The following is a 461,373-nucleotide window of genomic DNA, read 5'->3' as shown; positions in this document are numbered from 1 at the left end:
CTTGACGTAAAAAGCGAGCCGCTCCTCGTCGACCTCGATGCCCAGGCCCGGGAGGCGCGGCACGGTGGCAAAGCCGTCTTTGATTTCGATGGCGCGCACAAACAAGTGGTCGCGGAAGGGATTCTCCACCCGGTCGAATTCCAGCATCGGTGTCTCGGTCGTCCGACCCCAGGATGCATCCGGCAGGAGTGAAAGAAAATGGACCGAAGCCGCGACCACGCCCCAACCCGCCCAAGTGTGCGGCATGCACTGGATGCCCCAAAGCCGGGCCATCTCCGCGACGAACAGGCATTCGTTGATGCCTCCCGCCAGCGCAACGTCGGGCTGCACGATCGTCATCGCGCGGCGCATGATCGCTTCCTTGAAGCCCCCACGCGAGGTGAGGCCCTCGCAGGCCGCGATGGGAATGTCCAGCTTCGCCGTGAGCACCTCGTAGCCCGGGTAATCCGGGGTGCGCTGCGGCAGCGGTTCCTCGAACCAGTAGAATTTCAGGCGCTCAAGCTCGCGGCCCATTTCAATGGCGGAGCCTAGCGAGTAGGCGCCGTTGCCGTCGGCCATCAGCTTGACGTCCGGCCCGACGACGGCGCGCACGGCCTCGATCGCCTTGAGATCCTTGGCGAGCGGCTGCCCGCCAATCCGCATTTTCATCGCCCGGAAGCCCTGTTTCAGCAGCTCTTCCGCCTCGCGCGGATAGTATTCCGCCGGGTCTTCGCCCTCAATGTAGTTCATGGCCGAGGCATAGACGGGGACCTTCTCGCGCAGGCGGCCGCCGTACAGCTCCGCCACCGGCACGCCAAGCACCTTGCCCCGGAGATCGTCGAGCGCGATGTCGACACCGCCCAGCGCGACACCGTTGCCGAAGTTTTGTCCCCACAACTCGCGCCAGATCGAGCGGTGCTCGCGGGGATCCCGGCCGACGAGCATCGGCGCATAGTGTTCCTCGATGATGCTCTTGATGCCCGGCAAGGCCACGGTCTCGCCCCAGCCCACCAGGCCGCTGTCGCTTTCGATGCGGATAATGACCGCGGTGCGCACGCGGAAATAAAAATTCGCCGGGCCGGCTGGCCGCGACATCGGTTGCTTGAGGACGTAAGCCTTGACGGAGGTAATTTTCATGATTGGAAAAATTTAGTGGGACGCGGGCCCGGCGATGAATGTATCAGCAAAACGGTGTTTGATGCCATCCTCGCCGGTGACACCGACGAACTGCTCCCCGACGCGCACGAAACGTGTGTCCGCCAACGCAACGGGAATGGAGCCCGCCGGGCTGGCGTCCCCCCGCGCGGGTTCGAACGCGTGGATATCCGTGATGAACCGGTCGGTGTACCCGCCCACGATCAAAAGGCGGCGGCCGTCCACCACGCCGGAGGATCCACGGCACGCCACGGGCAGCCGCCCCACGCGCGACCACCGGTCCGATTTCGCATCATAGGCAATGATTTCGTCCAGGTTGCGGACGCTCCCCGCTTCGGGCGTGCAGCCGCCGGCCGCGAGCAGGTGGCCGTCGAGGCTGCCGACCGCCAGATTGAATCGAATCGGCTCCGGCAGCGGCGCGCATGGAGTCCATCCCTCGCCCGGGCGGGCCCGCCAGACCGTGTTGGTCGCCGTGCCGAACTCGGTGCCATTGCCCGCGAGGCCACCGAGAACGAAGATCGTCCCGTCATGCAGCACCGCCGCACACGAACGGCGCGGCGCCGGCAAGGCCGGCCAGGATTGCCAGTTCGTTCCGTCGAAGGCCCAGATCTCCTTCGCGCCGATTCCGTCCGCGCCCCCGCCGATCACGGCGAATTTACCCCCGGCGACCACGCCCGCCGCGTCACCGGCGACGCGCGGCACCGGCGGATGGGCGCGCCACGTGTTGCTGACGGGATCGAAGCTGTCGGTTCGGTCGCACCAAAACTTCCGGCCGTTTTCCCAATAAGTCCCACCCGCGACATAAACGCGGCCCTGCAACACGCCGACGGCGCAACCGGCGCGCGGCAGGGGCATCGGCGCGCCGCGGGTCCAGGTAGGGAGTAGATGGCGGTTCATAAGGTAGTACGGGAGCCGTGGGCGCGCCGGGTCAGCACAACGCTAACGAGGTAGAGCAGCACGCCGCAAAACAACACCCCGAAGCCGGCCATCGTCAGGATGGATCGGATGCCGACCTGCGCGTCGCGCAACGCGCCGACGAAATAAACCGCTACTCCGCCAAAGCAGGCGGTAAAGCAATTCAGCACCCCAAGCGCCGTGGCCCGATAGCGCACGTCGATCGTCATGCAGATGATCGGCATCATGTTCGCCCCGAGGAAACCTGCCGCGAGTCCCCAGCCCGCCAGGCTGAGAATGGTGAATGCAATCCCATCATAAAAACCGGTCAGCCAGAACGCTGGCGCCACCACCAGCAAGGTGATCGCCGGGATGACGATCCGGGCCTGGGGATTTCGGACGCTGCAGCGATCCGACCAAAAACCGCCGATCAGGAGGCCGAGGAACTGCATCACGTAGACGTACCCCAGGGCGGAAAAACCGGCCGCGCCCTGGCCCAGGTGGTATTGCTCTTTCATGTGCGTCGGCATCCAGCCAATGATCATCCAGCTGACCGCGCCCTGCAGGCACCACGAGGCGATCACGATGTAAAAGGGCCAGGTGCACGCCAAATTTTCCATCGCGGCGATAAACCCGACCTTCGGCACCGCCGCGCCCGTCGCATGGTCGTCCGCCGCTTCGCGCGGCGCTTCCCGCAACACCAGCACGAGGAACAGGCTGTAGATCAGGTTGGGCAGGCCGATGACCGTGTACGCGTAGTTCCAACCGTGGCTCTCCGCCAGCCAGCCACCCACTCCACCGATCACGGAGCCAAGCACGAGGCCTGACATATGGATACCCGTGGCCAGCGACCGTGTCGACCCGCGGTGGTAGTCCGCAATCAACGCCATCGCCGCCGGAATATAACAGGCCTCGCTCAAGCCCAGCAGCGCCCGCAGGATCAGGAACTCCTGAAAAGTATGCACGTGGGCTGTAATCCAGGTGATGGTCGACCACGCGAGGATACTGAAGATGATTACGTGCCGCCGGCTGAACCGATCCGCGAAAAAGCCGCCCAGCGGGCTGGCGAAGGCGTACACCCACAGAAAAATCGTGGTGAGCAGCCCGAACTGCGCGTCGGTCATGGGAATGTCCGCGATGACCGAACCGCGCATCGTCGTCAGCATCGTCCGGGTGAGATAATTGGACGCGCCAGCCAGCCAGAGGAACCCGACGGTAAGCCAGGCTCCTTTCGGCAGCGCACCCGTGGCAGGACGCGTGAGGGATTCGAACATCAGGAAGGAGGGTGCTTGGCGGCTTAGTATCCGAGCCGTTTGTTGGTTTGGTTATGCAACGGCTGACCTGCGTGGTAGCGGCGGAGATTTTCGGTGAACAATTTCATCATCGCCTGCCAGAAACCTTCGAACGCGCCCGCCATGTGGGGCGTCATGATGAGGTTCGGCGTCTCGTAGAAGAAATGATCCGCCGGTGGCGGCTCCTGCTCGAAGCAATCGACGGCCGCGCCGGCGAGGTGGCCGCGTTGGAGGGCGTCGGCGAGCGGCCGCTCCTGGACGATGCCGCCGCGCGAAATGATGATCACGCGCCCGCCCCGCCTCATGAGCGCAAGCTCGGCCGCCCCAATCATCCCCGCGGTATGCGGGGTATAGGGCGCCGCCACCACCAGCACGTCGCACTCCCGGAGCATGGCATGCAGTTCGTTCGGCTTGAACCAAAGGGCCGGCAGCGCACCCGCGGGATCGCCGGTGCCGGGCCAGTTGTTGTAGCCATCGTCGCGGCGGGGACCGGGATCCAGGGCGATGATGCGCAGGCCAAGGGCATGGAGTTGTCGCGCGCACTCGCGACCGATGCTGCCGTAACCCAACACGCCCGCGGTCAGGCCGCGCACCACCGCGCCGCGCAGGTCCCAGCGCGCGGGCGGCCAGTGCCGGGCGCGCTGGATTTCGCCGAGCTGCGGCAGGCAGTGCGCCAGCATGAGCAGATTGCCGGTCACGAACTGCGCGATCGGCACGCCGTGGAGCCCGCTCGCGGTCGTCACGAGGATGTCGCTTTCCGCGATGGCGGTCTTGGTCACTTGGTTCGCGCCCGCGGAGATCAACTGGATCCATTTCAATTGCGGGCAGGCGCTGAGGTCACGCGGCACGCGGAGGTCCGTCATGAGAATCTCGACCTCGCGGAGATCCGGCTCGGCGGAGCCGTCTTTTCCATGAGTCTCGATCAGCTCGAGGCCGGGATGCGCGGCGTGGATCGCAGCCAGCTCGGCCGCGATGGGATGATAGGACACGTCCGGATTGAACAGGACGCGCGTGGGGGAGGCGGAAGATTTCATTCCCGGGTCACGCGAGGTCAACGAAGCGGCCCTCCGCGCTGGATTTGATCAAGGCCAGGCAGGCGGCCAGGCCCTGGCGGCCATCGCGCCCCATGCCAATCGGCGTGGTTTTGCCGTTGATCGTGTCCATGAACGCCTGGACCTGGTTGCGGAAGGCCAGCATGCGGCCTTCCTTGAAGGCCGCGTCGGGATCGTCCGGGTTGACCGGCGGCTGGGTCGAGACCAACCGCCACCCTTTGGCGCGATCGCTCAGGTAAAGGTCGCCGAAGCCGTCCATTTCGAGATTCCCCTTGCTGCCGACGATGCTGAGGCGGGCCATCTCGCCCTTGTATTCGCCGTCCGCGGCCTTGGTGATGTGGACGGAGCAGATCGCGCCGTTGGTGTATTCCATGATGCCCACTGTGGTATCCTCAATCTGGCGACCCGGTAAGAAGGTTCGGCTAAAGCCGGCAACCCGCTTCACCTCGGCCCCGGTGGACCACCGGATGGCATCCACGCCGTGCGGCAACGCGTCGATAACGAATCCGATCACCTCGGGCAGCTCGATCCAGCTGGTCTTGTTGCCCCCAAAGTTCCCGGCCACCGAGGCCTGGCGAATCATTGAATAATGCATGCTTTGCACCCGGCCGATCGCGCCCTCGGCGATCAGCCGCTTCACGTTGGGCAGATTGATGCGGAAGCGCAGGTTGTATGCGAGCGAGAGCACGCGCTTGTGTTGCGCGGCGGCCGCCAGCATGCGGTCGCAATCCTCCACCTTGGTCGCCATCGGCTTCTCGACGAGCACATGTTTGCCCGATTGCATCGCCAGCACCGCCTCCTGGCAGTGCACATGCTGCGGCGTGGTGATGATGATCGCATCGATGTCCTTCCGGGCCATCAGCGACTCGAGCGTGGGTTCGGCCACGACGCCACAGCGCCCGGCGAGCGACGCCGCGCGGCTGCCGCCCCAGATGGCGACGAGTTCGGCGGTATCGCGGTGAAATTGGACGGCCTCCGCATGGGTGCGACCCATGTAGCCGGAGCCGGTGATGCCAAAACGGATTTTTTTCATGTAGCGGGGTGTTGAGGGTTTATTTCCAGAGAATGGTGCGGTCGATCGAGGCGAGGGTCGGGCAGCCGAGCAGCGACATCGCCATCAGCAGCTCCTGGCGGAGAATCTTGAGCACATGGGTGACACCGGGCGCGCCCCCGGCCGCCAGCCCGTAGACGTAGGGGCGGCCGATCTGCACGGCCGCGGCGCCGAGCGCGAGCGCCTTGACGATGTCCGTGCCGCGGCGGATACCGCCGTCCACGATCACCGGCACGCGTCCATTCACCGCTGCAACAACACGCGGGAGCGCCTCGATCGTGGCCGGCTGCGTATCGAGGCAGCGGCCACCGTGGTTGGACACGATGATGCCGTCGGCGCCGGCCTTCAGCCCGGTGGCCGCGTCCGCGGGATTCATCACGCCCTTCAGCAGCATCGGCACCTTGATAAACGAACGCAGCCACTCGATATCGCTCCACATCAGGTTGAACGGTTTCACGACGTCCAGCGTCTGGATTGAAATCGCATCACGGAGGCCGGCGTAATGGGGATAAGTGACACCAGGTGGCAGCTGCACGTGTGCGCGCTGCTGGCGATTGCGCGCGCCATCCAAGGGACTGTCCACCGTGACACACAACGCTTTCACTCCCGCCGCCTGCACCCGCTCGACCAGAGCACGCGTTAAGCCGCGATCCTTTAATACATAAAGTTGGAACCACACCGGGTGGGTCGCGACGCTCATCACGTCCTCAATGCTCGTGTTCGAGCCGGAGCTGAGCACCATGGTCGCACCAAAGGCGCCCGCCCCGCGGGCCGTGGCCAGCTCGCCCTCGGGATGTGACAGCCGGTGACCGGACGTCGGCGCCAGCAAAATGGGCGCCGCCATGCGCTGGCCCAGCAGGGTGGTCGAACAATCCAAGCCGGACAAATCCCGGAGCACTCGAGCTTGGAGGCGGATGTCGCGATACTTCTCGCGGTTCCACCGGACGGTAAGTTCGTCGGCTGCGGCACCGGAGACGAAGTCGTATACCGACGGCAGCATGATCGCGCGGGCTTGTGCCTCGACATCATCGAGGTTCAGCAGCGGCTCAAGCGGAGCGGAGCCCGCCGGCAAAGGCGAACTGGCCGTCCCAACAGGTGCCGTGGTCGTGCCTTCAAGCGAATTGAGGGCGAGGCTGCCGACACCCAACGCAGCCATGAATTGTTTGCGACTCATCGGTGGGTTCATTTGAAAGTTTTGAGGTACGCGATCAGGTCCTGGCGCTGGGCGTCGTCGGGCAGTCCGGGAAACGGCATTGTATTTCCCGGAACCGCCGCTTGCGGATCGGTAAGGAATGAATTGAGGGCAGCCTCGCTCCACGTCCACTTCGCATTGCGGAGCGCACGACTGTAGCGGAAATTGGGCATGCTCGCCGAAGGGCGGCCTAAAACGCCGCGCAGATCCGGGCCGGGGTTGGGCACTTCGGCCGAGACCTCCCGGTGGCAGGCCGCACACGTCGCAAACACCTTGCGACCGCGCTCCACGTCTCCCAAAGCTGGCTCGGAGCCGGTGGCCGCATCGAGGATGCCAGCCAGGCAGAGGATGGAGATGATTCGCTTCATGAGAGATGGCCCGGATGGGCCAGATATCTCCCGAGATCGTCGCCCAATCTCAACGCCAGCGCGGCGACCGGCCCGGTGGGATTGTGGCCGGCATTCTGCGGAAAAACCGAGGCGCCGACCACGAAGAGGTTCTCCACGTCCCAATGCTGCAGCCGAGGCGACACCACACTCGTGGCCGGGTCCGGGCCCATCGGGGTGCCACCGGTCACGTGCGTGCCCTGGTAAACACGGGCATCGAAAGGCGCCGCCCGCGGGACGGCCGGGCCCACCACGGTCGCGCCCATCGCGTGGGCGATTCGCGCGGCTTGCGCCGTGCAATAAGCGGAAAGCTTCTGCTCGTTCGCGCGGAAATCGAATGTCATCCGCAACAGCGGCTGGCCGAACGCGTCGGCGTAGTCTGGATCGAGGTCGAGGTAATTGTCCCGGTGCGGATAGCAGCTGCCTTGGACACCGACTGCGAAGGCGTGGGCATACCACTCCGCGTTCGCGCGCTTCCAGGCCGAGCCCCAACGAGGTGTCCCCGGGGGCAGGCGGCGGGAGCCAATCGGCCGGCCGGAACTGACATTAACCCCGATGTAGCCACCGCCAAGAAAACCGAGCCCGGCGTGGTCGAAGTTGTCGTCATTGAACTCGTCGATGAGCGTTCCGGTGCAACCCGCCGCCAGGAAGGGATTGATCCAGCGGTCACGCATGAAGACCGCGATGCCAGAATTGGCTTGGTAGCAAAAGTTGCGGCCGACCACGCCCGAGCCCGTTGCGGGATCATAGGCCCGGCCGAGGCGACCAGTCAGCAGCAGGCGGGTGTTCGTCAGCGTGAAGGCGGACAGGACAACCGCGTCGGCGGGCTGGAAGCACTCCTCCCCCGTCGCCAGGTCAAGGTAGCGCACGCCGTGAGCGCGCCCGGTCGCGGCATCGTGTTCGATGGCGAGCACCTGGCTGTGCGGGCGGAGGGCAAAGCCCGGCTGCCGCGCCAGCCATGGATAGAGGAGCAGGTCGGGCGTGCCCTTGGCGTTGGCTTCGCAGATGAAGCGCTCGCAGTGACCGCAGTACTGGCAGGCGCCCAGTCGCATGCCGTCGGGATTCTCATAGGCACCGCTGGAATTCGCCGCCGGCGAGGGAAACGGATGATAACCGAACTCGCGCCCCACGGTTTCCTCGAAGATCCGCCCGGCCTCCGTGCGTTCGAGCGGGGCCTGGGGATATGGATTCTGGCGCGGGGCCTCGAATGGATTGCCGCCGGGCTGGATGGCGCCACGCAGATTGCCCGCGCGACCGGAGATGCCGAAAAGTTTTTCGAAGAGCTCGTGGTACGGCTCGAGCTCACTATAGCCTACGCCCCAGTTCTGCAGCGGCATGTCCGCCGGGATGGCGTCCTTGCCGTAGCGCTGCTCATACCGCGAACGCAGGCTAAGATTGTAATCGACCCAGCGAAAAACCTGCCCGTTCCAATGACTGGCCGCGCCCCCCACCCCGCTCCCCGGCAGGAAGGCCGTGAGGCGGCGCATGGGCCGCGAGGTCGCGGAGCTTTCGCGGCGGAATGTGTAAGTCTCCGAGGCGGCATCCTGCATCAGCCCCGTGCGGGCATCCCACCGCAATTCGTCCCGCTGCGTCGGCAGCCGTCCTTCGGCACCGCCGTGACGATCGCCGCCGCGTTCCAATACCACGGTGTCAATGCGCTGCCGCGCCAGCTGCCGGGCGACCAGCCCGCCGGCGAGACCGCCTCCGATCACCGCGACGGCGCGATGTGGCATCGATTTCATGTCAGGCAAAATCCTCCATCGACTGCGGGATGCTCGCGCCGGGAAAGGGTTTGCCGCGATAGCGGACCATGTTGAGACCGTTGACCGCGGGCAGGCCCGGATACCCGATCATTTTCCAGAAAACCTTGCGGCGGTTGCCGCCATACGCCGGGTCCGCAAAACACGCCTGCTCGAATAGCGGATAGATCAGCTCGTTGAACCAGGTCCCGAGCGGAAACCCGGTGGCATCGTCCCATCGTCCTGCGGCGACCTCGACCAGGGACGGCTCCTTGGCGGACGCGTCGAGGCGGGCAAAGCCCGCCCCCTGGCGGCGAAGGCAGTGCTCGTCGAAGGCGCGGACGCCGGCCTTGAAATACTGAGCTGGGGTCATGGGCCTCTGATAACCGTCTTCCGGCAGACCGGCGCGAAATGGCCCGTGCAGATAAAGTCGATCGCCCTGGCCAAAGGCTCCGGCCAGTTGGCGGTCAATGAAGATCGCGAGGCCGCAGTCAACGCCACCGGGAGTGAGCTCATCGGGGGGACACATGTGATCGACCAAGGACTCGACCAATCCCGCCTCGTCCGGGCTGAAGAAAAGGTAGACGCCGTCCGGGGGGCCCGCGTCCGGCGCGGCGGCAGGCCCGACGGGAGAGTCGGAAGCCGCCGCGCTTTCGCCGCGCAGGCAGAGCAACGCAGCCGCACCCGCCGCCCGTTGAATGAAAGCCCGTCGCCCCGACCCCGGTGAGGAGGCGGGAGCGGAGTCAGGTGTCGTGTTCACAGGGACAACGCGGGATGGGGCGACCGTTGGGCACTGACGCTAAACCGCCGGTTCCCGCGCCGGAGGAAAATCCGGGCGAGGAAACCGGCGGAAAGCATCACTACCAGGAATCAGAACTTGTAATCAGCGCGCATCGTGAAGGTGCGCGGAAGATTTACCTCGGCCAGCACCGCCGAGTTGATGGCCAGGGGCACGACCTTGTCGAAGAGATTATCCAACTGCAGCTTCAGGGAGAGATGCTGGGTGACCGCGTAGTTGGCGAAGAGCTTCACGATGGGCTCCGCCTTGTTCTCGATGAACGCGGGTTTGCCGACGTAGGTCAGTGCTCCCGTGGCCGTGACGCGGCCTCCGGTGCGATAACCACCGGCGCCGAGCTCGAGGCCTTTCAGCGGACCGTCGCGGAAGCTATATTTCGAGAGGATACCGACCGTGTTCTTGTAGGAATTGTCGACGGGATTTCCGTTCTGATCCTTCACGGTGCCGGTGTAGAAATTGCAGACCAGCTCGAATTCCCGGGTGACGCCGACGCCGATCTCCCCGTCAACACCCTTGGCCCTGGTCTGACCGACTGGGATATTGTAGGAGCGGCCATCGGGCAAAACACCGCCGAACACACTCAGGCCGCTGGTCTTGAGATCGAAGTAAGACACGGTCGCATTTACTCGATTATTGAACAGGCTCACTTTGGTGCCAATTTCCTTGCCACTGCCGGAAGGCGCGGGCGCCGAGGACCCATCCTGCAGGATCGCCGTGGGGCTCCGCGGCAACTGGGTGTTGCCCGTCATGGCATAGAATGACAATTTCTTGTCGAGGAACTGAGCCACCGCCCCGAACCGGTGCAGATTACTGTTTATCCCAACCACACTGGCCGGCGTGGTCGTGGTGAAGTTCGATATGAGAGAGGTTTCGTCCGTGAACTTGGCGTAGCCGCCCACCAGGATCAGGTGGTCTTTGATCACGTCGATGTTCTGCTGGTAATAGAAATTCCCATACGTATCCTTGGTCCGGCTGCCGGGATTGGCCGGGGCCACATAGGAATCGAAGGGCAGGACCGGCAGGGAATTCACGTCGGGATTGTCGAGCGGACGCACATTAAAGGTGACACCGGGCCCGCCGAAATTGGTGTTGGTCCAGAGCGCTTGGATCGCTTTTTGCGTCGTAATGGTGAAGCCAAAGGTGCTCTGGAATTTCATCCCGGCAATCTCGTAGATTCCATTCGTATCCAGGGAGACGGAGGCATTATCCAACTTGATGTCATTGCGCCGATTGAAAAAGCTGATCGTGCGGGTGTCCCAATTGACGCCGCCCGTGGGCAAGACAATGGAGCCGGTCCGATGCAGATGGTTATAATCCAATCCGAGCCGGGTTTCCCAATTGCGTGAAAGCCTGTGTGTCACGAGGCCGCGAACCCCTTGGTGCTCGTGCGTCTCGGAGGCGCCCGGCGGCATGAAAAGGCTGTTCTCGCGGCCGTTGCCGGTGAAAACCACGCCATTCGGCTGCAGAATGCCGGTGGGATTCGAGGGCCGGACAATCTTCTGATAATCGAAGGCGATCATGGCCGTGGTGTTTTCATCCTCCCACTGCACGGAAGGATGGAACATCGTCCGGTCCTCCTTGGTGTTGGTGAAATAGGCATCTCCGCGCTGCAGCCCGCCAACCAGGCGATAGTTGACCTGGCCATCGCCCAGCTTCCCGATCGGGCCCGTCGTGTCGCCCACGAGACGCCACTGGCCGAAGTCCGTCACACTCAGCGAAAGTGAGCTCATCGGCCGGGCCTGGGGTCGTTTGGTGGTTTTGTTGATAATACCCGTGAGATTCGAATTGGGATACAGCAAGGCCGCCGGGCCACGGATGATCTCCATCGAGTCGATGTAGACATTGTCCATGAAGACCGTGCGGTCGATCTGTCCATCCACCACCGGGTAGGTGGACAAGGCGTTGCTCCCGCGCAATTGGTAGAGTTCACCGCTGAAGAGCGGCACGCCACCCACGTAGGTCAGCACCTTTTCCAGGTCCACTTCGCCGAGGTCGTTGAGCATGTCGCGCGTGACCACCGTGATGGACTGCGGGATGTCGGACATCGCCTGCTTCGTTTTGAACGGCGTCGCGCTCGTCGCGTTGTAGCCGGTATCCTGAGTCGAGTTAACGCGGTAGACCGACAGGTTCAGGACATCATCCGCCTTCTTGCTGTCGGCGGGCGCCGACGCGGCCACTTGGGCGTGAACCCCTGTCGTCAGGGCCAGAAAAGTCGCGCAGACAAAAACTGCACGACGACGCAAAGCTTCGATCACCGGAACAATATTCATTGGTTAGTTGGGTTAAGTGCCAGCTTGCAAATCTTGTATACAGAGCAATACACCTGTGCCCATCAGTCAATCCATTATTTCACCTGAAATTGACCCGCGCCCATTTCTCCAGCACCGACACCGATACCGAACCTCAATTCGACTCCCCATCCGGACCGGACTCATCCGGGGACGTATTCCCCAACGAACAATCCCTTTCCAAAAATGATAACCACCCCCACCACCTACCGGCGTCTACCCCGTGAACCGGCGCTAGGGATCGGCCCGAAAAGACAACCCTGTGCCAAACGACTGCCGCTTGGACTTATGCTCCTTTTTCTAAGCTCGCTTGGTTTCACCGCCGCCGCCGACCTCCCCCCATTGCAATCCCGGGCCCGCGAGGTCCTCGAGCGTGCCCTGCGGGAGGAATCGGGTTTCGTCCGCATTCACGCCGCCGAGGCCCTCCTCGACACCGGGTCCGGCGAATCCGTGCGGGCGGCTTTTGCCGGCGCCGGTACCGGCGCGACCGCGGCCGGCGCGCGCATCGGGACATGGCGCGTGCTGGCGTTGGCCAGCGCCACGGCCGTCGAGCGGGACGAATGGATCGGCCGTGTGCGCAAGGTCGCGCTCGACGCGGCGGCCGGCGACCGGCTGCAGGCCTTGGAAACGCTGGGAAAATTGCACGTGCATCTCGACCGGACCGAACTCGACGCGATCCGGAATTTCGCCATCCACGCGACTCCTGCCGAGGCACCGTTGCCCTGGTGGGTCCTGCATATCAATGGCGCGCCCGATGCGCTGCCCCGAATCGTGGACGGCTTGAGCGCGACGGACCCGGTCGCGCGACTCCGCGCGGCCTACATCCTGAAACGCGATCACCTGGCGGGGAAAAGTGTATCCGCCGCCTTGGCCCGCGCCTGGTCGAGCGAACCAGCCGGTTCGGTCGCCTATCCTTATTTGCTCTGCGCGCTCGCCGTACTCACCGAAAGAAGGGAATTGCAACAAGACTACATTGACCGCCTCAGCCGGCTCCTGGCCGAACCAACCGCTTCAGGGCGATCCGAGATATCCCTGACCCTCATGCACCTCTGGCCGGTGGAAAATGCCGGCCGGCTGGAAATCATCCTGGCCGCAAAGGATGCAGACACGCGCATCGGCGCGGCTTGGGCCGTCCTGCGCCTGAGGGCCACCCATTTGACCGAAAATCGGTGAACCCAACTGCTGAGACATCCCGGGAAAATCGAAGCGGAGCACCCGCCTGCGGGGCGCGATTCGCCGGCAACATCGGTGTTGACACTTTATCCTCGTAAATGAAAATACGTGTGTATACATATAAAACCATCCAGTTCCTCCGCGGCTACCGTGTCATTTTTTGAGTTTCGCGCGGTCCCGTGGCTGATTCTTCAACGAATCTAGGCTTATCTTCACCCATGCATTCCATTCTCGTCATCGGCGCCGGCAGTATTGGTGAGAGGCATTTGCGCTGCTTCCTGAATACCGGGCGGGCGCGGGTGACGGCCTGCGACACGGATCCGGTTTTGCTGCAAACCATTGCGAAAACCTACCACGCCCCGGTCGCCACCGACTGGCAACAGGCCATCGCCAGCGGGCAATTCGGCGCCGTGGTCGTTTGCACGCCCGCCCCGTTCCATGTGCCCATGGCCACGCAGGCGCTGCAGCGAGGTCTGGATGTCCTCATTGAGAAGCCGCTCTCCCAGTCCCTGGCCGGCGTGGCCGACCTCATCGCCCTGCGGGACGCCACGCGCCGCCGGGCGGTGGTCGCCTATGTGCTGCACGTCTACCCGCTCCTGACGCAGGCGCGGGAGTTCCTGCAGGCGGGCGAGCTCGGGCCCGTGCTGCACGCCACCTGCACGAGCGGGCAGTATTTTCCCGGCGGCCGCCCGGCCCATGCCGTGCCCTACGCCAAAACCTACTACCGCGACCGGCGCACCGGCGGCGGGGCGATTCAGGATGCGCTGACGCATACGGCCAACTGGATGGAAAGCGTGCTCGGACCGACCGACAGCGTCCTCTGCGACTGCGCCCATCAGGCGCTGCCGGAAGTCACCGTTGAGGACACGGTCAACCTGAGCGCGCGCCACGGCCGCGTCCTGGTCAATTACACCCTGAACCAATTCCAGGCCCCCAACGAGAGCACGCTGCAGTTCAACACCGCCCGGGGCAGCGTGAAGATCGAGCTGCACCACCGCCGGTGGGGCTCGTTCCGGCTCGGCGACAAGGACTGGACCTGGCACGAGGTGCCGGCCGCGGATCGCGACGCGCCGTTCCAGAGCCAGGCCAACCGCTTCCTGGACCTCATCGAGGGCAAGTCCGCGCCGATGTGCTCGCTCGAGGCCGCTCTCCAGACCCTCCGCTTCAACCTCTCGGCCATCGCCTCCGCTGAAACCGGCGCGCGCGTGCACTGCGCCACCGTGCCGGACTGTCTCCAGAACCCCCCGAACCCATGAAAGCCCGCGCCGCCAGATCAAAACCGCCCGGTTCCCCGACTGCGCACCAGCCGGCCGCCGCCAAGCGCGACGCGGCGGTGCTCGCCATCGACGAGAACCGCCGCCTCCTGAACCGATACCGCTTCGTCGAGCAGGAAGGCATGCGGATTCTGGCCGGCTGGCTGCCCCGCACCGAGACCTTCGAGCTGAAATGCGAGCTGGGCCGCACGATCTGGGAGTATTCGCAGCACGTGAACGCCCTCTACCTGCGGCTGCGCGAAATACAGTCGCCGGCCTTCCAGACGCCCGATGATGCCGCGCTGGTGACCCTGATGCGCGAGGCGCTGCATGCTCCGGACGAATTCGCCCTGGCCGCCGGCCTCTACCGCGTCATCACCCCCAGCCTGATCCGCGCGCTCGAGTCCCACGAGACCGCCACCTTTCCCAACAGCGACCAGCCGAGCGTCCATGTGATCACGCATGCCCTGCTCGACCTGCGCGCCCAATCGGCCCGGGCCGAGGCGCTGCTGGCGCCGGTCGCACCCGCCGGCCGCGAACAGGCCGCGACGCGGGCCTGGGAGAATTACCTGCGCCAGCTCCTGGCTGCCGCCGGCGGGATCTCCGGCCGCGAGCCGCGTCCCTCCGCCACGCCCCGGGCGCCGAAGGCCCGCACGGAGTTCGTGGCCCCGCGGGAAGCCGGCCGCGATGCGCGTTTCACCCAGCGCCAGGCCGACCCCGGGGTGATGCCGCCGGAGGAGGACTACCGCGGACACACCGTCGAGGAATTCGAGCGCTATTCGACCGAAATGCTGGCGGCCGAGACCGTGGCCCTGGTCATGTTCTCCGTTCCGCGCATGCCGTGGGAATTCCAATACGATACCGCGCGCCACCTTTACGACGAGGTGCGGCACTGCCTCATGGGCTACGAATGGATGCGCGCGCACGGCATGGACCCCTTCGCCTCGCCGCAGTATCTGCACATCTACAAATGGCGCAGCCAGTTTCCGCCGGTCATGCAGTATTGCCTGCTGACCATGGGCAACGAGGTGCACGCCTTCCCCTACCGGCACCGCCGCGTGAAGGCGCACGAGGAGTCCGGCGACCGCCTCAGCGAGCAGTTCGTGCGGTATGACATCGCCGACGAGACGCAGCACGTGCGTTTCGGCCGCCGGTGGCTGCCCGAGCTGCTCAAGCATGTCGGCGAAAAGCGCTCGCTCGAGGAATACACCACCGGGGTCCTGAAAGTCTGGGAGGAGCAGTATCGCTCCGGCAAACTGACGATCAACGTCGAGTAACCCCCGCTTCCGTCCCCATGAGCCTTGTCCCCCATCCCCAAGCCATCCGCCTCGCCCTGATCGGTTCCACGCCGGGCAACGGCCACCCGTATTCCTGGAGCGCGATGTTCAACGGCTACAATCGCGAGGCGATGACCAAGGAGTGCCCCTTCGCCGGCATCCCGGTCTACCTGAACAAGCAGCCGGCCGACACGCTCACCATCCCCGGCGCCAAGGTCACCCACATCTGCTGCATCGGCAACGGCGGCTTCACCGCCGAGCACGTCGCGCATTGCTCCCTCATCCCGCATGTCGTGAAGCAACCCACGGATGTGATCGGCCACGTGGACGCCGTCATCATCGCGACCGACATCGGCGGCGAGCACGTCGCGCGCGCGCGGCCGTTCGTCGAGGCCGGCCTGCCGGTCTTCATCGACAAGCCGCTCACGGACAACGCGGCCGACCTGCAGGTCTTCCGGGCATGGGTCGCCGCCGGCCGGGCGATCATGTCGTCCAGCAGCATGCGCTACGCCAAGGAATACCTGCCCTACCGGATCTCCACCCGCGAACTGGGCGATCTGCGCTATGTGAGCATTACCACGCCCAAGAGCTGGGAAACCTACGGCATCCATGCGCTCGAGGGCATGTATCCGATCCTGGGGCCCGGTTTCGTCAGCGCGCGCAACACGGGCACGCCCGACCGCAATGTCGTCCACCTCAAGCATCGCGGCGGGGCCGATGTGGTCGTCGTGGCCAATACCGACATGTATGGCGGCTTCGGCCTGCTTCAGCTCATCGGGACGGCCGGCCACGTGAATGTGGCGACCGGCGACACCTTCTTCTCGTTCAAGTCCCAGCTCGAGGCGTTCATCGGCTACCTGCGCACCGGCCGGCGCCCCTTCCCCTTCGACGAGACCGTCGAGCTCATGCAGCTCCTCATTGCCGCCCTCCGCAGCCGCGAACAGGGCGGCCGCGAGGTGGCCCTGGCCGAAATCTGAATTTTTTCCCGCTCCGCCCTCCCTCCCCTCCTTTCCCATTATGAAACTCCGCTCCAGTCGGGTGCTCAAGCTCCTCCGCGAAAAACAACTGCCCACCGTCCTGAAGGTGAATCTCTCCGACCCGCGCGTCACCGAGATCGCCGGCCTGTGCGGCGCCGATGCCGTCTGGCTCTGCACCGAACATGTGCCCAACGACTGGATCGGCCTCGAAAACCAGATCCGCGCCGCCCGGGTGCACAACATCGACTCGCTGGTGCGGGTCGGCCGGGGCAGCTACAGCGACTACATCCGCCCCTTCGAAGCCGACGCCACCGGCATCATCGTGCCGCACGTCGCCAGCGCCGCGGAGGCGCGCCAGATCGTCGAGTGGGTCCGCTTCCATCCCGTCGGCAAGCGCGCCCTCGATGGCGGCAACACCGACGGTCAGTTCTGCCTGGTTCCGCTGGAGGACTACATCCGCCATTCCAACAGCGAACGGATCGTGATCCTGCAGATCGAGTCGCCGGAGGCCCTGGAGAACGTCGAGGCGATCGCCGCCGTGCCCGGCTTCGACGGCATCCTTTTCGGCCCCGGTGATTTCAGCCACCGGATCGGCAAGGCGGGCCAGCTCGACGCCCCCGAGGTCGTGGCCGCCCGGCGGCGTATCGCCGCCGCCGCCCGCCAGCACGGCAAGTTCTGCATGACCGCCGGGCTCATCGCCCCGATGGCCGACCTCGTCGCCGAGGGCTACCATGTCATCGGCATTGGCGCCGATGTCGTGGCGCTCACCGGATATGTCAAGCAACGCCTTGATCTGATCCGGGGCCACATCTCCGCCCTGCCCCCCGCCATCAAGCCGCCGGTCCGCTCCCCCTACGCCTGAGCGTCCGTCTCCGCCCGGCCCTTTCCCGCTTTCTCTTATGCGTCTCGCGCACCAGGTAGCGATTATCACCGGCGGCGCCTCCGGCTTCGGCGCCGGCATGGCCGAGGCCTTCGTTGCGCAAGGCGCCAAGGTGGTCGTCGCCGACACCAACACCGGGCTCGGCGAGCAAGTGGCCGCCCGCCTGCGGACCGCCGGTCATGAGGCCTGGTTCTGCCGGACCGACGTGACCAGGTCCGCCGACCTGGGCCGGCTGGTGCAGGCGACCCTCGACCGCCATGGTCGCCTCGATGTCATGGTCAACAACGCCGGCATCAGCCATCCCAACCAGCCGATGCTGGACGTCTCCGAGGAAACCTTCGACCGTATCTTCCAGGTTAACGTGAAGAGCATCTTCCACTCGGCGACGCACTGCGTGCCGGTGTTCCGCCGGCAACGCCGGGGCTGCTTTATCAACATCGGCTCCACCGCCGCCGTGCGCCCCCGGCCCGGCCTGACCTGGTATAACGGCTCCAAGGGGGCCGTCCTCCTCCTGACCAAATCCATGGCCGTGGAGCTCGCCCCCGACGGCATCCGGGTCAACGCCATCAATCCCGCCATCGCGGAGACCCCGCTGCTCACCACGTTCATGGGCGCGAGCGACACCCAGGAAAACCGGGCCCGCTTCACCGCCTCCATTCCCCTCGGCCGCCTCGGGCGCCCGGCCGATGTCGCCAATGCCGCGGTGTTCCTCGCCGATCCGGCCTCCGAGTTCGTGACGGGGGTCTGCCTGGAGGTCGACGGCGGACGTTGCATCTGAGTCCCGGTCCACCGGCATCTCATCATGAAGATCATCAAGGAAGGCGGCCACCGGTTGTTTGAAAACGATCCCGAGACCGCACGATACGTCGCCGAACTGCTCGCCGACCTCCGCCGCCGCGGCCTGGATGCCGTCCGGGACTGCAGCCGCCGCTTCGACGGCTGGGACCCCGCGAACTTCGAGCTGAATGAACGCCAGATCGCCGCCGCCATCGCGCAATGCCCCGAGCAGCTGCGGCGCGACACCGAGTATTGCCAGGAAAACGTCCGCCATTTTGCCCGGGCGCAGCTGGCGACGCTCCGGCCGCTGGAGATCGAGTCCCGCCCGGGAATCTGGCTCGGACACCGGCACATTCCGGTCCGCGGGGTCGGCAGTTACGTTCCGGGCGGTCGCTACCCCATGTTCGGCTCCGCCCAGATGAGCATCATCCCCGCCAAGGTCGCGGGGGTCGATACGGTCGTCGCCTGCACGCCGCCGGTGAAGGAGGGCGGCTACTATCCCGCCACCATCAATGCCATGAAGCGCGCGGGGGCCGACCGGATCTTCGTGCTGGGCGGGGTGCCGGCGATGGCCCTGATGGCCTTCGGGATGGGGGTGGTCGAGCCGGTCGACATCCTCTGCGGCGCGGGCAACAAGTTCGTGGCCGAGGCCAAGCGCCAGCTCTTCGGCCAGTGCGGCATCGACCTGCTGGCCGGGCCCACCGAGATCGCCATCATCGCCGATCGCCACGCCGATCCCGCCCTGGTCGCCTGCGACCTGCTCGGCCAGGCCGAGCACGACCCGGCCAGCGGCCAGCTCTGCGTGTGCCTCGACGAGGCCTTCGCGCACGCGGTGCTCCGGGAGGTGGAACGCCAGCTGGCCACCCTGCCCACCCGCGAGATTGCCGAACAATCCTGGCGGAGCCACGGCAAGCTCTACGTCGCCGCGGATGAGGCCGAGGCGATCCGCCTGTCCGACGACTACGCACCCGAGCATCTCGAGCTGCACGTGCGCGATCCCGGGCCCTACTTCTCCCGCCTCAGGAACTACGGGTCCCTTTTCATTGGGGAGGAAACGACCGTCGCCTACGGGGACAAGAGCATCGGCACGAACCATATCCTGCCCACGAGCCGTTCCGCCCGTTATACGGGCGGCGTCTGGGTCGGGAAATTCCTCAAGACCGTCACTTACCAGCGCATGACTCCCGCCGCGAGCCGCGAGGTCGGTGCCGTCACCGCCCGCCAATGCGACGTCGAGCGCATGCACGCCCACGCCATCACCGCCCGCACGCGGGTCGACCGCTACCGCGAGCTGGCCCCCGCTTCCCCCAACCACTAGGGAGTGTTTTCAAACCCACCCAAACCGATGCAATCTTCCATAGGCCACCAGTTTCGATCCACCGAAAACCTGCATAACCTGTCATCCTGAGCCGTGCGAAGGATCCAGCAGCACGACCGCCGGCGCACATCATCCTGGATTCTTCGCACGGCTCAGAATGACAAACCAAGTTTGAAAACACTCCCTAATCCTCCCGTTCATGAGTGACCCTTCGTCGTTTTCCCTCCAAGGCAAAGTCATAATCCAATTCGGCGGCACCGGCCTGCTCGGCCGCGCCCTGGTCAAGTCCCTGGCCGCGGCCGGGGCGACCCTCATCGTCGCCTCGCGCAACCGCGCCTCCCTGCAGTCCCTCGCAGACAGCGAGCGGGCCGCCGGCCGCACCGTGCTCATCGAGGAGACGGACATCGGTTCCGAGGCCTCGCTCCAGTCCCTCCGCGACCGGGTGCTCGCCCGGCACCAACGCGTCGACGGCATCGTCTTCAACGCCGTCAGCCGCCCGATGCGCGCGATGACCGACGACCTGGCGATCTGGCGGTCCTCCATGGAAACGAACGCCACGGGCTTCTTCGCCACCTGCCGCGTGTTCGGCGACGTCATGGCGGCCCGGCATTCGGGCAGCATCGTCAACATCGGCTCCATCTACGGCATGGTCGGCAGCAACCTCATGCTCTACGAAGGCACGAACATGACCGTCGCGCCCGACTACTTCTTCCACAAGGGCGGCATGGTGAACCTCACCCGCTACCTCGGTTCGCACTACGGCCCGAGCGGCGTGCGCGTCAACGTGGTCTCCCCCGGCGGCATCTACAATCCGGACACCCCGCAGGCCGCGGAGTTCATCGAACGCTACAACAAGATCACGATGCTCGGCCGCATGTGCGAGGCGCGCGAGGTCGGCGGCGCCGTCGTCTTCCTGCTCAGCGACGCCGCCAGTTACATCACGGGCGTCAACCTTCCGGTCGACGGCGGCCACACCGCGAAATGAAACCCTGGCATTCCCTCGAACACAAGACGGTCTGGGTCACCGGCGGCGCCGGCTACCTCGGCTCGGCCATCACGCGCGAACTCGACGCGGTGGGCGCAAAGGTCCTTTGTTTCGACCTGCCCGGCCGGGCCGAGGCCCTCGTGCGCGAGCACCGGCTGACCCGGACCACTCCGCTTGCGCTGGACTTCTACGATACCGCCGGTCTGCCGGCCGCCCTCGAGGCGCTGATCGCCAGCCACGGCGTGCCCGACGGTGTCGTCCACCTGGTCACCGCCTCCTCCAGCGGCGTCCGCCTGGAAAAACTCGGCGCCGAGGACTTCCGGCGCACGCTCGACCTCGCGCTGACCCCGACTTTCGTCCTTTGCCGCCTGCTGGCCGAGCGCATGAAGCCACGGGGCGCGGGGAGCATCGTGCTCTTCTCCAGCATGTATGGCCTCGTGGCGCCGGATGCGCGCATCTACCACGACCCGATGGCGCCCAATCCGGTCGACTACGGGACCAGCAAGGCCGCGACGCTCCAGCTCTCGCGCTATCTGGCCATGCATTACGGCTCCAGCGGAATCCGCTTCAACTGCGTCAGCCCGGGGCCCTTTCCCAATCCCACCGCCCAGCAGCAGCACCCGGCGTTCATCCGCGACCTGAGCCGGAAGACGGTGCTGAACCGCATCGGGCAGAATGGGGAGATCGTCGGCCCCACCCTCTTCCTGCTCACGGACAGCGCCTCGTTCGTCACGGGCCACAACCTCGTGGTGGACGGCGGCTGGACCGCCTGGTGAGTTGCCGACTGCCATGTCGCCCCGGTCACTCGGCTGCAGCGGACTGACGGTCAGCCGGCTCGGGCTCGGCTGCACCACGTTTGGCCGGGAAATCAGCGAGGCCGAGGCCTTCGCGCTGATGGACTACGCCCTGGCCAACGGCATCACGCTCTTTGACACCGCCGAGGCCTACGGCGGCGGGCAGGCCCGGGCCTACCGGCGCGCCCAGCTGGGCATTGATGATACCCGCGAGGTGTCCGGCGAGATGCATTCCTCCGAGAAGATCATCGGCCGCTGGTTCCGGGCGCGGGGCACCCGGGACCGGATCACGCTCGTGACCAAGGTGACCAGGGATTTCCGGGCTGGCCACGTGCGTCAGGCGCTCGAAGCAAGCCTGGCCCGCCTGCAGACCGACCACGCCGACCTGTATCTCTATCACAGCTTTGACCCGGCCAGTCCCGTGGAGGAGGCCGCCATCGCGATCGACTCGGTCATCCGCGCCGGACTCACGCGGGCGGGGGGTTGCAGCAATCATTCAGGTCCGCAGCTGCAAGCCGCCCTCGAAGCCAGCCGAAGCCGGGGACTCCACGGCTTCACCACCCTCCAGCTGCCCTACAATCTTCTCCAGAACGCTCCCGAGGCCCTTCCCATCGCCCGGCAGGCGCGTCTGGGGATCATGGCCTACAGTCCGCTCGCCGCGGGTTTTCTCTCGGGCAAATACACCCCCGATCGGGCGACCATGCCCAAGGGATCCCGCTTCGATGTCATTCCCGCCCATGCCGACATCTATTTTACCGAGCGCAATTTCCGCCGCGTGCAGCTGCTGCACCGGCTGGCGCAAAGCGTCGGAGTGCCGGCCCTTCAGCTCGCCCTGGCCTGGGTGCTGCGCGATCCCCTCGTCGACACGGTCCTGGTCGGGGCACGCACCCAGGCCCAACTCGACAACGCTCTCGCCGCCCAGCGCCTGGAGTTGAACCCGGAATGGCTGGCCGGGATCGCGACCTGGGATGACCTTCCCCATGCCCAGGTCTGAGCGCTTGCTCCCGGTTTGCCGCTTGTTTCCAACCGCAGGGACGGGCGTCTGACCTCCATGCAACCATCGGCGCAGGGCGCTCCCGCCCCGATCTGGTGGGCCCAAATCCGGAGCCGCGCGCCGGTCGAACTCTCCCGGCTGTCCCCGCTATCGATCGGCTCGGACTGGTTGCCGCTCGGCCAATTCTGGCAGCCCAACGGACCGGAGACCGGCTTTCATCCCGGCTGGGCCCGTCTCGGCTGGGAGCCGGAAGGGTTGTGGCTTGAGGCCATTTTGTTCGGCCCCCAGCCAGGCAATCGGGCCCGGAGATTGAATGAAAAAACGTGGGAGCTCGGCGAGGTCTGCGAATTATTCCTGCGTCCGCCGGCGGCCCCGGTCTATCTTGAATGCCACGTCACACCCGAAAACCAGCGACTCCAGCTGGCCTGGCCACCCCTGGGGCTGCAGCGCGTCCGCGCCGGTTCCGCCCCGCTCGACTCTTTCCTGATTGACCAACCCGACTGGATGCAGAGCCGGACCTTCATTGGCGCGGGCTATTGGGTGGCGCAAATCTTCCTGCCGGCGGACCGCCTGGGGGTCGGATCGCTCCTCGCCGGCCAGAACTTCGGCGCCATGGTGGGCCGGTATGACTATGCAGCCGGCGGAACCTTCGTGCTCTCCGCCACCGCCCCGCTGCGCGAACCGGACTTTCACCGCGGCGCGGAATGGCATCACGTGGTCTTGTGCTAGTGTGGTGTCCCGGAAATAACCTGCATTTGCAGGTCGGGCTTTAATTAACCACGGAACACACGAAATACACGGAATATTTCACAGGAGGGAACAGAGGAAAGGCAGGAGGGGCGGTGGATTGCTCTCTCTCTGTTATCTCCGTTGGCTCCTGTGCAAAAACCATCCGTGTTCATCCGTTTGCCCGTGAATCCGCGGGACGACGGAGTTCTCGGGACAAACGCCCCAACGCAGGTTGGTGGACGATCCCTGGGATGCGAGCACGCATCAACAGGGCACACCGGGTGGCAAGCATGCCGCAACGGTGTGTAATCCGTGGTTAAAATGCCTTGGTCCCTTCCTCAGGTTTCGGAGTCAAGGCGGTCTGACCACGGATATCACGGATTGAACGGATCACGGCCAAGGCAGGTTTTCACAGGAGCACACAGAGAAAAGGCCGGAGATCGAAATCTCTGCTTCCTCTGCGACCTCCTGTAAAGAGATTGGGATGTTTCCATCCGTGTTCATCCGTGGAATCCGTGGTTAAAATGCCTTGGTCCTCTCCTCAAGTTGCTTCGTCATCTTCGTCAGGTTTGCTTCGCCATCTCCGCGCCAAGCGCTCCGTCAGGTTTCGGTACCCTACTCTCCGCGATCTCTGCGTCCTTCGTGTTAAAAATGCCTTGGTCCCTTCCTCAGGTTTCGGAGTTAAGACGGTTTAACCACGGAACACACGAAATACACGGAATATCTCACAGGAGGGAACAGAGGAAAGGCAGGAGTGATTTATTCAGAATCCATTAAACCAAGAACCGGCAGCATGGCTTTCTGGCTTCTGAATTCCTCCGTTATCTCCGTTGGCTCCTGTGAAATGCCTTGGTTCTCTCCTCAGGTTTGTGAGCGTGGAAAAGAACGCTGTGCTTGGCGAACCTGACGCCGGTTTGATTTCCACGAGCTACGTTGAGAAGCAAAACCACACCCTGCGGATGCACTGCCGTAGAATGTCCCGCCTGACTAACGCCTTCAGCAAGAAGCTGGAGAACTTCAAAGCTGCCGTGGCGCTCCACTATGGCTATTACAACTTCGTGAAGATGCATAAGAGCATCCGCTGCACCCCGGCCATGGCGGCGGGGGTCGTTAGTTCGCAGTGGACTGTCGGCAATCTTGTGGAGATGATTGAGGGGTAATCATGAGAAAGGCACTCCTAGGGAAGTCTCTTGAGACGATGGAGCGATGTTTCGTCAAACACGTTGAATCCGTTCCCGTGCGAGAAACTTTTCACGGTGAAGTTGTATGGGAGGGAGTGGTCGAAGTCTTTGATCTGATAAAGCACCCCGGAGCAAAACGCTGCTATGCGTGGGTTGCCCAATCTAAAACCGGGAGTTATGACAACTTCGTTCACGTCCTAAAGTTACCCCCGGTCAAAGACCCAATTACCGCTGTGCGTGCCTATATTGCGTCTCTGGCGAAGAAATAACCGGCAGCTTCCTGGGTATCACGGATCAGGCGGGTCACCACTACCGAGCGAAGCGACATAGGACAATTCACACTAATGCTCACTAATCCGAACAACTCACCTTCGGGGGTTTCCCTTATACCAACCACCCAAAGCTTTTACACGAAGGCCGCAAAGAACGCAGAGATATTCCCATCGCAGGATCTGCTTCGCGGTCTTGGCGACCTTGGTGTAGAGTGTAGTAGCTTGAGGCGATTGGTATGAGTGGCCAATTAGTGAAGATTAGTGGTGAAAAAATGCCTTGGTTTATCCCTATCCTCCGCGACCTTTGCGCCCTCCGCGTTAAAAATGCCTTGGTCCCTACTACCAAACACCCAAAGCTTTCACACAAAGGCCGCAAAGAACGCAGAGATATTTCTATCGCAGGATCTGCTTCGCGGTCTTGGCGACCTTGGTGTAGAGTGCAGTATTCTTTTCGTGTGTTTCGTGTATTTCGTGGTGACCTCCGGCTGCATGATCCCCGCTAAGATTTCACTCATGATTAGTGTCACATTAGTGTGTATTAGTGGTGGCAAATGCCTTGGTCTGAACCCTCAGGTTTGCTTCGCCATCTTCGTCAGGCCTCAGGTTTCGGTATCCCTACCCTCCGCGATCTCTGCGTCCTCCGCGTTAAAAATGCCTTGGCCTGAACCCTCAGGTCGCGGGTATCATGTCGGGTCACAGCCTTAGTCCGGCAGGATCCTTGCGCCCATCCCAGATGCGCACGATCGCCACCGATTGCGTCGCTTCGTTGATCTCGTAATAAATCAGGTAGTAGCGATGCGACAGTTTGCGCAGGCCCGGACGCGCGCGCACCGGAGCGCCCCGGTGGGGCAACTGATCAAGTGAAAATATCACTTCCACCAGTTCCAATCCGATCCGCCCGGCGACGGCCGGGCTGTAGCCGGCCAGGAAAACCACGGCCGCTTCCAAATCCGCTTCCGCCCTGTCGGTCAGCGTGACACGCCAGCCCATTGTCGAACCCTTGATTGGAGTTCGGCCCGGGTGAATGTTTTGGCGCCCTGGAGGTGAAGCGAGCGCAGACCCTCATCAATCGCGGCCAGCATCTCCGGTGTCTCTTCCACCGTCTCATCCAGCCAATGCCGCAATGCCTGCTGCTCCTGGGGGGCGAGCCGCTGGATCGCTTCCTGGATTTCCGCGAGCTTGGTCATGCCGTCAACTTACCCGGCGCGTTCGCCCAGTCAACCCCGCAGCCGGTTTAAACCCAGGGATCACGGATTGAACGGATCAAGGCCAAGGCAGGTTTTCACAGGAGCACGCAGAGAAAAGGCCGGAGATCGAAATCTCTGCTTCCTCTGCGACCTCCTGTAAAGAGATTGGGATGTTTCCATCCGTGTTCATCCGTGGAATCCGTGGTTAAAATGCCTTGGTCCCTTCCTCAGGTTTGCTTCGTCATCTCCGCGCAGCGCTCCGTCAGGCTTCGGTATCCCTACCCTCCGCGATCTCTGCGTCCTTCGTGTTAAAAATGCCTTGGCCTTGTCCCTCAGGTCTCCGTCTAAAGACCAAGACAGGTTTCGGACAGGAGGAAACCGAGGAAAGGCAGGAGGGGCGGTGGATTGCTCTCTCTGTTATCTCCGTTGGCTCCTGTGCAAAAACCATCCGTGTTCATCCGTTTGCCCGTGAATCCGCGGGACGACGGAGTTCTCGGGACAAACGCCCCAACGCAGGTTGGTGGACGATCCCTGGGATGCGAGCACGCATCAACAGGGCACACCGGGTGGCAAGCATGCCGCAACGGTGTGTAATCCGTGGTTAAGATGCCTTGGTCCTCTCCTCAGGTTGCTTCGCCATCTTCGTCAGGTTTGCTTCGCCATCTCCGCGCAGCGCTCCGTCAGGTTTCGGTACCCCTATCCTCCGCGATCTCTGCGTCCTTCGTGTTAAAAATGCCTTGGTCTGAACCCTCAGGTCTCAGGGTTGAGACGGCTGGTTCACTGTATAGCCGGCGGCGGCTTGACTGGACGGGCAAAGCGGATTTGCTCGGGGAGCATGAAATTGGGCTACACCGTGCAGCTTTGGCGGGAAGGCGGGCAATATATCGCCCATGCCATGCCGCTGGAGGTGGCGAGCAGCGGATCGACGCCGGCCAAGGCGCGGGCCGCACTCGCCGAGGCCGTGGGTCTTTTCCTCAAGACCGCGCAGGAAGAAGGCACCTTGGAACGGGTTTTGGAAGAAACGGGCTATACGCGAGGAGTGCGAGGCTGGTTGAGTCCCAAGTGGCTCAAGACCGAGAAAGCCGCCGCACTTGTCGCCGTGTAGTCCCATGCCGAAACTGGTTCCCACCGATTGGCGCACGCTGGACGCGGTGTTTACTCGCGCCGGTTTTGTGTTCCGGCGGCAAGAAGGCAGTCATCGTTCCTATGTGAAACCGTGTGTGCTGCGCCCCATCGTCATTCCGACCTATCAGGAGATCCCGGTGTTTATCATCCGCAATAACCTGCGCACGGCAGGACTGTCCCGGGATGATTACTTCCGGTTGCTCGCTGAGGTGGGCTGAGCCGTGGGACGGCCTGCCCATTGGAGGAGCGGCTTTACGCCGCGATTCCGAGATCCATCGGGGCCTAAAGCCCCTCCTACAGTTCGTGAATTTCAGATCTCAGGTACCCGTTGATTCCACCCCTCCGCGACCTCTGCGTCCTCCGCGTTAAAAATGCCTTGGTCCAATCCGGAGAATTTCCTCTGTCATTGGCGCCGATTAGTGTGCATTAGTGGTTAACCTCCGATGTCTGCCTTATCCGGCTCCCCGCTCCCAGCTCTTTGCCTCGGTTTCGCGAAGCGAGAACCGCGGACAAACGCCCCAACGCAGGTTGGTGGACGATCCCTGGGATGCGAGCACGCATCAACCGGGCACGCCGGGTTGGCAGCGGCCAACAACGGCGCAAGCTCTCAGCCCAATGAACAGGGAACGGTGAAAAATGAACGCTGAACAATCTTCGGCCAGTCTCCTGGCCAAGTTCCGTTCCGACCGGAAGCGTCTGCCGCTGCACCCGCTCGAAAAGGCCGGCACCAAATGTTCATTGTTCATCGTTCAATGTTCACCAGTCATTTCCCGAAATGCTCAGTCGCATCACCTGCGTTCGCTTGGTCCGATATGACCAATGGACATTGAAAAATGAACGCTGAACAGTCTCCCAGCCGCGTCCTCGAACACTTTCGAGCCTCCAAGCGCCGCCTTCCTTTACATCCGTTGGAGAAGGCGGTGTTGACCGTAGTAGCGGTGCACCTCTGCTTTCTCCCGTGGGCCCTCGGCACGATGCACGCCTGGAGCCAGCTCACCAGCCTGGCGCTAAGCGCCGTGGGCCTGGTGTTGGCCCTGATCCCGCGGACCTACTCGGGAGACTATGCCCCAAGCATTCAGTTGACCACTGGCCATGGCCAGCCTTCAGGTTTCAGGTCTCAGGTTTCAGGTTTCCGTCTTAACCCGCTGCCCCGCCTGCTGCATTTCCCCATTTTCTGGATCGGACTCGCCCTGCTCGGCTACATCGCCCTGCAGGCCTCCAATCCCTCCTGGGTGTGGGAGCGCAGTGCCACGCAATGGTGGCTGCGCCGGGTGGACGACATCCCCTGGCTGCCCACCTCGGTTGATACGCCCTTTGAGCGCTTCGACATCTGGCGGCAGTTCATCATCTACGCCTCCGCCTGGCTGACCGTGTGCACCGTCTGGACCGGATTCACCCGCCGGCGCTCGCTGCAACTCCTGCTTACCGTGCTGCTGGCCAACGCCATGCTGCTGGCCGGCGTGGGTTTCGTGCAGCGATTTTCCGGCTCGAGCAAATACTTGTTCCTTATGGAGTGGCCGGTCGGGCATACCGCCTTTGCCAGTTTCATTTATCGTAATCACGCCGGCGCCTACTTCGGCCTCGTCACCTTCCTTGCCGTGTCTCTTGCGATCTGGACTTTCTCCCAAGGCGAGCGCGCCGGCCGAAAATCCACTCCGGCCGGGCTGCTTTTTTTCTGTGCGGTATTCCTAACCGCCGCAGTCTTTTTTTCTCTCTCGCGCGGAGCCAGCCTTCTCGTGACGTTCGCTTGGATGGCCGTGGCTGCTTGGTTCTGGTTGAGCCGCCGGCACAATCAATCCGGGGGCAGCACAAGTCCTGTTGTCTATGCCGCGGTGGTCCTGCTGTTTCTCATCGTGATCGGTTTCACCGTCAGCGAGGTGGATTTTTCTTCGATTCAGCAGCGTTTCGATTTCCTGATCAATCATCATGACGATTCCCGATATGATAGCACGCCGGCGCGATTAATGGCTCACGCCGCTTCGTCAAAAATGCTCGGAAATACTTGGGTGCGTGGTGTGGGGGCTGGGGGCTTCCGTTACCTGTTCCCCGAATACATTAAGCTCTACCCGGAGGTCTATGCCGGGGGAAAACTCTTCTGGGAGCACGCCCACTGCGACTGGCGGGAAATCCCGATCGAGCTGGGGGCAACGGGAACACTGCTGCTGTTGTTAGGTGCGGGTTGGTGGTTGAGAGCTTTCTACCGGAGCCGGGCCGTCTGGCACTCGTTGGCGGTGCCCGTATTGATTGGCTGCAGCCAGGCACTCGCGCATGCGTGGTTCGATTTTCCCTTCCAGTGCCCGGCGATCCTCGTCACCTGGATGGCATTGGTTGCCTTGTCAGCCCGCTGGGTCGAGTTGGACGCAAATTAAGCGCGACCCGCATGTCTCGCTCCGGCTTCGTTACGATCCTCGCCCTGGCCATCCTCGGTTCTGGCCAGATTGCCCCGGGCTTGGGGATCGATACGGGCCTTGATGCGATCGGGCTTGAACACCAGTTGGCTTCAGAGCCGGATAGCCCGCAGTTCGCCGGCTGGATGAGAATCCGCGGGATCGCCGATCCAACCGACAGTGTCCTCATGCATTCCACCCGGGATGCACTCGAGAGGCTGCACACCCGCCACTTGAAGACCTGCGTCCTGCTGCGCCTTCCAACGAAGAATTGGAAAAGGAAATATCTGCCGGAAGATCTGCGCGAGACATATGCAAACAGCCGCAAACTGGGTGCCGCTTATGGTGATTTGGTTGATGCCTGGGAAGTGGACAACGAACCCGACCTCGGCTTCGTGCCGGAAGCGGCCGAACGTTATGCGGCTTTTCTGAAGGCCACCTATCTCGGTCTGAAAGCAGGGATCCAAGAGGGTGGAGCCGAAAGCAAGGCAGGACTGGTGCTCATGGGCTCGTTGGGCTTGCCACCCGGCCCGTGGCTGGAGCGCTTCGCCGCCAACGACGGCTTCGCCTACACCGATGGCTACAACTACCACTATTATGGGTATTCCGATGATTTCAGCGCCGTCTACAAACAGCATGAACGCGCGGTCGCTGACCTGGGTGGCCAGAACTTACCGAATGGTTCGGGTAATTCTGTTCATGGTGTGGAAAAAACCCTTCCCGTGTTCATGACTGAGATCGGTTATGGCATGCTCGACAAGCAGGCGCGGGATACCAAGGACGGACGCCTGCGGCAATGGCGCTGGTTCAAGTCAATCAGCGAGCAGATTGCGATACTGCAACCCGACGCTCCGATGGCGTTCTATCTGCAGCCATATCTGGAATACGATATCTCGGAGTATGGGCTGGCGGTGGCGCCACTGCAGAAACCTGTCGGAGCGTCTGGCGCGGAGATGGCGAAGCAAACCGTGCCATTGTTGGCTGCTGCCAACCCGGTATCTGTCCCGGCCGGCGGCGGGCAGAGAGACTTGAAACCGGAGGGTTGGACTGCCGGCGGAATCAATTACACGGCGAAGGATTTTGCGGAGAAACCTGAGACCGGAGACCTGAAACCTGAAATAAAGCCTTGGATGAAGATGATTGGGGGGGGAATCGGTGGCAATGAAGCGACTCCCGCTTTGGCCTGGTGGCTTGCGCAAAGAGCTACGAGCAAGGAGCCGGGAGCAGGGAGCTACAAAAACGATCCAGCCAGCCAACAACCAACCGCTACCAACCAAAACCGTTCCTGGGCGGTCGCGACTTCCGTGCCCTCCCCCATCGTGCTCGACTTTCTCGCCGGTGACGGACTCTCCCCGATCAAAAGATACCATGGAAGTTTTGTCACCGGGCTTACGGAGGGCTCGGGAGCCGCCTCCGCCGGGGCTTCGGCGCGACAAGACAAGGAGCCGGAGACTAAACCGGCAATGCCCGGCAACCAGCAGCCAACAACCAAGAGTCAGCCTGCCAAGGCTGAAGAGTTCATGGTTCAGGTCAGAACCCAGAACGGCAATCTCTACGAAGTCTATCCCACCCGGCTGGCCACGCCGGAATGGCAGCAATACCTGGAACCACCGGGCAATTTCACCATGTCGTTTTATGGCCGTGCCGAACTGCCCTGGCGGTTCAAGGACAACCGGCCCCGGTCGCTGGTGCTGGTGTTTTATCCGAAGCAATTGCCGGCAACCTTTGAATTCCGGTGGGTGCGGTTGATTGCGTTGGGAACCGAGAGCAAGGCATTGGGGGGCCGCAGCAGATATGGCCGGGGAAAGATCATGCTGTATAACCTATCGAACAAGCCGGTCTCCGGGAGGCTGATCCTGCCGGCGACGATGGCACCGGTTGTCCCTGGCGCGCCGGCCGATTCTTCCGGACGCTCCGTGTCCTCCGCGTTAACGCTCCTGCCCAACGAACGCCGCGAAGTCACCGTCATCATCCAGGTAGCCGGCGACCGCTATGAGCGCATTGCCTCACCCGTCTTGTTTACACCGGACGACAAGGCAATTTCTCCGGCGCGATTCGTGACATCGTTTATCCCCGACATTGGCGGGATGAATACGAAGGTTGTGGCTGGGCTGCTGCGTCAGCCTGCAGCTGGGAGCCTGGAGCCGGAGGCAAAAGTCATTGCGGAGCGGCCCCGCGCCACCGAAGAAGCGCCCATGACCGAAACCGGCGGTTTCTTTGGCCAGCAAGGCGCCCAAGTCACGCGCACCCCCGAGGGCCTCGCTGTGATCGTGTCGGCGCTTCCCCCGGGGAAACCCCAACGCATCGAGGTGGAGCTGCCTTGGCCTGATGGTTTGAAGTTCGCCGAGGAAACTTTTCTCTCGCTTGAATATCGTCTGCGCTAGTGTCGTCTATCCCGGTCAAACCCGGGGCGTGGGTCCTGAAGCCCGGTGCTGTTTTGGCCTCAGCTTTCTCCTCGCCCTGTGAGCGTCGTCGCTTCTATCTCCTCCCGCACACCACCATGCCCGGCAAGCGTTCCTATCCGCGATCCCAGCGACTCCTCGTAACCCTCCAGTTATTGGGGGATTTGCTCGTCAGTTACCTTGGCCTCTGTGCCGGTTATTGGCTCAGGTTCAACTCTCCTCTGCGTGCTCTCGGCGTCGAGGACATCGGTTCGACCTTCGCCACCTACAACCAGCTCCTTTTCCTCGGCGCCGGGTTTTTCGTGATCAGCTATGCTTTCCTGAGCCTGTATGACGCCCGTCTTCTGCTCCGACCCCATCGCTCGGCCAATATCATCCTGCGCGGCACCTTTTTCTGGTTCGCCCTGTTTCTCAGCACCTCGTTGATCCTGAAGTTTGATCCCGCCATCTCGCGCATTTTCGTGGCCGTATCCTGCCTGACCACGCTGGTGGCCGTGTTGTTGTGGCGGTTTTCGTTTTTTTATATCCTTTCCCGCAGCGAGTGGCGGGAACGCATCACTCAGCGGGTTGCCCTTGTCGGCTGGAGCGGAGAGGCCGAAAGCCTGACCCAGGCCATTCTTAGTGATAAGAATCATCCGTATTCCGTCTACGGCGTAATCACGACCCCAGCGACCGAGACCCAGGTCAGTCGCGAACAAAAGCGGCTCGGATCAGCCGATCAACTCGATCAAATCCTGGACCAGCACCTCGTTGATATCATCGTGGTGGCCGACCTGGACCTTTCCCGGGATGAGCTGGGGCGCATTGCGGCGGTGTGTGAACGGCGATATGTGGACTTCAAGGTCATCCCGTCTTTTTTCCAGGTATTTGTCTCCAGCCTGCGCATGCAAACCGTCTCCGGTGTGCCTCTGCTGGGCATAGAGCAGATCCCGCTGCACAGCGTGCCCAATCAGATCATCAAGCGCCTCATGGATATCGGCGGAGCGCTGATCGGACTGACGCTCTCGACCCCACTAATGCTGCTTTTCACCTTCCTTATCAGACGGGAAAGCCCGGGCCCGGTGTTCTACAAGCAGGTGCGGACCGGCCTGCATGGCCGCCCGTTCACGATCATCAAACTTCGCTCGATGCGCGCCGATGCCGAAGCCGCTTCCGGCCCGCAATGGGCGACCGCCGCCGACCCGCGGCGGCTCAAGATCGGGGCCTTCATGCGCGAATGGAATCTTGATGAGCTGCCGCAATTCTGGAACATCCTCAAAGGCGACATGAGTCTGGTCGGCCCACGGCCCGAGCGCCCCGAACTGATCAGGCAATTCGAGCATGAGATTCCCCACTACAATCCCCGCCACGAAGTGCGCCCCGGCCTGACCGGTTGGGCCCAGGTCAACGGCCTGCGGGGCAATACCAGCCTGGTCGAGCGCATTCGCTACGACCTTTACTACATCGAGAATTGGTCCTTCTGGTTTGATGTGCAGATAATGATTCTGACGTTTTTCCGTCGACGGAACGCTTACTGAGTGCCCCGCGCTGCTGACTGCGGTCGTCGGTTGTCTGCGGTTTGTTGTCAGGTTTCCGACCCAACACCATCAACTTTCAAGCAACAACAACACGGCGCCCTGCGCCACGCCCGCCCAATCGTCAAAGATCAGCAGCCACGATCCGGCGAGCAGCGGCCCGATCACAACCCGAACCGCCAAAGCTTGCGGCTGGTTTTGTCGAGCGCCGTCAGCAGGGACTGGAGCAACGGGTCAACCGGCTTGCGCCAGAGCACGACCAACGGCACCGAAGCGAACCCGGTGAGCGGCAGCGCCCGGACCGCCGGGTGCCGGGTCGCCCAAGGCAGGTCGAGACCGACGCCCACGCCTTGGCCCTCGGCGACGAGCTGCAGCAAGGCCCGGGGTGATTCCACCCAGATGCGGGATGCCCATTTGACGTGCAGGGCCTTCAAGCCGCTGACAAAACTCCGGCCCACGGGGTCGGTCTCCGGCGGACAGATCAGCGGTTCAGTGATCTTTGGCCGTCCCCAGAGATCTTGGGCGGAGCGAATGCCCGCCCGGCGCGACACCAACAGGTGCAGACCGGCCCGGCCGATAATCCGCGAGGAAACCAGCGGAGCCCGGCGATCCGAGGGCATGACGGCCAGCCGCACCCGCCGCTCCCGCACCCACGTCACTAGGTCGTCTGGTTGGCCGGTCAGCAGCTCGTAGCGAACCCCTTCAGGCCGAGGCGACGCAGCCGCGAGGACCAAGGCGAGGAATTCAGGGTCCAAGAACCCAGCCACGGCGAGACGCACGGTCTGGTCCGGCCGGCCCCGCACCCTTTCCCAGAGGGCCCCGAGCTTCTCATGAAAGGGTCGGACATGGTTGTAGATGTGCCTGCCCTGTTCCGTAAGCTGGAAAGGCCGGCGGTCAAACAGGCTGGCACCCACCATGCGCTCAAGCGCCGCCAACTGGCCGCTGACCGCCGGCTGGCCGATGCCATAGGGAATATGCCGGACGGCGGCGCTGATGCCACCGTAGCGGGCCACGTAATAGAAAAGCTCCAGCTGATGTGGACGAAACATCGGAACGAGTTGCTGGAAAGCCGGCTAGGAGTGGATGGCCAGGCGCGAAGCGGCCTGCCGCGAGAGGCGGGAGCGCTACGGGGATTTCCGGCGGAGGAAGTCGCCCATGGTCGCGGCGGAGAGAGGGATTTGTTTCTCCCGCGCAATCGCCTCGTATTTTTTCAGCAGCTTGGGATCAGCCAGCACTTGGCGGTGGAACTCGCCGGCTTTGCGCATCATCTCGCGCCGGGCCAGCTGCGCGCGCGAGGGCTTCACCTTGCTCATATCGGGCTTGCGGCTCAGCACATACCCGCGCTTGCCCTTCCGATAGTGTTTGCAGACCAAGCCATCGCTGAGCGCGGCCAGAAGATGGAGGGCGGTAAGACGTCTGATTTTTGTCATGGTTGGATTACAATCCAAAAGCCGGCTGGAGCGTATTCTGAAAACATCCTGAGATTAGGTGGTGTTTTGCGCTTCGGTTTTCTCTCAGACGTGCCGCGCCAGTGCGCCCCGGTTGCAACCCAATCCGTCTCACGCGCAGACGCGAAAAACGCGAAGCTGACTTCGTCTGATTCACCACGGATAACACGGATTGAACGGATAAAGACCGGGTCATGTTTCCTGCAGAGGTAACTGAGGAAAGACTGGAGGTGGTTGGATTGCTCTCTCGGTTATCTCCGTTTGCTCCTGTGCAAAGACCATCCGTGTTCATTCGTGTCCTTCGTGGTTAAAAATGCCTTGGTTCAAATTCAGTTGATTCTGTCCAAAACATCTGGGGTCGACTGCTGTTCGTATTCTTCCGCGACCATCAGCCCCGCTGATGCCCAGCATCAGCCTTATCGATTAACGGTCGGATTCGGAATTCCGCTAGAGTGTTGTCGCACCCGCGAAGGGACCGCACAACGCGGCTCCGGGCCGGGTGTAACTCAAAGAAAAGGAGATTAACATGTCACAAAAGACACGTTCATCGTTAAAGCTAGACGCGGTGGCCCAGGCTGCCGCTTTGGGTTCGGCCAATATGCTGAACCCGCTCAAGAAACTCGCCACCATCGGCGCCCTCGCCGGCTTCGTGCTGCGGCTGTTCCGCAGCAAGGTGAGCGGGCCGGAAAGCACAAATCCGGTTAAAGCCAAAGTAAAGCCAATGTATGGCCAATGTGCGGCCAAACCCCGGCGCCAGGCGGCCCCCGCCTCCGCGCTGGAAAAAGGAGGGACCGGCCATGGCCAAGGTTGAAATCAACGCCATCACCAGCCACTTCCAAGGCAAGCTCGGCGACATCCGGTTCCGGAACTACCTCGGCCGGAAGATCGTGGTCCTGCGGCGCAAGCCCTCGTCGGCCCCGCCCACCGCGGCGCAGCAGCAGGTCTACGAACGCTTCCTGCTCGGGGCCGCCTATGCCAAAGGCGCGCTGGGCAACCCCGCGACCCGGGCGGTCTACGCGGAGCGCTCGAAGCTGCGGCAACACCCGGTGTTCGCCGTGGCTGTCAGCGACTACCTCCTGCCGCCGGAAGTGAAGGTCATCGACACCACGGACTACCACGGCCGGATTGGCGATCCGGTCAAGGTGACTGCCATCGACGACTTTGAGGTCGTCGGGGTGAACGTCGTGATCCGGGACGACACCGCCGCCGTGCTCGAGCAGGGCCCGGCCGTGCTCGTGGGCGAGAAGTGGGTCTACACCGCGACGGTGGCGGTGCCCGCCGGCGAGATGGTCACGATCGAGGCCACGGCGAAGGACCGGCCCGGCCACACGGGCAGCCTGAGCCAGCCCTGGCTGATCGCCTGAGTGCGTTTGCCGGGCGACGGCCCGGACAAATACCGGGTTGGTAGCAAACCAACAACGGTGCAGAGTGCGCCACGGATGCTGCAGCGTCCGTGGCGTTTTTATTGATCATGCTGAGCCGGGCGAAGCATCCATCGGGCGCACCTACGGCGCTTGCACAAATCTCCGACCAATGCCTTCTCAACGCAAAGACGCCAAGCCGCAGAGGTCGATCCTGCTCACCGCTTCTATTTATACCAAACACCCAAAGCCTTTACACGAAGGCCGCAAAGAACGCAGAGATATTTCCCAACGCAGGATCTGCTTCGCGATCTTGGCGACCTTGGTGTAGAGTATAGTAGCTTGAGGCGATTGGTATTAGTGGCCAATTAGTGAAGATTAGTGGTGAAAAAATGCCTTGGTTTATCCCTATCCTCCGCGACCTCTGCGTTCTTCGCGTTAAAAATGCCTTGGTCCCTACTACCAAACACCCAAAGCTTTTACACGAAGGCCGCAAAGAACGCAGAGATATTTCCTCTCGCAGGATCTGCTTCGCGGTCTTGGCGATCTTGGTGTAGAGTGTAGTAGCTTACTCCCTGCTCCCTGCTCCCTGCTCTTAGCTCTTAGCTCTTAGCTCTTTGCCCTTGGCACGCTCAGCACCACGCCCTAAGCGGCCGGTTTGCGGGCGACGATAATGGGCTTGAGCACGGCCACCAGCAGCGCGATCAGGGTGACAACCAACACGCAACCGACGACCAACGTGGCCACGAACGGCCAGGAGGCGAGCAGGAGCACCACCTTGGCCCGAAGGCCGTTGCCCTGCGTGTAGGCCAGATTGATTTGCTCGGCCCGGGCTCCGATCAGGGTCACCCGTTTCTCGATAATATCGTAGTAGCGGTCGACCAGCAGGCGCAGCCGGCTGGCGCGGAATTCATTCGCGTCCGCCGTCCGGCCGGCGCGCACCAGGGCGATGAATTGCTCCATCCCGGCCTTGAAGTCGCGGGCGGCGGTCTCGATTTCGAAATCCACGGCCTCACCATTCACCAGATCGGGCGAACGTTGGTAATCGAGGCGCAGCTTGGCCGATACATGCTCAAAATACACGGCGCGATCGAGCAACCGCGCACGTTCCGCGTCGGTCTGGGCGGCCAGGGCATCGAGCATGGCCCGGCGGGAGCGGATGAGGTTCACGGAGATGCCATGGAGCTGGGCGAGGATGGGCACCGAGCGGCCGAGCAATTCGCTATACTCGGAGTCCAGTCCGCGGAGCAGCACGAAGCTCAGCCCGCCCAAGGCCAGGTTGGAGGCAATCAGGCCGAGGACGAGCCACCGGCGGAGAGCGGAGAAGTTGAGTCGCATCAGGTTGAAGAAGAACCGGGCAAAGTGACGCTGGCACATTGCGGTGGTTTCCCGGTGTCAAAGAAGACGATATGGCGCCTCCATGCAAGTTCCGAGCCAGCTGGCGGCGCACCGCGCGGCGTTTGTCCCGAGAACTCCGTCGTCCCGCGGATTCACGAGCAAACGGATGAACACGGATGGAAACATCCCAATCTCTTTACAGGAGGTCGCAGAGGAAGCAGAGATTTCGATCTCCTGCCTTTTCTCTGCGTGCTCCTGTGAAAACCTGCCTTCGCCTTTATCCGTGATATTTGTTCCTCTCGTTGCCCGGAGGGGCATCCACTCGAATCACCCGGCTCCCACGTCGTGGGTTCCGGGCAACACCTGCGGTGCTGCCTTCTCCGCGCTTTGCGCTCCGTGTGGTCAAACGGTTTGTCTCAGTGTTTCCCCCTGCGTCCTTGCGCCTTGGCGTTAACCGTCCGGAAACCAGCTCAGAAGGTGAACCGATAGGAGGCGATGATTTTGCGGGCAATTTCGCGGCGGCGCACGGGGCCGACGCTGCCATGGTGGCCGGTGATGGCGCCCGGGGCGACCTGGTAGAAATGTCCGCAACTGAAAAGGGTGGCGCGGTCGAGCCCTTCGGCCCCGTTGAGCACCGCCTGGTGAGGGCGCACGGGCTGGCCGGGGCGGCGCGTGCGGCCGTAGAGCACGTTGACCCGCGGCGCGGAGGCGCACACCTCATCGGCCGAGATGACCAGAGCGGGGTGCTCGTCCCGGTCGCCCGGATTGATCCGGACTTTGACGACATCCCACTGCCTGAGGGGGAGGCTCATGGTTTGTCCGGGCCGGCATCGGAGCTGCGGGCCATGAGGGCGTATTCCCACTTGTCGAGCTTGAGGGAGCCGGGGGACGGGTAGTCGATGGGCTCGACGGTGGGCACGGCCTTCGCCGGACGGAGGAACAGCCCGCCATCGCGCTCCTCGATCTCCAGCTTGGCGCGGGTTTTGAGCCGGAGGCGGCGGCGCATGGGGGCGGGCAGGACAATCTGGCCCTTGCTGGAGAGCGTGAGTTGCATGACTTGCATTTTCCTACCCCACCCGGCTTGTCAAGCGACCGGTCAGCCCGGCAGCCCGACCGCTGCTTTTCAACGCCAAGCCGCCAGGCCGCGAAGGTCGATACTGTTCAACGCTCCTATTTATACCAAACACCCAAAGCTTTTACACGAAGGCCGCAAAGAACGCGGAGATATTTCCCATCGCAGGACCTGCTTCGCGGTCTTGGCGACCTTGGTGTAGAGTGCAGTAGCTTGAGGCGATTGGTATTATCCGTGGCAATCCGTGATATTTGTTCATCGATTATCACGGATAGCTCCGCCCATGATCCTCAATCCTCGTAAACCGTGGAGCGGTGGGCCACCCGAACGATGAGGATGAGCCATACACCGTCCTTGATCTGGCCGATCAGGCGGTAATCGCCGACCCGCCAGCGCCAAAGGCCGTGCAGGTCGCTGCGCAAGGGCTGGCCGAAACGGCGGGGATCGCCGCCGATGATGCGCGTATCAAGGTAGCGGATTATCCGCTTCTGCGCCGCGAAATCGAGCCGGTTGAATTCGCGCCGGGCCTCCCCCTCAAACTCCCAGGCCCAGGTCACGCTTGATTTCCCCGGCGGTATAGGTGCGTGATTTCCCGGCCTTCAAAGCGCGGAGCCGCTTGACTGCAATGCGGTGATCCTCGGCTTCGGCGATGCGCTCCAGCACGGCATCGCGCACAAAGGCGCTCTTGGTCTGCTTGGCGGCGCGGGCGCTGCGGCCCAGGCTCTTGGCGAGCGCGGGCGGGAGACGGAGAGTAAGCATGGATGTAATACAGGGCGTATTACGCGGGCTGTCAACCACGTTGCCGGGCGGGGTCGCCCGCTCTCCAGTTATTCGTTCTGGAGCCACGGCGACCTCGCCGTGCAGTCCCATGCAGAAACTGGTTCCCACCGATTGGCGCACGCTGGACGCGGTGTTTACTCGGCCGGTTTGATTAGCCACGGAACACACGAAATACACGGAATATTTCACAGGAGGGAACAGAGGAAAGGCAGGAGTGATTTATACAGAATCCATGAAACCAAGAACCGGCAGCATGGCTTTCTGGCTTCTGAATTCCTCCGTTATCTCCGTTGGCTCCTGTGCAAAAAACCATCCGTGTTCATCCGTGTAATCCGTGGTTAAAAAAAAATGACTTGGCTTGGCTTCGCGTCCCTTCGTGTCCTTCGTGGTTAAAAAATGCCTTGGTCCGATTCGATTGATTCTATCTCACCCACCCAATTAGTGTCTCATTAGTATTCATTGGTGGTTAAAGTCTCTGTGGCCTCTGTGCTCTCTGTGTTTAAACCGCCTTGGCCTGAATCCTCAAGGTTTGCTTCGCCATCTCCGCGCAGCGCTCGTCAGGTTTCAAGTTTCGGTCTCAGGCTCTGCGATCGCCCTTTGTTTTTCCCCATTGCCTTGGAAAAAACCTCTTCAAAACGGTCGGCGATGCGCTCGATGTCAAACTCCCGCTCGGCGTAGCACCGCGCACAAGCCGCCATGCTTTGCCGCAACGGGGCATCGTTCCTCAAAACCGAGGCTCCGCGCAGAAGGCCGGTCCAATCGTCCGGGCGCACGCATAGACCGGATACCTGCTGCTCGATGATGCGGGTTGAGAGATTTTCCGCCGGCATTGCCCCGAGGATCGGCCGGCCGGCCGCATGATAGGTGAGAACCTTGGAGGGCACGGAGAAGACTCCCGCATCGGCCTCCAGCACCGTCACGAGCACATCGGCAGCGGCCAGCGCTTCCGGCATGTCCGTGAACGGCTGAAATGGCAGCAAGAGGAGATTCGAAAGGCTTTCCTGCGCCTGTCGTCCGCGCAGGAAGTCCGCGCCAGGACCTTCGGAAATGATGACCACGCGCACAGCCGGATCGTCTTTGAAGCCCAAAGCCAGGCGCCGGAGCAGATCGGGGTTGTGCTTCATCGCCAGGGTACCCGAATAAAGGAACACAAATTTGTCATCGAGGCCATGTTTGGCCGACCAGGCGTTCCGCCTCGGACGCAGCGGGAGTTCATCCAAGGGCGCCCAATTGGGTATGATGGTAACCTTATCCTCCGGCACACCAAACTTCGCCAGGATCGGGGTAAAATCCTCTGTGATGGCCACCACCCCCGCGCTGGCGCGAAGGCATTGGGCGTCCAGGTGTCGATACCACGCACCCGCCAAGGCTCCAAGCACGGGCAGTTTTTTCCGCGCCAGTTTATCCACCGCCATGCTATAGAAATCCTGCACCCAGGTGACAACCGGGATGTCCAGCCGGGTCGCCGCCCGAATCAGCCTGAGCTGGGGATCCGAGGGGGTCTGCCCGCTACAGATCAAATCAGGTCTCAGCTCCCTGATCAGGCTGACCAACTCGTGCCCATACTCTCTCTCATAGCCTGCTCGCTTCAGGAAACTATATTTGTTTGCCCGATAGTCCCGCGACATGGGCACCGCCTGAAAACTCAGGCCCGGTGGGTCTTCTTCCTGCCGCTGCAGAATTCCCCGGGGCGTCAACAGCTCTGAGGCAAATGCGTGCACAACCTCATGGCCTCTTGCCGCCAGCTGGCGCGAAAGGCTCACCGGGAACGGATGTCCGGCGTAATCGTGAATCAACAGGCGCATGGGAGTGAGAAGGCTTTCACCGGGCAGGCTTGGCCGCCATTCCCAGGCCGAGCGCCAGCAACGCCTGCCGCAGCGGCGCCATTTCCGCCTGCGGCCAGATTGTCTCGAGCGGCGTGTCCGAGCTGATGCGGACGAAGAGCTGCTCCTTGCGTAGATTCAACCCGCCCCGCCACATCTCGTCGAGCCAGGCCCACCACGGTGGCGCGTAGCCCGTATGATAGCTCAACATCCGGTCGCCCACCTTGTGCCAAAAGACGACATATTCCGGTTTGTTCTGCATGCGAAATACGCGGACCTCGCCTTCGGCAAATCCGGTTGCGCTCAACTCTTCGCGCAATGCGCCCAGCCTGCGTTCCGCGGCGTTGTCCCGCAGCCAGCCGTTGCCCGGCCAGCAGACATCCGGAGTATGGCCGGCGACCAGACGTGGAGACATTCGTCCGGGTTCCCACCACGCGATATAGACCGAAACCCTTGCCTCGGACAGTTGGTAGATGCGGTAGATGCCGTCGTTGAAGTTGAGCAGTTCCCCGACCGCCTTCTTCATTTCCTCGGTGGCTGCAATCGGTTCGTCGCGCGCGCCACCGCTTCCCAAACGGACCGGCAGCACGGTTTCCAGGCGGCCAGCTTTGGCCACGCTTGAAGCCGCGGGGCCGGACGCTGCCGGCCACAGCTGAAGGGCCAGTGCCAGCACCAGCAAACTGCCTGCTCCCATTGTCCACCAAAGCCCGGTTCGTCTCGTCATTTTTCCGACCAACGGGGTTTCACCGGTGCGCAGGGATGGCCCGCGCAAATCATGCCCGCCGGCAGATCTCCCGTCACGATGCTCCCCGCGGTTGCAACGGCCTCGTCGCCCACTGTAACCCCGGGGCCGACAAAGCACTGAGCTCCGATCCACGCTCCATCGCCAACCGTTATCGGCGCATTGCGATAAGTCATGGCCGGATCGCGGAAATCATGATTGCCCGTGCAAAGGAAGGCGCGCTGCGAGATACAGGCATGAGCGCCGATGGCCACCGGTTCGAAGTTCAGGATGAACGCCTCCTCACCGATCCAACTGTAGTCGCCCACCATCAGCTTCCAAGGGAAATGGATGTTTACCCGCGGCTTGATATAAACGCCCTGCCCGATCCGGGCGCCAAACCGCCGCAGCAGGGCCACCCGCCACCCGCTCGGCCAAGGGAAGGCGCTGAGAAAAAAAACACACTTCGCCAAATACCAGATCGCCTCCACCCAGCGCGGGCGGCCACGATCCAGACCCTTGGTGGGATCAAATTGATCGTTGCGGACACGCATTACAGTTCACCAACTTTAAAACGGGAGGCGCTCAATTGGTCCGTTCGTAGTGCAGTTTGGCCGAAACCAGGCCATAGAAGAAAAATCCGATCCCCACCAGGATCGGCCAAAGGGCGAACAGCCCGAAAAAGAGCAGGATCCGGTTGGTTTTCTCGGAGATGGCCGCACTGTCCTGATAAACCAGGTCCGCGATCGTGGAGGCCAGCGCATCCTGCTCGTTGAGGTAGCTGTCCAGGGCGGCGTAGTAATGGCGCCGCTTCTCGATGAATTCCGCCTCGGTCTGGGGGTTGCTTGGCTCCCCCAGGAACTCCCGGGTCATGTTCAGATAATCGGCCCTTTCCTGCTTCAGCTGGGCCAGCGCCTCCTGGCTGCGGGTATCCTTCAGCAGCTCGGCCAGTTCGGTGAGATTGCGATCGTTCCTGGTCACGGTCTCTACAAATTTTTTCCGCGCAAAGGCCCGGACCTCCTTGGAGGAGTCGAACCTGAGCGGGCCTATGACCTTGCGGCCGGCATTGGTCATCTTTGTGACTGTCCGGATCTGGTCCAGCGCCGGCAAATGGCTCTGGATCAAAGGCACGTATTCCCCCTTGAGCGACCGCGCCAGCAGGAAGCCGATCACTCCCAGCACAACAAAGGATATCGCCAGACCGCAGATGTAGGCAAACAGACGGTAAGGAGCCGAGGGGGTTGGACTCATGGATCTTGGGTGGGTTTGGACTTTATTTGTTGAAGAATCTGCGTCAACGCAACGAGACTTTCCCGGTGGAGGGCGTTATATTGGGCATGTGCCAGTCCCTGCAGGTGCTCCAGCCGGCCGGCGTCGCTCGCCCACTCCGACAGGATGCGCCAGGCCTCATGGGCAAAATCCCCATCAGGCGGCAACACGTGGCCGGCGTCGCCGACTTGCGCGGCAATGCACCCCCGGCCCAATGCGATCACGGGTTTGCCGTGACGCAGCGCCTCATGCACGACCAATGGCTCGGTTTCATTCCGATAGCGGGTCGGGAAGGCAAATGCCCCAAGGTTCTGCCAGAATGCCTTATAGGCATCCCCGTAAACCGGCCCCAAGTAATCCACGTTGGCGAGGCGGGATAGACGCTGGCGATATTGGGCTTCGTCGGCCGGGTTTTCAAACGGTCCGGCAATCTTGAATCGCATGGTGGAGTGGGCACGCTGCGCCAGCTCCGCCAGTTGGAGCATGTCATCCAGACCTTTCGCTCGCGATAGGTTGGCCATGTATCCCACCGTGAACGGCGTGCGATCCGAAAGGAGCTGCCGGGCGGAAATGGGTGATCCCATGAAGATCGTATTATTCATATCCAGCACACGAACCGCCCGAGGGTAGCGCTGCTGCAGTTTCTCGCCCATGCTCCGGGTTTGCACCACATGCAGGGCCTTGGGACCAGCCGCCCGCACGAGCAGATGCATGGGCCAGAAGGGCCGGTCCAGATAGCGGAAGCTGTGGTGGTGCACCAGCACGCGCAGGCGCGCGACCCGCGCGACCCCGATCAAGCACACCTCGTATAACAGCCCGAACCCACCGCTGAGCGAGCAATACACCGTTCCCTCCGGATGTTCCCGCCCAAAATGCCATAGCACCTTGAGAGCCCCAACGATCTTCTTCAGGCGCCGGAGGCGGACGCCCAGCGACCGGTCCAGCGAAGGCGGGGCGGTATCGTATCGCCGGACTTCGATCCCGGCCTTGATCGCCTCGGCATACATGGCCTCGTTCACGGTCGCAACGCCGTGGCGCGGAGGAGGGAAAGGACCGATTATCAGCAACTGCGCCTTGGTCGCCGCTCCAGCAACAGCTTCAGATACTCCAGTTTCCTCATTAGCGTTCATTGGCGACAATTAGCGGTTTCTCCTCTGCTGCCCCCATCAGTTTCGCCTGTCCTTTATTTCTCTGACGGCGGATTCAAAGCCGTCGGCCATGTTTTCGACACTGTATTGCTCCGCCACCCAACTGGCGATATCGGCCCGTTTACTCCACCAGGTCCCCCGGTCTCGCCACATCTCGCCGAGTTTGTCCGCCAGATCCCGGCTATTGTCGCTGCTGAAAAACCGGCTGTTCCGCCCCTCAAAGCACGCCTCGATTTCCGGCGAGTGAGGTTCGCGATCCGCCACCACCATGGGCACGCCATGGGCAAAGGATTGGATCGCACTCAGGCCGACATAGCCGGGCGACACCGCACAGAACGCCGTCGAATAGATTTCCCGCAGTTTCACGGCATCGATCACATGGCCGCGGAAAATCACCCGGTGGGCCAGGTAGTGCTCCCCTGCCCTCTGCTTGAGGCTGGCGGTCTCCGGCCCTTCGCCGACAAAAACCAGCCTTACCTCCGGCTCCAGGTGAGGAATCGCCAGCGCGAAGGCTTCCAGCAGCAGCCCGGGCTTCTTGTCCAGCTTCACCCGCCCCACAAAAATAATGTCCGTGGTGCGCTCCATCGGCGCAATCGCCGCGACGCACGCCGCCTTCGGCACCAACGAATTGGGAGCGGTGACAACGAGCAGGCCGGGCATGCGGCGCTGCAGTTCCTTTCCCTGGGTATAGGTGTAGGGAATGATGCCGTCGGACAGGCGCATCATCATCAAACGAATGATATTCGTCCAGGCACCGATGCCGTCGCGGGCCCAGACATGGCCCCACAGCAAGGTCGGCACTCCGGACATCCTTCTCGCCAGCAGAATCACCCAGCTCGAAATGACGCGGGGATTCAGCTCCAGCAGCGCGATGTCCGCCTCGCAGAGCCGCTCGACCACCCGATTTTGCCACAACAGGTTGCGGGAAAATAGAAAAACATTGCCCGCCGGAGTGCGCCAGGGTTTGGGGTGCGCGCACACTTTGACGTCGCGGGTGAAATAGTCTTCGCCGCAGATCAGCTCGAAGTCACCGGCGAACCGCCGGCCGATTTCATCGAAGACCGGTTCGCGATAATCGGGAAAGCACGTCTGCAGCAGCACCACGGCCGGACGGTTTGTCGCCTGTGCACCGCTGGTTTCGCTCGCAGCCCGCTGCGGGGCGGCGAGAGCGGCGCCGGCGGCTTTGAGGGCGTTTTCGGCGAAACGCTCGCAGGACCAGCCGGCGATATGGTCCCGGGCGTTTGCGCCTAATTGCCGGGCGAACGCCTGATCCTGGCAGGCTGAGCGCAGTCCGTCGGCGAGTTGCCCGATGTTTTCGGGATCAAAGGCGAACCCCGTCCGGCCGGGCACCACTAGGTCTGAAGCGCAACCCACGGCGTTGGAGACCCCCACGGCGCATCCGCTGGCCATGGCCTCGTTGACCACCAACCCCCACTCCTCATACAGGCTGGGCAGGACGAAGCACTCCGCGAGGGTGTAATACGCCGGCAGTTCCTCGATCTGGGCAAACGGGTAGAAGCGCACGACCTCCGCCCCCGCGATGCTCGGTGAAACAATCTCGTCCCGACGCCCCTCGACCACCTTCAGCCGCTCGCTTTCCGCCACGCCGGTCAGCCGGTCTTTCTCCGGCCCGCTGCCCACCAGCACCAGGTCGCAGCCATTCAGCCAGCCCCTGCGGCGGGCCAGGGCGAAGGCCTTGATCAAGCTCGGCAGGTTCTTTTTCGCCACGAAGCGCCCGATGTTCAGGATAAATCGCTGCGGCAACCCCAGGCGCTTCCGCCATTGCGCTGCATCTTTCCTCACCTCGTCCGCCCGGGCGCCAAAATAGGCGTTATCCACGGCATCATAGCCTTCAAATATGTTTTTATCGGAGAATCCCAACTCTCGGTGAAAACCCCGGTGAACAGATCCCGCCACAAAGGCGGCATCATACAATTTAGCGATCTGCTTTTTCACGGCGAAAACCGGCACTGAATTGGTCCCAGTCACCCGATGACTGTCATTCATCATGACCACCCGCATCCCCAGCGATCTTGCCGCCATTGCCGCCAGGACGCCATACAAGGGCCAGTAACTCGGCGTGAAGATCACCTCGCAGCGCGCTTGTTTCAGGAATTTTTTCGCCGCCTGCCGGACCGCCAAGGGCGACACTGCTTCCGCCACCCGACCAGGAAACAGCGTGACAATCCCCCGCTCCCCCGGGCCGGTTCTGCGCCAGCCATAGGTGCTGGTCTTATCGCCCACCTCCAGTCCGACCACCTCATGACCGCACTCCGCGCACAGCTTCTGCAGGGCCGCGAGCCGGGCGAAATGATACGGTCCGTAACTCTGCCAAAGAACACAAATCCTTATCATGATTTACTGGGCGGACGTACTGGATATTGTGGCCGATGATGGAAGGAGCCATCGACTTGAAGGTCCTGAGAAGGGTTTAAATGTCCGGAGCCAAGTGACCTGCTCGTTTTTTCGGCTGCCAACAACAGGCCGATTGATAGCCCTAAATATTGGGCCGACAATCTTTCACCGAACGGGTTTGATGTCAGACTCTGGGAGAGAAACAAAAACAACGAGAGCAGATTAAAGGTGAATAACTGCAGAAAACGCGAGTCCGCTATTGTGCGAAGCCAGCGCAGACGCTGCCATCCATGCCATAACGGGGCTGCAAAAATCCAGACCTGCCAAAGCATGGCCGGAATACCGCCGAAGAATAATGCATAGGTAAAAGGCGAGTGTGCCGCGTTCCAAGTTGGCGCAAAAAAAGTCGTAACTATTTCCTCAGAGACCGACCTTACGTCTGCCATATAGGAATCACTCCAGTGGTAGGTGTTGCCAAACCCTTTGCCAAAAAATATCTTTAAAGGCGTCTCACTCACCTCCTCCCAAATGCCCTTGGCCTCGGCGACCCTCGAAATTAGATTAACATCATCGCCAGAACTAGTGTTTACACGATCCGAATACAGCCTAGAAGCCCACACGTCGAAAACATCGGGTCTGATTTTATAGGCCGCCGCAAAGCCGATGACGGTGCCGCAACAAACGATTATCAATCCGATTTTGCGCCAGCGGAAATAAATCTTATGGCCCGGGTTACCCCAATTGAGACGCGTGATCAGTAAAGACACTCCCACGACAGTAAAACCGAAGGTGATTAGAAAAGAGCGCGTAACTGAAAGGGAAATTATCACAATCGTCGCTCCCGCGATAAACATCGCGGCGAGATTCAGTTTACGCATAAAACAAAAGGTCGCGCAAACATAGGCGATCAGACTGCAAATAGCTGGTGAAAGCACTTGGTAACGCATCTCGTCCATTTCCAATCCGCTTACTTCCGTCGCGTAGTAATATCTGAAGAACAAAGAAATCACACCCGCACTCACCATTGCCCGAAAAAGACCCCATGCTAGCTCCAGGGAATTTGCTGCCACCGTGCCGGCCCACACTCCGGTTATGAATAGCCAATAGGGGAAAACTAGCCGCACCATTTGGTCTGCGGGCACACTGTAATAAATAGCCGACAGGCAACCCAAAACGGAAAAAAAGAAGGAAGAACAGATAACTAACTTTATACCACGGGTTGCTCTTAGCGACCCCGTGATGAGGATTGCCAAAAAAACAGCCACTGAACTGACCGCCATTACGATCTGCTCTAGTGATCCGCCCCCGGGGCCCTTAAAATCGAGAGCGAAAGAAAATGGATAGACGATTAGTAATACACGCAAAAGATCGTTTTTCCAAGGTTCTGTTGGCAAAAGATAACGGGTCGAGTTCATTACAGGGTCAGTATGTGCGAAAAGCATCTCGATGCATGAGACTATCAATGCTCAAACACAAATGAGTGCCATAAACATTCAGCCCCCTTGAACAAGCGGTTTGACGTGCAACCTCACACATTTTCTCGTATCGTGGAATATTATTGCACCTGAGTTCAACGGCCTCCGCCAGAGTCTTCGTCAATGCCGACAGGCTGCCTGTGTGAAAGAGCAATCCACATGCACAATCATTCACCAAAGCTGCATTCAATCCATGGGACGGAACGATGATCGGCCGGCCTGCTGCCAAAGCCCTAGTGACTGTGTTGCTTGAAACCTTAAAATATGGGGGATAAGCGCAGAGAAGATAGTCGGTCGCATAATAATAAATAGACACCTCATCCTCTGGCATTCTCCGGTCTATTCCTATCCAGCTATAATTCCCGCCGGAATGCTGGCAGCACTTATCGTATAATTTGCGAACGCCTGGACTCATTTGGCCTGCCAACAGGAATACTACTGCACGGGCGGTGCGTTTTTCGGCCAGCGCCAGAGAGGCTTGAAGAAACATATCAGCCCCCTTACGCTCATCTATCAATCCGAACATCAGAAAAACCGTCGCGCCATTTGTGATCCCCAGTCGCTTCCGAGCAGCTTCCTGAGTCCATTCTGGAAACTCATCCGGATCCCAAGGATCGGGAAGAAACCATGCCTGCTTGGGGTAGCGATCATGTCCGCGTTTCAGTCGCTCATCCGAGATATGCACTCTGTTGATATTGCCCGTGATTAACAACACACGCCAGACCCATGATTTCCAGCCTGCGCTCAGGTTATTGAAGAGATAGTAGGTGCAGATCACCCGAATGCCGTAGAAACGCGCGATCAGTGAAACCCGCCACGTAAACCCCGCGATGCCATCCACGGTCAATACATAGATAATATCGCAATCAGACTCCCTTGCTTTCTTCACCAAACCCCAAGCCGAGTTCTCCTGTTTACGCGCTTCGTGAATCCAGCTTATACACGCCTGCTCCAAGACCTTAATCGTGTAACGAAGAATAACCGGGCGATGCCCCGTATTGCCCGGTTCATAGAGTAGGATCTTCATGAATCGCTCTGGGGATTGTGCGGAAGCTCAAAATTGAGCACCCTCCGCCGCAAGGCCTCCTGCAGACATACGGAAAAAGCAAAATGATTCGCGACAAGTATCGAAAGCAGGAACTCAATCGACAAATGATTGTGGAATCCCCACAGGCAAGCTGCGTTCGAGGCAAACTCCAGCACTGCGATTAGTGCCAATTGTTTCATGCGATTATGCCCCATAAGCCATGTGAAACGGATATGTCCCAACACGAAAATAAGGAAATAGAGGCCGAGGAGCCAAAAATATTGGGCGGGCATGTCATATGAGTTGCCGTATAAATATCGAACAGCGATTCCCCCGCCTCCCCCTATCAAAACGCCGACCAGCAGAGCAAAAACCGTAGAGAGCCGGTTAAGCTTCCGCCATAATACATCCAACCACAATGCATCAGACCGCGCTCTTGCATCTGCTATTGCTGGCCACACCGGCGCTGTGACCATTATCACAAGGCCTCCAAACATTGAAGCCAAGCTCAGCAATATAGCTAGATGTCCAACCTCGACAGGCCCAACTGACCGCCCCAGTGACAGTTTGGCCAATTCACGCTGCCACCCGATTAATCCGATAGCCACAGCGTATAGGATGCTATCAGTCAACAGGCGGCGAATGTCTTGCCATATATTGCTAACCTGCGACCGAAGAAGATAAGGTCGGCCAACCAGCAAGTGAATGAGGTTGCTGCACTGCGCGACCAAACCCACTCCGTAGACAACCAATATTATCAAGATCAGGTCGGGATCCAGCCAAGCGACAATGAGCAGCAGCAAAACTGTAACTAGGTTACCGGTGGCCCCAAAGATGTTATTCAAATGGATCTCTTGAAACCCTGCACGCGCCTTTCCGCCTATTGAAACAATTACCTGCATGGCAACAATGCCCAAAACAATCCAGCAGCCCTGTTGAAGCTGCACCTGATGAGCAGCAAATGGTCTACCGAAAATAAAATCGGCTTTGCCAAGAAGCAGAAACCCTGCGCCTAACCCGGCGATCAAAATCCCCACCGAAACGACAACAGCAAAAGCGGCTCTAAAATAGCGTGCCTGTAATGGCCTGTCGTCGCCCACCACTCCGAGTGCCAGCTTGTGTCCCAGGGCAGGGCCTATTCCCAAATCTGCCGAGGAAAAGAAGGCCGGGATCGTGCTCATGGCGGCAAAGACGCCAAACATTTCCGGGCCCAGTTTTCTGGCCACAATTGGAAGTGCGATAAACTGCACCAGCAGCGTGCCTCCTTTCGAAATAAAAGAGGTCCCTACAGCCCGCCAAATGCGGTTGTTTCTTTCTGTGCCAACGGGTATTTTCAATCTGAAAGCAGCAACCCCTCGACGGCTTAGAGTTTGCGCTGCCGATAAATGAACTTCTTCGCTAGGATCTTTAGATACTCTAGGGCATAGCCCGCCGGCGATGTCTCATAGATTTGTCCGGTGCTGGCGCTTCTCCCGCGGATCTGTGGAGGCGGCAGCAAATAGTCGCATTTCAGCCCCGCCTTTGTTGCAGTGCTGATCGCAAGCGGAACGATATGCTCCAAGTAACGATGCTTGGAGTCGTCAATGGTTTCTACGAGTGGCATGACCAATTTCCAGAAACTGCCGGAAATAACCATCACACGAGTATCTGCATATTTCGCCCGCGAGTACAAATTGACGAGACTATCGCTCGATGTGTTGCGAGCCGCACAAATAAGCCGGTCCATGTTTTGAACCTGCAGGCGCCCGGTTACCTTCAGAAGAACCATCGAGCTCGGCTCGTCGGGTAATCGCTCTATCACTTCATTTAGCATTAGGGCCTCACTATGTCCCTTGCCTTTAAAGAAGCCTTCGGGAGTGACCGCACATTGCATAAACCGGACTCCAAGTTGCCCGCAGGCGCTTCGCAAGCGCATCGCAGCCGCTTCTGAGTTCTCGGCCAATATGTATGTTGCGTTGACTCCTGAAAGCCTTCCAAGGCGAACGTTCGCAGAGATTGCCTCAATGTATTCGTCTTCTCTGCTTAAATTTCCAGCCGTGATTGAAGCTTGGGCGTGGGGATTAACGCTGGCCGTGAAGACGACGTAGATTGACTTCATTCCTTGACCGCCGCCGTGGGCCGTTTACAAACAGCAATTAGGTAAGGACACGCCGCCAATCCGTAACTCGGGAATTCAAAATCCCCGGTCTGCTGGGCTATATCGCCATTGAATTTTAACCCCCTGAAATTCATCTTCCAAAATCGCACCAAAACATTTCCGAGGAGGAGCATCAGGCCTTTCGCTGTCGAGCCTTCAAACTTTCTCTGCCCAAATATTTGGACCACACCAAACCTTTTTCCCAGCTTTTCTCTGAACTGTTCAATGGTTAGCTCGCGCAAGTGATGTGGATTGTTTGTCGCCCGGCCACCGCTGTACACCATGGTGTTCGGAGTAGAAATGACCAAGATCCCTGAGCGAGAGAGTGATTTCTGCGCAGCATCTAGAAATAAGTCCTGATCCGCATCGGCTAGGTGTTCGATGGTTTCAAAGGAAACCACTGCATCAACCGAACCTGACAGCATTGTATCCAAGGATATTGCATCTCCGATCTTAAATTCGATATTACCAGCGGGAAAGTTTTTGCGAGCGTAGTCAATCGCCACGGATGAGATATCCACCCCTATTACACTTTCCGCGATACTCGCCAACTCGTATGTTCCATAGCCGCTTCCACAGGCAATATCCACAACCTTGTCTCCTCTGCGCAACAGTGATTTGGCAAAAGCATAGCGCGCCAGGTGGTAATAAAGGAGCGGCCTGAGATGCGTATAGTTCTCCGGATATACTCTTTCTCCATCAAATTCTACTGTATCGATTTTCATGTTATGTGATTAAGATCGCTGAACCTCAATTGGGATCAATAAATCATGTCAACAAAAGCAGCCTACGACTGGCGCAAGAAAAAGCACCTCATGGTGTCAGGCCATAGATTCAGCCAAACTCTCATGTATCTTGCCAAGGCGTTTATAGCCTTCGCAAACAGCGCTTCCCTGAATCTAATGGGAAACATATGCGATCGAGGCCGGATTTTTTCGGCGCTGTTTGGCTTTCGCCGTTTAATGCAATCTAGCCTATGCATCGTATTTGTTATCGGGATCAATAATCTTCTAGGAGCACCCCGGCCATCATTTGAGCTTTACGTAGCCGCCGATATAAAAGACCCAGGGGGCAGCAGCCGAATCATGCCCCGTTCTGCTGATGCAGTGTGTGATTCCTTCACTACTGCTCGCGAACTGGTCCGTCAGTGGCGGAAGGCCGGTGGCATCGGCCCGGTTGAAGTCTACGTGCACACCGGCACCTACTATCTCACTGAGACTGTTGTGCTTGGCCCGGAGGACTCTGGCACTGCCGACGCGCCCGTTGTTTATCGCGCGGAAAAGCCCGGCACGGTTCGGCTGATCGGCGGCACCAAATTGACTCCGACGCAAGCGCACTGGGACCGGGGCGATCTGCTTACCTTCCGTCTGCCGCCGGAACCTGTGGCCACCAACGGACTGGCGAGCGAATCCCGTCTTGGTCGCTCCCGACCAAGCTTTGAGGTTTTCTGGAATGGCCGGCGCCTGCCACTGGCGCGCTGGCCTAATCTTGTCGGGACCGACCGCCCGGACGACGGCTGGGCTTATGTCGAGGCCGTGCCAAAGACCGCTACAACGGACCGTTTCACAGTTCATGGCCTCCCTACGGGATTGGCTGTTACTGGTGCTGAGATTCGCGTCTTCTCGCAGCCAGAATGGTATGACCAGATGGTTCCCGTCGCAGGTTACGACACGACCACTGGGGAGTTGCATCTGGCCAGCCCTACGTCCTATCCGCTCGTGCCAGGCACACGCTTCTATCTGCAAAACGCCCGTGCCGCCTTGGATCAGCCGGGTGAATGGTGGTTCGATCCGCAGACACGTGAGCTGCTCGTGCTCGCACCCGAATCCTCGGAACACGGATCTGAGATTTTCATATCCCGACTTGCCACCATGCTGCATCTCAAGGGCGTCAGCCGTGTCGGCTTTTCCGGTTTCGTGTGGGAAGGAGCGACTGGTGATGCCATCCGCCTGGAGGACGTCTCGGACTGCACCTTCACTGACAATCAAGTCGCGCTTGCCGCCGGCTGGGGCATTGTCGCCAAAACAGACGGCCAACTGCTGATCAACCGAAACATCGTGCGCGACACGGGCCTGGGCGGTATGAAGCTGAGCGGTGGCGACAAGACTGCCCTGAAACCGGCGCAAACGATCGTGCGTGACAACGAACTGCGAAACTTTGGCCAACTGCTGGCCTGCTACCTGCCGGCCCTTTATCTGGATGGTGTCGGCCTGGTAGTGGAACACAACCATATCAGCCATGCTCCACACAGCGCGGTGACCTTTACCGGCAACAATCACCGCATCCTGGCGAACCTCATTGAGGATGTCTGCCGTGAGACGAACGATGCGGGTGCGATCTATGCCGGCCGGAACTGGGCTGATCGCGGCACACATATTGAGAGGAACGTGTTCCGGAATATTGTGGGCTGGCATTTCCTGCCCTCTAACTCCGTCAATTCCCAACTGCCTCCCGCCAAACGCTATGTCCCGGGTGGCTTGGCTCCGGCGGTTTACCTGGATGACATGCTCGAGAATAGCTTCATCCGGGATAACGTCTTCGACGATATCGAGACGACTGGCATCCTGCTCGGTGGAGGCAGCTACCACACCGTCATAGGTAATTTTTTCTCGCATATGCAAACAGGTTTGCTCGTCGATGCGCAGGGTTCCTATCAAACCTCCCTCGACCACCTGCGGCCCTTCCTGAAGGAGGGTTCGCCCTACTATGCGGCCTACCCCGAAATTCGGGATCGTGAAGCTCATGACCCGCTCACGCCCTCGCAACTGGGCATTGAGGACAATCATTTCATCGATGTTCTTTTGCCCTACGATATTCGCTTGCTCGGTGCGCAGAATATTTTCTCCGGCAATCATTTCGCAGGTCTGTCTCCGGCGGTGAAGGCTGTCTTGAAGCAGGCCCAGATCAGGAAACCGCTTAACTCCTGGGCCGAATGGCAGGCGGCAGGCTTTGATGTAGACGCAGTGTTGGAATCCAAACTCAGTTCGAAGGCACAGAAGAAAATGGATAAGATCATCAACGAGGCCGGACCCAGAAAGGTTAAGACAGTCACACCCTGATGTCGCTCAACCACCGCTGGTTGTCGATGTGCCACTGGACCGTGCGCTTGAAGCCTTCCTCGGGAGTAATCTGAGGCGACCAGCCGAGCAGGCGCTTGGCCTTGGCGATGTCGGCCCAGGTGGCGGCCATATCGGCCGGGCTGGAGGGCTGGCCCGAAATCTTTGCCTTAGTAGCAGGGAGCGTGGAGCCGGGAGCACGGAGCCTATTCAGAGATTTCTCAATGAACCCAATCACGGTCATCATGCTGATCGGGTTGCGGCCGCCGCCGAGGTTGATGACGTCGTAGCCGGGAGCCAAGGGCTGACGGCTGACGGCTGACGTCCGACATCTGACATCTGCCCTCCGTCGTCCGTCATCCGCCCTCCGCCGTCCGGCATCTGCCCTCCGTCCTCCGTCATCCGCCCTCCGAACAATTTTCCTGCCAAAATTGTTCCCCGCGCGATGTCGTCCACGTAGGTGAAGTCCCGGGCCTGCGAGCCGTCGCCGTAGAGCGTGATGGGCGTGCCTTTGCTGCCAAAAGCCATCCCTGGCTCCCGTCCCAAACCCCCGCCGCCCTCACCCTCGCCAGTGGCAATAGCTTGTGCGTCATTGAGACGCACATGCTCACAGGCGCCGCGCCCTGCTACGCCCCGACTCCCGGCTTGACGCCATCCCGGCTTGTGCGTCATTTGGTTGCACATGAAATCTGTCTCCCTCCGCCACATGCAGCACCACCTGAGCGATGTCATGCGCCACGTGGACCAGGGCCGCGAGGTTCTCGTCACCCGCCGCCGCCGCACCATCGCCCGCCTCGTGCCCGCCTCAGCCACCGCCACCCGCGCCAAATGGCCCGATTTCGCCGCCCGCACCGCGCGCATCAAGGGCTCGCCCCTCAGCGCCACCATCCTGGCTGAGCGGGACTGACCATGGCCTTCGATCTTTACCTGGACACTTCCGCCTTGGTGAAACTCTACGTGCGCGAGCCGGAAACCGCCGAATTGTCCGCCTTTGTCCGCAAATCCGCTCCGCCCCTGCCTTTTTCCTCGCTGCATGAGCTGGAGCTGACCCATGCCCTCGAACGCCGCCGCGAAGAAGGGGATCTCTCCACCATCGGCGTCAACCAGATCGTCGGCTCCCTCGACAAGGATCTGAAGCAAGGCGTGTTGGCCCGGCCGGGCACGGAATGGCCCGGTATCTTTGCCCGCGCCATCCATCTCCTGCGCCAGCACCGGGGCCTCCGCTCGCTGGACGCCCTGCACATCGGTCACGCCCTGGAGTCCGGCGCAATCTGGTTCGTCACTTATGACCGCCGGCAAGGCAAGGCCGCCGCCGGTGAGGGTCTGAAGCTCTGGCCGAAGAACGCGGGCTGAGTTGTAGGGCGGCATCGCTGATGCCGCCACGGCGAGGTCAGGCGACCCCACCCTACAGTCCGAGACGACATGTGCCGGTAGACACACCCCGCCCTGCTGGCACCCCTCTTCATAGAGGGGATTTGAACCGGCGTGAGTCTGGGTCCCCTCTAGCAAGAGGGGTGCCACGCCACGACGAGGGGTGTTGGAAAGTGGGTCGCTCACAACCTGATACCTCTCAACCAGTCCCGATTCTGCACATGCCAATCCACGGTCTTGCGGAAACCGTCCTCCGGACTGACTTCCGGCTGCCAGTTCAACAGCCGTTTCGCTTTCGCGATGTCGGCCCAGGTGGCGGCCATATCGGCCGGGCTGGAGGGCTGGCCCGAAATCTTCGCCTTTATCCGTCCTCCGTCCTCCGTTCTCCGTCCTCTGTCATAGAGCGCCTGCTCTATGAACCCAATCACGGTCATCATGCTGATCGGGTTGCGGCCGCCGCCGAGGTTGATGACGTCGTAGCCGGGAGCCAAGGGCTGATGGCTGACGGCTGACGGCTGACCTCTGCCAGCTGCCCTCTGTCCTCCGTCATCCGTCATCCGCCCTCCGCCGTCCGGCATCTGCCCTCCGTCCTCCGTCATCCGCCCTCCGAACAATTTTCCCGCCAAAATTGTTCCTCGCGCAATGTCGTCCACGTAGGTGAAGTCCCGGGCCTGCGAGCCGTCGCCGTAGAGCGTGATAGGCGTGCCTTCGTCAATCCACTTGATGAAACGCAGCGGCGCCATGTCGGGCCGGCCGGCGGGGCCGAACACCGTGAAATAACGCAGCACCGTGATGTCCAGGCCGTGCTTCCGATGATAATCATGGGCCAGGGCCTCCGCCTGCTTCTTGGTCTCCGCATAGGGCGACTGCGCGACCTGCAAGGGCCGGTCCTCCGTGAAGGGCATCGGACACCCGGCATAAACCGAGGAACTCGACGCCAGCACCTGCTTCGTCACCCCGTATTTCACCTGGCACTTGAGCACGTTCTCCTCCCCGAGGACGTTCGTGCGGCGGTAGAGTTCGGGGAATTCGAGGCTGTAGCGCACGCCGGCCCGGGCGGCGAGGTTGAAGACGGCTTCGAACTTCCGCGTGGCAAAGAGCTCGTCGACCTCTTTGAGGTTTTCGATATCAAGCACGCGGAATTCGAAGCGGTTATGCGTTAAGGGTTCTTTGTTATTGGAGAAGATGGATGTTTTCGCATCCCCGCCTAACTCATAACTCCTTCCCAATAACTTCGCGAGGCGATAGTCCTTCAGCCTCACATCATAATAATCATTCAGATTGTCCACGCCCACGACGGTGTGCCCGGCCTCGAGCAGGAGCTCGCAGACCCGGGCGGCGATGAAGCCTGCAGCACCTGTTACCAAGTAACAGTTGCTGCCGTTATTCGTTAGACATTGAGGGTTATTGGGCATGGGAGCAGCCGAGCTGCGGTTCTTGGTTATCAGCTGAGAGTTGTCAGTCCCGAACGTCCCACCAATAACAAATAACTCCTAACCCATAACCCCAAGCGATGCGCACAGCGCTTCGCTTGGTCACTTCCTGGTGGAAGCAACCGGCTGGTTCGTTGGATTTTTCTGTCATCGGCTTTCTACCCTCCGTCCTCCGTCCTCCGTCCTCCGTCCTCTGTCCTCTGTCCTCTGTCTTCTGTCTTCCGTCCTCCGTCTTCCGTCCTCCGTCCTCTGGTCAATTCGCCCTACCCTTGCCCCATCGGGGCCTAAAGCCCCTCCTACAGTTCGGTCTCTGCGCTCTCTGCGATCTCCGCGTTAAATACGTTTTCTATTTTTTGCGTTCTTTGTGCTTTTTTGTGGCCAACATCTCCATGCTCTTAGTTGTGTCCTGTAGCGCCCACAGGGCTCCCGCCACCGGACACCCCTTTGCTGTCGCTCCGGGGCTTACGCGGCAAAGCGCGCGCCATCTCCGCGCTGCGGCGCTGCGTCCCTGCTCCTCGTCCATCATCCGTGTATATCCGTGTCATTTGTTCCCGCCGCTGCCCGGAGGGGCACCCGCGCCAGTCACCCCTTAGCTTTCGCTCCGGGGTCACCTTGCTGGTGACCATCTCCGCGCTGCCGCGCTTCGTGTGGTTAAAAATGTCTTGGGTTTTGCTCCGCGCTCTCTGCGATCTCCGTGTTAAATTTTCAGGTTTGCTCCTTCATCTGCCCGACGGGCGCCCGATTCAGTCGGCCTTTGGCCATTGCTGCGCAATGCCATCTCCGCCTCGCGGCTCCGTCAGGTCTCTCGGCGCTTCGCTCCATGCTCCTAGCTCCCTGCTCCCAGCTTTAAGAACGTGCGGGCGATCGGCAGCAGGGCCCGCGTGCGGTCGTGCCATTGCGAAAGCTTCTTCAGGCGCTGCTGCATCACCTTCTGGTCCGGGGCGGCAAACGCCGCGGCGCCCCGGGCCAGGACCTTGAGCTTCCCCTTCCCCGACTCGAGCTGCCGTTGCAGGCGCTGCTCGATGAAACGCGCGATGAGCTTCCGCATCTCGATGTCGGGCTCATACAAAACACCGCGCGCTGGCGGTGTGGCAGCTTCGAGCTTCGCGCTACCAGCCTTGAGCTTCGAGCCCCCAGCTCCCGGTTCCACGCTCCCAGCTCCCAGCTCCAGGCTCCCAGCTCCCGGCTCCACGCTCATGGCCCGCAACGCCCCGACCTCCCGCAGAACCCTCAGCCCCTGGCTCACGGAGCCCTTGCTGATATCGAGCCGCGACCCGATGTCGGCGAAACTGAGCGGCGCCGGCGAGGCGAACACGATGCCGTAGATCGCCGCCACCGACTTCGGCACCCCGAGCAGCTCGGCCGCGTCGACGAAGAAGTCCACCATGGCGCGCTCGAAGGCGACCACCGCCCCAGGCCGGTTGCCCGGCAGGACCAGGCCGTGATTCCGATCAATGGCAACCGACGATGACATCTGGCGGTAGGGTTATGGGTTGAGGGTTGAGGGTTGCCGGGTCGAACCAACAACGAATAACAGCCAACCAGCAACGGCGGGTTTCGGGTTCATGGCCCGGGCAGTCAGGCGGAGAAACCCGCATACTTCAATTCATTTTGAACAAAACTTCTGATCCTCACACCCGAGCCTTTTTGACCACCAGCCGTCGCCAGGCCTTTGGCTGGCAGGCGGATTTCACGGACGGAGCGCGACAGCGCGAAGATGGCAAGGCCAGAAGGCGTTGCCCCGCAGCTAAAGCGAAGGGGTGACTGTCACGGGTGCTCATGGGCAGTGCAGGAACATTAAACGGATAAAGACCAAGACAGGTCTCTTACAGGAGGAAACTGAGGAAATACAGGAGGGGTTGGATTTATTTCCTTTGGGTTCAATACCCCGGAGCAGCTTGCTCCGGCTTGGATGGAGGCGGGACTATCAGTCCCGCGGGTTGCGGTCACGCGATGCATGCCTCGCGGGGCTAATAGCCCCGCCTCCACTTTCCGAATGCCCCAGGGGCTTGCCCCGGGGATCTTTACTTCTCTGTTCCCTCCGTTAGCTCCTGTGCAAAAAACCATCCGGGGTATCCGTGCAATCCGTGGTAAAATGCCCTGGCCTTGTCTCTCAGCTCGGTAAGGCCAAGCCCTACGCCGGAATCAGCGTATGCCTACTTCCCCAGCGGGGCGGCGGTCTGATACTGTATCCGTCGTGCCGGATGCCATTCGCCCAACCGCCCTCTTGGGCAACCTATCCTCCCTCTCCCTGGCGGCCCTGCGCCGGGTTGCCCGCGCCGTCTATCCCGGGCCGACCTGGAAAAGCCGCGGCCTGCGGGTGATATTCATCGCCCGGCACTTGGCGCACGGCCGCAACGCCGGCCTCTGGCTCGACTACCTGGGCCGGCCGGGGATGGCCGCCGCGGTGGTGCAGCATCCCAGCCTCTACCGCAAGGTCGTCCGCCCCTATGTCTCCCGCAACTGGCCCGACGCCGTGAAGACGGCCGCGATGATCCACCATTACGAGGCGCTGCGCCGGTCGGTCGCCCCGGAGGTCCGCGCGCAGATCTTCTCCCCCGCCGGGGCGGAGCTGGCCGTCTTTCCCGTCCGGAATGGCGACCTCCTCACGGTGCGCCTGCGCTACGACCCGAAGTTCCGCAAGGAGGGCGAAACCACGCTCGAGCTGGTTTCCGCCCGGCACGCGTGCCGGATTTTCTGCCTGACGTTCGTCCTGGCCCCCGACCGCCGCCAGCGGCGCTGCCTGGTCATCGGCGCCGTCTCCGGGCTGCCGGCGGGGACCGACAAGGCCATCATCAAGGACACGGCCAAGGCGCTGTTCGGGCTGAGGCCGAAGGCGCTGCTGCTCGCCGTGCTGCAGGAGCTGGCGCAGGCCTGGGGCGCGCACGGCCTGCTCGGCGTGGGCAGCCGCGTGCACACGTCGCGCCATCCGGTCTACGCGTTGAACCGCAGCCGCCGGTTCAGCATCGCCTACGATGAATTCTGGCGCGAGGCCGGCGGCACCCGGGAGAGCGACGGCTTCTTCCGCCTGCCGCTGCACTGGGTGGAACGGCCCGAGGCCGCGATCGAGTCCCACAAGCGCTCGCTCTACCGCCAACGCCACGCCTGGATCCGGGACTTGCAGCTGACCCTGCGCCGGCGCCTGCGGGAGTGGGCGCCCGCCGGACCGGAAAAGCGGGACCCGGAGGCGGTATCCGGGCTGCCGGCCGGAGAACTCGCGACCGCCGTTGCGAGCTGAGGCCGGAGGAGAAACCTGACGGAGCGCCTGGCGCGGAGATGGCGAAGCCGGAAGGCGTTGCCCCGCAGCTAAAGCGAAGGGGTGACTGTCACGGGTGCTCATGGGCAGTGCAGAAACATTGAACGGATAAAGACCAAGACAGGTTTCTCACAGGAGGAAACTGAGGAAAGGCTGGAGGTGGTTGGAAGCACTCTCCGTTATCTCCGTTGGCTCCTGTGCAAAGACCATCCGTGTTATCCGTGGTAAATGCCTTGGCCTTGTCCCTCAGGCCTCCTTTAAAGACCAAGGCAGGTCTCTTACAGGAGGTAACTGAGGAAATACAGGAGGGGTTGGGTTTATTTCCTTTGGGTTCAATACCCCGGAGCAGCTTGCTCTGGCTTGGATGGAGGCGGGACTATCAGTCCCGCGGGTTGCGGTCACGCGATGCATGCCTCGCGGGGCTAATAGCCCCGCCTCCACTTTCCGAATGCCCCGGGGGCTTGCCCCGGGGATCTTTACTTCTCTGTTCCCTCCGTTGGCTCCTGTGCAAAGACCATCCGTGTTATCCGTGGTAAATGCCTTGGCCTTGTCCCTCAGGTTTCCGTCTATCCATCTGACTCAAGTGGATCAGTTGGCCTGATTTTGCCCACTATAGGCGATCGCAAAACCAACGCTTTGGGACGGCCGGTTAAATACCAATGTCACTGTTGTGTCTCTGTGTCTCTTGACATCTGCGCCAAATGTGACTCTGTTACACCCATGCCGGCAACCACTGTTCTCACCATCAAGCAACTCCACGACGACACCGGTGCCCTGGTGCGGCGTGCGGGGGCCTTGAAACGCCCGGTTCCCATCACCGATCGTGGACAGGAGGTGGCGGTGCTCGTCAACCGGTCGCTGCTTCGCCCGGTAAACCGCAAGCGCACGGTGCTGCCGGAATATGAGGCGATGATGGCCGAGGCTCCGGGCGACACCATCCAGGCAGCGTTGGACGAAATCCGCGGTGACCGCTGAGCCATGGTTTTTTGCGACACATCGATGGTCGCCAAGCTCTATGTGGTCGAGGCCGAATCGAAGGCCGTGCGGGCATTGCTCGAAAAAGATGACCAGCGCTTCGTGTCGGATTTGGTTCGCATCGAGTTGATGGGCGTTTTTCACCGGCAATTACGTGAGAAAGTCTGGTCTCGCGAAAAATTTGATGCCGCCGTCCGTCAATTCAACACCGACGACATCGGAGGGTTTTGGACGTGGCTCCCCTTGGACGCAGCCATCATCGAGGCGGCCGCCAAGACCTATCTCACGCTTCCCGTCCCGGTATTTCTCCGGGCGGCGGATTGTCTCCACCTGATCACCGGCGTGCACCACAACCTGCCCGAAATCTACACCTACGACCGGCATCAGACGCTGGCGGCACCGGCGCTAGGCCTTAGACCGATGAAAGCATAATGGGAGAAAAGGCCGGGCCGGAACCATCGCAATGCTGCAACGCCTCGGGTCCGTATCTGTCCGCCCGCAAATTTCATCAACCCAGCCAATGGGCGGTGCAGGAACATTAAGCGGATTAACACGGATGGTCTTTGCACAGGAGCCAACGGAGGGAACAGAGAAACAAATCCAACCCCTCCTGTATTTCCTCAGTTACCTCCTGTAAGAAACCTGTCTTGGTCTTTATCCGTTCAATCTTGCCGCCCGGCGTTTGTCCCGAGAACTCCGTCGTCCCGCGGATTCACGGGCAAACGGATGAAGGAGATTTTTAACCACTAATCTTCACTAATTGGCCACTCATACCAATCGCCTCAAGCTACTGCACTCTACACCAAGGTCGCCAAGACCGCGAAGCAGATCCTGCGAGGGGAAATATCTCTGCGTTCTTTGCGACCTTCGTGTAAAAGCTTTGGGTGTTTGGTATAACACAGAGGCCGCGGAGATTTTAACCACTAAGATCCACCAAGCCGGAACGATTCAGCTGGAAACCACGAAACACACCAAAGACACGAAATCCAAAGCGGAATGGAGCCAGTTCATTACGGTGGCGAAATGACCGTTTGGTGAGTCACCCGACAACCGGTTGCTTGCTGGGAGGTGTTCTTTTCGTGTGTTTCGTGTATTTCGTGGTGACCCCACTTTGGGGCAAGAACTGAAGAGAAACCTGAAACCGGAAGGTTCCGAACCCCTCAGGTCTCTGCACCCTCCTCAGGTTTCAGGTCTCAGGTCTCTCTTCGTCTCCTGGCTGAAACCTAAAAAAGGCGCTGCGGAATGAACCGCAGCGCCCGTGATTGGCACCGGCCGACGCGTCACCGGCTTCAGGACTTGGGGGCCGGCGTTACCTGGGCGGCCACCGCGGCCTCCGCGAGCGCATGCGCATAGGCGCCGTAGCTCTTCGCGAGGTCCGACTGCACGGAGCCCCAGGTGGCCGCGTCCTTGGCCTTGGTGGCGGCCTTCAGGCTGATCCGGACCTGCTTCTCCTGCTCGCGCACCTCGACCAGGGCCTTGGCGAAGGCGGCCTGCGATTTGTCGCCCGCGGCCGCGGCCCGGAGGCGGAGATCCGCCACGAGCTTGTCCGACTCATCAAGACGCGCCTTGATGTCGGTGGTGACTTGATCGCGGTCGGTGAACTTCGCCGCGTGAATCGCCTCCACGGTTTCGTCCATGCGCACAGTGTCGCGGGTGCGGTCCGAGGCGACGGCGGCCACGGCCAGGCCGTTCGCCTGGCCTTCCGCCGAGGCGTGGGTGGTGGCGTTGGCGTTCAGGCCGTCACTGCCCTTCGCTTCGGTCGCTTCAGGCGAGGCATGGGCCGACATGGATCCGCCCGCGCTGGCGCCCACGGCGGGTGTATTGGCGCCCACGGCGGGTGTAATGGCCGGTCCGTGGGAGAAGGCGGGCATCGCCGCCCCGGCCCCGACCCCGGCCCCGCCACCGCCCCCACCGCCGTGCCCGGCAGCCATGGCCATCGTGGCGAAGGCGCTGAGCGTGGCAACTGTCAGGATGCTAATCATAAACTTACGTTTCATTGTCAGTTTTCTCCTAGGTTGAGGGTTCAACTTACCGACCCTATCGACCGGCTCCGCCCGGTGGTGGTTCGGAATTGCCCCATCTTGCCGGAATTTTTACCGGTAAAATCCGGGAACAAGAAGAGAAACAGCCCGATGGGGGGCCGGTGACGGAGGAAACCTGAAACCGGACGGAGCGCTTTGCGCGGAGATGGCGAAGCAAACCGGAAACCTGAAGGTTGGCGAAACCGAGGCAAAGAGACCTGAGGAGAAACCTGAGACCTGAAGGTGAAAACCCACGCATTTTACAGGAGATAACAGAGCTAACAGAGGAATTCAGAAGTCAGAAAGCCATGCTTCCGGTTCTTGGTTTAATGGATTCTGAGTAAAGATCCCCGGGGCAAGCCCCGGGGCATTCGGAAAATGGAGGCGGGGCTATTAGCCCCGCGAGGCATGCATCGCGTGACCGCAACCCGCGGGACTGATAGTCCCGCCTCCATCCAAGCCGGAGCAAGCTCCGGGGTATTGAACCCAAAGGGAATAAATCACTCCTGCCTTTCCTCTGTTCCCTCCTGTGAAATATTCCGAGACCGAGATTTTAAACTCAGGTTTGCTTCGCCATCTCTGCGTCAAGCGCTCCGTCAGGTTTCACACCGGCGGCTAACGCTTTGCCGCGAGCCACTGCTTCATCGCGGCCAGCGGCTTGGTGGTGACGACCTGATCCTTCGTCAGCCAGCCCTTGCGGGCGATGCCGACGCCGATCTTGTAGAAGGCCAGCTGCTCGGTGCGGTGGGCGTCGGGATTGATGCTCGTCAGCAGGCCCTTCTCCGCCGCCTTGCGCCAGTGCCGCCAGTCCAGGTCCAGGCGCCAGGGGTTGGCGTTGAGCTCAATGACCACCCCGTTGGCGATGGCGGCATCGACGACCTTGTCGACGTCCACCTCATAGCCTTCGCGCTCAAGCAGCAGCCGGCCGGTCAGGTGCCCGAGCATCGTCACGTGCGGCTGCTCGATGGCGCGGATGATGCGCTTCGTCATGACGTCGCGCTCCTGCCGGAATGAGCTGTGCACCGACACCACCGTGTAGTCCAGCTGGGCCAGGATGCCCTGGTCAAAGTCGAGTTTCCCGTCGGGCAGGATGTCGCATTCCGTGCCGGTGAAGACGTGGCACTTGAATTTCTTCGCGGCGTTGAGCTTCCCGATCTCCCCGATCTGCGCCGCCAACCGCTCCTCGGTGAGGCCCCGCGCCTGGACACTGGACTTGGAGTGATCGGCGATGCCGAGGTAGTCGAGCCCGAGCGCCTGCGTCGCCGCGACCATTTCTTCGAGGGTGTTGTGTCCGTCGGATGCCGTCGTGTGGTTGTGAAACACGCCGCGGATGTCGGCCTCCTCCAGCAGTTGCGGCAGGGCGTCCTTTTCCGCCAATTCGATCTCTCCGTGCCCCTCGCGCAGTTCGGGCGAGACGAAGTGCAGCCCGAGCGCCTTGAAGAGATCGGACTCGGTCTTCACCGAGACCTGAGACCTGAAACCTGAAACCTGAAAGCCTGAGGAAGCGCCGGGCGATTCGGGTTTCTTTTTGTCTTTCCCCTCAGGTCTCAGGTCTCCGGTTTCAGGTTTCTCTTTTTCCGTCGGACCATGCTTCTGGTCCGACGGGAAAAGTCCCCACTCGCTCATACTGAAGCCCCGGGCCAGCGCGCGCTGGCGCATCTGGACGTTGTGGTCCTTCGAGCCGGTCAGGTGGTGCAGCGTGAAGACGAACTGCTCGGGCGGCACCAACCGCAGGTCGGCCTGCAGGCCGGACTCGAGCCGCACGCTCGCCTTGGTCTCGCCGCGGGCCGTGACCTCCTTGATGCCCGGCTGCGTGACGAACCATTCGACGATCGGCGCCGGCTCGGTCGTCGCCACGAGGAAGTCAATGTCGCCGACCGTCTCCATCCGCCGGCGCAGGCTGCCGCACGACTCCACCTGCTTGACGCCGGGAAGTTTCTGCAGCCCGGCGAGAATCGGTGCCGCCGCCTCGGCGGCCACGAACCAGAGGTGCCGCTTGTTGTAGGCCTCGCGGTTGCGGATGCCGGCCAGGATGCGCTCCTGGGTTTTCTCGCCGAAGCCGTCGAGCGCCGCCACCCGGTTCTCCGCGCAGGCCGCGCGGAGCTTGGCGATGGTGTCGACGCCGAGTTTCTCCTGCAACGCCCGGACCTTTTTCGGACCCATGCCGGGAATGGCCATGATCTCCACCAACCCCGCCGGCACGGACGCCTTGAGCTGGTCGAAGAACTCCAGCCGCCCGGTCGTCGACAATTCGGTGATCTTCTGCGCCAGCGCCTCGCCGATGCCCTTGACCTCCTGCAGCGTGCCGTCGGCCACGCGCGCCTTGAGCTCGTCCTCGCCCAGCGACTCCACGACGCGCGCCCCGGCCTGGTAGGCCCGGGTCTTGAAGGGATTCTCACCCTTCAGTTCGAGCAGAGTGCCGATCTCGGTCAGAACGGCGGCGATCTCGGTCTTATTCATCGGTGACAATCACCGATATAGAGAAACCTGAAACTTGAAACCTGAAACCTGAAAATTCCGATCATAACCACGGACGAAGCGCGGCAGCGCGGAGATGGTCATGCCACAGGCATGGCCCCGCAGGGGTGACCGGCACGGGTGCCCGCGGGGCAGTGCAGGGAACAACACCCGAAATACACGGAATATTTCACAGGAGGGAACAGAGGAAAGGCAGGAGTGATTTATTCAGAATCCATAAAACCAAAAAAACCGGAAGCATGGCTTTTTGGCTTCTGAATTCCTCCGTTATCTCCGTTGGCTCCTGTGAAATGCCTTGGGCTTCTCCTCAGCTTTCAGGTCTCTTATCATCTTATCACCGGGTGCCGATCTCGGTCTTATTCATCGGTGACAATCACCGATATATAGAAACCTGAAACTTGAAACCTGAAACCTGAAAATTCCGATCAAAACCACGGACGAAGCGCGGCAGCGCGGAGATGGTCATGCCACAGGCATAGCCCCGCAGGGGTGACCTGCACGGGTGCCCGCGGGGCAGTGCAGGGAACAACACCCGAAATACACGGAATATTTCACAGGAGGGAACAGAGAGCACAGAGACAAACGGATTCACCACCAGGGAGTGTTTTCAAACCCAACAGATACTCGTTTCCTGTCATTCTGAACGAAGTGAAGAATCCATGCGTTCGCTCGTGATATGGCCTTCGCTGCCGTGGAACCTTCGCTCCGCTCAGGATGACAAACCGGGTTTGAAAACACTCCCTAATCCACACTAATTGGGCACTAATGATGGAGCGCATAGCGCGGAGATGGCGCAGCCCGGAGCTGTTTCACGCAGGGTGGATGCTTGCGGGTGCCCGCCTCGGGTGAAAGCAGACACATTAGTGAGGTCTTAGTGGATATTAGTGGTTAAAAACTCTGCGGTCTCTGCGTCCTCTGCGTTAAAACCTGCTTGAGGTTACCGCCGTTCCTTCAGCTGGGCCAGCACCCGTTCCACGAGCCCGGCGCGGTTGACCTTGGCCTGGCCGGTGGCCGGCCAGAACCGCTACGGCTCCTTGGGCGGGCTGTTGCGGCGCTCTTCCAAGTATTTCCTGTCCATGGCGTCCTTATCCCGCCAGCCTTGCTTGAACCGCAGCATGAGTTCCGCATTGGCGAAAGGCACTCGCACCCCCTGCACCTCCTGCCATTCGATATAACGCTCGGCCTCGTCGTATCCGATACCGGTGGCTTCGGTCATCAAGTCGACGGTGATCTCATCGTTAATCCGGACCACGACCCAAGCCGCCAGATCCTCCCGTTCATCCAGTTCGCGCACCGCCTTGTCCGGCAAAATCTCCAACGCCTTCCGCACCAGCCGTTGGTTGACCAGGTCACGGGCAATCAGCAAATCGAGATCATCCGTCGCCCGGACAAATCCCAGCCGATTGATGGCCACACCGCCAATCACGACATAACGCGCCCCAAGCCGGTTAAGCTCCCGGGCGAGAGCCGCCACATCACGGTCATCGGGCGGCCGCGTCAGCTCTTCGCGCGTTTCTCCTTCCATGCGGCAAAATCCTCCCAAGTCCGGAAACGGATTACCCCCGGCTTGGATCCGGCTTGGGGCGCGACCGCCGCCGCTCGACGCTGGTTGCGGCCGAAGCGTTCCATCGGAGTCGCCTTGATGGTTCCCACCACCAGCATTTCGCCTTTCTTAACCATGGTCGCACTATCGCTCATTTTGATAGCGGGTCAAGAGCCTGGGTCACCGCCGTTCCTTCAGCTGGGCCGCCACCCGCTCCACGAGCCCGGCGCGGTTGACCTTGCCCTGGCCGGTGGCCGGCCAAGCCCCCACCAGCGGGATGTAGCGCTTCGGCCGCTTGTAGTCTGCGAGGTGGTTTGTCGCCCGGATCACCTCGTGGAAATTGGGGTGGGCGTTGCCGGGATAGACGACCACCAGGAGCTGGCCCCACCTGGCATCGGGCAGGCCAAGCACGACGAGGTCCGGAAATTGCCCGGTGCCGCGCAGCACCGCCTCGAGCTCCGCCGGCTCCACCTTCTCGCCGCCGGTGATGATGACCGCGTCGCGCCGGCCCAGGACGAAGAGGCGGTTCCTCTCATCGATCAATCCGTGGTCCTGCGTCTCGAAATCCCCCCGATCCCGCCACGCCGGGTGGTAGCCGCGGAACAGCGAATCGCCGCCAATGATGATCGTGTTGTCGGCCCCGATCCGCACCGTCGCGTGCGGCAGGGCCGTGCCGCAGTTCCGCGCCCCGGCCAGGAATTCCTCCGGCCGGAGGGCCGTGACCATCGCCGCCGTCTCGGTCATGCCGTAGCCCAGCGACAGCGGCAGCCCCGCGGCGGCCGCCCGGTCGAGCAGCGCCGGCCACGCCGGCCCGCCGCCAAGGAAGATGATGCGGAACTGCCGCAGCCATTCCACCGCGGTTTGGTTGTAGGGCGGGATCTCCGCATCCCGCCTTGCCTCGTGGCCAAGGGATGCGCCCGAGGCGGGATGCGGTGATCCCGCCCTACAGTTCAGCAGGCGCTCAAGCTGGGTCGGCACGAGCGAAATTGTCCAGCCCGCGGGCTTCGCGGGCAGGACGGGGAGGTCGCCGCCCTCCACCGCCTTCCAGTCGAGCGGCCGGTATTCGCCGCCGGTCAGGGCGCAACGCAGCCAGGCCATGAGCCCGCTGACATGATGCAGCGGCAGCACGCCGGCGGCGTTGACTTGAGCGAGGCCGAAGTGCCGCGAGAACCCGCCCACGGCGGCGGCGAGCGTCTCTTCGTCGTGCCGCGCGAACTTCAGCCGGCCCGAGGTGCCGCCGGTCGGGATCATAAGCCAGCCGCTCGCGGCTGGCTGAGAAATCTGAGACCTCGCCGTTGCGGGCTGCTGCCCGCCCGGTGTCTGTCCCCGGTTCTCGCTTTGCGAAACCGAGGCAGAGAGACCTGACGGAGCGCTTGGCGCGGAGATGGCGGAGCAAACCTGAGGGACAGCAGACGGACCATTTAGCGAAAGATGTTCTTTCAACTGTGCGCGCTCGTTCGCTCCCCAAGCCGGGCTGCCGAGGAACACCTCGCCGTCTCCGGCCACGGCGGCGGCAAGGGCGGTCATAAATTTACGGGGATCTGCCTCAGAGATTACGACGGGCCCGCGGCGTGGCTCCGCGACAACACCGGAGGACGCGCCTAACAATAAGGCTAGTTCGGAACGAGTCATGGTGAGAGCCAAAATCTTTTAACCACGGATGGCACGGACGGAGCGCGACCGCGCGAAGATGGCAAGGCCGGAAGGCGTTGCCCCGCAGCGAAAGCGAAGGGGTGACTGTCACGGGTGCTCATGGGCAGTGCAGGAACATAGAACGGATAAAGGCCAAGACAGGTCTCTTACAGGAGGTAACTGAGGAAATACAGGAGGGGCTGGATTTATTCCCTTTGGGTCCAATACCCCGGAGCTTGCTCCGGCTTGGATGGATGGGAAGATGAGGGATGGAGAGTCGGTATATGCACAAGCCGCACAACGTTTCTGTGTTGATGTATCATTTGGTGTGCGCGGCGAAGTATCGGCGGGTGGTGATGAGTGAGAAGGTGGATGAGGTGCTACGGCAAGTGTGCTTGGAGATCGAGAAGCGCTGGGAGGTTCGATTTCTGGAGATCGGGTTGGATCGGGATCATGTCCACTTTCTCATCCAAACCGTGCCGAGTTACAGTCCGAGTCGGATGGTGCAGCTCGTGAAGAGCGTGGTTGCACGGGAGGTGTTCACGCAGGTGCCGGAAGTGAAACAGAAGTTGTGGGGCGGAGCGTTCTGGGGGGAGGGCTATTTCGTAAACACGGTGGGTCAGCACGGCAGCGAAAAGGTGATAGCCGCGTATGTTCAGGGACAGGGCGGGAAGAGTGAGTATCGTCAGTTGCACAAGGGGCAGTTGGATTTCGAGCTGTCTTGATCAAATGCCCCGGAGCTTGCTCCGGGGATCTTTACTTCTCTGTTCCCTCTGTTGGCTCCTGTGCAAAAAAACCATCCATGTTCATCCGTGTTATCCGTGGTCAACAACTCAGGGATTTAAGGCATTCCAGATCACTTCCGGTTCCACTCCCTTGATCCAGCTGCCGTCCAGCACCGGCCCGAGGAACGGGCCGTCCCAGCGGCGATCGCCAAAAATCTCACCGACACCGAAGCCGAGCGCCCGCTGGGTCAGCGGCTGGGTGAGCGCCGCCCGCAGGATTGCCGCCCGACCCAGCGCCGTTTCGATCGCGCTCGAGAGCACAATATCGGCCTTGGTCGCGGCCACCCAGGCGGCGAGCTCGGCCAGCGGACCCGTCAGCGCGGGCTTGAGGACGAACACCCCGCGCCAACCCTGCCCCTGCCAGCGCTGCGCTGCCGCGAGACCGGTGACCGACTCGTCGAGTGCCAGCGTCACGGGAAAATCCGCCGCGAGACCCAGCAGCGCGGCCTCGTCGCCCGGGTTCACGGGTTGCTCCACGAATTCCACCGGGCGCTCGGCGCACCGCGCGAGCCACTTGGCCGCCTGACGGCGGTCCCAGCCTCCGTTGGCGTCGAGCCGCAGCTTGGCGTAGGCCGGCAGGGCAGCCAGCAGGTCGTCGAAAATCCCGAGTTCATCGTCTACGGCTCCGACGCCGACCTTCCACTTGAAGGCGAGATAACCCGCCTCGAGTTTGGCTGGCAAGGCGGCCAGTGCCTCGCGACCGGCCGGCAACAGGGCGGCGACCGGCAGACGCGTGTTTGTCGTAAGGTGGAACCCGGCCTCCGGACGGGTTTTCTGTTCTGTGGATTCCCCTAAGCGCGTCCGGAGGCCACGCTCCACCTCGGACTTGGCACACGCCAAGGCGAACCGCACGCAGCCGAAGCGAGACGGCACAGCGTCCAAGAGTTCGTCTGTCACGGTCGCCCCGAACTTTCGGCAAATTTCCCCGGCTTCGGCCAACGTTTCCGTCCCAAACCACGACAGCGGGGCGATTTCCCCGTAACCGACCCGGCCGGCCGGGTCCTCCAGCCGCACGAGGAGGCCCTCGCGCTCCGTCCAGGCCCCGTGGGCCGTCCGCAGCGGCGCCCGCAACGGCAGGCGGTAAGGTTTGAACTCAAAGCGATAAGCCATGCAATTTCACCACAGAATACACGGAAGACCGGGAAGAGAAACCTGAAACCTCGCCGTTGCGGGCTTCCTGTTGCGCCCTGCTGGGCGCCCGGGATCAGTCGCGCAGCCTTCGCTGCGGCTGAGCTGCCCGCCCGGTGTCTGTCCCCGGTTCTCGCTTTGCGAAACCGAGGCAGAGAGACCTGACGGAGCGCTTGACGCGGAGATGGCGAAGCAAACCTGAGTTTGCTGAATTCAATCCTCCAATCCTGTAAACTCCACAGGAGGAAACAGAGGGAACGGAGAAGGATTATAGAAAGCCAGGAGCTTGGGGGCGTGGTTTCCTAGCTTCAGACTACCTCTGTTGGCTCCGTTATCTCCTGTAAAATGCGTGGGTTTTCACCCTCAGGTCTCAGGTTTCAGGTCTCAGGTCTCTGCCGCGCGCTTTTTGTTTGAGGTTCGGCGCGGCAGGAGTATTTCGTTCACGGCAACGATGACCAAGCCTGTTGCCTCTTCCGCCAGCGATTCGGACTTCTACCTGCCCGCCGACCGCTTCTTCGCCGCCAACCTGCCGAGCGCGCTGACCTACGACGACGTCTCGCTCGCCACGCTCCACTCGGAGATCCTCCCGAAGGACACCGACCTGGCCACCACCCTCGCCGAGGGCCTGCGGCTGCAGATCCCCATCATCTCGTCCGACATGGACACCGTGACCGAGTCGCGCATGGCCATCGCCATGGCACTCAACGGCGGTCTCGGCCTCATCCATTACAACCTGCCGGGCAAGGACCAGATCAAGGAGGTCGCCCGCGTGAAGCGCCACATCCACGGCCTCATCCAGGACCCCATCACCGTCACGCCGGACATGCTCGTCAGCGAGGTCCTGGCGATGATCGACCAGAAGCGCTTCGACTTCCGCACCTTCCCCGTCGTGGACAGCCACGGCAAGCTCGCCGGCCTCCTCTCCGGCAACCTCGTCAAGGACCGCTACAAGTCGAAGCAGGTCGCCGAGGTCATGACGCCCCGCAAGCAGCTCATCACCGTCTCCGAGAGACAGATGGCCGCCGACCCGATCAAGGCCGCGGACAAGTTTTTCACCGAGAACGTGGGCATCCACAAGGTCCTCGTCGTCGACGACAAGGACCACCTGCGCGGCCTCGTCACCATCTCCGACATCGAGCGCATCACCAACGAGGCGAAGTCCCGCCGCAAGCCGGCGCGCGACTCGCATTTCCGCCTCGTCGTCGGCGCGGCCGTCTCCCCGATCCGCAAGCCCGACGGCTCCCTCGACCGCGACAAGATCTTCGACCACGTGGGCGAACTCGTCCGCGAGGCCGTGGACATCGTCGCCGTCTCCACGGCACACGGGCACACCGCCGGCGTCGGCGATGTCGTGAAGCTCATCCGCGGCCAGTTCAAGGACCTGCCCATCATCGCCGGCAACGTCACCAGCGGCGCGGGCGTCGAGTTCCTCGCCGCCGCCGGCGCCAACGCCATCAAGATCGGCCAGGGCCCGGGCTCCATCTGCACCACGCGCATGGTGGCGGGCGTCGGCATCCCGCAGCTCACCGCGCTCCATGTCTCCGCCCAGGGTGCCGCCAGGAAGGGCGTCCGCCTCATCGCCGACGGCGGCATCACGAAGTCGGGCGACATCGTCAAGGCCCTCACCCTCTCCGACGCCGTCATCCTCGGCGGCCTGCTCGCCGGCTGCCGCGAGGCGCCGGGCGAGATCATGGAAATCTCGGGCAAGCTCTACAAACAATACCGCGGCATGGGCAGTCACGCCGCGATGAAGGCCGGCTCGGCCGCCCGCTACGGCCACGACAAGAACGACACGGCCCGCAAGGTGGCCGCCGAGGGCATCGAGGCCCTCAAGGAAGTCTCCGGCTCGGTGGACGACGTGCTCGGCAACCTCATCGGCGGCGTCCAGAGCGGCATGGGTTACCTCGGGGCCAAGGACCTCGGCGAGCTCCGCAAGAAGGCCCGCTACGTCCGCGTGACGCCCGCCGGCCAGAAGGAAGCGGCCCCGCACGACGTCATCGAGGTCGCCACGCGCCATGGCGGCTGACGCCGCCGTGAAACCGGAAACCTGAGACCTGAAAGTGGGGGCCTGAAAACAGGATAATGTTGGATTCGGCCGTCTGGCAGAACGCTGCCATCTTGGTGACAGATATTGCACTGCGATCACCCGGGAACTGCGTTTTTGAAGGTGCAGAAGCGAACACCCCGCCAGATGTGTTTCGACCCGTTCGCCTGAACGAGACCAGAACCGGAGCGAACCCGTTCCGAACGTTCGGGTTCACTTTCCTCGATTTGTGTCGATACTAACGCCAATTACAGAACGTCATCTGAGTTGCTGTTGACCGCGCTACCTTTGTTGGTAGGTTAACTTCACCATGTCCGAGGAAGCTATCAGTCAACTTGAAGCCGGTGTGCCCGCACTATCCGGCGTGGCTTTTGCTGCCGCTCGGCGGCACGTGCTAGCCTCCGGACAAAGTGTGCTCCAATCTGAGAATGGCGTGCTATATGAGGTATTTCCGGATGGTCACAAGGTGTGGATCAAGAATGTTGAGCCTCCTCAGCCGGTAATTTTCGGCCGAAAGTATACGATCCGGTGAGTTCAGTTACGCCGCGACTGCGCATGTTTGCCGGACCCAATGGTTCCGGAAAAAGCACACTGAAATCAGTGCTCTTGCCAGAGTTACTCGGAGCATATCTTAACCCCGATGAAATCGAGGCTTCAATCAAGCGAACGGGTTGGCTGCAAACCGCGGACTTCGGGGTAACGACAACCGCTGAAGACATCATACCGTTTTTCGCCAACGCCAGGCTTTTGGCGGATGACCAGCTCCAAGCCGCGAAGCAGCGCCTCATCTTCAACGATGGGCGTCTCGAATTCCCTGGGATAGAAGTAAATTCCTATTGGGCCTCTGTCGCGGTGGATTTTCTCCAACGCAGGCTAACGGAGCAGAACGCGTCATTTACGTTTGAAACCGTCATGTCACACCCGGGAAAAATTGAAATTCTCCGGGCAGCTCAACGCGCAGGCTATCGCACATACCTCTACTTTATCGCTACCGATGATCCTGCGATCAATCTCTCCCGGGTGCGCAACCGGGTGAAACTCGGCGGGCACTCTGTGCCAAAAGACAAAATCATTACGCGCTACCACCGATCACTGGCGCTGCTTCCAGACGCAATCCGCGCCACGAACCGTGCTTACATTTTCGATAATTCCGGTGGTAAAGGAGAGCATACATGGCTGGCAGAAATCACCGACGGGAAGACTTTGGAACTGAAAACGAACCTGATGCCGGCTTGGTTTAAGCGCGCGGTGCTCGACCCGCTTGGTCTAAGCTGAACTGCGGCACATAACCTGAGATTGCAGAACTTCAGGTCTCAGCTTTCAGGTTTCTCTTCCGCGCCTATTGCGGCGCGGGAATGAAGCTCACCGCGAACGCCGCATAGACGGAGAGCTGAGGGCCAAGGCTTTTACCGCGGATAACACGAATGGCACGGATTGAAACAAACCAACCTGCCTCGTGCATTTATCCATATTAATCCGTTTGCCCGTGAATCCGCGGGACGACGGAGTTCTCGGGACAAACGCCCCAACGCAGGTTGGTGGACGATCCCTGGGATGCGAGCACGCATCAACAGGGCACACCGGGTGGCAAGCATGCCGCAACCGTGTGAAATCCGCGGTCAAAAGTTCTGCGGATTTTGAGATTACTTCGGGGCTTCGATGAAACTCACGGCGAAGGCCGCATACACCAGCGCCGGCTTGCCCTTCACCGTCGCCGGCTTGAACTGCCAGTAATGCACCGCCAGGAGGGCGTTGCGGACCAGCAGCGGCGACGAGGCCGAGTCCACGCGCGGCACCCGCACATGGCCCTCCTCGTCGATGTAGAGCGACACGACCACCCAGTCCCCCTTCCCGCCCACCGGCGTGTAGCCGGCCGGGAAATGCGGCACCGCCTCGCGCACGCGCTCGAGCCGGTTGTCGAGGGCCGCCTCGGTGACCGGGTGATACTTGAAGTCGGGCCGGCCCCCGCGGATCTCCAGCTCCCGGCGCTCGACGGCGTCGAAGGTGTTCATGGGGACGCTGAAGTCCGGCGTGAATTCGTAGCCGAAGTTGAAGCGCGACGGCACCGCGACCCCCTTGAACAGGAGCGGGGCGTATTTCGTGTCCTGCGCGGCGCGCAGCAGCGCCTCGCCAAAATACTTCTGGGTCCAGGCCACGAGCAGGTAGTCGGTGGCATTGCCCTTCTCGTCCAGCTCGACGCAGACGGTGGCCTGCCCCTTGGCGATCCCCGCCGCGTAGCCGCTGCCGGGGAAAAAGAGCCGCACCGGCGGCTCGGTCGGCGCGATGCCGCCGCCGCGCAAATCCGCGGGGGAAATGGGCGGATAATCCGCCAAGCGCGAACCATTGACGGTCACCGTGGGCAACTCGACCGGCGCCTCGGAATGAAGCGGCGGGGCGGGATCCTCGGCAAACGCGGACGTTGCGGTCAAAAGCACCCCGATCCCCAGGATAGATTTAAACACGGAGGGCACAGAGAACGCGGAGAAATTCAGTTGACCACGAATTGCATGCATAAAGCCAAGGTAGTTTAACCACTAAAAGACACCAATTTGTCACTAATCATTAGTGTGGTTTTAGTGTTCATTAGTGGTGAAAACTCTGCGGTCTCCATGGCCTCTGTGCTAAAACTTCGGCCCGTAGACGCGGACGTAGTCGATGCGGTATTCCTGCGGGAATTGCGTCGTGGCGTCGGGGTAGCCCGGCCACGCGCCGCCGACGGCGAGATTGAGCAGGAGAAAATGGCGGGCGCCGTCGAAGACCCATTTCGTTCCCGCGGGCAGGTCGGCGGGCGTGACCGTGTGGTAGACCTTGCCGTCGAGCAGCCACTCGATCCTGCCCGGCTGCCAGTCGACGGCAAACACGTGGTAGGCCTCGCTGAAGCTTGCGCCGCCGGGCAGCACCGTGGTCTTGGTCAGGCCGTGCTGGCCGGAGTAACCCGGCCCGTGCAGCGTGCCGTGGAGCGTGCCGGGCTTGTGGCCGATGAGCTCGACCACGTCGATCTCGCCGCACGCCGGCCAGGGCACCTGGTTGATGTTGTCGCCGAGCATCCAGAAGGCGGGCCAGATGCCCTGCCCCTTCGGCAGTTTCAGGCGCGCCTCGATGCGGCCGTAGCCGGTCGAGAATTTGCCGAGGGTCTTCAGGCGGGCGGAGGTGTAACCGCCGGCGGCGGTGCGCACGGCCCGCAGCACGAGCGCCTTGCCGTCGGTGGCCTCGGGGTCGTCCACGATGAAGGAATTCTCCCGCGAGGCCGTGTAGGCCTGCAGCTCCTTGTTGCCCCAGCCGTTGTCGCCGAGATCGTGGACCCATTTCGCCGGGTCCGGCCCGGAGCCGGCCGGCTGGTTGAACTCGTCCTGCCAGACCGGGCTGGATGCGGGGGAAGACATGGCGAGGAGAGAGGAAGTCAGAAGGAGGAAGGGAATAGGGTTCATGGACTGGAATGTAGGGTCGCCGCTGGCGACGACCTAACCGCCGCATCCCGCGAGGTCGCCGCAAGCGGCGACCCTACAGGGAGGACAGAATTCTCGGGCCTGGTTATCATCGCACCGCCCCCACGTAGGTCTGGATGGCGCGGGCGGGCACGGTGCAGGCCAGCGCCTCGCCGCCCGCGGCCAGGGTGAAGGACACGGCGGCATCGGTGCGGTTGAGCACGACGACCGCCAGCGAACCGTCGGGATTGGCGAAGGCGACCGACTCGAGCGCCGCCGGGCCGCCGGACGAGCCGATGCGATGCGCGCCGGGCTGCACGTATTTGCTGAAATGGCCGAGGTAGTAGAACGACGGGCCGTAGCGGACCTCCTGGGTGACCGTGTCGACGATGACCGGCGCGTCGCAGAAATTGCCGACATGGTTGGGACCGCCGCGCTCATCGAGCACGATGTTCCAGTCCATGAAGTTCACGACCCAGTTGCGGATGTCGCCGATCATCTGGTGCGCGTAGCCCTCGCCGTGTTCCCACGACCCGATGGTCCGGCCGCCCTCGTAGCAACCCTCGGTGAAGAGGACGGGCTTGTCGGGGAACCGGGCGTGCACGCGCGCGGAGACGGCGAAGTCCTTGCCCGGATCATACCAGTGCAGCGCGATGCCCCAGAGATATTTCGCCGCCGCCGGGTCGCCGAGCTCGGTGTCGGCGAATTGCTCCAGCAGGTCGCGGTTGTGGTCGAGCCCGAGCAGCTTGACCCCCGACAGGCCGGCGCCGGCCAGAGCCGGGCCCAGGTGGTTCTTGATGAAATCGCGCTCCTGCGCCGCCGAATAGATGCAGGACTCCCAGACCTGCTTCGCCTGCGGCTCGTTCTGCACGGTCAGGGCCCAGATATCGATGTTCTCCTCCGCCTTCATCCGCTGCACGAACTTCACGAAGTAGTTCGCCCACGCCGGGGCATATTCCCCGCGCAACGCGCCGCCATCGTCCATGCGGTTGTTGGTCTTCATCCAGGCCGGCGGGCTCCACGGCGAGGCGAGGATGCGCAGCCGGCCGCCCGAGGCCTTGATGGCGTCGTGCAGGAGCGGCAGGAGCCACTTCCGCATCGGTGCCAGGCTGAAGTCGTGCAGGTCGTAGTCGCCCGGCGTGGCGTCGAGCTCCCACATGTTGACGGAGAAGTCGCAGCTGTTGATGTGGGTGCGGGCCAGGGTGTAGCCGAGACCGTCCTGCGGGTCGTAGTAGCGCCGGAGCACCTCGGCCCGCCGGGCGGCCGGCAGCTGGGCCAGCACGTAGGCGGAGGATTCGGTCAGCGCGCCGCCGAAGCCGACCATTTCCTGGAATTGCTGGGATGGGTCGAGCGTGAGAGCGCGATTGGAGTCCCGTTGCTGGCTGCTGCCAGCCCGGGATTTGTCCTGACCGTCGTCAGGCAAAGCAGCCGGCGCAGCGACCGCCGCCAGCCGGTGCCCGTTGTCGCGGGCGGTCTCGATCACGGACCACTGGCGCGGGGTGGCGGAAAGAGAAGGCAGGAGAAGAAACCACAGAACACACGGAATACACGGAAAGAGGCGGTGGAACCGTGGGAGGGGCTTTACGCCCCGACAAAATAACCGGCGGACGGGCAAAGTCGGGGCATAAAGCCCCTCCCACTCCAAGGCAGGTTTTTGATTAGAAATCATATTCCGTGTATTCCGTGTGTTCCGTGGTGAATCCTTCAGGTGGCGGCCGCGGCCTTGCGCGCGGCGAGTTCCTGCTCCATCTGTTTCACCTGCGGCTCGTCGAGCCGGTAGAAGACGATCGCCAGGCCGGCCAGCAAAGCGAAGCAGCCCGGCAGCAGGCTGAAAAGCAGGTTGATGCCGTGCAGGGCGCGCGGGGTCTGCACCGCGTTGGCCTCGTAGCCGTAGTAGCTGAGCAGCCAGCCGATCATGCCGCCGCCGATGGCGAGGCCGATCTTCTGCACCATGACGGTGGCGGAGAAGATCAGGCCGGTGGCCCGGCGGCCGAACTTCCACTCGCCGAAGTCGGCGGTGTCGGCATAGAGCGACCACACGATGGCCGGCGTCGGGCCGGCGGCAAAGGAGCCGATGATGTTCAGCACATAGAGCGCGACCAGGTTGTGCGGGGCGACGAAGTAGCAGCCGCCGATGCCGGCGGCGTTGATGATGGTCAGGACGATCATCAGCGAGCGCCGGGAGAAGTGCGCGGTGAAGAGCTTGGTCGAGAGCGCGCCGAGGATGAAGCAGAGGAAGCCGACGAGGTTGAACGTGCCGAGGGCGCCCTCGTTGCCCACGGCGTATTTGAAGTAGTAGATGCCGGCGCCGCTGCGCAGGCCGACATTCGTCAGGTTCAGGAAGGCCACGAAGAAGAGCACGAGCCACGGGCCGTTCGACCGGAGGTCGCCCAGGTCGCGGCCGAGCGAGGTCCGCTGGTTGACCGGCGCGGCGACGCGCTCGCGGGTGTTGAAGAACGTGTAGAGAAACATGCCGACCGACAGCACGGCGAAGATCGCCATGGTGTTGCGGAAACCGTCCGCCGGAACCCCGCCGGCCGGGGTCAGCACGTCCTTCAGGACCGGCACGAGCCAGCCGATGAGCAGCGCGCCGAGGAAGGCGCAGGCGAAACGGTAGGAGGAAAGCGAAGTGCGATCCTCCGAGGACGGGGACATGACGCCCATGAGGGCGCCGTAGGGCGTGTTGATCGCGGCATAGGTGATCAACATCAGCGTGTAGGTGAGGTAGGCGTAGGTCAGCTTGCCGGCCAGGCTGACATCCGGGGTGGTGAACATGATGTAGCCCAAAATGCCGTAGGGCACGGCGCCCCACAGGATCCACGGCCGGAACTTGCCCCAGCGGGTGCTGGTGCGGTCGGCGACGACGCCGATGACCGGGTTGAGCAGCGCCACCAGGATCGGCATGGTGCCGAGCAGCGTCCCCACCGCGGCGGCATCCTTGATGCCGACGACGTCGGTGTAGTAATAGGAAAGGAACAGGTTGAACGCCTGGAAGTAGAAGTTCGAGGCGGTGTCACCGAGGCCGTAGGCAAGTTTTTCCTTGAAGGACAGCCGGTCGCTGGAGGCGGGAGTGGTCACGACGGAGGGAGGGGTGGAAAGCGCGGCGGAATGCCGCGGGGGTCAGGGCTCATTGCAACCGGCTTCGGGCGGGGCGTAAAGCCCCGCTCATCGCAAAAAACCTGGAATAGGTAATCATGGCTTGAGGGTGGAACGCGGCCTCGGGACGCGCTTCAGGATTCGCGCGGCCCCAAAACGCGTCCGGAGGCCGCGTTCCACCTCGATTCAAATTGAGCGGGAGCCTGGGGGAAGCGCGCACCGGTAACACCCCGGTGCGCGCCCTACCCTAAACTACCCCTTTGGTAGGGTCGCCGCTTGTCGGCGGACCGGTCCGGCCACAAGGGCCGACCCTACAGCAAAAAACCCGGGAAGCATGGTCAGAACGCGATATCGTAGGTGAGATGCGCCGTGATCGGCGGGTTGTAGATCGACCCGTAGAGCTTGGTATCGTCGAGCAGGTTGTAGATGTTCAGCTGGAGCGACTGGCTGTAGCCGCCGCTCTTCCACTCGCGGCGCACGAAGCCGTTCACCGTCATCTGCGAGGGCGAGTAGAGCACGATGACCTTGCCGTTGACGTCGGTCTGGACCTGGCCGCTGCCGTGGGTCACGCCGGAGAAGTAGGCGCGCTGGGAGGTCCAGTCGACGCCGGCGCCGGCCACCCAGCCCTTGAGCGAGTCGCGGAACTTGTAATTACAGAAGGCGGTGAACCGGTTCTTCGGCGTGTCGTCACCCGGGAAGGTGCCCGTGTTGGTGCGGGTCGAGGTGTCGGTCGGGTCCGTATAGGCCGCGGCCAGCGTCTGCCCCTTCAGGCCGAAGCCCCCGTTCGGGAAATACCATGTCGCCCAGCGGTCCTGCGGATACGGATACTTGATCCACTGGCCCTTGTTGATCAGCTGGACGGAGGTGTTGATCGAGGCCGAGACGACGACCTGGAAGTGGTCGTTCGGCGTGAACATGATCGTGCCATCCCAGCCCTCGGCCTGGGAGACGGAGGGAATGGCGGCCTGCTGCGGCCCGTTCTGGAACGCGGCGTCGTCCAGGGTCGCATTGTTGACACCGGGATCGTTGGTGGAGTTGCCCTGATAAATCCAGCCGGCCCAGCCGGGCGCAGCCGCGGCAAACTGGGCATCCAACCACGCCGCCCCGGCCGGATTGCTGGCGTTGAGGTAGATGCTGCCGGCATTCTGGCTTTGGCCGTTAATGGGGGAAGTCAGGGTGACCGCTCCCGCATTGATCGCCGCAATCCAAGCCGCCTGCTCCGGGGCATTGGGCGTGTAGGTCTGGCCATTGGACACGAAACCCGGGAGGGTGATGACGCTGCCATCCGCCGCATGGGTGGTATAAGGCGTGTTGGTGAAGGGGTTGAAAAAGCCCGTGCCGTTGGCGTCACCCAGGTTGTAGATGATCGGCTTGGTCGGATCGAAGCGGACGTGACCGAGCGGGGCCGGCGTGGAGAAGCCCGAGGCGAGCCACGCGTTCTTGGTGATCTTGTAATGGCTGATCGAGCCGGAGATCTTGCCGTCCATGAAGTCGAACTTGACGCCGATTTCCTTGCTCTTCGCGGTGTCGGCGCCCACGGGGGAGCCGGTCAGGGCCTCGTGCAGGCCGCCGAAGTTGGGCTGGAACCCGTCGGCCTTCAGCGCGAAGACGGAGAGGCTCTTGGTGAGCTTGAGCATGACGCCCAGCTGGCGGGACGTCGCCTTGGTCTGCAGCGCGGTGCTGGTGGTGGTCGTCTGGACGCCGGTCGACGTGACGTTGGTGTTGGTGGACCAGTTGTCGCTGGTGTCCTTGCGCACGCCGGTCATCAGGATGATGCGGTCATCGACGCCCCAGAGGCGGCCGAACTTGGCAAAATTATTGAGGTAAAACGCCTTGTCCCAGCCCTTGTTGATGTTGCCAAAGTTGTTCTCATACAGACCGGGCGCAGGCGAACCGTCGCCCTGCGTGGCGAAGAGGATGGGGCTGAGGTCGAGCGGGCCCTTGAAGCTGAAAAGGCCGGGCAGCGTCTGCCAGTTGTTCGACTGGATCTTGTTGTAGAGCTCCGAGTAGCCGGCGAGCACCTGGTCCTCGGTGCGATACCACTTGTCCTGGAACATAGTCTTGCGGGCGGTCAGCTCGATGCGTTCCTGGTTGCGCGTGGTCTGGGCGTTATTCTGGTTCCAGGCATAGCGGACGACCTCGTTGTTGAACGTGCCGTATTTCAGGTTGCCGTTGGACGGCGTGGTGCCGTCGAGGCCGTTGTCGAGCGAGGTCAGCGTGATCGTCTGCGAGAGGTTGAAGCCGGGATTGCCGGCCGAGACCTGCTCGATGCCGCCGTTGGCGTTCTGCGTGTGGAAATTATACTTGTTGATGTTGAACCCGGCGAGGAAGTCGACCTGCGGGACCCAATCGCCCTCCTTCAGCAGCTGCTGCGTGAGGATGAGTTCGATATTGTTCTGGTCCTGGTTGTTGAAGTTGTCGGGTCCCCCGAGGTTGGAGGTGCGCTTGTCGGCGCCCGGCGCCCAGTAGAAGCCGGTGGCCTCGAGCTGGTCGTTGTTGATGGGCGTGGCGCCGGTGCCCTGGGCCGCGCGCAGGGCGCGGAAACCATTGCCGTTCTGCTTGGACTTGGTGTATTCGGTCTCGACGAGGATCTCGGTCGTCGGGGTCGGCTTCCAGGAAAAGGAAGGCGCGATGAAATAGTGCGAGCTCTTCTGGAAATCGATCTGGGTCTTGGAACTTTCCCAGGAGCCGAGGATGCGGTAATCCACGCCGGCGAGATTGCTGACCGGTCCGGTCACGTCCACCGAGGTGCGCAGGAAGTCGTAGCGGCCGATCTGGAAGGAGGCCAGGCCCTGTTGGCGGTTGAGCGGGCGCTTGGTGAGGTAGTCGACCACGCCACCGAAGTTGCCCGTGCCGTAGAGGAGCGCGTTGGGCCCCTGCACGACCTCGATGCGGTCGATGTTGAGGGCGTCGCTCGGGCTGCCGCGGAGAAAGCCGTTGCGCAGGACGTTGTTCGTGATGAAGCCGCGGATCTTGAGCTGCACTCCGCTGATGTTCGAGGTGATGCCCTCGGGGTTGTTCACGCCGCCCGGACCGTAGGCGCTGTTCTGAATCCCGCCGATGCCGCCCTTGTTCTCCAGGTCGTTCTGGGTCTGGAGCGAGATGCTCGAGGCATAGGACAGGGACTTGCGCAGGTCGGTCGCGCCGATGTCATTGATGAATTCGCTGGTGATGACCTGCATCGGGATCGGCAGGTCCTTGATCGGGCTGTCGACGCGCGAACCGGAGATTGCGTTGGTCGCGGCATAACCGCGGTCCTTGTCGGTCGTGACGGTGAAGGGCGAAAGGACGACCGTTTCGTCCTTGGTGCCCTTTTTTTCGACGGTGCTGGTGTCCGTCGCGGCCTTCTGGTCGGGAGTGGTTTGCTGCGCACGGGCCGCAAGCGGCCACGCCAGGAGGGCGGCCGCGGTGATCAAGAATCCCGCACGAAAGGCGGAACGTTGCTTGTGGTTCATGGGGTGTCGGGTTTTGTGCCCCCGCGTCCGGCGGAATGCGGCGGTTTCAGGAGGGAAACCGGTCCGCAGTCTGACGTTCTCGGGGAAAGGGGTTTGACGGGGTATGTCCGGATTTCGCCGGCCACGAACCAATCAAAGGGAATCGGGTGCATAACAGTCAAATTATATGTGCACACCCGGTTGCATGGTTTTTAGGGGCTCGTTTAAGAATGTATACTGTTTGTCATGTTATGTTTATATGACATCAATGCACCATTATCGGATATTTTGTATCCTTAGTTGTTTATTTTGTTGCATAGCCTTTCAGCCTCATGATTGCCTTCCCACGCTGCATCCGGTGCCCCCGCACCAGACGGATCCGGCATCCCCCGCCCCCATGCCGACGGTCAACCAGCAACTCATCGCACAGCGCCTGAACCTGTCGCGCGCCACGGTCTCGCGCAGCCTGGCGAACCACCCGGCGATCAGTGCGGAAACGCGCCGGCTCGTGCAGGAAATGGCGGCGAAGCTCGGCTACAAGCAGAGCCCGGGACGCGCGGCGCGGCGCGGGAAAAAATCCCGCACGTTCACCATCGGCGTCGTCATCGGCATCCCGCGCGGCGAAAATACGATGGTCACCTATCCGCACATCCTGAAAGGCATCCGCGACCGCGCCGAGATCGAGCGCGTGACCGTGGACGTGTCCTACCAGCCGCCCGCGGACATCGCCACCGCCGACGGCCAGCAGTCGTTGATGCGGCAGATCCGCGCCAACGACTGGCGCGGCGCGATCCTCGTCCACCCCTTCCCCGAGCCCGCCGTGGCGCTGATCGCCAGCCGCATCTCGACCGTCTCCGTGCTCGAGAGCTACAACGAGCCCGGCATCGACATCATCGACACCGACGACGCGCCGGCGGTTCTCGACCTGGTGCTGCGCCTCTCGGCCGCCGGCCACCGGCGCATCGGGTTCGCCTCCTGGACCTACCCCGTCGGCGGCCACTGGGTCGCGCGGCGCTTCAGCGGCTACGTCGAGGCGCTGTTCTACCAGGGCCTGGAGTTCCGCCCCGAGTGGGTCGTCAACGTCCACAAGAACTCGCCGCGCCTGCAGCCGCCGGAAGTGAGCGCGACGGTCGCCCGGCTGTGCCAGGACGACCGCGTGACCGCGTGGGTCTGCGCCGCCGACCACCAGGCCTACCCGCTGATGCAGGACCTGTCCGCGCGCGGCATCCGCGTGCCCGAGGATTGCTCCGTCACCGGCTTCGACGGCCTCGAGCCGCCCGCCGGCCTGCGCCGCGCCACCTCGATGCGCGTCCCGCACGAGCACATCGGCTCCTCCGCCCTCACCCGCCTCGTCAACCGCATGGCGCATCCCGCCTCGCCCCGCCGCAAGATCCTCGTCGAGGCGCAGCTGGTGGAGGGCGAGACCATCGCCCCGCCGCGCGCGGCCGCCAGCAGGTAGGGCGAGTCGTCCCCGATGAGCCGCGATCGCCCCACAACCCCTTCCACGGCGGATCAAGGATGATCCGCCCCACCTCAAACCACATGTCCCGCGCTCCCTTCCAGTTCCCCCGCAACTTCACCTGGGGCACGGCCACCGCCGCGCCCCAGATCGAGGGCGCGGCCTTCACCGGAGGCAAGGGCGAGTCGGTCTGGGACCGCTTCGCGCGCCGGCCCGGCGCCGTGGCCGACGGCGACACCCTCGATGTCGCGTGCGACCATTACCACCGCTATGCGCAGGACTTCGCGCTGATGCGCCGGCTCGGCATCAAACACTACCGCCTCTCGCTGGCGTGGCCGAGGATTTTCCCGCACGGGGACGGGGCCGTGAACCGGCGCGGCGTGGATTTTTATCACCGCCTGATCGATTCGTTGCTCCAGCACGGCATCACGCCCTGGGTGACGATGTTCCACTGGGATCTGCCGCAGGCGCTGGAGGACCGCGGCGGCTGGCGCGCGCGGGTCGTGCCCGAGGCGTTCGCCACCTACGCCGACACCATCGTCCGGGCCTACGGCGACCGCGTCAAAAACTGGATCACGCTGAATGAAATCCGCTGCTTCACCGTGCATGCCTACGGCGAGGGCACCAAGGCGCCTGGTGGCCGCGAGAGCGCCCGCACGGTCAACCAGACGATGCACCACGCCCTGGTCTGCCACGGCCACGGTGTCCGCGCCGTGCGCGCGCACGGCGGCCGCGGCGCCCGCGTGGGCCTGACGGACAATTGCGAGACGGTCATCCCGGTCGCGGAATCGGCGGCCGACATCGCGGCGGCGCGCGCCTGGTTCATCGAGGCCAACCAGCCGGTGCTCGACCCGATCTACCGCGGACACTACGCCCCGGCCTACCTGCGCCGCTGCGGCCGGGACCGCCCCACGGTGGCGCGCGGCGACTTCGCGCTGATCAGCCAGCGGACGGATTTCCTCGGCCTCAACATCTACAGCGGCACCTTCGTGCGCCGCGGCGCCCGCGGCCGGCCCGAGGTGGTCGCCCCGAGCGCCAGCTATCCCCGCGCCGACAGCCCATGGCTCAACCTCGCGCCCCGCGCCCTCTACTGGACGCCCCGGCTGGCCGCCGAGGTCTACGGCGAGAAAAACATCTACATCACCGAGAACGGCTGCGGCTACAACGACGACGCCGTGGTCCGCGGCGAGTGCCTCGACCTGCACCGCGTCGAGTTCCTCCGCAGCTACCTGCGCGAGCTGCACCGCGCCATGGCCGACGGCGCGCCGGTGCGCGGCTATTTCCTGTGGTCGTTCATCGACAACTTCGAGTGGGCCGACGGCTACCGCCGCCGCTTCGGCATCGTGCACAACAATTTCAAGACCCAGCGCCGCACCCCCAAGCTCAGCGCCGGGTGGTATGCCGCCGTCATCGCCGCCAACCGTATTTTGTAGGAGCCTGCTGGCAGGCGATTTGAAGCCGGGCCGACGGATCACGTCCTGAATCGCCTGCCAGCAGGCTCCTACATGCCGACCAAACTGCCCCTCATGAGACTTCACCTGCTCGCCGCTCCGCTCCTGATTGCCACCCTCGCCGGCCGCCTGCCCGCCGCGCCGCTCCCCGCCGGCGATGCCGCCGCCGCGGGTTTCTCCCCGGAACGCCTCGAACGCGTGCACCGGCTCGTGCAGGGCTATGTGGACGACGGCAAATACGCCGGCGCCATCACGCTCATCGCCCGCGACGGCCGGATCGTCGACGCCCGCGCCTACGGCTGGCGCGACACGGCGAAAAAGCTCCCGATGGAGCGCGACACGCTCTTTTATATTTTCTCGCTCACCAAGATGACGATCGCGGTCACCACGCTGACGCTGTGGGAGGAGGGCCGGTTCAACCTCGACGACCCCGTCGCCACCTACCTGCCCGAGTTCAAGTCCATGAAGGTGATCACCGGCGGCACCGCCGAAAACCCCGAGCTGGTGGACGCCCGCCCCATCACCATCCGCCACCTGCTGACGCACACCGCAGGCTTCGCCTACGACTGGAACGCCGCACCGCTGCTGAAACCCTCCTATGAGAAGGCCGACCTGTTCGGCATCGCCACGATGCCGGAGTTCGCCCAGGCGCTGGCCAAAATCCCCCTCCATCACCAGCCGGGCGACGCTTTCCTTTACGGCGCCAGTTACGACGTGCTCGGCTACCTCATCGAGAAACTCACCGGCCAGCCGCTCGAGACCGCCATGCGCGAGCGCGTATTCGCCCCGCTCGGCATGCCCGACACGTCCTTCGTCGTGCCGCCGGAAAAGCGCAGCCGGCTCGCCAAGGTCCACCGTCATGCCGCCGACGGACACCTCGAACCCACCGCGCCCGGCACCATCGTGCTGGCCGCCACGGGCGAGCGCACGGTCTTCCCCAGCGGCAGCGGCGGGCTCGTCTCCACCATCGACGATTTCGCGCGCTTCGCCCAGATGCTGCTCAACCGCGGTGAACTCGGCGGTGTCCGCATCCTTTCGCCGAAAACCGTCGCGTTCATGACGACGGATCATCTCACGCAGATCAAGACGCCCACCCTCTTCATGGGCCCGGCCGGCACCTACGGCCTCGGCGTCGGCGTGTGGGGGGCCGGCGGCGGCAGCGATTCGCCCGGCTCGGCCGGCCGCTTCGGCTGGACCGGCGCCGCCACGACCTACTGCAACATCGACCCGCAGGAAGGCACCGTCGCGATGGTTTTCGCCCAGCATTTTCCCTACGACGAACACGGCCTCTTCCCCCGCTTCAGCACGGCCTTCTACCAATCAATCCTCAAAACCCGCGCCCCGTGAAACCCCGCCCGTCCGCCGTCCTGGCCGTTTTTTTCCTGCTCTGCCTCCCGGCCGCCCGGCTGGCGGCGGCCCCCGCGTTGCTCCATGCCTCCGCCCGCCCCGGCCTCGACCTGAACGGCCCGTGGCACGTCATCGTCGATCCCTACGAAACCGGCTACTACGACTACCGGCGCGAGCCGTTCGACGCGGCCGCCAAACCGACCGGCGGCTACTTTCTCGACCGGCAGCCGGCGGACAAGTCCGAGCTGCTGGAGTATGATTTCGACCGGAGCCCCGTGCTGAACGTCCCGGGCGACTGGAATTCCCAGGACGAGCGCCTGTTCTACTACGAGGGATCCGTCTGGTATCGCCGGCGCTTCGACTACCGGCCCGCCGCCGCGGACCACCGCCTCTTCCTCTATTTCGGCGCGGCCAATTACCAGGCCGACGTCTACCTGAACGGGAAAAAACTCGGCCGGCACATCGGCGGCTTCACCCCGTTCGAGTTCGAGGTCACGGGCCTCGTCACGGCGGCGGGCAACTCGCTCGTCGTCCGCGTGGACAACTCCCGCCACGCCGACGCCGTGCCGACGGTGAACACCGACTGGTGGAACTACGGCGGCCTCACCCGCGACGTACGGCTGGTGGAAACACCGGCGACCTTCGTGCGCGACTACCACGTGCAGCTCAAGCCGGGCGCGCCGGGCCGGATCGAGGCTTCGGTGCAGCTCGACGGCGCCCAGCGGCGCCAGCATGTCACCCTCGCGATCGCCGGCGCCCAACTGACGGCGGAGGCGGACACCGACGACACGGGCGCCGCCCGCTTCGATGTCGCCGCCCCGGCGCTCGAACTCTGGTCACCGGAAAAGCCGCGGCTCTACGAGGTCAGCCTCACCACGCCGGCCGACCGCATCACCGACCGGATCGGCTTCCGCACGATCGACGTCCGCGGCACCGACATCCGGCTCAACGGCCGGCCCGTCTTCCTGCGCGGCATCTGCCTGCATGAGGAAAACCCGCTCCAGGGCCGCCGCGCCTATTCCGAGGCGGACGCCCGCCTGCTGCTGGGCTGGGCCAAGGAGCTGAACTGCAACTTCGTCCGCCTCGCCCATTACCCCCACAACGAGCACATGGCCCGGGTCGCCGACGAACTCGGCCTGATGCTGTGGGAGGAGATCCCCGTCTACTGGACGATCCAGTGGGAAAATCCGGCGACCCTGCAAAACGCGCAGGCGCAGCTCACCGACCTGATCACCCGCGACCGCAACCGCGCGAGCGTCATCGTGTGGTCGGTCGCCAACGAGACGCCGGTCAGCGAGCCCCGCACGCGTTTTCTCAAGGCGCTGATCGACACCGCCCGCACCCTCGACGGCACCCGGCTGGTCTCGGCCGCGATGGAGGTGCACGGCGATCCCGCCGATGCGAACCGCCGCGTCGTCGATGATCCGCTCGGCGCGTTCACCGACCTGCTCAGCTTCAACCAATACATCGGCTGGTATGACGGCCTGCCCGACAAGCTGCCGCAGATCACCTGGTCGCTCGGCTACAACAAGCCGGTCATGATCAGCGAATTTGGCGCCGACGCCAAGCAGGGCCTGCACGGCGACCGGCTCACCCGCTTCAGCGAGGAATACCAGGCCGATCTCTACCGGCAGACCCTCGCCATGCTCGGGAAAATCCCGCAATGGCGCGGCGCCACGCCGTGGATCCTGTGCGACTTCCGCTCGCCCCGCCGGCCGTTGCCGGGCATCCAGGACGGCTGGAACCGCAAGGGCCTCATCAGCTCCGGGGGCGTCAAGAAGGAGGCCTTCTCGGTCCTGAGGGATTTCTACGGACAGCAGGCCGCCGCGGGGAAATAAGCGGGTAGGGCGAATCCTCCGGATGAGCCGTTGCTGCACGCGGCTCGTCGGGACGACTCGCCCTACCCGCCTCGGCCCGCTTGTGACTCAATTTGCAGTTGCCGGTCTGACCTCTGTCCACTGACCTCTGCCTTTCCGATGTCCCTCCTCCCATTCTCCAGCCAGCTCATCGCCGATGTCGGCATCTCCTTCGGTGACGAGGGCAAGGGCCGCCTCATCCCCGAGGTCATCGAGGAGCTGAGCGCCACCCCGGCCGCCGTCACGGTGGTCTTCAAGGTCAACGGCGGCTCCAACTCGGGCCACACCGCGGGCGGCATCAAGCTGAACCTCCTGCCCGCCGGCGTCGTCGAGAAGGCCGTCCCCCACCTCGCCATCGGCGCCGGGGTCGTCGCCGACCCGCGCAAGGTCCTCTGGGAGGGCCGCCCGCTTGAGCAGAAGGGCTACGCCATCTTCTCCCGCCTCGTCGTCGACGAACGCGCCATGGTCTCCGACCTCTCCCACCGCCTGCTCGACCTCGCCTGGGAGGACTATCGCGTCAACGTCCTCCAGGAGGAGCCGCGCGGCTCCACCGGCCGCGGCATCACCCCGGCCTACCAGGACGAGACCGGCCAGTGGCAGATCACCTTCGCCGACTTCCTCGGCGGCCCGAACTTCTTCGCCCGCAAGCTCGCCGCCCGCGCCGACCGCGCGTTGCGCACCATCCAGCACGTCTGCCAGGTGAGCCCCAGGGCCTGGGACGCGTTTTTCGAGAAGCTCACCCTCGCCGAGCAGAAGGCCAACGCCGAGGCGATCGAGCTCGGCCTGTTCACGAAGGCGGAGTTCGACCTCGGCCAGTTCAAGGGCCCGGCGCCGTTCACCCTCGATGTCGCAAAGTTGACCCAGGTCTACTGGGACGCCGGCCAGCAGCTGAAGCAGAACATCGGCGAGGTGCGCGAACTGGTGCTGCGCGAACTCGCCGCCGGCCGCTCCATCGTCGGCGAGTTCGGCCAGGCCTACTGGCTCGACAAACGCCACGGCTACTCGCCGAACGTCACGGCCTCGCACACCTTCACGCCCGAGTTCTTCGAGAGCGCCGGCATCCCGGTGCAGGCCATCCACACCTTCGCGGTCGCCAAGGCCTACGATACCAAGGTCGGCACGCACACCTTCGTCACGCAGATGGACGAGGCGCTGCCGATCTGCCAGAAACTGAAGACCATCGAGTTCGGCACCGTCACCGGCCGCCAGCGCATGGTCGGCTGGTATGACGCCGTGGAAAAGGGCGACGCGCTCCGCTACGGCGGCTTCCAGGACCTGATGATCAACAAAATCGACGCCCTCACCGGGGCCGCCGAGCTGCTCATCTGCACCGCCTACGAGGACGACAACGGCCGCCGCTACGGCCACGTGCCGCGCAACGAGGCCGTCCGCCGCGCGCTGCAACCCGTCTACTCGAAGCATCCCGGCTGGACCGAGGATCTCACCGGTGTGCGCAAATTCGCCGACCTGCCAAAAAACGCCCAACGCTACACCGCCGCGATGGTGCGCTCGCTGGTGGAGGTCGCCTACCCCGGGAAGTTGCCCGCCGCCCTGCCCAATCTCCGCTACCTCGGCGTCGGCCCGCTGCCCTCGCAGATCATCAAGGACGTCCCGCCGACGGCCGAGCTGATCGCCTTGCGGTAGGGACGCGCCTGCCCTCAAGCGCCCGCACTTACCGTGCGACATCAGTGTCGCCCAGGCCGCACGGTCAGCCGGAGCTTGAGGCCCGGTGGAACAGCGGCAAGATGGCGGCACATGAGAATCACCACGGCCGGAACGGGAGTCGCAATCTTGCTCGCCGCGTTGCTGGCCGGGGCCGCCGCCCAGCCGCTCACGCCCGATCTCTGGCACGAGCTCCACTGGCGCAATATCGGGCCGTTCCGCGGCGGGCGCACCCGCGCCGCCGCCGGGGTCCCGGGCCGGCCGAACGTGTTCTACATGGGCCAGGTGAACGGCGGCGTCTGGAAGACCGACGACTTCGGCCAGACGTGGAACCCGATCTTCGACGCGCAGCCGACGCAGTCCATCGGCGCCATCGCCGTCGCGCCGTCGAATCCGAACATCGTCTACGTCGCCAGCGGCGAGGGCCTGCGCCGGCCGGACCTCTCGGTCGGCGACGGCATCTACCGCTCCGCCGACGCCGGCGCGACCTGGACGCACCTCGGCCTGCGCGACGGCCAGCAGATCCCCACCCTCGCCATCGACCCGCGCAACCCCGACCGGCTTTTTGCCGCCGTGCTCGGCCATCCCTACGGCGCCAACGCCGAGCGCGGCATCTACCGCTCGACGGACGGTGGCGCCACCTGGGAAAAGTCACTCTACGTCGATGCGGATACCGGCGGCTGGGACGTCTGCTTCGACCCGGCGAATCCCGACGTGATGTATGCCACGCTCTGGGAATCGCGGCTCGGCCCGTGGGACGAACACAACAACTACAAGGGCGTGAAGGGCGGCCTCTTCAAGTCCACCGACGCCGGTCAGACCTGGCGCAAACTCACCGCCGGTCTGCCGGCTGACGTCAGCCAAGTTTACCTCGCGGTGGCCCCGGCTGATTCACGTCGCATCTATGCCACCGTCAGCACACCGGGCAGCTCTGGAATCTACCGCTCCGACGACGCGGGGGAAAACTGGCATCCAGCCACCACCGATACCCGGCCCGGACTCCCCATCGGCGGCGGCGACATGCCGCTGATCCGCGTCGACCCCGTGAACCCCGACATCGTCTATACCGCCACCGTGGTCGCCTGGCGTTCCACCGACGGCGCGAAGACCTGGTCGGCGCTGAAAGGCGCGCCCGGCGGCGACGACTACCAGAATTTCTGGATCAATCCCCAGCACCCCGAGATCATGCTGCTCGTTTCCGACCAGGGAGCGGTCGTCACCGTCAACGGCGGGCGCACCTGGAGCTCCTGGTATAACCAGCCGACCGCCCAGCTCTACCATGTGGCGGCGGACAACGTTTTTCCCTACCGCGTCTACAGCGGCCAGCAGGAGAGCGGCTCGGTCGGCATCGCGAGCCGCGGCAACGACGGCGCCATCACCTTCCGCGACTGGCATCCCGTCGGTGCCAGCGAATACGGCTATGTCGCCCCCGACCCTCTCGACCCGAACCTCGTCTACGGCGCCGGCCGGCTTGAGGTCTCGAAGTTTCATTGGGACACCGGCCAGGTGGAAATGGTCTCACCCGTGCCGCAGGCTTCGCCGAAATATCGCGCGGTGCGGACGATGCCGCTGATGTTCTCCCCGGTCGACCCGCATGTGCTCTATTACGGCACGAACATTTTGTTCAAGACCACCGACGGCGGGCACTCGTGGCAGGAGATCAGCCCGGACCTCGGCCGGCCGCACGCCGGCATCCCCGCCAATCTCGGCACGCTGCCGGCGAAGGACGCCGCGGCCGCGGAAAAGCAACGCGGTGTCATCTACGCGCTCGCGCCCTCGCCCAAAAGTTTGCCGATCATCTGGGCCGGCACCGACGACGGCCTCGTGTGGCTGACCACCGACAGCGGCAAAAAGTGGAACGAAGTCACGCCGCCCGCCCTCACGCCGTGGAGCAAGGTCACCCAGATTGACGCATCCCATTTCGACGCGGCCTCGGCGTATGTTTCCGTCAGCCGCTTCCGCATTGATGACCTGGCGCCCTACGTCTACCGCACCCATGACAGCGGCAAAACCTGGCAGCTGATCACCGCCGGCCTCGACCAGGCGCCGGTCAACGCCGTGCGGGAGGATCCGGTGCGCCCGGGCCTGCTGTTCGCCGCCACCGAGAAGGGCGTGTGGGTGTCGTTCAACGACGGCGACCACTGGGAGCCACTGCAGCTCAACCTGCCGCACACCTCCATGCGGGACATCATCATCCACGGCCCGGACCTGATCGTGGCCACCCACGGGCGCGCCTTCTGGATCCTCGATGACCTCTCGCCGCTGCGGCAACTCGCCCCCGCCGGCCCGCCCGCGATGGCCCTTTTCAAACCCGCCCCGGCGGTCCGCGTGCGCGACAACCTGAACACCGACACGCCGCTCCCGCCCGACGAACCGGCCGGGGAGAACCCGCCAGAGGGCGCCATCCTGGATTACTACCTCGCCACCCCCGCCGCGGGCCCGGTCACGCTGGAAATCCTGGACGCCGGCGGCAACGTGGTGCGGCACTACTCGAGCCAGGACCAGCCCGAGGTTGTGGCCGCCGACCTGCCGAAGCTCCCGATCCCGTCCTACTGGCCGCAGTTGCCGCCGACGCTGCCCGCCGGCGCCGGCCTGCACCGCTGGGTGTGGGACCTGCATTACACCACACCGGATTCGCTGCGGCACACCTACCCCATCTCCGCCGTCCGTCACCGCACGCCGCGTCTGCCGCGCGGACCGGGCGCGCTGCCCGGCCAGTATACGATCAGGCTCACGGCGGGCGCGCAGGTCCGGTCCGCCCCGCTCACGGTCACAATGGATCCACGCGTCAAGACCCCGGCGGCCGACTGGCAAAAGCGTTTCGAACTGCAAGGCCGCCTGGCCGAGCTCATGAGCCGCAGCGCCCGGACCATCCGGCACGCCCATTCGCTGCTTGAGCAGATCGAGGCCACCACCAAGGAGCCCCGAGCCCCGGGCCCCGAACTCGCGGCGCTGAAAGCCAAACTGCAGGCGCAGCTCGACGCCCCCGCCGGCGCGGAGGCGGAGTCGGCGCTCACCGGCATCCACGGGGAGGCCGGCGAACTCTACAATGCGCTGGAACCCGCCGATGCCGCGCCCACCAAGGCGCAGACCGCGACCGCGGCGCAGCTCGCCGAGGAATTCAACGAGGCCGCCGAACGCTGGGAGAAGTTGACGGCCGGGGAGCTGCCCGCTCTCAACCACCGGCTCAAGGCCGCCGGCCTGCCCGAATTGAAACCCGACACCCTGCCCAACGCGCCGGACGAGGTGGAGGAAGCGGACATCGATTGATGGCCGCAAGGCGGGGCGATTCCCGGGCCCGGTTCCGTCCCGCCAACTCTGTTTCAGGTTCGCAAACCGCTCGCCCGCGCACGACTCAACAGTATCGTCCCAGCAATACATGAATATCCGCCGCCTTTCACCCCCGGACGCCATAGCCTATCGCCGGCTTCGCCTGCGCGGATTGCGCCAAAGCCCGATGGCCTTTGGCAGCTCCCATGCGGAGGAAGCGAAGTATCCCCTGGCCGTGTTCGAGGCCCGCCTGCAGCAATCGGCAACCAAGTGGGCTTTCGGTGCCTTTGCTGGCGAACAGCTGGTCGGGGTCGTCACGCTCATCCGCGACGGCAAACCGAAAGCGAGACACAAGGCGTCGATATACGGCATGTATGTGGAGCGGAAAATGAGGCGGAACGGCCTTGGCCGCCAGTTGCTCAGCCGTGCCCTCGAGGCCGCCCGACGGATGCCGGGTTTGAGGCAAGTCCGGCTGGCCGTGGTTGAAGGGAACCGTCCCGCCCTGCGCCTTTACGAAAGCGCGGGCTTCATGATTTACGGCCGGGAAGAGGCGGCGTTGCGGGTCGCCGGAAAACTCCATGCGGAATTATTTCTCGCTCATCGCCTCTGAGAGCGCCCGCTTGAAGATGCGTTGTTCCGTCCCACGTGGAGCGTTGCTGGCGGCACTCCTCTTCTCGATTTCCGGGTGCGTTTCACCGGATCGGATTGCACTGCCCGCCAAACCGACCCTGGCCGGCAATCCGCGCTTTCCGCAAGGGGACATGGAGAAACTCTTCACGGCGGCAAAGTGGCTCAAGATTCGCGATATGGAATATGCCGGCTACGTGATTCTGGAGGCGCAGATCCGTTCGGACGGCTCGGTCGTGCTGGGCCGGGAGACCGAATCCTACCCGGATGCCTCCCGGAACCTGCTGGCCCGGGCGCTGGGCCAACAGGCCCGGCTGAAGCCGAACTCGACCGGCACCCATCTGGAGCCCAAGGCGGAAATCTTCGTCGTTTTTTTCTCACCCAGCGTGGACGGCCGCCTGGCGCTGGTTTTCGGCCGGCAATCCGACGACCTCAATCCGGGTGCGTCCCAACGCGCGACCTGCCTGTTCACGACCTTCTACTGACGCCAGCCTAAGCGAAGAACCCAACGACCCCCCTTCGCCGTAGCGGCGCGGAAGGGAGTCCGCAACCTACCTGCCCGTCATTAGTAGTCTATTATACCAATCGCCTCAAGCTACTACACTCTACACCAAGGTCGCCAAGACCGCGAAGCAGATCCTGCGATGGGAAATATCTCTGCGTTCTTTGCGGCCTTCGTGTAAAAGCTTTGGGTGTTTGGTATTAAACTACCAGGCCGCCGTGGGCCGTTGGGGGCAACGGTCCCTACCCGAAGAACGCCTTCACCTCGCGCGCGACCCGAGCGACATCGTCGTTCGTCAACCCGGGGTGCAGCGGCAGCGAGAGGACCTCGGCGCAGGCCTGCTCGGTCTGCGGGAGCGACAGCGAGGCATCGTGATACGCCGGCTGGCGGTGGATCGGCACCGGATAAAGCACGCCGCACACGATGTCTTTCTTCGCCAAGTGCGCCTGCAGTTCGTCGCGCTTCGGCGTCCGCACCACAAACTGGTGCCAGGTGTGCGTCCGGTCCGCGGCGATGACGGGCAGCCTGAGCGGTGCCTCCGGCAGGGCCGCCAGATACAATCCGGCGATTTCATGGCGGCGCTGGTTCTCGGCGTCGAGGCGGGCCAGACGCACGCGCAGGATCGCCGCCTGGAGCTCGTCGAGCCGGCTGTTGCGGCCGTGGTGGTCGCTCACGTAGCGTTTGCGCCAGCCGTATTGCCGCAGCAGCCGCACTTTTTCGAGCAGCGCGAGGTCGCGTCCCGTCACGGCGCCGGCATCGCCGAACGCGCCGATGTTCTTGGTCGGATAAAAGCTGAACGAGGCGAGCTGGCCCCACGCGCCGGCTTTTTTGCCGCCGACGAGCGACCCGTGCGCCTGGGCGCAGTCCTCCATGACGAACAGGTTGTGCCGCCCCGCCAGTTCCATGAGCCGCGGCATGTCCACCGCCTGGCCGTAGAGGTGCACCGGCACGACCGCCTTGATCTTCGGGTCCCGCAGCTTGGTGAGCATCGTGTCCAGGGCGGCCAGATCCATGAGCATGGTGTCGGCCTCGATGTCCACGAACACCGGCTTGGCGCCGGTGGCGACGATGGCCGAGACCGTCGCTGTGACGGTGTTGGCCACGGTGACAACCTTGTCGCCGGGGCCGATGCCGGCCGCGAGCAGCGCCAGCTCGATGGCCTCGGTGCCGTTGGCCACGCCGACGGTGCCGGCCGTGCCAAGCCACGCGCTGAATTCCTGCTCAAAGGCGTCGAGTTCGGGGCCGAGGATGTAGTGGCCGCTGAGCATCACGCGCTTGATGGCGGCGTCGATCCCGGCCTGGGCGGCGAGGTAGGAAGCTCTTGGATCGGCGGGAAGGATTTTTTGCACAGGAGGCAACGGAGAGAACGGAGTTATAGATTAACCCCAGGCAACATGAGCCGGGAAACACCGTCCGTTAGTTTCGAAACATTGAAGTTGATGAGCAATCCTACTGGAACATCGAGCAGTTTCATGTAGCTCAAAAGCTGCGCCTTGTGGATTGGCAAAACGGCCTCGGCCGCCTTGGCCTCCACCAGAACGCAGCCTTCGACCAAGACATCAAATCTTAGGGGCTCATCCCGCGTGAAACCTTTATAGTTCAGCCGCACCACTCTTTGCGACTCCGTGGTGAGCCGCCGCAATTCCAATTCGCGCAAAAGACACCACTCATAAATCGATTCAATCAATCCAGGACCTTTGTCTTTGTGCACTTCAATGGCTGCACCGATGATATGTTCGGTCAATCCATCAGCCTTCTGAAACAAAGGATGCATTCTCTCCGTTCCCTCCGTTAGCTCCTGTGCAAATTCATAGATAGTGCGGCAGTTCCGAGCGATAATAGGCGACGGTCTGCGCGAGCGCCTCGCGGATGCCGGTGCGCGGCTTCCAGCCCAGTTTCCGGCCGATGAGCCGGCAATCCGAGTAATAGTCGCCGATGTCGATTTTCTTCCGATCGGCGGGAAACGGCTTCACGCGGTAGCTGCCGTGCCCGGCCACGGCGACCAGCGTCCGGGCCAGCTCGCGCAGGCTGAGCCGGCCCACGCCGCCGAGGTTGAAGACGCCGCCGACGGCCCGGGGATGGGTCGCCGCCAGCAGGAACGCCTCGACGGCATCGTCCACGTAGGTGAAATCGCGCCGCTGGTCGCCGCCCCACACCTCGACGGGCCGGCCCTCGAGAATCTGGCGGATCCAGATGCCGACAAAGGTCTGGCGGGCGTCCTTCACGCGCATGCGCGGGCCGATGGTGTTGGTCAGACGCAAGACGGTGCTTTGGATCCCATGCACCTCGCTGTAGAGGAGGTGGTATTCCTCGCCGGCGAGCTTGTTGATGCCGTTGACGTCCACCGGCCGCAGCGGGTGTTTTTCGTCCACCGGCAGGTAGTCCGGCCGGCCGTAGATCTGGCGCGTGCTGGCGAACACGACGCGCAGCTTGGGATTATGCCGCCGACAGGCCTCGAGGAGCGTGAGCTGGGCCCGGCAGTTGATCTCGAGATCGGTCTCGGGATCGGTCATCGAGTCCATGTGACTCGTCTGCCCGGCGAGGTTGAACAGGAAATGCTGCCCGCGCAGAAATTCCGGCAGGCTGTGCCGGTCGCGCACGTCGGCGAGGTTGATGGCCACCTGGCGCCCGAGGCCGCGGAGATTGCGCCGGTTGCCGCCGTATTCGGGGATCAGGCTGTCGAGGATCGTGACCTTCGCGCCGAGCGCCACGAGCGCCCGCGTCAGGTTGGAGCCGATGAACCCGAGGCCGCCGGTGATGAGCACGCGCTTGCCGCGGAAGGCCTTCGCGAATGACGGGCGGGGTTGCATCAGTGGCGCAGGACGCTTGCAGCGGAAGTCCCGGGAAACAAGAGTGGAGTAACACGCGCCAACCGCGGGAATTTTGGGCAGCGGGCCAGTTTGATGCAGGCCGGGCTTCAGGCCCGGCATTCCATGCGACCTGTCGGGGATAAACCCCGACCGACAAACAGCGAAGAAACCAAACTGACCCGCTACCGAACTTTGGCATTTCCCGCCAGCCGCCGCGTGCTAGGGTAAGGCATGCGAAAACCGGGCAGTCTGATTCGCGCCGCGCTTCTCTCCGGCCTCCTGGGCCTGCTGGCGACCGCCCAGGAGCCGAAGCCGGGTGCGCCCCAGGACGCCGCCGCGGCCAAGGCGCCGGCGAGCGGGGAAGAAATCGAGCGGCTCAAGGCCAGGCGGGAGCAAGCCCTGAAGCTGAACGAGCTTATCGCCCGCGCCAACGCCGCGCTGAGCGCCAAGCAATGGCCCGAGGCCGCCGAGGCCTTTCAATCGCTGATCACGGCGGAACCGGAACGCTGGGAGTATCGCCGCGGGCGGGCGGACGCGCTGCTCAACTCGGGCAAATACGAGGAAGCGATCCGCGCCTATGAGGACGGTCTGGCCCGCGTGCAACCGGAACTGACGGCCGCCAATCGGGGTGAACCCGCCACGGAGCGGGCGAGAGCGGCGGGCCAGATGCTGACCAACCAGGGCAATTGCTATCTCAAGCTCGGCAAGCCCGACGATGCGCTGGCCGCCTACCGGAAGGCAGCTGAACTGGAACCCAATCCCAGCGCGGCATATTTCGACCTGGCCGCCACCTGCTACAACCTTGGCCGGGTGGACGAGGCCCTCATCTACTGCGACAAGACGATTGCCGCCGACCCGGGCCGGGCCGATGCTTACTTCATCAAGGGCTCCATCCTGCTGGGCAACGCCACCATGGACCAAGCCGGCAAACTGGTCGGTCCGCCCGGGATGATCGAGTCCCTGCAAAAATACCTCGAGCTGAAACCGGACGGCCCGCACGCCGCCGACGTGAAGGAGATGCTCAAGTATGCGGGCGTCGAACCCGCGCCGGCGAAGAAGTGACCTTCCGCTAGAAGTCCTGCAGCTTCCCCTCGCCGGCCCCGCGGCCGGGCTCGATGCGCTCGAGTACCTCGCCCAGCAGGTAGATCGAGCCGGTGACGACCACCGTGTCACCGGGGCCGCCCACCGTGCAGGTGCGCGCGTCGGGAAAGATTGCTTCCAGCGTGCCGCGGTGGATAAGGCCGCGTTTGTCCGGCGGCACCAAGGCGACCATCTCCTCAAAGCTGCTGGCACGCGCCTGGTGCGGCGTCACGAGGTGGACCTCCCGTGCATGGCGGCAGACCACCTCGAGCAGCGCCCGGGCGCGGAACTCGCCCAGCGCCCCGGCGATGATGACCGGGGCGCGCCCGGTTTCCCGCCGGAGCTGCACCAGGTTCTGCCCGAGCACCTCCGCGCCCTCGGGATTGTGCGAGGCATCGAGGATAAGCGGCCGCCCGCCGAACAGGGTGCGCTGCCAGCGACCCGGCCAGTTGACCGACTGCAGACCGCGCGCGATCACCTCTGCAGTGAGCCCCCATTTTGTAGGGTCGGCGCTAGTCGCCGGACCGGTCTGCCGGCTAGCGGCAACCCTACAGCTCCGATCCAGCAGACGCGCCACAAGCGTCGCCGTGGCCGCGTTCCAGCGCTGGTAGTCGCCCGCGAGGTTGGTCGCAGGATAACGGTCCGGATTTTCGCCAAAGGCCTCGCGCACCGAGTGCACCGGGGCATCCAGGCCGGCCGCCACCGCCCGGATCACCGACTCCGCCTCGGGCGGCAGGCGCCCGATGACGACCGGCCGGCCGGGCTTGATGATGCCGGCCTTCTCGCGGGCGATCAGCGCCACCGTGCCGCCAAGTTCCGCAATGTGGTCGAGGCCGATGGAGGTGATGACCGCGATTTCCGGCTGGACGACATTGGTCGCATCGAGCCGGCCGCCGAGCCCGACCTCGACAATCGCAATATCCACCTGCTTCCGCTGGAACTGCAGGAACGCCATCGCCGTCATGAACTCGAAGAAGGTCGCATGCTCGTCCGCCGCCGCCGCCGCGGCCCGGGCCGCGACCGGCCGGAGCTCGTTCGTATAGGCCACGATCTCCGCCTCGGTGAGGAGCCGCCGGTCCACCTGGACGCGTTCGCCCAGCTTGACGAGGTGGGGCGACGTGTAGAGCCCGGTGTGCCGGCCCGCGGCGTGGAGGATGGCATCGAGCATGGCCGAGACCGAGCCCTTGCCGTTGGTGCCGGCGACATGGATCACCGGGTAACCCCGCTCGGGATGCCCTAGCGCCGCCGCCAGCCGCCGCATCCGGTCGATGCCGAACTTCACCCCGCCCGCCTTGAGGGCGTAGAGATACTCGGTGACGGAAGCGTAATCGGGAAAAGGTTTAACCACGGATTTCACGGATGAACACGGATGGAGAGGAAATATCCGCTGATTGTCATTCTGAGCGCGGCGAAGAATCCAGCATGATATGCGCCCGCCGGAGTAATGGATCCTTCGCGATGCTCAGGATGACAGCCACGGCAACTGATCCGGGTTCATCCGTGCAATCCGTGGTCAAAACCCCGCTCTGCTCAGCCCGCTGTGGCCGCGGCGGGCGTGGGAAAGGGCGCCGCCGTCGGCACCTTGTGCGCGTGGTATTTGTGCACGTGCAGGGCCTGCAGCAGGCTGGTCAGGCGATCCTTCATCTCGAGGCGGCTGACAATCTGGTCGATGAGCCCGTGCTTGAGCAGGAACTCCGCCGTCTGGAAACCGGCCGGCAGCGTCTGCTTGGTCGTCTCCTTGATGACGCGGGCGCCGGCAAAGCCGATCATCGCGCCCGGTTCGGCGAGGATGACGTCGCCCAGGGTCGCGAAGCTGGCGGTCACACCGCCGGTCGTCGGGTAAGTGAGGATGGAGACGAACGGCAGCTTCGCCTCAGCGAGCCGGCCGAGCGCCGCGCTGGTCTTCGCCATCTGCATCAGCGAAAAGATGCCCTCCTGCATGCGGGCGCCGCCGGAGGAGCTGACGATGATGCAGGGGGTCTTCTTCTTGAGGGCGCGCTCGATGGCGCGGGTGATCTTCTCGCCGACGGCCGCGCCCATGGCGCCGCCGCAGAAACGGAAGTCCATCACGGCCAGCGAAACGGCGATGCCGCTGATCCTGGCCGCGCCGCAGATGACCGCCTCGGGCAGGCCGCTTTCCTTCTCGTAGCGCCTGATGCGGTCGGGATAGGCCGCCGAGTCCACGAACTTCAGCGGGTCGGCCGATTTCACGCCGGCATCGAACTCCTCGAAGCTGCCCTCATCGGTCATGGCCGCGATGCGCTCGCGGCAGCCGATCGGGAAATGGTAGCCGCTCTTCGGGACGACCATCTGGTTGGCTTCAAGGTCCTTGTTGAAGACGATCTCCCCCGAAATGGGGCACTTGGTCCAAAGACCCTCGGTGTTGACCTTCTTCTTGGTTTGCTTGGTGCCGGCCGCCTTGGTGGCGGACGGCAGCTTGGGTTTCGCGAAATGTGTCATGCAGTGGGGTTAGCCGTGCCCGAAGGTAACGACGTCGAGATTCAGCGCACCGCCCCGGCGGAGAACCGCGGCACAGGCATTGAGAGTGGAACCGGTTGTAAAAACATCATCGACCAACACGTAACGTTGAGCCGGATTAATGGTGGCCCCCGGAGCCAAGGCAAAGGCATTTTTCAGGTTCTTCTGACGCGCCGACCGGTCGTAGTGCGTTTGCGATTCGGTGTGCACGACGCGACTCAGCAAATCCTCCACGCGAGCCTGTCCGTCAACCGCTTGCACCACACACTCAGCCAGCAGGCGGCTCTGGTTGTAGCGCCGCTGGCGCAGTTTTTTCGGGTGCAGCGGCACGGGCACCAGCACCGCGTCGCGCAGGTAGTCGGCGTAGCCCGGCACCGCCGCCATGATGATCGTGATGTCCTCCAGCACCTGGAGCCCGTGGTGATACTTGAGGGCGTGCACCAGCGACCGGCCCGGGCCCTGCAGCAGGATCGCGGTCTTCCCTGCGCCAAACTTCGGCTCGAGCATCTCGCAATGCGGACAGAGCCGGTTGACCTCCGTCGCGCCGTAATACGGATGACCGCAGGTCGTGCAGTGCGGGGGGCCGACCACGAGGAGGTGCCGCTCGCACGCCGGGCACAGGTGCCGCAGCCGCCCGCCCTCGACCATTCCACCACAGTGCACGCAGCTCCGGGGGAAGATCACATCGAGCCGGTCCCGCCAGAGTTCTTGGAATCCGGAATTCACGGGATGAGTTAACCACCGATGGCCACCAAGGTCGCACCAATGAAATGACCTAAAACCGGGCCCTACTGCATTCAGATGGGAGCGCGGCTTCAAAATACATTTCACCGCAAAAAATTCTGGTGAGTTTTCGCCAGCGGTGAGCCTACCCGTTGCTGGTCGAACCGGTGAATCGCGTGAGATCCATATCCGGCAAATGACGAGCACTACCCCCCCGCTTCGCATGCTCTGGGCCAGGAGCATGGGTCAGTTGGATTCCCCACACGGACGGGGCCACCACCCGATGTTCGCTCCAGGCCGTCGGTGCGGAGAGGGCTTATCGAAAAGGCCGACGACCAATGCCGGCCATGCCATTTGGGGCCAGCCTAGGAGTTCCGGCGTGGCACGAATAAAGGGGCATCCTGCTCTACTCAGCCCAAGAGGAAACCCGGGGGCCGATGTGCGGTTCGCCATCGCCGGTGACGAAAATTATTATTCAGACAGGGCAAAAGATAACAGGCGCACAGACAATCGCAATATACGCATAGTTCCCGGCGGGGAAAAATTGTAGTCTCTTGCCATGTCCAACAACCCACGCGTCGGTCATGAGAAAGAATGCGCCTTGATTGTCCGCTTTACGCGGACTGTGCCCACCGGCTTCATCAAGGCATCGCTGGTCGCCTTGCTGGCGGCCATGGCCGTCACGGCCCGCGCCTTGCCCAGTTTCGCCCGGCAGATGAACCTGCAATGCGCCGCCTGCCACGCCGAGTTTCCCATCCTGACCGACATGGGCCGGTTGTTCAAGCTGAGCGGCTACACCATGAGCTCCGATCAGAGCATGCTCCCGGTCATCGCCGCGATGATCGAGCCGTCGTTCACCAATACCCGCATCGGGCAGGACGGCGGGGCCGCTCCCGGGTTTGCGGCCAACAACAATTACGCCACGACCCAGGCCAGCCTGTTCTATGCCGGCCGTTTGTTCGGTCCCTATGCCTCAAAGCTTTTCGGAAACTCCGCCGCCTCGTTCCTCAACAAGATCGGCATCTTCTCCCAGATGACCTATGACGGCGTGGCCAAGACCTGGTCCTGGGACAATACCGAGCTCCGCTATGCGGACAACGCGGCCGTGTCGGGTCACAACGTGTTGTGGGGCGTTTATCTCAACAACAATCCGACCCTGCAAGACCCGTGGAATACCGTGCCGGCCTGGGGGTTTCCCTTCGCGAGCTCCAAACTGGCTCCCACGCCGGGTGCGGCCCCGTTGATCGCCGGTGCCCTGGCCCAGCAGGTGGCGGGGGTGGGAGCCTACGCGATGATTGACAACAAACTCTACCTCGACCTGGGCGCCTACAAGACACTGCCCAGCCGCGTGCAACATGCCCTGGGCATCGACCCGTCGGGTGAAACCCAGATAGCCAGCCCGGCGCCCTACTGTCGGATTGCCTACACCCAGTCGGCCGGAGGCGGAGCCTGGGAAACGGGGCTTTTCGCCCTCGCCGCGTCCGCCTATCCCGGACGGGATAACAGCGCCGGCACCGACCGGATGGTGGACTTTGGCATCGACACCGAGTTCCAGAAGACAATTGGCGCAAACGACCTCACCACACTCGTCACCTACATCCATGAGAGTGACAAATGGAACGCGAGCCAGGCCCTGGGCAACACGGCGAAGAGCTCGGGCACGCTCGACGAGTTCAAGGGCTCGGTCCACTACCTCATCGACAAGACCTATGGCTTCGCGGTGCAGTATTTCTCGGTGACCGGCTCGTCGGACAGCCTGGCCTATGCGAGCAGCCCCGAAAACTCGCCCAACAGCGACGGTTATATCCTGGAAGCCGACTACCTGCCGCTGAACAAGGGCACCGGCCCGGCGTTCTGGCCACGGAGCAACGTCAAGTTCTCGCTGCAATACACGGCCTACAACCGCTTCGACGGCTCAAAGACCAATGTCGATGGCGGCGGACACTCCGCCAAGGACAACAACACCCTGTATCTCCAGGCTTGGTTCGCATTCTGAGCCACCCCCCCACCGCACCACCTTTGGTTTCCATCCGTTCAACAACCCAACCCACGACTAAAATGAAATACCCACGCATCCTGTCCGCCCTGGCCCTGGCCTGGCCTTGCCTGATTGTCCTGCCCGCCCTCCGCGCCGAGGAGGCGGTGAAGACGATTGTCATCGTCTCCAACGACAACATGAAATTCAGCGTGACCCATATTGACGCCGCACCCGGGGAAAAGCTCCATGTGCAGCTCCGCAACGAGGGCACGATGCCGAAGAACGGCATGGCGCATAACTGGGTCCTGCTGCAAGCCAACGCGGATCCGTCCGCGTTCGCCATGGCCGCGATCTCGGCCCACGACACGAATTACATTCCCAAGGCCCTCGCCCCCCAGGTCATCGCGTCGATTCCCCTGCTCGGGCCCACCGAAGTGGGCGACGTCACATTCGTCTGCCCGACCAAGCCCGGGAAATACGTATATATCTGCTCATGCAACGGCCACTCGCTGGCCGGCATGCGGGGCGAATTGGTGGTCAATTAAGTCAACCGCGGTAACCGGCAGATGCCAGACGCTCCATTTCGATTTCCAGAGTTGGCGCCTGGCACCACTCCGTCAGGTTCCGACCCACCCCGGGGCTTCATCTACCTGACGGAGTAGGGCCAGGGTGGTGTCAGACAAGTTCGGTTCATATGGTAGGAGCCTGCTTGCGGGCGATTCAGGCGTGGGGATTGGCTCCGCGGGTCAAAATCGCCTGCAAGCAGGCTCCTACATCCGGAAATTGGTCTCTTGAGATCAGGCAGTGAACTTATCTGACGGGACCCTAGACCGTGTTGGCGAAATCAGTAAGCGGGACAAGCGAAGATCGCGGCGAGTTGGACAATGGCGAGCGAAGGGCCAACACGCCCCAGTTCGATGCTCGAACGCCCCTCGGACAGTGATTGACCATAGATAACAAGGAAAGGCGGCTACGTCGCATACGCCGGGTCGTTTTTTCAGTCCGACCGATACCGGGTCCAAGGCGCCGCCCGCAGCCGCGCCGGCGCGATCCGCCGGCCGGTCGCCTCGCACACGCCATAGGTGCCGTGCAGGATGCGGTCGAGGGCGGCGTAGATCTCGCCCAGCGCATCCGGCTCCCGGGCCAGCAAGGCGCGGATGAAGTCGCGGTCAAACCGGTCGGCGGACTGCGGCGACTGTTGCTCCTGGATCAGGTGGTCGCGCAACGCGGTCAGGGTTCGGTAATGCCAGGCCCATTGCGGATTCACGCGGAGCCGGTCCCGGCGCGAGCGGGCAGGGTTGGATTTTGACATGACTGGTTGGGTCGAGTTGACCCCGCCAGTCTCGCATTTTTCCCGGCCAGCCGCTGGTGCTTGCTTGGCCTTCGTTGCTCATATCTTGCGATTCTGCGCCCCGCCGGCCGCCTCCATCCTAGCTGCCGGTGCCCTGTGTCTCGACCCAGCGCACGGCGTGCCGGACCAGCGCGGTCGTGTCCCGCAATTCGAGCTTGGCCTTGAGATTGCCCCGGTGCACGTCGACCGTCTTGGTGCTCAGGCCGAGCTGTCTCGCGATTTCGCGGGTGCTCCGCCCGTGGCCGACCAGCTGGAAGACCTCGAACTCGCGGTCGGTCAGCTTCCCCAGCGGCGAGCCCGCGCCCTGCGCCTTCCGGCCGGAGAAACTGTCGAGCAGCTGCGCGGCCATGCGCGGGCTGACGTAGACTTGGCCGCTGAAAATCTGCCGGATGGCCGCCAGGAGATTTTCCCCGCCGGCCTCCTTCATGATGTAGCCGCGGGCCCCGGCGCGCAGCGCACGCTCGGCGTAGACCATCTCGTCATGCATGGACACGACGAGAATGGGGAGCGCCGGAAACTGGGCCAGCAGGTCCTTGAGGAAGTCGAGGCCACTCCGGCCCGGCATGGTCATGTCGGTGAGCACCAGATCAATCCCGCCGGTGGCCAGCCGCTGCAGCGCCTCGGCCGGGTTGCTCGCTTCGCCGCAGACCACGAGGTCGGGCTGCCGCTCGATCAACTGGGCCAGGCCGGCCCGCATAAAGGGATGATCGTCCACGAGCAGGATGCGCCGGCGCGTGGCCGCCGTCGTAGGCGGTGGCGGTGCGGAAGGCGTGGATTTGCGAGGAGGGCGTTTCATTTTATCCCGGGCAACCGGCAGCGGATGGTCGTGCCCCGGCCGGGCTTCGTGTCCACCGTCAGTTCGGCTCCGATCACGCTGGCCCGGTGGTGCATCACCTGCAAGCCCAGGCCCCGGCCCCGGGCGGGCAGGAATCCCCGGCCGTTGTCCGTCACGCCCAGCTCCAGCCCGCCCGGACCGCGGGTCAGGGTCAGGACAATCTGCTTCGCCCGGCTGTGCTTCAGGGCGTTGTTTACCGCCTCCTGCGCGATGCGGAAGAGGTGCCCCGCCACCTGATTGTCCTCGACCGGCACCATCACCGGGCAATCCAGGCGGCATTCAAGCCGGCCCGGGACATTGGCCCGCTCTGCCAGCTCGATGAGGCTCGCCCAGAGGGCGTCGGGGTCGTCCTGGACCGGCACCAGCCCGCGCGCGAGCGAGCGCACCTGGCCGATCGACTCGCGCAACAGGCGGCCGATGCGCTCCGCCTGCTTCGCCAGGCGGGGATCAGCAGCCACATCCTCCTTCAACCCGGCGCACAGGATCTCGATCGCGGTGAGCTGCTGGCCGAGGCCGTCGTGCAGGTCCTCTCCGATGCGGTGCCGCTCCTTCTCGCTGATCTCGAGCAACAGGGCCTGGTCGGCCTTGCGCTGCGTGATGTCAGTGCGGATCGCCACATACTGCGCCGGTTTCCCGGCGGCATTGAGGAACGGAAAGATGGTCGTCTCCACCCAGTAATAGGACCCGTCCTTGGCGCGGTTCTTGATCTCGCCGTGCCACACGCGGCCCCGCCCGATCGTGCCCCAGAGGTCGCGGAAGAACGCCTTGGGGTGGTGGCGCGAGTTGATGATCCGGTGGTCCTGCCCGATCAACTCTGCCCGCGAATATTGCGAGATCGCGCAGAACTTGTCGTTGACGAAGGTAATCCGCCCCGCCGCGTCGGTGATGGCCACGATCGAATGCTCATCCAAGGCCGCGCGGACGTCCTTCAACTCGCCGATGAGGGTCAGGAGCTTCTGCTCAGCCAGTTTCCGTTCCGTGGTGTCGCGGGCGATCTTGGAAGCCCCCACCACGCGACCCCGGGCGTCCTTGATGGGCGAAACCGTCAGGGTAACATGGATGAGCCGGCCGTCCTTGTGCCGCCGCACCGTCTCGTAGGGTTCGACGCGCTCGCCCCGGCGGATCCGCCGCAGAATTTTCTCCTCCTCGTCCTCCCGGTCGGGCGAGATGAGGATTTTCACCGGCTGGCCGATCATTTCCGCCGCGGAGTAGCCGAAGATCCGCTCGGCGGAGCGGTTCCAATCGGTAACCCGGCCCGAGAGGTCCTTGGCGATGATGGCGTCGTCCGAGGACTCGATGATGGCCGCGAGCCGCCGCTGGAGGGAGACCAGGTCGTCCTTTTTTTGGGCGGCAGGCGGCTTGGACGGCATGGACCATGGCTAACAGCCCCACGCGGGGATGAGCAAGGCCGGACAATCCTACGGCTTGGCCAGCCTAAAGGATTTCCCTAGTCCGAAACCGCCCCGCCTCCAATTACGCGAAACCACGCGGGCTGGTATTGTCGGGCCCATGGAAACCACGACTTCCCCTCTTCCCCCGACCGACAGCGCCCGGCGTGAAGCCTCCGAGTTCGTCGCCTTGCTCCAGGCCTCCGACATCTTCCGCGACTACCAGCGCGCCTTCCAGTCGATCACCGGCCTGCCCCTCGCGCTGCGCGCGGCCGGCTCCTATCAGCCGCCGATGCAGGGCACCAAGCTGGGCAACCCCCTCTGCGCCCTGCTGGCCGGCCGCAACAAGACCTGCGCCGCCTGCCTCGACCTGCAGCAGCGCCTCGAGCAAACCGCTTGCGCTCAGCCGGGCACGGCCCAGTGCTTTGCCGGCCTCAACGAGTCCGCCGTGCCGATCCGCCTCGGCGAAAAAATCATCGCCTATCTCCAGACCGGCCAGGTGCTGTTCCATCTGCCCACTGCCGCCGAATCCCGCCAGGCCGCCCGCCAGGCCGCCGCGCTGGAGCCCACCCTCGACCGGAAGGAGGTCAGCGCCGCCTTCCGGCAATCGCGCGTCGTCGCGCGCGCGCAATACGACGCCATCCTGCGGCTGCTGGCCATTTTCGCCCAGCAGCTCGCGGCCCTGAGCAACCAGCTCATGGTCAAGCAATCGCTCGCCGAGGCGCCGGTGATCACCCGGGCCCGCGCCTACATCACCGCGCACCTCTCCGAGGACCTCTCCCTCGTCCAGGTGTCGCAGGCGGTCGGCATGAGCTCGTTCTACTTCTGCAAGAACTTCAAGAAAGGCACGGGCCTCAACTTCACCGAGTATCTCTCCCGCCAGCGGGTCGAGGCCGTGAAGCAGCTGCTGCTCAATCCCTACAAGCGCGTGAGCGAGGCCGCCTACGAGGCCGGCTTCCAGTCCCTCTCCCAGTTCAACCGCGTTTTCCACCGCATCGTCGGCGAGTCCCCCTCCCTTTACCGCGAGCAGCTGCACGCCCCCACCCGGGCGGCGAGCCACCACCGGCTCCAGGCATGCGCGGCCTGACCCGGGCGCGCCCCGTGAAATCACCGGCGAAACAGCCGACTCGCCGCTCGCCCGGCACCGCTGACGCGCTCCGGCGGTTGCGGGCCCTGGCGCCCGGCGATGAAAGCCGCCTGCAGGAGTTCTTCCACTCCCACACTTTGGACACGATCTACGAACGCTATGGCGGCCTGGTCGCCACCATGACCACGGAACGCGCCCACGAACTGGTCGGCGTCGACCAGACCCGCGACTGCGCCCTCGCCATTTTCTCCCGCGACGGCCGGACGATCCACGCGGTCGGCCGCTATTGCCTCGATGCCGCGGGCGACACGGCCGAGCTGGCCTTCGTGGTCCGGGAGAACCAGCGCCACCAGGGCCTGGGCACCACCCTGCTGCAGCAGCTGATCGGCACGGCCCGGAACCGCGGACTGAAGCGCCTCTGGGCCCAGGTGAACACCCACAACGCCGCGATGCTCGGCATCTTTCGCCGCCACGGCTTCACCATCGTCCCGGAACCCGGGATCGCCCTCGTGAACGCCACCCTGGTCCTGCCCTCCCCCGCGTCCCCCGTTCGCTCATGACCATCCACGCCGCCGACTGGAAAGCCCACGCCGTCTCCGCCGCCGACGCCACTGCGTTCGTCCGCAGCGGCACGAACGTCTTCATCCACGGCGCCTGCGCCACGCCCACGCCGCTGATCGACGCGCTCTGCGCGCGGTGCGACCTGGAAAACGTGCGGCTCTACCACCTCCATACCGCCGGGCCGGCTCCTTTCGCCGGCCCGGGCCGCGAGAAGGAATTCCGCTCCGTGTCGCTCTTCACCGGCGCGGCCCTCCGCCAGGCCGTCGCCGAGGACCGGGCGGATTTCGTCCCCATCTTCCTGTCCGATATTCCCGCCTTGTTCCTGAGCGGCCAGGTGCCGCTCGACGTGGCCGTGCTCCAGGTGTCGCCGCCCGATGCCCACGGCATGTGTTCGCTCGGGACCTCGTGCGACGCGGCCATGGCTGCCGCCGGTACCGCGCGGATCATCATCGCCGAGATCAATGCGCAGATGCCGCGCACCCACGGGAACAACGTCCTGCCCCTCGCCCGCATCGCCGCCTTCACCGTCACCGACCGGCCGCTGCTCGAGCACCCGGCCGCACCGGAAACGCCGGTCGAAGCCCGCATCGGCGAGCTCGTCGCCGGGCTGATCGAGGATGGCTCGACCCTGCAGATGGGCATCGGCGGCATCCCCAACGCGGTGCTGGCCCGCCTGCAAGGCAAGCATGACCTCGGCATCCACACGGAGATGTTCTCCGACCGGGTGGTGGACCTCGTCGAGTCCGGCGCCGTCACCAACCGCCTCAAGGCCAACGGCACCGGCCGCATCGTCACCAGCTTCATCAACGGCACGCGACGGCTGTTCGACTTCGTCCACGACAACCCACAGGTGGCCTTCTACCCCTGTGACTGGACGAACGACACCGCCGTCATCCGCCGCAACCCGAAGGTGGTGGCCATCAACTCGGCCATCCAGATCGACCTGACCGGCCAGGTCTGCGCCGACTCGATCGGCCACCGCATCTATTCCGGGATCGGCGGGCAGATGGATTTCATCCGCGGCGCCGCGCTGTCCCCCGGCGGCAAGCCCATCATTGCGCTGCCCGCCACCGCCGCGGGTGGCCGTGTATCGCGCATCACCTTTCAGCTGGCGGCCGGCGCCGGGGTCGTGACCACCCGCGGACACGTGCACTGGGTGGTCACGGAATATGGCGCCGTGAACCTTCATGGCCGGACGCTGCGCGAGCGCGCGGCGGACCTGATCTCGATCGCGCACCCGGACTTCCGCGCCGAGCTCCAGCGCGACCTGCGCCTGCTGCGGCCGGCGGCGTGAGGCGGCCGCGCAATCCATGCGCACCAAATGACAGCCAACTAATGCCAAGGGACGGTGAGCCGCCCCGGCCCTTTGGTCGTAAGCTGGCGGAGTGGAAACCGCCATGCTCCAGGCCCTCTCGGCCCAGCGCCGCGACATCCGCCTCAACTGGGAAGCCCTGTTGCGGCTCGAGCGGCCGTCCTCGCCCCTGGCGAACCCGGACACCTTGGTGCACTTGCTGGACCGGAGCCTGGAGGAGATTTTCCGGGACCTGGCACTCTGGTCGTCGCGCGCCCATCCCCATGCCTACGCACCGCAGTGCCCCTGCGGCCTGAATCCCTGGCTCGCGTATCTGGACGCCGGCCGGCAGGCGCTGCGCGCGGCCCTGATTGACGTGCAGGTCGCGACGCCGGGACTGAGCCATGCGGCCCGCGACGAGGCCCTGGCCTGTTTGGAGCAGGTATTGGATCACATCGCCCGCCGGGAGATCGAGTCCTTCTGCGCCGTCTGCCAGTCCCGCCCCCGGGCGCACCGTCAAACGTCGCCGGCCGGGCCCGCGCACCACGCGCACCAGGCCCACCCCTAGCCGAGCTTCCCACGATAGGCCGAGGGCGGTTCGCCGGCGACGCGGCGGAAGACCCGGTTGAACTGCGAGAGCGACTGGAACCCGGCCTCGTAGGCGGCCTCGCTCACGCGCTTGTTGGGGTTGAGCAGCAACTCCTTGACCTTCTCCACCCGCACGCGGGCCACGTAATCGGTGAACGTCAGGCCGGTCGCCTTGCGGAAGCTCTTGCAGAAATAAAAGGCGCTCATGTTGACGGCCGTGGCGACCTGCGTGAGCGACATCTCCGCGGCGTGGTGTTCCGTGATGTAGGCCCGGGCCCGGCCGATCGCGGGCGCCTCGCGCGCCTCCTCCTGCACCGCGAGCTGGTTGCTGAGCGCGCCGAGGTGCTGGGCAAAAATGGTGAGGAGCTGGAGGATGGACTGGTATTGCTTGGGCGGGACCACGCGGCTCCGCCCGTAGGCGGCCGCGAACTGCGGCAGGTCCGCCTCGACGCCGAACCGCGCCAACAGTCCCGTCAGCTTGCGTAGTTGGGCGGCGGTCGGCTTGCGCAGCAGCACCTGGCCGGTTTGCAAGAAAGCGACGAGCTCCTCGCCAACGCGCACCGGCACGGCCGAGTCCGACAACCCGGCCGCACACTGCAGGGTCTGCGGCTCGACCGTCGTCGCCTCCTCGACCCGCTGCTGCAGCTGCAGGCAGGACGCGCAGGTGTGGTTTGTGCCCGCCATCAGGGCGCAGAAGGGATTTTCATTCGGGTCGCCGTGATGAGGCAGGTTGAAACTCCCGCGACCGCGCAGCGCCAGCGGCAGGCCCGTGGTCTCGCGAAACGCCTTCTCGTAGTCGCGATAGATCTGCGACCGGCGGAGCTGCTCGACCAGCGGGCGCGGCGGGCGGAGAGCGAGGGAAACGGGCATGCCTATCCCGTAGGCCCCGGCCCGGTCCGCCGCAAGCGCCCGGGCCCTCCACGCCAAATAATGCACAGCACTCCGCAAGGAATGCACAAGCGGGCCTACAGCCCGAGGAACTGGATCGCGCAGCCCGCGAGCAGGACCGTGCCGCCGGCCAGTGCGTGGCTGTAGCGGCTCAGCCTCAGCTCCGGGAGCAGCCGGATGCCCTGCAGGGCGAGCAGCACCACGGCGAGCATCGTGCCGATGGTCAGCACGCTGAAGCTGATGACCACCGTCCAGACATCGGACCAGCTGCCGCGGGCGGCGGGATACATCACCAGCGGGATCATCGTCTCGCAGGGGCCGAAGATGAAAATCGTGAAGAGGATCCACGGGGTGAGCCGGAAGCCCTCCGCCTCGCCGGGCGCATGCGCGGGATCGGGGCCGGGCCCGTGGACGTGCGGCTGATGCCGTGCGGCGCGCTTCAGGCCCCACACCAGGTAGACGAGCCCGAAGGCGATCATGGCCCACGCGGCGAGGTTGCCGCGGAAACCCTCGATGAACTGCACTCGCTCCAGGCCGTAGCCGAGCGTCACGCCGAGCAGCGCGAGCCCGACGGAGCTGCCGACATGCCCGAGGCCGCAGAGGGCCGTCCAGAACGTGGTGCGCGCCACCGACCAGCGGCGGGCCTTGCCCATGACGATGAACGGCAGGTAATGATCCGGTCCGGCCAGCGTGTGCAGGATGGCGACCCCCGCGGTGCCGAGCAGCAGCACGGACATTTGCGGGGCTCCGAGTGTGTGGGCGTGAAATTCGGGGATCATGCTCGGGCGGCCGCCAGCCGGGCGGCGTGGGTATGGACCGCCCGCACCACCGCCGGCACCACCGCCGCCACGGCCGCGGACAGTTCGGTGCACATCGGCTTCACCTCCGCCACCGCGATGGTGTAGAGGTGGATCCGGGGCAGCCGGCCCAGCAGGGCGGCCGCGGCAAAGAGATCCTTCAACCCAAAGTCATGGGCTCCCAACCCACGCGGAAGGTCACCGACGAATTCAGGCTGAAGGAAGGTGATGGTGCCGGCCCGCCGGCCGTCACGGGTGGCGTCGATCATGATGATGTCGTCCGCGCCGTCGAACTCCGTGAGCAGGTTGACCCCGCCGGTGCCGCCGTCGAGGAGGCGCACGCCGGCGATGGGCCGCTCGCGTTCGAGCCGGCGCAGGACGTGAATGCCCACGCCTTCGTCGCCCATGAGCAGGTTGCCGACGCCAAGCACCAGCACGCGGTCGCCCGCGGCGCCCTGCGGGGCGGCGGCGTTGGCCTCGCCAACCAGGGTGGAATCGATCAGGGCGGGCATGGGATCAAAGGATGGGTTTGGGGTTCGCCGGCGGTGTGACCGGTTCCTTTTGCCGGGCGGGCAGCCCCGACAGGCCGGTGGCTTCCGCGTCCGCAATCTTGTGCTTCTCCATGAACTTCCAGCCGCCGACGATGGACGACAGCACGCCGTGGCCCTCGACGTAGTCGTGGTAGAATACGAGGTAGACATGGATGACCGTGAAGACGATGAAGGCCCACAGCGCCGCGAAGTGGAAGAGACGCAGGTTCTGCTCGCTGCCGAAGAGCGGCACGAGCCAGGCGAACAGCTGCGGGAAGGGCGACGAGCTCATCGAGGCGTAGAGCGCGAAGCCGGACGCGATCTGGAAGACCGTCAGCAGGCCGGTGACCGCATACGTGAAATAAGCCACCGAGTTGTGGCCAAGCGTGTGCACGGGCTGGTCGCTCGACTGCAGGATGTCGACCTTGAGCACGTTCCAGACCTGGCGGATCTGCGTCTTCCGCAGCGGCAGAAAATTCCGCCAGCTGGCGTATTTGTTGCCGGCGAAGGCCCAGTAGATCCGGAAGACGAAATTCGCCAGGAACACATAGCCCACGGCGAAGTGCACGAAGCGCACCCAGCCAAACCAAAAACTGCCCGAGGCCTCGCCGGAATTGAGCAGGCCCGGCGGGTGCGCGATCAGCCAGCCGGTGACGCCGAGCGCGGTGATGCTGGCGGCGTTGATCCAGTGGAACCAGCGCACCGGCTGTTCCCAGACATAGACGCGTTGGTAATCATGGGAGGCGTTCATGGGGCGGGCCTCCGGGTCAGTTGACCACCAGCTCGTGCCGCGCGATTTCCTTCCTGTCCTCGTAAAGGTGGACGGCGCAGGCGAGGCAGGGGTCGAACGAGTGGATGGTGCGGATGATCTCGAGGGGCTGCTGCGGATCGTGCACCGGGGTGCCGATGAGCGCGGCCTCGTAGGCCGAGCGCTGGCCCTTGGCGTCGCGGGGCGAGGCGTTCCAGGTGCTCGGGACGACCAGCTGGTAGTTGGCGATTTTCCTGTCGTTGATGACGATCCAGTGCGCCAGCGCGCCGCGCGGCGCCTCGCTGGTGCCGACGCCCTTGCAGGTCGTCGGCCAGGTGGCCGGCTCCCACTTGTCACGCGTGAAGGTGCGGGTGTCACCCGCCTTGATGTTGGCGAGCAGCTGGTCGTAAAACTCCAGACCCCAGCGCGCCGCGAGGCGTGACTCGATCGCGCGGGCCGCGGTGCGGCCGAGCGTGGAGAAAAGCACGGTGGCGGGGGCTTGGAGAGCCGCGAGGGTCTCGGTCACGGCGTCCTTGATCTCGGGGGTGCCGGCGGCGTAGCCGACGAGCATCCGCGCGAGCGGGCCGACCTCCATGGCGTGCCCTTTCCAGCGCGGCGTCTTGAGCCAGCTGTATTTGGCGTCGACGTCGAGGTTGGCGTAGGGCGGCTTGGGGCCGGAATATTTCAGCTTGGTCTCGCCCTTCCACGGGTGGAGGCCGGCGGCGGCGTTGTCGTATTCATACCACGAGTGGTCGATGAATTCCTGGATGCCGGTGTCGTCGCGCGGGTCGACGGCGTGGATGGTGGACAGGTCGCGGCCGAGGATGGCGCCGCGCGGGAACTTGTAGCTGCTGACGTCGTTGAAGCCGTTGGTCGGCAGGTCGCCGTAGCAGAGATAATTCTCCAACCCGCCGCCGATGCCGGCCCAGTCGAGGTAGAAGGGCGCGACGGCCAGGACATCAGGGACGTAGACCTGCTCGATGAATTGCTGGCCCTGCTTGAGCAGATCCCCGACCATGGCAAGGCGCTCCGCGTTGATGGCGTTGGCCTCGTTGATGTTGATCGAGCACGGCATGCCGCCGACCAGGTAATTGGGATGCGGGTTTTTCCCGCCGAAGATGGTGTGGACCTTGACGATCTCCTTCTGCCACTCGAGGGCCTCGAGGTAGTGGGCGACGGCCATGAGGTTGGCCTCGGGCGGAAGCTTGAAGGCGGGATGGCCCCAGTAGCCGTTGGCAAAGATGCCAAGCTGGCCGCTCTCGACGAACTTCGTCAGGCGCGTCTGGATGTCCTTGAAGTAGCCCGGCGAACTCTTCGGCCACTTCGACACGCCCTGCGCGAGCACAGAGGTGGCGACCGGGTCGGCCTTGAGGGCGCTGACGACGTCCACCCAGTCGAGGGCGTGCAGGTGGTAGAAATGCACGACGTGGTCCTGCATGTATTGCGTGCAGAACATGATGTTGCGGATCAGCTCGGCGTTGGGCGGGACCTTGACGTCAATGGCGTCCTCGACGGCGCGCACGGACGCGAGCGCGTGCACGGTGGTGCACACGCCGCAGACGCGCTCGCAGAACGCCCAGGCGTCGCGCGGGTCACGGCCCTTGAGGATGATTTCCAGGCCGCGCACCATGGTGCCGGCGCTCCAGGCGTCGATGATCCTGCCATCCTTGATTTCGGCCTCGATGCGGAGGTGGCCTTCGATGCGGGTGACAGGGTCGACGACAATGCGGGTGCTCGTGCTCATGAGGCGGGGATTGATTTAAGGTTGGGGCGGCTGTTCGGTTTTCTCGGCCTGCTCGGCGTTCTCGCCGGCTTGCTCGCCGATCTCGGCGCGCTTGCGGAAGTTGGTCATGACGGCGTGCGCGGCGGCACCCACCACGGCGGCCCCGGCGGCCACGGCGCCGAGCTGGTCGGCGGTCGCCTCGATGCCGAAGCCGGGGAAGTTGGGCAGGCGTTGATAGAACGGCCCGTTGTCCCAGAAATTCGACTCGGAACAGCCGATGCACGGGTGGCCGGACTGGATCGGAAAGCTGACGCCGCCATTCCAGCGGATCGTGCCGCACGAGTTGTAGGTGGTCGGGCCCTTGCAACCGACCTTGTAGAGGCAGTAGCCCTTGCGCGCGTTCTCGTCGTCGAAGCTCTCGACGAAGAGGCCCGCGTCATAGTTGGGCCGGCGGTAGCAGGTGTCGTGGACGCGGCGGGAATAGAAGGCCTTCGGGCGGCCGAGATTGTCGAGCTGCGGGATGGTGTCGAAGGTCAGCAGGTGCACGAGCACGCCGGCCATGACCTCGGCGATGGGCGGGCAGCCCTGGACGTTGATGATGGGCTTGCCGGCGATGATCCGCTTGATCGGCATGGCCTGGGTCGGGTTGGGCTTGGCGGCCTGCACGCAGCCGGAGCAGGCGCAGTTGCCCCAGGCGATGACGGCCTTGGCGTGCTCCGCGACCTCCTCGGCAATGCTCTTCGCCGTCTTGCCCCCGATGCAGCAATAGACGCCGTCCTCGCCCATCGGCACGGAGCCCTCGATGCAGAGGAGATACTCGCCCTTGTATTTCGCGATGGTGTCCTGCAGCGCTGCCTCGGCTTGGTGGCCGGAGGCGGCCATCAGCGTCTCGGTGTAATCGAGCGAGATCTTGTCGAGGAGGATGTCCGCGACGATCGGGTGCGAGCTGCGCAGGAAAGATTCGCTGCAGCAGGTGCACTCCTGAAAATGGAGCCAGATGACCGGGATCCGTTTCCGCGTCTCGAGCGCCTTGACGATTTTCTCGACGCCGGAGGCTTGGACGCCGATACAGGCACCCATCCAGGCGCAGAACTGCAGGAACTCGCGGCGGGACACGCCGCGCGCGGTGATTTGCTCGTAGATCGTGGTCTCCACTCGGATGGCCGGGGCGATTTCAGTGGGCATGTTGGGGAGCGGGAAGCTGGCGGACGGGCCAGAGGTGACGCGTTGAAGGTTGGACGACGGCAGGCGGGTTTCGGGGTTGGCCGAGAATAGCGGAAAAAGGCCCCGGCAGATGAGCGTCCCTTGGCATACACTGCTCGTCTTTTGCGATGGGGCGGCGCGCGCTGGACGCGGCGGGTTGCGTGGCGCATACCTTCGTCCTATGCACGAGGTCGGTATCATGGAGTCGGCGCTGGCCGCCATCAGCCAACAGGCCGGAACCCACGGCGCCACGCGCGTGGCCCGGATCGTCCTGCGCATCGGCGCGCTGTCCGGCGTGGATGTCGAGGCCCTGCGCTTTGCCTATGACGCGCTGACCCCGGGCACCATCGCCGCCGACGCCGTCCTGGAGATCCAAAGCGTGCCCGCCCGCGCGCACTGCGGGCAGTGCGACACGGATTTCGGCGCCACCGGCGGCTTCATCCTCACCTGCCCCCGGTGTCGCGCCTTCTCGAGCGACATCCGCGCCGGCCGTGAGCTCGACATCGCCCGCCTCGAATTCCCCGTCCTACCATGAACACCCCCGCTCCCACCCTCGCGGAACCTTCCCCGGGCTTCCGCATCAACGCCCTCACCGGCGCCGCCACCGGGTCCTCCCGCGCGCTCTCCGGTCCGCTGGCCGCCGAGATCGCCGCCGCGCTCGCGGCCAGCGAAAACGGCGAGGTCGCCGTCCGCTCGGTTGACGTCAACCTCCCGCTGCTCGAAAAGAACGACATCCTCGCCGAGCGCAACCGCGGCTATTTCCTCGGCCGCGGCCTGGCCGCGCTCAACCTCGTCTCCTCCCCGGGCGCCGGCAAGACCACGCTGCTCGAGCGCACGCTCGACGAGTTCGGCCGCTCGACCCGCTGCGCCGTGCTGGTCGGCGACCTCGAGACCGACAACGACGGCCGCCGCCTGAGCCGGCCGCACGCCCCGGTCGCCCAGATCACCACCGGTACGGTCTGCCATCTAGACGCCGGCATGATCGCCCGCGCGGCCCAGTCCCTCGACCTCGCCGGCGTGAAGGTCCTCTTCATCGAGAACGTCGGCAACCTCGTCTGCCCCGCTTCCTTCGACCTCGGCGAGCAGGCGCGCGTCGTGCTGCTCTCCACCACCGAGGGCGAGGACAAGCCCCTGAAATATCCGCCCATCTTCAAGTCCGCCGACCTCGTGCTCCTCACCAAGGTCGATGTTGCGGACGTGCTCGGCTTCAAGCGCGATGTCGCCGTCGAGAACATCCGCCGCATCGCCCCGCAGGCGAAGATCATCCAGCTCTCCAGCCGCACCGGCGAGGGCCTGGCCGAGTGGTATGACTACCTGCGCGCCCTCGCGGCCCGAATCTGAACAGCCCATGGTCGCCGCCCCTCCCATCACCGATGTGCTCCTCCGCGTGCGCGGCACGGTGCAGGGCGTGGGCTACCGGCCCTTCGTGCACCGCACCGCCGCGGACCTCGGGCTGCGCGGCTGGGTGATCAACGATGCCGAGGGCGTGCTCATCCGCGCCGCCGGCGATCCCGCCCGCGTGGACGAGCTGGCCGCAGCCCTCCAACACGACGCGCCGCCGGCGGCGACCGTGGACTGTGTGGACCGGCTGGAACCGCGGCCGGATTCGGCGCCCGCGGGCGCCGGCTTCACCATCGGCGCGAGCCGGAGCGGTGGCGAGATCGCGACCGCCATCCCGGCCGACCTGGCCCTGTGCGCCGACTGCCGGCGCGAACTCCTCGATCCCGCCGACCGGCGCCACCGCTATCCGTTCATCAACTGCACGCAGTGCGGGCCGCGTTACTCGCTCATCGAAGGACTGCCCTACGACCGGCCGCACACCACGATGCGCGCCTTCCCGATGTGCCAGGCCTGCCAGCGCGAGTATGACGACCCAGCCAGCCGCCGCTTCCATGCCGAGCCCAACGCCTGCCCGAAGTGCGGCCCCCATCTCACCCTGTGCGACGCCGGCGGCCAGGTCCTCGCCGAGCGCGACGCGGCCCTCCGTTCGGCGCGCACGCTGCTGCAGGGGGGCCTCATCCTCGCGGTGAAGGGGCTCGGCGGCTACCACCTCATGTGCGACGCCACCAACGAGGGCGCCGTGACCGCGCTGCGCCAGCGCAAGCACCGCGACCAAAAGCCGCTGGCCGTCATGTTCCGCGGCCTGGTCGAGCTGCGCGCCCACGCGGTGGTTTCGCCCGCGGCCGCCGCGCTGCTCACCTCGATCCAGGCGCCCATCGTGCTCGTGCCGCGACGGCCCGACGCCGAGCTGGCCGCCGGCGTCGCGCCCGGCAACCCTTGGGTTGGCGCCCTGTTGCCGAGCACGCCGCTGCACCTGCTCCTGCTCGCCGCGGTGGATTTCCCGGTGGTCGCCACCAGTGCCAATCTGTCCGAGGAACCGATCTGCACCGACAAGGCCGAGGCCCGCCGCCGGCTCACGGGCATCGCCGACCTCTTCCTCGAGCATGACCGGCCGATCGCCCACCCCGTGGACGACTCGGTCGTGCGGCTCGCGACCGGCGACGAGCCCATCCTGCTGCGCCGCGCCCGCGGCTACGCGCCCGCCCCGTTTCCCCTGCCCGGCCGGCTGCCCGGCCCGCTGCTGTGCGTCGGCGGCCAGATGAAGAACACCGTCGGCGTGGCTGCGGGCGACCGCCTCGTGCTCAGCCCCCACCTTGGCGACCTCGACAACCTCGCCACCCAGGAGGTCTTTGTCCGCACCATTGCCACGCTGGCGCAGTTGCACGGCGCGGATTTCGCCGCCGTCGCACACGACAAGCATCCCGCCTATGCCTCGACCCGGCACGCGCAGCAGCTCGGCCTGCCGTGCGTCGCCGTGCAGCATCACCTCGCGCACGTGCTCGCCTGCCTGCTCGAGCACCACCACCCCGCCGACGGCGTGCTGGGCATCGCCTGGGACGGCACCGGCTACGGCGAGGATGGCACGGTCTGGGGCGGTGAATTTATTCTGCTCCGGCAGAACCACGCCGAGCGATTCGCGCGGCTGCGCCCCTTCCGCCTCGCCGGCAGCGAGGCGGCCGTGCGCGACGCCCGCCGCGTCGCACTGGGCCTCGCCCGGGAGGCGGGCGGCTTCCCCGCCCTGGCGGCGCGCTTCAACTATTCCGACCGCGACGCCGCGGTGCTCAGCGCCATGCTGGCACAGCAGCTGAATTCGCCGCTATGCTCGAGCGCCGGGCGGCTGTTCGACGGCTTCGGCGCGCTGCTCGGCCTCGGCGAAATCAATCGCTTCGAGGGCCAGGTGCCGCTCGCGGTCGAGGCGGCCGCCACACCCTTCGCCGCGGACTCCCGCCTGCTACCCTTCCCCATCACCCGCGCCGTCACGCCGGGCGCCCGGCTTGAGGTGGACTGGCGCCCTGCGGTCTCGGAGCTGTTGCACCTGCGCGGCGATGCCGCCGCGGACGCCGCCGCCCTGCATCGCGGCCTGGTCCAGGCGATGGTGGAGGTGGCCCGGCAGGCCGGCGCCGGCACCGTCGTGCTCACCGGCGGCTGCTTTCAAAACGCCTTGCTCCATTCGCTGGCGACCGCCGCCCTCACCGACGCGGGTTTCCGCGTCCTCGTGCACCGGCGGCTTTCCCCCAACGACAACTCCATCGCCGCCGGCCAGGCCCTCGCGGTGCTGTGGAATCTCACCTCCGTGACCTTACCGAACTAAACACCCTCACAGGAGATAACGGAGGTAACCGAGATCAACCCGGTCTCTGTTTTCTCCGTTTCCTCCTGTGGAATCCTGATTCCAACCCCCTACTCCCATGTGCCTCGCCGTCCCCGGTAAAGTCCTCGAAATCGTCGGGGACGATCCCCTGCTCCGCGCCGCGAAGGTCAGCTTCGCCGGCGTCGTCAAACTCATCAGCCTCACCTGCACGCCCGAGGCCAGGGTCGGCGACTACGTGCTCGTCCACGTCGGCGTCGCCATCAGCACCGTCGATCCCCAGGAGGCCGCGGAGACCTTCCGCTACCTCCAGCAGATGGGCGAGCTCGACGGCCTGGAAATACCGCCCGGTGCCACCGTCACCCAGGAGGCCGCCCCATGAAATACGTCGACGAATACCGCGACGCCGCCCTCGTCCACAAGCTCGCCGCCGCCATCGCGCGCGCGACGACCCGCCCCTGGACCATCATGGAGATCTGCGGCGGCCAGACGCACGCCATCGTCAAGTTCGGCCTCGACGACCTGCTCCCGAAAAACATCACGCTCGTCCACGGCCCCGGCTGCCCGGTCTGCGTGACGAGCGCCGACCTGATCGACCAGGCCGTCGAGCTCGCCCGGCGGCACCGGGTGATCCTCTGCTCGTTCGGCGACATGCTGCGCGTGCCCGGCAACGGCCTGGACCTGCTCACCGCCAAGGCGCGCGGCGCCGACGTACGCATCATCTACTCGCCCCTCGACGCCGTCACGCTCGCCAAGGAGAACCCGGCGAAGCAGGTGGTGTTCTTCGCCGTCGGCTTCGAGACGACCGCCCCGGCCAACGCCCTGGCGGTGCTCACCGCGGCCCGGGAGCACGTCCCCAATTTCTCCATCCTCACCTCGCACGTGCTCGTGCCGCCGGCGATGCGCGCGATCCTCGGGTCGCCCGACAACCGCGTGCAGGGCTTCCTCGCCGCCGGCCACGTCTGCACCATCATGGGCACGGCGGAATACGGCCCGATCGCCCGCGAGTTCGGCGCGCCGATCATCATCACCGGCTTCGAGCCGGTGGACATCCTCGAAGGCATCCTGCTCTGCGTGCAACAGCTCGAGAGCGGCCGCGCGGCAGTCGAGAACGCCTATGCCCGCGCCGTGCGCCCCGAGGGTAACGTCCACGCCCGTCGGATCGTCGAGCAGGTCTTCGCCATCTGCGACCGCGACTGGCGCGGCCTCGGCGTCATCCCGCAAAGCGGGCTGGCGGTGCGGCCGGCCTACGCGACGTTCGACGCCGCCCGGCGCTTCCCGCTCACCACCGCCGCGACGACCGGCGCCACGGAGTGCATCAGCGGCGAAATCATGCGCGGCATCAAGAAACCGCACGACTGCCCCGCGTTCGGCACGCGCTGCACACCCGAGTGCCCGCTCGGCGCCCCGATGGTCTCCAGCGAAGGCGCCTGCGCCGCCTACCACCGCTACCGCAGCCGCCAACCGCAACTCGTCTCGGTCACCGAGGCGATTTAGCAGATCCGCGGCAATTGCTCGCCGCTGAGGCGGTCCACGATCCGCTCGGAGCCGATGATGCTCCGCTGCGTTACCTGCCCGGCGGGGCCGGTCTGCACCGTCCCGATGATGACCGGCGTGCCGCCCGGTGCCGTCCTCTGCAAAATCTCCAGCGCCCGGCCCGCCTGCGCCGCGGGCAGCAGGCAGACAAACCGGCCCTCGTTCGCCACGTAGAGCGGATCGAGCCCAAGAATCTCACAGGCCCCCTGCACGAGCCCCGACACCGGCACCTGGGCGGCATCGATCGCGATGGCAACTTTCGCCGACTCGGCCAGCTCGACGAGCGAGGTCGCCAGTCCGCCGCGCGTGAGGTCGCGCAGGCAGTGGATCTCCAGGCCGGCGTCGAGCAGCGCCTGCACCGGCGCCGCCAGCGGCGCGCAGTCGCTCTCGATCGCACTTTCAAATTCCAGCCCAGCACGCGTCGCCATGATCGCCATGCCGTGGCGGCCGATGTCCCCGCTCAGGATGACCGCGTCGCCCGGTCGGATGCTCGCCGGCGCCACGGTCAGCCGCGTTTCGATCACCCCGACCCCGGAGGTCGTGACGTAAAGCCCGTCGCCCTTCCCGCGCTCCACCACCTTGGTGTCGCCCGTGACGATGCTTACCCCGGCCGCCGCCGCGGCCTCCCGCATGGCGGCGACGACCTGCTGCAGCGTCACGATCGGGAACCCCTCCTCGAGGATGAACCCGGCGCTGAGCCAGAGCGGCCGGGCGCCGCACATCGCCAGGTCGTTGACCGTGCCATTGACGGCGAGGGTACCGATGTTGCCGCCGGGGAAAAAGAGCGGGCTGACCACATGGGCGTCCGTTGTGAACGCCAGGCGGCTCCCGTCGGGCAGGCGCAGCAGCGCCCCGTCGTGCTGCGCCTCAAGGGCCGGGTTGGCGAACGCGGGCCGGAACACCCGGTCGACCAGCTCCTGCGTCAGCCGGCCGCCACCGCCGTGGCCGACGGTGATCTCGGTCCGGTGCGACAGGGGCACGGGACACGAGAAACCGGTCGGGGCGGGCGGAGGTGACAGGGACATGCGGTTATCATCGCATCTTTGCCGCCGGACCGCTCGGCAGGGGTTGCGATAGGCTGTGCAGTTCTTGCGGGCCGGATCAGGCCTCGGGCCGCCGGCTCTGGAGGGTGTGGATGTAGTTGGCCCGCTCGAAGGCCGCCGGATCGTGGCAGCGCGCCAGGTTCAGCCGGCCGCGAAACTCCTCGATCTTCGCGAAGCCGTGCTCCCGCATCCAGCCGGAGAGGCCGCGGCAAAGGGTGGTCAGCACGCCCGGGCCGTGCCGGAGCAACACGGAGACCAGTTGCACCGCGTGGGCTCCCGTGAGCAACGCCTTGGCCGCATCGCCCGACGAATGGACCCCGCCGCCCGCGGCCAGCGAGCCGCGCACCTGCGGGGAAAGGATCGCCAGCCAGCGCAGGCGCAGCAGGAGCTCGGCCGGGTCGGACAGGTGCAGCTGCGGCCGCACCTCCAGCAGGACGGGATCAACATCCGGCTGGTAGAAACGGTTGAAGAGCACCGTCCCGGCCGAACCCTCCAGCTCGAGGGCGATGACCAGCTGCGCCACGGAGGAGTGAAAGGGCGAGAGTTTCACCGCCACCGGAATGCGCACCGCGGAGACCACCTCGCGGACCGTGGCCAGCATCTCCGTCTCCACCTGATCCGCCGCCACGGCGGGGTCGGTGATCACCTGGTAGAAATTCAGCTCGATCGCGTCGGCCCCGGCCTGCTCGATGCGGGGCGCGATTTCCGTCCAAGCCCCCGGGCGGTGCCCGTTGAGCGAGGCGATGACCGGGATCGACAGGTGCTGCTTCAAATGCGCCACGTGCCGGAGATACTGGGCGGGAGAGAGCTGGTAATCCGCATAGGCGGGAAACGACGGCGTGTCCTCCCCCTCCTCGTCCCTGGACGGGGCCGGCGTCGTGAGTTGTTCCGCGAACAGCGAGCGCAGCACAACCGCGCCCGCGCCGGCATCCTGCAAGCGGCGCGCCGTGTCGGCGTCGTCACACAGCGGGGAGGCGCCGACAATGAAGGGACTGCGCAGGGTCAGCCCGAGGTAGCGGGTCGCGAGGCTCATGGGGTTGGGGGCGCCTGGAGTATGCCGCCGTCGCCATCCGGCGGCTCGGCGTTTGTTGCGATTGAGTGCGCAGGGCTTGCCCGCGGTCAGATGGTCCGGGAGTGCTGCAGGGCCGAGGCGGTGACCGTGGGGTCGAACCGCATCGCGATCACGCGCAGCAGCGGCACGCCGAGCCGCGTGACCTCCAGCCCGGTGGCGCTCCGCCGCACGAGGCCGTCGGCCTCCAGCTCGGCCAGAGAGGCGATCTCCGCGGCATAAACCTTTGGAAAATCGAGGCCGAGTTCCACGGAGAGCGCCCCGTAATCCAGCCGCCGGTCGCACATGAGGCGCATGATGATCGTGCGCCGCCGGACGTCCTCGGCGGTGAGCCGCAGGCCGCGCTCGATGGGAAGCTGGCCCGCGTCAAGGGCCGCGCGCCACTCTTCCAGCGTCTTGTAATTCTGCCGGTAGCTGTCGGGGGTCGAAGAGATGGCCGAGATACCGAAGGCGTAGAGCGAGGTGCCGCCCTGGGTGCTGTAGCCCTGGAAATTGCGGTGCAGCGTGCCTTCGCGCAGCGCGATGGCCAGCTCGTCGTCCGGCCGGGCAAAATGGTCCAGGCCGATGTCGATGTATCCGGCCCCCGTCAGCATCTCGTGCGCGACGGCGGACATCGCGAGCTTGTCCTCGGGTCCGGGCAGCTGCGCGCGGTCGTCGAAGATTTTCTGTGCCGGCTTGATCCACGGCACGTGGGCGTAGCTGAAGACGGAAAGGCGGTCGGGCTCAAGCGTCAGCACATCGCCGACGGTCCGCGCGAACGACTCCGGCGTCTGCAGCGGCAGGCCGTAGATGAGGTCGACGTTGATGGACTCGAAACCGGCCGCGCGCAGCCAGGCGAAGGCCTGCTCATTCTGGCTCTGCGGCTGGATGCGGTGGATCGCCAGCTGCACCCGCGGGTTGGTGTCCTGCACGCCCAGCGAGGCGCGGCGGGCGCCGATGTCGTGGAGCGCGGCGACGTGTTCCGCGGTCAGGCGGCGGGGATCGATCTCGACGCTGAACTCGACGTCCGGCGCGACATTGAAGTGTTCGCGAATCAGCGCGCCGAGACGGCGCAGCCCGTCCGGCGGGAAAAAGGTGGGGGTGCCCCCGCCCAGATGGATCTGGGTGACGGACCGCGCCGGGTCGATCTGGCCCGCGGTCAGCCGGATCTCGCGCGCGAGGTCGTCCAGGTATTCGGCGGCCGCGCCGCGCCGCCGGGTGATGACGGTGTTGCAGCCGCAGAACCAGCAGCGGCTCTCACAGAACGGCAGGTGGAAATAAAGCGACAGCGGGCCGGCGCCGGGCCGGTTGTCCGCGGCGATCGCCTCCTCCAGCCGGAGCGGGGCGAGCGCGGTGGTGAACTTGGTTGCCGGCGGATAGGAAGTGTAACGCGGGCCGGGAATGGAGTATTTCCGGATGAGATCAAGGTCGAGCGCGCGGCCCGCCGGGAGTTGGGTGTCTGCGGGGAGGATCATGCGTGGACCTCCAGTATGCCGGAAGGCCTCCGCCCCGGCTGCGCCTCGGTTGCGCAAGACCGCGCAAATCTTGCGGCGCCCGGGCCTACCGGACCGGCGCGGGGCTGCGCCACCGCTCGCGCGGCAGGCCGGCCAACCCGATGGCCGCCAGCTGGCTGGCCATGAACAGCGCCAGCCACCAGAAGGCGGCGTCCATGAAGCCGTAGCTGTGCAGGCCGACCCCCAGCATGTTGACGCCAAACCAGCTCCAGGCCGTCACGACGTTGCCAAAGACGGCCAGCGCCATCAGCCCGCGCTGCTTCACCAAGCCGCCCCAGCGGGCGTGCAGGATGAGGGAGTTCCAGAGGACAATGATGAGCGCGCCGTTCTCCTTCGGATCCCAGCCCCAGAAGCGACCCCAGGACTGATCGGCCCAGATGCCACCGAGCACGGTGCCGACAAAACTGAACACCGTGGCAAAGCAGACGACGCCGTAGACCATGCCTGCCAGCGCGTCGGCCGTCTTCGGGTCGAGCGATTTGGTGAAGATGCCGCGAGCCAGATAAATGAGCGCCAGGAAGCCGGCCAGGAAGGTCGCCGCGTAGCCGGTCGTCACCGTCACCACGTGCGTCGCCAGCCAGAAATTTGAATCGAGGACGGCGCGCATCATCTCGAGCGTGTCGCCGCTGAGCGAGAGGTGGTGGGCGATCAGCAGCGTGGCGAAGCCGATCAGCCCGGCCGCGACGCTGCCGATGGCGTTCCGGTAGGTCAGCTCGAGCACGAGGCAGAGCGCGACGGAGCCCCAACCGATGAAGAGGGCCGACGAATAGAGGTTGGTGACCGGCGGGCGGCCCTCAAGCCACATGCGCATGGCGATGCCGGCGGTGGCCAGCACCCACGCGAGGGCGATGAGCCAGAGCGCGGCGCGGCCGAGCGCCTCGGGCCATTTCAGCCAGGAGAATACGGCCAGCAGGAAGGCCACGACATAAAGCGTCATGCTCGTGTAGAACGGCTGGGCGGCGTTGAAGCGCGCCTCGGCGTCACCCTTGCGCAAAAACCCGGGGATCGTGCCCTCGAGCCCGGCGCGAAAGTCATGGACCATCGCGTTGAACGCCGCCGGCTGCCCGTTGCGCCAGGCCAGGCCGAGTCCGACGTAGGCGGCGGTGGCGGCGTCGAGCCGGCCGCGCGCCAGGCTCGCGCCCAGCGCGCCGCCCGGGTTCAGCCAGCCCGCCAGGTTGGTCTGGCCGCCGGTGGCGGGCGGAATCAGGCGGAGGTTGCCGAAGGACTCGACGGTGGCGAAGGTGGTGCGCAGGTCGCCGACGGCCTTGGCCGCCGCGGCGTCGAAGGACTGGCCGGCCGCCTTCGCGCGCTCCGCGGCGAGGCCGGCGGGCACAAGGGTGTCGAAATGCACCAGCTGGTCGAGGTAGCTGTCCACGCCGGGCGCGATGATGTTTTCCTGGAGGCTCTCATAGAGGACGAGCCCGTCGCGCAGCTGGATGACCGCGCGCTGGAACGGCGAACGCACGGCGGACTCGACGGCATCGGCGAGCTTCGCCTGCCGGTCCAGCTCCGGGATGCCGTTGGCGAGCTGGTTGAAGCTGAAACGTTTTTTGCCCGTGCCGTCCTCCGGCGTGAGGTTGAAGAGCGTGAGCACGTCCGGGTGGACGATCTCAAACACCGGGTAGGCGTTGGCAAGGTCCGGCTTGTAGAGCATGTCCAGCAGCCATTCGCCGGGGCTGACCGGGCTGCCATCGGGCGCGGTGACGCGCTGGCGGCCCTGCAGCACGAGCAGGGTCGTGCGGGCCACGGTGTCGAGCGGCTTGGTGCGGCCGTTCACCAGCGTCGGCAACCGGCCGAAGCCGGCGAGGTCGAAGTCGCTTTTGACCGGCGGCGGAAACAGCGAGACGCCGACCGCGGCAACCGCGAGGGCCAGCACGGCCAGCGGGAAAATCCGCGCCGCCGTCCAGGGAGCCGCCGGCGCCGGACGCGGGGCCGCCGTGGCCGGGGTGACCGCAACCGGCCGGCGGCGCCGGCCGATGAAAGCAACGAGATGCAGGCCGAACTGCCAGGCCAGACCGAGCGTCATCACGCCGCAGGCAACATAGGGAATGAGCCAGCTCGGGTTGCGCACGACCTGAAGTACGGTGGTCTGGTCGTTGTTGGCGAAACCGGCCTGGTAGAACGTAAGTCCGGCGTGACGCAGCGGGTTGTTCATGTAGATCAGCACCTCGCGGTCCTCGCGACCGTCGGGCGTGGTCAGGCGCAGCCGGCTGGAAAAATTCTTGGGAATGTCCGTGCCGGCGTAGCGGTCATGGTTGAACTTCAGCAGCGTGAGCGTGTAGGGCTGGTAGTGCCGCGCGAAGCGCAGCGCGATCTTCCACGTGCGTCCGGCGAAATCGAAGCGCTGCGGCTCGAGCAGCGGCGACACCAGCCAGGTGCCGAGCGACCCGTCCGGGCCGGCCAGCTCGACGTAGGCCGCCGGCAGGTTGCGTTCGTCCTGCTTGAAGGTGAGCGGCTGCGGCGCGACGAGGACCGACGGGCCGACGCCCTGCGTGGCCCCCGCGCCGTCCGCCGCCGCGGGCGCGGTGCCGGTGGTCTCGCGCAACGTGGCGTTGGGCAGGTAGGTGCGGACCACGACGCGGAACGGCAGCTTGGGGTGCTGCACCATCTGCTTCCGGGCGAGCGGCGACTCGGGGATGACCACCACGTCGTCGAACTGCGCATCGGTCGTGTCGGTGACCGCCAGCTCGATGTTCCGGTAGCTCTCCGAGTAGTTCTTCGTCTCCCCCTGGTCCAGGCGCATCTGGTATTCGTCCTGCCAGAGGCCGGTGAGCAGCTGGCCGACGAGGAGCAGAACAAGGCCGGCGTGCACCAGCCAGAGGCCGAGCTTGCGCCAGCCGAGGGTGAGGCGGTAGGCGTGCGCCGCCAGCAGGTTGGCCAGCAACAGGCCGCCGAGCGTGTAGCCGCCGGGAAAGACGGCGAGCGACATGTTGCTTACGGGCCAGTATACGATGAACGTGTTGAAGTATTTCGCCTGCACCACCCAGATGCCGAGGTTCACCTGGTCGAGCGTGGCGACGAGGATCAGGATGATCGAAAGCAGGATGAGCACAACCGTGAGCTTGAGCGAGACGAGCAGGTCGCGGGCGTCGCGCCCGAGGGTGGAGAGGAATTTCACGGCGCGGAAAGGGTTTGCAGGAAGGCGAGGAAGGCGGGCTTCTCCGTCGCGACCAGGTCGGCCGGGCCGGTGAGCTTGAAGAACCACGTGGCGCCGTTGGCCGGCACGATCGCGCCGAGGAGACGGACGGACGGGCCGCCCGTAAGATCCACGAGGGTGACCGACAGGCCGTTGACCCTGATGCGGGTGATGGTCGCGGGGAGTTCGGCGGCCGTGAGCGGGGGCAGCTGGAGCTGGCCGCGCCAGCGGTTGACGTTGGCCAGTTCGCCGCCGACGTCGCCGGGGAAGGCCGTGATGGCGAGCTCGCTGTTGGCGCCACTCGCGCCGGGCACGAGATAAGTCGCCTTGCGCATCGCGGTGGCAGGCTTCTCCTGCCAGAGGGCCGGCGCCGTCCACTTGAGCCCGGGACCGTCGGCCTTGATCACGGGCGTGTTCGCCATATCCGGGGCCGGCCCGGCGGCCGGCGGCGGCGTGGCGGAAGCGCGGGCGACCACGGGCGCCGCGCGAACCGTCTGGAGAAATTCGAGGTAGGCGGATTTGGCCTGCGCGACAATCGCCTCGGGACCCGTAAGCTTGAAGAACCACGTGGCGCCCGCCTGCGGCACGATCGCACCGAGCATGCGTTGTGCGCCGCCGGTGAGGTCCACGACCTTCATCGCCAGGCCGTTGGCTGTGACGGGCGTGAAGGCCGCGGCGAGTTCCGCCTCGGTGATGGGCGGCAGCCCGAGCTGGCCGCGCCAGCGGTTCACGTTGGCCAGGTCGCCGCCGACATCGCCGGGAAAAGCGGTGATCGCGAGGTCGGCGCCGGCGGCACCCTCCCCGCCCACGGCATAGCTCCCCTTGCGCATGGTGGAGGGCGGCTTGGCCTGCCAGGCTGAGGGCGCGGTCCATTCCAGGCCGCCCGTCCCTGTGGCGGCGACCGCCAGTCCGGCCATGCCCGCGGGCGCAGCCGGCGCGGGCGCGGGGGTGTCATGTTCCTTCGGTATACGATAGCTCACCACCTGGGAATCACGGCAGGCGGCGAGCCATAGCGGCAGGGCCAGCGCGCAGAGCGACCTGAATTGCCCGCGGCTAAGCAGGAGACCGGGGCGGCGGCCGGGCCATGCTGCCGCGCGGGTGCGTGGAGAGAGAGTCCATTTCATCGTGGACCCCCATCATGACCGAAACGGGGCGGGAGGGCTCCGCGTATCTTGCGGGGATTTGGGCAATCCTTGCGACTTGGCGGCAACCGAACCGACCCCCTTGGCACGGTTGGGGCCCGGCAGGACAAATGTTGCGCCAAGCTCAGCAACCCATGCACAGCCAGCGGGGCGAAATTCCGCCATGTTAGAGCAACGACTTCACCGTTGCCGCGACTAAACTCTACTCATCGCCCACTTCAACCACCGCATTCCACCATGAAAAATCGCTGTCTCCTCCTCACCACCAGCCTGGTCTTTCTTGCGGGCACAGCCCTCGGTCATGCCGCCCCCGTCACCGAGAACTGGGAAAACAACTGCACCAAGTGCCACGGCGACGACGGCAAGGGCCAGACCAAGGCCGGCAAGAAACTCCAGTTGAAGGATTACACCGACGCCAAGGCGCAGGCCGAGATGAAGGACGAGGAAATGATCAAGTCCATCACCGAGGGCATCAACGACAAGGCCGGCAAGGAAAGGATGAAGGCCTACAAGGCCGACCTCTCCGCCGACGAGATCAAGGATCTCGTCGCCTACATCCGCAAGTTCAAGGCCTGACGCCACCGGCCGTCCCGGCACACGACACACGTGGCGGCCGGACCAGCCGCAGCACGTTGACACACTCCCTTCCCACCATGTCCGAGCCCATCTCCTCCATTCCGGTCGCGCCCAAGCCGCGGTCCCATTTCAACAACTGGATCAGCGCCATCGGCGGCGTGCTGGCGCTCGGCGCGCTGTTCTCGTTCGCCCTGCTGGTCTGGATGGACTTCACACAGGGGGACAAGAATCCCTACCTGGGCATCTTCACTTACATCGTCGCCCCGGGCTTCCTGAGCACCGGCCTCGTGCTGGTGTTCTTCGGCGCCTGGGCGCAGCGCCGCTGGGCGATCAAGCACGCGGCCACGGTGCCGGACAAGTGGCGGCTGGATTTTTCCAGCCCGGCCCAGCGCCGCTTCCTGGTCCTCTTCGGCGCCGGCGGCGTGGGCTTCATCATGCTGAGCGCCTTCGGCAGCTACCAGACCTACCATTACTCGGAATCGGTGCAGTTCTGCGGCCAGGTATGCCACCAAGCCATGAACCCCGAGTTTGTCGCCTACCAGCGCAGCGCCCACGCCCGCGTGGACTGCGTGGAATGCCACATCGGCTCCGGCGCCCAGTGGTTCATCAAGGCCAAGATCAACGGCACCCACCAACTCATCGCCTACACGCTGGACAACTACAACCGCCCCATCGCCACCCCGCTCAAGTATATCCGCCCGGCCCAGGATATCTGCGCCAAGTGCCACTGGCCCGAGAAGTCCCACGGCAACCTCGACCGCACCTACGAACATTTCCTGTCCGACAAGGCCAACACGCCCTACACCGTCCGCCTGCTTCTGCGCGTCACCGAGCCCCGCGCCGACGGCGCCCTCGGCGGCATCCACTGGCACGCCGGCCCGGACGCGCAGGTCGACTATTACGCCACCGACGATAAGCGCCAGGTGATCCCCTGGATGCGGGTGACCAACCCGAAGGACGGCACGGCGCGCGTCTACCGCGCCGCGGACTTCAAGGGCGAGCCGCCCGCGGACAAGATCCGCCGGATGGACTGCCTCGACTGCCACAATCGTCCCGCCCACGACTTCCCGAGCGCCAACGCCTCGGTAGAGCAGGCGATGGCGTCCGGCACGCTCAGCCGGAAGCTCCCCAACATCAAGCGCGAGGCCGTGAAGGCCATGCTGCAAAAGGAAATCAGCACCGCCGCCGCGGCCCCGGGCAGGATCGGCGACTACCTCCGCGGCAAGTATGCCGAGGCCGCGGACACCGCGCCCGCCATTGCCGAAGTGCAGCGGCTGTTTGCCTCCTCGATGTTCCCCGAGCGCCAGGCCGATTGGCGCGGGTATCCCGACAACCTCGGCCACAAGGACTGGGCCGGCTGTTTCCGCTGCCACGACAGCAAGCACCAGGGCGCCGGCGGCCTGGTCGTGCCCGCGAGCGACTGCACGTCCTGCCACACGATTCTCGCCCAGGGCAAGGGCGCCATGCTCGAGCAGCTCAATGCGCGCGGCCTGGAATTCAAGCACCCCGACGGCGAACTCGATCCCGACCTCACCTGCTCCGACTGCCACAACGGCGCCATCCAGAAGTAGCGCCGGCCGGCGCACCCCCGCGATGGGCAACGCACCAATTACTGCCCACACCTGGCCAAGCGATGCGCAGTCATCGCCCGGAAAATCCCGTATAAGGAGGGTGCCATAACAGGTAACCCAGTCGCCCAAGCCTTTCCTCCCATGAATCTCCCCACCCGCTGGACCAAAAACACGCTGCTCTTCGGCGGCATCGCCGCCTGGGGTCTGCTGCTGATCTCCTGCGTCTCCGCGAACCGCGCGGTGCTCGCGCCGCCCGCGGTGCCCGGCGCCCAGTTCGCCGGCTCCAAGTCCTGCGCCGAGTGCCACGCCGACCACACCGCGCACTTCGCCACCGCCAGCCACGCGCGCCTCGCCCTCGCCGATCCCAAGGTGGGGGATACGGGCTGCGAAGCCTGCCACGGCCCCGGTTCGATCCACAACAAGTCCGGCGGCGCCAAGGGCACCATCATCAACCCGCGCCGGTCGCCGGAGACCTGCTTCGCCTGCCACCTCGACAAGCGCGCCCAGTTCAGCCTCCCGAACAGCCACCAGGTGCTGAACGGCAAGATGAGCTGCGCCGACTGCCATGAGGTCCACAAGGGCAACGCCATCGCCGGCACCGGCGCCGACCTGGAGGGCCAGAACGCCACCTGCACCAAGTGCCACACCGAGCAGAAGGGCCCGTTCGTCTACGAGCACGGCGCCATGCGCGAGGGCTGCGTCGCCTGCCACAACCCGCACGGCACGATCAACGCCAAGATGCTCGTCGCCCGCGACGCCAACCTCTGCCTGCGCTGCCACCTCGAGGTGGGCGACCCCGGCTCCTCCGGCCAGATCAACGCCAACGCGATCCGGCACACGGCGGAGAACCACAATACGCGCCTCATGCAGGGCACCTGCTGGAGCGCCGGCTGCCACGAGCAGCCGCACGGTTCCAACGCCAGCTTCCACTTCCGCAACTGACCACACCCAACCCATTCCCAGCCATGAAAGTCACCCTTGCCGACTTCATCCGCCCCGCCGGCCTCCTGGCCGGGGCCCTGCTCGCCCTCGCGGGAGGAACGGTCCGCGCGGCCGACAAGCTGCCCTCCGACGCCTTCCCCGATTTTGAGAGCTACATCAAGATCAGCGGGCAGGCGGCCTCCATCACCGGCAACGAGGCCGCCTTCCAGACCCGCACGAAGCAGGACGCCAACGGCGGCGCCGGCATCGAGGATCTGCACTTCGCCAAGGACGTCACTAAGACGACCACCCTCACCCTCGATGGCCGCGCCCTCACCGGCGCCGAGGACTACCTCGGACGGGTGAACCTGACCAAGACCGACGTCGGCTCCGTCGACTTCGGCTACAAGCGCTTCCGCACGTTCTATGACGGTGCCGGCGGATTCTTCCCGACCAACAAGGAGTTCATGACCCTCCCGAACGAGGATCTGCACATCGACCGCGCCAAGTTTTGGGTGGAGGCCAACCTCGCACTGCCCAACGCGCCGACCTTCAAGCTCCGCTACACGAACGAACTGCGCGACGGCCGCAAGGATTCCACCATCTGGGGCGACACCGACTTCACCGGCCTGCCCTTCACCGTGGCCCCGAACCCCATCACCCAGGTCCGCAAGATCGTCCCGAGCTACCTGCAGGTCAGCGAACGCCACGAGCTGCTCGAGCTGTCGTCCAGCTACAAGATCAAGAAGACGGAGATCGAGCTCACCCTGCTCGCCGACCGCACCGACAACGACGACATCCGCTATGTCACGCGCTTCCCGGGCGAGGTCATCCCCTTCTCCATCGTGAGCCTCGCTTCCGCCGCCCAGCCCGCCGCCAAGGCCCTGCTGACACCAAACAACTGGAACAACCAGGTCGCCATTGCCGAGAATGACGCGATGAAGACCAAGACCACCGGCTTCAACCTGGCCACCAGCACCGAGCTGACGGACAAGGTCACCCTGAAGGTCAACGGCAACTACGAGCTCGTGCACACCGAGATCGGCGGCGGCCGCCCGCTCATCACCCAGACCGCGACCGCCACCGGCATCGTGCCTGTCGCTACCGACAACTATCAGGGCCTCAGCGGCGGCACCCGGGTGAAGAACTACGTGGGCAACATCGCCCTCGACCTGAAGCCCATCCCCGCCCTGTTCGTGAAGCTCGCCTTCCGGGCCCAGGATGAGTTCATCCACGGCGTCTCCAGCTACAATGTCGTCGCCGCCTCGGGCACGCCGGCCGTCACGCTCACCAGCACCCCGCGCACCGGCTGGGCCAAGATCCACCAGAATGTCCGCACGCCCGTGCTCGAGTTCCGCTACACCGGCATCAAGGACCTCGCCCTCTACTTCACCGGCAGCAAGCGCAGCCTGAGTGGCGACGAGAACAACACCTCGTCCTACAATCCCCTGACCGCGACGGTCGGCACGCCGGCAGTCAACTCCGTCTCCGAGGACCATGGCAACTACACCCTCGGCGCCAACTGGCGGCAGTCGGCCCGGCTCACCCTGCGCGGCGAGGTGTTCCACAAGGACCACAAGGACAGCACCGTCGGCTACGGCACCCTCCCGGCCATCGTCGGCGACTACTACCTGCTCGATTCCCAATACACGGGCTTCAAACTCACGGCGCTGGCCAAGCTGACCGACCAGCTCGCTTTCACGACCCGCTTCATCTCCCAGAAGGGCAGGATGCAGGTCACGGGCTTCCTGCCCACCTACCCGGCCTATGACTCCCTCGACGCGAAGAACTACATGATCGCCGAGACCATCGACTGGAACCCGAACGCGCAGGTCTACGTCCAGGTGAACGGCACCGCGACCTACCAGGTGATCAGCACGATCTATCCCCGTGCCGGCGTCACCCCCGCCACCCCCACGGTCAACGCCTTCGACACAAACGGCGTGCTGCACAACTCCGACAACAACTACGTGACGGGCAGCTTCCTCACGGGCTTCGTGCTCAACAAGAACACCGACGTGCAGATTCAGCTGAACTATTATCGCGCCGACAACGGCAACGCCTACCTGGCGGCCATGACGACCCCCTACGGGGTGGCCGTGCGCGACGTGTCCTACACGGTCGGCGTGAAGCACAAGCTCACGGACAAGCTGCTCCTCAACGCGAAGCTCGGCTACTTCGACAGCCAGAACGACACCACGGGCGGTTTCACCAACTATCACGGACCGGTCGCCTACGTGGCTTTCGACCGCTCGTTCTGAGCCTGGCGCGATTCCCTTCCGGCCGCGGGTGCCCCGACCCGCGGCCGTTTTATGGCCGCGTTCCCCGCTCCGTGTTTTGCCGACAGCAAGATATGCGGCGCTAACACCAAACCGACGGTAGTCACCCGCGCGACGATGCGTGATACTGCCCGCCGAGAAGGCGCCCGCTGCGCGCCTTCCACCCCGTGAACGAGCCCCCGCAGAGTTTGCCCGTGGACCGGCGCCTTGAGCTACTCGAGGCCCGGCTCGCCGCACTCGAGGCCCGGCTCACCCGGCCCCGGGCGGCCGCCCCCGCACCGGTCACTCCCGCTGCCGCCCCGCTGGCCGCACCGGCCTTGAATGAGGATGCGCTCGAGTTTGAGGTCGGACAAAAGTGGTTCGCCAACGTCGGGATCGGGGTGTTGACCCTGGCGGTCGGTTTCACTGTCTCGCTGCCCTACGCGGGCTTGACGGCCGGCGTGCCGTTCCTGATCGGCGCCACCGGAGCCGCGGGCCTCCTGGTGCTGGCCCGCTACTGGCGGCAGTCATTCGCGCGGATGGCCGGCTATCTCCGCGGTGTCGCGGTGGCCCTGCTCTACTTCGCCACCCTCCGGTTGTATTTCTTCGGCGCGGCCCCTCTGCTGACCACCGACTCTGGGGCGGGACGCGCCGTGCTCGCGCTGGTCGTGGCCGGCAACCTGGTCTTCGCCTGGCACCGGCGCTCCCCCGGGCTGGCCGGGCTGGCGCTGGCTACGGGCTACGCAACCTGCCTCGCGGTGGACGCCGCCGGCTTTTTCCTGCCCGGATTGGTGCTGCTCGCGGGACTGGCGGTCGCCGGCAGCCATCGCGGCCGCTGGCCGGGGTTGGTGCTTGCCGGGCTGCTGCTCACCACCACCACCTATGCCCTCTGGGCGGCCAATAATCCCCTGCTCGGCCGGCCATTCCAGTTCGTCGCGACGCCGGCGCTCGCCCCGGCCGGCCTGCTCGCGTGCATGCTGGTGCTCGGGCTCGGCCCGCTCCTGCGGCGCGACGGCACCGAGGAGGACGGCCTCGCGAAATCCTGCGCCCTGCTCAACTGCGCCCTGGGCTATGGCGTGTTCCTGCTGCATACCCTGGCGGTGTCCGGGGCCGGCTTCCTCGCGGCCCACGTGGCCGCCTCGGCCGTGTTTCTCGGGCTGGCGGTGCTCTTCTGGGTGCGGGCGCGGAGCCAGGTCGCCACTTTTCTCTACGCCATGACCGGCTACCTGGCGCTCAGTGTCGCCATCATCAAGGCGGCCGCAACGCCCGGGGTCTTCGTCTGGCTCTCACTGCAAAGCGTGGTCGTGGTGGCGACGGCCGTCTGGTTCCGCTCGCGCTTCATCGTGGTGGCGAACTTCCTCATCGGCACGGCGATCGTGCTCGGCTACGTCGGCGTGACGGAGCACGAGACCGGCATCAGTCTCGGCTTCGGCATCGTGGCGCTGGTGAGCGCCCGGATCCTCAACTGGCAGAAGGCCCGGCTCGAACTGAAGACGGAGCTCATGCGCAACGCCTATCTGCTCGGGGCCTTCGTGGTGTTTCCCTACGCGCTCTATCACCTCGCGCCGGTGCGCTACGCCGGCCTGGCCTGGGTCGGGCTCGCCCTCTTTTATTACGCGATGAACCTGGTCGTGCGGAACCAGAAGTTCCGCTGGATGGGCCACGCCACGCTGCTGCTGACCACGCTGTTCATGGTGATCGCCGGCACCAGCCGCTTCGAGCCGGTCTACCGTGTTCTGTCCTTCTTGGCGCTCGGCACGGTGATGGTGCTCGTCTCCCTCGTCTTCACCCGGATGCGCAAACCGCCGCGGCCGTAGCCGCCCGGCTCAATGGCCGCCACAGCTGCACCCGCCGCCGCCCAGCTGGTCGGACAGGTCGCAGAGCTGGTCGTAATATTCGTCGCGGGTCAGGCCGAGCGCGGCGGCGCCGAAGGTCTCGGCGTCGTCGGACGAGGCGAACACGCCGTAGTTGAGCGCGACCAGCTGGTAAAGCACGAGGGCCGGCACCTGGTCGAGCTGAGTCATGAACAGCGGATGCACGAACATCGTGAAGCCGTCCTCGGGGTTCGCCCCCTTTGGCTCCGGGTGCGCGAACTCGCCCGGCTGGAGGCCGGCGGCATCGAAAACGATCTCACACGGATAGCGGACCTGCGTGCGGTCCTGCAGCAGGCGCTGCAGGGCGGACCAGCCGATCTGCGGACCGTAGAGGGTGAAGACCTCGATGCCCTTCGCCTCCACGTGGGCGGAGAGGGACTGCCTGGCGTCGTCGGCGGTGAGCGTCTGGGCCATGGACATCAGCGGGTGGCGGGCTCGGGCAGCGGCGCCTCGGGCTCGTCGCCCTGGATTTCCGGCAGGCCCTCGTTGGCCTTGGACAGCCGGCCCTGCAGGATCGGCACCGACATGCGCAGGAAGATGGTGTAGCACAGCAGTCCGAACGCCCAGATCCCGAGGCAGACGAGGGTTTCATTGACGGACGGGCTGTAATCCACGATGGCGCCGAGCGGCGTGGGGATGAAGCCGGGGATGACGAGACCCATGCCCTTCTCGATCCAGATGCCGACGATGCTGAGCCCGCAGGCGACGTTGAGGTATTTCAGGCCGCGGCTGACCGGCAGCAGGAGAATGACCATCGCGATGAGGTTGAAGGCGATGGCGGTCCAGATCCACGGCACCAGCGCGTGATGGCCGTGCAGGCCGAAGAAGAGGTATTGCGCCGAGGCACCGTGCGTCGTGCCGGAGTAGAACTCCTTGAACACCTCGCACACGAGCAGGAAGACGTTGATGATCATCGATACCTGCACGATGCTCCGCAAAGTCAGCAGCGCCTTGTCGGTGATCCGGTAGTGCGTGACATGGCGGATGACCTGCAGGGCGAGGATGATGATGGCCGGGCCGGCGGTGAAGGCGGAGGCGAGAAACCGCGGGCCGACGATCGAGGCGTTCCAAAACGGTCGCCCGCCCAGCCCGACGTAGAGGAAGGCCGTGACCGTGTGGATCGAGACCGCCCAGACGATGGCGGTGAACACAAAGGGTATGTAGAACCACTTCGCCGGCTTCCGGTCCTGGTAGCGGCAGTAGAGCAGGTAGCCGCAGATGTGGACGTTGAGCAGCAGGTAGCCGTTGAGCACGATGACGTCCCAGCTGAGCATGGACTTCGGGAAGTTCATCTGCCCGATGCCGGGAATGAGGTGCCAGAAGCGGTCGGGCCGGCCCAGGTCCACCGTGACGAACAGCAGGCACATGATGATGGCGGCCACGGCGAGCAGCTCGCCGAAGATGACCAGGTCGTGCAGCTCCTCGTTGTCGTAGATGTAGACCGGGATGACCATCATCACCGCCGCGGCGGCGACGCCGACGAGGAAGGTGAAGTTGGCGATGTAGACGCCCCACGACACCTCATCGCTCATGCCGGTGACCACCAGGCCGTGGACCAGCTGCTTGGCGTAGGCGTTGACCCCGAGGAGGGTGACGCCGGTCAGGGCGCCCATCCAGGCGTAATACCGCCAGTCGCCGACGAAGGCGATGCGGGCGCTGCGCCGGAGGAACACGAGGTAGTTGCGGGCCGCGGTGATCATTTGTCGAAGTAGTAGAAGAACCGCGGCGAGGTACCCATTTCCTCCTTGAGCTGGATGAACACGCGCTTCTCGCGGAGGATGTAGGAAACCTCGCTGTTCGGATCGAGGATGTTGCCGAACTTGCGCGCGCCGACCGGGCAGACCTCGAGGCAGGCGGGATATTTGCCGGCGCGGGTGCGCTGGATGCAGAAGTGGCACTTCTCCATCACGCCCTGCTTGCGCGGGCGGTTGCCGAGGTAGGCCATGTTGGGGTTGAGCCGCTCCGGCGGGATCTCGGGCTTGGTAAAATTGAACCGGCGGGCGAAATACGGGCAGGCGGCCTCGCAGTAGCGGCAACCGATGCACCAGTCGTAGTCGATGACGGTGATGCCGTCCTTCTCCTGCCACGTGGCGTTGACCGGGCAGACCTTGACGCAGGGCGGGTTCTTGCACTGCTGGCACTGCACTGGCATGTAGAAGAAGCCTTTCGCGGGCACGGAGGCGTCGGTGTAATTGTGGTCGCCCTTCTCGACGTCCATCGAGCCGTGCGGCATCTTGAGGACGCGGATGTATTGGATCTCGGGGTTGCGCGACTGGTTGTTCTCAGCGACGCAGGCATGGACGCACTTGCGGCAGCCGATGCAGCGCGTGAGGTTCAGGCAGTAGACGAACTCGACGCCGTCCATGGGCTTGAGATCGCGCACGTGGGGACGGATGCCGTATTGGTGTTGCACCTCGCGCTCGATGCGCGCCAGAGCCTTCTTCATGTCCTCCGGCGTCATCTCCTTGTAGTATTTCTGCAGGAATTGCTCGCTGGTAAGCTCACCCAGTTCGCGCAGTGGCGCCAGGCTCGCGGCCAGGGCGGTGAGGCCGCCAAAGGCGGCGCAGCCGCGCAGGAAACTGCGGCGCGACATCGCGGCGTCGGAAGTCCGGTCGGGGGTGGGCGTGGGGGCGGACATGTCAGTGGGCGGGCTCGGCCGTTTCGGGGGTGGCGGGATTGCCGTGCAGAAGGTGCGGGGGCGGCGCGGGCTCGCGCGTGGGGATGCGTGGCGCGTGGGGGTTGTGGCAGTTGGCGCAGACGAGGCGAGTCGGCTCGCCGAGCTCGCGGTCCCAGTAGCCGCTGGTGCGGCCGTGGGCGCCGGCTTCCCAGTCGCGCAGCGTCGGGCCGTGGCAGCTGCCGCACAGCGTCGGGATGTTGTCGAACTTCACCACGTTGCCGTCGCGGACCTGCAATGTCGTCAGGTTCTGCTCGTTGTGGCAGTTGTAGCAAAGGTTGTTCCGGTCGTGCAAGCCGTGGCCCATCACAATGTTCGCGTGCTCCTTCGGGACGAGGACCTTGCCGGCCGCGTCAAAGCGGATCACCGGCGGCTTCTTCTGTTCGTGGCAGGCGTAGCAGTCATAGTCCGAGAGATCCTCCTTGGCCCTGACCAGGTCGGCATAGGTCTGGCGCCAAGGGGTGGTGGCGAGGAATTTCACGTCGACCAGCGGGATGGCCACGCGTGCCACGGGCTGGCTCTTGGCCGTGGCCAGGAAGAAAGCCGCGAGCCCGAGGAAGCCGGCGGTGAGGCCGGCGAGCCAATAGCGGGTGCGGACCCCATTCCCGCCGTCGTCGGGCCGCTGGTCCAGGGGGTTCATGCGCGGGCGGGGGCGCGGCTTACTTCTTCAGCGTGCGGACATGGGCGACGAGCGAGTTGATGTCCTCGTCGGTCAGCCCTTCCACCGCTTTCATGGTAGTCTTGCCGTTCTCGTCCGTGCGGCCGGACTTGATGGACTTGAACGCCTCCTCGTTGGTGAACTTGGCCTGGGTCTTCGGGTCCGTGAGGTCGGCAATGCTGAGCTTCCTGCCCATCTTGGTGTCGCCCTTGCCGTCGGCTCCGTGGCACTTGGCGCAGGATTCCGTCCAGTTGGTGCCGGCATCGGCGCCGTAGGCGGTGAGGGCCGCGCCGGCGAAGGTCAGGAGAAGCAGTCGTTGGTGGGTGGTCATGGGCTGAGAGATTTGGGTCGGACGTTGCTTGAAACCGCGGGGCCAGTATGCGCGAGAGCAGCCGCGGCCGCTCGCCACATCTTGTCCGCCATGGCGCATATCTTGACCACCCCGCCCGGCGACCGCCGATCCGCGGAGCGCGCCGGGCAAGATCTGCACAGTGCCTGGCAACCGGTGCCGCGTGCACCGCTCCTGTTTCTGCTAGGCTGGGTGGGATGAAAACGTCCGATTCAAGCTTGGATTTCCCCCGCCGTGCCCGGGCCGTCCTGCTCGTCAACCTGGGCTCGCCGGAAACGCCCTCGGTCCCGGAGGTGCGCCGTTATCTCCGGGAATTCCTGGGCGACGAACGCGTGCTCGACCTGCCGGCCCCGTTGCGCTGGCTGCTGCTCGAGGGCGTGATCCTGCCGACCCGACCGAAAAAATCGGCCCACGCCTACGCGTCCATCTGGACGCCCGAAGGCTCCCCGCTCATCCGCACCTCCCTCAGCGTGCAGCGCAAGCTGGCCGCCGTGGTCGATCCCGACCTGCCGGTCTATCTCGCGATGCGCTATGGCCTGCCTTCGATCGCCTCGGTGGTCGACCGGATGGCGACGGAGGGCATCGAGGAAGTGCTGCTCATCCCGCAATACCCGCACTATGCGATGTCCTCGTGGGAAACCGTGGTGGTGCGCGTCCGCGAGGAAGCCGCGCGCCGCGATCCCGGCATGGTCATCGACTGCGTGGCGCCGTTCTATGCGGATTCCGACTATATCGAGGCCCTGCACGCGGCCAGCCGGCCCTGGCTCGTGGAGCCGCACGACCACGTGCTCTTCAGCTACCATGGCATCCCCCTGCGGCACCTGCGCAAGGCCGACAGCTCGCACGCCCACTGCCAGTGCACGGCCCACTGCTGCACGGTGCCCTCGCCCGCCCACGCGACCTGCTACCGCGCCCAGGTGATGGCCACCACCCGGGCTTTTGCCGCCCGCGCCGGCCTCGTGGCGGGCAGCTACTCCGTCTCCTTCCAGTCCCGGCTCGCCGGCGAACCCTGGTGCGAACCCTTCACCGACCACGAGCTCCGGCGGCTGCCGGCGGCGGGCGTGAAACGCCTGCTCGTGCTCTGCCCGGCCTTTGTCGCCGACTGCCTGGAAACGCTCGAGGAGATCGCCGTCGAGGGCCGTGCCACCTTCCTCGCGGCCGGCGGCGAGAGCTTCCAGCTGATTCCCTGCCTGAACGACCAGTCGCCGTATATCGAATTCCTCGCCGGCCGCGTGGCCCGCTGGCAGGGCGTGAGCGAGCCGGCCGTGGCCCGCCCCCGGTTCGCCGACGCAATTTCTGCATGATTCCCGCCAAGGGGCGCGGCGCACCCCGCCGCGCGCCTTGCTAAGCTGTGTCATGCCCTCGCTTGAGCCCTCCCCGGTTGCGCCATCTTCCCGCCAGAACCACCCGGGCCGCGCGCCGCTGCCGGTGGCGGTCCTCGGCGGCGGCATCACCGGGCTGAGCGCCGCGTGGCATCTCCGGCGCCGCGGCATCCCGGTGGTCGTGTTCGAGGCCGGCGCCGCGCCTGGGGGCGTCATGGCCTCCGTGCGCGACGGTGACTGGCTGCTCGAGACCGGCCCCAACACGCTCTTCGAGAACACGCCGGCGATCACCGCGTTCCTCGACGACCTCGGCCTGGGGGCGCGGAAAATCGAGGCCTCGCCCGCGGCCCAAAAACGCTACGTGGTCCGCGCCGGGCGGCCGGTGGCGCTGCCCGACTCGCCCTTCAGTTTCGCCACCAGCCCGCTGCTGTCCTGGTCCGCGAAGCTCAACCTCCTCGGCGAACCCTTCCGCGGCCGCGCCCCGGCCGGCCGGGAGGAATCCGTGGCGGAGTTCGTCACCCGCCGCCTCGGCCGGGAATTCCTCGACTATATCGTGAATCCCTTCGTTGCCGGCGTCTTTGCCGGTGATCCGGCCGCGCTCTCGGTGCGACAGGCCTTCCCCAAGCTCCATGCCCTCGAACAGAAACATGGCTCGCTCGCCCGCGGGGCCCTGGCGCGCCGCAACGCCAGCGGCGGTCCGCGCGGCCGCATGATCTCGTTCCCCGAGGGCATGGCGGAAGTCCCGCGCGCCCTCGCGCGCGCCCTCGGCGCCGATCTTCGCCTGCACCGCACCGTCACCCACGTGGGTCGCACGGGTCCCGTCTGGCGCGTCGGATTTGTCGCCGACGGTCTCCTCCGCGAGGAAACCTTCTCCGCCGTGGTCTGCGCCCTGCCGCCCCAGATCCTCGCCGGGCTCAGGTTCGAGCACATGCCCGCCGCCAGTCTGGCCGCGCTGCGCACCATCCGCCAGCCGCCCGTGGCCTCGGTCTTCCTCGGCTACCGTCGCGCGGACGTGACCCACCCGCTCGACGGCTTCGGCCTGCTCACGCCGGCCGTGGAACAACGCCGCATCCTCGGCACGCTCTTCTCCAGCACGCTCTTTCCCGGACGCGCGCCAGCCGGTCACGTCGCCCTCACTACCTTTGTGGGCGGCACCCGTCAGCCGGAACTCACCCGGACCACCGACCGCGAACTGCTGGCCACCGTGCAGGCCGAACTCGCCGCCTTGTTGGGCGTGCGCGGCCTGCCCGTGTTCACCCGGGTGCAGCGCTGGCCGCACGCCATCGCGCAATACACCGTCGGCTTCCAGCAGTTCAAGGACGCCTGTGCCGCCACCGAGGCGGGCGCCCCGGGTCTCTTCATCGGCGGCACCTGCCGGGATGGCGTCTCACTGGCCAACTGCATCACGGCGGGAAACCGCCTGGCGGGAGCTGCGCACCGGCACATTTCCCCGCCATGAAACCTTGTATCCTGGCCACCCGCCAGAGCCCGCTCGCCCTCGCCCAGGCGCACCTCGTCGCCGGATGTTTTCTGGAACGGCTGGCCCTCGAGTGCGTCTTGCAAAAATTCGTGACCATCGGCGACCGGCAGGCGGAATGGAGCCTCGAGAAAAAGGGCGGCAAGGGATTGTTCACCGGGGAACTCGAACAGAGCCTGCTGGCTGGAAACGCCGACATTGCGGTGCACAGCACGAAGGACCTGCCCGGCGACATGCCGGCCGGCTTGGCCATTGCCGGCTACCTCCCGCGCGCCGATCCACGCGACGTTCTTGTGCTCCGCGAGGGCGTGGCTTATCCCCGCACGATCGCCACGGGAAGCCCGCGACGCCGGCTGCAGCTGCAGGAACTTTTTCCCGCCGCCACTTTCACCGAGCTGCGCGGCAACGTCGACACCCGGCTTCGCAAGGTAGCCGCCGGCGTCGCCGACGCCACCGTGCTGGCGGCGGCCGGCTTGGCCCGTCTGGGGATCGCAACCTGGCCGGGCCTGGTTTTCCGCCCATTGGCAATGAACGAGATGACCCCGGCCGTCGGTCAGGGCGCGATTGCGGTGCAATGCCGCGCCGCCGACGTGGGGAAATTCACCCCCGCGCTGGACCAGGCAACTGCCCGGCAAATCAATCTCGAACGGGCGCTGCAAGCCGCGCTGGGGGCCGGATGCCACACCGCGTTCGGGGCGCTCGTCGAAGCCGAAACACTGCATCTCTATCACGAACTCACGGGGTCCCACCGCATCGAGATTACGGCCGCGGGATTGACCAATCCGCGCGAGACGGCCCGCACTGTGCTGGGCCGGTTGCAACTCATCCCGGGTCCCGTCAGATAAGTTCGCGGCCTAATCGCAAGAGACCAATTCCCGGATGTAGGAGCCTGCTTGCAGGCGATTCGGGCGTGGGGATTGGCTCTGCAGGTCAAAATCGCCTGCCAGCAGGCTCCTACAATATGAACCGAACCAGTCTGACACCACCCCAGGCCGGGACCAGACAATTGGCGGGTGGAATGGGTTGACCCCAACCCGCTGGTTTGTGTGCGACCCATGGTGACGCGGGTCGAGGCCAGCGCGCTCCCCTTTCCTGCACGCTTACGAGAAAGATCCCCGGGGCATTCACGAACCACCCGCGGGCGGGGTCGCCCGCTCTCCAGTTATTCGTTCTAAGGGAATAAACGTGCCCTTTAACCGCCTGGTTCCGGCCAGCCTCCTGCGCTGGCGCACCAGCCCTCACGCCACGCAAGCCATCGCTTCGCCGGGAAGGAATCCCGCCGGTCCGGTCGCTTTGACTCCCGCCGGATCCAGGCCAGGCGTAATCCCCGGCGTGCGATCAAGCTGCGCCCAAAGGGAGGCCGCCTTCTGGTCCAGGATCTGCCGGCACCGGACAATCTCCGACTCGCGGGCGCTGCGGTTTTCCGCCGCGATCTTTGCGAGGTCATCGAGATTATACACAAAGACGTTCTTGAGCGCGGCGACGCCGGCATCAACGTCGCGCGGCAGGGCGACATCGATGAAGAACAGCGGCCGGCCCTGGCGACTTGCCACCGCGGCGGCCGCCTGCTCCGGGGAAATGATCACGCCCGGCGCCGAAGTGGAACACACGATCACATCGAAATTCCCGAGACCGGCCATGGCCTCATCCAGCGACACGGCGGAGGCGCCCAGCTCTTCGGCGGCCTCGCGGGCCCGCTCGAGACGACGGCTGGCAATTACCAGCGAAGCCGGTCCGCGGCTTCGAAAGGCGCGGCCGGCCTTGAGGCCGATTTCACCCGCACCCAGCAACAGCACACGAGCCTCGCCCAACTTTCCGAAAATTCGCAGCGCGAGCTCGACCGCGACGTTGGAAACACTGACCAGTCCGGCGGTGATTCCCGTATGTGTCCGGACGTGCTTGGCGGCCTGAAAGGTTTTTTGGAAAATACGGTTGAGGACCGGTCCCGCCGATCCCCGGACTTGCGCGGTCAGGAAGGCTTTTTTCACCTGCCCAAAAATCTCGTTTTCACCGATCATCTGAGAGTCGAGCCCGCTGGCGACCTCCAGCAAATGCTGGATAACCGGACGGCCGGTGAGCATCAGCTTGATCCGCTCGAATTCCGCGAGGGCAAAGCCCCGCCGGGCACAAAACGCCGCCGCCACCTTCCGGGCCTGCCACTCGCTTTCCCCCACCGCATAGATTTCCACCCGGTTGCAGGTGTTGAGGATCACGAATTCCGAGAGCCCCGCCAAGGCCGTCAATTCCGCCGCCAGTTCCGCCTCGTTTTCGAGGGAAAGTGACAGCCGTTCCCGCAGTCCGAGGGGGGCGGTGCGGTGGGTGGCTCCGATCAGGAACAATTCTCCGGCATTCATGGTTGCAGATGGCTGGGTCTGATTGGCGCCAGTATGCCAGAATCACGAAATCCGTCTGCGCAGGTGTTGCCATCCCCTACGCAGATATTGTGGATGGATGCTAGAGCCGGCGAAATCATGTCCCCCCAGCCCAGACGATGATGTGGACGCAACAGCCGAACCTCCCAAATCATAGTGGCACAGTGGAATAGAAACGCCCCAGGCAATCATTCTGAGCGAGCGTTTTATAGAGTCCGGAAAGAAGCGTCGGTTCTCCCAGCCCTCCCGTTCGCACAATTGGTTCTGGGCGTGCCCGCACCAGTTTGCGCCCAGCCGTGGTTTTCGTTGTGCGCTGTCTGACGCCGGTCGCCGAATTTGCCGTGAAATGCCGGCTTCAAACCATGCGACTCTTCTGTTTACGAACCGGGACCGATGGGTATGGTCGCGCGGCCCTGGCTTTCACCCTGCCCGGACGCACCCAAGCTCGCCGGTTCCCGTTGCCGCAATTCCGATGATCGTAGAGGAAATCCTAAACGCCCCCCCACCCGAGACCCTCGCCCGCGCCCTCTGCGAGCGGCCGGGATTCTTCTTCCTCGACAGCGCCCGGCCCCCGGCGGACCGCGCCTTTTCGTTCCTCGGGTTCGATCCTTTCCTCACCTGGCGGGTCCTGGGAAATCGCGTCACCGTCGAAACGCAAGGCGCCACGGTGGAGGTGAACGCGGAGCCGCTGACGCATCTGCGCGACCTCATGGCCCGCTACCGTTCCGCGGGCAATGTCGCGATCCCGTTCACCGGCGGAGCCGTCGGGTTCTTCGGCTATGAGTTCGGAGCCGGCCTCGAGGGCGTCCGCCGCCCCTCGGACAATGACGGCGGAATTCCCGATTCGCAATTGGGCTTCTACGATGGTGTCATCGCCTGCGACCTGGTCGCCGGGAAAACCTTCGCCATCGCCAATCCGGTCGACTCCACGGGAACCGATTCGATTCTGGCCCGGCTGCATGAAGCCGTGCGCCGTGCGACCAGGCCGGGCCGGCCTGCGCCCGAACCGGAGAACCGCGCCCCGTCCGGTTGCGAACCGGTCCCGGATCTGAAGTCCGAGGCCTACCTCAGGCTCGTCGCCCGGGCGAAGGAGTATATTGCCGCCGGCGACATCTATCAGGTCAATCTCTCGCAGCGGTTCGAGTGCCAGATCACGGAGCACCCCTACTCGATCTACGAACGCCTGCGGCGGCTCAGCCCCGCTCCGTTTGGCGCCTACCTCAACACCGGCGACGGCCAGATTCTGAGCAGTTCGCCGGAGCTGTTGCTGCGGCTCGATCGGAACGGCCGGGCCGTGACCCGTCCGATCAAGGGCACCCGCCCGCGCGGCGGCACCGCAGCGGAGGATGAGAGCCTGAGGGCCGAACTGCTGGCCAGCGAGAAGGATCACGCCGAGCTGCTGATGATCGTGGACCTGGAGCGCAACGACCTCGGCCGGGTCTGCGAATATGGCTCGATCCGCGTCGAGGAACGGCACCGCCTGGAGGCGCATCCCACCGTCTTTCATCTGGTGGCGACCATCTCGGGCCGGCTGCGCCGGGATTGCGACGTCTTCGACTGCGTCCGTTCCATGTTTCCGGGCGGTTCCATCACCGGGGCGCCCAAGATCCGTGCGATGCAGATCATCGGCGAACTCGAGACGGGCCCCCGGCACGTCTACACGGGGTCGCTGGGCTACCTCGGCTTCGACGGGACCTGCGACCTGAACATTGCCATCCGCACGATCCAATGCCGCGGGAACCGCGCGGTTTACCACGTCGGCGGGGCCATCGTCTCTGATTCCGATCCGGCCGGCGAATACCAGGAAACCCTCGACAAGGGCCGGGCCATGCGCGCAGCTCTGCGCGGAGGACACGCATGACCACGCCCGAAGCCGGTTACCTGCGCTGGGCGATGTTCGACGGTCGCATCGCGGAAGCCGCGACGCTCACGGTGAGCCCGCTGGCCCCGGGATTCATGTTCGGCGAAGGGCTCTTCGAGACCGTGCGGGTGCGGGACGCCCGCCCGGTGTTCTTGGCCGATCATCATGCCCGTCTCTCCGCTTCCCTCGCTATCCTCGGCGCTCCGCCGCCCTCAGCGCATGACGGACTGCAGGCCAAGTGCCTCCAGATGATCGCGGCGAATTCGCTGACGGACGGCAACCTGAAGATCGCCGTTTTCCGTGACATTTCCGGCTGGTCCGAGCTGATTCTGGCCCGGGCGGGCAGCTACGGGCCGGAACTCTATGAAAGGGGCTTCCGGCTCATGACCGTCACGAGCGGACCGCGAAACGCACCGCTACCGGCGCTGAAGTCACTCAACTATCTGGGTAACATTCGCGCGAGGCGGGCCGCCCTTGCCGCCGGTTACAACGAGGCGGTGTTCGTCGATGCCCAGGGGCACGTCCTTGAGGGGGCGACCACGAACGTGTTTGTCGTCCGGGACCGGGTGGTCTGGACGCCTCCCTTGTCGCGCGGAATCCTGCCGGGAGTGATGCGCGCCCGAGTGATCCGGATATTGGAGCCGGCGGGCTTCAGCGAGTGCGATATCAGCCCGGCCGCCCTGCTCGAAGCGGACGAGGTTTTCGTCACGAACGCCCTGCTCGGCATCATGCCGGTGGGTCAGGTTGATCAAACCGCTTTTGATCTCGGCGGCAATCCAGTCACCCGTTCGTTGCAAGAGCGGTTGGGTTAGGGAGTGTTTTCAAACCCAACCAATACTCGTTTCCTGTCATTCTGAACGAAGTGAAGTTCCGAGCGCAGCGACATCCTCATCCATGCGTTCGCTCGCGATATGGCCTTCGCTGCCGTGGATCCTTCGCTTCGCTCAGGATGACAAACCGGGTTTGAAAACACTCCTTAGTCGGGCTGTTCGACACTTCCTGAACTTTCGCACCGCAATGAAATCATGGCCCGGTTGGCCGGGTCGGAGCCAGGGCGCGAAATAGTCGTGCTCGCCATGGCTTCGGCGGATTCCCGAGCTGGCTGAATTGGCCCCAAGATGCAAAAGCTCCGTATGACGCAAAGCCCCCCGGCCGACGACAAGGGCAAGAGGCTCGCAATCGGTCGCGGCATGATCGCCTGGCCGGTTCCTTCCTGTCCGGCCTCAAAACCTATCGAGTCAGCCGAAGAGTTGGTCTGGGAGCCGCAAGCGCTACGGCTTCTTGGCCACTGCCGTGTGCTGCGAATACCACGCGTGCCACACACCGTCGGTGTAGTGGAACACATCAACGGCCACCTGATCCGGTTGCATGTCCACCACGATGGCCGCGTCGCCCAAGACCGTGATTTTCGAATGCGGCGCGGTCGCTGCAGGGCGGCTCGGCATTGCCGCAATCTTTTGGGCCAGCGCAATGATCGCGGCCTTCGGACGGGCCACGCCATTCAAATTGACGGACACGTAGCCGTCGTCGAGGAGTTTGCCCAAGTAGGCTTCATCGCCGTTCAGAAACGCCTGCACCCACTTGGCCTCAACGGCCCGGACACCTGCTTCGCTCCTTTCTGTTTCGTCCGCCGCCAGCGCCACAGATGCGCAAACCGTCGCCGACAATAAAAGGGTCAACCGACATGCGTTTTTTAGGGTCATCGCGGAATTATAGGGGTAGGCCGAGCACTGAATCAAGGGAATGCACTGGTCTCATATTGATCAAGGGCGGTCTAGCACTGCTCCGTCAGGTTCCGACCCACCCCGTCGCTCCGCGCCATCAGCCGTCGCCGGGCCTATGGCCGACAGGCCCCGCTCCAGAGGGGATTATCGCCGGCGTTGGTTTGGGTCCCCTCTGGAGAGGGGTGCCCGGCAGGGCGGGGTGTGTCGCCCGGGGCATCATATACCTGACGGAGGAGTGCTAGGGCCCGGGAAGGATCAGATCCCTTCCAGGATTGCCCATGGCGGTTTTGATGCTCCGCTGGACAAACATCAGTGCCGCGGCGGATACGCCGCCGCCGGCTCACGGCCCGACGGGCACGCTGATGCCCACGGCCTGGCCGCGCGACACGGCGCGGGCCCCGGCGTTGACGCCGACGGTGCGGGCGAAGGTCGTGAGGATCAGGTCGAGGTAGCGGGTGATGGTGCGGTAGGGTGCGAGCGGCACGTAGACAATGTCATTTGGTTCCAGCCGCACGTCCGGCACCCGGCCGTGCACAATGTCCTGGTAGTCCAGCACGGTGATCTGCGGCGCCCCCACCCCGCCGCGCACGACCGCGACGTGTGAAAGGTAGGCGTCCTTGATCGTCCCACCCGCGCCGGCGATCGCCCCGAGCAGCGTCGTGCGCTCCGTGCAGCTGACGGCCTTGGGCTGGCTGACCGCCCCGAGCACATACACCTCCTGCGAAACCGCCGACGGCAGGTAGACCAGGTCATCGGGCTCGAGATAGATGTTCTGCGCCATGTCGCCCTGGCGGAGCAGCCGGGAGAAATCCACCGGCAAAAGCCGTCCGCCACGCACGACAAAGGCATTGCGCAGGTCCGCCGCCTCATCGCTGCCGCCGGCGAAGGTCGCCGTGCCGCCCAAGGTCAGCGTGGCAAACACCGGCGTGGGCGCCGGCCCGCCGGCGCGCGCAATCGCCTCCAGCAGCGTGGTGGGCCCCGTCAACGGGTATAGTCCCGGTGCGGTCAACCGGCCGAGCAGCCACACCTGCTTGCTGCCCACCTCACGCAACGTGATCGTCACCCGCGGCACCTCGCGGTAAAGGTCCGCCAGCGCATGCTCCAGCGCCTCCCGGGCCTGGGCGAGGCTCAGGCCCCACACATCGATGCCGGGCAGCACCTGGTAATAGATCTTGCCGTCGGGGCCGACCAGCGTGGCCGTGCGCGAGGCGGGATCGCCGGCGATCTCAATCTCCAGCCGGTCGCCCGGCCCGAGCGTGAAGACTTTCTCGGAGGGCCGCAGCAATTCGGCGCCGGGAGTCCGGGCTTCACCGGCCGGATTGCCGGGGGCCAGCGCCGCCGGCCGTTCACCGGACGGGCCGAGGCCCGCACAACCGCCCGACAGCAGGACGATCAGGCTGGCGAGAGGCAGTTGAAAGCACTTTTTCATAAGAGTGAAGGCCGGTTGTCATCGCACCACGGGCACGACCTTGTCGGTGGTCCAGAAGACCACCACGGACTGGGCGAAGGCGGTCGCCACGTCGTCGAGCAATTCCTCGGCCTTGAACCACGGCCGCGCGCTCACGAACACGATGTCGCGCGGCTGCAGCGCCAGGTCCGGCGCCTTGGCCGCGAGCACGTCGGTCAGGTTGACGACGAAGGTCTGCGGATGGTCCAGCGAGCCGCGCACCACGAGCACCTGCCGCCACCACGCCTTGGGCGTGAGGCCGCCGCGCCCCGCGATGGCGCGGGCCGCCGTGAGGTTTGCCGTGTAGGTGACGGGGCCCGGCGACTGCAACTCGCCGAGCAGGTAGACCTCCGGCAGATCCGCCGGCGGAAAATAGAAATAATCGCCGGGCTCGACCGCGATGTTCTGCGCCAGATCGCCCGCCGTGAAGAGTCGCTCGAAGTTCACCGGCGCCCGGTGCCCGCCGCGGACCAGGAAACTGCGCGAGAGGTCGGCCAGATCCACGACATTGCGCCCGGCCAGCCCGGTCTCGAAGCCCTTGGCCCGCGCCACCGCCTCGACGACGGTCATCGGCCGGTCGAGCGTGAACACGCCCTTTTGCGCGACCTTGCCGAGCATGAAATATTTTTTGCTGTGCAACTCCATCGGCGCGACCATCGTCCGCGGCGCCCGGCGGTAGTTGGCCAGCTCGGTATCGAGCCTGGCGCGGGCCTCGTCCACGGTGAGCCCGGCGACGGTCACATCGCGCGCCTCCAGAAAGCTGATGCGCCCGTCCGGCTGGATCGTGACCGCCGGCTGGGTCAGGGTCGGCTCGTTGTAGAGGGCGAGGCGCAGCACGTCACCCGGGCCGAGCGTGAGCTGCTTCTGCCAGTCAGCCCGTTGCCGCGGGGATACCACCGAAAGGGACTCGGGGGCCGCCGGTGGTGCGGGCGGCGCCTCGGCCGCCGGCTGAGCCCGCGCCCCGGTGGGTGCGACCAGGACCGCCACCAGCAGCAGCGCCGCCAGGTTGGGCAGCCAGCGGGCAAGGCGGTCGGTGGACACGGGCGTGGCCTCGCGGTTGATGACGGCCCCGACGACGTTGCAACGGGCATGACGCAGGGTCTCGAGCTGCGCACAGGTCTCGGGCGCCCCGGCAATGGTGCCGTCCACCAGCCAGACGAGGTTGGGCAGGTTCTGCGCCAGCAGCACCGATTCGGGAGCCGAGGCGGGCGGCAGTTCGACGAGGATGACGACGTTGTCCAGCGTCCGCCAGTGCCCGAGGGCGGCCAGCCATTCCTTGCGCCGCTCGAGATTCCATACCCAGCCCGGCAGCGGGATGTGCACATGCGGCGGGCCGTCGGGATTGACCAGCTGCTGGGCGATCTCCGCGGGGGAACTCAGCACATTTGCGGCCAGGGCGGTCGGCGCCGGCCAGGCCGCGGGCGGCGCGGACGGGGATGAGGGCGCGGCCTCGGCCTGCTTGAGGTTGCCGTCGGGCGACGGACGCGTGGAAATGGTGAGCACCCGGAAGCCGCACTGCGTCGCCGCCTCCGCGAGCAGGCGCACCCAGACCGAGCGGCCCTCGCCGGCGCTCGAGGAAGTGATACCGCAGACGAGGCCCTGGTTGGGCGACTCGCTGAGCCGGTTCTGCAGCGCCGTCCAAGTGCGGAAGCCCCACTGGATCTGCGCCGCCACCGGCATGCGTCCCAGGTGTCCGAGGCTGGCCAGCACAGGCAGGCGGGTGACGCGGCGCACGTCGGCCGCGGTTTTCAACCGGCGGTCGAAGAGCTCGATGCCCAGCACCACGCCGACGGTGAGCACCACGCCGAACAGACCGCCCAGGACGGCAAGGAAGCCGATCTTGGCCGCGGGATGATTGACCACCGCATGTTCGGGCGTGGCCGGGGCGAAGATCCGGTAATAACCCGGCGGATTGTCCTGCAGCATTTTCGTGAGCCGGAGCCGGCCGGCCAGCACCAGACGCTGACCCTCGAGGGCCTTGCTGACCTCGCGCATGATCTCGACGTCCCCGCCCGCCATGGCGGCGTCCATCGCCGCCCCGGAGGCGGCGGTCGGGTCCGGCGCGCCGCCGCCGCCGGGCGCGACCGCCGGCCGGTTGGCCAGCTGGGCGACCTGCTGCTCCAGCGCGGCGAGGCGGGCCTTTTGCTCCTGCACGAGCGGATGGGCCTCGGTATAGCGGGCCAGCAGGTCCGCCAGCTGCTCCCGCGCCTCGTCGAGCCTGGTCAGCAACAGCGTCGGGCGGGGCAGGGCCGCGGCCTTGAGCGCCGCCGGGGGCAACGTGCGGAACTTGGCGTTGAGCGCGGTGATCTCGCTTTCCACCTTGGTGAGCTGCTGCTCGAGATAATGGCTGGCATCGCCCGCCTCTTGCGACTGCAGCTGCTGGGTGAAGTGCACCGCCTCCGCCGCGTAGCGGTTGGCCAGCGCGACCGCCGCGGGCAGGTCCTGGCCGGAGATGGCCACGTTGAGAATGTCGCTGTTGCGTTCCGGCGTGATGCGCAACACGGCGGCCACCGCCCCGGCGGAGAGAGGGGGCTTGGACTGGGCGCCCACGCGCGCGTGCACCTCGACCGAATCGATCATGCTGGCGAGCGTGGGGGTCGCGATCTGGCGGGGCTGGAAAAGCTGCGGGTCGGGGGTCTCGTAACGGATGATCTGCGCGACGGCCGTGTAACCGGTGGACCAGAGCATCCGGCCGCCCTGCGCCCCGAGCAACAACCCGGCCACCGCGGCGGCGGCCAGCCAGGACCAGTGCTGCGCCACCGCCACCATCAGCGGCCAGAAATCCTGGACGGAGGACTTGGCGGGCGCGGGCAGCGGGGCCGCCCGGCCGTTCCATCGGGCGGGCGGCGGGGGAAAGTTCGGACGGGCTGGGTCGGGATCGACGCTGGCATTCATTGACATAAAAAGCGGCGGGCATCAACCCGACCAGTCCCACGGTAGCCTGCCCGCACCGGCCGGGTCAGTGGGTGAAAACCTCCAATCCAAGCCGGCGCGACCCCATCCATTCTCAGGCCCTTATTCCACCAGCCGGTTCTGGATGGCGTAATGGGTGAGTTCGGCGTTCGACTGCATGAGCATCTTCTCCAGGATGCGCGCCCGGTAGGTGCTGATGGTCTTCACGCTCAGCGCCAGCTGGTCCGCGATCTGGCTCACCGTCTTGCCCGAGGCGATGAGGCGCAGGACCAGGAATTCCCGGTCGGACAGCCGCTCGTGCGGGGGCTTCTGCACGTCGGTGCCGAGGTAGGCGGCCATCTGCTCGGCGAGGGCCGGGCTCACGTAGCGGCCGCCGGCCAGCACCTTTTTGATCGCGCCCACCAGCGCTTCGGGCGCGCTCTCCTTGGTCATGTAGCCGGCGGCGCCGCTCTTGAGCATGCGCAGGGCAAACTGGTCCTCCGGGTGCATGCTGAGCACGAGCACCGGCAGGCGCGGGCGCGACTTGCGGATCTCCCCGAGCACCTCGAGGCCGCTGCGGCCGGGCATCGTGATGTCGAGCACCACGACATCCCACTCCTGCTCCCAGACCTTGGCAATGGCCTCCTGCGCGGTGCCGGCTTCGCCAAACGCCGCGCGGCTGAACTCATCGGCCAAGATTTGCTTCAAGCCTTGGCGCACCACGGCGTGGTCGTCCGCGATCAGGATTTTCATGGGAAACAATGCTCCGCGGTGGCGGATGCGACCGCGGAATCTTGACGGTGACCGTGGTGCCCTTGCCGGGCCCGCCCTGGAAGGTGACCTCGCCGCCGAGCAGCGCGGCGCGCTCACCCATGCCCACGAGCCCGATGGACCGCGTGTCGTGGATCTCCGCGGCGGTGATGCCGCGGCCGTTGTCCTGGACCGTGAGGAGCACGCTCCCCTGCTCCTCGCTGGAACGGACGACCACCTTCGTCGCGTTGGCATGCCGCATGATGTTGGTGAGCGTCTCCTGGAAAATGCGGAAGAATGCGGTGTTGAGGTCGGCGTCGAGCGGCTCGTCATCGCGCAGCGTGCTGGCCACGTCGCATTCGATGCCGGTGCGGCCCTGGAAATCGTTGGCCTGCCACTCCAGCGCGGCCACGAGCCCGAGGTCGTCGAGGATGCCGGGGCGCAGCTCCGTGGCGATCCGGCGCACGGCGTGGATGGTCGTGTCGATGTGCCGGGACATGGCCTTGATCTTGTCGTGCAGCGGCCGTTGGCCGGCGGGCTGGCGGCCGAGCAGCCAGGAGAGGTCGAGCTTCAGGCTGGTGAGGGCCTGCCCCAGCTCGTCATGCACCTCGCGGGCGATGCGGGTGCGCTCCTCCTCGCGGACATACTGCAGGTAGACCGACAGGGCGCGGAGCTGCTCGTGCGACTCGCGCAGCTTTTCCTCCGCGCGTTTCCGCTCGGAGCGCTCGCCGGCCTCGCGCAGGGCGCGGTGCACGGCGGGCACGAGCTGGGAGAGCCGGGTCTTGAGCACATAGTCGGAAGCGCCGCGCTTCAGGGTCTCGATCGCGCGCTCCTCGCCCAGCGTGCCGGTGACGAAGATGAAGGGCACGTCGGGCAGTTTTTCGCGCGCCATTTGCAGCGCCAGCAACCCGTCGAAGGACGGGAGATGGTAGTCGGACAGGATCAGGTCGGGCGCGAGGCCCGTCAGCCGGTGCGCGAACTCCTCCCGGGTCTCGACGCGCTCCATGGTGTAGGCCAGGCCGCTCTGGCCCAGGGCATATTTCACCAGCTCGGCATCCGAGATGTCGTCCTCCAGCAGCAGAATGTGCGTCTCCTTGCTCACGCGTTGTTGCCCGCCCTGGCCCCGACCGGCCCGGGGGCCGTCTCCACGGCGTGAAGCGGACCCGGCGGACGGTTGCACTCGGTCCAGAAATGCTGGATGTCGCGCACCACCTCGGTGAATTGGCGGAAATCGATCGGCTTCACCACGTAGGCGTTGGCCCCCAGCTCATAGCACTGGTCCACGTCGTGGTCCCGGGACGAGGAGGTGAACACGATCACGGGGATGGTGCGGAGCGCGGCGTCGGTCTTGATCCGGCGCAGCACCTCCCAGCCGTCGATCCGCGGCATGTTCAGGTCGAGCAACAGCATCCCGGGGTTGCCGGTCGGGCGGTCCTTGAACGCCTCGCGGCCGTAAAGGTAGTCGAGCGCCTCCGCGCCGTCGTGGACCGTGCGCACCTCCAGGTCGGTGCCGCGATGGGCCAGGGCCTCCAGGGTCATCCGGAGGTCGTTTTCGTCGTCGTCGGCGACCAGGATCAGGTTGCGCCGGCTCATGGGACGGGGGCCGCCGCGACCGGCAGCGAGAAAAAGAACGTGGCTCCCTCGTTCACCGTGCCCTCGGCCCAGCTGCGGCCGCCATGCCGGTGGACGATGAGGCGCACGTTGGCCAGGCCGATGCCCGTGCCCTCGAATTCCGAAGGATGGTGCAGCCGCTGGAACACGCCGAAAAGCTTGTCCGCATACCGCATGTCGAAGCCGACCCCGTTGTCGCGCACGAAGCAGACCACCTCCCGCGCGTCGGCCTTGGCCCCGACCTCGATGCGTGCCACCTCCCGCGGCCGGGTGTATTTCAGGGCGTTGGCGAGCAGGTTGATCAGCACCTGTTGCAGCAGCGCCGGATCCCCGTCCACGTCCGGCAGGGGGCCGCTGATCCACTCGATCTTCCGGTCGTGCATCTCGCTGCGCAGCTCCCGCTGCGCGCCCCGGACCAGGGCGGCGAGCGAGACGCGGATCTTGCGCAGGTCGGCGCGGCCCAGCCGGGAGAACCCGAGCAGGGCGTCGATCAGGCGCGTCATGCGGGCCGCCGAATCGGCGATGCTCCGGGCCAGGCGCTGGCTCTCCTCGTCCAGGGCCGGGGCCGCGCGGGCCTGGAGCATCTCGATGAAGCCGGTGATGTGGCGCAACGGGGCCCGCAGGTCGTGCGACACGGAGTAGCTGAACGATTCGAGTTCCTGGTTCGCGGCCTCGAGCTCGGCGGTGCGGGCGCGCACGCGCTGCTCGAGCTCGACGTTCAACCGGCGGATCTCGGCCTCGGTTTCCTTGCGGGCGCTGATGTCCCGGATGATGGCCGTGTAGAGCGGCGGCTCGGAGGCGGCGATCGGCGTGATACCGAGCTCGATGGCGAGTTCCGCCCCGTTGGCGCGGCGGGCGGTCAGCTCGATCGGCCGGCCGATGAGACTGCCGGCCCCGAGGATCAGGTATTGCGCGAGCCCGTCGCGATAAACCTGCAGCAGCGTGGACGGGATGATGAGCGCATCGACGTTCCGGCCGATGGCCTCCGCCCGCGGGTAGCCGAACATGCGCTCCGCCGCGGTGTTCCAGTCGTGCACGATGCTTTCCCGGTCGATGGTGATGACCGCATCCAGGGCCGCCTGCAGGATCGCCGTGTTCCGGGCCTCGGCCCGCCGCAATTGCTCCTGCGCCAGTTTCTGCTGGGTGATGTCGCGGGCGATCTTGGCGGCGCCGATGACCCGGCCGGTGTCGTCCTTGATCGGGGATATGCCCTCCGACACGTCGATCCGCCGCCCGTCCTTGGTCACCCGCACCGTCTCGAAATGCTCGACCTTCTCCCCGCGCGCGAGCTTCGACAGGGTGGAGAGCTCCTCCTCGCTCCGCTCGGGCGGCAGCAGCATCACGATGGACCGGCCGACGGCCTCCTCCGCCGTGTAGCCGAAAATCTTCTCCGCCCCGTGATTCCAGCTGGTGATGATGCCCTCGAGGGTCTTGCTGATGATGGCGTCGTCCGAGCCCTGGACGATGGCCGCCAGCCGGGCCAGCACCGCCTCGACTTCCTTGTGCGTGGTGATGTCGCGGGTGATGACCGCGAAGCCGCGCAACCCGCCCTCGGGGTTCCGCAGGGTGCTCACCACCGTGTTGGCCCAGAAACGCGCCCCGCCCTTGCGCAGGCGCCAGCCCTCGCGCTCGCTGCGGCCCTTGTTTTCCGCCAGGCGCAGCAGCTTGCCCGGCTGACCGGCGGCCACGTCGGAGGCGAGGAACATGCACTCGTGCGAACGCCCGACGATCTCCGCGGCCGGGTAGCCCATGATCCACTCCGCGCCGGTGTTCCAGGTCGTGATGTTGCCCGCCGTGTCCAGCATGAAGATGGCATAATCCCTGACGCCCTCGACCAGGTTCCGGAAGTGCTCCTCACTCAGGCCGAGCGCATGCTCCGCCTCCACCCGCTTGCGCCGTTCCTCCGCCAGGCGCAGGGCGCGGGTCACGGCGGGCACCAGGCCGGTCAGCCGGTTCTTCAGGACGTAATCCGTGGCCCCGCTCTTGAGGCTTTCGATGGCGACTTCCTCGCCCATCGAGCCGGTGACAAAAAGGAAGGGCACCTCCGGGCACTGGTTTTGGGCGATGGCGAGGGCCGAAAAACCGTCGAACTGCGGCAGCCCGTGGTCGGAGAGGATGAGGTCGGGCGGTCCGCTGCGCAGCTCCTCGAGGAATTCCTCCTTCGTGCCCACGCGCTTGGAACGGAAGGAAAGCCCGCCCCGCCGCAGCTCGTGGTTGATGATCACCACGTCGGCGGGCACATCTTCGATTATCAGGACGTTGATTTCCTTCTTCATGCGGGGCTGCCGGCCTGGCCGCACTCGCGACCATGACAGCAGGGGCTATGGCAAGATAGGGCTCCGACCCGCCCACGTTAAGTAGGTGAACACCTGAAACCGCCCTCCACCCCGGCCCCAGAACCGGCCGCCTAGCGCATGTCCGCGGTGTATTGCTGCACGCACACCGGACAGAGCCCGTGCGTGAATTCGATCGCCAGCTGCTTGTGGAAATACTCTTCCAGCTGGATCCATTCGCCGCTCTCGTCGGGGATTTTCTTGCAGCCGGCGCAGATGCGCACGACCACCCGCGGGGCCTGCGACCGGGTCCATCGCGCGGTCAGCTCCCGCCGGAGGCGGTCGCGCTCGGCCTCCGCTTTGCGCCGCAGCTGGATTTCCCGGGTCAGCCGCAGGGCGCGGCGGATGGCGGGTCCCAGTTTGCCCAACTGGTGCTTCAGCACGAGATCGTCCGCCCCGCCGGCCAGCGCCCGGTTCACCGCCGCGGGCTGCATGTCGCCGGTCACGATGATAAAGGGCAGATCGGCACTGCGCGCCCGCACCTGCGTCAGCACGGCGAAACTGTCCCACTGGGCGCCACCATGGTCGCACAGCACCACGTCAGGCGGTTGCCGGTCGAGCTCCACGGCCAGTCTTTCGGGTGACTCGATACGCCGGATGGTGAACCGCTGACCGTCCTGGTCGAGTTCACGGCTGATCAGCTCGAAGTCCTCCACGATGTCTTCAACCACGAGAATGTGTCGGGATGGATCCATATGATGGAACCCAGCCTATCCCACCTTCCTCCGGTCTCACAGTAGGTGTATACCTACGGTCCATAACCCGCCCCTTGGCGCCTCGCCCCGGAGCGCGCTGGCCCGCTTGACCGGACGAGGCAGTGTTCTGGTTGGTTCCGCAAATCGGGCCAGCGCGCAAATGGCAAAGGGTGATCAGAGATGCGGCAGCGCGACCAGGTCGCTGTCCAGAATCGCGACGGTGGCCGATCCGAGCAGGCCGACGCTGTAATTTGGATTGGGGTTGATGGTCAGCGTCACGGTCAGCGGCACGACCTCAACCACCTGGTTGTCGATCGGCACGACCGGCACGGCCACCGAGGAGGCACCGGCGGGGATGACGACCGAGGTTCCCATTGACTGATAATCGGTGCCTGGCGTGGCGGTCCCTCCGGCCGTGAAGCACACGGTCAGCGCCAGCGTGGTGTCGCCCGACCGGGTGATGGTGAACTGTCCCGGCGTGCCCGCCTCGTTTGCCAGCGGCACCGAGGCCATCACGGTCACCGTCGCCAGTGCGGGCGGCGGTTGTGTGGTCGCGCTCGCCGTGTTCGAGTAGGCGGAGTTGCCCGCGCTGTTGAAGGCCCGCACCCGGTAGTAGTAGGTCGTGCTGGCGGTCAACCCCGTGTCGGAATAGCTCGTCGTGCCCGCCGCCAGCGAAGCGATCTGCGTGAAGGTCGCATTGTCCGTCGAGCGCTCGACCGTGTTGCCCTGCGCGTTGGTGGCGTTGTTCGTCCAGGTGAGATTGATCGCGCTCGATGAGGTCGCGCTCGCACTGAGGTTGCTCGGCGCGGCCGGCACGGTCGGCGGCGGCGCCTGGGTGGTCGCACTGGCCGTGTTCGAGTAGCCAGAGTTGCCCGCGCTATTGAAGGCCCGCACGCGATAGTAGTAGGTCGTGCTCGCGGCCAGGCCGGTATCGGAGTAGCTTGTGGAGTTTGCCGCGAGTGACGCGACCTGCGTAAAGGTCGTGTTGTCCGTCGAGCGTTCGACGCGGAAGCCGTCCTCGTTGTTGGTGTTGTCCGTCCACGTCAGGTTGATCGCGCTCGAAGAGGTCGCCGTCGCACTGAGATTGCTGGGAGCGGCCGGGATGGTCGGCGGCGGTGACTGCGTCGCGGCGCTGGCGGTGTTCGAGTAGGCGGAGTTGCCCGCGCTGTTGAAGGCCCGCACCCGGTAGTAGTAGGTCGTGCTCGCGGTCAACCCGGTGTCGGAGTAACTCGTCGTGCCCGCCGCCAGCGAAGCGATCTGCGTGAAGGTCGCATTGTCCGTCGAACGCTCGACCGTGTTGCCCTGCGCGTTGGTGGCGTTGTTCGTCCAGGTGAGATTGATCGCGCTCGACGACGTGGCCGTCGCACTCAGATTGCTCGGCGCCGCCGGCACGGTGGGCGGCGGCGTCACCACGCCGAGCGCCCGGTAAAGGTTGAGCCGGCCGCCGGTGACGCACTTGCCCTGCAGGCTGGGCAGCGGGTCGGTGCCGGAGAAAATGCTCTGCGCGACGGCGGTGTAGTGCGCGGACGGATTGTGGGCCAGCACCACCGCGGCCACGCCCGAGACGTGGGCCGCCGCCATGGACGTGCCGTTTTCGTATTGGTAGGCGCTGTCGCTGCCGTTCCAGCAGGAGAAGATGTCCTCGCCGGGCGCGCCCAGGTCGACGGTCCTGGCCCCGTAGTCCGAAAAGGAGGAGAGACCGTCGTTACGGTTGGTCGAGGCGACGACGATGACGTTATCCAATTGCTGGTTGTAACTCGCGGGATAGAGCGGAGTCGCATCGTTGTCGCTTTGCGAGTTTCCCGCCGCGGCGACGAAGAGGATCCCGGCGTCCCGGGCGGCCGCGATCGAGTCGTGGAGCGCCGAGGACTGGAAGCCGGTTCCGCCCCAGCTGGCGTTGATGATGTTGGCGTGGTGGCTGCGCGCGTAGTCGATGCAGGTGACGGCGTCGGAGATCGCACCGTTGCCCTGCGCATCGATGAACTTGAGGGCCATCAGCTGCACGCGCCACGCCACGCCGACGACGCCGACGGAATTGTTGCCGACGGCGCCGATGGTGCCAGACACGTGCGAGCCGTGGCCATTGTCATCCGTCGGGTCGCCGGTGCCCGTGATGGCGTTGATGCCGTGCACGTCGTTGATCGAGCTTGGGCTCGGGTTCGTCCACAGGTTCCCGGCGAGATCCTCGTGCGTGAGACGGATGCCCGTGTCGACCACCGCGACGATGACATTGGTGGCGTCATGCTGGATATCCCAGCCCTGCGGCGCCTTGATGTCGGCGCCCGGCGTGCCGCCGAGCTGGCCGGTGTTCTTCATCGCCCAGAGCGAACCGTCCCAGTAGCGGAAATCGTTCGGGTCGACCAGGAGGTGCACGAGGTAGTCGGGCTCCGCGTATTCGACCAGGCCGCTCGTCTGGTAGGCGGCAATCACGGCGGCGGCCAGCGAGCCGGCCGGGATCTGCAGCACCTGCAGGCCGCCGATGCCGGGAAAGGTGCGCAGCACGGTGACGCCGAGCTGCAGGTTCAGCGCCGTCAAGTCGACGCCCGGCAGAGGTTTCACCAGGATGCGGTCACTGCGCGCCGGGGCCGAAACGCTGGCGGTGGTGAGCTGGCCGCTCGGAGCGGGGTCGCTGATCAGCCGGAAGCTTGGCGTTAGCGGCCACAGTGACGCCGCAGCCAGCATGAGCGGCAGGGCAAACAGGAGGGCGAGCCGGCCAGCCGGCCGGCGGACAAGGCGGATGACGGAGGATGGCGTCTTCATGGCTGAGTAATCAGGCTTTCGGCGGGTTGCGACGGGCCCGCGGTTGAGCGGGCCAATCGGTGATTGACGATGGCCAGATGATAATGACCCGGCCGACGGGCGTTACTGGGTGATGACCCGAAATCGCCGGGGTGTGCGCCCCAACCCCCTTTTCATCCGGACCCGAGCCCGGCACGAGGCGTTGTAGGAACGACCACTTACTTAAGGCCACACCGGCCCGGTGCGCCCGGGAGGGGCGATTACGTCGCGGCGGAGCAGGCCGCTCCGCCCTGCCTCATGCGCAACAACGATGGTCTGTTACGCGAGACTCGATGGATCCAATAAAAATCCCGGGAGCCAGCTCCGGGGATTTTGATCAAACCAATGCCAATGCATCATACCCGACCTTTCTTCTCTTATTTGTAGGAGCCTGCTTGCAGGCGATTCATCGCGTGGTCCGTTGGCGAACGTTCCAAATCGCCTGCAAGCAGGCTCCTACATCCCCATCAAGCTGGGGCAAGCTCCGGGGGATTGCACCCACAGGAAATAAAAATCCCGGGACGCAGGGTCCCGGGATGTGGTGGCCGGAAAACATCGGCCGTTCAGCCGCCGTCGCATTTGTGCAGCTGGATATTGCCGCCGCCGAGATTGCCCGCGGCGTGGTAGCCGTTGGACAGGGTGATCTCGAAGACATCGTTGACGCCCGGCTCGCCCTTGTCACAGGCGCGCACGCGGGCGGTGCCGGGAGCGCCGTCGATGGTGACCGCATAATCGATGAGCCGGCAGTCGGGATCCGTGGGATCGATCTGATAGCCGGTCACGGCGGTGTCTTTCACGTGCATGCCGCTGCCATGGTCGATGTAGTTGAGGTGACCCCAGAACGCGCCGCTGTCGGTCGTGCCGCCGGCGACGCCGAAGTTGCCTTTCGCGCCCGAGGGCGTGCCGGTGATCCAGCCGCCACCGGTGATGAAGTCGCACGGCGAGCCCGGCGGCGGTGGCGTGGCGGCGCCGCACGAGATGTCGGCGTGCGCCGAACTGACCACGATGTCGGCCACCCCGTCGATCACGATGTGCAGCGCGTTGACGGTGATGCCACCGGAGTCGGCGCCGAGCGCGGTGATTTGCTCGTTGATGACGATGCGACCGACGGGCAGCGGGATCGTCTGGTTGGGCTGGCCCGTGACGGTCACGGGCTGGCCGTTGATGTTCAGGTTGGCGATCTGCGACGCGCCGCTGATCGATGCGCCCGTGCAGCAGTTCGCCATCGCCCACGCCGAGAGCGCGTCGGCGGTGACGACCGTGCCGCCGGCGGTGAGGTTGGTGCGACCAACCGTCGCCTCGGCGTAACTCGTGTCACCGAGCCCGTAGGTGACCGCGTGGCAGACCTCGACGCTGCCGAGGCCGGGCACGCTTTCCTGCAATAACGACGCCTGCAACGCGCCGCCCGAGCCGGGCAACGGGCCGGTGTCGGCCACCACCACCGGCGGCTGCCCGGCGAGCGTGGCGGAGACAACGGTGGCGCGACCACTGTAGCTTTGCGCCGTCGTCATCATGCCTTGGGCGTGGGCGGATGCCGTGACGAGCATCAGCCCGGTAATACAGCGCAGCATCAGGCTCAGGGCCGCGCCTTGGATTTTGGATTCTGGATTTTTCATGGGATTCTCCTTTTGTCCGGTGCAAGCCATGCGACCGGCCTGCAGCCAGAGACGAAGACGGCACCTTGGCACCCGGCCGGTGGGAATGCCATGGGGTGCAATGCTGAAATCGCGCCGGGGCGGACCTACCCTCGCCTGGGTTGCTCCTCCGCCCGCGTAAAGCCTCGGCTCGGCCCCGGAGCGCTCGTCCCGGCATGCCCCGTAAGCTGTTGGCTCGGATCGCCCCACCCGAACCGCCTCACCACGACAGCGGCACACGGGCACGGGGGAAGGAGCCGGCGCTGGCGGGACGTGGTCGGCGCAGTCTCCCGGGCTGGATCAAGGTCCGATCGGCGGGCCCGTCCGGCGGCCGGCGACGTCCCACGCAGCCTGGCCGTCCACCAGCGTGAAACTCATGCCCTTCAGCTGCGCACCCTCAAGCCCGAGCATATGGGCCGGCACCTGCAGCCGGATCCACTGCCCGGCAGCCGGCAACGCGCCCATGTTCTGCCGGCTGCTGGTGCCATACTCGCCATAGGGAATAAGATCCTCGCCCCAGAAGGCCCGGTGCTCCCAGCAACCATCGTTCCACGAGATCATGATCTCCCGCGGCGGGGTGGTGGGATCGAGGTAAACGTAGGCAAACAGCGTGTCGCCGTCATAGACCGGCAGCGTGGCCGTGGCTTTGGTGAAGGAGTGCCCGTGCTGTCCCGCGGCCAAGGCGGACAGGTGCACCAGGGAACCGGAATACGGTGTGGGATTGGCGGTCCAGGTCCAGGCATCCCCTCCCTCGGTGGCCGGTTGCGCGCCATCTGGTAGCGCGTCATCGACCCAGGTGATCTCGAGCGGCGGACTCGGAGGCGTTTGTGGGGCGAGCGCCGCGGCCAGGTTCAGCCGGCCGCCCGTCACGGTGACCCCGGCCAGACCGGGGCAAGGATCGACGGTCGAAAGTATCCGGGAGATCACCTCGTGGTGCGTCAGGGTGGGATATCGCGCCCAGATCAGGGCGCAGGCGCCCGTCACGAACGGGGCGGCCATGGACGTGCCGTCGAGGTAGCGGTAGTCGCTGTCCGAGCCGTTCCAGGTGGAGAAGATCGGCGAGCCCGGCGCGCCGAGGTGGACCGTGGTGCTGCCGAAGTTGGAAAAAGAAGCCCTCGCGTCGGTGCGATCCGTGGCGGCCACGGCGATGATGTTGTCAAACTCGTAACTGGCGGGGAAGAGCGAGTTGGCATCGTTGTCGTTGTTGTCGTTGCCGCAGGCCGCGACCAGGATGATGTCCGCATCGCGCAGGCTGTTGATGGCATCGCGCAACGCCGACGAGGTGAAGCTGTAGCCGCCCCAGCTGGCGTTGACGATCTTCGCCCCGTGAGCGCGCGCGTAATCGAGGCACGTGATGGCGTCGGAAATCGAACCGTTGCCCGTGGCGTCGATGAACTTGCACGCCATGATCTGCACCTGCCAGGCCACGCCGACGACGCCGACGGCGTTGTTGCCCACCGCCCCGAAGATGCCGGCGACATGCGTGCCGTGGCCGTAATCGTCGCTGGGATCGCCGGTGCCGGTGATGGCGTTGATGCCGTGGACATCGCCGATGGTCGGCGCGAGGTTGGTCCAGAGGTTGGGTGCGAGGTCCTCGTGCGTCAGGCGCACGCCGGTGTCGACGTCGGCGACGATCACGTTGGCGGCCGTATCCTGGATGTCCCAGGCCTGCGGGGCGTGGATGTCGCAGCCCGGCGTGCCCCCATAAATGCCGGTGTTGTGCAGGCCCCACAGCGAGCCGTCCCAGTAACGGAAATCGTTCGGGATCGTGTCCAGCGCCCGCACGATGAAGTCCGGCTCCGCATATTCGACGAGGCCGCTCTGCCGCAGGGCGCGCAAAGTGCTGTCCGGATCGGCGCCCGTGGGCAGGTCGACCACCTGCAGGCCGCCGATCTTGGCGAAGGCGCGCCGCACCTTGGTGCCGAGCGACTGGTGCAGCCCGGTGAGGTCCGTCTGCATCTTCGGCTTCACGAGGATGCGATCGGTCCGGAATTTCACCGGTGGCGGCAAGGCGGTCGCATCAGTGGCCGCCACCGTTCCGCCGGCGGCAATGATCAACAGGCCCAGCAACACCAGGCGGATGCCGGATCCATCAGCGATCCGTCCCATGCCGGTGGCGATCGCGCGTAGGGTGACTTTCATGGCTCTGTCCCTTTGGTTTGAGTGTGCTTGCCACCTGGAACGCACACCGCGCGCGACCCGGGGGCCGCTGTTTATAGCAGAACCGCCCACCCGGTTCGGGTGGGTCAATGCCTGCAAATTCCCGGGTTCGATACCCTACATTCCCGCCGGCGGCGGGGCGCCGGCTGAAGGGATCACGATCGCAGCACCAACATTGCCGGGCCCGCCGCCCGGCAGCCGCCGGAAACCCGTCCCCGGGGATTTCTCACAAAGGCACCGGCACGGGCACGGGGGACGGAACCGGCGATGGCGCGGGGGACGGCGTGCCGGTGGTGGTGCCGGACGGAATCGAAACCATGAGGGCCTTGTAGAGATCGAGCCGGCCCCCGGTCACGGTGTGGCTCGCCAGGGTGGGCAACGGGTCGGTGCTGCTGAGGATGCTGTTCCTGACCTGCTGGTAGGTGGCCCCCGGATTGTGCGCCCAGATGAGCGCGCAGGCCCCGGCCACGTGCGGCGCCGCCATGGAGGTGCCGTTGTCGTATTGGTAGGCGCTGTCGCTGCCGTTCCAGCAGGAGAAGATGTCCTCGCCGGGCGCGCCGAGGTGCACGGTGTGTGCGCCGTAGTTGGAGAACCACGCCTTGGCGTCGGTGCGGTTGGTCGCGGCGACCGCGATGATGTTGTCGAGATTGAAGCTCGCCGGGTAAAGCGGCCGGGCGTCGTTGTCGTTGTTGTCGTTGCCGCAGGCGGCGACGAACAGGATGCCGGCCGACCGCAGGCTGTTGATGGCGTCGTAGAGCGCGGACGAGTTGAAGTTGTAGCCGCCCCAGCTGGCGTTGACGATCTTCGCGCCCTTCTGGCGCGCGTAGTCGAGGCAGGTGATGGCGTTGGAAATGCTGCCGTTGCCCTGCGCGTCGATGAACTTGCATTCCATCAGCTGGACGCGCCAGGCCACGCCCGTGATCCCCACCGAGTTGTTCCCCACCCCGCCGATCGTGCCGCTCACGTGCGAGCCATGGCCGTAGTCGTCGAGCGGCAGCCCGGTGCCGAGGATGGCGTTGATGCCGTGCACGTCGTCGATGTAGCCGTCGTGGTCGTCGTCGATGCCATTCGTGCTTTTGTCGAGGCCGAGGGCGTCCTTGCCGCTCTCACCGGGATTGGTCCAGAGGTTGGCGGCCAGGTCCTCGTGACTCAGCCAGGCACCGGTGTCGGTGACCGCGACGATGATGTTGGCCGCCGAGTTCTGCACGTCCCAGCCTTGGGGCGCCCTGATGTCGGCGCCGGGCGTGCCGCCGTAGATGCCGGTGTTGTGCAGACCCCAGAGCGAGCCGTCCCAATACCGGAAATCGTTCGGCGTGGTATCCAGCGCATGCACGATGAAGTCGGGCTCGGCGTATTGCACCAGCGCGCTGAGTTGGTAGGCGGCAATCAGGGCGGGGACGCCGGCCCCGGCCGGCACCTGCACCACCTGCAGGCCGCCGATGCCGGGAAACTCGCGCAGCACCGTGGTGCCCAGCGAGGCGTGCAGGCCGGACAGATCGGCCCCGGCCGCGGGCTTGACGAGGATGCGGTCGGGCTGGAAAGCGGCGGGGGCTCCGGGATCAAGGCTGACCTGACCGCGGGCCGGCGGGGCGAGCAGCAGCAGCAGGGCGAGCAGCCCCGCGGCAAGATGCGCCGCGAGCGGGGTGTTGGGATCCGCGCGGCGCAGGAGGAGGATGGCCGGAAAGTTCATGGGGACAGTTGTTTTGTTGGCTCCATTTATAGCACTTTCCCGCCCGGGCCGCCGGGGGGTGAAGGCCTGCTCCGGCGGGGGCTCGAGACCCCGGCGTCGGGTGGGCCGCTCAACACCCGCGGGGCAAGCCGCCGGCACCCGGCCGGGTCCTGCCACCCGCCAAACCGGAGGGTCCCCTCTGGCCAGGGAACATCGGCAAAGGGTCATGGCGAGGAGTCATACCAATCACCAATCGGTATCGGATTTTTCACCCGAAGATCGCCAAGGACACAAAGCACCCAATCGTTTGGGCATGAATCTGCTCTGCGTTCTTTGCGATCTTGGTGTAAAATCTCACCTCAAATCGTAATTGGTATCACACCCTGCGGGAGGACGAACTGAAAGCAGAAGAGAGTCTCACGCGAAGTATTGCCGGGGAGACTTCCAATCCAGAACCCTTCTTGCGTAGCGGTATTCTGCCTTTCCTCGCGAACTACGCGGCTTCGCGTGAGGAAAAGCAGGCCCCAGTGAGGCCCAGTGAAGCTCTAGATGTGTCTTCAAACCTCCGAAAAGGACCACTAATACCAAACACCCAAAGCTTTTACACGAAGGCCGCAAAGAACGCAGAGATATTTCCCTTCGCAGGATCTGCTTCGCGGTCTTGGCGACCTTGGTGTAGAGTGTAGTCGCTTGAGGCGATTGGTATAATGAGATTTCACCAAGGATGAAATCCACAGAAACCGCTCCGGCTGATCGCCTGCGCGGTGGGTTTCGGGGGCCCGCTAATCGCGGGCAGAGAGGGCGGCGATCAGCCGGAGCAGTGAAAGTAGATTCCGCCGTTGGCGGAATCCTTTTAGTGGTCCCCCCTTCCGAGCTTTGAAAACACTCCCGATTGAAGGCAGAGGCGGGAGCTGCACTCCCGGTCTCAAGCAGGGTTACACCCCCTAGGTTGGAACCAATGTAGAACCAGAGTGGAACCAGAGTAGAACCAATGTGCGAGGAAACCATGAACCAACACCTCCCGATGCGCCCCGGGGCTTCACCCCAGGTCCCAGAAGCGCTCAGGAGGATGATCGAACGGAGAGCGAACGAGAGCGAACGAGAGCGAAAGCAGAGCGAAGGCAGAGCGAAGGCAGCCCGTGCGCCGGGCATAGGACAACCGGGGCGATTGACCAGTGAGGGCCTGGCGGCTCGCTCAGTCAGGGGAGTTGCGTGGCGTAAATGGTACGATCGGACGCCGAGGCCAGTTCCACCCACTTCGACGGCTGGAACCGCGGGCTGCCACCCATATTGGCGAGGTTCTCGTCGTAGTGAAACGCGGCGGCGCGATCTGCGCGGGCAAATCTCCTTTCGTGGCGTATTCCACGAAAGCCGTGCGCGCCGCCGGTCGCCGGGGCAGTGCCCCGTGCTCAATTCGGTGTGAACGTCAGCGATGTGATCGTCGCCTGCGTGGCGGTCGGGAGATTGTGCGAGGTCACAGCGACGCCCGCCAACACGGTTGTGTCCATGTTCACGGTCTGCGTTCCGACCGGTGTCCAGTTGCTGCCGTCGGGCGAGACGTAGGCGGTGAACGTGCTGCCGCTACGCACGAGGCGCGTCCAATACGGCGCATTCACCCACGGACCTGCGATCAGGTTCGTCGGACCCCCGGCCGTGAGGCGCGATTGCATCCCGGCGGCGTTGCCGGCGGTAAGCATCGCGAACACATTCGGCGCGCCGGGATCGAGCGTGGCGCGGATCATCACGCCGGCCTTCGCCCACGGATCCGTGTCGCCGAGCCCGATGATATGGGCGCGCACGCCTCCACCCGGCCCGGCATCCGATCATGATGCGTATCCGACCCAACGAGATGTAAAACGGGCGAAACCCTGGCAGCGGCCCATTGCCGTTGGGTTTTGACTTCGCCCGGCTTTCTGAATTAGTCGGTTCGTCCGGCTCGTTTCGCGGGAGACATCCCGGACCTGCCCATGAAGCCCAAATCCTCCGGCGCGGGAAAGGCGAGCCAACGCAAAGGCGCGGCCCGGCTGTCTCGGAAGAGGACAAAGGCGGCCGGCGATTGGTCGCCCGACGGGGCGCTATTGGACGGCACGGTGTTGTTCGGCCCGTTCCGCGAACCACCGGTTGACCACCAAAAAGTGGTGGCCGTCGTGGTCCAGGGGGAGACGTGGTTTACCGTTCATACCGGCGAGCGAATCCCCCTTGAGGCGCAGTCCGAATTGAAGCGTTGGGTAAGAACAAGGGTGGCCTATTACGAGCGGACGAAGCGCGCATGAGCAACCTGCCGCGGGCGGTGGCATGACTTCCCGGCAAAAGCTGCGGCTGTTCCCTTGCATCAGGCACTCGACGTAACTGCGTGGCCGGACCCAGCTGTGATCTTCGTGTTTTGCGCTGAAATCCTGGCCCGGCAGGCCGCGATGAGTGGCTGTTCGAAATACCGGTGGCTCAGAGACGCCAGCGCAACAACGAGCACAATGGTGAGCAGCAGGCAGACCGCGGCAGTGGTGACAAAGGGAAGCCTCAGGACAAGGCTTTCGACATAGATATGAAACAGATAGATCCCGTAACTGACCCGACCGACGTGCGCGAGTAGTTTGAAGTCGAAAACGGCCGATCTTTTTCGGACGACCAGCCCGCCGACCGATAGCGCCATCAACGCAAAGAGCAGTTCGGCATCCCAACTGGTTTGCGACTCCATGGGGTGAGTGGCCATCCAGGTGAATGCCAGGATCATGAGACCGGCCACTTTCCAGCGGGCATCAGTGAGCCGTGCCAGCAGATTGAAGGACCTCTCGCAGTCCAAGGCAAAGCCCAGCAGCACCCCCCAGATGACCGGCTCCTGATAGCTGAAGACCACCCGCCAAATGGCGGAATCCACATCGACATTCCCGGCCACCCGGTAGGTCATGAATTTTACCAGCAGCGCCGCAAAAAGCACACCGGCGGCCTGTCTCGGGCCAAGCCACACCAGCAAAAAACCGAAGCCCAGGTAAAACTGCTCTTCGACTGCGAGGGACCATGAATGGAAGAATGGACCCTGCGTGGCGGTGGGCAGCCAATTGCTGAAATAGAAGATGTAGGAAGGCAGCTTGGCTTTGAACAACGCCTGGTTCTCCGGGCTATATTGGTTGAAAAGATAGATCAGAACCGCCTGGAAGATCAGCACCGCATAGTAAAGCGGCAGCAGCCGCACCGCCCGACGGGCATAGAATTTTCTCAGCGAAATCCCGCCACTGCCCCTGGCTTCACGGAGAAGCAGGGTTGAGATCAGAAATCCGCTTAGGACAAAAAATAACGACACCCCATGGCGGCCATTCTCTTGCAGTATATCGATCAACGGCAGCTTGAGCCGGGGCGCATGATAGAGGACCACCAAAAGAATGGCGATGCCGCGCAACCCGTCCAGTCCGCTAAAATAGCGAACGCCTTGAAAGTCACGAAAATCGATCTGGATTCGGGGCGTGGAAGTCATCGACCGGCCGTTCCTGTGAAGTTGAGTGCCTTTGCGCATGAACGGGTGGACAGCTCCGCCGGTCCGTCATGTGATTAAAGCGGATAGCCGCATCAGAACGAATGGGGCAGAACCCTACTTATCGAGCCTCGCGTGATAGACTGTCGCTATCGCGGCATGAGGCCGGGCGGAGAGGGCCGCTCCAGCGCGAGCGTAACCGCCCCCTCTCCCCCGGCACACCGGATCGGTGCGCCCTACCGCCTCAGGCTGATGCGCGAAGCTCTATTTCGCCCGCAATATGGCCTTCGCTGCCTGGATTCTTCACTGCGTTCAGGATGACAAGCCAGGTTTGCGAACACTCCCTGGTAATATCAGGCCAGACCTCACCGAACCTCCTTGCCGGGGATCAATCAATGGGCGGCCGCCACCGGCGCGGTCGCCGCCGGGGGGATCGTCGCGGTCAGGTAGGCGGTGAGCGAATCAATCTGCCGGTCGGTGAGTATCCCGCCCTCGGCCACGGCGAACGCGGGCATCAGCGAACCGGGCCGGCCGTGGGCGATCGCCTCGCGCCAGAACTCCGCCCCGGTGGCGTGCGCCAGGCCGTGGAGATCGGGCACCATGTCGGCGCGATGCCCGGAGTCGTGGCAGATCGCGCAGGCCGCGGCGTAGAGCTCGCGCGCCATCCTGCCCTTCGCCGGCTCGGCATGGCAGCGGGCGCAATCGCCCCGGAAAACCGCCTGCCGGTCGGCGGCGGCGATCAGCCGGCCGGCCTCGCGCATGCTCTCGGTTGCCGGGATGATCCTGGTCTTCACGGCCAGGGTCTTGATCCCGGCGGTCGTGTTGACATAGACGAACTTCGTGATCTCGCCGCTCTTGCCGGTCACGTTCATCGTCACCGCGATTTCCCCGCGGGCGCCGGGCGCGAGCACCCACGGCTGCGCGGGCAGGCGCGCGACCGTGCAGCCGCACGAGGCGCTCGCGGCGTTGATCGTGACCGCGGCGTCGGAGATGTTGGCGACGGCAAACGCGAAATGCGCCGCCGGCTCGCCGGCCGGGACGGTGACCTCCTTCGTCGCCGCATCGAAGGCGAGCACGGTGTCGGGCGGCAAAGTATCCGCCGCGGGGAGCCAAGCCGCCCCGAAGGTCGCGAACAAAAGCAGGCTGATGGCGCGGTGCATCGGGAATTCCGGCGGGAAAGAAGGCGCGCGGCGTGGTCCGCCGCGCGCCCTGGGTTCAGGCCGCAGGTTTCACTGGCATGACGGGCAGGTCACGCTTGAGCCGGAGACGATGCTGATGTTCATCCCGGAGATCACCTCGCCGTTCACCAGGCCGGGGCTCAGCGCGATCTTCCGGTAGGGCGCCAGCAGGGTGCCGTCCACAATGGCCGCGCAGCAGTCCACGCCGCCCCCGCCGCCGGAGAAGGCGACATCCGGGCCGGTGCCCATGATGTTGTAGAGGATGTCCTTCGGCTGCACGCCGCCGCTCGCACGGATCTGCGGGCCCGCGCCGCCGCCGGTGAGCACGAATTTCCCGGAGACGTTGAAGATGAACTTCGCCCCCGCCGGGCCGGTGACGTGGATCTGCCTGCCGGCGATGACGACGTCCTGGACGCAGATCACGTTGAGGCCGGCGTTGCCGGTGATGGTCGTCACGTTCTGGCCGTCGAGCTTCGCGAAGGTCTGCGTGCACGGCTGCGCGGAGGCGTTGGCCGCGGCGGCGTAGGCGTCGTGGATCTCGGCGCTCAGGTCGGCGTTATACTGGACGTGCACCGTGCCGTGGCTGCTGTTGCTGAACTTGGCGCCGGGGCTGAGCCGGATGGTGCCGGTCACGAATTCGTCGCCGGACATCGAGAGCGTGCCGTTGGGGCCGATGCACATGTCGCCGAAGATGCCGCCGGCGGGGCCGGTCACGGAGACCTGCGCGTTGGTCAGCTCCAACACCGTGCAGCCGGCCGCGGAACCGAGACCGAGCGCGGGATCGACACACACCGGGCAGCTGCTGCAGGCGATGTCGGCGTGCGCGGTGGAGATCACGCCGTCCATGCAGCCGGGCACCATGATGTGGATGGCGTTGACGGTGAGGGAACCGGCCGAGGTGATCTGCTCGTTGAGCACCAGGGTGAAGCCGCTGAACGCGATCGTCTGGTTCACCTCGCCCGTGACCGCGACGGCCTGGCCGTTGAGGACGAGCCCGCTGACCTGCGAACCGCCGCTCGTCGTCGCGCCGGATGCCCCGCACGTGGCGGAAGCGTTCGCGCTGATGGAACCGAAGGAGAGCGTATCGGTGCCACCATTCGCGTCCATGAACATCATGGACAGGCTCTGCACCGACGACGTGGAAGTCGCGGTGTTGCCCGAGCCGGAGGTGGACGCGCTCGCGCTCTGCAACGTGAGGTCGCCGTTGTAGAAGTTCTGCGCGCCGACGGAGGTCGAGAGCGAGCCGCCCGAGCCGGGCAGCGGGCCGGTGTCGGCGACGACGATGGGCCCGGGCACGGGCTGGTGAATGTCGTTGAGGTTGACCGCGATCGCCTGACCGCTGAACGAGGTGGCGGTGGTCTGGGCCACCGCACGGGTGCCGAGGACGGCGACCCCGACGAGCAGGCTGGCCAGCGCACACCATGGGGTGAGGCGGGCGAGCCGGGATTTTGACGGATTCATGGTATTTCTGTTTTTGTGGTTTGGACTGCGGAACGAAAATTCACGGCAGGGACGGCGCGGTGGTGTTGTCCGCGATGGTCACGGTGGCGCGGTCGGCCCGGCCGACGGTGTAGGCGGCGTTGGCGGCGAGGGTGAGGATGACGGTCTTTGCGCCGTCGTTGGGCTGGGCGTCGACCGGCATCACCGTCACGGTCGCCGAACCGTAGCCTTTCGGAATCGTGACCGCGCCGGGGAGTGTCCGGTAATCGACGCCGTTCTGCGCGGTGCCGGTGAGCATGTAATAAACCGTGAGCGGGTTCGCCGTGCCACCAGAGCGCGAGATCCGGAAGACCCCGGGCGTCGGCCCGCTTTCCGACGCGGCGGCCACGGGAGCGGTCACGGTGACCGTGGGCAGGTTGACGGCCGGCGGCGCATGCGTCAGCGCCTGGTAGAGATCGAGCCGGCCGCCGCTCACGGTCCTGCCCGCGAGCGACGGCAGCGGATCGGTGTTGGCGAGCACGCGGTTGCGGATCGAGAGATACGTCTCGGCCGGGAAATGCGCCCAGACGAGGGCGCACGCGCCGCTCACGTGCGGCGCGGCCATCGAGGTGCCGTCGTCGTAGCGGTAGTCTGAATCGGAGCCGTTCCAGCAGGAGAAGACCGGCGAGCCGGGTGCGCCGAGCTGCACCGTGCGCGCGCCGTAGTTGGAGAACCACGCCCGGTTGTCGGTGCGGTCCGTGGCGGCCACGGCGATGATGTTGTCGAGCGCGTAGCTGGCGGGATAGAGCGGGTTGGTGTCGTTGTCGTTGTTGTCGTTGCCGCACGCCGCGACCAGGAGGATTCCGGCGTGGCGCAGGCTGTCGATCGCGTCAAACAGGGCCGCCGAGGCGAACCCGTAGCCGCCCCAGCTGGCGTTGACGATCTTCGCCCCGTGGGCGCGCGCGTAATCGAGGCACGTGATGGCGTCGGAAATCGAACCGTTGCCCGTGGCGTCGATGAACTTGCACGCCATGATCTGCACCTGCCAGGCCACGCCGACGACGCCGACGGCGTTGTTGCCCACCGCCCCGAAGATGCCGGCGACATGCGTGCCGTGGCCGTAATCGTCGCTGGGATCGCCGGTGCCGGTAATGGCGTTGATGCCGTGGACATCGCCGATGGTCGGCGCGGGGTTGGTCCAGAGGTTGGGCGCAATGTCCTCATGCGTCAGGCGCACGCCGGTGTCGACATCGGCGACGATGATGTTCGGCGCGGTGTGCTGCACATCCCAGCCTTGCGGCGCATGGATGTCGGCCCCCGGCGTGCCGCCGTAGATGCCGGTGTTGTGCAGATTCCAGAGCGAGCCGTCCCAGTAGCGGAAATCGTTCGGCGTGAGGAGGGCGTGGACGATGAAGTCGGGCTCGGCGTATTCCACCAGCCCGCTCCGTTGGTAGGCGGCAACCAGCTCCGGGACGTCGGCGCGGGCCGGCAATTGCACGACCTGCAGTCCGCCGATCTCCGGAAACTCGCGCAGCTTCGCGGCCCCAAGCCGTCCGTGCAGGAGCGCGAGATCCGCCCCGACCGCCGGCTTCACCAGCAGCCGGTCGCCGCAGTAGGAGGCGGCCGCGGCCGGGTTGCCGCCGCCCTGCCCTCGGGCCGGCGCGGCGCCGAGCACGAGCACGAGGGCGATGAGGCCGGCGCCGAGATGCGCCGCGAACTGGCGGGCGTGGCCGGCGTGACGCAGAAAAAGCAAGCGGGGCGTATTCATGGCCGGGTGAAGCTTCAATGCCCGCGGTGCGATTCGCCCGGCCGGGGCCGGAGGAAGTTGTCCATGACATAGCCCCCGGTCGCGGCACCGCAGGCGAGGCCGCTCAGGTTGGCCGACATGAAATGGATGCCGCCGTAGATGCGGCTCATGCCGGCCTCCATCGCCGCCTGCGAGAACGAGGCGAACGACCGGGTCTGCCCCGGGGGATCCTCGGCCGCGGTGGTGAAGGCGATGTCGTCGGAGCCATAGAAAGCCGCCAGCACGGCCGCGGCCGCGCCGCTGAACGTGCTGTGGCCCGAAATGTATTCCGGGAACGGCGGGGTGACCAGCAGCGGCGTCCAGCTTGCATCCGGCATCGTATCCGGGTTGCCGTCCTGGTCCGCATTCCAGATCGCCGTGATGGGGCGCCAGGAATCGTAGGCGTATTTGCAATCCCAAGCGACGATGCCGGCGTCGGCCTCCGCGATGTTCAGCAGGGCGAACAGCCGGGCGTTTTCATCGAGCGTGTTGCCGTGCTGGAGGGCGACGTCCCGGGCGATGATGTTCCAGTGGCCGGGCGGCGTGGCGGTGCCGCCGCCGTCGGCCCAGAAGCGCGCGATGGCCGTCTGGTCGGCAGTGCGGATGGTGCTGTCGCTGCGGCCGTAGTCCTTGGTGCGGTTGAAATCCGCGACCCACTGCGCCGTGGCGAGCGCCGGCGGCGGCATCGGACGGAACTGCGCCGGGCCCGTCATCGCGAAGGGCAGGACCTGCGGCCAGTTGGGCAGCAGCGCCGGGGCGAACGCCGGCGGCGTCGGCACCCAGCTGCCCGGGGCACCCGTGATCGGCGGACCGGCCACGGTCAGATTCGCGCCGTCGTTGGCCCGCCATTGCAGAATGGCAGCGGCCACCGTCTCGCCCCAGGCGGTGCCGGTGTTCTTCGCCGGGCCGTCGGCGAGCGCGGACAGCTCCGCCGCCGCGGCCGCCTCGAAGGCCGCCTGTTGCGCGGGGAAGAGATTGACGAGGACGCGCCGCGCCGCGGTGGTGATGGCCGCCTCCTTCGAGGCGACGCCGGCGGGCTTCGTCGTCACATAATACGGTTCGCAGTTCTGGCCGATGCCGTTGCAGGCGTCGAAGATCGCCACGTGGAGGATGGCCAGGTTGCGCGCGGCCATCGGCGGCGGCGTGCGGCCGGCCCGGATGGCGCCGAGCGCCCGCGCGTTCCAATCGGTGACAAGGTCGGCGCGCGCGGCCAGGGCGGCAGCCAAGGCCAGGGCGGTCAGCGCCAGCCGGAGCGGAAAAGTCAGGGGATTCATGATCGCAAGGGGTGATGGGTTGCAGGACAAGAGTGGTCCGGGCGCACCTGAAGCCGGGCCCGCAGGGAAACAGCTTTCCTCCGGGCCCGGCCCAGGCCGCACGGATGCAACAAGGATGCTAATTCATCCAGCCGGGCGGGCATTTGTGCATCTGGATGGTGCCGCCGCCCGGATCCGAACCGCCCAGATTTCCACCGGCCGAGTAACCGTTGGACACGCTGATGCTGAAGCTGTCCTTCGGTCCCTGCTCGCCGTGGCCGGTGTCGTCGTTGTCGCAGGCGACGACGGTCGCCGTGCCGCCCGAGACGCCGTTGATGTCCACGTTATAGGTGATCGTGGCGCAGTTCGGCGTGGCAGGATCGATGGTGAAGCCGGTCACGGCTGTGGAGTGGACGTTCATGCCGGTGTCATGGTCGATGTATTCGAGGTGACCCCAGAACGCCCCGTCCTTGATGCCGCCGCTGACGCCGAACGTGCCCTTGGCCCCCGAAGGCGTGCCGGTGATCCAGCCGCCGCCGGTAAGCTTGCCGCAGGCGCTAGGGGGCGGGGGCGGCGCGCTGCTCGGGCAGGTGATGCCGGCCTGCGCGAAACCGAAGAGGCCGTTCAGACAGCCATCCTCGATGACGTGCAGGGCCGTCACCGTGATCACGCCCGAGCCGCTGGTTACGTCGCTGGCCTGCTCATTGATGACGATCCGGCCGCCGGGGAAGGGCACCACCTGGTTGGCGGCGCCGGTCACCGTCACCGCCTGGCCGTTGACGACCAGGTTCTGGATGTTGACGCTGGCGGAAACCGACGCCTTGCCGTTCTTGTCGCAGGTGGCGGTCGCCGTGCTGCCGACAAAGTCGGCCGTGACGAGCGACATGCCGCCATTCGGCGGCATGAGCTCGACGCTGAAGCCGGTCATGACGGTATCCGACAACGTCTGGGGCCCATCGCCCACCGTCGTAGCCCGGGCCATGGCGATGACCAGGCCGCCGTTGGCGACATTTACGTTCGAGACCGTCTGTTCGAGGGAACCACCCGTGCTCGGAAGCGGTCCCGTGTCACAGAGCAAGAGCGAGCCTCCGGGGAGCGAATTGCTGTTCGTTATCACCACGATGCTCGCCTGGCCCTGGTAAGTGGTGGAGGCCGTTGACGCGGCCTCCACCCGTGCGCCGATCAGACAACAGCCCAGCAGGGCCGTCATCACACCGGCGGGAATCAGGCGTCCGGGACGCCCACATATAGCATTCATACGCTTATCCTTTGTTTTCGGGTTGATACTTCGCCGGCCACGGTTGCGACCGACTGCGCACATTCTAGTCCCGGAAGCCGGCGGAAATTATCGGGTTGGCTCAGGAAACGCCGGCAGTTGAAACCCGCGCGCGTCAGAGCCGGATGGGCAAGGAAACGACTGGAGCGTTCACCCCAGAACAAACCCATCGATGCCCCGGCTGATTTCCCAGCCGCCCCAAATGGCAGGCTCGACCGCTTCACCCCCCGTCCGGCGGCGCGTTCAGGCAGGCGCTCGACCGATCCCCGGGACTGCTGGGGCGTGTTTTCAAAGCTCGGAAGGGGGGACCACTAAAAGGATTCCGCCAACGGCGGAATCTACTTTCACCGCTCCGGCTGATCGCCTCCGCCGTCAGGCTCAGGGGGCGGCTGATCGCCGCCCTTTCTGCCCGCGATTAGCGGGCCCTTGAACCCGAGGGCAGTCCAGCCAGAGCAAGCCAAGGCAGGGTCAGGTAGTGGGTCAGCTTGGTGGAACCTGCACTCCGTGCAGGTTCAAGCCCGCACGGAGTGCGGGCTTCATCTTTGTTCGCCAGATTGGAACTGACCCGCCACCCAAGATCACCACCAGGGAGTGTTTTCAAACCCAACAAATACCCGTTTCCTGTCATTCTGAACGAAGTGAAGTTCCGAGCGCAGCGACATCCTCATCCATGCGTTCGCTCGCGATATGGCCTTCGTTGCCGTGGATCCTTCGCTTCGCTCAGGATGACAAACCGGGTTTGAAAACACTCCCTAATAGGATTTCGCCAAAGGCGAACTTTACGGAGTGCAGCTCCGGCTGATCGTCTGCGCGGTGGGTTTCGGGGGCCCGCTAATCGCGGGCTGAAAGGTCTGCGATCAGCAGACCCCAAGCGACCAGCGGAGACGATCAGTCGGAGCGGTGAGCGTGGATTTCGCCTTTGGTGAAATCTCATTAGCGGTCCTTTTCGGAGGTTTGAAGCCACTCCCTGGCACTACTCCGTCAGGTTCCGACACACCTCGCCGCCACTTCGATAGGTAATCCTCGATAGGAGGTATTGGAAAAAGATACGCCCGGTGCATGCGGCACCGGGCGCATCTGATAGGGAAGACAACGGACCGGAGCCAGGCCGGCCTCAGGATTCAGTCGTTCCCGTGCTCGTCGTCGTGCTCGTCGTCGTCATCTTCGTCCATATCCCGCGGGCGGGTCAGGCCGGTGTAGTCACCGATCACCTTGGCGTCATAAGGTGCATAGAGACCCTTCTGGGCGGACGTGAGATCATACCCGGAATTGGTCCCGATCGGACCGGTCCCGCCCGCGAGCGGCAGGCCGAAGCTGGCCACGATGGTGCCCTTGGCATCGACCCGGATCACCCGGTTGTTGAACTGGTCGCTGATCAGCGTGTCGCCGTTCTTCAGCCGCACGGCCCGGGTGGGCTGCGGGGCGGGAATACTGAGCGCAGCCTTGTTCGTGAAGTAGGTCCAGACGACGGCGTCCTTCTGGTCGACCTCGACGATGCGGGCGTTGCCTGAATCGGTCAGGAGCGTATGACCGTTGGGCAGCCGGCTGGCGAATGCCACGGTGCTCACCGTGCCACCCGCCGTGAAGGTGCTCACGATCTTGTCCTGGCGATCAACCTCGATCGCCCGGTGGTTGTTCTCGTCGGCAATCAGGATGTGTCCGTTCTCCAGCAATTCCGCGGAGTTCGGGCTGTTGAGCTGGTCCGCCGCGTTCTGGTTGGTTCCCGGATACTGCCACACGATCTCCTTCCTGGGATTCACCTCGATCACCCGGTTGTTGCCCTGATCCGTGATCAGGACGTGCATCCGGGGGACCAGGGTGCATTGGACCGGGGTGTTCAGGAGGTTGGGCCCGTTGCCCGTCTGCCCGAACTGCCCGTATTGCCAGATCACCTTGCCCGCTTCGTCGACGATGAGCACGCGGTTGTCCGGTGCGCCCTTGGGACTCTGCGGGATGACGCCCCCCGGCGTGCCGGTGCCGGCCATGAGGGTGAATCGTCCGGCGCGTTCAGCATCGTTGCAGCCGATGACGGATTTCTCGGTGAAATCCGTGGGCCCGAGGCCGAACGACCAGACGATCCCGCCGTCGGGACCGACCTCGATCACCCGGTTGTTGAACTGGTCGGCGATCAGGACATTGCCCTTCTTGTTGAAACCTTCGCGGGCACGGTCGCCTTGCTCCGACTCCATCTCCTTGCCGACTGTCCTCGTGACGCCGCCAAACATCAGGGCGAAGGCGAGGGCCAGGATGGGGCCCCGGCCGACGGCAGGATGCCGGGCCCGGGCGGGATTCTCAGTTTCTGTCTTCATGGTTTCTCCTTTCTCTTGTCTGCGTTGCGTCCCAAGGGGGGGCCCGGCCGACGCGGCCGGCCCTGCGGACGGTGTGGCTGCACCCGGTGACCGGACACCAACGCGGGCGGCGCCGGTGCCGACGGTCCCAAGAATGCAGTTAAGCCGGAAATTGGACGCCAGATCATCGTGCCGTGTTCCCGGGCAGCCGGCCGTTTCCGGTCAGTGCAGGATTCTCCGGATGCCACCCGCCCGCACCCTGGAATACAGCCCCGACAGCCCAAACGCGCCGGCGCCTTTCGCCGGGTCCAGTCCGCCGGCCTTGTCGCCAAACGCCGCCCGGGCGTAAATTTCCAGCGTGGCTTCGGCGGTCTTCGCCCAGTCGAACCCGCCCGCCTGCGTCAGGCCCGCCGCGCGCAGCGTGGCCCGCCAGGCCCCGTCGACCGCCAGCCGGGTGAGCTGGCGCTGCAATTCCCCCGTGTCCTCGGGATCCACCAGCGCGGCCGCCTCCCCCACCACCTCGCCCAACGCACCGCGCGTCGAACAGAGCACGGGGCAGCCGCAGGCCATCGCTTCCAGGGGCGGCAGGCCGAAGCCCTCGAACAGCGAGGGAAAGACCAGGGCCTCGGCCGCGTGATACCATCGCGGCAGCTCCGCCTCCGGCACGAAGCCGAGGCAGTGGATGTCGCCCGCGTGCGGCGAACGGCGGATCGCGGCGTGAATGACCTCCGCCCCGTGCCAGTCGCCGCCGCCGAGCACCAGCTGCCAGTCCGAGCCGGTCTGCCGCTTGAAGCCGTTGAAGGCCTCGATCAGCCGCACATGGTTCTTGGCGGGATGTTCGAGCCGGGCCACGTAAAGAAAGAAGGGCCGGGCCACGCCGTGGCGCAGCATGGCCCAGGCCTTGGCGACGGCGGCGTTGCCGGGGTGGAACCGGTCGTGATCGAGCCCGTTGGGGATCGCGTCGATCTTTTCCCACGGCACCTGGAAATGGCGGTGGATGTCCCGGGCCGTCGCCTGGCTCACAGCGATGATGCGGTCCTGTCGCCGCGCCAGCCGGCGGGCCACCACGCGCCCGTAGAACATGCGCGCCCGGTCGTATTTGCCCGTCACATGGAAAGGCGCCAGGTCGTGGATGGTCGCCACCAGCGCGCAGGGCGCCGCCCACAGCATCCGGCGGTAGCTGGGCACGTGCAGCACGTCGAGCGCGTGCCGCGCCGCCAGCCGCGGCAGCACCGTCTGGTGCCAGAAGATGTCGCAGCCCGGCGGACGGAACCGCTCGGACACGGTCACCAGTTCCATCGCCGGCTCCGCAAAGGCGAGCAACGGGCGGTCCTCCTCCAGCATGAAGAGCGTGAACCGGTGCCGGCCGGCCGACGGCAGCAGCGCCCGCACCAGGGCGAGGACATACCGGGCCACCCCGCTCCGGCCGCGCTGCATAACCGAGGTGGAGAGTCCGATGTTCATGCGGCGTCTCGCACCGGCGTGCTTTCCGCCAGCTCGAGGAATGACAGCAGGTTCATCCGGCCGAGCGAACGCCGCACCGGCTCGCTCGGCCGGAACAGCACCAGCCGGCGGCCGGCCTGGTGTTGCTGCTTTTGCCGTGCCACCAGCAGGGCGGCGCCGGTGCTGTCGATGAAATCCACCTCGGCGAGATCCAGCAGGCAGTCATGCTGCCGGTCGCCGATTTCCCGCCAGGCGTCGGCGGCGCGTTCGATCGCCGGGCGGTCGAGATGTCCCGTGACCCGCGCGACCTGCCAGCGCGGCCCGGACCAGGTGATGGCGTCCGAGACGGCGGACGCCCCCGGTTTTCCCCAGCGGTGCATGCGCCACCACTGCGCGAAAATCGCCTCGCTGAAAATCCGCAGGTCCACGGCATAGCGGCGGAACAGCCGCCGCGGCTCCTGGGCGAGTCGGTAAATCCATTCGAGCCCCGACCGCTGCATCCAGCGCGGGGCGCGCCGCACCTGTCCCGCCAGAAAGTCGATCGTCGCCCCGACGCCGATGCAGACCGGCACGCCGAGTGACCCGTAGTTCCGGGCGATCCACTTCTCCTGCTTCGGGCAGCCGAAGGACACCAGCACCACGTCGGGCCGGGCCGCCTGGATGCGCCGCACAATCTCCGCGTTGTCCATCTCCTCGAGCGACCGGAACGGCGGGGAATAATGCCCCGCGACCACGAGTCCCGGGTGCCGCTCCTGCAGACGCGCGACCGCCCGGCTGTTCGCCTCCGGCGTCGCGCCGAGCAGGAACAGCCGGAAGCCGCGCTGCGCCGCGAGGGCGATGAAGCGCGGCACCAGGTCGGCGCCGGCCACGCGCTCCGGCAGCGGATTGCCCAGCCAGCGCGAGGCCCAGACCAGCGGCTGGCCGTCGCACAGGACCAGGTGCGCCTCCAACAGGATGCGGCGCAGCTCGGCGTCGCGCCGCGCCTGCACCAGGAAATCCACGTTGGGCGTCACCACGTAGGCCGGCCGGCGCGACGCGATCATGTCCGCGATCCGCGCGATCGCGCTGTCGATGGTCACGGAATCGAACGGCACCCCGAGGATGGCGACCGGCCAGCGCGCCGGGGCGGGTGCCGCGGGACGGAATCGCCGGCGCTGCGCGGCGGTTTGGCGGTGAAAGGTCGGAGCGGGAAAAATCATGGGCGGGAAAGACGGGGCGCGGTTCATCCGCACCCGGTCGCAACGCACCACGGTAGGCGACAACGCCCCAGCGGAAAATGGGGACTGTCCCTTCCCGGCCGGCGGAATCCGCCCCGCGGACCAGGCCGCGCTGGGGTAATTAATCCGAAACCGGCAGGTCTTCACCCACTTTGGCCGCGACCGCTTCCGCGCTACGCTGTCGTGTGGATTCCGAACGACCCATGCCAACGGCCCTGCCGACCGACAGTTATCCGCTATCGCCGATGCAGCAGGGCATGCTGTTCCACAGCCTCTACGCCCGCCGCCCCGGCGTCGATGTCGAGCAGCTGCTCATCACGCTGCCCGAGGCGCTGAAGATGGGGCCCTTCGAGCGCGCGTGGCGGTGGGCCGCGCAGCGGCACGCCATCCTGCGCACCGCCTTCCGCTGGGAAAACGCGGACCAGCCGGTCCAGGCCGTGCACGCCGACTGCGCCCCCGAGATCGTCTGGCGCGACTGGCGCGCGCTGGCGGCGGCGGACGTCGAGCGCCAGTGGGAGGAGCTGATCGCGGCCGACCGCCACCGCGGCTTCAACCTGGACACGCCGCCCCTGTGGCGCCTCGCCGTCGTGCAGACCGGCCCCCGGGAACACCGGCTGCTTTTCTCCTTCCACCACCTGCTGCTCGACGGCCGCGGCTTGGTGGTGCTGCTCACCGAGGTGTTCGCCGCCTATGGGGAGAAAGGCGAACCGGCCGCGGCTCCACCCGTCGCCTATCGGGACTATATCGACTGGCTGCAGGTTCACGACTGGCGCGACGCCGAGCTGTTCTGGCGCCGGGTGCTCCGCGGCATGATCGCCCCCACGGCCCTGCCCGGCGCCCTCCCCCTGGCCGATCCGGACACGGCCGTGCACCGCGCGCAGGAGGTCGTCCTGTCGGCCGGGCGCACCGCGGAACTCAAGCAACTCGCCCAGCACCACGGCCTCACCCTCAACACCCTCGTGCAAGGCGCGTGGGCCCTGCTGCTCGGCCGCTACAGCGGGGAGGACACCGTGGTGTTCGGCGCCGTGCGCGCCTGCCGGCACACCACCATCGAGAATGCCGAGTCCATCGTCGGCCTGCTCATCAACACCGTGCCGCTGCGGGTGGCGCTGCCGCCGGAGCAGCCGGCGGTCGCCTGGCTGCAACAACTGCGCGAACACTGGATCTCCCTCCGGCCCTATGAAAACACGCCGCTGGCCGAGATCCAGGGCTGGACGGAGGTGCCGCGCGGCACGCCGCTCTTCGAAAGCATCGTCAACTACCAGGAACCGAGCTGGGACGCGGCGCTGAAAGCGCTGGGCGGCGCGTGGCGCCGGCGGCGCTTCGGCGTCCGCAGCCAGCCCAACTACCCGCTCGCCCTCGACGCCGCCGGCGGGGCCACGCTCTCGCTGAAGATTCTCTACGACCCCCGGCGCTTCGAGACCGAGGTGGTCGGCCGCATGCTCGGCCACCTCGAGACCCTCCTGCGCGGCATCGCCGAACACCCGCAGATGCCCCTCGGCCAGCTGCCGCTGCTCACCACCGCCGAGCGCCACCAGGTGCTGGTCGGCTGGAACCGCACCCAGGCCGATTACGCCGACGATCTCTGCGTGCACCATTTGTTCGAGGCGCAGGCGGCGCGCACCCCGGCCGCGGTGGCGGTCGTCGACCAGCGCCGGCACCTCACCTACCGCGATCTGGACGCCGAGGCCGGCGCGCTCGCCCGCCAGTTGCTGCCGCTCGGCGTGGGCCCGGACGTGTGCGTCGGCCTCTGCCTGCCGCGGTCGGTCGACCTCGTGGTGGCGGCTCTCGCCGTGCTCAAGGCCGGCGGCGCCTACGTGCCGCTCGACCCGGATTCCCCGATGGAGCGGCTGGCCGGCATGCTGGAGGACACCCAGGCCCCGGTGCTCATCACGCAGCGCAAGCTCGCGCCGCTTTTCTCCGCCGGCGCCGCGCGGGTGTTACTCATGGACGGATTGGCCTCCGCGCCGCAGCCGGAGCGCGCCGGATCCGACCCCGCGGTTCCCGGGCCCGATCACCTCGCCTACGTCATTTATACGTCCGGCTCCACCGGCACGCCCAAGGGCGTGGCCATCCAGCACCGCAGCGTGGCCAACCTGATCGCCTGGCACCAGCGGACCTACCAGATCACGCCGGCGGACCGCACCACCCTGCTGGCCAGCCCGTCCTTCGACGCCTCCGTCTGGGAGATGTGGCCCTACCTCGCGTCCGGCGCCAGCATCCACATCCCGCCGGAGGAGATCCGCCTCGACCCGGGCCAGCTGGTCACCTGGCTGGCGAACCGGCAGATCACCCTCTGTTTTCTGCCCACCCCGATGGCCGAGGCGGTCATGGACGAGTCTTGGCCCGCGGACATCGCCCTGCGCGCCATTCTCACGGGTGGCGACCGGTTGCGTCGCTGGCCCGGCGAGCGGCTCCCGTGCATGCTCGTCAACCACTACGGACCGACCGAGAACACCGTCGTCGCCACCTGGATGCCCGTGCCGCCCGAGGCGGCGCAGGCCCCGGTTCCGCTCATCGGTGCGCCCATCGCCAACACGCAGGTCTATGTGCTCGATCCGCAGCGCCAGCCGCTGCCGGTCGGCGTGCCCGGCGAGCTTTATGTCGGTGGCGTCGGGCTGGCGCGCGGCTATCACCGCCGCTCCGACCTCACCCGCGAGAAATTCGTGCCGCACCCGTTCCAGCCCGGCGCGCGGCTCTACCGCACGGGCGACCTCGTCCGCTGGCTGCCGGGCGGCCACCTCGAGTTCCTCGGCCGGCTCGACCAGCAGATCAAGATCCGCGGCCACCGGATCGAGCCGGGGGAGATCGAGAGCCTGCTGAACACCCATGCGCGGGTGCGCGAAAGCCTCGTCACGATGCGCGAGGATGGCGCGGGCCAGACGCATCTCATCGCCTACGTCATGCCGCCGCCGGGGGACACGGCCCCGGCGCCGCGCGAACTCGCCGCCCTCCTGCGCGCGCGCCTGCCGGCCTACATGCTGCCGGCGGCCTTTGTCGCCGTGGCCGGCTGGCCGCTGACCACCAACGGCAAGGTTGACCGGGCCCGCCTGCCCGCGCCCGACCGCCTGGGCTACGATTCCGCGCCGCCGTTTGCGCCGCCCCAGGGCGAGATCGAGGAAACCATCGCGCGCATCTGGACGGAGGTGCTCGGTCGCGCCGGCATCGGCGCGCAGGACGATTTCTTCTGTCTTGGCGGGCATTCGCTGCGCGCCGCGCAGGTCGTTTCGCGGCTCAACGCCGCCTTCCAGCTCACGCTGTCCGTGCGCAGCCTCTTTGAACATCCGACCGTGACGGCGCTGGCGGAGGCGATCGAGCAGGCCGTCGCGCGCGGCCCCGTGGCCCGGCCCGCGTCGCCCCTGGTGCGCGCACCCCGCCAACCCTATCGCGCGACCCCGGGCGGCCCCGCCCGCTCCACGCTTACCCCGAGGAAATGAGCATGGCCACCCTGCCCACCGTTCCCGCCAACGGCGATGTCCCCACCGGGGCGTATTTCTTTCCCGCCTCCTCCGCCCAACACCGGCTGTGGTTTCTCGAGCAGTTCCAGCCCGGCCGCGCGCTCTACAACGTGCCCATCGCCGTGCGGATGACGGGGCCGCTCGACGCCGTGATGCTGGAGCATTCCCTCCAGGAACTCATCGCCCGGCACGAGGCGCTGCGGACCTCCTTCGTCCTGCAGCAGGACCAGCCCGTGCAGATCGTCGCCCCGGCCCTGCCCTTCAGGCTGCCGGTGACCGATCTGCGTCTCCTGCCGGCCGAGGCCCGCGAGGCCCAGGCCTGCGCGATCGCCCAGGCGGAGGCCCGGCGGCCGTTCGACCTGCGGCATCCGCCGCTTTTCTCCATCCAGCTGCTCAAGCTCGCGGACCACGAGCACATCTTCCTGCTGACGGTGCACCATATCATCTTCGACGGCTGGTCGCTCACCGTCTTCTTCCGCGAGCTCGCCGCCCTCTACACCGCGCAGCGCACCGGCCGACCGCCGGCGCTGCCGGAGCTGACCGTGCAATACGGCGACTTCACCGTCTGGCAGCGCGAACGCTTCAAGACCCTTTCCTCCCGGCTCGCGTGGTGGAAGGAGAAGCTCGCCGGCAGCCCGGCCGCGCTGGAGCTGCCGGCCGACCGGCCGCGGCCCGCGGTGCAGGGTTACCATGGCCACGTCGAGACCCTCGCCCTGCCCGCCGGGCTGCGCGAGCCCCTCGAGGCGCTCAGCCGCCGCGAGGGCGCCACGCTGTTCATGACGCTGCTCGCCGCCTTCCAGGTGCTGCTGCACCGCCACACCGGGCAGACCGACCTGCTCATCGGCACCCCGGTGGCCGGCCGCAACCGCAAGGAAACCGAGCCGGTGCTGGGCCTGTTCATCAATACGCTCGTGCTCCGCGGCGACCTGGCGGGCAACCCCACCTTCCGCGAGCTGCTCGGCCGCGTCCGCACCACCGTGCTCGACGCCCTGGCGCACGAGGAGGTGCCGTTCGAAAAGATCGTCGAGAAACTCTCCCCCGAGCGCAGCCTGAGCCGCGCCCCGCTGTTCCAGGTGATGTTCGTGCACGAGCGCTCGCCGCTCGAGCCGGTGAACTGGCCCGGCCTGCGGCTCGCCCAGCTCGAGCTGGATTCGGGCACGTCGAAGTTCGACCTCACGCTCTACCTCGGGGAAAGCGCGCACGGCCTGACCGCCCGCGCGGAATACGACTCCGACCTCTTCGAACCCGCCACCATCCGGCGCCTGCTGGGGCACCTGGCCGTGCTGCTGCAGGCCGCCGCGGCGCAGCCCGACCAGCGCATCGGCGGGCTGCCGCTGCTGACCGACGCGGAGCGCCGGCAGCTGCTCACCGAGTGGAACCACACCGCCGCGGATTACCCGCGGGACCAGACCGTCCACGGCCTCATTGCGGCGCAGGCGGGGCGCACGCCGGACGCCACCGCCGTGACCGGCGACGACCTCTGCCTGACCTACCGCGAACTGGACGAACGGGCCGCCCGGCTGGCCGCCCACCTGCGCACGCTCGGGATCGGCCCCGGCGCCCTGGTGGGCATCTGCCTCGAGCGCTCCGTCATGATGCTGGTCGGCCTGCTGGGCATCCTCAAGGCCGGCGCCGCCTACCTGCCCCTCGATCCGAAATTCCCCGTGGCGCGGCTGGCCTACATCATCGGCGATGCGGGCGCCGGCGTGGTGCTCACCCAGAAAAAATTCCTCGGCCTGCTGCCGCCGGAAAAGACCCGGCCCGTCTGCCTCGACGAGCTCGAGCTCCCGGCCGCCGCCCCCGCCGGCCAGGCCGGGCCCGACGCCCGCCCCTCCGATCCCGCCTATGTGCTCTATACCTCGGGTTCGACCGGCCAGCCGAAGGGCGTCGTCGTCGCGCACCAGAACGTGGTGAATTTCTTTACCGGCATGAACCGCGCGCTGGGGCCCGAGGCGGACGCGGCGCAACCGCCCGGCTGCTGGCTCGCGGTGACGACGATCTCGTTCGACATCTCCGTCCTGGAGCTTTTCTGGACGCTGACCCGCGGCTTCAAGGTGGTGATCCATGCGGAAGGCGGTGTCCCCCCGGCGCCGCCAGCGGCGCCGGGCGCCGGGAAGAAATTCGATTTCAGCCTGTTCTACTTTGCCAGCGAGGCGGACAAGCCCGAGGACCGGGACGACAAATACCGGCTGCTGATCGAGGGCGCGAAGTTCGCCGACCGCCACGGTTTTTCCGCGGTATGGACGCCGGAGCGCCACTTCCACTCCTTCGGCGGTCTTTTTCCCAACCCGGCGGTGACCGGGGCGGCGGTCGCGGCCGTGACGACCAAGGTCGGCGTGCGCGGGGGCAGCGTCGTCCTGCCGCTGCATCACCCGCTCCGCGTGGCCGAGGAATGGGCCGTGGTCGACAATCTCTCGCACGGCCGCGTTGGCATCGCCTTCGCCTCGGGCTGGCATGAACGCGACTTTGCCCTGGCCCCGCAACAGTACGCCCGCCGGCGTGAGGTCCTGGAGGAAAATCTCGCCGTCGTGCGCAAACTGTGGCGCGGCGGATCCGTGCGGATCTCGGACGGCCGCCATGGCGAGGCCGATGTCGCCATCCATCCCCGGCCGCTGCAACCCGAGCTGCCCGTCTGGATCACGGCCTCGGGTCATGCGGAAACCTTCCGCAAGGCGGGTGAGCTCGGCGCCAACGTCATCACCCATCTCCTCGGGCAGAGCTTCGCCGAGTTGGAGGAAAAGATCCGCGTCTACCGCGAGGCCCGCCGCACCCACGGCCACGCCCCGGAGACCGGCCTCGTCACGCTGATGCTGCACACCTTCATCGGCCCGGATGTCGCCCGGGTCCGCGAAACCGTGCGGGAGCCGCTCTGCACCTATCTCAAGCAGTCGGCCGACCTCGTCCGCACGCTCACCGACCAGTTGCCCGCCACCGCGGGCGCCCGGGTGGACCCCGCGGAGCTGGCGGCGCACATCGACGCCGCCTTCGACCGCTACTTCACCGGCTACGGCCTGTTCGGCACGCCCGAGTCCTGCGTGGAAAAAATCGCGCGCCTGCAGGCCATCGGGATCGACGAGCTGGCCTGCCTGATCGACTTTGGCGTCGCCACCGACACCGTGCTGGCGGGCCTGGAGCACCTCAACCGGCTCAAAAACCTGTGCGCGGAGCGGGCCCGCGCCGCCGCCCCGCGGCGCAGCCTCGCCGAGCAGATCGTGCACCATGGCGTCACCCACCTGCAGTGCACGCCCTCGCTGGCGAAAACCCTGGTCGCCCAGCCGGCGGCGCTCGCCGCGTTGCGCCGGCTGCGGCAGCTGCTCGTCGGCGGCGAACCGCTGCCGGTGTCCCTGGCCGGGCAATTGCACCACGAACTGCCCGGCCGGGTTTACAACATGTATGGCCCCACCGAGACGACGGTGTGGTCCACGGTCCACCGGCTCGAAAAAATCGGCGCCACCGTCCCGCTCGGCCGGCCGATCGCCAACACCCGCCTCTACGTGCTCGACCGCCAGCTCCAGCCGGTGCCGGTTGGCGTGCCCGGCGAACTGTTCATCGGCGGCGAGTCCGTCGCGACCGGCTACCTGCACCGGCCCGAGCTGACCGCGGAAAAATTTCTGCCCGATCCCTTCAGCCACGAGCACCGGGCGCGGATGTATCGCACCGGCGACCTGGTGCGTTTCCGCGCCAACGGCGACCTGGAATTCCTCGGCCGGCTCGACCACCAGGCCAAGGTGCGCGGCCACCGCGTCGAGCTCGGCGAGATCGAGAGCGTGCTGCAGCATTTCCCCGGCGTGCGCGAGGGCGTGGTGGTGGCGCGGGCGGATGCCGCCGGCGACCAGCAGCTCGTCGCCTACCTGACGGCGTCCGCCCCGCCGGCCATCGAGGAGCTGCGGCGCTTCCTCGGCGGGCACCTCCCCGACTACATGGTGCCGGCCACCTACGTGGTCCTGGACCGCCTGCCGCTGACGCCCAACGGCAAGATCGACCGCGGCGCGCTGCCCGCCCCCGACGCCACGCGGCCCGCCCTGGCGACGACGTTCGCGGCGCCCCGCCCCGGGGTCGAGCAGGCCATCGCCGAGGTCTGGTCGAAGGTGCTCAACGTGAAGAACCCCGGCGCGGACGACAATTTCTTCGACCTGGGCGGCCACTCGCTGCGCGTGGCGCAGGTGCAGGCGCGGCTGCACGAGCAGCTCGGCCTCGAGCTGCCCCTGCTCGCGCTGTTCCAGTATCCGACCATCCGCTCGCTGGCCCGCTGCCTGGAGGCGGCCAAGCCCGTCGGGGACGGACTGCACCAGCAGGCGACCCAACGCGCCCAAAAGCAGCGGGCCGCCGTGCGCCGCAAGCCGCTGCCCGCGGCCGCCCCGCAGACGTGACATGAGCCAACCGGACCAAAACCACGAGGACATCGCCGTCATCGGCCTCGCCGGCCGCTTCCCGGGCGCCCGCGATCCCGGCGAATTCTGGCGCAATCTCCGTGACGGGGTCGAGTCGGTCGCCTTCTTCACGGCCGGCGAGCTGCAGCCCTCCCCGCTCGACGGCCCGCTGCCCAAGGACGATCCCCACGTCGTGCGCGCGCGCGCGTTGCTCGCCCAGCCCGAGTGGTTCGACGCCGCCTTCTTCGGCGTCAACCCGCGCGAGGCCGAGCTCATGGACCCGCAGCACCGCCTGCTGCTCGAATGCGCGTGGGAGGCGCTGGAAAACGCCGGCGTGAATCCCGACACCTGCCCCGGCTCCATCGGCGTCTTCGCCGGCGCCAGCCTCAACACCTACCTGCTCGCCAACGTGCTGCCACAAGCCGCGGCGCTCCGCCGCGCGGGCGGGTTCCAGGCGCTGCTGGCCAGCGACAAGGATTTCCTGACGACGCGCATCTCCTACAAGCTCAACCTGCGCGGCCCGAGCCTCAACGTGCAGACGGCCTGCTCCACCTCGCTGGTCGCCGTCAGCCTCGCCTGCCAGAACCTGCTCGGCTACCATTGCGACCTCGCCCTCGCCGGCGGCGTGTCCGTTTCCTTCCCGCAGAAAAAGGGCCTGCGTCACCAGGAGGGCGGCATCGTCTCGCCCGACGGCCATTGCCGGCCCTTCGACGCCGACGCCGCCGGCACCGTGCCGGGCGACGGCGCCGGGCTGGTTCTGCTCAAGCGGCTCTCCGAGGCGCTGGCCGACGGCGATTCCGTCCACGCGATCATCCGCGGCTGCGCCATCAACAACGACGGCGCCCTCAAGATCGGCTACACCGCGCCCAGCATCGACGGCCAGGCCGAGGTCATCGCCCAGGCGCAGGCCCAGGCCGGCGTCGAGCCGGAGACCATCTCTTATATAGAGACGCACGGCACCGGCACGCCGCTCGGCGATCCCATCGAGGTCGCCGGCCTGACCAAGGCCTTCGCCAAGACCCGTGCGACCGGCTTCTGCGCGCTCGGCGCCGCCAAGGCCAACATCGGCCACCTCGACACCGCCGCCGGCATCGCCGGCTTCATCAAGACCGTGCTCGCCCTGGAGCACCGGCAGCTGCCGCCCGTGCTCCACTACCGCCGGCCGAACCCGAAGATCGATTTCGCCGGCGGCCCCTTTTACGTGAACGACCGGCTGCGCGACTGGCCGGCCAACGGCACGCCCCGGCGCGCCGGCGTCAGCTCCTTCGGCATCGGCGGCACCAACGCCCACGTCGTGCTCGAGGAAGCGCCGGCCGTTCCGCCCTCCGATCCCGCCGGCCCGTGGCAGCTGCTCGTGCTGTCCGCCCGGACCGCCACCGCGCTCGACGCCGCGACGGCCAACCTGGCGCAGCATCTCGAAACCCACCCCGACCTCAACCTCGCCGATGTCGCCTGGACGCTGCAGGCCGGGCGCAAGCCCTTCGCGCACCGCCGCGCGCTGGTCTGCCGTGACGCGGGAGATGCGATCGGCGCCCTGCGCGGAGCCGACCCCAAGCACCTGCTCACCGGCGAACCCGCCGGGGCGGAGGCTCCCGTCGTCTTCCTCTTTCCCGGCCAGGGCGCACAACATGTCGACATGGCGCGCGGCCTGTATGAAGCCGAGCCGCTCTTTCGCGAGACGGTGGACCGCTGCTGCGAAATCCTGCAACCCCATCTCGGGCTCGACCTGCGCGCCGTGCTTTATCCCGCGGCGGCACGGCGCGACGAGGCCGCGCGGCAGCTCGGGCAGACTGGGTTCACGCAGCCGGCCCTGTTCGTCATCGAATATGCGCTGGCGCGGTTGTGGATGAGCCGTGGCATCCGCCCGGCGGCCATGCTCGGCCACAGTCTCGGCGAATACGTCGCGGCGTGTCTCGCCGGCGTGTTCACGCTGGAGGACGCGCTTGCGCTCGTCGCGGCGCGCGCGCGGCTGGTACAGCAGCAGCCGGCCGGGGCGATGCTGGCCGTGCGACTGCCGGAGGCCGGGGTGACGGGATTGATCAGTCCGCCGCTGGCGCTCGCCGCGGTCAACGCGCCCAATCTTTGCGTCGTTTCCGGCCCGATCGGGGCCATCGCCGCGCTGGAGACGCGGCTCGGCGAGGGCGGAACCGCCTGCCGGCGGCTCGCGACCTCGCATGCCTTTCATTCGGAGATGATGGAGCCGGTGCGGGACGCCTTCCTCGCGGAGGTGCGGAAGGTGAAGCTGTCGCCGCCGCAACTGCCCTATGTCTCCAACGTCACCGGTCGCTGGATCACGGCGGCGGAGGCGACCGACCCGGCCTACTGGGCCGGGCATCTGCGGCAACCGGTGCGCTATGCCGATGGCATCGGCACACTGTTCCGCGAACAACGGCCCGTCCTGCTCGAGGTCGGCCCGGGCCAGACGCTCGGCCCCCTCGCCCGGCAGCATCCGGCCGCCGGCGCCGGGCCGGGCATCGTCTGCTCGCTGGGGCGCACGAACGAGGGTCCGGGCGATGTTCCGGCATTCCTGCAGGCGCTGGCGCGCCTCTGGCTGGCGGGGGTCGCACCCGAATGGTCCGGCCTGCACGCGCCCGCCCGGCGCCGCCGGGTGCCGCTGCCCACGTATCCCTTCGAGCGCCAGCGCTTCTGGATCGAGCCGCCCGCCGCCACCGCGAACGACCTTGTCCCGCCGCCGGCCGGGGACGACGACGCGGAGGAAGCCGCGGCTCCGGCCCCGCGTCCGGCCGCCGCCGACACCGCCGGGAGCACGCTGCTCGCCCGGCTGCGGGCGCTTTTCCACGAACTCTCGGGCACCGAGCTGGCGGGCGACCGGGGCCGGGCGAGTTTCCATGAACTCGGGTTCGACTCCCTCTTTCTCACCCAGGTCAGCCTGGCGGTACAGGACAAGTTCGGGGTGGAGGTCACCATGCGCCAGCTGCTCGAGCAGTTCCCCTCCCTGGAAAAACTGGCCGCCCACCTCGAACAGCTGCACCCGGCCCCGGCCGGGCAGAGCAACGCCCCGCTCCCCCTGGCCGCGACCGAGCCCGCCACGACCGTGCCGTTGACGGACGCCCAGAGCGAAATCTGGTTCGCCGCCCAGCTGGGCGCCGGGGTGTCCGCCGCCTACAACGAATCGTGCACCCTGCATCTGCACGGATTGCTCGACGTCCCGGCGCTGCGCTGCGCCGTGCAACAGCTCGTCGACCGGCACGAGGCGCTGCGCACCACGTTCGACGCCGCCGGGGACGGCCAGCACATCGCCGCGGACGGCCGCGCGGAGCTGCCCGTCGCGGACCTTTCCGCCGCGGACCCCGCCGCGACCACGGAGATGCGCCTCGCCCGCTTCATCGACGATCTCGTGCCGGAGCCGTTCGATCTCGTGCGGGGTCCGCTGTGGCGGATGCGGCTCGCGCAGCTCGCCGAGGACCACCACGCGCTCGTGCTGGTGGCGCACCACATCATTTGCGACGGCTGGTCGATGCACCTGCTGGTCTACGAACTCGGCGAGCTTTACACGGCGCTCCGCCGGGGCGAGGCCGCGAAGCTCCCGCCGCCGGCGCGGTTCAGCGCCTACGCCCGCCACCAGGCGGAGCGCCAGCAGGCGCCGGCCTTCGCCGCCGCCGAGACCTACTGGCTCGGCCAGTTTGCCGGCCCGGTGCCGGTGCTGGACCTGCCCGCCGACCGGCCGCGCCCCGCCACCCGCACCTATGCCGGCGCGCACCAGGGCCGCGCGCTGCCCCCCGCCATCACCGCCGGCGTGCGGCAACTGGCGGCGGAGCACGGCTGCACGATCTTCACGGTGCTGCTGTCCGTTTTCACCACGCTGTTGCACCGGCTGAGCGGACAGGACGACCTCGTGGTCGGCGTGCCCGCCGCGGCCCAGGTTCTCGGCGGCCGGCGGAACCTCGTCGGCCACTGCGCCAACCTCCTGCCCATCCGCAGCCGGCTCGACGACGGCCAGACCGGCGGCGACTTCCTGGCCGCGACGCGCCACCGGGTGCTGGACGCGTTCGAGCACTGGCAGCACCCGTTCGGCGGCCTGCTGCGCAAGCTGAACCTGCCGCGCGACCCCAACCGCGTGCCCCTGGCGAACGTGACCTTCAACCTCGGCCGCCTGCACGGCGTGCTGCGCTTCGGCGAGCTGGACGCGAAGATCGCGATCAACCCGAAGAGCTTCGTCAACTTCGACCTCAACTTCAACGTCACGGAGGCCGACGGCGCGCTCACCTTCGACTGCCATTACAGCACGGAGCTCTTCGACCGCGACACCATCGCGCGGCTGCTGGAGCGCTACGAGTTCCTGCTCGGTTCGGCCGCGGCCAACCTGCCCCACGCCGTGCACCGCGGGCCGCTGCTCCTGCCCGCCGAACTGCGCGCGGTGACCGCCGGCTGGAACCGCACCGCCGCCGACTATCCGCGCGACCTGTGCCTGCACGAGATGTTCGCGGAGCAGGCGCGCCGCACCCCCGGGGCCACCGCGCTGGTCCACGGCGAGGAGCGCTGGACCTACCGGGACCTCAACGAGCGCGCCAACCAGGTGGCGCACCACCTGCGGCGGCTCGGCGTCAACCCCGACACCCCGGTCGGCATCTGCACCGCCCGCACCCCCGCCATGGTGGCCGGCGTGCTCGGCATCCTCAAGGCCGGCGGCGCGTATGTGCCGCTCGATCCGGCCTATCCCGCCGAACGCCTCGCGTTCATGCTGGAGGACGCCGGCGCGAAGGTGCTCCTCACGCAGGGTGCGCCCCGTTTCCCGGTGCCGCGCTCCCTCCCGCCGGGCGCCCTGCTCCGGCTCGACGCCGACTGGCCGGAAAAATTCGCCCCCGAACGCACCACCGACCCGGTCGCGGACGCGCGCGCCGGCCACCTCGCCTACGTCATCTACACCTCCGGCTCGACCGGCCGGCCCAAGGGCGTGGCCATCGAGCACCGCAGCGCGGTGGCCTTCGTCCACTGGGCCCACGGGACCTTCACCCCCGGGGAACTGCGCGGCGTGCTCGCCGCCACCTCGCTGAGCTTCGACCTGTCGGTGTTCGAGCTCTTCGTGCCGCTCACCTGCGGCGGGACGGTGATCCTCGCCGACAACGCCCTGCAGCTGCCCGCGCTGCCGGCCCGCGACGAGGTCACGCTGGTCAACACCGTGCCCTCCGCCATCACGGAACTGCTCCGTACCGGCGACCTCCCGGCGTCCGTGCGCACGGTCAACCTCGCCGGCGAACCGCTGGCCGCGCCGCTCGTCGCCCAGCTCTATGCCCGGCCGGCCGTGCAAAAGGTCCACGATCTCTACGGGCCGACGGAGACCACCACCTACTCGACCTGCGCCCTGCGCCTGCCCGACGGACCGGCGACCATCGGCCGGCCGATCGCCAACACGCAGGTCTACCTGCTCGACCGGCACCAGCAGCTTGTGCCGCCCGGCACGCCGGGCGAACTGTGGATCGGCGGCGCCGGCCTGGCGCGCGGCTACCTCAACCGCCCCGAGCTGACCGCGGAAAAGTTTCCCACCCTGGCCGTCGGCGACACGCCCCCCGCGCGGCTCTATCGCACGGGCGACCTCGCCCGCCACCGGCCCGACGGCAGCCTCGAGTATCTCGGCCGCCTCGACCACCAGGTCAAGATCCGCGGCTACCGCATCGAGCTGGGCGAGGTCACGGCCGTGCTCGCGCGGCATCCGGCCGTGCACGAGTGCGTCGTCATCGTGCGGGAGGACACGCCGGGCGACCGGCGGCTGGTGGCCTACCTCACCCCGCGGCCCGGCGCCAACCCGGACGGCCCGGCGCTGCGGGCCGCGCTCGCGTCGGCCCTGCCGGACCACATGGTGCCCTCGGCCTTCGTGCGGCTGGACCGGCTGCCGCATACACCCAACGGCAAGATCGACCGCCGGGCGCTGCCCGCCCCCGGGCACGACCGGTCCGAGGTGGAAACCACCTATGCCGCCCCCCGCAGCACGACCGAGGAGGTGCTCGCCGGGATCTGGTGCACCGTGCTCGGGCTGAAGCAGGTGGGCGTCCACGACAACTTTTTCGACCTCGGCGGGCACTCGCTGCTGGTCACGCAGGTGCTCGCGCGCGTGCGGCAGGCGTTCCATGTCGGACTGTCGCTCCGCCGCGCCTTCGAGTCCCCCACCGTCGCCCAGCTGGCGGCCGCCGTCGAGGCCGCGCTGGTCGAGGAAATCCAAACCCTTTCCGACGAGGAGGCGGCCCGGCTCGTGGCGCACGCCGCGCTGCCGCCGGCGGACTGATCCCATGACCAACGAACAACTCACGCTCCAGCGACAGGAACTCACCGGCGCCCAGCGCGCGCTCCTGGAGAAGCGCCTGCAGGGCGCGCGCTCGGCCGCCTACCTGCGGCAACGGCCGCCGGGCATCCGCCCGCGGACCCCGCGCGACCACCTGCCCCTGTCGTTCGCCCAGGAACGCCTGTGGTTCCTCGGCCAGCTCTATCCCGACCAGGCCGTCTACAACATCTACCAGGCGGTGCGCCTCACCGGCGAACTCGACCGGTCCGCCCTCACGCTGAGCCTCAACGACCTTATCCGGCGCCACGAGGCCTTCCGCACGAATTTCACCACGCACGAGGGCAGCCCGGTGCAGGTCATCGCCCCTGAACGCTGGCTGGAGCCGGTGCTGGTCGATCTCTCGGCGCTCGCAGATCCGGCCCGCGACACGGAACTCCAGCGCGTGCTCCGGGCCGAGGCCGCCCGGCCGTTCGACCTCGCGGGCGACCTGCTGCTCCGCGCCCTGCTCGTGCGGCTCGGCCCGGCCGATCACGCCCTGCTGCTGACGATGCACCATATCATCTCCGACGGCTGGTCGCTGGGCATCATCTTTCGCGAATTCGCCGAACGCTACGAGGGGTTCGCCGCCGGCCGGCCGGCCCCGCTGGCCGGGCTCCCGATCCAGTATGCGGACTACGCCGTCTGGGAACGCGAGACCCTCCAGGCCGCGGAGCTGGAGAAACCGCTGGCCTATTGGCGGGACCAGGTCGCCGCGGTGCCGGCGCTTGACCTGCCCACGGACCGGCCGCGGCCGGTCACGCCCACCACGCGCGGCGCCATGCAAGCGGTGCCGCTGTCACCGGGCCTCACCCACGCGCTCAAGGCCCTGAGCCAGCGCGAGGGTGTCACGCTGTTCATGACGCTCCTGGCCGCCTTCCAGGCCCTGCTCCACCGTTACACCGGGCAGGATGACATCGCCATCGGGTCGTGTGTCGCGGGCCGGCCGCAGCTGGAGCTGGAGAAGCTGGTCGGCTTCTTCGTGAACACCCTGGTCCTGCGCGGCGACCTCGCGGGCGACCCCACGTTCCGCGAGCTCCTCGCGCGCACGCGGGAGACCGCGCTCGGGGCCTTCGCCCACCAGGAACTGCCGTTCGAGAAGCTCGTCGAGGAACTGCAGCCCGACCGCAGCCCCGGCCGCAATCCGTTCTTCCAGGTGATGTTCGTCCTGCAAAGTGCCGCCGCCCCGCTCCCGCAGGCGGCCGGCCTCGGGATCCAGCCGCTCGACCTCGACAACGGCACCGCCAAGTTCGACCTCACGCTCTCGCTCACCGAGCTGCCGCAGGGGCTCCACGCGGCGATGGAATACCGCACCGACCTGTTCGAGCCCGACACCATCGTCCGCCTGCTCGGGCATTTCCGCACGCTGCTGGAGGGGATCGTCGCCGACCCGCGGCGCCGGCTCTCCGCGCTGCCCCTGCTGACCCCCGCGGAGCAACGCCAGATCCTCGACGACTGGTGCGGCCCGCGCACGGACTATCCGCACGACGCCACCATCGGCGGGCTCTTCGCGGCGCAGGCCGCCCGCACGCCCGATGCCGTCGCCGTGCGGCAGGCCGGCCGCGCGCTGACCTACCGGCAGCTCGACGCCCGCGCCAACCAGATCGCCCGCTACGTGCGCCGGCTCGGCGCCGGCCCGGGATCGCTGGTGGCGGTCTGTCTCGAGCGCTCGGCCGACCTGATCGCCGCCCTGCTCGGCATCGTGAAGGCCGGCTGCGCCTACGTTTCCCTCGATCCCGCCTACCCGCGGGAGCGCCTGGCCTCCATGCTGCAGGAAACCCAGGCCCCGGTGCTGCTGACCGAGGAAAAGCTTCGCGCCGCGGTGAACGGGTTCGTCGAACCCTTGGTCTCCGGCCCGGTGCGCCATTCACCGTATGTGGTCTGCCTCGACACGAGCGACGGGCCCATCGGCCGGGAAAGCAGCGGGGAGCTGGCGCCCGTGGCCACCGCGGAATCGCTCGCTTATGTCAGCTACACCTCGGGCTCGACCGGCCGGCCCAAGGGGGTCTGCGTCCGGCACCGCGGCGTCGTCCGGCTGGTGCAGGGGGCGGACTACGCGCATTTCGGCCCGGACGAAACCTTCCTGCAGTTCGCGCCCGTCGGCTTCGACGCCTCGACCCTCGAGATCTGGGGCGCGCTGCTGAACGGCGGCCGGCTCGTGGTTTTCCCGGCCGGGCTGCCGTCCCTGGCCGAGCTCGGCCATTTCATCCGGGAAAACCAGGTCACGACGCTCTGGCTCACGGCCGGCCTGTTCCACCAGATGGTCGACCACCAGCTGGAGAACCTGCGCGGCGTGCGCCAGCTGCTGGCGGGCGGCGATGTGCTCTCCGCCGCGCACGTGGCCCGCGCGCTGGAGAAACTGGACGGCACGCGGCTGATCAACGGTTACGGCCCCACCGAGAACACCACCTTCACCTGCTGCCACCGGATCAGCCACCCGGCCCCGGCGGGCGGCTCCGTGCCGATCGGCCGGCCCATCGCCAACACCCAGGTCTTCATCCTCGACGCCGCGCGGCAGCCCGTGCCGGTGGGCGTGCCGGGCGAGCTTTACGCCGGCGGGGACGGCCTGGCCACCGGCTACCTGGCCCAGCCGGAGCTGACGGAAGAGAAATTCGTGCCGCATCCCTTCAGTGCGCGGCCGGGGGCCCGCCTCTACCGGACGGGCGACCGGGTCCGCTGGCGGCCGGACGGCAGCATCGAGTTCCTCGGCCGGATCGACCGGCAGGTGAAGATCCGGGGCTTCCGCATCGAGCTGGAGGAGATCGATACCGTGCTCGAGCAGCACCCGGCGGTGCGCCAGGCGGTCGTGGTCGCGCGTCCCGGCGCAGCCAGCAGCGAAAAACGCCTCGTCGCCTACGTCACCGCCCTGCCGCCGGTTCCGGCGCCCGCGGAGTTGCGGTCGTATCTCCAGCAAAAACTGCCCGACTACATGGTGCCGGCCGCCTTCGTCTTCCTCGACGAACTGCCGCTCAACGCCAACGGCAAGGTGGACCACGCCGCCTTGCCCGCCCCCGAAAGCAAGGGCATCGGCCCCGACCCCGGCTACAGCCCGCCCCGGGACAGCACCGAGGCGCAGCTGGCCAGGATCTGGGAGCGGGTGCTCGGCGTGTCGCCGGTCGGCATCCACGACAATTTCTTCGCGCTCGGCGGGCACTCGCTCGCGGGCGTGCGACTCTTCGCGCAGATCGAGACGGAATTGGGCCGGAAGATGCCGCTGGCCACGCTCTTCCAGGCGCCCACGGTCGGGCAGCTCGCCCGCCAGCTGCGCCTGGACGGGACGGGCGACGACGGCTCGTCCCTCGTCGCCCTCCAGCCGAAGGGCGCCCGCCCGCCGGTTTTCTTCGTGCACGGCGCCGGCGGCGGCAACCTGTGGACCTACACCAACCTGGTGCCACACCTCGGGCCCGACCAGCCGGTCTATGCGCTGGAGTCCCGCGCGATGCGGGGCGGGACCGAATTCACCCGCCTCGAGGACATGGCCGCGCACTATGTGCAGGAAATCCGCGCCGTGCAGCCGCACGGACCCTATTACCTGGGCGGCTACTGCTTCGGCGGCAACGTCGCCTACGAGATGGCGCGGCAGTTGCACGCCCGGGGCGAGGAGATCGCCCTGCTGGCCCTGCTCGACAGCGCCCCCGCCGACGGGTTCTACCAGAGCATCCCGTGGTGGCGGCCGGTCTTCCTGCTCCGTTTCGCGATAAACACGACCTACTGGCTGCGGGACTTCCTGGGCCAGCCGCCGGCCGAGCGCCGGCGTTTCGTCGGGCGGAAATCACGCACCCTGTGGCGGAAACTCGCCCGGCGCTTCCGCCGGCGGCCGCCCCTCCCGGCGCAGGAGGACATCGACCTCGACGAGGTCATCGACGTCGCGCTGTTCCCCGAGATCGAGATCCAGCTGTGGAAGGTCCACCTGCGCGCGCTGTGGTCCCACCGGTCCGGCCCCTATCCCGGCCGCGTCACGCTTTTCCGCACCCGCGGCCAGCCGTTCCTCTGTTCGTTCGACCCACAGTTCGGCTGGGGCCGCCTGGCCGGCGGCGGCGTCGAGGTGGTGAACGTGCCGGGGGCGCATGAAAAGATCTTCATGGAGCCGCATGTCCGCACGCTCAGCGCCCGGTTGCGCCGCTGCCTCGACCGGACGCAAACGGGCGCGGCCCGAACCGGTTTGCCTCCTTCCTCGCCATGAATCTGCTCAGGTTCCTATTCCAGAAATGCCGGGGCATGGTGCTCGTCACCGCGCTCACCGCCCTGTTCAGCGGCGTCTGCAACGCCGGGCTCATCGCCCTCATCAACGGGATCGTCAACGATCCCGACCACATCACCCGGGTGCTGCTGCTCGGTTTCTGCGCGCTGGTCCTCGGCAAGATCGTGACCGGCTTCGTCTCGCAGGTCTGGCTCATCCGCTTCTCCCAGCAGGCGGTCTCCGACCTCCGGCGGGACCTGGTGCGCAAGATCCTCGCCGTGCCGCTGCGCCAGCTCGAGGAGATCGGCGCGGCCCGGCTCATGGCCGCGCTGACCGACGACATCACCAGCCTCACCTCCGCGCTCTTCGGCTTCCCCACCCTGTCGGTGAACTTCGCCATCCTGCTCGGCGGCTCGATCTACCTCGCCTGGCTTTCGTGGCACCTGCTGCTGGTGATGGGGCTGTTCATCCTCTTCGGCGCCTGCTGCTACCGGCTCTTCATCACCAGCGGGTTCCGCTCGCTGGTGTCCGCCCGCGAGGCGGAGGACAAGCTCTTCGGCCACTTCCGGGCGCTGACCGAGGGCATCAAGGAACTCAAGCTCCACCGCGAGCGCCGCGGGGCGTTCCTGCACCACGGGCTCCAGTCCACCACCGCCGAGTTCCAGCGGCACAGCGTGACGGCGGAGACCCGCTTCATCCTCGCGCACAACTGGGCGCACCTGCTCTTCTACTGCCTCATCGGCCTGATCCTCTTCCTGCTGCCCCTCTACCAGCAGGTGAGCATCAAGACCATGACGGGCTACGTGCTCACCACGCTCTACCTGATGGGCCCGCTGGCCGGCGTCATGAGCAGCCTGTCGGTGTTCAGCCGCGCCGACATCGCCCTGCGCAAGGTCGAGTCCCTCGGCATGTCCCTCAGCGCGCGGGCCTGCGAGGCGGCGCCCGGTGCCGCCCACCCCGCGGTCGCGGCCTTCGGCCGGCTCGACCTGGTGGGCGTCGCCCACGCCTACCACCACGAGCAGGGCGAGGACAACTTCGTGCTCGGCCCGCTCAACCTCACGCTGCACGCCGGCGAGCTCGTGTTCCTCGTCGGCGGCAACGGCAGCGGCAAGTCCACCCTCGCGAAGATCGTGACCGGGCTCTACCCGCCCGAGTCGGGCGAGATCCGCCTCGACGGCCGGCCCGTGACCGACGCGAACCGCGACGACTACCGGCAGCTTTTTTCGGCCGTGTTCGCCGACTTCTACCTCTTCGAGAGCCTGCTCGGCCTGAAGACACCCGATCTCGACGCCCAGGCGGAGGACTACCTCTCGCAGCTGCACCTGCGCCACAAGGTCAAGGTCGCCAACGGCCGCCTCTCCACCACCGCGCTGTCCCAGGGCCAGCGCAAGCGGCTCGCGCTGCTGACGGCCTACCTGGAGGACCGCCCGTTCTATGTCTTCGACGAATGGGCCGCCGACCAGGACCCGGTCTTCAAGGACATCTTCTACCGGCAGCTGCTGCCGGACCTGCGCAACCGCGGCAAGACCGTCCTCGTGATCACGCACGACGACCGGTATTTCCACCTCGCCGACCGCGTCCTCAAGCTCGACTACGGCCAGCTGGTCGCCGCGCCGAAGCATGAACCGCGCTTTGCCCAGCCGGTGCTGGCCACCGCGCCGGGCCGCTGAATTTCCACCCGCCATGAATCCCACCCCGCCAATCCTCTGGCCCGCCCTCGCCGGGCCGGCCCATCTCCGCCCCGGTGACGTGCATGTCTGGTGCGCCTCGCTCGACGAGGCCGCCGGCACGCCCGGCGCATTCTCACCCCTGCTCTCCGACGATGAACGGCACCGGGCGCAGCGCCTGCGCTTCCCCCGCGACCGGCAGCGCTTTGTCGCCGCCCGCGGCCAGCTGCGCGAAATCCTCGCCAGCTACGTGGCGACTCCGCCGGAGGAACTGCGCTTTGCCTACGGTCCCGGCGGCAAACCGCGGCTGGCGCAACCCGCCGGCGAACTGCAGTTCAACCTCTCCCACTGCGGCGGCCTCGCGCTGTATGCAATCGCCTGGGGCGAGCCGATCGGGGTCGACCTGGAGCAGGTCCGGCCGGTGCCGGAGATGTCCCTGATCGCCCGGCGCCACTTCCGTCCCGCGGAGTCTGAGCTGCTGCACCGCCTGGGGCCGGACCGCCGCGATGACATCTTCTTCCAGCTCTGGACGCAGAAGGAGGCGCTGGCCAAGGCCCGGGGGATGGGCTTGGCCGAGGCGCTCGAATCACCCGAAGATTCCTCCGGCCGGCCTTGGTCGCCCCTGCCCTGGATGACCATCCGGCTGCAACCCGCCGCCGGCTACACGGCGGCGGTCGCGCTCGCCGCCGGCCATCCGCGGCTCAAGTGCGGTCGCTGGATCACCCGGCTGCCCGCCGAAACCGCGGACCGCCCGCTGGTGGCCAATTGCGCCTGAACCCCGGAGAGGTTCTTTTTCGGGCGAAATTACGGTGCTCACCCCATGGCTGCCACCGGCCCGTCCGCTAAGCTTGGTCCCTATGGAAAAGGGCTCCGGCAGCATTGGGTTTCGCGCCCGCAGTTTCGTCCTTGCCGCCGCCCTGCTCGGGCTGACTGCCGCCGCCCGGCTGGCCGCGCAAACGCCGGCCCCGCTGCCGACCACGCCGCCGGCCCCGGCCGGTGACACCGTCGGCCTGATCAAGCTGCGCGACGACAGCATCGACCAGGTCCTGGAACTGCTCGAACGCTGGACCGGCCGGACCATCCTCCGCCCGCAGGCGCTGCCGGCCAACACCTACACCCTCACCCTGGACCGGGCCGCATCCAAGGAGGAGGCGATCCTCGCCCTCGAGACCCTGCTGAACATGAACGGCGTGGCCGTGACGCCCCTCGGCGGCCGCTTCCTCAAGATCACCTCGCTCAATCTCGCGCGGGCCGAGGCCCCCGAGTTCATCGACGGCCCCGTGCTCGGCCTGCCGCCGAGCGGCCGCGTGGCCAGCAAGCTCTTTGAACTCCAGTTCCTGCGGGTCTCGGAGTTCCTGCCGCAGATCGCCGCCCTGCTCAACCCCAACCTCGGCGCCGCGCCGGTCCTGTTCGAGAAGGCCAACGCCGCGCTCGTCACCGATTCCATCAGCAACCTGCAGCGCATCGAACTCCTCCTCTCCCGCCTCGACCAGCCCATCCTGCGCAACAACACCCCGAAATTCTACACCCTGCAGTCGGCCAAGGCCAGTGACGTCGTGAACAAGCTCCGCACCGTCCTCGCCGGCCCGCTCCAGATGCAGCTGGGCGCCTCCACCAGCTACCAGGCCGACGACCGCACCAACCAGATCGTCCTCATTTCGGACCCGCGGCAGATCGACTTCTTCGACCAGCTCATTTCGCGCTTCGACGTCAAGGCCGACCCCAACACCCGCAACGACGTCATCTTCCTCAAGCACGCCGCCGCCAAGGACGTGGCCACGCTGCTCAGCCTGCTGGTCTCCGGCCAGAACACCGCCGCGCGCACCGCCGGCACCGAGCCCGTGCGCCCCGCCACCGGGGCGGCCCCCGCGCCCAACGTCCCCGCCCCGCCGGCCGCGGCCCTTCCGGCCGGCCTCACCCTCGATGCCACGCACGAGTTCAGCAACCTCCTCACCATCCTGCCCGAGGAGCGCAGCAACTCCCTCGTCGTCTCCGGCACCGTGGACGACATCCGGCTCATCCGCGAACTGGTGGACAAGATCGACGTGCTGCTCGCCCAGGTGCGCATCGAGGTCGTTGTCGCCGAGGTCACGCTCGGCGACAGCCAGACCAGCGGCATCGACGCCCTCGGGCTCCAGGTCTACGCCAACCGCCTCGTCGGCCTCTCGGGCAGCGGTTCCGGCACCACGGTTGGCGGCACGAGCGCCAGCGGCACCCCCACCGGCTTCGCGCAGCTCGCGGGCACCGGCTCGCTCGCCGGCATCATCAGCCTCGGCACCACGCCGCGGAAGACCACCGCCAACATCCTCTCGATGCCCAACATCGTCACCACCCACAACAAGAAGGCCACCATCTTCGTCGGCGAGCAGCGCCCCGTCATCTCCAGCTACCTCAACACCGGCGTGACGACCGGCGGCACCGTCGGCACCGGTTACACCAGCACCGTCACGGAAAAGGACATCGGCATCGACCTCGAGGTCACGCCCCTGATCGGCGACGACGGCTCGGTGCAGCTCGAGATCAAGCAGGAGGTCAACGACGTGACGGGCAGCATCACGCTCGACGGCAACGAGCAGCCCATCATCGGCCGGCGCAAGACCGAGTCCTTCGTCAGCGTGAAGAGCGGCGAGATCATCGTGCTCGGCGGCCTGCAGCGCAATTCGCTGACGAAAAACACCAACCGCCTCGGCCCGGTGCCGATCATCGGCGACCTGCTCGGCACCCGCAGGCGGGACAACACCCGCACCGAGCTCGTCTTCTTCCTCCGGCCGGTCGTCCTCGCCAACACCGCCGCCGATAACGCCGAGGCGATGCGGCGCATCGACGCCGGCCCCCAGCGCGATGATATCCGCTCCGCCCTCGATCCCAACTACCGCCCGCCCGCCGGCAAATCCAAGGGCTGAGGCGGTCTCCCCGGCCATGGTCGCGCCCGCCCCAGACCTCCTGCCCGTCGGCCTCGCGCTGCGCCTCACCGAGGCCCAGCGCCAGCAGCTGGCCGAGACCCCGCGCGGCCAGCGTCTCGCCGCCCTCGCCGCGGCCCTCGCGGTGGACGAGGCCGCCGCCCTCGCCGCCCTCGCCGGCGCCACCGGGCTGGCCGTCGCCGCCGAGCCCGTCGTCGCCCGCACCGCGCTGCCGCTGCTGCCGGCGCGCCTCGCCCATGATTTCCAGGTCATCCCCCTGGCCCTGCCGGACGACACCCATGCCGACGAACTTCCCCTCGCCACCAGCTGGCCGCCCGAGGCCCACATGGCCCGCTGGATCGCCACCTTCACGCCGCGCCGCGTCCGCTGGCACCTCGCCGATTCCGCCCGGGTACGCCAGCTCATCGTCGAGAACTACGGGGTCGGCGCCGGCAGCCTGGAGGACGACGACACCCCGGAGGTCGCGGTGGCGGCGGCGGACCTCGACGCCGACGCGGACGCCGCCGTCGTGCGCTTCGTCACCGACATCATCGCGCAGGCCATCACCGACGGCGCCACCGACATCCACTTCGAACCGCAGGAGGGCCAGCTGCGCATCCGCTACCGCGTGGACGGCCTGCTCGTGCCCGTGCCCGTGCCCGACAACCTGCTGCGCTACCAGGATGCCGTCATCTCGCGCCTCAAGATCATGGCGCGACTCAACATCTCGGAAAAGCGCCTGCCGCAGGACGGCCGCATCAACTTCAAGGCCGGCAACACCGCGCTCGACATCCGCGTCTCCACCATCCCCACCATCTACGCCGAGAGCGTCAGCCTCCGCCTCCTCAACCAGCGGCGGGAGGCCTACACCATGGACCGTCTCGGCCTGTCGCCCGCCGAACAGGCGCAGATCGGCCGCGTGCTCGACTTCCCGCACGGCCTCGTGCTCGTCACCGGTCCGACCGGCTCCGGCAAGTCCACCTCGCTGAACGCCTTCCTCCGCCAGATCAACTCGCCCGAGCTGCGCATCGTCACGATCGAGGATCCGATCGAATACGAGGTGCCCGGCGCCAACCAGATGCAGGTCCGGCCCGACATCGGGCTCAGCTTCGCCGGCGCGCTGCGCCACGTGTTGCGGCAGGACCCCGACGTCATCATGGTCGGTGAAATCCGCGACCGCGAAACGGCCGACATCGCCATCCGCGCCTCGCTCACCGGCCACCTCGTCTTCTCGACCCTGCACACCAACGACGCGCCCGGCGCCATCACGCGGCTCGTCGACATGGGCATCGAGCCCTTCCTGGTCGCCTCCGCCGTCGAACTCGTCATCGCCCAGCGCCTCGTCCGCCGGCTCTGCCCGGACTGCGCGACCCGCTCGCCGGTCGACCCCGCCTCGCTGCTCAACACGCTCGCCGCCCTCGGGCTCGATCCCGGCCTGGCGGCCGCCGTGCGCGAGCTGGCGGTGCCCGTGGGCTGCCAGCGCTGTCGCGGCACGGGTTTCCGCGGGCGGGTCGGCCTCTTTGAAATCCTGCCCCCGAAGCAACTGCACGACTTCATCGTGCAACGCGAATCCACCCACACCCTCGCGCGCAAGGCGCGGGAGCACGGCATCCGCACGCTGCAACAGTCGGGCTGGGACCAGGTCCGCGCCGGGCTCACGACCCTCGACGAACTTCTGCGCGTGATCACCATCAGCGATACGTGAGCCCATGATGCGTCCCGATTCCCCTCTCACCTGTAGGAGCCTGCAAGCAGGCTCCTACATCCCGGCCCACGCCGGCGAAAATCCCCTCTATGAAGAGGGGTGCCCGGCAAGGCGGGGTGTGCCGGGAAGTCCGTCCTCTGCCCCCCGTCTTCCGTCCTCCGTCCTCTGTTCCTGATGGCTCACTTCACCTACACCGCGCACGATTCCGGCGGCCAGACCCGGCAGGGGGTGCTCGAGGCCCCGAGCCGCCGCGATGCGCTGCGCGCGCTCAGCGCGCGCGGCCTGAAGCCCGTCGGGATCAGCGAGGAGCCCAACTCCGCCGCCCTGCCGGCGACCGTCGCGGGCTTGCGCACCACCCGCGGCCCCGTCCGCTGGACCCGCCGCGAACGTCTGCCCTTCCTCGAGGCGCTTGCGCGCCTCGTCGCCAGCGGCCTGTCGGCCGGCGAGGCTGTGCGCCTGCTGGCCGCCCGCCTGAACGAGCCGCGTCTGCGCCGCCTCGCCACCGCCCTGTGGGAACGCCTGAGCGAGGGCTACACCCTCTCGCGGGCGCTGGAGGATTTCCCGTCGGTCTTCGACAGCCAAACCGTCAACCTGGTCGCCGCCGGCGAGGCTACCGGCAGCCTGCGCGAGGTGCTGCAGCGGCTCATCCAGCATTTCACCGAGCAGCGCACGCTGCAGCGGACGCTGCTCACCGCGCTCGCCTACCCCCTGTTCATCTGCGTGCTGGCCCTCGGCGTCATCCTTTTCTTCCTCTTCTTCCTGCTGCCGCGCCTGGAGGCCCTGCTCGCCTCGCTCGGCGGCCGGCTGCCGCCCTCGACGCAGCTGCTCGTGGCGCTGTCGAATTTCGTGCTACACTACGGGATTTTCGTGGCGGCGGTGGCGGTCCTGGCCGCGCTGGGCTGGTGGCAGTGGCGCCGCACCCCCGCGGGCCGCGCCGCGACCGATGCCTGGCTGCTCCGGACGCCGCTCACCGGCGCGCTCGCCGTGCGCGTGACGATCCTGAATTTCAGCCACACGCTGGCGATCCTGCTCGAGAACGGCATCACCACCGCCGAGGCCCTGCGCCTGGCCGAGCGCACCGTCGGCAACACCGCGCTGCGCCAGCTGCTGCGCGCCGCCACCGACCGGGTGCTCGAGGGCGAAGGCCTGTCGCGCTCGCTCGCCCGCACCGCCGTGTTCCCGCCGCTGATGCTCGACCGGCTGGCGGTCGGCGAGCAGACCGGCAGCCTCGCGCCCAGCCTGCGGGACATCGCCGCCGATTACCGGGAGGACCTCACCGGCTGGCTGCAGAATTTCACGCGGGTCGTCTCCACCGCGGTGCTGATCTTCGCCTTCAGTTTCGTCGCCTTCCTCGCCTACGCGATCGTCTCCGCCGTCTTCCAGGTCAGCGCCAGCTTCAAGTTTTGACGCTTGCCGGTGGTGGGTCGTGTCCTAATTCGAAAATGTATGGTCGCCGCCTTGGGCGCCACAGGCTTGGCGCCGGCGGCTTGCCAGCGGACCTTGGAAGCGGGGCGAAACCGGGTCCCGGCCTGACCCCGACGAATCGCTCTGACCCGAGAGGCTCCTCGCCCTCTCATTTCAGGTCACCTTTCATTTTGACTTACCAGAATAGATACCCTTACTCTGTAAGGGAGAATGAAACTAACCTTCATCGAACTGCCGCTGTTTACCAGCCTCGTAACGCAGATCACCGATGACCAACACTACCGCCAACTTCAAAATGACCTGCTAAAGAACCCGGAAAAGGGCGACTTGATTCCCCGGCTTCACGGCCTGCGCAAGGTGCGCATGGCGCTTGAAGGTCGCGGCCGGTCAGGTGGCGCCCGGGTCATCTATCTCAACCTTCCCCAGCAGCGCGTTGTCATCTTCTTTTATATCTACACCAAGGCCAAGTCGGAAAACCTGACACCAGATCAAGAACGTCGCCTTCGCACCGCAGTCGAAACCATCAAACGAGAATTCAGACATGAAAACCAAAGCCATTGAATTTAACGCCGAGGACTTGGTTGGTAGCGTGGAAACGCTGGCCAATCACCTTTCGGGTAAGAACAAGGTCACCCTGCGCACCAAGACCGTCGCCATGCCGGCACGGGTGAAGCCATTGTCTCCCGCCCAGGTCCGCGCGATCCGTAAAAAACTCAATGTCAGCCAACCCGTGTTTGCCGCGATGATGAACATCCCGTCGATAACGGCAGCCAGTTGGGAACGGGGCAGGAGAAAACCGACCGGAGCTGCGCTCCGTTTGCTGGATATTGCCAGGAGGCATCCCGAGGTGCTCATCGTAAGCTAGGCCTCCCTCTGAACTTCTGCGTCGATCGCAACATACTAAACCCGGGCTGGCCGAGCCTGACCCCGTTTATTCCCTTTGGGTTCAATCCCCCGGAGCTTGCTCCGGCTTGGTCTTGAGATTCCACGGCGAGGTCGCCGTGGCTCCAGAACGAATAACTGGAGAGCGGGCGACCCCGCCCGCGGGTGGTTCGATCAATGCCCCGGGGATCTTTATTTGCAATTTTCACCCAAACGCCACGCCGTCGCTTCAACGGCGCCGGGGAAATTCCCGCCGCAGTCCCGCGCCGAAGAGCAGCCCGCAAACGGCGCCGCTCAGGTGGGCCAGCGGCACCGCCCGGAAACTGTGTCCGTCGGCCAGCAACGGTTCCCCGGTGGCGGTTTCCCAGGCGACCTTGACGCCGAGCAAGGCGAACACGCCCAACCAGATCCACGCCGGCTCGCCCGCCCCCACCAGGAGTTGCCGGCCGGCGAGCAGCACGAGCGTCCCCGTCGCCAGCCCGGAGAGGCCGGCATAGCGGTCCAGCGAGCGGTCGAAAACGAGCAAGGTCGCGGAGATGACCAGCGGACACACCAGATAAAGCCAGCGCACCCGGACCGGATGGAGGCGCTCCAGCCAGCAACCGGCCGGCAGCAACACCGCGAGGTTCCAGCCCAGGTGACCGGGGCCAAAGTGCGCCAGGTGGCCGGTCCACGCGCGCCAGACCTCCCCCTGCAGGATCGGGCCGCGCTCATACAGGCAGGCCGCCCCCACCCGGGGAACGGCGAAGGCGAGCCCGGCCGCCGCCGCCAGCGCCAGGGTCGCCCACGGCACCACCGGACGGTCATTCTCTGCCACCGCGGTCCGGGCCATGGACGGAAGCATCCACCTCGACGGAGAAAATGCTGAACGTCGCGTTGAGCTGCGCCGGGTTGGTCCGGTCGGCCGCGAGCGTGCATTGCTCGAGCGCGAGATAGGGCGCGCGCTTGCCCAGCGCCGCGTAGAAATTCACCAGCGCACCGAGCGCGGCCCGGCGGAAGGTCACCTGCACGGTGTGGTAGGCAAACCGGTCCGTGCGCTGCGTGCGCGGGGGGTCGATGCCGACCGACAGCCCGGCCGCGCCGGCCAGGGCCGACACCTCGCCGATCAGATGCGACGCGTCCAGCGTGCGGCCCGGATCGATGTTCTTCACCGCCTGCGCGGCGCGCTCCTCGATGGCCGCGCGGTGCCCGAGCCACAGGCGCTGGTTCTCCTGCTCGACCGCCACGCTGTGCCAGCCCTGCCCGCCCTGCACCAGCCGGCCGGTCGCGGCCGCGAGCCACCCGACCGCCGCGGCCGCGGTGAAAAAGAGCAGCAGGAGTTTTTCCCGCAGCGTGCGGGACAGGAACCAGTTTTTCATGGCGGGCCTCCTTCCGCCTGCAAGGCGGCGGGTTTGAACGTCACCGCCAGCACGAAACTGGTGAGGCCATCGCGCGTGCGCAGGTCGCGCGTTTCCACCCGCTCCAGGGTGTTCAGGCCCCGCAGCGTCACCTCGTAGCCGCCGACGTCGGCGGCATTGGGGGTCTGCGCCTCGATCTCCAGCGTGTAGAGCCCCTGGGTGGTGGTGCGCAAAAACTGGATCGAGCGCGGCCGGCGCTCGCTGACCAGGGCCAGCATCTCCAGCGGCCGGAACTGGCGACGCGAGAGGTCCTCGATCCGGGCGGCCAGCCTCTGGGCCGTCTCGATGCGCTGCACCTGCGGCGCCGCCGCCGCCACGGCGCGCCGGATCCCGCCGGCCCACCCGTTCAGGGCCAGCGCGCCGAGGTCCAGCGCGGCGGCGAGCGCCGCCGCCGCCGCCGCCGCGAGCACGCCGCGCCACAGCCACAGGTCGCGCCGGCCCACGCGGCGCTGTTCCTCGAGGAATTCCTTGTCGCGCACATCCGCGGCGGCCAGGACCGTCGGCGAGAGCCGCGCCGTCTCGACGCCGTCGATGGTGAACACCACCCAGCCGTCCGTGTCGCGCACCACGGCGACCGGCCCGTCGAGCTCCCGCACCGGAACCGGGGGCAGGCTGCTGCCGGCCTGCAGTTCGGCCGCGAACGTCGCGCGCTGCCCCGCGGTGGGCGGCTCCGCGCCGGCCTGCGCCAGCACCTGCGAGGGCAGCGGGGATTTTCCGTCCCACGCCACGCCCATCAGGGCCGGACCCGCGGCGTGCAGCACCAGCCCCGCGCCGTCGCCCGATGTGCCCAGCAGCGCCACGAATGCCGGCAACACGAGATCGGCGGCGGCCCAGGCGGCCGTCTCGGCCGCGGAAAACCGGCGGCGGTAGGCGGCGAACACCAGCGCCTGGCTGCGGTCGGACGCCACCAGGTGGCCGTGGTAGAGCTGGGCCAGCGGAAACGGCGCGAGTTCCTCCAGCACCAGCGCGGCCTGCGCGTCGGCATCGGCCCCCGGCTCCAGCGGCACGGCCTGCACGAAGAAGCGGTCGGCGGGCACGAGCAGCACGCGCGCCTCCACGCCCGGCTCCGCCATCGTCAGCGTGGCGTCCGGAGAACTCATGCCGCGCCTCCCGGTGCCGCCAGCGGCTCCATGGTTTCCTGCAGGTCGAGGATCGTGAACGGATAGGCCAGGCTTTTCGCCGGCCCGGGGGCGGCGGGTTTCTCCTTGGCCGCGTTGTCCGGGGACGGTTCCGCCGCGATCACCGCCCCCCCGGGGGGCGACACCACGGCGGTGAGGCCGAAGACGGCCGCGCCCTCGCGGACCCGCACCCGGATGCGCAGGCACCGCACCTCGGTGCCAAGGCCCGGTGCGCCGGCGCCGAGGATCGCCGCGGTCTCGGCCGCCGAGCGGAAAAACGGCGGGGTGCCGCGGGGACGGGTCCTGCCGCCGAGGTAGTCGGTGAGCCGGCGGCTCTGGGTCTCATCGAGGCCGGCAAAGGCCAGGGCCAGCGGCTGCCCGGCGTTCAGGTTCGCCGCAGGATAATCGTAGAGCGACACGCTCTGCGCGAACTGCGCCCGCAGTTCGGTGGGATGACCGGCCTTGTCGTAGAAGAAGTCCCGGGCCACCGCAATCGCGGCCAGTTCGTCGAACGAGCGCAGGGCGCGTTGCGGCGGATGGTGCGGTGGATCCGCGCGCTCGTAGCTCCGCAGGTCGCTCCCGAGCGTCGCGGGCACGTGGTCCGGTTGCGTCCAGGTCAACAGCGCATCGGCCAGCCGGGCGGCGTCATCCGGCGCCAGGCCCAGCAGCTCGCCGAGGTTTTGCAGGCCCGGCGTATCGAGGCGCGGCAGCGAGGGCTTGCCGCTCTCATCCTCGAACGCGACGGCGACGGTCACGCCCGCGCGGGGCTCGTAGCGGGCCCAGGCGAACGGGTCACCCCAGCCCTGGGCGGGCGCCCAGAGGCCGCCGTCGGCCGCGCGGTAATCGGCCAGCACGGCCAGCGTGACCTCCAGCGCCGAGTAGGCGTCGCCCCGCAGGCGCACGGCCTGCGCGGCGCGCGCCTCCACCAACAGCTCCGTCGTGGTGCGCTCCATGAAGCGGGCGAGCAGCAGGGAGGCGACCAGGATGGTGATGAGCACCATCACGATCACGGCACCGCGCGGGCGGCGGAGCGGGTGGCCAACACACCCCGGCGCTATCGCGCCACCCCTCTTCAGAGGGGATCCAATCCTCCGCTGGCGCAGTTCCCCTCTGGAGAGGGGTGCCGAAAGGGGTGTCGCTGGGGAAATCATGCCCATGTCCAAGCAGTATCAGAAGGGCGGCAGGCCTTCCGTGACCCGCGGCACGTTCACCGCGGTCTCGGCGGAGTATTCGCCGTGGCGGAAGTGCAGCCGCAGGCGGTCCGGGGTCAGCCAGCGGCCCGCGGGGTCGCGCTGGAGCACCGGCTGGCTCTGCCAGGCGCGGTAGTTGGCGTTGAAGTAATCGTAGTCCAAGCCGGTCACGAAGGGCGACAACACCGTCACCCGCGGCGGATCGTCGGCAAACTTCAGCTCGAGGCGTGACTGCCAGTAGAGCACGAGGCCCAGCCCCGGACGGGCGGCGAATGCACAACGCACGTCCGGCAGCGGGTGGTCCGGCCAGACGAGACGGCGGTCGCCGGCGGGCAGCTCGAAGGTCAGCAGGGCCTCGTTGGCGCCGGCGGGCAGGCGGATCTCCGTGGCGTCCATGGCGGCGCTCTCCGCCGGAGGCTGCACCGCGCGGCGCAGCAGGTCCTCCACGTAACGGCTGACCGCACGCACATGCTGCTCGAACAGGCGCTTCTCACGGTTCCGGCCCCAGATCTCGCCCATCGAGAGCACGAACACGTTCAGCGCGAGCAGCAGGGCCGTGAGCAGCGTGAAAGCCAGGAGGACTTCCACCAGCGTGAAACCCCGCCGCCGCTTGAAATAGAGATATGGCTGCGCTTGCACGTCAGAACTCCCGTTTGGCCAGGCGCTGCCGGGAAGCCTCGCGCAGCTTTTCGCGCCCCGCCGGGTCCGACCAGGTCGGCCGGAGCAGCATAAACTCCTCCTGCCCGGTCACCGGTCGCCGGCCCGGCTCGTCGATCTCCCACTCGAAGGTCACCGCGAACAGGTCGGCGATGGCGGTCTCCTCGATCCGGGATTGCCAGCGGGCGGTGCGGTTGCCCGGCAGCGGCTGTTCGGCGCCTTTCTCCGCGCGCGCCCGGTCCGGCTCGGCCAGCAGGGCCGGGCGCAGCAACGCGAGTTCGGCCTGTTGCGCGGGCCGGGTCATCGCGGCCTGGTAGTTGGTGAGGATGTTGACGTAGGTCGCGCCCAGCACGACCGCCGCCATGGCGAAGATGGCGAGGCTCACGAGCACCTCCACCAGGGTGAAGGCGGCGCGGCGGCCGGGGATGTAGGAGCCTGCTTGCAGGCGATTCGGAATGCCCGCCAACGGATCGGATGCCGAATCGCCTGCAAGCAGGCTCCTACAAATAAGAGAAGAAACGGCGGACATGGTGGGTTGGCGGATTGGTTTGGCCAGGTGCTCCGGGGATATTTACGCGGGCGGCGCGAGCACCGGGGCGCAGGTCCAGGGATCGATGGGGATGACGCGCGGGGCGGCGTCGGCCGGGCGCAATTGCAGGCGGATCAGTTCGCAGCTGCCATCCGCGTAGAATTTCATCTCGTCGACCGGATCGGCCTCGACGAGCTGGCCGCCGAGCAGGATGGCCCCTCCGCCCGGCCGCAGGAACTCCACCGTCACGTTCCCGTCCTCGAAGACCCGGCGGCCGTCCTGCACCCCGTCGGTCCAGACGAGCGCGTGTTCCGCCGGCGCGTAGCGCAAGGCCACCTCCCGGCCGGAAAGCACGGCCTGCCGGCGCGCGTCCTGCAGGACCGCGAGGGCGGTCTCCTCCGCCGTCTCGCCGCGCGCGCCGCGCAGCAGCGAGCCCGCGGCGGGCAGCAGCACCGCGATGATCAGGACGAGCAGGGCCAGCACGAGAATCACTTCCACCAGCGTGAACCCGCCTTCGCCAAGGCTGCGGCGCGGCACGGGAGCGCGGGACCGGCGGGCATGGATGGAATGGATTTTAGACATGGCGTGGGTGGCCTCACCAGTTGCCGATGTCGTCCTCCGTGTCGGCGACCTTGTCCGGGCCCTTCGAAAAGATGTCGCAACCACCCGGGTTCTTGATGCCGGGGTAGCGGTATTGGTAGGGCTCGCCCCACGGGTCGGTCGGCAGTCGGCCGCCGGGGGCGTCCAGGTAGGGTCCATGCCAGGCCTCGGTCCGGGCGGACGGTGGCGTGACCAGCGCCTGCAGCCCCTCGGCGGTCGAAGGATAATCGCCCATGTCCATCCGGTAGCGGGTGAGCGGGGTCTTGAGCGTGTCGCGGACGAAGATCCGCGCGACCGCCACCTGGCTCTGGCCGAAGATCTTGTCGGTGTTGGACACCACCAGCCCGACGAGCAGGCCGATGATGGCCAGCACGACGAGGATCTCAAGGAGCGTGAACCCGCCTTCGCCAAGGCTACGGCGCGGCAAGGGAGCACGGGCGGCGGGCGTTTTCATGTCAGGGTTTGCCGGCCGGCTTGTCCGCGGGCGGCAGCTGGCGGAGGGCGCGACGGCGGCGGATTTCATCGGCGATGTTTTGGAGGCGCTGGGCCTCCTGCGCGTTGGTGGCGTTCGTCGAGGGCGGCGCGGCGCCCGCCGCCGTCGGCAACGGCGGCGGCGAGACCGGCATGGGCGGGGCCGGGGTCAGGGGCTGCACCGCGGCGCGCTTGAGATTGAGCGTCAGCGCCTGGCCGTTGTGCTCGATGACCAGCGTGTCCTTGGCCGGATCGTAGCGGCGGGCGACAAACGGCCGGCCGGGCTCGTCGAGCTTGACCCACCCGGCCTCGCGCCGGCCGGGATCGTAGACACTGAAGAGGTAGCCGCCGGTCTCGGCCACGACGCCGCGGAATTCAAATTGCGCCGACCCGCCGTCCGCCGGCAGCCCGCCGCCCTGACCCGGCTGGAAGGGCGAATCCTGCACCAGCGATTCCAGCAGTCCCGGCCGCAGTTGGGCACCAGCGGTCGCGCCGGTCAGGAGCAGACCGAGGATTATCCGTGCGGCTCTCATGGCGGGAGGTTTTCAGCGGAAGCGCTCCCACAGGCGGGCATAGGCCGCCACGAACCCGGGAAAATCGGAGGCCGTGGTGGCGAGGTAATGGCGCAGGTGGTGGTGGAAATTGAGGTCGATCAGCGCGGCCGGCTCCCACAGCAACAGGGGCAGCGCCTGCAGCAGCCGTTCGCGCGGATAGCGGGTGGTGCGGCCCGGACCCCACAGCACCATCGGCCCGAAATGCAGCAGGTTCACCAGCAGGTTCCGCCACCGCGGGGTCTCGGGACATTTGTCCGCGTCGCAGGAGGCGTATTCCCCGGGGGAGGCGAAACGCCGCTGGAGCTGGCGGCCTTCCAGCCAGACCCAGAGCCGGCAGGCCAGCACCGAGATCGCATCCAGCTCCGCCTGCAGTTCCGCGGTCGGGCCGGCCGTGCGCTCCGGGTGCAGCTTGAAGGCGACGCCCCGCCGATACTGGTCCAGCACGGCGGGAAACCACGGCCAGCTCGCCCAGACCGACCAGCTGAGGTCCACGAGGCGCTTCTCCCGTTCGCGGCAGCTCCAGTGATAGCGGCCGGTGGCGGCCAGCACCACATCGCCGAGGGCCAGCCGGGCCTTGGCCAGGTTGCGGCCGACGAAATCCGCATCGTCGGGGGTGAACTCCGGGCGGCGGAGCCGTTCGAGCGAGAAGAGCAGGCCGCTGCACCGGTTCATCAGCAACCGGGTGGCCTCGTGCAGGGGAATGTCCGCGGCCCGCCGGTGGTGGCCGCAACCCGCGAGCAGTTCCTCGTGGCCATACACCCAGCGGTGGCCCGTCACGAGGTCGTAGGAAAACATCGACACCGGGCTGCGCCGGAGCCGGGCGAGCGAGGCAATCTTGAACTCGACTTCCACGCCGGCCAGCGCAGCGAGCCGCTGGGCCAGCAGGTGGAGGGCGCCGCCGTAGCGCCGCTCGTTGATGAAGGTGCTGCCGCGCACAAAGACATAGAATTCCAAGTCGTTGTAGGGCTGGTCGCCCCGCGGGGTGCGCAGCACGCCGCCCTCCCCGCGCCCGTAGCCGCCGGCCAGCACGATGCCCTCCAGTTTCCGCCGCGGAACGATGCCGATCAGCACGGAGGTGCGGACCTGCTGGCAGAGCTTGGCCAGGCGGTGCTCCAGCGCCTCGTCGCCGTCCAGCGTGAACTGGCGTGGGCCGCCGGGGATCGGCGAAGCGGAGGAAGGGCGGGCCGTCGCGGGGAGATGCAGGTTGGTTTGCGTCAGGATCATGGGGCCGGGCGGTTCAGGATTGCGGGCTGAGATTTCCGAATTCGCCCCGGGCCCAGAGGGGCGGCCTGACGCCGGAAACCTGGCTCGCGCGATACTCTTGCCAACCGTCACGGAAACCCGCCAGACGCGCCCGCCGCTGGCACCAGCGGATATGAAGGGCGCGCGGCCACTCCCGCAGCCGGCGGTGGCGCAGGCAGAACGCCAAATCGCGGCGCACATCATTGGCCCAGCCCAGCAGCACGGTGCGCAGGAAGTTATACAACTGCGGATTGCCGCCCCACATCGCCGCCTCCGCCCGACCCTCGCCGAAGCTGCGCCGGGCGGCCTGCGCCGGCGTGTAATTGTGCGAATGCATCACGCACGACGCGGGCTCGTAGATGACATGGTAGCAGTGCGCGCGGCACCACCGGGTGTATTCGGCATCCTCGGAATACCGCAGGGCCTCATTGAAGCCGCGCCGCGCCCAGATGTCCTTGCGGATGCCACTGCTCACCATGCTGAAGAAGCAATTCCGCCGGCCGGTCGTGTGCTGCGACCCGAAGCAGGTTTCGTAGTCGCGGGCGAACACCGCCTGACAGCCCGGGCGCGGCACCTGGCGGCCGAACACGGCCGCGACATTGGGGTTGAGCAGCACGCGCACCAGCGGCCGCAGCCACTGCGAGTCCTGCGGCGTGGCATCGGCGTTGAGGAAGATCACGAAGTTCGAACGCGCGAGCCGCATGCCGTGGTTCATCACCCGTGGCGCGTGATAATCCGCCGGCTCGATCTGGATGAAGTGGCGCGGCTGGGCTTTCCGGATCAACTCGATCGAGTCGTCCGTCGAGCCGGAATCGATGACGATCAGTTCCCAGTTGTGGTAGTCCTGCGCCTGTAGCGCAGGCAGGGTCTGGCGCAGTGCCCAACCCTCGTTGAAAGAACGGATAATGATGCTGACCAGTGGCTCGTCCATAGTGCACCTATAATATGGCCGGCCGGGAATCCGCCTATGGGGTAAGGGCCTCCATCGTTTCGGGTCGGGCACCCCATCCTGCCTCCGGCGCTTCTGTAATAGCATGGGTTTGCGCCGTTGGACCCCGGGGACCTGGGCGCGCCTTTTGCCCATGAAAGTCATCGCATCCGCCAGCGCCGCCTGGGTTTCCCTCGGGATGATCGCGCGCAACGAAGAAAAAGCCATCGGGCCCGCCCTCGAATCGCTTTTCCGCCAGTCCCTGTTCGCCGAGCTGGAGCAGCGCGGCCTGGCGGCGGAAATCTGGTGCGTCGCCAACGACTGCACCGATGCGACTGTGGAGGTGGCCGGCCGGATCCTCGCCCACCACGGTGCCGGGCACCCCCACCGCCACGTGTTCACCGCGCGTGTGCTCACCGTGCCCGAAGCCGGCAAGATCAACGCCTGGAATCTTTTTGTGCACCGCGTGTCGGCCGCCGACGCACGCTATCTCATCCTGATGGACGCCGACATCCGGTTCGGCCACGTGACCACCCTGTGGAATCTCTGCCGCGCCCTCGAGGAAGACTCCTTCGCGCAGATCTCGGCCGGCGAGCCGGTGAAGGATCTCGCGCTTAAAAAAGATCCCTCCCTGCGCGAGCGGATCTCTCTCGCCACCTCGCGCCTGACCCAGGGCTCAGCGGCGCAGCTCACCGGCCAGCTCTACTGCATCCGGGCGGCCACGGCCCGGCGCGTCCGCCTGCCGCGCGAACTCCCGGCCTGCGAAGACGGCCTGATCAAGAGCCTGGTCTGCACCGATTCCCTGACCAAGGAACCCCAACCGGCGCGGGTGGTGCGTGCGCGGCACGCCTCCCATATCTTCGAGGCCTACGTTTCCATCGGCGCCATCCTTCGCAACCAGAAGCGGCAGATGATCGGCCAGACCTTCGTGCATCTGCTGATCGACCGCTACCTGCCCGCGCTTCCCGCGGCGGCCCGGGCCGACCTGAACCGGACCGTGCAGCGGCTCGACGAAGAGGATCCGGCCTGGCTGCGGCGCCTCGTCGCGGAACACCTCCGGCGGACCCGCTGGTTCTGGCGGCTTTTTCCGGGCATCCTGAGTTTCCGTTTCCGCCGACTGGCCCGGCTGCCGGTCGCCAAACGGCTGCGGCACCTGCCCGCCACGCTCATCGGCTTCGGGGTCACACTGGCGGCCTGTTGGCTGGCAGCCCGCGCCCTGCGGCGCGGCCGGTTGCGCTACTGGCCCGACAAGCGCCAGCCGCCGGGCCGCCCCGACGGCCCCGTGGGCCTGGTCCGGCCCGTCCTGCCCGGTTGAAACACGCCGGCCCCCATGAACCAGCTGCCGATCACGTTTGAGACCAAGGATTTTATCGGAGTCGCGATCCTGTTCGCGGCCACCGGCGCGACCACCGGCGCGCTGCTGCTGTCGCAACGCCTGCGGGAGCTGGCGCTCTTCGTGATGATGGCGGGGGCCGTGCTGAGCGAGAAACTGAGCATCAACTTCTATGGCGCCTACTGGTATCGGGGCACGACGCGCGGTTTCGAGGTCACCTTCGTCGACATCCTCGGGCTCAGCCTCCTGCTGAGCACGCTGCTGCTGCCCCGGCACGAACGCCCGCGGTGGTATTGGCCGGCGGGCCTCGCCCCCATGCTGCTGTTCGTGCTGTATGCCGCCGGCTCGGTGCTGTTCGCCAGTCCGAAGATTTTCGGCGCCTACGAACTGTCCAAACTTCTCCGGGGACTCATGTTTTTCTTCGCCGCGGCGTTTTTCGTCCGGCGCGAGCGCGAGCTCTCCATCCTGGTGCTGGCCCTCGGCTGCGCCGTGCTGCTCGAGGGCGCCAGCTCGCTCCGGCAGCGCTACCTGGAGGGCATCTACCGCGTGACGGGCACGCTCGACCATCCCAACAGCCTCTCCATGTATCTGTGCCTGGTCGGTCCGGTGCTCGCCGCGGCCGGCGCCTCGACGCTGCCCGCCTGGGTCCGCCGGTGCTGCTGGCTGGGCGTCGGCACGGCCGCCATCACCGTGATGCTGACGCTCTCGCGCGCGGGCATCCCGGCCTTCGCGCTGGCCGCGGGCGGCGCGGTGGCCTGGTGCATGACGTGGCGCATCACATTCCAGAAGATCGCCGCCGCCGCGCTCATCGGCCTGGGCGTGAGCCTGGTGGTCTGGAAATCCTGGGATCTGCTGGCGGCCCGCTACGGCTCGGCCACCCTCGAGGAGGAATACCTCGACGACAAGTCCGAGGGCCGCGGCTATTACCTGCGGCAGGCGGGGGTGATCCTGGAGGACCAGCCGTTCGGCGTCGGACTGAACAACTGGTCCTACTGGGTGAGCCGGAAATACGGCGCCGAACTCGACATGCGTTACGAGACCTATGACGACATCACGTTCGCCCCGCCCAACGACCTGCTGCCCATGTATCGCTATGCGGCGCCGGCGCACAACCTCGGCGCCCTCACCGCGGGCGAACTCGGCTGGGCCGGGCTGGCCCTCTTTTCCCTGCTCTGGTTCCGCTGGCTCCGGCTGGGCTACAGCTTCCTGCGACCCCGGTGGCCCGCGGGACTGCACCGGCTGGGTGTCGGGCTCTTCTTCGGCGTGCTCGGCGTGTTCATGCAGAGCCAGACCGAGTGGATTTTCCGCCAGACGCAGATTTTTCTCACTTTCCACGCGCTGCTCGGCGTGCTCGCCAGCCTGCACCACACGCGGCGCACCGGCGAGGCCGCCGGATCGGGAGAACCGGTGCTCGTGGAGGAATGGGCGGCCGAGCCGCCGCTCGCCGAACCCGTCGAGGCCTGAAAGGAAATTTCTCACCCTGGCTGCCATCGAACCAATCCGCCCGCCGGAAATGAAATCCGCCTTCTAACGATCATGCGCGTCGCCCATATCATGCGCAAATACCAGCCCGCCGAATGGGGCGGCACCGAGACCGCCCTGCAGCGGCTCACGGAAGGCCTCGGCCGGCACGGGGTGGAGTCGGTCGTGTTCTGCCCGGCTGACGGTCCGGGCGGCGCGACGGATGCCCGCGACCCGCTGGCCGCGGCCGGTTGCACGGTGAAACGTTTCCGCGCGTGCGTGCCGGTCTGGGGATTACGGGCGGCGGCCCGGCGCCAGATGCTCGCGGTCGGCGGCAACCTGCTGTCCTTCGAGCTGCCGCGACTGCTCGCCCGGGAACCCAGCCTGGATATCGTGCACACCCACACGCTCGGCCGGCTGGGTGGCATCGCCCTCGCGGCCGCCCGGCGCCGGCGCGTGCCCGGCGTGGTCACGATCCATGGCGGCGTGCTCGACCTGCCCCCGAAGGTGCGACAGGAGCTTTCCGCCCCGGTCCGCGGCGGGCTCGAGTGGGGCCGGCTCTTCGGCTGGTGGTGGCGCGCGCGCCATGTGCTCGCGGATGCCGACGCCATCCTGACCTGCAACCCACGCGAGGCGGAGCTGATGAGTCAGCAACATCCCGACAAGCGCATCATCGTGCACCCGCACGGCGTCCACCTGGCCCACCACCGCACCGACCATCGCGCGGCGGCGCTGGCGGCCTTCCCCGCGATCGCCGGCCGCAAGGTCCTGCTGTGCGTGGGGCGGATCGACGCGGTGAAAAACCAGTTCTGGCTGGTGGAACGCGCGCCGCAGATTTTCCAGCGCCACCCCGACGCGCTGCTGGTGTTCGCCGGCGCCTGCACCGATCCCGTCTACGGCGCCACCCTCAAGCGCGAGGTGGCGACACTCGGGCTCGCGCCCCGCGTACTGTTTACCGGCGGGCTGCCGCCCGGCGACCCGCGGCTGATCGGGCTCATGCAGACCGCGCGCGTGGTGTTGCTGCCGTCCCTTTCCGAGACCTTCGGGTTGGTTCTCCTCGAGGCCTGGGCCGCGGGCACCCCCGTGATCGCCAGCCGCACGTCCGGCGCCAGCGCGCTGATCGACCACGGCGAGAACGGCTGGCTGTTCAAGCTCGGTGACGCGCTGTCGTTCCACACCGCCCTGAACCGCGTGCTGCTCGAGCCGGAGCTGGCGGCGCGCCAGGCGGCCGCGGGCGCCCGCCTGGTCGAGCGCGAATACGATACCACCGTCCTGGCCGGACGCATGCAGGCGCTCTATTACGATCTGATCGAGAAGAAAAATGCGCTACATCATCCTGCGTGACGACGACACGAACGCCCTGACCCCGGTCGACTGCCTCGAGCGGCTCTACCGTCCTTTCCTGGACCGCGGCCTGCCCGTCAACCTGGCCACGATCCCCAATGTCCGCACCGACGCCCAGCGGGCCGACGGCAAGCCGGAGGGGTTCCTGCACGGGCACACCGGGGGCTCCGGCTCGCACGCAGCGATCGGCCGCAACCGGGACCTGGTGGCCTACCTGCACCGCAACCCGGGCTACCACATCGTCCAGCACGGCTACAACCATTCGCTCTACGAGTTCGGCAGTCATGACTTTTTTGACCTCGACCGGCGGCTGGCCAAGGGCGCGCACCTGCTCGCGGAGGCGGGCTTCCCGCGGTCGCCCGCCTTCGTCGCCCCCTACGACCGGTTCTCGCCGCAAGGCCTGCGCGCGGCGGCCCGCTTCTTCCCCGTGATTTCCACCGGCTGGTTCGAATGGCTCAACCTGCCGCCCGAGTGGTGGCCGGCCTACGCCCTCAAGAAGCTGCGGCGGCAGGCCCACTGGCGCACACCCCGGACGCTGCTGCTCTCCCACCCCGGCTGCCTGCTCTCGCGCTTCCGGCCGCGCGATCACCTGCTCGACGAAATCCGGCGCGCCATCGCCGCGCGGCCGCTCACCGTGCTGGTGACGCACTGGTGGGAATATTTTCCCGAGGGCCGGCCCGACGAGGAATTCATCGACCTGCTCCACCGCACAGCCGCGCTGCTGGCAGCCGATCCGGAGAACCGCGTGGTCAGCTTCGCCGACGTGGCCGCCGGCGCGGTGCCCTGGCACTGAGGCCGGCCTCAGGCCGCCGGCACCGTCTCCGCCTGCCGGACCGGCGCCCGGTTGGCCGCGTGGGCCCCCAAGGCATCGTGCGTCATGAGGCGATGGATGTGCGGGATGTCGGAGATCCCCACGGGCAGATCGGGCACGTTGGTCAGCAGCGCGGCGTAGCTGTGCGGCGCGTCGGGGTGATAGCCATGCATCGCGCGGATCGGACGCTCGCCCATGTCGCTGGGCACGATGAGCACCCCCTCCCGCACGAGAAAGATCAATTCGCCGAAATAGCGGTCGGGGAACAGCGTTCCGAGTCCGGCCAGTTCCTCGTCGGACAGGATGCGGCCCTGCGGCACCTGCCGGAGGCAGGCGGTGACCTCGGTGCGGGCCCGGGCGTTGAAGAACCAGAAGCGCGCCATGGTGGAATCGTAGACGACCGCATAGTCCCGGGGCATGCGGGCCGTCAGCAACCCGAGCCGGGCCCGCAGGTCGAGCAGCTCGTCGCAGTTGGCCATGCCGTGGTCGCTGAATACATACAGCCGCACCTCGTCGTAGTGCTCCCGCGCCGTCGCCATCAGATGGTGCAACCGCTGCTCGTATTCCCGGAGCTTCGCCGGGACGGCGGGCGAGCGGTTGCCCACGCGGTGCAGCAGCCCGTCGAGATCGGGCCAGTAGAGGAAGGCGAAGTCGATGCGCTCCGCCGCGATGTCCGCGCGGAGCGCGTCGAGATTCGCCTGCTCGTTCCGGGCCGGGTCACTCACGTGATACGGGATGCCGCGCTCCGCGAGGAAATCGAAGATGTTCGGTCCGCGGTTCATCCCGCCGGGCTGGAGCGGGTTCTTCTTCTCCGTGAAGTCGAAGAGCGGGATGTGGCGGAACGCGATGTTGTAGAGGTCGAAGTAGCCGCGGAACTTCAGCGGCCCGCGGAGGAACTTCGAGAGCCAGCGCCGGAAGATGCGGCGGCCGGTGACGAAGCGCGGCAGCCAGCGCAGCGGCCGCAGCATCCGGAACGGCGAGCGCGCCGGGTCGTGGACAAAGTAGCACCAGTTGCGGTGCTCGACCGGCCAGCGGCCCGACAGGATCGAGGGGATGCACGCCGAGCTGTAGCCGAACACCGAGCGCAGCCGGTGCCGTGCGGGGGCGAAGTCGCGCCCGAACGGATCGTCGCGGATGATCTCCCAGCCGCATGCGTCGATGAAGACGAAGAGGGGCAGGATGCTTTTCATGACGGTCCGGCGGGGACGCGCTCCACGACGGCAAAGATCCGGTGCAGCCGGGTCAGCTCGAGCAACTGCCGGACCGGGGGCGACGGATCCACCACGCGCAGCGTCGCCTCGCGGTTGCGCTGCTGGGCCTGGTCAAGCGTCACGACGAGCGCCGCCAGCCCGCCATAATCCACGTGGGTGGTCTGCCCGAGGTCGACCTCGATGAGGCCCGGGCAGGCGGGTAGCGCGGCGGAGACCTCGGCCTGGAAGGCGGCGGCCTGCCGTTCGCCCAGCTCCGGCAGGTCGGTCACCCGCACGATATCTTCGGTGATTTCAATTTTCATCGGTAGCATTGGTCATTTTCCGAAAGAGACCCGCGGGGGACAGGGCCGCCGGGAACGGCCGCCACAGGCGGGGCAGACGCCACGGCGCGGCGCCCGCGGCCACCGGCGGGGTGTTCCGCTCGCGCAGCGGGCTCAGCAGGAAATCGTCGGTCACGCGCACGCTCGAACCGTTCCGCCAGTTGATCAGGCAGTCGCCCCACGCGATCGAGTCGGTGAGCTCGGTCAGCTTGCCGACCAGGGTCTCGGGGCCGACGATGCTGCGCGTGATCTCCGCGCCGGCCTCGACCACGACACGGTCCTCCACGACGGTCATCGGGCCGATGGTCACGCCGGCGCCGAGGAAAACCTTCTCACCAATCCAGCATGGGGGGATCAGCACCGCGTCATCGGGAATGCGGCTGTGCAGGCCGACCCGGACGCCCGGGCGGATCTCGTGCGCCCCCACCCGGTCGGGGGTCAGCGCGCGGAACATCCAGGCCTGGGCGGCGGAAAACCACGCCGCATAGCTGCTGAACAACCCGGCCCGGGGCAGTCCGGGCAGGTGGTCGAGCAACACCACATCGTCGGGCGCGGGCAGCCACTCGGCCGGGTCGCCGCCCTGATACCGGGCGCGGGCCTCGGCCACGGTGAGTTCGGCCGGCACCGGCACCACCGTCGCGCGCAGGCCCCAGCGGGTGCCGCCGTCCACCACCGCCCGGATGTCATCCGGCCGGTCCGGCGCGAGCACGGTCACCTCCCTGGCCCCGAGGCCGGCGAGGTGGACCAGCCAGTAGGCCAGCGGGGTTTCGCCGAGGAGCGGCAGGATGGCCGGGGAAGTGTCGGCGGTCAGCGCGGCCAGGCCGGACCGGGCGGCGGGACAAATGAGCAGGGCTTTCATGGGTCAATAGGCCCCGGTGCCCGAGAGGACCGCGGGCACGGTCTTGAGGATGATGCGCAGGTCGCTCCAGAAAGTGCGCGTTTCGATGTAGCGGACGTCCAGCTCGACCTGGCCGTGGAAGTCGATCTGGGCCCGGCCGGAAATCTGCCAGATGCACGTGATGCCGGGCTTGATCGCCAGCCGGCGGCGGTCGGCCAGCGAGTAGAGCGCCACCTCGCGGGGCACCGGCGGGCGCGGGCCGACGATGGACATGTCGCCGATCAGCACGTTGTAGAACTGCGGCAGCTCGTCGAAGGAGAACTTCCGCAGCCAGCGGCCGACGCGGGTGATGCGGGGATCGTCCTTGATCTTGAAGGTCACGCCGTCCCGGTGCTGGTTCTTGGCCAGCAGCTCGCGCAGGCGTTGCTCGGCGTCGGGCCGCATCGAGCGGAACTTATACATCTTGAACTCGCGGCCGTGCTTGCCGACGCGCGTCTGGGCGAAGATGACGGGGCCGCCATCCTCCAGCTTGATCAACAGGGCGATCAGGGCCCACAGCGGGCTGATCAGGACGAGCGCCGCGCAACTGGCGGCGGCGTCGAAGGCCCGCTTGCCGAGTTCGTCGCCGGCCATAAGCACGCGCCACAACCGGCGCTCGAGGGCGACATGCAGGGCCAGGACCGCGCGGCCCCAGGGGCTGGCGGCGGCGAGGCAGCGGCGTTCGATCATCATGAGGTTTGGGTTGGTCGGGATCATGCTGGTTTCTCCTTGGTTTTGAGCAGCGCGGTCAGTTCCGCGCGAAAAGTCTCCCGCATCCACGCGGGGAGCAGCGAACCGCTGTGCAGAAGCAGCCAGAGCGACTCGTGCAGCTGGCGGATATCCGCGTCGCTGTAGGGCTGGTGCAGCACCACGTCCGCCCAGCGCGCCTGCGGGGCGACGTGGCGCCGGTGCATCGGCGCCACCGTGGCCTTGAACTGCCGGCGGACGCCCGGCGCGCTGCGGCCGCGCTCCGCCTTGTCGCGCGCCAGCCGGCGCTGCAGGCGGAGCTTCTCCGGGCAGTCGATGAAGATCTTCAGGTCGAACGCGCGGCGGACCGCGGGGCGCCGCAGCAGCCACAGACCCTCGACGAGCATCACCGGGCGCGGGTGCTTGGCTTCCAGGCCGTTCGTGCGGCAATGGGTGCTGAAATCATAGCGCGGCACGTTGAGCGCCCGGCCGGCCTTGCAGTTTTGCAAGGCGCGCTCAACCAGCGGCCACTCGATCGCCTGCGGGTCGTCGAAATTCACCCGATCCCGCCGCGACGGCGGCAGGTGCGACCAGTCGCGGTAGAAGCTGTCCAGGGAGAGGCGCCCGGCCTTTTCCCCGAGCAGATTGTGCAGCTGGCCGGCCAGCCAGCTCTTGCCCGCGCCGCTGCCGCCGGCGATCGCCACGAGCTTGGACTTGTGGAATCCGTTCATGCCAGCACCTCGCTGTCCGGCGCGGTCGCCCGGGCGAAAAGCGCCTCGAGGCCGCTGACGTAACGGTCGAAATCAAACCTTTCCCCCGCCAGCACGCGCCCGCGCGCGCCGAGCCGCCGCGCCAGCGCCTTGTCCGCGAGCAGCATCTCGACCCCGAGGGCGAAGCCCGTCCGGTTCATCCACGGCACGAGCAGGCCGTTGACCCCGTCGAGCAGCCATTCGCTGATGCCGCCCACATCGAAGGCGACCACCGGCAGCCCGCAGCGCATGGCTTCGAGGCCGGCCGCCCCGAAGGGTTCCGGCCACACCGAGCTGACCAGGGCCAGCGTCGCCTCGCGGTAGTAGTGCGCGAGTTCCGCCTGCGGCACGTAGCCGAGGAAACGGACGCGGTCCGCGAGCCCCAGCCGCCGGCTCAGCTCCTCGCAATGCGCCCGGTGATGGCCGTCACCGAGGATGACGCACTCGAACGGCCAGCGCACCATGGCCAGGGACTCGAGCAGGACGTCGACGCCCTTGCCCCGCGCGATCTGGCCGGCATAGACGATCAGGTTGCGCGGGCCGAAGACGGGCAGCGGGGCGGCCGCCACCGCCGGCGGCGGCACCGGAGCATGGATCTCGATCTGTTCCGGGGCGAAGCCGTTGCGCCGCAGCTCGGCGCGCATGTACTCGCTGGCCACGACCAGCCGGTAAAATTCGCGGTGCAGTTCCAGCTCGCGTTTTTTCGCGGCGTAGCTGGCCCATTCGAGCGACCGGTCGCCCGAGGCGGCCCGGCGCACGAAGCCGCCGCAGGGAAACACGCAGAACGGTGACAGCGCCCGGGCGCAGGGCCGCCGGCTCCACGCGGGGTATTTGCAGCCGCGCAGACAGAAAAGCTGGTGATCGTGCACCATGCGCACCACCGGCAGCGCCACCTCCGCGAGCGCCTCGACCACCGCCAGGCCGGGAGGATTGTGCAGGTAGACCAGGTCGGGGCGGAACATTTCCAGGGCGGTCCCGATGGTCCCGACCGGATCACCCGCGCTCAGATCGTAGCGCTCCGCAAAAAGCAGCCGCCAATCCGCCTCGCCCTGCCCCGTGCCAGGGCCATGCGCCAGTGCCACCATGTGCCCCCGCCGCTGCAATTCGGCGGCGGTGTGCCGGAGGTTGGATTCGGCGCCGGCTTGCGCACCGAGGCGGTCATGCACGAAGAGCAGTTTCATCACGGAGAAGTTCGCGGCTGAGCGAGTGACAATCAGGTTACACTCCTGAGCCCTTGCTCCCCAGTGGGTAAAGACCCACAAAGCCTGTCCCTCACACCCACCCGTTACCCCGGTTGCCGGACACGAAACGGGCGCGAAGTAGCGTTCCAACCCCGGCGCGGATTCGCACTTTTTTTGCCCTGCCCCCGGTCACGCCCGCCCGCGGCATCGCAGGCGCAACAGCCACAGGCCGAGCAAGGCGGCGACAAACCAGTTCTCGATGGCACCCCCGCCGCCGGCCGGAGCGGCCGGAGTAGGATTGGACACGGGCGGCGGATTCATCGTCGGCGGCGGTGTGGTCGTCGGCGGTGGTGTGGTCTGCGGCGGCGGCGGGCTGGTTGTCGGCGGCGGATTATCCGTGGGCGGTGGTGGAGTGGTCGGAGGAGGAGGATTGGTCGTCGGGGGCGGATTCGTTGTCGGCGGCGGATTCGTTGTCGGCGGCGGCGGGCTGGTTGTCGGCGGTGGAGCCGAACTGCCCTCGCCCACGAGCGTGATGCTGGCCGAAGCGGGTGTATTGGCGTTGTAAGCGGAGGTCGACTTCAGTGCGAGTGTCACGACCTTGGTCTGGCCGGCCAGGCTCGCCGCCACGGGCACGATCACCAGGGAGACCGTGTCGGCGCCCGCGGGGAAGGTCACGTTGACGGGCATATCGCCCTGGGGCCGGCGGTAGTCGTTCCACTTGGTCGCGGTGCCGAGCAGGTCAAAGTTCACGGTCAGCGCGGCGGAAACATCGCCCGTGCGGCGAAACACAAAGGTTCCCTGGCCGGAATCGGCCACGGTGGCCAGCGTCACCGGGGCGGTGACGGTGATGTTGGGCAGGCCGTTGGCCGCGTTGAAATTTTGCGCGACGAAGACGCGCCGGCCATCCGGCCAGGAGGCCTCGGCCTCCACCCACTGGCTGCCATTGGAGACCGGCGTGAAGGTGAAGGAATTGCCCGAGGCCGGCTGCTGGTCCTGCGCCTCCCAGACCACCTTGGCCGCGGACGGATCGAAACCGGCCGGGGCTTGGAATTGGGCGGTGACCGACGAGCCGACCGGCGTGCTGGCCGGCAGCCCGGAGATCTGGGCCGTGGCGGAACGCCAGGCCTGGCTGCTCAGCGAGGTCTGCGCCGCCAGGAAGGCCAGGCCGGCGAGCGCCCGGGCCTGGTTCACGACGACGAATTCCGTCGAGACATTGTAGGTGTCCGACCAGCGGTCGTAATAGGGATACGGCGCCACGGACCCGCCGTCGGTCGGAAAGGAAAGCGCGCCCAGTTCCGACCCGTAAAGACTCAGATACGGCAGGCCGGTCTGGATGTTGCCCAGCGGCAGGCCGGAGGGCGGCAGCACGCGCCGGTCGTTCTGTGCATATTGGTGCACGATCTCGCGCTGCCGCTTGAGCCCGAGGCCGGTGACATAGGAGATGTTAACGGGATTGGTGCCGCCCTCGTAGTTCAGGTTGGCCAGGAACGCGTCGATGAACTGGGGCCGCGGATCGCTGCCGGAGGGATAATCGAGCTGGTCCGCCACGATGAGATCGAAGGCCTGGTCGAGCGAGAAATACCAGCCGCCGCCCAGCACATGCTTGGTCTCCTCGGGGAAGCTGGTGCCGTAGGCGCTCTGGCCCGACCATTTGAGCGCGTCGCGACCGGCGCTCTCGATCTGCTGCTGGCATTTCTGCAGGAACGTGGCGTCCAGCCGGTCGGCGGTCAGCCGGCCGCTGCGCACGGCGAAGGCGTAGCTGCGGATCGCGTTGCCATAGCTTTCGCTCATGTGCTGCCAGCCCCAGCGCCAGGTGGCGGGGTCGGCGGGATCGAACCACGACTTCAGCGTCTGGTGATAGGTTTCGTCGCCGGTGGCGAGGAACATCTCCGTCGCGGCCCAGGCCAGTTCGTCGTCGTGGGTGAAGAGGTCGCCGTAGTGCGTGATCTTCTGGTAGGCGCCGGCCTTGCCGTATTTGGCAATGGCGCTGGCGAGGAACTGCCAGCCGAGCTTCGCCTTCGCGAGGTAGTTCGCGGCGGCGGCCGGGTAGGCCTGTTTGAGCCGGGGCGAGGAGGCGGCCTGCGCCAGCGCGGCCACGGCGGCGGCGGTGGCCGCGGTGTTCTTCGGCCAGACCACCTGCGAGTCGCCCTGGTCGGGCAGCACGTCGCTCTCGTATTCGCGGTTCTTCGGGTAGACGAGGAAGTAGAAGCCGCCGTCGGCATCCTGCATCTTGGCCAGGAAATCCGCCTCCCATTTGGCTTCCTGCAGGAGATCGGGCACGCCGTCGCCGCTCTCGGGCAGGCCGAGGTTGTCGAGGGCGGCGACGCCCGGGAGCGAATCCACCGCGAAGACCAGGATATGGATCAGCGCGGCGCTGTTGGTCGTGTATTTGCTGTAGTCGCCGGCGTCATGGTGGCCCCCGGAGACGTCGATCGCCCCCTGGTTGACGAACGGATACAGCTGCGCGGATTCGCCGGTGAGGCGCGGCGCGACCTGGGCCGGGTTGTTCGTGTTGATCGTGTTGGCGTAGGAGGCGACCGTAGTCCAGGTGAAGGGGAAATTCGCCGCGGGCGAAGGCACGCTGGCGGGCGCCGTGTGGCACGCGGCGTGCGTGAAGCGCGTGAACGGCAGCGAATTGTCCGTCCCGCAGCGCTGGTGGTAGAGGCCGAGGGCATACGCCCGCGCGAAATTCATGGCAATGCCGTCGTCGAGGCGGAACGGCAGCGAAGCCCCCATGCCGGGCACGACCAGCCGGTAGGTGCCGGGCGTGGTGAACGCGCTGAAATCCGCCTCATAGACCACCTGGTAGGGCACCGGGCTGTAAAGATAGCCCACGTCGGAACGCTGCCGGAGCGTGCCGGAGAAGACGCCCTGCCCGCTGTTCGCGTCCACCACGGAGAACCCGCCGCCCGTCGGGACCGGCATTTCGCCGAGGCTGCCGAGGTAATAGCCGACCATCACCCGCTTCGGGAACGAGGGCAGATAGCCTTCCTCGTTCACATGGATGGCCGGATTGAACCGGAGCGGATCCGCCGGGGCCGTGAAGGTGATCGTCGGCGACCAGAGCTGGCCGTCCGGATTGCTCACCGCCACGCTCTGGTTGTCCGCGATGCCGCCCGCGATCTGCACATACAGGTAGCTGGCCACCCGCAGGTCCCGCCGGACCAGCGGCGCATAGGCCACCCGGCGCTTGAAGCCCAGCGCCTGCACGGCGACCGGGCTGCCATTCACGGTCACGGCGAGTTGGGGCAGGCCCAACGCCACCATCTGCGACCCGGGGCCGGCGAAATTCCACAGCGCCAGCGTCGCGGGATCGGGGGCCTTGACCTGGTCCAGTTCCAGTTCGAGCACATTGGGGGTCAGGATGCGCAGCGCATGATCCCCCGCACCGGGCGGCGCCAGCAGCAACTGGCCGGGTGAGACGGATTGTGCCCCCAGCCGGAGGCCCGTAGGCGGGCCCATCAGCCCCGACACCAGCAAGACAAACCCGGACAAAAACAGACCGCAAAGCCCCCGGGGTCGGAAGCGGTATTGGAAGCGATGTTTTCTCATTTAGCCCACTTAAGCCCACTTGGGGGAATGCCGCGATGGAGTATGTCCCGACTTCTCCTTGAGCCGATACCGGATGCCTTTTTACGCCCGGGCCAAGAGGGGCCGGCCCGGGGCCGGACTCTGGGTCTTTTGCCCGCCCCGGATGGGGTATCCACCTACTGGGCAAACACCGACTACTCTGGCTTTATAGGCTCGGCCGGCCCAAGTCGGAGCGGGTCTGCTCAGGCAAATCTCATAAGCTCCTCAACCAGGACTAACAGGAACCACCCACATGAAGGGCAACCCGGACCCCCTCGCCAACCGGCCCAAGTCGCAGCGCCGTGCTGAAATAACCAAGCACATGCCTGCCGCCCCCGCCGACACCAGCACCGTGCCGCAGGTCAAGCTGCAGCCGACCGTCAACTACAGCGACCCCCTGCTGCGCGAACTCGTCTCGCACCTGCGCGAAAACCGCACCCAGCTGCGCGAGGTCTGGGCCCGCAACATTCTCGACGCCAAGCTGCTCTCGGCGATGAGCAAGGAGGAAATCTTCTCCGAGGTCACCTCCGTGTATGACAACTACGTCGAGGTGCTGGAAACCGGCAGTGTCGACGCCCTCCAGGCCTACGCCCGCAACCTGTCCGAGCGCATCATCCCCCGCGGCGTCGAGACGGACGAGGTCATCGGCATCGTGCTGCTGCTGCGCGACGTGCTCGCCCGCTCACTGTTCAAGAAATACCAGCACGACTTCGACCTGCTCAACCGCGTGCTGGACGCCTACGAACCGGCCGCCAACCGCATCGCGAACACCGTGGCCGTCTCCTTCGTGCAGGAGAACGTGCGCATCATCCGCCAGCAACAGGAGGCCATCCGCGAGCTCTCCACCCCCGTGCTCCAGGTGCGCGAGCGGCTGCTCATTCTCCCGATGGTCGGCGTCATCGACTCCCAGCGCGCCCGGCAGCTCACCGAGCAGCTGCTCCGCGGCATCCGCAACAACCGCGCCAAGGTCGTCGTCGTCGACATCACCGGCGTGCCGACGATCGACTCCACCGTGGCCAACCACTTGGTGCAAACGGTGGAAGCCTCCCGTCTCATGGGCGCCGGCGTCATCATCACCGGCCTTTCCTCCGAAATCGCGCAGACCCTCGTGACCATCGGCGTGGACCTGAGCAAGATGAACGCCGTCGGCGATCTGCAGGGCGGCATCGAGCTCGCCGAGAAGATGCTCGGCTACAAGGTCAAGACCGTCGACGCCGTCGCCGGGGAAATCGAAGACGACAAGTAACCCGCTCGGGCCATGCAAGTCCCGATTCTCAAACAGGGCAGCTACCTGATCGCCAGCATCCAGTCGGTGCTCTCCGACGCCGACATGCTGCAGCTGCGCGACGACCTCGCCGACCGCGTCGGCCAATACCGCGCGCGCGGCGTCATCATCGACGTGACCGTGCTCGACGTGATCGACTCGTTCGCCACGCGCACGTTGCGCGCCATGGCGCACATGCTGCAGCTGCGCGGCGCCGAGACGGTGATCGTGGGCATCCAGCCCGAAGTTGCTTTTGCCATGGTGCAGCTGGGCCTGACCCTCGAGGGGGTTGGCACGGCCCTCGACCTCGAGGAGGGGCTGGCGTTCCTGAATGAGAAGGCCAAGCAACATGCCAAACCCGCCAAATAATGAAGCCCGGGTGGAGGTGCGGTCGACGATCGACATCGTCACCGCCCGCCAGCAGGGGCGCGAGCTGGCGCTGAGCCTGGGCTTCTCGGGCGCGGAGGTCACCCTCGTGGCCGCGGCCATCTCCGAGATAGCGCGCAACATCCTCGATCACGCCAAACGCGGCGAAGTCCTGTTTTCCCAGGTGCAGCATGGCAACCACCGCGGCCTGCAGGTCATCGCCCAGGACCAGGGCCCGGGCATCCCCGACATCGGCGTCGCCATGCAATACGGCTACTCCACCCGCCGCGGCCTCGGGGTCGGCCTGCCGGGCGCGAAGTGGCTCATGGATGACTTTGAGATCACGTCCAAGGTCGGCGAAGGCACGAAGGTGGTCATGCGCAAATGGCTCAAGAATGAAACCAACAAGCTTAACCCACCCGGTTGACTGGGCGGTGGCGCAGAAAGCCACGCCCGGGCAGACCGTCTCCGGCGACCGGCACCTGGTGCAGCCGCACGGGCGCGGCGTGCTGCTGGCCGTGGTCGACGGGATCGGCCACGGGCCCGAGGCCGGGCGGGCGGCGGCCATTGCGGTGGATGCCCTCCTTCAGCAACCGGGCGACTCCGTCCACGCCCTCACCAAGCGCTGCCACGCCGCCCTCGCCCTGACGCGCGGGGTGGTGATGACCCTGGTCGCCCTCGACCTCGACGATCGCACCATCACGTGGTGCGGCGTCGGCAACGTGGAGGCCCGGCTTTTCCGGGTGGAGGCCGGCTTCACCACGCCCGAGAGCGCCCTGCTGCGCGGCGGCACGGTGGGCTCCCAGCTGCCCGTGCTTTACGCCAACGTCATTCCGGTCAACCCGGGCGACGTGCTGATCATGGTCAGCGACGGCATCCGCCCGGACTACGAGCACGACGTGCCGGTCAAGGGCCCGCCGCAGCGGATCGCCGACCATATCCTGCAAAAATACTACAAGGGCACCGACGACGCCCTCGTCCTGGTCGCCCGGATCAATGAAACGAACCATGCCGCCTAGTGTCACCAAGCTCGCGCCCCCGGATAACGTCGGAGCCCCGCCCGTCCCCGACGAGTATGCCCACCTGGTCGAACTGCGGCAACGCTTCGAGACGATCGTGAACCTCCCGACCGACTATTTCACGCTGATTGATTCCGACCATGCCTACCTGGCGGTCAACGACGCCTACTGCCAGGCCCACGGTCGGCCCCGCGAGCGGATCATCGGACACACGGTGGCCGAACTCTGGGGCGCGGAAGTCTACCGGACCCATCTCCGGCCCCAGCTGGAAAAATGCCTCGCGGGCGAGGAGGTCCACTACCAGGGGCGCTTCGAGTTTCCGCGCACCGGGCTGCGCGACTTCGAGGTCAGCCTCTACCCCTACCGCAGCGACGATGGCCGGCCCCACGCCATCGTCCTCACGCGGGACATGACCGAGCAGCAGCGGGCCGCCACCGAGCTGCGGGCATCGCAGGACCGGTATCGCGTCCTCATCGAGTCGGCCAACGATGTCATCTTCATGCTGACGACCGACGGCCGCATCGCAGCGCTCAATCCGGCGTTCGAGGCGCTCACCGGCTGGCCCCGCGCCGACTGGCTCGGCCAGCCCTTTGCCCCGCTGTTGCACCCGGAGGACCGGCCGGTGGCCTTGGAGCGATTTCATGCGATCATGCAAGGAACCGCCGAACCCCGGCGGCGCGAGTATCGCATGCGCAAGGCCGGGGGCGACTACGCTATGGGGGAATTCACCATCGCCCCGCAGCGCAAGGATGGCGTCATCATCGGATTCTTCGGCATCGGCCGCGATATCACCGAGCGCAAGCACGCCGAGGAGCAGCTCGACCGGTTCTTCAACCGCTCGCTCGACATGCACTGCCTCGCCGGCTACGACGGCTACCTCAAGCGCGTGAACCCGGCCTGGGAGCGGACTCTCGGCTTCGCCACCGAGGAATTGCTCAGCCGCCCCTACCTGGAATTCGTGCACCCCGACGACCGCGCCGGGGTCATGCAGGAGCTGATCCGCCTGCAGCAGGGGCAGGATATCACCGCCTTCGAGATGCGCTGCCCCTGCAAGGACGGCTCCATCAAGTGGACCCTGTGGAACGCCACCACCCTGCCCAGCCAGCATCTCATCGTCGCCACCGGGCGCGACATCACGGAGCGCAAGCGCACCGAGGAGGCGGTCCTGCACAGCGAGGAGCATTACCGGGAGCTCTTCCACCAGGCCTACCAGATGCAGGAGAACCTCCGGCGGCTCTCCGACCGCATCCTCGAAGTCCAGGAGCAGGAGCGCACACGCATCAGCCGCGACCTGCACGATGAGGTCGGGCAAGCGCTCACCGCCATCAACGTCAACCTGGCGGTCATGCAAAAGTCGCTGGCCGAGGCCCCGCCGGAAGTCACCCAGCGCATCGCCGACACGCGACAGCTCCTCGAGCAGACCATGGAGACCGTGCACCGGTTTTCCCGCGAGCTGCGCCCGGCCATGCTCGATGACCTTGGCCTGCTGCCTGCCCTGCGATCCTACCTTAAGAGCTTCACCGAGCGCACCGGCATCGCCGTCCGCCTTGCCGCGGAAGGGGCCGAAGGCGTCGCGCGGCTGGATGCGGAGCGCAAGACCTTGGTCTACCGCGTGGTGCAGGAGGGCCTGAACAACACCGCCAAGCACGCCCAGGCCCGGCAGGTGACGGTGACCCTCACCGAGCTGCCGCAACGGGTGCAGCTGGAGGTCCGGGACGACGGCCGGGGGTTCGCCCCCGACGCCGCCACCAACCGGCTGGGCCTGCTCGGGATCGCCGAGCGCGTGCGGCTCGTCAATGGCGAGTTTGCCGTGGAATCCACCCCCGGCCAGGGCACCGCCCTCCGGATCATAATCCCCTTCGCGCCGGTCCAATCCCGGTGACCCGGTCAACCTTCAACCCAGCCACTCCCATGCAAAAAACCACCGTATTGCTCGCCGATGATCACACCGTCTTGCGTCAGGGCCTGCGCGCCCTGCTGGCCGCCGAACCCGACATGGAGGTCGTCGGCGAGGCGGACAACGGCCGGCAGGCCGTGCAGCTGGTCCAGAAATTCCTGCCCGATGTCGTCGTCATGGACATCGCCATGCCGCTGCTCAACGGCCTGGAGGCCACGCGCCAGATCACCCGCGAGGTGCCCTCCACCCGGGTCATCATGCTCTCCTCCTACAGCGACGACGAATATGTCGAGCAGCTGACCGACGCCGGGGCCATCGGTTACCTGCTCAAGCAGACCGCCGCCACCGACCTGCTCAAGGCCATCCGGGAGGCGAAGCAGGGCAACGCCTACTTCAGCCCGGCCATCTCCCGGCGCATGCTCGACCATTACCGCCAGGCCTTCATGAGCGGCCAGCCGATCCGCAAAGCCGGCGAATCGCTCACTTCGCGCGAGTGCGAGGTCCTGCAGCTCATCGCCGAGGGCAAGACGAACAAGCAGATCGCCGCCGAGCTGTGCATCAGCATCAAGACGGTCGAGAAGCACCGCCAGCAGGTGATGAACCGGCTGAACATCCACGACATCGCCGGCCTCACCCGCTACGCCATCGCGAAGGGGCTCATCGAGTCCAAGCCGGCGCTCGGGCCCGCCTAGAGCGGATCAAGCTGAAGTGCAGCCATCGCAGTTCCTGTGGCAGGGCGCACCGCCGAGGCTGCGCCCTCGTCGCCGGCCCGGCCCGCCGGCCGTAGCCTTGGCGAAGGCTGGTGCGCCGAGACCGGGTTGACCCACGCAGGGCGGAGCGGGCCGCTCCGCCCTGCTTTTTTTTGCGGCCATGCTATTACTTATACCAAACACCCAAAGCTTTTACACGAAGGCCGCAAAGAACGCAGAGATATTTCCCAACGCAGGATCTGCTTCGCGGTCTTGGCGACCTTGGTGTAGAGTGTAGTAGCTTGAGGCGATTGGTATTTAAACTTAAACTGCTGTAGCGCTGTAGCGGGGGGCGGGCGGCTCAGCCGTCCCGCCCGGTGACTATGCCCTCCGCCCGCGTCACCACGCTGATGTAATCGATATAGCTGAAGGCCAGCGCCGCCCGCACCTGCGGCCACGTTTTCTCGGTCGCCTGCCCGGCCGCCTGCATGCCGAGCCGCAACGCGCGCTCCTGGCTTTTCATCTCCTGGATCGTGCTCTCGAAATGCTCCTGCTGCGCCTGCGGCAGGGACCGGACCCCGCCGGACAGGCCGCCCATGGCCTCGTTCGTGGCCTTGAGCCTCGCCTCGAGGTCGAAGACCATCTGGTTGCGTGCCTCATAGGCGCAGGTGCGGATGGCCTCGGTGGCGGAGGCCACGATCAGCGAGGATGAGACCGGCTGGCGGGCGCCGGCCGTGACGGCCAGGCCGAGTTGCGCCATGCCGGACGCCGTGGCGGTGAGCAGCACGGCGGAAATCACGGCCGCGCGGATCGGGTGCTTCATGGTCATGTTCATGCTCCTGTTGGGTTGTTGGACTGATCCGGGTCGTCGGGCCGGCCCGGGACCGGGATTGTCCCGGTTGGGAATGAAACGGCGCCGGCTCGTGCCGGCGCCGTTCCTACACACATGTTCTTCTCTATTCTCTACTCTCTACTCTAGCTAACAGGCGCCGCATGCTAGCCGCAGGCGCGGCGGGCCGGCAGTGGGTGTTTACCCCACCTTGCGAGCATCTCCCTGTAGGAGCGGCCCGCCAACTCCAGCGATGGGACTTTCCCTGCCCAGGCCCGATCCGTTGTCCCGGGCCTGATGGCGGGACGCCGGGCTGCCCACCCACGCGGTGCCGGACGGGAGCCGCTCGCCCTTCATGAGCAGTGAAAGCGCATCCAGCCGCGACCCATCCTCCATTTCCGAGTCGTAGAGCACGACGGAGCAGGCGCCCAGTTCACAACCATCCCCGATCCGCAGCCGAGCGGCTTTCAGGACGCGGTCCTCGAAGAGGTGGGTTTGCAAGATGCAGTCCTCGTTGAGCGCCACGTCGTCGTCGATCTCGACCAGGTCCCACTCGAGAAAGCCCGTCGTGTGCACATAGGCCGCGCCGGCCTTGAGGATCCCGAGCAGCGCCGCGTAAGCCCCTGCTGACCGCGGCAGCAGCAGGCCCACGCGCGCCCCGCGTCGCACGCCGCACCGGCGCAGATGGCGCGCCATCCGGTTGGCCTGCGCCTCCGGTTCGCCGTAGGTGGTTTCCTCGCGGCCGCAAATCACCACGACGGCGTCGGGGCTCGCATCGGCACTGGCCTCGAAAATTTCATGGAGCATGCCGCGGCGCACCACGTCTTCGCACATTGCGTTGGTTTCGCCGTGCGGTTCCAACCAACACGGCGGTCGGCTGCAGCTTGGTTTGCATCTGAGGTGGCGGGTTCGCCGCACCGCTCACCGACCCTTCAGCCTGTCAACCGTGCCGGCGGAGCGGCTGGGTGTCCGCCTGAAATTCCCGCCGGGCCTTGCCCAAGTCCATCCGGCCCGGGCGGGAGAAAACCCGCCGCCCCCTTGGCCAACCGTTGTCGTCGAAGGTGAATACCGGGCCCCGGGCGGCCAGAAGCAAAAAAAAGGGCGGTGTCACTTTCGTGACACCGCCCCGGGACGGAGGCGCGATCGACGCCTCGGTGGAACCTGATTAAAACGCCGTCAGTTTGTGATCGTGGCGGTGGCGAAGGCCGGCGACCCGGCGTTGTAGGTCGTGTCGGGCGTTACGGTCACCACCACGGTCTCTGGGTTCGCGCCGGTTGTGTTGGCCACGGCGACAATGGTCAGGGTGGCCGAGGTCGCGCCGGCGGGAATTGTGATGGAGACCGGCATGTCGCCCGCCGGTGTGCGGTAGTCGTTCCATTTAACGGCGGAGCCGGTGAGCGAGTAGTTCACGGTGAGCGCCTGGCTCGTGCTCCCGCTGCGGGTGAACGTGAACGCGGCGGTGATGGACGGATTCGAGATGCTCATCGTGGCGCTGGTGGCGACGACCGTGACGTTGGACAGTCCGTTGTCCGTAAAGAAGTTCTGGACTGCGAACACGCGACGACCGTCGGCCAGGGTGGCCTCCGCCTCCACCCACTGCTGGCCATAGGCCGAGGGAGTGAAGGTGAAGGACGTGCCGTAGTGGGCCGGTTGGCTGGCTGCTTCCCACACGATGGTCGCGCCCGTGAGGTCGATGCCCGCCGGAGGCGTGAGCGTCGCGGTGACCGGCGTGCCGGCGAGGAGCGTGGCCGTCAGGCCGGTGATGGTCGCGGCGACCGGCTTCCACGCCTGGGTCTTGAGCGAGGTCTGCGCGCCGACGGAGGCGTAGGCGATCAGGCTGCGCGCGGTGTCGAGGTGCACGAACTCGGTCGTGACGTTGAACGTGTCGCTCCAGCGGTCGTAGAACGGATAGGGCGCGGTGCCGGCGGAATCGGCCGGGAACACGAGCGACGCCAGCGTGGTGCCGTAGGTCGCGGTGTAGACCGGGCCGGTCTGGATGTTGCCCAGCGGAATGCCCGAGGGCGGCAGATCGCGGCGGTCGTTCTGCGCGTATTGGTGCACGATCTCGTGCTGGCGCTTCAGGCCGAGGCCGGTGACGTAGGACTGGTTGATCGGATTGGTGCCGGCCTCGTAGTTGAGGTTGCGGAGGATCGCGTCCAGATACGCGGGCTTGGCGGTGACCTGGTTCGCCACGGCCATGTCGAACGCCTGCGTGCCGGAGAAATACCAGCCCGCGCTGTTCACGTGCTTCGTGTCGGTCGGGAAGCTGGTGCCGTAGGCGCTTTGCTGCGCCCAGGTGACACCGTCGTCGCCGGCCGCCAGGATTTCCGCCTGGCACTTGGCCAGGAAGGTGGCGTCGAGCGCGCTTGCCGGGAGGCGGCCGCTGGTGGCCGCGAAGGCGTAGGAGCGGACGGCGTTGCCCCAGCTCATGTAGCAGTGCCACCAGCCCCAGCGCCAGGTGGCGGGATTGGCCGGATCATACCAGGACTTGAGCGTGGCATGGATCGTCTGGTCCCCCGTCGCGACAAACATCGCGGTGGCCGCCCAGGCGAGTTCGTCGTCGTGCGTGAAGTCGTCGCCGTAGTGCGTGATCTTCTGGTAGGCGCCGGCCTTGCCGTATTTGGCGATGGCGTTGGTGAGGAACGTCCAGCCGAGCTTCGCCTTGGCGAGGTAGTTCGCGGCGGCGGTCGGATAGGCGGCCTTGAACTTCGGCGAGGAGGCGATCTCGGCGAGCGCCGCGGTGGCGGCGGCCGAGGCGGCGGTGTTCTTCGGCCAGACCACCTGCGGGTCGCCCTTGTCGGGGAGCACGTTGCTCTCGTATTCCCGGTTCATCGGGTAGACCAGGAAGTAGAAGCCGCCGTCGGCGTCCTGCATCTTGGCGAGGAAGTCGGCCTCCCACTTCGCCTCCTGCATGACGTCGCTGATGCCGTCGCCGCTCTCGGGCGTGCCGAGGTTGTCGAGGTCGGAGATGCCGGGGATCGAATCGACGGCGAACATCAGCTCGTGGATGAGCGAGGCGCTGTTGATCGTGTATTTGCTGTAGTCGCCGGCGTCATGGTGGCCGCCGGAGACGTCGAGCGTCCCCTGGTTCACGAACGGGTAGAGCTGCGCGGACTCGCTGGTGAGCGCGGGCGCGATCTGCGTCGGGTTGTTCGTGTTAATGTTGTTCGCATAGCTCGCGACCGTCGTCCAGGTGAACGGGAAGTTCGCCGCAGGTGAAGGCACGCTGGCCGGCCCGGTGTGGCAGGCATCGTGGACGAAGCGCGTGAACGGCATGGCGTTCGTCGTGCCGCAGCGCTGGTGGTAGAGGCCGAGCGCGTAGGCGCGGGCCCAGGCCATGGCGATGCCCTCATTGATCTTGAACGGCACCGAGGCGCCCAGGCCGGGCACGGTCAGGTAGTAGCGGCCGGGCGTGGTGAACGCGCTGAAGTCGGCTTCGTAAACCTGTTGATACGGGGTCGGCGAGTAAGTCCAGCCGGTGTCGGGGTGCGCGACCAGCGAGCCCGTGAACACGACCGCGCCCGAGGACGCATCGACCACCTGGAAGCCGGCGGAGGCCGGGATGGCCATCTCGCCGAGGCTGCCGAGGTAGTAGCCGACTTCGGCCTTCTTCGCGTAGGCGGGCATGTAGCCCTCCTGGTTGACATGGATCGCCGGGCTGTAGCGCAGCGGGTGCGCCGTCGCGGCGAACGTCATCGTGGCCGGCCACAGGGAGGCGTCGGGATTGGTCACGACCACCTGGGCGCCGCTGGGCACCGGGGTGGCGAGCGTGAGGTAGAGATCGCTCTCGATCCGCAGCATGTAGGTCGCGAGCGGCGCGTAGAGCGGACGACGCTTGAAGCCGACGCCCGTCACCGTAACCGGCGAGCCGTTGACGGTGACGGTGAACTTGCCCGCGGCCGGCGCGGTGAGCGTGCTGGTGCTGCTGACGAAGTCCCAGCAGTCGACCGTGGTCGCGGTGGACAACTTGGTGTTGATGCGTTGCAGCTCGAGCACGGAGGGCGAAGCGATGCGCAGCGCGTTGTCGCCGACGAGCGGCTGCTCCAGCGCGAGGTAGTCGGTCGGATTCGACGCCGGGATGGTGGCCACATTATACGAGCCGGACGGAGTAGGCGTGGGCGTCGGCGTCGGTGTCGGCGTCGGTGTCGGTGTGGGCGTGGGTGTCGGCGTCGCCGCGGAAGCCAGAAGCGTGAGCGTCGCGCTGCTGGCGGAACCGACCGTGTAGGTCGGGTCGGCCGCGAGCGTGAAGCTCGCGGTCTCGGGGTTGGCGTTGGTCGAGTTGGCGACCGCCACGATGGTGCAGGTCGCCGACGCCGCGCCGGCCGGGATGGTGACGGCGACGGGCATGTCGCCGTTGGTGGTGCGGTAGTCGTTCCACTTCACGGCGGTGCCGCCGAGCACATAGTTGACGGTGAGCGCGGCGGTGGTCGCGCCGGTGCGTGCGAACGTCAGCACGGCGTTGCTGCCGCCGATGGTGGCGGAGGCGGTGGCCGGCGACACGGTGACGGTGGGCGACACGGGCGCGGGGGCGCCCTTGCCGGTCTTGTCCCAGGTGGCGCGGCCGCCGACGAGCGAGAAGCTCATGCCGGTGAGGGTCTGACCCTCCAGACCGAGGACGCTGGCGGGGACCTCGAGACGGACCCACTGGCCGGCCGCGGGCAGGTTACCGACACGATAGCGGCTGGCGGTGCCATCGGTGCCGTAGAGGATCGTGTTGGCGCCCCAATACGCGCGGTGCTCCCAGCTGTTGCCGTTGAAGCTCAGCATGAGCTCGGTCGGCAGATTGGCCGGATCGAGGTAGACGTAGGTGAAGAGCACGTCGCCGGTGTTGATGGCGAGCGTGGCGGTCGCACCGTTGAACGAGTGTTCGTGGATGCCGGAGGCGAGGTTGCTCTGGTGGGCCACCGAGCCGGAGTATGGCGCGGGGTTGCTGGTCACCCAGGTCCACGCATCGCCGCCGGTGCTGCTGCCCCACGCACCGGCGGGCAACGCGTCGTCCACCCACACGACGTCGGCGGTCGAGGCCGGCGGCGGCGTGACGGCGTTGCTGACCAGGACGGTTACGGTGGTCGCCGTGGCGGTGTTGCCGGCCGCGTCGCGCGCGACCGCGCTCAGCGTGTGCGAGCCGTTCAGCGACAGCGTGGAATCCCACGAGAAGCTGTAGGGGACCACCGTTTGCTCGGCACCGAGGTTGGCGCCGTCGAGCTTGAACTGCACCCCGGCGACACCGACATTGTCGGACGCGTTCGCTGTGACCATGACGCTGCCGCCGGTGACGGTGGCGCCGTTGGCCGGCGCGGTGATCGAGACGGTAGGCGGGGTCGTGTCGATCACGACGTTGCTGACGGTGACCGTGACGTTGGTCGCCGTGGCCGTGTTGCCGGCCGCGTCGCGCGCGACGGCGCTCAGCGTGTGCACGCCGTTGGCAGACAGCGTGGAATCCCACGAGAAGCTGTAGGGCGCGGCGGTGACCTCGGCGCCGAGGTTGGCGCCGTCGAGCTTGAACTGCACCCCGGCGACACCGACATTATCGGAGGCGTTGGCCGTGACGACGACGCTGCCACCGGAGACCGTCGCACCGTTGGCGGGCGCGGAGACCGAGACGGTCGGGGGGGTGGTGTCGGTGACGGGCGGCGTGGAGCCGGAGCCCGAGACCTTGCCGATGTAATCCCAGGTGGCGCGACCGTTGTAGAGCGAGAAGCTCATGCCGGTGATGGTCTGGCCCTCGAGGCCGACCGAGCTGGCCGGGACTTCGAGGCGCACCCACTGGCCGGCGGCGGGCAGCGCGCCCACGTAGAAGCGGCTGGCGGTGTTGTTCGTGCCGTAAGTGATGAGGTTCGAGCCCCAGTAGGCGCGGTGCTCCCAGTTGTTGCCCTGCCAGCTGATCATGATTTCGGACGGCAGGTTGGCGGGATCGAGGTAGATGTAGGCGAACAGCTTGTCCCCGGTCGCGACCGGCATGGTGGCGCTCGCCCAGTTGAACGAGTGCTCGTGCAGGCCGGAGGCGATGTTGGTCTGGTGGGCCTTCGTGCCGGAGAACGGCGTGGGGTTGCTGCTGACCCAGGTCCAGGTGTCGCCACCCGTGCCGGAACCGGAGGCGCCGGCCGGGAGGGCGTCATCGACCCAGACGAAGGTCGTGCTGGTGCCGGTGTTGCTGACGTTCACGTTCACGGTGGTCGCGGTGGCGGTGTTGCCGGCGAGGTCGCGGGCGACGGCGCTCAGCGTGTGCGGGCCGTTGGCGGCCAGCGTGGAATTCCACGTGACGCTGAACGGGGCGGCGAGGACCTCGGAACCGAGGTTGTTGCCGTCGAGCTTGAACTGCACACCGACGACGCCGACGTTGTCGGCGGCGTTGGCCGAGACCGCAACCGCGGTGCCCGAGACCGTGGCGCCGGCGAGCGGCGCGGCCAGCGAGACGGTGGGGGGGGTCGTATCAGAAACCGGGACGGACGCGCCGCCGACGGTCCAGAAGACGCCCTGCGAGGCGTTGTTATAGGTGCCGCTCGAGGAGGTCTCGAGTTTCACGGCGCGGACCATGTAGGTCGCACCCGAGGGGGCGGACGGATCCGTGAATGTCGTGCCCGTGACGGGCGAGCTGGTCAGGCGCGTGAACGGGCCGGTGGCCGAGGTCGCGCGGTAGACGTGATAGCCGAGCACGGTGTCGGGCGAGGGGGTCCAGGCCAGCGCGGCGCTGGAACCGGCGAGCGTGCCGGAGAGCGTGCCCGGGGGGGCGACGACGTGCAGGCGCAGCGTGGGATCGCCCATGAGCGCGACGTGGATCAGGTTGGCCGAGCTGTTGATCTGGTTCTGGTAGAGTCCGGTGTTGTTCTGCGTCAGCCGTGCGGTGTAGCCGACGGTCTCGCCGAGGCCCATGGGATGCATGAACCAGTGCGGGCGGCCCGACCACGCCGCCGTCAGGCCGTTGGTCGTGGTGCAGAGGAGCGAACGCATGACGTCGTCCTCGTGGTCCCAGTCGCCGTGCCAGCTGCCGAAGACGAGGTTGAACACGCCGTGGACGTTGTTGGTGACGACCTCGACCGTGTTGGTGTTGTGATTGACGTCGAAGTTGCCCAGGCCGGCGATGGTCAGATAGCTGCCGGCGCCGCAACCGTAGGCGAAGAGGTAGTTGCCGGCCGCGAGCGCGGGCACCCAGACGCCCTGCTGGTCGTTGTACTGGGTGTTGAGGTTGGTGATGTTGTTCGCGCCGAAGAACGCCGTCGCGGCGCCGTAGGCGCTGGACGAGAACGCCTCGCCGCTGCGGATGCCGAAATAGTCACCGACGATGGCGCGGCGCTGCACGGGCATGAGACCGGCGCGGTAGTTGTGGTCCTTGCCCAGATACTGGCGGAGCAGTTCCTGCTCGCTGAGGAAGGTGGCCGGGCCGCCCCAGGTGGTGCGGCCGGGCATGTTGGCGAGATCGACACGGCCGACCTGGAGCTCGACGGTGCCGGGGATCGTCGTCTGGTCGAACTTGCCGTCGCCCGGGAGATTGGTCAGGCGGGCGGCGTCGACGGGATCGGTGTTGACCGTCTGCGTGAAGTTGACGGTGGAGTCGGTCCAGGTGCCGCTCATGTTGCCGTAATAGACGTCCGCGGGCCAGGCGCCGACGTGGTCGGGGTGGCCGTCGGGGTTGAGCTGGCCGGAATACGGCACGGGCACGTGGCCGAAGAGGAAGACCGCCTTCACGTTCGCCGGGTCGGCGGTGTAGTCGGCCTGGATGAGCGCCTTCACGCTCGGGACGGTGGCGGTGCGGCTGACGTCGTGGCGCAGCACGGTCCAGCCGTCGCCGGCGAGGTCCTGCTGGAGGCGCGTAAGCTCGGCCGCGAGATTGGCCGCGTAGGTGTTGTCGACGATGAGGACGACTTTCCCGCGGTTCTCGACCAGCGGCACGTTGATGCCGGCCTGGATGTAGCCATAGCCGGAATACGTGCCGGCGTTCTTGACGATCTGGTATTCGTAGACGGTGCCCACGGCGACGCTGGTGTCGGCATAGGTCAGGACGGTGCCCGCGAGCACGGTGCCCGAACCCCAAGAGGTGGCGCCGGGCGCCTTGCGGTAGACGGTGTAGCTCGTCGGCGTCGCGGTCGTGTCCTGCGGCCAGGTGAGCGTGATTTTGGCAGGAGACGCCTGCACAGCGGCGCTGACTTGCACCGCGTAGTTCCAAGTGGCTTCAACGGCACGCGCGGCCTGGGCGAGGAACCCGAGGACCGTGGCGGCGAGGAGCGTGCGAATGAGTGATTTCATAACCCCGCCATCCTAGATTTTTCCCGCGCCCCCCATAATCGGCGCCGGGCTGATTATCCTGTCGGTGCCGCGCACAGCCACTTGTCGGCGTTCCGCCTACAAACCGGTTCCCATGAAAAATGCATGAAATCGGTGCTGGCCGCGCGCCGCACCCGGCTCCGCGAAAGAAATTGCCGGCGCGCCGCTTGAATCTGTTCTTCCACTGGCCGCAGGCCCCGGGAGGTGGCAGCCGGGGCGTTTCGGGGTTCCCACCCCATGCCTGACCCCGGCCGAATATGGTCTGCTTGGGAAAAGCCCCCATCCCATGAAACTCTCAAAATTATCCTTGGCACTCGTCTGCGCTTTCTGGTGCGCCGGCCTGTGCCTGTCCCTCACCGCCTCCGCCGCCACCCTGGGGCCTTCCTTGGGGGCCAAAACCTCTGCCCTGCTGCCCACCGACTCCGTTGGCACCGTCATCGTTGCCTTCAACAATGTTGATGGCGGTCTCACCACCACGCATCTCGATGCCCTGCGCGCCGCCGGCCTCACCACCGGCCAGACCCTTCCCACCCTCGGCATGGTCGCCGTCAACGCCACCGTCGCGCAGGTCAACGCCCTGGCCGGCAACCCCGCGGTCCGCTCGATCTGGGCCAACGACCCGCTGAACTACTACATGCATGAGGCGCGGGTGCTCACCGGCGTGGACCAGCTCCAGTCCGACCCCGCCCTCACCCTCGCCAACGGCGGCACACCGGTCTTCGGCAGCGGAGATTTCTCGGTGGTCATAAACGACAGCGGCATCGACGCCACGCACGCCGACCTGATGTTCGGCGACCATGTCGTCCAGAACGTCCAGATTGTCGCGGACCAGGCCACCTCCTCGGCGCTGGGCCTTGCGCCCTCGCTCTATGGCTTCACGCCGCTGGTTTTCGTCGAGAATGTGCCCAACACCGACACCCACATCGGCCACGGCACGCACTGCGCCGGTATCGTCGGCGGCTCGGGGGTTCGCTCCGGCGGGCTCTACCGCGGCGTCGCCCCGGGGGCCAGGCTCATCGGCTGCGGCTCCGGCGCCGTGGAGTTCATCCTTGCGGCGCTGGGTGGCTTCGAGTGGTCGCTCGCCAACCAGCCGCGCTACCACATCCGCGTCATCTCCAACTCCTGGGGCGGCACGGGCGCGTTCGACCCGGCCGACCCCATCAACATAGCCACCAAGACCGCGCACGACCGCAACATCACCGTCGTCTTCGCTGCCGGCAACAACGGCCCCGCGCCCGACACGATGAACCCCTACGCCAAGGCGCCATGGGTCATCGGCGTCGCCGCCGGCACCAAGGAGGGCGGGCTTGCGAGCTTCTCGTCGCGCGGCGTGCCAAAGGATCAGCGTCTGGCGAACTCCGATCCGAACGACGACTTCAACGCGCCCACGGTCACCGCGCCCGGCACCGGGCGTGAGTTCGCGACCGATGCCGGCAAGTTCACCGCCGCCATCGTTTCCACTCGCTCCTCGAGCAACGTCGTCGCCAACGGCCTGACCAGCGACACCGAGATTCCCCCGGCCTACCTGCCCTTCTACACCCAGATCTCCGGCACCTCGATGGCCACGCCGCACATCGCGGGCGTGGTCGCCCTGATGCTAAACGCCAACCCGCTGCTCACCCCCGACCAAGTGAAGCAGATCCTGGTCGACACCGCCACGGCCATGCCGGGTTATGCCGAGTGGGAAGTCGGCGCGGGCTACGTCAACGCCTGGGCTGCCGTCGACAACGCCTTTAACCTGTCCAAACCCTATGCCTCGCTTGCCCGCACCAGCTACAATGCCCAGGTCACCACGACCAAGGCGCCCACCGAGACCTTCACCATCGCCTACAGCCCGACAGCCACGCCCGGACCCGACAGCTCCAACGCCCGCCACTTCACCATCTCCTCCGGCACGGACCTGCTCGAGGTCGCCATCCAATACGGCAACACCGACCTCACGCTCTTCGGCAACATCCTGATCCTGCGGCTCTACAGTCCGGACGGCCACACCTACTCCAACGCCGGCAGCGTGCTCTTCGTCACCGACACGCCGCGCCGCTACGTGCGCGTGGTCAGCCCGCCCCCGGGCGACTGGGTGGTCGAGGTGCGCGGCGCCCGCGGCCTCGCCGCCGTCCCACAAGCCACTTCGCCGGTGGCGCTCGCGCTGCCCGATCAGGTCAACACCTTCATCGACCGCACGACCTTCAACCTCCCGCCCGTATCCGACATCGCCGGCACTCCTTACGAGAGCGAAATCATCCATGCGCTGAAGCACCGCTATCTCGACACTTTCGGCGACAACACTTTCCGCCCGTGGTGGACCGTGACGCGCGCCGATTTCGCCGATGCCATGACGATCAACACGCCGCTCCGCCAGGCCGTCAACGGCGCGACGTTCCCCGACGCAACGGGCTCGCTGCAGCCGCTTGCGGCGGCAATCACCGCACAAGGCGCCACGCTGCGGCATTTCGACTACCGCGTGGACGGCCTGCTCGCACCCGTGAACGGCTCATTCCTGCCGAACAACACCATCACCCGCCTCGAACTTGCCGTCGCGCTCGTCCGCGCTCTCGGCCAGGATGCGCAGGCCCGGGCGCTCGCCGGCACCGCCGTGACCGCGACCGATGCCAACGGCAACAGCTTCGTCGTCGCCGACCTGGCCGACATCCCGGCTGACCAGCGCGGCTACGCCCAGATCGCGTTGAACAAGGGTTTCCTCACGGCCGTGTTCCTGAATCCGGGCACGGTCCAGTTCCGGCCCAGCGACACCCTTAGTCGCGGGGAACTAGCCGCCGCACTGAACAGCTTCCGCGACAGCTTCTCCCTTGAATAGCCCGCCCGCGGCCAAACCCGAAACCCAACCCCCTACAGCCATGCCGAGCGGAGTGTTACACGAGCCAAAGAACGGCCTGGCGGCGCTCTGGCGCCGCTACAAGGCGATCCTGTTCGGCGCCAGCGAACCGCCCGCCGGGAAAACCCCGTGCCCCTGGTGCGAGGGCGCGGGAATGCTTTATGACGGGAAGTCCGGCCTGCTGGTCTATTGCGACTGCTGCAACCGCACCGGATTCATCCCGGAAGTGCCGGCGGTTCCTCCCTTGGCCCGTTTCACCTCGTCAAGACAGCACTGATCACGCGGCCCGAAGCAACGGCAACCGGCGGGAATCCGGTCGCCCCGTGATTTGAGTGCCGCCCACGCAATCCCCCCCGTCAAAAGTATCGAATGATTTGAAAGGCCGAATTCTTCGCCCAAGGAATGCTGCCTTTCTCTTGATTTGACGAACCGAAGGCGGCGGTTTCATAAAACCCCAGCGTCCAGTGCTTCGACAGATCATATTGCACCGAGAGCTGCGCCAGCGTTGAGCGATCGAATGGATTGATGAAACCGACCACCCCGAGATCCAGGTATTTCAAGAACGCATCCTGCCAATCCAATCGCGCGAAGATCTGTTGTTGCATCAGCGGTTCCGCCTGATCCGCAGCATATACGCGGACAAACCACAGCTCGGCGGCCAGCTGTGTATGCGACCGACCCAAGGTGATCCACTGGTCGAATTCGCGGCGCGTGAAACCAGACTGATGATAGTGAAACTCCACGTTAAGTGTCATCCTGGAACTATTGGTCCAGGATACTCCGACCGCCGCGTCATTTTGAAACCCCTCCGAGGTGGACAACTGCGGAATAACCGGGGAGCCGGACGGAATGCTCCCGGTCGCCTCTCCAAATGCGATGGCACGACGGCTCAGGGTGCCCTCCTCGCACCCGGACCATTCGGCATACATCACCACATTGTTGCTCATGACACGGCTCAAACTGGCGCCGAGATGGGTGCCGACGCTGTCGTGAAACAGGAGGACCTGCGGGTTCAAGCCCGCGAGATCACAGCTCAACGATGCCAGGTAGCGCGGAGAGGAATTGGTTTGCCCGAACAGGGGATCGAAGGGGGCGGGAGCGCCGGTGAGCTGCCGCGTCACGTGCCGCACCCCGGGGGCGAAAGCCACGGTAAAGGCTCCACCGGCCAAAAGCTTTTGGCCATATATCATCAAAACACCGAGCCGGTCTTGTTTCGACGCCGAGGGATCAATCGACGCAAGATTTACTTGTGCGCGCGCCTTGAAGAAATCGGTCGGATTATATCCCAGGGCGGGTCCGTTCTTCAGATTGATCCTCCCGACCTCCACGTATGTCTGCGAAGCGACTTCGTCGGAGGCGAATGCCTCGCGCAGGTCATTGCGCAGACTGCCGGAACTTGGCCACGAGATCGCATCGCCGGCGAAGGCGTTGAGTCGGTCGCTCAGGCTGAACCGGAGCGCGTCGGTTGCCTTCCATTGATACGACGCATCCAGGCTCAGCCGTTCCTGATAGCCGGGTTGGACGTTTGGCGCCGGCACCAGGAGATTGCTTCGATTCCTCCAGGTCGTCAGCGCGCTTTCCAGAAAAACCCGGCTCTCAGTGCGGGTGGCCTGCAACGCGGGTGCCGTCGGCGGTTTGGCGTTGAAGACACTCGTGGGGATCGCGTCCAAGTCCGAACCCGGATCGTCCGCGCCGCTTGCGCGCGCCCCAAGGCCTGGGCAGAACGCAACACACGCACACGCTGCGACAAGGGTTCGCATCACTCCAATTTCAGCCGCGGCAGGTATTCGCGTTGATACCAACTGTCCGGAATCTCCATTCCGCGATAACCCTGAAAACCCATTGTCGTAACGAGCTTGGAATTTACGGCATCGATGATGATCGTTTCCGCCGGCCGTTCTGCTCCCAGATGCTTCTCGTAGCGATGGTAGTAGGTGATCTTCAGCAGCCGTCCGCTGTCGGAATAAAACCTCCCCTTGACCGGGTGAAACGAATCCTTTTCGACCCAATACTCAGCCTTGGCATAGATCGCGTCGCTGTCTTTCGGGGATAGCTCGAGATGCCAGCAGTTCCGCACGACTTTGTCGGCGTCCGGGATGGCCTCGCCCTCCGCCGACCCGATCAACCTGGCCGAGTAATCCCTTGCCAGGTTCACGGTCATGACATCGCCCTGGGAGGCCTGACCCACGAGTCGCTGCTCGGGCGAAATGCGGACGCTCGTCTTCGAGGCCGGGTCGTAGAACCACATGACCGTGCCGTCCATCAGGACACTCTTTCCTCGGTCCCGCGCGGGCTCAGCATAACGCACGAGGTTGCGAAACCGTTCCGCGGCTCCGGCCCGCTTTGAGAAGAGCGTCAGAGTGACATCGTTCCGGGCGGTCCCGTTGATGTATTCGGCAAGTTGAATCGTCACCTGGAACGGCTCCTTCGGGTTTCTTACCTCATCGGCCCGAGTGATGATCTCCTGCGCGGTGGGTTCGGGTTGCGCGAAGGCAATTCCCCGGAACAAGAGGGAGCACATCACGGCGCCAAGAATGGATCTCGTTTTCATGTTCATACGTGTCCCAAGGCATCCACGACTTTCATGCGCGCCGCATTCCGCGCCGGGATCAAGGCCGCCAGGGTCGCGATCGCGGACAGCCCGAGCCCGACGCCCAGGAACAGGGTTATGGCTCCATTGGTCATGAGCTTGAGCGGCACCGGAAAGGCCGATCCCGGAGGCTGCCAGGTCAGGCCGGCGCGGTTGACGATTTGGCTGATCGCGAACCCGATCAGCAGTCCGACAATCGTGCCGATGAGTCCCAGCAGTGCACCCTCCAGGACGAATTGCGCCAGCACTCCCGTTCTGCCGAGGCCGAGAGCCCGCAGGGTCCCGATCTCCTGGGTCCGCTCCATGACACTCATGCTCATCGTGTTCACGACGGTAAAGAGCACGATCACAATCATGATGACCGCCACAAACATGAAGATCGCCGAAAACATACCGACGGCCTGTTTGTAGAACGGCTGGAGCTCTTTGAGGTCCCTGACCTCCAGATCCAGCTTCTTCTCCTTGAAGAGCTGATTCAGTCGCGCGCGGACGGCCGGTATGTCGCGCGTATGGTGAAGCTGCAATACGATGCCCACCGCCTGCTTTTCCCCGCGGCCAAAAAGAAGCTGCTGGGACAGCTCGAAGTTCATGAGCACGAACGAATCGTCCACCTCCTTCATTCCCTGCGAGATGGCCTTGTCGACAAAGAAGTTCACCACGTTCGGAGCGCCGGCGGACGTTGCCGCCAGCAGGTCGAGCCGCGCCGCGGTCGGGCTCCCGCTGGCACTTGAGCCGTCCTTCCCGCGCTCCTCCAGGCTGGCGAAGTCCCGCTTTGCATCCGTGTGCCCGCTGCGCGCTTGCTCCTCCGTGCCCAATGGCGGCGGGCCGGAATCGAGTTTCAGCGCCTTTGTGAGCTTCAGGATTCTGGCGAGACCCACCCCGACATTTCCGTGGGCCGAATCCTCCAGGTTGATGTTCGAATCGACGACGAAATCCTTCAGGTCGTGCTCATCCCATTGCTGCATCTGGTTGTAGTCGGCCGCCACCACGCCGCGGCCGAAAAACGTCTTGGACGCTTCCGATTCGAAGTTGGCGGCGATCCCAAAGAGATTGATGGTAGGAGTCGCAACATTGATCTTGGGCTTCAACACCGGGTCGTTGGCGATCAAGTCGAGGAGCGATTGGTAGTCACGGATCCCGTAAGCCGCGGGATTGCCCGTTCCGTAGTCGAAGTAGCCGCTGCGGTAGACCGCAATGTGGCCGCCCGAGATCACCCCGCGGGTCTCAAGTTGTGCAAAGACCCGGAAAACGAATTCGCCGAAGACGACCATCGAACTTGCGCCCACCGAGATGGCGAGCACGGTCATGAGGCTGCGCCGGACATTTCGCAGGATGCTCCTGGAAGCAATCTTGATGGTGTTCATTTCGCCTCCACTGGTTGAGGATGGCCTTCGCTCACCCGGTGCTCGATCAATTCGCCGTCGCGAATCACAAACGAGTCCTGGGCATGTGAGATCAACTGCGGGTCATGGGTGGAGAAGACAAAGGTCGCCCCATACTGCTCTTGGACATTGTGCATAAGCTCGATGATCGCCGCGCCGGTTTTCGAATCCAGGTTGGCGGTGGGCTCGTCCGCGAGAACGAGACTGGGACCCTTCACCAGCGCGCGGGCGATCGCTACGCGCTGTTTTTGGCCGCCGCTGAGCTGATTTGGGCGGTGCTCGGCAACGTGGCTCAGGCCGACGGATTCCAGGATCTGCCCGGTGCGCGCTTTTCGCTCCAAAGCGGCGACCCCAAGCAGGACCAGCGGGTATTCGATGTTCTCGTAGGCGGATAAAACCGGGATCAAATTGAAGTTTTGAAAGATGAAACCGATGTGCTGCGCGCGGAACTTGGAGATCGCGCCGTCCGAGAGCTCGCTGATATTCTGCCCGCAGACGGTGACGACGCCCGCGGTCGCCTGGTCCAGGCAACCGATGAGGTTCAGGAGCGTCGTCTTTCCGCTGCCCGAGGGCCCAAGCACCATCGAGAAACGCCTCTCGCGGATCGCCAAGTTTACGCCCTTCAGGGCCGGGACCTGGATCTCACCCATTCGGTAGGTCTTGGAAACGTTTTCGAAGACCACTGCAGTCTGTTCATTGTTTGTCATGGATTATCTTTTGGTCACTCAAGGCGTATTCCGGGGTCCGGCGGCGGGGGTTTGAAGAAGGAGCTTTAGGGGCGCCAACGGACTGAGCGGGGTGTAGGTGAATTCGGCGAGGCCCCTTCTGGCCAAAGGCAGGTCGCCCATGAGCGTCCTCGCCTCGTCGGCATCTTTGCCGTTAACGAGAAAGACGACGCCTTGCCCATCGGTGCGAGAATACCACTGGTCGATCTTGCCCTCGAGGTAGAGCTTCACCGTCGCCCGGATTTCGTCGGGCATGGCTTGCATCAGCTCCTCCCGGGGGACGCCGGTTTTTATCGTGAGGCTGACCATGACCCTGGTGGCGGGAGGAGGAGCCAGCGGCTGACCGGACGACGACGCGACAGTGCCAGCGATAAAAACGACTGCGGCTGCAATCGTGAACCAACGCTTACCGGATGATCTTGAGTTTTTCATGTTAGTTGCAGAACCGGCTTTGCCGACGACCGGCCCGGGGCGGAACCGGAAGACGGCGGGGGAAAAAGCGGTGGAGAGCTCATACTTGCATTACGCAAGTAAGCTTACTTGCGACTTGCAAGCCTTTTTCGCAGCTGCATACTGTTTTCCATGCCCAAGCCGCGAGCTTCCGCCCAAAATGCGCGCCGTTCACCGTGCCCGGTGGCGTGCAGCCTCGATCTTTTCGGCGACCGGTGGTCGTTGCTGGTGATCCGTGACCTTGCGCTCGGCCGGCAGCGCTTCAAGGAATTCATGGCCTCGCCGGAGGGCATCCCCACGAACATCCTCAGCGAACGCCTGGAGCGCCTTCAAAATCACGGGATTGTGGAACTGACCGGAGCGGCGGACGGCTCAAAGCACCCGGCGTATCAACTGACGGCCAAGGGCCGCGCCTTGGGCCCGGTGCTCAAATCGATTCGCGATTGGGGTCTGAATTGGGAAAAGGGCACACAGGCGCTGTTGGCACCCTCCAAGTAAGTAGAATTCCCTCCGCGATCTCTGCGCGCTCTGTGTTTAATATTCCGGATCAGTAAATCACTTTGACTAAAAACAGGCCCTGCGGCGGCGCCGTCACCACCGTCGGGATGCGCCGCCGGCTCTTGATCAGGCCCGCCAGGTCCGACGGCGTGAGCTTGCCGAGGCCGACATTGACGAGCGCGCCGGTCAGGCTGCGCGCCATCTTGTAGATGAAGCCGTCGGCCTCGAACGTGAAGGTGATGCGCGGGCCCTTGCGGTTCACATCCAGCCGGCGCAGGTCGCGGACGGTCGTCTCGTAGGTCCGGTCGTTCTCGCCGGAGAAGGCCCAGAAGTCGTGCTTCCCGCGTAGCACCTTGGCCGCGGCCTGCACCGCCGGCCAGTCGAGCTCGCGGTTGAGCGACCAGCAATAGGCCGTCTCGAACGGGTCCGCCGCGCCAAGGTGGAGGTGATAGCGGTAGATCTTCCCCTTGGCGTTGAAGCGGGCGTGAAATTTCGCCGAGACCGCGCGCAGGGTTTTCAGCTGGATGCTGCGCGGCAGGCCGGTCTGCAGCGCCAGCCGCAGCTTGCCGGCGCCGTGCCTCCACGCCGCGTCGAAATGAAACACCTGGGCATGGGCATGGACGCCCGAGTCGGTGCGGCCGCTGCCCTCGATGCGGATCTGTCGGCCGAAGATCTTCTTCAGCTGCTTCTCGATCAGGTCTTGGATCGTGTTGCCGCCCTCCTGGCTCTGCCAGCCGTTGAACGGCCCGCCGTCGTAGGCGCAGACGCATTTCCAGCGGGAGGGTTTATGATTTTTAACCACGGAACAGACGGAATACACGGAAAGCTCAGAGCACAATCCGTTCGTGTTCAACCAACGGGAAATGGCCAAAATTCACCAGCAACCCGACCCGGCAGCCTGTCGCCCTGAGGTAATTGTGAACCTGGGCCCGGTGTTCATCCGCCAACTTTGATACCGCCTTGATCTCAAGAATCACCTTATCGAAGCACAGGAAATCAGGCTGATAACTCTGCCTCAGTGGGCGTCCCTTGTAATGTATCTGCAATGGTGCCTGAGCCTTGAACGGGATTCCGCGATCCGTGAATTCGAACTCCAAACATTCCTGGAAGACTGCCTCCAGAAAGCCGCATCCTTTCTCTTTGTATACCTCAAAGCATGCTCCGAGCAGGGCATGCGTCTCATCAGCATGGATCAATTTCGTAGTCATGGGCCTCTCCTTTCCGTGTGTTCGGTGTATTCCGTGGTTATGTATCTTGGCCCGTTAAAGTCGGTGGGAACTTTTGATCGAGATAGTCCTGCAGGATCAGGCACGCGGCGCGCGAGTCGATCAGCCCCGAGTCGCGCACGCCGCGCCGGTCCTTCTTCGCGATGGAAGATTCCGCCGCGTCGCTCGTGAGCGTCTCGTCCACCAGGTGCACGGGGAGCCCGAAAGCCGTCTTCAGTTTCGCCGCGAACGCGTCGACTTCCTTCGCCTTGAAACCGACGGAGCCGTCCATGTTGTAAGGATAGCCGAGCACGAGGTCGGTGATGCGGCGCTGCTTGATCACCTCGCCGAGCTTGGTCCAGCGGGCGGCCTCGTCGGCGTCGGTCAGGGCGGGCAGCGGCGTGGCGACCCCGATGTCGTCCCCGTGGGCCAGGCCGACGCGCTTCGTGCCGTAATCGATGCCCAGGCAGCGCATGGTCAGGCGGAACAAGACGGAACAACCACGAATGGACACCCATAGGCACGAATGACAACCAAGGTGCTCCGGTTCGAATCGGTCCTCAATTCGTGTTCATTCGTGCCCATTCGTGGTTTTCGGACTCTGCTGGTCAGAGGAACTTCTTCTTCGCCGGATCCGACTTCAGGCGCTCGAGCAGCGCCTTGATCTCCTGCGCCTTGTCCTTGGGGCACACGAGCGTGGCCTCGGCGGTGTGCACCACGACGAGGTCGCTGACACCCACCACGCCGGTCAGGTGGCCGTCGGTCGAGACGACGATGTTGTTGGCGCCGCCCTCGACCATCGCCAGTCCGCGCAGGACGTTGCCGGCGGCGTCCGGCGTGAAATGCTTGGCGATCGCCGGCCACGCGCCGACGTCATCCCAATCAAACGTCGCCGGCACCACGACCACGTTGGTCGACTTCTCCATCAGCGCATAGTCCACGGAGATTTTCTTCAGCGTCGGATAGATTTCCGACAGCGCCCTGGTCCAGCCCCCGGCCGTCTTGGCCGCGGCCTCGAGCTGCGCCAGCCCGGCGTAGAGTTCCGCCGCATGCGCCTTGAAGGCCGCCTCAACGACCGGCACGCGCCAGACGAACATACCGGCATTCCAGAAGTATTCGCCCGAGGCGAGGTAACCCCTGGCCGTCTCCAGATTCGGCTTCTCCACGAAGCGCTTTACGGCCATCACGTCGCGGCCGCCGACTTTTTTCCACGGGCCTGCCTGCTGGATGTAGCCGAAACCAGTCTCGGGCGTGGCCGGCTTGATGCCGAGAGTCACGAGCACGTCGGCGCACTCGGCGGACTCAAACGCGACGTTGAGCAGCTTCGCGTATTCGGCGGTGTCGTGGATGACATGGTCCGCCGGCAGCATGGCGAACGCCGCCGCGGGGTTGCGCTGCTTGACCAGCAGCATCGCCAGGCCGGTCGCGGCGGCGGTGTCGCGGCCCATGGGCTCGGCGACGATATTGGCCGCGGGCAGGCCGGTGCAGGCGGCGCGACAGCCCGCCAGCTGGGCCTGCGTGGTGATGACGAAGATGTTCGCGGGCGGCACGATGCCGGCGACCCGGTCCACGGTCTGGGCCAGCATCGGCTTGTCGCCGACGATGGGCAGCAGGTGCTTGGGGGTGGCTTCGCGGCTTTGGGGCCAGAACCGCTCTCCGCGGCCGCCGGCCATGATCACGACAAAACGTTCGGACATGCCGCTAACGACATCCCCGACCCTGTCGGGGTCAACGGCATATTGAGGTGGAACCCGGCCTCCGGACGGGTTGGTGGTGGGAGGGGCTTTATGCCCCGACCTGTCGCGGGCTAAACCCGCTCCCACTCTGCCAAAACATGCCGTGTTGCTTTTCGCTCCTTCGGCACCATGTTCCGCGGCCCGCCATGGACATCCCGCTCGAAACCGACGTCGCCACTGCCGCCCAAAAGCTGGGCGACGGAGCTCTGCTTCTCGACGTCCGCGAGCCGTTTGAGGTCCAGATCTGCGCCGTGACCGGCAGCCGGCACATCCCGATGCGGCAGATCCCGGAAAACGTTTCCTCCCTGCCCCGCGACCAGCCCATCCTGGTGATTTGCCATCATGGCGGCCGCAGCCTGCGGGTCACCCAGTTCCTGCGGGCCAACGGCTTCGCGCAGGTCACCAACGTCGCGGGCGGCATCGACGCCTGGGCCGAGCAAATCGACCCGGGTTTGGCGCGGTATTGAATGGTGCTGGAGGCCCTTGTAGGGTCGCCGCTTGCCGGCGGACCCCTCTTGCCAAACGGCCCGGCGACTAGCACCGGCCCTACGTTTCAATCCACCGCTTGACTCCGGCCCGGGCTTTCAGGACAAGTTCCCCTCAATTCATCTCACCATGGGTCAACAAACCAACAAGCACATCAAAAAGAAACGCCGCCTCGCTTACCACAAGCGTCGCAATGCCGCCCTGAAGGCCAAGATCGCCAAGGCCAAGAAGTAAGCTTTCTCCCGCCTCTGATCTGTAGCGGCGGTCTATGACCGCCGTTTTTTATTCAGCCTTTCCTTGTAGGAGCCTGCTTGCAGGCGATTCTTTACCGTCTCGCGTAACATCCCATCGCCTGCAAGCAGGCTCCTACATTTCGATCCATGATCAAGGTCAGTCTCATCTCCCTCGGTTGCGCGAAGAATCTCGTGGATAGCGAGATCATGGTCGGCCACCTGCATCAGGCCGGCATGGCCGTGATCCCCGACGCCGAGAAGGCCGACGTCGTCATCGTCAACACCTGCTCGTTCATCGACTCGTCCAAGGAGGAATCGATCGGCCACATCCTCGAGGTCCACCAGAGCCGCGGGATGACCAAGCGCCGCAAGGAACAGAAGCTCATCGTCGCCGGCTGCATGTCGCAGCGGTTCTCGAAGGACCTCTCGTCGTCGCTGCACGACGAGGTCGACGCCTTCATCGGCCTCGACCAGATCACGAAGGTCGCGCCGATCATCGAGGGCATCTACGCCAAGGAGCGCGGCCAGGACGAGGCGCCGGCCAATTTCATCGAGGGCAAGTCCACCTACATCCCGGACTTCGACACACCGCGCTTCCGGCTCACGCCGAAGCATTTTGCCTACATGAAGATCGCGGAAGGCTGCAACCACCCGTGCACCTTCTGCATCATCCCGCAGATCCGCGGCCGCCACCGCAGCCGCACCGTCGCCAGCGTCGTCGCCGAGGCGCGCCAGCTGGTTAGGGAGGGCGTCAAGGAACTCAACCTCATCTCGCAGGACACGACCTTTTTCGGCATGGACACCTGGGAGCAGCGCCCGAATCCCCGCACGCCGGTCGATTCCTCGCGCGGGACCGCGCTCACCACCCTCCTTCGCGAGCTCAACGCCATCGAGGGCGACTTCTGGATCCGCCTGCTCTACACGCACCCGGCCCATTGGAGCGACGAGCTGATCAAGACCATCGCCGAGTGCCCGAAGGTCGCCCGCTATATCGACATCCCGCTGCAGCACATCAGCGACCACATGCTCGGGCGCATGCAGCGCGAGACCAGCGGTGACTACATCCGCGACCTGCTCAAGCGCATCCGCGCCGGCATCCCGGGCATCGCCATCCGCACCACCTTTATCGTCGGCTTCCCCGGCGAGACCGAGGCCGATATCGCCGAGCTCTGCACCTTCATCAAGCAGACGAAATTCGAGCGCCTCGGCGTGTTTCGCTACTCCCAGGAGGAAGGCACGCGCGGCGCCAAGATGCCCGACCAGATTCTCCCCAAGGTGAAGGAAGCCCGCTGGCACACGCTGATGGGCCTGCAGCGGCAAATCGCCGCCGAAGTGTCCAAGTCCTATGTCGGCAAGACGCTCAAGGTTCTGGTCGAGGAGCCCGGCGTCGCCCGCGGCGAGGCCGACGCGCCGGACATCGACGGCCGCGTCTACGTGCCGCGCGAGCTGCCCGTCGGTGAATTCGTCGAGGTGAAGATCACCGGTTATCAGGACTACGATTTGCTCGCCCTGCCGAAGGGCGAAAAGCCCGCGGCCTTCAAGGTCGCCAAGCAGGCGCAGTAGGCAGGACGAGCCCTCCGGACGAACCGTTTGAATTGGTAGGGCGAATCCTCCGGATGAGCCGCGGCTCGTCGAGACGACTCGCCCTACCCTTTGGGCCAAAAATACGGCCAATCCTCCGGCTTCAGCACCAATCCGGCTCGCACGGGATTCATCCGAATATAATCCGCCTTTTCCTGCTCCGATTCAGCAGAACGGAGACGATGGTCAAAAAAACCCGCCTGCCACTCGATACCGAACTTCTTGGTTTGATATCCCTTCCACATACGCACGGCCTCTGGCAATGAATCGCCTTTGGACACTGCCATCAAGGCATGCACATGATCGGGCATCAGCAAAAACAACCTGATCCACCACCGAGTCGCCACATGATAGTGGGCAGCCGACGCCAGCAACCTTTCCCCGACTTCTGGCACACAAAGTTGGTTCTTTCCGCGAGGTATCGTGCAAAAGGTCACGAAATAAAGTGAGGTGTCTGCCACCCAAGGGGAGATCGCATGATAGAGTCGCTGACGCTGCGGCAAATTCGGCACGCAGCTATATTGGGTAGGGCAAATCCTTTGGATGAGCCATCTTTCCGCCCGAATAGAGGTGGTCGCGGCTCGTCCGGAGGACTCGCCCTACCCTCCTTACCCTGTGACGCCTTTCACGAACTTCCCGATAATCCCGTCGAACGAACCGTTGGTGAAGAAGACGACGACCTGGGGCCGCTCCGTCTCCTCCGCGACCTTGCCCTGCAGGATGTCGAGCAGCGCGGCGTGGGTCGGCGCCGTGTAGGCGTCCACGCCCTGCGTCGCCAGGTGCTGGATGACCGCCTCCACGTCGAACCGCTCCTCCGGCTTCAGTTTCTCCGGCCGCGCGATGGCGCCGATATAAATCTCGTCGCCCAGCGCCAGCGCCCGCAGGAAAGCCGCCTGCAGGACCTTCGTGCGCGACGTGTTGCTGCGCGGCTCGAAGGCCGCGTGGATGATGTGGCCCGGGAACCGCGCGCGGAACGACTGCAACGTCTCGGCCAGCGCCGTCGGGTGGTGGCCGAAATCCTCGACCACCTTCAGCCTGGGCGTATCGACCAGGAGCTCCTGACGGCGTTTCACCCCGCGGAATTTCGCCAGGGCGTCGAGCTTGAGCTTGGTCGGGTCGTCGGGGAAAAGCGCCAGACCGGCCGCGAGCGCGGCCATGGCGGCGTTGCGGGCGTTGAAGATGCCGGACAGGGTCCACTTCACCTCGGCCCAGGGTTTGCCCTGCCAGATCAGCCGGAAAGAGACGCCCTCGGCCGACTCGCGAAAGCCGGCGATGCGGAGGTCGTTGCCCTCTTCGAGGCCGACGCGCACCACGCGCGTCCACGCCAGCGGGCCGAGGGCCTTGAGGTTGGCATCGTCGCCGTTGAGCACGACCCAGCCGTTGCGCGGCACGATGCGGGTCAGGTGCAGGAACGTCCGCTGCACGTCCGGCAGGTCGCGGAAGATGTCGGCGTGGTCGAACTCGAGGTTGTTCAGCACGGCGATGTGCGGCGCGTAGTGGATGAACTTGCTGCGCTTGTCGAAGAAGGCGCTGTCGTATTCGTCGCCCTCGATGACGAACGGGTCGCCCGCCGTGCCGAGGTGGTTGCCCACCGGCGGGTCGAGCGGCACGCCGCCAATCAGGAAGCCGGGGTCACGGCCGTTCGCGCGCAGCAGGAAGGCCGTCAGCGCGGTGGTGGTCGTCTTGCCGTGCGTGCCGGCGATGACGATGTTGCGGCGGACCGACAGGACGGCATCGTAGAGAAAAGCCGGGAGCGAGACAAAGGGGATGGCGCGGGTGTCGAGCAGCCACTCGACCTCGGCGTTGCCGCGCGACATGGCGTTGCCGACGACGACCAGCTCGGGGGCCAGCTTTTCCAGCCGCACGGGATCGTAGCCCTCGTGGAGTGTGATGCCCGCCGCGGCCAGCACGGTGCTCATGGGCGGGTAGACGCCGCTGTCGGCGCCGAGCACCTCGTGGCCGGCGGCGCGCGCGAGCAACGCGGCGTTGCCCATCGCCGTCCCGCATATGCCCATGAAGTAAATCCGCATTTCCCCGCCCACTAATGGACACTAATGCGCACTAATAAACACTGAATTTCCACCCCCGTGCGGAATGCCCGCGACGGGTTCCGCCCTCCAAGGCGCCGGAAGCCCGGACGCGGCCTGCACACGTTTGCTTGCCGTGAGGGAAATTCGTTCCAGCATACGTTGTCATGCCCCGCTATCGCGCACCGCGCCTCGACAAGACAGGCATCGTGCAGATTGCCGCCAGCCTGGGTGTCTCGCCCTCCACGGTCTCCCGCGCCCTGCGGCCGGAAACCGCGCACCTGGTCCGCCCCGACCGCCGGAAACAGATCATGGACCTGGCGGAAAAGCAGCATTTCTCCCCCAATCCCGGCGCGCGCATCCTGCGCAAGGGGGCCAACGCCACCCTGACGCTGGTCGTGCCGCTGGATGAGAATATTTTCTTTTCGGAATACTACGGCCGGTTCATGGCGGGCACCCTGCACGCCGCCGCCGCCCGGGGCTGGGGCGTGCAAATCTCCACCATGCGCCGCAACGAAAGCGCCAATTTCCGGGAGGCCATGCAGCACCTGAGCCTCGATTCCTCCGGGATCATCTACCTGGCCGAACCGCTCAGCAAAATGGAGCTGGAACAGCTCCGGGGCTTCCGCCGCCCTTTCGTGCTGACCAAGTCCACCCTGCCCGAAAACACCAGCGTGCGCGACCTGGGCGTGCCGGTCGTGGGCGTGGACAACCTCGCCGGCGCCCGCTCCGTGGCCAGCCTGCTCCTGCAACTGGGTCACCGGCGCATCGGCCTGCTGCTCGGTCCCGAAGGCTCGCGCGATGCGCACGAGCGCAAGCAGGGTTACCTCGAGATGCTGCAGACGGCGGGAGCCATGCCCCGGCCGGAATGGATCTACAGCGGGTCTTTCAGCGCCGAGACCGGCCGCACCGGCATTGCCCGGTTCCTGGAGGGCCCCGAACGGCCGACCGCCATCTGCTGCGCCAATGACGAGATCGCCTTCGGGGCGGTGCATGCCGCCCACCTGGCCGGCGTGCGATGCCCGGATGATATCTCGATTGTCGGTTTTGACGACGGCATCTGGGCCACGGCCTGCCAGCCGGCCCTCACCACCATCCGCCAACCCCTGGCCGACCTGGCCGAGCGCGCCGTGGGTCTGATTGTCGAGGCGGCCAATGATCCAGGACGTTTGCGCCGGATGGTATCCGACGACATGCCTGCGCCCATGATGATCCGCGACTCAACCCGGCCCCTCCGACCGACCGACCGCAAATAGGCGCCGGTGGATGAACCCGCCCAAATGAGCACCGGCCTGCGGCTTGCCCTGGCTCACCTGCAAACGATTTCATTTTATTACCGGCCGTGGGTAATCACCTAAGGCCGGATGGGTTCGATGCCCCAGATAGGCTGGATTGCAGGTATTTGAGAGAGGGATTGGATCCAGGGTAATCCGGGCACTGTGGCCGGTCGTCGAAGCGTTGCCGCATTTTTTTAGCTTGCGATGCAAACGTTGTCATTCAACCTGACATCACCCCCGGTCGGGGCTTTTCGTCCCGGCCAAGACACACCACTACCCCTTTGCACCGGACCGCAATGCTCTTAGGCATGCCCCTCCGCTCTTTCGCGGTATCCCCGCTGGGCGCCGCGTGCATTGCCTTGTTCTTGCAAGGCGCGACCGCAACGGGCGCAGGGCCCGCGGCGTCATCGACGGTGGCGCTGAGCCCGGCCGATGACCGGCTGCTCGACGATATCGAGCGCGCGGGCTTCCGGTTCTTCGTCGAGCAATCGCATCCCCGCACCGGCTTGGTCCGGGACCGCGCCCGCGCCGACGGTTCCCCCAGCGAGGGCAAGGCCAGTATCGCCGCCTCGGGGTTTTCTCTCGCAGCCTGGCCGATCGCCGTGGAACGCGGCTGGGTTTCCCGCGGCGAGGCCTTGGAACACGTCCGGACCATGCTGGACTTCCTCGCCGCCCGGGCACCCCGCCAGCACGGCTTCTTCTACCATTTCATGGAAATGGACACCGGGGCCCGCGCCTGGAATTGCGAAGTTTCCTCCATCGATTCCGCCCTGCTCTACGCCGGGGCGATCGTGGCCCGCGAATATTTCGCCGATCCCGCGGTCACGGCGCTGGTCAACCGCCTGCTGGACGACGTCGACTGGCCGTGGTTCCGCAACGGCGGGCCGCTGGTCTCGCTGGCCTGGCATGATGAAACGGGGTTTTCCCGCTACCGCTGGAACCAGTATTCCGAGCATGTGCTGATGAGCCTGCTCGCCCTCGGCTCTTCCCCGCGGCCGCTGGAGGCCGGCTACTGGCAGACCTGGCGCCGCAGTCCCGTCGGGCGCTACGGCGATTACGTCTACCTGCAGGAACCGCCGCTTTTCGTGAACCAGTTTCCCCAGGCCTTCATGGACCTGCGCGGCCGTCGCGACGCCTTCGTCGATTTTTTCCAGAACACCCGGCTGGCCACCCTCGCGCAGCGCCAGTTCAGCCTTGATCTCCGGCCCGAATTCCCCGCCTGGGGCGAAAATCTCTGGGGCCTGACCGCCTCCGATTCCGCCACCGGCTACAAGGCCTGGGGCGGTCCGCCGCGGACCCTGCGCTACAACGCGCTCGATGGCACGATCGTGCCCTGCGCCACGGCGGGCTCCCTGCCCTTTGCCCCCCGCGAAACCCTCGCCGTGCTCCACCACCTCCGCACCGTCTACGGCGACCGGCTGTGGAAACACTATGGCTTCGTCGACGCCTTCAATCCCCAGACCGGCTGGGTGAATGCCGACGTGCTGGGCATCGACCTCGGCATCTCGGTGCTGCAGGCCGAGAACCTCCGCACGGGGCTCGTCTGGCGTCTCTTCATGCAATCGCCGGAGGCGAAGCTTTCCCTCGCCAAGGCCGGATTCCTTTCCACGGCGCGCACGCTGGACCCGGAGCAGGAGGCCGGGCTGCTCGCCCGGGCCACCGCCGCCTGGCACTCCCTCCAGGCGCAGCCGGCCGCGGCCGGGCTGCAGCTCACCGCCCTGCTCTCCGCCCAGTTGCTGGGCCTGGTCAACGCCAACGAGATGCTCGCGGACGCCGGCACCCGGCTCGCCGCCGGCCCGGTCCCGGTCGGGACGGTGGAAACCGCGCAATATGCCGCGGCGCTCATCACCCTCCGTCAGGCGATCCCCGCCCTCGCCCCCGAGGCGACGCGTCAACTGGATCGCATCGACTGGAAGTCCCTGCCCGCCCCCGGGCCCGAGCTCGCAGCCGCGTCCCGGCTCGCAGTTTTCCTCGAAATCGCCGCGGGCACCCGCCCGGCCGCGGACTGGCGCAGCTTGGACCGCGCGACGCTGACGCTCGGAAACGTCCAGGTCCTTGCGCCGGCCGACGCCGCCGGGGCCTTGCTGCCCGGCCTGTGGCTCGACGAACGGGCGATCCTGTCCGGCGCCTCCGCCTCCCAGCTCGCTTACGCCAGCCTCACCGCGGAGAAAGTCCCCGCCAGCCCGCTGCTCGCGGTGCTGCAGCTCGACCAATTCCCGCGCGAGACCTTTGCGACGCCCGCCCCATCTCCTGCCACGCCGGAAGCCGCCGCCGCCTGCCTCATCACCGCCGCCAATCTGCTCGTCCATGACGCCATCCGGCAGGCCTTCCAGCAGGATCCGCTCGTGCGGACCGGTCGCGCGGCCATCGCCGAGTTTGGCGAGGCCGCGTTCGGTCCCAATACCTCCCTCATCGCCCAGCGCGAGCTCGCCGGGACCCCGCCGCCCCCGCCGCCACGCTTCGCCCGGGCCGTGGAACAGGCTTTGCCCCGCGACCTATGGGACTGGCAGACGGTGGCGGGTCTCGGGTTCAAGGACTCCGACGCCGACGTCCGGCCGGGCGATGCGCCGCTCGAATTCCGCTTTGCCGTCACCTGGGACGCCGCCGCCCTGCATTTCCACGCCGACGTTACCGATGCCCCGGCCGGTTATGAGGTGCCGGTGGGCCGCAACCGCATCGTCGAGCTTTTCATCGACTCCGCGGGCGACGGTCTCGTGTGGACCGGCCCTGGCGATTACCAGTTCACTTACCGGGTCGGCATCGGCGCGCAGGAACTGTATCACCATGCGCCCAACGAGGCGAGCATCACCCCGACGGCCCATGGCTACACCATCGAGGCCGTCATTCCTTGGGCGAGCCTCGGCCTTATGCCCAAAACCGGCCTCGAATTCGGTCTGACCCCGGCGGCCATTTCCGAAGGCACCAAGGAGTGGGAGCCCACGCTCAAGCTCAACTGGTCCTACCATCCCTTGCGCGCCGGCGTCTACCAGCTCGGCCGGGTCCGCCTCATTTGATCCTACAATCCCCGCCCTTCCGTTTTTCCCTGTTAGCCCAACCCCAAAAAACCGCTCCTAAATTCGAGCAAACATGAAAACATACACACCAAAGCTAATCGCGTTGGCGCTGGCCACCACAGCCTCGCTAATGGCCCAGACGGCTTCGCCTCCCCCGGCGGCCGCTGACAACGAAAAACCGCTCGTGCTGGAGACGTTCACCGTCAACACCGAGAAGGACAACGGCTACATCGCCGTCGATTCCCTGTCCGGCGGCCGGCAGAACTCGCCCATCCGGATAACACCGGCAGCCATGTCGTCGATCACACGGGAGTTCATCAACGATCTGTCCCTCACCAACGTGCAGGACGCCCTGAAGTGGTCCCTGAACGCCATTCCGACGGATTTCCGCAACGGCATCTCCGGCGCGTCGGGCGGCGAAGTGTTCAACTTCTGGTCGATCAGCATCCGTGGCGACAGCCATGTGCAAGGCGGCAATCCGCCCACCAAGAACTACTTCCCGACGTTCATGGTGCAGGACACCTACAATGTCGACCGCATCGAGTTCGACAGCGGCCCCAACTCGATCCTGTTCGGCATCGGTGACATCGGCGGCAGCATGGCCACCTACACCAAGCAGGCGCGGTTCGATAAGGACTTCTATGATGCGGTCTTCACCACCAGCAACTATGGCGGCTATCGGGCCACGTTTGACGCCAACGAGGTCGGCTTCGACAAGCATCTCGCGCTACGGCTCAACGCCCTGGTCGCCAATGAAAAAGGCTGGAAGGACGGCGACAACCACAAGAAGAAGGCCGTCGACCTGGCCGCCACCTGGAAGTTCTCCGACCACACGCAGGTGCGGTTCGAGATCGAAGGCTGGAAGGAGGAAAAGACCGTATTCGCCCAAACCATCCAGGACGGCACCTCGTTGTGGGACAAGAACACCAGTGCCGCCACGTGGGGCGCGGCCATCGCCAACTCCGGGTCCAATCCGATCAACACGCCCGGCGCTCCCGGCGTCACGACGATGGGTGCCTGGGGCGGTCCGCAAAACTACCAAGTCTGGACCCCGAGCGTCGGCCTGTTCAACTGGGGCGGAGGCACGCGTTCCATGGGAACGGGTGACGTCAACTGGGGCGCCTACCTGCGGCCCACGCCCTTCACCTACTACCTGGCCAATCCGGCCGGCACGAACATCATGGCGCTGCCCAGCAAGAGTTTCGCCGTGAGTCCGGCCGACGGACTCCTCAAGCCCGAAAACCTGAACATGACCCTGAGCTTCGAGCACCAGATCAACGACAACAGCGAGTTTGCGATCTCCGGCTATCGCTATGTTGACGACGCCAAGGCGAAGAACTTCGAGGGCGCCGGCGGTGGCAACGGCTATGGCGTGGCCTACGACCTCAACAAGCAGCTGCCGAACGGCCAGACGAATCCGAATTACGGCAAACTGTTCTCGGATTTCTTCCTCGATGCCCAGACCCAGGATCACTCCGTGAAAGAGGTCCGCGGCCAGTATTCTTATCACTTCGACACCACGGTGAGGAATATCCCGATCAAGCAGCTCTTCAGTGTGTCGGCTGGCCAGCAGGAGACGGAATACAATGCGCGCCAGTATCAGGCGCAGGTTCTGAACAACTACGACCCGAACAACTGGACCCAGACCATGCTGTGGGGCCGCGTCTATTGGGACAACCCCCAGGCCGCGCTCAATGTCCCGACCGCCGTCAACGGCCAGAACATCGCCTACGTTCCGCTCCCGTTCAACTGGTATGACTTCAACTCGAAGCAGACCATCAAATACTTCGGCGGATTCTCGCAGACGCGCCTCTGGGACGACCGCCTGAACATCTCCCTCGGCCTGCGGCACGACTCCTACGACAACTGGAAGGTCGGCCTGCGCGGCACCAGCAACACGCCGACGATCTCCAGCGGCTCGGGCAACACCTACTCCGCCGGGTTCGTGGGCTATGTCACCGAGTGGCTCGGCGTGGTCGGCAACCTGTCCGAAAACTACCAGCCGGCGGCCGGTGGCCTGGCCCCCAGCCTTTTCGGCAAGGTGTTTGGCCCGTCGTTCGGCAAGGGCAAGAATATCGGCCTGCGCGTTTCCACCAAGGACGGCAAATACTATGCCTCGGCGAATTGGTATAACGACACCTCGCACGACATCATTGGCGGCGACAGCCCCGATTTCCAAGGCATCTGGAACGACTACTTCGCGGCGGGCGGCACCACCACCGCCATCGGGCCGGCCGGCAATGTAACGGGCGGCGCAGGCACCTACCACGCCAACATGTCGTATGCGGACACCTACGATGTGAAATACACCGGCTTCGAATTCGAGGTGACGGCAAACCCGACGAAGAACTTCCGGCTGCAGTTGCACTATTCCGCCCCGAAGGGCGAGAAGACGAATGACGGTCCGAACGCGGCCGCCTACTTCGCGCAGAACCTGTCGATCTGGCAGGCTGCCGCCGGCGGCTCCTCCCCCGCCAGCACGAAACTGGCTTCGGACCTGACCAATGCCCAAGGCCGGATCGCGGCGGTGGCCGTGCCGGTCACCACCGGCCACCTGGTGAAGTACATCTTCAACGCGTTCGGGACCTACTCCTTCACGGAAAACAGCCTGAAGGGGCTCGAACTCGGCGCGGGTGTGACTTCCTTGGGGCAGCAATACGGCAATCCCTGGGACTCGGTCAACGGACAGCGCACGCTGTCACCCAGCTACACCACCTATTCGGTGCTCGCCCGGTATTCCACGGTCTTCAATGCCATGGATTCCAAGATCCACGCCAAGTTCCAGGTCAACGTGGACAACCTGTTCGGGAAAGACACCCTCGTCTTCCTGAACTACGCGGGCTACGGCTCGAGCCAGTCCCAGCCGATGGACTATAATATGGTCGCCCCGAGAAAAATCACCGCCTCGGTGACTCTCTCGTTCTAAACGAACCGGTTAATCCGGAGGCCGGCGGTCCGAACCCGCCGGCCTCCCTCCGTCGCGTTTTCCCGGCTAGGATCTTGCGCCTGGCCACCGTCGGCCTTTCTCCTCCAGCGCGGGCCGCGCCACTTCACCACCATGGACAGCCGTCCAGTCATCGCCACGATCCAACGCCTGCGCACCGCCGCTGATTTCGCCATCGTGGAACTCGCCGCCGCCTCCGGCCTGCGCGCCCGGCTGCTGCCCACCGGCGTCCTCCACGCCCTGCGGCACCGCGAGACGCTGCTCAATCAGCTGCTGCCCGGGCCGGCCGAGGACGGCCTCTTCCGCCTGCTCGTACGCTGGACCGATGCGAACGGCCACCCCGCGGGCTGGGCCCCGCTCGCCGGTCCTGGCCCCGGCTTTTCCACTGACGGTCGCATTGCCACCTGGCGCCACTCACCCGCGGGGAGCACGCTCGGCTGCACCACGTCCTTCGGGCTTCATCCCGCCAAATCCGGCTGGGCCTGGCGCATCCGGCTCAAGAATACCGGCCCCGTTCCACAACATGTCGACTTGCTGCACGCGCAGGACCTCGGTCTCGCCGACGAAGCGGCCGTGCGCAACAATGAGGCCTACGTCTCCCAATATCTCGACCTCCTGCCCGTGACCGACGCCCGTCTTGGTCACGTCATTCTCGCCCGCCAGAACCAGCCGATGGCCGGTGGCCGTCATCCCTGGCTTGCCACCGCCTGCGCGCCCGCCGCCGCCGCCTATTGCACCGACGGCTGGCAGTTTTTCGGCGCCGACCACCGCCTCACCGGCGAGCCCGCCGCCGTCCGCCATCACACCCTGCCTTCGCAGCGCCTGCAATACGAGTTCGCCCTCGCCGGTCTCCAGAGCCGGTCCGTCACCCTCGCGCCCGGCGCCACGACCGAGATCGTGTTCGTGGCCGCCTACCTTGAGGACCACCCGGCCGCCTCCTCCGCCGCCGATGTCTCCCTCCTTCACGACCTGCTGCCCGTCACCTGGCTCGGCGCCGACGCTCCCGTCGCGCCGCCGGCCGGCGGCAGCAGCATCTTTACCGCCGCACCCTGGGTGCATGGCACCCGGCCCACCGCCGCCGACTGGTCAGCGTGGTTCCCCGGCTCCCGCCGGCACGAGGAGACCGACAGCGCCGGCCGGCTGCTCTCCTTTTTCCACAGCGAGGGAACTCACGTCGTCTCCCGCGACAAGGAGGCCTCCGTCGCACGGCCGCACGGCCACATCCTGCGCAGCGGCGAGGCCGCCTGGGTCGACGACCGCCAGTTTGGTTTCACCTGCTATGCTGCCGGCATTTTCGCCGCCCAGGCCTACCTCGGCAACCCGAGCCTTGCCCGCCTGTTGAGCGTCGTGCGCAATCACCTCAACGTCGCCCGCGCTTCCGGCCAGCGCGTCTTTCTGCGTCGGGGTGGAGCCTGGCAGCAGTTGGGCGTTCCCTCCGCCTTCGCGATGGAAACCGGCGCCGTCCGCTGGATCTACCGGCTCGATGACCGCGTCATTGTCGCGCGCGCCTGGTGTTCCGGCCGCGAACCGGCCTCGTTTCTCGAGTTGCAGGTGCTTTCCGGCCCGCCCGCCGAGTTCCTGGTCACCCACCAGCTCGCGCTCGGGGCGAACGAGTTCGAATCCGCGGGCGAGATCGAGGTGCATGACGACGGCTGCATCTTCGCCCGGCCGGCCGCCTCGAGTTTCACCGCCCGGCACCTGCCGGGCACCTGCTTCGCGCTCGCCGCCGCCTCCGCCGATTCGCTGGCCGCCCACGGCGGCGATGAACTCATCCACGTCGACGGCGTCGCCCGGCAGGGCCCCTACGCCGCATTTCAAACCAAGCCCGTGGACCGCTGCGCGTTCTGCCTGCTGGGCACCACCGACGGCGGCACCGCCCTGCCCGGCGCCGTGGCCCGTGTCCGCGGCGAATACGACGCCGCCCGCCCGCCCGCCCGCCCGCCCGCCGCCCCGCTGCGGTTGCACGGCTCCGCCGACGCTGGCGTCGCCCGGCTCGACGAGATTCTTCCGTGGTTCACCCACAACGCCGCCATCCACTTTTCCGCCCCGCACGGCTTGGAGCAATACGGCGGCGCCGCCTGGGGCGTCCGCGATGTCTGCCAGGGCTCGGTCGAATGGCTTCTCGCCGCCGGTGAGTTTGCCACCGTCCGCCGCATCCTCACCGCGGTCTTCGAGCAGCAATACGCGCACCACCCCAAGGAGCCCGCCGTTGCCGGCTGCTGGCCGCAGTGGTTCATGTTCCCGCCCTTCCGGTTCATCCAGCAGGCCCACAGCCACGGCGACGTATGCTTCTGGCCGGTCAAGGCGCTCTGCGACTACCTTGAGGCGAGCAACGACCTCGCCTTCCTCCGGACAGAACTCGGTTATACCGATCCCGCCACTTTCACCGCCACCGGCCCTGCCGACACCCTTTGGGCCCACTGTGACCGCGTGATCGCCCATTGCGAGGCGCGCTTCGTGCCCGGCACCGCCCTCGTCAACTACGGCGACGGCGACTGGGACGACACCCTGCAGCCGGCCGATCCCGCCATGCGGACGCGCATGGTCAGCGCCTGGACGGTGGGCCTCGCCTTCCACGCGTTCCGCCAGCTCGCGGAGGTCAGCCGTTGTGCGGGCGAAACCGCGCGCGCCGCGCGTCTCGATACTCTGCTGGGCCGCATGCGCGCCGATTTCCTCGCCCATGCGATGCCCGGCGGCACCGTCGCCGGCTTCCTCGTCCACGAGGCCGACGGCCGGTTCCGCCCCCTGCTCCACCCGTCGGACCGGGTCACCGGCATCCGCTACCGGCTGCTGCCCATGACCCGCTCCATCCTCGCGGAACTCTTCACGCCCGACGAGGCGCGCCACCACGCGCGGCTCATCGAATCGGAGCTGCGCTTCACCGACGGTGTGCGCCTCATGAGCGAGCCCGCCACCTACCAAGGCGGCCTCGAGCGGCTGTTCAAGCGCGCCGACACCGCCGCCAACGTCGGGCGCGAGGTCGGCCTCCAATACGTCCACGCCCACCTTCGCTACGCCGAGGCCATGGCCCGGCTCGGCGACGCCGAGCGGCTCTGGCAGGCCCTGCAGGTCGTCAATCCCGTCGGGCTGGCCCGCGTCGTGCCCGGCGCCGTCGCCCGCCAGGGCAACGTCTATTTCTCCAGTTCCGACGCGGACTTCGCGAACCGTCCCGAGGCATCCGCCCGCTGGCCTGAGCTCCGCGCCGGGCGCGTGCCTGTCCGGGCCGGCTGGCGGCTCTACTCGAGCGGCCCCGGGCTCTACCTGCACAAGGTCCGCGCCTGCCTGCTCGGCCTGCGCGAATCCTTCGGCGACGTCATCTTCGACCCCGTGCTGCCGCGCAGCCTCGACGGCCTCACGGCCGACACCCACCTGCTGGGCCGGCCGGTGCAGCTGGTGTTTTCCGTCCGACAGGGAACCAGCGCGCCGCGCGCCATCTGCGTCAACGGCACGCTGCTCACCGGTGTGAGCCGCGAGCCCAATCCTTACCGCCCCGGCGGCCTCCGCGTGGCCGGCGCCGTCCTCGCCCCGTTGCTGGCCGCGGAAGGCAATCGCGTGGAGATCGAGCTCTGATCCCGCGTCGTCCTCCCGCTGCTTCCACGCTTTCCGTCCGCGGCCAAAGGGCCCAACCTCCCTCCAGACCCCTCACGATGCCCCACCAAAACCACGTCACGGCCCCGGAAGACCGCATTCCGGTGTCGCAGAAGATCGCCTACGGCATGGGGGCGGTCGTCACCATCGTGGCGGTGAACTCCGTCATGCAGCTCACGAATCTCGTCTACATCGTCGGCCTCGGCGTGAGCGCGATCTGGATCGGCTGGGCCTCGGCGTTCCCCCGGCTGTGGGACGCCGTCATCGATCCGTTCATCGGCAACATGTCCGACAACTCCCGCTCGCGCTTCGGCCGGCGCATCCCGTTCCTCATCGCGGGCGGCCTGCTGATCGGCATCGCGTTCGCAATGCTGTGGATGGTGCCGCGCGACTGGAGCAAGGAGTGGATGTTCGGCTACTTCGTTGTCACGTCGCTGTTCTTCTACACCGTTGTCCCGGTCTACGCGATCCCCCAAGGCGCGCTCGGCATGGAGATGACCTCGGACTACCACGAGAAGACCAACCTCTTCGCCTACGCCAGTTTCATCGGCAACATCGGCGCTCTCACCCTGCCGTGGGTCTACTACCTGGCCAACCGCCCGTTCTTCGGCGGCGACACCGTCAACGGCATCAAGTGGATCTGCCTCGGCATGGCCGTGATCCTGACCGGCGCGGCGATGTGGTGCGCGCTGGTCTGCAAGGAGGGCAAGCTCCACCAGGCCCGCGCCCAGGCCCGCGTGCCGATCGTCGAGAGCTTCAAGACCACCTACCGCAACGGCACCTTTGTGCGCCTGGTGTCGGCGTTCGTGCTGCTGATCGTCGCCTTCCAGCTCGTGATGGGCTTCAACAACTACATCACGATCTTCTACCTCTACGGCGGCAACACCAGCGCGGCGTCCTCCCTCATGGCCTACAACGGCACGCTCTGGGCCGTCACCGGCCTTCTCGGCGCCTTCCCGATGGCGTGGCTCTCGAAACGCTACGGCAAGCGCTTCACGGTGATCTTCGCCCTCGCGCTCATCATCGGCGGCAACCTCTCGAAGATCATCTGCTACAACCCGGCGCTGCCCTACCTGACGATGATCCCGACCGTCTGCCTCTCGCTCGGCATGGTGATCGGCTTCTCCCTCGTGAACGCCATGATCGCCGACATCTGCGACGAGGATGAGCTCGCCACCGGCATCCGCCGCGAGGGCATCTACTTCGCCGTCTACAACTGGTGGTGGAAGGTCGCCGTCTCGATCGCCACCGTCCTCAGCGGCTACCTGCAGCGCCTCACCGGCTTCGCCGAGGGCGCCCACACGCAAAGCGACGCGACCCTGTTCTGGCTGCGCGCCTGGGAGATCGGCCTGCCGCCGGCGCTCTGCCTCTTCAGCGTGTGGCTGGTGTTCAAGTATCCGCTCACCGAGGCCCGCGCCTACGAGATCAAGGGCCTGCTGAAGGCCCGTCAGACGGCGGCAGCCGCCACCCCCGCGAGCGCGGCGTGACGCGCACGCGGCGCCGGAAGCCTCCCACACCAACGTGGAACAATGCTTCGCCACTTCACCATGAATACCTCCCTGCTTAAAAATACTCTCCCGCATCCGCCCCTCCCCCTCGATCCGGACGGCCTCCGCCGGTTCCGCCGCGCGATCCTCGGCGTGCTCGCCCTGCTTGGCGCTCTGACCGTGCAGGCGGCGTTCTATGACCAGCACGTGCTCTTCGATAACGCCGCAACAGACGGCCCCTACGCACACAGCGAGACCTACGTCGTCGCCCCGAGCACGCTCGAGGAAGTCAACCACCGCATCCCCGCCACGAGCGACCATTGCGTCAGCCCGCCCAATGCGCTTCGCCTCAAATGGAAGTCCGCCCCGGGCGGCGACTGGAGCGTCATCCTCCGGCCACCGTGGCATGAATGGCGCAAATTCGAGCTGCAGGGCGACACCCTCGCGTTCTGGTGCTACGCCGACACCGAGATCACCGAGGCCAACTCGCCGCGGATTTTCCTGCAGGATCGCACCGGCCTGGGGTCGGATTCGCTCACGCTCGTGCGGGACGGTGCCCGCATTCCGGCCGGACAGTGGGTCCGCGTCAAACTGCCCCTCGGCCGGACCGATCCGATTTTTCATGACACCAGCGACCGTGTGTTCCGGTTGCGCGACGCGGTCAGCGTCACGTTCACGCAAGGACTCGATGACGGCGTGCCGCACACCCTCTACCTGGATGATCTCATGATCATCGATGGTGCCGCGGCCGGCACGACGACGCCCGCCGCGCCAGCCGGCCTTGCGGCCAAGGGCTATGAGCAGCATTGCGACCTTTCCTGGCGGGCCAGCAACGCGGACGACCTGCTCGCCTACCGCATCTACCGCTCATGGGACGGGAAGAACTTCACCGCCGTCGGCACCCAGCGCGGCAGCTGGACGCGCTACGAGGACTTCACCGGCAAGCCCGGGGTGCCGGCTTACTACAAGGTCAGCGCCATCAACGTGGCGGGCAGCGAATCGGCGCTTTCGGACGCCGCGGGGGCGACCACCCGCAAGTTCAGCGACGACGAGCTCCTCACGATGGTGCAGGAGGGCTGCTTCCGTTATTATTGGGAGGCCGGCCATCCCAACGCCGGCCTGGCCCCGGAAATCACGCCCGGCGATCCGAACATGATGGCCGTGGGTGGCAACGGCTTCGGTGTCATGGCCCTCCTCGTGGCCACGGACCGCCAGTTCATCACCCGCGAGCAGGGCGCCGGCCGCATGCTGCAGATCGTGCGCTTCCTCGCCAAGGCCGACCGCTTCCACGGGGCCTGGGCGCACTTCCTCGACGGCCGCACCGGCAAGGTCATGCCTGTTTTCGGCAAATACGACAACGGCGGCGATCTGGTCGAGACAGCCTTCATGATCCAGGGCCTGCTCGCCGCCCGCCAGTATTTCGATCGCGACACGCCGGCCGAGCGCGAGATCCGCGACACCGCCACCCGGCTCTGGCGCGAGGTCGAGTGGGACTGGTATCGCCAGCAACCCGACAGCGACGTGCTCTACTGGCATTGGTCGCCCGACTACGGCTTCCATATCAACCACCCGCTCATCGGCTGGAACGAGACGATGATCATCTATCTTCTCGCCATCGCCTCGCCCACGCATCCCGTGCCCGCCAGCATGTGGCACACCGGCTGGGCCGGGCAGTCCGACCGCCATGTGCGCTACCGCCAGGGCTGGAGCCGCACGACCGAGGGCGACCATTTCACCAACGAGCACAGCTACTACGGCATCAAGCTCGAGGTCGGCGAGGGCAACGGCGCCGACCTGTTCTTCACGCATTTCTCCTTCATGGGCTTCGACCCGCGCGGCCTCCGCGACCGCTACACGAACTACTTCAAGAACAACCGCGCCATCGCGCTCATCCAGCAGGCCTACGCCATCGACAATCCCCGGAAATACGCCGGCTACGGCGCCGATTGCTGGGGCCGTTCGGCCGGCGTGAACAGCGGCGGCGGCCGGGCCCTGCCGCGCGACGACAACGGCACCATCAACGTCATGGCCTCGCTCGCCTCGATGCCCTACACGCCCGACGAGTCGATGGCCGCACTGCGCCACTTCTACCGCGACCTCGGCCCGAAAATCTGGGGTCCCGGCGGGTTCTATGACGGCTTCAACGAGACCCAGAACCGCTTCGACCCCGACTACATGGCCTTGAACCAGGCGCCGATCGTCGTGATGATCGAGAATTACCGCACCGGCCTGGTCTGGCGGAATTTCATGGCCAACCCTGAGATCGCCCCCGCCCTCCGCGCCATCGGTTTCCAACCCGACAAGTAAACCCTTTCATGAAGATCAGTAATCTGCTCCCCCGGTCTGCCCTGGCCCTCCTGGCGATCCTCGCCGTTCCGCTCTGCGCGGAGACCTTTGCCCCGCGCGCCACCGGCACCGCCGCGACGCTCGGCGACGGCCTCGCGTTCTTCCTGCCGGCCGACCTGCCGCCCGCGCGCGTGCCGCACTCCTTCGCGCTGCTGGAACCGGCGCGGCCGGGCGGCGCCTTACCGGCGGGCTGGCGCGTGACGCCGCAGTTCAGCTTCAGCGAAAACCGCACCCGCGCCACCATCGCCATCGAGACCGGCACCAGCCTTTACGGCACGGGCGAGGTCACCGGCCCGCTCCAGCGCAACGGGCGGACCGTCACGCTTTGGAACACCGACAACTTTCGCTACGAGAAAAACGCCGGCCTGAGACTCTACCAGTCCCACCCATGGGTGCTCGCCGTCCGCGCCGACGGCTCGGCCTTTGGCGTGCTCGCCGACACGACCTGGGGCACCGAGCTCAGCCTCAACGGCTCCATCGAGTTCTCCAGCGACGGCCCCTCATTCCCCATCCTCGTCATCGACCGCGATTCCCCGCAGGCGGTCCTGGGCGAACTCGCCCGCCTCACCGGCCACATGCCCCTGCCGCCGCTCTGGGCCCTCGGCTACCAGCAGTGCCGCTGGTCCTACCAGCCCGCCGCGCGCGTGCGGGAGATCGCCGACAGCTTCCGCGCGCGGCAGATTCCCTGCGACGTCCTCTGGATGGACATCGACTACATGGACGGCTTCCGCGTGTTTACGTTCAGCCCGAAGGAGTTTCCCGATCCGCGCGGCCTCAACGCCTACCTGCACGAGCACGGCTTCAAAAGCGTCTGGATGATCGATCCCGGCGTGAAGGCCGATCCGGCCGACGCCACCTACACCTCCGGCACGGCCGCCGACGTGTGGGTCCACGGCGCCTTTGACGCGCCCTACGCCGGCGACGTCTGGCCCGGCGAGTGCCGTTTCCCCGATTTCACCCGCCCCGAGACGCGCGCCTGGTGGGCCGGCCTCTACAAGAATTTCATGGCAGCGGGCGTGGACGGAGTCTGGAACGACATGAACGAGCCCGCCGTCTTCAACGTCCCCGGCGGCACGATGCCGCCGCACAACTGGCACCGCGGCGGCGGCGACATCGCCCCCGGCACGCACGCCCGCTACCACAATGTCTACGGCATGCTGATGGCGTGCGCCTCGCGCGAGGGCATCATGGCCGCCAACCCCGGCAAGCGCCCCTTCGTGCTCACGCGCGCCAACTTCCTCGGCGGCCAGCGCTACGCGGCGACCTGGACCGGTGACAACATGTCGACGTGGGAGCATTTCCGCATGGCGATCCCGATGACGCTGAACCTCGGGCTCTCCGGCCAGCCGTTCAACGGACCCGATCTCGGTGGCTTCACCGGCACGGCCGAGCCCGAACTCTGGGGCAATTGGGTCGCGGTCGGTGCGTTCTTCCCGTTTTGCCGCGCCCACGCCGAGAAGTCCACGCCGCCCAAGGAACCCTGGGCTTTCGGACCCGAGGTCGAGGCGGTCGCCCGCACCGCCCTGCAGCGCCGCTACCGCCTCCTGCCTTATTACTACACGCTCTTCGAGGAGAGCTCACGCACCGGCCAGCCGGTCATGCGCCCGGTATTCTTTGCCGACCCGAAGGACCCCGCCCTGCGCGCCGAGGACCGGGTCTTTCTCGTCGGCGACGATCTGCTCGTCGTGCCGAAGTGGGCCGCCCAGCCCGCCTTGCCGCACGGGAACTGGCGCACCGTCTCCCTCGTCGGGGAAAATTCCACCAAGGACAAATACCACCCCGACCTTCGCATCCGGGAAGGCGCCATCGTGCCGCTGGGCCGCGTGATCCAGAGCACGGCCGAAACCTCCCTTGACCCGCTGACCTTGCTGGTCTCGCTCGACGGCCAGGGCCGCGCCGCCGGCCGCCTCTACGAGGATGCGGGCGACGGTTACGGCTACCAAAAGGGTGATTTTCTTCTCACGACCTACCGCGCCGTTCGCGAGGGCCGGACCGTTACGGTCACAGTCGATCACACCGAGGGCTTCCGCCCGCGGCCGTCGCGCCCCGTGGTGGTCCAGCTTGTCACCGATTCCGGCACCATCGAGGCCACCGGGCGCGACGGCCAGCCGGTCACGCTCACCCTCACACCCTGAGTTTCCCTGCTCCCGCCATGCATCTCCGCCTGCTTCTCCCCTCCCTCAGCATGTTGGTTCTCCTACCGATCGCCCGCCCCGCCACCGCTCCCACCACCTTGCCCGTCGAGGACCGCGTTCGCGACCTCCTCTCCCGGATGACCCTGGAGGAAAAGGTCGGCCAGCTGGTCCAGTATTCCGGCCGCGACACTCTGACCGGCCCGGGCTCGCAGGCCGAGCTCGTCCCGCTGATCAAGGCCGGCGGCGCCGGCAGCATGCTGAATGTCCATGGCGCGGCCAAGACGCGCGAGTGGCAGAAGCTCGCCGTCGAATCGTCCCGGCTGCACATCCCGATGCTCTTCGCCCTCGATGTGGTCCATGGCTGCCGGACGATCTTCCCCATTCCGCTCGGCACGGCGGCCTCGTGGGATCTCGGCGCCATCGAGCAGGCCGAGCGCATCGCCGCCATCGAGGCGTCCGCGACCGGGATACACTGGACCTTCGCCCCGATGGTCGACATCGCCCGCGATCCGCGCTGGGGCCGCATCGCCGAGAGCGCCGGTGAGGATCCTTTCCTCGGCTCCACCATCGCGCGCGCGCGCGTCCGCGGCTTCCAGACCGACCGGCTTGGCGCGCCCGGCACCATTCTCGCCTGCGCCAAGCACTTCGCCGCCTACGGCGCCGTCCAGGCGGGCCGCGACTACTTCACCACCGACGTGACCGAGCGCGTCCTGCGCGACGTTTATTTCCCGCCCTTCCGCGCCGCGGTGGACGCCGGCGTCGCAACCTTCATGGCGGGCTTCAACGACCTCGACGGCACCCCCTGCACGGCCAACGCCTTCCTGCTCGACCGCGTGCTCCGCGGCGAGTGGGGCTTCCGCGGCTTCGTCATCTCCGACTGGCAGGGCATCAGCGAAATGCTCGAACACGGCAACGTCGCCGACCTGCGCGACGCCGCGCGCCAGTCCTTCCTCGCCGGCCTCGATGTCGACATGGAGGCCCAGGGCTACGAAAAGCACCTGGCGGAACTGGTCCGCAGCGGCGCCGTGCCGGTGGCCCGGCTGGACGCCGCCGTCGGCGCGGTGCTGGCCGCGAAGTTCCGCCTCGGCCTTTTCGAGGACCCCTACCGCAACTGCGACGAGGCGCAGGAGAAAGCGCTGCTGTTCGCCCCTGCCCACCGCGAAGCCGCCCGGGACCTTGCCCGCCGCTCCGCGGTGCTCCTGAAAAACAACGGCGTGCTGCCGCTCAAGGCCGGCGGGATCACCGTGGCCGTTGTCGGCCCGCTGGCGGACAGTGCCGGGGACCAGCTCGGCTGCTGGAGCGGCCTCGGCGAGAGAAGCGAGGTCGTGACCCTCCGCGCCGCGCTGGCCGAAGCTTTCCCGGGTGCCCGGCTCCGTTACGCCCAAGGCTGTCTGACCACGGGCGATGACACCTCCGGCTTTGCCGCCGCGCGCCAGGCCGCGGCCGGCGCCGATGTCATCGTTGCTGCGCTTGGCGAAACCGCGAACCAGAGCGGCGAAAGCACCAGCCGCGCCTCGCTCGACCTCTCCGGACCGCAGCTGGCGCTGTTGCGCGAACTGCACGCGACCGGCAAACCCGTCGTCCTCCTTCTGATGGCCGGGCGACCGCTCCTCCTCGAGGCCGTCGACCCGCTGGTCGACGCCATCCTCGTCGGCTGGCACCCCGGCTCGATGGGTGGTCCCGGGCTGGCCGATGTCCTCACCGGCGCCTATAATCCCTCCGGCAAGTTGCCCGTGACGTGGCCGCGCTCCGTCGGCCAGATCCCGCTGTTCTATGCCCACAAGAATTCCGGCCGGCCCACGCCCACGGACCCGGAGGGCAAGTATTTTTCCCACTACATCGACACCCCCAACACGCCGCGCTTCCGCTTCGGCTTTGGGCTGAGCTACACCACCTTCGCCTACGACTCGCTCAGGTTGAGTGCGCCCGTGCTCCAGCCCGGCGGCCCCGCGCTCATCGTCACCGCCCGCGTCCGCAATGCCGGGGCGCGCGCCGGCGAGGAGGTCGTGCAACTCTACGTGCGCGACCGCGTGGGCTCAGTCACGCGGCCGGTCCGTGAACTGAAGGGATTCGAGAAGATCGCGCTCGCCGCCGGCGAATCCCGCGAAGTCAGCTTCCGGCTCGCCCCCGCCGACCTTGCGTTCTGCCGGGCCGACATGACGTTCGGTCCCGAGCCTGGGGCCTTCGACGTCTTTGTCGGCGGCGATTCCAACGCCGCGCTCTCGGCCCCGTTCACCCTGACCGCCCCCTAAAGCGAGCAGCGCGACCGAACTCAGAACAGGTTCATTGGGTCAACGTCGAGCACCTGGGTGACGTCGTCGGGCCAGTTGACCGTCGTTTGCAGTTTCACCAGCTCTGGCACGACCTTCGTGGCCCCGGCGCAGAAATACCAGACCTGGAAGCGATACTCGTCCTTCACCTTCTCGATGGGCGAAGGCACCGGCCCGCGGATCTCGACGGCGTCGCCCAGGGTTTTCTCGACTTGTTTCACCCAGTGGTCGGCAAAGAACCGGATCTTCTCCGGGTTCGGCCCGCGGAAGAGGTGGTGGACGAGGTGCCGGTAGGGCGGATAGGCGAACTTCTTGCGCACGGCCAGCTCCGCCTCGGCGAAACCGTCGAAGTCCGCCCGCTTGGCGAACTGGATGGCGTCGGCCTTCGGCGTGAATGTCTGCACGACCACCTCCCCCGCCCGGTCGCCGCGCCCGGCGCGGCCGGCCACCTGCACGAGCAGCTGGAACGTGCGCTCGTTGGCCCGGAAGTCCGGCACGTGCATGGACAGGTCGGCGTCCACGAGGCCGACGAGCGTGACGTTGGGAAAGTCCAGCCCCTTGCCGATCATCTGCGTGCCGATCAGAATGTCGATCTTGCCGGCCCGGAAGTCGCCGAGGATCTGCCGGAACCGGTGCTTCTTGGACATCGTGTCGGTGTCCATGCGCTCCAGCCGGGCGCGCGGCAGCACGCGCCGCACCGCCTCCTCGACGCGCTGCGTGCCAAGGCCGCGCCAGCGGATGTCGGGCGCCGCGCACGCCGGGCACGCCACGGGCGCGCCTCGCTGGTGGCCGCACAGGTGGCACTTCAGGGTTTCGTCGGCCCGGTGGTAGGTCATCGCCACGCTGCAATGCGGGCATTCCTCCACGTGGCCGCACTTCCGGCACTGCATGCTCGACGAGTAACCGCGGCGGTTGATGAAAAGGATGATCTGCTCCTTTCGGGCGAAACGCTGGTGCATGTGGTCCACCAGCAGCCGCGACAAGGTCACCATGCCGCGTGATCGCATCACCTCGATGCGCATGTCCACGATCTGGATGTCCGGCATCTTTTTGTCGTCCACGCGTTTCGTCAGCGTGTTGAGCCGGTATTTGCCGCCCTTCACGTTGGCGAACGACTCGAGCGAGGGCGTCGCCGAGCCGAGCAGGCAGACCGCATGCGCGAGCTTGGCCCGGTAGACGGCCACGTCGCGCCCGTGGTAGCGCGGCGTCTCGTCCTGCTTGTAGGCCGGCTCGTGCTCCTCATCCACGACGATGAGCCGCAAATCCTTTACCGGCGCGAACACCGCCGACCGCGCGCCGACGACCACCCTGGCCTGACCCGACGCCAAGGCCGTCCAGCCGTCCAACCGCTCGCCCTCGCCGAGGTGGCTGTGCCAGACCACCGTCTTGTGTCCGGCCGACTCGAAGCGCCCGCGCAGCCGCGCCACCGTCTGCGGCGTCAGCGCGACCTCGGGCACGAGATAGATGGCGCTGCCGCCGGCCGCGAGCACCTGCTCGACCGCGCGGAGGTAGACCTCGGTCTTGCCCGAGCCGGTCACGCCATGCAGCAGGTGCACGGCAAATTTCCTCTTCTCCAGGCTCTCGGCGACGGAGAACACCACGGCGGCCTGCTCGTCGTTGAGCTTCGGCGGCAGGCCGGTGACGATCTCGCCGCCCGTCCAGTTGTCGGCGTAGGCCACGCGCTCGACGTGGCGCTCCTCCTCGCGGATGAGGCCGTGCTGGACCAGGGCGTTGACGACCGCGGCGGTCGACCCGAGCCGGGCCAGCACGAGCGATTTCTTCTGCGGCTGAAACTGCTGCCTCAGGAAATCGTAGAGCTTCGCCTGCTTGGGGGCCTTCCTGGCCAGGGCCGCGTGCTCGTCCGGCGCCAGCAGGCGGACCACCTCGAGGTATTTCTCGGACTTGAGCCGCGAGCCGTCGCGCACCGCCGCGGGGATCATGGCCTCCAGCACACTCTCCATCCGCGCCGCATAGTAGCTGTGCATCCAGCGCGCCAGCTCAAGCAGGTCGGGCGTCAGCGCCGGGAATTCGTGCAGGATGCCGCTCAGGGCCTTAAGCTTGGCCGGCGGCACGTCGGGAATCGTGTCCTTCTCCAGCACGAGGGCCAGGTGCGAGCGGTTCATGATGGGCACGCGCACCAGCGACCCCACGCGCACGGCGGCGCGCAAGGTCTCCGGCACGGTGTAGTGCAGGAGCTTGTCGAAACCCGCCAGCGGCTGGACGCCCACGATCATCGCCCCAAGTGAGGCCGGACAAGGGGGCGAAGCAACGTGTTTTCAGCCAAACCTTGTTAACCACTAATGGGTTTCGCCAACGGCGAAACCTTACATGTGCTTGGCGACTAATCGTCGCCAAAGTTGGTTTTGGCGCCTGCTGATCGCTGGCGATCTCCCTGTCGGCGATTAGCCGACACCAAATCAAACCCCGGAGCCGATCAGGCGAAGGGGTGAGTGTAGGTTTCGCCGTTGGCGAAACCCATTGGTGGTCAAAAACTCTCCCCCCACTTTCCTTTTGACAGGCGGAGCCGCCCGCGACGACATTCCCGTCAGTGAGTGTCGAAGCCGCCCGCGAAAAATTCCAAGCCTACCTCGCCGACAAGGGCCTGCGCGTGACCGACCAGCGCCTGGCGATCTTCAACGCCGCGTTCGGCCAGAAAGAGCACTTCACCGCCGAGCAGCTGCTCGACTGCGCCCGGAAGATCGACGACTCCGTGTCGCGCGCTACCGTCTACCGCACCCTGCCCCTGATGACCGGGAGCCACATCCTGCGGGAGGTGGATATCGGCTCCGGCGAGAAATACTACCTGCCCGCCGGCAACGGGAACACCCAGGTCGCGCAGGTGGTCTGCGTGGACTGTGACAAGATCTTCGAAATCAGCGCTCCGTTCATGGAATGGTATGGCAGCACCGTCTCGCTCAAGCTCGGCCTCAAGCCCGTCTCGCAACGCCTGCAGGTCAGCGCGCAGTGCATCGCCTTCCGCCAGTCCGGCCGCTGCCCGAACCGTTTGAAGAAATGACCAAACTCCAAAGCCCAAACGCCAAACAAAGCCCCCAAGGCCAAATTCGAACCTTGGATTTTGCCGTTTGCTTTTCTTTGGCGTTTGGTCGTTGGGCCGTAGGGATTTCCTAAAAGTCATGTCCATCAAACCCAAACCGGATCCCCAGTTTGAAATCGAGTTTTTCGAGGCGGTGCACCGCCGCTGCCCGGACTACGTGGACGTCGTCGGCCTGCTCGGCGGCCTCTACACCAAGGTCGGCCGCATCGCGGACGGCCTGAAGATGGACCGCAAGCTGGTGCGCCTCGAGCCGGACAACGCCACGGCCCACTACAACCTGGCCTGCTCCCTCGCCCTCTGCAAAAAGCGCCCCGACGCCCTCCGTTCGCTCCGCAAGGCCGTGTCGCTCGGCTACGACGACCTCGACTGGATGCAGCAGGATCCTGACTTGGAAATCCTCAAGGCCGACCCGGAATTCCGCAAGCTGCTCCGGAAACTGAAACCGCAGAGCTGATTCCTGTAGGGTCGGTGCTTGGCGCCGGACCGGTCCGCCGGCGAGCGGCGACCCTGCACAAACCAGAACTCACCGCAGCCCGAACACCTGCTGCAACATCGTGCTGAGGTCGGTGCCGGGCGTGTAGCCGCCGCCACTCGTGGCTTTGGCGAGTGACCTGCACCGGGTCGCACGCAGCAACGCCGCGTCCACCGACACAATCCGCGCCGTGCCGTCCCGCTGGCCCGCGAGCTCCGCCGCCGTGAGCGGCGTCCACGCAAACGGCAGGCCGGTGGAGTTGCACTCCACCTCCCAGCCGGCCACGAGGCCCAGCGGCAGCGGCTTCCGCAGCAGCGAGGGATAGCGCGTGATGAAATCCGGCGTGCGGCTGGTCGCCACCCGCACGCGCACCACGGAGCGCAGCTTGTCGAGATACTCCTGGAAATTGTCGACGCGCCGCCGCCGCCACTCGCGGAGGAAGTCGTTCGGGTCAAAGCCCATCAGGTTCATGCCGTTGTAGAGGCCGTGCTCGTTGGCGCTGCCGAATTTCTTCGTGCCATACCACGAGGCGAAATCGTGCGTCATCACCAGCCCGATCTCAAAGTGCAGGTGGGCCCGCTCCTTCGGGATGGCCGTGCTGCCCTCGCTGCGGCCCATGGTGGCGATGACCTGCCCGCGCGTCACAACCAAACCCGGCCGGAGGCCGGGTTCCACCTTGGCCAAGTGCGCGTAGAGGGTGTAGACCGCCGGGGTGAGGTCCGGGTGCTCGAGGACGATGTAGCGCCCGTAATTGCTGTTGCCGGGCGAGGCGTTCACGTAGCGCACCACGCCGTCCATCGCGGCCGTGATCGGATCCGTGGGCTCGCCGTGCCGGTCGCGGCTGGTCGCGCGGATGTCGAGCCCCTCGTGGAACTGTCCGCCGCCGCGGCGCACGCAGCCGAAGAGGCCGGACTCGGGCTCGCCCGAGACGGTCGGCTGCACCCAGGCCTCATAATCGCGACCCTGTTCCCACGCCTTGTTGGGTGTCGGCCAGCTGAACTCGATGCGCTGGGCCGAGGCGAAGTTCGCTGTCACCAAACCCAAGGCAACCAGGCCGATCCATTTTGGCCGCAAAAAGGCGCAAAAAGAATTCTGCCTGTCGGCGAAAGCCTTCCGTGCGCCTATCGGCGCGACGCAAACCTCCACCGTCGCCACACACATTTTTTGTGCCTCTTTGTGGCTAACCCCGCCTTGGTTCTGGCCGCTTGTCATCAACATCCCAATGGCGTGCGGCGAAAATCACCGGTTTTTCTTGGCGATCGCCGCCGCCGTGCGCTTGAGGCGCTCCGCGATGGGCGGCAGCTCCTCGTTCGGCACCTCGACGAAGATCAGCAGGTTCCCGTCCGCGATCGGCTGGTCGAGGCGGCGGGCCCCGACCGGGGCATTGTTGAGCATCAGCACCAGCCGCCCGCCCAGGTTGGACGCGCTCAGCCGGTAGAGATCGCGCGCGGCGGCGGCGGTGAACTGGAAGTAAAGGCACCAGCCCAGGTCCACCTTGGCAAAATTCACATCGGCGATGTCGTATTCCACGAGCACCGGCTTGGGGTTGACGTTCAGGACGACCCGGCTGACCGGCAGCTGCACCGCCGTGCCGGGCGTGCCCGGCCGGACCTCCAGGAAAAAACGCGCGACCATCGGCTGGTCCATCGCCGAAGGCGGCTTCGTCTGGCAGCCCGACGTCAACAGGGCGGCCAGCAGGGCAAGAAGCAGGCAGGGGCGGATCATTTGACCCCCACCTTCGCAGCAGATTCGAAAGCCTCAAGGATATCCGCACCGATCGCATCGGCCAGCAGGCGCCCGCGCGGGGTCAGGCTGATGCGACCCTCGACGGTCGCCACGAGCAACCCGCCGAACAGAAACTTGGGCAACAGTTCCTCCAACCCGTTCCAGCCGGGCGTCGGGAAGCGCCGGCGCAGCCGCGGCAGCGACACGCCCTCGTTCATCCGCAACCCGAAGATCACCGAGTCGGCCGCCAGCAGGTCGTTGGTCAGGGCCACCCGGTCCGTGGTGGCGCGGCGGCCGGCGGCGAGGTCGGCGTGCCATTGGGTCAGGTCGGACGGGTTGGCGGCGCGCCAGCCGGCGTGCTGCGACGCCCCCGACGGGCCGAGGCCCACCCATTCGTGCATGTTCCAGGTGTTGAGGTTGTGGACGCACGCGTGGCCTTTGCGCGCGAAGTTCGACACCTCATACTGGGCGTAGCCGGACGACTCGAGAAACTCCCAGGTCTTCACGTAGAACGCCGCCTCCTTGTCCGCATCCAGCTTCACCTTGCCCTGGGAGAGCTTGATCCACAGCGCCGTGTCCTCCTCGAAGGTCAGGCAGTAAGTCGAGAGGTGGTCGGGCGCGAGCCGCAGCGCCTCGGTGAGGTCGGCGCGCCATTGCTCCTCGCTCTGGCCGGGCAGCGCGAACATCAGGTCCAGGTTCACGCTGGCGAAGCCCTGGGCGCGGATCAGCTCATAGGCCCGGTAGACCTGCTCGGGCGTGTGCTGCCGGCCGAGGGCGTCGAGCAGGCCGGCGTTGAAACTCTGCACGCCCATCGAAACGCGCGTCACGCCGAGCTGCCTGAGCACCGCGAGGCGGTCCGCCGTCACGGTGGCCGGGGCGAGCTCGACGGTCCACTCCGCCGGCTGCCCGGCGTAGAGCAGCATGATGCGGCCGAGCTGCTCGAGTTCCGCGGGCTTGAGCAGGCCGGGTGTGCCGCCGCCCCAGAACGCCGTGGCCGCACGCCGCGAGTCCCAGGGAACGAGCGCCGCTTCCGCTTCCACGGCATCGACATAACGCCGCACCGCGTCACCCTTCGGCACGGTTTGGTAGAACGCGCAGAAGTCGCACGTCGACGCGCAGAAGGGCACGTGCAGATAGACGCCGAGCGGCGAGGGCGGCGGCGTCTGAGCTTTTTCTTGCCCTGAGGGGAACTGGACCATTATGAAATGAGTCAATTTACGATCAGCCAACGGCCTACGCGGCCCCGGCGGTCAATTTACCCAAATGCACAAGACTCCCTTCCTTCACGCGAGCAGAATTTTGTCGGCCCTGGCCGCCATGGCGACGCTGCTGGTCCTTACCGGCTGCAATCTCACCATCACCAACCTGACGCCGGACAAAGTCCCCGCCAACCCGTCGCAGATCTACACCATCACGGCGAGCTTCCGGCCCACGAACGGCCAGATCGACCCGGCCAGCATCGCCCCGCGCATCATCATCGACGGCCAGGCCTACAAGATGACCAAGAGCTCCGTCGGCACCGACATCTGGGAGTTTGAATACCAGATCCCCGCCGGCCGGGCGTCCGCCACCTACTACTTCATCTGCGAATTCACCTCCAAGGAGAACGCCGGTGGCGTGCCCACGGAAATGTATTCGGAGCTGCAGACGATGAACATCGCCGGCCGCTACGTCATCCGCTCCGAGGCCACCCGCGCCCCGGTCGGCTCGCGCGTCAGCGTCCTCGGCGCCGGTTTCACCACCGCCGACCTGGTCTACTTTGACTCCACGCCCACCCGCACCGTCTTCGAGTCGCCTAGTTCGCTCAGCTTCTTCGTCCCCGCCGTGGCCGCCGGCAAGACCTACAAGCTGTCCGTCATGAATTCCGTCACCGGCAACCTCGACGTCGGCACGTTCCGCGTCGACGCCATCAGCTTCCAGGTTTCGCCCGCCGCGCTGGTCCTCCGCCAGGGCGAGTCGCAGGCGCTGACCTTCACCATCCCGAGCCCGGCGCCCGCCGGCGGCATGCTGATCGACGTCCGCACCGACGTGCCCGAGAGCGTGATCATGCCCGAGGTGATGGTCCCGGCCAACAGCACCAGCGTCACCGTGCCCGTGCAAGGCGGCAAGCCCGGCAACGGCTCGCTGTTCTTCACCAGCAGCGCCGGCGAAAGCTCCGTCGCCGTCACGGTCACGGCGAAGTAAGAAAATCACGCATTCCTCTTTTAGGCGCGCCCATCACGGCGCGCCTTTTGTTTGGCTTTGGCTGGATGGGTGGAAATTAACCCCGTTCGTGCAACTGCGACGCGCTTGCGCCGTCCGGCCCGACCGGCTTTTCTCCGCGCATGACCGACCCCGCCGCCGACCGGCACATCCAGTCCCTCGAGCGCCCCGAGAAGGCGCTGTGGACCTATTACCTGCTCAGCTCCCTCCTCATCCCGCCGCTGTTCCCGATCATCGCGCCCTACCTGTGGTTCCGCTACAGCACGATGCGCTACAAATTCACCGACGACGGCATCTCGATGAGCTGGGGCATCCTCTTCCGCCGCGAGATCATCGTGAACTACGCGCGTATCCAGGACATCCACCTGCGCTCCAATGTCGTCGAGCGCTGGCTCGGCCTCGCCCGCATCCTCGTTCAGACCGCTTCCGGCAACTCCTCCGCCGAGATGACCATCGAGGGCATCAAGGAATTCGAGGCGCTGCGCGACTTCCTTTACTCCCGCATGCGCGGCGTGAAGGACCACGCCCACCACCTCGCCCCGGTGACCGCAGCGCTGGGCGCCGTTCCGTTCGCCCCCACCGGTGGCCAGGGCGAACTCGCCGCCGCGTTGCGCGAGACCGCCGCCGAGCTCCGCGCCGTCCGCGAAGCGCTGTCCAGGCGCTCCTGATTTTTAACCACGGATGGACACGGATAAATCCCAAGCCCAACAAATCATTTTCACAGGAGGTAACAGAGATAACCGAGGTATTTAGAAACCAGGAAACCATGAACCTGGCTCCCGGCTTTCTGGCTTCTGAATTATCCCACCTCTGTTCCCTCCGTTTCCTCCTGTTCCCATCCGTGTTAATCCGTGTCATCCGTGGTCAAATTCCCCTCTGATGTATAATCGCTACAGCACCTTCGTCCTGCGCTGGCTCAAGGTCCCGCCCGAGCCGCACGCCCCGCAGGGCGACCCGGCCTCGCTCCGCGTCTTCCGCGCCGGGAAGAATTTCTACCGGCTCCGCCTGTTCGCGTGGAGCGTCACCCAGGTGCTCGCCTTCGCCGGCATCGTGTTCTGGGCCTTCGTGTTTGTCAGCGTCGAGGAAACCGCGCGCATCGAGAAGGCCCGCCGCGCCGCCACGGCCCGGGCGGTGGCCGGTCACCCGGCCACCTTGGTCGAGCAGGCGGACCAGGCCCTCACGGCCCTCAAGGCCACGCAGCAAACCGGACTCAAGCCCGCGGCCCCGGCGGCCCCGAATGCCGCGAAGAAGCCGGTCCGGCGGCGCGTACGCGTCGGCGGCTGGGACGGATTCCTCCAGGTCTTCGTCGAGCTCGCGATCATGCTGCCGCCCTGGGCGTTTCCCATCCTCTGGGCGCTGAAGATCCTCGGTCTCACCCTCTACCTGCTGCAACTGCCCCTCACCTACGCCATCCGCCGGCTCGATTTCGAGATGCGGTGGTATATGGTCACCGATCGCAGCCTGCGCATCCGCACTGGCGTCGCCCGCGTGCAGGAGATCACCATGAGCTTTGCCAACCTCCAACAGGTCGAGGTCTCGCAGGGCCCGCTGCAGCGCGTGCTCGGCCTGGCCGACCTGAAGGTCCAGTCCGCCGGCGGCGGCGACGTGGCCCCCGGCCGGCAACGGCACGAAGACTCGCTGCACATCGGCTATTTCCACGGCGTGGACAATGCCCATGAGATCCGCGACCTGATCCAGGAGCGGCTGCGGCGCTTCCGCGACAGCGGCCTCGGCGATCCGGAGGAAATGCAGCGCGCGGCGCTGGCCGCGGTTCATGTCGCGCCAGTGGAGACCGCCTCATCGACCGATGCCGACGTGCTGGCCGCGGCGCGCGAGCTCGCCGCCGAGGCCCGGGCCCTGCGCGTGGCGTTGAATTAACCTGTAGGGTCGCCGCTAGTCGGCGGACCGAGGTCCGGCGGCAAGCGCCGACCCTACATTGGAAAACCCTTCACTTCCCGTCGTTGATCTTGCGCCAGGTGACGTGCGCCGTGTCGGTCGAGCCGACGCCGAGCTGCTGGGCGAAGTCGAGCATGCGGGCGTCGTCCTCCGTCACGGGATCGAAGCCGTTGCGTTTCCGCACGGCGTTGATGCGCTCGAGCATGATCGAGTCGAGCAGCACCGGGTCGGTGGTCATGAGCAGGCGCGGCTCGGAGGCGGTGTAGAGGGAGTTGAAATACGGGCCACCGATGAACTGGTAGAGCTGCAGGCTGGCGATGTTGAGCGCCCAGCTCTCGCGCAGCTCGGGGATGGCGGCCATCTCGGCGACAGCGGCGGGCGCGGTGGCCGGGCTCTTGAAGAAGCGGAAGGTGTTCGAGGCGTTCCAGAGCGTGGCGTTGACCAGCGCGCCGTTGATGCCGAGCACCGGATGGTCGGTGTAGACCGGCAGGTTGATCCAGAAGTCGGCGTCGAGGAACAACGGCGTGGCGAGGAAGCTCTTGCGGTCCTCCTCGGTGGTGGTGATGGACTTGCCGCCGGCGGCGTTCTTCACGGCCTGGTCGTTCGAGATCGGGTCGAAGCGCGAGGGCAGCGGGCTGTCGTAGAACCAGGCCGGATCGTAGAACTTGCCCGACTCGAGCACGTAGACCGGATGGCCCGGGAACGGCAGGATGCCGGTTGCGAACGACGGCAGGTAGCCGGTGAGGCGGAGGCGGAGCGGGTTCAGGCCGACGAGGAAGATGTTCTGCCTTTCAAAGCCGCGCTTTTCCAGCGAGGCGATGATGGCGCGCACCAGGCCGAACGGCGTGGCCAGGCCGGGGCCGGAGTCGGCGTAGATCTTGAGACCGACCTTCTTTTTCGCGCCGGGCACGAGGTGGCGGCCGGTGGTGGTCTCGTAGTCCTGCAGGACCTGCTCGACGGCGTAGCGGTAGTCTGCGTCGCTGAAATCAGAGAGCTTGTGCTCCCAGACGGGGGCGGTCGGCGCAGCCGGCTCGGCGGCGCGGGCCGCGGCACCGGACAGGGACACGAGGGCAAGAATCAGGGCGGTTTTCGACAGGAGGGAACGCATGTGGATGGGCGCGCGGTGGACCGGATGGACCGGGCGCGAACCGTGACAGACCCCAACTTCGGTTAAAAGTTTAATCTGGGAGAGAATTTCCGCAGGCAAACCCTGTAGCGGCGGTCTGCGACCGCCGGGATCGAGACGGCGCTCATAGAGCGCCGCTACAGCAAGACACCGCCCATTTTGTGCTCGGCGGCGGTCACAGACCGCCGCTACAGCTAATGCACCGTGCCCGTCATCAAAGCCACCAGCCTGCGCGACCTGAAGAACCGGGTGAACATCCACGACGTCGTGGTGCGGGTCGTGGCCCTCAAGAAGGCGGGCGGCGGGCGGTTCAAGGGCCTGTGCCCCTTCCATTCCGAGAAGACCCCGTCGTTCAACGTCGCGGCCGACAAGGGATTCTACAAATGCTTCGGTTGCGGGAAATCGGGCGATGTCATCAGCTTCGTGCAGGAGACCGAAGGCCTGCAGTTCACCGAGGCCGTCGAGGCCATCGCCCAGCGCTTCGGCGTGACGCTCGAATACGAGGAGGGCTCCGGCGGACCGTCGAAGGAGACGCGTTCGCTGCGCCAGGAGATCTTCGAGATCCACGACCTCGCGGCCGACTATTACCGCCAGGCCTTCCTCGCGGCGACACCGCACGGCGAATTCATCCGCGACTACTGGGTGAAGAACCGGAAGTTCACGCCCGAGCTGGCCGAGGACTTCAAGATCGGCTTCGCGCCGCCGGAGGACTCCGGCCTGGCCGCCGCGCTGCTCAAGCGGAAGTTCTCCGAGGACGCTTTGCGCCAGTGCGGGCTGTTCTTCACCCGCGACGGCGCCGTCCTCACGCTCGGTGCGCTGCGCCCGCGCTTCCGCGGCCGGCTGATGATTCCGATCCGTGACCACCAGGGCCGCGTGGTGGCGTTCACGGCGCGCCAGCTCGAGCTGACGCCGGCCGACGACCCCGCGCGCGAGGCGAAATACGTCAACTCGCCCGAGACCCCGATCTTCTCGAAGAGCAACCTGCTCTTCAACCTGGACCGCGCCCGCTCGCACGCCGGCGAAGGCCATCCGTTCGTCCTCGTCGAGGGCCAGCTCGACGCGCTGCGTTGCTGGAGCGTCGGCCTCAAGACCGCCATCGCGCCGCAGGGCACGTCGATCACCGAGGGCCAGCTGGCGCTGTTGCGCCGCTACCACCCGCAGGTCGAGTGCTTCTTCGACAGCGACAGCGCCGGACAGAAGGCCGCGCTGCGCTTCCTCCCGATGGCGCTCAAGGCCGGGCTCGAGGTGCGCTTCCTCATGCTCGCCGGCGCGGAGAAGCTCGATCCGGACCTGCTGTTCCTCGATAAGGGCCTGGCCGCCTACGACAAGGTGAAGCGCGGCTCGCTGTCCGCGATGGATTTCGCGTGCCGCTCGCTCCTGCCGAATCCCGCCGCGGCATCGGCCGAGCAGAAGTCCCGCGCCGCCACGGCGCTGTTCGAGATCATCGTGCAGACGGACTCGGACGTGACGCGCACGTCGTTTCTCAGCGAGATCGCCGGGTTCCTGCGCGTGGCGCCCGGCGCGCTGGAGCGCGACCTGCGGGCCTTCCAGGCGCGGCAGAGCGGCGGGCGTTTCGCCCATCCCAACGCTGCGCCCGCACCGGCCGCGAAGCCCGCCGCGGACGCACACGGCAAGGCCACCGAGGCACACCTGCTGTTCCTTTGCCTCCACCACGAATCGCTCTTGCACGCGCTCGCCGGCCAGTTGCCGCACGAGTGGATCGACGTTTCGCATGCCGCCGGCAGCCTGCTGGACCGCATCCTCGCCGAAGCCGCCCACAACGGCTGGGCCGGGCGGGAAAACCTCGACCAACTCCTTGAGACAGAGGAGGAAAAGGCCCTGGTCGCCTCCCTGCTTTTCGAGGTCGCCGCGGACGACGATCTGGCCAAGATCGCCAACGAGGGATTGCGTTCGTTGCAGCGGCGTTTTCTCGAGCCCCGGCTGAGGCAAATAGAACTTGAAATAGCCTCCAAAGGCACGGATGTTGAATCTGACTTACTTTCCCTCTTGAAACAGCGCGCCGAAATCACCCAACAGCTCCGCAATCCGCCGAAGCTTTCCCTGGGTTCGTGATCCGCCCTAATTTCCGCACTGTTTGACCGTAACTCTCCACGGGATACCTTACTTACGTTATGCCGAGCAAATCCAAGCACGCCGTCGCCTCCAAAAAGTCCCTGAAGGACCACGGTCACACGAAATCGCACCACAACGAGCCGGCCAAGGCGCAGCATGAACCGGCGGCCAAGGCCGCCGCGCACCCGCATCCCGCCCCGGCCAACGGCGCCGGCAAGCACCCCGAGCCCACCAAGCACAGCGCGCCGCTGGCCGACGCCGCCAACGCCGCCAAGGAATTCAAGGAGAAGGCGCTCGAGAACCTGTCCGGCGACCTGAACGAGAAGATCCGCTACCTGATCCGCCTTTCCAAGGAGCAGGGCTACCTCACCTACGCCGACATCAACGAGGCCCTGCCCGAGTCCGTCGACAACCCCGAGGACATCGAGAACGTCATTTCCATCCTGCAGAACCTCGAGATCGACATCCTCGATCCCGACGAGGTCGACAACTACAAGCAGCGCCAGGAGGAGGCCGAGGAGGAGGAGTCGCGCACGTCGAACAACGACATCCTCGACGACCCGGTCCGCATGTATCTCAAGCAGATGGGCCAGGTCCCGCTGCTCACCCGCGAACAGGAAGTCGAGATCTCCAAGCGCATCGAGACCGCCGAGATCAACGCCCTCGCCGCCCTCTTCGCCCTCGGGCCCGTCGGCAAGCACCTCGCCGACCTCGGCGAGAAGCTCATCCTCCGCACCGAGCGCTTCGACCGCCTCGTCATCGACAAGAAGATCGAAAGCCGCGAGGCCTACTTCAAGAACCTCGACAAGCTCGTCAAGACGACCCGCGACAACGATGCCATCGCCACCGAGGCCTGGGCCGACGCCCAGAAGGCCCGCGACGACAAGGCCCGCAAGAACGCCCTCATTCGCTTCAAGAAGCGCGACAACGTCCTCCGCGCCGCCTACGTCAAATACTACTTCAAGCTGAAGGTCTACGAGGACTTCCTCCTCGAGCTGCGCCCGAAGATCCACGAGGTCGAAAAGGCCTTCCACGACCTTCACCGCGCCAAGCACCCGAAGTCCAAGAAGGACACCGCCATCGACGTGCGCTCCGTCAACACCCGGCTCAAGCACCTCGAGCTCGAGATGCGCATCACCCCGCAGGCGATGATGGACACGCTGAAGACCGCGCGCGGCTTCATCCGCGAGGCCCACAAGGCCAAGACCGAGATGGTCGAGGCCAACCTGCGCCTCGTGATCTCCATCGCCAAGAAATACACCAACCGCGGCCTCTCCTTCCTCGACCTCATCCAGGAGGGCAACATGGGCCTGATGAAGGCCGTCGAGAAATTCGAATACCGCCGCGGCTACAAGTTCTCCACCTACGCCACGTGGTGGATCCGCCAGGCCATCACCCGCTCCATCGCCGACCAGGCCCGCACCATCCGCATCCCGGTCCACATGATCGAGACGCTGAACAAGGTGATGCAGGTCCAGAAGCAGCTCCTCCAGGAATTCGGCCACGAGCCGACGCCGGAGGAGGTCGCCGAGGAGATGAACCTGCCCGTCGAGCGCGTGCAGCAGATCATGAAGATGGCGCAGCAGCCCATCTCGCTCCAGTCGCCCGTCGGCGACGGCGACGACACCAGCTTCGGCGACTTCATCGAGGACAAGTCCGCGGACAATCCCTACGACATGACCGCCTTCTCGCTCCTCCGCGAAAAGATCATGGACGTGCTCGACTCCCTCACCGAGCGCGAGCGCCGCGTGCTCACGCTGCGCTTCGGCCTGGTCGACGGCTACAGCCGCACGCTCGAGGAGGTTGGCAAGCAGTTCAAGGTCACCCGTGAGCGCATCCGCCAGATCGAGGCCAAGGCGCTCCGCAAGATGCGTCACCCGACGCGCATCCGCCAGCTCCACGGCTTCTTTGACGCGGAACAAATCGACAATCCGCAGAACCTGCTGAAGAAGCCGCCCCTGATCCCGCCGCAGTTCATCAAGCAAGGCGGCCCCCTCGGCAAGGCCCTGTTCCCGCAGGACTGAGTCGCTTTCCGCCTTTACTTGCCCACCCCCCGGGCCTAACCCTCGAACACCATGTCCCTCCCTCTCCCCCTCCTCGCGGTCTTCGGTCTCGGCGGCCCGGAACTGATGATCATCCTGGTCATCATCCTGCTGCTCTTCGGCGGCGCCAAGCTGCCCGCGCTCGCCAAGGGCCTCGGCCAGTCCGTCAAGGAATTCAAGAAGGCCGCCAAGGAAGAAGAAGACGGCGAAAAGCCCGCCGCCAAGAAGCCCGACGACGCGGCGAAGCCCGGCAACAACTGAGCCGGCTTCGTCCGGTCAGCACCCAGCGCGCCTCACCCGGCGCGCTTTTTTTACGTTATTTCCTGTAGGGTCGCCGCTTGTCGGCGGACCGCGACCACCTTGCTGTGTTCGCATGGCGACCCCACCCAAACGCGAAACCTCCCGTCTGCGCTTCGGCCGTAAGACCGCTCATGGAGCCTACTACTTCATCACCGTTTGCACGAAAGAGCGGGCGGCCATTCTGACTACGGAGGAAACCGGACGAACGGTAGCCAACTCCCTTGAATCCCTCCACTCGTCGGGTGACATCGAACTGCTGGCCGCAACCATCATGCCCGATCACGTTCACTTTCTCTTCGCTCTCGGGGATGGCCTGCATGTCGGGCAGGTAATGGGCAAATTCAAAGCCCTGGCCCGCAATCTGGGTCAGGCAACCTGGCGTTGGCAGCACGACGGATTCGAGCACCAGCTTCGAAGCGTCGAAGCCATCGATGACTATGGTTTCTACATCTTCATGAACCCCTACCGCGCCGGGCTGTGTCCATTGGCAACCCCGTGGTCTTGGTGGCTATGATGCCCACAACCATCAGTATTTCGCTTCCTGACCGGACTACAAGGAAAGCAGGCCGTGCCTGCAGCCTGGCTGGGCTTGAGCGATCAAGTCGCGCGAAGGATCACCACCGGAGACGGATTTACCGTAGGGTCGCCGCGCGGCGGCGGACCGTTCCCGCGCCCGGTCCGGCGACAAGCGCCGACCCTACAAGGAAAAACGTGGTCCGCCGGCTAACGACGACCCTGCATTCCTGCCTCACGCCTGCTGCGGGTAGGGTCGCGCCCCTCCCTCGTTGCGGAGGCTGGCCTTGAAGGTCGAGATCTGGTCCGGGCTGCCAAGCACGAGGAGCTCGTCACCGGTGAAGAGCCTCTCCTCGCCGCGCGGATTGGGAATGCGCAACCCGGCGCGGCGGATGCCGGCGACCTGCAGGCCGTAGACGCGGCTCAGCGCAACCTCGGCCAGGCTCTGGCCGTGCAGCCCGCAGTCGGGCGGCAGCTCGATCGCCTCCATGCGCACCTCGTCGAAATTGGACACAATGGGTGTGCCCGAGGCCTGCTGGAGAAACTCCTTGCCGGCCGCCACCTGTTGCGGATCGCCGAGCAGCAGCACCTTGTCGCGCGGGTAAAGGATCATGTCGCCGGTCGGGTTGCCCACCATCACGCCGGACCGCTCCACACCGGCCACCGTGCAGCCGAATTTCGTGCGCAACGCCAGGTCGCTCAGCGTCCGGCCGCGGACGTCCGCCAGGTCGGGCAGCACGCAGTCGCCGAGCGTCAGGTTCCACTCGCTGTGCGCCGCCATCCATGGCGCCGTGGTGCCCGTGAACTTCTGGTCGCCCTGGTTCAACATCACCGTGAGCTCCACCTCCAGCACGCTGTGCCAGTAGATCAACCGGCGCCGCAGGACGAAGAAACCGGTGAGCAGGATTGCCACGGCCAGCACCGGCAGCCAGCGCGACACGCCGCTGACCGGCAGGATGGCGCTGAGCCAGAGTAGCAGCAGCAGGGCCGCGGCGCCTTTCAGGCCCGCCTCGACCACCGGGGCGAGCCGGGCGGCCTGGGGGTGACCCTGCGTGCTGACCTGGGCGTAAAGCAGCGCGAGCGCGGAAAGGTTGCGCCAGATGGCGATCAGCGGCGCGAGCGCCAGCAGACCCAGCACGCTCCAGAACAGGATCTCGGCGCCGCGGGGGAAGCTGTGGTCCACCGGCAGGTAGTCGCGCACCAGCCCGAACACCTGCTCGGAGAACACCAGCAGGCCGGTGACCAGCAGGGCCTCGACGCCGATCTGGATGAAGCGCTTCTTGCTCATCTGCCAGAGCAGGTTCTTGCGCTCGCGCTGCTGCATCTTCTCCAGCCAGCGGTGGTAATAGCCCTCCCAGTCCGCCAGCCACAGCGGCTGGCGCGCGGCCACCCAGCCGCTGATGGCCTCGGAGCGCTTCGTCAGCAGCGGCCCGAACAGCGTGGTGATGAGCGACACGCCGACGGCCAGCGCCTGGTATTTTGCCGGGATCGCCCCCGCCGCCACGCCCATCTGGGCGATGATGAAGGAAAACTCACCGAGCGGCGTGACCGACAGGCCGACCCGCAGCGACTCCCGCGTCGAGCCGCCGATCAGCAGCATGCCGGTGGTCACGGCCACCGGCCGGGCCACCAGCACGAAGGCGCCCACGCCGATGATGAGCAGCCAGGAGTCGGCCACCGCCGGCAGGTCGATCAGCATCCCGATGGACACGAAGAACACCGCGCTGAACACGTCGCGCATGCCCTCGAAGGCGCGGCCGATCTGCGTCTTGTGCGGCGTCTCCGCCACGATGGCCCCGAGCATGAAGGCCCCGAGCGCGAGCGAGAAGCCCGCCTTGTCCGCCAGGAAGGCCAGCACGAAGAGCAGCCCCGCCACCACGATGGTCGGCAGCTCCTCGCCGGCCGTCAGGCTCATCTTCTTGAGCAGCCAGGGCACCAGCAGCATGCCGCCGATGCCCGCCAGCACGATGAAGGCCCCGAGCAGGCCCAGCGTGCCGCCGACCGACGCCTTGGCGCCGCCCAGCGAGGCCACCGAGCTCAGGACGGTCAGCATCACGATCGCGACCATGTCCTCGAGAACCGAGACGCCCATCGCCAGCTGGCCGGACTTCTCGTGGGTCGCGCCGGCCTCGTGCAGGACCTTGTTGATGATGGCCGAGCTGGACACCATGAGCATCGCCGCCAGGAAGGTCGTCTCCACCGGGTTGAGGCCCAGCGCGCCGCCCAGCGCCCGCGTCAGGATATACATCACCAGGGCGCCCGTGAAGGTGGCCAGCACGAGCGAAAGGCCCAGGCGCCGGAGCTTGCGGAGGCTCAGGCCCATGCCGATGGAGAACATGAGGAAGATCAGGCCCACCTGCGCGAGCGTCTCGATGCTCGTGATGTTCGTGACCAGCGAGAAGGGCGGCGTGTGGGGGCCGATGACGATGCCCGCGGCCAGGAAGCCGACAACGACGGACAGCCCGATCCGGTGGCAGGCCCAGCCCACCAGGCCGGCCACGAGCATGACGACCGCCAGATCCTTGATGAAATCAATCCCGTGCATCTCGCGGCTATTAACTCGGCCAAGGTCACCCTCGGTCAAGCCCGCAGCCGCTTGCGAGCGATCTATTGTTTCAGCGGCACCGGTCGTCCGATCGTTCCATCCGCATTCAGAGTCACCATCTGGCCGGCCTCCAGCGGGAAAGTCGCACCCGTCTTGGTCCCGGTAATGTCCAGTTTACCGGTGAAGAGTTTCACATATCCCGTCCCATCGGGTTCCACATTTGCCTCAAGTTCGGTGCCACGCACAGCGCAAATGGCGGTCGGCACCCCGATCCGGAGCGATTCGGCGTGACCGGGCTGATACGGCCGGATAAATTTCATGATCCCCTGCCTGATGCGCGCGATGATCCCCTTCGACGTGGTGTTGGTATCCACGTCCAGATAGAAGGTGGTGCGCGGTCCGAGCGTCACGGACGACGCGTCGGGAAACTTGAGCGTGACGTGACCGTCTGCGCCGGTCCGGATTTGGGAATTGAGCATGAGTGGCATGCCGGCAGCGGTGGCGGGGGCGATTTCGTGGCCATCCGGCGCGATGACATGCACCTCTCCGCGCATCTCGCCCAGCCGGCAGATTGCCGCTTCCTGACCGGCGGAGGCTTTGCTCTCCGCCGAGGCCGCAACCACCTCCCGATTGAACGCGACCGTCCGGCTGATGTGTGTGGCCCGGCGCTGCCCCAAGGCGGCGAATTCGGCGTCGGTCTGGGCCTCGGCCGGCCGGGTATTGAAGCGCCGGGCATCCTCCAGGAAGACTTGGCGTTCCTGCTCCAGCGATGCGCGTTCCCGGACCAGCCGGGATTGGACCTTCGGGTTCAGGCCGGCCGGCACCGCCAGCAAGGCTGGAATCGCCTCGGCGGAAACCGTGGCCGGAGAAAGCCACAGAGCGAAAAGCAGGCAGACGGTCCGCCACGCCGGATTCCACCGTGAGGTTGGCTTCATGAGAATGACGTTCGTGTTCATGGTGATTTCGGCGTCTCGGCAGGCGGAGGCTTCGGTTGGTCCTGCGCCGGCGGTGACTCCTCGACCTCGGTGTCGATCAGCAGTTTCTTGCGTTTCTCGATCTCCTCCTTGAGTTGGGTCGCCTCCCGCTCGGCCTGCAAGCGCTCAACCTTGAGCTGCGCCGCTTTCGCTTCCAATTCGCTGCGCTTCAACTCGTCGTCCTTCGCGGCAGCCATCGCCGCCTGCAATTGGTCGGCCTCCTTCTGCTTCTCCTGCTCGCGTGCAACGCTGTCATCCATTTTCTTTTGCAAATCGGTTATCTCCTGTCGGATGACCGTCGCGCGTGCCGGCTGGGTGGAACCACCGCTCAGTTTTACGGGCGTCACATGGATATCCGGCAGTCCGGATCCGGCCTTGAGCCTCTCGAGCGTACCATCCGAGGCCGCAGCCAGGGCTTGGGGAAAAGGTGTCAGGGGCACCCGAGTCCCGTCGCTCACTGGCTGTGGAGCGGCACCAGCGGGGGTCGAAGGCGCGGACGTGACGGCGGTCCCGGAGGTTTGGTCCTGGAGCTTGCGGAGCAGGTCTGCCGCGGCCTGGTTGTCCGGATCGAGCGAGAGTGCTTTGATCACCGCCTTCTTGGCTCCGGCCACATCGCCACTCTGGGCGAGCGACTGGCCCAAAAGCAACGGATAGTCCGGCAGATCTGGAGCCAGGCGGACCGCCTCGTGCAACTGCTTGATGGCTGCTTCGTCGTTCCCCTCTTCGTGGAGGATTTCCGCCAGCAAGACGCGGAAGTGGGCGGCCCGCCGCACGTCCCCGCCGGCCGCATCGATCAGCCGGCGGTAGCGCAGCTCGGCACCCGCCAAGTCGTGGGCTTTCCACAGACGGAGTGCCTCCTCCTCGGGGGTGGGCGGCGCGGGGGCTGCTGCGGCCGGCGCGGTTCTCGTCTTACTGGAACTGCCATCACGAGTGACATCGGTGAATTCCGGACGCGATGCCGCAGCCGGGGTTTCGCTGGCCACTTTGGACTGGTTGTCTTCAAGCTTGGGCGGGCGCACCAAGGACACGCTGCCGGAAGCGGGATCATAACCCAGCGTCACCCCGTTAGCCGGCGGCGGTCCCGGCTGCTCGTCGAGCCGCTGCTGGATGAGTCGCAGGTGCTGGCCGACGCGGTAGTCGATTCCACCCGAGGCGCTGATCACTTCGCCGATGGAAGCCTGCTTGATCGCCATCTCCATGTGGATCACCCCGGGATAGCGGGCCGGCGGGCTCCAGTTCCCGCGTCCCTCCGCCGGGAACGACAGCCTGATTCCCTTCTGCTTCAGCCATTCGGCAACCGCCATGACCTTCATGCTCTCTCGCAGATCGAGGAGGACGGGGAATTTGGCGGCCAGCGGCTCATAGAGTGCGGTCAGCTCATCGGCATACTGCCGGAGCAGCGGATCCTCCACGCTCTGCCGGCCGGACATCCCCGCGCCGCGATCGTAGCGCTCCATGTATATCCGGACCGGCGTTTTCCCGAACCGGACCGTCCCGCCATCAGCCGATTCGACCAGCTCGAAGCCATCGGGCCCGAGCCAGGTGTGCCCCTCCGTCGCCGGCGCCCGGTCGACCGTCTGGCGCCATTCGAAGTAGGTGCGGTAACCGGGCACGTCCGGCTTTATCTCCGGCATGTCCATCAGGTTTTTTCCGAAGACATCCGCGTCAAACGCCACCTTCCCCAGGAGCGAATTCGCGGGCAGCCCGTCATACACCGGCACCACGACCGGGCTCACCCCGAGGACTTCCCGCATGATGTCGGGTGGGACGTGGATGAAGGTCCGGCTGCTGACCAGGGCGTGGAAAGCGTTCCTCTGCACCTCGACCGTGTCGTCCTGGGACAGGTTCAGCGTCTTCTCGGCAGCCATCCCGTAATCGACTCCCGAACGCTCCAGCGACTGGTAATGGTTGACGTAACGATACCGGTCCAGCCTGTAGGCGACGGCGATGCCCTGAAAGATCCACGACCACACCGTTTCGCGCGCCTGGTTCCACGTCTCGGCCGACACTTCGCCCCCGTTAAAATACTGTGCCATGGTCTGGAGGTTATCCCCCTCGTCCATCCGCACCGCCAATCCGGTGGCGATGGAGATGAGATGCTCGAGGGGAATCTGCGGGACGGACATGTCATCGTGCCGCACCTTCACCTTTTCTGCCGGCGTGCCCGCCGTGCGTTCAACCTCATCGACCGCCCGCATTACCCGCCCGGCATCGGGATAACCCGCGACCGGAAATACCGCCATCCACAGGCTCATCTTGTCCATCCCCGCGCGGACGTTGACGCCAAACAATCGATACCACCACTCCCCACGCGCGGTCAAACGGCCACTGCGATCAAAGGTGCCGGCGAGCCGATCGGTCAGGTCCTGGTCGGCCATGTTGAACGCCTGGTCGATCGACCGTCTCGAATCCGGTGTCCACTCGAGGCTGAAGGTAGGATTGTTGCATTCGACCGCGGCGGCGAGAAAGTCGAGATAGGGAACGGCCCGCAGATTCCCGCTTCCGGTCCGATGGCCAAAGAGCGTGATGCTGCCACGCCGCGAATCGATCGTCACGCCGTCCAGAATGTCGAAATCCAGCTGGTCGGCCGCATAGAAGCCGGTCGGCGGGCGGGCGGGCGTATCGGGTTTCCCCAGCTCCTGAACGGTCGAAGTGTCTCCTCTTCCGCCGGTCATGGCCTGCTCCCGGCCGCCGGCGGTTTTCATTCTGATGGCGGCGGCTTTTTTCTGCTTGGCCGTCGCTTTTTTCTGCTCCGCCGGGGCATTGCCCTCCACAATCAAGGCCCCCGCTTCGCCGAGAGGAACCAGCTTCACCTGCACCGCGTCCTGAAACTTCCGGGCTTTCCCAGAGGCGGCATCGACGGCCACGCCGACAATGCCTCCCATGAGGATGTTGCCGTAAGTCATGCCCGCGACGTGCTTCTGCAGTTTGAACTGCTGATCCTGGTAGCCATCCTTGTGGATCTGAACCATCTGGTCTCCCGCCCGTCGATCCAGCATGATGGTCATGGGCGTGATGCCTTGCGGAACTCCGTTGATCGAGACCTCCGCCCCCGGGGGATCCGAGTTGAAGGCCACCGGCTGATTGTCACTGGTGGCGATCGTCGCGCAGCCGGACATGAGCACGAGTGTCGCGCCGACCACCAGGCCGGACATGCCGAGTGCCATCTTCAGGATGATCGATTCGGTGGAATTGTCTGGAGGTGGGACATTCACGGGGAACGTCGGGCATGGAATGCCGCCGGAGCGCACGCATCCAATAGCTCCGGGTGGCTGGTCAGTCCACCCTGAAGTCACCCCGAGCGAAACAGGCGGCCAGCCGGAGAGCCAGGCCGCGGTCTTTTTGCCGCGCCCTCCGGCCCGCCGGCGCACCAAGCGGCTCGCCGAAAGGTCGCTGGTTCAACGAGTTTGCTTTTGACAATTTCCGCGGCGGCCCGCTTGTATTCCCCAACCCCCCGCCACCGCCACAATGTTCAACCAACTGCTGGGACTTTTCTCCAACGACATCGGCATCGACTTGGGCACGGCCAACACCCTCGTCTACGTCAAGGACAAGGGCATCGTCCTCCGCGAGCCCAGCGTCGTGGCAGTCCACACCGCCTCGCGCAAGGTCCTCGCGGTCGGGGACGACGCCAAGAAGATGCTCGGCCGCACCCCGGGCAACATCACGGCCATCCGCCCGATGAAGGACGGCGTGATCGCCGACTTCGACATCACCGAGGCGATGCTCCGCTACTTCATCAAGAAGGTGCACAACAATTCCAAGGTCGTGTCGCCCCGCGTCGTCGTCGCCATCCCCTCCGGCATCACCGAGGTCGAGAAGCGCGCCGTCAAGGAGTCCGCCACCCACGCCGGCGCCCGCGAGGTCATCACCATCCTCGAGCCCATGGCCGCGGCGCTCGGCGTCGGCCTGCCGGTCGACGAGCCCGCCGCCAACATGATCGTCGACATCGGCGGCGGCACCACGGAGATCGCGATCATCTCGCTCTCCGGCATCGTGTTTTCCAAGTCCATCCGCGTCGCCGGCGACGAGTTCGACCTCGCCATCATCAACTACATGAAGCGCGCCTACAACCTGCTGATCGGCGAGCGTACGGCGGAAGAGATCAAGGTCACCATCGGCTCCGCCTACCCGCTCGAGACCGAGCTGGCCATGGAGGTCAAGGGCCGCGACTCCGTCGCCGGCCTGCCCAAGACGATCCACATCACCTCCCAGGAAATCCGCGAGGCCATGGCCGACACCGTCGGCGCCATCGTCGAGGCCGTCCGCGCCGCCCTCGAACGCTGCCCGCCCGAGCTTTCCGCCGACCTGGTCGACCGCGGCTTCGTGATGGCCGGCGGCGGCTCCCTCATCCGCGGCATCGACAAATTGCTCTCCGAGAAGACCGGCCTGCCGGTCACCGTGTCCGACGACCCGCTCTCCGCCGTGGCCAACGGCACCGGCGTGTTCCTGACCAACATCGACGAGCTCCACCGCATCGCCGCGGACTTTTAAGGTGGAACCCGACCTCCGGGCGGGTTTTCAGGGCGCACGCCACATCAACCCGTCCGGAGGCCGGGTTCCACCTCCCTATCCGCCGGCGCAGGCTTGTCACAGTCCGCTGTTCCCGCCTACCTAAACGCCGTGCTCCCGAAACGCTTCGACCAGGCCCGTCCCTTTTTCACGCTGGGCGTGATCCTGCTGGTCTGGCTGCTGCTGCCGCTCGTGCTGAAGACGGTCACGCGCGCCACCTTCTTCGCCATCCAGGCGCCGCTCATCGTCGCCGACTCCTACGTGCAGGACCTGCAGACCTTCTGGTCGAACCGGCTGCACTCGAAGGACGAGCTGCTCAAGGCCGGCAAGGACCTCTCCGGGCTCATCGCCCAGTATGAATACAGCGTGCAGCAGAACAAGGAGCTCGACGCCGAGATCCTCCGGCTTGAGAACCTGCTCAAGCTGCCCTCGATGCCGAGCTTCCGCTTCGAGCCCGCCCGCGTGGCCCGGCGCGATGAATCCGGCTGGTGGTCCCGCCTGATCATCCGCAAGGGCGAGAACTACGGCATCCCCGTCGGCGCGCCGGTCGTCTTCGCCGGCGGCGTCGTCGGCCGGGTGATCGAGGTGCACCGCTACACCGCGGTCGTGGATCTGATCACCAGCCAGTCCTTCCGGGTCGCCGCCACCGTGTCGGGCGACAACCGCCCCATCAGCTACCAGGGCGGCCTCAACAAATCCTTCAGCTCCCCGCGCGGCACCCTGGAGTTCGTGCCGCTGGACATCACGGCCAGCCCGACCGCCCCCCGCCGCCTGGTGACCTCGGGCCTCGGCGGCGTCTTTCCCCCGGGCCTGGTCATCGGCGACGTCACCAGCCTGGAGCCTAGCGCGGACGGCCTCTTTAAGATCGGCGAGGTGGCGCTCGACGAGCGCCTCGGGTCCCTGACCGAGGTCACCGTGCTCGTGCCGCTCAACCCGGAGGACCTGTGATGACGTCCTGCCACGCTTATCCTGTAGCGGCGGTCATAGAGCGCCGCTACAGTTATTCTCCCCATGCGTAAATACGACCCGCGCTGGCTGATCGTCGTCGGGGCCAACCTGCTGTTGTGGTGGCTGGTCGGGCTGGCCAACAGCCACCTCACCAGCTCGGCGGTGCACCTTTACGTCGGAGGGCTGTTTGTCGTCTATTCGTCGCTCCGGCTGGACCGGAAGCACGGCCTCATCGCCATCCTGCTGACGGGACTGATGATCGACGCGGTGGAGCCCGTTCCCTTCGGCACGAGCATGCTGCTGCTCGGCCTCGTCCACGCCACCCTGCTCTATGGCCGCCAGCGCTTCCCGCGCGAGGGCGCGGTATTCGGCATCGTCGTGGCGTTGTTCGCCAACCTGTTCCTCGTCATCGCGCTCTCCTTCCTCCTGGTCGGCGGCAACCCACGGCCGGGCGCGGCCTGGCTGCGGGTCTTCGTCGACCTGCTCGCCTCGCAGCTTTTCCTGCTGCTCATCACCCCGTGGTTCCTCGCGCTGCAGGACCGCGCGATGGCGCTGGTGGCGATCCACCCCGAAACCGGAAGACGGGTACAGATCTAGCGCCCGCAAACTCCAAACGCCAAATCCCAGACACCAAACATGCGTGGTTGCGGAATCCTTGTTTCCCCTTCCCTTTGCTTGATTCCGATTTGGCCTTTGGCCACCGGCGTTTGAGATTTTCACGATAATGAGCCGCACGATCGAATCCCACCGCGCCCGCAATCCGCGCCTGCTGCTGTTCCACGGGATCGTGGCCGGCCTGATGCTCGTGCTGGTCGGCGGCATGGCGTTCCAGCAGCTCTTCCGCACCCTTAAATACAGCGAGCGCGAGCGGCTGCAGAACCAGCGGCGGGTCGTCGTGCCCGGCCCGCGCGGCCGCATCCTCGACCGCGACGGCAACGTGCTGGTCGACAACCGCGCCCGCTTCTCCGTCGTGCTCAACCTGGCCGACCTGCGCGCGGAGTTCCGCAACGAGTTCAAGGTCGTGAAGGCCAACTACGCCAAGCTGCCCGCGGCCGAGCGTCCCGACGGCGACCAGCTGGCCCGCATCGCCCGCGCGAGCGTCGCGCAGCACTACCTCGACAAGATCAACTTCATCCTCAACCGCCACGAGACGGTCCGCACGGACGACCTCAACCGCCACGTCAACCAGACGCTGCTGCTGCCTTATCTGCTCCTCGATGACCTGGCCCCCGAGGAATACGCCCGGCTAATCGAGCGCCTGCCGGTCAAGTCGCCCCTGCAGGTCTTTGCCACCAGCCACCGCTACTACCCCTATCACAATGCGGCCGCGCATGCCCTAGGCTACACCAGCACCGACAATGACCCGGAGGTCGAGGATTTCCCCGGGGAGGATCTCATGACTTTCAAGATGAAGGGTTCCACCGGCCAGTCCGGCCTGGAGAAGACCTTCGACACGGAGCTGCAGGGCGAGACCGGTGGCTCGATTTACCTGGTCGACCCGGCCGGCTACAAGGTGGACCTGCCCATCGAGAAGCGCCTGCCGGTGCAGGGGAAGAATCTTGTCACCAGCCTCGACATCGAGCTCCAGCAGGCCGCCGAGCAGGCCATGGAGGGTCGCACGGGCGCGGCGGTCGCCCTCGACATCCGCACCGGCGAGGTGCTCGTGCTCGCCTCCAAGCCCGACTTCGACCTCAACGATTTCGTGCCCCGGCTGTCCTCCGCCACCTTCAAGGAAATCCAGGAATCCGGGGGCTGGTTCAACCGCGCCATCCAGGGCCAATATCCCCCGGGCTCGACCTTCAAGATCATCAGCGCCACCGCCGCCCTGCGCTCCGGCGCGGTCGACCCGGGCACCTCCCGGGTCAAGTGCCCCGGTTATCTCATGATCGGCAACCGGCGGTTTGCCTGCGACGAGATCCATGGCGACAACGTCGACATCGTGCGGGCCATCACGCGTTCCTGCAATGTCTTCTTCTACACCTACGGCCTTGAGATGGGGCCGGAGCTGCTGGCCGCCGAGGCGCACCGCTTCGGCTTCGACCACAAGACGGGCATCGAGCTGCCGTATGAGTTCTCCAGTCCGCACGTCGCGAGCCCCGCCTGGAAAAAGGAAAACATGCACGCGCGGTGGACGCCGGGCGACACGGCCAACACGGTGATCGGTCAGGGCGACACACTGGTGAATCCGCTGCAGGTCGCCTGCATGGTCGCCTCCTTCGCCCGCGGCGAGACCGAGACCAAGCCCACGCTGCTCCACGATCCACAGCGCCCGGCCCAGCACACCGAGGCCATCGGCCTGTCCCCTTCCGATTACAACATCATCCTGCAAGGCCTCGCACAATGCTACCAGGTCGGCACCGCCCGGCTGGCCAAGGTCGAGGGCCTGAGTGGCGGGGCCAAGACCGGCACGGCGCAAAAGGGCCGCATCGACCTGGCCTGGATGGTCGCCTTTGCGCCCATTGAAAATCCCCAGATCGCCGTCGCGGTGGTGATGGAGGGCACCGAACCGGACGTCAGCTACCACGGCGGCACCTACGCCGCACCGGTGGTGAAGGCCATTTTGGAAACCTGGAAGGAAAAACGCGACCGCCCGCCGGCGCAGGCGCCGGTGAATTTCAAGGTCGAGTGATTGCCGCCCGCTTTGAGGCGGTAAGGTAGGGCGCGGACTCCGTTCCGCGTGGCTAAGATACTTTGAATCCCCTCTATCAAGAGGGGTGCCCCGCAGGGGTAGGGTGTGTTTCCGCGCCCTACCCCAAGATCAACGCCGGCGCACCGCGCGCCGCGCCTGCCGGGCCCGCTTGAAGACACCGTGCGGCTCGGGCCACGTCTCGCGCCGGCCGTAGCGCAGCCGCCGCAAGTCCGCCACCACTGCGGTAATCAGCGTTCCTCCGTCCTTTGCTCTCTGTCCTCCGTCCTCCGTCACCTGTTCTCCGGACAGCTCGCGCAGGCGGGCGAGCTGCCGCCCCGCCGCCAGCCGGACCGGGTCGAAAGACTGCGGCCGGCGCCAGAGCTGCCAGCGCTCCCACAGCCACCGGCCCAGCCGCCACAACCCCCAGCCGAGGGCACCCGCCCCAAGCACGAGCCCGACGGTGCGTCCAAATCGCGCCGCGTCCCACGGCTGAAGCAGCCAGGTCTTGAGCTGCTTGGAAAACTCATCGAAACGCGCCCGGAGCGCGGTGCCCGAGTCCGTCGTGAAGGTCTTCACCTGGTCGAGCATCTGCACCTGGGCGCGCGAGTCGAAATTGACGATACGCCGATACCAGAGCACGCGCAGGCTGTCGACGCGCGCCGACCAGCTGCTGTCCTGTTCCTGCCGGGCCGCCTGCGCCGCCGTCTGCGCCGCCGTGGCCACCGCGCCGGGGGTCGGGTCGGCGCGCACCCACGCGGCCTTGCCGTCGTAGACCTCGGCCCAGGCGTGGGCGTCGGAGTTCCGCACCATGTAGTAATTCTCGAAGCCGTTCAGCACGCCGCCGTGGAAACCGGCCACGACGCGCGCCGGGTGGCCCGCCGCGCGCGCCAGCACCGTCAGGCTCGCCGCGAAGTATTCGCAGAAGCCGGGCTCGTTGGAATCAAGCCAGCGCACGATGTCGTCGCCGGGGCCTTTCGGCATTTTCGCCGCCAGCGCGTAGGCGTGCCGGGCCTGCAGCCAGGCGATGGCCCGCGCGGTGAATTCCGCCGCGGACAGCGCCGCGCCGCCGGTGATCTCCCCCACGACCCGCCGGAGCACCGCCTCGTTGGCCACGCCCGCCGGACCGCGCAGGTTCACCCGCGGGTCATAGCGGAACTGGTCGGAAGCCGGCGGCGGGTTTTCCTGCGCCGCCTTCAGCAGCTGCGGAAACCGCGCATCGCCGAGCACCGGGGTCAGTTCCACCGCGTCGAGCTGGAACGCTGTCATCGTCATCGGCTCGGTTCGCAAGGCCACGACGCGGTGGCCCGCGCTGGCCTGCAGCGGCGACACGTCGCGCATCCGGAGCGCGCCGAAGCTGCCGGGCAGCGGCAGGAACCGGCTGACGCCCGGCTCGATGTAGAAGGTCCACACGCCGCCGACCGAGACGATCTCCCGGCCCATCTGCCGGCCCCGGAGCTGCTGGGTCACCCGCTGGCCGCGGATCAGCTCGCCCTTGAGCCCGGCCGAGATCCGGAAGCCCTCCGGCGTGTATTCGTCGAGCACGACCAGTCGCCAGTAGGGTGCCTCGCGCAGCCCGGTGGTGTCCGTCAGGTCCACCCGCATGGCCACGCTCTCGTCGCGGATGAGTTCGCTCACGTCGCCGAACTTGACCGTGTCCGTGAAGCCGGTGCGGCTCTTGCGCGTGATGTAGCGGTCGAGGAAGAAGCCCGTCGCCAGCTCGAAGCGCGGGATGATGAGGAAGAGCAGCCCGGACATCGCCACGACTGCGGCGAAGAGCACCGCGGCGAAGGTCAGCAGCCGCCAGTCCGCGACGGCGCGCAGCCGGGTGAAAAACCGGGCCCAGCCCAGGCGCGTCCACGCCGTCTCGGCCTCGGGCGTGCGCGGGCCGCCGGTTTCCGAGGCGTCGATCAGGTTGATGACAAAGAGAAACCCCAACGCGCACGCCGTGAACAGCAGCAGCAGGAAGGCGAAACCGAGCGACACCGTGAGCACGCCCGCCACCACCACGAGGAACATGCCGAGCACGATGAGCTGCAGGTCCTCGCGCTTCCGCCGGTAGGAGACGGTGCGGTAGAGCACAAGCAGGATGGCCAGCCGGATGAGCACGGGCAGCGTGTCGGGGCTGAAATAAAAATCCGCCGCCATGGCCACGATGATGGCTGGCACCGCCAGCTTCCAGACCAGGGGCGGCACCCGGCCGGGCAGCTGCGGCCAGACCAGCGCCGCCAGCATGGCGGCGCCCGCCACGCTCACCAGGCTGAGCGCCTCGACATCGAGGAAAAAGACCGTCCACAGTGACACCAGCGCCATGGCGCCGCCCAGCAGCCATTTCAGGCGCCGCAACTCGTCGAGGTTAAGCTGACGCGGTTTGACGGCCGTCGACATAGGCGGTGACTCCCCGCGCTCCTTCGGGCGCAAAGGTGATGAGATTCTTGGTTGCTGGAGCCGCGCCGACCCCGGCGCGGGAATGGTAGGTCGAGTCGTCCCGGACGAGCCGCGGCTCATCCGGAGGATTTGCCCTACCCTCGTGCACCGGCTGCAGCCGGGCCAGCTCGTCGAGCAGGGCCTCGAGGTCGCGGATGCGCCGGGTTTCGATCAGCGGCCCGCCGTTCACGCTGATGCCGCGCAGGCGCCCGGCGGCATACAGATCCTCGGCCAGCGTGCCGGCGAAGCTGCAGAGCAGCTCGAACTGTTCGGGTCGCGTCCAGACCGCCGCGGGGGTGTCAAGGCGCAGGCTGTAGCCGTCGTGGCTCTCGGCGGCGAACTGCCGGATCATCAGCTGGCCCAGCCGCGCGCTCGCCTTCCAGTGGATGAGCCGGTGCGAGTCGCCCATTTCGTATTTGCGGAGCGCGAGCAGGTCGTCGCCCGTGCCGGCCCGCGCCGTGCGCCGGCCCGACGAGCCGGCGTGCGCAGCCACGGCGCCGGTCCACTGGTATTCGACCTGGGCCGGCCAGACGAGGACGGTGTGCTTCAGCGCGGTGCCGATGTTCTTGCGCAAAAAGCCGAAGGGAAACAGCGAGCCCACCGCCCCGAGCTCGACGACAGCCTCGCCACGCCGGGTGGGCTTCACGCCCCAGTCGACGCTGGCGGCGCCGCGGGGCTCGAGGCGCTCGCGCAGGAAGATCCGGCCGCGGGTGATGTATTTTTCCGCCGCCGCCAGGAACTCGCGCATCTTCATTTCCTTCTCCGGTTTTTCCGGCGCAGGCATGTGGCGGGGTTGCGTGGCCAGCTCGAACCACAGGCTGTAGGTCGGCAGCCAGGCCTTGCGGTTCTCGACCTCGACGGTGACAAGCGTCTCGTGGCCGGCGCGCCACGGGCCCTGGGGCCGGAGACGCCAGCAGATGCCCATGAAGTTGAACCACGACAACAGGCCGCTGAGCAGCAGGCAGGCGAGCAGCAGCGAGAGCGTGATGAAGAGGATGTTGCTCGCCGTGTTGTAGGCGGCCGTGCCGATGCCGACGGCCAGCACCATCAGGAACAGGCCGGGCACGGTCAGCGAGATGCGGTGCCGCTTGGGCGGGAACACCAGCGCCCAGAGCAGCGTGCGCCACTCGAACGCGCGGGGGCGGTCCGGCGCGCCGGGGCCCTGCCAATCGAGGCCCGGGGACGTGATGGCCGTAGACGCGGGGTTCATCGCTCGCCTCGACAAATTCCAAATGCCAGACGCCAAATCTCAAAAAGATTCACTGTCACAGCTTTGACCCTTTTAACCTGTTTGGCCTTTGGCGGTTTGGCGTTTGGAACTTTCATTCCGGCACCGCAATGGCGCCGATGATCCGCTTCAGGGCCGCGAGCACCGTGCGGCGCTCCTCGAGGGCGTCGGAGGTCTGCCGGGCCAGCGACAGGCGGTGGGCCAGCACCGGGCCGGCCGATTCCTGGACGTCGTCGGGGATGACAAAGTCCCGGCCGTGCACCAGCGCGCGCGCCTGCGCGGCGATGCGGAGCGACAGCCCGCCGCGCACGCTGACGCCGGCCTTGAACTCCGCCTCGGTGCGCGTGGCCGTGATGATCTTCAGGATGTAGTCCAGCACGCTGTCCTCGACAAAGACCTTGCCCGCCAGCGCCTGCATCTTGAGCACGTCCGAGCGGGTGACGACCGGGTTGAGCGCGATGGCGTCGTAGCCGAGCTTCGGCGAGCGCAGGATCTCCAGCTCGTCGCCGGGCAGCGGATAACCCATCGCGAGCCGCATCAGGAAGCGGTCCATCTGACTCTCGGGCAGCGGAAACGTGCCCTCGTAGTCCACCGGATTCTGCGTGGCCACGACCATGAAGGGCGAGCCGACGGCGTGGGCCTCGCCGTCCACCGTCACCTTGCTCCGGTCCATGACCTCGAGCAGCGCGGACTGGGTCTTCGGCGTGGCGCGGTTGATCTCGTCCGCCAGCACGATGTTCGCGAACACCGGGCCGGACTTGAAAATGAACTCCTTCATCATCTCGTCGTAGATGGACACGCCGGTGACATCGGTCGGCAGCAGGTCGCTGGTGAACTGGATGCGGGAGAACGCGCAGTCCATCGACCGGGCCAGCGAGTAGGCCAGCGTGGTCTTGCCGACGCCGGGCAGGTCCTCGATCAGCAGGTGGCCGCCGGCCAGCAGGCAGACCAGGGACTGCTCGATGACCTCGTCCTTGCCCTTGATGGTAAGGCGCATGTTGGCCTTGAGGCGTTCCAGGGACTCGCGCGTGGCGGCGACTTCGGCGGCGGGAGCAAAATCACTCATGGTTTCAGGCTACGAATACGCCCGGCCGGCGCAAACGGATTCCCGTCCCGGGGGACTGATATCCGGATTGCCCACCGGTGACCGGCGGCCTTTGTTATGGCCCATGCACAAAGGCCGGCTCGAGGCGTTCAGCGACGGGGTGATCGCCATCATCATCACCATCATGGTCCTGGAGATGAAGGTGCCCCGTGGCACCGATCTCAGCTCCCTGCAGCCGCTGCTGCCGGTGTTTCTCTGCTACGTCCTGAGCTTCGTCTACGTGGGCATCTACTGGAACAACCACCATCACCTTTTCCAGGCCGTCAAGCACGTGAAGGGCGGCGTCCTCTGGGCCAACCTGCACCTGCTGTTCTGGCTGTCGCTGTTTCCGTTCGTGACCGGCTGGATGGGCGAGAACCATTTTGCCCCGCTCACCGTCGCGCTTTACGGCGGCGTGCTGATCATGGCGGCCGTCGCCTACACCCTCCTCGTGCGCTGTCTGCTCGCCTGCCACGAAGCCGACTCCGCCCTGGCCAAGGCCATCGGTCCTGACACCAAAGGCTGGATCTCGCTCGCCATCTACGCGCTGGGCATACCGCTTGCGTGCTGGTGGCCGTGGATTTCCATCGCGCTCTATTCCTGCGTCGCCGTGCTGTGGCTCGTGCCCGACCGCCGGATCGAGAAGGTCCTCGTTTCCTGACGCCCCGCCGTGCGCGCGTTTATCGTCACGTTCGGCGGCTGGCTCATTCTGGCGGCCGGCGGCTGCGCCACGCGCGGGCCGAACCATGTTTACTTCACCACGGACGCGAGCCCCGCCGTGCATGACCTGGGCCCGCCGCGCGCGGCCCTGACCGGGATCGTTGCGCCTGGCGAGCGGGTCCTGGGCCTGGCCTACGACTACAACACCGACCATCTTTTTGTCCGCATTGCCCCGGCGCAGGTCATCCGCGTCATTGAGCGGCCTTCCGGGAAAGTCCTTCGCGAGCTGCCGCTGCCTCCGCCGCTGCAGACGCTCGCCTCCGCCGACCTGGCCGTCCGTTCGAGCGACCGACACCTGTTCGCCGTGCATCCCGACGGGCGCTCGGTCGTCGAGCTGGCCGAGTCAGGTGCCTTCGTCCGGCACCTGGAATTCGCCGGCCTGGCCGAAACAATCACCGGCCTGGCCTGCGACCAGCGGCAGGGGCGGTTGCTGCTGCTGACCGGCGGTACCGTGCGGTCCTTTGCCTTTGACGGGCGCGAACTCGGCTCGGTTCCGCTGCAGGGCGACGTGTCGCCCGTCTCGCTGGGCTACGATTCCGATGCGCGGCATTACTTCGTCCCGCTGGCGGACGGCCGCACGCTGGGTGAGTTCGATGCCGGCGGCAGCCTGGTCGCCCGTCATCCGGTCGGCGGCGCCATCACCGCGATCGACGCCGGCCCGCGTTCCTTCGTGCGGGTGTTTTAGGCCTTGTGGCATGTTTGCGGTTCCCTTGCGGGTCATTGCCGATCAGGCTGGCCTCACCAAGTCATCATGAAGCGACTTCCTCTCCTTCTCCTCGTTTGCCTGGGCCTCGCCGCCGGCCCGTCGGCCGCTGCGCAGCAGAAAGTCATCAAGGACCCCGCGGAATATAACGCCTACATGACCGCGCTGAACACCGCGGCCCCGGCGGCGAAAGCCGCCGCCATGGAGGCCTTCGTGGTGAACTACCCCGGCAGCGTGATGCGGCTCGATGCCTTCGAACAGGCCATGGCCGCCCACCAACAGACCGGCGATGTCGCGGGCACCGAACAGACCGCGCGCCGCCTGTTGGACGAGAATCCCACCAATGTGCGGGCGCTGACGATCGTCACCTATCTCGAGCGGATGCGAGCCACCAGCGGGGATAAGCCGGCATTGGCCGCCGTCGGCGACCATGCCAAGCAGGGGCTGGCCGCGCTGGCGGGCTGGAGCAGACCGGAGGGGATCACGGACAGTGACTATGAAAATCTGCGCCGGCAAATGACGGCCATTTTTCAGGGCGCCGCGGGATTCGTCGCGTTGCAGTCCCGCGACTATCTCGCGGCCGTGGACCACTACCGGGTGGCGGTGGATACCGATCCCACCAACCTGCAGGACGTCTATCAGTTCAGTATCGCCGAACTGGAAAGCAAGCCGCTGCAGCCGGCCGGCTTCTGGCACATCGCCCGCGCCGCGAGCCTCGCGCACGCGGCCGGGAACGCCGCCGAAAAGAGCATTTCCGTCTATGGCTTGGCCAAATACCGGCGCTACCACGGCAGCGAGGAGGGCTGGGAGCAACTGCTCGCCGCGGCCGTCCGGGAGCCGGGCCTGCCGGCGGATTTCGCCGTGAAACCGGCGCCCACGCCGGCCGAAATCGCGGTGCAGGCGGTCGAGACCAACGACCCCGCCACGCTGTCCTTCTCCGACGACGAATACATCCTCGGCTTCCGCGATGACTCGCCCGCCAACCGGGCCGCCGCCGACAAGGTCTGGGCCTACATCCAGTCGCGGCAGCAGGGCGGAAAGCGTCTGCAGTTCTCCGCGGTGAAGGTCATCGCCTCCCGTGCCAACTCGCTCGATGTGGCGCTGACCGACGACAACCAGCAGGCCGGCCAGGCCGACCTGCATATCGACCTCAAGGCGGCCATGTCCACTCCTCCGCTCCCGGGCGCGATCGTCAACGTGGTCGGAGTTCTCACCGGCTACACGCCACGCCCGTTCCGGTTCGTCATGGAGCAAGGCGAGGTCGAGATCCCTGTCGCGCCACCGGCCCGGCCTTGATCCGGCCCGCGTTCCTTGGTGCGGGTGTTCCAGTTCAGCCCGTCCAGGAAAGCGCCTGAATCTTGTTCGCCAGCGCGATGTCCTTGGCGGTGACTTTGCCGCCGGCGTCGTGCGTGTTCAGCCGGATGGCGACGCGGTTGTAGACATTGGTCCAGTCGGGATGGTGGTCCATCATCTCAGCCTCGAAGCCCACGCGCACCATGAACGACAGCGCCTCCTTGAAGCTGCCGAACTTGAATTCCTTGGCCAGCGCGTCGCGCTCAAACTTCCAGCCGGGCAGGGCCGGCAGCGCCGCGGTGATCTCGGCCGGGGTCAGGGGTTGGCTTGCCATGGGGGAAATCTGCAATCCCGCGGGCGGAAAGCAAGCCGTGCCCTTTACCCTCCTTGGCGCGCCGTAGCAATTGTTGCGAAGGCGGCTTGTCAAACCCGCTGCCGGCGACCTAAATCGCCGCCTCGCATGTCGTCTCCCGGTCCCGCGAAAATCCCGCAGCACGTCGCCATCATCATGGACGGCAACGGTCGCTGGGCGAAAGCGCGCGGGCTGCCCCGCCTCGAGGGCCACCGCCGGGGCGTCGAGACCGTCCGCACCGTCGTCGACGCCGCCCGCGAGATCGGCATCCGCTACATCACGCTCTACGCCTTCTCGGTCGAGAACTGGAAGCGCCCCACCGACGAGGTCTCGGGCCTGATGGGCCTGCTCGACTACTTCCTCAAGCGCGAGCTCAACAACCTCATCAAGGAAAAGGTCCGCCTCCACACCATCGGCCGGACCGACGCGCTCCCGGCCAACGTCCAGCGCGAGCTCGACCGCGTCAAGGACGCCACGAAGCACTTCACCGACTGGAACCTCGTCCTCGCGCTCAACTACGGCTCGCGTAACGAGGTCGCCGACGCCGCGCGGGCCTACGCGGAGGCCGTGCAGGCCGGCCGGGAAAAGGCCACCGACGCCTCGTGGGAACGCTTCAGCCGCTACCTCTACACCGGCGGACTCCCCGACCCCGACCTGCTCATCCGCACGTCCGGCGAGCAACGCGTCAGCAATTTCCTGCTCCTGCAGTGCGCCTACGCCGAGATGGTCTTCACGCCGGTGCTCTGGCCGGACTTCGGGCAGGCCGACCTGCAAGCCGCCGTCGACGAATACGGCCGCCGCGAGCGTCGCTACGGTCTGACCACGGAGCAAATTAAGACTGGCGCCAAATAATCCCGCCGCGCCTACTCGCCCCGTGCTTTCCCGCATTCTCAGCACCGTCATCCTCTGGGTCGTGATCCTCGGCAGCCTGTATTTCGGCGGCGCCCATGCCGCGGTGGCGCTGCTGGCGTTGCTCGCCGCGCTGACGCTCCACGAATTCTACGGCCTGACCGCCAAGATGGGCGCCCGGCCCTTCCGCTGGATGGGCCTGGGGTTCGCCCTCCTGATGGTCGCCGGGCCCTACTACCTCGCCTACTTCACCGAGGAACCCGAGGTGCTCGATCTGGCCGCCAACCTGGCCACCGGCCTGCTGGTGCTGGCCCTGGTGGTCTCCTGCATTCGCGTGCTGGGCGAACGCAACACAGCCAGCCGCGTCGAGACCATCGCCGCCACGGTCGGCGGGCTCCTCTACATCCCCTACCTGCTGCACTTCCTCGTCCGGATTCTCATGCGCGACGCCGACAGCGGCGAGAACCTCGCCCTCTGCCTCTGGGTGGTCGCCGTTTCCAAGTTCTGCGACGTGGGCGCGCTGCTCACCGGCCTCGCCCTCGGCCGGCACAAGCTGGCGCCCGAGATCAGCCCCAAGAAAACCTGGGAGGGCGCCGTCGGCGGCGTGCTGGTCGCCGCGGGGGTCGGCGCCGCCATCGCCTTCTTTGCCTCCGCCCGCCTGCCCGAGAGCCTGACGCCCCCGATCGCCGCGGCCATCGCCGTTCCCCTGGCCGTCATTGCCATCATTTCCGACCTCATCGAGTCCGCCATCAAGCGCCGCGCCGACACCAAGGACACGGGGCACCTGATCCCGGGCATCGGCGGGGCGTTCGACCTGACGGACAGCCTGCTGCTCACCGCCCCGGTCGCCTATTTCATCTTCCTGTTCGTGAACTGATGGCCTGCATCAGCAAAACTGTAGGAGCGGCTTTATGCCGCGATTCGTTTATCCCATCGTCATCAATCGGGGCATAAAGCCCCTCCTACAGTGACTATCCCTTCCCGCAAACGCGTCGTCCTCCTCGGTGCCACCGGCTCGATTGGCGAGAGCACGCTGCGGGTCATCGCCGCACAGCGTGACCGGCTCGAACTCGTCGGCCTCGCCGCGCACGGCAAACACGCCCGGCTCGCCGAGATCGCCCGGCAGTTCGGCGTGCGCCATGTCGGTCTTGCCGACCCGGCCGCCCTTGCCGCCGCGCGCGGCAGCGGCGCCTTTCCTGCCGGCACGGTTTTTCATGGCGGCGCGGAAGGACTCAACCAGCTCGCCACCCTGCCCGAGGCGGATGTCGTGCTCGTCGCCATCGTCGGCACCGCCGCGCTTGCGCCGACGCTCGCCGCCATCGCGGCGAAAAAGACCATCGCTCTCGCCTCGAAGGAAATCCTCGTCCTCGCCGGTAAGTTCGTGATGGCGGCGGCCCGGGCCAGCGGCAGCCGGCTGCTCCCCGTCGACAGCGAGCACAATGCCGTCTTTCAATGCCTCGAGGGGCACCGCGCCGCCGACGTCCGCCGGCTGGTGCTCACCGCCTCGGGCGGCGCCTTCCGCGACTGGCCGCTCGAGAAACTGACGGCGGTGACGCCGGCCGACGCCCTGAAGCACCCGAACTGGGCCATGGGCCCGAAGATCACCGTCGACTCGGCCACGCTGGCCAACAAGGGCCTCGAGCTGATCGAGGCCCAGTGCCTGTTCGGCCTGCGCGCGGACCAGTGCCACGCCGTGCTGCACGCCCAGAGCATCGTGCACGCCCTGGTTGAGTTCACCGACGGCTCGATGCTCGCGCAGCTCTGCCCGCCCTCGATGACCTTCCCCATCCAGCACGCCCTCCTCTACCCGGAGCGCGCCCCGACCGGCACCGACACGGCGCTGCCGCTCGACCAGGCCTTCGCCCTCGATTTCCGGCCGGTGGACGAGACCCGCTACCCCTGCCTGCGGCTGGCCCGCGAATCCATGGCCGCCGGCGGCACCGCTCCCGCGGTTTTTAACGCGGCTAACGAGGTGGCAGTCGCGGCCTTCCTGCAGAACCGGGTCCCCTTTCTTGCGATTCCGCGGATTATTGACCACACTCTGGCCACGGTAAAGCTGATCGACCCCACCACGCTCGATCAGGTCCTGGCCGTCGATGCCGAGGCCCGGCGCGTCGCCCAATCCTTTCCCTCCTGATGTCCTTCGATTTCCTCACATCCCTGTTCAGCAACCTTTGGGCGATCTTCCTGATCATCGTCTTCTTCGGCGGTTCGATCTTCGTTCACGAACTCGGCCATTTCCTCGTGGCCCGGCGCCGCGGCCTGAAGGTCACCCGCTTCTCCATCGGCTTCGGACCGGCCATCTGGAAACGGACGGCCAAGGATGGCGTCGAATACCGTCTCTCGTGGATTCCGCTCGGGGGCTACGTGGCCCTGCCCCAACTGGCCGACATGCCGGCCCTCGAGGGCGAGTCGGAGGTGGAGGTCGCGAACCTGCCACCCATCAGCTACACGACCAAGGTCCTGGTGCTGGTGGCGGGCGCCGTCTTCAATGTCATCTTCGCCTTCGGGCTGGCGACCGTCCTCTGGTCCGTCGGGCGCCCCGAGCCGGAGAATGTCACTTCCACGCGCATCGGCTACGTCATCGAAAAGATGGCGCTGCCCGACAAGACCATCGTCCCCAGCCCGGCGGCCAAGGCCGACCTGCGCGAAGGGGACAACATCCTGGCGATCGACGGCACGGCGGTGCACAGCTGGCTGGATGTGCTGAACGGCATCGTGTTCGGCACCCGCACCGATGCCACGGGCGAGCGGATCTCGGTTTTCACCATCGAGCGCAACGGCGTGACCAGGGATTTCACCATCAACCCGATCCGCACCGGCGAGGAGAACTTCCGCAAGGTCGGCATTGACGCGGCGTATGCCGTGCTGATCAAGAACGTGCAGCCGAACACCCCCGGCGCCCACCTCGGCCTGCTGCCCGGGGATCAGCTCACCGCCGTCGACGGCAAGCCCGTCTGGGGCCTGCCTTCGCTGAGCGCGGCGCTCTCCTCCACCAAGGGCACGGCGCAGGTGCTGACCGTCCGGCGCGGGACGACGGAGGCCCGCCTGCCGTTCGTTTCGCCGGGCGCCGAGAGCACGCAGCTTTTCCGCGGCGTGGAGTTCACCACCAACTGGCAGCTGCTTCACCAGACGCCGCTGGCCCAGGTGAAGATGATCCTGACGAACACGCTGCAGACCTTTGGCGCGCTGCTGCACCCCCAGGGCGACATCGGCCTGCAGAACCTCAGCGGCTTCATCGGGATCGGGCGCGGCTTCTGGGACGCGCTCAAGTCCGACCATCCGGCGAACTTCGTCCTGTGGTTCACCGTGATGATCAACATCAGCCTGGCGTTCTTCAACCTGCTGCCCATCCCAGTGCTCGACGGCGGACACATCCTGCTCGCGACCGTCGCCAAGCTGCGCGGCCGTCCGCTGCCGATGAATTTCATCCTGACGACCCAGAGCGTCTTCATGGTCCTGCTGCTGGTGATGATGCTCTACGTGACGGTGTTCGGCGACATCCGGCGACTCGTGAACGATTACCGGGCTGACGCCCAGACCAAGGAGGCCGCCGCCGTGCAGGAGAAGAAGGCCGCCGAACCGGCACCCGCCGGCAAGTGACAAGCCTCAAGTAACAAGTATCAGGCCGGCCCTTTCCGGTTCTTGCCACTTGCCCCTTGTTACTTGTTACTTCCCTTAGGCCCATGTCCTACTGCGCGTCCCGCTACCACACGCTCCGCCGCCGCACCGTCGAGGTGATGGTCGGGGGCGTCGGCGTCGGCGGTTCGCATCCCCTGCGCATCCAGTCGATGACAACCAGCGACACGCAGGACGTCGCGGCCACGGTCAAGCAGTCCATCGCCCTGGCCGAGGTCGGCTGCGAGATCGTCCGCATCACCGCGCCCAACGTCGCCGCCGCCAAATGCCTCAAGGACATCCGCGCCCAGTTCTCCGCCGCGGGCTTCGGCCACATCCCGCTGGTCGCCGACATCCATTTCCTGCCCTCCGCCGCCATGGAGGCCGTCGAGCATGTCGAGAAGGTCCGTGTCAACCCGGGCAACTACGCCGACAAGAAGAAGTTCGCCGTCAAGGAATACACCGACGCCGACTACGACCGCGAGCTGGAGCGCCTGCACGAGTCGTTCTCCCCGCTGGTTAAGCGCAGCAAGGAACTCGGCCGGGCCATGCGCATCGGCACCAACCACGGCTCCCTCTCCGACCGCATCATGAACCGCTACGGCGACACGCCGCTCGGCATGGTCGAGAGCGCCCTCGAGTTCCTCCGCATCGCCCGCAGCCACGACTACCACGCCATCATCCTCTCGATGAAGGCCAGCAACCCGAAGGTCATGATCCAGGCCTACCGGCTGCTCGTCGAGCGGATGGCGCAGGAGGACATGCACTACCCGCTGCACCTCGGCGTCACCGAGGCCGGCGACGGCGAGGACGGCCGCATCAAGAGCGCCATCGGCATCGGCAGCCTGTTGCTCGACGGCCTGGGTGATACCATCCGCGTGTCGCTGACCGAGGACTCCGTCTACGAGATCCCCGTGGCCCGCGCCATCGCCGACAAGGCCATGAGCCTGTGGACGGCGCCCCGGCCCGAGGAAATCAGCCTCCCGCTGGCCGACACGATCGATCCCTACCATTTCAGCAAACGCGAGACCGCCGTTCTCAGGTTTTCCGACAAATGCGCGGTCGGCCCGGAGCAACCGCCCCGCGTGATCGTCCGCAGCACGCTCGCCGGCCTGGCCGACGCGGCGAAGGCCCTCGCCGCCCCGAGGCTCATCGACACGCCCGCCGAGGGCCTGCTGGTGCCGGTCAATTCCGTCGCCGACCTTCAGGCTGTAGGAGCCTGCTTGCAGGCGATTCCGCTCCCGGTCGACTTCCTCGCGCTCGAACTCGCTTCCTCGCTCACGCCAGAAGCTCTCGAGTCTCAATTCTCAACTCTCAACCCGAAGCTCCTCCTGGTCCGCCGCTTCGAGGCCCGCGAAACCGCCCGTCTCATCGCCTTTGCCGAACTCGTCCGCCGGCACGGTCATTTTCTGGCCGTCGAGATCGACCCGGAGAACTTCGGGCCCTACGAGGACGCCTTGCGCAAGCTGGGCGACGCCAGCCTGCTCTTCACCCTATCGACCCTGCGCCCGCAAGCCATCGCCGCCCACGGCATCGGGGCCTACCGCCGCCTGCTGGAGCACCTCAAGGCCGCCGGCTCCAAGGCTCCGGTCTGGATCCGCAACACGTCCGCCATGGCCGTCCGCGGCGACAACAGCTTCCTTTCCAAGCTCCTCGAGGCCAGTTTCCTGACCGGCAGCCTGTTGTGCGACGGTATCGGCGATCTGGTGAGCATCGAGACCGAGGCCGACCCCGCCCGGGCCACGAAACTAGCCTACAACGTCCTGCAGGGCGCCGGCGCGCGCATCTCCAAGACCGAATTCGTCGCCTGCCCCAGCTGCGGCCGCACCCTTTTTGACCTGCAGACGACCACCCAGCGCATCCGGGCCCAGACCGGCCACCTCAAGGGCGTGAAAATCGCCATCATGGGCTGCATCGTCAACGGCCCGGGCGAGATGGCCGACGCCGATTTCGGCTACGTCGGCGGCGCCCCGGGCAAGATCAACCTCTACGTCGGCAAAAACTGCGTCCAATACAACATCCCGCAGGTGGAGGCCGACGCCCGGCTGATTGCGCTGATCCGCGAGCACGGCAAATGGGCCGATCCCGAGCCGCATCAGCTTTCGCCCGTGTAACGGAGGCGAAAGCTGCCCTCCATCTTGTCCGCATAGGCCCGACGACGGCGGAAGCCTTGGCGAAGGAGGGCCCGGCTGGCTGATTGCCTTCGCAGAAAGCTTCAGCTGACAGGTCAGCTGGCGAGCGCGTGATTCCTGTAGGGTCGCCGCTCGCCGGCGGACCGTTCCGCGCTCGAAAACCGGCCCGGCGACAAGCACCGGCCCGACATATTCGGCGAACTCGCCCGCTCCGCCTCGCATTTATTTTTCGCGTGCCGTTCACGGTGAAACCTTCAGTCTCAATCCGATTGGTTAAGCAAGCGGCCCGCCGCCGCGCCCGAAAAGACCCCGCTCCGAGGGAAAAATGCGAACGAGGCCCGGGCGTTTTTTCGCAACACCAAAATGGGAAAAGTTATCCGCCTGCCTGATGTGAACAAGATGTCGGAAAGTTGCCCTTGAAACGCATTTTTTGATTCACGTTACTCGCAAAGTAATTTTTAAACGTCCTTCTCAGCGACGGTTCCTTGCCAACTCCCTAGCGCACTTCGTGCACCGACTCGACCAGGGCTTCCTTAGACACTGGCCAATAGTCACTTTGCCTCCGGCCCACGCGCTGGCGACAAATGACGGCCCGACCTCCCCTTTTCCCTCCCGAGCAGCAGGCACACGACAGGCAAAAACGGAGTTTTCGCAAATGCAGTTGCTGAGGTGTTAATAAACCTGTCTTCTCCCCGCCTGTCATGCCCCACCCCGTCCTCCAGACCAGCCTCTGGGAAACCGTCAAATGCGACCTCAAGGGCCTGTTCCCCGAGGACGTGTTCTCGATGTGGTTCGAACCCATCCGCTGCGTGGAGACGACGGAGGACTCGCTGGTCCTCGGCGTGCCGAATGATTTTGCCGCGATCTGGATTCACGACAACTACCTCGACCTGATCTCGCAGCGCCTGCGCCTGAGCGCCGGCCGCATGGTCCACGTCAGCCTGAAGAAGATGACGGACGGCGCCGCCTCCGCCCGCATGCCGGCCACCGAGCCCAAGGGTCGCGCCGCCGCCAAACGCACCCCGCTCCGCTACGACGAGCGCATGGCCGCCGCCAGCTCGCTCAACCCGCGCAATACCTTCGAGAACTTCGTCGTCGGCCAGAACAACCAGCTCGCCCACGCCGCCGCCCTCGCGGTCGCCCAGGCGCCCGCGCAGGCCTACAACCCCCTCTTCCTCCACGGCGCCACCGGCCTGGGCAAGACCCACCTGATGCACGCCATCGGGCACAGCATCCTCCAGCGCAACCCGGAGGCCAAGGTCGCCTACCTCTCCACCGAGAAGTTCACCAACGAGTATATCCACGCCATCCAGGAGAACGCCCTGACCAAGTTCCGCCAGCGCTACCGCAGCGTGGACGTCCTGCTGGTCGACGATGTGCAGTTTCTCGCGGGCAAGGAGCGCATCCAGGAGGAGTTCTTCCACACCTTCAACGACCTCTTCGAGTCCCAGAAGCAGATCATCATCTCCAGCGACCGCCCGGTGACCGAGATCGCCACGCTCGAGGCCCGCCTCGTCTCCCGCTTCCAGTGGGGCCTGTCCGCCGACATCCAGTCGCCCGACTTCGAGACCCGCGTCGCCATCCTCAAGACCAAGGCCGCCACCCTCAAGATCGAGCTGCCGATGCCCGTGATCGAGTTCATGGCGCAGCACATCTCGAAGAACATCCGCCGGCTCGAGGGCGCCCTCATCAAGATTTCCAGCTACGCCGCCCTCACCGGCAAGGTCCTCGACCTCGCCACCGCCGAACACCTCCTGAAGGACGTGCTGATGGAGGAGGCCCAGAACCGCCTCAACATCGAGGGCATCCAGAAGCGCGTCGCCGACCACTACCAGATCCGCCACTCGGACATGACGAGCAAGCGCCGGCCCAACGCCATCGCCTTTCCCCGCCAGATCGCCATGTATCTCTGCCGCCAGCTCACCCGCCACTCCCTCCAGGAGATCGGCGAGGCCTTCGGCGGCCGCGACCACGGCACCGTCATCCACGCCGTCAAGACCGTCGAGAACATGATGGACCAGGACAATTCCGTCCGCGGCAGCGTGGATTTCCTCAAGACGCAGCTGGCGAAGTGAGCGCGGACTCGCTGTAGCGACGCTCTATGAGCGCCGGACGGCGGTCGTAGACCGCCGCTACAGGCCAAGGCCCGCCCTCCACCCCGGACTTGTCGTTTCCGGTATCTTGCCTTCTATTCGTGTTCCTTCGTGTCCATTCGTGGTTAAAAAATTCCTTTCATGACTCTGACTCCCGAACAAAAGCAGACCGTCGCCGGCTGGGTCGCCGCCGGTGACAACCTCTCCGCCGTCCAGAAGAAGCTCGCCGAGCAGTTCAAGGTCTCGATGACCTACCGCGACGTCCGCTTCCTGGTCGACGACCTGAATCTCGAGCTCAAGGACCCGGCGCCCAAGGTGGACACCTCCGACGTGAGCAAGGGTGCGCCACCCAAGGCACCCGAGAAGAAGGGCCTGATCGACCAGCTCAAGGAGAAGGTCGGCCTGGCACCCGGCGCCGTCGAGGAGGACGATCTGCCCCCCGAGGACTTCCCGGCCGAACCCGCCGGCGCTGGCAGCCTGGCCGTGGATCTGGACCGCATCGTCCGCCCGGGCTTCATGGTCAGCGGCAGCGTGACTTTCAGTGACGGCGTCAGCGGCAAGTGGGCGCTGGACCAGCAGGGCCGCCTTATGCTCGAGACCCCGCAGAAGGGCTACCAGCCCGGCCCGGCGGACGTGCAGGCCTTCCAGCGCGAGCTGCAGCTCCAGCTCCAGAAACAGGGGTTCTGATGACGTCGATGGAGGCGGGACTATCAGTCCCGTGGGGTATCACCATCGCGACCGGAAACTCGAGGGACTGATAGTCCCGCCTCCATTGATGAAACCATAGGGAGGAACCGGTGATCCCGACTTTCGCCTTCTGGAGGGCCCGCGTCTCTGCGGGCCGTGCCTTGTGGTAGGGGCGGTTGCCCCACCCGCCCTTCTCCGTTGTCCGCCAAGGGCCGTTGGGGGCAACGGCCCCTACCTTCGCCATCCCTGTAGCGGCGCTCTATGAGCGCCGTCCGGCGGTCACAGACCGCCGCTACAGCCACAAGCGCCATTGACCCGCCTCCCCGCGGCCGTATCCTGCAGCCACCCGGCGGACATGCTGCCCGCCGGCCTACCCCAGGAGTCTTAACCCATGGAAAAGCTGCGTCAGTTCATCGACTGGGCGGAAGCCCATCCCAAGGTCTGGCTCGATTGCGTCCGCATTTATCTCGGCCTCGGCCTTTTCATCCGCGGCGTCTTCATCATCACCAACACCCGCGCCGAGTTCATCCTGGATCTGATCAAGCGGATGGATTTCCCCTGGCTGGTGACGGTGGGAGTGCTCCACTATATCTCGCTGGCCCACCTTGTGGGCGGCTTGATGCTCACCGTCGGCCTGCTGACGCGCATCGCCGCCTGGGTGCAGGTTCCCATCTTGGCGGGCGCGGTGTTCATCCATCGCAACGAGGGGCTGATGAGCGGTGGCCAGGGCCTTGAGTTCTCCGCTCTCGTGCTTTTCCTGCTGGTCACGTTTGCCATCAGCGGCGCCGGGCCGCTGTCCGTGGACCACGGCATGCCCAAGCTCAAGCCCACGATCACGCCGTGATTACGGACTGTTTAGCCACGGATTACACGGATGGGCACGGATAAATCCAAACAATCAGTTCACAGGAGATAACAGAGACAACTGAGGCAATCAGAGACCAGAAGGTCATCAATCATGACCTTGCCGCTCCTGAGTTATGCTTTCTCTGTTCCCTCCGTTTCCTCCTGTTCAATCCCGATCCGTGTTAATCCGTGCAATCCGTGGTCAAAAAGACCGTGTTGGCGAAATTGATTAGGGAGTGTTTTCAAAGCTCGGAAGGGGGGACCACTAAAAGGATTCCGCCAACGGCGGAATCTACTTTCACTGCTCCGGCTGATCGCCTCCGCCGCCAGGTTCAGGGGGCGGCTGATCGCCGCCCTTTCTGCCCGCGATTAGCGGGCCCCCGAAACCCACCGCGCAGGCGATCAGCCGGAGCGGTTTCCGTGGATTTCACCCTTGGTGAAATCTCATTAGTGGTTCTTTCGGAGGTTTGAAGACACTCCCTGTGGTTACCCCTGCAGCAGGCGCAGGAACTCGGCCTCGTCGATCACCGGCACGCCGAGCTCCCTGGCCTTGTCGAGCTTCGAGCCGGCCTCGGCGCCGGCGAGCACATAGCTGGTCTTCTTGCTGACGCTGCCGCTGGTCTTGCCCCCGGCCGCGAGGATCTTTTGCTCGGCCTCCTCGCGTTTCAGGGTCGGCAGGGTGCCGGTCAGCACGAAGGTCTTCCCCGTGAACTTGCCCGCCGTCAGCACCGTGCCCTGCGGGTCGATGCCGAGCTTGTCCAGCTTCGCCCGCAGTCGCTGTCCGTGCTCGCTCGCGAAAAACTCCAGCGTGCTCGCCGCCACGGCCGGGCCGATGTCCGACGGCACGCCGGCGAGGATGCCGTCATTGAGTGCGGCGATCTCGCCGTCGATTTCAACCCGGCGAGCCTTGCGGCGTTCCTTCTCGGCCTCGTCCTTGGCCGGGTTCTTCTTGGAGTTCGGGCTCTGGAGTTCCTTCTCCTCCTCGAGCGCAGCCTTGCGCAACACGGCCTGCAGCAGCTTTGAATCGGCCAGCTCGACGAAGTTGCGGTGCCGCTTGCCGAGCTCGCGCGCGGTGCTCTCGCCCACGTCGGGCACGCTCAGCGCATAGAGCCACTTCTCGAGCGGCAAGGTGCGCGCCGCCTCGCGCGCGGCGACGAGCTTCGCCGCGTTCTTCTCGCCGAACACCCGCGGCTCCTCGGCGGTGCCAAGATTGAGCGTCGCGAGCGTCTCCAAGGACACGTCGTAGAGGTCGGGTGGATCCTTCACCAGCCCCAGCTCGACGAGCTTCGCGGCGACGGTCTCGCCGAGGCCGTCGATCGCCAGCGCCCGGCGGCTGCAGAAAAACCCGAGCCGGCCGGCGCGCTGCGCCTGGCAGTCGTAGTTCTGGCACTTCCACGCCGCACCGACGCCGCTCTCGGTGTCGACCTCGACCCGGGCGATCTTGCCGCCACAGACCGGGCATTTGCCGCCAACGGCTTCGAACAGGTTGAACTCCTTCGCCCCGGCCGGCCGCTCCTCCGGGAACGAGCGCAGCACCGCCGGGATCACCTCGCCCGCGCGCTCGATCTCGACAAGGTCGCCGACGCGGATGTCCTTGCGCCGGATCTCGTCCTCGTTGTGCAGGGTCGCCCGGGCGATGGTGCTGAGCGAAAGGTGCACCGGCTCCAGCTCGGCCACCGGGCTGAGGATGCCCGTCTTGCCCACCTGGATGGTGATGGCCTTGAGGCGCGTGCGCGCGGTGTCGGGCTTGTATTTGTAGGCGATGGCCCAACGCGGGGACTTGTCGGTCGATCCCGCCAGTCGCTGTTGCGCGACGTCGTCCAGCTTCACGACCGCTCCGTCGGTGCCGTAGGCGAACGTGCGGCGGATCCGGTCGAGTTCGCCGATCGCCGCCCACGCCTCGTCGATGCCGCGCACGGTCCAGTATTTCTCGACGGCGGGCAGGCCCCAGGCGCGGATTTGCTTCTGCAGCGCCGTCTGCGACGCCACGACCTCCGGCTCACAATAGCCGAGGCTGTAGAGGACGATCGACAGCTTGCGGCGCGCGACCTCGGCCGTGTCGAGCTGTTTGATCGTGCCGGCGGCGGTGTTGCGCGGGTTGGCGTAGAGTTCCTCGCCGGCCGCGACGCGCTCGGCGTTGAGTCGCTCGAACTCGGCCTGCGTCATGTAGATCTCGCCGCGAATCTCGACGACGCGCGGCGCGGTGCCCTTGAGCTGGCGCGGCAGCATGGCGATCGTGAGCACGTTGGCGGTGATATCGTCACCCTTGTCGCCCTTGCCGCGCGTGACGGCGCGGACAAGTTTGCCCGCCTCGTAGGTCAGGCTCACCGCGAGGCCGTCGATCTTGGGTTCGACGGTGTAGCGCAGGTCGTCGGTCTCGACGAGTTTGGTGAGCCGGGTGTGAAAGGCGCGCAGCTCCTCCTCATTATAGGTGTTGTCGAGGCTGAGCATCTTCTGCCGGTGCGCGACCTCTTGGAAGCCCTGCAGCCGGTCGTCACCGACCTTCTGGGTGGGCGACTCGGCGCTGGCAAACTGGGGGAACTGCTTCTCCAGGTCGGCCAGCTCACGCTCCAGCTGGTCGTAATCGTGGTCGGAGATTTCCGGCTTGGCCTGCCGGTAATAAAGCTCGGCATGGTGGGTCACCTGCTTGCGCAGGTCGGCGATCCGTTTCTTGGCCTCGGCGGGGGTCATTCTCGGCCCGCAGCGTGAAGCAAACTCCGTCCGCCGTCGCGGAAAAAATAACCGGTGCCCCGGGTGCCCGGAACGGCCAGTTTTCTGTTGCCCGGCTTCCGGCCGCTGATAGGCATTCCCCGTCGGTTCGCCCCGCCCTCACACACCCCCTCAGCCCCGGTTGACTCATGAAAACCCGTGCCGTTTTCGCCTCGTTTGCCGCCCTCCTCTGCCTGCAACTTGTCCGCGCTGACGACAAGGCGCCCGCCGCCCCCGCCAAGGGTGGTCTGCGCTACACGATCACGGTCACCAAGTTTCAAAACCGCTCGAATTACGGCGGGCAGTTCGCCCTCGCCGACACCTTCGGCGCCGTGCTGACGGACTCGCTGCAAAACACCGGCCGGTTCATCGTGATCGCCGAGTCGGACATGCGCAGTGCCGCGATGGCCGAGCAGGATTTCGCGGCCAGCGGCCGCGCGGCCGGCGGCGACAAGGCGCCGGTCACGGGCAACATGACGCCGGCGCAGCTGCTGGTCAAAGGCGAGATCACCAACTTCACGGACGGCACCGAGGGCGGCGGCGGCGGCATCGGCTTCGCCGGCGTGCATGTCGGCGGCGGCAGCAAGACGGCGGAGATCAACGCCGTGGTCTACATCGTGGACTCCACCACGGGCCAGGTGAAGGCCTCGAAAAAGGTCGTCGGCCAGATCAAGTCCGGCGGGTTGAGCGTCGGCCTGAACCGGGGAAACTTCAACGGCGACATCAACAGCTTCAAGAAGACCAACGCCGGCAAGGCCGTCGAGGCCGCCATCGACCAGGCCGTGGAATTCTGCATGGCGCAGCTCGACAGCCTGCCGTGGACCGGCAACGTCATCCTCGTCAAGGGCACCCAGGTCTACTTCAATCGCGGCGAACGCGAAGGCGTGACCATCGGGCAGGTCTTCAAGGTTGGCTCGTCCGAGGTGCTGCGTGATCCGGGCACCGGCGAGGTGCTGGACACCAGCTTCACCGAAAAGGCGCAGATCCGCGTCGAGTCGGTGAAGGAGAAGGTGTCGATCTGCACCCTGGTCTCCGGCAGCGGGATCGAAAGGGGCATGGCGGTCTCGCCCCAGTGACCGGCGCGGTGCCGGCAGGCCTGAATTCCTTCGACCCGCCAGCCCGAACCTGGCAAGAAGCCTCCCCGAAGGCACCTGTAGAGATGGTGTAAGGATGCTCTATTGATCCACGGGGTTATAACGGGGGTTGAGCGGGCGAAACACGGGGGTAAGGCCGTGAACCGGCCCGGCGCCCAAGCGGCAAAGGCTCCAGCCCTCACTCTTACCGCTTTACCCTCATCCTCCGTGCTAAGGCATCGCGGCCGCCTGCACTGGCCGCGGACCTCGTGGCCGGGCCCAGGCTTCCGGCTATCTGGCCGACGGCCAGTAACGCAGGACGAAGAACAGGAGGATAAAGAAAGCGATGGCGCCGAAGCCGAGCAGCAGCCCCGCGATCACCGGGGTCGTCTGCAGGCTGATTTTCTTGCGGGGTGGCTGCAGGCGCCCGGCATGGCCGGTCATCCTGACGCCGGCGGGCGCGCGCAGGTCGGCCGCAAACGCCGCCATGCCGGGATATCGGTCGCGGGGCCTGCGCTGGAGGGCATGCAGGACAATCTCCTCGGCCTGCGGAGAGAGCCCGGGGTTCAGCTTTCGCGGCGCGATGGGATCACCCGCGGTCCGCTTGTAGGCTGACTCCCAGGGATCCCCGTCCTGAAACGGAACCGATCCCGTCAGTAATTCGTAGAGGATCACGCCCAAGCCGTAAACGTCGGTGCGTTCGTCAATCGGGCCATTCTCCACCTGTTCCGGCGCCATGTACTCGGGCGTGCCGAAGATTCCCGTCAGCCGGGCAAAAACGCTGCGCCGGCGCATCGGGGCGGAAGCCAGGCCGAAATCCATCACGCGCAGCGTCTGGTCGCGGCAGATCATGATGTTCGACGGCTTGAGGTCGCGATGGATGACGCCGCGCTCATGCATGTGGCCCACGCCCTCGCAGATGAGGCCGGTGATTTTCAGCGCATCCGCCTCGGCCAGCGGACGTGCGGCCGGCGCGAGACGGTCGAGGGTGCAGCCGCGGAGGTATTCCGTCACGAGATACGGCCGGCCCCCCTTGCCCGCCACTGGGTGAAACCGCAGCAGGAAGGGATGCGCCAGCCTGAGGCCGATTTCCTCTTCATGGCGGAAATGGGCGAAACCGCCGGGACTGCTCTCCACGCCCAGCAAGGGCACCTTGATCGCCACCTCCCGTCCCTGGTTCGACAGGTCTTCGGCCCGGTAAATGGTCGCCATGCCATTGCGATTGATCGCGGCGCGGATCAAGAACCGGCCGTCCAGAACCTGGTCGGGCCGGAGTTGCGGCTCGGCCGAAGGTTCCACGCTGCCGCAAACCTCGGGCACCGCGCGGCAGCAGGTAACATCCGCCAGCGGCAGAGCGGCTGTTGGGGCGGCCCCGTGAAGCGGCATCGGGGTGGCTGATTCCTGGATCATGGTGTCCATCGGCTGGGTGATTGCCCACCGTTATACCGGATTCTCCGTCGCGCCGGTTAGCTAAGCCTGGGGCAATTCCCGCTAAGAATTCATTAAGACGAAGGGACCCGGAAGGAAGCCGCCAGCACCCCGGCCGGGCCCGGCTATCTGCCACCCCGCTGCTTCGCCGCTTGCCCCGGCCAATCCGTGGGTCAGCGTGCTGCACGACCGACCAACTGAACCCGCTCCCGATGACGACGAATTACCTGGCTTGTCCCACTGAGATCGTCGAGGCCCCGGTCGGCGTCGTATGGCAGTTGCTCACCAACATCGCCGGCTGGGGCAGTTTCTTTGACCTTCGCGTCATCAGTGTCGAACCGCCGGGGCCGGCAGCCAAGGGCCAGCGCATGCTCGGTGAGTCGGGCCCGCGCTGGCTGCATCTCGGTGGCTCCTTTGAATACACCCTCATCGACGAAGCAAATTACAAGCTTGAGATGGACGTGAGGCTCTCACTTGGCCTCACGGTTCACGAGGCCCTGGACTGCATTCCGCTCAAGGACGGGCGATGTCGCGTCAACTACCATTGCAATTTTGGTTTCCCGGGCGGCTGGCGGGGCCGGCTCATGCGCGTCCTTCTCAGCCGTGGATTGAAGACCGGCCCTGCTGAGTCGCTGTTGCAGTTGAAACGCGCCGCCGAACTGGAACACCGCGGGCGGTTTGTGCCCCAGCTTGCACCCGGGGGCTAAGCGCCCAAGCTGCCGTCGTTCAATGGCAACGCCGTTCAAGACTCCCACGCCCCGGATGTGGCTTGCGGATTTCAAAGCGATCCTCGCGCTTTCCCCGGTTTCAGCGGACGGCGTCCGGGAGCTGGTTTATTCACGCTATCCCGATGCTCCGTGGGCTGAAGAATACCGGTTCACCATCTGGCATGCCTATTGTTACCTCACCAAGCACCATCTTGATTGGGAAAATCTGGGGCTGACCGTGATCGGGAAGAAGAACGCGCTCCTGAAGGACAGCCTGCTCGTTGCCCTCTACACTCCCTTCCTGTCGAGTCCGCTGGAGACGATGTCCGAACTGGATTTTCCCGTGCAGGAGATCGCCGAGCGAGCGCACGCGATTGAAGGAAAAAGCAAGCGAGCCTATCAGTGAATACTTAACCGCTGAGGTATCCAGAGCTTCCTGGTTGCCGTGACGGACGGCATCAGCGAGGTGGAATTAGAACATTACCGTCCGGGGTTGCCGTTGCCTTTGGCCGTGGCCGACGCGTCACCACGCCCTCGTTGGTCAAGTTGGGCTCGCGAGGGCGGCGAGCGTCAGGTCGGCGTCCTGCTGGTTCTCTTCGACGAGGAGGCTGCGCTTGAGTGATTTCAAGGGAGTTACCTGGTTGACGGGAGGGTGAAATGGAAGGTGGCGCCCCGGCCGGGCCCGCCCTCGGCCCGGGTCCGGCCGTCGTGCCGGGTGCTGATTCCCCGGACGTTGGCGAGCCCGATGCCGGTGCCCTCGAAGTCCTCGGCGCGGTGCAGCCGCTGGCAGACTCCGAAGAACTTTTGCGCGTAGTCCAGGTCGAAGCCACGCCGTTGCCGCGCACGAAGATCACATGCCCCTCCGCCAGGTCATCTGTGCAGCCGAACTCGATTTCAGCCGGATCGCGCGGGCCGATGTATTCTCGGCCGTTGGCTTCAGTCGGCGATATTGCCGTGGGTGGCGGGCCGAGTGCGGCTTGTCCCACCGACCCGGCGGAGTTTAGCAGCGCTGAACCGCACGGGACTTTCGCCCAGTCTAACGCAGGTAATTGCCCGTCAATCCTGACACTGTGGCGCGATCAGCCGCGCTCTGGAACTCCAGCCACTGGGTGACATTGTACAAAGTGCCGGAGCCGGAGGGCTGCAGGGCCTGGTCGAAGTGGAAGTCCAGCTTGCCGGACACGGTGATCGTGTTGGCCACGTACCGACCCACCAGCATGCCGCCACTGCCGCCGCCGCTCGCGACCAGGCTGGCCTTGGGCGCATAAAGGCAGGCGAGCATCTGGCCCTTGTTGCCGATGGCGCAGGTGCAAGTGCCGGTGGTGCTGGAGAAAATTTGCAGCGCCCCCGCCCAGGCGGAATTGTTGAAGCTGCTGCCGCTGGGGAGAGTCAGCGCGCCGTCCATGTAGACATAGCAGGAGCTGCCGCTCGGAATCGTCAGGCCCGGTCCCATGCTGGTGCCGGTGCCGACGATCGTGACGTTCTTGCCGGCCGCGATGGCGGTGGTGCCGATGGTGGCATTGCTGCAGAAATAATAGTAGCGACCGTCGGACGCCGGCAGGTGGCCGATGACCGGCAGGATCGCGGGGATCGTGGAGCCGACATTGTAGCTCTGGCTCACGCTGGCGGCCGTGGGATAGGCCGGCAGCAGGAAGGATGCACTGTAGTTCGTCGTCAGCGTGCCCGTATAAGTGCCGGACGCGGGAGGCGTGACGCCGGAACCGAGATACAGGTTGCCGGCAACCGTCACACTGGAAAAGGTGAGGCTGCCGGCCAGCGCGACGACCGACGCGTTCGCAGTCGCAATGGTAGAGACATACGCCAACCAGGGGCCGGTGGCGCTGTTCGTGGGATTCGAGTTGAAACTGTCGACGGTGGATATGCCGTTCAGCGCCAGGCCGTTCAGCGCCACCACGCCGTTCGGCGCGACATTCTTTTTGATCTTCAGCTGCACAGTCTTGACCACCGGGGCGTTGCCGTCGAACGGCGTGATCACGGCCTGGGTGTAAACCACGGGTGCGGCGACGCTGCCGTCGTAGCCCTGGACGCAAATCTTGACGATCCCGACGGCGTTCTGGTCGCGGTTGAACGGCGCGAGGGTGCGCGTGGCAGTGGTGCCGGAAAGCGTCCAGGCCGACCAGGCGGTGGCGGGTGCGGTGCCGGAAGCCATGAGATTGAACGCATAGATCGCCTCCTCCAGCCCCGCGTCCGCCAGGTTGCTCGCGTCCTGGGCGAAAAACGTGCGATGCGCGACCTTGAGCGAGGTGCGCGCCAGCGCGAGGTAGCTGCCCAGCACCAGGGCGATCGCCGTCGCGAGGAGCATCGCCACGATCAACAGGCTGCCGCGCTGGCCGGACCGGCCGCGCGATAAACGAGAGGTTGGCGGGAGGGCGGGCATCAGGAGGTCGGCTTGTTCCGGAGGATGAAGCTGGCCGACACCGCCGTGTCCGTGGCGGTCGCCATCGTTTTCGCCGAACGGGCGGCGTTCAGGCTGACCTGGACGCGCTTGGTCGCGAGGTCGGTGGTCGCCACGTTGCCATCACGATCGTAACGGGCGAAGGTGCACCCGGCGGAGCCGTTGGACAGCGCGGGGATGCCGTTCACGAGGTAGATCCGCCCCACGGTGACGGTGCTGTCGGTGCCGGGCACGGAGAAGAGGCTCTGCGTGGCGCTCGTCCAGGCGTAGGTCACCTGCCGGGTCGAGCCGCCACTGGTGGGAAGGGTGAGTGTGAGGTCGGTGGCGCTGTTCCACTTGATGGCGTTCGCGCTCTTGAGGTCGATGCCCAGCTGCTCGAGACCGCGGCGGGTTTGCGTGCTCATCTCCGCATATTGGGTGGTGCGCAGGCCGCTGCGCATCAGCTGGAGATTGGTGACCAGCACCCCGGTCAGGATCATGCCGCTCAGGAACGCCCCGACCATCACCTCGACGAGGGTGAAGCCGCGCACCGCCCGGACCGACCGGCTAGGAGCCGTAGCAATAGGCATAAAGTCCCCCCTGGGTGTAATAGGTCGTGTAGCTGCGCGCGATGGTGCGTCCGTCGTAGCTGCGCCAGCGGACCGCAAGGGTGATCTGCACCACCTGCCCGGAGTGGCTGGCCAGCGTGGTGAGCGTCCGCGAGAGAGTGAAGCGGCCCGCGATCGCCGGATTGCGCGCAAAACCCGCATCGATCACCGGCAGGTAGCTCGCGTTGTTGATCGCGGTCCAGCTCATGAGGCGCTCCTTCTCCATCTCGCACTGCAGGATGTTGGCGGCCACCTCCAGATTGCGCGCCGTATCGAACTGCAGGAACGCCCGCTGCATGGCGGTGATCGAGGTGGTCAGGGCCATGGCGAGCACAATCACCGCCAGCGCCACCTCCACGAGGGTGAAGGCATGGGTTCTGCGGGTCATCGCCGATTTCATGGGGTCATGGGATGCGTTGATAGACCTCGCCGCAGTAATGCAGGTTACCGTCGGCCGTGACTTCGATAACCCCACCCGGCTGGTCGGTGACCAGGCAGAGTTTCGGGCTGATCCGGCCCAGACGGTAGCCCGCGTAGACGACGCGCGGAGCCTCCTCGGCACCCAGCTCGAACAGCTTCAGCTCACCGGGGTCCGTCACCACAATCCCGTGCTGACCGGGCTCGCTTCCCGTCATATAGACCCCGAGGAGTGCGGTCTGCACCGAATCGAGTTCCTCCGGCACGATCGGGGCGAAACCCGGGGGCGAATCGTCCGACCCGAACGGTGCGGCCAGCCAGACAATGGCGGCCAGCAGCACGATGGCCATGGCCAACAGCCCGATCACCCTCGGTTTGCTGGCCGCTGGCGGGGCCGGCGTGATAGGCAGGAGGGGGCCGGGAATCGCCCCGGGGCCGGCTTCCGCGCGGGCTTGCAGGATGGACTCGCGGCGGGTGGCCGCCGCGGTGCCGTCGAGCTCCTGAATGGCCTGCTCCACGCTGAGCATCTGCCCCGGAAGCTCGCGCTGGTGCACATCGTAAAGGATCAGCTTCTTCTGCTCGGTGCGGAGCAGGTATTTTTCGTGCCGAACGTGAATCCGTATCTCCGCATCCCCGGCGGCGTTCTCGATCTGGTCGATCTCACAGAAATTCCGCAACAGCTCCTGAAGTGCGTCCGACTTCACGTCGCGCAGTTCGATATGGGTCTGCCCGGCGACCGAGCGGGCGTTGGCACTCAGGTTGACGAGGGTGACATTATACATCGGCGTTCACGGTTTTTCCCCGACCAGGTAGACCGGCCAGCCGTTGAAGCCGGTGCGGAAGCGGCCGGTCGCCAGGTCGCCGTCGTCGATCCGGCGGTCGAGGGCGAGCAGGTCGGCGCGAGTAAGCCCCAGCGGGAAACCCGGCGCGAAAGCGGTCAGGGTGATCATTCCCGACCGGCCGGCGGGGCCGGGCGGCACCCAGCCATACGCGCCGCCAAAGGGCGAGCCGCGCCCCCACGAACTGCCCTGCAACCGCGAGGCCACCTCATCCGCCGTCGCCGGCCACCGGCCGTTTTCCGCCCGGGCCTGCTCAAAGGCTTGCGCGAAGGCCTGCAGGTCCGAGGCGAGCTGTTCGAGCCGGGCCTCGTGCCGGATCCGGCCGAGCCCGACGGAAAGCAAGGTGAAGGCCAGCCCCACCACGAGCAGGAAAAGTCCCAGTTCCACCAGCACCATGCCGCGCGCCGGACGCCCCCTTGGCTCCGGCTCCATTGTCAGCAAGCTCTGCCGCGGGGCGCGCATGGCCGGTCGGTTTCAGTCTCCCACCGGCTGGAACCCCACGTCGGGCAGTGTGCTGCGTTCCACCTCCTCCAGCGTGGTCCAGCCGATGAGCGCTTTCTTCAGGCCGTCATGCCGCAACGAGCGGTGCCCCACCCGCTTGGCCTCTTCAATCAGCAGCGCCACGCTCTGCTTTTCCGTGATGAGTTCACGCATTTTCTCGGAGACCTCGACAAATTCGTAGATGCCCACGCGCCCGCTGAAGCCCGAGCCAAAGCATTTCGGACAGCCGCGGCCGCGATAGAGCGTGACCGGCACGCCCTCGTAACCGGAGAAGAAGGGCGCCAGCTCTTCGCCCGTCGGCTGGTAGGACTCCTTGCACGACGAACAGATGCGACGGACCAGTCGCTGCGAGAGCACGCCCATCGTCGTTGGCGCCACGAGGTAAGGATCGACGCCGATCTCCACCAGGCGGGTGACGGCCTGCAGCGCGTTGTTCGTGTGCAAAGTCGTGAGCACGAAATGCCCGGTCAGCGCCGCCTCGGTGGCGATGAGCGCCGTCTCGAGGTCGCGGATCTCGCCGATGAGGATGACATCGGGATCCTGGCGCATGATGCTGCGGAGCACTTTGGAAAAGGTCAGCCCGATGCCCGTGTTGACCTGGTGCTGGGTGATGTCGGGCAGCCGGTATTCGACCGGATCCTCGATCGTCGTGATATTGAGGTCGGGCCGGTTGACCTCGTTGATGCAGCCGTAGAGCGTCGTGGTCTTGCCGCTGCCGGTGGGGCCGCAGACGATAAGGATGCCGTTGGGGCGCGAGATGACGCGCTTGATCGCCTCCAGCGTGGAGCGCGGGAAACCGAGGTTGTCCAGCCTCAGCATGGATTGGTCGAGCGGCGAACCGAGGACGCGCAAGACCGCCTTCTCCCCGTAGAGGCTGGGCAGGGTCGAGACGCGGAACGCGGTGTTGAGCGTGCCGAAGTTGAGCTCGAACGCCCCGTCCTGCGGCATGCGGCTTTGCGAAAGGTCAAGCTGGCAGAGCACCTTGATGCGCACGACCAGGGTCACGTGCACCGTGCGGGGCAGATCCATGATCGTCTGCATGTCGCCGTCGATGCGCATCCGCACCCGGCTGTCTTCGGACCGGGTCTCGAAGTGGATGTCGGAGGCCCGGCGGCGGTAGGCGGTCAGGATGATGCTGTTGAGCAGCTCGATCACGGCCTTCGACTCGACGAGGTCGGCCACGTCGGCCGCCGTCTTGATCTCTCTCGCGCCGATCATGCCCGGCAGCTGGTCGCAGACGCTCTGGAGGTTGGCGGCGATGTTGCCCTCGGCCCCGAGATACATGTCGACGACCGTGGCGATCTCGTCGGGATGGGCAAAAACGGCGCTGATATTCTTGCCAAGGATTTTGCCCAGCGACTCGACCTGCCGGGCATTTGTCGGGTCACCCATGGCGACCGTAACGGTGTCGCCGAGCGAACTGAGCACGACCGCCCCCACCCGCCGCGCGATGTCCACGGGCAGCTGCTCGTAGCCGTCAGTCGGGATGGCCACGGAGGTCGGGTTGACGTAGGCCACACCCAGGGTGTCGGCCCACAGCTGGCTGAGGCGCGCCTTGGGCAGCACCGACCGCTCCATCAGGTCCTTGAGCAGCCGCATCGGATCGGCCTTGAAGAGATCCGCGCGCGCGTCGATCACTTTCGCTTGCGCCGGGGTCAGCCGGCGCAGGGACTCGAGGAAGGTGTCGACATTGCTCATGGGGCGTTGGGCTTGGCCGGCACGGCGGGCTTGCGGAAGCGGGCGGCGATGTCCTTCTGGTTCAGCAGGCGGGGCGTGCCGGAAGACGCCTGGTTGTAGTCCAGCTTCGCCTCCTCGAGCAGAGCCGGCAGGTCGTGGCGCACGAGGTAATCCGCCAGGGAAGGCAACTTGGTCCTGGGCGTTTCGGGTGTGCTCATGGGGCGGCCTTTTCGTCGGAGAAAAACTGCTGCAGCATCTCCTGCAACTCGGTCTGAAGCAGGTCGGCCCGGACGTCCTTGCGGATGAAAGCCGAGGCGCCCTTGGTCACGCACTCCTCGACCACCGCCTCCTCCGAAATCGAGGTCAGCATCACAATGGGAACGTCGGGCTTGAGCGCCCGGATCCGACCCAGGGCCTGCACTCCGTCCACCCGCGGCATGTTGATGTCGAGGATGATCAGCTGCGGGTCGCTCTTTTCGCACTGGTCAATGGCGGCCTGGCCGTCACGGGCCGTCGTCACGGTGCAATTGATGGACGAGGCCAGCACACGTCCGACGAAAACCTGCATGTAGGTTTCGTCATCAACCAGCAAGACCCGGAGGGGATGAGCGCGGTTTATCATACAAAAATGGACTGACTGGCTGACGGGGCCCGGGGGGAATTCTTGTCCGGCCGGGCCCAGGCGCAAGTGCCATCACTTTCCGGACCCCCTGGGTCTTTGCCCCACTGGACGTTTCCCGACGAGTTCTTGTCCCCTGTCCCCGCCGAGCCAGTCCGGACTGAACACCCCATGCAGGCCGAACTGACGGTGGCCTGTGGTCGTGGCGTGAAATGATATTCTCATAAGCGCGACTCAGGCCTCGGCGGCGTATAAGGGGCGGGCGGGAGGCCGGCCGACTTCAACTGCGGGATCACGACGCGTTCGTAGCAATCGGGGCAGATGGAGTGGCTGAGCTTGGTGCCGGTATGCTCGCGGATGTAGCCCTCGATCTGCTGCCAGTAATCGCGGTCGTTGCGGACTTTCCGGCAATAAGAGCAGATGGGGAGCAGGCCCTCGAGCTGGCGGATGCGCGTGGTGGAGTGAATGATGCGCTCGGCGACGCGCAGGCGCAGCCAAAGATCGGTCGGGTTGAGCGGCTTGACGAGAAAGTCGTCCACCCCGGCGTCGGCGGCCTGGCGTTTGTTCTCTTCGGTGGCGTCCTGCACCGTCAGAAGGATGAAATAGACATAGTCGGGTGACTCGCGGGCGCGGATGCGCCGGCATAACTCCAGGCCGCTCACCTTGGGCATCATCCAGTCGCTGACGACGATGCGCATGGGGGCCGTCAGCAGGCAATTCCACGCGGCCTGTCCGTCCGCGGCCTCGACCACTTCGTGGCCCAGTTTGCCGAGCGTCCGGGTGAGGATGACGCGCAATACCGGATCATCTTCGGCGGCCAGGATTTTCATGGCAGGGGGCGCGGCGGAATGCCGGAACGGATCTTCATGGGCGGGCGGAGGGTGCGTCCGTCAGGTTCACCCAGCGTTCCAAGGCCTCGAGCATGTCCGTCGCGCGGACGGGCTTGCTGATGTAGTCGTTCATGCCGACGGCGAGGCATTTCTCGCGGTCGCCCTGCATGGCGTTGGCGGTCAGGGCGACGATGTACAGCGGTGGTGTCCACGGACAGGGTTGCCCGGTGGTGTCGCGTTCGCGCTGGCGGATGGCCCGGGTGGCCTCGTAGCCGTCCATCTCGGGCATCTGAATGTCCATGAAGACGAGCGGATAGGGATAACGCTGCAGGGCCTCGAGCACCTCCTGGCCGTTGGCCACGGCCTCGGCCGCGCACCCGAACTTCTTCAACTGGCCAAGCGCGACCTTTTGGTTGACGGTGTTGTCCTCGGCCAGCAGCAGGCGGATCTCCCCGAGGCGGGCGCGGAGGCGGGGCGAGATCACCGGCACCGGCGCGGCGCCGGTCTTTGCCAGCAAGTTCGTCGTGAGGGCCTTGCCGATGACGCTGACGAGGCAGTCGAGCAGACGGGACTGCTTGATGGGCTTGGGGAGGAAGGCATCGATCTGGGCCGCCTTCATCTCCGCGGCACTGAGGATCGAGCCCTTGGGCGTGAGGGCGATCAGCCGGGTGCCCGCGATGGCGGGCTCGGCCTTGATGGCCCGGGCGAGCGCGAGCCCGTCCATCTCCGGCATCTGGACATCGAGGAGCGCCACGCTGTAGGGACGGCCGGCGGTGGCGGCCTCGCGGAGGATCGTCAGGGCCTCATGCCCGCTGGCTGCACTGCCCTTCTGCAGTTTCCAGGCGAAGATCTGGTGGCGGAGGATCTGCCGGCTGGTGGCGTTGTCGTCCACCACGAGCACCCGCAGTTCGGACCAGCCGTCGGGCTCGGGTCGGGTCGGGATGTCGCCGAGATCGAGTTTTTGGAAGCAGGCGGTGAACCAGAAGTCGGAGCCCCGCCCGGGCTCGCTGTCGACGCCGATTGTGCCCGCCATCATCTCGACCAGCCGGCGCGAGATGGCGAGTCCGAGGCCGGTGCCGCCGTAGCGGCGCGTCGTCGAACTGTCGGCCTGGGTGAAGGCCTGGAAAAGGCGCGTCTGCGCCTCGCGCGTGACCCCCACGCCGGTGTCGCGGACGTCAAAGCGCACGACGGCGTGGCCATCGCGGTCGGACTCCGGGGCGACGCGGACCACCACCTCGCCCTTTTCGGTGAACTTGATGGCGTTGCCGATGAGGTTGGTGAGAATCTGCCGGAGCCGGCCGGGGTCGCCCCGCAGCCAGGGCGGCGTGCCCGGCGCAAAGTTCACGACGAGTTCGATGCCTTTGGCCTGCGCGCGCTCCGCCAGCATGTCCACCGCGCTCTCGACCGTCTCCAACAGGTCGAAGTCGAGGGTCTCGAAGCTGAGCTTGCCCGCCTCGATCTTGGAGAAATCCAGGACGTCGTTGATGACGGTGAGGAGGGCTTCGGCGCTGGTGCGGATCGTCTCGGCGTATTCGCGCTGGAGGACGTCGAGCCCGGTGTCGAGGAGCAGGCCGGTCATGCCGATCACCCCGTTCATGGGCGTGCGGATCTCGTGGCTCATGTTGGCCAGGAATTCACTCTTGGCCTTGCTCGCGACCTCCGCCGCCTCCTTGGCGACCCGCAGCTCGCGCGTGCGGGCGTCGACCAGCTGCTCCAGGTTGGCCATCTGCGTGCGGGCCTGACGGCCGAGGTTCCATTTCTCGGTGAGCGCCGTGGCCATCTGGAGTGCTTCGACGTTGTCGAAGGGTTTTTTGAGGATGACGAGCCGGTCGGGGTGCCCGAGGCGGCCGGTCATCTGGTCCCAGGAATAGTCCGAATAGGCGGTGCAGATGACGATCTCCATCTCCGGGTCCACCTCCCAGATGCGCGCGGTCGTCTCGATGCCGTCCCAGCCGGGGGGCATCCGCACGTCCATGAACGCCATGGCGTAGGGCCGGCCTTCGGCCAGCGCGCGCCGGGCCATTTCGAGGCCTTCCTGACCCTGATAGGCCGATTCCACCTCGAAGCGGATGGCGCGGCGCGCCTCCGTGGGCGCGCCGAACAGCGCCGACTCCATGCTGGCGGTGGCGCCGGTGGGATCCTCGCCCACCAGGATTTTCCGGAAATCCTCGTGGATCGAGCGGTTGTCGTCGATGACGAGGATGCGGAGGTTTTTCTCAGCGAGCGGGTTTTCCATGGTCGGGGGTCTCCGGTTTGAAAGGCAGGGTGAGGATGAAGGTGGCGCCGTGGCCGCGCCCGGCGCTGTGGGCGGTGAGCGCACCGCCCATCTCCTTGGCGGCGAGGGCGCCACTGTGCAGACCGAAACCGTGGCCCGTGGCCCGGGTGGTGAAGCCGTGGTTGAAGATCCGCGTGAGATTCTCCGCGGGGATGCCCACCCCGTTGTCGCTCACGGCGATGGCGACGTGGTTATCCTCGGTGGTGATGCGCAGCGTCAGGCATTTGTCGGTGCGGCCTGACTCGTCGCAGGCATACTTGGCGTTACGGATCAGGTTCACGAGGATCTGCAATACCTTGTGTTTGTCGAGGGCCACCACGGGGCGCGCCTGATAGTCGCGGGCGATGTTCACATCGTGCCGGGCGAGCGAACCGGCGTTCATCCGGAGCGCGTCCTCCACCAGGTCCGGAATGGAGATGGCCTCGATCACCCCGGAGGTCTTGGCGTAGCTCTGCTGCATCGCCACGATATCCTTGATGTGGTCCACGTTCTTGCGGAGGTGGTCGAGTTCCGTGACCATTGACTTCTGCTCGCGCGCCAGCTCCTCGGCCAGGGTGGCGAGATAGGGTTGCACCATCTTCCCGCGCGGGTCGGCGGTCAGGAAGGCGGCGAGGTCCGCTTGGTGCTCGGTAAGGAGCGCGCCGAGCTTGCCGACGTTGCCCGCCTTGGAGTGTCGCGCCGTGTCGGCCACCAGCGTGGCGGAGACGTTGACGCTGTTGAGCACGTTGCCGACGTTGTGCAACACACTCGTCGCCACCTCCGCCATGCCCGCCTGGCGCGAGGTGTCCAACAGCTGCCGGTGCGCCTGCTCCAGCTGTTCCTCGGCCAGCTTGAGCGTGGTGATATCCTTGGAAAGACCGAAGGTGCCGATGATCTGCCCGTCCGGGCCGCGCCATGGCATCTTGTTGGTGCTCGACCAGCCGACCGTGCCGTCCTTGAAAACCTGTCTTTCGGTCTTGTTGACCAGGGGCTGGCCGGTGCGCATGATTTCCTGCTCGTCCGCGAGGGCGTGCGCGGTGTGCTCGTCGGTGTAGGTGTCGGCGTCCGACAGGCCGATGAACTTTGCCGGATCGACCGGGGCGTCCGGCGCGGCGTCGGGTCCGAGCAGCCGTTCCCGCAATCCGGGGACGCGATCAAGCATCTTCCGCGCCTTGGAGCGGCTGATGAGGACAAAGCGCGAGTCCCGGTCCTTGAAATAGATCGAATCGGGGCTGGAATCGAGCAGGGCCCGGAGCTGGTTCCGTTCATGGGCCAGCTTGGTTTCGGCCTCCTTCAGCGTCGTCACGTCCTTGGTGATGCCGAAGATGCCCACGATCTGGCCCGCACCGTTGTGCCAGGGCATCTTGGTCGTCAGCCCCCAGGTCGTATGTCCGTCCGGATAAGTCTCATGCTCGAGTTTGCCCACGATGGGCTGTCCGGTGCGGATGATCGCCTGCTCATCGGCGAACGCCTCGCGGGCGCGATCAGAGCCGTAGAAGTCGACGTCGGTCTTGCCGCGGAGCAAGGCGGGGTCGTCCAGCTGGAACCGCTGCAACACAGCCTGGCTGAAGCGCACGAAACGCGACCCGACATCCTTGAAATAAATGAGATCCGGGCTGTTTTGTAGCATCGCTTCCAGCAGGCCGCTGGCCTCGGTCAGTTCGGCCGTGCGTTCCGCCACGCGTTTTTCCAGCTGTTCGTGCGTCGCCCGCAATTCGTCGTCGCGCGCCTGGATCTGCCCGAGCATCCCGTTGAAAGCGTCCGTGAGCCGGCCCAATTCGTCGTTGCCGGTGCGTTCGGCGCGGATCGAATAGTCCTTTTCCGCGACGACCCGTTCAGTCGCGGCCGAAAGCCGCGCCACCGGATCGGAAATGACCCGGCGCAAGCGGGCTCCGATCACATAGGCCAGCAGAATGGCCAGCAGCCCGACGCCCGTGACGATGAGCGCATAGCGGCGCAGGCGCTCGTGCAGGCCGTCCAGATCGGACTGCAGGTAGATGGTGCCGATGGTTTCGCCATCAAAGATGATCGGGAGGAAGAGTTCGAGGCGGTCGTTGGCAAACCGGGCCGCGGAACCGCCCGGCGCGGGCGCGAATTCCACCGGCGGCTGGCCGCGCTGGTAGCTGGCGAAAACGGTTCCGCTCCGATCATAAAGGCCTGCGGCCACGATGTGGGGCTGCTTGCTGAGCCCCCGGAGCGTTTCCTGGGCCGAGGTGGCGTCGTTGAACGAGAGCGCGGAGGCGCTGTTGAAGCCCGTCATCTCGGCGAGGGTCGACAGGTCGTGCACCATGTCCCGCCGATGGGCCGTCTGATCGTAGATCAGAAAGCCTCCGCCGGCCAGCAGGAGGGCGGCGCCGCTGGTCAGCGTGGCCAGCAGGGCCAGCTTGCGTTTGATTGAAACGTCGCGAAGCATGCCGGTTCTCCTAGGATTTGCGGTGCACCGCGACGGCCAGCTTGAGCAGCTGGGCACTGAGTTTGAGCCCCGCCTTTTCGCTGGCGTCCAGGTTGATCTCAAAGAGCACCTTGTCCTCCTTGAGCACAAAGGTGATGATGCCGCCGGCCGCGAAGAATGGCTCGGATTCACCCACGGTCAGCACCCCCGCGCTGCGGGCTGATTGCACCTCTTTGGCCCAACGTTGCTCCAGTCCGGTGCTGACAAACAAAACGTGCACCGCGCCGGCTTCCGCGGGCGTTTCGACATTCTTGACGACCACCAGCCGCCCGCCGACTTTCCGGCCCCGGACGAGATTGCTCAATTCATCGCCAAAAGGGTTCCCGTTCCATCCCAGCACCCCGATCACAATGGGATCGGAAAGGTCCGGGAAACGCTGCGGCGGCCACTCCACGAACTTCGTGAAGTTATACAAGTAGGCCGCCTTGATCTGATAGGCCCTGGAAACAGAAGGCTTGTCCTCACAGAACGCCGGCCGGGCGAGCACGAGCAGACCGAGCAGGGCGACCAACCCGTGCCGCGGCCGGCGGAAGGCCCAAAGCCCGGCCCGCCGTTTCCGGAATTTCCCCATGATCTCTGTGCCGTTGCGCATGTGAATTGCACTCCTGGCTCAGAACCGCCACAGGATTTTCCCATAGAAACCGCGGGGGATTTCCGAGACCTCGGTGAAGATCACCGGAGGCTGCTCCGGGTGCTGCTCGTCCAGCAGGTTTTGCCCGACCAGCGAAAGTTCGATGTGATTCGTCGGGCGATAAGCCAAACGGAGGTCGGCGGTGAAATACGCGGGGGTGGTCGCGAGGCCGCTGACGTAGCGCAGCTGGACATCGAGGTTGGTCCGCGGCGTGAGGTCATGGGCCGAGCGCAGGCTCGCCTGATGTCGGGGCGGACCGGAGCTCAGGCCCTGAAGGACGGCGGCCGGCCCGTGCGCCGACTCTTGGTCAAAGGCGTAGCCGGCCGTCAACCGCCACGAATCGGCCGGCGACACCGTGAGGGTCGCCTCACCTCCGTAGGATTCGATCCGATACAAATTGGCCCAAGGGATCGCGGCGAGGCCAAACGGCGTGCCCGGCACGAAGCGTTCTACCGTCGCATAGGTGACCAGATGGTCGTAGTGATTCGAGAAGGCCGCCAGTTCCACGCTGACGCGCTTGGTCGGCTGGATGCGATAGCCCAATTCATAGGCAAACAGCACTTCCGCCTTGAGCGCGGCATTGCTCACCAACGACGGGAGATAAAGCCCTCCGTCCGGCCCGACCAGGGGAGGACCGACGGCGATCGCAACGACGTTCCGCCCCTCCACTTCATCCGGTGTCCGCAGGGCACGCGACACCGCGGCCCAGACGGTCTGGCGCCCGGTCGGATTGAAAACCAGCCGGACGCTGGGCTGAAATTCGAAACCGGTGGTGTCGTTGTGCTCGAGTTTGGCGCCCGCGGTGAACGTCAGCCGGCCGGGCACGAGTTTGAACTCGTCCTGCACAAACGCGCTGAAAAGCTGGGCGTGGAGATCACCGTCGAGCACCGCGATCTGTGGGGTGGTTTGCGCCATATCGTTGATCACATAGCGGTAGCCGAGTCCCCAGATCACGGCGTTGCGCCCCGTCAGATTGAACGTGTGCTGCAACGTGACGTCAAAGGTGTGCGTCAGCAGTCGCACCTGCGTCGGATCATTGCGGTAGGTGCGATCGTAATACGCCTGCACCTCGACGCTCGAGGTCCGCGTCAACTGCCGGGTCCAGCGCCCCAGCGTGTTCACGTTGTAGCCGGAATCGAAGTCGGCCCCGGTCGCGTCCGCCTGCCAGGTCAGGTGCGTGTCCGGATCGGGATAATGGTCGAGGCGAAAGCCCGCGGTCCGCCCTTGCCAGTGGTCATGGGCCGGTTGGCCATCGGCGAGCGGGTAGTCGGCGTTCGATTGGAAGGTTGCGAAGACGCGGTAGTAGGTGTTCGCGCCGATTTGCCCGCCGTAGCGCACCCCGCCCAGGGCCTCGTGCACGTCCCCCCCGCCAGCATAGGTCAGCGTGCCCTGCGTCTCTCGTGCGCTGCGGCTGACGACGTTGACGACTCCGTTGACCGCGTTGGCGCCCCAGACGGTGGCGCCCGGGCCGCGGATAACCTCGATGCGATCCACGTCCTCGAGCATCGGCTGCTGCAGATCCCAGTAGACGCCCGCAAACAGCGGCGAGTAAACCGCGCGTCCGTCTACCAGCACGAGCAGCTTGTTGGCGTAAGCCAAGTTGAAACCGCGCGCGGAGACCGCGAATTCACTGGAATTGACCGTGCCCACGTCCATCCCCGGGACCAGCCGCAGCGCATCCGGCAGCGAAGTGACCCCGGCCCGGCGAATGTCTTCGTTCGTCAGCACCGTCACGGCTGCGGCCACATCGCCGAGCCTTTGCTCCTTTTTGGAAACGGAGGTGACCGACTCGTTCATCAGCTCCTCGATACTGAGGTCCGCGAGCGACTGGCTGGGTGCCGGGTCGGCCGCCGGGAGCGAAGTCAAAGTCAGGGACAGCGCCAGCAGGACAGACCCCGGGGCCACTCTCTGGCGCGCAGTAGATGAAAGAGTGAGGTTCATGCGATGACCGGGGAAGGTAAGAGTTGGCGGGTTTCCAACTCAGGCCACGGCTGGCGCCCGGTCCTGGTCGAGGGTGGCGCGGACGATCTGCGCCAAGGCGGCGGGTTGATAGGGCTTATGCAGGAAATTGGTGCCCGCCAGGGCGGCAAAACCCGGCCGGCTGGTGTCCGAATTGTAGCCGCTGGTGTAGACGATCTTCAGGCCCGGTTTTTCCGTCCGCAGCTTCTCGGCCAGTTCGAGGCCGGACATGTCGTCCGGCATCACCAGGTCGGTCAGCAGCAGCGCGATCCGGTCGGCGTGCCATTTCCAGACGTCGAGCGCCTGCAGCCCCGAGCCGGCCGTCAGCACCCGGTAGCCGTATTCCTGCAGGATGAGCTTCGCGAGTTCCCGCACGGGCACCTCGTCCTCAACCAGCAGGATGGTCTCCTGGCCGCCGGTCACGCTGACCGGATCGGTGGCCGGCAGGTTCAGCGCGAAATCCGCCGTTGTCACCGGCAGGTAGATGCGGAATTCCGTGCCGGCGCCGACCTCGCTGCTTACCTCGACCCAGCCGTGGTGATACTTGACGATGCCGAAGACCGTGGAGAGCCCGAGGCCGGTCCCCTTCCCCACGTCCTTCGTCGTGAAAAACGGCTCGAAGATCCGCGCCAGGGTTTCCGGGCTCATGCCGCAACCGGTGTCGCCCACGCGCAGGCAGACGTGTGACCCCGGGACGGCCTCCGGATTGGCGAGGGGGGCGGTCTCGCTGATCTCCCGGCACTCGGTGGTGATGGTCAGCCGGCCGCCACGCGGCATCGCGTCGCGGGCGTTGACCGCCAGGTTCATCAACACCTGTTCCAGCATACTGGCATCGGCCAGGATGGGCGGCAGCGGGCGCGCGGCCTGGACCTCGAGTTCGATGTCCTCGCCGATCATGCGCCGCAACATCTGGACGACCGCCTCGATGAGTTCGTTCAGGTCCAGCGCGGTGCTGTGCATGAAATGCTTGCGGCTGAAGACCAGCAGCTGGCGCGTGAGACCGGCCGCCCGGCCGCCGGCCACATAGATCTCGCGCAACGAATCCGTGACCTTCGGCGGGAGTTCCCCCGTGTCCATCAGCAGCCGCGCGCGGCCGTTGATGACCGTCAGCATGTTGTTGAAGTCATGCGCGATGCCGCCGGCCAGCTGGCCGATGGCCTCCATCTTCTGCGCCTGCCGCAATTGTTCCTCCAGTTGCCGGCGCTCCGTAATGTCGGTCGCCACGCCGACGGCGCGTTCCATTTTCCCCGCCGGATTGAGAACGGGATACCTGCGATCCTCGACCTGGCGTTCCGTTCCGTCTGGTCGCACCACCCGGTATTCGATCCGGTATTCGGTGCCCTGGGCGAGTTGCTGCAGCGCGACCCGCACCTTCGGCTGATCTTCCGGGTGCACGGCCTCCAGCCAGCTGGCCGGCCGGGCGTAGGCCTCCGCCACGGGCCGGCCCCAAACCTGGGCGTAGGCCGCGCTCACGTACAGCAGCTGGCTCCCATCGGGCGTAGTGACCCAGAAAACGTCGCGGATGGTCTCGGCCATTTCGCGGAGGCGCGCCTCGGCGGTGCGCAACGACTCCTCCGCCTGATGGCGTGCGGCCCGCTCGGCGGCCTCGCGCAGGGCCCGGCGCACCGCCGGAACGAGCCGCTCCAGGTTGTTTTTCAGCACGTAGTCCGTCGCGCCGCTCTTCAGGCTCTCCACCGCGCGGTCCTCGCCGATGGTGCCCGAAACGAACAAAAACGGCACCCCCGGCCGGACGCGCTGCGCCAGCGCGAGGGCGGTGGCGCCGTCATACGAGGGCAAGGTAAAGTCCGAGATGATCAGGTCATAGGCCGCCTCCGTCAGTGCGATTTCGAATTCTCCCCGCGTCACCGCAGTCCGCACCTCGCACGCGAGGCCGCCCTGCCGCAGCCGGGCGTGGATGAGTGCGCGATCCGTCGCATTGTCCTCAAGGTGGAAGATGCGCAGCGGCCGGTCGATGGGAGGCAAGGAGCTCATGGGGTAAGGCGGAGGCCCGGCGGGGCGGGTTCGCCCGTCGATGAAGCCATCACTAAGACCGCAAAAGTCCGCATGCGCCCGATAAAACCTGCAGTTACCCTGGCCACTCCGGTAAACGTCAGGAAGTGGCGGTAAGAACCCAGCGTCTCAGCTGAGGCGCACATGCGAAAGGTAACACTCTGGCCCGAAGTGCTATCCCCATGCTAAGATCAAGCCCTTAACAAGCAAGTGGTTTCCCGAGGTAAGGACGCGAACGACACGCAACGAAGTGGTTCGCACTATTTCTATGTCGCTAGATGCGCAGGGCGTCGCGCCCGACCTGCACGCGCTCCGCAAGATCGCTGGCGTCCTTCTGTATCTGTCCGGGGCGCATCCTCGTGTCGTCACGGAGTTCACGCGGCACAGTGACCTAAAGCTGACGATGAAGCTCTACCTGGACGCTGCGCAACTCCAAGGCCCGTCGCCGCTGCTGTGACTAAGTTGCCTTGGAACAAGCCGGTCGCTGCTACCGCGTGAATGCGCTCTAGATTATCGTTGGCAGTGAAACCATGTGCATTTGACCGATGCCGTTCATCTCATGCGTCACAGCGACCCAAAGCTCACAATGAAGATTTATACCGACGCTTCACAGCTTGCCCTGAGTGATTCATTGGCCAAACTTCCACACGTTCAGGTGCGTGTGGGCCAACATGCAGCCAGTGGGTAAATACCGACGGGCACTCACTGCAGACGAGGTCGGCCGCCTTCTCACTACCGCACCGCATCCACGCAGCACCGTTTACCTTTTGATACTCGAAACCGCTTTGCGCCCGCTCGAAGCGAAAAAGCTACAGCTCGCCGGCGTCTTTTTGGCGGGGGGTTCCCTGCCCCCGGCGGGGGCGGGGGAAGGGGCGTGGGGGGGCGGGCCGTGCGTCCGCATCCCCATGTCCATTGCGAAGAATCGTAAGACCATGCTGCAACCGATCAGCTTGCGGCTCGCGGCCGAACTCAGAGCGCTACATCCGGAGGGCACACCGCTGTTCGCTCCAGTGTTCGCGTCCATCCCGCGCGGTTCTACTTTTCGCCGTGACCTCGCCCGCGCTGGCATCCCGTTCTTGGATGCAATGGGGCGGCGTGCTGACCTGCATTGCCTGCGCAAGACCGCCGGTGTTCTCTTGTGCCTTTCCGGGGCGCATCCCCGCGTCGTCATGGAATTCATGCGGCACAGTGACCTCAAGCTGACGATGAAACTCTACATGGACGCCGCTCAACTCCAAGGCCCCGTGGCTGCCGCTGTCACCAAGCTGCCGTGGAACAAGCCTACGGCTGCCACCGGATGAAACTGTCGCAGATTGTCGTTGGCAGTGCATGAGATTCTCATACCTTAAACATTAACCAATGAAGGCATTTCTAGTTAGCTTTTTGGTGTGTGCTGTAGCCGGTGGACAAGGCTGCGCGAAAGAGATTTTTTCTGCCAGAGGCGAATTTGCGCTATCGAGGCGTGCAAATCCGGAATGGCGAGTCACGGAAACTGATAAGGGATTATTAGTCGAATATACCGACCGAATGAAAGAAAAGCACTCGACCTTTCTCGTGGGTTCAGCCGCCGATTCGCTTCGCGCCCTTTTAACAAAGCTTACCTTTACACAGGCAGACGCAGATTTTCTGCGCAAAACTTCGATGACGCAGCCAGCAAAGAAGAATGGTGAAGAGTCGATTATGATACGACCCTTCGACGGTGTGACATATTATTTTGTCTTTCACTCTGCGGCCGGCACTAGGGAGGCATGGATCGATAATCCAAGCTTTGATTTGGAGAATAACTCTCATGCCGAGCAGCGCGGCCGCTTAAAAGCGGTGCTGGATTTTCTCGATATAATTGAGCGACAAGCGAAGGGCGAAAAAGAGAGCAACCAGAAGCCAGTGTCTACCCCATCAACCGCCCCGTGATTACTTTTATGTCATCATTCCTAGTGCTCCCAAAAACGCTCCCACTTTGCGCCCGCAAGGGGACATTTCCTGTCGCGGGCTGGCGCACCGTGTCGCAACCGCAATTTCTTGCAACGTCCCTAACCCCGTATACTTAAGCCCAACATCACTCTGCGAGTGACCGCTGGAAAATGGTCGGGCTGGTGAGATTCGAACTTACCAACGCCGTTCCATAAACGGAGAGGACTCATCCGATTAGGAGAGTCCCAAAATGCACTGTGTCCAGAATCGTGTCCATAAACGTGTCCAAAACTGCCTCGCGAGGATCGTTGCCCCGGCTGCGGCACCTTCCCCGCTACCCTGCACGGGGGTGACCGTCCCGGCCTGTTTTAGCTGCCTTGGCCGGGCCAATTCAAAAATTGGAGGGAATCCCCCCTCCGTGTCCGCTGTCGCGAATTGTCGCGTCCTACGGAGCCGCTGCCTTGTCTACTATGGGACAACGCCGCCAATCCGCACTATTGGCCGCCGGAGGCGGCCAGTAGCGCGCAGCGCGACCGCTAACCTTGTATACTATGGAACAACGCCCTCAAATTCGCCCCGTTGGCTTCCGGCTTCGAACAGTCGAGGATTGACGGCAAGCGACACGTGCGGACAATTCCCGACCTCACCGCCAAAATACTCTAGGAGGTCAGCGCCTGCCCGAAATGTCCGGACTAAGCAGTGTCGCCCCTCAAATATATTTTTAGCCGGACATGGCGGAAACTGGTTGGCTGATTCTTGCTGCACTTCCGCGGCACGTCCTCGGCTGGCCGTTTCCAGGAATGAAAAAGCCATGTCCACTGAAACTCCCTCGGAGGTTCCTCACCTCCTCACGCTCAGGCAAGCCGCGCAACGCCTGACCATTTGCCGTCGCACGCTCGAACGATTGATCGCTGCCGGTCAATTCCCACGACCAGTCAAAATTGGCCGGTCAACCCGCGTCCCTGAATCTGATGTTCTAGCCTACTTGGCGAAAATCATCGGCCTACGGGGTGCGTCATGATCTGCCACGTATTCAAACGAGGGCGGCTCTACTGGGGGAAGCTGCAACTGGACAGTGACCCCCGGCTTTCCCGTGTGTCTCTCGGCACCACCGACAAACGCGTTGCCCAGTCCAAGCTCTGGGAAATCGCCAAGGAACGAGAAATGGAGGCGATGGGTATGCTTCCCCCTCAATGCACGCGGGAGGCTGCCAAACGGTCGCTCGCTGAACTGCTAACGGCCTACCTCGAGGACTTGCAGGCCAAAGGCCGGGCCGGGACTACGGTAGTCAAATACAGGGTCATCCTGCGAAAGCTTTTCGAACGTTGCCACTGGTGTCTCCTGGCTGATGTCACCACCAGGTCATTCTGTGAATGGCGGGCACGTAGCGAACTCAGTGCAAAAACGCTCAACGACCTGTTGGCGGCGATGGCAACTTTTCTGCACTGGCTGGAGCACCAGCGCTACACTGTGGAAAGTCCCCTTAAGCACGTCCAACGCATCGACACCCGGGGCCGTGGTCAACAATACCGGCGCGCATTGTCCACTGATGAGCTAAGGCGACTACTTGAGGTCGCACCTCCGCACCGGCGGATTGTTTACCTGACGGCTGTTTTCACAGGCCTACGTAGAAACGAAATGAAACTCCTGCGTTGGGCTGATCTGGAACTGGACGGCGCGTCGCAATTCATTCGAGTCAGGGCCAGCACGACAAAAAATCGAAAGTCAGCCGTCCTACCCTTGCACCCTGAACTTGCTGCAGCGTTGCGGGAATTTCGTCCAGTGGATGCCGCTCCTTTTGCGCCAGTGTTCACGCAACATCTGCCGAGGATCACAACACTTCGTCGTGACTTGGTCTGTGCCAGCGTGCCGTTCCTCGACGAACAAAGCCGCCGCGTTGACCTTCATTCTTTGCGAATGACCTACGGCACAAATCTGACACTCTCAGGAGCCGCTCCGCGAGTAGTGCAAGAGCTCATGCGTCACAGCGACATCAAGCTAACGATGAAGATCTACACGGACGCACAACAGCTACCGCTTGCGCAGGCCATCGCTTGCTTGCCGTGGCAGCAAAAAAGGAATCTCGAACAACACGGCTGAAAAACCTCAACTCAGACGGAAAATCTTAGTTTTATCTCAGAAATTTTTGGGCAAGAACGGCACGTAAAAATCCGCGACATCAACGATTTAAGACATGCCGTCGTAAAAAATGAGCCACCCAGTCCCACGTAAAATAGTTGGGAGAAATTACTGCTTGTCCGTCCCCTACTTATGGCCTTTTTGAGCCACAACTTTCTAACCAAAAAATTTGCCCTCGTAGCTCAATGGATAGAGCACCGGTCCGCTAAACTGGAGGTTCTGGGTCCGAATCCCAGCGAGGGCACTCCCTGCTAGGAAACTTTTTGAGCTACGAGGGAGGCTCAACCAATGCAGACCCGATAGGCTCAGCAAGGTGATTTTGTCATGACAAAAGGAAAGGTGTAAAAGACGCGCGGGCAGAGCCATTTCGACTCCATTCGCCTCACAAAAAACGGCAATTTTCGAGTAAAACGCCGCATTTTCGTCGAACTTCGTTTATCAGTCACTTCATGGAGTCACGGCAGGAAAAACAGGTGCGAAGTCTTAAGCGTCTCATCATCGCAGGGACCACGCTTAACGACATTATGCAGACGACTGCGGCTCTTAAGAATATAGACGCGCACGGGCCGCATGGGCCTGTCTACTATATGGCCTTCTCAGGTATAGCAGTCGCTTACTGCCGAATCTTTGACGAAACAAACTACGGGCTGGGGTCCATCGGCAAGAAATACGAAAAATTTCCAGACGACTCTGAGCACGCAAACACTCATGCAGATCTTCTCGAGGGAAGAAGGACTGCCTTCGCCCACTATTCACCCGCACAAGCCGCGAATCTGCTTCGTAACGCGAAGGACATACAAGACCACCAGAAAGTGGAGATGATCGTGAACCTGGGAGGCGATGTTGGGTTCAGGGCAAAGATAATTTTGTGGAAAACAAAAAACCTTCGGAAAATTTATGACCTGTGCGCGTTCCAAGATGAAAGAATACGTAGCGACGCTAAGAAATTAGTTGAGCATTTAGGCGGTGATAAGGTTTACGCGCCCGGCACATATACGATCGGAGAATCATTCCCCTAACAGTCTTGCTGCGCAGAACATGTGTCCAAAAACGTGTCCACGCCCGGGTCTTTTCGGGTCGTAGGTGGCCGCAACGTGTCGCGCCAGTGCACAGCAACCTAATCTTGCAAGCTACTGAGGACTGCGCTCTAAGTCGCATACTGACGGCATAAGTCCTCTCCTGCCGTCAGGGGAAAATGGTCGGGCTGGTGAGATTCGAACGTCCCCAGCCCGTTCAGCAAAGAGGTGACATAACAATGAAAAGCAAATGTCACCATCGGTTGAACACACAGATCGCACACAACGCGCACACAAACGCGGGGGGCTGGGGGTGGAATCCACCCCCAGAAAGGACGCCATAGGCGTCCGTAGCACGCCGGAGAGGACAGACCCTCGCCCGCGTCTTGGCGTCCGCTGTGCCGGCCTAGCCGCGAACGGGTTAGCCGGCAACGCCGCCCCTCAAAGCGGTTCGGCTGTTCGGGTCTCGGGCGCGCGAGCTATCAGCAACTCATGGCACCGGGCCGGACGGGATGCGGCGCGCAGCGCCGCGACCGCCGGCCCCTTGGTATTCGGGCCATATCATATAATCTGTGGCCCAATGTCGCAATGAGTCACAAGCGACAGACACCCAAGACGGCCCCGATACATCCCCCGCTGCTCACCCTCGAGCAGGTGGCATTGGGACTTGGACTATCCACCCGCACGATTGAACGCGCCGTGAAGCGTGGTCTTTTCCCTGAGCCGCTACGCATCGGAGCCTCGCTACGGTGGCAATGCGACGCCCCGCTGATCTATCTCCGGAATAAGAAACGCGCTAGAGACCTAGCAGGCGAATTATCACAGGAAAGGCTAGAGGCATACTATGCCAACCGGCTGGAAGCGCAGAGGCTCGCCCGGGAGCGTCGTAAACTGCTTTTGCTGTTTTTGGTGCGACCAGACTTGACAGGGCGTAACAGATAGAACACTTGGTAACACATGAAACGAAAGCAATCCATCCCTACCCCCGCTCAGTTGCTCGCCAAGGCTAACGCTCTACCCCGTGGCGTAACCCTGAGCGATTACCTCCAAGTCATGTGGACCCTCAAGCGGGAGAAAGGCATGTCGCTCCGCGAAATCGCCGCGTGGCTCAGCGTGCAGCTGGGCGTCACGGTCACCCATATGCAGGTGTATCGCGCCATGGAGGCTTCCCTGCCCCCGCCAGAGCATTTTTCGCGGGTGGAGGATGTCGTCGCCAACGAGGACAAGCGGGCCGAACTGGATGAGGAGGCGAAGAAATGAAAACGCCGACGCCCGAAGATCAACCGGCCCTCCTGACCTTGGACGAGACCGCACGCCGTTTATCGGTCTGCCGGCGCACCTTGGAGCGCGAAATGGCGGCAGGGCGCTTCCCGCTCGCTGTGCGGATTGGGCGGGCTCGTCGCGTCCCTCTTACTGCCCTTGAGGAATACCTTAAACGCCTGCTCGGTCCAGATACGGCATCATGATTTGTCACGTCTTCAAGCAACGTCGCCGGATTGATGGGGAGCTCACGGAAGCAGCCTCATGGTCTGGTCGCTTGAAGATGCCGTGGGAAACCTCGGTCAGCACCGTTGCCCTCAACACACCCGACAAGCGATTGGCGCTGTTCAAGCTGTCTCAGCTGGCCGAGGAACGGGAGAAAGAGCACAATGGCGTCCTTGCTCCTAAGCCGGTCAGGGAAGCAGCAGAACGGCCCCTACTCGACCTCCTGAGCGAATACCTGCAGGACGTTGAATCCCGGGGCCGCGCTATCACTACCGTTAAGAAATACCGCAAGATTCTGCGGAAGCTCTTTGCGCGGTGCCGGTGGCTCAAACTGCAGGACGTTACTGCCCGTTCATTTTGCCAATGGCGCAACCAATGCGGGCTGACGGGCAAGACCACCAACGATCTGCTCGCGTGTGCCACGACCTTCTTTGACTGGCTGGAAGGCCAACGGATGCTCACCGCCAATCCCCTGAAATACGTCAAGCGCACCGACACGAGGGGCCAGGCTCAATTTAGGCGAGCACTCAGCCAAACTGAGGTGGCAAATCTTCTCAGCCATGCCCCCCACTCCCGAGCCGTCGTCTATCTGGCCGCCATCTACACAGGATTGAGGCGAAAAGAGCTCAACAACCTCAAATGGGGCGACCTCCACCTGGACGCACCACAACCTTTCGTCCTGGCTCCCGCATCCATCACCAAAAACAAGAAGGATGCGCGGCTGCCCCTGCGTCCCGAAGTCGTCGAGGCCTTGCGGTCAATTCGTCCGGCCGATGCGTCGCCATTTCAATTTGTGTTCAACGGGCAGGTGCCACGCGTGAAGACGCTCCGCAAAGACCTGTCCCGGGCGGGCATCATCTTCATTGATGAGAGCGGGCGAAGGTTGGATTTTCATGCCCTCCGCAACACCTTCGGGACTCTCCTTGCGGTAAATCATGTGCCTCTTACTGACGCTGTTCACCTCATGCGGCACAGTGACCCAAAGCTTACGATGAAAATATACACCGATGCTTCGCAGCTTGCCCTGAGCGATTCGCTGGCCAAGCTCCCTTCCTTAGTGGTGTGTGTGGGCCAGCGCGCATCTTGAGTTTAGTTAATTCGGAAAAAACTCTAGTATATGCAGTATCCCATACCCAAATACCCTGACTCACTCCTCCTTGAAAAGCTCCGTAAGGTCGGAGATGCCTCTACTTCAAATGACTGGCGTGTGACATTCAATGGCGAGCAGGGTCAAGTATTCGTGCAAACTGCACGGAGCGGCACACAAGACCCATGGAGCACGAATGCTGTCGCGGCCTTAGTTGCCAGCAGCTCAGGCTACAGCGGAAACCACATATCACTTTGGGCTGATGGATCCGAGCTGTGCAGCATCTCCCGAAGTGCAGCGCAGCCCTTTGACCTGATTAATGTCCAGCAGGGCCAGTTCGGAAATGATCATGCCCGCTACATCAAAATTAGTGGCTTTGTGGGTGGCGAATTTGGCAACGCAGGATTTAATCGTCCACTTCCGACTGACCTATCAACAGAGCTCGGCTTTTTTGTCGAAAAACGCGACCAAGGACTAGCGAGGCTCGAAGAACTGTACGGAAGATTTACTAACCAAATACTTCAGGACAGGACACGGCTCGAAAACGAGCTTCACTCGAAATACGATTCAAAGGAGAAAATTCTGTCCTCTGACTTCGAAGCAAAGAGGGCTAGCTTAGCCGAAAAAGAAAACGCGCTAGATGAAAAGGTGAAGTCGTTTGAAACGAAAGAGGCTCGATACGTGGCAAGGCAAGAACAGCAAAAACAAATCACTCAAATCGGCAAATGGCTTGATGGTTGGAGCGTCACCTCGGGCACCAGCGCCAAGCGCACGGCCATTCATTTCATCTATATCGTAGCTCTACTGGTTACGGCAGCCCTCGCAGGAATTTATGGTTACCAGAGCTACAGTCTCCTGAGTGGCGCAAAGGATATCGCTTCAGTGCCATGGTGGGAGTGGACCCTTCTCTCGCTGAAATCTATTATTCCTTTAATAGCGTTTACCACATTCTGCGTTTACTACATTCGTTGGATGAGCGTCTGGGCTCGGCTGCACGCGGAGGAGGACTTCCGGAACAGAAATCTTTTAGTCGATATAGGTAGAGCTGGCTGGCTTCTAGAGGCAGTGCGTGACGCACAAGACAACAACAAGCAGCTTCCTACTGAATTACTGCACGAGCTATCCAGGAATTTATTTTCACACACGCCAGCAAGTGACTCTGGTGCCTCACATCCTCAAACGATAGCGGAAATGTTTCCTCAACTGACTTCAATTCAGGTAAAAGCGCCTGATGGCACAGGATTCAAACTTGGAGGGAAAAAGTGAGCTTTAGTATATGATTGATTTACCCAACAAAGAGCCGAACGAGTTCCAAAAAAAGATAAACGTCCTTCGCGCCGATATTAAAACCCGGCTTCGCATTTGTGGTTACAAGATCCTAATAAAACAATCGAGCGACACGCAGCGAGAATCGGATTGGATGCTATTGGTGACCGGGGGCACACTAGCACTACTGGCATCCCACCTGAGGGACTTAATGGAACTATATACTGTTAGCGAGATTCAGATATCTCTCGGCGCGTTGTTGATCTCGGGTCTTTGCGGATTCATCGCAAATTCCTTTTGGTCGGCAATCAAGGTTCACATCTCGAAAGACTCTGAATTCGCCGATGATATCGAAGGTCCGATGAAGAAAGTTCTGGAGGAAGTAAAAAAAATAGCCATCGAAGCCGCTGAAGCGGGCACAAAAGTAGAATGGAATGTGGATGTTGAGGAGGTCGAATGGGCGATTCATCGACATCTGCCGGGATACACCAAATACCATAAAGATATTGAGACGAAGCTTCAGGAGAATCCCTTCGCCCGTTGGGACAAAGCGATTAAACAAACCAAGACGCATCGCCGATTGGTAGGAATTCAATTTGGGTTGGTTTTTGCCGCACTAGCGAGTCTGTTAATGAACCTAGGAACGGTAGCGCCAAGCAAGGCCTCACCTTTGGGAAATAGCACATCCCAACTAACAGCTCCTGCTGGACACAAATGATCCTCTGCACACAGAAAGCGCACGTCCTGTGTTCTTTTCAGATTACAAACATACAGCCTCATCACGCTCAGTCGCACTTTCAAAACAGCACCATTAATTAGGGCAACCGAGCACTTTCTAACCGTTAATATCCTCACATTTGTCCGCATGACTACAAGCGGGCTAATGAGATTCACACTCCACTTTATGCCTTTAGTTGAAATTTGGAAAAAAACACCGGACCAGCTCCGTGGAAAGGTTATAAACCAAGTGCTCGTATTTGCTGGCGATGGAAAACTTAAAGACGGCAATCACACCTCTGAGGAATTCCGCGAATACTTAGCCCATGTGAGCTCCAATGAGCTCAGTGCATATGCCATGCAATGCCTAGAGTCCCCATTCCAGGATAGCGGGCTGGCCCTACAAGACATCGTAAATCAGATAGGCAAGCGACTTGGATTCAAGATCGAGAATGGCCGTTATCGTGGAACCGCTGGGGAAATTGGATTTGACGGACTGTGGCATACTGAAAACGGAGTTACCATCCTCGTTGAGGTAAAAACCACCGATGCATATCGGCTCTCCCTTGATACTGCAGCTGACTACCGGAAAGAGCTCATTAAAGAAACCCGCTTATCAGAGGATAAATCGTCTATTCTCTACGTAGTTGGGCGTGAAGATACTGGCGGCCTTGAGGCACAGGTCCGCGGCTCGCGCTATGCCTGGGACATTAGAATTATCAGTGTGGAGGCTCTTCTCCGACTGCTCCGAATCAAGGAAGAGACAGAGAATCAGCAAACCCTGCATCGCATTCGCGAAATATTAACCCCGCAGGAATTCACCCGCGTAGATGGGATCATAGACCTGGTGTTCACGGCCACTAAAGACGCGAAACCTGATGAAGAAATCCCAGAGGCTGAACCACAAGAAGACAAAAAGAAGGGCAAGAAATTCACGCCCGTCAATTTCCGGGCCGCTTGCGTAGACCGGCTCCAAAAGCACTTCAAAGAGACGTTGGTAAAGCAATCACCGGCATTACATGCGACACCTGATGGCTCCATGGGTGTATACGTGGCTATATCACGAGAATTCGGATCGGGTGCCCAAACAGGCTATTGGTTTGCTTTCCACCCTTCTCAAAAATCCCAATTAGAAACATATAAGACCGCTTGGGTTACATTTGGATGTGGTTCCGAGCGAGACATCCTAAAGATTCCATTCAGCGAATTTTCAACCTGGTTAGCGACGTTCAATCAAACAGTCACCGAAGAAAAAGCTTATTGGCATGTCCATATTTCTCAGGACAACGGCAACTGGGAGATAACTCCGAAAAGCGGAAACAAAAAGATTTCCGTGACTAAATATCTGCTAAAAGGATGAATTCTACGGATCAGCTAAGCGGCATTATGGCTGGGGGCATCATGATGATGCTAGCCTCTGTTATTTTCGGAATCGGCATGTTAGGCTTCTGGCTCTTCGCGTTGATTCACTGCCTCACACATCGCCATGACAAAGACCGCATCGTGTGGGTTCTCGTAACGTTACTTGGCGGACCAATAGGTGCTGCCCTTTATTTTATGATCGGCCGGCAAAAGACTCCAAACCCACCTCAGATTGTTGCCCATGACTCTCCTCCCCCTGCCCTAGTACATGCTCAAGTCTCACAGACAAGTTTTGATCATTCGGCCATGCATGACGAAAAGCAGCGTGCTAAGTCGATCAGTGATGCCGTCTGGGGAGAGGCAAAATCCAGCCGGTCCAAAGGTCGTTAAAAATGCACACAGATCGCACACAAACAGGGTTCGTTTTCGGTCACCTCGTTACTTTTCTAGTCATCGTCAGTCGTTCTTGCAAAATTTCATAAGTGATCTGATACGTCGTCAGTAGTCACAAAAAAACGCACTAAGTCACCTCAGTGCGTTTTGGGGAAAATGGTCGGGCTGGTGAGATTCGAACTCACGACCTCTTGCACCCCATGCAAGCGCGCTACCAGGCTACGCTACAGCCCGATGATTCATCGGAAGGTGCAAGAAGGCTGATGCTCCGGCCCTAGGCAAGCCCTTTCCTTGGCTAAATAATCCGGGGATTTTGGCTACGGATTCAGGCCTTTGAATCCAGCTCAATCCACTTTCACAGGAGACCACAGAGAGAACAAAGGTGTGTTTTCATACCTCCTGCCTTGTCTCGGTTCCCTCCTGTGAAAATCAGCCTTGGGGGTGTTTATCCGTGCCTATCCGTGCAATCCGTGGCTTAGCTGACACTGACACCCTGTCCTCAAGGGGTTGACCTGCCCCTGTTCTACCCGGCAGCCTTAGCCATGCTGCGCCCTAGCCTTCGCTGGCTGCCCGTCGTCCTGTGGATGGGCTTCATTTTCTCGATGTCCACCAGCCTCGGGGCCAGCGAAAACACCGCGCGCTTCATCGGGCCGTTCCTGCACTGGCTGCTCCCCTATGCCGCCCCCGACACGATCGCGCACCTCCATTTCCTGATCCGCAAGGCCGGCCACCTCACCGAATACGCCATCCTCGCCCTGCTCCTGCGCCAGGCCATTGGCGGACGCGGAGCCAGGCCGTTTGTCCTGGCGCTGGTGATCGCCGCCGCCTACGCCGCGACCGATGAGTTCCACCAGAGCTTCGTGCCGGGCCGCACGGCCTCGGCGTGGGACGTGCTGATCGACACGGCCGGGGCGCTCGCCGCCCTCGCCCTGGCCGCCGGCTGGCGGAAAAGCCGGGGGGAGCCGGCCTGAAAAAATGCTGCAATCGGGCAAAAGAGCCTTCATCTAGCTGGCCGGATTTGTCCTCATAGCTCAGCTGGATAGAGCATCGGTTTTCTAAACCGACGGTCGCGTGTTCGAGTCACGCTGGGGACGCCACCCTTCGCTCCTGCGGAGCTTCAGCCGTCGCCAAGGCTTCCGCCGTCGCCTGGCCTATGGCGGACAAGATGGCTGACAGGCCGGGTGGCACGGCCATACTTCGCCCGCCTCCGGCTGCTCGGGCGCCACGTGGGCAAACCGTCCGCCGGTTCAGCCGGACCCTGCATGGCCGGCCGGAACAAAATGCGCTCGCGTGCGCCAAGCGCTTCCCCAATAAAATACGCGCCGGCCCCGGAGCTTGGCGCACACACCCGATCATGCCCGAGCCATTGCCCAAGGCGGTTTTCCTGAGCTATGCCCGCGAAGATACCGACGCCGCCCGGCAGATCGCCGAGGCGCTGCGCGCGGCCGGGATCGAGGTCTGGTTCGACCAGAGCGAACTGCGCGGCGGCGACCTCTGGGACCAGAAGATCCGCCGCCAGATCCGGGAATGCGCCCTGTTCATTCCGATCATCTCCGCCCAGACCCAGGCACGCGCGGAAGGCTATTTCCGCCGGGAATGGAAAATGGCGGTGGACCGCACGCACGACATGTCCGAGAGCCGGTCCTTCCTCGTGCCGGTGCTCGTGGATGACACCCCCGAGTCCGCCGCCGACGTGCCCGAGCAGTTCCTCCGGGCCCATTGCACACGTCTCCCGGACGGCCAGACCACCCCGGCGTTCGTCGGGCAGGTCCAGCGGCTGTTGCAGCCCGCTCGCTCCGCTGACGCGGCCGCAGCCAAACCCGCCGCCCGCGCGCCCCGGCCCGCCGCCGCGGCCGCCGGAAAATCCGCGTTTCCGCGCCGGACAGTCGTGCTGGGTGCCATTGCCGCCGCCTTCGTCGTGGGCGGCTATTTCTGGCTGAACCGCCCCGCCGTTTCCGTCGCTTCGCCGACGGTGGCGCCCCCACCCGCCCCGACGCCGGCGGCCACGAGCGACAAGTCCATCGCGGTGCTGCCATTCGTGGACATGTCGTCAGGCCATGACCAGGAATACATGTCCGACGGCCTGACGGAGGAACTGCTGGACCTGCTGGCCAAGACTCCGACCCTGCTCGTGACTTCGCGCAGTTCCGCCTTCTCCTTCAAGGGCCGGAACGTGGATATCCCGGAGATCGCCCGGCGCCTCCATGTCGCCCACGTCCTCGAGGGCTCGGTGCGCAAGTCCGGCAACAAGCTGCGCATCACCGCGCAGTTGATCGACGCCCGCACTGACACGCACCTGTGGTCGGAGACCTACGACCGGGACCTGACCGACATCTTCGCCGTGCAGGACGAGATCGCGACTGCCGTGGTGACGCAGCTGAAGCTCGCCCTGCTGGGCGCGCCGGCCAAGACGCGGAAAACCGATCCCCGGGCCTACGAGCTTTTCCTGCGCACCAGCGAGATTGCCCGCCAGGCCAAGGCCGACCGATCGCAACAGATGATCTCGCTGATGCAGCAGGCGCTCGCCATTGACCCGAACTATGCCGCGGCTTGGACCCGCCTGGCCGTCGCCTACGCCAATGAGGGGGCCGACGGCACCGGCAGTGTCCGCACGGTCGACGATGATTTCCGCCTCGCGCGCGAGGCGGCCAACAAGTCACTGGCGATCGACCCGGACTACGTGTGGACCTACCCGGCCCTCGCCAATATCGCGATGAACTACGACGGAGACGTGGCCGCCGCGGCCCGCTATCTGGAACACGCCCTCGCGCTGGAGCCCGCCAACGCCGGCCTGATGCTCTCCGCGGCCACCCTGGTCCAAAACCTCGGGCGGCTGGACCAGGCCGTCGCGCTCCGCGAATACAACATCGCCCGCGACCCGCTGAGTCCCTTCGCCCAGCTCAATCTGGGCATCACCTACCTCTATGCGGGACGCCCGGACGATGCCATTGCCGCCTGCCGCGCCTCGCTGGCCATCAGCCCCGGACGGGTCGTGGCGCACTACATCATCGGCCTGGCGTTGCTGGCCAAGCATGACCCGCAGGCCGCGCTGGCCGAGATGCAGCGGGAACCCGCGGAAGGCTGGCGGGACAACGGACTGCCCCTGGTCTATCACGCACTGGGGCGGAAGGCGGAATCTGACGCCGTGCTCGCCGCCTTCATTGCCAAATGGGAAAAGGGGTCGGCCTTCAATGTCGCCGGCATCCTGGCCTACCGCGGGGAAACCGACCGGGCCTTTGAGTGGCTGGAGAAAGCGGTGACCTACCGGGACACGGGCCTCTCCATCATCATGGTCGAGCCCCAGCTCGCCAGCCTGCATTCCGATCCGCGCTGGCTGCCGTTCCTCCGCAAGATCGGCAAGGCGCCCGAGCAGCTGGCCGCGATCAAGTTTGACGTGAAACTGCCGGGAAAGTGAGGCCGCGACCGGGGATTGCCGCCCTTTTACCTGCCGCGGGGCGGGGTGAAAATTTTGGTTTACTCCGGCGGGGGCGTCCTTCAATTAACCCGTTCCACTTTCGGGGCAGTAGCTCAGTTGATAGAGCGCGTCGTTCGCAACGACGAGGTCGTCGGTTTGATCCCGATCTGCTCCACCAGCCTTCGCTCGCTTGCGCGAGCTACGGCTCGGCAAGCCAATCAGTATCAAGAGGACAAACTCACGATACCTTAGGCGAAGGCTGCCGCGCCGAAGCCCGCAGGGCGTAGGCGGGCCAAAGGACACAACGACGGGCCGAATGCCATGAAAGAATTCGCCTACGTCTACATTCTGGAGTCCCTGACCCTTGGGGGCGGTTTTTATGTTGGCCTCACGGAAGATCTGGCGGCCCGCCTGGCGAAGCACAATGAAGGCGGGGTTCCCCACACCGCGAAATTCCGGCCCTGGCGCGTCAAGACCGCCGTTGCATTCCGTGATCGAAGCCAAGCCGCCGCCTTCGAGAAATATCTCAAATCTCCGTCGGGCCGTGCGTTCAGTAAAAAGCGCTTGTGAGTTGTTGTCCGCTTTTGTGTGACCGGTGTGCTCTTCCTTCAGGAGGAAGCCAGCCGCTTGGTCGAGGCCCAGCGGTTGAGGGCTCCGCGGAGATCGATTTCCCGCACGGGTTTGCTGACGTAGTCGTCCATGCCGACGGCGAGGCATTTCTCCCGGTCGCCCTGCATGGCATTGGCGGTCATGGCGATGATGTGGACCCGCGGCTTCGGGCAACCGGAAGCGATGGAGTCGCTCTCCCGCCGTCGGATCGTTTGCGTGGCCTCGTAACCGTCCATCTCCGGCATCTGGCAATCCATGAAGACCAAATCATAGGGCACATCTTCCAGCGCCTGCACCACTTCGCGGCCGTTGGCCACGGCATCGGCCGTGTAGCCTAGTTTTTTCAGTTGGGCCAGCGCCACCTTCTGGTTCACGACGTTGTCTTCGGCCAACAAGATGCGCACCTTGGTCTGCGGCCCGGAAGCCGGGGTGGAGGGAACGTTGGACGAAGGCGTCGCCTTGGCAAAGATGGCCACGGCATCCGCTTGGCCGACGGCGGAGATCAGGCAGTCGAACAAACGCGACTGTTTGACGGGCTTGACGAGATAGGCGTCGATCCCGACCTCTTTAAGCTCGGCCGAACTCATGAAATGGCCGAGCGAGGTCAGGATAATCAGCCGTGTTGCGGCAATGGCGGGGTCGGCCTTGATGGCGCGGGCCAGGGTCAGACCGTCCATCTCGGGCATCTGCATGTCGAGGAGCGCCACGTCGTAGGGGCTGCCGCTGGCGGCAGCCGCCCGCAGAATCTGCAGGGCCTCGTGCCCGCCGGCGGCGCTGCCTTTCTGCATCTTCCAGGCGAAAATCTGGTGGCGCAGGATCTGGCGGTTGGTGGCGTTGTCATCCACCACCAGCACCCGGAGATTGAACAAATCGCGGCTGAGTTCGGCCTCGGACCTGGGCGGCCCGATCTGCTTGGGGAAGGTGGCGGTGAACCAGAAGGTGGTCCCTTTGCCCAGTTCACTCTGCACGCCGATCTCACCGTGCATCATCGCGACGAGCTGCTTGGAAATCGCGAGGCCGAGGCCGGTGCCACCATAGCGACGCGTGGTGGAACTATCGGCCTGGGTGAAGGCCTGGAAGAGTTTGGCCTGTACTTCGGAAGCGATGCCGATGCCCGTGTCGATAACGCTGAAGCGCACCGTGGCGTCCGTCTCGGTTGCACGCTCCTCGGAGACCCGGACCACGACCTCGCCCTGCTCGGTGAACTTGATGGCGTTGCCGATGAGGTTGACCAATATCTGGCGCACCCGGCCGGGATCGCCCCGCAGCCGGGCATGGACATCGGGAGGAATGGCGCTGACCAGCTCGATGTTCTTGCGCTGCGCCCGTTCGGCCAGCATGTCGAGCGTGCCCTCGACCGTCTCGATCAGGTCGAAATCCAGCTCCTCGAAGTGGAGTTTGCCGGCCTCGATCTTGGAGAAGTCGAGGATGTCGTTGATGACGGTGAGCAGGGTGTCCGCGCTGGTGCGGATCGTCTCGGCGTATTCGCGCTGCTGCGGATCAAGTTCGGTGTCGAGGAGCAGGCCGGTCATGCCGATGACGCCGTTCATCGGCGTCCGGATCTCGTGGCTCATGTTGGCCAAAAACTCGCTTTTGGTCTTGGTCGCGGCTTCGGCGGCCTCCTTCGCGATCCGCAGCTCTTCCATTCGTCGCTCGCGCTCGATGCGTCCTTGTTCCAAGGCCGTGTTTTGACGCTGAATTGTGGTCAGCATCTCATTGAACACCTCCGCCAGTTTTCCCAGCTCGTCGCCGCCGCCTTGCGCCGCCCGCAACGAATAGTCGCGCTCATTTGAGACGCGGGACATCACGGCGGTGAGGCTTAAAACGGGCTTGAGCATCCGCTGGCTGCTCCAAACGCCGAACACAATGAGCCCCAGGCTGATTGCGGCAATCTCCAGCGTTACGATCTGGTGCTCCTGGTACCGGTCCGCCTGGTGGAACGTGAAGTAGTCAACTTGCTGTCTTTTGATGATGCGAACGACGGCGTCGATCAGGTCGGTTGGCTCGCGATCCATGCCCCGGACTCTGGCGTCGGCTGATTTGTAATCCATCCGGCCGCTTTTGACAAAAATCTCCAATGCCTCGCGATACTTCCGGCCCAAGTCTTCGTGCATCCTCAGGAACTTATCGACGACGCCACGATCGGCCGGCTGAACGAGCACCGCGGCCAGCATTTTCCCATCCGTTTGCACCCGATTTTCCTGGTTCAGGAATTGCCGGTGGTATTTTTCGAAATCGGCGGCGTCATGGCCTCGCAGCAAGACATCCTTCCACTCCTGAACCTGTTTCTTGAAATCCAGCTGCATGATCCTCGCCAGTTCTATTTGCTGGAGGGCTGCACGGTAGGACTGATCGTCCGCCGCCGTGTTGGCGGCCACCCAAGACAAAAGGTTCAATGAGCCAATGAAAACTATGGCTGCGCATACTCCGCCCAGCAGGCTGACTTTGGTGGTGATACTGAGTCCGTTCATGGAAGGAGAGCCTCAACCCCCTAAAACCAAACTGATACACTACCTAGCTTTGTCATGACGGTAAAGGGTACAAAACGATAGTTGGTACGGCTGCTTGGGCGACTGCAACGAGTAGGCCAATCAAAACCAAGAGGGGAATCGGCTCACTTTGCATAGCAATGCGGCTCCGCCGTAGCCCTCGGGTTCGCCTGAGCCCAAAGTTGGGATGGGAGTATGGTTAGGCAATCCTAGACCGCTTATGGCTAAGCTCTTTCCGCAAGATGACCGCATTGAGGGGCACGGGATCAGTCGAGGGACTAAGCTTACCGGCCAGCCTTGTTCAGCATCCGCTCGGAGGTGTTGTTTAACACCTGATTTCTTTGTTCGCAGAAAAGCTTAGCGCTCCTCGGTTCGCGATAAACGAACTTGTGCTCCACCACTTTGGGATGCGAACGGATGCTTTTCGTTGCTCGCTTGACGTTAAGTCAATGGTGTTCGGGCGGCCGGATATACACCCGGGCTATCCCATTTGCGTCAGTCCGGAGACTAACATGCTGGTCGGTGATGGTGGTCTCGGGGTTGGCGGCAATTGCTGCGGCGTCAGCCGGAACGTCGAAACTGACAGGCGCATGGACATATGGCACCCCGTTCGGACGGGTGATTCTCACTGCATACTCTCCTGTCTCGGGGTCTGTTCCAGTCAGAGGCGTAATGACCGGTGTTTCCCCGTTGTAATAATCGGTTGGGTCCGTGCCTTGCTCGTATTCCTGTTGGTTGGTCAGCCCGTCTTCGTCGGGGTCTCCGTCCGGGTCAACCCCGAGGTGACCGAAGTATTGCATCTGCCACGCGCCGGGAAGTCCCTTGCTCGCTGAGCCACCGGCCGCCGCAGTCAAGTTCGGTTTGGTCACCGGTGGCCTATTGCGTGCAGGCACCGATACCGAAACGGGGAAATTCTGTGCCGGTGGTGGGGTGACCGCGCTGGACTTCGGGGTGGGCGGCTCAGGGGGCAGTATGAATATCCTGGCCAAGCCGTATTCGTCGGCGCGGACGCTAAGGTGATCGGAGAAAGGGGTGCCATCAGCGCTTTCGGCCAGTTGACCGACCGAAGGGGGAATTTCAAAATTAACCGGGGCGCCGGGCCAAGGTTCACCGTTTGGTCGCGTGACTCTTACGAGATACACCCCGGTCGGGGAGTTGGTGCCGGCCAGAACCGTGAGCGTGGGAATCGCACCGTTGAAGAAATCGGTGGGATCGGTGTCGTTCAGATATTCATCTTCGTTGGTTATATTATCGCCGTCAGGATCATCGTCTGGGCTGACTCCAAGATGCCCGAAGTAGAACATTTGCCAGTCATCCGGCAGTTCATGATCTTTGCGTTTGGGCAGGGTCGAGACAAACTTGCCGGGCGACACTTTGCGCGAGGCCGGCCAGCTTATCCTTATCTGACCGGGCTTCCCGAATGCCGCGATATATTCCGCGGGATGGTCGGCTTTGATTTTATCCAGCCTGGAAGCAATTTCATCGATCGGCAAACCGATCCACGGTTCTTGCAACGGAATTACCCGGAGGTAGGATTTTGCCGCCGGAATATATCGTTTCGCCGCCTCTTGCTGGATGCCATCCACGAGACCATGAAGCACGATAACAAACGGCTCTCGTTCGTCCGCGGGGGGCCTTTCATTGAGGATTTCACCCAGTTTGAGGGTGACGTAAGCATTGCCATAGTGCTTTGCCGCATATTCCTCTTGGAAGACCCGCTGTAGAAACGCATTTGGGGTCTCCTTGTCGAGGGGCACAATTTGCGTGTTGAGATAGCGGATTATGCCCCGAAGAAGCAGGGTTTGCCGGATGCTATCCAAAGCGGCGGAGAAATCACCCGTATTGTTGAGCAGGATATCGGGGGTTTTGTAGTAGAGGCAATTGAAGGCATCCAGGCGGGACGGAATCCGCACCAGGCTATCGCGGGCTGAGATGAGTCTTTCGACGGCAAAGGCCAAACGCGGGTATTCGTTCATGCCAAATTGACCTTCGTGTGTCTTGATCGCAGCCGCGAAGGCATCCAGATTCCCGAGCGTGAGATCCCCCACCTTCAATGGCACCGAGTTGGCGGCATTGGCTTTGGGCATTTTCATTATTTCCCGGATTTTTGCGCCATATTGGGCACTGATCTCTCCGCTTCCGTAATTATTGTTATTATTGGTCAGGCTGATAATCACGTCCTGCGCATCTCGCGGCCTGCCCTCGTCGCGAAAGATGAAATACTGCCGCCATCGGCTCACGAACATGCGGATTTCCTGGAGGGTTCGAACGGGGCCATTGTTGGCGCGCGAGGGGTGGGCTTTGGTTTCCGCGGCTTCCGCGATTGCCACGTCGGTCAGCAGCCCGTCGAAGTCTGCGGCCCCGCGGGCGGAATCAAAAGTGGCGGCCAGTCGCTTTAGAAATGGATCCAGCAAAGCATGGTCGTTTTCCGCCATCTTGCTGGCGATCTGATCTTGGATTTCAATGAGCCTGCTGCGCGGAATCACCGGGAAACCCACCGCGTCTTGGATCATCTGGTGCAGGGTTTGTGCCGCGGCGTCCAGGTCGTCTTTGCTCATCGCGTGGAGGTAATCCTGCCAACGCATGAGAAAACCCCGAAGGCTTTCGACCCTGCCTGGCTGGCTGTAGCCCCTGTAGTTGGTGCTCCCTGAGCTGAGGGCACTGAGCTTTTCCAAGAAAACGTCATATGAGCTGATGGGCGCATTCGCCGCCACGGCCGCTTGAATCTCAGGGACCATGACTTCAACCGCTTTATCAAGTTTCTCGGCATTGGCCACGGCCTGGGCCTGGGTCTTTTCCAGTTGTTGCCTTGCCGCCGCAAACTGCGTCGGGTCGGCGGCAGGAGCATTTTGCGCTGAACAAACCTCTGCCACAAGCCCGAGGGCGAGAGTTGCAAGGATTTTGGCGGGGGGCATAGTACGTCAGTGTAAGTCCGCCGAATCGTCAGCGTGCGTTGGCCCCGTTGATTGTGTGCCCCACTGCACTGGTGTGGGCAATCTGATTTAGAAAAGCCATTCGTTTGGCGTTTAACACCCATTCGTTCGTGCTGAGCGGACTTGTGGTCCACCAATTTTCTTTCCGGAGCGGAAAGAGAATTGCCCTCCGACTTGTCCGCCATGGCCCAACGGGCGATGGCGGGAGCTTGGGCGAAGGCAGGCCTTGGCTGCCCACTGCAGGTATGAGTCCCATCCCGCCGCCACTCCGGGCCAAAACCGTGCTGGCTTACCCCCTTGCCCAGCGTGACTTAACCCTGTCACCCAATTGGCGCCGAAATTGCTGTTGCGGGTGACCGAGGCGGGGAGAAATTGACCCACCTCCTTAATCTTGAAACAGAATACCAACATGAAAAAGACCACCAAGAAGATTTCTCCGGCGAAGGCCGCGCCCGCGCGCACCCAGGCCACGGCAAAGACCATCAAGGCCATCCTCGCCAAGAAGGCCGCGCCCGCCAAAAAGAAGACCGGCGAACCGCCTGCGACCTTTATCTCCGCGCAAATTGACATCGGCTTCGGCAACCACCTCTTCCTCCGCGGCGAGGGCCCGGGCCTGAGCTGGGACCGCGGCGTCGCCATGGATTGCACCGGCGCCGGCCTCTGGACCGCCAGCGTCAAGAACGCCAAGGCCCCGGTCACCTTCAAGGTGCTGGTGAACGACCTCTCCTGGAGCAGCGGCGAGGACTTCGTCGCGGCCCCCGGCCAGAGCGTCACGATCACGCCGTCGTTCTGAACCGAACCCAGACGGGTCACCACCAGGGAGTGTTTTCAAAGCTCGGAAGGGGGACCACTAAAAAGATTCCGCCAACGGCGGAATCTAATTTCACTGCTCCGGCTGATCGCCTCCGCCGCCAGGTTCAGGGGGCGGCTGATCGCCGCCCTCTCTGCCCGCGATTAGCGGCCCCCCGAAACCCACCGCGCAGGCGATCAGCCGGAGCGGTTTCTGTGGATTTCATCATTGGTGAAATCCCATTATACCAAACACCCAAAGCTTTTACACGAAGGCCGCAAAGAACGCAGAGATATTTCCCTTCGCAGGATCTGCTTCGCGGTCTTGGCGACCTTGGTGTAGAGTGTAGTAGCTTGAGGCGATTGATATTAGTGGTCCTTTGCGGAGGTTTGAAGACACACCCTAATCCACACTAATGGGTCACAAATCCTGATTAGTGCTCCGGTTAGTGCCCATTAGGGAGTGTTTTCAAACCCGGTTTGTCATCCTGAGCGAAGCGAAGGATCCACGGCAACGAAGGCCATATCGCGAGCGAACGCATGGATTCTTCACTTCGTTCAGAATGACAGAAACCGGGTATTTGTTGGGTTTGATAACACTCCCTAGTGGTTAAGAACCGTTTTCCGTCTTACACGGCAGGCGGGCTTGCCGCGCCGGAGCTGGGCGAAGGCGGGTCCGGGTTGATCGCCCGCAGCGCCGCCTGCACCTCGGCGGCGCCAACCTTCGTGCCGTCGGCGTTTTTCGCCGGCAGCACGGTGCACCGCAGCTTGATCCGCGTGAACGGCCATGGAATGTAGAACCGGTCCCAGCTGCGCAGCCGCTTGGCCGGGCCAAACTCGGCGCCGAGCAGCACAATCGGGGCGTTGTTGCGCCGCGTCACGACCAGCACGCCCGGCTCGACCTCATAGATCGGCCCGCGCGGGCCGTCGGGCGTGATCCCGATGTCGTGCCCGGCGCGCATGACCTCGATCAAAGCCTTGCCCGCCTCGCGGCCGAAATTGCTGCTCGAGCCGCGCACGGGCACAATGCCGATCAGCCGGTAGAACGCCGCCAGCCACGCGCCGTCCTTGCTCGCGCTCACCAGGCCATACAGGGGGCGCCGGGTGCGGTAACGGCGGAAAATCTCTGGTGAAATAAAGAGCCGGTTGTGCCAGAGCACGAAGGCGATCGGCACGTCGCACTTGCTCAGCCGCGCCACCGTTTCCGCGTCGGCCTCGAAGCGCAGCGTCCGGTTCCAGAGCCGCAGCAGGACGGCCAGCAGCCAGAGCAGCGCGTATTTCCAGCCGCGCACTTCGTTGACGGAAGCTGAGTCTTCTGTGGGCAGGCCCCCGTTATGCGGGAAGCCCGGGCCCGCCGCCAAGTTAAACTTGTCCCTTCCGTCCTCTGTCCTCTGTCTTCCGTCCTCTGTCCTCTTCCGCACCTTTCCCCCCCTGTCCCCACCTGCCGCCGGCTCCCGCGGCGATGGACGCCGGCGCGCTCACCGCCCACGGCGACGAACGCGATGCGGAGTTCTACCTGACGGCCCTGACCTACGCCCAATACCTCTGGCAGCGCGGCCTGGCGGCGCGCGCCATCCTGAAGCTCGACCGGGCGCTGCTGTCCGATGTGCGCGGCCACGAGACGGAGCTGCGCGACTGGCCCCTGCCCTACGAGGCCATGGCGTGGTTCCTGCGCCACACGCCGCCGGATGTCTTCATCGGCAACCCGCGCGTGCATTTCCAACACCTCGCCGACCGGATGAACGAGCCTCGCCGCGAACAGCGCCGCTGGCGCACCTGGGCCTGCTGGGCGCTCGCCCGTGCGGTCCGGCCGGAGTTTCCCGATGACCCAAAGCACCTCGTCGAGGAGCCCAGCCTGGCGCAAATCACCGCCAAGCTCACGGCCCACGGCATGCCTGGCGAAACCGCGCTCTGGCAGGCGGTCCTGGCCAAAGCAGCACGATAAATGTAGGGTCGCCGCTTGTCGGCGGACCGGATTGGGAGTCAGCGCGGTCCGGCGACTAGCGCCGACCCTACACCAACCAAATGGCCGCTGCCAGGTGACTCGGTCCACCGTCGTTATCCTCCGCGCCACCCTCATCGGTAGCTATGCGCCGTCAAAGGATCTCGTTCCGGATCCTGTATGCCATGAAACGCGGCCGCATCGGTTCCTTTCTCAAAATTCAGCTCCGATTCAGGCAGCGTTAAGCGAAGGTGGTTATTGTTCCCTCCGTCATAGCGCAGGTTGTTGCCTCCCCTCCCCTGGCAGCGCCGCATTCAGTTGCCCCAGCATCGTCCGAGATCCGCCCCACCAAGCCCAACCCCTTCCCCGGAGTGAACCCGTTGTTGCCCGCCTCCGAGCCGACCCCCAGCACCGATCAGGGGCGTTGGTTCGTGGCCGAGGTGCACCCCCATGCCCCGGCGCTGAAATCCTGGCTGCGGTCGCGGTTTCCCCGGCTGCCGGATGTGGAGGACATCGCCCAGATTGCCTTCCTGCGCCTCTGGCGGCGCCAGAGCCAACCCGGCACCGCAATGCCCAGATCACCCAAGGCCGTGCTGTTTGCCATCGCCCGCAACGCCGCCATCGACGAAGTGCGCCACCGGGTGGCTTCCCGCACGGATGCTGTCGCGGAAACCGGGCAGTTGCACGTCTTAGATGAAGGATCGGATGTGCCGGCAACCGTCAGCGCCCGCCAGGAACTCGAATTCCTGGCCGATGCGCTGCGGGGACTGCCCACCCGTTGCCGCCAAGTCATCACTTTAACCAAGATCTATGGCCTCACCGAAAAGCAGGTTGCCGAAAAACTGGGCATCTCCGAAAACACGGTCCGCACCCATGTGGTGCGGGGCATGGAAAGCTGCACGGAATACCTGCGCCGCCATGGCGTGAACCGGAAATGATGAAACCCGTCCACCCCACGCCGACACCCTCCTCCGGGATCGCAACCGCCCAATCCATCCAGCGGCAGGCGGCCGAATGGCTGGCGCTCCGGGCGGCGCGGCCGTTGAGCCCGGATGAACAGGCCGCCTTGGCCGAGTGGTGCGCCGCCGATCCGCGGCACGTGGCCATGCTGGCCGAGGTCGACGACGCCTACCAGACTTTCGACCGGCTGGCCTTTTATCCGCGCCCGCCGGACGGGGCCGTCGATCCGGACCTGCTGGTTCGTCGCCGGGGTTTCGCCCCGGTGGCGCTGGCTGTTGCGGCGGCGGCGGCCGTCGCCCTGACCGCCCTCTTCTGGTGGCAGGCTCCCTCGTCGACTGTGGCCCCCGCGCCGCTGGTCGCCGCCGCCCCGCATTTCCTGCGCCTGCCCGACGGCTCCCGGGTCGAGCTGAATTCCGGGAGCGAAGTGGCCGAGCATTTCACGGCCACGGAGCGCCGCGTCCGCCTGGTGCGCGGCGAGGCTCACTTTGAGGTGGCGAAGAATCCGCTCCGGCCGTTCATCGTCGAGGCGAACAATATCTCCGTCCGCGCCGTCGGCACCGCCTTCGACGTCCGGCTCGGCGCCACCGCCGTGGATGTCCTTGTGACCGAGGGCAAGGTGGGCGTCACCTCCGCCAGCCGGCCGCTCGCGGTTTCCGGCGAAGCGCACCGGGACGCCGCAACCCCGGCGGCGCTCGGCCCGGGCGTGATTCTCGTCGCCGGGCAACGGACCGCGGTGCCCACCGCTCCCACCCCGTCGACACCGCCGGAACTCGTCGTCGAGAATCTGAGCGAGCCCCAGATCGCCCGTGCCCTCTCCTGGCAAAGCAGCCGGCTGGTCTTCGACGCCATGCCGCTCGCGGAGGTCGTGGAACGGTTCAACCGCTCGGCCGCCGGGCAGGACGGCCCGCGCGCCGTGCATCTCCAGGTCCGCGGCACCGACCTCGAAGGCCTGCGGATCAGCGGCCGCATCCGCTACGACAGCATCGAGAATTTTGTCGAGGTGCTGGAGGAGAATTTCGACGTCACGGCTGAGCACCGGGGCTCCGAAATCATCCTGCGCCGGCGGCGCTGAACAGATTGTTGTCACTGGGCCCGGCCGGTTCGCGCGTCTCAAAGGGGACAGCGGCCGACTGCATGTCGCGGCGGCCCCACCCTTACCCCATGTCACCTCACGCCTCACCCAAGCGCGCCTTCGGAAAGACCTTCGCTTTCCTTTGCCTTGCCTCCCTGTCTTTTCTCCCCGCCCGGGCCGCCGAGCCCGTCAAGCGCGCCTTCGACCTGCCCGCGGCTGATGCGGCGGTCACGCTGAAGGCCTTTGCCGAGCAATCCGGCCGCGAAATTGTCTATGCCGTCGACGCCGTGCGCGGCACGCGGACCAACGCGGTGAAGGGCGAGCTGCTGCCGCAGGAAGCGCTTGAGCTGATGCTCGCCGGCACGGATCTGATGGCGACCCAGTCAAAGGGCGGCCTGCTGGCCGTCAAAAAGGCTCCCGACCCAAAAGACCAAAGGGCGGCGCAGACCACGGCCCCGAGCGCCCGCCCGAATAAGGAGGAGGTCACCGAGCTGGCCAAGTTTACCGTCACCGGTTCCAACATCCCGACCGCGGCGAATGCGACGTCCTCGCCCGTCACCATCCTCGGCAGCAAGCAGATCGACCAGGCCGGCGTGAACGCCAACATGCTGGAACTGCTCCGCAAGCGGCTGCCCTCGATCACCGGCCGGAGCAATATCGGCGCCGCCAACGCGAACAACGTCAACCAGATCACCCTGGGCGGTTCGCAGATCGCGCTGCGCAACCTCGATACGCTGGTGTTGATCAACGGCCGCCGGGTCGCCACCAACGGCGCCAACGGCATCCGCGGGAGGAATTTCGTGGACGTCAACCAGATCCCGGTCGCCGCCGTGGAGCGCGTGGAAATCCTCACCGACGGGGCTTCCGCCATCTACGGCTCCGATGCGGTGGGCGGCGTGGTGAATTTCATCCTGAAATCCGACTACCAGGGCGCCGAGGCGGGCGGGCGCATGGCCTGGGCCACCGGCAACGGCAATTACACGGAACGCTCCGCCTACGTGGTCGCCGGGGCCGGCCAGAAGGGCGTGAGCGTCACGGTCTCCGGCAACTGGACGAAGAACACCCCGTTGTTCCAGAAGGACCGCCCCTTCAGCCAGTCGATCACCGGCCGCAATGCCACCATCGCCGGCGCGATCGGCTCGGGCACGGTCTTCCCGACGCACTTCCTCAACCCCACCCTCAACTCACCCAGCCAGACCAATCCCACCGGCAGCAACGCGACGGCGACCAGCTTGAACGCGCTCGTCGCCAACGGCACCTATGTGCCGTCGGATTTCGCCACGATCGCGGCCACCTTCGACTCCGCGCTCTACACCACCCTGCTGCTCGGCCAGGAACAGAAAACCGCGCTCGTCAACGCGTCCGCCGACCTGTTCGGCAAAAAACTCGTCGCCTTCGGCTCGGCCATCCTGGGCAAGACCGACAGCTCCTACCAGCTGCCCGCGCAGACGACCACGTTCACCGAGCCGGCCCGCGCACCCTTCAATCCCCTCACGGTCGCCTTCCCCCGCATCGGTTTCTCCTACCTGCCCGCCCCGATCCAATACACGGAGAACAGCAAATCGAACTGGGCCTCCGGCGGCTTGCGCGGCGAGCTGGGCCCCAGGTGGAACTGGGAGGCCGCCTACACCTACAACGACAATCGCATCAGCCAGCGCCAAAAGAACGTCTACTACACGCCCAACCTCACCCGCGCCCTCGCCGGCGGCTTCGATGCCGCGGGCAACGCGGTCGCCGGTGGCGCCTACAGCCGGGTGATCGCGGGTTTCTCGGAAGCGACCGGGAGCTTCGTCTTCCAGCCGGCACTGGACCCGTTCGCCCGCGCGGCGGCGGTCAATCCCGCGTCACTGGCCAACCTGCTTGGCACCGCGGTGATCGCCGTGGGCAGCAAGCTGGACTCGACCGACCTGAAACTGGTCGGCACCCCCTTCAACCTGCCCGCGGGTGAAGTGGGCCTCGCGGTGGGCGGTTCCACCCGCAAGGAAGAGGTGTTCGGCCAGCCCGACGAGAACTCCTATGTCAGCGGACCCACCGCGGCGCGCTGGACGGGCGCCGGGACGTTCGATCCCTTCGACCAGAGCCGGCGCATTGACTCCGGTTTCGCGGAGGTGCGCATTCCCGTCACCAGTCCGGCGTGGAATTTCCGCGGGGCCCGGGTCCTCGACCTCTCCCTGGCCTACCGCATGGAAAAATACAGTGACGTCGGAAATTCCAGCGTGCCGAAATACAGCGTGCGCTGGCAGCCGGTGGATGAGTCCCTGACCCTGCGCTACACCTATGCCAAGTCGTTCACCGCTCCCGGCCTCTATTTTCTGTTCGGTCCGTCCAACCAGACGCTGACGACCGCCGCCACCGTGCCGACCGCCCTCGGTTTTCCCGGCCAGGCCAACAACCTCACGACCAACAATCCCGACTTGAAGCCCTCGACCGCCGTGACGCAGGCCGCGGGCCTCGTGTTCTCGCCGAAGGGAATCAAGAACCTCACCTTGACCGTGGATTACATCAGCGCGGATCAAAAGGGCGTCGTGGGCGGGCCGGGCGCGGGCGTGACCCTGAGCACCACCGACCGGCTGGGCGCGGCTTCGCCCTACCTCGGCAATGTCGCCCTCAACAACTTCCCCGGCCGGCCCGGGGCGGTCGCGATCACCCAGGTCCACCAGCTCAGTGATCTCCTGCGGAACGGCGGCAGCGCCTCCAGCATCTATCTCACGAGCAATTTCATCAACCTCAGCGGCGCCAAGGTGCGCGCGTTCGACGTGAACGTGGACTACGAATTGCACACTGAAAACCTCGGCAAGTTCGACTTCAACTCCGCCGCGACCATCTTCCAAAGCTACCGGTTCAAGGCGCTGCCCGAGCAGCCCTACTACGAATACGTGGGCTACGCGACCAACGGCGGCACCGGCCAGCAGGGCACCATCCCGCGCTACCGCCTCTACTCGGTCGTTGACTGGAATCGCGGCCCGTGGCGCGTGATGGTCGGCAATACCTTCGTGCCGGGCGTCACGGACATCGGCGTGGGCGGGGATACTTATGCGAACAGCACGACGATCAAGGCGACCCCCGTGGCCTCCTACGCCTCGTGGGACCTCCAGTTCGGCTACACCTTCGCCGGGAAATCGACGCACCGCTGGATTCCCCGCAACACGAAGCTCACGCTGGGCGTGAACAATGTCTTTGATCGCATGCCGCCGAGCGCCCCGCAGGCATTTACCGACTCTTCCGTCGACCCCTCGACCTATGGTCTGATCGGCCGTCTCATCTTCGTTTCCACGGCGGTCAAATTCTGAACCATGCGGCTGCCCTCCACCATTGTCCTGGCCGGGCTGGTCGGCCTGACCGGCCGGACCGGCGCGGCGGAGTCCCCGCCGTCCGCCCCGGTTGATCCCAACCGCACCGTGCAGGGCGGATCGCGCGCCGAGTTCCGCGAAACGCTCCATGCCCGGGCCGATCCCGGCCTGCCGGCCTATGTGCCGGCGCACGGCGTGACGGAAAAACTGGTCGTGATGGGCACGGACACCATGGCCGACCTTATGAACCTTTGGATCGCGGGTTTCCGCCGGTTCCATCCGCAGGCCGATTTCCTCCTCGAGGCCAGGGGCTCGTTGACGGGGGCGACCCCACTCACCGAGGGCCGCTCGGACCTTGCCACGTTCTCCCGGGAGATGTTTCCCTCCGAAGTTGAAGCCTTCAGGGGGAAGCACGGCTATGCGCCGCTGGCGGTCCGGGTGGCGCTCGGTGGGTGGCGGGCGCCGGATCGCACGGGCATCAGCGTCTTTTTTGTCCATCGCGACAATCCCATCACGCGGCTGACCCTCGACCAGCTGGCCGCAATCTATGGCACCGCGCCCGGCCGCGAGCCGGTCACGACCTGGGGACAGCTCGGTCTGACCGGGGAGTGGGCCGGCCGCGAGGTTCATCCCGTCGGGATCGCCATGCCCGACGGCACCGCGAATTTCATCCGGCACTACGTTTGCGGGGACACGGATTTCACCAGCCGCCTCAAGGGCGAAAAAGCCGGCCAGCCGGTCAAGGCCTCCGTGCGCATTCTCGCCGACATCGCCGCTGATCCGGGCGCGATCGGCTATGTGAGCCTGCTTTACGAGAACTCCGCCACAAAAAGCATCGCCATCGCGCGGACCGCGCAGGGTCCCTACTACACCGGGACGTTCGAGGAAACCGCCTCCGCGCAATATCCGCTCACGCGCTTCGTCTACCTCTACGTCAACCGCGTCCCGGGCCAGCGGCTCGACCCCCGGGTCGAGGAATTTCTGCGTTACATCCTCAGCTTGGAAGGCCAGCGCGCCGTCGAGGCGGAGGGCCTCTTTCTGCCGCTGCCCGCGGCGCTCGCCGCCGCGGAGCGCGCCAAGCTGGAATAATTCCCCCGGCCTTTCCCGCCCCCAGCCACCTCAGATCATGAACCGGCTATCCTTCCCGCGTTTTGCCCCCGCCTTGGCCATTCTGGCGCTGCTACCTGCTTTCCTGCGGGCCGACGGCCCCGCCTGGGGCAAGGCTGCCGAGAACAAGATCTACGCCCAGCGGCTGATCAACAGCCTCGTGGCCGATCATCCCGGGCTGGTCATGGCCGGCATTCATGCGCTGGCACCTGGAGCGGCCGCCCCGGGCATCGTCGCCTCCACCCTCGATCGCATCGGCGCTCCCGATGACGAGGGCGACCTTTCGGTGGGCGTGGGTGGACGCACCATCCTGGTGCCACACCTGAAGAATCCGACCCGATGCGGACTGCTTTTGCCGCTCAAGGACGCCAGCGGCAACCGCATCGGTGCCCTGGCCCTCGCCTTCAGGTATCCCGCCGCCGAGGACGAAGTGAAAACCTACCTGGCGGGAGTTGCCATCCGGAACGACCTGGCCAAGCAGATTCCCAACCTAGCCGCGCTCTTCTCCCGACCGCCCGGCTGAAGGCACTATGCCGCACCTTCCCCGTTTTTTCCTGCTGCTGGCCTTCGCATTCGCCGGCTCTGCCGCGTGGGCCGGAAGCTTGCCCGCCTATGCGCCCGAGGGCGCGCTGGCGGGAGAACTGCACCTCATGGGCACGGATGTGATGGACACCCTCACGCTCGCGTGGCTCGAGGTTTTCCGGCGAGCGCATCCGCAGGTGGAGGCGACGCAGGAGGCGCGCGGGGCCAATACGGTGTTCCCGGGCCTGCTGAGCGGGGCCAGCCAGCTCGGACCGCTATCGCGCGAGGCCTCGGCCCAGGAGGTGGCCGCCTTCACCAAAAAATTCGGCTATCCCCCCACGGCGATCCGCGTGACCCTCGGCACCTACGCCGACTTTGGCCTTTCCCCTCCCATCGTGATCTTTGTCCACCGGGACAACCCGCTCAAGGAGCTCACCCTGGCGCAACTCGAGGAAATTTTTGCGCGCGATGGCAAGATCACCACCTGGGACCAGCTGGGCCTGACGGGTGAATGGGTGGGCCGGCCGATCGCTCTGTGGGGCCTGCGGCTGCCGAACGGCACCGCGACTTTTTTCCAGGCCGCCGGCATGCACGGGCGTGATTTCCGCCCGACCATGATCCTGCGGCCGGCGACCGACGGATTGTCCCGCAGCGCGCAACGCGCGGCCAACGGCGGCGTGCAGGCCTTCGTCGACATTCTCGCCGGAATTGCGCAGGACCGGTTCGCCCTCGGTTATGCCGCCCCCGGCTACAATCGGGCCGGGGTCAAGATGCTCGCCTTGGCGCCGGCCGCCGGCATCCCGGCCGCCAGCCCCACGCCGAAAAACATCGCGAGCCTGCGCTACCCGCTGGTCCGCTTCACCTACCTTTACCTCAATCGCGCCCCGGGAGCAGCTCTTGAACCCAACGTGAAGGAATTCCTGCGGATTGTGCTCAGCTCCCAGGGCCAGGATCTGGTGGCGGAGCGCAGCGGGTTTCTGCCGCTGCCCGCCTCCGTTGTGCGCGAGGAACTCGCCAAGCTGGGCAGACCGCCTTCCCCATGAACCTCCGTCGCTCGCCCGTCGCCCCATACGCCCTGACCGCCTTGCTGGCCGTCGTGACGCTCGCGGCGGTGCCGTTGCCGGTCGACCCGGCATTGCCGGCCTACCAGCCGCACCCCTATGATCAGGCCAAGAACGCCGGCTATCTGCTGCCGGATGGCTCGATCCGGATCATCGGGGCGCAGGGCATGGACGTCGCGTTCAAGAATCTCAACGCCCTTTTCACGCAGTCCCACCCCGGGGTGAAATTCACGATGGAGTTGAAAAGCGCCGCCACCGCCATCGGCGGGCTTTACACCGGAGTGTCGGCGTTCGGACCGACCGTGCGGGCCTTCTGGGTCGCTGAGATCGGCGCGTTCCGGATGACGTTCGGCTACGAGCCCATCGCCCTCAAGGTGGCGCACGGCGCCTTCGCGGCGGTCAGCAAGGCCAATCCCATCGCAATCTTCGTCAACCGCCGCAATCCGGTCGACAAACTCACCACCGGGCAGGTGGCGCGGATTTTTTCCACCGGCGGAGGCCGGGGCGACATCACGTTTTGGGGCCAGGTTGGCGCCACGGGGGATTGGGCGCGTCACCGGATTCATCCGATCGGGCCGAGCCCGACCAACGGCAACATCCAGGGTGTCGCAATTTTCATGAAGCAGACTCACTTCGACGACCGGCCGCTCGCCGCGAACTACGAGGAAGCGCTGAACACGGCGGAAGTGTATCGACGGGTGAGCGAGGAAACCTCGGCCATTGGTTTCGCGAGCTTTGACGGTATCCAGGGCAAGAACCTGCCCGAAGTGAAGATCGTCGCCATCGCGGACCGCGAGGACGGCTACTATTCCAGCGCCTCGCCGGAGGATGTGCGCACGCGGAAATATCCCTACACGCGCGACATTTACATCTACGTGAACCGCGCGCCGGGTCAGCCCCTGGATCCTTTCGTCCGGGAATACCTGCGGATGGTGCTTTCGAAGGAAGGCCAGCAAGCCTTTATCGCCCAGGAAGCCGGTTTCCTGCCCCTCGATGCCGGCGAAGTCGCCGCCGAGCTCGCCAAATTGAACTAGCCGGCTTCGCACCAACCGCGCGCCCGGCCGACCCATCTCCATGAAACATCACCTCATTCATTCCTGCATCGCAAATCTGCTGCTCACCGCCGCGTTGGCCGGCACGGCCGGTCCGGCCCGGGCCGGCTCCACCTACCCGGAATATGTCCCCGGCGGCAAACTGGCCGGCGAATTCCATGCGATGGGTTCGCCCACCATGGATACCATCACCCTCGGGTGGATAGAATTATTTCGCGCGGCGCATCCCGAGACCGAGGACGCCACCACCATGGAGGCCCGCGCCAACACGACCGTGGTCACCGGCCTGATCAGCGGACAGAGCCACGTCGGACCCGCGTCACGGGCGCTCTTTCCCGGCGAGCGGGAGGCGTTCGTGAAGAAATTCGGCTACGAGCCCACCCAGATTCTCGTCTGCGGTGGTGCCTACGACCGCGTGGGGTATTCGCCGGCGCTCGCGATCTACGTCAACGAGGACAATCCCCTGCAGGCGATCACCCTCGCGCAGCTGGAGGAGATCTGGGCCCAGGGGGGCAAAATCACCACTTGGGGCCAGCTCGGCCTGACCGGCGAGTGGGCCGACAAACCCATCGCCCTTTACGGCCTCAACCTGCCCAACGGCATTGCAACGTTCCTCCAGGAAGCCACCATGCACTCGCGCGAGTTTCGTTCGGGAATCTCCACCCGGGCGACGGACCGTTCCGGCGTCGTGGTCGTGCGGGCGCTCAGCGGCATGGTTGGCGCCGTCGGCGGCGATCGCTACGGCCTGTGCTATGCCGGCGCGGCCAACACCCAACCGCACACCCGGATGCTGGCGATCTCACCCGGTGCGGGCCGGCCCGCGGTAAAACTGGCGCGGGACACCGTGCTGGATCGCTCCTACCCGCTAAGCCGTTACCTCTACCTCTACATCAACCGTGCGCCCGGGAAGCCGGTCGAGGCCAAGGTCAGGGAATTTCTTCACGTCGTCCTGAGCCGGCAGGGACAGGAACTCATCACCCGCCGCAGCCCCCTGCTCCCGTTGCCACCCGAAGTCGTCCGCGAAGAGCTGGCCAAGATCGACTGATGCTCTCTTCCCCGGCGTCAAAAGATGACATTTCCGGCGACCGGACCCGCCGCCGGCGCGAACGCCATCGGGGCTCCAAACAGTGAAGATCCCCGGAGCAAGCTCCGGGGCCTTTGATAAAGACAGCCGCCAACTCATCGGGCCCATCCCCATCCATTCCGTTCCTTGTAGGAGCCTGCTTGCAGGCGATTCCGGGGGCTCATCGACGGACCGTAAACAAGATCGCCTGCAAGCAGGCTCCTACACTCCGACCAAGCCGGAGCAACCACAGTGTCGGTCTGCCTGTTCGTCACTATCGTCCTTGTTGTTGCTGCCTCCCCACAAGTAGCTTCCGGAGTTTGCCGATAGCGACTGTCAGACCATGGTGCCTGCGTTGTGAAGGTTTCGTTCCGTGAGATGCCTACACCATGTCCACCCAGGCTTCCGGCGGCAGTCTCCGGTGAAAAAAAGGAAGCCCTGCAACCACTTGGGCTGCGGGGCTTAAACTGGCGGGATGGACGAGACTCGAACTCGCGACCTTCTGCGTGACAGGCAGACGCTCTAACCAACTGAGCTACCACCCCGGAAAACGGTTAAGAGGCCGAATCGTTCGCAGGCTGTCAAGCGTGCTTTGGAAATGATCCGGCGGCTCATTTCTGGAAGAATTTCAGGGCACTCTGGCGGTCTTTTTCGATCTGCCGCCGCAGTTCCTCCATGCTGCCGAACTTGCTCTCCGGCCGGAGGAAATGAAGCCAGTTGACGGTCAGTTTGTCGCCATAAGTGAGCGACGAAGTCTCCAGCAGGTGGACTTCCAGCAACGGCCGGGTGGTCTGCTCCACCGTCGGCCGCAGGCCGTAGTTGGCCACGCCCTTCAGGGGCTTCTTCTGCCCGGTCAAAACCTCCACGACATACACCCCGTAGGCCGGCCTGAGTTCGGGTTCCCAGGCCACGTTGAGGGTCGGAAACCCGATGGTGCGGCCGAGCTGCTTGCCCCGCTCCACCACGCCCTCCGCGAAATAGGAATAGCCCAGCAGGGCGTTGGCCTCGGCGACGGCCCCGGCCGCCAGCAGCTCCCGGATGCGCGAGCTGCTGATCGGCGCACCGTTGTGGTTGAGCCGGGGCGCGCTGAAGACCGCGAGGCCGGCCTTGCGCGCCTCCTCGACCAGCACGGTGACGTCACCGGCCCGGTCGCGCCCGAAGCGCCAGTTCTCACCGACATACACCGCCGCCAGCTGCGGCAGACAGCGCCGGAGGAAGGCCACGAACTCGCGGGCATCGATCCCCGCAAACTCCCGGGTGAAGCCCTGCTCGACGAGGAAATCGATCCCCAGTCCGCCGAGCACCCGGCGTTTCATCGCCGGTGACATCAGCTGCGGCACGGGTTGGTCGGGCCGGAAGAGCACGCTTGGGTGCGGCCAGAACGTCAGCACCCCGGCCAGGCCGCCGCTGCGGCGGGCCGAGTGGATGGCGGACTCGATCACGGACTGGTGCCCGAGGTGCACGCCGTCAAACATGCCGATGGCCAGGTGCAGCGGCTGCGCCGGCAGCGTCGCGCGCTCGAGACCGTCGAACTGGAGCAACGCGCTCACAGCGCCACGCGGGGCGCCGCCTCGTAGACGGGGATCAGGCGCCTTTCGATTTCCGGCAGGCTCAGTTTCTCGATCTCGTCCAGCGGCAGGCACTGGGCGATCTTGAACTGGCCGCTGCCCGTGCGGCGCAGCGCCGACAGGTGGGCGCCGCAACCGAGTTTCTGCCCGAGGTCGTGCGCGATGGTGCGCACATACGTGCCCTTGGTGCAGTGCAGGTCAAAGGTCAGTTTCGGCCGTGCGAACGACAGCAGGTCGAACGCCGCCACGCGGATGAACCGCGGCTCGCGCTCCACTTCCTCGCCCTTCCGCGCCAGGTGGTAGAGCTTCACGCCGCCGATCTTGATGGCCGAGTGCATCGGGGGCGTCTGGTATTGGTCGCCGAGGAAGGTCTTCATCGCCTCGAGCACCTGCGCCTCGGTCAGCTCCGGCACCGGGCGCGTCTCCATGATCTCGCCCTCGGCGTCCTGCGAGTCCGTGACGACGCCCAGCGTGGCCTCGCCCTCGTAGATCTTGTCCACGCTCATCAGGTATTGGGAAATGCGGGTCGCCTTGCCGATGAGCATCACCAGCACGCCGGTCGCCATCGGGTCGAGCGTGCCCGCATGGCCGATCTTCTTCATCTGCAGCTTGCGCCGCAGCCGGTAGACCACGTCGTGCGACGTCAGGCCCCTGGGCTTGTCCACGAGCAACACGCCCTCCATTTCCTTGGCCTGCTGGAGGCTCATGGGGCGATTGGAATGTAGGAGCTTGCTGGCAAGCGATTCAACATGGGTTCGTCGGTGAAAATCCTGAGGTCGCTTGCCAGCAAGCTCCTACAACTTGGCGTCGACCTCGGCCAGGCGCGTGGTGATCGCGGCGATCAGCTTGGGGTAGAACGCCCCGAGCGTGTCCGGGCAGTTCAGGCCCGCGGCGCTCGCGTGCCCGCCGCCCTGAAACCGGGCCGCGAGGGTATCCATGCGCAGGCCGTCGTGCTTGGCCCGCAGGCTGGCCTTGATGATCCCGGGGCGCTCCTCGATGAGCACGCCGATCTCCACGCCCTCGATGGAACGCGCGTAGTCGACCAGGCCCTCGGTATCCTCGACCGACGCGCCGATCTCCTCGAAAATGCCGTTGCGGAGCACGCCGATGCAGACCCGGCCGCCGCATTCAAGTTTCAGCGAACCGATGTAATATTGCAGGAGCTTCAGCTTGCCGAAGGACTCGCGCTCGTAGAGCTCCTGGCCGGCCAGCGCGGGCTCGGCGCCGCGGGCCACGAGCTCGGCGGCCAGGTGGAAGACGCGCACCGAGGTGGAGGCAAAGCGGAACTGCCCGGTGTCGGTCATGATGCCGGTGTAGAGCGCCTGGGCCGTCGTCTTGTCGATGGGCAGGCCCGCGTCGAGGAAGAGGCCGGTCAGCACCTCGGCCGTGGCGGCGGAGGCGGTGTCGACGAAGTTATGCCGGCCGAAACCGTCGTTGGAGAGGTGGTGGTCGAAGCAGGCGAACGGCTCCGGGTAGAGCTCCTTCATGCGGTCCCCCGCCCGGCCGTGGTCGGCGCAATCGGTGTAGAGCGGCACGCGGCCGTCGTGCTTGACCTCGTCGCGCTGGAAAAACGGCGTGTCCCCGAGCAGGAAGCGGATGCGGCGCGGCACCTTGTCGGGGTTGACGCCGATCGCGTCGATCCCGTGGGCCCGGAGCACGCGGCAGAGGGCCACCTGCGAGCCGATGCAGTCGCCGTCGGGGCGCTGGTGGCCGATGACCACCACGCGTTTGCCCTTCAGCTCCTTGAGCAGGTCGATGAACTGGGCGGCGAACTGCGGGTAAAACAGCTTCACGTCGACTTGGTCTCGCGGTCGATTTCCCCCAGCAGGGTCTCCACGCGCAGGGTGCGCGGGGCGTGGTTGTCGTGCACAAAGGCCAGCAGCGGCACGTGGCGGATGATGACGTTCTTCGCCAGCATCTCGCGGATCTCGTCGCGGTGGCGGACGAGCCATTTGCCGGCCTTGGCCGCCTCGGCCTCCTCGCCGAGCACGGAATAAAACACCTTGGCCTCGCGCAGGTCGCCGGTGATCTCGACGCCGGTGATGGTGATGCCCACCGTCTCGGCGGCGTGCTTCTTCCGCAAATGGGCGCTGACTTCGCGCTGCAGGAGCTCGTTGACGCGGAGAAGGCGGTTGCTGCTCATTGAAAGCGGGAAGCGGTGAGCTTTAAGCTGAAAGCCGCTTTAAAGGATGCGTCATTTGCCGGTTGTTTTGGAAGCTTAAAGCCTGTCGCTTAGAGCCTGGAACGCGCCGCTGGCGCTCAGAGCGAGGCCCGGACCTTCTGGACCTCGTAGCACTCGATCCTGTCGCCGGGCTGGTAGCCGTCGTAGCCGTCGAGGCGGATGCCGCACTCGAGGCCGGCGCGCACCTCGTTGGCGTCGTCCTTGAAGCGACGCAGCGTGCCGATCTTGCCCTCGAAGACGGATTCCTTGCCGCGGCGGACGCGGGCGGTGATGCCGCGGTTGATCTTGCCCTCGGTGACGAGGCAGCCCGCGACGAAACCCTTGGCGACGGGGAAGACCTGGCGCACCTCGGCGCCGCCGAGCTTGTTTTCCTTGAGGTCGGGATCGAGCAGGTCGGCCATCAGTTCCTTCACGCGGTCGCCGAGCTCGTAGATGATCTCGAAGCTCTCGATCGTCACGCCGTGGTGCTTGGCCAGGGCCGTGACGCCGTTCTCCTGCTTCGTGTTGAAACCGATGATGACGGCCTTGCCGGTGCTGGCCATGAGGACGTCGTTCTTGCTGATGACGCCGACATCCGCCGCGACGATGTTGAGGGAGACCTTCGCGCTCTTGATGCCCTCGAGCACGTTCTGGACGGCCTCGAGCGAGCCGAAGACGTCGGACTTGAGCACGACGCGCAGGACCTTGGCCGTGGTGGCCGCAATGTTGGCGAACAGGGCGTCGATGGAGATATCCTTCGGCACCGCGTCATCGGTGACGGTGGACTTCTTGAGCAGGTCCTCCGCCTCCTCGGCGAGGCGCTCGGCCTCGCGGGCGTTCTTGGCGGTGAAAAACTTGGCGCCGGAATCGGGCGAGCCCGACCAGCCGATGACGCGCACGGGCATGGCCGGCGGGGCTTCCTTGATGGTGTTGCCCTGGTCGTCGAACATGGCGCGGACCTTCGCGTAGTGCGGGCCGCACACGAGGGCGTCGCCCACGCGGAGGGTGCCGCGCTGCACGATGACGGTGGCGAGCGGGCCGCGACCCACGTCGACCTGGGACTCGATGACGACGCCGCTGGCCTCGGTCTTGGCGTTGGCCTTGAGTTCCAGCACGTCGGCCTGGAGCAGAATCATGTCGAGCAGTTCGCTGATGCCCTGGCCCTTGATGGCGGCCACGGGCACGGTGACGGTCTCCCCGCCCCAGTCCTCGGGCGCGATCTGGCGCTCCTGCATCTGCTGCTTCACGCGGTCCAGGTTCGCGCCCTTCACGTCCATCTTGTTGACGGCGACCATGAGGGCGACCTTGGCGTCCTTGGCGTGCTGCAGGGCCTCGTCGGTCTGCGGCATGAAGCCGTCGTCCGCCGCGACCACGAGCACGGCGATGTCGGTAACGGAGGCGCCGCGCGCGCGCATCTTGGTGAAGGCGGCGTGGCCGGGCGTGTCGAGGAAGGTGATCTTGCGGCCGTTGTGCTCGACCTGGTAGGCGCCGATGTGCTGCGTGATGCCGCCCGCCTCGCCGGCGGCGACATTGGCCTTGCGGATGGCGTCGAGCAGGGAGGTCTTGCCGTGGTCGACGTGGCCGAGGATGACGACCACCGGGGGACGCGGGGCGAGGTTCTTGATGTCCTCCTCGCGCGCCTTCTCCTCCTTGTTGATCTTGGCCTTCTCCGGCGTGACGACGGGCGCCGCGGCCTCGCCGCGGTGCTTGATGTCGAGCAGGAAGCCGTGCTTCTCGGCGACCTTGGTCGCGACGGCCTCGTCAATGGACTGGTTCATCGACGCGAAGATGCTCATCTCCATGAGCTCGGAGATCAGCTTGAAGGGCTTGAGGCCGAGCGCCACGGCGAACTCGCGGACGATGATCGGCGGCTTGAGATGGATGATTTTGACGCCGCCCTCCTCGGTGACGCTGATGGTGCTCGCGGCCGCGGTGGGCACAACGGGCGTCAGCGGCGGGTTCTTGGCAATCTGCGGCGACGGCGCCAGCGGCGGACGGGCGAAAGACGGCACCGGCGGCGGGAGAACGGGGGCCTTGTTCATCGGCGGCGGCGCGACCGGGGCGGGGCGGGGTGCCGGCGCCGGAGCAGCAGCGGGACGGGGCGGCAGCGGCGCGGGGGCGGCGGGGCGCGCCGCAGCCATCGGCGGGAGCGGCGGCGCCTTCATCGTGGGCGCCGGCGGCGGCTTGGGCGCGGCGACCGGGGCCGCGGGATTGGCGGCGGCGCGCGCGGCCGCGGCGGCCTTGGCCACCTCTTCCTTCTCGCGCACGATATCCGCGGCCGACTTCACAAAAACCCCGGCGGGCAGCTTGAGCGCGGGCACCTCGGCCGGGGCGGGCGCCGCCACGGCGACGGCCGGCGCGGCGGCCGGCTTGCCGTATTTCTTCTCGATCTCGTCGTAGTAGATCTTGCTGACGGTGCTCGACACCGACTTCGTGTCCGCCGCGACATAGCCCTGCTCCTTGAGCCAGGACAGCATGTCCTTGGGCTCAACGTTGTATTGCTTGGCGATCTCGTGGATGCGGGCGCTCATTCAGTGGTGCGGGCGGGTCAGGAAATATTTGGCGTGGCGACTCAGGAACCGGAAACCTTGGCGATGAGGCCGGCGGCCTCCTCCTCGGTGAAACCGAAGCCGACCAGGTCGGCGGCCTCGACGCCCTCGAAGGCGGCGGGTGAATTGATGCCGTTGGCGACCAGGCGCTCGGCGACGGCCTTGTCGAAGCCGTAGGTGTTGACGAACAGGCCGATGGCCTGCGCGCGCGGGTCGGCGGTGACGACCTTGAACTCCTCGATGTCGAGGCGCCAGCCCACGAGGCGGGAGGTCAGGCGGGCGTTCTGGCCCTTGCGGCCGATGGCGACCGCGAGGTCGTCGTTCACCACGCGGACGAGCATGCGCTTGTTTTTCTCGTCGAGGACGATCTCGCGCGGCACGGCCGGCTTGAGGGCCTCGATGAGCATTTCCTTCGTGTCGGCGTGGTAGGGAATGATGTCGATCTTCTCGCCGCCGAGCTCGCGCACGATGCTCTTCACGCGGGCGCCGCGGGCGCCGACGCACGCGCCGACCGGGTCGACCTTCGGGTCGGTGCTGGTGACGGCGATCTTGGTGCGGTAGCCCGGCTCGCGGGCGAAGGCCTCGATCTTGACGGTGCCGTCGGCGATCTCGGTGACCTCGAGCTCGAAAAGGCGGCGGACAAACTTGGGGCTGGCGCGGCTGAGGATGATCTCGGGGCCGCGGCTGCTGTTCTCGATCTCCAGCAGGATGCAGCGGATGCGCTCGCCCGGGGCGTATTCCTCGCCCGGGACCTGCTCCTTGCCCGGCATGACGGCCTCGGCCTTGCCGAGGTCGATGAAGAGGTCGTTGCGCTCGCGGCGGCGGACGGTGCCGCTGACGATGTCGCCCACGGAGTCCTTGAAGTCGTCGTAGATGCGCTCCTTCTCAAAGGCGCGGAGGCGCTGCATGATGGCCTGGCGGGCCGTCTGCGCGGCGATGCGGCCGAGGTAGGACGGGTCGATCTCCTTGTCGATGGTGTCGCCGATGACGGCGCCCGGCTTGAAGACCTGGGCCTTCTCGACGTGGATCTGCAGCTTCGGGTCGGACACGGAGTCGACCACCTTGAGCTGGGACCAGGCGTTCAGCTGGCCGTTCTTCGGGTTGATCTCGATCTTGAGCTCCTGGCCCGAGTTCACGCCTTTCAACGCCGCGGTCTTGATCGCGTTGACGATGGTGGAGATCATATCGGCACGGGGAATGCCCTTCTCCTTCTCCATGTATTCGAGGACGGACAGGATTTCGCTGCTCATGGTGTGTTTGGATTAATGAGGAAAAAAAAGGCGGACCCGAGGGCCCACCTTTTAGAAAGTGAACTAGTTATAGGGGGTGGAAGGTATGAAAGCGCCTTAACGCTTGTCAAGCCCCCGGCCAGATTTCTCTGCGTCAGCGACTTGCGCGTGCTTCATGCTCCAAAATCCACCCCAATAATCCCTGCCCCCAACCATGGCAAAGCGGGGAGGCGCCACGGCCCGCCACGCCCAGTTTTTGAAGAGCCGAGCGCATTTGGCCGGGCACATCCCCGAGAAACCAGTGAAACCACACGATTCCGGGATCATTTCCGGCCTCGGCGGCGGCCAACGGCAGGAAACCGTCGCATACCAGGTTGTCCAATCGCGTGCCGCCGACGGCCCCGCCCATGAGGTCGCGGGCAAATGCCTCGCGCCGTTTCGCCAGGCCCAGGGACTGGCGTGCCAGCCTGGTCGGCGTCGGGCCACCGAATTCCTGGAGTCGCGGCGACCCCGCCGCGAGCCGGGCACCATCCGCGGCGGGGTCGCCGCAGCTCCAGGCAGCGTTCGGCAGAGTCTTCGCCATCTCCCGCAAGCGCCCCGGCCAATCCGGATGCGCCGCAACCCAGGCCTGATACTGCCGCAACCGCGCCCGCGGATGGTTCGCCGGCCGCACGCCCTGCGTCTGCCACCGCGTCCCGCTCCCTGCATAGACCTGCGCAATCTCGACGCCGCCGGCCCACGCCTCCAGCGGATATTTCGTCGCCACGGTCAGCATCGCCGCGCGGTTGTGACGGTAACCGAGAATCTCGAGCGCGGTGCAATGCGCCGCCGCCGTCCACCCCACCCGCTCGATGCGCAGTTTGGCGAAGCGCACCTTCTGCCGCCAGCGATCGGCCGCCTTCTCGCGGAGCAAACCGGGCAGTTTTTCCGGCGGCGTGGCGGCCAGCCCGGCGAATTTCTCCCACGCATCCCGCGCCGTGATGACCTCCAGCGCCTCGTCCGACGCATATTCCTCCAGGTCGCGATGCAACAGCGGCAACAGCACGAGCGTCGGGATCTCCCGGCCGTCGCCGCGCACCGCCGGCCGCTCGTCCGCCCTGGGCGGGAACAGCACCACGTGCAAGGCGACATGGTTGTAAGCCCGGTCCGTCTCGTGTTGGTGCGCCCGCCAGTCCGCCACGTGGAAGTGCACCTCGATGTCACCTATGATGCTCTCGCCCCCGATCACCAGCTGCGCGCCGCGAAAATCCGGCCCGCCGAGCAGATTCCAGGCGCCGAACGCGCGGATCTCCAGCGGCCGCCCGTCGGCCAGCACCAGCCGCGTCCGGTCGAAATCCCCGCGCAGCCAGATCTTCTGCACCACCTTTTCGGTGAGCGTGAACGGGCCGTAGAGACCCTGCATCTCCGCGACGGAATCGGTGTTGATGGCCATGGCTGCAATCTCCGGTGCGCCTGTGGCCCCACGCACGATTTCTGGCCTCAAGAGCTAGAAAACAAACCCGCCGGCGGCGAGCCGAAATTCTTTCGCCCGGGCTCGCCCCGGCCCCGACCACCGGCCGGACGATTGGCGCCGTGCCGCCTGTAGCGGGGTCGGCCTTGGTCGGTAATACCTCCAACCTTGCTCCCATCGGATGAAACTAAGCCGCACCTGCGCCGTCTTGTCGTAGGTCCCCACCCGGCCACCCTAACAAGCCTCTCCCCTGCCGGATGATAGCCAACTGGTATAGCCCATGAAAAACCTCGCTTCCCTCCCCGTCTCTTCCCGATTTGCCCGCCAGCTTGTGCTGGGTGTCACGGCCACCTTTATCGCCACCGCTTTGCCGGCGCAAACCGCGACCGAAACCCCGCCGGCCGCCCCGGTCATGGTGCCGGCGCCGGTTGACGCGGGTGGCACGCCGGGAGAGCCGAACAACAACGGCAACAACCGTCGCGCCAATTTCAACCCGGCCGAAATGCAGGCGCGCATGCTGGCCGCCTTGCGCACGCAGCTGGACGTTCCGGACGACGCCGAATGGGCTCTCATCTCGGAGCGGGTCACGAAGGTTTTCGAGATGCGCCGCAACCAGCTCATCTCCGGCCTGGCGGGCGGCCGCCTGGCGGGCCGCTTCGGCGGCCAGGTCGACCCGGAGCAGGATGCGCTGCGGACCGCGATCTCCGACAAGCTTCCCGACACGGAAATCAAGGCCCGCCTCGCCCGGCTGCGCGATGCCCGCAAACAGAACGAGACCAGGCTGGACCAGGCCCGCGAGGAGCTGCGCGCCGTGTTGAGCGTCCGCCAGGAAGCGGTGCTGGTCATGGCGGGCCTGTTGAACTGAGCGCCCGCCGATTCCGCCCATGTCCACCGCTCTCGACGACGGGATCCTGCCGCCCTTGCTGACCCGGATGATTGCGGACCGGCAGCTCACGCCGACCGACGCCCGCGCCTTTCTCGCCCGGCAGCCCGCCGCGGCCAGCCTGACGGAGGAGGACACGCTGCGCTGGCTGGCGCAGGAATACGGCCTGGACTACACGGCCCTCGACGAACTCGAGCCGGACAAGCAGGTGCTCGCCCTTTTCCCCGCGCGGTTGTTGTTGCGCGATGAACTCCTGCCGCTGCGGCGCACGGCCGGCCGGATCGAGATCGCCACGAGCCGCCTCTTCGACACGCACGGCCTCGACGGCCTGAAGAATCTCACGGGGCTGCGCTTGCGCCCGGTGCTGGCCCCGGCCGCGACCATCCGCCGTGAACTGAAGGAACGCCTCGGCGTCGGCGCCGACACCATCGACACCCTCGACGAGGCCAGCGGCCTGCAGGTCGTGGACGACAGCGGCGGTACCGACGACACGAACCTCGACGAGGCGGCCGAGGACGCGTCGATCATCCGCTTCGTCAACCAGGTCCTGAAGGACGCGATCGACCTGCGCGCCTCGGACATCCACCTCGAGCCCTTCGAGGACGAACTGCGCATCCGCTACCGCATCGACGGCGTGCTCCAGGAGATTCCCGTGCCGGCGCAGGTGAAGCGCTTCCAGCCGGCGATCGGCGCCCGCGTGAAGATTCTCAGCCACCTCAACATCGCCGAGAAGCGCCTGCCGCAGGACGGCCGCATCAAGGTCCGCATCGACGGCGCCGAGGTGGACATCCGCGTCTCCGTGATCCCGATGCTCCACGGCGAGGCGGTGGTGATGCGCCTCCTCCGCCAGAACCAGACCCTGCTCGGGGCGAAGGAGCTGGGCATGAACGCCCGCGAGTTCGCCTGCCTCCGCCGCGTGCTCCAGCTGCCGCACGGCATCGTGCTCGTCACCGGCCCGACCGGCAGCGGCAAGACCTCGACCCTCTACACCGCGCTGCACGAGATCAACGATTCCGAGCGCAAGATCATCACCATCGAGGACCCGATCGAATACCAGCTCAAGGGCGTCAACCAGATCCAGGTGTCGGAAAAATCCGGCCTGACCTTCGCCCGCGGCCTGCGCTCGATCCTGCGCCACGACCCCGACGTCATCCTCATCGGCGAAATCCGCGACCAGGAGACGGCGCAGATCGCGGTGCAGGCCTCGCTCACCGGCCACCTGGTTTTCTCGACGCTGCACACCAACGATGCGGCCGGCGCCGTCACGCGCCTGGTGGACATGGGCATCGAGCCCTACCTGGTGGCCTCCTCGCTCGAGGCGGTCCTCGCCCAGCGCCTGGTGCGCCTGCTGTGCCCCCAGTGCAAGACGGCCGACACGCGACCCGAGACGCGCGCCTTCCGGACCCGGCTCGCCCTCCCGCAGGAGACGGTCCTCTACCACGCGGTCGGCTGCCCCGCCTGCCGCCAGACCGGCTATCACGGCCGCCGCGCCATCTTCGAGTGGATGGATATCGACTCGGAAATCCGCCAGCTGATCCTGCAGCAGGCCTCGACCGACCTCATCCGCGCCGCCGCCGCCCGCGCCGGCATGACGACGCTCGGCGAGGACGGCGCCCGCCTGGTGCGGGAGGGCGTCACCACCATCGAGGAGGTCCTCGGCGCCACGACCATGCCCGAGACGCCCGCGCCCGGCCCGAAGCCCGGCGCCACCACCTGAGGCTCCCGCCCATGTCCCGGTTCTCCTACAAAGCCCTGCAGCCCGACGGGGTCCTGACCGAGGGACTTCTCGACGCCAGCAACCGCGCCGAGGCGATGCGGCAGGTCGAGGGGCTCGGCTTCCGGCCCATCCGCCTGACGGAAACCGCCAACGGCAACGGCGCGCACGCTCCCGCCGCCAACGGCACGCCCGCGACGGCTGCGACCACGGTTCCGTTCTGGCGGCTGTCCTCGGCGGGAAGCTCCGGCCGCATCTCGGCCCGCACGCTGGAAAATTTCACTCGCCTTCTCTCCAGCCTGCTCGCGGCCGGCGTGCCTTTCAGCCGCGCGCTGGTGATCCTCCACCGCGAGGCCACCGAGCCGGCGGCGAAGGCCAAGTGGAAGGAGATCCACGACCTGGTGGTCGACGGCCTGCCGCTGTCCGCCGCGATGGCGCGCTCGCCGCAGATTTTCCCCAAGGTCTACGTGGCCATGGTCGAGGCGGGCGAGACCGGCGGCTTCCTCGACGTGGTGCTCGCGCAGATCGCCGATTTCCAGGCGCGGGAAAAGGACCTCAAGGGCAAGGTGCTGACCGCCCTGCTCTACCCGGCCATCCTGCTGGTGCTCTCGCTCGGGGTGCTCGTCTTCCTGCTGGTCTTCTTCATCCCGCGATTCCAGCTCATCTTCAAGGGCTTCAACGCCACCCTGCCGCTGCTCACGCAGATGATCATCGCCGCGAGCGACGCGGTCCGCAGCTACGGGCTGTTCCTCGGCGCGGCGGCGGCCGTTGTCATCTTTTCCCTGCGCACCTGGTTCACCTCGCCGGCCGGCCGCCGGGCGTGGGAGGGCTTCGTCCTCCGCGTGCCCCGGATCGGCCCGCTGCTCGCGAAATTCGCCATGGCCCGCTTCTGCCGCATGCTCGGCACGCTGCTCGGCGCCGGCGTCCCGGTGATCAATGCCCTCAATGTCGCCCGCCGCTCCATCGGCAACCAGATCCTCGTCGACGCCGTCTCCACGTCGATCGACCGCGTCAAGGAGGGCAAGCCGCTCGGCCGGAGCCTCGCGCCGAACCGCGTGCTGTTCCCCGGCGCGGTCATCGAGATGATCACCGTCGCCGAGGAGAGCGGGCGCCTCGACCAGGAGCTGCTGCGCCTCGCCACGGTCACCGAGTCCGACCTCGACCGGCAGCTCAAGACCGTCGTCGCCTTCCTCGAGCCGCTGATGCTGTTCCTGATCGCGGCCTTCATCGGCACGATCTTCATCGGCATGGTCTATCCCATTTTCTCCCTGCAGGATCACATCAAATGATTTCTCCCATGAACCTCGCCCCCGCCTCCCGCCGCGCCCGGCTGCGCTCCTCCCGCGGCTTCACCCTCGTCGAGCTCCTGACGGTCCTCGTCATCCTCGGCATCCTCGCCGCCCTCGTGCTGCCCAAGTTCAGCGGCCGCACCGAGGAGGCCCGCGTCACCGCGGCGCAGACCCAGATCGCCGCCTTCGGCACCGCGCTGGACTCCTTCGAGGTCGACACCGGCAGCTACCCGCGCGGCCAGGACGGCCTCACGCAGCTCGTCGTGCGGCCCTCTGACGTCACCAACTGGCGCGGGCCCTACCTGAAGAGCGACATCCCCGTCGACCCGTGGGGCCATCCCTACATCTATGAGTATCCCGGCAAGGTGAACCCCAACGGTTACGACATCCGCTCCGCCGGCCCCGACGGCCAGGTCGGCACGGCCGACGACATCGTCAATGCCAGCTACACGGCAAAATAACCCCCGCCGACCCGGCGAGGGTGCGTTCACCCTCATCGAGCTCCTGCTGGTGCTGGCCCTCCTGGCGATCGTCACCGCCCTGGCCGCGCCGCGGATGATCTCGTTTTTCCGCGGCCGCGCGCTCAATGAGGAAGGCCGCCGCCTGCTCGCCCTGACCCACTACGCGCAAAGCCGCGCGGTGGCCGAGGGCGTGCCCGTCGTCCTGTGGCTCGATCCCGCCACCGGCACCTACGGCCAGAACATCCAGCCCGGCTTCACCGCACACGACGACCGCGCCTCGACCTTCTCGCTCGAATCCAGCCTCACCCTCGAGGTGCCCACCGGCGACGCGCCGCCCGTCTCGGAACTGGGCGACGAGCTCCTCGGCCTGCCGGAGGGCCGGCCCGTGATCCGCTTCACGCCCGACGGTTATTTCGACTACGCCAGCGTGCCGCGTTTTGTCCTGCGCCAGGGGACGGAGACCGCGCTGCAAATCGCGCCCGCCGCCAACCGGCTCGCTTACGAAATCCTGCCTTATGCGCCCACCCAGCCATAGCCGTGCGCCTGTCCGCCGTAGGCCCGGCGGAGGTGGATTCACGCTGGCCGAGGTGCTGGCGGCGCTGCTCTTCATGGCGATCGTCGTCCCGGTCGCCCTGCACGGCATGAGCGTCGCCAGCCGCGCCGGTGTCCTGGGCCAGCGCAAGGCCGCCGCGATGCGCGTCGGCGAGCGCGTGCTCAACGACCTCGCGATCACCGGCGGGTGGAATCAGGGCGCGACCGGCGGCAGCATCACCGAGGGCGACACGACCTATGCGTGGACCATGCAGTCGGTGACGTGGCCGTCGGATGCCATGACCCAGGTCACCGTGCAGGTCACCTTCACGGTGCAGGGCAATGATTACTCGGTGAGCCTCAGCACCCTCTTCGACCCGGCGGCCGCGCTCGCCACCGGCACCGCCAGCCCATGACCTTCCGCCGTTCCTCGTCGCCGCGCTCCCCCGCCGCCGGCTTCACGCTGATCGAGATCCTGCTCGCCACGCTGGTGGGCGCGATCGTGCTGCTGGTCATCAACGGCACGTTCTTCGGCGCGCTGCGCCTCAGCAACACGACCGAGGCTAGCATCGCGTCGGGCCTGGAACTGGACCGCGCACTCGGCATCGTCCGGCGCGACCTCGGCGGCGTGATGCTGCCGGGCAACGGCCTCGCGGGTCCGCTCCAGACCACGCTGGCCAGCTCGCTGTCGGGCGGCACCTACGGGGACCAGGTGGGCGCCAGCCTCTTCACCAACTCCGGCACGATCGACGGCTGGAATCCGTTTTCCGAGGTTCAGATGGTGGAATACTACCTCGCCCCGGCCAACGACGGCACCAACCGCCGGAACCTGCTGCGCGTCGTGACGCGCAACCTCCTGCCCGTCCAGACGGCGACCACGGACGTGCAGACGCTCCTCACCGGGGTGGCGGACGTCACGATGGATTACTACGACGGCACCGCCTGGACCGACAGCTGGGATTCGACGGTCACCTCCACGATGCCCACCGCGATCCGGTTTCAGGTCACCCTGGCCCGCGCGGATCCGCAGCAACCCGCGCCCGCCCCCATCGAGCTTTTGGTGCCGGTCCTCGTGACCACCAACGCCAGTCAGGCCGCCGCCGCTTCCGGAGAAACCGGCACATGAGGTCGCACCCGTCATCCTCCCGGCATCCGCACGGTTCGATCCTGATCATCGTGCTCTGGATCTGCCTCGGCCTCGTGGCGCTCACGCTCTACTTCGCCAACTCCATGAGCTCCGAGCTCCGGGCCGCGGACAACCGCGCCATGGAAATCGCCGCGCGACAGGCCGTCGCCGGCGCGGAGCGCTACGCCGCCCACGTCCTGACCACCTACATGAGCGACGGCACGGTGCCCCCCGCGACTTCCGCCACCGCGGGCTTCCCCTATCAGGCCGAGAACCTCGCCGTGGGCGACGCGCACTTCTGGTTCATCGGCCGCGACCCCAACCTCGCGCCCTCCACCGAGCCCGTTTTCGGCCTCGTGGACGAAGCCTCGAAGCTGAACCTCAATACCGCGACCCGCGCCATGCTGGAAAAGCTGCCCAACATGACGCCCGACCTGGCCGCGGCCATCGTCACCTGGCGCAGCCCGGCCGGCACCGCCGACACCTCCGGCAACACCTACGCGAGCCTCACGCCGCCCCGCCTCAACAAGGGCGCGCCCTTCGAAACCGTGGACGAGCTCCGCCTGGTCTACGGCGCCACGCTCGACCTCCTGTTCGGCGAGGACACCAACCGCAACGGCGCGCTCGACGCGAACGAGGACGACGGGGACCAGTCGCCGCCGCACGACAACCAAGACGGTCAGCTGCAACCCGGCCTGCTCGAGTATGTCACCGTCTACAGCGCCCAGCCCAACACGCGCCCCGACGGCACGCGCCGCGTCAACATCGCCACGCCGCAGACGCGCACCCAACTCGGGCCGCTCCTGCAGCGCCGGCTCAGCGCCGACCGCTCCACCGCCATCCTGAATCGCATCGGCAACAGCAATTTTGACAGTGTGGCGGCGTTTTTCATCGCCAGCGACATGAGCGACGCCGAGTTCGCCAAGATTCACACGGACCTGACCGCCACCGCCGGCGCCTCCTCGCCCGGCCTCGTCAACGTCAACACCGCCAGCGCCACGGTGCTCGCCTGCATCCCCGGCATCGACGCCGCCACCGCCGCCCAGATTGTGGCCTACCGCACGGCCCATCCGGAGACGCTCACCACCTTCGTCTGGCTCAGCGGGGTCATCGGCGACCCCGCCTTCCGCCGCGCCGGACCCTACATCACCGACCAGTCCTACCAGTTTTCCGCCGATGTCGCCGCCGTGGGCGGCAACGGGCGCGGCTATTGCCGCGAGCGCGTCGTGTTCGACCTCAGCCGCGGCACCCCGCGCATCGTCAACCGGCAGGACCTCAGCTCCGCCGGCTGGGCCCTCGGCGCCAGCGTCCGGCAGACCTACTCCGCCACCCAGCCTTCGGGCACCAACTCATGAAATGGCTCACTTCCCAGCGCCTGAACTCCGTGCTCGGCCTTGACCTCACCGGCGGCCGCCTGAGCGCTGCGCAGGTGACGCGGGCCAAGGGCGCCGTCGCGCCCGCCCGGTCCTTCACGGCCGCCCTGTCGCTCGATCCCTGGTCGGCGCCGGTCGAGGAGGCCGGCCGGGAAATCAAGCAGCACCTGGCCGCCGCCGGCCTGCGCGAGCGGCACTGCGTGGTCGCGATCCCCGCGCCCTGGATCATCAGCCGGCAGACGCAGCTCCCCGCCCTTTCGCCCGAGGACCTCGCCAGTTATCTGCAGCTCGAGGCCGAGAAGGGCCTGCCCTGCGATCCTTCGCAGGTGCGGCTCGTCCACTCGCTGTGCCACGCCGGCGGCGTGACCTACGCCACCCTGATCGCCGTGCGCACGGAGCCGATCGACCGGCTGACCGCCGTGCTCCTCGCGGCCGGACTCAAGCCCGTGAGCTTCACGCCGGGGCTGGCGGCGCTGCCCGACGTGGTGCCGCCCGGCGAGGGCCGCATCACCGTCGCCCTCGAGCCGGGCCAGGCGACGCTGCTGGTGGCCGCGGGCGGCGGCATCGCCGCGCTCCGTACCTGCGAAGTTGCGCCGGGCGACGCGGCCGCCGCGGGCTTGATCCGCGAGCTGCGCATCACTTGGGAGCAGGTCCCGGCCGCGTTGCGCGCCGGCGTGAAACGCCTGGAATTCAGCGGCGGCACGGCGGGCCAGCGCCCGTTGGCCGACCGCGTGGCCGCCTGGGCCCGCGCGGCCGGCCTGGCCGCGGGGCAGCCCGGCGCCGGCGACCAGCCGCTCGGCGGCCTGATGGCGGATCACATGGCGCAGCGCTGGCTGGAGGCCGGTGCCCCCGCCCTCGAATTCCTGCCGCCGCGCCCGAGCCGCTGGACCGCCTGGCTGGCGCGCTACGACTCGAAGCGGCTGGCCGTCGCCGGATTCGCGGTGGCCGCCGCCGCGGTGCTCGCGATCGGCGCGTTCGGCTGGCAGGAATACCGCCGCTGGTCCCTCCAGTCCGAATGGGGTGCGATGCAGCAGCAGGTGACCGGGCTCGAGGCGGTGCAGTCGCTCATCCGCGAATACCGCCCGTGGTATGACACCTCCTTCCACACCCTCAGCATCCTGCGGCGCGTCACCGAGAGTTTCCCCGACAACGGCAGCGTGACCGCGAAGTCGTTCGAGGTCCACGGCGCGACCGACGTCAGCATCAGCGGCACGGCCCGGGACAATCCCGCCCTGCTGCGCACCCTCGACCAGCTGCGGAAAACCCGGGAAATCCGCGACCTCAAGGTCGAGCAGATCCGGGGCAAGGCCCCCCTGCAATTCACCGTCTCCTTCCACTGGAGCAACCCGACCGGCCCATGAGCGCAAAACCCGTCAACCGCCAACGCCTCCTGATGCTCGTCGCCGCCGGCGGTCTGCTCCTCCTGGCGCTGGACCGCATCGTCTTCACGCCCCTCGGCCGGATGTGGCAGACCCATGCAACCGAGACCGTGCAGCTCCGTCAGACCGTCGCCAACGGCCACGCCGTGATCGACCGGGCCGCGCATACGCAACGGGCCTGGGCGGAAATGCAGGCCGGCGCCCTGCCGAAGGACGCGGCGCAGGCCGAGCAGGATCTCATCACGGCCTTCGACCGCTGGGGCCGCACCGGCAACATCGAGCTCGGCTCGATCAAGCCGCTGTGGAAACGCGGCGCCACCTCGCGCTATTCGCTGCTCGAGTGCCGCGTGGACGCCAGCGGCACGCTGCCGGCGCTGACCCGTTTCCTGCATGAACTGGAAGGATCGCCGCTCGCGCTCCGCGTCGAATCGGTCGCCCTGACCGCCCGCGACGACAACGGGCAGAAACTCGGGCTCACCCTGGTCGTGACCGGCCTGCGCCTGAGCCCCGCGGAGGGCCGCCAATGAACGCCCGTCGCTACATCACCGTGCTCCTCGCGATTCTCGCCGTCTTGGCCGGCGGCCGGGCCGACGACGCCCCCGCCAAGCCGGCGGTGGCCGCGCCTGCTCCCGTTCCCGCCCCCGCGGTCCGGGCCACGAGCACCGGGCCCGTCACCGGTCTCGCCGCCTTCCGGATCATCGAGGAACGGAATATCTTCAACCCGAACCGGGTCGGCCGGACCGTCGCGGGAACCGACACACCCGGCCCGCAAAACGACACCATCGCGCTGGTCGGCACCATGCACTATGAGAAGGGCCTCTTCGCCTTCTTCGCCGGCTCCAGCCCGACCTACCAGAAGGCCCTGCATGAAGGGGAGCTGATCGCGCAATACACCGTGACACGGATTGCCAAGGACAGCGTGGATCTGACCCGCGACGGGCAGAAGCTCACGCTGGCCATCGGGCAGGCTCTGCAGCGTCCGCCCGGCGGCGACTGGACCGTCACCACGCCGGTGGTCGCCGTGGCGCCCGCACCCGAGGCGTCCCGCCCCGCCGACCAGCCCGCTTCCGCTTCTCCGGTCGTTGCGGCCGACGCCTCCGAAACTCTCAAGCGGCTGATGGAAAAACGACAGCAGCAATTAAAACCATGAAAACCTCCCACCTTCTTCCCTGCCTCGGCCTCGCCGCACTGCGCGTGGCCGCGTTCGCGCAGGATACCACGCCCGCTTCGCCCGCGGCGCAGCCGCGGAACGAACCAGCCGCAGCCTTGGCGCAGGCTGGCGCGCCCGAGCCCGCGGGCCTGCGCTTCAATTTCCGCGGCGCCCCGCTGGAAACGGTGCTCAACTACATGAGCGACGCCGCCGGCTACATCATCGTGCTCGAGACCCCCGTGCGCGGCACGGTGGACATGTGGAGCTCGCAGGCCGTCTCGAAGGACGAGGCGCTGCAGCTGCTCAACCTGGCGCTCAACAAGAACGGCTACACCGCCCGCGTGCAGGGCCGCAACCTGATCGTCTCCTCCAAGGAGGACGCCCGGAAGCAGAACCTGCCCATCCACACCGGCAACGACCCCGCGGAGATCCCGCAGACCGCGGAGATGGTCATGCAGATCATCCCGTTGCGCCACATCGACGCCGCGGCGGCGGCGCGCGACCTCGGCACCCTGCTGCCGGGCTCCGCCACCGTGACGGCCAACGCGGACAGCAACTCACTCGTCGTCACCGACACCCAGATCAACGTCCACCACATCGTCGAGATCGTCGCCGCCCTGGACGGCTCGGCCGACAGCGCCTCCACCGTGCGCGTCTTCCCGCTGCGCAACGCCGACCCGGTGGAGATGGCCCAGCTGCTGACCAACCTCTTCGCCACCACCACAGGCATGACGCCGGCCAACAACGGCATCGTGAATGGCCTGCCCTTCGGCGGTGGCGGCCTCGCGCGGTTTTTTGGCGGCGGCGGTGGCGGTCCCGGCCAGGGTGGCGGGGGCAACAACGGCGGCAATGGGAACCGCAACGGCGCGACCGGCGGCGGCCGGCCCACCCCGGTGGTCGCCATCGCGGACCCGCGCACCTTTTCGGTCGTCGTCACGGCCTCGAAGACCCAGATGCCGGCCATCGCCGAGATGGTCGCCCAGCTCGACACCACCTCGGGCCGCAAGCAGAAGGTCTTCGTCTACACGATGGCCAACGCCGACGTGAAGCAGACCGAGGCCATCCTGAAGAATCTTTTCCAGAGCACGAACAACCGCAGCTCGACCTCGACGCAGGCCGACCCGCTGGGCACCCGCGCCAACAACAACAGCCAGACCACGGCCACGACCCCCTCTCTCACGATCGGCAATGGCAACGGAAACCGCAACCGCTGAGCCCCGCCCAACCTCAACGATCACTCCCATGAACCCATCCACTTTCAGATTCCTCCGCCGGAGTCTCCTCCCCCTCGCCCTGCTCCTGCTCGGCGCCGCCCCGGGCCTCGCGCAGGTCGGCGTCCAGAACCGGCCTGTCAGCATCAACCCCGGCGGCTTCGTCGGCGGCGGCCAGGGCAGCGGCGGCACCTCCGCGCAGTCCACCCGCCAATACACTAATTCCACCATGATGGGCGACGCCATGATCACGAGCGACATCGACACGCGGCGCATCATCGTCGTCACCGACGACGTGACCAACGAGAGCATCAAGGCCATCCTCGCCGATCTCGACCAGCCCAAGCCGCAGGTGCAGATCGACGTCATCTTCCTGCAGGTGGACCACGCCAAGGACCTCGATCTCGGGGCCGAGGCGACCTACACCGCGCCGGTTTCGCTGAACTCGTCGCCCACCACCGGCAAGGCCACCACGAACTTCGGCGTCGCCGCGGCGCAGGCCCTGGCCACGACCTACGGCGGCTTCTACAGCATCGCGAACAGCAAGCTCAACGCGACGATCCACCTGCTCGCCACCAACAACAAGACCCAGATCCTCTCCCGCCCCTCGATCCTCACCCGCAGCGGCCAGCAGGCCTCGGTCATGGTCGGCCAGTCCATCCCGATCATCACCAACTCGCAGATCAGCTCCGTCACCAACGCGATCACCAACACCGTCACCTACCAGGACATCGGCATCATCCTGACCGTGACCCCGTTCATCACCGCCGACGGCAACGTGGAGATGATCGTGTCGCCGCAAACCTCGTCCCTGAGCTCGCAGACCGTGCCGATCTCGAACGGCGTGAACTCCCCCATCATCAACAAGACCTCGGCCGACACCGTGGTGATCACCCCGAGCGACCAGACCGTCATCATCGGCGGCCTCATCTCCAACCAGAAGAACGACACGGTCAACAAGGTGCCGCTCCTCGGCGACCTCCCGCTCGTCGGCAATCTCTTCAAGCACACGGTCACCGGCAACTCCAAGAGCGAGCTCCTGATCTTCCTCACGCCGCACGTCGTCACCCATCCGGCCGACCTCGCCAAGCTGAGCCAGGAGGAACGCGGCAAGGCGGAGCTGCTGCCCAAGTCGACCGACAAGGACGCCCCGGACAAGCTCATGAGCAACCGCTGAACGTTTTGTTGTAGGGCGGGATCGCCGCATCCCGCCTTCCGGCTGTAGGAGGGGCTTTATGCCCCGATTCTGCCGGCGAAGAATCATCCCATCGGGGCGTAAAGCCCCTCCTACAGTTTTGGCCACCACGCCCTAGGCCTTCGCACCGCCGGCGCTCCGCCGCAGCAGAAGGAAGGCCGCCAGGTAAAGCACGAGCGCCATCAGCGCCGCCGAGCGGAGGCCGCCGACCATCGAGTAATATTCCAGGCAGCCGCCCAGCACCGCGCCCAGCAGGTTGGAGCCGAGCGCCGCCGCCGGTTGCGCCGAGCGCGACAGCAGCATCGGCACGATCACACCGGCCAGCCCGACCGGCAGGCCGGTGAGCAGGCCGCCCAGCACGCCGCGGACGAGCAGCGGCAGCGTGTTGAGCCAGTCGAGGGGAAACCACCACAGCAGCGCCACGGCGGCAAACAGCGCCACGAACCACGGCGAGGGATTGCGCCACTGCCAGCGCTCGACGGCGAGATTGGCGAGCAGCACCATCACCAGGATGCCGCCAAAGACGGCGGAGTTCACCACCCAGGTGGAGCCGAACAGCAACGAAAGGCTCGTGACGCCGCGGGTCTCGATCAGCAGGAAGGCCGCGCCCATCAGGAAGAGAACCCAATCAAAGGCGTTCCCTTCGCGCCCCAATCCGAACACCGGGCGCACCGTCAGCACCGCGACGCCGAGGATAAACGCCAGCACGGTCAGGTAACCCCACGGGAAAACCCCGGGCCGCAGATAGAGAAAGGGCCAGTCATCGGACAGCGTGGGCGTTTGCGCCATGGTCTTGCTCGGGAGGGTCACGACGTGCTTGGCCAGTTCCGGCAGGGAAAGTTGCGCCCCGTCGGTCGGCACGAGGAAAGTCACCGTGCCCCCGTGCATGGAATTGTAGACCGGGATGGGCTTCCGGCCCGTGGCCTTGGTGATGGTCCAGTAGAGGCGGTCGAAGAACCACTGCCCGGAATTGCAGGCCATCGACAAGGACAGGTGGCCGCCCGGCGCCACATGCCGCCACGCCGCCCGGATGCCCTCCTCGGTGTAGACGTAGTTGTCCAGCCGCAGCGTCGACATTGCCGACGCCATCGCGTGGGAGTCGAGCAACCCATAGCACACCACGTCGTAATAGGACTCGTCGTGCTTGCCGAAAAACGACCGGGCATCGTCCACCACCGTGCTCACCCCCGGGTGACTATACGGCTGTTCGGGATGCAGCCGCCGACCGATCGCGATGATCTCGGCGTCGATATCCACGCTGGTCACGTTCTGGTAGCCGTTCCGCAAGGCCGCCTGCACATCGTTGCCCGTGCCCGCGCCCACCACCAGGGCCGTGCCCTTCTGCGGATTCAGGATGAAGGGCAGGTCGTAGAGTTGCCGGACATTCCGCAGCCGGCTGCGATCGTCGGCCGTGAGCCGCGCGTCGACCAAGCGGGCGTCCGACACATCATGCAGGTATTGGTGGAAATCCCGGTTGACCTCCAGCCGCAGGAAGAGCGGATCGGTGATCAGGACAATCCGGTTGTAAGGGGAAAAGATGGCGCCCTGCCCCGAATACCAGCCGAGCCCGACGATGACCGCAGCCACCGGCACCGCCCACCAGCGGCGCACGAGCCAGAGGAAGGGCAGCACGCCCAAGGCCAGCCAAAGCACGGGACCGGCCTCCACCCAGGAGAGCGCCGTGAAAACCAGCACGCCCGTGAGCGAACCGGCCAGGTCCGCGCTGTAGGCCCGCAGCACGGGCAGACGCCCGAACAGATACCCCAGCGGCGCACCGGCACAGACGAAAATCGTTCCCACCCCGGAGAGCAGCGTGAGGAATATCGCCAGGTTGCGGACAAACGTCGCCATGTCCGCCTGCACCGTCTCGGCCCCCCACAGGGTGATGCTCTGGTCGGGAAAGGTCAGGTGCACGAGCCCCAGCGATTCCGCCGACGCCACGGGCAGCGCCACCAGCAACAGCGCCGGCAGCACGCCATGCACCAGCCCGGGATACCGTTTGCCCAAGGCCACGCCCAGGCCCATGCCGAGAAACGCCGCGATGAGCACGATGTTGTTCACATACGCAAAAACCCGCACCTGCCCGGAGGTCCACCGGATCAGCGCCAGCTCCAGCACGAGGATGCCAAAGGTGGTCAGGCCCACCAGCCAGGCGGAGGACTTCCTGCCCTCCGCCCAACTCGCATCCCCAAGCAAGCGCTTGAATCCGTTCAAAACCATGCGGTCATTGCGTCAGCCGGTCGGATGAACGACAACGATATTGCGGCGGGCGATCGGGAAAATCAGGTAATGGATCAGTTTGGTATAGGTCGGGCTTTACCTGCCAGCCATAGGCTTGGCGACGGCTGGTGCCCGACATCGGGCGCGGCATTCTGTTGTAGGGCGGGATCACCGTATCCCGCCTTAGGGTCGAGCGACTTGACCTCAAGGCGCAGAAGGCGGGATGCGGTGATCCCGCCCTACAATGATAAATTAGGACATTGCTTCGCTTTCGCTTTACTGAGCGAAGCATGGCGGAGAGGGAGGGATTGATTCGCTTCGCTCAGGGCTTCGCCCCAAAGCCTGCGGCTTTGCCCATATCCCTCCTTCGCAATCGCTGCGCGATTGAGGCGCTGCTTCGCATCGCCAGCCAATAACCTGCAGTTATTGGCGGAGAGGGAGGGATTCGAACCCCCGGAACCTTGCGGTTCAGCGGTTTTCAAGACCGCCGCGATAGACCACTCTGCCACCTCTCCTGAGTGGAGGCCCAACTTGCGAACTTACCCCGTCAGGTCAACGACGCAGATAACAGGGAAATTGATTGTGCTATCGCGAGCGAACGCATGGATGAGGATGTCGCTGCGCTCGGAACTTCACTTCGTTCAGAATGACAGGAAACGGATATTTGTTGGGTTTGAAAACACTCCCTATTCTTCACTCATGGATCACCCATTAGTGGGTGCTTGGTGTGAATGAGTGGTGATCCTGTCTTGGCTTTATCCGTGTCAATCCGCGGTATCCGCGGTAAATTCTCCGGCTCGGAGTTTTGAGCTGCAAAATGCCCTGAGCCCCGCATCCTGCGGGCTGTCTTCCTATCCGTATGAAATCCAAGCCCACTGTCCTGATCATCGAAGACGACCCGACGACCCGCAAGGTCTTCACCGGGAGCATGGCGATGGCGGGCATCCCGCTGCATATCGCGAGCTCGCCCGAGGAGGCCTCCGGCATCCTGGCGGAGCAGTCGATCGACGTCATTGTCACCGACCTCATGATGCCGGGCTACAACGGGGTGGACCTGATCGAGGCCGTGCGGGCCGCGCCGCACACGCAGCACATTCCGATCCTGGTCTTCACCTCCGGCGGCAACCTGGAGCTGATGGAGCAGGCCGCGAAGGCCGGCGCCGACGAGATTTGCCAGAAGCACAACACCCCGCAGGCTAAGCTGATCGAGAAGATCCTGAAACTGCACGAGGAAGCGAAGCCATAGGCGGAGAGAGCCTCACGCGAAGGCGCGAAAGCTGCGAAGGTGGAACCCGGCCTCCGGACGGGTTGGTTCTGGTCACCACTAATGTCCACGAAGGCCTCCCAATCCCGGAGGGTTTGACCACGATTGCACGGATTATCACGGATGGTTTTCCGAACCCTACAAACCTCGTCTCCTGATTAGTGCCCAATTAGCGAGCATTAGCACTACTCCGTCAGGTATAGAATACCCCGAGCGACACACCCCGCCCTGCCGGGCACCCCTCTCCAGAGGGGACCCAAATCAACGCCGGCGATAATCCCCTCTGGAGAGGGGTGGCGCGTAGCGACGGGGTGTGTCGGAACCTAACGGAGTAGTGTTAGGGAGTGTTTTCTAAGCTCGGAAGGGGGACCACTAAAAGGATTCCGCCAACGGCGGAATCTACTTTCACTGCTCCGGCTGATCGCCTCCGCCGACAGGTTCAGGGGGCGGCTGATCGCCGCCCTCTCTGCCCGCGATTAGCGGGCCCCCCGAAACCCACCGCGCAGGCGATCAGCCGGAGCGGTCTCCGTGGATTTCAGCATTGGTGAAATCTCATTAGTGGTCCTTTAGGAGGTTGGAAGACACCCCCTGCTATGGTGACCCAACCCGTGTCCGTCAAATCGGGGTAACCTCACTTTCTCATGATTTGTCCTCCGGTTTGGGGTTCCGTATCTCAACGGACAACGGGCAATCTCGGGGCCCCGACTTAATCCTGCTCCTTGCTCCGCGCTCTCTGCCCCCTGCCCGCTGTTCCGCTCTCGCGCAGCGCCTTCTGCACGTCCGCGGGGAAATCCGCCATCCCGGCGACCTGCCGGATCTCGATCACATCGCCATCCTGCGCCGGGCAGCGCTGCCACCAATCGACGACCTGCTGCTTGGACTTGGCTTCTATCAACCAATAGCCGCCGACCACTTCCTTGGAATCGACCGCCGGGCCATCCGTCACGGTGGCCTTCCGCTTCGCAAACGCCAGGCGCGCGCCGGTCGACAGCGGCAGCAGTCCGTCCAGCGAAAGCAGCGCGCCCGCTTTCCGCAACTCGTCGTTGAACCTGCCCATCTCCGTCATCATCTTCGGATCCGGCTTAAAATCGGGCCCCGGCTGCTGTTTTCCGTTTTTCGGCTGATACACTGCTGGGATCATGAACACCATGAATTGCATACGATTTCTCCTGTGGTTTTGAGTTTGGACCGTCACCGCTCCAACGATTGGAAGACCCCAAAACAGACATTCCGTAACGGTGAAAGAAACGATAAACACAAAGGCGTGGTGCCGCAAAGGGTGGATCCGCACCACCACCTTGGCGGCTTTGCGCCTTTGCGTTAAATGAATCGCGTGATTCAATGGAGCGCATGGACTTGCCCAAACTGGACGCCATTGACGCCCGCGTGCTCGGCTCGCTGATCGAGAAGGAGCTTACGACGCCGGCCTATTATCCGCTGTCGCTGAATGCGCTGGTGAACGCGTGCAACCAGAGCAACAACCGCGACCCCGTCATGTCGCTGGGCGAGCCGGAGGTGAACCGGGCGTTGGATAAATTGCGGGACCGGAAACTGGCGGTGGTGATTTCCGGAGGGGAAAACAAGGTGTTTAAGTTCAGGCACAAGGCGACGGAGACGCTGGAGCTGACCGGGCCGGAGATCGCGTTGCTGTGCGTGCTGCTCCTGCGCGGACCGCAGACCCCCGGCGAACTGCGCGGCCGCACGGAGCGGATGCACGCGTTTGCCGATCCGGCGGATGTCGTGGCCACCCTGGGCCGGCTGGCCGACCGCCCTGCTCCGCTCGTTGCCTTGCAGCTCAAGCAACCCGGCACCAAGGAAGCCCGCTACGTCGAGCTCCTATCCGGAACCGTGGAATCAAAGCCGGTCGAGTCGGCGCCGGTCGTCAGGCACCTGTCGTCCGACACGCAGCGGATGCAGCAGCTCGAGGAAGACAACAAATCCCTCCGCGCCGACCTGGGGAAGCTCCGCGCCGATTTCGACGCCTTCCGGAAGAAGTTCGAATAGCGAGAACTGTGCATTGTTCGTTGTTCACCGGTTTGAAGCCAATGAACGTTGAAAATTGAACGCCGGACGATTCCAGGTGCTTCCCGCTCCCTGCTATCTCCTGGATTCATACCGCATCGCCACCGCCCCCGACTTGAACTCCAGCCGGCTCACCAGCTTCAAGTCGACCGGCTTCGACAGCCCTGCGAACAACGTCGGCCCGTGCCCTGCCAGACGCAAGGTCGCAAAGGGAGAATGCGGCCACTGCGCCAATATCTTGGCGACTTCGGAAAATCCAACGCGGCCAGGCGCCGGCCGCGCGCTCAACGGTTAGGGAGTGTTTTCAAACCCGGTTTGTCATCCTGAGCGAAGCGAAGGATCCACGGCAGCGAAAACCATATCGCGAGCGAAAGCATGGATGAGGATGTCGCTTCGCTCGGAACTTCACTTCGTTCAGAATGACAGGAAACGAGTATTTGTTGGGTTTGAAGACACTCCCTACACCGGGACCCATTGGCCGAAGCAGGGCTGGGGATTCCTGGCGACCTCGGTGGTCTCGGTCGTGCCGTGCAGGACCGTGGTCCGGTTCAGGATCGCGCACGGGGTGACCCGCAGCCGCTTCATGTTACCCTGCGGGAGCCAGTCCTGATAGACCTCCGTGTCGACCGACCACGTCACCGTGCCGACCTTCACCCGTTGTCCGCCGATCTGCTCCTCGTAGATGTCGTGCGGCTCGGGCCCGGCTCCGGCCCATTTCGCTTTGCCGAAGACGACCGGCTTGTCGTTGTTGTCCTTGTCCTTGGCCAGGTCGGTTCCGTTGGCGTTCCAAGGGATGGTGACGGGCACGTGGACGTCGGGGGCGATGCCGATGATGGGATCGGCCGGATTCAAGGTTTGGAAAAGCTGATCGCTGACCGGAATCTCGAACTGCTGGGGGCCTAGGTTTGCCATGACGGATGTGGGTTGAGTTGAACTGCCGCACCCCGTGGCCCCGGAGTGACCGCAGACTGGGCATTCCCTGCGCGAGGTCAAACGCCAAGCCGGCATCACTATCGGCGCCCTGGTCTGTTTGGTTTTCTACCATTATTGAGCATTACCTAAAGATGAGACGCGAGGCCAGGTAGGGCGAATCCTCCGGATGAGCCGTGGCACGGAGCGGCTCGTCGGGACGACTCGCCCTACCCGCTAGCTGATCGATCTAACTTCAATAGGTAATCCTCATTAGGTAAGAGGTGAACCCTATGCTTACCCTTTACTTTCGGTCATCGGATCGGGCTCGTCCGGCGCGTGGCGGTGGCGCCAGAGCAACATCAGCAGGAAGCCAATTAAAGCGCCGCCGAGATGGGCGAAATGGGCGATGCCGGCGCCGAAGAGGGAAAACCCGGTGACGCCGGAGAACAGATCGAGCAGCAGCAGACCGGGAATGAAGAACTTCGCCGCGACCGGGACCGGCACGAACATCATCGCCAGCTTGGCGTTGGGATGGAGAAATCCAAAGGCCACCAGCAGTCCGTAAATCGCCCCGGAGGCGCCGAGCATGGGCGTGGCGTAGATCTGGTAGAGCTCGACGAGCACCGCCTTGACCGCCGGATCCCGGGGCAGCTGGCCGCCTCCGTGCACCAACAGATCACTGATGGCGGACGGCGTCAGTCCCGCCGCGACCAGGCGGGCGTGCAGGCCGTGAAACTCCTGCCAGCTGATCCCCGTCTGGACCAGCCCGGCCCCCACGCCGCAGAGGAAGTAGAAAAGCAGGAAGCGCCCCGCGCCCCACTCCCGCTCCAGGATGCTGCCGAAGGAAACGAGCGCGAACATGTTGAAGAAAATATGGCTCAGGCTCCCATGCAGGAACATGTGCGTCACCAGCTGCCACCAGCCGAAGTGATCGTTGGCCGGATACCAGAGCGCGCCGGTATCGACCAACTGTTCGCGACCGTTCGGCAGCAGGACACCCGCGGCAAAGAGCACGATGTTCAGGATCAACAGGGCGGCGACCGCCCGGGGCATGCGACTCATGTGACCATCGTTGCTATCGAACCGCCTTTCGCAATCCGTCAGATATTTTTAACGCAAAGGCGCAAAGACGCCAAGAAACCATTCTCTTCACCACTAGGGAGTGGTTTCAAAGCCCGGAAGGGGACCACTAAAAGGATTCCGCCAACGGCGGAATCTACTTTCACCGCTCCGGCTGATCGCCTCCGCCGCCAGGTTCAGGGGGCGGCTGATCGCCGCCCTTTCCGCCCGCGATTAGCGGGCCCCTGAAACCCACCGCGCAGGCGATCAGCCGGAGCGGTTTCTGTGGATTTCACCCTTGGTGAAATCTCATTAGTGGTTCTTTTGAAGGTTTGAAGACACTCCCTAATCTTCACTAACTGGTCACTAATTGGTGACTCTTCGTGGCCAAAGAGCCTTCGGCATTGATCCTAATCTCCGTCTTTTTTCGACTCTGCGCCTTTGCGTTAACGCTCGGTCCGGGTGGTTACCTTTTCGGTTCGTATCGCAACGCCACCGCCCCCGACTTGAACTCCAGCCGGCTCACCAGCTTCAGGTCGACATGCTTTGAAAGCCCCGCGAACAACGTCGGGCCGTGTCCCGCCAGGCGGGGGTGCACGATGAACTCGTATTCATCGATGAGGCCCAGTTCGGTCAGGGCCTGGGCCAGTTTCACGCCGCCCACGAACAATCCCCTGCCCGGCTGTTGCTTCAGCTTTTGGACGGCCAGCCCGAGATCCCCACGCAGGAGTTCCGCGTTCCAGTCCACCTGGGCCAAGGTGCCCGACACGACGAACTTCCTCGCCGCGTGGACGGTCCGGGCAAACGGCATCGTCCAAGGCGCCATCCAGTCGGCCAGCACGCCCGTCCGCCCCGGCTCCCGCCAGGCCGACTCCATCAGCTGGTAAGTCACGCGCCCAAACAGGAGGGCGTCGGCCGCAGCGAGGCTTTCCGTCGCGTGTCGATGGGTCTCCTCATCCGGGATTCCGGCCCGGTGATCATAACACCCGTCCAAGGTGACATTGAGTGAATACCGCAGTGGTCGCATGGTTTAGCCTCCAGATTAGTGGTTCCGTATCTCAACGAACAACACCCACCCCGCCGGACACGAGTTCGTTTTTCGCCCACAATTGATTCCTGAAGACCAGACCGAGAACGTCAGCTCACCCCTAGCCCCAAACCCTGACCCTGTCAGCTTCTACGCCGTCGCCGCCGGGCTGCTCAGCATCCTGCTCGCCCGCACCGTGCACGTGAACGACAAGGGCGGCTTCTCGCCCTTGGCCGCGGCGACCGCCACGAGGAGATAACCCTGCTTAGAATGAGTAAAGTGGGACAGCTCGCGGATTGTGATATCACATCCGCGACATGACTCTTTTGCAGCCACTTTGCTTGACCAACGCTCGGATCCCCAAACCACGGCCTCTTTGGCTCGCTCCACATCTGTGGCCTGCCCCCCTTGCAGCTCCCTTTTGCTGTCTTGCAGCCCGGGTGATTTCCGCTCACTCGAAGGTAATAAACGCTATGGAGGAAAGGCCGAAAGTTGTGCTACCCATTTTTGCCACGAAACCGGATGGCGGCGTAGACCTGATCGGATCGGGCATTCTTCTCAGAGCCCGTAATGTCGAATTGCTTGTAACCGCGGCTCACGTTCTTGCTTTGAAAGCCAGCAACACCCTGTGTGTGCCAATCGGCGGAACTAATTATTGGGCATTGAACCAATCATTCACGATCTCCTCCGAGTCTTTGGAAGGTGCTCAAAACGAATCCCGGCCGGATCTTGGTTACATGGTATTAACCACTCAGCTCCGCGACCGGCTGATGCTGGCTGGCTGGAGCTTCCTAGTCGTGTGCCCGGCCTCGTTCACAACTGACGGAGAGTCTTTTTCCGGAAAGATTGGTGCTGTTGAGGGCTTTCCAAGAGCTGAAAACGAACAGAGCCCACATGCGGTTAGCGCTCTGATTGCCTTTCCGTTTTTTACGGATAAAATCTTATGGAGATTTGGCTATGATACTCAGAAATTCGTGGGTCTAAGGTTTCAACATACTCTGCGCAATGCGGGCGAACCTCCACGTGAATTATGGCCGGAATGCATGAGCGGGGGTCCAATCTGGCAAGTAGACGGCGAACGGCTAAAACTTGCCGGAATTGTCGCGCAATATTACAGCAGCAAATCGCTTCTGTTAGGAACGAGGATTGACTTGCTGCTCCGATTCCTGCGCTCAGTCGGCATTGATACGCGGGATCCGGCCTCCCCATAGCAGGGTCAGGTTGCGGGTCGTGATATCAACATCCGCGACCTGACCCATTTGCAGTTCCCTGGCGTCTTTGCGCCTTTGCGTTGAAAAGCCTCAGATCAACTTCAGGCGCCGTCGGGCCTGAAAAGCCAGCGTTGAAAGGAGTCGTTCAGACGGCGCGCCCCCACTACCTGACTAAGCTGCCTGGGGCTTGAGGCGGTCTAGGGCCGTTTTGATCGCTTGCAGATAGTTCGGGTGCCAGAGCTCGTGCTCGGCGTCGGGGACGACGGTGTAGGTGTGCTGGCGGTAGAAGTCGCGCAGAGCCGTGGCGCGGCGGTGCATCTGCTCGTCTTCCTTGCCGCCCACCAGGATGTCCGCGGGGGTGTCCGCGTTGCCGGCGCGGTAGGAGACCATCCAGCGCTGCGGCTCCTCGTCATCCTCGAGGAAGAAGGGCGAGATCGAACCAAGGATCAGGTGCCGGGCGCGCAAAGCGCCAAGGTGCGAGTAGAGCCCGCCAAGGGAAAAGCCCATCACAACCTTGCCTACCGTCTGGGCGTCGACCTGGGGAAAGAGCTCGGTCGAGCCGAAGGGCGGCACCCGGCCGGGCCATTCTAGTCGGACGAACTCGGTCTCCCACCCGGCGGCGCGCACAAAATCGACAAAGGGCTTGAAGCGGCGCTCGGCGCCAGGCATCGGCGGAACAATCGTCAGCAATGGCATGCACGCAGATATGGCCAGACAGTCAAAAACGTCAACCGGCTGACTGAGTCACCCGATGAGGGTGCCACAAAAAGTCACGAAGAGACACGAAAGGGAAGCGACCCAGAGACACGGCGCGGAGCGGAATCCGCGCCCTACCTTTTTTGCGCCCTTTTGTGCCTTTTTGTGGCCAAAAAATAGATCGGGAGATGCAACGTGTTGGGCCTGGTCTGTCGGGGCATAAAGCCCCTCCCACATTCGATCCGCAAGACATGGCCCAGCGGGAGCTGGGCCCTCCACCTGGTAGGGGTCGTTGCCCTCAACGGCCCGGGCGGTTGGGGCAACCGCCCCTGCCCCTCAAATCAGCTTCAGGTGCCGGCGTGCATGCAAAGCCAGTTGTGAGCTTCGTCGCCCTAAGGGCGCCCACTCAACTCACCCCTACTCCCGCGGCTGCGGGATCCGGGGCCGCACCTTCGTTGCGACCATCTCCGCGCTACCCGCGCTTCGTCGTTGACCTTCAAACCAACTGCAGACGCCGCCGTGCCTCGAGTGCTAGTTTGGCAAAGACCGCGGCGTTCTCCGGAGCACGATAGTCGGTTCCATAGGTCGGAACGATCTCGGCCATGCGGGGGCTGGTGATCAAATGCGGGAAGCTCTCCTTGATCACTTTGAGGACGATATCCACGGAGACCGAGGCACCGGGGCTGGCGCCGAGGAGGGCGGACATGGATTTGTCGGCGCTGGTGAGGACCTCCGTGCCGAAGTGGACGATGCCGGCTTCGCCGTCGGTTTTCTTGATGGCCTGCACCCGGATGCCGCCGTCCACCAGCTTCCAGTCCTCGGCCTTCGCGTTGGGGTAGAAGATGTGCATCACCTTCATGCGGTCGGCCATGCTCTGCGTGCCTTGCTGCAGCAGATACTTCACGAGGGGAAAATTGGTGGCGGCGATCTTGAGCAGCGTCGCCAGATTGTGCGGCTTCACGGAGCGCGGCAGGTCCGTCCAACTGCCGGTCCGGTGCAGGAAGCGCGTCGTCCACGCGGCGAACGGGCCGAAGAGGAGCGTCTTCTTGCCGTCGAGGATGCGGGTGTCGAGGTGCGGCACGGCCATGGTGGGCGCCTCGGGCAGGTTCTGACCGTAAACCTTGGCCTGGTGCCGGGCGACGATCTCGGGCTTGTCGCACACCAGCCAGTGGCCGCCGATGGGGAAACCGCCGAGGCCCTTCGCCTCGGGCAGGCCGGCCATCTGCAGGAGCAGGATGCTGCCGCCGCCGGCGCCGACGAAGACGAACTTCGTGGTAACGGTGCGCTCTTCGCCGGTTTTCGAATTGCGGGTGGTGACGTGCCAGCTGGCGCTTTGGGTCTTTTGTAGGGCGGGATCACCGTATCCCGCCTGCTTTTCGAGGGAAGGCGGGGTGCGGTGACCCCGCCCTACACCGCCCTCCGCGCGGCGGAGGCCGACGACCTTCGTGCTAGCCAGCACGGAACAGCCTTCCTGCGAACCGAGCCAGGCGAGGAGCTTGCGGGAGACGTTGCCGAAATTCACGTCCGTGCCGCCGTCCATCTTGGTGGCGGCGATCGGCACGGCCGGATCGCGGCCCTCGGTAAGCAGCGGCGCCCACGCGCCGATTTTCGCGCGGTCGGTGGCGAACTCCATCGCGGCGAAGAAGTGGTGCTTCGACATGCCGGCGTAGCGGGCCTTGAGGTAATCCACCTCGTCCGCGCCCTGCACAAAACTGATGTGCTGGACCGGGTTGATGAACTCCTTGGGGTTGTCGATCATGCCGCTCGCCACGGCGTGCGCCCAGAACTGGAGCGACTGCTCGAACTCCTGGAAGATATCGATGACCTTCTGGACCTTGACCGTGCCGTCGGCCTCGCGCTTCGGCGTGTAGCTCAATTCGCAGATGCCGGCGTGGCCGGTGCCGGCGTTGTTCCAGCCGTTCGAGCTCTCGAAGGCCAGTTCGTCCGCCGCCTCGAACACCTGGATGCGCAGCGCCGGGTCGAGGCGCTTGAGCAGGGCGCCGAGGTTGGCCGACATCACGCCGCTGCCAATCAGGACGACGTCGGGATTCTCGATGCAGGTGTTCATGAATGATTCTTACAGGAGGTAACGGAGTTAACAGAGGAGAGACCCAAACCTGATTATTACACCAAGGCAGCAAAGGTAGCGAAGAAGAGATCGCACCCTTTGCTAACTTCGCGTTCTTGGTGTGAAATCATAGTTCGGTTTCTCAGTTCTCTCTGTTTCCTCCTGTGCAACTGTTTGGTCAGCCGCGTTTGGAGAGGACCGTTTTTTCGTAGCGGGCCACGTCGGCGAGCCACTTCGCCGCCGGCGGCACGCCGTCGCGCTCGCAGAGCTCGTCCCACACTGCCCCCCAGGGCAATGCGCGGGCCTGTTCCATGAGCGCCAGGCGTTCGTGGCCGCGGCCGGCGGTCTCGGCCGCCTGGATCTTCGCCGTCGGGTCGAGCAGGCCGCAGAGGATGGCCTGGCGCGTAGCCCGGGCGCCGATGACGTAGGCGGCGATGCGGTTGATGGAGGCGTCGAAAAAATCGAGGGCCACGAACACCCGGTCCCACGCGTCGCCGCGGGCGATCTCGAGGAAGAGGTTGCGCACGGCGTCGTCGAGGATGACGACGTGGTCGCTGTCCCAGCGGACCGGCCGGCTGGTGTGCAGCAGCAGGCGTTTATGGAACTGCATCAGCGCCGAGACCTTGTCCGCCACCGACTCGGTCGGGTGGTAGTGGCCGAGGTCGAGGCAGAGCACCAGGTCGCGGCTCTGGGCGTAGCTCGAGTAGAATTCCTGCGAGCCGACGACGTAGTCCTCGGAACCGAGACCAAACAACTTGCCCTCGACGGCGTCGACGCAGAGCTTCCGGTTCACGGTCTTGTCGGCGAAGATGGCGTCGTAGGACTCCTTGAGCCGCTCGCGCGGCGCCCAGCGGTCGGCCGGCGCGTCCTTGGCGCCGTCCGGCACCCAGTGGTTGTGCACGACCGGCTTGCCCAGCTCCTTGGCAAAATGCTGCGCGATGTGCCGGCAGGCCTTGCCGTGGTTGATCCAGAAGCGGCGGATGCCCGGATCGGCGCTGGAGAGCGTGAAGCCGGAGTTCGCCTTCTCGTGGGCGAAGTAAGTCGGGTTGAAGTCGAGGCCGATGCGGCGGGACTTGGCCCAGCCGAGCCAGCGGGCGAAGTGCTCGGGCCGCAGGTCGTCGCGGTCGACGGCCTTGGCCCCGGTCTCGGCGTAAAACGCGTGGAGGTTGAGGCGCTGCTTGCCGGGGAGCAGTTTCAAGACGAGGTCGAGGTCGGCGCGCATCTCGTCGCCGTTGCGGGCGCGGCCGGGATAGCCGCCGGTCGACATGATGCCGCCGCCGGCGACGCCGTCCTTGGGCGTCTCGAGGCCGCGAACATCGTCCGCCTGCCAGCAATGCAGCGAGACGGGCACGCGGAGCGCGTGGCGGATGGCGGCCTCGGTGTCGACGCCGTAGCCGGCGTAGGCCGAGCGGGCGAGTTTGTAGGCGGCGGAAGATTTCATGGGGAAAGTTTCTTGGAAATGCACCAAGGCAGTTTTACACAAAGGAAGCAAAGTTAGCCAAGTGGGATACGCTTGATTGAGCATCGCTCCGCTCTCTTCGCGCTCTTGGTGTAAGAAAATGCATTTCAACCAGGTTGATAAACGGTGGCTTTGATTTGCTTGGCGAAGTGCTCGCGGAAGGACTTCAGGTTACGCACGGCGCGCAGCGCGACAAGCTGGGAGGCGATGTTGCCGACCGCGGTGCCCTCGAGGGTGAAGGCGTGGACCGGCAGCCCGCTGGCATCGGCTGTCGCCTGGCAAAGCAGACGGTTCTTCGAGCCACCGCCCACGATGAGGATGCGCTGGAACTTCCGGCCGGCGAGTTTCTCGAAGGCGCGGAGGGCGTCGGCATGCCCCTGCCCCAGCGAGTCGCAGATCAGGCGGACATAGCCGGCGAGGTTCTTTGGCCGCGGCAGTTTCCGGCGCTTCAGCTGCGCGTCGATCGCGGCCCGCATGGAAGACGGGTTCACGAAGGCGGGGTCGGTGCAATCCAGCTTAAAGCTTAAAGCTGTAAGCTTAGAGCTAGCATTAATGAGCTTCACCCACTCCGCGTCGTTCTTCGGCCGGGCCGTGAAATCCTTGAGCGTCTGCTCCAGCAGCCACAGGCCGATGACGTTCGTCAGCGGGCGGTAGCGGCCGTCGCCGGTGCGCTCGTTGGAGATGCGCGCGGTGAGCGCCTCGTGACCGAGCAGCGGCGTGTCGCTCTCGAAGCCGACGAGCGACCAGGTGCCGGAGCTGATGTAGAGGTCGCCGCCCGTCGGATTGGCCGGCATGGCGTCGTAGGCGCAGGCGGTGTCGTGGCCGGGCACGGCGACAACCTTGATGTCAGGTAGGGCGCGTCGTCCCGACGAGCCGCGCTTTGCACCGGATTTCGCGGATTCACGGCTCGTCCGGAGGACTCGCCCTACCTCGGGCAGAATCGGGCCGAGCACGGTGTTGGCGAGGATCGGCGGCGTGAACCACGTCGCGGGAATATGAAAATGGTCGAGCGTGGCGCGCGACCAGTCCCGACCGTGCACGGCAAGGAGCTGCGAGGTGCTGGCAAAGGAGATCTCGTTCTCCATGCGACCCGAGAGCAGGAAGTTGAAGTAGTCCGGCAGGAAGAGGCAGCGCGTAGCCAGGTCGGCCACGGCCGGATTGTGCGCGACGGTCTCCTCCAGCTGCAGGCTGGAGTTGTAGAAGACGTTGGGGATGCCGGTCGCGGCGTAGATGCGCTCCAGCGCCGCGCGGGTGTTGGCGAGGCGCGTCAGGCCGGGCTGCGTGCGGGCGTCGCGGTAGGCGTGCGTGGGAAACACCATGCGGCCCGCGTCGTTGACGAGCACGTGGTCCACGCCCCAGGTGTCCACGCCGACGGAGGCGAGCTGCGGGAAGCGCTTTTTCGCGAGGCGCAGGCCGGTGGCGATCTCGGTCCACAGGCCGGGGATGTCCCAGTAATCGTGGCCGCCGACCGAACGGAACCCGTTCGGAAAGCGGTGCACCTCCGTCAGCGTGAGGCGGTTCTTCGCCCACGTGCCGACGATGACGCGACCGCTGGTCGCGCCGAGGTCCACGGCGGCACAGTGGATGGTTTTAGAAGCCATGTTGTTTTTTAACCACGGATTGCACGGATTAACACGGATAAAGGCAGGAGCTTTGGTCACCACTAATGCACACTAATTGGGCACTAATGAAGAAACTGAACCTGTATTGTCTGAAATCCATCCGTGATAATCCGTGTTATCCGTGGTCAAAATCTCAGGGATTAGTGAAGCATTAGTGTGGATTAGTGGTGAACCTCAGCGCAGGAAGGCTTCGTGCAGGCCGCCGTCGACCGTGACGACCTGGCCGGTCGTCTTGCTGAGGCGCTGGCTCACCAGGAGGAAGTAGGCCTCGGCCTGGTCCGCCGGCGTGATGGGCGCCTTGGTCAGCGTGCGGTCGGCGTAGAATTGCGCCAGCTTGCCGACCAGCGACTCGGTGGCCTCGTCGTCCTGGTAGGGAATGTTGTATTTCGCGAGCGAGCCGATGACGCGGTCGCGCGGGAACATCGCACTGCCCTGCACGACGGTGGCCGGGGCCACGCCGTTGACGCGGACCAGCGGCGACAGCTCGATGGCGAGCTCGCGCACGAGGTGGTTGCCGGCGGCCTTGGAAACATCGTAGGCGACGGAGCCTTTCTTCGCGACCGCCGCGTTGGCGCTGGTCGTGAGGACGAGCTGGCCCTTGAGGCCCTGCTCCTTCCACGTCTTGAACGCCTCGTCGCCGACGAGGTAGCTGCCCGTGACGTTGATGGCGAAGGTGACGGCCCACTTGTCGTCGGGGATGTGGCCGGAGGTGTCGCTCGGCACGAAGATGCCGGCGGTCACGCAGATCGAGTCGAAGCCGCCGTAGGCCAGCGCAACCTGGTCGAGCATCTTCCGGATGCTGGCGCGGTCGGTGATGTTGGCGGCGAGGCCGAGCGCCGGGCCGCAATTCGAGAGGCCGGTGCCGGCGACGCCGATGCCGACACCGTATTTGGCCTCGATTTCCTTGGCGGTGGCCTGGGCCGCGCCCTCGTTGAGGTCGACGCAGACGATGTGCGCGCCCTCCCTGACGAGACGGTGGGCGGTCTCCCTGCCGATGCCGGAGCCGGCGCCGATGACGATGATGACCTGGCGGGCGAGTTCCTTTTCGGCGGGCATGCGCTTGAGCTTGGCCTCCTCGAGGAGCCAATACTCGATGTCGAACGCTTCCTGCTGCGGCAGGGCGATGTATTGGTCGATCGCCTCGGCGCCGCGCATGACCTCGACGGCGCAGTTGTAGAACTCGGCGGTGACGCGGCTCTCGGACTTGTCCTTGCCCCACGCGACCAGGCCGACGCCCGGGATGAGCACGACGGTCGGGTTCGGGTCGCGCATGGCCGGCGAGTTGGCATGTTTGCAGCGATCATAGTAGGCGCGGTAGTCATCCCGGTATTTGGCGATGCCGTCGGCGAGGAGTTTCTTCAGGTCCGCAATGGATGAGACGGATGGGTCCCATGGGACGTATAGGGGTTTGATTTTTGTCCGGAGGAAATGGTCGGGGCAGCTCGTGCCGAGCTCGGCGAGGCGGGCGGCGTCCTTCGAGTTGACGAAGCGCAGGATCTTCTCGTCGTCCTGCACCGTGCCGATGAAACGCTTCTGCTGGGAGACCTGGCCGCGCAGCCAGGGCAGGATCGCGGCGAAGACCTCGCTGCGCTTCGCGGCGTCGAGCGTCTGGTATTTCGCGCCGCCGAAGGCCGTGGCGTCGCCGCCCTTGGCCTGGTATTTCGCGTCGATGTAGGCCGCGGCCTTCTCGATGAAGTTCAGCGTGAGCGTGTAGCAGGCCTTGTCGTCGCTGTCCCAGGAGATGAAGCCGTGCTGGCCCATCATGATGGCCTGCGTTTTCGGGTGCTTCTTCGCGATCTCCTGCATGGCGAGGCCGAGTTCGAAGCCCGGGCGCATCCAAGGCACGTAGGCCATCTCGCCGCCGAAGATCTCCTGGGTGAGCTTCTCGCAGTTCTGCGAGGCGGCGATCGCGATGATCGCGTTCGGGTGCATGTGGTCGACGTGCTTGCCCGGCAGGAAGGAATGCAGCGGGGTGTCGATCGACGACGGGCGCGGGTTCAGGTTGAAGGTGGTATGGTTATACATGCCCACCATGTCGTCCTCGGCCGGGGCCTTGAGGCCCTTGTCGGTGCGGGCGGCGTAGAGCTGCTGGAGGTCGAGCAGCTTCAGCTGGTAGAGCGACGAGAAGTTCTCGCGTGTGCTGGTGCGGAGGTCGCCGCCGGAGCCCTTGACCCAGAGCACCTCGGTCGGGAGGCCGTTGAGCGGGTCCTTCTCGGTGATCTTCGACGACGTGTTGCCGCCGCCGGTGTTGGTGATGCGCTGGTCACTGCCGAGCAGGTTCGAGCGGTAGATGAGGCGGCCAACCGGATCGAGCGACGCGGCCTTGGCGTCGTCCCAGCCGAAGTTGACGAATCTGTAGGTATTCATGGAGAAAGGCATTTCCCGCGGATTACGCGGATGAACGCGGATAAAGACCAAGGCGAATTCTACAGGAGCACGCAGAGAAAAGGCAGGAGGGTGAAATCTCTGTTTCCTCTGCGATCTCCTGTGAAAGGTTTGGGTCGTTTTTCATCCGTGAATATCTGTGTAATCCGTGGTCAATGAATTTAGGTCCTGGTTTGAGATGGTTCGGATAAAGAAAAATCAGAGGCCGAGCGCCTGCTGGCGGTAGTGCTCGTCCGGCCGGCCGGCGATGCGGGCGGCGACGGCGGCGGAAAGGAAACGCGGCGAACCGAGCGTCACGGCGCCGGCGAAGATCTCGGCGGCCTTGTTGGCCATCAGGGTCGCCGCGAGCACAGCCTCGGGCGTGGCGCCGAGGGCGATCAGGCCGTGGTTCTCGAGGAGGATGACACGCGGCGGACGCGAGAGGCGCTTGATGTAGGCGACGACGGCGCGGCGGATGCCCTGCGCCAGCTTCAGGCCGGGGTCGATGTAGGGCACCAGCACGAACTCGGCGCCACAGCACACGATCTCGTCGGGACAGCCGCGCTTGGTGGCGAAGGCCCGCGCGTGTTTGGTGCAGAGAATCTTGTTCACCGCCACGGGATGCGTGTGGCCGACGAAGTTCACGCCCGGCAGGGTCAGCAGCCACGCATGGAACATCGCCTCGACCGAGGGCTTCCGGGAATTCGCATCCACGCGGGCGGCAAAGAGCGCCTCGTCGATCGCCGCATCGGTCATCGCCTTGCGGTCGAGCAGCGGCAGCAGCCGGTCGAAGCGGCACACGGCGGTGCCGGCCTCGTTGAGCGTGCCGAGGTTCGAGCCGCTGGCCTTGACGACGAAGGTGTCAGGCGCGAGCCGGGCGGAGGTGTTGCCCTCACCCAGGATGGCCAGCTGGCGGTCCTCGCGACCAAGCTGGTGCGAGAGGTCGAGCATCCGGGAGATGATGCCGGCTGTGGTGGTCGTGCTCATTGATTAGTGCGGGCGCTCCTCAAAGGCATTGTCATCCTGAGTGCAGCGAAGGATCCATGGCAACGAACGTGATACCGCGAACGAATGCATGGATGAGGATGTCGCTGCGCTCGGAACTTCACTTCGTTCAGAATGACAATCATGCTCAGGCGCGGAGAAGTTTGGACGGGGGCAGCACGATGCCGTGCGCCGCGAGGCGCTTGGGCGGGGCGTCGGAAATCAAGGCGGAAGGCCGGGACCAGTCGGCGACGCGGTGCGGGGTGGCGCGCCCGAGCTTGGACGCGTCGAGGCAGAAGTAAACCTGTTGGGCGCGGCGCAGGACGGATTGCTGGAAAGCGGCGACGCTCGCGTGCGAGTTGCTGATGCCCGCGGCGTCCATGCCCTCGCCGCCGAGGAAGGCCGCGTCGAAGGACCAGTCGCCCAGCGCCTTGATGGCGCGCGGGCCCATGAGGGCCGCCTGGCGGCTGAGAAACTCGCCGCCCACGACATGCAGCTCCACCCCGGCGGTCCCGCCGAGGACGGAAGCGGCCGCGAGGCTGTTGGTCACGACCACGAGGCCGGACAGGTCCTTGCGCTGGGTCAGCGCGCGGGCCGTCGCCTGGATGGTCGTGCCGGCGTCGAGAAAGATGGTGCCGGTGCGCGGCATCTGCGCCACCGCCCGCCCGGCGATGCGCGCCTTGGCCGGCCGGGCGCGGCCGGAACGCTCGTCGTGCGAGGCAAAGGCGCTGTTATAGTCCGCCAGGGCGCCCCCGTAGGTGCGGGTGATGTGGCCGTTGGCCTCGACCGCCACCAGGTCGCGCCGGGCCGTGGCCTCGGAGACCCCCAGCCGCCGGCAGATCTCGTTCACCGGCAGGAACCCGTCGCGCCGGATCAGGCTGCGGAGTTCCTCGCGGCGGAGGTCGACGATGTGCTGGGGCACGCGCATGGCAGGACCGTATGAAATTTATATGATTGGGGTCAATCATATAAATAAGAGGCTGTTTCCCCCTGCCATGGGCGCGGGATCACCGTCTGGCGGGGGCGAGCAAGCCGCGGCGTGCGCCGGCCAGCCGGAGGCCGGGCCGAACTCCGCCTTCATGCCGATGCCATAATGACAGGGTCCCATAGGGAAGCTTCGGGTTCCCTCCTTTATTCCTCCTTAACTCCTCCTTAGATCCTTACGGCATCCTTACACCATCCCTATACCTTCCCGTCACTTCCTCCCTTGCTGCCTTCTTGCCAGCATCGGGCGACCCTCAGGCTGAACCTTATACCCAGAAGGCGTTGTCCGTGGCTGGTCGGGAGACCAGCCCTCCAATTCCAATCTGTCTTGATCCGTGTTTATCCGTGTAATCCGTGGTCAAACGGAACCGGACAGACAAATTAATCCCGGCTGCGGCCGCCCCCGCTGAGCATGAGCAGCAGGTAAAGCAGGTTGCCGAGGGTCGCGACGAACGCGGCGACATAGGTCAGCGCGGCGGCATCAAGGGTCTCGTTGACGCCCTCCATCTCATCGCGACCGAGGATGCCGAGGTTGACGAGCTGCACCTTGGCCCGGCGGCTGGCGTCGAACTCGACCGGCAGGGTGACCAGCTGGAAGAGCGCGATGACGGTGAGCGCCACGACGCCGATCTGGAGCATGATGATGCCGAGGGCCTTCGCGCCTAGGAGAGAGGCCAAGAGGATGCCGAAGCTCAGGATGCCCCAGGCGATGGGCTGGGCGAACTGCGCGGCCGGCACCAGCACCTGGCGGAAATTCATCATGGCGTAGCCTTCCTTGTCCTGGATGGCGTGGCCGGCCTCGTGCGCGGAAACCCCCAGCGCCGCGAGGCTCGTGCCGTCGTAGTTCTGCTCGGACAGTGCGAGCCGCTTGTTCGTGGGATCGTAGTGATCGGACAGCTGCCCCTCCACGCGCACGATCTCGACGTCGTGGATGCCCGCGCCCTCCATGACGGCGGCGGCGGCCTCACGGCCGGTGATGTGACCCCGCGACGGGATCTGGATGTTTTTGCCGTAGGCGCTGTGCACGCGATACTGCGCATAGAGGCCGAACAGGAGCGGGACGATGATGAGGATGAACCAGATGAGCATGGTGGAAATGGGTTGGACGTTGACGGTGCAGAAGGTTGCCAGCCGGGACCGTTTTACCAGCGGAAAATGTCCGGCTGGAAAAGCCCCGAAGCGTTATAAGCCGCCCCCTGTCCACCATCGATCTGTCATTCTGAGCGCAGCGAAGAATCCAGTATAACGACCGCCTCGGGCATCGTTCAGGATGACTGGTGTGTAGGGGCGTCGGCAAGCGACGCCCCTACTGGTAAATAGCGCGAGCCGCGGCCCGGCGGGAGCCGGGCCCTCCACCAAGCCGCTTGGATTCTGGAGCGCGGGCGACCCCGCCCGCGAGAGACTGCAGCGAGGTCGCTGCAGCTCCAGTCCAAGGCAACTGCACGGCCTCACGCCAAACCCGCCCGGAGCAGCAGGGCCGACAGGTCGGGCGGGCGGCCCATGAAGCTGGTGAAGAGCTGCATCGGATCGGCCGAGTTGCCCCGGCTGAGGACCTTGGCCACAAACTCGGCGCCGACCTCCGCGTTGAAGATGCCTTCGCGCTTGAAGCGCGTGAAGGCGTCGGCATCGAGCACCTCCGCCCACTTGTAGGAATAGTAGCCGGCGGCGTAGCCCGTGGGATCGGCGAAGATGTGGGTGAAGCGGTTCTCGATGGTCGGTGAAGGCGGCTCGGTGGGCATGAGGTAATCACGGAGCAGGGCCTGCAGCCTGGATGATACGTCGCCCTCCGCGTAGCCGGCGGCGTTGAGGTGCAGCTCGAGGTCCAGCCGGGCGAACGCCAGCTGGCGCATGGTGGCGCTGGCACTGCGGAAATTCTTCGCCGCGATCATCCGCTCATAGAGCGCGTCAGGAATGGTCGCGCCGGTCTCGTGGTGGCGGGCGAAAAGGTCGAGGCTGGCCCGCTCCCAGCACCAGTTCTCCATGATCTGCGAGGGCAGCTCGACGAAATCCCACGCGACGTTGGTGCCGTTGAGCGACTTGATCTCCACCTCGCCGAACAGGTGGTGCAGCAGGTGGCCGAACTCGTGGAAGACCGTCTCGACCTCGCGGTGGGTGAGCAACGCCGGCTTGCCGTCGAGCGGCGGCGTCATGTTGCCGCACATCAGCCCGAGATGCGGGGCCCGCGTGCCGTCGGCGCCGGGGCCGCCCGTGATCAAGGAGTTCATCCAGGCGCCGCCGCGCTTGGACTCGCGCGGATGCCAGTCGGCGTAGAAGGAGCCGATGTGCCGGCCGGCGCGATCGTGCACGTCGTAGAACTTCACCTCGGGATGCCAGGTCTCGACCGCCCCGGCGGGGCGCTCGCTCACCCGAACGCCGAACACGCGGCCGGCGATCCCGAACATGCCCGCGAGCACACCCGGCATGGGGAAATACGGGCGCAGCTGCTCCTCGTCGAAATCGTAGCGCGTCCGGCGCAGCCGCTCGGCCCAGAAACCGGTCTCCCACGGCGCGAGCGCGGCGGCCGGGGCCTTGGCCTGATCCGCCTTGAACGCCTCAAGCTCGCGACATTCGCGCGCAAAGGCCGTGGTCACACGTCGGTGCAGATCCTCGATGAAGCCAAGCGCCGCCGCGCCGCTCTTCGCCATGCGGCGCTGCAAGACCAGGTCGGCGAAGTGCGGCTGGCCGAGCAGCGCGGCCTTCTCCTGGCGCAGGGTGAGGATGCGCTTGATGAGTTCGCGGTTGTCGTGCGGCGCCTGACGGCCGACGGCGGCCGACGCCGACCAGACCTGCCGGCGCAACTCCGCATCCTCGGCGTAAAGCATGACCGGTTCCTGCGACGGGGCGTGCAAAGTGAAGCGCCAGAGGGGCGCGGCCGCGGTGCCCTGTCCCTTCTTCAACGCACTCTGCCGGGCGGCTTCGCGGGCGGACGCCGGCAGGCCGGCGAGCCGGACCGGGTCGGTGACCAGCAGTTCCCAGGCATTGGTCGCATCAAGGACGTTCTCGGAATATTTCTGCGTCAGCTGGGCGAGTTCGCTCTGCACCGCCTCGAGCCGGGCCTTCTGGTCGGCGGGCAGATCGGCGCCCTGCTGACGGAAGTCCGCCATGGTCTCGTCGACGAAGCGCCGGTGCTCCCCCTGCAGCGCGATCACCGAGGGATGCGCGGCGGCGGATTTCAACCGCAACCAGACCCCGGCATTGAGCGGGATCTTGGCGAAGAAGGCCGAGACTTTCGGCAGCATGGCGTTGTGCGCCTCGCGCAACGGCGCGGAATCGGCCACCGACATGAGATGGGTGACCTTCGCCCAGGACTCGTTCAGCGGCTCCGTGGCGTGCTCCAGCGCGACAAAGCTGTTCGCATAGTCCGCCTGGGCGACGGGCCCGGCGGCGATCCGCGCGAGGGCGGCCTCGGCGTCCGTGAGCACGGCCTCGATCGCCGGTCCCACGCGATCCGCGGTGAGTTGCGTCCAGGGAATCTCAAAAGACCGGTTGAGAAAGGGATTGTCCATCATCAGGCGCGTAATGACCGCGCCGGGCGGAGACCTGTCAAACGAATTGGGCCGGTCCTACCAACGGTAGGCGGCGCCCACGGAGTATTGGCGCCGGGCGGCCGGCACCGCCGGCACCTCCTGGAAAGCGGCGTCCCACAGGTTCTCGACCAGCGCCGAGAGTTCGAGGCCGCGGATCGCGGACGGCAGGTAGTAGAGCCCCAGCGATGACCGCACGGCGTTGTTGCCCCCGGTCGTCCGCAACAGGTTCTTCTCCTGCACGCGAAATTCGTTGTCCATGCGCACCTCGAAGCCGTGCCCCAGCCGCGCGGTTACCGCCGCGGTCAGGCGTTGGCGGGCAAAGTTGAGCGCGTAGAAGCTGGCGTCAACAAGCGCGCCGCCGTAATCGGCGGTCTTGTCGAGGTAGGTGTAGCCCAGCACGAGGTCGCAGCGGGCGGTCTTGTGCGTGGCGACGACCTGCACGCCGAACGTGCCGGTGTTGACGGCGCTGGCCGTGCGGGCGGCCGTGCTCGCGCGGGTGAAGGTCCAGTCAACGAGGTGGTCGTCGCGGCGATAGAACACCGCGCTCCCGACGGCCCAGCCGCCGGACTTGAATTCCACGCCGCCCTCGAGATTGCGGCTGGTCTCGCGACCGAGGTTGGGATTGCCCCGGAACAGGCCGCCGGTGGGACTGGAATTGAGGGCGGTGTAGGTCGGCACCTGAGTGCTCTCCGCGTATTGGGCGTAAAACCGCGTGCCGTCCGGTTGGGTCAGCCCGGCGGTGACGACCGGGGAAACGGCCGAGCCGTCACGGTTGGTCTCATCATAGGTGGCGCCGGCCGCGAGTTTGAGTTCGCCGGCCGGCGTCGGGAGGCGGACTTCCGGCACGGCGGAGAGCTTGAGGTAGCTGCGGGTGTGGAAACGGCCGAAGACCAGCGCGGTGGACTCCAGGCTGTCGCGCATGGCCTGGGCGCTGTAGGAAAGCGCGAAGGCGTCGAAGGTGGCGTGGCCGTCGACGGCGGCCGACTGCACGTAGGTGGTGTGTTGGTAGGGATTGAACTCGCCCGGTATAAAACGGTTGAACTCATAGTCGTCGTAGTTGCGCCGCGAGTAGGCGCCGACTTCCCAATAATTGTCCGGCGAGGTCCACTGCCGGTGGTTGATGACGTAAAGCTGCGTGTGCAGGTCCTCGGTTTCATCGACGCCGAAGGGCGTGTAGAGATCCGGCCAGCCGAAGAACTTGCTCTGCGTGCCCGCAAAGAGATCGGTCTGGCTGTTGGCCCCGCGCAACTGGACGCGGGCGGCGCCACGCTTGAAGTTGTGGTCGCCGAACGGCACCGAGCCGTCAGACTCGGAGCGCGACAGTTCCACGTCCGCGCCCAGGGTCAGACGGCCGCCAACCGAGGAGACATAGCCCTGATAAAGACTCTGGCGGTTGGTGCCATAGTCACCAAAGGCGATGGACGCCTCGCCGCGCTGTTCGATGGGCCGCCAGCCGTAAGCCACGGTGCCCACCCCGGCGTTGAAACCGCCGAGCGCATTGTCCGCCCCGGTGAGAACCTTGGGCGAAATCAACATGGCCGGTGCGATGGGAATCTCCGCGAAGTAGTGGCCGGTCTGCGGATCATAGAGCGACAGGGCGCCGACCTTGAAGCCGGTGTTCTCGAACACGCCGCCGCGAATGGTCACGTCCGCCTGCGCCTCGGCCAGGTTGCGGGCCTGCACATCCACCCGCGGTTCGAAACGCAAACCGGAGACCGGCATGGCAAAGGTCGCCTCGGGCGTCTGGTTGGCCACCTGCACCGAATAGGTCGCAAAATTCGGCAATTCATACGCCGGCTCATCGGCGCGGGCCGGGGACGACAGCCAGGCCAGGCCAGCAAGAACACACACGAGGCGGGACGGGGAACGATGGGATTGGAACATTGGGTTAAAAGGAATGATTGTTGTGCTTAACCAAGATCGGCCAAATAAAGCCGCCCGGGAGCGGCTGAGGGGTGCGGGCGGGCGGCTTATTCCTCGCCGTCGTTGCCGATGGCCTCGACGGGGCAGCCTTCCAGCGCCTCCATGCAAAGCTGCACATCTTCTTCGGTGGCGGGCTGGGTATGGACGAAGGAATAGCCGCCTTCTTCATGGCGCTTGAAAAACGCCGGCGCGGTCTCGCGGCAAAGATCGCAGTCAATGCACTGCTGATCGACATAGAATTTGCCGCCGGCGTTGTCCTTCCATTTTTCAGCTTTGTTGGCCATTTCGAAGGCTGACTGAAGGGGAATTCCCCCGGCTGTCAAGAAGTCGCACGGCCATATGTCGCGGTGTGAGTCGTTGCCGCAGACACCGGGGCTTGTCTTTGCGGACAAGCGAGATAAGTTGCGCAGCGATGCTGTCAGACCGCTCTTATATGCGCAGTGAATATTCAAGGGGAGGAACCACCCCCGCCTATGTCTGGCTGATCTGCGCCATCGTGGCGATGTTCGTCCTGGAACTCGTGGTCCTGTCTCCAAAACTGGGCGGGGCCGCGATCCTGGTCCAAGAACTGTCGCTCACCGTGGAAGGCGTGCGGGAGTGGCACCTGTGGGCGCTGCTGACCCACAGTTTCCTGCACAGCACGAGCAGCCCCTGGCACATCCTGTTCACGGTGTCGGGGCTGATTTTTGCCGGCCGCGAGCTCGAGCCGCTGCTGGGCGCGAAGCGCTTTCTCTGGTTGTATGCGGGCATGGTGCTGCTCGGCGGACTCGTCTGGACGGCGGTCAACTGGACCCATGGCACCGGGCATATCGGGGCGGGCAGCGCGGTGTTCGGGCTGCTGGTCGTGCTGGCGTGTGTGCACCCGCAGATGGAGATGAGTTTTTTCCTCTTCCCGGTTCAATTCAACATCCGGCACATCGTCTACGTCCTGATTGCCGCGAATGCGCTCGGGCTGCTCCTGTATGAGATTCCCGGAACCTTGCTGCCCCTCGGCATGACGCCGTCGGCGCACCTGGGCGGCATGCTGGCCGGCTGGATCTACTTCCGCTACCTGCACGCCAGCCATGGTTTGGACCGGGCCGGGGGACTGCAACTGCCCGCCTGGCTGCGGCGCTGGCCGAAATGGCGGGCGTCCTCCGCCGGCAGTTCGCCCCGCATTCCCTCCCCCAACCTTCGGGCGGAAGTGGACCGGATCCTGGACAAGATCAACAGCCAGGGTTTCGGGGCCCTGACCGACCAGGAAAAACGCGTGCTCGACGAGGCGAAGGACTTGTTGAGCCGTCATTAATGACAGTCCGGCCCAGGACCCGACCGCGGCCGGACGCGAAATCCGGCCGCCTGAAATAGCCGGAAAAGCGGTTTGCCGTTTTTGCGGAAACAAATCTCGTTTAAAGTCCTCTAATCGCTACCCATTTGCTCATCCCCCCGCTGTGAATCTACCTTCCCGTTCCGCCGCCAAGTTTCTCGCCCTCGCCCTGCTCCTCCTCACCGCCGCCCGCGCGGTGCCGGATCGCGAATTCAAGACGACGCCCGTAATGCGCCTGGAGACACGCACCCTGGTGCAGTTGCTCGAGGTCTACCATTACAACAAGGACGCCGTCACGGCGAAGGATTACCCGGACCTGATCACCGACTACATGAAGGAGGGACTCGATCCCCAGCGCCTGTTCTTCACCGCCGAGGACGAAAAAAACTTCCGCACCCAATTCGGCCCGCGCATCGAGACGGACCTCGCCTACCTCGGCAACATCGACACCGCGTTCACCATCTTCCAGACCTACGAGGAGCGCGTGAAGGCGCGCACCGCCTGGATCTTTGAGGAGCTGAAAAAGAACTACGATTTCACCACCCAGGAGGTTTACGCCCCCGACCGCAGCAAGAGCGAGTTTCCGGCCAATGCGGCCGAGGCGGACGAACTGTGGCGCCGCCGCATCAAATTCGAAATCCTCCAGGACGTGCTGGGCAAGAAGACCCAGGAGGAGGCCAAGGCCAGCATCCACAAGCGCTACGAGCGCATGCTCAAAAACGTCGGCGACATCGAGCCGCTCGACATCCAGGAGCTGTTTCTCTCCGCCTTTACCCGGATGTATGACCCGCATTCCTCCTATCTTTCCTCCGACACGCTGCAGGACTTCAGCATCCAGATGAAACTCTCGCTCATCGGCATCGGTGCCGTGCTGAGCATCGAGGACGACGGGAACTGCGTGGTGAAGGAGGTCAAGGCCGGCAGCCCCGCCGACCTCAGCGGCCAGATCCGCACCAACGACAAGATCGTCGCCGTGCGGCAGCAGGGCGGCGAGGCCATCGAGGTCATCGGCATGAAGCTGCGCCGGATCGTCGACATGATCCGCGGAGCCAAGGGCACCAAGGTCACGCTGACCGTCCTGCCGCATGACGCCGTCGACGCGACCAAGACCAAGGAGGTCCACATCGTCCGCGACGTGATCAAGCTGGACGAGGCGCGCGCCACCGCCGCCATCTACGATCTGCCCGGCGAGAACAACCAGACGGTGCCGGTCGGCGTGATCTCGCTCAACTCCTTCTACGGCCCCTCGGAAGACACCGCCGACACGGCGGCCAACAAGAACGCCGCGACGCAGGACGTCGCCGAGCTCATCGGCAAGCTGAAGGCGCAGGGCATCAAGGCCCTCGTCGTCGACCTGCGGCGCAACGGCGGCGGCCTGCTCTCCGAGGCCGTGGACCTGACCGGCCTCTTCATCGAGCAGGGCCCGGTCGTGCAGGTGCGCGACTCCATGGGGCGCCTCCAGGTGGACAGCGATACCAACGCGTCGGTCACCTACGACGGCCCGCTTGCCGTCCTGACCTCCCGTTTCAGCGCCTCGGCCTCCGAGATTTTCGCGGGTGCGCTGCAAAACTACGGCCGCGCCGTCATCATCGGCGACAGCTCCACCCACGGCAAGGGCACCGTCCAAGCCGTGCTGGAGATGAAGAACTTCCTGCCCCGTCTCAGCCAGAACATCACCAACACCGGCGCAGCCAAGCTCACCTACCAGAAGTTCTACCTGCCCAACGGCTCCTCCACCCAGAAGAAGGGTGTGATCCCCGATATCACCCTCCCCTCGATCGATGATTTCCTCCCGATCGGCGAGGCCGACCTGCCGCATGCGCTCATGTGGGACGAGATCAAGTCGACGCCCTTCGAGGGCCATGCCCTCGCCAAGGCCTTCGTCCAGCCCCTGCTGGAAGCCAGCCACGAACGGCAGCAATCGCTCGAGGAATTCGCCTACTGGAAGAAGAATATCGACTGGTCCAAGGAACGCCTCGAGCAGAAGAACATCTCGCTCAACCTCAGCCAGCGCCAGGCCCTCAAGCAGGCGGACGACGATTTCAAGAAGACGATGGATGCCGAACGCGACCGGCTCGCCAAAAACAATTACGCCAGCCGGGAAATCAAACTCGATTCCGTGCTGAAGACCGCGGTCGCCACGCCCAAGGAGAAGCCCGCTCCGGGAGGCGACGACGGCGACACCGATGCGCTCGATGAGGACACCCAGGCCAAGCTGGACGTGCATCTCCGCGAAGCCCTGCGCGTGGTCACCGACGCCCTGCGGCTGAACAAGGACCCGCAATACTGGGCCGACGGCCGGGCCCCGATCACCGCCTTACACAAAGGCTAATAAGTAGCGCTCGCGGCCGGTGAGGTCGCGCAGCGATTCCGCCCGGACATACCGCTGGGCCGTCGCCAGGGCCAGCAGGTGTTGATGCTGCGCAATGCCCGTCTCGCACGCCAGCAGCCCGCCGGCCGCCAGGTAGGGGCGCGCCGCCCGGATGATCTTCTCCAGATCCGCCGCGCCGTTGACCCCGGCGGAAAGGGCCAGGTGCGGCTCGAAATCCTTCACTTCCGGCTGGGCCGCCGCCGTCTCCGCATCGGAAAGGTAAGGCGGGTTCGCCACGATCAGCTGGAAGCTCTCTCCCGCCGGCACGCCGGAAAACCAGTCGGAAACCAGGAACGTCACCCGCCCCGCGAAGCCGACGACCTCGGCGTTCTCGCGCGCCAACGCCAGGGCTTCCGCGCTCCTGTCCACGGCGGTCACGACGGCCTCGGGCCAGGCTTTCGCCAGGGCCAGTGCAATGGCCCCGCTGCCGGTGCCGAGGTCAAGCACCCTTGCCGGCGGGGTCGTCACCCGCTGCGTCACCAGCTCGATCAGCCGCTCCGTTTCGGGCCGCGGAATGAGCGCCCGTCGGTCCACTTTCAGTTTCAAGCCGGAAAATTCCGCCTCCCCCATGATGTATTGCAGCGGCTCGCGGCCGCCACGGCGCTTCACCAGCGGCCGGATCTTTTCCAACTCGGTCTCGGTCAGCGGCCGTTCGAATTGCAGGTAGAGCTGCATGCGCTTCAGGCCCAGCGCGTGCCCGATGAGCAGCTCCGCGTTCAGGCGCGGTGACTCCACCCCGCGCTGCTCGAAGAAGCCGGTCGTCCGCTTGATGATTTCGAGCACGCTGAGCATCTCAGTCGTCGTCGGAGGTCCGGGCGCGCACCGGGACCGGCCCCCCGGTCAGGGCCGCCAGCTTCTCCTCAAAATCCGCCCGCTGCAGCGCCGCGATGATCGGGTCGAGCTGGCCCTCCATGATGGCGGGCAGGCTGTAAAGCGTCAGGCCGATGCGGTGGTCGGTCATGCGGTTCTGGGGAAAATTGTAGGTGCGGATGCGCTCGCTGCGTCCGCCGGTGCCGATCTGGCCGCGGCGCTGGGCGGCGTATTTGGCCTGCTCCTCATCCTCCTTGAGCTTGAGCAGGCGGGAACGCAGCACGGCCATGGCCCGGGCCTTGTTCTTGATCTGGGAGCGGTCGTCGGCGCAATAGACCATCAGCCCGCTCGGCTTGTGCACGATGCGCACCGCGGAGTCGGTCGTGTTGACCCCCTGCCCGCCCGGGCCGCTGGCCCGCATGACGCTGATGTCGAGGTCCTGCGGATCGATCTGCACGTCGACCTCCTCGGCCTCGGGCAGCACGGCGACCGTGATCGTGGAGGTGTGGATGCGGCCGTTGGCCTCGGTCACGGGAATGCGCTGCACCCGGTGCACGCCGCTTTCGTATTTCAGCTGCTTGTAGACTTCCGAGCCGGTGATGAGGAAGATGACCTCCTTCAACCCGCCCCGGTCGGACGAACTGGAGCTCATCGGTTGGATTTTCCAGCCGCGCCCCTCGGCATACCGGACATAGGCCCGATAGAGCTCGGCGGCAAACAGGCTGGCTTCGTCGCCCCCCGTGCCGGCGCGGATTTCGAACACCGTGTTGCGGGAATCCGACGGCTCGGGCGGGATCATGGCCAGCAACACCGCCTGGTGCAACCGGTCGCGCCGGGCCTGCAATTCAGGCAACTCCTGCTGGGCCAGCGCCCGCAGCTCGGCGTCGGCCGCCGGGTCCTTCAGGATGGCGGCATGCTCGGCCAGTTCCCGCCCGGCCCGTTCATAGTCGGCATGGGTTTCCACGAGCCGGCGGAGCGACTGCTGTTCCCGGGAAACCTCCGTCGCCTTGCGCGGGTTGGCGTAGAAGGACGGCGCCGCCATCTGCGCGTCGAGCTCGTCGAGGCGGCGTTGAAAGAGGGTGATGTCGGGCAAAAGGTCCATGCGGGAGAGCGGGCGGGAAATTGTGAATTGCTTCAGCCGCGGCACGCGGCTTTATCAAGGGCCAAACCAACGGCAGCAGCTGCCGTCTAGTAGAATTTATCCGCGATGGCTTCCACACTCTTCACACAGAACATCATCGCCTGCGTCTGGGATTTTGACAAGACATTGATTCCCGACTACATGCAGGCGCCGCTGTTCCGGCGCTACGGCATCGACGAGCCGACGTTCTGGGCCGAGACGAACGCCCTGGCGGAGAACTATCGGAAGCGCGGCTACAGCATCGCTCCGGAGATCAGCTACCTCAACCACCTGCTGACCTACGTGCTGGCCGGCAAGATGCCGGGCCTCGGCAACAAGGTGCTCCGGGAGTGCGGCGCCGAGATCAAGTTCTACCCCGGCCTGCCGAAGTTCTTCGAATCCTCCCGGGCGTGGGCCCGGGCCAAGCCGGAATACGTCAAGCACGAGATCCAGCTCGAGCACTATGTCGTCAGCACGGGCCTGGCGGAGATGATCCGCGGCAGCGCCCTCGCCCCTTACATCGACGCGACCTGGGCCTGCGAGTTCATCGAGAACCCGCTGCAACCCGGCTTCCTCAAGCAGAACGAATTCCCCCTCGAAGCCGCCAATGAGATCGCCCAGATCGGCGTCATGATCGACAACACGACGAAGACCCGCGCCATCTTCGAGATCAACAAGGGCACCAACCGGAACCCGGCCATCGACGTCAACGCCAAGGTCACGCCGGAGGACCGCCGGATTCCGCTGCAGAACATGATCTACATCGCCGACGGCCCGAGCGACGTGCCCAGCTTCTCCGTGGTCAAGAAGGGCGGCGGCAAGACCTACGCGGTCTACAATCCCGCCGTGCGCGCCGAGTTCGAGCAAAACGACCGCCTGCGCCACACGGGGCGCATCGATCACTACGGCCCCGCCGACTACACCGAGAACAGCGCCACGACGAACTGGCTCCACCTCCAGATTGAGAAGATTTGCGATCGCATCGTGACGGACCGCGAGGCGGCGGTCGCTTCGCGCATGATCCGGCCGCCGCGGCACCTGAACGCCACTCCGGAGGAAGAGGCGGCCCGCAAGACCGCCAATCAGCCCAAGCAGTCGTCGTTCCTGGAATAACGGGTGACTGCGTCGTCCGACCGGTTATTCGGTCGCGGCGAGCACGAAGCGCGGGGTATCCTGCAGGATACGAAAGCGCACCTGCTCGTCACTACGTTCCTCGATGATCAATTGCTCCCGGCGTTCGGTGGAGCGCGATTCCTCCGCCACGGCGGGCTGGACGCGTTCCTTGAGGGTCTGGACGAGGTTGCTCACGCGCTCGGCGTAGTTGTAGCTGACGCTGGGCGCCCGGCCGGAAAGCACGGCGTCCACGCCGCAATTCCAAGCCATGGCGATATTGAACGCGTTCGGCTCGATGCCGGCCTGCTCAAAAGTGCGCTTGATCCACTCGTAGTGCTTCACCGCGACCTCATCGGCCACCGTGCGGTCAATGGCCTGACGGAAAGGTTTGTCGGTATGCATGCGCCAGGTGGCCGGGCGAAACTGATACGGCCCCAGCTCACCAAACCGGCCCACGTGGGTCTGGTTGGTCGGGTTCTCCACCCAATTGATGGCGCGCAAGGTTTCCCAACGATCAGACGCCCCGGCGATGGTTGTAAAGCCGAGGGTGCTGACCAACAGGACGAACTTGAGGAGGTGTCTTTTCATAGCCTAAGTGGCCGGGAAAAAGGCCAACTTCACGACACCCTCAAGCATGTTTTTATCCCAACTATTTCACATGGGACGCACTGTCCCTAGTTTTACCAGCTGATTTCTTAACCCATTGGAGCGGCAGATTTTTACGCGCCGTTCTTGCCCAAAAATTTTTGCTCAAAACTACCCGTTTTTTTAGGAAATGCCTTCGATGAGCCGCGCAACCAATGCCGTCCATCCAGTCTGGTGACTGGCCCCGAGACCCTGCCCGGTCTCGCCATGGAAATACTCATGGAAAAGGACCATGCCCTGCAGCCGATCCGCTTCGGTCTTTGACCCTCCCGCCCCATGGCAAGCCCTCTCGCCCGCTGCACCTGGTAGGAAGAGTTTTACAAGTCGCTTGGACAGTTCCTGGGCTGCTACCTGGAGGGTCACCTGCCGGCCACTTCCGGTCGGAAACTCAACGGTAAGACTGTCCCCGTAGAAGTGGTGATAGCGCTCGAGGGCCTCGATTAGAAGGAAGTTGGTCGGAAACCACACCGGCCCGCGCCAGTTCGAGTTACCCCCGAACAAACCGGAGTCCGACTCGCCGGGCACGTAATCCACGCGGTATTCCTGACCGCCGGCCTGCAGCACAAACGGCTGTTCCTGGTAAATCCGGGACAACGACCGCACGCCGTAGGGCGAGAGAAATTCCTTTTCGTCGAAAACGTAACGCAGCATGCGCTGGAGCCGCTCCTTCGACGGTATCGCCAGCAGCCGCAGCCCGGTGCCCGATTTGCCCTGGGTAAGATAGGAAATGTGCGCCGACAGGTCCTTGCGGTTTTTCAGAAACCACCGGGTCCGTTTGGCAAAGCCCGGCAGACGGTCCAGCCGCGCCTCGTCGATGAACTCCACCGCGAACAGCGGGATGATGCCCACGGCCGACCGCAACCGCAGCGGGAAGGTTTTTCCGTCAATCAAGAGCTGGTCGTAATAAAACCCGTCCTCCTCGTGCCACAGGCCGGCGCCGCCAAGGTTGTTCATCGCATCGGCGATCGCCACAAAGTGCTCGAAGAATTTCGAGGCGATGTCCTCGTAGGCCGGATCCTCCTCGGCCAGCTCGAGCGCCATCGCAAGCATCGTGCTGCAATAAAACGCCATCCACGCCGTGCCGTCCGCCTGCTCGAGCTGCCCGCCGGTCGGCAGCGGCTTCGAGCGGTCGAACACGCCGATGTTGTCGAGCCCCAGGAAACCGCCCGAGAACAGGTGCCGCCCGCCCGGATCCTTGCGGTTCACCCACCAGGTGAAATTGACGACGAGTTTCTGGAACACCCGCGCCAGGAACAACCGGTCGCGTCCGCCGCGCGGCCCGGTCATCTTGTAGACGCGCCAGCAGGCCCACGCGTGCACCGGCGGGTTCACATCGGAGAAATTCCACTCGTAGGCCGGGATCTGGCCGTTCGGGTGCATATACCATTCGCGCAGGAACAGGTTCAGCTGCTCCTTGGCGAAATGCGGATCGATCCGCGCAAACGGGATCATGTGGAACGCCAGGTCCCACGCCGCGAACCACGGATACTCCCACTTGTCCGGCATCGAGATGATGTCACGGTTGAACAGGTGCGGCCAGTCGCTGTTGCGGCCCTGGCGCCGCGCCGCCGGCGGGGGCGGCTGCTTCGCGTCACCCTCGAGCCAGTCCGCCACCACGAAGTGATAGAACTGCTTCGACCAGAGCAATCCGGCGAAGGCCTGCCGCGCCACGTTGCGCTCCTCCGCGCTCACGCCCGCCGGCAGGACGCTGGCATAGAATTCTTCCGCCTCCGCCCGGCGGGCGGCGAAGACCTGGGCAAACCCCTCGCCAAACGGCCGGCCGGGCGCCTCGGCCTCGGCGCTCAACCGCAGGCGCATGACCGCCGTTTCGCCCGGGGCCAGGTCGAGCACCCGGTGCGCCGCGACCTTGGTGCCGACGCGCTTGGCGTTCACCGCGCCGGTTTGACCGCGCACCACGTAGTCGTGGAAGGCGTCCTTGACGAACGGCCCGGCATTCTCCGCTTCGAAGAGCCTGGTCGCATTGGTCTCGTTGTCGGTGAAGAGCAGCGGGTCGGGCCGGCCGGGCGCCGACTCGATTTCCCAGAAGAACCGCCCCAGCGATTCATGGTGCGTCTGCACATGACCCGGCGCCAGCTGCTGCATCCGCGGCTTGAGTTCGCAGCCGTCGTGCTTGCAGCCCCACGACCAGGAATTGCGGAACCACAGCGTCGGCAGGAGGTGCAGCGGCGCGCGGTCGGGCCCGCAGTTCTTCGCGGAAATCTCGATCAGGATGTCGTTCGGTCCGCCCTTGGCGTATTCGACCGTCACCTCGAAGTAGCGGTTCTCGGCAAACACCCCCGTGTCCTCCAGCTCGAACTCGGGCACGTTCCGGCCGCGGCGGGCGTTCTCCTCGCGCAGGCGCGCGTAGGGGAACTCGGCCTGCGGGTAGTGATACACCGCCCGCATGTGGCTGTGCGTCGGCGTGCTGGCCGTGTAGAAATACGCCTCCTTCACGTCCTCGCCGTGGTTGCCTTCCGGACCCGTCAGGCCGAACAGCCGCTCCTTCAGGCGCGGGTCGCGTCCATTCCACAGCGCCAGTGCGAAGCACAGCCGGCATTCGCGGTCCGTGATGCCCAGCAGGCCGTCCTCGCCCCAGCGGTAGGCGCGGCTCTCGGCCTGCTCAAAGGTGAAATACTTCCACGCCTCGCCGTCCGCGGAGTAATCCTCCCGCACCGTCCCCCACTGCCGCTCGGCCAGATACGGGCCCCAGCGCTTCCAGTTCTTCCCGCGGTCGGCGTCCTCGGCCAGACGCGCGTGTTCCGCAGTGGACGGGACGGGCTTCATTGGCGGGGGATGCTACAGGCCGTGGCTTGCTTGGCACGGCAAAACCGCCGCGCCTTACAGCAACCGCTGCAGGGCCGCGCGGCCCGCCTTGCCCGCCACCAGATAGACATGCGCCTCGTCGGCCCAGGCCGCGACGCTCATGCCGTCGCGGTCCAGAAAGGCCGGGGCCGCCGCCACCGCGGGAAAATCGGCGCGCTGGCCGATGTAGCAATGGAACCACACACCCTCGCGGTTAAAGCACACCTCGAGGACATCGTGGCCCTCATAGCTCACGGTGCGGCAGCCGCCCTTGCGCAGGGCTTCAAAGCTGACCGGCAGGCCGCGACCCAGCCGGGTCGTGGGATCAGCCAGCATGGCCTGCAACGAACCTGTGCCGTGCCCGCCATGAAGTTCACCGTGCGCCGCATCCGTCATCACGTAGCTGGCCAGCGCGGTGTCCGCCAACACCTGCTTGGGCCAGAGGGCGAGCGCGGCGCTGAAAATCACGGCAATGGCAGCGGCGGCGGCCAGCATGGCGGGCGAACGCCACCAGCGGGTCTGGGTCGGGCCGGCTTCGGTCACGCGGCCGCCGGCGAGGATCGCCTCCCGCAGGCCTGCGGGGACCGGCACCTCGTTGAGTTTCGCGCTGACGGCCCCATCGAAGGCCTGCTGGCGGGCGAACCACTCGTGCAGCGCCGGGTCGCGCTGGACCTGTCCCAGCGCAGTCTGAAAGGTCGCATCGCTGGCATCGGCCCCATTGGGCCGGTAGCCCTGCAGGATAAATTTTGCCTCGGCGTTGTTCATGAGAGTTTCCTCGCAGACGGAGTGTTGAAGGGCACGACCTTGCCGCGCCCGGCGGATTCCTTGCGGGCCAGGGTCGTGCGGAGCTGGGCCTTCCCGCGCGACAGGCGGGACATGACGGTGCCGATCGGCACCGCGAGCATCTCGGCAATCTCCTTGTAGGAGAAATCCTGCATGTAGAAAAGGGTCAGGGGGGCGCGGTAGACCTCGTCCACCTCCTGCAGGGCTTCGACCACGAGACCGGCATCCATCCCGGTGACGATATCCACTTCCGGCGCCGGCGGGTCGGATTCGACGGGGCCCAGGTCCTCGAGCGCCGTGACGCGCTCGGCGCGGCGCCGGCTGCGGAGAAACTCGCGATAGAGCGTGGTGAAGAGCCACGACTTGGCCTTGCCGGCCTCGCGCAGCGCATGTCCTTGCTTGGCCCAGATGAAGAAGGTCTGCTGGGTAAGGTCGCCCGCGTCTGACGAGTTCCTCGTCAGGCTGAGGGCAAAGCGGAACAGCGGCGTGTAGTGCGCGTCCACCAACTGGTTGAAAATCTCACTGGCCATGCGCCGATAAGAGTCTGCCGGTCCGCGGCTTATTCCAAGGAAAAGTATCCCCGATCGCCCGGTTAAATCACTTGCCGGGCACCCACTTGGGCGGACGCTTTTCACGGAACGCGGCCAGACCTTCCTGGATCTCGGCCGACTGGCGGGTTTCGAGGTGGGTCGCCATCGCCCGCTCGAGGTCCGCCGGGAGGGAGGCGGGCCAAAGTTGGGCAAGCAACTGCTTCGTGCGCCCCACCGCCTCGGGGCCGCCTTGCATCACTTCCGCCGCGATGTGCAGGGCCGCCGGCATCAGCTGCTCACCCCTGAGCGCCTCGTTGACCAAGCCGATCACCTCGGCGTGGTGCGCGGAGAACAGCTCGCCCGTCAGCAGGATCCGCCGGGCATCGCGCTCGCGCAGCTGGCGGCGCAGGAAAGTCATCACCAAGGCCGCCACCAGGCCGCGCCGGGTCTCGGGATAGCCGATCCGGGCCGTTTCCTCGGCGAACGCAAAATCACACGCTGACATCAGGCCCGCGCCACCGGCGACGGCGGCGCCGCGCACCACCGCGATGGTCACCAGGCGGCTCTCGCTCAACCGGCGCAGCACCTGGCCGATCAACTCGGCCGACTGGTGCGCCCGGGCCGGGTCGGCCGCCTCGGCCAGATCCAGGCCGGCGCAAAACACCGGGCCGGCCCCGGTGAGGACCAGCACGCGTTGCGCCGGATCCTTTTCCACGGCGGTCAGAGCCGCCAGGAGCGCCTGCACCAGCTCGATGGAGAGCGCATTGCGTTTCTCGGCGTGGTTCAGCGTCAGAAGCGTGATGCCGGGACCGGCACTTTCCGCAAGCACAAGGGAGGCAGCCATGGGGTCAGTCGGTTGAAGAGGAAGATTCCGGCAGCAGGCCCAGGGGCATCGCCAGCAGGGCCTGCCCGAGCGTCTTGCCCTGGGCGTCGATGCGCAACGAGCAACTGCCGCCGCCGACGAGCACCCCGGGCAGGACGAAGTTGAGCGCCTCGAGGTTGGGCACGTCGTAGCGGACGACCGTGCCGGTGCCGAGCGGCGTGAACCACGCCTCGACCTGCGCCGCGGTCAGATGCCGCTGCAGCCAGGCATAATCCGCCGGCGTGCGGCCGAAGACGGCGATGTTGGCCGAGGAACCTTTGTCGCCGCTGCGCGCATAGGCGATGGTGCGAAGGGTCTTCATAGCATCTGCCAGGTGGACTTCACGGCCGTGCGCGCAATCAGGCATGGCCAGTAGCCGAAAACCGGCAGGACTTTCGGGCGGCCCGAGGCGTAACCCGTGACGCCCTGCGGCCCGCAGGTGACGAGCGGCGCGATCTCGCGGGTGAAGCGCTTCACCGGCTCCTGCGTGTCGGCGGCCACACTGATGCGCAGCACGGTTTCGATCAAATCGCCCTCCGGCACCCGTCTGACGATGCCACCAACGCTGGCTCCCGTGCCGAGGCATTCGACCAGTGTTTCGCGGTAGACACACCCGGCCTCCTTCAATCGGCGCAGGACCCCCTCGCCCGCCCGCCGCGCCTTGGCGACAGCTTGGTCACCGAACACCGTGAGCATCCCGTGGGCCTTGTAACCATGCCGGTAGGTGGTGCTGACCTTGTAAGTGGCCGGAGGCGGACGACCGGTCGCGCCCGAAATGCGCACGCGGTCCGGCCCGGCTTGCTCCACGCGTAAAGTCAGGAACGAAACGATCACGTCGGGTGAAAGATAATTGCCGGGATCGCCGATCTCATAGAGCAGCTGCTCCTTGACGGTCTGCACCGTCACCGCACCGCCTGTGCCCGCGGGTTTGGTCAGCACGCATGAGCCGTCGCCCGAAATTTCGGCCACGGGAAACCCGATGTCGTGCGAGCCGGGCAGATCGAGCCAGTCGGTGGAAAATCCCCCGCAGGCCTGCGCGCCGCACTCCAGCAAATGACCGGCCACGGTCGCGCCGGCGAGGCGGTCATGATCGGTCGCCGCCCAACCAAAGTGCGCACAGCACGGTCCCACGGTCAGCGAGGGATCGGCCACCCGGCCGGTGATGACGATATGCGCGCCGGCCAGCAACGCCGCGGTGATGCCCTCGGCGCCGAGGTAGGCGTTGGCCGTGACCAATCGGTCCGCCACGGTGGCCGGTTCCGCGCCGGTCTCGAGGTTGCGAAAGTCCGGCCCGCCGGCGCGGACCAAGGCCAGCACGTCGTCGCCGGAAACCACGGCGACCTTCAGTTGCGCCAGTCCCGCCTTGGCCAGCTCGGCGCGCACGGCCGCGCCGCAAGCCCGCGGGTCGAGTCCACCGGCATTGGTGACGATCCGGGTCCGGCCGCCGCCCTGCCAGAATTTTACCAGTGACTGCACGACCTCGATGAAGTCCCGGGCATAACTCGCCGCGGGATCCTTGGCGCGCGTGATCGCCATGATGGAAAGCGATACCTCCGCGAGATAATCGAGCGTGATGAAATCGAGGTCCGGCTGCTGCGCCACAAGGCGCACCGCGGCATCGGGCTGGTCGCCCCAGAAACCGGACGCATTGGCGATCTTGAGCGGGCGGGACATGGCTCAGACCTGCAGCACGCCGGTGTGGAACGACGCCTTGGCGGCCGGCCGCGTCGCCAGCGCAAACGTCCGCAGCAGCGTCGCCCGCGTTTCGTGCGGCTGGATGACGGCATCGACCCAGCCGCGCGCCGCGGCGTAGCGGATATCGGCCTGCTCGACATAGTTTTCCTTCACCTGCTGGCGCAAGCGGTCGAGTTCCTCCTTGGGCCGGTCCTTGGCCGCCTTGGCGAGGATGTTGTAGACCACGTCGCTCGCCTGCGCGGCGCCCATCACGGCATACTTGGCGTTCGGCCAGGCGAAGATGAAGCGCGGATCAAAGGCCTTGCCGCACATCGCGTAGTTGCCGGCCCCGTAGGAACCGCCCGTGATGACGGTGATCTTCGGCACGGTCGAATTGCTGAGGGCGCTGACCATCTTGGCGCCGGAACGGATGATGCCGCTCTGCTCGGCGTCCTTGCCGACCATGAAACCCGACACATCCTGCAGGAACAGCAGCGGCAGCCGCGTCTGGTTGCAGTCCATGATGAAGCGCGCGGCCTTGTCGGCGGAGTCGGCGTAGATGACGCCGGGCATCTGCAGCCCGCTCGCCTTCGACTGCACGCGCATCCGCTGGTTGGCCACAATGCCGATCGGCCGCCCACCCAGCCGCGCAAAGGTGGTGACGAGCGTCTTGCCGTAGTCGGCCTTGTATTCGTCCATCGTGCCGGCATCGACCAGACAGCGCAGCAAATCGCGCACATCGTATTCCCGGCGGCCGTCGAGGGAGACAATATCGAGCATCTTGGTCGCGGGAAACTCGGGCTCGGCCGGCGGTGGCAGCGCCGCGGGCGTCTCAGCCGGCAGCAACGCGACCAGGCTGCGCAGGCGCTTCAGGCAGGCCTCGTCGCTCTTCTCCTTGAAGTCGACCGTGCCGGATAGCTCGGCGTGCATGGCGGCGCCCCCCAGCGTCTCCTGGTCGGTCTCCTGGCCGATCGCGGCCTTCACCAGCTGCGGCCCGGCCAGGTAGAGGCCGCTGCCCTCGGTCATCAGGATCTTGTCGCACAGCACCGGCAGGTAGGCGCCGCCGGCGACGCAGTTGCCCATGATCGCCGCGTATTGCGGGATGCCGGCGGCGGAAATGACGGCGTTGTTGCGGAAAATCCGACCGAAGTCGTCCTCGTCGGGAAAAATCTCGTCCTGCATCGGCAGGAACACACCAGCCGAGTCCACGAGGTAGACGAGCGGCAGGTTGCACTCGAAGGCGATGCGCTGCGCGCGCAGCACCTTCTTGCACGTCATCGGGACAAAGGCGCCCGCCTTGACCGTGGCATCGTTGGCCACGACCATGCAGGAGCGGCCGCCGATGTCGGCGATGCCCGTGACCACGCCGGCCCCGGGAAAGTTGCCCCACTCCTTATACATGCCGTGGGCGGCCCAGAGTCCGAGCTCCAGGAAAGCCGCGCCCTTGTCGTCCGCCAGTGCGGCGAGCCGCTCGCGCACGAACAGGCGCCCGAGCTTGTGCTGGCGGGCCTGGCCGTCCGCGCCGCCGCCTTCGCGCAGCCCGGCTTCCTGCCGGGCAAATTCGTGGTAATAGTCGAGCAGGGTTTTCGGGGACGGCACGGTTCGGGCGGGGTTGTGGTAACCACCCTCACGCTAAACCGGATGGCGGGCAAACTGCAATCGACCCGATGGCTACGCCATAAGGGTGATTGTAGGCCGGCCGGCCGGGAAACCCTCGTCCCACCGGGCGAATCGGCTTTGTGTGCACCTCAGCCCCCCATCCCCATGACTCCTGCATCGATTGCCGCTCCCTGGCTCGCCCAACTCTCGCCCGCTGAAATCGCCTTTCTCAAGAAGGTCGCGCACTTTGCCGCGACCGAGATCGCGCCGCACGCCGACGCGTGGGAGAAGTCGGAAGAACTGCCCCGCGCCGTCTTCATGAAGGCGGGCAAGCTCGGCCTGCTGGGCATGACCGCGCCGCGTGCGCGCGGCGGCCAGGGCTTCGGCTATGCGGCCTATGCCCTCGCCATCCGCGAGCTCGCCAAGCACCAGGCGGCATTCGCCATCGATCTCGCCGCGCACAACGCGCTCGGCTCCGGCCACCTGCTTGCCGCCGGCAACCCGGCCCAACACAAACGCGTCCTGACCAAACTGCTCAAGGGCACCTGGCTCGCCGCCTGGGCCCTCACCGAACCGGAAGCCGGCAGCGACAGCGGCGGCGTGCAGACCACGGCCACCGAGGTCAGCCCCGGCAAATGGGAGCTCAACGGCTTCAAACGCTACATCACGCTCGGCCGCTCTTCAGATATCGTCATCGTGATGGCCGTCAGCGGGCAGACCGCCGAGGGCCGCAAGGAAATCAGCGCCTTCCTGGTGGAGCGCGCCGAAATCATCCCGGTGCGCAAGGTGCCAACCTGTGGGCTCCGCGCCAGCGACACCGCCGAGTTCAAGCTGGTCAAGGCCAAGGCCGAGCTGGTCGGCCCGCGCGGCACCGGCCAGGCCACCGCCCTTGCCTGCCTCGACAAGGGCCGCATCGGCGTGGCCGCCGTCTCGCTCGGGCTCGCCCGCGCCGCGCTGGATGCCGCCCTCAAGCACGCCCTCAACCGCCGCCAGTTCGGCAAGCGGCTCGCCGACTTCCAGGCGCTGCAGTTCATGCTCGCCGACTGCGAGGTGGAGTTGCGCGCCGCCGAGGCCCTCGTGCTGCAGGCCACCGCCCTCGCCTCGCGCGGCGAGCGGCACACCATCGAATCGTCCGTCGCCAAGCTCTACGCGTCCGAGGCCGCCTCGCGCATCTGCAGCCGCGCCCTGCAAATCCACGGCGGCTACGGTTACACCCGCGACATCCCGGTCGAACGCTACTGGCGCGACGCGCGCCTCAGCGAGATCGGCGAAGGCTCGTCGGAGGTCCAGCGCATCGTCATCAGCCGGGCTTTGCTTAAAGGCACCGCAGCCACACTGGCCGACATCCGGTAGTCCAAAATGAAGATTTACTACGCCTAGTCGTCGCCGAACTCAGGGCCGGAACCGGGATCGACCCCGAGGATCTGCGCAAGGTCGGCCTCGGCCCGATCCCTCTCCACCAACAAAGCGGTGAAGAAAGGACGCGCGGCAGCGATATGCAGCAATGAGTCGGGCAGGCTCGCGAGTTCGGGCGCCGGGCCGTGATCTGCCAAAGGCAGGACCGGCATCTTGCCTCGGATCCGCGGCTCGCCGGGAAAAAAATGTCCCGGGGGCATCGCGAAATCCCCGGCCAGTTCCACCAGCGGCCGGACCCGGCGGGTCCAGTCCCAGAATGCTTGCAGCCCCGCCTCGGGAAGGCGGGCCAGGCGGCGGTCTTCGTCGGCGGAGTAGACGTTGATCCACCGCCGCACCATCTCGAAGGCACCCGACAGGGCCGGTCTCACCAGGTAATCCATCCAGCGCACGGCGTAGAGATGTTGGAATTCGGGCCAAGTGACGAGCCGCACGTTGGTGTAGGCCGCGGCCTCCCGCGCGCCGGACTGGAAGCCTTGGGCGCTCACGATCAGGCCCTCGTTGGCGCCGGCATCGGCCACCACGGTGCGGAAGGCGTGCACTTCCGTTTGCGTAACGCGCCGCCGCCATAGCTTGCACTCCACGAACAGCTGCGAACGAGGGGAGGAATCGCGGTCGAAGCCGCACACATCGATGCGCTTGCGCCCGCGGGCCAGCGGCACGGGGCAATCCACCGTGGCCTCGTAACCTGCATCGCGCAAGATGCACGCCACCGCTTCCTGCAACTCGCGCCAATCGACGGGTTCGGTCGCCTCGATCATGGCCTGAACCTACGCCACCGTCCCGCGACGAGTCAAAACCGGGTTCGGACGGCCAAACATGCACAAAAGCAAAGACCCCACATCTCACTGAGAAGTGGGGTCTTAAAGTGGTGGCAAGTCTCGGAATCGAACCGAGGACACAAGGATTTTCAGTCCTCTGCTCTACCAACTGAGCTAACTTGCCATTAGACTAGCGAGCAACGAGTTACGAAGCTCATTATTCTCTTCGATATTTGATTTGTAACCGTCAGTTGTCACCATAGCATTTTGAGCATGGAAAATGCCACCGGTCAGGGTGCCAAGAGTGCTCGTAAAGTGGTGTTTCATCGGGTGGCTGAGAACCTCTATCGATTGGAGAATACTGGCGGGTATTACGCGTTGGTAAAACGTGGTGACAAGCAATTTCGTCGTTCCCTCAAAACGAAGGATCGGAAGCTGGCCGAGAGGCGTTTGGACGAGTATCGCGCCCAAGTTGGAAACCTAACGATTAGCGAGGATGGCTCTCCTGCTCCTCTATCCTGTGCTGCCTTAAATTTCTCCCCGTTGAACAGGAAGCGCATCAGCAATTCTCTCACCCACACCGGAGGCGGGACGAAGTCGGCTGGCATATCAGTCCCAATCGCCCATAAAACCTCCTGATTCAAACACGCGAAGCGTTGAACCATACGATTGCTTACGAAAGCGTTTTCTTTTGCCGAAATTTTGTTCTTGGGTGACAACAGCTGACAACACTTTGCTTTTAACAAACAGGTAGAGCAACAATGTTGGGTTCGAGTTCTCCACCTAAATTAGTTGTCACCCTTAGTTGTCACCCGATTATCGAAAATCCGACTTTTGCAGATAGCACGCGATGACCGCGATTTTTTGTATTCTCCCTCTGCAAGAGTGAATTAACATGCTGGCGGATTCAGGCCAAAATCAGCGGAAAACGCCTTTTCGTTTTTTCAGTCCTCTGCTCTACCAACTGAGCTAACTTGCCATTACCGAAAGGGGCCGAGTTAAAAGGGCGCCGGAAGGACGCGTCAACGGGGAATTTGGCAAATTTCCCGGCCCGCCCCAACCAGGCCAGAATCAACCTTCTTCCGGGGGTTTGACGGCCCGGAAGTTCCGCCAAAGGGCGAGGTCGTAGATGATCTTGAGTCCGTCGGCGACGAAGAAGGGCACGCTGGTGAGCGCCGCCGTGGCCATGAGCGGGCCGGCGCAAAGCGGGGCCAGGGCGGTCCCGAGTTGCCGCGCCGTGCCGGTCACGCCGTTGGCGGCGGACCGCTCCGCCGCGGGCACCACTGCATTCACGTAGGACTGCCGGGTCGGCACATCCATCTGCGAGATCATGTGCCGGGCGAGCAGCACCCCCACCGCCCAGCCGAAGGAGGGCATCAGCGGCACGGCCATCAGCAGCACATTGGAAGGCAGGTGCGTCCACACCATGGTGTTCACCAGACCGATGCGGCGGGCCAGCGGCACGGCCGCCAGGGCGGAAAGGCCGGACATTATGTTCGCGCCAAAAAAGATCCCGCCCAGCACCGCCTCGGACACGCCGAAACGCCGATGGAACCAGTAGGCGAGAAAGTTTTGCACGATGAAACCGCCGCCAAACGAATCGAGGGCGAAGAGCGCGCTGAGCCGGAACACCGTGCCGCGCGATTCGCCCAATCCCAGGAATCGTTTTGTTCCCGCCGGCGCCGCGGCCGCTTCCACGCCCGGCCCCAGCCGCCAGCTCAGGCCGCCGATGACCAGACCGAGTGCCCCGTAGGCCGCGAGCAACACCCGATAGCTCGCGAGCGGCGTCCAGCCGGTGCGCTGCATCGCCTCGGCCGCGAACCCGCAGCCCAGTGCGCCGAGGGCCGTCGCGCCGTAACCCACGACGTTATACCAGGCAAAGACCTTCGTCCGGTCGCGCGCGTCGGTCAGCTGCGCCAGGCAGGCCTGTTCCACCGCAAGGAACGGACCGACTTCGCCGCCCGTCGGGCTGATGACGCCAATCGTTGCACCCAGCACGAGCAGCGCGAAGTCGCCCGTGAGCGCCATGCCCGCTCCGCCCAAGGCCATCAGGACTGCGCCGGCGACCAGCACCCGCCGGCGACCCCAACGGTCGGCATGCGTGCTCAGCCACAGGGAAATCGCCGCATCGCCGAGGAAGGTCATCGCCAGCAGCAGGCCGATGCGTGCTTCCCCCAGCCCGGCGGCGGCGAGGTAAAGCACCAGGATCACACCGAGGATGCCGTAGGCGAACATCCGCACCACGCGCGTTGCAAAGAGCAACCAGACACTGGCAGGCCACTGGTTCACGCGGCGATGCAGTCGCGACCACCGGGTCGTCGCAATGCTATTTCGGCGGCGGCACCGGCGTGAGGTTGCCGCGCCATAATTCCCGATAGATCGCGTTGTCGGGCGGATCGAGGCGCCCCAGGCTGAAGTCCCGCGCTTCCACGTAATCGATCCCGTAGTGAAACGACGCCAGCAGCAGCGGGTAGGAAAATTTCTGCCGCCGGTGCAGGTCGCTCCGACACCAGGCGAGATAATCCACGCCCGTGGCGAGATTCTGCCGCCAGGACCAGACGCCGGGCTCATAGGACTCGCGGCTGACGGTGCGCCAGGTCCCCGGCTTGATTTGCATGAGCCCCCGCGCCTCGCCATTGCGGGCCGCGGGGTCAAAATTGGATTCCGCCGCCACCAAGGCGTAGATGAACGCCGGATCCATCCGGTAACGTTCCGCCAGTGGCTGGATGGCCGCCCACACGGCCGCGCGCGTGGCCGGATCGGGCGCGGCCGTTTCCTTTCGGCTGCACGCAACCAACAGCAGGCAGCCCGTGACGAGTATTACGGTTGGCCGCAACATGGGCGATGATTCGCGGGCGGGGTCGCCCGCGCTCCACCTGGAGCCACGGCGACCTCGCCGTGGTCTTAATGCCGGCGGAAGACCAGCGCGGCGTTGTGGCCGCCGAAGCCGAGGTTGTCCGTCAGCACCGTGTCGATCTTCGCCGCGCGCTTCACGTTCGGCGTGTAGTCGAGGTCGCAGTCCGGGTCCGGGGTCTCGTAATTGATCGTCGGCGGCACGATGCCCGTCTCGATGGCCTTGATGCTGATGACCGCCTCGATGCTGCCCGCCGCGCCGAGGAGGTGGCCGGTCATGGACTTGGTGGAACTGATGTTCACCTTCCGCGCGTGGTCGCCAAAAACCTTCTTGATGGCGATGGTCTCGAACTTGTCGTTGTAGGGCGTCGAGGTGCCGTGCGCGTTGATGTAGTCAACCTGGTGCGGCTCGATGTTGGCGTCGTGCAACGATTTGATCATCGACTGCGACAGGCCCTTGCCGTCCGGATCCGGCGAGGTGATGTGGTAAGCATCGCAGGTGGCGGCATAGCCGGCCAGCTCGCAGTAAATGTGGGCGCCGCGGGCCAGGGCGTGCTCGAGGCTCTCGATCACGATGATGGCCGAACCCTCGCCCATGATGAAGCCGTCGCGGTTCAGGTCGAAGGGCCGGCTGGATTTCTGCGGGTTGTCGTTGTTGGTGCTCATCGCCTTCATCGAGCAGAAGCCGGCGTAGGCCAGCGGGGTGATCGCGGCCTCGGCGCCGCCGCAGACCATCACGTCGGCGTCGCCGCGGCGGATCATGCGGAGCGACTCGCCGATGGCGTGGGTGGCGGTCGAGCAGGCGCTGACCACGCCGAAATTCGGACCACGCGCCCCGAGCTCGATGGCGACAAGCCCGCCGCACATGTTGCTGATGAGGGCGGGAATCATGAAGGGCGACACCTTCCGGGGGCCGCGTTCCATGAGCACCTTGTGCTGGTTCTCAATGGTCCACATGCCGCCGATGCCGGAGCCGATGATGACCCCGACGCGGTCGGCGTCCTCCTTGGTCATGTCGAGCTTGGCGTCGGCGATGGCCTGCTTCGCCGCGCAGAAGCCGAAATGTGTGTAGCGGTCGTTGCGGCGGACCTCCTTGGGGTCCATGTGCTGCGCCGGATCCCAGCCCCGCACCTCGGCGCCGATCTGGCAGCTGTAGTCCTTGGCATCAAAGAGCGTCACCTTGTCGATGCCGCATTTGCCGGCGACAATGTTGGCCCAGAAATCGTTCACGTTGTGGCCCAGGGAGGCGATCACGCCCATGCCGGTGACGACGACGCGTTTGTGAGATGCGGAATTTTCCATCGTTAAAATCGAGGGGGGAAATAAAAAAGCGCCCTACCAGACCAGCACAGGGCCAGACGGTAGAACGCTTCGGTCAAATGGCCAAAATTATTTCTTACCGGCCTTGTTTTGGATGTAGGCGGTGACATCGCCAACCGTCTGAAGCTTCTCGGCATCGGACTCAGGGATCTCGCCCTTGATCTCGTCCTTGAACTCCTCCTCGAAAGCCATGATCAGCTCGACGGTGTCGAGCGAGTCGGCGCCAAGGTCGTCGAGAAACGACGCCTGCGGTGTGATTTGCTCCTCATTAACATTCAGTTGGTTAACGATGATTTCTTTGACGCGCTGGTCGATGGTTTTCTGGTCAGCCATGAGTTTGGAAATGGGTCTAAAACGTTGGTGAAAGAGGTCACATGACCATGCCGCCGTCAACGGTAAAAACTTGACCGGTGATGTAACCCGCTTCCTCCGAACAGAGAAACGCGGTCATGTGGGCAATGTCCGCCGCCTCGCCGAGGCGTTTGAGCGGGATGACTGAGGTGATCTTCTCGGCGGCCTCGGGCGGCAGCGCGGCGGTCATGTCCGTCTTGATGAAGCCGGGGGCGACGGCGTTGGAGGTCACACCGCGCGCGGCGAACTCCTTGGCGATGGCCTTGGTAAAGCCGATCAGGCCGGCCTTGGCGGCACAATAGTTGGCCTGGCCGGCGTTGCCCATGAGGCCCACCACCGAGGTGATGTTCACGATGCGGCCCCAGCGCTTCTGCGTCATCGAGCGGCCGATATGCTTGGTCCAGTGATAGCAGCTGGTTAGATTGGTGGTGATGACGGAATTCCAGTCCTCTTCGGACATGCGGAACAGCAGGCCGTCCTTGGTGATGCCGGCGTTGTTGACGAGGATGTCGATCTGGCCGAACTCGGCGAGCAGGTCGGCGCTGGCCTTGGCGACCGCGGCGCCATCCGCCACATCCACGGCCAGGGCCTTGGCCTTGCCGCCGCCGGCGATGATGGCCGCGGCGGTCGCGCCGCAACTGTCGGCGGACTTGCTCACGCAGATCACGGTGACGCCGCCCTTGGCCAGCAGTTCCGCGATGGCTTTGCCGATGCCCCGGCCGGCGCCGGTGACAAGGGCCACACGATTGTTGAAGGTCAGACTCATAGGGTGAGCGCCATAGGTCGCCACACCCCGGGTGTTTGTCAATACACGTCGCGCTGGTAGCGCTTGTCCTTCTTCATCTGCTTCACGTAGTCCGCGGCCGCCGCGGCATCGAGGCCGCCCTGCTGGGCGATCACGTCGTGCAGGGCCACGTCGACGTCCTTCGCCATGCGCTTGGCGTCGCCGCACACGTAGAAATGCGCGCCGGCCTTGAGCCACGCCCACAGTTCCGCCGCGTTCTCACGCATGCGGTCCTGCACGTAGACCTTGAGAATCTGATCGCGCGAAAACGCGAGGTCCACGCGGGCCAGCGCGCCCGACGCGTGCCAGGCCTTCCATTCCTCCTCGTAGAGATAGTCCGTCGCGCGATGCTGGTCGCCGAAGAAGAGCCAGTTCCGGCCGGTGGCCTTGGTCGCGACGCGCTCCTGGAGGAAGGCCCGGAACGGCGCGATGCCCGTGCCCGGCCCCACCATGATGATGTCCTTCGCGCCGTCGGCCGGCACGCCGAAATGCGAATCGGAAACGAACACCGGCACGGGCGCCGCCTTCAATTCCGCCCGGTCGGCGAGGAACGTCGTCGCCACGCCCACGCGCGAGCGGTGGTTGGTCTCGTAGCGCACCACCGCGACGGTCAGGTGCACCTCCGTTGGGAAAAGTTTCGGCGACGACGCAATCGAGTAGAGCCGTGGCATCAGCTTGCGCATATGATCCACCAGTTCCTGCGGGGTCAGCTTCGCGCTGGGGAACTCGGCCAGCAAATCGACGAACTCCCGCTCCTCGAGCCAGCCCGCGAGCTGGTCCTTGGCCTCGGGGACCAGCAACGCCGCGAGCCGGGTCTTGTCGGCCTCGGCGGTCGCCTTGGCCGCGAGAGTCTCGACGATCTTCCGCGTCGGCTTGGCCAGCGCCAGCCGGCCGGTCAAGGCCTCACGCAACGGGATCGGTGCCGCCAGCTTCAGCATGACGGGCGACACCGGCTCGTTGCCGGTGGCGCTGAGCCGCGCCAAGATCTCGTCTACTTCGTCCGGCCGGTTCGCGGGGAAGACGCCCAGCGAATCGCCCACCTTGTAGGTCAGCCCGCTGCCGGCGATGTCCACGGCCATGTGCCGCGTCTCCTTGTGGGAACCGGGCTTGTTCAGCAGCCGGTTCTCGACCAATCGCGCGGGAAACGGGTGGTCTTTGTGGTAGGTGCTGGCGGGCACGGCATCGCTCATGGAGGGGCTGTTTTAGGCCGCCCGGCCCGCAGCTTGGCAAGCTCCGTTTGCGTCATGGGAATCTCGTTGCGCCGCCCTCGGGCGCCGGCCATTCATCCGTTTCACATGGAACCCGTCCGCATCCAAAAACTCATCGCCGAGGCCGGCATCTGCTCGCGCCGCGCGGCCGAGGCGCTGATCGTCGCGGGCGAGGTCTATGTGAACGGCGAAAAGGCCGTGCTCGGGCAGAAGGTGGAGCCGGGCACCGACAAGGTCACCGTGCGCGGCAAGTCCCTGAAGTCCCACGCCCAGCCCAAGCTGGCCCTCGTCATGCACAAGCCGCGTGGGGTGGTGTGCAGCAACAGCGACCCGCACGCCGACCACACCATCTTCGACCTGCTGCCGCGCGAATGGGCCAAGCTCCGGCTCTTCTGCGCCGGCCGCCTCGACAAGGACAGCGAGGGCCTCGTCATCCTCACGTCCGACGGCGACCTCGCGCACAAGCTCATGCACCCGTCGAACCTGGTCGTGAAACGCTACTATGTGTCGCTCGAGGAACCCTTCCCCGCCGGCCGCCTCCGCCAGCTGCTGCGCGGCGTGGTCATCGAGGGCGAGCACCTCAAGGTCGAGAAGGCCAGCCTGGTCAACCCCAAGGCCGACCGCAGTTCGCCCGAGCTCGACGTCCACATGCACCACGGCAAGAAGCGCGAGATCCGCCAGCTGTTCACCGCCCTCGGTTTCGAGGTCCGCCGCCTGCGCCGCTACCAGATCGGCGCTCTCCGCCTGAAAGGAATTCCTTTGCGCGGGGTGAAACAACTTTCTACCAAGGAAATCTCATCCCTCTTCGTCGTCCCTCCCGCGCATTACCGCGAAATGACCCCCTCCACCTCCGATGAAAACTAAGCTCATCCTCCTCGCCCTCGCCTGCGCCGCCTCGCTCGCCGCCGAAACGGTCAAGACCGATACCGCCGTCTTCGTGCAGACCGACCCGAAGTCGCCCGTGCTCACCCGCCTCAAGGCCGGCAGCACCATCACCGTCGTCGGCGAGGCCCCGGCCGGCTGGCGCCGCGTCGAGGTCAGCGGCCCCTTCGAGGCCTACGCGCAAAGCCGCGACATCACCAAGGGCCTTGAGGTCCGCGAGGGCGGCAGCATCTATGCCGAGCCCCGCAAGGACTCCCAGCTCCTCGCCGTGGCCGCCGCGGGCGACAAGTCCGAGGTCATCGGCCTGGCCAAGTCGACCTCCGGCGACTGGTGCCAGGTCCGCCTCGAGAAGAAGCTGCAGGGCTTCATCGCCGTCGGCGAAGCCGCCAACATTGCCGCCGACACCAAGCCGGCGCCCGTCTTCACCCCCGCCCCGGCGCCGACCGGCCCCGTGACCACCCTCGGTCGTCCCGTGCCGGTCGCGTCGAACAATGCCGACACGCCGCGCCTCTTCGCCGGCACGCTCGTCCTGGCCCGCCGCCCCATCCTGAATCCCAATCCGCCCTACGACTACCAGGTGACCGACAGCGGCGGCCGCCGCTTCGCCTACGTCGACACCCGGCGACTGCTCCTCACGGACAAGATCGAGAACTTCCTCGACCGCGAGATCACCGTCACCGGCACGGTACGCAACACGGTTGATGGCAAGGACCTCGTGATCGCCGCCGAGTCCATGGCGCTGAAAAAATAAACCTTTGGGCGGAACGCGCTGACTCCAGCGCGTTTTGCGTCTTCGACCAGCGCGTTGGGGTCAACGCGCTCCACCTTACCCTCTTCCCGCACCATGGAACTGATTGACGGCAACAAGATCGCGGCGGACATCATCGCCGAACTCAAGACCCAGGTCGCCGCCCTGCCCGGCCGGCCGCCCTGCCTCGCGCTCGTGCGCGTCGGCGAGGACCCGGCGTCTGTTTCCTACGTGAAGAAGAAGGAGACCGCCTCCGCCACCATCGGCATCACCAGCCGGCTCATCTTCCCGCCCGTCACCATTGCGCAGGACGAGCTCTTCGCCCTCATCGACGGCCTCAACGCGGACCCGGCCGTGGACGGCATCCTGGTCCAGTCGCCGCTGCCGAAGCACATCAACGAGGTGGCCGTATTCCGCCGCATCGCCGCGGACAAGGATGTCGACGGCTTCCACACGATGAACCTCGGCAAGCTCGCGCAGGAGGACGACAGCGGCTTCGTCGCCTGCACGCCCGCCGGCATCATGGAGCTGCTGCAACGCTCGGGCGTTCCGCTGTCTGGCAAGCATGTGGTGGTCCTCGGCCGCAGCCTGATCGTCGGCAAGCCCGCGGCGCTGCTCGCCCTGCAGCGCAAGCCCTGGGCCAATGCCACCGTCACCGTCTGCCATTCGCAGACCGCCAATCTCCCCGCCCTCACCCGCCAGGCCGACGTCCTCATCGCCGCCATCGGCAGACCCGAGTTCGTCACCGCCGACATGGTCAAGCCTGGCGCCGTGGTCATTGATGTCGGCGTCAACCGGGTCGCGGATGCGACCAAGAAGTCGGGCTACCGGCTCACCGGCGACGTCCACTTCCCCACGGTGTCGCCGTTGTGCAGCAAGATCACCCCGGTGCCGGGCGGGGTCGGCCCGATGACTGTCGCCATGCTCATGCAAAACACGGTGAAGGCCCGGCGGCAGCACGCCCAGGACTCCCAACCTTAAAATAGGGCTTTTCCCCTTAACTGAACCTTGCCACTCGGCGGCAAACCCCTTTGCCTCCCCCTTTAACCAAGCATGGCCACACCCAAGATTCTTGTCGTCGATGACCAGCCGATCAACGTCCAGCTGCTGAAGCGCAAGCTGGAGCGCGAGGGCATGATCGTGGCCACCTCCTACTCGGGCCGGGAGGCGCTGGACCTGGTCAAGGCCGACAGGCCCGACCTGATCCTGCTCGATGTCATGATGCCCGAGATGGACGGCATCGAGGTCTGCCAGCGCCTGCAGGCCGACAAGGAAACGAAGGCCATCCCCGTCATCTTCATCACCGCCCGCACCTCCAAGGAGGGCAAGATCGAGGGCCTCGGCGTCGGCGCCGTGGACTACATCACCAAGCCCATCGACCTCGACGAGACCCTCGCGCGCGTGCAGACGCAGCTACGCTTCGTGGCGATCAATCGCGAACTCATCGACCTGCAGACCCGCCTCGGCGAGTCCCGCCGCTCGGCCACCATCGGCGCCGTCACCCAGGGCATCGCCCACAACCTGAACAATCTCCTGGGCGTCGTCATCGGCTACGTCGACCTCATCAAGGCCTACCACGAGAAGCCCGAGCTGGTGAAGAAGAACGCCCAGCATCTCGAGGACGCCGTCAACCGCATCGTCGGCATCATCAAGCAGCTCACCGGCCTCGTGGTGAAGAACCGCCCGCCGCTCATCCGCGCCAGCCTCGCCCGCATGATCGACAGCGGCGTCCGCCGCTACCAGATCGAATACAAGATCGACCAGCCCATCACCATCGAGCCCGCCACGGCCGAGGTGCTGATCGACACCAATGTCGAAGTCTTCGAGGAGACGCTTTCCAAGCTGCTCATCAACGCCTGGGAAAGCTACCACGACGAGCCCGACGACAAGCGTCCGATCCACATCCGCACGGAGGTCGTCGAGCGCCCGGAGGAGGGCCGCTTCGCCCTCGTGCACATCGAGGACCGCGGCCGCGGCCTCGACCCCGAGATCAAGGACCACGCCTTCGAGCCCTTCACGAGCACCAAGCACACCGTCGGCGTCGGCATGGGCCTGACCGTCGCGCGCCACTCGATGCGCAATCTCGGCGGCGAGGTCACGCTGGCCGACCGGCCCGGCGGCGGTGCCATCTGCACCATCCGCCACCCGCTCGAGCGGAAAAACAAAGACAGGACCTGAGGCTTGCAGGGCGGGATCACCGTATCCCGCCTTTGTTTGAACAGGCTGTCACGTTCGAGGCGGGATACGGTGATCCCGCCCTACACCCGGATTCTCATTGCGAGCCGCCCAGCGACGCGGCAATCCATCTGCCAGCTTCGATGCCCTCCTCCCGCATAGCGCTCATTGGCGCGGGCAACCTCGCCTCCGCCATCGTCCGCGGCCTGCTCGCAAAGAAGGCCTGCGCGCCCGCCGACCTCGCCTGCACCAGCAAGACGGGCGGCACGGCGCAGAAGCTCGCGGCCGACACCGGCATCACCTTCGAGCCCGACCTGCCCAGGCTCCTCGCCGGCGCCGACACCGTCATCATCGCCTTCAAGCCCCAGTCGCTGGCCGGGGCCGACCCGCGCCTCGCCGAACTGACCACCGGCAAGCTCGTGCTCTCCGTGCTGGCCGGGAAAAAACTGGCGCGCCTCGCCCAGGCTTTTCCCAAGGCCCGCAATATCGTCCGCACCATGCCCAACACGCCCGCGGCCATTGGCGCCGGCATGACGCCTTTCTGCGCGCTCACCCCGCTCGCCGCGACCGACCGCGCCACCGTGGAAAAACTCCTCGGCGCCCTCGGCCAGTTCCTCGAGCTCGGCGAGGAGCACATGGACACCGTCACCGCGCTCGTGGGCAGCACACCGGCCTTTCTCTTTGAGTTCGTCGCCGCGTTGCGCGACGGCGGGGTGGCCGCCGGGCTGCCGGCCGACACCGCCCAGAAGCTCGCGCTCGAGTCGGTCCTTGGCTCCGCCCGGCTCCTCGCCCGCAGCACGGAGACGCCCGAGGCGCTGCGCGACAAGGTCACCTCGCCCAACGGCACGACCTACGCCGGCCTGCAGGTCATGGCTTCTCGCCAGTTCCGCGAGACAATCAAGGAAACCATCCTCGCCGGCGCCCGCCGGGCGGGCGAGCTGTCGCGGGACTAAGGCGTGTATTCAAAACCCATAAGTTAAGCCAATCCATGGCTGCGGCGAGCTGGACAAAGCCACGGATGAAACATCCGCCCATCCCCGCCGGCGCGGCTGTCTACTCGTCGCGCAGGGCGTCGATCGGCGAGACGCGGGACGCGCGGAAGGACGGGAGGAACACCGCCAGCAGCACGACGACGGCCATCACGGCGGCGGTCGCGAGGAGCACGCCGGCATGGACCGCTCCGACGCCAAAGAGCACGCTCTGCATCGCCCGGCCGGCGGCCCAGGCGCCGAGCACGCCGAGGACGAGTCCCGCCAGCAGCAGTCCGGTCCCGAGGCCGAGGAACTGTGCCAGCACCTGTTCCGGCAACGCACCGAGCGCCATGCGCACGCCGATTTCCCGGCGGCGCTGGCCCACGGCATAGGCGAGCACGCCATAGGTGCCGACCGCGGCGAGCAGGAGCGCCACGCCGGCGAAAATACCGGCCAGCACGGCCGGCGAGCGACGCGCCACGAGGCTCTCGTCGACGCGGTCCTGCATCGGTTTCAGGTCGTCGACCGGCAGCTCAGGATCCAGTTTGAGCACGACCTTCTTCAACATGGACGCAAGGGCCGCGGGGTCGAGCGGGGTGCGCACGATGACCGAAAAGGAGGTGGAGGAATAAGTGACGTAGGGGTAATAGACGGCCCCTTGGGCGCCTTTTTCCGAGAGGTCGGTCTGCTTCACGTTACCCACGACCCCCACGATGGTGTGGGCGTCGTCCTCGGTGAACTTGGGGCCGTTGACGATGCGGTGGCCGAGCGCGCTCTGGTTGGGCCAGTAGCGTTGCGCGAAATCCTGGTCGACCACGCAGGCGTGCGGTTTGCGGTGGTTGTCGGCGTCCTCCAGGAGGCGGCCGGCGATCAGCGGAATCCCCAGCGACTGCCAGTAGTCACCCACCGCCGCCATGGTGTAGTGGGCGCGGATGGAATCGCCCGGGGCGAGCACGACGCCCTCGATGGCGGTGGCGTTGTTGTCGACGCTGCCGGTGAAGGGCAGCCCGGAGGTGAGGCCGACGGAGGTGACGCCCGGCAGGGCCCGCAGTTCGGGCAGGAGCCGCTCGATGAGGGCGAGGCGCGCCTCGGGCGTGGGGTAGTTTTTCCACGGCAGGGCGATCTGGCCGGTCAGCACGTGCTGGGGTTGGAAGCCCGGGGCCGTGGCGAGAACGCGGCGGAGGCTGAGGCCGAGGAGGCCGGCGCCGCTCAGCAGCACAAACGCGAGGGCGATCTGGGTGACGATGAATCCGTGGCGCACCCGCTGGGCGGCGCGGCTGCCGGTGCCGCCCCGGGTCTCGGCCTGGAGCACGGGAGCCAGCCGGGCATGCAGGTTGAACCAGATGACGGGCAGCGCGAGCGCGATGCCGACGAGGACGGAGACGGCAAAGGCCACCGCGGCGACCCGGCCGTCGAAGACGATGGTGGTCCCGAGCGGGAGCTGCTCGGTGCCGAGCACGGAAAGCAGCCGGATGCCGATGGCACCGCCGCCGAGCCCGAGCACTCCGCCCGCGACCGCCAGCATGACCGTCTCGAGCATGACCTCACGGGTGATGTGCCGGCGGCTGGCCCCGAGGGCCTGGCGGACGGCCAGCTCCTTGGCGCGGCCGCTGGCGCGGATCAGGAGCAGGTTGACGAGGTTGACGCCGCCGATGAGGAGCAGAAACAGCACGCCGCCCTGCAGCAGCAGGAGGATCGGTCGGACGTCGCGCACATGGTCCTCGTGCAGGGAGCTGACCAGCGTATGAAACCCCGCGCCGGTCAGCAGTTTCGCATAAGGATCGTCCTTGATCTGCCGGGCGTTGAGGGCATCGATCTGCGCCTGGGCGACCGTGAGGGTGGCGCCAGGGGCGAGCCGGGCGATGAGCTGGAAATTGTTCGAGTGGCGGCGGTCCGGCGCACGGTCCTCCGGGTTCGACGCGGCGGGGATGAAAAACCGGGCCTTGCTGGAGAGATAGCGGAAACCGGGCGGGAGCACGCCGATCACGGTCACCGGCTGGGAATCGACCTGGAACTTGCGGCCGAGCACCTGGGGATCCGCGTTGAAATTGCTGCGCCAGAAGGCGTCGGTCAGGATGGCGACACTGCTGCTCTTGTAGAACATCTCCTCATCGTTGAACGTCCGGCCCATCGCGAGCGGCACGCCGAGGGTGGAAAAAAATTCGGGCGAAACCCGGTCGCGTGCGATGCGGTTGGGGGCGCCGGCCTCCCCCACGATGGCGCTGCCGCCCTGGATGATGGCGATGGAGGCGAAGGCCTTGACCACCTCCTTCCGGTCGTAGTAGTTGGGCAAGGATGCGCCGGCGCGCTCCACGCCGGCGCCGGGATAGCTGTTGATGGCGGTGACCAGCTGCTCGGCGTGCGGAAACGGCAGCGAACGCACGAGAATGGCATCGACCACGGCGAAGATCGCCACGTTGGCTCCGATACAGAGGCCGAGGGTCAGGAGGACGGTCGCGGTGAAGCCGCGCTCACGGCCGAGGCGGCGCAGGGTCTGGCGGAAATCGGTCAGGGAAAACAAGGAGGGCACCCCCGGATCACACCGGAAGGGCCGCGCCGGTTGCAACAATCGGGCAGGATCCCGGACTGAGGCCTTTGCCGTCTGCCGGGACTGAGCATGACCCGGTCGTCTTTGGGCGGCCGGCCCCGGACCGGCACTGTGCCATTACGCCTTAGCCTTCCGGTCGTCGCCGACAGGCCTGGCACTTGTCACT

368 protein-coding genes, 7 tRNA genes and 3 pseudogenes (1 of these 378 only partly in view) are annotated in these 461,373 nt (G+C 65.5%); 175 read left to right on the top strand and 203 right to left on the bottom strand.

The window, feature by feature from the left end; genetic code table 11:
* The 10 genes from BLU29_RS14735 to BLU29_RS14690 form a co-directional block, all read right to left on the bottom strand.
* A protein-coding gene (locus BLU29_RS14735; protein WP_091059455.1) for a mandelate racemase/muconate lactonizing enzyme family protein crosses the window boundary here: on the bottom strand, positions 1-1,116 show its 5' portion. 12 nt of this gene lie to the left of the window's left edge; only the first 1,116 of its 1,128 coding nucleotides appear in the window; it begins with the start codon at positions 1,114-1,116; its stop codon lies beyond the left edge, outside the window.
* A gap of 12 nt (positions 1,117-1,128) precedes the next feature.
* Positions 1,129-2,031: a kelch repeat-containing protein gene (locus BLU29_RS14730; RefSeq protein ID WP_091059452.1), complete on the bottom strand. Its 903-nt coding sequence runs from the start codon at positions 2,029-2,031 to the stop codon at positions 1,129-1,131.
* Positions 2,028-3,302, bottom strand: a complete 1,275-nt coding sequence (locus BLU29_RS14725) for an MFS transporter (RefSeq protein ID WP_091059450.1) — start codon at positions 3,300-3,302, stop codon at positions 2,028-2,030. The genes BLU29_RS14730 and BLU29_RS14725 overlap by 4 nt, the downstream gene beginning before the upstream one ends.
* Before the next feature lie 23 nt (positions 3,303-3,325).
* Positions 3,326-4,354, bottom strand: coding sequence for a D-2-hydroxyacid dehydrogenase (locus BLU29_RS14720; protein ID WP_091059447.1), 1,029 nt, complete (start codon positions 4,352-4,354; stop codon positions 3,326-3,328).
* A gap of 7 nt (positions 4,355-4,361) precedes the next feature.
* The gene (locus tag BLU29_RS14715; protein ID WP_091059445.1) at positions 4,362-5,405 is read right to left on the bottom strand and encodes a Gfo/Idh/MocA family oxidoreductase; all 1,044 of its coding nucleotides are present in this window, start codon (positions 5,403-5,405) and stop codon (positions 4,362-4,364) included.
* A gap of 19 nt (positions 5,406-5,424) precedes the next feature.
* Positions 5,425-6,597 (bottom strand): alpha-hydroxy acid oxidase, encoded by a 1,173-nt coding sequence (locus tag BLU29_RS14710; RefSeq protein WP_197677729.1) that lies wholly within the window; start codon positions 6,595-6,597, stop codon positions 5,425-5,427.
* A gap of 8 nt (positions 6,598-6,605) precedes the next feature.
* Positions 6,606-6,983, bottom strand: coding sequence for a c-type cytochrome (locus tag BLU29_RS14705; RefSeq protein ID WP_091059443.1), 378 nt, complete (start codon positions 6,981-6,983; stop codon positions 6,606-6,608).
* On the bottom strand, positions 6,980-8,743 hold the full coding sequence (locus BLU29_RS14700) for a GMC family oxidoreductase (protein ID WP_091059440.1): 1,764 nt from the start codon (positions 8,741-8,743) through the stop codon (positions 6,980-6,982). Before BLU29_RS14700 ends, BLU29_RS14705 begins: the two co-directional genes overlap by 4 nt.
* Position 8,744: 1 nt before the next feature.
* Positions 8,745-9,413, bottom strand: coding sequence for a gluconate 2-dehydrogenase subunit 3 family protein (locus tag BLU29_RS14695; protein WP_197677728.1), 669 nt, complete (start codon positions 9,411-9,413; stop codon positions 8,745-8,747).
* A 197-nt stretch (positions 9,414-9,610) separates the two neighbouring features.
* The gene (locus BLU29_RS14690; protein ID WP_091059434.1) at positions 9,611-11,806 is read right to left on the bottom strand and encodes a TonB-dependent receptor plug domain-containing protein; all 2,196 of its coding nucleotides are present in this window, start codon (positions 11,804-11,806) and stop codon (positions 9,611-9,613) included.
* A gap of 204 nt (positions 11,807-12,010) precedes the next feature.
* On the opposite strand from BLU29_RS14690, the gene BLU29_RS14685 reads away from it, so the two are divergent.
* The 12 genes from BLU29_RS14685 to BLU29_RS14630 all read left to right on the top strand — a co-directional run bounded on the left by BLU29_RS14685 (position 12,011) and on the right by BLU29_RS14630 (position 24,141).
* A complete protein-coding gene (locus BLU29_RS14685) occupies positions 12,011-12,997 on the top strand; it encodes a hypothetical protein (protein ID WP_157693912.1) in 987 nt (328 codons plus the stop codon).
* 218 nt (positions 12,998-13,215) lie between these two features.
* On the top strand, positions 13,216-14,253 hold the full coding sequence (locus tag BLU29_RS14680; protein WP_091059428.1) for a Gfo/Idh/MocA family oxidoreductase: 1,038 nt from the start codon (positions 13,216-13,218) through the stop codon (positions 14,251-14,253).
* On the top strand, positions 14,250-15,527 hold the full coding sequence (locus BLU29_RS14675) for a hypothetical protein (protein ID WP_091059426.1): 1,278 nt from the start codon (positions 14,250-14,252) through the stop codon (positions 15,525-15,527). The genes BLU29_RS14680 and BLU29_RS14675 overlap by 4 nt, the downstream gene beginning before the upstream one ends.
* Before the next feature lie 17 nt (positions 15,528-15,544).
* A complete protein-coding gene (locus BLU29_RS14670; RefSeq protein WP_091059424.1) occupies positions 15,545-16,504 on the top strand; it encodes a Gfo/Idh/MocA family oxidoreductase in 960 nt (319 codons plus the stop codon).
* Positions 16,505-16,544: 40 nt separating this feature from the next.
* The gene (locus tag BLU29_RS14665) at positions 16,545-17,366 is read left to right on the top strand and encodes an aldolase/citrate lyase family protein (protein WP_091059421.1); all 822 of its coding nucleotides are present in this window, start codon (positions 16,545-16,547) and stop codon (positions 17,364-17,366) included.
* 37 nt (positions 17,367-17,403) lie between these two features.
* Positions 17,404-18,162: a glucose 1-dehydrogenase gene (locus tag BLU29_RS14660; protein WP_091059418.1), complete on the top strand. Its 759-nt coding sequence runs from the start codon at positions 17,404-17,406 to the stop codon at positions 18,160-18,162.
* A gap of 24 nt (positions 18,163-18,186) precedes the next feature.
* Positions 18,187-19,479, top strand: coding sequence for a histidinol dehydrogenase (hisD, locus tag BLU29_RS14655; RefSeq protein WP_091059415.1), 1,293 nt, complete (start codon positions 18,187-18,189; stop codon positions 19,477-19,479).
* Positions 19,480-19,678: 199 nt separating this feature from the next.
* Positions 19,679-20,464 (top strand): SDR family oxidoreductase, encoded by a 786-nt coding sequence (locus tag BLU29_RS14650; protein WP_197677727.1) that lies wholly within the window; start codon positions 19,679-19,681, stop codon positions 20,462-20,464.
* Positions 20,461-21,240, top strand: coding sequence for an SDR family oxidoreductase (locus BLU29_RS14645; protein WP_091059410.1), 780 nt, complete (start codon positions 20,461-20,463; stop codon positions 21,238-21,240). Before BLU29_RS14650 ends, BLU29_RS14645 begins: the two co-directional genes overlap by 4 nt.
* 13 nt (positions 21,241-21,253) lie before the next feature.
* On the top strand, positions 21,254-22,252 hold the full coding sequence (locus BLU29_RS14640; RefSeq protein WP_157693911.1) for an aldo/keto reductase: 999 nt from the start codon (positions 21,254-21,256) through the stop codon (positions 22,250-22,252).
* Between the two features lie 57 nt (positions 22,253-22,309).
* Complete coding sequence (locus tag BLU29_RS14635; RefSeq protein ID WP_091059406.1) at positions 22,310-22,981, top strand: hypothetical protein; 672 nt, start codon at positions 22,310-22,312, stop codon at positions 22,979-22,981.
* An 875-nt stretch (positions 22,982-23,856) separates the two neighbouring features.
* The gene (locus BLU29_RS14630; protein ID WP_157693910.1) at positions 23,857-24,141 is read left to right on the top strand and encodes a hypothetical protein; all 285 of its coding nucleotides are present in this window, start codon (positions 23,857-23,859) and stop codon (positions 24,139-24,141) included.
* 986 nt (positions 24,142-25,127) lie between these two features.
* Here the strand turns inward: BLU29_RS14630 and BLU29_RS14625 are convergent.
* Positions 25,128-25,424, bottom strand: coding sequence for a type II toxin-antitoxin system RelE/ParE family toxin (locus BLU29_RS14625; RefSeq protein WP_091059400.1), 297 nt, complete (start codon positions 25,422-25,424; stop codon positions 25,128-25,130).
* Complete coding sequence (locus tag BLU29_RS14620; protein WP_091059397.1) at positions 25,403-25,621, bottom strand: hypothetical protein; 219 nt, start codon at positions 25,619-25,621, stop codon at positions 25,403-25,405. Before BLU29_RS14620 ends, BLU29_RS14625 begins: the two co-directional genes overlap by 22 nt.
* 835 nt (positions 25,622-26,456) lie before the next feature.
* Between BLU29_RS14620 and BLU29_RS14615 the strand changes: the two genes are divergently transcribed.
* From BLU29_RS14615 to BLU29_RS14595, 5 genes are all read left to right on the top strand, one after another.
* Complete coding sequence (locus tag BLU29_RS14615; protein WP_197677726.1) at positions 26,457-26,726, top strand: hypothetical protein; 270 nt, start codon at positions 26,457-26,459, stop codon at positions 26,724-26,726.
* Between the two features lie 4 nt (positions 26,727-26,730).
* The gene (locus tag BLU29_RS14610; RefSeq protein WP_091059394.1) at positions 26,731-26,964 is read left to right on the top strand and encodes a type II toxin-antitoxin system HicA family toxin; all 234 of its coding nucleotides are present in this window, start codon (positions 26,731-26,733) and stop codon (positions 26,962-26,964) included.
* A gap of 615 nt (positions 26,965-27,579) precedes the next feature.
* The gene (locus BLU29_RS14605) at positions 27,580-29,115 is read left to right on the top strand and encodes an O-antigen ligase family protein (RefSeq protein WP_091059393.1); all 1,536 of its coding nucleotides are present in this window, start codon (positions 27,580-27,582) and stop codon (positions 29,113-29,115) included.
* 11 nt (positions 29,116-29,126) lie between these two features.
* Entirely contained in the window at positions 29,127-31,517 is a 2,391-nt protein-coding gene (locus BLU29_RS14600; RefSeq protein WP_091059390.1) for a hypothetical protein, read from the top strand.
* Positions 31,518-31,633: 116 nt separating this feature from the next.
* Positions 31,634-33,052, top strand: a complete 1,419-nt coding sequence (locus BLU29_RS14595) for a sugar transferase (protein WP_091059389.1) — start codon at positions 31,634-31,636, stop codon at positions 33,050-33,052.
* A 161-nt stretch (positions 33,053-33,213) separates the two neighbouring features.
* Here BLU29_RS14595 and BLU29_RS18180 read toward each other — a convergent pair whose 3' ends face one another.
* Entirely contained in the window at positions 33,214-34,098 is an 885-nt protein-coding gene (locus tag BLU29_RS18180; RefSeq protein WP_157693909.1) for a LysR family transcriptional regulator, read from the bottom strand.
* Positions 34,099-34,173: 75 nt separating this feature from the next.
* A complete protein-coding gene (locus BLU29_RS14585) occupies positions 34,174-34,479 on the bottom strand; it encodes a hypothetical protein (protein WP_091059386.1) in 306 nt (101 codons plus the stop codon).
* Between the two features lie 544 nt (positions 34,480-35,023).
* Between BLU29_RS14585 and BLU29_RS14580 the strand changes: the two genes are divergently transcribed.
* Complete coding sequence (locus BLU29_RS14580; RefSeq protein WP_157693908.1) at positions 35,024-35,308, top strand: hypothetical protein; 285 nt, start codon at positions 35,024-35,026, stop codon at positions 35,306-35,308.
* Positions 35,295-35,861 (top strand): hypothetical protein, encoded by a 567-nt coding sequence (locus BLU29_RS14575; RefSeq protein ID WP_091059380.1) that lies wholly within the window; start codon positions 35,295-35,297, stop codon positions 35,859-35,861. Before BLU29_RS14580 ends, BLU29_RS14575 begins: the two co-directional genes overlap by 14 nt.
* 642 nt (positions 35,862-36,503) lie before the next feature.
* Here BLU29_RS14575 and BLU29_RS14570 read toward each other — a convergent pair.
* From BLU29_RS14570 to BLU29_RS14500, 16 genes are all read right to left on the bottom strand, one after another.
* Positions 36,504-37,235 (bottom strand): Tar ligand binding domain-containing protein, encoded by a 732-nt coding sequence (locus tag BLU29_RS14570; protein ID WP_091059378.1) that lies wholly within the window; start codon positions 37,233-37,235, stop codon positions 36,504-36,506.
* 431 nt (positions 37,236-37,666) lie between these two features.
* A complete protein-coding gene (locus BLU29_RS14565) occupies positions 37,667-38,008 on the bottom strand; it encodes a hypothetical protein (protein WP_091059376.1) in 342 nt (113 codons plus the stop codon).
* Positions 38,005-38,250, bottom strand: a complete 246-nt coding sequence (locus BLU29_RS14560; RefSeq protein ID WP_157693907.1) for an AbrB/MazE/SpoVT family DNA-binding domain-containing protein — start codon at positions 38,248-38,250, stop codon at positions 38,005-38,007. Before BLU29_RS14560 ends, BLU29_RS14565 begins: the two co-directional genes overlap by 4 nt.
* Positions 38,251-38,558: 308 nt before the next feature.
* Positions 38,559-38,825: a type II toxin-antitoxin system RelE/ParE family toxin gene (locus BLU29_RS14555; protein ID WP_091059371.1), complete on the bottom strand. Its 267-nt coding sequence runs from the start codon at positions 38,823-38,825 to the stop codon at positions 38,559-38,561.
* Positions 38,803-39,027, bottom strand: a complete 225-nt coding sequence (locus BLU29_RS14550) for a DUF6290 family protein (RefSeq protein ID WP_091059369.1) — start codon at positions 39,025-39,027, stop codon at positions 38,803-38,805. The genes BLU29_RS14555 and BLU29_RS14550 overlap by 23 nt, the downstream gene beginning before the upstream one ends.
* A gap of 578 nt (positions 39,028-39,605) precedes the next feature.
* Positions 39,606-40,853, bottom strand: a complete 1,248-nt coding sequence (locus BLU29_RS14545; RefSeq protein WP_091059367.1) for a glycosyltransferase family 4 protein — start codon at positions 40,851-40,853, stop codon at positions 39,606-39,608.
* A gap of 16 nt (positions 40,854-40,869) precedes the next feature.
* Positions 40,870-41,487: an exosortase-associated EpsI family protein gene (locus tag BLU29_RS14540; protein ID WP_231962242.1), complete on the bottom strand. Its 618-nt coding sequence runs from the start codon at positions 41,485-41,487 to the stop codon at positions 40,870-40,872.
* A 104-nt stretch (positions 41,488-41,591) separates the two neighbouring features.
* Positions 41,592-42,146 (bottom strand): WcaF family extracellular polysaccharide biosynthesis acetyltransferase, encoded by a 555-nt coding sequence (locus BLU29_RS14535; protein WP_091059361.1) that lies wholly within the window; start codon positions 42,144-42,146, stop codon positions 41,592-41,594.
* A 31-nt stretch (positions 42,147-42,177) separates the two neighbouring features.
* Positions 42,178-42,843, bottom strand: a complete 666-nt coding sequence (locus BLU29_RS14530) for an MCP four helix bundle domain-containing protein (RefSeq protein ID WP_091059359.1) — start codon at positions 42,841-42,843, stop codon at positions 42,178-42,180.
* The gene (locus tag BLU29_RS14525; RefSeq protein ID WP_091059357.1) at positions 42,840-43,991 is read right to left on the bottom strand and encodes a glycosyltransferase family 4 protein; all 1,152 of its coding nucleotides are present in this window, start codon (positions 43,989-43,991) and stop codon (positions 42,840-42,842) included. Before BLU29_RS14525 ends, BLU29_RS14530 begins: the two co-directional genes overlap by 4 nt.
* A gap of 36 nt (positions 43,992-44,027) precedes the next feature.
* Positions 44,028-46,364, bottom strand: coding sequence for a glycosyltransferase family 4 protein (locus tag BLU29_RS14520; protein WP_091059354.1), 2,337 nt, complete (start codon positions 46,362-46,364; stop codon positions 44,028-44,030).
* On the bottom strand, positions 46,361-47,779 hold the full coding sequence (locus BLU29_RS18175) for a hypothetical protein (RefSeq protein WP_157693906.1): 1,419 nt from the start codon (positions 47,777-47,779) through the stop codon (positions 46,361-46,363). Before BLU29_RS18175 ends, BLU29_RS14520 begins: the two co-directional genes overlap by 4 nt.
* Before the next feature lie 7 nt (positions 47,780-47,786).
* Complete coding sequence (locus BLU29_RS14515) at positions 47,787-48,866, bottom strand: glycosyltransferase (protein ID WP_091059352.1); 1,080 nt, start codon at positions 48,864-48,866, stop codon at positions 47,787-47,789.
* On the bottom strand, positions 48,863-50,203 hold the full coding sequence (locus BLU29_RS14510; protein ID WP_157693905.1) for a hypothetical protein: 1,341 nt from the start codon (positions 50,201-50,203) through the stop codon (positions 48,863-48,865). Before BLU29_RS14510 ends, BLU29_RS14515 begins: the two co-directional genes overlap by 4 nt.
* Before the next feature lie 26 nt (positions 50,204-50,229).
* A complete protein-coding gene (locus tag BLU29_RS18170; protein WP_157693904.1) occupies positions 50,230-50,964 on the bottom strand; it encodes a hypothetical protein in 735 nt (244 codons plus the stop codon).
* Positions 50,961-51,728: a class I SAM-dependent methyltransferase gene (locus BLU29_RS14500; RefSeq protein ID WP_091059344.1), complete on the bottom strand. Its 768-nt coding sequence runs from the start codon at positions 51,726-51,728 to the stop codon at positions 50,961-50,963. The genes BLU29_RS18170 and BLU29_RS14500 overlap by 4 nt, the downstream gene beginning before the upstream one ends.
* Before the next feature lie 45 nt (positions 51,729-51,773).
* Between BLU29_RS14500 and BLU29_RS14495 the strand changes: the two genes are divergently transcribed.
* Positions 51,774-54,062, top strand: coding sequence for a right-handed parallel beta-helix repeat-containing protein (locus tag BLU29_RS14495; RefSeq protein WP_091059342.1), 2,289 nt, complete (start codon positions 51,774-51,776; stop codon positions 54,060-54,062).
* Here the strand turns inward: BLU29_RS14495 and BLU29_RS18325 are convergent.
* The gene (locus tag BLU29_RS18325; protein WP_091059340.1) at positions 54,052-54,360 is read right to left on the bottom strand and encodes a hypothetical protein; all 309 of its coding nucleotides are present in this window, start codon (positions 54,358-54,360) and stop codon (positions 54,052-54,054) included. The two genes, BLU29_RS14495 and BLU29_RS18325, sit on opposite strands and share 11 nt — an antisense overlap.
* Positions 54,361-54,476: 116 nt before the next feature.
* A pseudogene (locus BLU29_RS18840) lies at positions 54,477-54,572 on the bottom strand (NAD-dependent epimerase/dehydratase family protein); the annotation flags it as partial.
* Positions 54,573-54,741: 169 nt separating this feature from the next.
* Between BLU29_RS18840 and BLU29_RS14485 the strand changes: the two are divergent.
* Both BLU29_RS14485 and BLU29_RS14480 read left to right on the top strand, forming a co-directional pair.
* Entirely contained in the window at positions 54,742-54,966 is a 225-nt protein-coding gene (locus tag BLU29_RS14485; protein ID WP_091059337.1) for a type II toxin-antitoxin system prevent-host-death family antitoxin, read from the top strand.
* Between the two features lie 2 nt (positions 54,967-54,968).
* Positions 54,969-55,412, top strand: coding sequence for a type II toxin-antitoxin system VapC family toxin (locus BLU29_RS14480; protein ID WP_091059334.1), 444 nt, complete (start codon positions 54,969-54,971; stop codon positions 55,410-55,412).
* Positions 55,413-55,612: 200 nt separating this feature from the next.
* On the opposite strand, the gene BLU29_RS18440 is transcribed toward BLU29_RS14480, so the two are convergent.
* Positions 55,613-56,845, bottom strand: coding sequence for an NAD-dependent epimerase/dehydratase family protein (locus BLU29_RS18440; RefSeq protein WP_197677723.1), 1,233 nt, complete (start codon positions 56,843-56,845; stop codon positions 55,613-55,615).
* 844 nt (positions 56,846-57,689) lie between these two features.
* Entirely contained in the window at positions 57,690-58,337 is a 648-nt protein-coding gene (locus tag BLU29_RS14470) for a hypothetical protein (RefSeq protein ID WP_091059331.1), read from the bottom strand.
* A 753-nt stretch (positions 58,338-59,090) separates the two neighbouring features.
* Here BLU29_RS14470 and BLU29_RS14465 point away from each other — a divergent pair.
* From BLU29_RS14465 to BLU29_RS14455, 3 genes are all read left to right on the top strand, one after another.
* Positions 59,091-60,101 (top strand): DUF535 family protein, encoded by a 1,011-nt coding sequence (locus BLU29_RS14465; RefSeq protein WP_157693902.1) that lies wholly within the window; start codon positions 59,091-59,093, stop codon positions 60,099-60,101.
* Positions 60,102-60,839: 738 nt separating this feature from the next.
* Positions 60,840-61,094 carry a hypothetical protein gene (locus BLU29_RS14460; protein WP_091059327.1) on the top strand — a complete coding sequence of 85 codons (255 nt, stop codon included), beginning with the start codon at positions 60,840-60,842 and terminating at the stop codon, positions 61,092-61,094.
* Positions 61,095-61,097: 3 nt separating this feature from the next.
* A complete protein-coding gene (locus tag BLU29_RS14455) occupies positions 61,098-61,526 on the top strand; it encodes a type II toxin-antitoxin system VapC family toxin (RefSeq protein ID WP_091059325.1) in 429 nt (142 codons plus the stop codon).
* Between the two features lie 857 nt (positions 61,527-62,383).
* On the opposite strand, the gene BLU29_RS14450 is transcribed toward BLU29_RS14455, so the two are convergent.
* From BLU29_RS14450 to BLU29_RS14435, 5 genes are all read right to left on the bottom strand, one after another.
* Positions 62,384-63,076, bottom strand: a complete 693-nt coding sequence (locus BLU29_RS14450; RefSeq protein WP_091059322.1) for a hypothetical protein — start codon at positions 63,074-63,076, stop codon at positions 62,384-62,386.
* A gap of 654 nt (positions 63,077-63,730) precedes the next feature.
* Positions 63,731-65,575, bottom strand: coding sequence for a helix-hairpin-helix domain-containing protein (locus tag BLU29_RS14445; RefSeq protein ID WP_091059320.1), 1,845 nt, complete (start codon positions 65,573-65,575; stop codon positions 63,731-63,733).
* 1,042 nt (positions 65,576-66,617) lie between these two features.
* Positions 66,618-67,118, bottom strand: a complete 501-nt coding sequence (locus BLU29_RS14440) for a hypothetical protein (protein ID WP_091059317.1) — start codon at positions 67,116-67,118, stop codon at positions 66,618-66,620.
* The gene (locus BLU29_RS18155) at positions 67,091-67,273 is read right to left on the bottom strand and encodes a hypothetical protein (protein ID WP_157693899.1); all 183 of its coding nucleotides are present in this window, start codon (positions 67,271-67,273) and stop codon (positions 67,091-67,093) included. Before BLU29_RS18155 ends, BLU29_RS14440 begins: the two co-directional genes overlap by 28 nt.
* Before the next feature lie 43 nt (positions 67,274-67,316).
* Entirely contained in the window at positions 67,317-68,663 is a 1,347-nt protein-coding gene (locus BLU29_RS14435; protein WP_255401079.1) for an AMP-binding protein, read from the bottom strand.
* A gap of 374 nt (positions 68,664-69,037) precedes the next feature.
* Here BLU29_RS14435 and tnpA point away from each other — a divergent pair, with 374 nt between their 5' ends.
* Positions 69,038-69,493: an IS200/IS605 family transposase gene (gene tnpA, locus BLU29_RS14430; RefSeq protein ID WP_091056341.1), complete on the top strand. Its 456-nt coding sequence runs from the start codon at positions 69,038-69,040 to the stop codon at positions 69,491-69,493.
* 108 nt (positions 69,494-69,601) lie between these two features.
* Here the strand turns inward: tnpA and BLU29_RS14425 are convergent, their stop codons facing one another.
* Entirely contained in the window at positions 69,602-70,663 is a 1,062-nt protein-coding gene (locus BLU29_RS14425) for an o-succinylbenzoate synthase (protein WP_091059311.1), read from the bottom strand.
* 469 nt (positions 70,664-71,132) lie between these two features.
* Here BLU29_RS14425 and BLU29_RS14420 point away from each other — a divergent pair, with 469 nt between their 5' ends.
* Both BLU29_RS14420 and BLU29_RS14410 read left to right on the top strand, forming a co-directional pair.
* Positions 71,133-72,707, top strand: a complete 1,575-nt coding sequence (locus BLU29_RS14420; protein WP_091059309.1) for an IMP dehydrogenase — start codon at positions 71,133-71,135, stop codon at positions 72,705-72,707.
* 573 nt (positions 72,708-73,280) lie between these two features.
* Complete coding sequence (locus BLU29_RS14410) at positions 73,281-74,000, top strand: zeta toxin family protein (RefSeq protein WP_091059304.1); 720 nt, start codon at positions 73,281-73,283, stop codon at positions 73,998-74,000.
* 368 nt (positions 74,001-74,368) lie between these two features.
* On the opposite strand, the gene BLU29_RS14405 is transcribed toward BLU29_RS14410, so the two are convergent.
* The 5 genes from BLU29_RS14405 to BLU29_RS14385 form a co-directional block, all read right to left on the bottom strand.
* Complete coding sequence (locus BLU29_RS14405) at positions 74,369-75,187, bottom strand: energy transducer TonB (protein ID WP_157693896.1); 819 nt, start codon at positions 75,185-75,187, stop codon at positions 74,369-74,371.
* A 159-nt stretch (positions 75,188-75,346) separates the two neighbouring features.
* Complete coding sequence (locus BLU29_RS14400; RefSeq protein WP_197677722.1) at positions 75,347-76,108, bottom strand: glycoside hydrolase family 16 protein; 762 nt, start codon at positions 76,106-76,108, stop codon at positions 75,347-75,349.
* 151 nt (positions 76,109-76,259) lie between these two features.
* Positions 76,260-77,633 carry a glycoside hydrolase family 30 protein gene (locus BLU29_RS14395; protein ID WP_231962240.1) on the bottom strand — a complete coding sequence of 458 codons (1,374 nt, stop codon included), beginning with the start codon at positions 77,631-77,633 and terminating at the stop codon, positions 76,260-76,262.
* A 221-nt stretch (positions 77,634-77,854) separates the two neighbouring features.
* Positions 77,855-79,228 carry an MFS transporter gene (locus BLU29_RS14390; RefSeq protein ID WP_091059294.1) on the bottom strand — a complete coding sequence of 458 codons (1,374 nt, stop codon included), beginning with the start codon at positions 79,226-79,228 and terminating at the stop codon, positions 77,855-77,857.
* Between the two features lie 356 nt (positions 79,229-79,584).
* The gene (locus tag BLU29_RS14385) at positions 79,585-82,701 is read right to left on the bottom strand and encodes a TonB-dependent receptor plug domain-containing protein (protein WP_091059291.1); all 3,117 of its coding nucleotides are present in this window, start codon (positions 82,699-82,701) and stop codon (positions 79,585-79,587) included.
* A gap of 376 nt (positions 82,702-83,077) precedes the next feature.
* Between BLU29_RS14385 and BLU29_RS14380 the strand changes: the two genes are divergently transcribed.
* The 8 genes from BLU29_RS14380 (at position 83,078) to BLU29_RS14345 (ending at position 94,837) form a co-directional block, all read left to right on the top strand.
* Positions 83,078-84,139 (top strand): LacI family DNA-binding transcriptional regulator, encoded by a 1,062-nt coding sequence (locus tag BLU29_RS14380; RefSeq protein WP_172830276.1) that lies wholly within the window; start codon positions 83,078-83,080, stop codon positions 84,137-84,139.
* 83 nt (positions 84,140-84,222) lie between these two features.
* Positions 84,223-85,572 carry a GH1 family beta-glucosidase gene (locus BLU29_RS14375; RefSeq protein ID WP_091059287.1) on the top strand — a complete coding sequence of 450 codons (1,350 nt, stop codon included), beginning with the start codon at positions 84,223-84,225 and terminating at the stop codon, positions 85,570-85,572.
* A 93-nt stretch (positions 85,573-85,665) separates the two neighbouring features.
* A complete protein-coding gene (locus BLU29_RS14370; protein WP_157693895.1) occupies positions 85,666-86,937 on the top strand; it encodes a serine hydrolase domain-containing protein in 1,272 nt (423 codons plus the stop codon).
* A complete protein-coding gene (locus BLU29_RS14365; protein ID WP_231962239.1) occupies positions 86,934-88,775 on the top strand; it encodes a glycoside hydrolase family 2 TIM barrel-domain containing protein in 1,842 nt (613 codons plus the stop codon). Before BLU29_RS14370 ends, BLU29_RS14365 begins: the two co-directional genes overlap by 4 nt.
* Before the next feature lie 138 nt (positions 88,776-88,913).
* Positions 88,914-90,437, top strand: a complete 1,524-nt coding sequence (locus BLU29_RS14360; protein ID WP_091059282.1) for an adenylosuccinate synthetase — start codon at positions 88,914-88,916, stop codon at positions 90,435-90,437.
* A 111-nt stretch (positions 90,438-90,548) separates the two neighbouring features.
* Positions 90,549-93,725, top strand: a complete 3,177-nt coding sequence (locus BLU29_RS14355) for a glycoside hydrolase (protein ID WP_157693894.1) — start codon at positions 90,549-90,551, stop codon at positions 93,723-93,725.
* A 109-nt stretch (positions 93,726-93,834) separates the two neighbouring features.
* Entirely contained in the window at positions 93,835-94,335 is a 501-nt protein-coding gene (locus tag BLU29_RS14350; RefSeq protein ID WP_091059277.1) for a GNAT family N-acetyltransferase, read from the top strand.
* 151 nt (positions 94,336-94,486) lie between these two features.
* Positions 94,487-94,837 (top strand): hypothetical protein, encoded by a 351-nt coding sequence (locus tag BLU29_RS14345; protein WP_091059276.1) that lies wholly within the window; start codon positions 94,487-94,489, stop codon positions 94,835-94,837.
* 259 nt (positions 94,838-95,096) lie between these two features.
* Here BLU29_RS14345 and BLU29_RS14340 read toward each other — a convergent pair whose 3' ends face one another.
* The 3 genes from BLU29_RS14340 to BLU29_RS14330 are packed head-to-tail and all read right to left on the bottom strand — an operon-like array spanning position 95,097 to position 97,664.
* On the bottom strand, positions 95,097-96,203 hold the full coding sequence (locus BLU29_RS14340; RefSeq protein ID WP_197677721.1) for a DegT/DnrJ/EryC1/StrS family aminotransferase: 1,107 nt from the start codon (positions 96,201-96,203) through the stop codon (positions 95,097-95,099).
* A gap of 23 nt (positions 96,204-96,226) precedes the next feature.
* Positions 96,227-96,628 carry a GxxExxY protein gene (locus tag BLU29_RS14335; protein WP_091059273.1) on the bottom strand — a complete coding sequence of 134 codons (402 nt, stop codon included), beginning with the start codon at positions 96,626-96,628 and terminating at the stop codon, positions 96,227-96,229.
* A 34-nt stretch (positions 96,629-96,662) separates the two neighbouring features.
* Positions 96,663-97,664, bottom strand: coding sequence for an NAD-dependent epimerase/dehydratase family protein (locus tag BLU29_RS14330; RefSeq protein ID WP_091059270.1), 1,002 nt, complete (start codon positions 97,662-97,664; stop codon positions 96,663-96,665).
* A 231-nt stretch (positions 97,665-97,895) separates the two neighbouring features.
* Here BLU29_RS14330 and BLU29_RS14325 point away from each other — a divergent pair, with 231 nt between their 5' ends.
* A complete protein-coding gene (locus BLU29_RS14325; protein ID WP_091059268.1) occupies positions 97,896-98,726 on the top strand; it encodes a tetratricopeptide repeat protein in 831 nt (276 codons plus the stop codon).
* A 7-nt stretch (positions 98,727-98,733) separates the two neighbouring features.
* Here BLU29_RS14325 and BLU29_RS14320 read toward each other — a convergent pair whose 3' ends face one another.
* The 3 genes from BLU29_RS14320 to BLU29_RS14310 form a co-directional block, all read right to left on the bottom strand.
* A complete protein-coding gene (locus BLU29_RS14320) occupies positions 98,734-100,092 on the bottom strand; it encodes a folylpolyglutamate synthase/dihydrofolate synthase family protein (protein WP_231962238.1) in 1,359 nt (452 codons plus the stop codon).
* Between the two features lie 182 nt (positions 100,093-100,274).
* Positions 100,275-101,204 carry an acetyl-CoA carboxylase, carboxyltransferase subunit beta gene (gene accD, locus BLU29_RS14315; protein ID WP_091059266.1) on the bottom strand — a complete coding sequence of 310 codons (930 nt, stop codon included), beginning with the start codon at positions 101,202-101,204 and terminating at the stop codon, positions 100,275-100,277.
* 9 nt (positions 101,205-101,213) lie between these two features.
* Positions 101,214-101,948: a ComF family protein gene (locus BLU29_RS14310; RefSeq protein WP_091059263.1), complete on the bottom strand. Its 735-nt coding sequence runs from the start codon at positions 101,946-101,948 to the stop codon at positions 101,214-101,216.
* Between the two features lie 556 nt (positions 101,949-102,504).
* Between BLU29_RS14310 and BLU29_RS18150 the strand changes: the two genes are divergently transcribed.
* Positions 102,505-103,941 carry a cytochrome C gene (locus tag BLU29_RS18150; protein WP_157693893.1) on the top strand — a complete coding sequence of 479 codons (1,437 nt, stop codon included), beginning with the start codon at positions 102,505-102,507 and terminating at the stop codon, positions 103,939-103,941.
* A gap of 62 nt (positions 103,942-104,003) precedes the next feature.
* Positions 104,004-104,468 carry a plastocyanin/azurin family copper-binding protein gene (locus BLU29_RS18145; protein WP_157693892.1) on the top strand — a complete coding sequence of 155 codons (465 nt, stop codon included), beginning with the start codon at positions 104,004-104,006 and terminating at the stop codon, positions 104,466-104,468.
* A 452-nt stretch (positions 104,469-104,920) separates the two neighbouring features.
* Here the strand turns inward: BLU29_RS18145 and BLU29_RS14300 are convergent, their stop codons facing one another.
* The 3 genes from BLU29_RS14300 to BLU29_RS14290 form a co-directional block, all read right to left on the bottom strand.
* The gene (locus BLU29_RS14300) at positions 104,921-105,235 is read right to left on the bottom strand and encodes a TraR/DksA C4-type zinc finger protein (protein WP_091059261.1); all 315 of its coding nucleotides are present in this window, start codon (positions 105,233-105,235) and stop codon (positions 104,921-104,923) included.
* Between the two features lie 118 nt (positions 105,236-105,353).
* Positions 105,354-106,070, bottom strand: coding sequence for a response regulator transcription factor (locus BLU29_RS14295; protein ID WP_091059259.1), 717 nt, complete (start codon positions 106,068-106,070; stop codon positions 105,354-105,356).
* Positions 106,067-107,479 carry a PAS domain S-box protein gene (locus BLU29_RS14290; RefSeq protein WP_091059256.1) on the bottom strand — a complete coding sequence of 471 codons (1,413 nt, stop codon included), beginning with the start codon at positions 107,477-107,479 and terminating at the stop codon, positions 106,067-106,069. Before BLU29_RS14290 ends, BLU29_RS14295 begins: the two co-directional genes overlap by 4 nt.
* Before the next feature lie 139 nt (positions 107,480-107,618).
* On the opposite strand from BLU29_RS14290, the gene BLU29_RS14285 reads away from it, so the two are divergent.
* The 4 genes from BLU29_RS14285 to BLU29_RS14270 all read left to right on the top strand — a co-directional run bounded on the left by BLU29_RS14285 (position 107,619) and on the right by BLU29_RS14270 (position 111,004).
* Positions 107,619-108,584: a helix-turn-helix domain-containing protein gene (locus BLU29_RS14285; RefSeq protein ID WP_091059252.1), complete on the top strand. Its 966-nt coding sequence runs from the start codon at positions 107,619-107,621 to the stop codon at positions 108,582-108,584.
* Positions 108,572-109,144, top strand: a complete 573-nt coding sequence (locus BLU29_RS14280) for a GNAT family N-acetyltransferase (RefSeq protein WP_091059251.1) — start codon at positions 108,572-108,574, stop codon at positions 109,142-109,144. The genes BLU29_RS14285 and BLU29_RS14280 overlap by 13 nt, the downstream gene beginning before the upstream one ends.
* Complete coding sequence (locus tag BLU29_RS14275; RefSeq protein ID WP_091059248.1) at positions 109,141-110,439, top strand: acetyl-CoA hydrolase/transferase C-terminal domain-containing protein; 1,299 nt, start codon at positions 109,141-109,143, stop codon at positions 110,437-110,439. Before BLU29_RS14280 ends, BLU29_RS14275 begins: the two co-directional genes overlap by 4 nt.
* 103 nt (positions 110,440-110,542) lie before the next feature.
* Positions 110,543-111,004, top strand: a complete 462-nt coding sequence (locus tag BLU29_RS14270; protein ID WP_091059245.1) for a hypothetical protein — start codon at positions 110,543-110,545, stop codon at positions 111,002-111,004.
* Here the strand turns inward: BLU29_RS14270 and BLU29_RS14265 are convergent.
* The 6 genes from BLU29_RS14265 to BLU29_RS14240 all read right to left on the bottom strand — a co-directional run bounded on the left by BLU29_RS14265 (position 111,001) and on the right by BLU29_RS14240 (position 116,895).
* Positions 111,001-111,894, bottom strand: coding sequence for a helix-turn-helix domain-containing protein (locus tag BLU29_RS14265; protein ID WP_091059243.1), 894 nt, complete (start codon positions 111,892-111,894; stop codon positions 111,001-111,003). The two genes, BLU29_RS14270 and BLU29_RS14265, sit on opposite strands and share 4 nt — an antisense overlap.
* 95 nt (positions 111,895-111,989) lie before the next feature.
* A complete protein-coding gene (locus tag BLU29_RS14260) occupies positions 111,990-112,649 on the bottom strand; it encodes a hypothetical protein (RefSeq protein ID WP_197677720.1) in 660 nt (219 codons plus the stop codon).
* A gap of 38 nt (positions 112,650-112,687) precedes the next feature.
* Positions 112,688-113,221, bottom strand: coding sequence for a hydrogenase maturation protease (locus BLU29_RS14255; protein WP_157693891.1), 534 nt, complete (start codon positions 113,219-113,221; stop codon positions 112,688-112,690).
* Positions 113,222-113,225: 4 nt separating this feature from the next.
* The gene (cybH, locus tag BLU29_RS14250; protein ID WP_091059235.1) at positions 113,226-113,990 is read right to left on the bottom strand and encodes a Ni/Fe-hydrogenase, b-type cytochrome subunit; all 765 of its coding nucleotides are present in this window, start codon (positions 113,988-113,990) and stop codon (positions 113,226-113,228) included.
* A gap of 16 nt (positions 113,991-114,006) precedes the next feature.
* Complete coding sequence (locus BLU29_RS14245; protein WP_091059232.1) at positions 114,007-115,731, bottom strand: nickel-dependent hydrogenase large subunit; 1,725 nt, start codon at positions 115,729-115,731, stop codon at positions 114,007-114,009.
* A 15-nt stretch (positions 115,732-115,746) separates the two neighbouring features.
* Complete coding sequence (locus BLU29_RS14240; RefSeq protein ID WP_091059229.1) at positions 115,747-116,895, bottom strand: hydrogenase small subunit; 1,149 nt, start codon at positions 116,893-116,895, stop codon at positions 115,747-115,749.
* A gap of 199 nt (positions 116,896-117,094) precedes the next feature.
* Here BLU29_RS14240 and hypA point away from each other — a divergent pair, with 199 nt between their 5' ends.
* The 5 genes from hypA (at position 117,095) to hypD (ending at position 122,059) form a co-directional block, all read left to right on the top strand.
* Positions 117,095-117,448, top strand: coding sequence for a hydrogenase maturation nickel metallochaperone HypA (hypA, locus tag BLU29_RS14235; RefSeq protein ID WP_091059228.1), 354 nt, complete (start codon positions 117,095-117,097; stop codon positions 117,446-117,448).
* A complete protein-coding gene (gene hypB / locus BLU29_RS14230; protein WP_091059225.1) occupies positions 117,445-118,254 on the top strand; it encodes a hydrogenase nickel incorporation protein HypB in 810 nt (269 codons plus the stop codon). Before hypA ends, hypB begins: the two co-directional genes overlap by 4 nt.
* 7 nt (positions 118,255-118,261) lie before the next feature.
* Positions 118,262-120,565 (top strand): carbamoyltransferase HypF, encoded by a 2,304-nt coding sequence (gene hypF / locus BLU29_RS14225; protein ID WP_091059224.1) that lies wholly within the window; start codon positions 118,262-118,264, stop codon positions 120,563-120,565.
* Positions 120,566-120,662: 97 nt separating this feature from the next.
* Entirely contained in the window at positions 120,663-120,944 is a 282-nt protein-coding gene (locus BLU29_RS14220; protein ID WP_091059221.1) for a HypC/HybG/HupF family hydrogenase formation chaperone, read from the top strand.
* A complete protein-coding gene (gene hypD, locus BLU29_RS14215) occupies positions 120,941-122,059 on the top strand; it encodes a hydrogenase formation protein HypD (RefSeq protein ID WP_091059220.1) in 1,119 nt (372 codons plus the stop codon). Before BLU29_RS14220 ends, hypD begins: the two co-directional genes overlap by 4 nt.
* On the opposite strand, the gene hypE is transcribed toward hypD, so the two are convergent.
* The 5 genes from hypE to BLU29_RS18435 all read right to left on the bottom strand — a co-directional run bounded on the left by hypE (position 122,056) and on the right by BLU29_RS18435 (position 129,963).
* Positions 122,056-123,123 carry a hydrogenase expression/formation protein HypE gene (gene hypE, locus BLU29_RS14210; protein WP_091059217.1) on the bottom strand — a complete coding sequence of 356 codons (1,068 nt, stop codon included), beginning with the start codon at positions 123,121-123,123 and terminating at the stop codon, positions 122,056-122,058. The two genes, hypD and hypE, sit on opposite strands and share 4 nt — an antisense overlap.
* A 76-nt stretch (positions 123,124-123,199) precedes the next feature.
* Positions 123,200-124,174, bottom strand: coding sequence for a dihydroorotate dehydrogenase-like protein (locus BLU29_RS14205; RefSeq protein WP_091059216.1), 975 nt, complete (start codon positions 124,172-124,174; stop codon positions 123,200-123,202).
* A gap of 86 nt (positions 124,175-124,260) precedes the next feature.
* Complete coding sequence (gene hemN / locus BLU29_RS14200; RefSeq protein ID WP_091059212.1) at positions 124,261-125,664, bottom strand: oxygen-independent coproporphyrinogen III oxidase; 1,404 nt, start codon at positions 125,662-125,664, stop codon at positions 124,261-124,263.
* An 85-nt stretch (positions 125,665-125,749) separates the two neighbouring features.
* Positions 125,750-128,821, bottom strand: coding sequence for a cytochrome c biogenesis protein CcsA (gene ccsA / locus BLU29_RS18610; protein WP_231962237.1), 3,072 nt, complete (start codon positions 128,819-128,821; stop codon positions 125,750-125,752).
* Complete coding sequence (locus BLU29_RS18435; RefSeq protein ID WP_197677719.1) at positions 128,818-129,963, bottom strand: hypothetical protein; 1,146 nt, start codon at positions 129,961-129,963, stop codon at positions 128,818-128,820. Before BLU29_RS18435 ends, ccsA begins: the two co-directional genes overlap by 4 nt.
* Before the next feature lie 255 nt (positions 129,964-130,218).
* Between BLU29_RS18435 and BLU29_RS14185 the strand changes: the two genes are divergently transcribed.
* From BLU29_RS14185 to BLU29_RS14165, 5 genes are all read left to right on the top strand, one after another.
* Entirely contained in the window at positions 130,219-130,557 is a 339-nt protein-coding gene (locus BLU29_RS14185; RefSeq protein WP_091059210.1) for a cytochrome c, read from the top strand.
* Positions 130,558-130,634: 77 nt separating this feature from the next.
* On the top strand, positions 130,635-132,128 hold the full coding sequence (locus tag BLU29_RS14180) for a NapC/NirT family cytochrome c (RefSeq protein ID WP_091059207.1): 1,494 nt from the start codon (positions 130,635-130,637) through the stop codon (positions 132,126-132,128).
* Between the two features lie 141 nt (positions 132,129-132,269).
* On the top strand, positions 132,270-133,070 hold the full coding sequence (locus BLU29_RS14175; RefSeq protein ID WP_091059204.1) for a cytochrome c3 family protein: 801 nt from the start codon (positions 132,270-132,272) through the stop codon (positions 133,068-133,070).
* A 23-nt stretch (positions 133,071-133,093) separates the two neighbouring features.
* Positions 133,094-135,310 (top strand): hypothetical protein, encoded by a 2,217-nt coding sequence (locus BLU29_RS14170; RefSeq protein ID WP_091059201.1) that lies wholly within the window; start codon positions 133,094-133,096, stop codon positions 135,308-135,310.
* A gap of 185 nt (positions 135,311-135,495) precedes the next feature.
* On the top strand, positions 135,496-137,124 hold the full coding sequence (locus BLU29_RS14165; protein ID WP_157693890.1) for a DUF2339 domain-containing protein: 1,629 nt from the start codon (positions 135,496-135,498) through the stop codon (positions 137,122-137,124).
* A 9-nt stretch (positions 137,125-137,133) separates the two neighbouring features.
* Here BLU29_RS14165 and BLU29_RS14160 read toward each other — a convergent pair whose 3' ends face one another.
* From BLU29_RS14160 to BLU29_RS14140, 5 genes are read right to left on the bottom strand one after another with little or no spacing between them, the layout of a single operon-like run.
* The gene (locus BLU29_RS14160; protein WP_157693889.1) at positions 137,134-137,595 is read right to left on the bottom strand and encodes a hypothetical protein; all 462 of its coding nucleotides are present in this window, start codon (positions 137,593-137,595) and stop codon (positions 137,134-137,136) included.
* 5 nt (positions 137,596-137,600) lie between these two features.
* Positions 137,601-138,881, bottom strand: a complete 1,281-nt coding sequence (dsrP, locus tag BLU29_RS14155) for a sulfate reduction electron transfer complex DsrMKJOP subunit DsrP (protein WP_091059193.1) — start codon at positions 138,879-138,881, stop codon at positions 137,601-137,603.
* Positions 138,878-139,819, bottom strand: coding sequence for a 4Fe-4S dicluster domain-containing protein (locus tag BLU29_RS14150; protein WP_091059190.1), 942 nt, complete (start codon positions 139,817-139,819; stop codon positions 138,878-138,880). Before BLU29_RS14150 ends, dsrP begins: the two co-directional genes overlap by 4 nt.
* 1 nt (position 139,820) lies before the next feature.
* Complete coding sequence (locus BLU29_RS14145) at positions 139,821-140,495, bottom strand: hypothetical protein (RefSeq protein WP_091059189.1); 675 nt, start codon at positions 140,493-140,495, stop codon at positions 139,821-139,823.
* A 19-nt stretch (positions 140,496-140,514) separates the two neighbouring features.
* Complete coding sequence (locus BLU29_RS14140; RefSeq protein ID WP_091059186.1) at positions 140,515-140,844, bottom strand: cytochrome c; 330 nt, start codon at positions 140,842-140,844, stop codon at positions 140,515-140,517.
* 215 nt (positions 140,845-141,059) lie between these two features.
* On the opposite strand from BLU29_RS14140, the gene hemH reads away from it, so the two are divergent.
* From hemH to hemC, 3 genes are read left to right on the top strand one after another with little or no spacing between them, the layout of a single operon-like run.
* On the top strand, positions 141,060-142,166 hold the full coding sequence (gene hemH, locus BLU29_RS14135; protein ID WP_091059183.1) for a ferrochelatase: 1,107 nt from the start codon (positions 141,060-141,062) through the stop codon (positions 142,164-142,166).
* 52 nt (positions 142,167-142,218) lie between these two features.
* Positions 142,219-143,643: a protoporphyrinogen oxidase gene (hemG, locus tag BLU29_RS14130; protein WP_091059181.1), complete on the top strand. Its 1,425-nt coding sequence runs from the start codon at positions 142,219-142,221 to the stop codon at positions 143,641-143,643.
* On the top strand, positions 143,640-144,506 hold the full coding sequence (hemC, locus tag BLU29_RS14125; RefSeq protein WP_091059178.1) for a hydroxymethylbilane synthase: 867 nt from the start codon (positions 143,640-143,642) through the stop codon (positions 144,504-144,506). Before hemG ends, hemC begins: the two co-directional genes overlap by 4 nt.
* A gap of 393 nt (positions 144,507-144,899) precedes the next feature.
* Here the strand turns inward: hemC and hemA are convergent, their stop codons facing one another.
* Complete coding sequence (hemA, locus tag BLU29_RS14120) at positions 144,900-146,015, bottom strand: glutamyl-tRNA reductase (RefSeq protein ID WP_091059177.1); 1,116 nt, start codon at positions 146,013-146,015, stop codon at positions 144,900-144,902.
* Between the two features lie 490 nt (positions 146,016-146,505).
* On the opposite strand from hemA, the gene pabB reads away from it, so the two are divergent.
* Positions 146,506-147,894, top strand: a complete 1,389-nt coding sequence (pabB, locus tag BLU29_RS14115) for an aminodeoxychorismate synthase component I (RefSeq protein WP_157693888.1) — start codon at positions 146,506-146,508, stop codon at positions 147,892-147,894.
* Entirely contained in the window at positions 147,891-148,706 is an 816-nt protein-coding gene (locus tag BLU29_RS14110; protein ID WP_091059172.1) for an aminotransferase class IV, read from the top strand. The genes pabB and BLU29_RS14110 overlap by 4 nt, the downstream gene beginning before the upstream one ends.
* Positions 148,707-149,165: 459 nt before the next feature.
* Here the strand turns inward: BLU29_RS14110 and BLU29_RS14105 are convergent, their stop codons facing one another.
* The 13 genes from BLU29_RS14105 to BLU29_RS14045 form a co-directional block, all read right to left on the bottom strand.
* The gene (locus BLU29_RS14105; protein WP_157693887.1) at positions 149,166-149,597 is read right to left on the bottom strand and encodes a nuclear transport factor 2 family protein; all 432 of its coding nucleotides are present in this window, start codon (positions 149,595-149,597) and stop codon (positions 149,166-149,168) included.
* Positions 149,598-149,958: 361 nt separating this feature from the next.
* On the bottom strand, positions 149,959-151,047 hold the full coding sequence (locus BLU29_RS14100; RefSeq protein WP_091059167.1) for an SLBB domain-containing protein: 1,089 nt from the start codon (positions 151,045-151,047) through the stop codon (positions 149,959-149,961).
* Between the two features lie 18 nt (positions 151,048-151,065).
* Positions 151,066-153,960 (bottom strand): polysaccharide biosynthesis/export family protein, encoded by a 2,895-nt coding sequence (locus BLU29_RS14095; protein ID WP_157693886.1) that lies wholly within the window; start codon positions 153,958-153,960, stop codon positions 151,066-151,068.
* A 120-nt stretch (positions 153,961-154,080) separates the two neighbouring features.
* Positions 154,081-154,710, bottom strand: coding sequence for a response regulator transcription factor (locus BLU29_RS14090; RefSeq protein WP_091059163.1), 630 nt, complete (start codon positions 154,708-154,710; stop codon positions 154,081-154,083).
* Positions 154,643-155,809 carry a histidine kinase gene (locus tag BLU29_RS14085; protein ID WP_157693885.1) on the bottom strand — a complete coding sequence of 389 codons (1,167 nt, stop codon included), beginning with the start codon at positions 155,807-155,809 and terminating at the stop codon, positions 154,643-154,645. The genes BLU29_RS14090 and BLU29_RS14085 overlap by 68 nt, the downstream gene beginning before the upstream one ends.
* Complete coding sequence (locus tag BLU29_RS14080; protein ID WP_091059157.1) at positions 155,806-156,300, bottom strand: response regulator; 495 nt, start codon at positions 156,298-156,300, stop codon at positions 155,806-155,808. The genes BLU29_RS14085 and BLU29_RS14080 overlap by 4 nt, the downstream gene beginning before the upstream one ends.
* Complete coding sequence (locus tag BLU29_RS14075) at positions 156,297-158,594, bottom strand: PAS domain S-box protein (RefSeq protein WP_091059155.1); 2,298 nt, start codon at positions 158,592-158,594, stop codon at positions 156,297-156,299. The genes BLU29_RS14080 and BLU29_RS14075 overlap by 4 nt, the downstream gene beginning before the upstream one ends.
* A gap of 131 nt (positions 158,595-158,725) precedes the next feature.
* Positions 158,726-159,346 carry a response regulator gene (locus BLU29_RS14070; RefSeq protein ID WP_091059152.1) on the bottom strand — a complete coding sequence of 207 codons (621 nt, stop codon included), beginning with the start codon at positions 159,344-159,346 and terminating at the stop codon, positions 158,726-158,728.
* Between the two features lie 174 nt (positions 159,347-159,520).
* Positions 159,521-162,106 carry a S8 family serine peptidase gene (locus BLU29_RS14065; RefSeq protein ID WP_091059150.1) on the bottom strand — a complete coding sequence of 862 codons (2,586 nt, stop codon included), beginning with the start codon at positions 162,104-162,106 and terminating at the stop codon, positions 159,521-159,523.
* Between the two features lie 581 nt (positions 162,107-162,687).
* Complete coding sequence (locus BLU29_RS14060; protein ID WP_091059148.1) at positions 162,688-163,740, bottom strand: choice-of-anchor P family protein; 1,053 nt, start codon at positions 163,738-163,740, stop codon at positions 162,688-162,690.
* Positions 163,741-164,058: 318 nt separating this feature from the next.
* Complete coding sequence (locus tag BLU29_RS14055; protein ID WP_091059145.1) at positions 164,059-165,900, bottom strand: S8 family peptidase; 1,842 nt, start codon at positions 165,898-165,900, stop codon at positions 164,059-164,061.
* A gap of 244 nt (positions 165,901-166,144) precedes the next feature.
* On the bottom strand, positions 166,145-167,608 hold the full coding sequence (locus BLU29_RS14050) for a S8 family peptidase (protein ID WP_157693884.1): 1,464 nt from the start codon (positions 167,606-167,608) through the stop codon (positions 166,145-166,147).
* Positions 167,609-168,996: 1,388 nt separating this feature from the next.
* Positions 168,997-169,386, bottom strand: coding sequence for a hypothetical protein (locus BLU29_RS14045; protein WP_091059140.1), 390 nt, complete (start codon positions 169,384-169,386; stop codon positions 168,997-168,999).
* A gap of 168 nt (positions 169,387-169,554) precedes the next feature.
* On the opposite strand from BLU29_RS14045, the gene BLU29_RS14040 reads away from it, so the two are divergent.
* Positions 169,555-169,860: a hypothetical protein gene (locus BLU29_RS14040; protein WP_091059138.1), complete on the top strand. Its 306-nt coding sequence runs from the start codon at positions 169,555-169,557 to the stop codon at positions 169,858-169,860.
* A 59-nt stretch (positions 169,861-169,919) separates the two neighbouring features.
* Here BLU29_RS14040 and BLU29_RS14035 read toward each other — a convergent pair whose 3' ends face one another.
* From BLU29_RS14035 to BLU29_RS13995, 9 genes are all read right to left on the bottom strand, one after another.
* Positions 169,920-171,095: an acyltransferase gene (locus BLU29_RS14035; RefSeq protein ID WP_091059135.1), complete on the bottom strand. Its 1,176-nt coding sequence runs from the start codon at positions 171,093-171,095 to the stop codon at positions 169,920-169,922.
* 350 nt (positions 171,096-171,445) lie between these two features.
* Complete coding sequence (locus BLU29_RS14030; RefSeq protein ID WP_091059133.1) at positions 171,446-172,213, bottom strand: DUF1573 domain-containing protein; 768 nt, start codon at positions 172,211-172,213, stop codon at positions 171,446-171,448.
* Positions 172,214-172,282: 69 nt separating this feature from the next.
* Complete coding sequence (locus tag BLU29_RS14025; RefSeq protein WP_091059131.1) at positions 172,283-173,692, bottom strand: choice-of-anchor P family protein; 1,410 nt, start codon at positions 173,690-173,692, stop codon at positions 172,283-172,285.
* Positions 173,693-173,732: 40 nt separating this feature from the next.
* On the bottom strand, positions 173,733-175,418 hold the full coding sequence (locus tag BLU29_RS14020) for a S8 family serine peptidase (RefSeq protein ID WP_091059128.1): 1,686 nt from the start codon (positions 175,416-175,418) through the stop codon (positions 173,733-173,735).
* A gap of 14 nt (positions 175,419-175,432) precedes the next feature.
* Positions 175,433-176,710 carry a vanadium-dependent haloperoxidase gene (locus tag BLU29_RS14015; RefSeq protein WP_091059125.1) on the bottom strand — a complete coding sequence of 426 codons (1,278 nt, stop codon included), beginning with the start codon at positions 176,708-176,710 and terminating at the stop codon, positions 175,433-175,435.
* A gap of 118 nt (positions 176,711-176,828) precedes the next feature.
* Complete coding sequence (locus tag BLU29_RS14010; protein ID WP_091059123.1) at positions 176,829-177,899, bottom strand: choice-of-anchor P family protein; 1,071 nt, start codon at positions 177,897-177,899, stop codon at positions 176,829-176,831.
* A 1,187-nt stretch (positions 177,900-179,086) separates the two neighbouring features.
* Positions 179,087-180,274: a hypothetical protein gene (locus BLU29_RS14005; RefSeq protein ID WP_091059120.1), complete on the bottom strand. Its 1,188-nt coding sequence runs from the start codon at positions 180,272-180,274 to the stop codon at positions 179,087-179,089.
* Positions 180,275-180,475: 201 nt separating this feature from the next.
* A complete protein-coding gene (locus BLU29_RS14000; protein ID WP_091059117.1) occupies positions 180,476-181,717 on the bottom strand; it encodes a glycosyltransferase family 1 protein in 1,242 nt (413 codons plus the stop codon).
* Positions 181,714-182,895 carry a WecB/TagA/CpsF family glycosyltransferase gene (locus BLU29_RS13995; protein WP_172830275.1) on the bottom strand — a complete coding sequence of 394 codons (1,182 nt, stop codon included), beginning with the start codon at positions 182,893-182,895 and terminating at the stop codon, positions 181,714-181,716. The genes BLU29_RS14000 and BLU29_RS13995 overlap by 4 nt, the downstream gene beginning before the upstream one ends.
* 221 nt (positions 182,896-183,116) lie before the next feature.
* On the opposite strand from BLU29_RS13995, the gene BLU29_RS13990 reads away from it, so the two are divergent.
* From BLU29_RS13990 to BLU29_RS13940, 11 genes are all read left to right on the top strand, one after another.
* Positions 183,117-186,350 carry a non-ribosomal peptide synthetase gene (locus BLU29_RS13990; RefSeq protein ID WP_091059112.1) on the top strand — a complete coding sequence of 1,078 codons (3,234 nt, stop codon included), beginning with the start codon at positions 183,117-183,119 and terminating at the stop codon, positions 186,348-186,350.
* A 2-nt stretch (positions 186,351-186,352) separates the two neighbouring features.
* Complete coding sequence (locus tag BLU29_RS13985; RefSeq protein ID WP_172830274.1) at positions 186,353-190,741, top strand: MupA/Atu3671 family FMN-dependent luciferase-like monooxygenase; 4,389 nt, start codon at positions 186,353-186,355, stop codon at positions 190,739-190,741.
* 1 nt (position 190,742) lies between these two features.
* Complete coding sequence (locus BLU29_RS13980) at positions 190,743-196,982, top strand: hybrid non-ribosomal peptide synthetase/type I polyketide synthase (protein ID WP_091059107.1); 6,240 nt, start codon at positions 190,743-190,745, stop codon at positions 196,980-196,982.
* A gap of 4 nt (positions 196,983-196,986) precedes the next feature.
* Entirely contained in the window at positions 196,987-201,198 is a 4,212-nt protein-coding gene (locus BLU29_RS13975) for a non-ribosomal peptide synthetase (protein ID WP_157693880.1), read from the top strand.
* Positions 201,195-202,865 carry a cyclic peptide export ABC transporter gene (locus tag BLU29_RS13970; protein ID WP_091059103.1) on the top strand — a complete coding sequence of 557 codons (1,671 nt, stop codon included), beginning with the start codon at positions 201,195-201,197 and terminating at the stop codon, positions 202,863-202,865. The genes BLU29_RS13975 and BLU29_RS13970 overlap by 4 nt, the downstream gene beginning before the upstream one ends.
* Positions 202,866-202,878: 13 nt before the next feature.
* On the top strand, positions 202,879-203,637 hold the full coding sequence (locus tag BLU29_RS13965) for a 4'-phosphopantetheinyl transferase superfamily protein (protein ID WP_157693879.1): 759 nt from the start codon (positions 202,879-202,881) through the stop codon (positions 203,635-203,637).
* Between the two features lie 82 nt (positions 203,638-203,719).
* Positions 203,720-205,765, top strand: a complete 2,046-nt coding sequence (locus BLU29_RS13960; RefSeq protein ID WP_091059098.1) for a secretin N-terminal domain-containing protein — start codon at positions 203,720-203,722, stop codon at positions 205,763-205,765.
* Positions 205,766-205,781: 16 nt separating this feature from the next.
* On the top strand, positions 205,782-207,467 hold the full coding sequence (locus BLU29_RS13955; RefSeq protein WP_091059096.1) for a GspE/PulE family protein: 1,686 nt from the start codon (positions 205,782-205,784) through the stop codon (positions 207,465-207,467).
* A 174-nt stretch (positions 207,468-207,641) separates the two neighbouring features.
* The gene (locus BLU29_RS13950) at positions 207,642-208,874 is read left to right on the top strand and encodes a type II secretion system F family protein (protein WP_091059093.1); all 1,233 of its coding nucleotides are present in this window, start codon (positions 207,642-207,644) and stop codon (positions 208,872-208,874) included.
* A 228-nt stretch (positions 208,875-209,102) separates the two neighbouring features.
* Complete coding sequence (locus tag BLU29_RS13945) at positions 209,103-209,453, top strand: type II toxin-antitoxin system RelE/ParE family toxin (protein WP_091059092.1); 351 nt, start codon at positions 209,103-209,105, stop codon at positions 209,451-209,453.
* Positions 209,434-209,757 carry a helix-turn-helix domain-containing protein gene (locus BLU29_RS13940; RefSeq protein WP_091059089.1) on the top strand — a complete coding sequence of 108 codons (324 nt, stop codon included), beginning with the start codon at positions 209,434-209,436 and terminating at the stop codon, positions 209,755-209,757. The genes BLU29_RS13945 and BLU29_RS13940 overlap by 20 nt, the downstream gene beginning before the upstream one ends.
* A 246-nt stretch (positions 209,758-210,003) precedes the next feature.
* Here the strand turns inward: BLU29_RS13940 and rrtA are convergent, their stop codons facing one another.
* The 11 genes from rrtA to BLU29_RS13885 form a co-directional block, all read right to left on the bottom strand.
* Complete coding sequence (gene rrtA / locus BLU29_RS13935; RefSeq protein WP_157693877.1) at positions 210,004-210,606, bottom strand: rhombosortase; 603 nt, start codon at positions 210,604-210,606, stop codon at positions 210,004-210,006.
* Positions 210,578-211,132, bottom strand: coding sequence for a hypothetical protein (locus tag BLU29_RS13930; protein WP_091059085.1), 555 nt, complete (start codon positions 211,130-211,132; stop codon positions 210,578-210,580). The genes rrtA and BLU29_RS13930 overlap by 29 nt, the downstream gene beginning before the upstream one ends.
* Positions 211,129-212,271 carry a hypothetical protein gene (locus tag BLU29_RS13925; protein ID WP_091059082.1) on the bottom strand — a complete coding sequence of 381 codons (1,143 nt, stop codon included), beginning with the start codon at positions 212,269-212,271 and terminating at the stop codon, positions 211,129-211,131. Before BLU29_RS13925 ends, BLU29_RS13930 begins: the two co-directional genes overlap by 4 nt.
* A complete protein-coding gene (locus BLU29_RS13920; protein ID WP_157693876.1) occupies positions 212,268-213,290 on the bottom strand; it encodes a type II secretion system protein GspK in 1,023 nt (340 codons plus the stop codon). Before BLU29_RS13920 ends, BLU29_RS13925 begins: the two co-directional genes overlap by 4 nt.
* Before the next feature lie 168 nt (positions 213,291-213,458).
* Positions 213,459-214,118, bottom strand: a complete 660-nt coding sequence (locus tag BLU29_RS13915) for a prepilin-type N-terminal cleavage/methylation domain-containing protein (protein WP_091059078.1) — start codon at positions 214,116-214,118, stop codon at positions 213,459-213,461.
* Position 214,119: 1 nt separating this feature from the next.
* Entirely contained in the window at positions 214,120-214,665 is a 546-nt protein-coding gene (locus tag BLU29_RS13910; RefSeq protein ID WP_091059074.1) for a prepilin-type N-terminal cleavage/methylation domain-containing protein, read from the bottom strand.
* Positions 214,666-214,707: 42 nt separating this feature from the next.
* The gene (locus BLU29_RS13905; RefSeq protein ID WP_157693875.1) at positions 214,708-215,247 is read right to left on the bottom strand and encodes a hypothetical protein; all 540 of its coding nucleotides are present in this window, start codon (positions 215,245-215,247) and stop codon (positions 214,708-214,710) included.
* Between the two features lie 13 nt (positions 215,248-215,260).
* Complete coding sequence (gene gspG / locus BLU29_RS13900) at positions 215,261-215,719, bottom strand: type II secretion system major pseudopilin GspG (RefSeq protein WP_091059069.1); 459 nt, start codon at positions 215,717-215,719, stop codon at positions 215,261-215,263.
* A 1-nt stretch (position 215,720) separates the two neighbouring features.
* Entirely contained in the window at positions 215,721-216,269 is a 549-nt protein-coding gene (locus BLU29_RS13895) for a hypothetical protein (RefSeq protein WP_091059065.1), read from the bottom strand.
* Between the two features lie 12 nt (positions 216,270-216,281).
* Positions 216,282-217,514 carry a hypothetical protein gene (locus BLU29_RS13890; RefSeq protein ID WP_091059062.1) on the bottom strand — a complete coding sequence of 411 codons (1,233 nt, stop codon included), beginning with the start codon at positions 217,512-217,514 and terminating at the stop codon, positions 216,282-216,284.
* A gap of 13 nt (positions 217,515-217,527) precedes the next feature.
* Complete coding sequence (locus BLU29_RS13885; protein ID WP_091059059.1) at positions 217,528-218,463, bottom strand: glycosyltransferase; 936 nt, start codon at positions 218,461-218,463, stop codon at positions 217,528-217,530.
* A 151-nt stretch (positions 218,464-218,614) separates the two neighbouring features.
* On the opposite strand from BLU29_RS13885, the gene BLU29_RS13880 reads away from it, so the two are divergent.
* From BLU29_RS13880 to BLU29_RS13865, 4 genes are all read left to right on the top strand, one after another.
* Positions 218,615-219,775 carry a glycosyltransferase family 2 protein gene (locus BLU29_RS13880; protein WP_157693874.1) on the top strand — a complete coding sequence of 387 codons (1,161 nt, stop codon included), beginning with the start codon at positions 218,615-218,617 and terminating at the stop codon, positions 219,773-219,775.
* 15 nt (positions 219,776-219,790) lie between these two features.
* Positions 219,791-221,257: an O-antigen ligase family protein gene (locus tag BLU29_RS13875; RefSeq protein WP_091059054.1), complete on the top strand. Its 1,467-nt coding sequence runs from the start codon at positions 219,791-219,793 to the stop codon at positions 221,255-221,257.
* A gap of 72 nt (positions 221,258-221,329) precedes the next feature.
* A complete protein-coding gene (locus BLU29_RS13870) occupies positions 221,330-222,598 on the top strand; it encodes a glycosyltransferase family 4 protein (RefSeq protein WP_091059051.1) in 1,269 nt (422 codons plus the stop codon).
* Positions 222,576-223,391 (top strand): DUF2334 domain-containing protein, encoded by an 816-nt coding sequence (locus tag BLU29_RS13865; protein WP_091059048.1) that lies wholly within the window; start codon positions 222,576-222,578, stop codon positions 223,389-223,391. The genes BLU29_RS13870 and BLU29_RS13865 overlap by 23 nt, the downstream gene beginning before the upstream one ends.
* A gap of 8 nt (positions 223,392-223,399) precedes the next feature.
* Here the strand turns inward: BLU29_RS13865 and BLU29_RS13860 are convergent, their stop codons facing one another.
* From BLU29_RS13860 to BLU29_RS18430, 7 genes are all read right to left on the bottom strand, one after another.
* On the bottom strand, positions 223,400-224,599 hold the full coding sequence (locus BLU29_RS13860; protein WP_091059046.1) for an alkaline phosphatase family protein: 1,200 nt from the start codon (positions 224,597-224,599) through the stop codon (positions 223,400-223,402).
* Entirely contained in the window at positions 224,596-224,922 is a 327-nt protein-coding gene (locus BLU29_RS13855; RefSeq protein WP_157693873.1) for an STAS domain-containing protein, read from the bottom strand. Before BLU29_RS13855 ends, BLU29_RS13860 begins: the two co-directional genes overlap by 4 nt.
* Complete coding sequence (locus tag BLU29_RS13850) at positions 224,912-225,799, bottom strand: hypothetical protein (protein WP_091059043.1); 888 nt, start codon at positions 225,797-225,799, stop codon at positions 224,912-224,914. The genes BLU29_RS13855 and BLU29_RS13850 overlap by 11 nt, the downstream gene beginning before the upstream one ends.
* Before the next feature lie 3 nt (positions 225,800-225,802).
* The gene (locus BLU29_RS13845; RefSeq protein WP_197677718.1) at positions 225,803-226,534 is read right to left on the bottom strand and encodes a sugar transferase; all 732 of its coding nucleotides are present in this window, start codon (positions 226,532-226,534) and stop codon (positions 225,803-225,805) included.
* The gene (locus tag BLU29_RS13840) at positions 226,531-227,235 is read right to left on the bottom strand and encodes a hypothetical protein (RefSeq protein ID WP_091059041.1); all 705 of its coding nucleotides are present in this window, start codon (positions 227,233-227,235) and stop codon (positions 226,531-226,533) included. The genes BLU29_RS13845 and BLU29_RS13840 overlap by 4 nt, the downstream gene beginning before the upstream one ends.
* Positions 227,232-228,434 (bottom strand): glycosyltransferase family 4 protein, encoded by a 1,203-nt coding sequence (locus tag BLU29_RS13835; protein ID WP_091059038.1) that lies wholly within the window; start codon positions 228,432-228,434, stop codon positions 227,232-227,234. The genes BLU29_RS13840 and BLU29_RS13835 overlap by 4 nt, the downstream gene beginning before the upstream one ends.
* A gap of 189 nt (positions 228,435-228,623) precedes the next feature.
* Complete coding sequence (locus tag BLU29_RS18430) at positions 228,624-231,896, bottom strand: glycoside hydrolase family 9 protein (RefSeq protein WP_197677717.1); 3,273 nt, start codon at positions 231,894-231,896, stop codon at positions 228,624-228,626.
* 361 nt (positions 231,897-232,257) lie between these two features.
* Between BLU29_RS18430 and BLU29_RS13825 the strand changes: the two genes are divergently transcribed.
* The 6 genes from BLU29_RS13825 to BLU29_RS13800 are packed head-to-tail and all read left to right on the top strand — an operon-like array spanning position 232,258 to position 237,242.
* Positions 232,258-233,250 carry an STAS domain-containing protein gene (locus tag BLU29_RS13825; RefSeq protein WP_197677716.1) on the top strand — a complete coding sequence of 331 codons (993 nt, stop codon included), beginning with the start codon at positions 232,258-232,260 and terminating at the stop codon, positions 233,248-233,250.
* Between the two features lie 12 nt (positions 233,251-233,262).
* Entirely contained in the window at positions 233,263-233,637 is a 375-nt protein-coding gene (locus BLU29_RS13820; RefSeq protein WP_091059035.1) for an STAS domain-containing protein, read from the top strand.
* Positions 233,618-234,061 (top strand): anti-sigma regulatory factor, encoded by a 444-nt coding sequence (locus BLU29_RS13815; RefSeq protein WP_091059033.1) that lies wholly within the window; start codon positions 233,618-233,620, stop codon positions 234,059-234,061. The genes BLU29_RS13820 and BLU29_RS13815 overlap by 20 nt, the downstream gene beginning before the upstream one ends.
* A gap of 7 nt (positions 234,062-234,068) precedes the next feature.
* Positions 234,069-234,653: a SpoIIE family protein phosphatase gene (locus BLU29_RS13810; RefSeq protein WP_157693872.1), complete on the top strand. Its 585-nt coding sequence runs from the start codon at positions 234,069-234,071 to the stop codon at positions 234,651-234,653.
* Positions 234,643-236,535, top strand: a complete 1,893-nt coding sequence (locus BLU29_RS13805) for a PAS domain-containing sensor histidine kinase (RefSeq protein WP_172830273.1) — start codon at positions 234,643-234,645, stop codon at positions 236,533-236,535. The genes BLU29_RS13810 and BLU29_RS13805 overlap by 11 nt, the downstream gene beginning before the upstream one ends.
* Positions 236,536-236,564: 29 nt before the next feature.
* Entirely contained in the window at positions 236,565-237,242 is a 678-nt protein-coding gene (locus BLU29_RS13800; protein ID WP_091059026.1) for a response regulator transcription factor, read from the top strand.
* Between the two features lie 358 nt (positions 237,243-237,600).
* On the opposite strand, the gene BLU29_RS13795 is transcribed toward BLU29_RS13800, so the two are convergent.
* The 3 genes from BLU29_RS13795 to BLU29_RS13785 all read right to left on the bottom strand — a co-directional run bounded on the left by BLU29_RS13795 (position 237,601) and on the right by BLU29_RS13785 (position 246,312).
* Complete coding sequence (locus BLU29_RS13795) at positions 237,601-238,074, bottom strand: hypothetical protein (RefSeq protein WP_091059023.1); 474 nt, start codon at positions 238,072-238,074, stop codon at positions 237,601-237,603.
* A gap of 195 nt (positions 238,075-238,269) precedes the next feature.
* The gene (locus BLU29_RS13790; protein ID WP_157693871.1) at positions 238,270-238,875 is read right to left on the bottom strand and encodes an AMP-binding protein; all 606 of its coding nucleotides are present in this window, start codon (positions 238,873-238,875) and stop codon (positions 238,270-238,272) included.
* 369 nt (positions 238,876-239,244) lie between these two features.
* The gene (locus tag BLU29_RS13785) at positions 239,245-246,312 is read right to left on the bottom strand and encodes an Ig-like domain-containing protein (protein ID WP_091059019.1); all 7,068 of its coding nucleotides are present in this window, start codon (positions 246,310-246,312) and stop codon (positions 239,245-239,247) included.
* Positions 246,313-246,616: 304 nt separating this feature from the next.
* On the opposite strand from BLU29_RS13785, the gene BLU29_RS13780 reads away from it, so the two are divergent.
* Both BLU29_RS13780 and BLU29_RS13775 read left to right on the top strand, forming a co-directional pair.
* The gene (locus tag BLU29_RS13780; RefSeq protein ID WP_091059017.1) at positions 246,617-249,145 is read left to right on the top strand and encodes a S8 family serine peptidase; all 2,529 of its coding nucleotides are present in this window, start codon (positions 246,617-246,619) and stop codon (positions 249,143-249,145) included.
* The gene (locus BLU29_RS13775) at positions 249,138-249,440 is read left to right on the top strand and encodes a hypothetical protein (RefSeq protein ID WP_172830272.1); all 303 of its coding nucleotides are present in this window, start codon (positions 249,138-249,140) and stop codon (positions 249,438-249,440) included. Before BLU29_RS13780 ends, BLU29_RS13775 begins: the two co-directional genes overlap by 8 nt.
* A 79-nt stretch (positions 249,441-249,519) precedes the next feature.
* Here the strand turns inward: BLU29_RS13775 and BLU29_RS13770 are convergent, their stop codons facing one another.
* The 5 genes from BLU29_RS13770 to BLU29_RS13750 are packed head-to-tail and all read right to left on the bottom strand — an operon-like array spanning position 249,520 to position 254,169.
* A complete protein-coding gene (locus BLU29_RS13770) occupies positions 249,520-250,923 on the bottom strand; it encodes a hypothetical protein (protein ID WP_091059012.1) in 1,404 nt (467 codons plus the stop codon).
* Positions 250,923-251,714, bottom strand: a complete 792-nt coding sequence (locus BLU29_RS13765) for an outer membrane lipoprotein-sorting protein (protein WP_157693868.1) — start codon at positions 251,712-251,714, stop codon at positions 250,923-250,925. The genes BLU29_RS13770 and BLU29_RS13765 overlap by 1 nt, the downstream gene beginning before the upstream one ends.
* A gap of 2 nt (positions 251,715-251,716) precedes the next feature.
* A complete protein-coding gene (locus tag BLU29_RS13760) occupies positions 251,717-253,117 on the bottom strand; it encodes an FtsX-like permease family protein (protein ID WP_091059007.1) in 1,401 nt (466 codons plus the stop codon).
* Positions 253,114-253,842 carry an ABC transporter ATP-binding protein gene (locus tag BLU29_RS13755; protein WP_091059004.1) on the bottom strand — a complete coding sequence of 243 codons (729 nt, stop codon included), beginning with the start codon at positions 253,840-253,842 and terminating at the stop codon, positions 253,114-253,116. The genes BLU29_RS13760 and BLU29_RS13755 overlap by 4 nt, the downstream gene beginning before the upstream one ends.
* Positions 253,843-253,860: 18 nt before the next feature.
* The gene (locus BLU29_RS13750) at positions 253,861-254,169 is read right to left on the bottom strand and encodes a hypothetical protein (protein ID WP_091059002.1); all 309 of its coding nucleotides are present in this window, start codon (positions 254,167-254,169) and stop codon (positions 253,861-253,863) included.
* 273 nt (positions 254,170-254,442) lie between these two features.
* On the opposite strand from BLU29_RS13750, the gene BLU29_RS13745 reads away from it, so the two are divergent.
* Positions 254,443-254,808, top strand: a complete 366-nt coding sequence (locus tag BLU29_RS13745) for a helix-turn-helix domain-containing protein (protein WP_091058999.1) — start codon at positions 254,443-254,445, stop codon at positions 254,806-254,808.
* A 49-nt stretch (positions 254,809-254,857) separates the two neighbouring features.
* On the opposite strand, the gene truA is transcribed toward BLU29_RS13745, so the two are convergent.
* From truA to BLU29_RS13725, 4 genes are all read right to left on the bottom strand, one after another.
* Positions 254,858-255,610: a tRNA pseudouridine(38-40) synthase TruA gene (gene truA, locus BLU29_RS13740; protein ID WP_091061160.1), complete on the bottom strand. Its 753-nt coding sequence runs from the start codon at positions 255,608-255,610 to the stop codon at positions 254,858-254,860.
* 25 nt (positions 255,611-255,635) lie between these two features.
* Entirely contained in the window at positions 255,636-256,016 is a 381-nt protein-coding gene (locus BLU29_RS13735; RefSeq protein WP_091058998.1) for a GxxExxY protein, read from the bottom strand.
* Between the two features lie 37 nt (positions 256,017-256,053).
* Positions 256,054-256,503 (bottom strand): Holliday junction resolvase RuvX, encoded by a 450-nt coding sequence (gene ruvX, locus BLU29_RS13730; RefSeq protein ID WP_231962236.1) that lies wholly within the window; start codon positions 256,501-256,503, stop codon positions 256,054-256,056.
* Between the two features lie 118 nt (positions 256,504-256,621).
* Positions 256,622-257,710, bottom strand: coding sequence for a mannose-1-phosphate guanylyltransferase (locus tag BLU29_RS13725; protein WP_091058995.1), 1,089 nt, complete (start codon positions 257,708-257,710; stop codon positions 256,622-256,624).
* 185 nt (positions 257,711-257,895) lie between these two features.
* On the opposite strand from BLU29_RS13725, the gene BLU29_RS13720 reads away from it, so the two are divergent.
* Entirely contained in the window at positions 257,896-258,216 is a 321-nt protein-coding gene (locus BLU29_RS13720) for a rhodanese-like domain-containing protein (RefSeq protein ID WP_091058993.1), read from the top strand.
* A 399-nt stretch (positions 258,217-258,615) separates the two neighbouring features.
* Positions 258,616-260,031 carry a 30S ribosomal protein S12 methylthiotransferase RimO gene (gene rimO, locus BLU29_RS13715; protein ID WP_091058991.1) on the top strand — a complete coding sequence of 472 codons (1,416 nt, stop codon included), beginning with the start codon at positions 258,616-258,618 and terminating at the stop codon, positions 260,029-260,031.
* An 83-nt stretch (positions 260,032-260,114) separates the two neighbouring features.
* Here rimO and BLU29_RS13710 read toward each other — a convergent pair whose 3' ends face one another.
* Positions 260,115-260,561: a transposase gene (locus BLU29_RS13710; RefSeq protein ID WP_157693867.1), complete on the bottom strand. Its 447-nt coding sequence runs from the start codon at positions 260,559-260,561 to the stop codon at positions 260,115-260,117.
* A gap of 96 nt (positions 260,562-260,657) precedes the next feature.
* Positions 260,658-262,079: a Mur ligase family protein gene (locus tag BLU29_RS13705; protein WP_091058986.1), complete on the bottom strand. Its 1,422-nt coding sequence runs from the start codon at positions 262,077-262,079 to the stop codon at positions 260,658-260,660.
* Positions 262,080-262,243: 164 nt separating this feature from the next.
* Here BLU29_RS13705 and BLU29_RS13700 point away from each other — a divergent pair, with 164 nt between their 5' ends.
* The 8 genes from BLU29_RS13700 to bglX all read left to right on the top strand — a co-directional run bounded on the left by BLU29_RS13700 (position 262,244) and on the right by bglX (position 281,119).
* The gene (locus BLU29_RS13700) at positions 262,244-263,332 is read left to right on the top strand and encodes a LacI family DNA-binding transcriptional regulator (RefSeq protein WP_091058983.1); all 1,089 of its coding nucleotides are present in this window, start codon (positions 262,244-262,246) and stop codon (positions 263,330-263,332) included.
* A gap of 329 nt (positions 263,333-263,661) precedes the next feature.
* Positions 263,662-266,367 (top strand): glucoamylase family protein, encoded by a 2,706-nt coding sequence (locus tag BLU29_RS13695; RefSeq protein WP_172830271.1) that lies wholly within the window; start codon positions 263,662-263,664, stop codon positions 266,365-266,367.
* A 130-nt stretch (positions 266,368-266,497) separates the two neighbouring features.
* The gene (locus BLU29_RS13690) at positions 266,498-269,293 is read left to right on the top strand and encodes a TonB-dependent receptor plug domain-containing protein (RefSeq protein ID WP_091058978.1); all 2,796 of its coding nucleotides are present in this window, start codon (positions 266,498-266,500) and stop codon (positions 269,291-269,293) included.
* A gap of 132 nt (positions 269,294-269,425) precedes the next feature.
* Positions 269,426-272,881: a hypothetical protein gene (locus BLU29_RS13685; RefSeq protein WP_091058974.1), complete on the top strand. Its 3,456-nt coding sequence runs from the start codon at positions 269,426-269,428 to the stop codon at positions 272,879-272,881.
* A gap of 77 nt (positions 272,882-272,958) precedes the next feature.
* Positions 272,959-274,386 carry an MFS transporter gene (locus BLU29_RS13680; RefSeq protein WP_091058972.1) on the top strand — a complete coding sequence of 476 codons (1,428 nt, stop codon included), beginning with the start codon at positions 272,959-272,961 and terminating at the stop codon, positions 274,384-274,386.
* A gap of 60 nt (positions 274,387-274,446) precedes the next feature.
* A complete protein-coding gene (locus BLU29_RS13675; RefSeq protein ID WP_091061156.1) occupies positions 274,447-276,693 on the top strand; it encodes a glucoamylase family protein in 2,247 nt (748 codons plus the stop codon).
* Between the two features lie 8 nt (positions 276,694-276,701).
* The gene (locus BLU29_RS13670; RefSeq protein ID WP_091058968.1) at positions 276,702-278,867 is read left to right on the top strand and encodes a TIM-barrel domain-containing protein; all 2,166 of its coding nucleotides are present in this window, start codon (positions 276,702-276,704) and stop codon (positions 278,865-278,867) included.
* 17 nt (positions 278,868-278,884) lie between these two features.
* Positions 278,885-281,119, top strand: coding sequence for a beta-glucosidase BglX (gene bglX / locus BLU29_RS13665; RefSeq protein ID WP_091058965.1), 2,235 nt, complete (start codon positions 278,885-278,887; stop codon positions 281,117-281,119).
* A gap of 20 nt (positions 281,120-281,139) precedes the next feature.
* Here bglX and priA read toward each other — a convergent pair whose 3' ends face one another.
* A complete protein-coding gene (gene priA / locus BLU29_RS13660; protein WP_091058964.1) occupies positions 281,140-283,371 on the bottom strand; it encodes a primosomal protein N' in 2,232 nt (743 codons plus the stop codon).
* Between the two features lie 314 nt (positions 283,372-283,685).
* Here priA and BLU29_RS13655 point away from each other — a divergent pair, with 314 nt between their 5' ends.
* Entirely contained in the window at positions 283,686-284,153 is a 468-nt protein-coding gene (locus BLU29_RS13655; protein WP_091058961.1) for a transcriptional repressor, read from the top strand.
* Between the two features lie 118 nt (positions 284,154-284,271).
* Positions 284,272-284,646, top strand: a complete 375-nt coding sequence (locus tag BLU29_RS13650; RefSeq protein WP_091058958.1) for a hypothetical protein — start codon at positions 284,272-284,274, stop codon at positions 284,644-284,646.
* Positions 284,647-284,715: 69 nt separating this feature from the next.
* Here the strand turns inward: BLU29_RS13650 and BLU29_RS13645 are convergent, their stop codons facing one another.
* From BLU29_RS13645 to hemW, 3 genes are all read right to left on the bottom strand, one after another.
* Positions 284,716-285,699: a M23 family metallopeptidase gene (locus BLU29_RS13645; RefSeq protein ID WP_231962235.1), complete on the bottom strand. Its 984-nt coding sequence runs from the start codon at positions 285,697-285,699 to the stop codon at positions 284,716-284,718.
* 204 nt (positions 285,700-285,903) lie between these two features.
* Positions 285,904-286,389 carry a hypothetical protein gene (locus BLU29_RS13640; protein WP_091058952.1) on the bottom strand — a complete coding sequence of 162 codons (486 nt, stop codon included), beginning with the start codon at positions 286,387-286,389 and terminating at the stop codon, positions 285,904-285,906.
* A complete protein-coding gene (hemW, locus tag BLU29_RS13635; RefSeq protein WP_091058949.1) occupies positions 286,386-287,588 on the bottom strand; it encodes a radical SAM family heme chaperone HemW in 1,203 nt (400 codons plus the stop codon). Before hemW ends, BLU29_RS13640 begins: the two co-directional genes overlap by 4 nt.
* Before the next feature lie 64 nt (positions 287,589-287,652).
* On the opposite strand from hemW, the gene BLU29_RS13630 reads away from it, so the two are divergent.
* The 3 genes from BLU29_RS13630 (at position 287,653) to BLU29_RS13620 (ending at position 290,469) form a co-directional block, all read left to right on the top strand.
* Complete coding sequence (locus BLU29_RS13630) at positions 287,653-288,573, top strand: IPT/TIG domain-containing protein (protein WP_091058947.1); 921 nt, start codon at positions 287,653-287,655, stop codon at positions 288,571-288,573.
* A gap of 140 nt (positions 288,574-288,713) precedes the next feature.
* Positions 288,714-289,259, top strand: coding sequence for a PH domain-containing protein (locus BLU29_RS13625; protein ID WP_091058945.1), 546 nt, complete (start codon positions 288,714-288,716; stop codon positions 289,257-289,259).
* 211 nt (positions 289,260-289,470) lie between these two features.
* Positions 289,471-290,469, top strand: coding sequence for a PH domain-containing protein (locus tag BLU29_RS13620; RefSeq protein ID WP_091058942.1), 999 nt, complete (start codon positions 289,471-289,473; stop codon positions 290,467-290,469).
* 70 nt (positions 290,470-290,539) lie between these two features.
* Here the strand turns inward: BLU29_RS13620 and BLU29_RS13615 are convergent, their stop codons facing one another.
* Positions 290,540-291,595: a DUF362 domain-containing protein gene (locus tag BLU29_RS13615; protein WP_091058940.1), complete on the bottom strand. Its 1,056-nt coding sequence runs from the start codon at positions 291,593-291,595 to the stop codon at positions 290,540-290,542.
* 222 nt (positions 291,596-291,817) lie between these two features.
* Between BLU29_RS13615 and dnaG the strand changes: the two genes are divergently transcribed.
* The 4 genes from dnaG (at position 291,818) to BLU29_RS13595 (ending at position 296,542) form a co-directional block, all read left to right on the top strand.
* Positions 291,818-293,686 carry a DNA primase gene (dnaG, locus tag BLU29_RS13610; protein WP_091058937.1) on the top strand — a complete coding sequence of 623 codons (1,869 nt, stop codon included), beginning with the start codon at positions 291,818-291,820 and terminating at the stop codon, positions 293,684-293,686.
* 59 nt (positions 293,687-293,745) lie between these two features.
* The gene (rpoD, locus tag BLU29_RS18765; RefSeq protein ID WP_091058934.1) at positions 293,746-295,710 is read left to right on the top strand and encodes an RNA polymerase sigma factor RpoD; all 1,965 of its coding nucleotides are present in this window, start codon (positions 293,746-293,748) and stop codon (positions 295,708-295,710) included.
* A 51-nt stretch (positions 295,711-295,761) separates the two neighbouring features.
* Positions 295,762-295,989 carry a twin-arginine translocase TatA/TatE family subunit gene (gene tatA, locus BLU29_RS13600; protein WP_091058931.1) on the top strand — a complete coding sequence of 76 codons (228 nt, stop codon included), beginning with the start codon at positions 295,762-295,764 and terminating at the stop codon, positions 295,987-295,989.
* A gap of 112 nt (positions 295,990-296,101) precedes the next feature.
* A complete protein-coding gene (locus BLU29_RS13595; RefSeq protein ID WP_091058930.1) occupies positions 296,102-296,542 on the top strand; it encodes a transposase in 441 nt (146 codons plus the stop codon).
* 234 nt (positions 296,543-296,776) lie between these two features.
* Here BLU29_RS13595 and BLU29_RS13590 read toward each other — a convergent pair whose 3' ends face one another.
* From BLU29_RS13590 to BLU29_RS13580, 3 genes are all read right to left on the bottom strand, one after another.
* Positions 296,777-299,086 carry a cation:proton antiporter gene (locus BLU29_RS13590; RefSeq protein WP_091058927.1) on the bottom strand — a complete coding sequence of 770 codons (2,310 nt, stop codon included), beginning with the start codon at positions 299,084-299,086 and terminating at the stop codon, positions 296,777-296,779.
* Between the two features lie 62 nt (positions 299,087-299,148).
* Complete coding sequence (locus BLU29_RS13585) at positions 299,149-300,042, bottom strand: FecR family protein (protein ID WP_091058925.1); 894 nt, start codon at positions 300,040-300,042, stop codon at positions 299,149-299,151.
* Positions 300,039-303,275: a PEGA domain-containing protein gene (locus tag BLU29_RS13580; protein WP_157693865.1), complete on the bottom strand. Its 3,237-nt coding sequence runs from the start codon at positions 303,273-303,275 to the stop codon at positions 300,039-300,041. The genes BLU29_RS13585 and BLU29_RS13580 overlap by 4 nt, the downstream gene beginning before the upstream one ends.
* A gap of 253 nt (positions 303,276-303,528) precedes the next feature.
* On the opposite strand from BLU29_RS13580, the gene BLU29_RS13575 reads away from it, so the two are divergent.
* The 4 genes from BLU29_RS13575 (at position 303,529) to BLU29_RS13560 (ending at position 308,149) form a co-directional block, all read left to right on the top strand.
* Positions 303,529-304,554, top strand: coding sequence for a rod shape-determining protein (locus BLU29_RS13575; RefSeq protein ID WP_091058920.1), 1,026 nt, complete (start codon positions 303,529-303,531; stop codon positions 304,552-304,554).
* Between the two features lie 129 nt (positions 304,555-304,683).
* Complete coding sequence (gene mreC, locus BLU29_RS13570) at positions 304,684-305,520, top strand: rod shape-determining protein MreC (RefSeq protein WP_231962234.1); 837 nt, start codon at positions 304,684-304,686, stop codon at positions 305,518-305,520.
* A 63-nt stretch (positions 305,521-305,583) separates the two neighbouring features.
* Positions 305,584-306,117 (top strand): hypothetical protein, encoded by a 534-nt coding sequence (locus tag BLU29_RS13565; protein ID WP_091058919.1) that lies wholly within the window; start codon positions 305,584-305,586, stop codon positions 306,115-306,117.
* A gap of 127 nt (positions 306,118-306,244) precedes the next feature.
* Entirely contained in the window at positions 306,245-308,149 is a 1,905-nt protein-coding gene (locus BLU29_RS13560; RefSeq protein WP_091058916.1) for a penicillin-binding transpeptidase domain-containing protein, read from the top strand.
* A gap of 129 nt (positions 308,150-308,278) precedes the next feature.
* Here the strand turns inward: BLU29_RS13560 and BLU29_RS13555 are convergent, their stop codons facing one another.
* From BLU29_RS13555 to BLU29_RS13545, 3 genes are all read right to left on the bottom strand, one after another.
* Entirely contained in the window at positions 308,279-310,534 is a 2,256-nt protein-coding gene (locus tag BLU29_RS13555; protein WP_172830270.1) for a DUF3488 and transglutaminase-like domain-containing protein, read from the bottom strand.
* Positions 310,503-311,783, bottom strand: coding sequence for a DUF58 domain-containing protein (locus BLU29_RS13550; RefSeq protein WP_091058911.1), 1,281 nt, complete (start codon positions 311,781-311,783; stop codon positions 310,503-310,505). The genes BLU29_RS13555 and BLU29_RS13550 overlap by 32 nt, the downstream gene beginning before the upstream one ends.
* Positions 311,784-311,895: 112 nt before the next feature.
* Positions 311,896-312,867: a MoxR family ATPase gene (locus BLU29_RS13545; protein ID WP_091058908.1), complete on the bottom strand. Its 972-nt coding sequence runs from the start codon at positions 312,865-312,867 to the stop codon at positions 311,896-311,898.
* 103 nt (positions 312,868-312,970) lie between these two features.
* Between BLU29_RS13545 and BLU29_RS13540 the strand changes: the two genes are divergently transcribed.
* From BLU29_RS13540 to BLU29_RS13530, 3 genes are all read left to right on the top strand, one after another.
* A complete protein-coding gene (locus BLU29_RS13540; RefSeq protein WP_091058905.1) occupies positions 312,971-313,546 on the top strand; it encodes a TMEM175 family protein in 576 nt (191 codons plus the stop codon).
* Between the two features lie 9 nt (positions 313,547-313,555).
* Positions 313,556-314,290: a hypothetical protein gene (locus BLU29_RS13535; RefSeq protein WP_091058903.1), complete on the top strand. Its 735-nt coding sequence runs from the start codon at positions 313,556-313,558 to the stop codon at positions 314,288-314,290.
* 66 nt (positions 314,291-314,356) lie between these two features.
* Entirely contained in the window at positions 314,357-315,604 is a 1,248-nt protein-coding gene (locus tag BLU29_RS13530) for a hypothetical protein (RefSeq protein ID WP_091058900.1), read from the top strand.
* A gap of 34 nt (positions 315,605-315,638) precedes the next feature.
* On the opposite strand, the gene BLU29_RS13525 is transcribed toward BLU29_RS13530, so the two are convergent.
* Positions 315,639-315,935, bottom strand: coding sequence for a 4a-hydroxytetrahydrobiopterin dehydratase (locus tag BLU29_RS13525; protein ID WP_091058897.1), 297 nt, complete (start codon positions 315,933-315,935; stop codon positions 315,639-315,641).
* 126 nt (positions 315,936-316,061) lie between these two features.
* Here BLU29_RS13525 and BLU29_RS13520 point away from each other — a divergent pair, with 126 nt between their 5' ends.
* The 8 genes from BLU29_RS13520 to BLU29_RS13485 all read left to right on the top strand — a co-directional run bounded on the left by BLU29_RS13520 (position 316,062) and on the right by BLU29_RS13485 (position 326,176).
* Positions 316,062-316,805 carry an isoprenyl transferase gene (locus BLU29_RS13520; protein WP_091058894.1) on the top strand — a complete coding sequence of 248 codons (744 nt, stop codon included), beginning with the start codon at positions 316,062-316,064 and terminating at the stop codon, positions 316,803-316,805.
* 22 nt (positions 316,806-316,827) lie between these two features.
* Positions 316,828-317,679, top strand: a complete 852-nt coding sequence (locus BLU29_RS13515; RefSeq protein WP_091058892.1) for a phosphatidate cytidylyltransferase — start codon at positions 316,828-316,830, stop codon at positions 317,677-317,679.
* Between the two features lie 90 nt (positions 317,680-317,769).
* Positions 317,770-318,939 (top strand): 1-deoxy-D-xylulose-5-phosphate reductoisomerase, encoded by a 1,170-nt coding sequence (gene dxr, locus BLU29_RS13510; protein WP_231962233.1) that lies wholly within the window; start codon positions 317,770-317,772, stop codon positions 318,937-318,939.
* Positions 318,939-320,405 (top strand): RIP metalloprotease RseP, encoded by a 1,467-nt coding sequence (rseP, locus tag BLU29_RS13505; RefSeq protein ID WP_091058889.1) that lies wholly within the window; start codon positions 318,939-318,941, stop codon positions 320,403-320,405. The genes dxr and rseP overlap by 1 nt, the downstream gene beginning before the upstream one ends.
* Positions 320,406-320,488: 83 nt before the next feature.
* Complete coding sequence (ispG, locus tag BLU29_RS13500; RefSeq protein WP_091058886.1) at positions 320,489-322,534, top strand: (E)-4-hydroxy-3-methylbut-2-enyl-diphosphate synthase; 2,046 nt, start codon at positions 320,489-320,491, stop codon at positions 322,532-322,534.
* A gap of 719 nt (positions 322,535-323,253) precedes the next feature.
* The gene (gene dnaA / locus BLU29_RS13495) at positions 323,254-324,627 is read left to right on the top strand and encodes a chromosomal replication initiator protein DnaA (RefSeq protein ID WP_091058884.1); all 1,374 of its coding nucleotides are present in this window, start codon (positions 323,254-323,256) and stop codon (positions 324,625-324,627) included.
* 159 nt (positions 324,628-324,786) lie between these two features.
* Complete coding sequence (locus BLU29_RS13490; RefSeq protein ID WP_091058882.1) at positions 324,787-325,332, top strand: hypothetical protein; 546 nt, start codon at positions 324,787-324,789, stop codon at positions 325,330-325,332.
* Positions 325,333-325,723: 391 nt separating this feature from the next.
* Positions 325,724-326,176, top strand: coding sequence for a DoxX family protein (locus BLU29_RS13485; RefSeq protein ID WP_091058879.1), 453 nt, complete (start codon positions 325,724-325,726; stop codon positions 326,174-326,176).
* A gap of 488 nt (positions 326,177-326,664) precedes the next feature.
* Here the strand turns inward: BLU29_RS13485 and ligA are convergent, their stop codons facing one another.
* Positions 326,665-328,869, bottom strand: coding sequence for an NAD-dependent DNA ligase LigA (gene ligA, locus BLU29_RS13480; RefSeq protein ID WP_091058877.1), 2,205 nt, complete (start codon positions 328,867-328,869; stop codon positions 326,665-326,667).
* A gap of 167 nt (positions 328,870-329,036) precedes the next feature.
* Here ligA and BLU29_RS13475 point away from each other — a divergent pair, with 167 nt between their 5' ends.
* Positions 329,037-329,963: a CsgG/HfaB family protein gene (locus BLU29_RS13475; RefSeq protein ID WP_091058873.1), complete on the top strand. Its 927-nt coding sequence runs from the start codon at positions 329,037-329,039 to the stop codon at positions 329,961-329,963.
* A gap of 288 nt (positions 329,964-330,251) precedes the next feature.
* Here the strand turns inward: BLU29_RS13475 and BLU29_RS13470 are convergent, their stop codons facing one another.
* Positions 330,252-331,379 carry a serine/threonine-protein kinase gene (locus tag BLU29_RS13470; protein ID WP_091058871.1) on the bottom strand — a complete coding sequence of 376 codons (1,128 nt, stop codon included), beginning with the start codon at positions 331,377-331,379 and terminating at the stop codon, positions 330,252-330,254.
* Positions 331,380-331,600: 221 nt separating this feature from the next.
* Between BLU29_RS13470 and BLU29_RS13465 the strand changes: the two genes are divergently transcribed.
* Positions 331,601-332,095 carry an SRPBCC family protein gene (locus BLU29_RS13465; RefSeq protein WP_091058868.1) on the top strand — a complete coding sequence of 165 codons (495 nt, stop codon included), beginning with the start codon at positions 331,601-331,603 and terminating at the stop codon, positions 332,093-332,095.
* Between the two features lie 22 nt (positions 332,096-332,117).
* Positions 332,118-332,501: a hypothetical protein gene (locus BLU29_RS13460; protein WP_157693864.1), complete on the top strand. Its 384-nt coding sequence runs from the start codon at positions 332,118-332,120 to the stop codon at positions 332,499-332,501.
* 227 nt (positions 332,502-332,728) lie between these two features.
* Here the strand turns inward: BLU29_RS13460 and BLU29_RS18835 are convergent.
* The 15 genes and pseudogenes from BLU29_RS18835 to BLU29_RS13385 form a co-directional block, all read right to left on the bottom strand.
* Positions 332,729-332,943: pseudogene (locus tag BLU29_RS18835) on the bottom strand (ATP-binding protein); the annotation flags it as partial.
* Positions 332,944-333,131: 188 nt separating this feature from the next.
* A complete protein-coding gene (locus tag BLU29_RS13450) occupies positions 333,132-334,493 on the bottom strand; it encodes a hypothetical protein (RefSeq protein WP_091058864.1) in 1,362 nt (453 codons plus the stop codon).
* The gene (locus tag BLU29_RS13445) at positions 334,493-335,080 is read right to left on the bottom strand and encodes a prepilin-type N-terminal cleavage/methylation domain-containing protein (RefSeq protein ID WP_157693863.1); all 588 of its coding nucleotides are present in this window, start codon (positions 335,078-335,080) and stop codon (positions 334,493-334,495) included. The genes BLU29_RS13450 and BLU29_RS13445 overlap by 1 nt, the downstream gene beginning before the upstream one ends.
* Positions 335,058-335,498 carry a hypothetical protein gene (locus tag BLU29_RS13440; RefSeq protein ID WP_172830269.1) on the bottom strand — a complete coding sequence of 147 codons (441 nt, stop codon included), beginning with the start codon at positions 335,496-335,498 and terminating at the stop codon, positions 335,058-335,060. The genes BLU29_RS13445 and BLU29_RS13440 overlap by 23 nt, the downstream gene beginning before the upstream one ends.
* A 4-nt stretch (positions 335,499-335,502) precedes the next feature.
* Positions 335,503-336,297 carry a hypothetical protein gene (locus BLU29_RS13435; RefSeq protein WP_091058854.1) on the bottom strand — a complete coding sequence of 265 codons (795 nt, stop codon included), beginning with the start codon at positions 336,295-336,297 and terminating at the stop codon, positions 335,503-335,505.
* Positions 336,298-336,303: 6 nt separating this feature from the next.
* Positions 336,304-336,816 (bottom strand): hypothetical protein, encoded by a 513-nt coding sequence (locus BLU29_RS13430; protein ID WP_157693862.1) that lies wholly within the window; start codon positions 336,814-336,816, stop codon positions 336,304-336,306.
* Positions 336,817-336,828: 12 nt separating this feature from the next.
* Positions 336,829-338,553: a GspE/PulE family protein gene (locus BLU29_RS13425; protein WP_091058850.1), complete on the bottom strand. Its 1,725-nt coding sequence runs from the start codon at positions 338,551-338,553 to the stop codon at positions 336,829-336,831.
* Positions 338,550-338,750 (bottom strand): hypothetical protein, encoded by a 201-nt coding sequence (locus BLU29_RS13420; protein ID WP_091058847.1) that lies wholly within the window; start codon positions 338,748-338,750, stop codon positions 338,550-338,552. The genes BLU29_RS13425 and BLU29_RS13420 overlap by 4 nt, the downstream gene beginning before the upstream one ends.
* Entirely contained in the window at positions 338,747-339,124 is a 378-nt protein-coding gene (locus tag BLU29_RS13415; RefSeq protein ID WP_172830268.1) for a response regulator, read from the bottom strand. The genes BLU29_RS13420 and BLU29_RS13415 overlap by 4 nt, the downstream gene beginning before the upstream one ends.
* Positions 339,125-339,372: 248 nt before the next feature.
* Positions 339,373-339,981: a response regulator gene (locus BLU29_RS13410; protein ID WP_091058841.1), complete on the bottom strand. Its 609-nt coding sequence runs from the start codon at positions 339,979-339,981 to the stop codon at positions 339,373-339,375.
* Between the two features lie 34 nt (positions 339,982-340,015).
* Entirely contained in the window at positions 340,016-342,217 is a 2,202-nt protein-coding gene (locus tag BLU29_RS13405) for a response regulator (RefSeq protein ID WP_091058839.1), read from the bottom strand.
* Complete coding sequence (locus tag BLU29_RS13400; protein WP_091058837.1) at positions 342,198-344,648, bottom strand: PAS domain-containing protein; 2,451 nt, start codon at positions 344,646-344,648, stop codon at positions 342,198-342,200. The genes BLU29_RS13405 and BLU29_RS13400 overlap by 20 nt, the downstream gene beginning before the upstream one ends.
* A 10-nt stretch (positions 344,649-344,658) precedes the next feature.
* On the bottom strand, positions 344,659-345,279 hold the full coding sequence (locus BLU29_RS13395; RefSeq protein WP_091058834.1) for a YfiR family protein: 621 nt from the start codon (positions 345,277-345,279) through the stop codon (positions 344,659-344,661).
* A gap of 18 nt (positions 345,280-345,297) precedes the next feature.
* Positions 345,298-347,184: a TonB-dependent receptor gene (locus BLU29_RS13390; RefSeq protein WP_172830267.1), complete on the bottom strand. Its 1,887-nt coding sequence runs from the start codon at positions 347,182-347,184 to the stop codon at positions 345,298-345,300.
* Positions 347,185-347,298: 114 nt separating this feature from the next.
* Entirely contained in the window at positions 347,299-349,269 is a 1,971-nt protein-coding gene (locus tag BLU29_RS13385; protein ID WP_091058828.1) for a response regulator, read from the bottom strand.
* Between the two features lie 286 nt (positions 349,270-349,555).
* On the opposite strand from BLU29_RS13385, the gene BLU29_RS13380 reads away from it, so the two are divergent.
* The 12 genes from BLU29_RS13380 (at position 349,556) to BLU29_RS13325 (ending at position 360,660) form a co-directional block, all read left to right on the top strand.
* A complete protein-coding gene (locus BLU29_RS13380) occupies positions 349,556-349,744 on the top strand; it encodes a hypothetical protein (RefSeq protein ID WP_091058826.1) in 189 nt (62 codons plus the stop codon).
* Between the two features lie 214 nt (positions 349,745-349,958).
* The gene (locus BLU29_RS13375; protein WP_091058823.1) at positions 349,959-350,588 is read left to right on the top strand and encodes a site-specific integrase; all 630 of its coding nucleotides are present in this window, start codon (positions 349,959-349,961) and stop codon (positions 350,586-350,588) included.
* A gap of 58 nt (positions 350,589-350,646) precedes the next feature.
* Positions 350,647-351,198, top strand: a complete 552-nt coding sequence (locus BLU29_RS18140; RefSeq protein ID WP_157693860.1) for a hypothetical protein — start codon at positions 350,647-350,649, stop codon at positions 351,196-351,198.
* 1,017 nt (positions 351,199-352,215) lie between these two features.
* Positions 352,216-353,298 carry a tyrosine-type recombinase/integrase gene (locus BLU29_RS13365; RefSeq protein ID WP_091058817.1) on the top strand — a complete coding sequence of 361 codons (1,083 nt, stop codon included), beginning with the start codon at positions 352,216-352,218 and terminating at the stop codon, positions 353,296-353,298.
* A gap of 210 nt (positions 353,299-353,508) precedes the next feature.
* Positions 353,509-353,581 (top strand) — tRNA-Ser (locus BLU29_RS13360).
* A gap of 205 nt (positions 353,582-353,786) precedes the next feature.
* Complete coding sequence (locus BLU29_RS13355) at positions 353,787-354,356, top strand: hypothetical protein (RefSeq protein ID WP_091058815.1); 570 nt, start codon at positions 353,787-353,789, stop codon at positions 354,354-354,356.
* A gap of 1,050 nt (positions 354,357-355,406) precedes the next feature.
* Positions 355,407-355,613 carry a hypothetical protein gene (locus tag BLU29_RS13350; RefSeq protein ID WP_091058812.1) on the top strand — a complete coding sequence of 69 codons (207 nt, stop codon included), beginning with the start codon at positions 355,407-355,409 and terminating at the stop codon, positions 355,611-355,613.
* A gap of 202 nt (positions 355,614-355,815) precedes the next feature.
* Positions 355,816-356,925 carry a tyrosine-type recombinase/integrase gene (locus BLU29_RS13340; protein WP_091058805.1) on the top strand — a complete coding sequence of 370 codons (1,110 nt, stop codon included), beginning with the start codon at positions 355,816-355,818 and terminating at the stop codon, positions 356,923-356,925.
* 30 nt (positions 356,926-356,955) lie between these two features.
* On the top strand, positions 356,956-358,191 hold the full coding sequence (locus tag BLU29_RS18130) for a hypothetical protein (RefSeq protein ID WP_157693858.1): 1,236 nt from the start codon (positions 356,956-356,958) through the stop codon (positions 358,189-358,191).
* 10 nt (positions 358,192-358,201) lie between these two features.
* Entirely contained in the window at positions 358,202-358,909 is a 708-nt protein-coding gene (locus BLU29_RS18125; protein WP_157693857.1) for a hypothetical protein, read from the top strand.
* Positions 358,910-359,095: 186 nt separating this feature from the next.
* The gene (locus BLU29_RS18120) at positions 359,096-360,268 is read left to right on the top strand and encodes a hypothetical protein (RefSeq protein WP_172830266.1); all 1,173 of its coding nucleotides are present in this window, start codon (positions 359,096-359,098) and stop codon (positions 360,266-360,268) included.
* Complete coding sequence (locus tag BLU29_RS13325; RefSeq protein WP_091058799.1) at positions 360,265-360,660, top strand: PLD nuclease N-terminal domain-containing protein; 396 nt, start codon at positions 360,265-360,267, stop codon at positions 360,658-360,660. The genes BLU29_RS18120 and BLU29_RS13325 overlap by 4 nt, the downstream gene beginning before the upstream one ends.
* A gap of 160 nt (positions 360,661-360,820) precedes the next feature.
* Here BLU29_RS13325 and BLU29_RS13320 read toward each other — a convergent pair.
* Positions 360,821-360,897 (bottom strand) — tRNA-Pro (locus tag BLU29_RS13320).
* A gap of 308 nt (positions 360,898-361,205) precedes the next feature.
* Here BLU29_RS13320 and BLU29_RS13315 point away from each other — a divergent pair.
* The 5 genes from BLU29_RS13315 to BLU29_RS13295 all read left to right on the top strand — a co-directional run bounded on the left by BLU29_RS13315 (position 361,206) and on the right by BLU29_RS13295 (position 364,648).
* Entirely contained in the window at positions 361,206-361,634 is a 429-nt protein-coding gene (locus tag BLU29_RS13315; RefSeq protein ID WP_091058796.1) for a VanZ family protein, read from the top strand.
* A 49-nt stretch (positions 361,635-361,683) separates the two neighbouring features.
* Positions 361,684-361,760, top strand: a tRNA-Arg gene (locus tag BLU29_RS13310).
* A gap of 257 nt (positions 361,761-362,017) precedes the next feature.
* Positions 362,018-364,078, top strand: a complete 2,061-nt coding sequence (locus BLU29_RS13305) for a TIR domain-containing protein (RefSeq protein ID WP_157693855.1) — start codon at positions 362,018-362,020, stop codon at positions 364,076-364,078.
* Between the two features lie 102 nt (positions 364,079-364,180).
* Positions 364,181-364,256 (top strand) — tRNA-Ala (locus BLU29_RS13300).
* 143 nt (positions 364,257-364,399) lie between these two features.
* On the top strand, positions 364,400-364,648 hold the full coding sequence (locus BLU29_RS13295; RefSeq protein ID WP_091058791.1) for a GIY-YIG nuclease family protein: 249 nt from the start codon (positions 364,400-364,402) through the stop codon (positions 364,646-364,648).
* A gap of 38 nt (positions 364,649-364,686) precedes the next feature.
* Here the strand turns inward: BLU29_RS13295 and BLU29_RS13290 are convergent, their stop codons facing one another.
* Positions 364,687-366,702, bottom strand: a complete 2,016-nt coding sequence (locus tag BLU29_RS13290) for a response regulator (RefSeq protein ID WP_172830265.1) — start codon at positions 366,700-366,702, stop codon at positions 364,687-364,689.
* A 93-nt stretch (positions 366,703-366,795) separates the two neighbouring features.
* Here BLU29_RS13290 and BLU29_RS18320 point away from each other — a divergent pair, with 93 nt between their 5' ends.
* Positions 366,796-367,086, top strand: a complete 291-nt coding sequence (locus tag BLU29_RS18320) for a hypothetical protein (protein WP_172830264.1) — start codon at positions 366,796-366,798, stop codon at positions 367,084-367,086.
* A 536-nt stretch (positions 367,087-367,622) separates the two neighbouring features.
* Here BLU29_RS18320 and BLU29_RS13285 read toward each other — a convergent pair.
* Complete coding sequence (locus BLU29_RS13285) at positions 367,623-370,091, bottom strand: hypothetical protein (RefSeq protein WP_091058786.1); 2,469 nt, start codon at positions 370,089-370,091, stop codon at positions 367,623-367,625.
* A 427-nt stretch (positions 370,092-370,518) separates the two neighbouring features.
* On the opposite strand from BLU29_RS13285, the gene BLU29_RS13280 reads away from it, so the two are divergent.
* Entirely contained in the window at positions 370,519-370,902 is a 384-nt protein-coding gene (locus BLU29_RS13280; RefSeq protein ID WP_091058783.1) for a hypothetical protein, read from the top strand.
* A gap of 625 nt (positions 370,903-371,527) precedes the next feature.
* Here BLU29_RS13280 and BLU29_RS13275 read toward each other — a convergent pair.
* Positions 371,528-372,190, bottom strand: a complete 663-nt coding sequence (locus BLU29_RS13275; protein WP_157693854.1) for a lysophospholipid acyltransferase family protein — start codon at positions 372,188-372,190, stop codon at positions 371,528-371,530.
* Positions 372,191-372,360: 170 nt separating this feature from the next.
* On the opposite strand from BLU29_RS13275, the gene BLU29_RS13270 reads away from it, so the two are divergent.
* The 9 genes from BLU29_RS13270 (at position 372,361) to BLU29_RS13230 (ending at position 382,949) form a co-directional block, all read left to right on the top strand.
* Positions 372,361-372,843 (top strand): hypothetical protein, encoded by a 483-nt coding sequence (locus BLU29_RS13270; protein WP_091058778.1) that lies wholly within the window; start codon positions 372,361-372,363, stop codon positions 372,841-372,843.
* A 368-nt stretch (positions 372,844-373,211) separates the two neighbouring features.
* A complete protein-coding gene (locus BLU29_RS13265) occupies positions 373,212-373,778 on the top strand; it encodes an RNA polymerase sigma factor (RefSeq protein WP_172830263.1) in 567 nt (188 codons plus the stop codon).
* Positions 373,775-374,872, top strand: coding sequence for a FecR domain-containing protein (locus tag BLU29_RS13260; RefSeq protein WP_091058772.1), 1,098 nt, complete (start codon positions 373,775-373,777; stop codon positions 374,870-374,872). The genes BLU29_RS13265 and BLU29_RS13260 overlap by 4 nt, the downstream gene beginning before the upstream one ends.
* 89 nt (positions 374,873-374,961) lie before the next feature.
* On the top strand, positions 374,962-378,162 hold the full coding sequence (locus tag BLU29_RS13255) for a TonB-dependent receptor (RefSeq protein WP_157693852.1): 3,201 nt from the start codon (positions 374,962-374,964) through the stop codon (positions 378,160-378,162).
* A gap of 3 nt (positions 378,163-378,165) precedes the next feature.
* Positions 378,166-379,251, top strand: coding sequence for a substrate-binding domain-containing protein (locus tag BLU29_RS13250; RefSeq protein WP_091058767.1), 1,086 nt, complete (start codon positions 378,166-378,168; stop codon positions 379,249-379,251).
* A 37-nt stretch (positions 379,252-379,288) separates the two neighbouring features.
* Complete coding sequence (locus tag BLU29_RS13245) at positions 379,289-379,792, top strand: hypothetical protein (protein WP_157693851.1); 504 nt, start codon at positions 379,289-379,291, stop codon at positions 379,790-379,792.
* A 7-nt stretch (positions 379,793-379,799) separates the two neighbouring features.
* Positions 379,800-380,834, top strand: coding sequence for a substrate-binding domain-containing protein (locus BLU29_RS13240; protein WP_091058762.1), 1,035 nt, complete (start codon positions 379,800-379,802; stop codon positions 380,832-380,834).
* Complete coding sequence (locus tag BLU29_RS13235; RefSeq protein WP_091058760.1) at positions 380,831-381,886, top strand: substrate-binding domain-containing protein; 1,056 nt, start codon at positions 380,831-380,833, stop codon at positions 381,884-381,886. The genes BLU29_RS13240 and BLU29_RS13235 overlap by 4 nt, the downstream gene beginning before the upstream one ends.
* A 40-nt stretch (positions 381,887-381,926) precedes the next feature.
* A complete protein-coding gene (locus tag BLU29_RS13230) occupies positions 381,927-382,949 on the top strand; it encodes a substrate-binding domain-containing protein (protein ID WP_091058757.1) in 1,023 nt (340 codons plus the stop codon).
* A 486-nt stretch (positions 382,950-383,435) separates the two neighbouring features.
* Here the strand turns inward: BLU29_RS13230 and BLU29_RS13225 are convergent.
* From BLU29_RS13225 to BLU29_RS13190, 8 genes are all read right to left on the bottom strand, one after another.
* Positions 383,436-383,512, bottom strand: a tRNA-Asp gene (locus BLU29_RS13225).
* 66 nt (positions 383,513-383,578) lie between these two features.
* The gene (gene ribF, locus BLU29_RS13220) at positions 383,579-384,517 is read right to left on the bottom strand and encodes a riboflavin biosynthesis protein RibF (protein WP_091058754.1); all 939 of its coding nucleotides are present in this window, start codon (positions 384,515-384,517) and stop codon (positions 383,579-383,581) included.
* On the bottom strand, positions 384,514-385,242 hold the full coding sequence (truB, locus tag BLU29_RS13215) for a tRNA pseudouridine(55) synthase TruB (protein ID WP_091058753.1): 729 nt from the start codon (positions 385,240-385,242) through the stop codon (positions 384,514-384,516). Before truB ends, ribF begins: the two co-directional genes overlap by 4 nt.
* Before the next feature lie 87 nt (positions 385,243-385,329).
* Positions 385,330-386,328 (bottom strand): bifunctional oligoribonuclease/PAP phosphatase NrnA, encoded by a 999-nt coding sequence (locus tag BLU29_RS13210; protein WP_091058750.1) that lies wholly within the window; start codon positions 386,326-386,328, stop codon positions 385,330-385,332.
* On the bottom strand, positions 386,325-386,678 hold the full coding sequence (rbfA, locus tag BLU29_RS13205; RefSeq protein WP_091058747.1) for a 30S ribosome-binding factor RbfA: 354 nt from the start codon (positions 386,676-386,678) through the stop codon (positions 386,325-386,327). The genes BLU29_RS13210 and rbfA overlap by 4 nt, the downstream gene beginning before the upstream one ends.
* A gap of 116 nt (positions 386,679-386,794) precedes the next feature.
* Positions 386,795-389,227, bottom strand: coding sequence for a translation initiation factor IF-2 (infB, locus tag BLU29_RS13200; RefSeq protein ID WP_091058744.1), 2,433 nt, complete (start codon positions 389,225-389,227; stop codon positions 386,795-386,797).
* Between the two features lie 41 nt (positions 389,228-389,268).
* Positions 389,269-390,495 (bottom strand): transcription termination factor NusA, encoded by a 1,227-nt coding sequence (nusA, locus tag BLU29_RS13195; protein WP_091058741.1) that lies wholly within the window; start codon positions 390,493-390,495, stop codon positions 389,269-389,271.
* 133 nt (positions 390,496-390,628) lie between these two features.
* Positions 390,629-391,906 carry a DUF2851 family protein gene (locus BLU29_RS13190; protein ID WP_091058739.1) on the bottom strand — a complete coding sequence of 426 codons (1,278 nt, stop codon included), beginning with the start codon at positions 391,904-391,906 and terminating at the stop codon, positions 390,629-390,631.
* A gap of 298 nt (positions 391,907-392,204) precedes the next feature.
* Between BLU29_RS13190 and BLU29_RS13185 the strand changes: the two genes are divergently transcribed.
* The 13 genes from BLU29_RS13185 to BLU29_RS13125 are packed head-to-tail and all read left to right on the top strand — an operon-like array spanning position 392,205 to position 404,218.
* Positions 392,205-392,789, top strand: coding sequence for a hypothetical protein (locus tag BLU29_RS13185; RefSeq protein ID WP_091058736.1), 585 nt, complete (start codon positions 392,205-392,207; stop codon positions 392,787-392,789).
* A 19-nt stretch (positions 392,790-392,808) separates the two neighbouring features.
* Positions 392,809-394,524 carry a type II/IV secretion system protein gene (locus BLU29_RS13180; RefSeq protein ID WP_197677715.1) on the top strand — a complete coding sequence of 572 codons (1,716 nt, stop codon included), beginning with the start codon at positions 392,809-392,811 and terminating at the stop codon, positions 394,522-394,524.
* 11 nt (positions 394,525-394,535) lie between these two features.
* Positions 394,536-395,810 carry a type II secretion system F family protein gene (locus BLU29_RS13175; protein ID WP_091058733.1) on the top strand — a complete coding sequence of 425 codons (1,275 nt, stop codon included), beginning with the start codon at positions 394,536-394,538 and terminating at the stop codon, positions 395,808-395,810.
* A gap of 8 nt (positions 395,811-395,818) precedes the next feature.
* Positions 395,819-396,271: a type II secretion system major pseudopilin GspG gene (gspG, locus tag BLU29_RS13170; RefSeq protein ID WP_091058731.1), complete on the top strand. Its 453-nt coding sequence runs from the start codon at positions 395,819-395,821 to the stop codon at positions 396,269-396,271.
* A complete protein-coding gene (locus BLU29_RS13165) occupies positions 396,249-396,806 on the top strand; it encodes a GspH/FimT family protein (RefSeq protein ID WP_091058728.1) in 558 nt (185 codons plus the stop codon). The genes gspG (BLU29_RS13170) and BLU29_RS13165 overlap by 23 nt, the downstream gene beginning before the upstream one ends.
* Entirely contained in the window at positions 396,787-397,218 is a 432-nt protein-coding gene (locus tag BLU29_RS13160) for a hypothetical protein (RefSeq protein ID WP_157693850.1), read from the top strand. The genes BLU29_RS13165 and BLU29_RS13160 overlap by 20 nt, the downstream gene beginning before the upstream one ends.
* Positions 397,215-397,928: a type II secretion system protein GspJ gene (locus BLU29_RS13155; protein ID WP_091058723.1), complete on the top strand. Its 714-nt coding sequence runs from the start codon at positions 397,215-397,217 to the stop codon at positions 397,926-397,928. The genes BLU29_RS13160 and BLU29_RS13155 overlap by 4 nt, the downstream gene beginning before the upstream one ends.
* On the top strand, positions 397,925-399,283 hold the full coding sequence (locus tag BLU29_RS13150; RefSeq protein WP_091058721.1) for a helix-hairpin-helix domain-containing protein: 1,359 nt from the start codon (positions 397,925-397,927) through the stop codon (positions 399,281-399,283). The genes BLU29_RS13155 and BLU29_RS13150 overlap by 4 nt, the downstream gene beginning before the upstream one ends.
* On the top strand, positions 399,280-400,662 hold the full coding sequence (locus BLU29_RS13145) for a hypothetical protein (RefSeq protein WP_091058718.1): 1,383 nt from the start codon (positions 399,280-399,282) through the stop codon (positions 400,660-400,662). Before BLU29_RS13150 ends, BLU29_RS13145 begins: the two co-directional genes overlap by 4 nt.
* Positions 400,659-401,207 carry a hypothetical protein gene (locus BLU29_RS13140; protein ID WP_091058715.1) on the top strand — a complete coding sequence of 183 codons (549 nt, stop codon included), beginning with the start codon at positions 400,659-400,661 and terminating at the stop codon, positions 401,205-401,207. The genes BLU29_RS13145 and BLU29_RS13140 overlap by 4 nt, the downstream gene beginning before the upstream one ends.
* The gene (locus tag BLU29_RS13135; protein ID WP_091058713.1) at positions 401,204-401,830 is read left to right on the top strand and encodes a hypothetical protein; all 627 of its coding nucleotides are present in this window, start codon (positions 401,204-401,206) and stop codon (positions 401,828-401,830) included. The genes BLU29_RS13140 and BLU29_RS13135 overlap by 4 nt, the downstream gene beginning before the upstream one ends.
* Complete coding sequence (locus BLU29_RS13130) at positions 401,827-403,044, top strand: secretin N-terminal domain-containing protein (protein WP_091058710.1); 1,218 nt, start codon at positions 401,827-401,829, stop codon at positions 403,042-403,044. Before BLU29_RS13135 ends, BLU29_RS13130 begins: the two co-directional genes overlap by 4 nt.
* Before the next feature lie 28 nt (positions 403,045-403,072).
* Positions 403,073-404,218 carry a hypothetical protein gene (locus BLU29_RS13125; RefSeq protein ID WP_157693849.1) on the top strand — a complete coding sequence of 382 codons (1,146 nt, stop codon included), beginning with the start codon at positions 403,073-403,075 and terminating at the stop codon, positions 404,216-404,218.
* 132 nt (positions 404,219-404,350) lie between these two features.
* Here the strand turns inward: BLU29_RS13125 and BLU29_RS13120 are convergent, their stop codons facing one another.
* Positions 404,351-406,456 carry a class I SAM-dependent methyltransferase gene (locus tag BLU29_RS13120; protein ID WP_091058705.1) on the bottom strand — a complete coding sequence of 702 codons (2,106 nt, stop codon included), beginning with the start codon at positions 406,454-406,456 and terminating at the stop codon, positions 404,351-404,353.
* Between the two features lie 427 nt (positions 406,457-406,883).
* Positions 406,884-406,971, bottom strand: a tRNA-Ser gene (locus BLU29_RS13115).
* A gap of 344 nt (positions 406,972-407,315) precedes the next feature.
* On the opposite strand from BLU29_RS13115, the gene BLU29_RS13110 reads away from it, so the two are divergent.
* Positions 407,316-407,702 (top strand): response regulator, encoded by a 387-nt coding sequence (locus BLU29_RS13110; RefSeq protein ID WP_091058701.1) that lies wholly within the window; start codon positions 407,316-407,318, stop codon positions 407,700-407,702.
* A 724-nt stretch (positions 407,703-408,426) separates the two neighbouring features.
* On the opposite strand, the gene BLU29_RS13105 is transcribed toward BLU29_RS13110, so the two are convergent.
* Entirely contained in the window at positions 408,427-409,062 is a 636-nt protein-coding gene (locus BLU29_RS13105) for a YciI family protein (protein ID WP_197677714.1), read from the bottom strand.
* Between the two features lie 8 nt (positions 409,063-409,070).
* Here BLU29_RS13105 and BLU29_RS13100 point away from each other — a divergent pair, with 8 nt between their 5' ends.
* Positions 409,071-409,724 (top strand): YceH family protein, encoded by a 654-nt coding sequence (locus BLU29_RS13100; protein WP_091061146.1) that lies wholly within the window; start codon positions 409,071-409,073, stop codon positions 409,722-409,724.
* A 93-nt stretch (positions 409,725-409,817) separates the two neighbouring features.
* Here the strand turns inward: BLU29_RS13100 and BLU29_RS18830 are convergent.
* The 4 genes and pseudogenes from BLU29_RS18830 to BLU29_RS13080 all read right to left on the bottom strand — a co-directional run.
* A pseudogene (locus BLU29_RS18830) lies at positions 409,818-409,940 on the bottom strand (deaminase); the annotation flags it as partial.
* A gap of 261 nt (positions 409,941-410,201) precedes the next feature.
* Positions 410,202-410,654: a hypothetical protein gene (locus BLU29_RS13090; RefSeq protein WP_091058696.1), complete on the bottom strand. Its 453-nt coding sequence runs from the start codon at positions 410,652-410,654 to the stop codon at positions 410,202-410,204.
* A 294-nt stretch (positions 410,655-410,948) separates the two neighbouring features.
* Positions 410,949-411,716, bottom strand: coding sequence for a rhomboid family intramembrane serine protease (locus BLU29_RS13085; protein WP_091058693.1), 768 nt, complete (start codon positions 411,714-411,716; stop codon positions 410,949-410,951).
* Between the two features lie 463 nt (positions 411,717-412,179).
* Positions 412,180-412,740, bottom strand: coding sequence for a dihydrofolate reductase family protein (locus BLU29_RS13080; protein WP_091058690.1), 561 nt, complete (start codon positions 412,738-412,740; stop codon positions 412,180-412,182).
* 82 nt (positions 412,741-412,822) lie between these two features.
* On the opposite strand from BLU29_RS13080, the gene BLU29_RS18115 reads away from it, so the two are divergent.
* Positions 412,823-412,999, top strand: a complete 177-nt coding sequence (locus BLU29_RS18115) for a hypothetical protein (protein WP_157693848.1) — start codon at positions 412,823-412,825, stop codon at positions 412,997-412,999.
* Positions 413,000-413,213: 214 nt separating this feature from the next.
* Entirely contained in the window at positions 413,214-413,951 is a 738-nt protein-coding gene (locus BLU29_RS18110) for a hypothetical protein (protein ID WP_157693847.1), read from the top strand.
* Between the two features lie 171 nt (positions 413,952-414,122).
* Here BLU29_RS18110 and BLU29_RS13075 read toward each other — a convergent pair whose 3' ends face one another.
* The 11 genes from BLU29_RS13075 to BLU29_RS13025 all read right to left on the bottom strand — a co-directional run bounded on the left by BLU29_RS13075 (position 414,123) and on the right by BLU29_RS13025 (position 429,862).
* Positions 414,123-414,647: a hypothetical protein gene (locus tag BLU29_RS13075; protein WP_157693846.1), complete on the bottom strand. Its 525-nt coding sequence runs from the start codon at positions 414,645-414,647 to the stop codon at positions 414,123-414,125.
* A 496-nt stretch (positions 414,648-415,143) separates the two neighbouring features.
* Positions 415,144-416,715 carry a malate:quinone oxidoreductase gene (locus BLU29_RS13070; protein WP_091058686.1) on the bottom strand — a complete coding sequence of 524 codons (1,572 nt, stop codon included), beginning with the start codon at positions 416,713-416,715 and terminating at the stop codon, positions 415,144-415,146.
* Positions 416,716-416,893: 178 nt separating this feature from the next.
* The gene (locus BLU29_RS13065) at positions 416,894-418,156 is read right to left on the bottom strand and encodes an L-rhamnose isomerase (RefSeq protein ID WP_091058684.1); all 1,263 of its coding nucleotides are present in this window, start codon (positions 418,154-418,156) and stop codon (positions 416,894-416,896) included.
* A 125-nt stretch (positions 418,157-418,281) separates the two neighbouring features.
* Positions 418,282-419,775: a rhamnulokinase family protein gene (locus BLU29_RS13060; RefSeq protein WP_091058682.1), complete on the bottom strand. Its 1,494-nt coding sequence runs from the start codon at positions 419,773-419,775 to the stop codon at positions 418,282-418,284.
* Between the two features lie 195 nt (positions 419,776-419,970).
* Positions 419,971-422,163: a bifunctional rhamnulose-1-phosphate aldolase/short-chain dehydrogenase gene (locus tag BLU29_RS13055; protein ID WP_091061144.1), complete on the bottom strand. Its 2,193-nt coding sequence runs from the start codon at positions 422,161-422,163 to the stop codon at positions 419,971-419,973.
* Between the two features lie 216 nt (positions 422,164-422,379).
* On the bottom strand, positions 422,380-423,147 hold the full coding sequence (locus BLU29_RS13050) for a class II aldolase/adducin family protein (protein ID WP_091058680.1): 768 nt from the start codon (positions 423,145-423,147) through the stop codon (positions 422,380-422,382).
* A 145-nt stretch (positions 423,148-423,292) separates the two neighbouring features.
* Positions 423,293-424,072, bottom strand: a complete 780-nt coding sequence (locus tag BLU29_RS13045; protein ID WP_091058678.1) for a DeoR/GlpR family DNA-binding transcription regulator — start codon at positions 424,070-424,072, stop codon at positions 423,293-423,295.
* A gap of 437 nt (positions 424,073-424,509) precedes the next feature.
* Positions 424,510-425,217, bottom strand: a complete 708-nt coding sequence (locus BLU29_RS13040) for a zinc metallopeptidase (RefSeq protein ID WP_231962232.1) — start codon at positions 425,215-425,217, stop codon at positions 424,510-424,512.
* A 359-nt stretch (positions 425,218-425,576) separates the two neighbouring features.
* Positions 425,577-427,637: a M3 family metallopeptidase gene (locus BLU29_RS13035; protein ID WP_091058672.1), complete on the bottom strand. Its 2,061-nt coding sequence runs from the start codon at positions 427,635-427,637 to the stop codon at positions 425,577-425,579.
* 54 nt (positions 427,638-427,691) lie between these two features.
* A complete protein-coding gene (locus BLU29_RS13030; protein WP_091058671.1) occupies positions 427,692-429,539 on the bottom strand; it encodes a TonB-dependent receptor in 1,848 nt (615 codons plus the stop codon).
* Positions 429,540-429,625: 86 nt separating this feature from the next.
* On the bottom strand, positions 429,626-429,862 hold the full coding sequence (locus BLU29_RS13025; protein WP_091058668.1) for a ferredoxin: 237 nt from the start codon (positions 429,860-429,862) through the stop codon (positions 429,626-429,628).
* Positions 429,863-429,990: 128 nt separating this feature from the next.
* On the opposite strand from BLU29_RS13025, the gene BLU29_RS13020 reads away from it, so the two are divergent.
* Both BLU29_RS13020 and BLU29_RS13015 read left to right on the top strand, forming a co-directional pair.
* Positions 429,991-430,866: a rhomboid family intramembrane serine protease gene (locus tag BLU29_RS13020; RefSeq protein ID WP_091058667.1), complete on the top strand. Its 876-nt coding sequence runs from the start codon at positions 429,991-429,993 to the stop codon at positions 430,864-430,866.
* 142 nt (positions 430,867-431,008) lie between these two features.
* Positions 431,009-433,216, top strand: coding sequence for a carboxy terminal-processing peptidase (locus tag BLU29_RS13015; RefSeq protein WP_231962231.1), 2,208 nt, complete (start codon positions 431,009-431,011; stop codon positions 433,214-433,216).
* On the opposite strand, the gene prmC is transcribed toward BLU29_RS13015, so the two are convergent.
* Both prmC and prfA read right to left on the bottom strand, forming a co-directional pair.
* Complete coding sequence (prmC, locus tag BLU29_RS13010) at positions 433,202-434,047, bottom strand: peptide chain release factor N(5)-glutamine methyltransferase (protein WP_091058664.1); 846 nt, start codon at positions 434,045-434,047, stop codon at positions 433,202-433,204. The two genes, BLU29_RS13015 and prmC, sit on opposite strands and share 15 nt — an antisense overlap.
* 1 nt (position 434,048) lies before the next feature.
* Complete coding sequence (prfA, locus tag BLU29_RS13005; RefSeq protein WP_091058661.1) at positions 434,049-435,167, bottom strand: peptide chain release factor 1; 1,119 nt, start codon at positions 435,165-435,167, stop codon at positions 434,049-434,051.
* 105 nt (positions 435,168-435,272) lie between these two features.
* Here prfA and BLU29_RS13000 point away from each other — a divergent pair, with 105 nt between their 5' ends.
* Positions 435,273-436,298 carry a haloacid dehalogenase-like hydrolase gene (locus BLU29_RS13000; RefSeq protein WP_091058658.1) on the top strand — a complete coding sequence of 342 codons (1,026 nt, stop codon included), beginning with the start codon at positions 435,273-435,275 and terminating at the stop codon, positions 436,296-436,298.
* A gap of 24 nt (positions 436,299-436,322) precedes the next feature.
* On the opposite strand, the gene BLU29_RS12995 is transcribed toward BLU29_RS13000, so the two are convergent.
* The 8 genes from BLU29_RS12995 to BLU29_RS12965 form a co-directional block, all read right to left on the bottom strand.
* Positions 436,323-436,886, bottom strand: coding sequence for a hypothetical protein (locus tag BLU29_RS12995; RefSeq protein ID WP_091058655.1), 564 nt, complete (start codon positions 436,884-436,886; stop codon positions 436,323-436,325).
* A gap of 180 nt (positions 436,887-437,066) precedes the next feature.
* A complete protein-coding gene (locus tag BLU29_RS12990; RefSeq protein ID WP_091058654.1) occupies positions 437,067-439,727 on the bottom strand; it encodes a glucosidase in 2,661 nt (886 codons plus the stop codon).
* 54 nt (positions 439,728-439,781) lie between these two features.
* On the bottom strand, positions 439,782-440,510 hold the full coding sequence (locus BLU29_RS12985) for a hypothetical protein (RefSeq protein ID WP_091058652.1): 729 nt from the start codon (positions 440,508-440,510) through the stop codon (positions 439,782-439,784).
* The gene (locus tag BLU29_RS12980) at positions 440,507-441,058 is read right to left on the bottom strand and encodes an RNA polymerase sigma factor (protein WP_091058651.1); all 552 of its coding nucleotides are present in this window, start codon (positions 441,056-441,058) and stop codon (positions 440,507-440,509) included. Before BLU29_RS12980 ends, BLU29_RS12985 begins: the two co-directional genes overlap by 4 nt.
* A 67-nt stretch (positions 441,059-441,125) precedes the next feature.
* Positions 441,126-441,902 carry an enoyl-CoA hydratase-related protein gene (locus BLU29_RS12975; RefSeq protein WP_091058649.1) on the bottom strand — a complete coding sequence of 259 codons (777 nt, stop codon included), beginning with the start codon at positions 441,900-441,902 and terminating at the stop codon, positions 441,126-441,128.
* Between the two features lie 4 nt (positions 441,903-441,906).
* Positions 441,907-442,242, bottom strand: coding sequence for a hypothetical protein (locus BLU29_RS18420; RefSeq protein WP_197677713.1), 336 nt, complete (start codon positions 442,240-442,242; stop codon positions 441,907-441,909).
* The gene (locus BLU29_RS12970; RefSeq protein ID WP_197677712.1) at positions 442,239-443,594 is read right to left on the bottom strand and encodes an acyclic terpene utilization AtuA family protein; all 1,356 of its coding nucleotides are present in this window, start codon (positions 443,592-443,594) and stop codon (positions 442,239-442,241) included. Before BLU29_RS12970 ends, BLU29_RS18420 begins: the two co-directional genes overlap by 4 nt.
* Positions 443,595-443,597: 3 nt before the next feature.
* Entirely contained in the window at positions 443,598-445,193 is a 1,596-nt protein-coding gene (locus tag BLU29_RS12965) for an acyl-CoA carboxylase subunit beta (RefSeq protein ID WP_091058648.1), read from the bottom strand.
* Between the two features lie 165 nt (positions 445,194-445,358).
* Between BLU29_RS12965 and BLU29_RS12960 the strand changes: the two genes are divergently transcribed.
* Entirely contained in the window at positions 445,359-446,546 is a 1,188-nt protein-coding gene (locus BLU29_RS12960) for an acyl-CoA dehydrogenase family protein (protein WP_172830261.1), read from the top strand.
* Positions 446,547-446,569: 23 nt separating this feature from the next.
* Here BLU29_RS12960 and BLU29_RS12955 read toward each other — a convergent pair whose 3' ends face one another.
* Positions 446,570-447,367, bottom strand: a complete 798-nt coding sequence (locus tag BLU29_RS12955; protein WP_091058642.1) for a restriction endonuclease — start codon at positions 447,365-447,367, stop codon at positions 446,570-446,572.
* Positions 447,368-447,475: 108 nt separating this feature from the next.
* Positions 447,476-447,551: transfer RNA gene (locus BLU29_RS12950), tRNA-Phe, on the bottom strand.
* Positions 447,552-447,640: 89 nt separating this feature from the next.
* On the opposite strand from BLU29_RS12950, the gene BLU29_RS18105 reads away from it, so the two are divergent.
* The gene (locus BLU29_RS18105; protein WP_157693844.1) at positions 447,641-448,006 is read left to right on the top strand and encodes a hypothetical protein; all 366 of its coding nucleotides are present in this window, start codon (positions 447,641-447,643) and stop codon (positions 448,004-448,006) included.
* Positions 448,007-448,438: 432 nt separating this feature from the next.
* On the opposite strand, the gene BLU29_RS12945 is transcribed toward BLU29_RS18105, so the two are convergent.
* The 6 genes from BLU29_RS12945 to BLU29_RS12920 all read right to left on the bottom strand — a co-directional run bounded on the left by BLU29_RS12945 (position 448,439) and on the right by BLU29_RS12920 (position 453,865).
* Positions 448,439-449,656: an MFS transporter gene (locus tag BLU29_RS12945; RefSeq protein ID WP_197677711.1), complete on the bottom strand. Its 1,218-nt coding sequence runs from the start codon at positions 449,654-449,656 to the stop codon at positions 448,439-448,441.
* A gap of 37 nt (positions 449,657-449,693) precedes the next feature.
* The gene (locus BLU29_RS18415; RefSeq protein ID WP_091058638.1) at positions 449,694-450,206 is read right to left on the bottom strand and encodes a lytic transglycosylase domain-containing protein; all 513 of its coding nucleotides are present in this window, start codon (positions 450,204-450,206) and stop codon (positions 449,694-449,696) included.
* Positions 450,207-450,271: 65 nt separating this feature from the next.
* Complete coding sequence (gene fabF, locus BLU29_RS12935) at positions 450,272-451,522, bottom strand: beta-ketoacyl-ACP synthase II (RefSeq protein ID WP_091058635.1); 1,251 nt, start codon at positions 451,520-451,522, stop codon at positions 450,272-450,274.
* 87 nt (positions 451,523-451,609) lie between these two features.
* The gene (locus BLU29_RS12930; RefSeq protein ID WP_091058633.1) at positions 451,610-451,873 is read right to left on the bottom strand and encodes an acyl carrier protein; all 264 of its coding nucleotides are present in this window, start codon (positions 451,871-451,873) and stop codon (positions 451,610-451,612) included.
* A gap of 37 nt (positions 451,874-451,910) precedes the next feature.
* Positions 451,911-452,657, bottom strand: a complete 747-nt coding sequence (fabG, locus tag BLU29_RS12925; protein ID WP_091058630.1) for a 3-oxoacyl-[acyl-carrier-protein] reductase — start codon at positions 452,655-452,657, stop codon at positions 451,911-451,913.
* A gap of 38 nt (positions 452,658-452,695) precedes the next feature.
* Positions 452,696-453,865 (bottom strand): sulfite reductase subunit alpha, encoded by a 1,170-nt coding sequence (locus BLU29_RS12920; RefSeq protein ID WP_091058627.1) that lies wholly within the window; start codon positions 453,863-453,865, stop codon positions 452,696-452,698.
* A 105-nt stretch (positions 453,866-453,970) separates the two neighbouring features.
* On the opposite strand from BLU29_RS12920, the gene BLU29_RS12915 reads away from it, so the two are divergent.
* From BLU29_RS12915 to proC, 5 genes are all read left to right on the top strand, one after another.
* Complete coding sequence (locus BLU29_RS12915) at positions 453,971-454,747, top strand: pseudouridine synthase (protein WP_091058625.1); 777 nt, start codon at positions 453,971-453,973, stop codon at positions 454,745-454,747.
* Positions 454,737-455,516 (top strand): SH3 domain-containing protein, encoded by a 780-nt coding sequence (locus BLU29_RS12910; RefSeq protein ID WP_091058622.1) that lies wholly within the window; start codon positions 454,737-454,739, stop codon positions 455,514-455,516. Before BLU29_RS12915 ends, BLU29_RS12910 begins: the two co-directional genes overlap by 11 nt.
* 93 nt (positions 455,517-455,609) lie before the next feature.
* The gene (folD, locus tag BLU29_RS12905) at positions 455,610-456,494 is read left to right on the top strand and encodes a bifunctional methylenetetrahydrofolate dehydrogenase/methenyltetrahydrofolate cyclohydrolase FolD (RefSeq protein WP_091058619.1); all 885 of its coding nucleotides are present in this window, start codon (positions 455,610-455,612) and stop codon (positions 456,492-456,494) included.
* A gap of 72 nt (positions 456,495-456,566) precedes the next feature.
* Complete coding sequence (locus BLU29_RS12900) at positions 456,567-457,691, top strand: hybrid sensor histidine kinase/response regulator (RefSeq protein ID WP_091058616.1); 1,125 nt, start codon at positions 456,567-456,569, stop codon at positions 457,689-457,691.
* A gap of 140 nt (positions 457,692-457,831) precedes the next feature.
* A complete protein-coding gene (gene proC / locus BLU29_RS12895; RefSeq protein WP_091058614.1) occupies positions 457,832-458,641 on the top strand; it encodes a pyrroline-5-carboxylate reductase in 810 nt (269 codons plus the stop codon).
* 100 nt (positions 458,642-458,741) lie between these two features.
* On the opposite strand, the gene BLU29_RS12890 is transcribed toward proC, so the two are convergent.
* Complete coding sequence (locus BLU29_RS12890; protein WP_157693843.1) at positions 458,742-461,180, bottom strand: ABC transporter permease; 2,439 nt, start codon at positions 461,178-461,180, stop codon at positions 458,742-458,744.
* Between the last annotated feature and the right edge of the window lie 193 nt (positions 461,181-461,373).

The sequence above is a fragment of the Opitutus sp. GAS368 genome, from assembly GCF_900104925.1.
In the GTDB taxonomy this organism is placed as follows: Bacteria; Verrucomicrobiota; Verrucomicrobiia; order Opitutales; family Opitutaceae; genus Lacunisphaera.
The sequence above is the reverse complement of the archived record's forward strand: the minus strand, read 5'-3'. Positions and strand labels throughout refer to the sequence as shown.

Excerpts from the sequence above, each read along its gene's own strand:
- BLU29_RS14730 (WP_091059452.1), bottom strand. The coding sequence starts at position 2,031 with ATGAACCGCCATCTACTCCCTACCTGGACCCGCGGCGCGCCGATGCCC.
- BLU29_RS14725 (WP_091059450.1), bottom strand. The coding sequence starts at position 3,302 with ATGTTCGAATCCCTCACGCGTCCTGCCACGGGTGCGCTGCCGAAAGGA.
- BLU29_RS14720 (WP_091059447.1), bottom strand. The coding sequence starts at position 4,354 with ATGAAATCTTCCGCCTCCCCCACGCGCGTCCTGTTCAATCCGGACGTG.
- BLU29_RS14715 (WP_091059445.1), bottom strand. The coding sequence starts at position 5,405 with ATGAAAAAAATCCGTTTTGGCATCACCGGCTCCGGCTACATGGGTCGC.
- BLU29_RS14710 (WP_197677729.1), bottom strand. The coding sequence starts at position 6,597 with ATGAGTCGCAAACAATTCATGGCTGCGTTGGGTGTCGGCAGCCTCGCC.
- BLU29_RS14705 (WP_091059443.1), bottom strand. The coding sequence starts at position 6,983 with ATGAAGCGAATCATCTCCATCCTCTGCCTGGCTGGCATCCTCGATGCG.
- BLU29_RS14700 (WP_091059440.1), bottom strand. The coding sequence starts at position 8,743 with ATGAAATCGATGCCACATCGCGCCGTCGCGGTGATCGGAGGCGGTCTC.
- BLU29_RS14690 (WP_091059434.1), bottom strand. The coding sequence starts at position 11,806 with ATGAATATTGTTCCGGTGATCGAAGCTTTGCGTCGTCGTGCAGTTTTT.
- BLU29_RS14685 (WP_157693912.1), top strand. The coding sequence starts at position 12,011 with ATGATAACCACCCCCACCACCTACCGGCGTCTACCCCGTGAACCGGCG.
- BLU29_RS14680 (WP_091059428.1), top strand. The coding sequence starts at position 13,216 with ATGCATTCCATTCTCGTCATCGGCGCCGGCAGTATTGGTGAGAGGCAT.
- BLU29_RS14675 (WP_091059426.1), top strand. The coding sequence starts at position 14,250 with ATGAAAGCCCGCGCCGCCAGATCAAAACCGCCCGGTTCCCCGACTGCG.
- BLU29_RS14670 (WP_091059424.1), top strand. The coding sequence starts at position 15,545 with ATGAGCCTTGTCCCCCATCCCCAAGCCATCCGCCTCGCCCTGATCGGT.
- BLU29_RS14665 (WP_091059421.1), top strand. The coding sequence starts at position 16,545 with ATGAAACTCCGCTCCAGTCGGGTGCTCAAGCTCCTCCGCGAAAAACAA.
- BLU29_RS14660 (WP_091059418.1), top strand. The coding sequence starts at position 17,404 with ATGCGTCTCGCGCACCAGGTAGCGATTATCACCGGCGGCGCCTCCGGC.
- hisD (WP_091059415.1), top strand. The coding sequence starts at position 18,187 with ATGAAGATCATCAAGGAAGGCGGCCACCGGTTGTTTGAAAACGATCCC.
- BLU29_RS14650 (WP_197677727.1), top strand. The coding sequence starts at position 19,679 with ATGAGTGACCCTTCGTCGTTTTCCCTCCAAGGCAAAGTCATAATCCAA.
- BLU29_RS14645 (WP_091059410.1), top strand. The coding sequence starts at position 20,461 with ATGAAACCCTGGCATTCCCTCGAACACAAGACGGTCTGGGTCACCGGC.
- BLU29_RS14640 (WP_157693911.1), top strand. The coding sequence starts at position 21,254 with ATGTCGCCCCGGTCACTCGGCTGCAGCGGACTGACGGTCAGCCGGCTC.
- BLU29_RS14635 (WP_091059406.1), top strand. The coding sequence starts at position 22,310 with ATGCAACCATCGGCGCAGGGCGCTCCCGCCCCGATCTGGTGGGCCCAA.
- BLU29_RS14625 (WP_091059400.1), bottom strand. The coding sequence starts at position 25,424 with ATGGGCTGGCGTGTCACGCTGACCGACAGGGCGGAAGCGGATTTGGAA.
- BLU29_RS14620 (WP_091059397.1), bottom strand. The coding sequence starts at position 25,621 with ATGACCAAGCTCGCGGAAATCCAGGAAGCGATCCAGCGGCTCGCCCCC.
- BLU29_RS14615 (WP_197677726.1), top strand. The coding sequence starts at position 26,457 with ATGAAATTGGGCTACACCGTGCAGCTTTGGCGGGAAGGCGGGCAATAT.
- BLU29_RS14610 (WP_091059394.1), top strand. The coding sequence starts at position 26,731 with ATGCCGAAACTGGTTCCCACCGATTGGCGCACGCTGGACGCGGTGTTT.
- BLU29_RS14605 (WP_091059393.1), top strand. The coding sequence starts at position 27,580 with ATGAACGCTGAACAGTCTCCCAGCCGCGTCCTCGAACACTTTCGAGCC.
- BLU29_RS14600 (WP_091059390.1), top strand. The coding sequence starts at position 29,127 with ATGTCTCGCTCCGGCTTCGTTACGATCCTCGCCCTGGCCATCCTCGGT.
- BLU29_RS14595 (WP_091059389.1), top strand. The coding sequence starts at position 31,634 with ATGCCCGGCAAGCGTTCCTATCCGCGATCCCAGCGACTCCTCGTAACC.
- BLU29_RS18180 (WP_157693909.1), bottom strand. The coding sequence starts at position 34,098 with ATGTTTCGTCCACATCAGCTGGAGCTTTTCTATTACGTGGCCCGCTAC.
- BLU29_RS14585 (WP_091059386.1), bottom strand. The coding sequence starts at position 34,479 with ATGACAAAAATCAGACGTCTTACCGCCCTCCATCTTCTGGCCGCGCTC.
- BLU29_RS14580 (WP_157693908.1), top strand. The coding sequence starts at position 35,024 with ATGTCACAAAAGACACGTTCATCGTTAAAGCTAGACGCGGTGGCCCAG.
- BLU29_RS14575 (WP_091059380.1), top strand. The coding sequence starts at position 35,295 with ATGGCCAAGGTTGAAATCAACGCCATCACCAGCCACTTCCAAGGCAAG.
- BLU29_RS14570 (WP_091059378.1), bottom strand. The coding sequence starts at position 37,235 with ATGTGCCAGCGTCACTTTGCCCGGTTCTTCTTCAACCTGATGCGACTC.
- BLU29_RS14565 (WP_091059376.1), bottom strand. The coding sequence starts at position 38,008 with ATGAGCCTCCCCCTCAGGCAGTGGGATGTCGTCAAAGTCCGGATCAAT.
- BLU29_RS14560 (WP_157693907.1), bottom strand. The coding sequence starts at position 38,250 with ATGCAACTCACGCTCTCCAGCAAGGGCCAGATTGTCCTGCCCGCCCCC.
- BLU29_RS14550 (WP_091059369.1), bottom strand. The coding sequence starts at position 39,027 with ATGCTTACTCTCCGTCTCCCGCCCGCGCTCGCCAAGAGCCTGGGCCGC.
- BLU29_RS14545 (WP_091059367.1), bottom strand. The coding sequence starts at position 40,853 with ATGCGCCTGTTGATTCACGATTACGCCGGACATCCGTTCCCGGTGAGC.
- BLU29_RS14535 (WP_091059361.1), bottom strand. The coding sequence starts at position 42,146 with ATGCGTGTCCGCAACGATCAATTTGATCCCACCAAGGGTCTGGATCGT.
- BLU29_RS14530 (WP_091059359.1), bottom strand. The coding sequence starts at position 42,843 with ATGAGTCCAACCCCCTCGGCTCCTTACCGTCTGTTTGCCTACATCTGC.
- BLU29_RS14525 (WP_091059357.1), bottom strand. The coding sequence starts at position 43,991 with ATGAACGCTAATGAGGAAACTGGAGTATCTGAAGCTGTTGCTGGAGCG.
- BLU29_RS14520 (WP_091059354.1), bottom strand. The coding sequence starts at position 46,364 with ATGATAAGGATTTGTGTTCTTTGGCAGAGTTACGGACCGTATCATTTC.
- BLU29_RS18175 (WP_157693906.1), bottom strand. The coding sequence starts at position 47,779 with ATGAACTCGACCCGTTATCTTTTGCCAACAGAACCTTGGAAAAACGAT.
- BLU29_RS14515 (WP_091059352.1), bottom strand. The coding sequence starts at position 48,866 with ATGAAGATCCTACTCTATGAACCGGGCAATACGGGGCATCGCCCGGTT.
- BLU29_RS18170 (WP_157693904.1), bottom strand. The coding sequence starts at position 50,964 with ATGAAGTCAATCTACGTCGTCTTCACGGCCAGCGTTAATCCCCACGCC.
- BLU29_RS14500 (WP_091059344.1), bottom strand. The coding sequence starts at position 51,728 with ATGAAAATCGATACAGTAGAATTTGATGGAGAAAGAGTATATCCGGAG.
- BLU29_RS14495 (WP_091059342.1), top strand. The coding sequence starts at position 51,774 with ATGTCAACAAAAGCAGCCTACGACTGGCGCAAGAAAAAGCACCTCATG.
- BLU29_RS14485 (WP_091059337.1), top strand. The coding sequence starts at position 54,742 with ATGAAATCTGTCTCCCTCCGCCACATGCAGCACCACCTGAGCGATGTC.
- BLU29_RS14480 (WP_091059334.1), top strand. The coding sequence starts at position 54,969 with ATGGCCTTCGATCTTTACCTGGACACTTCCGCCTTGGTGAAACTCTAC.
- BLU29_RS18440 (WP_197677723.1), bottom strand. The coding sequence starts at position 56,845 with ATGCCCAATAACCCTCAATGTCTAACGAATAACGGCAGCAACTGTTAC.
- BLU29_RS14470 (WP_091059331.1), bottom strand. The coding sequence starts at position 58,337 with ATGTCATCGTCGGTTGCCATTGATCGGAATCACGGCCTGGTCCTGCCG.
- BLU29_RS14460 (WP_091059327.1), top strand. The coding sequence starts at position 60,840 with ATGCCGGCAACCACTGTTCTCACCATCAAGCAACTCCACGACGACACC.
- BLU29_RS14455 (WP_091059325.1), top strand. The coding sequence starts at position 61,098 with ATGGTTTTTTGCGACACATCGATGGTCGCCAAGCTCTATGTGGTCGAG.
- BLU29_RS14450 (WP_091059322.1), bottom strand. The coding sequence starts at position 63,076 with ATGATTAGCATCCTGACAGTTGCCACGCTCAGCGCCTTCGCCACGATG.
- BLU29_RS14445 (WP_091059320.1), bottom strand. The coding sequence starts at position 65,575 with ATGAATAAGACCGAGATCGCCGCCGTTCTGACCGAGATCGGCACTCTG.
- BLU29_RS14440 (WP_091059317.1), bottom strand. The coding sequence starts at position 67,118 with ATGGAAGGAGAAACGCGCGAAGAGCTGACGCGGCCGCCCGATGACCGT.
- BLU29_RS18155 (WP_157693899.1), bottom strand. The coding sequence starts at position 67,273 with ATGGTTAAGAAAGGCGAAATGCTGGTGGTGGGAACCATCAAGGCGACT.
- BLU29_RS14435 (WP_255401079.1), bottom strand. The coding sequence starts at position 68,663 with ATGACCGCCCTTGCCGCCGCCGTGGCCGGAGACGGCGAGGTGTTCCTC.
- tnpA (WP_091056341.1), top strand. The coding sequence starts at position 69,038 with ATGGAGAGTCGGTATATGCACAAGCCGCACAACGTTTCTGTGTTGATG.
- BLU29_RS14425 (WP_091059311.1), bottom strand. The coding sequence starts at position 70,663 with ATGGCTTATCGCTTTGAGTTCAAACCTTACCGCCTGCCGTTGCGGGCG.
- BLU29_RS14420 (WP_091059309.1), top strand. The coding sequence starts at position 71,133 with ATGACCAAGCCTGTTGCCTCTTCCGCCAGCGATTCGGACTTCTACCTG.
- BLU29_RS14410 (WP_091059304.1), top strand. The coding sequence starts at position 73,281 with ATGTTTGCCGGACCCAATGGTTCCGGAAAAAGCACACTGAAATCAGTG.
- BLU29_RS14400 (WP_197677722.1), bottom strand. The coding sequence starts at position 76,108 with ATGTCTTCCCCCGCATCCAGCCCGGTCTGGCAGGACGAGTTCAACCAG.
- BLU29_RS14385 (WP_091059291.1), bottom strand. The coding sequence starts at position 82,701 with ATGAACCACAAGCAACGTTCCGCCTTTCGTGCGGGATTCTTGATCACC.
- BLU29_RS14380 (WP_172830276.1), top strand. The coding sequence starts at position 83,078 with ATGCCGACGGTCAACCAGCAACTCATCGCACAGCGCCTGAACCTGTCG.
- BLU29_RS14375 (WP_091059287.1), top strand. The coding sequence starts at position 84,223 with ATGTCCCGCGCTCCCTTCCAGTTCCCCCGCAACTTCACCTGGGGCACG.
- BLU29_RS14370 (WP_157693895.1), top strand. The coding sequence starts at position 85,666 with ATGAGACTTCACCTGCTCGCCGCTCCGCTCCTGATTGCCACCCTCGCC.
- BLU29_RS14360 (WP_091059282.1), top strand. The coding sequence starts at position 88,914 with ATGTCCCTCCTCCCATTCTCCAGCCAGCTCATCGCCGATGTCGGCATC.
- BLU29_RS14355 (WP_157693894.1), top strand. The coding sequence starts at position 90,549 with ATGAGAATCACCACGGCCGGAACGGGAGTCGCAATCTTGCTCGCCGCG.
- BLU29_RS14350 (WP_091059277.1), top strand. The coding sequence starts at position 93,835 with ATGAATATCCGCCGCCTTTCACCCCCGGACGCCATAGCCTATCGCCGG.
- BLU29_RS14345 (WP_091059276.1), top strand. The coding sequence starts at position 94,487 with ATGGAGAAACTCTTCACGGCGGCAAAGTGGCTCAAGATTCGCGATATG.
- BLU29_RS14335 (WP_091059273.1), bottom strand. The coding sequence starts at position 96,628 with ATGCATCCTTTGTTTCAGAAGGCTGATGGATTGACCGAACATATCATC.
- BLU29_RS14330 (WP_091059270.1), bottom strand. The coding sequence starts at position 97,664 with ATGCAACCCCGCCCGTCATTCGCGAAGGCCTTCCGCGGCAAGCGCGTG.
- BLU29_RS14325 (WP_091059268.1), top strand. The coding sequence starts at position 97,896 with ATGCGAAAACCGGGCAGTCTGATTCGCGCCGCGCTTCTCTCCGGCCTC.
- accD (WP_091059266.1), bottom strand. The coding sequence starts at position 101,204 with ATGACACATTTCGCGAAACCCAAGCTGCCGTCCGCCACCAAGGCGGCC.
- BLU29_RS18150 (WP_157693893.1), top strand. The coding sequence starts at position 102,505 with ATGTCCAACAACCCACGCGTCGGTCATGAGAAAGAATGCGCCTTGATT.
- BLU29_RS18145 (WP_157693892.1), top strand. The coding sequence starts at position 104,004 with ATGAAATACCCACGCATCCTGTCCGCCCTGGCCCTGGCCTGGCCTTGC.
- BLU29_RS14300 (WP_091059261.1), bottom strand. The coding sequence starts at position 105,235 with ATGTCAAAATCCAACCCTGCCCGCTCGCGCCGGGACCGGCTCCGCGTG.
- BLU29_RS14295 (WP_091059259.1), bottom strand. The coding sequence starts at position 106,070 with ATGAAACGCCCTCCTCGCAAATCCACGCCTTCCGCACCGCCACCGCCT.
- BLU29_RS14290 (WP_091059256.1), bottom strand. The coding sequence starts at position 107,479 with ATGCCGTCCAAGCCGCCTGCCGCCCAAAAAAAGGACGACCTGGTCTCC.
- BLU29_RS14285 (WP_091059252.1), top strand. The coding sequence starts at position 107,619 with ATGGAAACCACGACTTCCCCTCTTCCCCCGACCGACAGCGCCCGGCGT.
- BLU29_RS14280 (WP_091059251.1), top strand. The coding sequence starts at position 108,572 with ATGCGCGGCCTGACCCGGGCGCGCCCCGTGAAATCACCGGCGAAACAG.
- BLU29_RS14275 (WP_091059248.1), top strand. The coding sequence starts at position 109,141 with ATGACCATCCACGCCGCCGACTGGAAAGCCCACGCCGTCTCCGCCGCC.
- BLU29_RS14270 (WP_091059245.1), top strand. The coding sequence starts at position 110,543 with ATGCTCCAGGCCCTCTCGGCCCAGCGCCGCGACATCCGCCTCAACTGG.
- BLU29_RS14265 (WP_091059243.1), bottom strand. The coding sequence starts at position 111,894 with ATGCCCGTTTCCCTCGCTCTCCGCCCGCCGCGCCCGCTGGTCGAGCAG.
- BLU29_RS14260 (WP_197677720.1), bottom strand. The coding sequence starts at position 112,649 with ATGTCCGTGCTGCTGCTCGGCACCGCGGGGGTCGCCATCCTGCACACG.
- BLU29_RS14255 (WP_157693891.1), bottom strand. The coding sequence starts at position 113,221 with ATGCCCGCCCTGATCGATTCCACCCTGGTTGGCGAGGCCAACGCCGCC.
- cybH (WP_091059235.1), bottom strand. The coding sequence starts at position 113,990 with ATGAACGCCTCCCATGATTACCAACGCGTCTATGTCTGGGAACAGCCG.
- BLU29_RS14245 (WP_091059232.1), bottom strand. The coding sequence starts at position 115,731 with ATGAGCACGAGCACCCGCATTGTCGTCGACCCTGTCACCCGCATCGAA.
- BLU29_RS14240 (WP_091059229.1), bottom strand. The coding sequence starts at position 116,895 with ATGCCCACTGAAATCGCCCCGGCCATCCGAGTGGAGACCACGATCTAC.
- hypA (WP_091059228.1), top strand. The coding sequence starts at position 117,095 with ATGCACGAGGTCGGTATCATGGAGTCGGCGCTGGCCGCCATCAGCCAA.
- hypB (WP_091059225.1), top strand. The coding sequence starts at position 117,445 with ATGAACACCCCCGCTCCCACCCTCGCGGAACCTTCCCCGGGCTTCCGC.
- hypF (WP_091059224.1), top strand. The coding sequence starts at position 118,262 with ATGGTCGCCGCCCCTCCCATCACCGATGTGCTCCTCCGCGTGCGCGGC.
- BLU29_RS14220 (WP_091059221.1), top strand. The coding sequence starts at position 120,663 with ATGTGCCTCGCCGTCCCCGGTAAAGTCCTCGAAATCGTCGGGGACGAT.
- hypD (WP_091059220.1), top strand. The coding sequence starts at position 120,941 with ATGAAATACGTCGACGAATACCGCGACGCCGCCCTCGTCCACAAGCTC.
- hypE (WP_091059217.1), bottom strand. The coding sequence starts at position 123,123 with ATGTCCCTGTCACCTCCGCCCGCCCCGACCGGTTTCTCGTGTCCCGTG.
- BLU29_RS14205 (WP_091059216.1), bottom strand. The coding sequence starts at position 124,174 with ATGAGCCTCGCGACCCGCTACCTCGGGCTGACCCTGCGCAGTCCCTTC.
- hemN (WP_091059212.1), bottom strand. The coding sequence starts at position 125,664 with ATGATCCTCCCCGCAGACACCCAACTCCCGGCGGGCCGCGCGCTCGAC.
- BLU29_RS18435 (WP_197677719.1), bottom strand. The coding sequence starts at position 129,963 with ATGAAATGGACTCTCTCTCCACGCACCCGCGCGGCAGCATGGCCCGGC.
- BLU29_RS14185 (WP_091059210.1), top strand. The coding sequence starts at position 130,219 with ATGAAAAATCGCTGTCTCCTCCTCACCACCAGCCTGGTCTTTCTTGCG.
- BLU29_RS14180 (WP_091059207.1), top strand. The coding sequence starts at position 130,635 with ATGTCCGAGCCCATCTCCTCCATTCCGGTCGCGCCCAAGCCGCGGTCC.
- BLU29_RS14175 (WP_091059204.1), top strand. The coding sequence starts at position 132,270 with ATGAATCTCCCCACCCGCTGGACCAAAAACACGCTGCTCTTCGGCGGC.
- BLU29_RS14170 (WP_091059201.1), top strand. The coding sequence starts at position 133,094 with ATGAAAGTCACCCTTGCCGACTTCATCCGCCCCGCCGGCCTCCTGGCC.
- BLU29_RS14160 (WP_157693889.1), bottom strand. The coding sequence starts at position 137,595 with ATGGCCCAGACGCTCACCGCCGACGACGCCAGGCAGTCCCTCTCCGCC.
- dsrP (WP_091059193.1), bottom strand. The coding sequence starts at position 138,881 with ATGATCACCGCGGCCCGCAACTACCTCGTGTTCCTCCGGCGCAGCGCC.
- BLU29_RS14150 (WP_091059190.1), bottom strand. The coding sequence starts at position 139,819 with ATGTCCGCCCCCACGCCCACCCCCGACCGGACTTCCGACGCCGCGATG.
- BLU29_RS14145 (WP_091059189.1), bottom strand. The coding sequence starts at position 140,495 with ATGAACCCCCTGGACCAGCGGCCCGACGACGGCGGGAATGGGGTCCGC.
- BLU29_RS14140 (WP_091059186.1), bottom strand. The coding sequence starts at position 140,844 with ATGACCACCCACCAACGACTGCTTCTCCTGACCTTCGCCGGCGCGGCC.
- hemH (WP_091059183.1), top strand. The coding sequence starts at position 141,060 with ATGAAAACGTCCGATTCAAGCTTGGATTTCCCCCGCCGTGCCCGGGCC.
- hemG (WP_091059181.1), top strand. The coding sequence starts at position 142,219 with ATGCCCTCGCTTGAGCCCTCCCCGGTTGCGCCATCTTCCCGCCAGAAC.
- hemC (WP_091059178.1), top strand. The coding sequence starts at position 143,640 with ATGAAACCTTGTATCCTGGCCACCCGCCAGAGCCCGCTCGCCCTCGCC.
- hemA (WP_091059177.1), bottom strand. The coding sequence starts at position 146,015 with ATGAATGCCGGAGAATTGTTCCTGATCGGAGCCACCCACCGCACCGCC.
- pabB (WP_157693888.1), top strand. The coding sequence starts at position 146,506 with ATGATCGTAGAGGAAATCCTAAACGCCCCCCCACCCGAGACCCTCGCC.
- BLU29_RS14110 (WP_091059172.1), top strand. The coding sequence starts at position 147,891 with ATGACCACGCCCGAAGCCGGTTACCTGCGCTGGGCGATGTTCGACGGT.
- BLU29_RS14105 (WP_157693887.1), bottom strand. The coding sequence starts at position 149,597 with ATGACCCTAAAAAACGCATGTCGGTTGACCCTTTTATTGTCGGCGACG.
- BLU29_RS14100 (WP_091059167.1), bottom strand. The coding sequence starts at position 151,047 with ATGAAAAAGTGCTTTCAACTGCCTCTCGCCAGCCTGATCGTCCTGCTG.
- BLU29_RS14095 (WP_157693886.1), bottom strand. The coding sequence starts at position 153,960 with ATGAATGCCAGCGTCGATCCCGACCCAGCCCGTCCGAACTTTCCCCCG.
- BLU29_RS14090 (WP_091059163.1), bottom strand. The coding sequence starts at position 154,710 with ATGAAAATCCTGATCGCGGACGACCACGCCGTGGTGCGCCAAGGCTTG.
- BLU29_RS14080 (WP_091059157.1), bottom strand. The coding sequence starts at position 156,300 with ATGAGCCGGCGCAACCTGATCCTGGTCGCCGACGACGACGAAAACGAC.
- BLU29_RS14075 (WP_091059155.1), bottom strand. The coding sequence starts at position 158,594 with ATGAAGAAGGAAATCAACGTCCTGATAATCGAAGATGTGCCCGCCGAC.
- BLU29_RS14070 (WP_091059152.1), bottom strand. The coding sequence starts at position 159,346 with ATGGATCCATCCCGACACATTCTCGTGGTTGAAGACATCGTGGAGGAC.
- BLU29_RS14065 (WP_091059150.1), bottom strand. The coding sequence starts at position 162,106 with ATGAAGACGCCATCCTCCGTCATCCGCCTTGTCCGCCGGCCGGCTGGC.
- BLU29_RS14060 (WP_091059148.1), bottom strand. The coding sequence starts at position 163,740 with ATGAAAAATCCAGAATCCAAAATCCAAGGCGCGGCCCTGAGCCTGATG.
- BLU29_RS14055 (WP_091059145.1), bottom strand. The coding sequence starts at position 165,900 with ATGAAAGTCACCCTACGCGCGATCGCCACCGGCATGGGACGGATCGCT.
- BLU29_RS14050 (WP_157693884.1), bottom strand. The coding sequence starts at position 167,608 with ATGAACTTTCCGGCCATCCTCCTCCTGCGCCGCGCGGATCCCAACACC.
- BLU29_RS14040 (WP_091059138.1), top strand. The coding sequence starts at position 169,555 with ATGAAGCCCAAATCCTCCGGCGCGGGAAAGGCGAGCCAACGCAAAGGC.
- BLU29_RS14035 (WP_091059135.1), bottom strand. The coding sequence starts at position 171,095 with ATGCGCAAAGGCACTCAACTTCACAGGAACGGCCGGTCGATGACTTCC.
- BLU29_RS14030 (WP_091059133.1), bottom strand. The coding sequence starts at position 172,213 with ATGCACCGCGCCATCAGCCTGCTTTTGTTCGCGACCTTCGGGGCGGCT.
- BLU29_RS14025 (WP_091059131.1), bottom strand. The coding sequence starts at position 173,692 with ATGAATCCGTCAAAATCCCGGCTCGCCCGCCTCACCCCATGGTGTGCG.
- BLU29_RS14020 (WP_091059128.1), bottom strand. The coding sequence starts at position 175,418 with ATGAATACGCCCCGCTTGCTTTTTCTGCGTCACGCCGGCCACGCCCGC.
- BLU29_RS14015 (WP_091059125.1), bottom strand. The coding sequence starts at position 176,710 with ATGAATCCCCTGACTTTTCCGCTCCGGCTGGCGCTGACCGCCCTGGCC.
- BLU29_RS14010 (WP_091059123.1), bottom strand. The coding sequence starts at position 177,899 with ATGACGGCCCTGCTGGGCTGTTGTCTGATCGGCGCACGGGTGGAGGCC.
- BLU29_RS14005 (WP_091059120.1), bottom strand. The coding sequence starts at position 180,274 with ATGAAGACAGAAACTGAGAATCCCGCCCGGGCCCGGCATCCTGCCGTC.
- BLU29_RS14000 (WP_091059117.1), bottom strand. The coding sequence starts at position 181,717 with ATGAACATCGGACTCTCCACCTCGGTTATGCAGCGCGGCCGGAGCGGG.
- BLU29_RS13995 (WP_172830275.1), bottom strand. The coding sequence starts at position 182,895 with ATGATTTTTCCCGCTCCGACCTTTCACCGCCAAACCGCCGCGCAGCGC.
- BLU29_RS13990 (WP_091059112.1), top strand. The coding sequence starts at position 183,117 with ATGCCAACGGCCCTGCCGACCGACAGTTATCCGCTATCGCCGATGCAG.
- BLU29_RS13985 (WP_172830274.1), top strand. The coding sequence starts at position 186,353 with ATGGCCACCCTGCCCACCGTTCCCGCCAACGGCGATGTCCCCACCGGG.
- BLU29_RS13980 (WP_091059107.1), top strand. The coding sequence starts at position 190,743 with ATGAGCCAACCGGACCAAAACCACGAGGACATCGCCGTCATCGGCCTC.
- BLU29_RS13975 (WP_157693880.1), top strand. The coding sequence starts at position 196,987 with ATGACCAACGAACAACTCACGCTCCAGCGACAGGAACTCACCGGCGCC.
- BLU29_RS13970 (WP_091059103.1), top strand. The coding sequence starts at position 201,195 with ATGAATCTGCTCAGGTTCCTATTCCAGAAATGCCGGGGCATGGTGCTC.
- BLU29_RS13965 (WP_157693879.1), top strand. The coding sequence starts at position 202,879 with ATGAATCCCACCCCGCCAATCCTCTGGCCCGCCCTCGCCGGGCCGGCC.
- BLU29_RS13960 (WP_091059098.1), top strand. The coding sequence starts at position 203,720 with ATGGAAAAGGGCTCCGGCAGCATTGGGTTTCGCGCCCGCAGTTTCGTC.
- BLU29_RS13955 (WP_091059096.1), top strand. The coding sequence starts at position 205,782 with ATGGTCGCGCCCGCCCCAGACCTCCTGCCCGTCGGCCTCGCGCTGCGC.
- BLU29_RS13950 (WP_091059093.1), top strand. The coding sequence starts at position 207,642 with ATGGCTCACTTCACCTACACCGCGCACGATTCCGGCGGCCAGACCCGG.
- BLU29_RS13945 (WP_091059092.1), top strand. The coding sequence starts at position 209,103 with ATGAAACTAACCTTCATCGAACTGCCGCTGTTTACCAGCCTCGTAACG.
- BLU29_RS13940 (WP_091059089.1), top strand. The coding sequence starts at position 209,434 with ATGAAAACCAAAGCCATTGAATTTAACGCCGAGGACTTGGTTGGTAGC.
- rrtA (WP_157693877.1), bottom strand. The coding sequence starts at position 210,606 with ATGGCCCGGACCGCGGTGGCAGAGAATGACCGTCCGGTGGTGCCGTGG.
- BLU29_RS13930 (WP_091059085.1), bottom strand. The coding sequence starts at position 211,132 with ATGAAAAACTGGTTCCTGTCCCGCACGCTGCGGGAAAAACTCCTGCTG.
- BLU29_RS13925 (WP_091059082.1), bottom strand. The coding sequence starts at position 212,271 with ATGAGTTCTCCGGACGCCACGCTGACGATGGCGGAGCCGGGCGTGGAG.
- BLU29_RS13920 (WP_157693876.1), bottom strand. The coding sequence starts at position 213,290 with ATGGTGCTCATCACCATCCTGGTCGCCTCCCTGCTGCTCGCCCGCTTC.
- BLU29_RS13910 (WP_091059074.1), bottom strand. The coding sequence starts at position 214,665 with ATGTCCGCCGTTTCTTCTCTTATTTGTAGGAGCCTGCTTGCAGGCGAT.
- BLU29_RS13905 (WP_157693875.1), bottom strand. The coding sequence starts at position 215,247 with ATGTCTAAAATCCATTCCATCCATGCCCGCCGGTCCCGCGCTCCCGTG.
- gspG (WP_091059069.1), bottom strand. The coding sequence starts at position 215,719 with ATGAAAACGCCCGCCGCCCGTGCTCCCTTGCCGCGCCGTAGCCTTGGC.
- BLU29_RS13895 (WP_091059065.1), bottom strand. The coding sequence starts at position 216,269 with ATGAGAGCCGCACGGATAATCCTCGGTCTGCTCCTGACCGGCGCGACC.
- BLU29_RS13890 (WP_091059062.1), bottom strand. The coding sequence starts at position 217,514 with ATGATCCTGACGCAAACCAACCTGCATCTCCCCGCGACGGCCCGCCCT.
- BLU29_RS13885 (WP_091059059.1), bottom strand. The coding sequence starts at position 218,463 with ATGGACGAGCCACTGGTCAGCATCATTATCCGTTCTTTCAACGAGGGT.
- BLU29_RS13880 (WP_157693874.1), top strand. The coding sequence starts at position 218,615 with ATGAAAGTCATCGCATCCGCCAGCGCCGCCTGGGTTTCCCTCGGGATG.
- BLU29_RS13875 (WP_091059054.1), top strand. The coding sequence starts at position 219,791 with ATGAACCAGCTGCCGATCACGTTTGAGACCAAGGATTTTATCGGAGTC.
- BLU29_RS13870 (WP_091059051.1), top strand. The coding sequence starts at position 221,330 with ATGCGCGTCGCCCATATCATGCGCAAATACCAGCCCGCCGAATGGGGC.
- BLU29_RS13865 (WP_091059048.1), top strand. The coding sequence starts at position 222,576 with ATGCGCTACATCATCCTGCGTGACGACGACACGAACGCCCTGACCCCG.
- BLU29_RS13860 (WP_091059046.1), bottom strand. The coding sequence starts at position 224,599 with ATGAAAAGCATCCTGCCCCTCTTCGTCTTCATCGACGCATGCGGCTGG.
- BLU29_RS13855 (WP_157693873.1), bottom strand. The coding sequence starts at position 224,922 with ATGAAAATTGAAATCACCGAAGATATCGTGCGGGTGACCGACCTGCCG.
- BLU29_RS13850 (WP_091059043.1), bottom strand. The coding sequence starts at position 225,799 with ATGAAAGCCCTGCTCATTTGTCCCGCCGCCCGGTCCGGCCTGGCCGCG.
- BLU29_RS13845 (WP_197677718.1), bottom strand. The coding sequence starts at position 226,534 with ATGATCCCGACCAACCCAAACCTCATGATGATCGAACGCCGCTGCCTC.
- BLU29_RS13840 (WP_091059041.1), bottom strand. The coding sequence starts at position 227,235 with ATGAACGGATTCCACAAGTCCAAGCTCGTGGCGATCGCCGGCGGCAGC.
- BLU29_RS13835 (WP_091059038.1), bottom strand. The coding sequence starts at position 228,434 with ATGAAACTGCTCTTCGTGCATGACCGCCTCGGTGCGCAAGCCGGCGCC.
- BLU29_RS18430 (WP_197677717.1), bottom strand. The coding sequence starts at position 231,896 with ATGGGCCCGCCTACGGGCCTCCGGCTGGGGGCACAATCCGTCTCACCC.
- BLU29_RS13825 (WP_197677716.1), top strand. The coding sequence starts at position 232,258 with ATGAAGGGCAACCCGGACCCCCTCGCCAACCGGCCCAAGTCGCAGCGC.
- BLU29_RS13820 (WP_091059035.1), top strand. The coding sequence starts at position 233,263 with ATGCAAGTCCCGATTCTCAAACAGGGCAGCTACCTGATCGCCAGCATC.
- BLU29_RS13815 (WP_091059033.1), top strand. The coding sequence starts at position 233,618 with ATGCCAAACCCGCCAAATAATGAAGCCCGGGTGGAGGTGCGGTCGACG.
- BLU29_RS13805 (WP_172830273.1), top strand. The coding sequence starts at position 234,643 with ATGCCGCCTAGTGTCACCAAGCTCGCGCCCCCGGATAACGTCGGAGCC.
- BLU29_RS13800 (WP_091059026.1), top strand. The coding sequence starts at position 236,565 with ATGCAAAAAACCACCGTATTGCTCGCCGATGATCACACCGTCTTGCGT.
- BLU29_RS13795 (WP_091059023.1), bottom strand. The coding sequence starts at position 238,074 with ATGAACATGACCATGAAGCACCCGATCCGCGCGGCCGTGATTTCCGCC.
- BLU29_RS13790 (WP_157693871.1), bottom strand. The coding sequence starts at position 238,875 with ATGCTCCATGAAATTTTCGAGGCCAGTGCCGATGCGAGCCCCGACGCC.
- BLU29_RS13785 (WP_091059019.1), bottom strand. The coding sequence starts at position 246,312 with ATGAAATCACTCATTCGCACGCTCCTCGCCGCCACGGTCCTCGGGTTC.
- BLU29_RS13780 (WP_091059017.1), top strand. The coding sequence starts at position 246,617 with ATGAAACTCTCAAAATTATCCTTGGCACTCGTCTGCGCTTTCTGGTGC.
- BLU29_RS13770 (WP_091059012.1), bottom strand. The coding sequence starts at position 250,923 with ATGCGAACCCTTGTCGCAGCGTGTGCGTGTGTTGCGTTCTGCCCAGGC.
- BLU29_RS13765 (WP_157693868.1), bottom strand. The coding sequence starts at position 251,714 with ATGAAAACGAGATCCATTCTTGGCGCCGTGATGTGCTCCCTCTTGTTC.
- BLU29_RS13760 (WP_091059007.1), bottom strand. The coding sequence starts at position 253,117 with ATGAACACCATCAAGATTGCTTCCAGGAGCATCCTGCGAAATGTCCGG.
- BLU29_RS13755 (WP_091059004.1), bottom strand. The coding sequence starts at position 253,842 with ATGACAAACAATGAACAGACTGCAGTGGTCTTCGAAAACGTTTCCAAG.
- BLU29_RS13750 (WP_091059002.1), bottom strand. The coding sequence starts at position 254,169 with ATGGTCAGCCTCACGATAAAAACCGGCGTCCCCCGGGAGGAGCTGATG.
- BLU29_RS13745 (WP_091058999.1), top strand. The coding sequence starts at position 254,443 with ATGCCCAAGCCGCGAGCTTCCGCCCAAAATGCGCGCCGTTCACCGTGC.
- BLU29_RS13735 (WP_091058998.1), bottom strand. The coding sequence starts at position 256,016 with ATGACTACGAAATTGATCCATGCTGATGAGACGCATGCCCTGCTCGGA.
- BLU29_RS13725 (WP_091058995.1), bottom strand. The coding sequence starts at position 257,710 with ATGTCCGAACGTTTTGTCGTGATCATGGCCGGCGGCCGCGGAGAGCGG.
- BLU29_RS13720 (WP_091058993.1), top strand. The coding sequence starts at position 257,896 with ATGGACATCCCGCTCGAAACCGACGTCGCCACTGCCGCCCAAAAGCTG.
- rimO (WP_091058991.1), top strand. The coding sequence starts at position 258,616 with ATGATCAAGGTCAGTCTCATCTCCCTCGGTTGCGCGAAGAATCTCGTG.
- BLU29_RS13705 (WP_091058986.1), bottom strand. The coding sequence starts at position 262,079 with ATGCGGATTTACTTCATGGGCATATGCGGGACGGCGATGGGCAACGCC.
- BLU29_RS13700 (WP_091058983.1), top strand. The coding sequence starts at position 262,244 with ATGCCCCGCTATCGCGCACCGCGCCTCGACAAGACAGGCATCGTGCAG.
- BLU29_RS13695 (WP_172830271.1), top strand. The coding sequence starts at position 263,662 with ATGCCCCTCCGCTCTTTCGCGGTATCCCCGCTGGGCGCCGCGTGCATT.
- BLU29_RS13690 (WP_091058978.1), top strand. The coding sequence starts at position 266,498 with ATGGCCCAGACGGCTTCGCCTCCCCCGGCGGCCGCTGACAACGAAAAA.
- BLU29_RS13685 (WP_091058974.1), top strand. The coding sequence starts at position 269,426 with ATGGACAGCCGTCCAGTCATCGCCACGATCCAACGCCTGCGCACCGCC.
- BLU29_RS13680 (WP_091058972.1), top strand. The coding sequence starts at position 272,959 with ATGCCCCACCAAAACCACGTCACGGCCCCGGAAGACCGCATTCCGGTG.
- BLU29_RS13675 (WP_091061156.1), top strand. The coding sequence starts at position 274,447 with ATGAATACCTCCCTGCTTAAAAATACTCTCCCGCATCCGCCCCTCCCC.
- BLU29_RS13670 (WP_091058968.1), top strand. The coding sequence starts at position 276,702 with ATGAAGATCAGTAATCTGCTCCCCCGGTCTGCCCTGGCCCTCCTGGCG.
- bglX (WP_091058965.1), top strand. The coding sequence starts at position 278,885 with ATGCATCTCCGCCTGCTTCTCCCCTCCCTCAGCATGTTGGTTCTCCTA.
- priA (WP_091058964.1), bottom strand. The coding sequence starts at position 283,371 with ATGATCGTGGGCGTCCAGCCGCTGGCGGGTTTCGACAAGCTCCTGCAC.
- BLU29_RS13650 (WP_091058958.1), top strand. The coding sequence starts at position 284,272 with ATGTCCATCAAACCCAAACCGGATCCCCAGTTTGAAATCGAGTTTTTC.
- BLU29_RS13640 (WP_091058952.1), bottom strand. The coding sequence starts at position 286,389 with ATGATCCGCCCCTGCCTGCTTCTTGCCCTGCTGGCCGCCCTGTTGACG.
- hemW (WP_091058949.1), bottom strand. The coding sequence starts at position 287,588 with ATGGTCCAGTTCCCCTCAGGGCAAGAAAAAGCTCAGACGCCGCCGCCC.
- BLU29_RS13630 (WP_091058947.1), top strand. The coding sequence starts at position 287,653 with ATGCACAAGACTCCCTTCCTTCACGCGAGCAGAATTTTGTCGGCCCTG.
- BLU29_RS13625 (WP_091058945.1), top strand. The coding sequence starts at position 288,714 with ATGACCGACCCCGCCGCCGACCGGCACATCCAGTCCCTCGAGCGCCCC.
- BLU29_RS13620 (WP_091058942.1), top strand. The coding sequence starts at position 289,471 with ATGTATAATCGCTACAGCACCTTCGTCCTGCGCTGGCTCAAGGTCCCG.
- BLU29_RS13615 (WP_091058940.1), bottom strand. The coding sequence starts at position 291,595 with ATGCGTTCCCTCCTGTCGAAAACCGCCCTGATTCTTGCCCTCGTGTCC.
- rpoD (WP_091058934.1), top strand. The coding sequence starts at position 293,746 with ATGCCGAGCAAATCCAAGCACGCCGTCGCCTCCAAAAAGTCCCTGAAG.
- tatA (WP_091058931.1), top strand. The coding sequence starts at position 295,762 with ATGTCCCTCCCTCTCCCCCTCCTCGCGGTCTTCGGTCTCGGCGGCCCG.
- BLU29_RS13595 (WP_091058930.1), top strand. The coding sequence starts at position 296,102 with ATGGCGACCCCACCCAAACGCGAAACCTCCCGTCTGCGCTTCGGCCGT.
- BLU29_RS13590 (WP_091058927.1), bottom strand. The coding sequence starts at position 299,086 with ATGCACGGGATTGATTTCATCAAGGATCTGGCGGTCGTCATGCTCGTG.
- BLU29_RS13585 (WP_091058925.1), bottom strand. The coding sequence starts at position 300,042 with ATGAACACGAACGTCATTCTCATGAAGCCAACCTCACGGTGGAATCCG.
- BLU29_RS13575 (WP_091058920.1), top strand. The coding sequence starts at position 303,529 with ATGTTCAACCAACTGCTGGGACTTTTCTCCAACGACATCGGCATCGAC.
- BLU29_RS13565 (WP_091058919.1), top strand. The coding sequence starts at position 305,584 with ATGCGTAAATACGACCCGCGCTGGCTGATCGTCGTCGGGGCCAACCTG.
- BLU29_RS13560 (WP_091058916.1), top strand. The coding sequence starts at position 306,245 with ATGAGCCGCACGATCGAATCCCACCGCGCCCGCAATCCGCGCCTGCTG.
- BLU29_RS13555 (WP_172830270.1), bottom strand. The coding sequence starts at position 310,534 with ATGTCGACGGCCGTCAAACCGCGTCAGCTTAACCTCGACGAGTTGCGG.
- BLU29_RS13550 (WP_091058911.1), bottom strand. The coding sequence starts at position 311,783 with ATGAACCCCGCGTCTACGGCCATCACGTCCCCGGGCCTCGATTGGCAG.
- BLU29_RS13545 (WP_091058908.1), bottom strand. The coding sequence starts at position 312,867 with ATGAGTGATTTTGCTCCCGCCGCCGAAGTCGCCGCCACGCGCGAGTCC.
- BLU29_RS13540 (WP_091058905.1), top strand. The coding sequence starts at position 312,971 with ATGCACAAAGGCCGGCTCGAGGCGTTCAGCGACGGGGTGATCGCCATC.
- BLU29_RS13530 (WP_091058900.1), top strand. The coding sequence starts at position 314,357 with ATGAAGCGACTTCCTCTCCTTCTCCTCGTTTGCCTGGGCCTCGCCGCC.
- BLU29_RS13525 (WP_091058897.1), bottom strand. The coding sequence starts at position 315,935 with ATGGCAAGCCAACCCCTGACCCCGGCCGAGATCACCGCGGCGCTGCCG.
- BLU29_RS13520 (WP_091058894.1), top strand. The coding sequence starts at position 316,062 with ATGTCGTCTCCCGGTCCCGCGAAAATCCCGCAGCACGTCGCCATCATC.
- rseP (WP_091058889.1), top strand. The coding sequence starts at position 318,939 with ATGTCCTTCGATTTCCTCACATCCCTGTTCAGCAACCTTTGGGCGATC.
- ispG (WP_091058886.1), top strand. The coding sequence starts at position 320,489 with ATGTCCTACTGCGCGTCCCGCTACCACACGCTCCGCCGCCGCACCGTC.
- dnaA (WP_091058884.1), top strand. The coding sequence starts at position 323,254 with ATGCCCCACCCCGTCCTCCAGACCAGCCTCTGGGAAACCGTCAAATGC.
- BLU29_RS13490 (WP_091058882.1), top strand. The coding sequence starts at position 324,787 with ATGACTCTGACTCCCGAACAAAAGCAGACCGTCGCCGGCTGGGTCGCC.
- BLU29_RS13485 (WP_091058879.1), top strand. The coding sequence starts at position 325,724 with ATGGAAAAGCTGCGTCAGTTCATCGACTGGGCGGAAGCCCATCCCAAG.
- ligA (WP_091058877.1), bottom strand. The coding sequence starts at position 328,869 with ATGACCCCCGCCGAGGCCAAGAAACGGATCGCCGACCTGCGCAAGCAG.
- BLU29_RS13475 (WP_091058873.1), top strand. The coding sequence starts at position 329,037 with ATGAAAACCCGTGCCGTTTTCGCCTCGTTTGCCGCCCTCCTCTGCCTG.
- BLU29_RS13470 (WP_091058871.1), bottom strand. The coding sequence starts at position 331,379 with ATGGACACCATGATCCAGGAATCAGCCACCCCGATGCCGCTTCACGGG.
- BLU29_RS13465 (WP_091058868.1), top strand. The coding sequence starts at position 331,601 with ATGACGACGAATTACCTGGCTTGTCCCACTGAGATCGTCGAGGCCCCG.
- BLU29_RS13460 (WP_157693864.1), top strand. The coding sequence starts at position 332,118 with ATGGCAACGCCGTTCAAGACTCCCACGCCCCGGATGTGGCTTGCGGAT.
- BLU29_RS13450 (WP_091058864.1), bottom strand. The coding sequence starts at position 334,493 with ATGCCCGCCCTCCCGCCAACCTCTCGTTTATCGCGCGGCCGGTCCGGC.
- BLU29_RS13445 (WP_157693863.1), bottom strand. The coding sequence starts at position 335,080 with ATGCCTATTGCTACGGCTCCTAGCCGGTCGGTCCGGGCGGTGCGCGGC.
- BLU29_RS13440 (WP_172830269.1), bottom strand. The coding sequence starts at position 335,498 with ATGAAATCGGCGATGACCCGCAGAACCCATGCCTTCACCCTCGTGGAG.
- BLU29_RS13435 (WP_091058854.1), bottom strand. The coding sequence starts at position 336,297 with ATGTATAATGTCACCCTCGTCAACCTGAGTGCCAACGCCCGCTCGGTC.
- BLU29_RS13430 (WP_157693862.1), bottom strand. The coding sequence starts at position 336,816 with ATGCGCGCCCCGCGGCAGAGCTTGCTGACAATGGAGCCGGAGCCAAGG.
- BLU29_RS13425 (WP_091058850.1), bottom strand. The coding sequence starts at position 338,553 with ATGAGCAATGTCGACACCTTCCTCGAGTCCCTGCGCCGGCTGACCCCG.
- BLU29_RS13420 (WP_091058847.1), bottom strand. The coding sequence starts at position 338,750 with ATGAGCACACCCGAAACGCCCAGGACCAAGTTGCCTTCCCTGGCGGAT.
- BLU29_RS13410 (WP_091058841.1), bottom strand. The coding sequence starts at position 339,981 with ATGAAAATCCTGGCCGCCGAAGATGATCCGGTATTGCGCGTCATCCTC.
- BLU29_RS13405 (WP_091058839.1), bottom strand. The coding sequence starts at position 342,217 with ATGGAAAACCCGCTCGCTGAGAAAAACCTCCGCATCCTCGTCATCGAC.
- BLU29_RS13400 (WP_091058837.1), bottom strand. The coding sequence starts at position 344,648 with ATGCTTCGCGACGTTTCAATCAAACGCAAGCTGGCCCTGCTGGCCACG.
- BLU29_RS13395 (WP_091058834.1), bottom strand. The coding sequence starts at position 345,279 with ATGCGCAACGGCACAGAGATCATGGGGAAATTCCGGAAACGGCGGGCC.
- BLU29_RS13385 (WP_091058828.1), bottom strand. The coding sequence starts at position 349,269 with ATGAGCTCCTTGCCTCCCATCGACCGGCCGCTGCGCATCTTCCACCTT.
- BLU29_RS13380 (WP_091058826.1), top strand. The coding sequence starts at position 349,556 with ATGTCGCTAGATGCGCAGGGCGTCGCGCCCGACCTGCACGCGCTCCGC.
- BLU29_RS13375 (WP_091058823.1), top strand. The coding sequence starts at position 349,959 with ATGCAGCCAGTGGGTAAATACCGACGGGCACTCACTGCAGACGAGGTC.
- BLU29_RS18140 (WP_157693860.1), top strand. The coding sequence starts at position 350,647 with ATGAAGGCATTTCTAGTTAGCTTTTTGGTGTGTGCTGTAGCCGGTGGA.
- BLU29_RS13365 (WP_091058817.1), top strand. The coding sequence starts at position 352,216 with ATGATCTGCCACGTATTCAAACGAGGGCGGCTCTACTGGGGGAAGCTG.
- BLU29_RS13355 (WP_091058815.1), top strand. The coding sequence starts at position 353,787 with ATGGAGTCACGGCAGGAAAAACAGGTGCGAAGTCTTAAGCGTCTCATC.
- BLU29_RS13350 (WP_091058812.1), top strand. The coding sequence starts at position 355,407 with ATGTGGACCCTCAAGCGGGAGAAAGGCATGTCGCTCCGCGAAATCGCC.
- BLU29_RS13340 (WP_091058805.1), top strand. The coding sequence starts at position 355,816 with ATGATTTGTCACGTCTTCAAGCAACGTCGCCGGATTGATGGGGAGCTC.
- BLU29_RS18130 (WP_157693858.1), top strand. The coding sequence starts at position 356,956 with ATGCAGTATCCCATACCCAAATACCCTGACTCACTCCTCCTTGAAAAG.
- BLU29_RS18125 (WP_157693857.1), top strand. The coding sequence starts at position 358,202 with ATGATTGATTTACCCAACAAAGAGCCGAACGAGTTCCAAAAAAAGATA.
- BLU29_RS18120 (WP_172830266.1), top strand. The coding sequence starts at position 359,096 with ATGCCTTTAGTTGAAATTTGGAAAAAAACACCGGACCAGCTCCGTGGA.
- BLU29_RS13325 (WP_091058799.1), top strand. The coding sequence starts at position 360,265 with ATGAATTCTACGGATCAGCTAAGCGGCATTATGGCTGGGGGCATCATG.
- BLU29_RS13315 (WP_091058796.1), top strand. The coding sequence starts at position 361,206 with ATGCTGCGCCCTAGCCTTCGCTGGCTGCCCGTCGTCCTGTGGATGGGC.
- BLU29_RS13305 (WP_157693855.1), top strand. The coding sequence starts at position 362,018 with ATGCCCGAGCCATTGCCCAAGGCGGTTTTCCTGAGCTATGCCCGCGAA.
- BLU29_RS13295 (WP_091058791.1), top strand. The coding sequence starts at position 364,400 with ATGAAAGAATTCGCCTACGTCTACATTCTGGAGTCCCTGACCCTTGGG.
- BLU29_RS13290 (WP_172830265.1), bottom strand. The coding sequence starts at position 366,702 with ATGGATCGCGAGCCAACCGACCTGATCGACGCCGTCGTTCGCATCATC.
- BLU29_RS13285 (WP_091058786.1), bottom strand. The coding sequence starts at position 370,091 with ATGCCCCCCGCCAAAATCCTTGCAACTCTCGCCCTCGGGCTTGTGGCA.
- BLU29_RS13280 (WP_091058783.1), top strand. The coding sequence starts at position 370,519 with ATGAAAAAGACCACCAAGAAGATTTCTCCGGCGAAGGCCGCGCCCGCG.
- BLU29_RS13270 (WP_091058778.1), top strand. The coding sequence starts at position 372,361 with ATGGACGCCGGCGCGCTCACCGCCCACGGCGACGAACGCGATGCGGAG.
- BLU29_RS13260 (WP_091058772.1), top strand. The coding sequence starts at position 373,775 with ATGATGAAACCCGTCCACCCCACGCCGACACCCTCCTCCGGGATCGCA.
- BLU29_RS13255 (WP_157693852.1), top strand. The coding sequence starts at position 374,962 with ATGTCACCTCACGCCTCACCCAAGCGCGCCTTCGGAAAGACCTTCGCT.
- BLU29_RS13250 (WP_091058767.1), top strand. The coding sequence starts at position 378,166 with ATGCGGCTGCCCTCCACCATTGTCCTGGCCGGGCTGGTCGGCCTGACC.
- BLU29_RS13245 (WP_157693851.1), top strand. The coding sequence starts at position 379,289 with ATGAACCGGCTATCCTTCCCGCGTTTTGCCCCCGCCTTGGCCATTCTG.
- BLU29_RS13240 (WP_091058762.1), top strand. The coding sequence starts at position 379,800 with ATGCCGCACCTTCCCCGTTTTTTCCTGCTGCTGGCCTTCGCATTCGCC.
- BLU29_RS13235 (WP_091058760.1), top strand. The coding sequence starts at position 380,831 with ATGAACCTCCGTCGCTCGCCCGTCGCCCCATACGCCCTGACCGCCTTG.
- BLU29_RS13230 (WP_091058757.1), top strand. The coding sequence starts at position 381,927 with ATGAAACATCACCTCATTCATTCCTGCATCGCAAATCTGCTGCTCACC.
- truB (WP_091058753.1), bottom strand. The coding sequence starts at position 385,242 with ATGAGCCTCCAGCAGGCCAAGGAAATGGAGGGCGTGTTGCTCGTGGAC.
- rbfA (WP_091058747.1), bottom strand. The coding sequence starts at position 386,678 with ATGAGCAGCAACCGCCTTCTCCGCGTCAACGAGCTCCTGCAGCGCGAA.
- infB (WP_091058744.1), bottom strand. The coding sequence starts at position 389,227 with ATGAGCGCCCGCATCCACGAGATCGCCAAGCAATACAACGTTGAGCCC.
- nusA (WP_091058741.1), bottom strand. The coding sequence starts at position 390,495 with ATGAGCAGCGAAATCCTGTCCGTCCTCGAATACATGGAGAAGGAGAAG.
- BLU29_RS13190 (WP_091058739.1), bottom strand. The coding sequence starts at position 391,906 with ATGGCCATCAACACCGATTCCGTCGCGGAGATGCAGGGTCTCTACGGC.
- BLU29_RS13185 (WP_091058736.1), top strand. The coding sequence starts at position 392,205 with ATGAAAAACCTCGCTTCCCTCCCCGTCTCTTCCCGATTTGCCCGCCAG.
- BLU29_RS13180 (WP_197677715.1), top strand. The coding sequence starts at position 392,809 with ATGTCCACCGCTCTCGACGACGGGATCCTGCCGCCCTTGCTGACCCGG.
- BLU29_RS13175 (WP_091058733.1), top strand. The coding sequence starts at position 394,536 with ATGTCCCGGTTCTCCTACAAAGCCCTGCAGCCCGACGGGGTCCTGACC.
- gspG (WP_091058731.1), top strand. The coding sequence starts at position 395,819 with ATGAACCTCGCCCCCGCCTCCCGCCGCGCCCGGCTGCGCTCCTCCCGC.
- BLU29_RS13165 (WP_091058728.1), top strand. The coding sequence starts at position 396,249 with ATGCCAGCTACACGGCAAAATAACCCCCGCCGACCCGGCGAGGGTGCG.
- BLU29_RS13160 (WP_157693850.1), top strand. The coding sequence starts at position 396,787 with ATGCGCCCACCCAGCCATAGCCGTGCGCCTGTCCGCCGTAGGCCCGGC.
- BLU29_RS13155 (WP_091058723.1), top strand. The coding sequence starts at position 397,215 with ATGACCTTCCGCCGTTCCTCGTCGCCGCGCTCCCCCGCCGCCGGCTTC.
- BLU29_RS13150 (WP_091058721.1), top strand. The coding sequence starts at position 397,925 with ATGAGGTCGCACCCGTCATCCTCCCGGCATCCGCACGGTTCGATCCTG.
- BLU29_RS13145 (WP_091058718.1), top strand. The coding sequence starts at position 399,280 with ATGAAATGGCTCACTTCCCAGCGCCTGAACTCCGTGCTCGGCCTTGAC.
- BLU29_RS13140 (WP_091058715.1), top strand. The coding sequence starts at position 400,659 with ATGAGCGCAAAACCCGTCAACCGCCAACGCCTCCTGATGCTCGTCGCC.
- BLU29_RS13135 (WP_091058713.1), top strand. The coding sequence starts at position 401,204 with ATGAACGCCCGTCGCTACATCACCGTGCTCCTCGCGATTCTCGCCGTC.
- BLU29_RS13130 (WP_091058710.1), top strand. The coding sequence starts at position 401,827 with ATGAAAACCTCCCACCTTCTTCCCTGCCTCGGCCTCGCCGCACTGCGC.
- BLU29_RS13125 (WP_157693849.1), top strand. The coding sequence starts at position 403,073 with ATGAACCCATCCACTTTCAGATTCCTCCGCCGGAGTCTCCTCCCCCTC.
- BLU29_RS13120 (WP_091058705.1), bottom strand. The coding sequence starts at position 406,456 with ATGGTTTTGAACGGATTCAAGCGCTTGCTTGGGGATGCGAGTTGGGCG.
- BLU29_RS13110 (WP_091058701.1), top strand. The coding sequence starts at position 407,316 with ATGAAATCCAAGCCCACTGTCCTGATCATCGAAGACGACCCGACGACC.
- BLU29_RS13100 (WP_091061146.1), top strand. The coding sequence starts at position 409,071 with ATGGACTTGCCCAAACTGGACGCCATTGACGCCCGCGTGCTCGGCTCG.
- BLU29_RS13090 (WP_091058696.1), bottom strand. The coding sequence starts at position 410,654 with ATGGCAAACCTAGGCCCCCAGCAGTTCGAGATTCCGGTCAGCGATCAG.
- BLU29_RS13085 (WP_091058693.1), bottom strand. The coding sequence starts at position 411,716 with ATGAGTCGCATGCCCCGGGCGGTCGCCGCCCTGTTGATCCTGAACATC.
- BLU29_RS13080 (WP_091058690.1), bottom strand. The coding sequence starts at position 412,740 with ATGCGACCACTGCGGTATTCACTCAATGTCACCTTGGACGGGTGTTAT.
- BLU29_RS18110 (WP_157693847.1), top strand. The coding sequence starts at position 413,214 with ATGGAGGAAAGGCCGAAAGTTGTGCTACCCATTTTTGCCACGAAACCG.
- BLU29_RS13075 (WP_157693846.1), bottom strand. The coding sequence starts at position 414,647 with ATGCCATTGCTGACGATTGTTCCGCCGATGCCTGGCGCCGAGCGCCGC.
- BLU29_RS13070 (WP_091058686.1), bottom strand. The coding sequence starts at position 416,715 with ATGAACACCTGCATCGAGAATCCCGACGTCGTCCTGATTGGCAGCGGC.
- BLU29_RS13065 (WP_091058684.1), bottom strand. The coding sequence starts at position 418,156 with ATGAAATCTTCCGCCGCCTACAAACTCGCCCGCTCGGCCTACGCCGGC.
- BLU29_RS13060 (WP_091058682.1), bottom strand. The coding sequence starts at position 419,775 with ATGGCTTCTAAAACCATCCACTGTGCCGCCGTGGACCTCGGCGCGACC.
- BLU29_RS13055 (WP_091061144.1), bottom strand. The coding sequence starts at position 422,163 with ATGAATACCTACAGATTCGTCAACTTCGGCTGGGACGACGCCAAGGCC.
- BLU29_RS13050 (WP_091058680.1), bottom strand. The coding sequence starts at position 423,147 with ATGAGCACGACCACCACAGCCGGCATCATCTCCCGGATGCTCGACCTC.
- BLU29_RS13045 (WP_091058678.1), bottom strand. The coding sequence starts at position 424,072 with ATGCGCGTGCCCCAGCACATCGTCGACCTCCGCCGCGAGGAACTCCGC.
- BLU29_RS13040 (WP_231962232.1), bottom strand. The coding sequence starts at position 425,217 with ATGCTCATCTGGTTCATCCTCATCATCGTCCCGCTCCTGTTCGGCCTC.
- BLU29_RS13035 (WP_091058672.1), bottom strand. The coding sequence starts at position 427,637 with ATGATGGACAATCCCTTTCTCAACCGGTCTTTTGAGATTCCCTGGACG.
- BLU29_RS13030 (WP_091058671.1), bottom strand. The coding sequence starts at position 429,539 with ATGTTCCAATCCCATCGTTCCCCGTCCCGCCTCGTGTGTGTTCTTGCT.
- BLU29_RS13025 (WP_091058668.1), bottom strand. The coding sequence starts at position 429,862 with ATGGCCAACAAAGCTGAAAAATGGAAGGACAACGCCGGCGGCAAATTC.
- BLU29_RS13020 (WP_091058667.1), top strand. The coding sequence starts at position 429,991 with ATGCTGTCAGACCGCTCTTATATGCGCAGTGAATATTCAAGGGGAGGA.
- prmC (WP_091058664.1), bottom strand. The coding sequence starts at position 434,047 with ATGCTCAGCGTGCTCGAAATCATCAAGCGGACGACCGGCTTCTTCGAG.
- prfA (WP_091058661.1), bottom strand. The coding sequence starts at position 435,167 with ATGGACCTTTTGCCCGACATCACCCTCTTTCAACGCCGCCTCGACGAG.
- BLU29_RS13000 (WP_091058658.1), top strand. The coding sequence starts at position 435,273 with ATGGCTTCCACACTCTTCACACAGAACATCATCGCCTGCGTCTGGGAT.
- BLU29_RS12995 (WP_091058655.1), bottom strand. The coding sequence starts at position 436,886 with ATGAAAAGACACCTCCTCAAGTTCGTCCTGTTGGTCAGCACCCTCGGC.
- BLU29_RS12990 (WP_091058654.1), bottom strand. The coding sequence starts at position 439,727 with ATGAAGCCCGTCCCGTCCACTGCGGAACACGCGCGTCTGGCCGAGGAC.
- BLU29_RS12985 (WP_091058652.1), bottom strand. The coding sequence starts at position 440,510 with ATGAACAACGCCGAGGCAAAATTTATCCTGCAGGGCTACCGGCCCAAT.
- BLU29_RS12980 (WP_091058651.1), bottom strand. The coding sequence starts at position 441,058 with ATGGCCAGTGAGATTTTCAACCAGTTGGTGGACGCGCACTACACGCCG.
- BLU29_RS12975 (WP_091058649.1), bottom strand. The coding sequence starts at position 441,902 with ATGGCTGCCTCCCTTGTGCTTGCGGAAAGTGCCGGTCCCGGCATCACG.
- BLU29_RS18420 (WP_197677713.1), bottom strand. The coding sequence starts at position 442,242 with ATGAAGACCCTTCGCACCATCGCCTATGCGCGCAGCGGCGACAAAGGT.
- BLU29_RS12970 (WP_197677712.1), bottom strand. The coding sequence starts at position 443,594 with ATGTCCCGCCCGCTCAAGATCGCCAATGCGTCCGGTTTCTGGGGCGAC.
- BLU29_RS12960 (WP_172830261.1), top strand. The coding sequence starts at position 445,359 with ATGACTCCTGCATCGATTGCCGCTCCCTGGCTCGCCCAACTCTCGCCC.
- BLU29_RS12955 (WP_091058642.1), bottom strand. The coding sequence starts at position 447,367 with ATGATCGAGGCGACCGAACCCGTCGATTGGCGCGAGTTGCAGGAAGCG.
- BLU29_RS18105 (WP_157693844.1), top strand. The coding sequence starts at position 447,641 with ATGGAAAATGCCACCGGTCAGGGTGCCAAGAGTGCTCGTAAAGTGGTG.
- BLU29_RS18415 (WP_091058638.1), bottom strand. The coding sequence starts at position 450,206 with ATGTTGCGGCCAACCGTAATACTCGTCACGGGCTGCCTGCTGTTGGTT.
- fabF (WP_091058635.1), bottom strand. The coding sequence starts at position 451,522 with ATGGAAAATTCCGCATCTCACAAACGCGTCGTCGTCACCGGCATGGGC.
- BLU29_RS12930 (WP_091058633.1), bottom strand. The coding sequence starts at position 451,873 with ATGGCTGACCAGAAAACCATCGACCAGCGCGTCAAAGAAATCATCGTT.
- fabG (WP_091058630.1), bottom strand. The coding sequence starts at position 452,657 with ATGAGTCTGACCTTCAACAATCGTGTGGCCCTTGTCACCGGCGCCGGC.
- BLU29_RS12920 (WP_091058627.1), bottom strand. The coding sequence starts at position 453,865 with ATGAGCGATGCCGTGCCCGCCAGCACCTACCACAAAGACCACCCGTTT.
- BLU29_RS12915 (WP_091058625.1), top strand. The coding sequence starts at position 453,971 with ATGGAACCCGTCCGCATCCAAAAACTCATCGCCGAGGCCGGCATCTGC.
- BLU29_RS12910 (WP_091058622.1), top strand. The coding sequence starts at position 454,737 with ATGAAAACTAAGCTCATCCTCCTCGCCCTCGCCTGCGCCGCCTCGCTC.
- folD (WP_091058619.1), top strand. The coding sequence starts at position 455,610 with ATGGAACTGATTGACGGCAACAAGATCGCGGCGGACATCATCGCCGAA.
- BLU29_RS12900 (WP_091058616.1), top strand. The coding sequence starts at position 456,567 with ATGGCCACACCCAAGATTCTTGTCGTCGATGACCAGCCGATCAACGTC.
- proC (WP_091058614.1), top strand. The coding sequence starts at position 457,832 with ATGCCCTCCTCCCGCATAGCGCTCATTGGCGCGGGCAACCTCGCCTCC.